Below are 450016 nucleotides of genomic sequence, written 5' to 3' on the forward strand. Positions count from 1 at the left end.
GTCGCCGTCGATCGTCTGCTTGCCGCAGAACACCAAATCGACCGGCTCCTCCTCGTGCAGCTTCCGGATCGCGGAGGTCAGCGCGTAGGAGGTCGCCAAGGTGTCCGATCCGGCGAATTTGCGGTCGGTCAGCAGCACCGCGTCGGTCGCGCCGAAGGAAAGCGCCTTGCGCAGCGACGCCTCGGCCATGGGCGGCCCCATCGTCAGGACGGTGACCCGTCCGCCGAACCGGTCCTTCAGCCGCAGCGCCTCTTCCAGGGAGAAAAGGTCGTACGGGTTGATGATCGCCGGCACGCCCTGGCGCATGATGGTATTGGTGACCGGATGGATCCGGATCTGGGCGCTGTCGGGCACCTGCTTGATACAGACGACGATGTGCATCCCGCTATCCTCTCGACTGGTGGCCCCTCAGGGCTTGCTCAACTCCGCTTATGCAGGGGGCGTGCCAATGTGCAGAACACCGGAGCCATAAGCTTAAAGTACTGATTTTAATAGGCTTAATCGGACGGTATCGGAGAAGGCACCCTGTAGCGGCACTTGTCGGCTAACCGACAGGAGCCGCCGCTTGTCGGCTTTGTCACCGGGCGCCGGACAGGGTCAGGCTCGCCAGCGGAACGAAGCTGGCACTGTGCCGTTCGGCTTGGTCCTTGTGGACCTTGAAGACCTTCTCGGCGATCGCGTCGGACTTGACGAAATCCTGGTACGCCTGCGTGATCAGCACCTTGTAGCGGTCGCGCAGGAGATCCTCGGCGAGGCTGTCCAGGTTGGCCTCCTCCGCGAGGTAATCGTGGAAGCGCTGCAGGATGTGCAGGCGGTTGACGTGGACGACCCGCGCGTCGAAATCGATTTCGAAGAACCGCAGGAAGTCTTCGGCGGTGTTCAGATCGTCCAAGTCGTCCTGGAAGCTGCTCATGGGAGAATTCCTGTCGGTGGGGAGGTTTGTGAGGATCAATGTTCGCATCCCGGCAGCTCGCAGCCGGGCTGGTCGCAACTGTTGCCGCACCGCGCGCAGACGATGCCTTCCATGGCCTGGCTCAGCTGGCCGACGACTTCGGCGGCGGTGTGCTCGTCCAGGCGGTTCTCGATCTTGTTGATGTGCTCGATCAGGCAGGCGAGCGCCCGGCCGACCGGGTCCGGCATCAGGTGATGATCCAGGTCGATGCCGTGGTCGGCGATGCGCCGCTCGATCGGCTTGACGATGCGTCCGGGGATGCCCACGACCGTCATCTCCGCCGGGACGTCCTTGGTCACGACCGAGTTGGCGCCGACCCTGCCGTTGCGGCCGATGGTGATCGGCCCCAGGATCTTGGCACCCGCCCCGCACATCACGCCGTCCTCCAGCGTGGGATGGCGCTTGCCCTTGTTCCAACTGGTGCCGCCCAGGGTGACGCCGTGGTAAAGGGTGACGTCGTCGCCGACCTCCGCGGTCTCGCCGATCACCACGCCGGCGCCGTGGTCGATGAAGAAGCGCCGGCCGATGGTGGCGCCGGGATGGATGTCGATGTTGGTGACCATGCGCGCCATGTAGCTGATGAAGCGCGCCGGCCAGCGGACGTTGCGGCGCCACAGCGCATTGGCGATGCGGTGCGCGATGATCGCATGGATGCCCGGGTAGCAGGTCAGGACGTCGAAGGTGTTGCGCGCCGCCGGGTCGCGGTCGGCGACGCATTCCACGTCCTCGCACAGCAGGCTCCAGATGCTCCTTTCCGGCGGAGGCGCCGGGCCGGCGGAAGGAGGGGATGCTTCGACGATGCCGGACATGCCGGATCTCCCGCTTTCAGGTCAGGATGCCAGGACGGCCGGCGATTCACCCGGGACGGCGTCGCGGCGGAACTGGAGGAGTTCGTCCGGGGTCGGCGGTCGCTTGAAGGCGCCGGCGACCCGGCGCACCCGCGGCAGGATCGCCTGCGCCTCGCCGTCGCTCAGCTGGATCCCCAGGCCGGCGAACGCCAGCTTGACTCCGGCCGAACCGGAATGCTTGCCGAGCACGATGCTGTGCCGGCGGCCGACCTCCGCCGGGTCGAAGCCCTGGTAGGTCAGCGGATCGCGCAGCAGGCCGTCCACATGGATGCCGGCCTCGTGAGTGAAGACGGCGCCGCCGACGATGCTCTTGTTGATCGGCACCGGCCGGTTCGACGCCCTCGCCACCAGATCCGAGATGGCCGGCAGGCGCATCGCCTCGACGCCGGTATCCGTGCCGTAGAGGTGGCGGAGCCCCATCACGATCTCCTCCAGGGCCGCGTTGCCGGCGCGCTCGCCCAGGCCGTTGACGGTGGTGTTCACGTGGGTGGCCCCGCCGCGGACCGCGGCCAGCGAATTGGCGGTGGCGAGGCCCAGGTCGTCGTGGGCGTGGATCTCGATCTCTAGGTCGGTCCGCGCGCGCAGCGCCTGGATGAAGGCGAAGGTCTGGAATGGGTCGAGCACGCCCAGCGTGTCGGCGAAGCGGTAGCGCCGGGCGCCGGCGGCCTGCGCCGTCTCCGCGACCCGCGCCATGAAGTCGGGATCGGCGCGGGAGCTGTCCTCGCCGCCGAAGCCGACTTCCAGGCCCAGGTCGCGGGCGGTCCGGATCTGGCGGTCGATCTGGGCCAGCGCCCAGGCCCGGTCGCGGCCCAGCTTGCGCTGAATGTGGATGTCGGACACCGGCATCGACATGTTGACGAACGACACGCCGCAGGTGGCGGCCTCATGCAGGTCGTCGGCCCGCATCCGGCACCACACCATCAGGCGGGTCCGCGCCAGCCCGGCGGCGGCCACGGCGCGGATACTCTCGCGCTCCTCCTCGCCCATGGCGGGAATGCCGATCTCCAGTTCGGGCACCCCCGCGGCGTCGAGCGCACGGGCGATCGCGATCTTCTCCTCGACGGTGAAGGCGACGCCCGCGGTCTGCTCGCCATCGCGCAGCGTGGTGTCGTTGATCGTGACGGAGCTCGGCTCGGGCATCGCGGTGACTCCAGGGGAGGACTTTGTAGCCGTAGGTCGGGTAGAGCGCAGCGGCACCCGACAATCAGGCGCGATGGCGTCGGGTGCCGCTGCGCTCTGCTTACGAGTAGACCGGCTGGAAACCGGCCGTTGCCCCCTGGTTGGTCCAGTAGGGCGACAGCTTGCGCAGCCGCTCGATGATGCCCGGCATGACCCGGATCACCGTGTCGATCTCCTCCGCCGTGGTGTCGCGCGACAGGGAGAACCGGGTGGCGCCGTGGGCCGCAGTGTAGGGCACGCCCATCGCCCGCATCACATGGCTCGGCTCCAGCGAACCGGACGTGCAGGCCGATCCGGAGGAGGCCGCGATGCCTTCCTCGTTCAGCAGCAGCAGGATCGCCTCGCCCTCGATGAACTCGAACGCGATGTTGGCGGTGTTGGGCAGGCGGTTGGCCGGGTTGCCGGTGACGAAGCAGTTGGGGATCGCCTCCACCAGCGCCCTCTCCAGCCGGTCGCGAAGCGCCGCCACCTGGGTCAGCTCGATCGACATCGACTCGCGCGCGAGCTCGCACGCCTTGCCCAGCCCGACGATCGCCGGCGCGTTCTCGGTGCCGGCACGGCGACCGCGCTCCTGGTGGCCGCCGCGAAGCATCGGCCGGAAGCGGACTCCGCGCTTGACGTAAAGGGCGCCGATGCCCTTGGGGGCATGCAGCTTGTGGCCCGACAGCGACAGCATGTCGATGGCCGAGTTCGCCAGGTCCATCGGCAGCTTGCCGACCGCCTGGACGGCGTCGGTGTGGAACAGGGCGCCGACCTTCTTCGCCATGTTCGCCAGCAAGTCGACCGGGAAGATGGTGCCGGTCTCGTTGTTGGCCCACACCAAAATAGCTGAAGAAAAACTATTTCGAAACAGCGGGTTACTGGCTCACCAAACCAATTGTGTTTTCACTGGGAGTTCGGATCACCCCCAGGAGGCCGTAAGCCCGGATATCTATCCGACGTTCTGCCTCCTCCCCGCTCTTTAAATACCTTTAATGCAAAGTTAAGGGGACCGCGCGACTCGGGGAGGGGCACAGATGACGGTGACGGTTTTTCGTTTCGCGCCCGCGCCGTCAGCGGCGGTGCTGGTCCACCTCACGCCGATCCGCCTGTTGCGCACCGAGATCGAGGGCTACCACACCCTGCCGATCTCCGCGACCGCCTCCTCGGTGCCCCTGCACGAAAAGTGCGAATGGATCGCCCAGCACGCCACCGGAAAATGGTATGTGGACCTGTTCCGCACCGCACCGGTCTCGCCGGGCTGGAACTGCTTCCTGTTCGAGCACCTGAACGACGCGATCCTGACGAGGTTGCGCTGGGCCTAAATAGTTCATCCATAGTTTGGTGAACTGTTTTTGTCGAGCGTTCTTCTGCCGGACGGCGTGCTCCGGACCACGATTAACTTTCAGTACCGGCGCTGGCAGCGCGAGGTTCTTCCGCTGATGACCCACTGGGTCGCGATGAACGTTCATCGCGGCGGGGGCAAAACCGTTTTCTGCACGATGCGCCTCATCCAGGCAGCCCTCACGACCAAGACCAAGAATGGTATCCCGGCGAAATTTTCATACGTCGGGATGTCGATCAGCCATGCCCGCCAAACCATTTGGAACGAACTGAAGCATTACCTCGCTCCACTGGGCGACAAGGTTCAGTTCAACAGCAACGACAACACCGTAACCTTCGAGAACGGCAACATAATCCTGTTGTCGGGCTACGAGGACCCCGAGCGCAATCGCGGTTTGCACCTTCACGGACTGGTGCTCGATGAGGCGCAGGGATGCCCACAGAAGGTGTGGGACGAGATCCTGATGGCGACGCTGGCGCAGAACGAGGCGTGGCTGATCGTGATCGGCACGCCGCGCGGCACGGGGAACCTGTTCCACAAGTTCTGCCTCCAGGGCGACGACCCGAACGACGACACGATCACCACGATTACCCGAACCGTCGCCGATACCGGCGAGATGTCGCCGACCATGTGGAAACGAATCCTGGCGAACGGTGACCGGGACGCCATCCGCCAGGAGTATTTTTGCGATTTCATGGCTCGGGTGAAAAACCGGGTCTATTCCAACTTCGACACCCGGACCAGCTTCCCCGCAGGCGATGACACCAAACCGCACATCGACCCGTCGATCCGGTTCGACAAGGACCGGCCGGTGTGGGTCGGCATGGACTTCAACGTGGGAACGTTGCCCGCCGTCTGTGCCCAGATGCAGGACGACGGCACGATCCACATCTTCAACGAACTCACCCTGCACGACACCACGACCGACCGGATGGCGGCGCTGTTGCGCGCGGAGTTCCCGAACCAGAACGTGATCATCTGCCCCGACGCCTCGGGCACCCAGCGCAAAACCTCGGCGCTCGCGGGGTCGGACATAACGATCCTGAAAAGGATGGGTTTCGAGGTCCGAATCCCGACCATGAATCCCCGGACCAAACACCGCGTGCTCGCCTGTCAGGTGGCGCTGGAGAGCGCGGACGGCACCCGGTCGGTGTTCATCCACCCCCGCTGTAAGCGCCTGATCGAGTGCCTGACGCTTCAGCAGTACAACGCGAACGGCGACCCGGACAAGACCAAGGGCTTCGACCACCACGCCGACGCCTTCGGCTACCTGATCTGCGCCCTGCGGCCGATCAAATACAACCGGACCCGGAGCCGGGAATTCATCCTCTGACGATCCATAAATACCCAAGATTTTTGAAGCGAGGTAAGAGACCTTGAACGTATTCAATCCCAGTCACGCATATTTGGATATGCAGGCTCACCGGCATCTGCCTCGCACTCTTTGGGCCGGGCTGCGCGCGATGCAGGCATGCGGTGAGCTTTACCTGCCGCGCGAGCCGGGCGAGAGCCAGCCGAACTACGAAGTCCGCCTGCGGCGCAGCACCTTGTTCAACCAGTTCAGCCGGACGATTGAGACCGCAGCCGGAAAAGTTTTCAGCAAGCCGCTGAGGTTTGTCGATCTGCCGCCCGATCTGGAGCCCTTCCTGGAGAATTGCGACCAGATGGGCAACCACATCGACATCTTCGCGCGCGATTGGTTCCGCGAAGCCCTCGTGGACGGTCTGGCGTTCGCGTGCGTGGACGTATCGCGCACCACGCCGCCCGGTCAACCGGTCACCGTGGACGACCGGAAGTCCGGCCGGGTGCGCCCCTACGTCGTGATGTACAAGGCGGGCGATGTGCTGGAAACCCGGTTCGAGACGGTCGATGGCGTGCCGGTGCTGACCCGCGTGCGCATCCGGGAGAGCCGGTTCGTCCCCGACCCGGCTAATGACTACGCCGAAATCTTCGTTGAACGGGTTCGCGAACTTCGGCCGGGCTCGTACACGGTCTACGAACGGCAGGCCGATGGCGACAAGGTGATCGCGACCGGTTCGACCGGACTTTCGTTCATCCCGTTCACGTGCCTGATGTTGGGTCGGCGGATCGCCCCGATGACGGCTTACCCGGCGCTGGCGAACCTCGCGACGGAGAACCTGCGGCACTACCAGAGCCAGAGCGACCAGAACAACATCCTGCGCATCGTCCGGGTGCCGCTTCTGCATCTGGCGGGCTTCGATGAAGTAGATGACGAAGGGAACAAGCGGACGGTCGTGGTCGGTCCGAACACTTTGCTTGAGTCCGGAGAAATGGGCAAGGCGCAGTACGTCGAACATTCAGGAGCCGGTGTCGGTTCTGGTTTCGAGGACTTACGTTCTATCGAAGAGCGCATGAACCAGATGGGTATGTCCTTGACCGTTCGCCAGACGACCGGCGATATTACTGCGACCGAGAATAATTTGGTTTCCTCCGAGGCGCATTCGGCCCTCGGCGCGATGGCGACCAGCTTGCAGGACAGCCTGGAACTGCTGCTGGCCTACGCCGCCCAGGCCATCGGCCTGCCGGGCGACGGCGGCAGCGTGATCGTGCACAAGACGTTCGGTTCGGACGGCAACTCCATCGTGGAGGCCCAGCTTCTCACCCAGGCCCGCGCAAATCGCGACATCACGCAACTGACCTTTTTGCGCGAATTGAAGCGCCGGGCGATCCTGAACGAGGATTTCTCCCCGGAGGACGAAGTGGAGGCGGTCGGCGACGAGCAGCCGGAACCGTTGATCGGGTCACCGCTGGCGCTCAACACCGCCCCGGCCGATGACGACGGCGACGGCGAGTAATGTCGGTCAACGAGGATTTGGCCGACCGGGCGCTCGCGCACGCGATTGACCTCCAGCGGCTCAGCGCCGGGGAACGGCGCTCCCTGCTGTCCTTTTTGGAAGAGCTTCAGGACGAGATATCCGCGCTGCTGGTCGGCTACAAGCCCGGTGCCCGGAGCGAGACTCAGCGCAGGCGATTGACCGAACTGCTGGCGATCATCACGGAAACGATCACCGCCAGCTACTCGGCCATGGCGAAGCAGCACATCGCCCACCTGACCGAACTGGCCGAGATCGAAGCCCTCGCCACGGTCAAGGCGCTGACCGCCAGCCTGCCGGTCAAGCTGGCTCTGGTCACCCCGACCGGGAACCAGTTGAAGTCGATCATGGCCGATCTGGTCATCGAAGGCGCGCCGGTTTCAGTGCACTGGACGCGCCTCGCCGGGGACATGGCAGCGCGCGCCCATGATGAAATCCGCAAGGGGCTGATCGCCGGGGAGACCGGTCCCGATCTGGTCAAGCGGATCGTCGGCAGCAAGACCACCCCGGCGTTGATCGACGCGCCCAAGCGCCACGTCACCAGTCTGGTCAAGACCTCGACCGCCGCAGTCGGCAACACGGCGCGGATGGAGACCTACCAGCAGAACAGCGACGTGGTGAAGGGTGTCCAACAGCTATCCACCTTAGATGGTAGGACTTCCGCAGTGTGCATTGCATACTCGGGGAAATCCTGGCAGTTAGATGGCAAGCCCATCGGCCACAACCTACCTATGAACGGTGGGTGCCCACGTCACTACAATTGTCGAAGTGTCCTGATTGGAATTGTCCGCTCGTGGAAGGAGTTGGGGATCGACCTGGAGGAAGCCCCGCCCGGCACCCGCGCCAGCCTGGACGGACAGGTGCCATCAAGCCTGACCTTCGACCAGTGGCTCGCCAAGAAGGACAGGAAGTTCCTTGACCAATTGCTCGGCCCCGGCCGCGCCGACCTTTACGCACGCGGCAAGATCACGGCCAGCGACCTCGTGGACCAGACCGGCCGTCCCATGAGCCTGGAAACCCTGCGGGCTAAATACCGCTAAGACCCCCGATGACCGGGTTTTCGGGGGCATCACCGCGCCTGGGGCGCACCAACAACAAAGCCTTGGAGGTTTGTTTTGACGACCGAAACTACCATTCCCGAAAACACCGAGAACACCGCTGATCCGACACCGCCGACCGGCGAGGATGTGACCGGACTAAAAAGCGCCAACCAGAAGCTACTTTCAGAAAAGAAGGCCCTGGCAGCCCGTCTGGCGGCGCTGGAGGCCAACCTGACCGAACTCGCTGGCGAGAAGGCCGCGAGAGAGGAGGAAGAGAGCATCCGTCGGGGCGATTTTGATCGTGTAAAGACCAAGATGGTAACGGATCACCAGAACGCGCTGAAGGCGGCACAGGAAGACGCCGAGAAATGGCGCAATGCCTATCAGGCCCACGTGGTCGAGAACACACTGGTCAAGGCGCTGGCAGCCGAGCAGGCCGATGTCGATCTGGTACTCCCCCATCTCCAGGGCCGCATGAAACTCGCCGAGGTGGACGGCAAGGTGGTCACCCAAATCTACGACCGCGACGGCACCGAACTGCCCGGCAAGGACGCCGCCTATCTGGTCGAGGAGATCAAAACCCGTTTCCCGACCGCGTTCCGGATCAACACCGCTTCCCCGACCAACGCCCGGCCGAACACCAGTGTGGCCGCAGGCGAAACCAATCCGTGGGCCAAAGAGACGTGGAACAGGTCTCATCAGGCCAGGATCGAGATGACCGACAAGAACAAGGCGGCGCTGCTGAAGGCCCAGGCAAACGTTAAGTAATACGACATAACCATACTTCGAAATAACATAAATATTGCTTTAAGAGGCAGGGCCTCACACGGGGATTGGCTGGGCTGATCCACGATTATCGAACGAACATTTCAATCAATTCCTTTGTGAGGAAATCATATTATGGCTAAGATGCAGACTGCCGATCTGGCGTATATCGTCCAGAACTCGGCCCCCTACATTCGCGAAGCGAGCGTCAAAAAGAGCGTTTTCTTCGGCTCGGGCGTTATCACGCCGGTCCCCGGCCTCACCATTCCGAAGGGTGGGCAGGTGACGATCCCGAATTTCGGTCGGATCGCCTCGACCGCCCAGGTTCTCCGTGATGACCAGCCGCTCGTCACCTCGAAGATCACCACCGGCAAGCAGGTCGGCGTCGTCGTCAACCGTGGCGATGCGTGGTCGGTCAATGACCTCGTGGGTGCGTACGCAGGCGAGGATTTCGTCGGCGAGATCGAAAGCCAGATCGGCGAATACTGGAGCGACCAGATCGACCAGCACGCCGTCTCGGTCGTCAAGGGCGTGACCGGCGCGCTGGCCGCGACCAACGCTCACAACATTTCGGGCCTCACCGGCTCCGACGCCGTGATCAGCAACCAGAGCTTCAACGCGGCCCTCCATCGCCTCGGTGACGCTCGCGGCAAGCTGGCGATGGTCGTCGCTCACAGCGACGTGATCCAGAAACTCGAAGACCTCAGCATGCTGGACAATCTGACCGTTTCGGAAATGCCCGACGTGCAGACGATCCGCAAGCGCCCGATCCTGGAGACCGACAGCCTGACCCCGACCGGCGGCGTCTACGACATGTACATCGTGTCGCGCGGCCTGCTGGCCTTCGGTGAAGGGTTGAATCTTGGTGACGAACTGGAGTCGGACCGCGACATTTTGGCCCGTGACACCGTGATCACCAGCGTCCGGTCATATACGATTCATCCATTCGGAATGAGCTATGGCGGCACCGCCATCGGCACCAACGGTCAGACCCCGACGAACGCGGACTTCGCGACGGCTGGCAACTGGACCCGCGTGTTTGATCCCAAGAACATCGGTGTTGTGAAGTTCAGCTTCAAGCTGGCCTAACCAGAGTAGAGGGAGGGGGAAACCCCTCCCTTTCACTTGAGGAGCATCATGGGTCTATTCGCCTTTAACCGCATCCGTCAGCAGCAGCAGGCCGAGCGCGCGCTTGAGCCGGTACAGTCCGTCATCGAGCCCCCCGCCGTTGTTGAACCTCCGCTAAGCGAGCTTGAGCCCCCGCCGGTTCCGGAGCCGGAGCCGGAACCGGTAAAGCCCGCGCGAAAGCGCCGCGCGACCAAGAAGAAAGAGGTTTAAGAAATGATCGTCGTGGAAACCGGGGCGCTCGACAACGCCGAGGCCAATTCTTACGTCAGCCTGTCCTCGTTCAAGGGGTTCCTGGTGCTGCACGGCGCGACTACCGCACTGGAACGCGACGACGCCGAACTGGAAGCGGCCCTGATTCGGGCGGCAGCGCACATCGATACCTACCGGGCCAAGTTCCTCGGCCGACCGGTAGCCTTCGACCAGCCGCTCGTCTGGCCGCGTACCGCCGTCACCCTGGACGGCTTCGACGTTCCCTCGACCACGATCCCGCGCATCATCCTCCAGGCGCAGCAGCAGCGCGCCCTCGCCGATCTGAACGGCACCCTGCCCGAGACCTCCCAGGTGGTCCTGCGTCGCCGTGAACGACTGGACGTGATCGAGGAAGAGACGGAATACGCCCCGATTCCGGCGTCCGCCCGGCCGACCGGCGACATCACCCGCCTGCTGTCGCCGCTGTTCGGTAGCCGCTCGACCGGCGAGATCGTCCGAGGATGAGCAGGCTCTATCAGGCCAAGGCGAAAGCCAAGCTCGACGGACTGGTGCCGCGCGGGCTCGGCGTCCAGATCACCCACATCCGCAAGGCCGTGATCTTCGACCCGGCGACACAGACCGCCACCACCACCGACCTGAGCCAGAAGGCATCCGCCTCGATCAAGACGCACGAGGTGCGCAACGACGACGGCACGATCCGCAGCGTCCAGCGCGTCTTCCTGTGCGACGCGGCGGGACTGAAGACGGCCCCGGTCGCGGGTGACATCATCCGCCACGCGGGCACCGACTACACGATCACGGCGGTCGAGACCCTGGCCCCCGGTGGTGTGCCGATCCTGCACAGGATTTTCGTGAACTCGTAATGGCCGATCAGTTCGTTCTCGATCTCCAGAAGTTCGCCAAGCTCACCGAGGACAAGATCACCCTGGCGCTGCGCAAGATCATCTTGGAAATCTTCACCCGCGTCGTTGAACGAACTCCGGTCCGCGATGGGCGAGCCAGAGGTGGGTGGCAGGTCGGAATCAACGTCCGACCCGAGGGCGAAACCAGCCGGATCGACAAGGACGGCAGTCCGACCATCTCGGCGGGCGAGGCCGACATCCTGCGCGCCATGCTTCGGGACGAAATCTGGATTTGTAACGGTGTCCCGTACATCGGAATTCTTGAGACCGGCAGCAGCACCCAGGCACCTCACGGGTTCCTGGCGATCACGCTGCGCGAATTCCAACAGATCGTGAAGTCGGCTCCGAATAAATAGGGTCACCACATCGTGACCTACAGGGAGCCATGGCTGTCAGCTACACCGCGTTAGAAACCGCGCTCGGGAACCACCTACGGGCCATCCCCGGCGTCACCCACATCGCTTGGCCGAATGTCCCGTTCACCGCGCCGAAGACCGCCCTGTGGGTTCGCCCCACCCTGCTGGCCGCGCGCGCCGCGACGCTGACCTACGGCACCAGTTCGGTTTCCGGGTTCCCCGGCGTCTACCGGATCAACGTGTTCGGACCCAAGGGCCAGGGCATCGCCCCGGTTTCCAAGCTGGTTGACGACATCATCAACGCTTTCCGCGCCGCCAGCATCGATGCGGATGGCATAAATATCGAAGTCGAGAACGCATGGCGTTCGTCTTCGCTTTCGGACGATCTGTATTTCCAGATCACGGCCGACATTTCGATCAATTTTATTAGTTAGAGGAATAGTCCATGGCGTTTACCCAAGGCTCCCGCAGCCGGATTTCGTTCATCGCAGAGACCACTTTGGGCGTGACGCCCGCCACCCCGGTTTTCCAGGCGATCAATTTCCAGTCGTTCGATCTGGCACCGACGCTCACCATGTCCGAGAATCCGGTGATCCGCAGCGACCGCAACTCCAGTCTGCCGACACCTGGGAACCAGGGCTCGACCGGCCAGATCGTCGGGCCGCTGCATTACCAGGGTTATGATTCGCTGATCGCGGGCGCGCTGGGCGGCACCTGGACCGCGAATGTCGTCAAGAACGGCGTCCTGAAGCCGACCTTCTCGATGGAGCGCGCGCACCTCGACACCGCCCAGTACGGTATCGGTCGCGGCATGTACGTCAACGGCATGACGCTGAACTTCGCGGCGGGTGAGCCGGTCGGCGCTACCTTCAACATGATCGGCAAGAGCTTCGCCTGGAGCAGCGCCGAGCCGCAGGTTTCGTTCGCGACCTCCACGACCGATCCGGTTTCCGCCAACAACCTGATGCGGTCGGCGTCCGGTGTCGTAACAGAAGGTGGTCAGACCATTGCTCTGATGACTTCGGCGAACATCACCCTGAACAACGGCGGCGAACAGCTTTACGTCTACGGCTCGAATAGTGCCGCTGAACTGTCGCAGAGCACGGTCCAGGTGACCGGGACCATCTCCCTGTACTGGGAGAACAAGACGATGATCCAGAAATTCCTGAGCGGTGCCCAGTCCTCGCTCTCGATCAAGGCCAGCAATGGCACCAACGAATACACGATCACCCTGCCCGCGATCCGCTACACGGGCGGCAACGCGCCGGTTTCGACGGCGGGCGCGCTGACTCTCGAAATGCCCTTCGTGGCCGGTTACGACGCCACGGCGGACTGCACCATCTCGGTGACGAGGACCGCGTAAATGGCTAACCTGACCGCTCTCAGCACCAAGCGAAAAGCCGAGGAAGGCGTGGAGATCGAACTGCATCTCCACAACTACCCCGGCGAATACACCGGTCTGTTCGTCACCATCCCCGGTCCGGGCTCCGCCGTCGCCAAGCGCGTCGGCAAGGCCATGGCCGACCTGGAGCAGCAGGCCGAGCGCCAGCGCCGCCAAGTCAAGGTCGATGACGCCAAGTATATCGAGATCATGAGCGACTTGATCCTCGACTGGCGAGAGTTCGAGGAAACCAACGACAAGGGTGAACTGGTCGAAATCCCGTTCACGAAGCCCAACGTCCTGCGCGTCCTGACCGAGAACGACTGGATCATCGAGCAGGTGTTGTCCGCGATGAAGGACACCAAACTTTTTATCAGCGCGTAGTCGAGGATTTAGCCAAAGTCATCAGATATCGCGTCTGGCTCGACTACGCACGAAAAGACGGCTCGACCATCCGCGACCAGTTCCTTGCCGTCGAGGCGATGACTGGTCGCACGCCCCAAGAACTGCTGGACGAACCGGCCGTCCCGAGGGCGTACGCCGAGCTTATCGAAACCCTCTGGCATCTAAATAGTAGTAGTGGTGGCGAGGGAATCTCCTACCGCGAGATCGACAGCTACATGCGATGTACCGGAGCGATCCTCCATCCGTGGGAATGCGAGGCACTGGTGAAGCTGGCCACGGTCATCCAGCACGCTATGGTTGAGCAACGGAGGGGAACTGAATGACGGATATCGCGTCGCTCGCAGTAAAAATCAGGATGGACGGCGCGGATCAGGCCGTCGCCGGTCTCAACAAGGTGGCAGCCGCCGGTAAGAAGGCGGCGAACGATGTCGGCGATGCATCCGGCCGGTTTACCGATGCGGCCGGGCGGCTGCGCGAGGCCAACGGCCGGTTCGTCCAGAGCGGCAACGTGCTCGACGGCCTCGGCAAGAAGGCGACCAGCCTGAAGGACAGGCTGGCCGATCTGGTGCCCAACTTTGGGGCGCTGGGCACCATCGTCGGCACCCTCGGCCTCGCCAAGCTGGCATCCGACTTCATCGACGCCAACAAGGAAGCCGAACGCCTCCGGACCTCCCTGACCTCGGTGGTCGGCTCGGCCGGTCAGGCGGGCCAAGACCTGGAATTCTTGCGGGAATTTGCCAAGGATACCCCGGCGGGCCTCAACGAGGCGACCGAGGCGTTCATCGCGCTGCGGGTGCGCGGCGTCAAGCCGACCATGGACGAACTCAAGGGTCTGGCCGACCTCGGTTCGGCGTTCTCCGGCCGCTCGGTCAAGGATGCGGTGGACGCGGTGACGGCGGCGACCCGTGGCGAGTACGACCAGTTGGAAGGTTTTGGCCTCGCTGCGAAGGCGGTCGGCAAGGAGGGCGATAAGCTCGCCATCACCTTCAATAATGTGACGACGGTGGTCAAGAAAGACACCGACAGTATTATGAAATATATGTCGAATTTGGGTAAAACCAGGTTCGCCGGGGCCGCTGCGGCGCAGATGCAGACCCTCGGCGGGTCCATCGACACCCTGGCCGAATCCTACCGGAACCTGATGACCAAGTTCGGCGAGACCGGCGTCTCCGAAGTGCTGGCGCTGGCGATCCGGGGCCTCGCCGGGGCGATGGATTTTCTTGCCGATAACATCAATGTCGTGGTCGGTATCCTGAGCGGGGCCTTCGTCGGCGGCATGGTGTACGCCGCCTCGACCGTGCTGCCGCTGCTGGTCACCGGCCTGACCCTGGCGACCGGTGCGGTGAAGGCGTTCACCGCGTCGCTGATGCGCAACCCTTTGACCATCATCTTCACGCTGCTGGCGGTCGCCATCGGCTCCGTGATCACGGCGATCCTGGACTTCAAGGACGAACTCAGCGAGGCGGCGGGTCGGGCGGTCTCGCTGGCGCAGACGCTCAAGATCGTGTGGGAAGGGGTCAAGACGACCTTCAAGGTGGTCTTCGAGCAGATCGGCATCATGTTCGCCAGCACCGTAGACTACATGCTGGGCGTCGCGGTCGGCTTCTGGAACGACCTCAAGGCGATCTGGAACGACGGCGACTTCTCGTTCAGCCACCTCGCCGCCGCGTTCAACAAATCGATCACCGGGATGGATTTCGGCCTGATCAAGAAGAAGGTCGGCGAAGCCTTCGACGCCCAGGCCATCGGCAAGAGGATCGGCGGCGGTCCTACGACCAGTACCGACACCCCCGGCGCTGGTGGCGTAACCGGGGAACCCGACAAGGAGATCGAGAAGGCCCGCCAAGCCTACGCGGAACGCCTCGCCGACATGGCCGAGGAACGCGACTTCCTGCGCTACAAGCTGACCTACATCACCCAGGAAGCCGACCTGATCGACCGGCTGAACATGGATTACGAACTGGGCAATCTGCGTAAGAAGGCAGGGGTCGCGCTGACCGACGAGATCAAGAAGAAGGAAGGCGATCTGGTCAAGGACTTGGCGGCGCAGCGCAAAGAATACGACCGGATGGTGGAGCTTAAGGGCCACGCCAAGTCGCTGATCGAGAGCCTGAAAACTCCGGCCCAGGAATACCGCGAAGAAATCAAGAAGATCAACGAGGAGCTTGAGCGGAAGCTGATCACGCCGGAGCAGGGCGCACTCGGCAAGCAGCAGGCGGAGTTCAGGCGGCAGGACGAGAGCAAGGAAGGCATCGACGGGGCCAAGCGCGGCCTGCGCAAGCTCAGTATCGCGGTGAACGACGACGCAGCCCTGATGGAGAGCACGGTGACATCCGCGTTCACCTCGATGGGCGACGCGATGGCCGAGTTCGTCACCACGGGTAAGTTGAATTTTGGCGACCTCGCTCGCTCGATGATTGCTGAAATGGTTCGGATTTACACGATTCGGATGGCCCTCAAGGTCTTCGACATGATCGTTCCCGGCATGGGCGCGGCAGCCGGTGCGGCGGTCCAGCCGAGCGCCAACGGCAACGTAATCAGCGGCGGAAATATCGTTCCGTTCAGCCGGGGCGGCGTCGTCGGTTCGCCGCGATATTTCCCGCTCGCCAACGGCAATGTCGGATTGATGGGGGAGGCCGGACCCGAGGGCATTCTGCCCCTTCAGCGCGGCCGGGACGGCAAGCTCGGCGTGATCGCCCAGCCCGGCGCGGCCTCCGAGGGCGGCGGCAACCAGATCATCAACGTTTCGCTCCAGACGACGATCAACCCGGCACCCGGCGCGACGACGGAGGATGCCCGCAAATTCGCCGACGAATTTGACAAGGCCGTTGAAGCGAAGGTGGTCAGCACCCTGGCGACGATGAACCGGGGCAACCGGGCACGCGGCGCGATGCGGGGCTAAATACTGCATGGCTACTCCCTCGCATCCCCTCCCCAACGGCCTCGACGCGAAGATTTCCCAGGCCGTTGCGGGAAGTTTCAATCAGGCCCGCCGAACCATCGAGTTCGGTGACGGCTACGTGCAACATCAGAAGTCCGGTATCAACGGCGCGGGCGCGACCTACAGCGTCGAGTGGGTCGGCCTCAGCGAGACCGACGCCGCCACCCTGATCGCGTTCTTCGAGGCCCGTGGCGGCGTCGAGCGCATCCGGTGGAAGCCGCCCCTGCGCAGCGCCGAGCAGCTATTCACGTGCGCGACGTTCAACGCCAAGCTGACCAACGGCTCCGGTATCCTGTGGACGGTCACCGCCGACTTCGAGCGGACCTTCTCGCCATGAGCTACGTCCTGGACCAGCAGGCCGAGGGATTGGTTCTCGGCGCTCGCATCGAGTTGCTGGAAGTCGATATCAGTTCGGTGGTCGAGGGTGCCCCGACCTACCGGTTCACGCCGAATGTCACCAGCACGGGCGACATCGTGCGCTACAACGGCTTCGTGTGGGCCGCGACGGCGCTGCGCACCTCGGGGATGCTGTACGACGGAACCGGCGGGTTGCCGCGCCCGACCCTGGAACTGGCCGATGTGAACGGCATCCTGATGATGGAAGCGATGAAATACCAGGATTTGGTCGGCTGCACCGTGAAGCGGTGGATCACCTGCGAACAGTACCTCGACCCCAATCCCAACGCGGCATGGGGTCCGGAGATTTTCGTCGTGAACAAGAAGATCGCGGCCGATGGCACCCGGATCGTCCTCGAACTCGCCAGCATCGTTGACCAGCGCAACATGGTGATACCGAAACGCCGAATGTTTAGGAAAGAGTTCCCCGGACTGGCGCGGACACGGCCGAGGGGCTGACGGCGGATCAATCGCCGAACCTGCCTAAATAGAGGCATGTACCCCGAACTCATCCCCGAAATCAACGCCCACGTCCTGGCCGAGTATCCCCGCGAAGCGTGCGGCATCATCTACCATAACGGCGAGCGGGCCGTCTACAAGGCGTGCCCGAACATCCACCCCGAGCCGGAGAAGGCGTTCCGGATCAACGCGCGCATCATCGCGCCGTTGCAGCGGGACAGGAAACTGCGGGCCGTGGTCCACAGCCACACCAACGGGCAGTTCCACCCCTCGCGCGCCGATATGGAAAGCCAGATCAAGGTCGGTTGCAGCTACGCCATCGTGGTCACGGACGGGGAAAATTGTTCGCGGCCGGTGTACTGGGGCGACGACGTGCCGATCCCGCCCTACGACGGGCGCGAATTCCGCCACGGCCCGAGCGGGTCGGACGGGCGCGGCGATTGCTATTCGCTGATCCGCGATCACTATTTTCAGGAACTCGGCATCCGGCTGCCGGAATACCCGCGCGACGCCGACTGGTGGCTCGATGGATTGGACCTGTACAGCCAGTTCGCGGGTGACGCCGGGTTCGTCCAGGTCAGTCTGACCGACATCCAGGAACACGACTGCGTGCTGATGTCGATCCTGAACAAAAACAACACCGCGAACCACGGCGCGGTCTACCTGGGTCACGAGAAAGGCACGCTGCGCCATCACCTCGGCCACCGCCTCTCGCATTCCGAGGACCCGCTTTACAAGTGGCAGCGACAAATTCACTCGGTCTGGCGGCACAAATCCATGTTCAAGCCTGAGCAAAATTGATGAGCGAATTCAAAGAGATATGGATACACGGCAAGCTCGCCGAACAATTTCCCGACAGCCCCTACCGGTTCAAGGTCGCGACCGCGCACGAGGCAAGCTGGGCGATGGAAATCAATTTTCCCGGCTTTCATGCCGCGATCCGCGACCAGATGATCGAAGTCGTTCTCGGCGACAAGGACACCGGTCTGGCGCTGGATGAGGAAGAGCAGGTGCATTTCGCCGTGCCGGAGAACCAGATTCATTTCTCCTACGCGCCCGAGGGCGAAGGCTCGCGCACCGGCAAGGCGATCCTCGGCACCCTGCTGATCGTCACCGCCGCCGTCCTGTTCGTCGCCGTTCCCGGCACCTCGCAGTACGCCCTGCAACTCGCCCTGGCGGGCGGCGCGATGATCTTCGGGGCGATGACGACCCCGCCCAAGTCGGATTATTCGGCGCGCGAACAGGACCCCAGGAAGTCCAGTTTGCTGTCAGGCCCGGCGACCCAGGTCGAGGAGGGCAATTCGGTCCCCCTGGTCCTGGGCGGCAACGAGGGCGTGCTGTGCGGCGGCGTCTTGATCAGCGCCTCGCTTGATGTTCAGCAGGTCGCGTAACACAACCGTTCTATTTTAGGTGATTTCACGTGAACGATTTTAACGAAGAGCATTGGCTTGACGGGAACGGTACGCCCTACGTGTACGGTGCCGGTGGCGGCGGCAAGGGTGGTAGTTCAAGAACTCCTGTAGAAGAAGCCAACACGCTTCAAAGCAATAGCATCGCCCGCGTACTATTCGCCGTCTCAGAAGGAGAAATCGGCGGGCTACGCCGTGGTAGAAAATCGGTTTTTCTGAACGAGACCGCCTTGGAGGCCGAGGACGGCACTCAGAACTTCGAGGGCGTTACTGTCCAGGAAGTCACCGGCCTGCCCGATCAGGCGTATATTCCCGGTTTCGCCCAGGCGGAGTCTCTGATCCAGGTCAACACCGAAGTGGTCAAGGCGTCCCCCTTCATCCGCGCCAACACGTCGCCCGACATCGACTCGGTTCGCGTCATCATCGGCCTGCCCGCCTTGCTGAAAGTGGACGTGTCAACCGGTGACCAGCGCGGGACCACGGTCGAGTATGCCCTGGCGGTTCGCGACACGGCGCTCGGCGTGTGGGAGGATCGCGGGAACAAGACGGTGACCGGCAAGTGCACCAGCCCGACCGAACTGGCCTATCTGGTCGAGCGCCCCTCGGTCGGCACCGGGCAGTGGGAGGTCCGCGTCACCCGCATCACCGACGACAGCGCCTCGACCACGCTGAGCAACAAGACTTTCGTCTCCAGCATCGTGGAGATCACCGACTTCAAAAGTAATTATCCGGATACCGCATGTATCGCCCTTACTTTTGATTTGAGTAAATTTGGTAACTCCCTGCCCAGCGTGGCGTTTGATTTGGTGGGTATTAAAATTCCCGTTCCAGTCAACTACGACCCGGACACTGGTATCTACAGCGGACCGTGGACAGGTGAATTCCGCAACCTCCCCTGTTCGAACCCGGCATGGCACCTGCTCAACCTGATCCGCGAGGATCGCTATGGATTGGGTATCCCGGCGCAGTACATCAACGTGTGGGAATGGTATCAGATCGCCAAATACTGCGACGAACTGGTTCCCGATGGCAAGGGCGGTCAGCGCCGCCGCTTCACCCTGCGCTACCAGATCAACTCGACGCAGGATGCGCTGCAATGGATACGAACCATCGCCAGCACGATGAACGCGCTCCCCTACTGGGGCAGCGGCGTCGTGCACGTCGCCCAGGACCGGCCGAAGACGCCGGTCATGCTGGTCAACAGCGCGAACGTCCGGGACGGCCTTTTCACATATGCCTCTACCGAGTTCCGCGAGAGAATTACATACTGCGCATGTACTTACTCGTCCGAAAGTAACTTCTGGAAGCCCGAGGTTGCAATCTACGAGGCATCTGCGGCGGACATTACCCGTTACGGGCGCAACGAGGAACATATTCTCAAGGTAGGGTGTGTGTCAGAAAGTGAGGCGCTGGCACTGGCGAAATATGTTGTCGAGACCTCGCTGCGGGAATACGAGACCGTTTCCTACCACGCCGGGGCCGATCACACCCACGTGCGGCCGGGCGACGTGGTGAAGATCAGCGACCCCCTGTTCACCGCCAGCCGGGTCGCGGGCCGGGTCGCCTCGGCGACAGCCAACACCGTGACCTTCGACGCGGGCGTACTTTTGAATCCGGGCGAGAGCTATTCAATCTCGATCCTGGAAACCGTTACCGAGCAGGCCGAGAACGGCCAGAACGTGACCTACCGCAAGGTCGTGTCGCGCACCGTGACGACGCCCGGCGGCAGCGAGCCGGTCACCACGGTCACGGTCACCCCGCCCTACACCGCCCCGCCGACCAGCGACCAGCTTTTCATCGTCAGCGGCTCGGACATCCAGCCCCGGCCCTTCCGGGTTCTGTCGATGAAGGAGGGCGCGAACAATGTCGGCTGGGAAGTGAATGCCCTGTTCGTGGACGAAACCAAGTATCCCGAACTGGATTTGGGGATCGACCTCGAACCGCCGATTTTCTCGCGCATCCGCGACGACGTGCCGGAGCAGGTCGGCCCGCTGGAGTTCCAGATCGTGCCGGTCATGGATGCGGTCACCGGCCCGTCGAACAATCTGGTGGTCAAGTGGGCGCGCTCGCCCAGCAAGATGGTTTTCACTTACCGGGTGATGCATCGCGTCAACAACGGCCAGTACAAGACCATCGGCACCACCCCGGTCCCGGAATTCGTTCTGGAACGCGCGGGCGTCGGAGTTCACGATTTCATCGTCTATGCGATTTCGTTGACCGGCAAGGAGTCGCATCCGCGCAGCGGGACCTACGAATTTTCGTACGGCGGCTCGACCCCGGCCGACCTCAGCGCGCCGACTTCGATCTTCGTGACCGGGACATCCGGGCAGATTTTTCAGACCCAGGACTGCCCGCTGTCGTGGACCGAAAACCCGGCCAACGCCGCGAATGGTTTCGTAACTGCGGCGTGGCAGATCACGATCAAGGATTTCGCCACGGACGCGATCCTGCGCACCGCCACGACCCCGGCCAAAGAGCTTAACTGGACCTATTTGTATGCCATGAACAGGGCGGACGGCGGCGGCACGCCGCTGCGCAAGTTCAAGGTCGAGGTGCGCGCGGTCGATGCCGTGAACCGGCTGAGCGCCCCGGCCACGGCGACCATCGAGAACCCTGCCCCACCTCTGCCAACCGGCGTCAGCTTCACCGAATTCTTCCAGTTCTACCGGTTGCAGCACGACCCCTCGACCGACCCCCAGGCTATCGGCACGCTGATTTGGGCTTCCGATACTGCCGGATTTACTCCGGGTCCGTCGAACTTGGTCTACCGGGGTGCCGGAACCATGCACGACGTGCCGTCCGCGCAGAATAAGACGTGGCGCATCCGGTTCGCGGTCATGGACGATTTCTCCGAGACCGGCTTGAACGTGTCGTCCGAGTACGTCCTGACCACGCTGAACAGTGACGTTACCGTGGACGATCCGGCAGCCCCGGTGCTGAACTCGGTCACCTCGGCGTCCGAAATCGCCCGCGACGGCACCGAGCGGGTCACGGTCACGGCGAATTTCACGCCCGCCGCCGACAAGCCGCACGACAAGTTCGAGCTTGGCATCCGCGAGAGCCAGCAGGGTATCGAGCGGTGGTACACCGGTCTCCAGAGCCCGATCACCGTCGAGTACAAGGCGAACCAACTGATCATCGCGCGGGTCCGGGCGTACAACCTGTCGATCCCGTCCGACTGGTCCAACGAGATTTCGATCACCACGGCGCGCGACACCACGCCGCCCGCAGTACCGGCGAACTTTGCCGCCTCGGCGGGCTACAAGACGATCATCCTGACCTGGGATCGTCATACCGAGATTGATTTTTCCCACGTCGAGATTTACGAAAGCACCACGACGACCGCGCCGACTACGGGCACCACGCCGACTTTCCGAACCGATGGCTCGGTCTTCGCCCGAGAGGGCCTGACCGCCGCAGGAACCCGGTATTTTTGGGCGCGTGCGGTGGATAGGAGCAACAACAAGTCCGCGTGGACCGCGCGGGTCTCGGCCGAGGCCATCGTCTCGATCAATGTTACCGATTTCGCGAGCGGTATCGCGCCCGTCGAGATCGTTTCGACCCTGCCGACCACCGGGAATACCGAAGGTCGGATGGTTTACTTGACTTCCGATAAGAAATTGTATCGTTTCAACGGCAGTTCGTTCACCGCTGGAGTTGGTACGGGCGATCTCGTAGGCACCATCAGCGCGAACCAAATCGCCGCGAACTCGATCACGGCGGGTCAGATCGCGACCGGAGCCATCGCGGCCGACGAGATCGCTACGGGAGCGATTACGACAGATAAAATTGGTGCGAACCAAGTAATTGCCGAGAAGATTGCTACTGGCGCGGTGACCGCTGACAAGATTTTGGCAAACGCAGTGACCGCTGTCAAGATCGATGCGAACGCCGTTACTACGGATAAGATCGCTGCGGGGGCAATTACTGCCGCGAAGATTAAGACCGGCGAGATTACCGCCGATCATATTCAGGCCGGGGCGATCACGGCGCGTAGTTTGACTATCTCGAATACCGACAATTTGAACCCTGACCCGGAGTTCCGCGACCCGGCATTCTGGAACCCCAACAGCCTATCTGGAGCGTCGTACTTCGACACGAATACCGCGTGGCCGGTTCGCCGCGCCATCCGGATCAACGGCCAGGGGGCGATGCGCGACTACCACTCGGAAATGTTCAGCTTGCCAACGGGCGGCAAGTACCGCATCTCCGGCTGGGTCGTCTCGAACATCTCGGGAACCGGGCGGGCCTCGGTCTACCTCCACCAGCCGCTGTACCAGTGGAACGCGATGGGTCAGGCGGGACTCGGGACCTTCTCGGAGACGGGTAACCAAATTCACTACAACTCCGGCAACAACGGCGGTCCGAAATACTTTTCGCTGACTTTCGAGAACCCTACCGGACAGAATAGCAACGCCAACAAGGAGGCGCAGTTCCGCATCTCCGCGAACATGCCCTCGGGGTCGTATATCGAGATCGGTGGGCTGGAGATCGTCCGCGCCTCGGACGAGACGCTGATCACCGAGGACGCGATCACGACCGGCAAAATCCGCGCTAACGCGATCACGTCGGAGAAGGTTTTGGCCGGGGCGATCACGGCCGGGAAGCTCGCGGCGAACTCCGTGGTCGCGGACAACATCCAGGCGGGCGCGATCACCACCGGCAAGATCGGGGCGAACCAGATCAACGGCGCACATATCGTCGGCGGGTCGATTACCGGCGGGCATATCGTGGGCAACACGATCAACGGCGCACATATCATCGGCGGGTCGATTACCGGCGGGCATATCCAGGCTCAGACGATTGACGCGAACGTGATCAAGTCCTCAAATATCACGACGAACCTCGTGACCACGGGCGGCAGCATCCAGGTGTGGGACAGCAACAACTCAAGAACCCGCGTCCATATCGGCCACATCTCGGGGCACGACTTCGGTATGCGCATGTGGGCTCCAAATGGATCGCTGATCTTCGACTTGGTTTCCGGAGACTTCAATGGGGCCTATATCAAGGACTTGTCCGTGGGCACTTTGAAGGTCGCCGGGGGTGCTATTACCAACCAAGTCGGCGTGCAGGGCAATAACACTCTGTGGATCACCAAACAGACCGCCGGTCCGGTCCTCGTGATCGCGCAGGGCAACGTCTACGCCGGGAACACGCAGTCAATCGGCGGGCACGACGGCCAAATCAACTACATCCCCGGTCCGGGATCAGTCTCGCTCTACCGCCACCAAACATTCCTCAAGACGGTCTCCGGCTATTTTCACGGCAGCAACTCGTTGACCGTCGTGTATTACGACCAGAACGCGGGTGCCGCCGGGTCGGCCCAGGCTTACGTTCTGCACGGCCCGGCCGCGTCCGGCTGTACCCTTTATGCGGTGGAGTTTAAGAGATGAAATATTTCGCAATCTATCAAAAGGCCACGGGAACCATCGAATATACCGGCAGCGTGGCGACCAGCGAGGACAATTACCTGCCGACTTTGGAGCTATATGCGGACCCGCTCGACCCGGCCGTGCACGGCATGCTGGTCGGGGACCAGGACAGCGCCCCGGAGACCCACTACGTCCAGAGCGGACCGGGCACGATCACCGCGCCGTGGACGCCGCTCGACCTCACGCCGCGCGCGTGGTATCAGGGCGGCGACCTGGAGACCGCCGGGGTCTGGCCGGACACCATGGGGCTGTACGACGCCACCCAGCCCGACCTGACCCGAACCCCCGGCTTCTACCGGGAGACCTTCGCCGGGCAGAGCGTCCTCATCTTCGACCCGCTGCGCCAGACCTACATGGACCTGCCGACCACCCTGTACACCGGCATGACCGAGGGCAGCGTGTTCGTGGTGAGCCGCGAGGTCAATCCGGAGATCACCGGTCACCTGATCCCGCCCGATTTCGGCAGCGATGTCGCGCACGATCTCAGCGGGCTCGACCAGGACTCGCTCGGGCAGTGGCACATCCTGTGCTACCGCGCGGCCCCCGATGACTGGCGGGCGCGGAAGAACGGCCAGGAGGTCTACGCCAGCGCCGTGAACACCGTGGCGTTCAGCCCGGCCCCGACGCTGGGTACGACCACGGAGTCCTATTTCGAGGGCGAGGTCGCCGAGATCATCTTTTTCCCGGTCCGTCTCAGCGATGCCGACACGGCGATGGTCGAAGGCTACCTCGCCCATAAATACTTGCTGAACAGTGAACTAGATGCGGGTCACGCCTACCGGAGCGCGCCGCCGGTCATCGAGACGCCGGGCACGGTTGCCTCGCTGGTCGCCAAGCCGACCTTCGACATCGCCTTCGATGTCTCGGAAATCCCCGACGACGGGGTGACGGCGGCGACCATCGTCGGGACGATCCCCTCGGGAACGCTGATCGAACTGGCGGCTGACCCGACCATGGGGATCACCGGGCAGTCGATGACCTACATTTCCGGCCCATTTTCGTTGACCAGCATGTGCCCCGGAGACCACGTGATCACCTTCAGCCTCGATAACTATGTTAGCAAATCTCTCACCGTGACGGTCCTCCCATGAGTTTCAATGTCGTCCTACCAGTTTCCCCAGTCTCCGGACTGACCGCGATCCAGGGGGTCAAGAGCGCCGCCCTTCGGTGGTTGGCCCCGGTCGATTTCACGGTCAACTGCGTTTACGAAATTTGGGCGGGATCGACCACGGATTTCGCCAGCGCGACCAAGCTCCGCGAAACGCGAGAGACCCATTTCAGCGAGTTCAATTTGGTCGCCGACACCACGCGGTACTACTGGGTCCGCGTGCGCCGGGTATACTCGGACACGCTCGCGCGGTATTCCACGGTCAACTGGGTCAGCGTATCCCCCGAGGGCGTTGGAAGTGGTTCCGGGACGATTGCCGACGGGTCCATTACGACTTCGAAGCTTGCCAACTCGGCAGTGACCTCGGCGAAGATCGCTCTCGGAGCCTCGGGTAACCAGAATTTCTACGCGAGCAACGCGAACAGCCCGGTGTACGACAACGGAGTGTGGTCGTTCTACGGCCAGATCGGCAGTTCGACCGATACTTACGGCGGAATGTACGCCTTCACATGGCACATGGACGCCGGGCTCAACTTCGGTGACCTGCTGCCGGGCGATCATGCGGTGTGCAAATTCAAGCCGCAGGTCACCGTCAACCCCAGCAATTACCTGGGCAGGACCACCGTCGTCCACGAGGAAGAATCATGGTTCGGCGAGCATCTGGAACCGGAGCCGGGCGAGATCGCCCCGCTGGGCAGCAGCTATTTCAACGGCATTTGGGAGCGGACCATCCTGCTAACTCTCCAGCCCGGCGACAAGTTCCAGACCATCTTCTACATGCGGACGGACATCGTGGACGCGCTCGGAACCCCGGTGACACGCGGTATTTTTCGCCCCAAGATCAACAAATACAAATTTAACTATAGGAAAAGCCAGTGATGTTTATCGTAGAGCATGACGCGGCGGGCCGCATTATCGGCTACGGTGACCGCGCCCTGTACGGCGATCTGCCCGACAACTACATCGAGGTGGACCGCCCCCCGGACATGGAGCGCGAGATGGTCGTGGACGGTGCCCTGGCACCCCGGCCGATCCTGCCGGTCAGCCTGAGCGCCGTCGAGATCGTCTCGGGCTCCGCTGTGCCGCTGGTGATCAGCGGGCTGCCCACCGATTCCCGCCTGATAATCAGGCGCGGCGGCTGGTACGTCGCCGAGGTCACCGCGTCGGGCGAGTACAGCTTCATCCCGCAGCAGGCGGGAGCCTATCACATCCGCGTCGAAGCGTTCCCATTCCTAGACGAGACCCTGCGCTTCCGCGCTACTTAATGGAGTTTACTAAATGATTTTGGATGAAATTGATTTCGAGCTTCAAGCAGGCAGTGAGGCCACTTACCGCTGGACCCTGAGCGATCTCGACCTGACCGGGGTCAGCGAGGCCAAATTCGCCCTGTTCAGCGACTTCGGCAAGGTCCCCGTCCTGGTCGCGAGTTCGTTGAACGGCTCCGGAGCCCGAATTGTGGTGAACTCCGCGTCGGGCAGGATCGATCTGATTCTGCCCGGCAGTGCGACCAAAAGTCTGGTGACACGCGGCGCGGAGTTCATCGGCAGGTTCCAGTGCGAACTCCGGTTCAGCGACGGCAGTGAAGTGATCTTCGCCCGTGGTCCCGCCACGGTCGCCCGTGACGGGATCATTTAATCACACCAGTCCTGAGATAGGCGGGAACTCGCGCACCGTTTCGACGGCTGCCGTGAGGTCCCGCACCACTTCAATAGAGTAACCGATCTCCACGGGCTGCCGGGTGACCGTGTACGGATTGCTGCCGGACGTGATCATGCGCGTCTGTGTGAACGTCGCGGCGATCCTCGCGGGCAGCTTGGTTTTCGAAACCACCGACCCGGTGCTGAGCGCGGTCGCCGAGACGCTGCCGAGCAGGCCGAGTTTGGCCGAGGCCCGGCCGGTGCTACCCGATGTTGCCGTGACCAGCCCGGTGATGCCGCGCTTGCGGCCCCACGGTGCCGGAGTAACCGTCGCCGTCCCCGAAGCCGTCGCCTGAAGGCCGCGAAGGCGCTGGACCGATGCCGTGCTGGTCGATGTCGCCAGGGCGGTTGCCGCGATCCCGCGCAGCGGCTTCAGCGTTGCCTGGGCCGTCGCCGACGTGGCGGTGACCGGGGTGGCCGACAGCGGGACACGGGCACTGCTCGATGCCGTAGCGGATGCAGACGCCGCGACCGGATTGGCAGACAGCTTGCGCGTCCTGACCAGAGTCGTTGCACTGGTTGCCGCTGCTATCGAGATATTGGCGACGATGCCGCGCCTCCGGGCGACCGTGGATGCCGTTGCCGAGGCGCTGGCGGAGACATTGCCCGACATCGTACCGGACTGGCTGAGCGACCCGGTGGACGAACTGGAAACCGAAACAGGGTTGCTGATGACCGGACGACGGCGACCAAATCCAGTAACCGTAGAGACCGCGCTGGCGGCGACAGGAGCAGCACCGAGGCCGGTCCGCTTGCGCAGTGTTGCCGGTGTCGTCGTGCTGGTGGACGCCACAGGCGGCGCGCTGAGGGGGCGCACGCGGCCAATCTCGGCCGGTGCCACGGTGGCCGAAGCCGATGCGAAACCTTCGAAGGTTCCGGACAGGCTGAGCGTCAGCGCGGTTGCTGAACTGGTAACCGAAACCGGGTTGGCGGCGACGGTCCGGACGCGCACACACGTCGTGGCAGACGCCGCAGAGGAGGCCGAAACTGTGGCCGAGAACGATCCGCTCTGACTCAGCGATCCGGTGCAGGATGCCGTCGCCGTGACCGGCTGAGCCGTGAGCGGACGGTGCCGGGCCAGGGTGGATGCGGCAGCCGTTGCCGATGCCTGCACCGTATCCGCCTGTAGCGGGCGCTGGCGGACCACGGTGGACGCCGTGGCGCTCGATACCGCCTGGACCTGATCGGATGCCAGGGCGCGTTGGCGAACCAGTTCGGCCGTCGATACGGTAGCGGTCGCCGCGACAGCATCACCGGTTACCGGGCGCTGGCGAACCAGCGTGGAACTGGTAGCCGCAGCGGTCGCCGAAACCAGATCAGCCGCGAGGCCGCGCTTCGGATTAAGCGTCGTCGCGGTGGCCGAAGACGTTGCCGAACCAGTTTCGGCGACCAGTTCGTGGATGACAGCCGGTGCGGCGAAGCTCAGCGCCTCCAGCGGGTTGGCGTCGTAATCAGAGACATCCTGGGCCGACCAAGCAACCCCGGAAACCGTCCCCACCTCGTAGATTTTGCCGTGCCAAGCATGTTTGTTTTCCAACGAGGCCGCGCCGTACGTAAACCTGCCAAGCTGGAGCGACGAGCCGCCGCCCGCGTCGAGCGCGATGGTCTGGCTGACCCGGCGCACGCCGTTGTAATAGAAATGAAGCTGCGTGCCGTCGTAGGTCAGCGCGAAGGTCGAGACCGCATCACGCGGCACCTCGCCCTGGACCAGCGACATCTCGGCCTGACCGTTATCGACCAGGAACCGGTCATCGAAGCTGCGGATCGAGAGGTTCCGCGCCGCCGCGCCGGAACCGTACGAAAAGATACCGCCCTGATCCTGCGCCGCCGATGGATTGACGCGGGCGAAGATTGTGAACGGCTGGCTGCCGCCGATGCCAAGCTGGTCGCCGGTCAGGCCGGTCGCGAAGTAGTTCGCGTAGGTCGCGGTGCCGAGCAGGTGTCGGCCAACCTCGTCGCTTGCGGTGGTGATTCCACCCATCGGCACTGCATCACCCGTGCCGGGGTTCGCGATGTTCGGCGACAAACCAGATTGTTCGTTGAAAATCCAGTAGCCGGTCGTGCCCGCATACTTCCCGGATTTGGTAAACGAAACTTCGGTAGTCGGCTTTTCAACGGTCCGATTGCCCGGCTTGCGCACCGTCATCGACGCCGGGTTTGCTGTGGCCGCAGCAGCGACCGGAGCGGCTGCGAGCAGGCGCGTCCGGACCAGATCGGCCGGGGCGACTGACGAGGATTCGGAAGCCTCGGCAGTGATCAAGCGTGTCCTGGTCAGCGTGGTTGCGGAGGATGTCGCGGCTGCCGAGACGGCATTGCCGCTAAGCGGACGGTGGCGCACCAGCGAGGCCGGAGAGACCGTGGCCGCAGCACTGATCGTCGCGACAAGCTGGATCGCCGCCTTGTTGACGCCCATCTCGGTAGTGACCGTCGAAGCCGCCGACACTGCATTGGCTGCCAGCGAGCGGGTGCGCGCCAGCAAGGCGGGGCCGACCGTCGCCGCAGCCGGGATCGTGTTGGGCGCGATCCGGCGCGAGCGGCGCATTGTGGCGCTGGGCACCGTGGACACCGCAGCGAGCGCGTTACCGGCAAGCTGGTGCGTGGTGCCGCCCGGCTGCTGGACGTAGGCCGCGTTGTACTCGCGGTAGGTGGCTGCCATCGACATCATGTTAACGTAGGCGGTCGTCGTCGAGGTCGTCGTGTTGCGGACCATGAGACCGACGCCGAGAGTCGCGAGATCGCTCACCAGGATCGAGGGCAGCCCCCACAGATCGCTGCTGCCGCCGTAAACTGCGGCGCTTTCTCCGCCCGTGGTCGGCCACAGGGTAGCTGTGTCGGCCTTGTCGTCGGCGGAATATTGCGCCTGGGGCACGGAGCCCCCGGTCAAGACCACCGCCTCGTCGCGCAGGCGGCTGGAGGCACTGGCGGAGCGGACGATCCGCACCTCGATACCGGTGACTTCGGCATCGGCCGGGACGTTGAAACCGAACGCCCGGCCGATGCCGACGCGGGTCCGGGTGGACGACGAGACCGACGAGGAGGCTCGGCTAGACGAGGCATTGACGTTGCTATTGATACGCGCCACCGTCCAGTTGCTCCATGTCGTGCCGGTATTGCCATCGATGGGGGCACTGTTGCTGTGGACGGTCGTCGGAGTCATGAAGGCGGTCGTCACCGGAGCCGTGTAGCCCTGCGCGTCGTAAGCTTTGAGTTCCGCGCTGGACACCGTGGCCGTGGCGCTCGCCGAGCCGTCTAGCTGGTGCGTGACGGGTCCGGTCGGCTCCTGCGGCGTGTTGCCCCCGGTGATCCCGACGACCGCGAGCGGAGCATTATCGTACGCAGTGGCCTCGGACGCCGACCATGCTGCGGCGACGACACCAAATTCGTAAATCTTTGATTCGAACGGGACTGCACTGCCGTCGCCGCCGACATAGGGGGCCATGCTGGTGTTGATGGAGTAGTTCCCGCTTGCCGACCCGATCAGCGCACCATTGGCATAGACGGCCACCGTCGTGGTCGTACCCACGAGGGTGATAGTGGACACGCCGGACGGCATCGGACCCGACACGGCGACCGTGCCGTTACGGATAACCTGCCACGTGTTGTTGAGCGTGCGTAGCTGGATTGTCCCGAAATCATCCGAAAAATAGATCAGCAGGCAGCGCGCGGTCGAGGCGGAGCCGGGAAAGCTCGTGTTAACCCGCGAAAAGAAGGTCCACGGGCCAGCGCCATATCCATAGGTGGTCGGACTGCTGAAAGGCTGCACGGAGAAGTCGGGGTCGGAGGGCGAGTTGGGCGTCCAGTGCGAGCCGATGGCGTCAGTCGCCAGCGTCGCCGTGCCGTTAATAAAATCGAAGACATCCGCATTAACGTCGGTCACCACGTCAGCGTAGTCCTGGAACGATGGACCCGCGTAGGAGGACTGGAAAACGCCGTCGCAGGTCACGAAATGCTTCAGGGCCGCGTACTGACCGGTCTTCGAAACGGTCAGCGTCCCGGACGGTTTGGCAACTTCGCGCGGCGGCGGCGGCGGCGGCTGGACGACGAACGCGCCGGACGTGACACCCGCCGCCGAGCCCCCGTAAGTGTGCGACACCGCGCCCGGCGTCGCTACGGTCTGGCGGGCCTCATGGAAGTAGCTCATGAAACCGGCGGACACGACGGAGAAGAGAGTCGATCCCGCTGGAGCAGATAGCGTCGAACCACTCGTGATCCAGGACTGGTAGATCGAGTCCGGTCTGGTCGTGGTCAGGCTGCCCGTCGTCATCGTGTTCCCCGGCGTCGCGATGGGGGAGACCGGGTTGGTTGGGTCAACGCCGGAGTAGGCGCAGATATGCGCCGAGGCGAAAAACGCACCGCTGGAAGCGGTCACCGTGTAGGTCGTCGGCTCGGAAGACCCGGCGAGTTTCCAGAATACGGCGGTCCTTTTCCCCGGATCACTCGCCTCGTGTAAGGTTGTCCAGCCGCTCGGTGTCGGGATCGTCGCATCCATGTCGCAACCGACGTACAGTATCAGCAGGTCGCCCGCTGCCACGGTCGGCCTACCTGCCTCGAACGTAGTGGGCAGCATCCCGCTGTCTGTTGTCACGCCCGTGATGTAAGTCGGTGCCGCCATCTCAAATCCCCCAAACCAATTTTCGTATACCAAAAAGGCGGGACAGGTTTCCCCGCCCCGCCCAGGATCGTTCCCTAAACTAAGGGATTACCTTAATCGATGGAGAAATTCAGGCTCGACGCGGCGAACACGGCGGTATCGCCCGAGGCGACCTGCTTGCTGGTGCCCAGCGTGCCGTGGAAAATCAGGGTCGCGCCGTTGAACAGGCCGAAACCGGCCACGGTGCCCCAATCGGCGGAGGCGGTGGTGAACGCGATCTCGGCATTGTTGGTCGCGCTGTTGCCGGTCACGGTCCAGGACGCCGAGGGGACGGCCTTGCGGGCGTAGCTGCCACCCGTCACCTCGGTGCCGCCGCCAGTTTCGCCCGGCGCGGTGGTGTACAGCGCCAGATCGAGCGAGTTCGGCATGGTGCCGAGGGTGGTCTTGCCAAAAATGTGGTTGAGAATAGCGGTCTCGTAAGTATTCGAGAAAGACATCGGGGAAATTTCCTCTAATAAAATGGTAAATTGCTTTTGCGCAAAGCGGTGAATTCTACGGACTATTTAGCCTTTGTTTTGCGCAGCAGTTCGGGGCGCAGGCAGGTCACGGTGACGATTTCTGAATACGGCCGGGCGAGGCTGGCGAGGACTTCCGGTGTCATCTGACGGGCGAGGCGGTCGCGGGTGGCGAGGCGGGAGGATGCGCGGTCGCCGTGCATTTCGACAAGCTGGCTGCTGGACAGCGGCGGGACGGTGATGGTCGAAGGGCGGGGCATGTAAATCTCTTCTAAATATCAGCGGTTATTATAGGATATTTAGGACCCCCGTGACGATAAAGTTCCGCTCCAAGTTCGAGGCCAGTATCGCGAAGAAACTGAAGGACTCCGGGGCCGATTTCCGGTACGAACCGGAAAAGCTCAAGTTCATCGAACCGGCGAAGACGCGCAGCTACCTGCCCGACCTGATCCTGGGCAACGGCATCGTGGTCGAGATCAAGGGGCGGCTGACCGCTGCCGACCGCAAGAAGATGGTGCTGGTGCGCGACCAGCATCCTGGCAGGGATATCCGGATCATCTTCCAGCGGGCGGCGAACCCGATCAACAAGGGCTCGAAAACCAGTTATGCGGACTGGGCAGAGGCGGCGGGGTTCAAGTGGGCCGAGGGCTCGGTGCCGCAGGCGTGGATTGACGAACCGGGGCGCTAGAGCCGGAAACGAAAAGGGCGAGCCGCCGAAGCTGCCCGCCCTCTCGCCTTAACCGAACTGTCCAGCCATCAGGTAGACAATCCCCATTACAGCTAACAACCCGAGGAAGTTGCCATCCAGCTTGATTTCGGTCTTGCTGATGGTAACGACCTGACGGGTGGTCAGTACCTTTAGTATCGCACGGAAACTGTTCAAGGTTTCTCCGGCGTTCGCTGACCAAACCAAGATAGCGACGATCCGGATGGTTTACCAGAGGTTGGTTAACCGAACTAAATCAATGCCGACCGGATGCGGCTGTCCTCCGGATCGTCGGCAAAACGCAGCTTGGTCAGGACCCGATCCCGGTCGCTCAGATCGGCCAACCAGATCATCGGCTGGGTAGCGATGGCATCGGGATCGACGTAAGCGCAGTCCCGCTCGATCAGGTGGAGGAACAGGCCCTCGTGCCGGGCGTGGAGCAGCCCCCGGAATTCGTAATAGTGCGTCATGTAAAGGTCGCTAACCTTTGGCTGGTTTACAGAAAAGAAAGGAATTTAAGATACAATTCAAACGGTGTTGCATTTCTAATTAGGTGCCGAGATGAGCGACAGAGTATTCTTTCAGCGCAAGCTGCAAGATATCATGAAAGGAAATATAAAAGAGTGGTACGTATGCGATGTAGTAGAGGGTAGCAAATCGTCTGGATACATTGCTGCTTATTGCGAGTTTCGTTACTGGGGTGAAAAATCCAGGGCCATGCAAAATATGTGCTCACAAGTCGCTATCAAAGAAGGTTTCTTCGGCTGGAAGCTATCGTCGTAACAAGCTTGACTGGATATTATCTAGGGAGGGCATCCAGATGATTGTCCTCCCTAGCAATCGAAGGCATCAGCAGACCCGGAATTCGCAATAGGATTTTGATACAAACGTCCTTAAGCGAGTTTACCCGAAACGCCTCCGGAACAGTTCGGCGCGCATGGTGGCCCGGATGATGGTCGCGGTGCGGTCGAAGGCGTCGTCCCACTCTTCGCCCATCCGACGCCGGATCAGCCCCTCCAGGCACTTGCCCCATATCCGGACTTCGGCCTCGACCGGATCGGGGTGCAGTTCCCGCGTCACCGGGTCGTGGATCAGGGCCTCGACCTCGGTTTGTCGGTGGTCCACCAGCCACGCGACCAGTTCGCCGGTCGCGGCCTCGCGGCGGCGGTTGCTCTCGTGGCAGCGCCGCCTGATCTCCCGGAGAACGTCGCTGGGGGTCGGGGGCGTGGTCGGAGCGTAGGAAGTGTCGTGCATCGTATAAAATCCTTTGGAATTCAGTTGGGGCTTAAAGGGCGGTCGGGCGGTAGCTGGCGACCTTGGTCAGCAGCTTGGCGTAGCGGTTCAGGTAGTCTTTGCGGCTCTCGGCGCTGTCGTCGTAGAGGTGCAAGAAGCATTCTCCGGAGTTCCACCAGATACCGGTGAAGGTCGTCGGGTCGCGGCGGAACACCCACGCCTGGGACAAGTAGTCGTAGATATCATCGAGGCCCGCCCCGAACTGGCGCGGACAGCCGAGCGGGCGATAGTTCCGGTTCAGTGGCAGGTAGACGTGACGGTGCACAGGGTGCTCCAGGCCGATGAAGGCGTAGGGCATGACGAGGCGAAAATGCCCGTCATGGTGGGTCAGCGCATAGGCTTCCTGGTCGGTCATCATCGTCATGCCGCACCGTCCAGCCCGGACTCAGTCGCCCGGTACATCAGGGCGTAGACTTCGCGGGCAAGGTCGTCGGCGTCAGGCAGGCGGCGCAGCAGGACAAACAACCGAAACAGTCTGCTGACAGTCGGCAAATTGTCGCACGACGCGAGATAGGCGTTGTCGCGGGCACCCAGCCAGTGGCGGCAGAACTCGGACTTATTGGCGCACAGGCCACGGGCGCGCATCTTTTCGAAGATTGGTAAAATCGTCATCTGGTAATCGCTCTCGTCTGAATATGTCCGGATCGTACCGGGCGGGATCGTCGCCCGTCATTATTTATTTCGCGGTTCGGTGCAGAAATAAATAATGACGCCGGGAACGCGGGGTCGGTATAACAGGGGCACGTTCCAACTAAGGGACGGACGGCCGTGGGCCGGGGAGCATGTTTCCGAGCATATATATTGACGATGGCGCGACGAGCTATTATTATTCGTCTTGTCCATTTGGTTCATATGTGTCCTCGACTTTGTTCCACCCCCACGGCTCACCCCGTGGGGGTATTTTTATTACAAGGACATTATGGACAGAACCATTCACTTCACCCTGTTCCAGAGCGAGATGGACAACCGGGTGACCGATCAGCACCAGCTTGGCTGGGACGACCTGTGCACCTTCCTGGGCAGCCACGACATCTCGGCCAAGAAGGAAGTCACGATGATCTGCCCCACCCAGTTCCTAACCGGCGACCCGGACGAACTGGTGGCCTACGATCCCGCGCCGAAGAAGGTCTACCAGAAGGACGCCAGCGGGCGGTTCGTGCTGGACGAGCACGGCGAGAAGGTGGTCGGGCGGATCGATTTCCCGGTCGATCCGGACACTGACCGGCCGTATGTCCGGCGCTGCCGGGACAACGCCCTCGGCATCCACTTCCTGGCCGTCGATTATGACGACGGCCTGACCCTGGACGAGGCGATTGCCCGGTTCACTGGGCTGGGGCTGGCGTTCTGCTACTACACCTCGTTCAACCATCTGAAGTCGGCCGGTGTCGAGAAGTTCAGGATATTCCTGCCGTTCTCCGACATGTGCCCGACCGACGAGTTCCTGGCCCGGCGCAACGCCATCTGCGAGTGGCTGGGCAGCGCCGATCGGGTTTCGGTCAGCGTCAGCCAGGGCTACTACGTCCCGACCTGCCCCCAGGAAAGGGCTAACCACGCCCGTGCGGGGGCCGTCCAGGGCGGTTGGCTGGACTGGCGGCAGTTCTCCGCCGTCGTCTTCGAAGCCCCTCCAGCGCCTCCTGTGAACCCCATAGAGGGCGATGCGCTGTCGGCCTACGTCCGGGCGGCAATCGGCAAGGAATGTGAGCGGATGGCGTCGTGCACGCCGGGTGACCGGCACACCACCCTCGTCGCTGCGGCGACCAGCCTGGGCCAGCTTGTCGCGGCCGGAGCCTGCCAGCTTTCCGACTACGAGAGCGACCTGATGAACGCCGCCCTGGTCGCCGGGATGTCCGGCCGGATGCAGGAAGTCAGGAAGACGATCCGGGACGGGCTGACCTACGGCAGGCGCAACCCGCGTGCCCTGCCCGAGCAGAAACCCGCACGGGAGCAGAGCACGCGCGCCCTGATGGCGAAACTGCGTAAATTCAAGAAGTAATATCAAAGCTGAGGATAATTTTATGGATATTGTGGACCTTGCTGCCCACCGGCAGACAAAAGAGATTGAAGACCTGAAGAACACCCTCGACCTGCTCGACAAGCAGATCGCCACGCTCAACGCCGAGCCGCAGAGCAGCGCCACCACCGGCCTGCTGATCAAGGTGCTCCAGGAAAAGACCAAGATGCAGCGGGCGCTCCAGAAGGCTCAGAAGGATGCCGGGCTCGACACGCCGCTGTCCGACGAGGACCGGGCCGAGCGCGATGCCGTGTACGACGAACTGAAGGACAAGCTGCGCACCTTCATCAAGGAGCAAGACCTGCACTACGTCGCCGCGACCGAGTGCTGGTTCGTGCGCAACGGCTACACCGATCCCGACCTGCCGCCCTGGATGCCGCAGAGCGAGAACGGCCTGAAACGCCTGAACAACGACTTGCGCGACAAGCTGATCTGGACCCTTTTTGACGATATCATGATGGGAAATGATGCGGGCGACACCAAGCGCAAGTTCCGCGCCTGCACGTACTCGTTCCGGCCGACCAGCCCGGACGTGCTCAACATGCTGGAGGCCGAGTTCTGCCTGCCAATTGAGCCCGAGCCCGGTTGGGCCAACGGCTGGCTGTTCGAGGCCCTGCTGTGGAACCTGTCCGGCGAGGACCCAGCGGGCCAGGAGCATCTGGAAAAAGTCTTCCTGAGCAAGTGGCAGCACCCGGAAAACTACATGTTGCCGTGCATCAGCTTCCACGACCCGGACGGCGGATCGGGCAAGAGCCTGCTGGTCGCCCGCCTGCTCAGCACCCTGTTCGGCGAGCATCTGGTCGCCGACAACCTGTCCTTTGACGACCTGACCAATCGGTTCAACGAGCATCTGGTCGGCAAGGCGCTGCTGTTCGTCAACGAGGCGGTCGAGGAGAAATCCGACGACAACGCTCTCAAGCGGCAGCTTCACTCCAAGACGGTGTGGTGCGAGCCCAAAGGCGTCAAGAAGTTCAGGGTGGACAACACCGCCCTGCTGATCGTCAGCGGCAACGGCGACACCGGCAGCGTGCGGATCGCCAACGCCAGCACCGACCGCCGCTTCTCCATTCTCAAGCCGAAACGCCCGCTCAACGATCTGGTCGGCGAGATCATGGGGATCAGCCCGGCCGAGGCGCGCGAGTGGATGATCGCGACCGGCCAGTACATCCTGTCCAACCCCCAGGAAGTCGGCAAGTGGCTGCACAGCCTGATCCTGAAGCACGGTGATGTGCCGACCGTGGCGGCCTATCACGGCCAAGCCTACCAGACCCTCGTACAGTCCCAGCAGCCATTCTACGAGCAGGTGTTCGAGGCCGTGTTCAAGGACGACCTGATAAGCGACCCGCTGATCGTGACCGGCTCCCTGCCCCTCCAGGGCTACATCAAGCAGAGCACGCTCTTCGAGTTTTACATCGAGATGAACCGCAAGATCAATCACGCCCACGGGGCCATGAAGAACCGGACCTTCTACGCCAAGCTCGATAGCTGGCTGGCCCGCGAGGGTCTGCCTATCAGGGCGGTCAAGAAGGTCAAGATGCGCGACGGCGAGACCGGCAGCGTGACGACGGCCGACATCTACATCCTCGACAGCGTGGACGCCCTGCGCAAAGGGGCCATGATCGGCAACGACCACCTCTGGTACACCGAGGACAGCCACGGACGGCGGACCTGGGCGGTCAACGTCATCTAACCCGTCGCAAGCCCATCGTCAGCGCCCGGTGGCGGATACCGAGGATACGGAAAGAGCCATTTTGGATACGGAAGAAAATGCTTCCGTATCCGCAAAAAAACCAGTAACTACAAGGGTTTAAGAGCGTTTGGATACGGAAGATATACTTTTTTAGAAAATTAATATTATAAGGAAAAAGAAAAAAATATCCTTCTGGAAAACTATAAACGAAGTTTTTTCCTTCCGTATCTCAGTATCCGAACAGGCTCCGCCCCGCCCACCGGGCCTCAGCAACAAGCCATTTACTTGAAAGATTTGAACCATGATTGAACCACTTATCCTTGCCACCCGTGCCCCGGCCCTGGAAACCACCATGAGGGCACTGGGCCGCATGATCACCCGCTTCTCGGCGGGCGAGGCCCACGCCGACGAGAACCCGGTGTCCCGCGCCCACGAGTCGCGCGGCTATGCGTTCCATACCCTGCCCGACAGCCCGGACGACTGGGCCATCATGCAGACCCGGCCGATCTTCCACCAGCCGCGTCCCGAGGAGGTGCCGTTGGATCGCTCGGCCCCGAACCATCAGGACTGGTGCGAGTGCGATGTCGTGCTCAAGCACCCGGTCCACGGCACCCTCGTCGTGACGGTGCGGGAGTTCTCCCTGATCGAACCCTACCCCGTCGTGGTCGAGCCGAGATCGGGGTATGTCGAGGCCGCCGCAGCGGCCTCGCTGGAAGTGTGGATGACCAAAGTCAAGCTAATGTTCGGGTGAACCGGATGTACGACTACGTAGTGACCCTGCGGCCCGACGCCGACGTGCGACTGATTATCGACCAGGACGATCTCGCCCTGATCAGCGCCGCCAGCAAATGGTGCCACAACAATCTCGGGATGATCGGAACCACCTGGGACATGGCCGACACCAGCACGACCTTCATCAAGGGGACCTTCTGGTTCCAGAACGTCAAGGACGCGGTGGAGTTCAAGCTGAGATTTTGTTGAAGACTATCAGGAAAGGATTGGTCGGAGTTTCGCCGGGAATACGCCAATAAGATATTACGTCGGCTCAGGCCAACTAGCATAAATACCCTTGTGAAACGGCGCGGTTATTCGCCGTATCATCTCCGATCTTTGATGTTTTTCTTCGTGTGAAGCGCCCTCGACCCAGTGTCGGGGGCGTTTTCGTTTTCTGGTGCGCCACCATCGCTCGAAGTCAGCCGGACCACGCACCGGCTCCTCGATCTTTCCACGAACTGTCGCTAACTGAAGCGCCACGGACGAACTTGCAACGAGAGCGAACGAACATATGAAAGCCCGCTCGCCTTCTCCAAGAGGCATACCCCTACCCATCGGGTCAGTTGACCACTAGCTATTGGCGTGTCTGACCAACTGATCGATTATAGTCCAGCGTTCCCTCTGCGGAGAATGGCCGTGAAAGATGTTCTTACGATCAGCTTCGTCTTGTTGTTCCTGGCGCTCCTCTATCTCTTGGTGAGAGTGCTATTAAGGACGGGATTCCCAAATTTCTATGCAGCCCGCCCAGTAGCAGTTGTGGTTATTTGTTGGCTGTCAATCTTTTTTGCAATGATGCTGAGTGCGTTGTATTTCATGTTGAAGGCGGAGAGGAATCTAGCGCCCATAGTTTTCGTCGCTCCATCGGAAATGGAGAAGGAAGAATCACAACCCGTAAGAGTGACTGTGAGCGCCCGTGCGCCTGCGTTTGAAATCGAAAGGCGTCTACTAGATGAGGGACAATCCGGAATTGATGTGGAAACATTGATAGACCGAGTTCAAACAGAAATGGTTATGGCCGCTGAACTCGCTGGTGGACAGAATTTTGATGTAGAACCGAAAGGCGTGCAGCATCGCGAATTCGGTGTTGTCGGAGAGGCTGAATGGCATTGGCGCATCACCGCTCTGAAACAGGGCGAACATTGGTTGACGCTCAGGGTGTACTCGTTGGCTCCCAATAGCCCAGGCACTCTTCCCAGGTATCAAAAGGTGCTTGAACGGCAGATATCGGTTAAGGTCACAGGTTTCGAACGTGTGATTTCGTTCATCAACGAGGCGACCGGTCCGGTACAGAACATCCAAGCTCTGTACACCGTTCTTATAGTTCCGGTATTAGGGGCCATTTACGCGGGTTATCGCTGGTTTACTCGGCCCGTGCGGAGATCGACCAGAAGAAACCGTCGTAGAGGCGACCGCGCCTGAACTAGGGTTTCAGAACGAACTCACCGGGTGACCTTCTCGCCACCGGTCAGCTTGTAGACCTCGAACCGGGTGGTCTTGAACAGCTTGTTCAGGCGCTCGGCCAACCGGTGGGCATGGGCCGAGTTGGGGAAAACGACCTTCTTGTATTTCGGTCCAGGGTAATCAACCAGTGAGTGCAGGTTGCGCAGATTGATCGGCTTCCCATCGAAAAAGACGGCGTAAACGGCCTCGGCTTGCAAGACCTGCTCGCTTCTGTACGTCTTATGATCGGTGTGGTCCAGCAGGACGCGGGGCTTCGGTCGGCTCATCTCGGGTCGCTCCCTCTAAAAAGGGTTGTCCCGATATTTAGAGCAACGGCGGCGCATCGGCTGCGGCTCAGTCCTCGACCCGCTCGGGACGGCTGCCGAGGTCGATCAGGGCGACCGTCATCCACAGTACCGCAACGGCCGAGCCGACAAGGAAGCTAGCAGCCAGTACCTTCTCCTGCGAACCGAAGCACTCCCAGCACCGGACGATGGCCTTCGACATGTCAAAGCCGACCCACGTCGCAAGAGCCGCAACCGGGTAAACCACCGACGCCGTGACCAGCATCATGACCGTGCGCGGTTTGCCGGACCCGATCATGAACGCCCCGATGCTGGCGGCGGCGAGACCCGCGCCGATCTTCTTCGTCTCGGCACCGATGCAGTCCCAGCAGGCCAACACATCCCGCCCAATGTCGAGGGCCAGCAAGGCCAGCAGGACACCCACAGGGAAGAAGATGATCGCGGCCAACGTCCTCATGGTTTCGATCCTTCGTTGTGGCGGTTCAGCATAAGGCCGACCATCGGCATCCGGCAAACTGGTTAACCAAGCGTTAACCGCTGTTCTGTTCGAGAGTCGGGCGACGCCTCTCGTAGAAGATCGGGAGACGACGGGCCGCTAAATACCTGATCCAACTGCTTCCAGGGGACACATGGACGACGAGATGAACGAGGCAGCACCGGATCAGCCGGAGCGGGCTGACTACCGCACGCGGTTCCAGCCTGGACAGCCGCGCCCGCCTGGGGCTGGCCGTCCGCCAGGGGTCAAGAACAAGAAGACCCAGCTTCAGGAGAAGCTGTTCGAGGAGCAGCAGGACGAGATCGAGCGCCTGACCGCTGAGGTGGACGGCATGTCCGTGGCCGAGACACTGCGGCACCTCAAGTTCAACCCCATCGTGATGAGCGTGATGCTTGCCAAAAGCCCGCACACGTCCGAGAAAGTGCGGGCAGATGTCCTGAAAGACTTGAACGCGAAGTTCGCAGCCAACTTGAAGGCCAGCGAGCATAAGGTGACCGAGGTGAAGCGCCACGAGATCGTCTTCCTCAGCCCGGAGACCGACGCGCCGCTGAGCATCACCGCCGACGTGACGCCGCTCGACGCCGAGCCGTTCATTCCGTCGCTGGATGAGCCGGAGCCGGTCAGGCGGCGCAAGGACGATTAGCCTACCGCTGGACTATGGTCAGGCCCGTATCGATGGTGGTTTTTCAACCTGAGATCAGCCGGATAGGACGCTAACCGGTGTCAACAGGCGGGTCTGCCCATGGTCCTGAATCCAGTCCGCTTCCCGCTACGGTAGCGCCCCGCTAAGCCCATGATATTGCTCGATCTTGGTCATAATCAAGGTTGCCGAACGGCTATTATGTAAAATGCCTTGGAATGGGTAGAGGACAGGCGTCAGGATAAGACCTCGGCGTCACGGTGACGGGGCCGGGGCACCCCCTTTTGGGTACTACCAATGCGCGACCCCCTCATCACAGCCGCAAGACATCTCCATAGGCGAATACCGGGGCTCTCTCCACAAAAAACGTCGCTCATGGAGAAACAGTGGGCCGAACAGTCCGGGTTCGCATTGTCGTACCCCTGCCGCCCCGACCCTCCCCTTCTATCCTGCGACAACCCTGCCCGCAATCCCGGCTAAATACCGTCGCCGGTTCACCTCCAGTGAAGGCAAAAACCGGATCGCCACTCGGACCCACGGTGCTGCACCACCGCCGACGACACGATCCAACCTACCTGCCCCCGGCTGGGTCGCTACGGTCGGGGGGCTTTTTCATGCCCACAACCCTCGGAGACACCCTGTTGACCCACTCTGTCGCGATCCTGCTCCACCACACCTCGAACTACGACCCGCGCGCGGAAGACCCACGACACCAGCCTGGACCGGTTCTACGACCCGCTGGACGCGATTTTCGAGTCCGAACCGGAGCCCGGCCACCCGGTCCCGCCCGCCGAACTGCGCGCCGTTCTGGCCCACTGTGAAGCCCGAGGCTGGACGCTGCTCGATTACCGGATATTCGACCGCCAGCCGGTGGCGGGTCGGTTTGCCACTTCGCGCTGGGTCGAATTGACCTTCGCCGATCAGGCCCACGCCGCCCTGCTCAAGCTGTTCAGCTTGGATACCGGCGCGCTGGCCTAGCTACCCTCTCAGAAGCCCCGCTGGAGCCCGTCAGGGCCTCCGTGGTGAGTCCTGGCGACCTGGACACCCCCAAACACCACCGCATCTCGGACTCACCAGCGACGCTCCCAGCGGCCTCAGTTCACGCTGCCACGGGGTTCGGCGACAGCCCTCTGATCGGTGCACCGACCGAGGGCCTGAACGCCGCCCATTTCGGGATCACCTGCACGGTCAGCGGGAGGGGCCTGGGAGCGTCAATGCCGTAGAGCTACGAATACCGTCGCAATACCCCCTCCCCGTCTATATAAACGTCGCCCCGCCTGGAAGGAGGAGAAGGCATGGGCACGACCACCGGCACAGCGCAGGAGCCGACCGACCCCGATCCGCTTGGTCAACAGGAGGAAAGCGCCACCAGAGCGCGCCCGCCGATCCTCTACAAATACATGGGCGTTGAGTACGGGATTGAGGTCTTCACGAAAGCGCGGATCAAATACACCCAACCGGGCGAGTTGAACGACCCGTTCGAATGCAAGCCGTTTCTGCTCGGTCCTGTTGATCCCGAGCACAGGAATGAATCGATGGCATCGCAACATGTCAAAGACAACATAGAGAAAATCGCACAAGCAGCAGCCAATAAAGGCAACCGCCAGCAGCGACGACAGAAGAACAGTCGCCGCACCTATAAAGTGATAAGAAGTAAAGCACTTACACTTTTCCATCAGTCAATGGACAACCTAGATCAGAAACACACCCACTACATCAATAGGGAGGTCGCCACTTATCGAGATAGGATCGCAATGGTCTGCCTGACAGAGTCGCGCACCAATCTCCTGATGTGGTCACACTACGCCGATCAGCACGCCGGGTTCGTCATCGGCGTTCACACAGCACATCCCTGCTTCAACCGGCAGAGAAGCGAGGCCGACGACCACAACTATTTCCGGCCAGTGATCTACTCGGATGTTCGACCGAATTTCTACATGAACCAAATCAGGTCGCGCGAGCCGATCATCCTGACGAAGAGCAGAGAATGGAAAGACGAGAAAGAGTGGCGGATCGTGGCCCCGCTGGAACTCCTGACGAAGGACCCGAAGAACGGAAAATACTTTTACGACCTGCCAATTGAAGCAATCAAGGAAGTCTACATGGGGGTGCGAATTTCACCCGCCCTTCGGAACCGGATCATCGAAGAACTGGTCAAACGTCAGGATCAACACACCATCAAACTATTCCAGATGGAACAAAGCGAGCGCCACTACGCATTGGTCGAGAAAGAGGTGCATTACCGAACTTGACGCTCAGGAATGAACCTAGCGGCCCTGGCGGAGCTTCGCATCGACCGTGATGTTCCCTTTTCGTTCCTGTTGGTGTAGACTGCCGTCCAGCCTCTCAGCCAGGGAGTCAACATCATGCCAGAGCGCCGTTATCACGCATCGTCGTCCGGCCTACCGCCGTCGTTGGCTTTCCTCGTCCAAGGGGGCGTCACCGATCTCCTGGCGGTTTGCCGTGACTGTCACAATACGGCGTATCTCCCGGTCGAGACGGTGATCCAGCGGCTCGGCCCGGACCGGCTGGTGCCCCAGGTCAAGGCCCGCTGCTCGATCTGCGGCTCCCGCGACTGCGACATCCGGCCGGACTTCAGCGGAAGCTGTCCGGGGGTGATCACCCGCCACGGAGCCGCCCCGCTGCGGTGACATGCCGGTGGTTGAGAGGCGGAGAGGTGAAGCACTGCCCCACCTCTCCGCCACGCCTGCTTGATCAGACGGCCTCGCCCAGCAGAGCGTTTACTGCGGCGAGCAGAGTGTCCCTCGCGGCGATGGTCTCCAGCAGGATTCTGGCCCCCGTCAGGGCCATGCTGACGGCGGGCGGCAACAGTGCCGCACGTTGTCCCCTGGCTTGCCGGTGCCGCTCCAGCGCGCGCAGACCAAGATCAAGCACGCACAGCCCATACCTCAGAAGATCGACTCCGGCCATAAACTCCGGGGTGAATACGTCTTGAAGCCACATCTATCATGCCTCGATACGAGGTTTTCAATGGCCGAGCCGCGCGGGGCGGCTGACCGTTCAACTACGTTATCGAGGGCATGGGGTGGTGGGCAGGCGGGTCGGTGGTATCCGACACCGCTTCGACAAAGCTGGCGGAACGCACTGCCACTACATCGTCCAAGAAGGAGGATCGGCAGATTGTTCCCAACGTGACCTTGCGCGACCTGTGCGGCGGCGCGGCGGCTCAGTGCCTCGCTCTGAGCCTTTATGCCTTCAAGGCCGGTGATGATTGGGGAATGGACCCGCCAACCAGTTAACAGTATCGGTGGGCGGTACGACACCAACGGATTGAGGTGCGCAAGCGCCACCTCGGCCATCCCTTTGATCTCGTATATAAGGTTGTCCAAACTCCCGAGATCGATGTCGAGATTGATCGAACCAGAGCCTTGGATATAGAGACCCTGCCTCGGTGTCTCCGGGTCGTCCGCCTCACACCTCATCTCGTCCGGGGGTATGGAAAACCCGGCGTAGTCTTCGGCGTCAGACAGGGCGAATGGTGCGACCATCGCCATCAGATCAGGACGGCTGCCAGAACTTTCAACCAGCGGTTCGAACTAAATATTCCCGGCAGGCGCAAGCTGCTGAGAGCAGCCGGTGGCCGAGGCTGCGAGGCCGGTAAATACAGGCATGATCCTCACCGCCGTCCTGACCTACTGCTACCTCGTCGCGGGCATCGTCCTCGCCGTCTTCGACGCCGAACCGGGCTGGCGCAGGCGCATCGCGGTCACCGTCCTGTGGATCGCGCTGCTTCCGGCCGAGGCGATCTGGCGCGCCCTGGCGGCGCGGATGGCCTGGGTTCCCACCGCCCGCAAGCTGTTCGCCCGCAAGCGCCGCATCGTCGCGGTCACCGCCCAGCTTCTCGCCGCCGACGTGCCCGCTGTTCACGGCAAGAGCTACGACGACCCGCCCGCCCTGGTCATCCACAATGCCAGCTACGAAGAATTGCTTTGATCTGCAAGCTGCACCACCGCTACCACTGGCGTTTGGTTTACCAGATGGGGGGACGGTGCGTGATGAGATGGAGCGGGACCGGGTATCGTTATCTGAAGATCGCGGCCGACGCCTACACGGACTATCTGCCGCTGGCGTCGGAGATGGCTGAACTGAGGCGGCGCTACGAGGGTGGGCCGGTGCCGGTCCACGCCGACGAGCGGTATCCCGAACTCGATCACGAGATGATGCGCAGCGCCGTCGAGACCATCGTGTTTTCGGCCCTGTACCTTGAGTCCCGCCTGTACGATTTCGCCGCGCATCACCTGGGCGACGACTACGTGGAAAAGCATATCGACAGGCTTCCCCTGGCTTTGAAGTTCGTGCGCGTGCCGAAGCAGGTGACCGGCCGGGAGATCGACCAGGAAGGCTTGGCTTACAAGGCCCTGGCGAACTTGATCAAGGCGCGGAACGACTTGGTTCACCCCAAGTCGTCGCCCGCGACGGTCCTGGACCCGGTGGCGTTCGGGCAGGAGAAGGCTGCCAACGAGGCCAAGTATCGCAAAATCCATGACGATGCCCACGGCGCTCTGCGGGCCGTGATCCTGATGTCGTTCGAGATGGCCCGGCTGGTCGCGCCGCACTACTGCCAGATCACCGACCTTTCCATCGAGCCGAACACCTTCGATCTGCGGCACCCGCAGCAGGTCCACGCCCTGGCGATCCGGATCAAGGCAGAGTACGAGCAGTCCGTCGCCGGGGACTAAATACTCCCGGACCAGCGACCGGTGTCCCGCGCCAGAGCGTCAAACAACCGTCGCCTCATTATAAAATCTCCGATTGATTGACGAACCAGGAGGCCGGAGGGAAACCCCCGGCCTTCACCTTATTTCAGGACAACCAGATGAACGAAAACCAATTCAAGACGCTGGGAGAGCGGATCGCCTATCGTCTCGGCCGGAGCATGGCGCTGCCGGTCTCCCTGGTCCTGCTGACCACGCTGGCCTACGTGCTCACCCTGCTGACCTGGAACGTGGTCGCCCTGCTGAACCGGCTGTTCGGCGGGATGTGGCTGTGATCGCGGCGGTCGAAGTGCTGGTCACCCTGCTGATCGCCTACGGCATCGTGATCGCCCTGTTGTTTGGAACCGCCCTGCTCTCGGCGTGGCGTCAGGACGACTGAACGAATTGTCGTTCGCGCGCGGTTCGTTCGTTCGGAATTGAGTGCCCCCGGTCCGGAGTTGACCATCGTTCGAACGAAAATATTGGTTCAACAATTAGTTTAGCGAGACCGGTCGGATGCTGTCTGACCGGCCATTTTCGTTTCGGAAACCGGGATTGAAGGTCTCTGAGAACTATACACGCGAGAGTGGATTCTTGAGACGCGCGCGTGAAATCGGTTGCGAACCCACGGAATCTATGCAGGCTTTCAACGAGGTCCGCGAGTTCGAGGGGTATGCGATGCCGGGAAGCTAGACGATAGAAGGTGGTAGAGCGATGAGGAGCCCCGCTGGGAACGGGGCTCTCACCGATTCCGCTGCTGGGCAAAGAGCAACGGTCCTCTCCAAGGCTCGCTATGCAAACCCGAGCCTAGAGAGGACCACACGCGAGGTCAAGGACCAAATCCTTGGTCAACGCCGGAACTTTGCCCAGCGGCTAATCCACACGGATTGGACGCAAAATGAACAGCCCTTACGACACCATTCCACAAGTGCTCCGCGAGGCGGAGGGTTACGGTCCGAGCCATCACGCGGTCTACGCCGCGCTCCGGGACCATTGCGACCGGCACGGCATCTGCTACCCGAGCCAGAGGCGCATCGGCGAGGAAGCCGGGGGCCTGAGCCGGACCCGCGCCTGCGACCTGATCGGCGACCTGATCGACCTGGGCGTGGTCGAGCGCGTCGCCCACCCGCCCGAGCGGGCGCACTGGCGGACCCTGTGCTACCGGCTCCCGGCCGTGGCCGAGCAGCCCCACAAGGTGATCGACGACGACGGCGAGCCCCCTGTCCGGACTGCGGACCCCCCTGTGCGCGGAGACCGCATCGGGGTGACTTCCGAGTGTCGGCGGGCCGACACCACCTGTCGGCAGGCCGACACAAACTCCAACAACCCTAACTTAGATACACAACCAACAACAGCCCACACTCACTGGCAGAGCACCCCTTTTGATGGTGGTATATTGCCCGATGACTGGCGACCGAAGCCTCAGACCGTCAAGGATGCTCGGCGGCTGTTCCCGTATGTTGACCCGGATGCCTTGGCGCTGAAGCTGATTGCCTGGAGCCAGGATCACGGGAAGGTGTACGACGACCCGGACAGCGCCCTGCTGCACTGGGCGAAGCGGGAGTGGTCGCCGCAGAATCCGGGCCGGGGGCGGATGCCGTGGGAGGCACCGCCGCAGGGAAGGGCTGCCCCATCGCAGGCAGCCCGCCAGCAGGAGGACTTGGCAGCCCGGAACGACGCGGCGGCGCAGAGCGCGCTGGAGCGTATCCTGGCGCGGCGCGCATCGCCCCCGGCGTAACAGCTACGCGGAGCGCCTGCGCGTTATCCTGGATGGCCTCTTCGGCTCCCGCACGGTCTCCTGCCGGGGCTTCAGCCCCGCCGCCGCCATCACCGCCTGAGCGACCTCCCGTGCCGCCCGCTGTCCCTCCGGGGTCATCAGGTAGGCGTCCGCGTTCTCCCGCGTATTGGCGGTCAGTACATCGACCATGCTGACGACGTTCACGTGGCTCAAATAGTGGGTAGCCATCATCTCCGGGGAAGTCCCCATGTTCTCGGCCACGTAGGTCAGGTTCAAGCCCGGCTCCATGATCCGCCTCATGGCGTAGCTGTGCCTGAGCGAGTAGGCCGAGCGGGCGCGCCCGGCCGAATCGAAGCGCAGCTTGGTCTCGACCAGGAGCTTGCGGAACGCCACGGTGAAATCGTACTCGCCGCCGCCCGGCCCCAGGAAGATCAGGTCGTCCGGCCCGGCCGCGCGGGCGATCCGACGCAACTCCCGAACCCAGGCGACCGCCTCGGGCTGACTCATGGATTCGCGTTCCATCCCCTTGCCCCGGCACCACAGGCGCAGCACCAAGGTGCCGTCCCCCCGCGCCATCTCCCGCACATCGCGCCACTGCATGATTCGGGCGTCGTTGGTTCGCACCCCGCTATGCAGCAGAAACATGACGTAGCACAGCAGCATTCGGTTGTTCCACTTGGTCTCGCTGTTCCGTGCGCCGTCGATCTGGCGGTTGATCCGGTCGAGCAGGATGGCGATCTCGCCGTCGCTGAAGCTGGCCCGGCTGACCATCTTCTTGCGCACCCCGAGTCGCGGCAGCGCCATCTCCGGCAGTGCGGCGATCAGCTTCCGCTCAAGGGCCAGCCGCAGGATTGCCCGCAGCGTGTCACGCTCCTGCTCCAGGGTGCCGCGCGACAGTCGGCGCGGCTGGCCGTACTTGTCCACGTCACCCAGCTTCGGTTTGCCGGTGCCCAGCCGGTGCAGCACGTAGTCATCCCAAACCTTCGCCGTGATCTGCGACGGCTGGAGCTTGCCGAGCACCGGCAGCAGTACGTTCAGTTTCGTTCGGTAGGTCCGCAGCACGTGGCTGCCGCGACCGGTCGCGGCGACCCGTCTGGCCTTCTCCGCCAGCATGTCCTCGGCGAGGCTGGCGACAGTCGCCCTGGAGAGCTTCAGGCCGAGCTTGGCGACCCCGGATTGTTCGTAGAACATCCTGAGTGCTGCCTGTCTGGCGGCGTCGCGGTCGCGCTTCCTGGTGCTGAGCCGCTGATAGGTCTTGCCGCCGTCGTAGGTGATCCGCGCGTACCAGATCGTGTCGCGCAGGAACAGAACCGCTTCGCGCACCGGTCCCTGATCCGGCTCCTCGCGCACCACTTCGATGTACTCGGTTTCCCTGACGCGCGGCATCGTGCTGGTTTCCCCACTGGGTTTTCACTGTGCATTCCGGATTCCAGAAAACCAGCATTTGCGCGGGTTTGCAAGGACTGGGCAATGGTGTGTTTTACGTCGTTCACCAAATATATTGTTATCAAACAATAAGTTAGTTTGATATGCGTTGTTGGCCCACATCACCGAAACCAGCGCCGTGTCGCTCGATACCACGGAGGCCAGCTCGTGCCGGCGCAGCCGGCCGGAGGCGTCCACCGGCAGGACGGTGACGTGGTAGCCCTGGCTCCGCAGGTCCTCGAACAGCATCAGGTTGGCCGGATGCTCGACCGCCGTGGTCACCACGTGGCGCCGGTCGGGCCGGGAGCGCAGCGTGCCGAGGATCGCCAGATGGTTCGCCTCGGTGGCGCTCGACGTGAACACGATCTCCGACGCCTTGGCGCTGATCAGGCCGGCGACGGCACTGCGGGCCTGGCCGACCGCCTGCTTGACCGCCATCGCCGAGCCGTGGGCGCTGGAAGGGTTGGCGTAAATCTCGCCGAGATAGGGAAGCATGGCGGCCACGACCTCGGGAGCAGGCATGGTCGTGGCGTTGTTGTCCAGATAGATCACGGCACACCTCGCATCAGTCGGTCGCGGCGCCCGCCGGCGACGCGGATCAGTCCATCCGTCCGGGAACCATGGCGCGGGCCCCCAGCACCGGGGCGATCTCCTCCTCCAGGCAGCCGACCAGCTTGCCGCCGGGGAATTCGACCAGGTAGACCGGCACGTTGTTGGCTTCCGGGGCGTACCCGACCCGGATGATCTCGCCGACCGTGTCCTTGACCACCAGCAGGCTTCCGGCCGGGCTGTCGGGATGGCTGCCGTCGTTCAGCAGGTCGGCCGTCGCCTTGACGGCGATGCCCCACTCGTACTTGGGCTCGCGCGGCGGCGTGAAGCCGGTGCCGCCGCCTTCCGGCCCGGCGACGAGGATGTCTGCGGGGAGGCTGTCGGAGGAGAGATCCGGGCCGTTGTCCTCGGGGGTCTTCTGATCGGTCATGGCTGCGCTCCGGGGAAAGGGTTCGGGGGCGTCATTCGGTCCGCGCGGGGTTCAGCCGGCGCGGACGAAGTCCTGGGGAGCGTTCGCGAGGGCGTCGACCATCTCCAGCTCCTTCGCGCGCATGCCGATCACCCGGCGCTGCTCGTAAAAATCGACGCTGTAGATGTGATACATCTGAAGGTAAGAGCCGATGCTGATCACGTAGCCGACGGACCCGGCCGGGATCAGCACGTCGCCGACCGGCGCGCCGGGATATGTCCCGTCGTTGCGGACGTTGGCGAGGCTGCGGACCTTCTGGCCGACCTCGTACACGGGCGGGCCTTCCAGTTCGTTGGCGTCCTGCGGATTACGGTTGGCCATGGCGGGGGCTCCGGCTCGGGGTGAAGCGTGGCGGCGCACCGGAGGAGAGCCCCCGGGGGATGTCATGGAATGTCATGGAACGTCGTCCTGGAGCACGAGGCCGGCGCGGCGGCGCCTCGCGATCTCGCGCACCTCGTCGACCGGATCATCGGTCAGGGGATCCAGGTACTCGTCCGCGATGCGGCTCGCGACGACGTAGCGGACGCACCAGTCGGAATCGTTGACCATGGCGGCGAGCTTATCGGGACACAGCCGCTGGGCGACGTGCAGGCGGACGCGCTGGCTGTCGTCCCAGGCCATGCTGGCGAGCCATTCGAGGCCGATCCGCCGGGCGACCTCCAACCGCACCTCGGCGTCCTCGTCGCGCATCATGGCCGGAAGCATGCCTTCCGGGACGCGGCGGGCCACGCGCAGGCGGACCGAATAGTCCGGGTCGCGCATCATCGGCGCCAGATCCCCCTCCTCCAGCCGGCTGGCGACGGAGATCCGCACCTCCCGGTCGGGGTCGCCCCGCATCTTGAGCAACAGACGGCGGGGAAGTCGGCGGGCGACGCTGGCGCGCACCGTCTCGTCCAGGTCGTCCATCAGGCGCGGCACATGGAACAGCGGGGCGTGGCGCACCGCGATGGCGCGCACTTCGAAATAGGGATGGTCCAGATGCTCGACCGCCAGATCCTCGTTCCACTGGAAGAATCTCTGGACGCGCTTGGCGTAGCGGTCATGGACGCAGGCCTTGAGCGGCTGGCACCGGCCGTCCGCCTTGCGGTCGGCGAAGCGGCAGCCCGCGCAATCGACCGGGCGCCCGAGCCAGTCCAGTGCCTCGTCCATGTCATGGAACGTCATGATTCGTCACCCTCGCGGTCGTGCTCGCGCCGGTCGAGGACCGCCAGGAGGGGCCGGGAGCCGATCCGGTCCGCCGGGTCCAGTTCGGCCACCTTCTCCAGCATCGCCCGCCCTTCCCCAAGCCGGCCGGCCCGGACATGCAGGTAGCCCAGCGCCTTGACCGTGAAGAGGTAGAACCGCGGCGCCAGTTCGAGCGCGTCGAAATCGGCATGGCGGCGCGTCACCTGCCGCCAGTCGGAATGGTTGAGGCCGATGCCGGCGCTCGCGTGGTCGAGCATCCGGTGGGCATAGGCCAGCGCCTCGGCCAGGCGCGCCTTGTAGAGGAAGTACTTGTAGTGCCCCAGATCTACAGCCCGGTGTCCCGGCGCGACCGCCGCGGCGCGCGCCAGGTGGGACTCCGCCAGCGCATCGTCGCAGTAGTGGCGGCCCGCCAGATGAAGCTGCCGCTCCGCCTCCGCCGGCAGGTCGCCGCCATAGTAGCGGCGCGACAGCCAGGCATCGTCGTCCGGACCGGCCGTCATCAGATCCAAGGGCGCCGTGTCTGGCGGTGTCACTCGCGCGCTCCCGTCAACGCTGGGCGGAAAAGGGGATGGGCGTGGCGGAGGGTGCCGCGGTCGGGAAGACGCCTGGACCGGCGCCTTCCCGTACTCCCGAGGCTCCGGATTCGGGGCGTCAGGCCGGCACGCAGCAGTCGGCCGGGCAGACGGCCGCGCACTGCGGGGCGTCGAAGCTGCCCTGGCACTCGGTGCACTTGGACGGGTCGATCACGTAGGTGCCCTTCTTGAAGCTGATCGCCTCGTTCGGGCATTCGGCTTCGCAGGCGCCGCAGACGGTGCAATCGCTCGCTTTGATCTTGTAGGCCATCGGTTTTCTCCTGTTGTATCCGGCCTCGCCGCCGGAATTCCGCTCGCATCGTTCATTCTCGGACCACACGGCATTCCCGCCAAGGTGGTCAATCAGCGCACCATGCGCCGCAAGGGGCCGCTCAGCCCCGGTCAGGCACGCCGCGCGGTATAGGCGCCCTGGCGGATCACCGCGTCGGCGCCGATCTTCTCGCGGATCGCACCCGTGCCGAGCCGCTCGGTATAGGCGGCGTAATAGGCCAGGGCCGATTCCTCGATGTATTCGAAGGCGAAGCGGTCCACCGGCTCGATCCCGGCCGCTTCCAGGGACTTGCTCGGGCAGCCGCCGATCTTGGCGACCAGCACGGCGACGCAGTCGTTGATCGCCTGGATGATGGTTTCCAGCCCGTCCTCGTCGCCGGAGCCACCCTCGCAATAGAGATCGACGCGGCGGTGGCCGACGAACTTGGCGCCCCGGGCATCGACCTCGTAGATCTGGAATTCCTTGGCGTGGCCGAAATGCTCGTTGATCCGCTCGCCGCCCTTGGTCGCCACGGCGATCAGGATCGGCTTCTCGCCGGCGATGTGGGCGACCTCGGCGATGGCGGCGGCCTTGGACTGGTGGCGCTGGGCCCGCTCGGCCTCGACATGCTCGCGGTAGGTCTCGCGCTTGGTGAAGCCGCCGCCGTCGATGTCGATGTCCATCTCCATCACCTTCTCGGCGGTGAACTCCGAGCCCCGGTCCTCGCCCAGCAGGCCGACGGCGTCGGCGCGGCACTGGCGGCAATGGCGCATCAGCTTCATGTCGCCTTCGCACTTGTCCTGGAGCGCCTTCAGTTCCTGCGCGGTCGGTCCCCGCTGGCCGGTCAGGCCGAAATGGGTGCCGTGCGCCGCGTCGGAGATCAGCGGCATGATGTTGTGCAGGAACGCGCCGCGGGCCTTGACCTCGCGGTTGACGTCCATCAGGTGCTCGTCGTTGATGCCGGGGATCATCACCGAGTTGATCTTGGCGAGGATGCCGGCGTCGCGCAGCATCTCCAGCCCCAGCATCTGGCGCTCGTGGAGGATCTTCGACGCCTCGATCCCGGTCCAGCGCTTATGGTCGTAGAAGATCCAGGGGTAGATGTGCTGGCCGACCTCGGGATCGACCATGTTGATGGTGATCGTGACGTGGTCGATGTTCAGGTCCTTGATGCGGTCCACATAGTCCGGCAGGGCCAGCCCGTTGGTGGACAGGCACAGCTTGATGTCCGGCGCCAGCTTTGAGAGCTGCTCGAAGGTCTCGATCGTCTGCTTGGCGCCGGCCGCGAGGCTGTCGCCCGGCCCGGCGATGCCGACCACGGAGAGCTGCGGGATTTCGGCGGCAACGGCCAGCACCTTGCGGACGGCCTGCTCGGCGGTCAGCTTCTCGCTGACGACGCCGGGGCGGCTCTCGTTGGCGCAGTCGTACTTGCGGTTGCAGTAGTTGCATTGGATGTTGCAGGCCGGAGCCACGGCGACATGCATGCGCGCATAGTAGTGGTGGGCCTCTTCGCTGTAGCAGGGATGGTTCTTGACCTTCTCCCATACTTCCGGCGTCATGTCCGAAGGACCGTCCGAAGAGCCGCAACTGGATGTCGTGCAGCCCGAAGCGGCCGGTGCCGGCTGGGACTTCAACTCCCCCACGCCGAGGATGCTGTCCAACGAGATTACATTCATGGTCCAATCCTTCCCTTGCAGCCGAAGGGCGCCTAGACGCTCTGCCGGAGGACTGAGCAAGAACGGGGCCAGTCATGATGTCTTGAGAAAATCCTTTTTAGAACAAAGACTTGCCCACCCAGGCGGGACCCCGCAGTGTCATGTCTGCAACGCGACGCTCCGGTCCGCTGTCGGGATCATGTCGGGTATCCGACATGGTTCGGGGACGGTTTCCGGTCATTGTCATACCCGGAGGAGGTGGCGCTGAGCTTCGCGAGGCCGCCGGGAGCGGCAAGACAGCGAGGCGGGTTCGGAAAGCTCAATTCCGAACGGGACGGAAAGCGATCTCGACACCCCAAGTGCAACGTGATACCCAAACCAATCGGATGGCAGACTTACGGTGTAGATACAGGCTATAAGGGTTGGCCGTGCGGCGCGATCATTCTGTCTTAGGGATCAGTCTCATCAGAGAGGATTGTTGTATTTGCCTCCCAATCCAACTTGACCTGCATATCTTGATTTATACGGTTAGGATCGGCGATGATAATGAACAATAGTTGCCGAGTTACGTGTTGCGCGCTTCTGTTCGCTTTTCCAACGGCGGCTGGGGCTTACGAGACTCTGGCTCCCGACCGCCAGGAAAGTCTTCAGAAGGTCAACCTGTGCATCGACCTGTCGAGAAGCCTCGTTCCTCCGGGCGGCTCGCTGATCTACTCGCACCCGTATCTGGAGCAGGATGAGGACAGGACCCTCGTGACCATCTATGTGAAATGGAAGAATGCGAGCTCCGTGGAAGCCGGTCCCGGGAAGCCTGGGGGAGGCCAAGTCCTGTCGCCGGAGACGCCTTACCATTGCATCTGGAACGGTGAAGAGCTTCTGATGCATGGCGACCTGAAGTCCCTGGAGGAGACCGTCCAAGCCGGTTCGATGACCTGACCTGCAGTTGCTCCCCAATTTTTCATGAGTAAGCATTCAGCGTGCCGGACAGTCGTGACTCCACCCTAAACGGGGCAGCGTGGAGTTGACCGATGCGGCAGAAGGCGGGGCTGCCGTCCGGACTGGCTCCTATACCGCGTATCCGCTCCATAAGAATCAGCCGAACGGATAGTACGAGGAACTATTATTCAGCGGAGTTACTTGTAATTTTATTTTCCGTCACCACATCCAGTTATCCGAAAACTGCGCTCGCCTCTCATGGTCCTGTATCTGGAAGCCGGGGATTCAGCGCCGGGATCTGCAAGGCCGCTTCGTTCTCGCCGCCACATCAGGGGAATCGCCATGGCCAAGGGTCAGAAAAAGAGTAATCGCGAAGCGAAGAAACCGAAGAAGGAGAAAGCCGCTCCGGCGGTGAAATCCTCCATCATGCCGCCGTCGGGCCGGTCGGTCCCGCCGAAGACCGCCGCCGCGCTACGGATGCCGATGTGATCGTGGTGCCGTTCACTTGGCGTTCCCAGAGACCGTATCCAGGGGGGCGATCCACCTGACGGACCAGCAAACGGTTGTCCTGCCCCTCGGCTCCCCCGCGGCTTCGCCCCGGCTTCTGACCGTGCGCCACGTGACGGCATACCGCTATGCCTGCCCGGTCAGGCTGGGCGATCACCAGATGATGTTCCGGCCGCGGGAAAGCCATGACCTCCGGCTGGTCAGGACGCGGCTGAGCATCTCTCCGGAACCGCGGAGCCTGCGCTGGCTCCACGACGTTTTCGACAACTCGCTGGCGATCGCGAGCTTCGACACCGAGACGGCCGAACTTGTGTTCGACAGCGAGGTGACGCTGGAGCATATCGAGGCGCCGCACCCCGATTACGCTTTGGCCGACGATGCGCAGGATTTTCCGTTCGCCTATTCGCGCGAGGAACGCCTCGACCTCGTCCGGGCGCTGGAGCGTCATAATCCGGCCGGCGAAGTGGACCGCTGGGCCGCCGGGTTCCTCCCCGCGGGCGGCAGGATCGGCACCATGGCACTGCTTCGCAAGATCACCCTGGGCATCCGCGAACAGCTGACATACTCGCGGCGGCACGAGCGCGGTGTCCAGACGCCGGCCGAGACCCTGGCGAAGGGCACGGGCACCTGCCGCGACTATGCGTTCCTGATGATGGAAGGGGTCCGGGCACTCGGCCTGGCCGCCCGTTTCGTCAGCGGCTACATCTTCGTGCCCGGCGCAGAGTCCGTTCCGGTCATCGGCGGCGGAGCGACCCATGCCTGGCTTCAGGTCTATCTGCCCGGGGCCGGATGGGTGGATTTCGATCCGACCAACAGCATCATCGGAAACCGCAACCTGATCCGCGTCGCAGTCGCCTGGGCGCCCGCGCAGGCGCTGCCGCTGTGGGGAACCTATACGGGAACACGGTCCAGTTTCCTGGGGATGGACGTCAGCGTGAGCGTGCTGGACGAGGGTGCCGCCTGAACGCGCCGGCTACCCCTGCCGTCAGCCGACACCGACTGGCCCATGTCATGCAGGAGCAAGATCGCCATCGACATGCCCGGCATCAACACGAAGGAGCCCAACCATGAAAATCAAGGTCGGATACGAGCTGGTCTACGAGTGTCCCCAGCCGACACCGATGCTCCTGATGCTCAACATCCACTATACCCGCGCCTCCGACATCGTGGTGCCCGACCACCTCGTCACCGAACCGCCGGTGCCGATCACGGCCTATCGCGACGGGTTCGGAAACTGGTGCAGCCGGATCACGGCGCCCAAGGGCGTGACGCGGATCAGCACGACCGCGGTCGTCCGCGACAGCGGCAAGCCCGATCTGGTCGTTCCGGAGGCCCGGCAGCACACGCTGGAGGAACTGCCGGAGGAGGCGCTGGTTTTCCTGCTGGCCAGCCGCTATTGCGAGACCGAGCTTCTCAGCGACACCGCCTGGAAACTGTTCAGCGGGACCAAGCCCGGATGGGACCGGGTGCAGGCGATCTGCGATTTCGTCCACGAGCACATCAAGTTCGACTACATGCAGGCCCGGGCAACCCGGACGGCCTTCGAGGCCTATAACGAGGGCGTGGGGGTCTGCCGCGACTATGCCCATCTCGCGATCACTTTCTGCCGCTGCATGAACATTCCGGCGCGCTATTGCACCGGTTATCTCGGCGACATCGGAGTGCCGCCGCCTTACGGCGTGATGGATTTCGCCGGCTGGTTCGAAGCCTATCTGGGCGGCCAGTGGTACACCTTCGACGCCCGCAACAACACGCCGCGCATCGGCAGGGTCCTGATCGCCCGTGGGCGCGATGCCGTCGACGTCGCCATCAGCACGACCTTCGGCCCCAATACGCTGACAGGCTTCACCGTATGGACCGACGAGATCACCTCTGACGGCAAGCCTGTTCCTTTGGCCAGTCCCCCTGGCCGGCACCTGGGAGAACAACAATGACGAACCGCCGCAGCACCACGCCCGCACGGGTCATGTCCGAAGTCGGCCACCACAAGTACGAGGTCGGACAGCTTGTCGACTTCACGCCGGCCGCATCGCCCCGCGAGAAATCGGTGGGCCGCTATGAAATCGTCCGCCACCTTCCGCCGGAAGGCGCCGACAACCAGTATCGGGTCAAGAGCGTTCAGAACAGCCAGGAGCGGGTCGTTCGGGAGAGTCAGCTTGGCTGAGTTGAGACGGCACGACGTGGAAGCGCTCGCCCAGAAGCTTTACGAGGCGAGCGCTCCCGACGGGGTTCCATGGGCGGAGCGCAGCCTCGTGGTGAGGGACCCCTGGCTGGCGACCGCCCGGAAAAGGCTGCTTCTGGACGGCCCGGCGGGCACCTGACCGGACTTCCGCCGGGATCAGGTCCCGCTGCCGCCCGGCGGCTCCCCTTCCGCCCGAGGATCGCCGGACAGGCGCCGGATGTCCTCCAGGGCGCTGGCGATGAGTTGCCTATGCCGCGGGTCGTGGCCCTCCGCAGTCCCGGCGAAGAGGGTGATGAGATACAGGGCCTTCTTGCCGGCCTCCTCCCATGTCGTCGCGGGACCGGCGCACAACGCCTCTTCCATTTCGTCCTGGTGCTGGCGAAGCATCGCCCGATCCGCCTCGACCTCGGCGGTGTGCCGCCGGTCTTCGGTGGCCTTTTGTGCAGCCATGCCCCTGCGAGCGTCGAGTTCGACGGGGTCCGTCGTCATGCCGATCCTTTCGATTGATTTTCAAGTATCTGGCGAACCCGGGCCGAAGAGGGTGAAATCAGCCTTTGCCCGCTTCGTCCCGTTGCCGGGCTTCCTCCAGTTCGACGGGATCGATCACGGCGACCTGGGTCAGGTTCGGCTCGCCGGGCGGCGGGGGCAGGAACATCAGAGTCTCGGTCCGCCGGTAGGCGGGAAATGAGAGCCCTTCGATGAGTTCCTCATAGGTCTCGACCTTGTAGGTTCCCGCCGGCAAGGGTTCATCGAAGCCGCTCAGTCGGAACGGATTGACGAAAGTGATGGTGCTGTGCACCGTGCGCTGAGTCATGGTCCGCCTTCCGCAGCGCCAATCCCGGCATGCTCCGGACTGGAGCCGCATCGGGAGCGTTATCCCTTCGCGATATGTGGGCACTGCCCGGGCGTTTTTCATCCATACAATTGCCCTCGGGATCTGACCGGGGCCTGCGTGGTCCGGTCGGGAAGTCTTCGCAAGCCATTTAGGTGTTAAGCACCTAGAGATGGTAGAAATCTGCTCACAGAAAATGCATTGTAGTCTTACGGATCGGGAGTGGATTGTAAGTTAATCCAGAAGAGAAGCGCGCACCATGAGGAGAAATCCGGCGCCGAGCGATCCTGATATTATCATTTTGCGGAATGTTTCTGGATTGATCAAACGCGCTCAGCATTTGGCATGGAATAATGCTGTTGCACGTAGGTCGGGTATAGCGAAGCGGCACCCGACAAACAGGAGTTTTGGATTCAGGACAGGGTGAGTCATTCATCACCCGTAAAGCGGGAGCACAGATGTCGGGTGTCGCTTCTCTATACCTTACCTACGGTTTCCAATAAACGCTTTGTTTTTATGACTGGAAGTGAATTACTTCACATAAAAGCGTCGCAGACTGAGCGATTATTTTCTTCTGGGATATGTCACGACGACTTCCTGAGGAGATACATCATGCCAAGTCAGCTTACCGGATCGGTGGCATTGCCCAGCGATGAGTGCCTGCTGTTCTCGGATAATGTCTACCACGTCCTCGACGCTGTCTCCGGCACGGTTGGCGACGGGCCGCTGCCGGTGACGGACCGTTTCGCCGGGCTCTGGCCCATGGGGAAGGTCGTTCCCGTGTACTGGGGCTGCGGCAAGGCGTTCTTCTTCAACGGTCCCGAGTTCGTGCGCTTCGATTTGCGCACGCAGCAGGTCGATTATCCCGAACCGCGCATCGTCGCCCATGGCTGGCCGGGCTTGTGGCCGTCGGGGATCGATGCCGCCTTCAACGCCGGCAACGGCAAGATCTATTTCTTCAGGGGCGAATCCTACATCCGCTACGACATGGCGCTGGACCGCGCCGATCCGGGATATCCCCGCAGCATCGCCGAGAACTGGCCGGGCGTCTGGACCGACGGGGTGGACGCCGCCCTTTGTCCCGACGGAATGACCGTCGTGTTCTTCCGGGGCACCGAGCACGTCATCTATGATCTGCCGAGCGACGCTGTCGTCGCCGGGCCGCTGCCCAACGACCGATTGGCGATCGATCCCCTGCCCTCCGGCTTCATGCGGCCCGCCCGGGAGCTGACGCCGGAACAGGCCAACGGCATCGTGGCGCATCTGGCACAGCGTGGACAGCTGACGCTCAAGGAGGGGCAGAACCCGCTGAAGCTCGGCGACGATGGCCGGATCCTGTCGCCGACGCCCCGGCAGCGCATCGCGCTGGCGCCGGCCGTGGTCGCGGGCGTGCGCTATGCCAACAAGCTGAACCGCGCCGCCGACGCCATCGACAACGTGGATCAGCGGATGGCGGTGGCGCTGTGGCGGCTCGCCCGCTGGGCCAACGCATCCGGCCCCGACGTCGAGGTGATCACGCATCTGGGCATCGGCCATGGCGGGCCGAATCTGGACGATTGCCACAATCTCGGACGCGCGATCGACTTCGCCGGGATCGAAGGCTCGCTTTCCGGCCGGCCCTTCGCCCTGGACGTGCTGCGCGACTGGGGCAGCCGGCCGGCATCCGACCCCGCCAGCTACCGGCTGAGCGAGGACGACGAGCCCGCGTGGGAGCTTTTCAAAAGGGTCTACGCCTTCGGCACTTTCGAGTGCGAGTGCCGAGGCGCGGGCAAGGACCCCTGGCCGCCGACCGAGATCGGCGAAGGGGGCTACGTGATCTGCCCCGACTATCACGGCGCCGGCACGCCCGACGACCTTCGCCTGCGCCGGCAGCACTCCGACCACATCCACATGCAGATCGGCCCCACCCGCGGCGCCTGGTGAGGCGCCCGCGTCACCCCGCACAACGGAGCATTTCAATGGCATACACCCTGAACGAGCTTGGCCGGACGCTGCGCGCCCAACTTGCCGAGATCGTCACCGGCGGCGACGCCGCGACGACCGCGGCCGCCGACAGCTTCATCACTTGGTGCACCCCCGGCATGCCCATGGAGGAGTCGGATTTCGATTTCGCGGCCAAGGGGCTGGGCACCGGCGCCACCGCCGAGGAGGAGAAGCGGCTGCTCCAGCAGGCCTATGTCTTCTCGACCCTGGTCGATTTCATCCCCGACGTCTCGGGCCTGCTGACGCTCGATAAGCAGGTGGCGGTGTTCCGCACGTCGCAGGCACGCCTGTCGCACATGTACGGCGAGATCCTGCGGCTGTCGAAGGTGGTCGACCAGGAGCTGTCGCCCGAGAACCTGGCGAAGCTGGAGCGGTGGCGCGGCAAGCTGAAGACGACCCGCACGATCAAGGACTTCATCACCGACGAGGAAAAGCAGGTCACCGAGGATTCCCCGGCGGTCGCGGCATATAACAAATACTTCGCGGACTTCCTGGCCGCGCGTTTGGAATACAACAACAAGCGCATCCAGGCGGCGGTCGCCACCGGCGCCGAGGGCAAGGCGGCCGTGATGGACTGGTCGTCGAACCAGCCGCTCTACCGCATGAAGGTGAGCCAGGCCGAAGGCAACTGGGCGGCCATGGGATACCGGAACGAGGTGGAGCAGCTCTGGGCGGCGATCGGCCAGATGACGGCCCGCAGCATGAAGATGTGGAAGCAGCGCCTGCTGGAATCCCTGGACGATTCGAAGGTCGCGGCGGTCGGCCCGGGCCAGACTTTCCTGTACGCGATGCCGATCCCGGGCAACTTCGCGAACGCCAAGGGCTGGACCGAGTACAAGGTCTATTCCAACAAGCTGACCTCCGAGATGGAGCAGAAGTCCCGGTCGTGGAGCGCCGGGGGATCGGCCGGCTGGGGCCTGTGGCACGCCAGCGCCGGGGTGCAGAGCCAGAGCTCGCAATATTCCAGCGACTTTTCGGTCTCCAACTTCGAACTGGGATTCGAGCTGGCGCAGATCCCGATCACCCGGGCCTGGTTCTATCCCGAGTTCTTCATGAACCGGGGCTGGACGCTGGACCGGGGCCGCGGGTGGAACTACGACGAGTTCCCATCCGACGGCGCGAACCCGCCCAAGGGCAACTTCGTGGGATATCCGACCTCCATCATCTTCGCGCGCAAGATCAACATCAAGTCGTCCGAGTTCGCGTCGGCCTACCGCGCGCATACCAGCAGCCTGTCCACCAGCGCCAGCGCAGGATGGGGACCGTTCACGCTGCGCGGCAACTATTCGTCATCCGAGAGCGGCCGCAGCTACGAGAGCAACGCTTCGGGCGAGTCGATCACGGTACCGGGCATGCAGATCATCGGCTTCGTGAACCGGCTGGTGCCGAAGAGCCCCAATCCGTTCCCCGACATTCCGGCCGAAGCCTTCGAGTAACGCCGGCGGTATCCGGCAGGGCAAGCCCCTGCTTCAGGACGCCAGGTTCCGGCGAAGCTTTCGTCAATCGAGGACAGGATCATGGACGCAGCGGTACAGCTTGCCCTGATGGAGAAACTGAAGGCCGTTCTGGCCGAGCCGGGGACCTTCATCTCGTTTCCAACCGTGCCGCTCTCGTTCACGAGCGACGGTCTGGCGTCGATCATCGACGGCGCGCAGACGCCGGGGGAACTTCAGATCCAGACCTCGTGGCTCGGCGCCGTCAACCAGGTGCCGAGCGGCGAGATGCTGATGAGCCTCAGCGACCGCTATCTTTGGAATGCGTTCGCCAGCGTCGTCCACGGCCCGGTGAAGCTGGCGCAGGGCACCTTTTCGGCCGAGGACCAGGCGGCGCTGGCCGCGGCCGAGGCGACGCTCTACCGCGCCGACCCCGCCACCGGCCAGCGCGTGCCCTCCGACAAGCTTAAAGCCTACGACCAGCATCGGGACGTCTGGTTCGGCTGGAACCAGACGCTCCGCAAGAGGGAGATCGAGGTCGCGGATTCGGCCGATCCGGACGAGCGGAAATACTGGGACGAGGTCGAGCGACCGACCTATCTCGGCAAGATCCGCGAGGCGGAAGATCTGTGGCGCGTCGCCGGCTTCCGCCAGGAGATCGACGCCGCCTACGCCACCGTCAAGGCGTTCGCGGCGCGCGGCCCCAGCCAGTCCTGGACGCAATGGGGAAGCCGGCTGTCGCTCGACATCGATGCGCAAAGCGACCTCAACAGCGTGAAGTCGGTGCCGACCGGCTTCAGCCCGGTCGACTTCATGCATGCGGGCACCTGGCCGTCCTTCACGCTCGGCAACGCCGAGGTCGGGGCGCTGCTGGCCCGGGCGCCCGCGGACCTGCTGCAACGCTTCGCCGTGACAGGGGTGTCGCCGGACATCGTCAGCGTCTCCTTCGAGTACACGTCGGTGACGATCCTGCGGGACTGGTTCGCGCCGGAGGTCTTCCAGGCCCGCTTCTGGCGCTTCAACGACGACGGACGGCTGCTGTCCGACGGCGCCAACCCGCCCCGGGGCGAGTTGCCGGGCTATATCGCCGCCGTGGTGTTCCTGCGCAACCTGGTCGTCGAACGCCGCGCCGGCAGCCAGCCGGAGCCGGTCCGGCCCGGCTTGGTCCTCAGCCCGTTCATCGGGCTCCGCAAGGACAGCATCCCCGTCTCTCCGGGGCCGATGGCCCCTCGGCCGATTCCGCAACAGGCGGTGCGCGTGCGGGACCATCGGGTGGCGTCACCGCTCCAAGCCGCCGGCGGAGTGATGACGGCCCGGGCCGCCTCGGTCCGGCCGGCGGCCACCATGCGCGTCGCCAACGTCGCCGCGGTGGAGCGCGGCGCCGGGGTGGCCGTGGCGCCCGCCGCGCAGCCAGGCGCCGCGACGCTGAAGGCCATGACCTTCAACCGGCTCGACGCGAAGTACGCCGACATCGCCTCCGTGGAGAAGGAATTGGCGGTCCAGCGGCCGGGCATCCGGCCGCTGCCCTTCCCCCGGCCGCAGCCGGCGCCTTCGCCGCAGGTCACGCGGCAGACCGCCTTCAGCGGCGGCGAATTGGGCGTGCTGGCCTTCGTCTGCCGGTCCCTGCCCCGCTGCCCCGACCCCGATCCGACACTGACGTGGACCTGACGGCCCGCGCCGGCCCGGTCTTCACCGTCGCCCGACCCAGGAAGCATTCCGTCCAGCATTCCCGCAAACCCGAGAGGTCGTCCCATGTCCTTCACCGAGCTTGTCAACATTCCGGCCGGCATCAACCCCAACGTCAGCAGCGCCAAGCAGGCGACCATGCTGTCCCTGCTCGGGAATCCGCGGCAATCCTATGACCAGGAATGCCGGGAGGTGACGGATATCAGGCTGGCCTCCCTGATCACGTTCCGGACGGTGGGCCGCCTGAGGGTCCGGGGTCTTGAGCCTGCGGTCGATTCCCTGGAAAGGGTGCTGGCCGACATCGAGAGCGACGAGCCCGACATATACGCCGTGATGGGCCATGCGGGCATGCTGTGCGCCCGCAATGTCCGGGGCTCCAATACCTCGATCAGCAATCATTCCTGGGGAACGGCCATCGACCTCACGCTGGAAGGAGTCCTCGACCGGCGCGGCGACGGCAGGGTCCAGATCGGCCTGACGCGCATCGCACCGATCTTCAATGCCCACGGATGGTACTGGGGAGCCGGGTTCCGTACCGAGGACGCCATGCATTTCGAATGCAGCGACGAACTCATCCGGCAATGGCACGGGGAAGGATTGCTGGACGGATTGGCTCCGGCCACCGTGCCGGACCCGGTACTGAGCCTTGGCGACCGCGGCCCGGAGGTGCTGGAGCTTCAGAGGAAACTGAACGAAGCCGGCGCCCAGCTGGTCGAGGACGGAATCTTCGGGCGCGGCACCCACGCCGCCGTCATGGCCTTCCAGGCACGGAACGGACTTTCCGCCGACGGTGTTGTAGGCCCCATGACGCGCGAGGCTCTGGGTCTTTGATGGCGATGCGAGAACTGCGAGGCAAGGCGGCTTGGGTGGCCGGGGTGGTGGGCATGTTGATCGCCGCCCTGCCCGCCGGGGCGCAGGTCAGCGAGTATACCTCCGTGGCGGCGGGCGGATGCCGGCAGCCCCCACCGGAGACGACGGAGATCTACCAGGCGCTCGACCTGGGCGTGGAACTGTGCGCGACGCGGCAGGGCATCGACCTGCTGCTGGTTTCGTCCGACCGCAGTTCATGGCTCGACGTCGCCCGGGGCGGCCGGATCTGGACGACCGAGGACGCGGTCGTCTACGACGCGCCGGTCGGCGATTTCCCCAATCTGGGAGCCGATCAGGTCGAGTGGCGGCTCTTCCCCGGCGGGCGGCCCGGAGCGCTGATCTTCCGCGTTGCGGGCCAATCGGAGGACGCCCGGCGGACCCGGCTGTACGTCGTCCGGCTGGAGGAGGACGCGGCCTGCCTGCTCGGCCGCGCGGTCACCAACGAGGAAGCCAGGGCCCTGGCCGATGGGCCGCGAACCTGCGACGAGGAGAACCAGCTGCCTCTCCGGCTAGGGCCGCCTTAGAGCGGTACCCGATCAGGTCGATCCGCCCGGGACAGCCGGACCGATGCGTCGGGCCATGGCCCAACCGACGATCGACGGCCCGCATCACCTCCGCCCTGCATCAGACCACAGGTTGGGCCGTGGCCCGACGCATCGCGACGAGTGGAACGGCAGGCTGCATGGACCGGAGCGGTTCAACTTGGTCGGAAGCCGCTCCAGGGTGCTTGCCCGCCGTCAAGGGCACGCATGGCCCGGACCAGGTCCTCCGCGGCGAGTTCGCGTTCGAAGTTGCGGGCGTGCGGGGCCTGGAGGGTCAGCGCGGCGATGACGGCATAGTCGTCGTCGGTCGGGGCGGCGAGCCCCAGGTCGGCGAGCCCGCAGGGGAGGCCGAGCGCGCGGTAGAAGGCCAGATGGTCCTCCATGAAGGCGGGATCGCGTCCTTCGAGCAGGAACTGGACCAGCAGCGCGTAGGCGACCTGAAGGCCGTGCAACGCCCCGGCCACGGCCGGCACGGCGGACAGGCCGCGCGTCATGGAATGGACGATGGACAGTCCGCCATTCTCGAAGGCAAGGCCGCTCCACAGGACGGTCGCCTCCACCACGCGCTCCACAGCCTCGTCGGTTTCATTACGGTCCACCGCCGCGAGCGCCGCGGCGGCGTGGTCGCGCAGGCAGCGGTAGCAGGCGTCGGCCAGGACGAGGCCCGCCTGGGGCGGCCGGCCCCCAAAGATGTTCCTCCCGCCGCCGCGGGCGCATTGGGCTGCCTCGAAGGACTTGACCAGCGCGTCCCCGATGCCGGCGAGGAAGAGGACGCGGGGCGCCCGGACGATGACCGCCGTATCGACCAGCACCAGCGCGGGATTGCGCGGCAGCTTGTCGACCCGCAGCAGGCGGTGATCCTCGTCGTAGAGCACATAGACGTGGCTGGTCGGCGCGTCGTTGGAGGCGATGGTGGGCAGGCTCGCCACCTCGGCACCGAGCCTGGCCGCCAGCCCCTTGCCGGCATCGATGCACTTCCCGCCGCCGGCCGCGATGACCACATCAGGGCGTTCGCCGCCGAGCGCTCCGAAGAGCCGGTCGATCTCCCCGGGCGTGATCTCGCCGCCGAAGGTCAGCCTGCCAAGGGCGACGCCCGCGGCATCGCAGCTCGCAGCGACCCTCCCTCCGACGATCCCGTCGACCACGTCGTCGGCGACCAGCACGGCGCTTTTGCCGAGCCGCCCGATCTCCTCGCCGATCCTGTCGAGTGTTCCCGGACCCTGGATGTAACGGCCGGGAGAGCCGAAGATGATCATACCTGTCCTTCCATCCGCCAGCGCGCGGCCCCTGGGCCACGTTTGGTGACCAAACTATCAGCGGTCCGGCGAAACGGATAAGCTGATTCCGGGTAAACCGGGGATGGGTCACGAATGATTCCGATGCGCGCCATCAGCATGTTCCACGCGACAGTCAAGGCGGGCAGCATATCGAGCGCCGCGCAGGAACTCGGGGTCACGCCGTCGGCGATCAGCCAGCAGATCCACTCCCTGGAGCTGTTCCTCGGGACCTCCCTGATGGTCAAGGTCGGGCGCCAGGTCAAGTTGACCGAGGCCGGCGAGCGCTATTTCGAGATGATCTCCAACGGGGTCGACCAGATCGCCGAGGCGACGCACCGGCTGCGCGGCTATCGGGCCGCGACGGTGCTGACGGTCCGCGCGGCGCCCACCCTCTCGACCAAGTGGCTGCTTCCCCGGCTCGGCTCGTTCATCGGCAGGTATCCCCAGATCGACGTCCGGATCGACGGAACCAACGAGCCCACGAACTTCGACCGGGAGGACGTCGACGTGGACCTCCGCCACGGCGAGGGCCGCTGGCCCGGGCTTTTCGTCGAGGGGCTGGCCGAGGAGCGTTTCTTCCCCGTCTGCTCGCCGAGCATCGCCGCGGCCGGAAGCCTGCAGCCGGCGGATTTCTTCCGGCATCGCCTGATCCATTCGGTCAAATCAGCGGTCCAATGGACCCACTGGTTCGCGACGGTCGGCATTTCCCCGGAGCAGCGCTGGCAGCGGGTCCTGTTCGACCGGTCGCACATGGTGGTGGATGCGGCGGCCGGCGGCCTCGGCATCGCGCTCGAGAGCAACATGATGATGTGGGACGAGCTGCGCGACGGACGGCTGGTCTGCCCCGTGCCCAATCCGCCGCCGATCACGGCGGTCACGCAGTGGATCGTCTGTCCCCCCGATCGCCTGCGCCTGTCCAAGGTCCGCTCCTTCATCGAGTGGCTCCGGGCGGAGCGTGACACGTGGCTGGCCGAGGTCGCCGCGACCAACCGCTGACCGGCTTCCATCGTTTAGCTGACCTAACAAACGGTCCTGGACATCTAAATTGTGGTGCCATCGCGGACCCGCGTAGCATGATCGGCAAGAAGTGAGGTCCCACGGAGGACCCCCGCAGAACAAAACGATCCGCGAGCGCGGGCACGGTGAGGAAACGAGACAGAAACCATGCAGAATCCGGAAGTCCGGGAACCGTCTTGACGGGCGCGCCGTCCGCGCGCCGCCGGTTCCCCTAGCCACCCCTGACCATACCGGTTTGAAATCCGGACAGCCGCCGGCCGCGTCGCGCGCAGGCGGCATGGGGAGACGCGTCTCCTCCCCGCACCCTCGATCAGCATTCTGGAAGGATTCAAGATGAACCTCGCGTCCAAGCTTCTCGAACGGGCCTCGGCCACCGGGCCGGTTCGGGTCGGCATCATCGGAGCCGGCAAGTTCGGCTCGATGGTGCTTTCCCAGGCCCAGAGGATCCCAGGGTTCCATGTGGTCGGCGTCGTCGATCTCGACGTCGCCAAGGCCCGGGAGTCGATGAAGCGGGTCGGCTGGCCGCAAGAGCGCTGCGGCGCCGCGAGCATGGGCGAGGCGATCCGGAAGGGAACCACCTGCGTGACCGACGACGTCGCCGCCCTGATGGGATGCGAAGAGGTGGAGTGCGTCATCGAGGCGACCGGACACCCGATCGCCGGCGTCCGCCACGCCATGGCGGCGATCGACCACGGCAAGCACATCGTCATGGTCAACGTCGAGGCCGACGTGCTCTGCGGGCCGCTGCTCGCCGAGCGCGCCCGGGCCAGGGGCCTGGTCTATTCCATGGCCTACGGGGACCAGCCGGCGCTGATCTGCGAGCTGGTCGACTGGGTCCATGCCTGCGGGTTCGAACTGACGAGCGCCGGCAAGGGCATGAACTTCGAGCCGCGCTACCGCTACTCGACGCCCGATACCGTCTGGAGCTTCTTCGGGTGGACGGAAGAGGAGGTGGCGAAGGGCGACTTCAATCCGAAAATGTACAATTCCTTCACCGACGGCACCAAGGCGGCGATCGAGATGGCGGCCGTCGCGAACGGCACCGGCCTCGATTGCCCCGACGACGGCCTCGCCTTCCCGCCCGCCGGTCTCCACGACCTGGCGCGCGTCTTCCGCCCGGCATCCGACGGCGGACGCCTGGCCCGCAGCGGCCTCGTGGACATCGCCGCGAGCCAGGAGCCGGACGGCAGGGAGGTCATGAACAACATCCGCTACGGCGTCTTCGTGACGTTCAAGGCGCACAACGAATATTCCCGCGCCTGCTTCAAGCAGTACGGGCTGCTGACCGATCCGTCCGGCTGGTACGCCTCGATGTGGCGGCCCTTCCACATCATCGGCCTGGAAACCTCCGTCAGCGTCCTGTCCGCAGTCCTGCGCGGCGAGGCGACCGGCACGTCCAAGGAGTTCCGCGGCGACGCCGTGGCGACCGCCAAGCGCGACCTGAAGGCCGGCGAAATGCTCGACGGCGAGGGCGGATACGCGGTGTGGGCGAATGCCATTCCGGCCACGCGCAGCCTCGAGGCATCGGCGCTCCCGATCGGCCTCGCGCACAATGTCAAGCTGAAGCGGCCGGTGGCGCAGGACGCCGTCGTCAGCTTCGACGACGTGGAACTGGTCAACGACCTTGATGTGGTCGATCTCCGCCGGACCATGGAGCGGCAGTTCGGCAGGACGAAAAGCGAGGCGGCATAGGCTTCCACGAGCACGCGAACCCAGGCCGAGCGGCCAAGACAAAACAGGCCAAGACAAAACAGGGAGGAAAGCAATGAACAAGTCTGCCGAAGGATTGAACCGCCGATCGGTTCTGGCGTTCGGCGCCGCGGCCGCGGCGCTCACGGTGATCCGGCCGGGTTCCGCCCGGGCCGCGGCCACGATCAGGCTGGCGGTCGCGGACCCCGCGGGCTCGTCTGTCGGCAAGGCTGCGGCGCGGTTCGCGGAGCTGGTCCGGGAATCGACCGGCGGCGCCGTGCAGATCATGGTCTTTCCCGACGGCGTCCTGTTCGGCAACGACCAGAACGCGGCGGTCAATCAGCTCGGCGGCGGCGCGCTCGACGGGCTGATCCTGGCGAGCAGCGTCTACGCGTCGTTCGAGCCGCGCATGAACGCGGTCAGCCTGCCCTACCTGTTCTCCGACTACGACCAGCTCAGGGGCTATCTCCGCGGCGCGCCAGGACAGGAACTGCTCGGTTCGCTCGACCGCTTCAAGATCGTCGGCCTGGGCATGATGCTGCGGACCTTCCGCAACACGACGACGCGGGACAGGGCGATCACCCGGGTGGAGGACTTCCAGGGCCTCAAGGTGCGCGTTCCGAACAACCAGCTCTTCGTCCGGCTGTTCAGGGCGCTCAACGCCAATCCGACGCCCATGGCCTTCTCGGAAGTCTACACCGCGCTCCAGCTCGGCGCGATCGACGGCCAGGAGAATCCCGTCGAGGTGCCGCTCAACAACCGGTTCTACGAGGTCCAGAAGCACCTGAACCTGACCCGGCACGTGGCGGACTCCTACCTGCTCGGCCTCAGCCGCCCCGCCTGGCAGCGCATTCCCGAGGACCAGCGGGAGAACGTGCGTGCCGCCGCGGCGAAGATGGCCGAGGAGCACAATGAAAACGAGATCCGGCAGGAGGCTTCGATCATCGCCGCGCTCCGCGAGAAGGGCATGACGGTGAACGAGCTCGGAGCCGGAGAACCCCAGAAGCTCCAGCAGATCGCGGCCGGCCTCTATCCCGAGTTCTCCGAAAGCATCGGGAAGGAGTTCCTGGACAAGAGCCTTGCCTTCGTGGGCAAGTCGTGACCAGCGTCGGCTATCAGCAGATGCGGCGGCAACGGGCGAACCTAGACCACCTGATCTGGAGAGCGGTCGATGCCCTGCTCTTCGTGATCGTGCTGGGCCTGGTGGTCACGGTCTCGTGCCAGGCGTTGAGCCGCCTGACCGGTGCTTCCGTCCCCTGGACCGAGGAGCTGTCGCGCTTCCTGTTCATCTGGACGGCGTTCCTCGGCATGGCGACGGGCTTCCGCCGAGGGGAGCACCCCAGCATCACCTTCCTGATCGACGCCCTGCCGGGTTGGGCTCGGGTGGTCTCGCGTTACCTGACCGCCGTCTCGACCACCGTCCTGTTCGCCATCATCGGCTGGCACGCCGTCGGGCTGCTGATGCAGCAGATGGATTTCGGCGAGACATCCCCCGTGCTCGGCATCGGCATGTGGATCGCGACCGTGCCGGTGATCCTGGGATCGGTCCTCGCCACGGCGGGCTGCCTGATCGAGGTCCTCGGCAAGACCGAGGCCCGTCAGGGCGGCACCGGCGTCGCCAGCCTCAACCGGGAGAGCGGTCCATGAGCCTCATCCTGCTGACGATCTTCCTCGGGCTTTCGCTTCTCGGCGTGCCGCTGGCCGTGGCGCTCGGCCTCGGGGCGGCGGCCACGCTCTGGTACCACGACCTGCCGCTGTCCATGGTGACGCAGTCGATGGCGACCTCGATCAACTCCTTCCTGCTGATCGCGGTGCCCCTGTTCGTCCTGGCCGGCCACATCATGGAACGGGGCGGACTTTCGGAGCGCATCTTCAGCGCCGCCGAGGCCTGCGTCGGGCGCTTCAGGGGCGGGCTCGGCCATGTCAACATCCTGTCCAGCTTCGTCTTCGGCGGGATTTCGGGTTCGTCGGTGGCCGACATCGCCAGCATCGGGCGGATCACCATCGGCGCGATGACGGCCCGGAACTATCCCCGACCCTACTCCGCCGCCCTGACCCTGATCACCTCGACGCTCGCGACGCTGGTGCCGCCGAGCATCCTGATGATCGTCGCGGCCGCGGCGGCGGGACAGTCCGTCGGCCAGGCGCTGGCGGGGGGCCTCGGGCCCGGCATCCTGCTGGTCACGGCGCTGCTCGTCTACAATGCCCTGGTATCGAAGGCGAAGGGCTACGGGACGCTCCTCCCGTTCGACCCCAGGGCCAACCTGAAGGCCATCGCGCGGGCCCTGCCCTCGCTCGGCGCGCCGGTCATCATCCTGACCGCGATGTTCACCGGGATCGTCACCCCGACCGAGGCCGCGGCCCTCGCCGTCCTGTACACGCTGGCCGTCGGGTTCCTGGTGCATCGCGAGATCGCCTTGGCCGACCTGCCCGAGCTGCTCATCGGTGCCGGCCGGACCGCCGGGACGGTCCTCCTGATCCTGATGGTCGCCAGCACGGCCACATATGTCTTCACCATCGACATGCTGCCGTCGAAGGCGTCGTCGTCGATCATGGCCCTGACCACCGACCCGAGGCTGGTGCTCCTGCTGATGGGCCTGATCTTCCTCGCCGTCGGCATGCTGATGGACATCGTGGCGGCGGCCCTGATGCTGATCCCGATCCTGATGCCGGCCGCCCTGCAGGTGGGCGTCGATCCGCTGCACTTCATCGTCTTCATGGTGGCGGCCCTGGCGATGGGGTTGGCGACTCCGCCCGTGGGGACCTGCCTGTTCGCGACGGCCCAGGTCTCGGGAGTTCCCATCGAACGCCTGGCGCTGGCGACAATGCCGTTCTATGTGGTCAACGTGGTCGTGCTGACGCTGATCGCCCTCCTTCCCCAGGTGGTCCTGTGGCCGGCTCGGTTTCTCACATGAGCACACCCCGGAGAGCCGGCCATGCGCCCGCCGCGACGCATGGCTGGTTTCTCCGGTCTCGCCCAGAGGCATCGGCATAGGCTATCGAGGAGGCGTTGCTCCGTTGCTCCAAGGAATGATGCCGCCGTGCCGTCCAAAAACCGCCTCTTCGACCAGGTGTGGCTTCTGCTGATGCTGCCGCCCCTGTTCTGGGCCAGCAACGCCATCGTCGGCCGGGCCGTGGCCGGGGCGGTGCCGCCGGTGGGTCTGGCGTTCTGGCGATGGACGCTGGGCGCGCTGCTGATCCTCCCCTTCGCGTGGCGGCACCTGGGGGCCGACGCGGATGTGCTGAAGCGGCACTGGGCGGTGATCGGAACGCTGGCCCTGACAGGCATCGCCGTCTTCAACACCCTGGTCTATCTCGGCCTGAACACCACGTCGGTGCTGAACGCGGTCATGATGCAGACCGGCATTCCGCCGCTGATCGTGCTGATGAGTTTCCTGATGTTCCGGGACCGCGTTTCCGCGGTGCAGGGAGCGGGAATCGCGCTGTCGCTGGCGGGGGCGCTGACGCTGATCTCCAAGGGCGACCTCGGCGCGCTGGTCCGGCTGGACCTCAATCCCGGCGATCTCTGGATCTTCCTGGCGGTCATCAGCTACGCGGGCTACACGGCCCTGCTGCGGCGGCGCCCGGCGGTGCATGCCTTCAGCTTCCTGTTCGTCACCTTCGCGGCCGGCGCCGCCATGATCCTGCCCCTCTACCTGGTGGAGACGCTCGGAGGGCGCCCCTACGAGGTGACGGCGCTGGCGGTCGGCGCCACCGTCTACGTGGCGCTGTTCCCGTCGATCCTGGCCTATCTCTGCTTCAACCGGCTGGTGGCGGTGGCGGGGCCGAACCGCGCCGGGATGTGCATCCATCTGGTGCCGGTGTTCGGAACGGTGCTGGCGATCCTGTTCCTGGGAGAAACGCTCCACGTCTTCCATGTCGCAGGCATCGCGCTGATCGCGGTCGGGATCATGCTGGCGACGCGCCGCCGATGAAATCGGCCGTTGCTCCAAGAAATTCTTGCGTTATACCAAAGCAATACTGCCGTTCATGGTACCCGGATCGACGGAAGAGTTTCCCACGAAACATGGACGGCACATGAGAACAGTTCCTACAATCGCCCGCAGGTATCGTAACGCCAAGCGGGACCCGGCGGACAACATCAGGACCAGATCACGATGACCCAGTCTCCGAATCAGCCGTCCCCAGGCCAACCGGCCGTTTCCCCCATCAACGATAAGTGGGCTCCCTACCGGCACCCGCAGCCGGTGGATTCCCCGCCCGAGCTGGTGATCCCGAACGCGATCCCCACGGACGAGCGCATCTGGGTCCCGGTCGAGGAGAATGTCTGGTTCCGTCCCCTGCTGCTCGCCGCGTCGCGCGGCTACTGGATGAACCTGCTGCGCGTCAGGAAGGCCGGCGTGCTCTCCCGCCACCGCCACCCGCAGCCCGTGCACGCCTTCGTCCTCAAGGGCGAGTGGCGCTATCTGGAACATGACTGGGTCGCGACCGAAGGCTCCTATGCCTACGAGGCGCCGGGCGAGACCCATACGCTGGTGGTCGATCCCCACGTGGAGGAGATGATCACCCTGTTCCAGGTCAACGGCGCCATGATCTATGTGGACCCGGACGGCAAGACGCTGGGCTACGACGACGTCTTCACCCGCATCGAGAAATGCCGTGCCCATTATGCCACGAACGGCCTCGGAGCGGACTATATCGACCAGTTCATCCGCTAGGCGCAGAAACTTTTTCGCAAAGCTGTTGCACACCGGCGCGTGTCCAGGTAAGCCGAGCAAAATCAACGAACAAGCCGAATAGGGAGACTTTGATGAAACGCCGTCAATTCCTGACGACCGCCGGCGCGGGCATCGCGACCGCCGGCGTCGCGGCCCCCGCCATCGCCCAGAGCTCGCCGGAAATCCGCTGGCGCCTGACTTCGGGCTTCCCCAAGTCGCTCGACACCATCTATGGCGCGGCCGACCTGATGTCGAAATATGTTTCCGAGGCGACGGACGGAAAATTCCAGATCCAGCCCTTCGCGGCAGGCGAGATCGTCGGCACCTTCCAGGCGCTCGACGCGGTCGGGAACGGCACCGTGGAAATGGCGCACTCGTCATCGTATTACTATGTCGGCAAGGATCCGACCTTCGCCTTCGCCAGCGCCGCTCCGTTCGCGCTGAACACGCGCCAGCAGAACGCCTGGATGTATCATGGCGGCGGGCTCGATCTCTACAACGAGTTCTACAAGAAATTCAACGTATACATGCTTCCGGGCGGCGCCACCGGGGCCCAGATGGGCGGCTGGTTCCGCAAGGAGGTGAATACCGTCGCCGACCTCGCGGGCCTCAAGTTCCGCATCGCCGGCCTGACCGGCGAGGTCCTGGCGAAGCTGGGCGTCATACCGCAGCAGATCGCGGGCGGCGACATCTACCCCGCCCTGGAGCGCGGCACCATCGACGCGGCCGAATGGGTCGGCCCCTACGACGACGAGAAGCTCGGTTTCCAGAAGGTTGCGCCGTATTATTATTATCCCGGCTTCTGGGAAGGAACCGGGATGATGCATTTCTTCTTCAATCAGCAGAAGTGGGAAGAGCTTCCGAACAGCTACAAGGCCATCCTCCGGGCGGGCGCGGCCTACGCGAACGTGGACATGGTCGCGAAGTACGACGCCAGGAACCCGGCGGCGCTGAAGAGGCTGGTCGCGGGCGGCGCGCAGCTTCGGCCGTTCTCCCAGGAAATCCTGGAAGCGTCCCTGAAGGCGGCGCAGGAGGTCTATAACGATCTCTCCGCCAAGAACCCCGACTTCAAGAAGATCTATGATTCGATGCGCGCCTTCCGCAGCGAGGAATACCTGTGGTTCCAGGTGGCGGAGTTCTCCTTCGACAACTTCATGATCCGCGCGCGCTCCAAGCTCTGATCGGCACGGCCGGTCGAAGCCCGTAAAGCCATAACGACGTCCCGGCCCCCGGCCGGGGCGTCGGGCGATTCGGCCGCCAGCAACACCCTTCCAATCAATCAGCCGGTACCAGCACCATGTCGATGATCTCCTACCTGACGACGATCCGATTCGAATTCGGCGCCATCAACGGCATCCAGCAGGACCTGACCGATCTGGGAATCCGCAAGCCCCTGATCATCGCCGACGAGGGGGTGGTGAAAGCCGGGCTCGTCGGCAGGATCACCGCCCTGCTGGAAGACGGCGGCGGGCTGCCGGTCTTCACCGGCACGCCGACCAATCCCACCCAGGAAGCCGTCGAAGCGGCGCTGGCGATGTATCGCGAGCAGGGCTGCGACGGCCTGATCGCGGTGGGCGGCGGCTCCCCGATCGACCTTGCCAAGGGCGTCGCGCTGCTGGCGTCCCACGACGGTCCGCTCGAACACTACGCCGCCATCCTCGGCGGCATTCCCCGGATCACGTCGGCCGTCGTTCCGGTCATCGCGGTCCCGACCACGGCCGGCACCGGAAGCGAGGTCGGCCGGGCCTCGCTGATCACGCTGAAGGACGGCCGCAAGCTGGGCTTCATCTCGCCGTACCTGATCCCGAAGCGGGCGGTCTGCGACCCCGAACTGACGCTCGGCCTGCCGGCCTGGCTGACCGCGGCGACCGGCATGGATGCCGTCACCCACTGCATCGAGACCTATCTCAGCCCGCGCGACAACCCTCCCGCCGAGGCGATCGCCCTGGACGGGCTGAAGCGGGCGGTCGACAACATCGAGAAGGCGACCGCCGACGGCTCCGACCGCGACGCGCGGTACCAGATGATGATGGCGGCCCTTGAGGGCGGCCTCACCTTCCAGAAGGGCCTGGGCGCGGTGCATGCCCTGTCGCATCCCCTGGGCGGGCTCAAGGACATCTCCCTCCACCATGGCACCCTGAACGCGGTGATCCTGCCGGCGACCCTGCGGTTCAACCAAAGCCATGCGGAGGCGAAGTACGCGGCCATACGCTCCACCCTCGGCCTGGCGGCCGACGCCGACCTGGCCGACTACTTCGCCGGGCTCAGCGGCCGGCTCGGCCTGCCGAAGACCTTGAAGGAAATGGGCGTTTCCACCACCATCGTGCCGGGGATCGCGCGCGCCGCCGTCGAGGATCATTCCCACGCGACCAATGCCCGCCCCGCGACGGTCGAGGACTACGAGCGGATGCTGACCGAGGCGATCGGCTGACGCCCGCCGGCGCTTCACCGGCTCCCTCATTCTCTCGCGGACAGGAGAACGTGATGTCGATTTCCCAGCACGATGCCCGGGCCGACCGGCTCTGGGTCCCCCTGCTCACCCAGTACCGGCGGCAGGGCGGCGCGGTCGAGATAGATCCGGACCGTACCGCCGCGCACCTGTCGTTCATCCGGCCCTGGGTCGGCCAGTTCCTGCTCGCCGGCTCCACCGGGGACGGCTGGGAGATGAGCCTGGAGCAGCTTCTGGTGCTCGTCCGTCTCACCGGCCGGCACGACCTCTTCGACGGCAGCCGGTTCCTCGTCGGGGCGCTTCGGCCGACCACCGAGGGTGTCATCGAGTGGGCGCGGGCGATCGAGAGCACGCTGGACGGGATGAAGACCACCGCCGGCGAGTTCCGCGGACTGGCGGTCTGCCCGCCGGTCGATGCCGGGGCCAGCCAGTCGGACATCGTCAGGCACTACGAGCGGGTCCTGGCGGAGACACGCAGCGACATCGCGGTCTACCAGCTGCCGCAGATCACCCACTGCTCGATCGAGCCGGAAACCATGCGGTCGCTCGCGGCCAACCCGCGGGTCACCATGTTCAAGGACACCAGCGGCGCCGACGCGGTGGCCCTGTCCGGCTTCACCGGCCCCCTGATGGTGCGGGGGGCGGAAGGCGGTTATGTCGATAACCTGAAGCCGACCGGGCTGTACGACGGGTGGCTGCTGAGCACCGGCAACGCCTTCGGATCCCAGCTCCGCCGCATGATCGACCTGCTGGACTCCGGGCGGGACGAGGAAGCCAAGGCGGTCTCCCGCGTCCTGACCGTCGTGGTGAACGAGATGTTCGCGGCGGCGGGGAAACTGCCCTTCGGCAATCCCTTCTCCAACGCGAACCGGGCGGTGGACCATCTCTGGGCCCATGGCGCGGGGTGGGTCGACGCCCCGGCCCCGCTGACCATTTCCGGCAACGAGATCCCGAGGGAACTGCTGGAAACCGCGTCGGACATCGTCGGCCGTTTCCCCACCCTGCCGGAACGGGGGTATCTGGGCAGCGGTCGCTGACGAAGACTATCCCCGGCTCCGGTCAAGACAATCAGAAACCAAAAACCCAGAATCCAAAAATAAGGAGGAAACAGTCCCATGATGAAACGTCGCGACATGCTGGTCGGCGGTCTGGCGGGTGCTTCCGCCGCCGCCGCGGTGGTGGCAGGCGGTCCCGGTACGGCACAAGCGCAGAGCACCGAGATCAACTGGCGCATGACGTCCAGCTATCCCGCATCCCTGGACGCCGTCTACGGCGCCGGAGATACCTTCATCAAGGTGCTCGGCGAGATCTCCCAGGGGCGCATGCGGATACAGCACTTCGCCGCCGGAGAGATCGTCGGCGGGTTCCAGGCGCTGGACGCGGTCCAGAACGGAACGGTGGAGTGCTGCGACACGGCGCCCTTCTACTATGTCGGCAAGGACCCCTCCTTCGCGTTCGGCGCCTCCGTGCCGTTCGGTCTCAGCACGCGCCAGCAGAACGCCTGGTTCTTCCAGGCCGGCGGGCTGGAGCTGCTGAACGAGCTGTTCAACCAGCACAATGTCGTCGGAATCCCGATCGGCAACACCAATGCCCAGATGGCCGGCTGGTTCCGCAAGGAGATCAAGTCGGTGGACGACCTGAAGGGCCTGAAGATGCGGATCGGCGGACTTGCCGGGCAGGTCATCGCCAAGCTGGGCGCGGTGCCGCAGCAGATCCCCGCGGGCGACATCTATCCGGCGCTCGAACGCGGGACGATCGATGCCGCCGAATGGGTCGGACCCTATGACGACGAACGGCTCGGCTTCGCCAAGGTGGCGCCCTATTACTACTATCCGGGCTGGTGGGAAGGCGCCTCCGCCATCTTCCTGTTCATCAACAAGGACAGGTGGGAAGCGCTCTCGCCGCTCGACCGCGCCCTGATCACCGCGGCGGCGCACCAGGCCAACACGCTGACCATCGCCAAGTACGACCAAGTCAATCCGGGCGCCATCCGCCGGCTCGTCGCCGGAGGCGCGCAGCTGAGGGCCTTCCCGCCCGAGGTGATGGAAGCCTGCCTGAAAGCCGCCAACGAAATGTTCGCCGAGATCAGCGCCCAGAACCCGCTGTTCAAGCGCCTGCATGAACACATGACGGCGTTCCGCAACGAGCAGTATCTCTGGCAGCAGATCGCGGAATACAGCTACGAGACGTTCATGATCCGGGCGCGCGGCCGCGGCTGACCGAACGTTTCTCGGAGCAGGACAAAGTCTCGGGAGGAAACCTGTGCAAGCATTGTTGGGCGTCAGCCGCTCCATCGACACCATGAACACATGGATCGGGCGCATAGCCGCCTGGGCGATCGTGGTCGCCGTCCTGGTCTCAGCGATCAACGCCATCGTCCGCAAGGTCCTGGGCACCTCGTCGAACGCCTGGCTCGAACTCCAGTGGTACCTGTTCGGCGCGGTCTTCATGCTGTGCGCCGCCTGGACGTTCATCGCGAACGAGCACATCCGCATCGACATCGTCGCGAACAGGTTTCCGCGGAAGGTACGCAACTGGATCGAGGTGATCGGCCATGTCTTCTTCCTCGGCGGCTTCTGCGCCGTCCTGATCTATACCTCGATCCCCTTCTTCCTGAACTCCTACGAATCGGGCGAGGTCTCGACGAACGCCGGCGGACTGATCATCTGGCCGGCGAAGCTCCTGATCCTGGCCGGCTTCGTCCTGCTCGCCCTCCAGGGCGTCAGCGAACTGATCAAGAGAATCGCGATCATGCGCGGCCTTATCCCCGAAACCGGGATGGGCGGACACCACGACATGGTGGAGAGCGAGGTGGAACGCCTGCTCTCCATCCAGAAAGATGGCCCCGGTGAAGGCCTGGGAACCGGAAAGCCAGAAACCAGCGCAGGGCCGCAAGCTTCCAGGAACCACCCATGATCGAATTCATCGCGCAGAACATGGCGCCCATCATGTTCGTGGCGCTCGTGCTCTTCCTCCTGCTGGGCTATCCCGTGGCCTTCGCGCTCGCCGCGAACGGCCTGCTGTTCTTCATCATCGCGGTGGAACTGGCGCCTTTCTCCAATGGGGAAATCACGCTGTCCTGGCCGCTCCTCCAGGCCATGCCGGAACGCGTGTTCCAGACCATGGCCAACGAGACGCTCCTGGCGATCCCGTTCTTCACCTTCATGGGCCTCATCCTGGAACGCTCCGGGATGGCCGAGGATTTGCTGGACACGATCGGCCAGCTCTTCGGAACCATACGCGGCGGCCTGGCTTTCGCGGTCGTCTTCGTGGGGGCCCTGCTGGCGGCTACCACGGGCGTCGTGGCGGCCTCGGTGATCTCCATGGGCCTGATCTCGCTGCCGATCATGATGCGCTACGGCTATGACAGCCGGCTGGCGACCGGCGTCATCGCGGCTTCGGGAACCCTGGCCCAGATCATCCCGCCGTCCCTGGTCCTGATCGTGATGGCCGACCAGCTCGGCCGCTCGGTCGGCGACATGTACGAGGGGGCCTTCCTTCCGGGCCTGGTCCTCACGGGCCTCTATGTCGGCTACATCTTCCTCATCACGATGCTGAAGCCCCAGTCGGCTCCGGGACTGCCGCTGGACGCGATCGGCTACCATGAGCCCAACAGCTCGCGGGGAACCTGGCAGCTCGGCCTTCTCGCCGTGTTTTCCGGCCTGGTCGGCTACTATGTGATGGTCCAGACGGGCATCGCCGGCGGCGCCGACTTCGTCATCCTGCTGATCTCCGTCGCGGTCGTGGTGGCGCTGGCCTGCGCCGTGCTGAACCGGCTGTTCGGCGCGGAGCGGGTGCCGGCGACCGCCGCGGTGACGGCGGTGCTCGTCGCGGCCTGGTGGTACGCCGCCGGGACCGGCAATCTGGCATGGACCATCGCCGCCGAGATGGCGGTCGCGGCGGCAGGCTACGCGCTGCTGGTCGGCATCGTCGAGCGGACGACGGGCCTGCGCCTGATGTCCAGGATCGCCGAGCAGGTCACCTTCGTCATGGTGCCGCCGCTTCTCCTGATCTTCCTCGTCCTCGGCACCATCTTCATCGGCCTGGCGACGCCGACCGAGGGCGGCGCCATGGGTGCGCTGGGCGCCGTCATCCTGGCGGGGATCAAGCGGATCCTGGACCGCAACCCGGACCGCCTCAACCCCGCCATCATCCGGCAGGCCACGGAGTCCACCGCCAAGCTGTCGGCTTTCGTGCTGTTCATCCTGCTCGGCGCCCGCGTGTTCTCGCTCACCTTCTACGGGGTGAACGGCCATGTCTGGGTCGAGCATCTGCTGACGTCGCTGCCGGGAGGCCAGACCGGCTTCCTGATCGTGGTCAACGTCATGGTGTTCCTGCTGGCTTTCTTCCTGGACTTCTTCGAACTGGCGTTCATCGTCATCCCGCTGCTGGCGCCGGCCGCCGACAAGCTGGGGATCGACCTGATCTGGTTCGGCGTGATCCTGGGCGTCAACATGCAGACCAGCTTCATGCACCCGCCCTTCGGGTTCGCCCTCTTCTATCTCCGGTCCGTGGCGCCCAAGGTGTCCTACATCGACCGGGTCACCAAGAAGCGGATGGAGCCGATCGCGACCAGCCAGATCTACTGGGGCGCCGTGCCCTTCGTGATCATCCAGTGCATCATGGTCGGGATATTGATCCTGTTCCCGGACCTGGTGATGCACTACAAGGCGTCGGAGACGCGGCTGGACCCGACGGAAGTGCAGCGCCAGTTCGACAACCTCCAACTCCCCGGCACGGGCGACGGCGACATGCCCGGCCTGCCGCCCTTCGACCTGGAACCGCCCAAGATCGAGTAAAGGGGCGACAAGGCGATAAAGTATCGGCCGGGTGATCACTTCGGAGCAGCGCTGTTCATCAAGGTATGGGAAAAGCACCGAACCAGATCGACGGTCTTCCACCGGTGTCGTCCGGCGGCTCCTTTCGCGAGGGTCCGGCGACGGCCCGGTGGCTTATCGTCGCCGACGACCTGACGGGTGCCGCGGACTGCGCGATCGGCTTCGCCAGGCGGGGCTTGGCGGCGGCCGTCGGCTGGGGCGGCACGGAGGAGAGGATCGGAGAGTTTCCCGTTTTCTCGTACGACACCAACAGCCGCGGCCTGCCCGCGGCCGAGGCTGCGGCGGTCCATCGCGCAGCCCTCGCCCGCTTCCTCGACGGGGACAGCATCCTCTTCAAGAAGATCGATTCCACGCTTCGCGGCCAGCCCGCCGCCGAGATCGCCGCGGCGATGGAAGCCGTGCGCGGCTTCGGGGGTTCGGCCTTCGGGATCTTCGCGCCGGCCTTCCCCGCGACCGGCAGGACCACCGAGGACGGCCGTGTCCGTGTCGGCGGCAAGCCGCTTGAAGAGGCCGAGGTTTGGCGGCGCGACCACAGCTACCCCAACGCCGATCTGGTGGAGATCCTGGCGACGGCGGGAGTGACGGGCGAGAGGGTTCCGCTCTCCATGGTCTGGAACGGTGTGGACATGCTCCGAGCGGCCTTCGCCGATCTGGCCGCCCGGGGAGACGTGGTCGCCGTCTGCGACGCCACGACCCGGGAGGACCTGGACCGCATCGCCGAAGCGGGCCTGCGGACGGGTGCTCCGGTCTTCTTCATCGGGAGCGCTGGGCTTGCCCAGGCGCTGGCCGCCGCGGCTCCCGGGGAACGGTCCGATCCGGTAACCCTGGCCGCGGCCGAAGGCGGAGCGCTGGTGGTGGTCGGCTCGCTGGCCGGCGCGTCGCGGGCGGCGGCGCGCAGCCTTGCGGAACTCCCGGGCGTGCGGTACGTCCCGGCCGATCCCGCCGTCCTGCTGGACGCGGGTGCAGCCGGCGACCGCTCCGCCCTCGGACGGGCGGTGATGGACGGCCTCGACGCCGGCGAGGATGTCCTGGTCGAAATCCTCATGGGCGGAGAGCCGGACCTGCGCATCGGCCCCGGGCTGGTCTCCGGGCTTGCGGACGCATTGCATCCGGCCGCGTCCCATATGGGCGCCTTCGCCGCGACTGGAGGCGAGACGGCCGCGGCGCTCCTCTCGCGGTTCGGGGTGAGCGGCATCAGGCTGGCCGACGAAATCGAACCCGGGGTTTCCCTGGGATTGACGCTTGGCGACGTGGCGGTTCCGGTCGTCACCAAGGCAGGCGCGTTCGGCGACCAGGGCAGCCTGGTGCGGATCGTGCGGCGTCTGCGTTCCATAAGACAAAAGGGAGAACTGCCATGAACCGTCCGACCATAGCGATCACCATGGGCGACGCCTCGGGCATCGGCCCGGAAGTGATCATGAAGGCGCTGTCCCAGCCCGCCGTGCAGGAGATGTGCAATCCGCTGGTCGTCGGCGACGCGGAGCGCCTTCGGACGGCTGGCCGGATCGTCGGCTCCCCCCTGCGGGTCGAGAGCCTGGACGACGCGGCGAAGGTCCGCTTCGAGCCCGGTACCGTGAATTGCGTGGACCTGAAGCTGATCCCCAAGGACCATCCGTTCGGGCAGGTCTCGGCGATCTCCGGCGAGGGTTCGTTCCGCTACATCGAGCGCGCGGTGCGGATCGTCGAGGCCGGCGAGGCCGACGCGATCTGCACGGCACCGCTCAGCAAGGAGGCGCTCCACGCCGCCGGGCACAAGTATCCGGGCCATACCGAGTTGCTGGCGATGCTGACCGGCACGCCCGAGGTCTCCATGATGCTGGTCTCGCCCAAGCTCCGCGTCATCCACGTGACGACGCATATGGGCCTGATCGACGCGGTCGAGCGCATCGAGCCCGGCCTGGTGGAACGCACGATCGCACGCGGCCACGACACCCTGGTCAAGGCCGGGATCGCCTCGCCGAAGATCGGCGTCTGCGCGATCAACCCCCATGCCGGCGAGAACGGGCTGTTCGGCCGCGGCGAGGAGGCGGCCAAGATCACGCCGGCGGTCGAGGCCTGCAAGGCGAAGGGATGGGACGTCACGGGGCCGCTGCCGGCGGACACGCTGTTCTTCCTCGCCGGGCGCGGCGACTACGACATGGTCGTGGCGATGTACCACGACCAGGGCCACGGCCCGATCAAGGTGCTCGGCCTGGAAGCGGGCGTGAACATCACGGTCGGCCTGCCGGTGATCCGTACGTCGGTGGACCATGGTACCGCGTTCGACATCGCCGGCAAGGGGATCGCCGACGAGCGCAGCCTGATCGAGGCGCTGCGGCAGGCGGCCGACTTGGCGCCCAAGCGGGTCGCCGCCTGAGGCCGGGAGGATTGCCCGACCAGCCCGGCTCAGCCGGGCTCATCCCCCGCCAGGGGCGGGGCATTGGGCGCCTTGTCCAGCACGGCCAGGAAATCTGCCCGCCTTCCCTGCGCGGCCTCGTTGCGCAGATAGTCCAGAGTCATCACGCTGGCCATCTTCTCGGCGGCGGCGCTGGCGATGAACTGATTGACCGACACGCCGTCGCGGGCAGCCAGTTCCTTGATCGCGCGGTGCACGGACTCCGGCAGGCGGATGGTCAGGGCGGTCATGGGAGCGTCTCCTGATGGTGAAGGAAGGCGCCGGGCGAGATGGCCTCCACGCCCAGTTCGCTGCAACGCCGGAAGTCGTGAGTGACGATGAAACGGCTGCCGGAGGTTACCGCGCATTCGACCCCCATGTCGTCGTCGAAATCGCGCAGGAAGGGCCGCCAGAGATAATAGACATCCTGAAGGTGGGACAGCGACGCCAGATAGCGCAAAAAATCCCAGCATGTGTCCGACACCGACCGAGCGGTCACAAACTCCGCAAGAAGCCTGTCCGTCAAAGGAAGTGAGAACGGACTCGAGTCTCTGGCGTGCCGTCGTCGATGGCAGCCCGGCCCTTATTGCCGCTTCCAAAGGTCGCACAGCGGCCCGTTCCGGCCGGTCACGGGGTCAGTATCGGGGAAGCCCAGCCCGGCCATCTTCTCCGCCTCCGCGTCGGTCGGCGCCTCCCGGCTGATGTCCCACTCCTGGCCGGGCGGATAGGCGCCGACCACCAGGAAGTCAGGGCTGGCGTCCAGCCGGCAATGGCCGGTGCCCGCGGGGAGGACGGCCACGTCGCCGGCCGTCACCGCGACCTCCTGCCCGTCCGGGCCGCCGAGCATCAGCCTCGCCGAGCCGGCGGCGAACCCGAGCACCTCGTGCGCCGCGGGATGATAGTGGTGATAGGGAAAGACGCCGTTCCGCCACTGCGCCGGCCAGCCGTTGCGCCCGAACAGCGCCTCGAAGCCGGATGCCGTTTCCTCGGCGGATTTGCCTGTGATCACGCCCCGATAGAGCAGCACGGGAAGGACCGGGTTGTTAGGCACCCAGTCGTTCCGGGTGAGCAGCAGGGTTTCAGGTTGTACGGGCATGACTTCCGTCCCCTCGAAGTTCGTTGCGCCAGATTTTGATAACACCGTCGCGCCGGTTTCGGTCACCGGTGCTGGACGGAAAGATTGATTTTTGGATGCAAAGTCCATATTTTACCGGCACACCAGATTTCAAACGGGGCGCACGGCCCCGCGCACAGTCAGAGGAAGCGCCCGCGATGGTCCAGGTTTCTCCCGTCATCCATTTGAATCCGCTCGACAATGTCGCGGTCGCACGGGTGAAGCTCACGCCCGGGACCGTGCTCGACGGGTTCGGGGTCACGGTCACGGACGCGGTGCCGCAGGGGCACAAAGTGGCCGTGACGGGCATCGCCGAGGGTGAGCCGGTGCGCAAATACGGCCAGATCATCGGCGTCGCCAGCGCCGCGATCCCGCCGGGTCAGCATGTCCATACCCAGAACCTGGAGATGCGAGACGTCGAGCAGCACCATGATTTCGGCGTGGACGCACGGGAACCCGATTACATCCCCGAGGACCGGCGGGCGCGCTTCATGGGTTACCGGCGGGCGACCGGCAAGGTCGGGACGCGGAACTACATCGCGGTCATCTCCTCGGTGAACTGCTCGGCTACGGTGTCGAAGGCCGTGGCGGACCACTTCAACCGGATGGGCGGGCTGGAAGGTCGCCGCAACATCGACGGCGTCGTGGCCCTGACCCACGGCGGCGGCTGCGCGATGAACACCCAGGCGGAAGGGTACAGGTACCTGACCCGCACCATCTGGGGATACGCGACCCACGCGAATTTCGGCGGCGTGGTCATGATCGGCCTTGGCTGCGAGACCAACCAGATCTCGCTGATCAAGGAAATGTACGGCATGACGGAATCGCCGAACTTCCAGACGATGAACATCCAGGGGGTCGGCGGCACCCGCAAGACCATCGCCAACGCGATCGACGTGATCGGCGGCATGCTGGACGAGGTCGATTCCGCGCGCCGCACCTCCGAGCCGGTGTCGGAGCTCACGCTCGCGCTGGAATGCGGCGGCTCCGACGGCTATTCCGGGATCTCCGCCAACCCTGCCCTGGGGCACGCGTCCGACCTGCTGATCCGGCACGGCGGCACGACGATCCTCAGCGAGACGCCGGAGATCTACGGGGCCGAGCATCTGCTGACCCGCCGCGCCGCGTCGCCGGAGGTGGCCCGCAAGCTGCTGGAGCGGATCGAGTGGTGGCGCGACTACGCCGAGCGCAACAAGGCCGAACTGAACAACAACCCGTCCTACGGCAACAAGGCCGGCGGTCTAACCACGATCCTGGAGAAGTCGCTGGGCGCGGTCGCCAAGGGCGGCGGCTCGCGGCTCAACGCGGTGTACGAATATGCCGAGCCGGTCAAGGAGAAGGGATTCGTCTTCATGGACTCGCCGGGCTACGACCCGGTCGCCGTGACCGGCCAGGTCGCCAGCGGCGCCAACATGATCTGCTTCACCACCGGCCGGGGCTCCACGTCGGGCTTCAAGCCGACGCCGTCGATCAAGCTGGCCACCAACAACACCATGTACGAGCACATGGCCGAGGACATGGACATCAACTGCGGCGGGATCGTCACCGGCGACGAGACCATCGAGCAGTCCGGTCAGAGGATCTTCGACAAGATCGTCGCCGTCGCGTCGGGCGAGCGGACCAAGAGCGAGGAGTACGACTATGGCAACAACGAGTTCGTGCCGTGGCAGGTCGGCGCGGTAATGTAAGACTAATGGTTGGAGCCGCTTACCACGGCTCCAGGTCGAGGACCGATTGGATCACCGTCCGGCCGGCCTTGTCGGCGACGGGGATCGGGCGTCCCCGGTTGTCGCAGGCGGTGACGCCGATCCGGGCATTCGCCCTGTCCACCAGGACCTGGCAGAAGTTGTCCTCCTGCGTGAACCCCCAGGCTTGATAGTCCATGGTCATCCCCGGCGCGATCGTGAACGTGTCCGACTGTGCGGGTGCGCTGGAGTCATGCACGTAGTCGGACGGTGACCCGTCGGCGAAGGGAAATGGCCAGTAGAAGGCCGACGACGTTATCGCGAAAGCCTTGATCCCGCCCGCCGTTCCCGGGCCGGCGAAGGACAGGGCGGCGACGTTGGCGCAATGGATGTCACCCGACAGGAAGACCACGTTCTGGACGCCGTCATCGACGATGCATCGGAGGATCGCGGCCCGGGTCGCCGGGAAAGCCGGCCAGGAATCGCTCCGGTCCAGGCTGGGGATGCCGGCACCGGTCCGCTCCGAGATATTGTTGGGCACGAAGACGCTGGGAGTGACGATGAACTTGGGAACGTTGCCCAACCTGGCCTGGCAATCCTTCATCCAGGCGAGCAGCCGGCTGAGCTGGGTCTCCTCGCCGGGCGCCAGGGCGGGGCGGCCGAGAAGATGGTTGTCGTCGATCGCGTTCGGCCTGTCATCCTTGTACCGCTGGGTCCGGGTATCGAGGGTGAAGAAGGGAAAGCCTGCGCAGTCGAACTTATAGTAGAGCAGCCGGTCCCATGTGCGCGGACCATGGCTCCACTGGTAGCTCATGTAGGCGCCGACGGCGAGGTTGAACAGGACGCGCTTGCGCCGGTCGCGGATACGATCCTGTGCCCAATTGTCCTCGATCTCGTGGTCGTCCAGGATCATGTAGGTCGGCATCGTGCGCAGCAGCCGGCGCATGTTCGGAGAGCCGAACGCGGTGGCGTACCGATCCTGGAACTCGACGTAATCGTCCGCCCGGCCGACCGGGACGACACGGTTGAACATGTCGGCGTAGATCTGGTCCCCGGTCATGAGCGTGAACATGGGGGCGTCGGCACCGGCCTTGGCCAGGTCCGCCATCGGGCCAAAGATCCGATCCGATCTCTTCACGCCCCACAGCAGGCCGGGATAACGGCAGGAGCCCATCAGGAAGTTCAGCGTGTCCGCGGACCCGGCGGGAAAGGTCCGGAACCGCGCTTCGGCGCTCTCTTCCGGCAGGTTGAGCAGATCGGGTATCCAGACCTCTGCCGGCGGCAACCGCCGGGCGACCTCCCTGTCCGCGACCATTTCGTCATCCGGAAACGCATCGTCCAGGACGAGCGTCCCGAAGCGGACCTGGTAGAGGGTATCGGCCTTCAGGGGCAAGGGGGACTGGCCCGGCGCCGGGGTCCGGGACCCATCGTCGGCATATGTGTATTGGGTGATGCAGAGTTCGCGGCCCAGGAAGAATGTGCCGGTCCGGTCGAATTCGCGATGAAGCCTGAAGTAGAAGGCCTGCGCGGATTCCGGCGCCTTTCCGCCCTCGGAAATGACGGCGCCGACTCCGATCGTCCGTCCCGATGAGCTCAGGTCGGCGCCCCGGTCCACCGGATCGGCCCCCCGCATCCAAAGCCGGCAGGCGTCCTCGGTCGTATGCCCGACGATCGGACCCAGATCCGGCGGTCTCAATCCTGCCATTCGAAGCCCCGTCACATGATTTCCATCAACGGCTTGCTGCCTCGATACCGCAGGCAGGAACCGGATGATGCCTCAGGAACGATACCGGCGAAACCTTCTCTCCCGGCCAGCGAGCACAGCCCGGAAGGACGGTGCCATACTCGACCTAATCGGTTTCGACAGCCTCTCGGGTGATCCGTACCATTGCAGGCCATCGATGCGCGAGACCGGCCCGGCGCGACATCTCGGCCCAAGCCGGTCTCGCCGCTCAAACCGCGAAGGCCGCTTCCTTGATGTAGGGAAGATCGAGCGGCACGCCCATAGACCGGGAGTGCCGGACCCGGTCCAGCACCTTCAGCCGCGCCTTGTCCAGGTGCGCCCTGGCTTCGCGCGCGACCGCCTCCCCGTCCCGCCGCGTCATGGCCTCGATGATGCGGCGGTGCTCGTGGAAGAAGGGTTCCTCGTGGGGCAGCGCTATCTCGCGGCCCAGCAGGTGTTTTCCGAAGATCAGGATGCAGCGCGTTCGCTTCAGCGCCTCGACCAGCTCCGGATTGGGGCAATGGCCGAGGCAGCGGACGTGCAGGTCCAGTTCCAGGTCGTCGAGTTCCTCGGTGGGCAGGTTCGGGTAGCGCGGCATGGCCTCGGCCAGCCGGCGGCCGACCCGCTCCAGCTCGCCCATGGGAATGACCCCGGCGGCCTTGGACAGGGCTATGGGTTCCAGGTGCTCGCGCAGTTCGTACAGGCAATTGACCCGGTGCTCGTCCAGCGGGACGCTGTACCAGCGCGACCGCTCGTCCTTGACGACGAGGCCGTTGACCTGGGCGAGCATCAGGACGTCGTGCATTACCGTCCGGCTGACGCCGTAGTGGTTGGCCAGTTCGTTCTCGTTGATGCGGAAACGCCCATGGAGCGAGCACCGTATCAGCTGGCTTTCCACCGGATCATGGACGCTTTCCATCGCCCGTTCCTTCAGGCCGGTCGCCTCCTGGTCTTCCAGCCCCAGCGCCTTGGCGCTGATCGGGGTCCGGATAACGGTGCCCTGGTCGCTTCCCACGATGTAGCCCCGCCCCTCGAACCGGCTGATCATGCCGTCGGCGTGCAGCTGCGCGAAGGCCCGCTTGATCGGCCCGCGGCTCGACCCGACAAGGTTCGCCACATGGGTTTCAAGCAGCAATTGGCCTTTGGGAAGCAATCCGCAAAGGATCGCCTCCTGAAGCAGCGCCGTGATCTTCGTGGTCAGGCGGCTGTCCTGTTGCTGGATCTTGGCAGTCGTCATCTTTCCCGTGCAGACTTTCAAAGCCATGGTTGCGACGGCCGGACAAGGACTCGGCGTCGATGAATATGGCATGACGCGCGGAGCTTGCCATGACTTCGCGCTCGGACGGCCTTCTTGCCGCACCCGGAGGTGCCTCGGATTGGCCGTCGGCGGATTTGGCCGTTCTCAGAAATGGCTATTGTCGGCAAAAGCCATTGATGCTAAGCATCACACAGAGCGGTTATCGATGACAAGCAAATTGGGGGAGAGACAGCGGGCCTTCGTAGCCAAAACGACGCCCAGATGCAACACCGTCATCGGACAACCGCACCGATGCGAAATGAAAAATCACCTGAAAACTGAACTTGCGATCACGGCACCAAAAAGCCGTTGGATTCGCACGATGCGATTACTTTGCGTTCCATCTGGAGTCGTGGCCTGAAAAAGCCTATGCCGACTTCAGGAAGCGGAACTTGGGGAGGCAAATGTCAAAAATAGCTGACGCCTATTTCGGCCTCATAAAGATCCTGATCGCGACCTGCCTCGTCGTCATGGTCGTCCTGGTATTCGGCAACGTGGTCCTGCGATACGGGTTCAACAGCGGCATCACGGAGTCGGAGGAACTGTCCCGGCTGCTGTTCGTCTGGCTGACCTTCCTCGGCGCGATCCTGGCGCTCCGCGACCACGGCCATCTCGGCATGGACATGCTGGTCAATCGGCTGCCGAAGGCCGGCAAGCTGGTGTGCTTCGTCGGCAGCCACCTGATCATGCTCTACGTCACCTGGCTGCTGCTGGCGGGAAGCTGGGAACAGACGATCATCAACATCGACGTCGCGGCCCCCTCCACCGGGCTGTCCATGGGCCTGTTCTACGGCGTCGGCATCCTGTTCGGCGTGTCGGCCCTGACGATCCTGATCGTCAACCTCGCTCGCGCCTTGACGGGCCGCATGAGCGACCGGGACCTCGTCACCGTCACCGAATCCGAGGGGGAAGTCGAAATGTCGGGCCTCCGGAACGACCGCAGGAGCCCTCTCCCATGACCATCGCCATCTTCCTGGGCTCGCTGCTGGGCGCCATGGCCATCGGCACCCCGATCGCCTTCGCGCTGCTGCTGTGCGGCGTGATGCTGATGTTCCACCTCGACCTGTACGACGCCCAGATCGTGGCGCAGAACGTGATCAACGGCGCCGACAGCTTTCCGCTGATGGCGGTCCCGTTCTTCATGCTGGCAGGCGAGATCATGAACGCCGGCGGCCTGTCGCGCCGCATCGTGACCATCGCCATGGCTCTGATCGGCCATGTCAAGGGCGGTCTCGGCTATGTCGCGATTCTTGCGTCCTGCATCATGGCCAGCCTGTCCGGCTCCGCCGTCGCCGACGCCGCGGCCCTGGGCGCGCTGCTGGTGCCCATGATGGTGCGGGCGGGCCATGACAGGGCGCGCTCGGCCGGCCTGATCGCGTCCGGCGGCATCATCGCCCCGATCATCCCGCCCAGCATCGGCTTCATCATCTTCGGCGTCGCCGCCAACGTCTCCATCACCAAGCTGTTCCTGGCCGGCATCGTGCCGGGCCTGCTGCTGGGCCTCGGCCTGGTGTTCACCTGGTGGCTGGTCGCGCGGAACGAGAACGTCGAACCGCCGCCGCGCGCTTCCCGCCGGGAACTCGCCCACGCCATCCTCGACGGCTTCTGGGCCCTGCTGCTGCCGGTGATCATCATCGTCGGCCTGAAGATGGGCGTCTTCACGCCGACCGAGGCGGCGGTCGTGGCGGCGGTCTACTCGCTGTTCGTGGCGACCGTGATCTACCGCGAATTGAAGCCGTCGCACCTGTTCGAGCTGTTCGTCAACTCGGCCAAGACGACCGCGGTGGTGATGTTCCTGGTCGCGGCGGCCATGGTGTCGGCCTGGATGATCACGGTCGCCGACCTGCCGGGCCAGGTGACCGAGCTGCTGGAGCCCTACATGGACAACCAGACGCTCCTGATGATCGCGATCATGCTTCTGGTGGTGGTCGTCGGCACCGCGATGGACATGACGCCGACGATCCTGATCCTGACGCCGGTGCTGATGCCGGTGATCAAGGAAGCGGGCATCGACCCGATCTATTTCGGCGTGCTGTTCATCATCAACAACGCGATCGGCCTGATCACCCCGCCGGTCGGCGTCGTGCTGAACGTCGTGGCCGGCGTGTCCAAGATCAGCATGGACGAGCTGATCAAGGGGGTTTGGCCCTTCATGATCACCCACCTGATCGTGCTGGCCCTGCTCATCCTGTTCCCCATCCTGGTCACGGGGCCGGCAAGCTGGTTCTACGGCTGAGCCCATTCCCGGACCGCAACGCTTCGATCCTATCCAAGACAAGAGGAAACGTCCGATGAAACAGTCGATCAAGACCGTGCTGGCCGGCTTCGCCCTGGCCGGCGCCCTGTTCACGGCCGGCGCCGCTTCGGCGCAGGACATCCAGTCGCGCAACTTCAAGGTCGCCTTCGTCCAGAACAACGACCACCCGCACGGCATCGGCGTGAAGAAGTTCGGCGAGCTGCTGGAGGAGAAGAGCGGCGGCAAGATGAAGGCGCGGGGCTTCGGCGGCGGCCAGCTGGGCGGCGACGCGCAGGTGATCTCCTCCCTCCAGGGCGGCGTGCTGGACATGACGCTGGTCAGCCCCGGCCTGCTCACCGGACTGGTCAAGGAATTCTCGGTCTTCGACCTGCCGTTCTTCTTCAACGATTACCGCGAGGTCGACGCCGTCATGGACGGCCCGGTCGGTACCCGCCTGCTGGGAATGCTGCCGGAGAAGGGGCTGATCGGCCTTGGCTACTGGGACCACGGGTTCCGCAACCTCACCACCGCCAATACGCCGATCAACAAGATGGAGGACATCGCCGGGCTCAAGGTCCGAGTGATCCAGATCCCGATCTTCATCGACACCTTCGCGGCGCTGGGCGCCAACCCCGTCCCCCTGCCCTTCCCGGAGCTCTATACCGCGCTGGAGACCGGCACCGTGGACGGCCAGGAGAACCCGTTCGCCTCGATCGAGACCAGCAAGTTCTACGAGGTGCAGAAGCACGCCGCGACCACCGGCCACGTCTATAACCCGCTGGTCGCCATCTTCAGCAAGCGCGTCTGGGACAAGCTGTCCGAGGAAGAGCGCCGCATCGTCCAGGAGGCGGCGACCGAAGCCGGCCTGTATGAGCGCCAGGTCTCCCGCGAGGCCAACCAGAAGTCGATGCAGACGCTGCGCGACGAGGGCATGCAGATCACCGAGCTGCCGGCGTCCGAGATCGACCGCATGCGCCAGAAGGTCAAGCCGGTGACGGACAAGTATGTCCAGAGCATCGGCCCCGAGCTTGTCCAGGAGATGCAGGCCGAGGTCCAGAAGGTGCGCGACGGCAAGTAACGGCCGACGCCCGGAGAAAACGATGAAAAGGCGGCTTTACCAGGGAACCGACTTCCGGCGCGCGCAGAACATCGACGAACTGCGCGCCGTCGCCCGCAGGCGCGTTCCCAACTTCTGCTTCGAGTATGTCGAGGGCGGAGCGGACGACGAGGTCACCCTGCGGCGCAACCGGTCGGTCTTCGAGGAGATCGGCTTCGTGCCGCGGACCCTGGTGGACGTCTCGGCACGGGGCCAGACGGTCGACCTGTTCGGAAAGCCGTCGGCGGCGCCCTTCCTGATCGGTCCGACGGGCTTCAGCGGCCTGCTCGCCAGGGAGGGCGACCTGGCGCTCGCCCGCGCCGCGGCGGCGGCCGGCATCCCCTTCGTCCTCAGCAACGCCTCGACGATGCGGCTGGAGGAGGTGGCGGACCGGGCCGGCGGGCGCCTGTGGATGCAGCTCTACCTGTACCGGACGCGCGCCTTCGCGGCCAAGCTGGTGGAGCGGGCCAAGGCGGCCGGCCTGGAAGCGCTGGTGGTCACCACGGACAGCGCGATCTTCGGCAACCGCGAATGGGACCGGCGCAACTATGCCCGCCCCCTGAAGCTGAACCTGCGCAACACCATCGACGTGGCGCTCCATCCGCGCTGGATCCTCGATGTGCTGGTGCCGAACGGCGTGCCGCGCTTCGCCAACCTGGGCGACCTGCTGCCGCCCGGACAGGACAGCGTGCGCGGGGCGGCTTCCGCCATCGCCAAGGAGCTGGATCCGTCGCTGGACTGGGCGGACATTAGGTGGCTGCGCGACCTGTGGCCCGGCAAGCTGATCGTCAAGGGCGTCATGACGGCCGAGGACGCCGCCCTGGCGGCGGACTGCGGGGCCGACGGCATCGTGCTGTCCAACCATGGCGGCCGGCAGCTGGACGGCGCCGTCTCGACCATGGAGGTCCTGCCGGAGGTGGCGGCCGAGGTCGGCGGCCGGCTGACGGTGATGCTGGACGGCGGTTTCCGCCGGGGTTCCGACATTGTCAAGGCGCGGGCGCTGGGAGCGGACGCCGTGCTGCTCGGCCGCGCCACGACTTACGGCCTCGCCGCCGGCGGCGAGGCGGGGGTCGCCCACGCGATCGACATCCTGAAGACCGAGGTGGACCGGGTTGTCGGCCTGCTCGGCTGTGCCGACCTGTCGCAGCTCGACACGAGCTTCCTGCGCTGGACGGGCCGTCCGATGCCGCCGGCCCGGAACACCGGGCCGGGGCGGGGCATCCTGTCCCCGGTCGCGGCGCTGGCGACGAATTCCAATCAGAAGAGGGAAGCCCAGATATGAGCGAGACGACACGGGTCGGCTTCATCGGCCTCGGGCTGATGGGCACGGGCATCGCGCGGAACATCCTGCGCAAGGGTTTCCCCGTCACCGTCCTGGCGCACCGCAACCGCCAGCCGCTGGAAGAGCTGCTGGCCGAAGGTGCCGCCGAGGCGGCGAGCGCCGCCGACCTGGCGCGCAATTCGGACGTGGTGATCGTCTGCGTCACCGGGACCCCGCAGGTCCGGGACGTGCTGTTCCGGGAAGGCGGACTGCTGGAAGGCGTCCATGCCGGCCTGACCGTGATCGACAGCAGCACGGGCGACCCCGAGTTCGCCGCCGAGGCCGAGGCGGCCGTCACGGCGCGCGGCGGCCGCTTCATGGACGCCCCGGTCAACCGGACGCCCAAGGAGGCGGCGGAGGGCCGGCTGAACGTGCTGGCCGGCGGCGACGCCGCGACGTTGGACGAGGTGCGCCCGATCCTGGAGACCTACTCCGAGACGATCCACCATGTCGGGCCGCTGGGGTCGGGATACCGGGCGAAGCTGATCCACAATTTCATCGCCCAGGGCACCGCCGTCCTGCTGGCCGAGGCGTTCTGCACCGCCGCCAAGGTCGGGCTGGACCTGGAAGCCTTCGCCGATCTCTGCCGGCTCAGCGGCGCGCACAGCCGCACCTTCGACCGGATCGTTCCCTTCGTCCTGGAAGGCGACGATTCCGGGCAGAAGTTCACCCTGCGGAATGCGGTGAAGGACATGCGCTCCTACACCCGCCTCGCGGAGTCGGCGCCGACCACTGCGTTCGCGGCGCAAGCGGTCCACCAGACCTATCTGCTTGCCAGCAATCTCGGGCATGGCGACAAATATGTGCCGCATCTGTTCGATGTACTGGGGCAGATGAACGGCGTGACCGTCCGGGCCCGTTAAGGGCCGGACCGTAAATGAACAGGGCGCGGGGCGGCTCGACCGGCCCCGCGGACCCCACCATCGACAAGGACCCGCAATCATGACAGCACAAGGGCAGCCGCGCTACAGGGGCGTATTTCCGGTGGCGCCGACGGTGTTCACGGACTCCGGCGACCTGGACCTGGACGGCCAGCGCCGCGCCATCGACTTCATGATCGACGCCGGTTCGCACGGCATCTGCATTCTCGCGAACTTCTCCGAGCAGTTCGTGCTGACCGATGCGGAGCGCGAGAGCGTCCAGGACGCCGTCCTGGAGCATGTCGCCGGCCGCGTCCCGGTCATCGTGACTACGACCCACTTCGGCACCGCCGTCTGCGCCGAGCGCAGCCGGCGTGCCCAGGAGGCGGGAGCGGCCATGGTCATGATCATGCCGCCCTACCATGGCGCCACGTTCCGCGTGCCGGAGGAATCGACCTTCCAATTCTACCAGCGCGTGTCCGACGCGATCGACATCCCGATCATGGTCCAGGACGCGCCGGTGGCCGGAACGCCGCTTTCCCCGGCTTTTCTCGCCCGGATGGCTCGCGAAATCGAAAACGTTTCTTATTTCAAGGTGGAGGTCCCGCAGGCCGCCGCCAAGCTCCGCACCCTGATCGAGCTGGGCGGCGACGCGATCGAGGGGCCTTGGGACGGCGAGGAGGCGATCACGCTGCTCGCCGATCTCGATGCGGGTGCGACCGGCGCCATGACCGGCGGAGGCTATCCGGACGGCATCCGGCAGATCATGGACCCGTACGAGGCCGGACGCCGCGAGGAAGCGGTCGAGGCCTATGGCCGCTGGCTGCCGCTGATCAATTACGAGAACCGCCAGGCCGGGCTGATCGCGGCCAAGGTTCTCATGAAGGAAGGCGGAGTCATCAAGTCCGAAGCGGTCCGCCACCCGCTTCAGCCGCTGCACCCGAAAACCCGCGCCGGGCTGATCGAAACAGCCCGGCGTCTCGATCCGCTCGTCCTCCGCTGGGCACGCTGAGGACGGACGGGACCCCGAGAAACGGTTCCAGAGGAGTTAGTCGAACATGAAAATCACCGGTGACATGCTGATCGGCGCCAAGTCCGTGCGCGGTCGCGAAACCACGTTCTACGCGGTGAACCCCGCCAGCGGGGAGAAGATGGAGCCGGCCTTCGGCGGCGGCGGCGAAGCCGAGGTCCGCCAGGCCTGCGAGCTGGCCTGGGCCGCTTTCGACACCTATCGGGAAACCGGCCTGGAAGCCCGCGCGACCTTCCTGGAAACCGTGGCCCAGAAGATCATGGACCTGGGTGACGAACTGGTCGAGCGGGCCTCCGCCGAAAGCGGCCTGCCGCGCGGCCGGATCGAAGGCGAGCGCGGCCGCACCGTCGGCCAGCTCCGCCTGTTCGCCGGGGTCGTCCGCGAGGGCGGCTGGATCGAGGCCCGCATCGACCCCGCCCTGCCCGACCGCAAGCCCCTGCCGCGCCCCGACCAGCGCCAGCGCCACATCCCGCTCGGCCCGGTCGCGGTCTTCGGGGCCAGCAACTTCCCGCTCGCCTTCTCGGTCGCGGGCGGCGACACCGCCTCGGCGCTGGCCGCGGGCTGCCCGGTGATCGTCAAGGCCCACTCGGCCCATCCCGGCACGTCGGAACTGGTCGGCCGGGCCGTCCAGGCGGCGGTCGCGGAGTGCGGGCTGCCCGAAGGCGTCTTCTCCATGGTGTTCGGCGCCGGCAACTCGGTCGGCACCGCCCTGGTCTCCGACTGGCGGATCAAGGCCGTGGGCTTCACCGGATCGCGCCGGGGAGGCATGGCCCTGGTGAGCGTCGCGGCGGCGCGCCGCGAGCCGATCCCGGTCTATGCCGAGATGAGCAGCATCAACCCGGTGTTCCTGATGCCGGCGGCGCTGTCGTCGCGCGCCGAGGCGCTGGGCAAGGGCTATGTCGCCTCGCTCAACCTGGGCGCCGGCCAGTTCTGCACCAACCCCGGCATCGTGCTGGCGCTGGATGGCCCGGACCTCGACCGTTTCCTTGAGACGGCCAAGGCGGAAGTGGGCAACAGCGCAGCCTCGACCATGCTGACGCCCGGCATCTTCGCCGCCTATGACGAGGGCGTGCGGAAGCTTTCGGGCAATTCGAAGGTCCGCCTGCTGGCCCGCGGCCAGGCCTGCGCCGGCCCGAACCAGTGCCAGACCGCCGTGTTCGAGACCGACGCCGCCAGCTTCCTGTCCGAGACGGACCTTCAGGAAGAGGTGTTCGGCGCCTCCTCCCTGGTGATCCGCTGCCCCGACATGGAGGCGGTGCGCACCGTCGCGGAGCATCTTGAAGGCCAGCTGACCGCCACGGTCCAGGCCGACGAGGGCGATCTCGACGCCGCCCGGAAGCTGCTCCCGGTGCTGGAGCGCAAGGCGGGCCGCGTGCTGTTCAACGGCTGGCCGACCGGCGTGGACGTCAGCCACGCGATGGTCCATGGCGGCCCCTTCCCGTCCACGGCGGACGGCCGGAGCACCTCGGTCGGGACGCTGGCGATCCGGCGCTTCCTCCGCCCGGTCTGCTACCAGGACGTTCCGGCCGGCCTGCTGCCGGAAGCGTTGAAGGACGGCAACCCGCTGAAACTTTGGCGCCGCACCGGTGGCGAGATGGGCCGCGACTGAGCCTGTCGATTGGTCCGATGAAAGGGGGAGGTGCCGGCCGGCACCTCCCTTTTTCTTTTTATCCGGCCTTCGGGACGGCGTCGTAGAAGCTGTAGTCGAACAGGTCGTCCAGGTTCACCGGCTTGACCTGCGTTCCCAGGGTCTGCTGGAAGTCCTGGAGCACGGCCGTGGCTTCCCGGATGACATGGGGGTCGGCGACCAGGTTGGTGCTGGGGGACCGCAGCGCCTTGTCGATGATCCGGGGGTCCACCAGTCCCTTGCCGACGAAGGCGGTGACGTGGTCGGCCGCCCGGTCCTGCCGGCTGCGGGCGAATTCGGTCGCGCGGACGTGAAGTTCTACCAGCGTCGCGACGGCGTCCCGGTGGGCGGCGATGACGGTCTCGCGCACCGCCAGGACGGCGCCCGGCTGGCGCGGCAGCATGGTGCTGGCCGGCGCGACGATCCGGGCGGTCGGGTCGCGTTCCTGCACGATGGTCAGGATCGGCTCCAGGATCGAGGCGCCTTCGACCGCCCCGGCGAGCAGCGCCTGCTGCACCTGGTCCTCGCCGACGCCGACGATCTCGACATGCTTGGGATCGGCCTTGGCGACGCGGTTCAGATAGTATCTCAGGATCGTGTCCGGCACCGAGCCGGTCGGCAGGGTGGCGATCTTGGCGGGACGTCCCGCCCGCTCGAAGAAGCTCCTGAACCCCTCCGCCGCGGACGGCGCCGCGGCCATCATCTCCGCGAAGGGGCCGCGGCCGATCAGGGCGACCTGATCGATGATGTTCGACGCGAGCACCTTGATGTCGATGCCCCGCGAGCGGGCGACCATGGCCGGCCCGATCCCGACATAGGCCACGTCCAGGCTGCCGGACGCCAGCGCCTGGACCATGGCGGGGCCCGACGAGAACTGGGTCAGCTCCAGCTTGAGTCCGGCCTTCCCGGTCCAGCCCTCCCCCTGCATCACGAAAAGCTGGGTCATGGGGATGATGGGGATGTAGCCGACCCTCAAGGTCACCGGTGCCGCCATGGCGGCGGCGGGCAGCAGGGACGCCGCGGCTGCGATGCCTGTGAGGTGGACGAACCGGCGGCGGGACAAGGCGAGCGGCATGGGCGGGTGCTCCGGAAGGTTATGCTTTTTTCCGACCTTAGCATCCCGGGGCCACGGAATCGTGGGGCATCCCTGGTACGGGACTTGGCCGATCGTCAGAGGCGCGGCGATGCGATGCCCCCTGACCTGTCCGATCGATCATCACCGGAATTGCCTTTCCCTTGAAGAGGGACGGCTGCTCTCCTGGAACCGTCATCCCCGATACGGACACCGTCCCGATGCTGAATTCCGGTAAATCCTTGATGATCGCGGCCAGATTCGCCGTCGCCATGGCAATCGGCGCGCTCGTTCCCCAGGAATCCATGGCGCAGCAGGCGCGGGAAGCCCCGGGAACGCAGGCGGCCCCCGTCCGCAAGGGTGGACAATCCCCGGCGGAGCGGATCAACGCCTGGACGGTGGGCCTGGCCGGCGGACAGTTGGAAGGGGCGCCGCTGCGCCTGGCGTCGGAGATCGCGCGCGTCGTGGACGACGGCGACAACGCCCACGTCCTGCCGATCGTCACCAGGGGTCCGACCGAGAACGTCAATTCCCTCCTCTATCTCCGGGGGGTGGACATGGCCATTATCAACACGGACGTGATCGAGGAATACAAGGCCCAGGTTCCGAACATCCAGCAGCAGATCACCTATGTGCTGAACCTGTTCCCATCGGAGCTCCATGTGTTCGTGCGGCCGGAGATCCAGTCGCTGGACGATCTCAGGGGCAAGAAGGTGAACTTCAACACCCTCGGCACCGCGGCGGCCTATTCGGGACCGCTGATCTTCACCCGGCTGGGCCTCGACGTGGAGAAGACCTTCATTCCCCATCCCGTGGCGCTGGAACAGATGCGGGCCGGCACCGGCGACATGGCGGCGGTCGTGTTCATCACCTCCAAGCCGGTCGATGCCTTCCTCAAGGGCCGGTGGGAGCCGGGATTCAAGTTCCTGCCGGTCGAATACGACAGGAAGTTCGAGGACTATTACCTCCCGTCGCGGCTGGAACCGGCCGACTACCCGAACCTGATCCCCGAGGGCGGCCAAGTCACGACGATCGCCGTCCCGACCTTCCTGGCCGCCTACAATTGGCCGCGAAGTTCCGACCGTTACCGCCGCATGGCCCGCTTCGTCGACAACCTGTTCAGCCGCATGCCGACCCTCCAGGGGCCGGGGTTCGATCCGAAGTGGAAGAACGTGAATCTCGCCTCCAGGGTGCCGGGGCTGGAGCGCTACCGCGCCGCGCAGGAATGGCTGGACAAATCGGGCTCGGCCCAGGAAAGCAGCCTGCCGCGATGACGACCTTGCCTGCCAACAGGAAATCCGCGCGGTCCGCCGTCCCGTATCGGCGGAGAAAGCAATGGTCTGGCCTGTCGTGGGCGCACGGCGCCCTGGCGGCGGCGCTGCTGCTGTTCGCCACCGGGCCGGCATCGGCGCAGGCCGCCGACTGGATCATCAGCGAGACGGCTTCCCCCGTGGACTACAGCCGTCAAGTCAGCGCCACCCTGCTCTCCCTGGCATCGCCGGAGGAGAGGGAAATGTCCTTCGCCATGCATTGCAGGCAGGGGAAGACCGAGCTGGTGCTGGGTGTTCCCGACTTCGCCCGTTACCCCGCCGGCACCGCCCTGGACCTGGAGTTCCTCCCGCTCACCCAGGAGGCGATGCGGGACCAGACGGTAGAGCGGCGCTGGGTCCGGCATCGCGGCCAGGAGCGGCGTTGGAACGAGTTGGGCGGCACCACGGAAGTATCGTTGCGGGGAGATGCCGTCAGCTTCCTCAAGCAGCTTCCGGACGGAGGCCGGCTTTTCGTGCGGGTGAAGGACAAGCGGGACGACCTGCATGAAGCCGAGTTCGACCTCGCCGGGTTCGGTCCCGTCCGAGAAAAGCTCGCCTCTGCCTGCGACTGGCCCGCCTGATTGCCCCGCCTCCCTGTTGGAAGGACCGGCCGGACCTTATCTACCTGTCTGGACCGACTTGAATCAGGGTTCTTTCGAAGGAGGCTTTCCGATGCCATCGTCCGATGACTGGCAGATTCCCCCCGAATTCCAGCCGGACCCGGGTGCGGTGGCCTTTGACCTGGATCGCGCCCTCTCCTCGGTCGTGGCCTTGCGGGCCAGCGTTCCCGACGACGCTTTCACGGCGGAAACCCTGGGGACGCAGAGGGCGGGGCAAGGCGCCGTGATCCGCGAGGACGGCTTGGTGCTGACCATCGGCTACCTGGTCGCCGAGGCGGAGGAGGTGTGGCTCACGACCAACGACGGCCGCGCGGTAAAGGGCCATGTCCTGGCCTACGATTTCGACAGCGGCTTCGGCATCGTCCAGGCGCTGTCGCCGCTCGGGGTGCCGGCGCTGCCCCTGGGGAACTCCCGCCGGGCGTCGGTGGGCGAGCACGTGGTGGTCGGCGGGGCCGGCGGCCGGATCCATTCGCTTGCCGCACGGGTGGCCGCCCGGCAGGAATTCGCGGGTTACTGGGAATACCTGCTCGACGACGCCATTTTCACGGTGCCGGCACACCCGAACTGGGGCGGCACGGCGCTGCTGGGAACGCAGGGCGAACTGCTCGGCATCGGGTCGCTCCAGTTGCAGTCACGGGATTCCGGCGGTCGCCTCGTTCCGCTCAACATGAGCGTGCCGATCGACCTGCTGAAGCCGATCCTGGACGATATGCTGAGGCTCGGCCGCTCCAGCGGACCCTCCCGGCCCTGGCTCGGGCTCTACGCCACCGAGGACGAGCGCGACCGCGTCGTGCTTGCCGGGCTGGCGGGCGACGGCCCGGCCCGGCGGGCGGAACTCCGCGCCGGCGACATCGTGCGCGCCATCGCGGGAAAGCCGATCCAATCCCTGGCAGGGTTCTACCGCTCCCTCTGGTCGCTCGGCCCGGCGGGCATCGACGTGCCGCTCACCGTGGAGCGCGAGGGCGACGTGTTCGAGCTCCGCGTCGGCTCCGCCGACCGCAGCCGTTTCCTGAAGCCCAACAGGCTGCATTGACGGCACCCAAGTCGCGGTTGTCGCGTAACGGCCGGCCGATTCAGGTGTTCACATCATACGACCACCCGGATCGGAGCCGCCTGTGCGCGTCGCGCTGTTCATCACCTGCTACAATGACACGCTGTTTCCGCAGACGGGCATCGCCACCGTCCGCCTGCTGGAGCGGCTGGGCCATACCGTCGAGTTCCCGGAGGATCAGACCTGCTGCGGTCAGATGCACTCCAACACGGGCTACGGCGACGAGGCCATCCCGCTGATAAGGCGTTTCGTCAAGTCGTTCCGGGACGCCGAGGTCATCGTCTCGCCCTCGTCGTCCTGCGTTTCCAACATCCGCACGGCCTGGCTCCGCACCCTGGCCGACACCGGCGACGAGACGCTGAAGCGCGACGTGGCCGAACTGGTGCCGCGGGTGTTCGAGCTGTCCCAGTTCCTGGTCGAGCGGCTCGGGATCGACGACGTAGGGGCCTATTATCCCCGCCGCGTCACCTACCACCCGACCTGCAACTCGCTGCGCGCCCTGAAAGTCGGCGAGGCGCCGATGAGGCTGCTCGCCAAGGTGCGCGGACTCGACCTCGTCGAATTGCCGGACGCGCGGGAATGCTGCGGCTTCGGCGGCACCTTCGCGGTCAAGAACGAGGACACCTCGGTCGCCATGCTGTCGGACAAGATGCGCTCGGTCCTGGGCACCCGGGCGGAGGTCTGCACCGCCCTGGACAGTTCGTGCCTGATGCATATCGGCGGCGGGCTGCACCGGCTGCGCAGCGGCGTGCGAACCGTCCATCTGGCGGAAATCCTGGCTTCAACGGAAAAGGACTTCATGCATGGCGAGCGCCGCTGAGCCGCACACCTTCCCGCAGCTGGCGAAGCGCGCGGTCGCCGACACCCAGCTCCGGCGCAACATCGGCAACGCCACCCAGACCATCCGAACCAAACGCGCCGGCGTCGTCGCCGAGGTGCCGGACTGGGAAGAGCTGCGCGAGGCCGGCCGCTCCCTGAAGGAGCACACGCTGCGCAACCTGGACCGCTACCTGGTCCAGTTGGAGGAGGCGGTGACCAAGGCCGGCGGGCAGGTCCACTGGGCGCGCGACGGCGCCGAGGCCAAGCGCATCGTCACCGAGATCGCCAAACGCCACTCCGCCAAGGAGGTGATCAAGGTCAAGTCGATCACGACCGAGGAGATCAAGCTGAACGAGGCGCTGGAGGCCGCCGGTATCCGACCATTCGAGACCGACCTGGCCGAATTGATCATCCAGCTCGGCGACGACGTCTCCTCCCACATCCTGGTGCCCGCGATCCACCGCAACCGCGCCGAGATCCGCGAACTGTTCATGAGAAAGCTGGGGTTGGCCGAGCTGTCGGATCGCCCGTCCGACCTGACCGCCGCGGCGCGGACATATCTGCGCGAGAAGTTCCTGACCGTGCCCATGGCGGTCAGCGGGGCCAATTTCGGCATCTGCGACACGGGCACCATCTGCGTCGTGGAGTCGGAGGGGAACGGCCGCATGTGCCTGACGCTGCCCAAGGTCCTGGTCAGCGTGATGGGGATCGAGAAGCTGGTCCCGACCTGGGAGGACATGGAAGTGTTCCTCCAGCTCCTGCCGCGGTCCTCCACCGGCGAGCGGATGAACCCCTACAACTCGCTTTGGACCGGCGTCACGCCGGGAGACGGCCCGCAGGAATTCCATCTGGTGCTGCTCGACAACCGCCGCACCGACGTGCTGGCCGACAGGACAGGGCGGCAGACGCTCAATTGCATCCGGTGCAGCGCCTGCCTGAACGTCTGCCCCGTCTATGCCCGGACGGGCGGCCATGCCTATCATTCCGAATACCAGGGGCCGATCGGCGCGATCCTCACCCCGCAGCTCCACGGGATGGACGAGGCGGCCTCGCTCCCCTTCGCCTCGACTCTGTGCGGCGCCTGCTACGAGGTCTGCCCGGTCAAGATCAACATCCCCGAAGTGCTGGTGCATCTGCGCACCAGGGCGGTCGCCCGAAGCGGATTCAACATGGAGAAGCTGGCCATGGGAGCCGCGATCCGGATGTTCGACAATCCCGGCCTGCTGGAGACGGCGCAGAAGATCGCCCGCGTGGCGCAGCGGCCGTTCGTCAGCGACGGCTACATCACGGGCGGGGTGGGTCCGCTGCGCCAGTGGACCAGGGCCCGCGACCTGCCCGCCATCCCTGCCCAGAGTTTCCGCGACTGGTGGAGGACACGCCGGTGAGCGGCGCGCGCGAGGAGATCCTGGGCCGCATCCGGGGAGCCCTGGCCGGTGATCCCGCCGGGGAGGTCGCGGTGGCCCGCGGCTACCGGAAGACTTCCGACCTGTCGGGTGCCGCCCTGGCCGACCGCTTCGCCGAGCGGGCCGAGGCCTACAAGGCGACCGTGCGGCGGGTCGATGCCGCCGGCGCCACGGAGGCGATCCGGCGGCTCCAGGGGCGTTTCGTCGTGCCCGCGGACTTGGCGGACTCCTGGCTTCCGGCCGAGTTCGTGCGGGACGACGGGAATCTCGCTCACCGCGAGCTGGACGCCGTAGCCGGCGTGATCACCGGCTGCGCCATCGCCATCGCCGAGACCGGGACCATCGTCCTGGATGCCGGGGCGGAACAGGGGCGCCGGGCGATCACCCTGCTGCCCGACTTCCATGTCTGCATCGTCCCGGTCGAGCGGATCGTCGGGTCGGTACCCGAGGCCATCCGGGCGCTGCGCGGCTCCCTGCCCCGCCCCCTGACCTTCATGTCGGGACCGTCGGCCACCTCCGACATCGAGCTGAACCGGGTCGAGGGCGTCCACGGTCCGCGGCGGCTGGAGATCCTGATCGTCGGGGCGGCCTAGCGGTCCCGCACAATATTTTTTGATGACGTTCGGCGAACCGGAGTGCGGTAGGTCGGCCTTCGGCCGAGGCCGACCTACGATAGATCAATCAAAAACACTGCGCCGAGCCAGTAGCGGAGCCGGGCTGCCGGGGCCAAGGATCCGCGCCTGGGCGCCGCTTGCCTCCCGCCACCCGGAAGACCGGCATCTCCAGGTTGACACCCTTCAACTGGGCCATCCGGCGCTCGACGGCGAAGGGTTCCAGCAGTTCCCCGACGCCGGGATAATCATGGACGTCTCCGGTCAGGTAGATCTCCTCTGCCTGGGCAAGGCTTTGCACCCGCGCCGCGATGTTCACCGCCTGGCCGAAGTAATCGAGCTGGTTGTTCGACGTGACCGCGATCGACGCCCCCTTGTGAAGCCCGATCTTCAGGATCAGCGGCCGGTCCACATGGTCGCGGTTGAACCGGTCCATCTCGTCCAGCATGGCGACCGCGGCGCTGACCGCGTCGCGCGGGTTCAGGAAGGCCGCCATTACGGCGTCGCCGATGGTCTTGATCACGGTGCCGCCGTTGGCGACGGTGACGTCCTGGATCCGGTCGAAATGCTGCTGCACCAGGGAAAAGGCGCTGAGATCGCCGATCCTGTCATACAGGGCCGTGGAGCTCTTCAGGTCGGTGAACAGCAGCGTGATGTCCTTGACCCCGATCCCCTCCGTCGCCCGGATCAGCTCGGACCGGAACAGGGTGCGGAAGGTCTGGGTGGTCAGCAGCCGCTTGCCGGTGAGGAACGGCCTGAACCGGATGTCCGGGTGGGAGAATCCCGGCGAAGTCAGGGTCAGGCCGAACAGGCGGCGCCTCGGCGAGGCGTTCCGGATTTCCAGCACGATCCGGCCGGGAGCGATCCGGCCCGTCGCCGGCGCGCTGGACCTGTCCTGATACTCGAAGGTGAGCGGCTGCGGCGCGGGCGGCGCGTCCTTGGCGACGGTGAATTCGAAGCCGTCGCCGGCATCGAAATCCCACCCCAGCAGGTTTCCCTCCCCGACATCGATCTCGATCCGCTCGACCGCGTGCGGCGGTATGAAACGAACCTCCGGGGTGGCCTGGGCGAAGTGGGCGATCCAGGGCTCTCCGTCCGGCGTCACGCCGTCCAGCGTGACTCGGCATTCGAAGCAGTAATCCCGCGCCGGCAGGCTGTCCGGATCATGGTACCTGATCCGACGGACATTGGCGCACACCGTGAACGTTACGGTGATGTAGTCGTCCAGGACAGCTTCGTAATCGGTGCGGCACAGGGCGCAGCGATAATGCTTTTCGAGCGTGCGCAGGCTGCCGAAGCTCTCGACGATGCAGGCGCACATCGGGCAGACCAGGAGCCAGTCCATCTCGAACAGGCCGAGCGAGGACGCGTGAAGGAACAGGTCGATCGCTTCCGCCTCCGCGACGCCCCGTTCGGCGGCGAAGGCCAGAGGGTTGATCCGGTAAAGGTCCCGGTCGTCGGCGGTCCGCAGGAAGCCTTCCAGCTTCGACATGACCCGCGGGCTCCAGGTCCGCGCCGTTTCGAGCGTTGCGAGGCGCCTGTCCAGTTCCGCCTCGTCGATCCCCGTCTTCATGGTTTCCCCCGTTCGAATGATCGTTACCGAGGACTCCCTGCCTCCGCAGAGAACAAAACATGAACTTCATTCTACATCACCGGTCCCGATGCACCAGTGCTCAATGGGGGCGGTGACCGGATCTGCTGATCCGGGATCGCGGAGCATGCTCAGGTGCCGGCCGGCGGGGCCTCCTTCATTTTCTGCTTCGCCTGGCGGTATTGTTCCTTGAACGCCGCCTTCAGGGCCTGCTTGCTCATCCGGCCATCCTGCTTGAAATAGGTCTCGGCCGTGTGGCCCACGGCATAGGTCACGGCCGCGCACAGAACCGCGTCCGCCGCCATGGCCGGAATCGTCCCCAGGCCGGTGAGCTTGAGGGCGTCGTTGACGAACTTGCCGCCCGCGAGCAGCAGGCCGGTCGAAAGCCCCATTCCCCTCAGGATCTGAAACAGCAATCCCTTGGCCTTGTCCTTGTCCCACAGATGGCCATAGGCCCGGCCGATGAACGTGATCATCGTCATGTTGATCATCACGAGTGCCACCCAGGAGACGGCGGGCCATGCGCCCCAGAAGGCGGCCTGCGCGGTCGCGTGGTTGATGATCGTCCCGGCCCGTTCCTCCGGCGTCCGGGTATCGTCGTCAGCTTCCTCGAAGCTCTTGTCGATCTCCTCGGGTTTGGGTTCGGGTTCGGGCGGTTTCTCCGTGGCCATCACGCTCCCTCGCCCCTTGCGGATGCCGGCTTGCGGTCGCCTGTCTCCTCGGCCACTTCGCTGACCGCCTCGGCCAGGGTTTCGAGCACGTCGGCGAGCTGGCCGGGCGGCAATTCCTCGGCCTCCATTCCGGCGGCCTCCAGCATGCGGACCACTTCGTCGGGGTCGAGATTCCGGGTCAGGATCTCGAGGTGATCGCCGTCGAGCGATGCCAAGGCCTCGCTCACGGCATCGCCGGCAACGCCGAAATGGCCTCGCAGGGTTTCGACCAGTTGGTCGAATTCGATCATCGCTGTCTCCTACTCATGGTCGGCAAGTGTTCCGGCCAAGACATCTGTTTCCATGCGTTGGGCCGTGGCCCGACGCATCGCGGAACTTGAGGTGCCCCCCGGGCGCTCCCGAGAAAAGGATAGGGGCTGTACCAAGGTCGGTTGAAACAACATCAGGTTCAGCATGTTGGCATGAGGAGCGATCGTAAATTATCCGGTGACCCATGACGGACCTTTTGCAGCCCGCCACGGCGGACGCCCCTTTCGATTGGCATTTTCCGGTTCGTCCGGATTGGCATGACGGGACGGACACGCTTTCCCGTCCCGCGGATGACGGATATGCGCGATGCTGGCAGGCGATCCTGGCGGATCTGCTGGACCAGGCGCTGACGGTGGACACCTTCATCGAGACGGCCCGGCAGGCCTTCGGCGAGGACTGCACCGTGGTCGCGCCCGGCGAAGGCATCTCGATGCAGCAATTCGTGCCGCCCCGGCGGATCATCATCACGAACATGGCCGATGACATGGTCACGGGAGCCGCCTGCTATTAGCCGGCCCGCCCGCCCCGGACGGGAGACCTGACCGGGGCCGGCAGCCGGCGTGAGATCAGGGCTGGCCGGCGGTCCCGCCGACCTCGTTCGCCGGAGTCTGCATGTCCGAGGCCACGGGACCGCCCTCGCCGGCCGTGCCGGAAAGCTTGGCGGCGATCTCCGCGACGTGCCGTCCCTGGAATCGCGCTCCATCCAGCTCGTTTTGGCTGGGCTGGCGCGAGCCGTCGCCGCCGGCCAGGGTGCTGGCGCCGTAGGGCGTTCCGCCGCTGACCTCGTCCAGGCGGGTCTGTCCGGGGTAGCTGTAGGGCAGTCCCACGATGATCATGCCGTGGTGCATCAGGTTCGTGATGATCGAGAACAGGGTGGTTTCCTGCCCGCCATGCTGGGAGGCGGTGCTGGTGAAAGCGCTGCCTACCTTGCCGACCAACGCCCCCTTGACCCAAAGGCCGCCCGTCTGGTCCCAGAAGTTCGCCATCTGGGACGTGATGCGGCCATAGCGGGTGGGCGAGCCAACGATGATGGCGTCGTAATCGCCGAGTTCGCTCGGGCTGGCGATGGGAGCCGCCTGGTCCAGCTTCATGTGGGCGTTGCGGGCGACGTCCTCGGGGACGAGTTCCGGCACCCGCTTGACCGCGACCTCCGACCCCGGCACCGACCGGGCTCCCTCGGCGATGGCGTTCGCCATCTGCTCGATATGACCATAGCTCGAATAATACAGCACCAGCACTTTCGGCATCGACCAACATCCTCTCGAAGACAACGGAGACCGTCCGGCGCCGATCAGGGGCGACGCCGGCCTGCCGTGACAACCGCCGCTGTTTCTCTTTGTTCCTGATCGGGCACCGGGACGAAGACACCCCGAAAGGCCGCCCCGCCGTCGAGACCATGCCGGACGCGCGTTGTTGAGAAGAACGAGCCTCGCGGCATCTCCCTGGAAGGAAGCGACGGGGGAGAAGAAGCGATAGGGGAGGAAACGATGGAACGCAGGTTTGTCTGGCCGGCTGTCTGCTGCGTTGGTCTTGCCCTTGCCGTGATCGGATTGGTTTGGGCCTTCGGCGATCATGCAGGGGTAAGCCTGACCGCCGGCTGGGCGGCGGCACTTGCCGTCGCCGCCACGATGGCGCTCGGAATCGGTCTGATGGCGGTCATCTTCTATGGCCGGCGAAGCCGGCGCGACCGGGCGGTGGACCGGACGACCCGAAGGGACGATTGACCCGCCGCCGGGCGGGTCTCGTCTTCGTGGAATCGACCGTCAGTAGCGCCCCGGCATGCCGCTGCCGCCGCCCATCTGGTCTCCGCTCCCGCCGTCTTGCCGGGTAGCGCCATAGGCCTTGATCTCGGCGTCGAGCTCCATGCGGCGGCGCCCCTGCGGGGAATCGTCCGGCGCGTCGCGAAGCTGCTGGAACTCCTTCATGGCCTTCTCGAACTCTTCGGTACTGCTGATCGGCATGTCTCGCTCCAATTTCGGGTCTCCCTATCCTCAACAGATATGGCGACGAAACGGCGAGGCGATTTTTTCTCAGCCGTCGATGTAATGCGGTTCCGGACGGTGGTGCAGGTCCTCGTAATGGACCAGGACAGGCTTGCCGAGCGGGACCGGCCGGCCGTCGCGCCAGGTCCATTCCCCCCGGTCGCAATCGGCCGCCCGGACATAGCCGTTGATGTAGAGCCGCCGGTCATGGCCGGACCGGTTGGCGGCCGCCCCATGAATCATGTACGGGTGCCACAGGCCGACGTCGCCCGGCTCCATCGCGAAATCGACCAGCTTGGCGGGGTCGAGGCCGTAGCGCTCCAGCGCCTCCTCCGCGATGCCGGACCCCAGGATGCTCGCCCGCGGCATCAGGTCCAGGTCGCCGAGCAGGTGGCTGCCGGGATAAAGGCGCATGGCTCCGCTCTCGGCGGTATGCGGGTCCACGGCAAGGCCGGTCTGCACGTAGGAGTCGGACAGGTTCCGGTAAGCCTCGCGCGGGCGGCGGAACCGGCTGTCCTGGTGGAAGGCGTAGTCGCCGCCGGCCGCCCCCGGCGGTTTCCAATGCAACTGGTTGATGATCTGCTTGAGATCGCCTCCCAGGAGCGGCTCGATCAGCCGGAGCATGCGATCGTCCTGGCGGAACGCGTTCAGCACCGGATCGCCGTAGGACGGCCACTGCACCATGCGCACGGTATGGCCCAGGTTCCCGTCGTCGGCGACGCGGACATGGAAGTTGCCGTGACGGAAACTGCTGGGATGCTTCAGCCCGGCCTGGAACTGGCGGTCGAAGGCTTCCGACAGCGTCGCCACGTCCCTGGCGGTGAAGACGCCCCGCACGACGACGAACCCGTCACGGCGATAGGCATCCCGAAGCTCGGATGCGGACGGCAGGGGCATGGTCGGCGTCTCCGGTCGAAGGACGGCACTCCCCAATTTCTCGCATTTCATACCGTGCCGTCAATCATCCCGCGTGCATCCTTCCTGCGGTACATCCCAATCGCCGATCGCTCCCGATTGTCCGAGCCCGACATGGGATGCTTCCGCGCTTCGGGAGGTTTCTTGCGGAAACCGCACCCGTCCGGCTTTCGCCCCGGACTCCAGGCACGGGCAAGGAATTAACACTATTGCATCGAAGAATACGACTATACTTCGCGCGGCCGCGAGCATCTACTTTGATGCGGGCGGGAGCCGTCGATACCTGCTCTTCATGATTGCAGACCCATGATCCAGCGATGACGGTTGCCCGGATGCCCACCGAACGGATCGCCCACGCCGGGCTGGCAAGGCTGCCGCCTCACGGTCCCTGCCCGCCACGGCATCGGACACCAGGCGCCGGGACGGTTGGGCATCGCATCCTCCCGGCCTGCGGATAATCAACAAAGACAAGGGAGTTATGAATGTCCAGGGATGGTTTATTCCTGTCGCGCCGCGAGATGCTGATCGGAGCCTCCGCGGCAGGTGTCGTGGGAAGCCTGGCGGGGCCGCTGGGAAGCCCCGCTTTCGCCCGGGCGCCGATGCTCGATACCCAGGCTCCGTATTTCTATCGGTTCAAGGTGGGCGACGCCCAGGGGACCATCGTGTCGGACGGCACCCTGCCGCTGGGCGATCCCCGCAAGAATTTCACCGGCCTCTCCGAAGAGGAGATCCAGCGCCAGCTCCACGATAATTTCCTGCCGAGCGACAACGCCGTGCTGGAGCAGAACGTGCTCGTGCTCAATACCGGCGACAGGCTCGTGCTGTTCGACACCGGCATGGGAAGCCTTCGGCTTTTCGGGCCGACCACGGGCAAGCTGATGAACAGCCTGAAACAGGCCGGTATCGATCCGAAGGATATCGACGCCGTGGTGATGTCGCACGCCCATATCGACCATTGCGGCGGCTGCATGGCCGACGACGGCACGCGAAATTTCCCGAACGCGGAATATTACATCACCCAGGCCGACTACGAGTTCTGGACAGACGAAACCAAGGTGCCGGCCCAGTTCAAGGTCTTCCTGGATACCGCCGTCAAGAACCTCACGCCCAACCGCGACCGGATAAAGTTCATCAAGGACGGCGAGGAGTTCCTGCCCGGCATCCATGCGATCCTGGCCCCGGGTCACACCGTCGGGCACACGATCTTCATGATCAATTCCGGCAACAGCTCACTGTGCTACATCGCGGACCTGGCCCATCACCCGGTCCTGCTGCTGGAAAAACCGCTGACCGAGTTCATGTACGACACCGACCCAAAGCAGTCGGCCCAGTCGCGCATGAAGATGCTGAGCATGCTGGCGGCGAACCGGACCCCTATCCTCGCGTACCATTTCGCGTGGCCGGGCATCGGCCATGTCGCGAAGCAGGGCGATGGTTTCCGCTACCATCCCCAGGGCATGAAAATGGAACTCTGACAGGCGCAATGCCGGCCAAGCCCGTCCTTGGCCGGCCCCTGCCGACCAGCCGAAGGCGTCCGAAGACGGTGGAGCCTGCCGGATCAGAGCAGGAACATGGATTTCTCGACGGCCGCGATCCCGAAGACCTGGATTTCGAAGTCCGCCCGGCCGTCACCGTTCACGTCGCCCTGCACGAGCTTGAAATTCTTGACCTTCGACCATGCCAATGTCCCGGCGGTCCGGCCGAGGGACGCTTCCCCGATGAAGGTGAAGGCCTGGTTTCCTGCTGCGGCCGTTTTGGCGTCGATACCCGTCAGGTCGATGCGATCGACGCCGCGTTCGAAATCGAGGATGCTGTCCCGCTGTCCCCAGCCGGGGGCGCTGTCCCTGGCCGCTTTGAAGACGAACCGGTCGGCTCCGCTGCCGCCGTAGAGCCGGTCCATGCCCGCGCCGCCCGTCAGGACGTCGTTACCCTCGGCGCCCTTGAGAATATCCTTGCCGATGCCGCCATCGAGGATGTCGCTACCGCTGCCTCCGTACAAGTGGTCGTTGCCGTCGCCGCCGAACAGACTGTCGTTGCCGTCCAGGCCGTGCAGCTTGTCGGAACCGTCCCCGCCGCGGATCGTATTGGCCTCCTTGTTTCCCCGGCCGGTCACCCCGGCGGATGCCGTGACGGTGAGGTTCTCCACCGACGAAGGCAAGGTCCAGGAGATCGAGGACAGGACGGTGTCCCGCCCCTCGCCGGCATGCTCTTCGATCCGGTCGCCCGCATTGTCGACCACGAAGGTATCGTCGCCGGAACCGCCGATCATCCGGTCGGCACCGGTCCCGCCGTCGAGAGTATCGTTGCCGCTGCCGCCGGAGAGATGGTCAGCCCCTCCCTTGCCGGACAGGGTGTCGTTCCCCGCGTTGCCGACAAGCACGCCGGGGTCGTCGTCGCTGGTCAGGCGGTCCGCGTAGGGAGAACCGAGCACGTTGTCGATCCCGCTCAGTCGGTCGTCGCCACCGCCGCCGCTGGCCCGGCCGAGGGAGAGATCGACGACCACTCCCGATTTCACCCAGCTGTAGTCCACCAGATCCCGGTCGTAGTCACCTTTGAACACATCGTCCGCGGCGGTCCCGCGGAAGGCGTTGGAAGACGACAGTTCTCCATTGTCGTATCCGGAGCGGTCGAAGTTGAGGCCCACCTCCCCCGCCGACACGAAGCCGGCGGTCCCCACCTTGATCGACCCGGAATAGGGGTGGTTCGGAAAGGTTATGGTGTCGCCCTTGCGAACCGCGCCGTCCAGCCAGGCCGAGGGATAGACCGAATTGTACTCGGCTCTCTGGCCGGGCTGCTCGGTGACCAGCACGTTCTTGAAGGAGATCGGATACTTTTGGTCGCCGGGCTGTGAAAAGTAATACAACCAGGATTTCGCGTCGCCGCCCGGCAGCTTCCGCATCTCGACGTTTTCGAGGGTCACGGAGCCGATCGGATCCCTGGGCTGCAGGAACAGGCCCTGGTAGGTCGTCGTACCGGTGACATTGTAGAACTTGAGATCCCCGACCGGCCCCTGTGGTTGGAAAACGTCGCCGTGGACCCCGTAATAGCTGCCCTTCACGTTTTCGATCAGGGAGTTCTGCAGGGTGAAGTCCGCCCGCTTGCCGGCGGCGCTGTAGAAATTGATCGCGTCCTTCCCCCCGGCGTACCGATGGTCGATATGCACGCCCTCGACATGGACCGACCCGTTCACCTTGGTGAAGTTGAGGGTGCCGGCCGCGGAGCTGTGCGATTTCGGTTCGAACTTGCCGCCGATCAGGACGATATTGTTCCCGCCGGTCGTCTGCAGCCGATCCAGCGTCCTTACCTCGTCCGAAGCGATGAACAGGACGTCTTCGTCGCTATCGAAGGTCCACACGGTTCTTGACCCTGTCTTGCTCAGATCAATCACAGTGTGGTTCGGCTTGAGGACAGGAGCATCCCAACGTTTCGCCGGACTTTGAGACATGCTGAACACCTGAAACAGAATAAATGGTTCCGTCAGGTTGCGTTCTACGGGTTAACAATACCTCTATCGATTTTTCTATTAACCATAATACCGCTGTGTACATCGGCAAGGGCCTCTAACACTGGCGCTGACGATGCATGGTTTCAATCAATCCTTATAAAATACCGCCTTTTGCGGCGAGTAGTCAGCGGAGATCGGAATTCCGAGTGTCGTGGGATCGGCGGCGGGGTATGCTGACGCAGAAAGGCCCCGCGCTTTGGGAAGCGCGGGGCAGTGCGAGGTTTGAGCGCGGTACCGCATCGCGCCGCCAGCACCATCCGACAGGAGTTGCTAACAGTTTGTTAACCATAATTATGCGGAATTTTATCATTTTTTTGTAGCCGGCTTCTCACACGGACAGGCCTATAAGGATATGGTCCAGAGCGTCCTACCGATCCGGCATTTACAGGGGTGAATGGTGTGGAAATCGAAGAGCGTACTGAAGATATGTTGTTGTTCGCCTACGTGGATGGCGAATTGGACGAGGATCAGCGGCAGCTGGTCGAGGAATTGATCGCCAAGGATCCGGATGTGAGCAATCGGATCTTGCAGATCCGCGAGCTGAGCAGGCTGATCAAGGCCGCATATGACGAAGACGGCGACGAACCCGTCTGAGCGGCAGCGCCGCCAATCCCTTACCAACCAGATAGCGTCCCTTACAAATCCAGTTTCCGTATCAGGGTCAACCGGGCACGAAGCAGGCGATCCTTGACCGTAGAAGCCGAGATGCCAAGTTTTTGGGCGGCATCCTGATAACTCATGCCCTGTACGCAAACCAGCATGAGAACTTCCCGATCATCGGCAGGCAACGCCCCCACAACCATTCTGACCTGCTGTGATGACGATGGATGGCACTGGTATTTGCTCGGTCTCTCCATCACGTCGCTCATTATTTTCCGTCCAGGGTAGACCAGCGCATAAAACGATTGAACAACAATTCAATCATATTGATACACAGTTATTCCCTGATTTGGAAACATATTTAGAAAGTTTGCCGCTATCTCAAAAGCGTAATCCGATGGAACTTTCCGCGGCATGTTGGCGGTATGCATAAACGCCGTATTGGGCAAGACTCCACGAAGGAGAGCGCACAGCCTTGCCCTATTTTTCCCGCCCCGCGAGGGATCACTTCACGGGCGGGGTCGGCAGGATCGTCAGCTCATGCACATCCACGCCCGGCGGCTGGGAAAGGGCGTAGATGACGCTGCGGGCGATGTCTTCCGGTTGCAGGGCATCGGATTGGGGAGCATCGAAAAAGGGAGTGTTCACCATCCCCGGCTCGATCAGGGTAACCCGGACTCCGCTGCCGCGCAGTTCCTCCCTCAGACCGTATCCGATGGCCGAAACGGCCCATTTGGTCGCCGCGTACATCGACCCGGCCAGGACCCGCCGCCCCGCGACGGACCCGGTGATCACCACATGGCCGCGTGCTTTCCTGACATGCTCCAGCACCGTCCGCAGCGTGTAGGCGACCCCGAGGATGTTGACGTCCACCATCTTCCGCCAACTCTCCGGGGGCGCCCCGGAGAAGCCCCCGGGCTCGCCGCCGGTGCCGGCATTGGCGAAGACGGCGTCGATGCGGCCGAACCGCGAGACGGCGGCGTCCACCATCCGTTGCTGGTCCTGGAAGTCGGTGACGTCGCAAGCCACGGCGCAGGCCCGATCCTCGCCGATCTCCCGGACCAGGGCTTCGAGCTTTTCGGCGGACCGCGCCGCCAGCACGAGAGTCCAGCCGGCTTCGGCGGCGGCGCGCGCCGTCGCGGCGCCGATGCCGCTGGAAGCTCCGGTGATGAGAAGGACCTTGGCATCGGGCATGTGCTTGTCTCCTGCTGTCGCGGCCCCGCCGCACCCCATGGGGCGGGAATGGTGAAACGCGCGGGTCCGGAGACCGGTTCCGAAGACCGCTTCCGAAGACCGCTTCCGAAGGCATGGGTTATCAGCCCGCCGCCCTGCCTCGCACCCGAAGGCTGGCTTCGGTCGCCCGGCGCACCAGTTCCGCCGTGTCGATCGACGTCAGCCGGCCGTTCCGCTTGAGGATCCGGCCATCGACCATGACCATGTCGATGTCCGCCGGACGGGCGGAATGGACCACGAGATGGGCCATGTCGGTCGCCGGCGCCGTATGGACCCCGCCGGTGCCTATCATGATCAGGTCGGCGCGCTTGCCGGCAGCGAGCGACCCGGTGCGATCCGACAGGCCGAGCGAGCGGGCGCCCTCCAGCGTGCCCAGTTCGAGCGCCCGCTTGGCGGTCATGCCGGCTTCCCGCTCCGCTTGGCCGTTGAACAGGTTGTGGGTGATCTTCATGACTTCCAGCATGTCGGCCCTGCCGGTCAGCGGCGTCGTGTCGACCGACAGCCCGGTGGTGACGCCGCCGTCCAGGAACGCCTTGATCGGCGGGACGCCGTAGCCGATGGTCATCTCGGAATAGGGTGAAACCGTCAGGACGGCCTTGCTGTCCGCCAGCATCCCGATCTCGGCGGGTGAGGCGTGCGTGGCGTGTACGACCTGAAACCCCTCGTGCAGCAGGCCGAGACGGTCCAACGCCGCCACGTGCCCGTGGTCGGCAGGGGTCGAGTTGGCGTGGAGGGTGACGGGAAGCCCGCGCTCCCGTGCGGCATCGTAGTCGGCCCTATAGACGGCGGGTTCGACCGGGACGATCCGGCTGGCGCCACCCTCGGTCACGACCGCCTGGACGCCGCGCCAGCCGAGGCCGAGGGAGAGCAGGCCGTCGTTTCCGAATTCCTGCCACTGGTCGTGCAATCGTATGAAATCGGCGACGTCCAGCGGCTGCTGCGGCGACAGCGGACGATAGGGACCATAGGAGAAGCGGCCGCGGATGCCGCTGTCCGCCAGCGCCCGAAGGTCGCTGCGGGCATGCCGGGGCGTGCGGATATTGTGGCACCAGTCATGGACGGTGGTGATGCCCGCGTCGATCGCCTCTGCGGCCGACAGCAGCGTGGCGATATACATGTCCTCCGGATCGAACGCCGACCCGATCTTCGACACGACCTGGAAATAGCCGTTGCCCTGGGTTCCGGTCGCCATGTTGCGCATCAGCGACGTCCACATGTGCCAGTGGGTGTCGACGAAGCCGGGGGCCACGATGAAGCCGGCGCCCTCGATGATCTCGGCGGACGGCGCCGCGAGATCCTTTCCGACGGCGACGATCACCCCGTCCCGGACATGGACATCGCCTTCGGGAACATCGCCCGCGGCGGCATCCAGGGTAAGCACATGGGCGCCCCGGATGATGAACTCGCCCCGACGGGAAGGCTGGTGGACAAGCTGGCCGGACCCGGCGCCACCCGTTTGAGCGAAGGTCGAGCGGAACGGCATCATCGCCGTGCCGAACGCCAGCCCGCCCAGGAAGGAGCGGCGGCTCACCGCGAGGCGGCGCGGACCGGGGAAACTGCAGCAGTCACAATGCATCACGGACCTTTCGAGAGAAGATGACGGGCATCGTCTCCCCTCAGATCTGAGGCTGGATCGGTCCGTTTCCAGTTCGAAGGCATCTCCCGGTACCATATTCGGCCCGGGGCCTGCCGATGCCGGTCAGGCGGATGCCTCAGCCCTTGGCGTTCTGGTCGGCTTCCCGGATCGCTGCCTCGTGATACCAGCCGCTGCCGGAAGCACCTTCGAAGACCGGCGCCGAAGCCGGATCCGCCGCCGCCTTCGCTTCTTCGGCAAAACTGCGGAGCCGTGCGCCGGCTCTTGCGGGGAACTTGATTATCTTCGCCGATTGGAAACCAGGGCTCATGGTCATTGTTTACATCTCCTTAAAACAGGCCCCCAAAATTAGGCTACCGCCGTCAGAGTATATAATGTCGCACCCGCAGGGTTTGCACCCTTTTGTGCAAACAGCTGCATTTAAAATCACTGTTTGCCTATTTTGTCAGCACTTGGATGTTTGCACAGTTCCTTGGCACCGGTCCGGCACGGAAGGCCTTCTCCGAGGCCGCACCGTGCCCGACTTGGTTTTTCAGAAGGATTTGGGACGATCCCCACAGGTTGCCGGCGCAGTCATGACCGAGGCCGGAGCCGTTCCCGGCCACCGCACGGGCTGGCATGCCGAGTGCAATGAGTAATGACGCGTTGGTGGGCGCCTGTGCCTTCCGGCGGCAGGAAGCGCTGCACCGGTTTCTCAAACAACATGTCCAACACCTGATGAGAGACCCGCAATGACCAAGTATAAGCTGGAGTACATCTGGCTCGACGGGTACACTCCGGTCCCCAATCTGCGCGGCAAGACGCAGATCAAGGAATATGCAGACTTCCCCACGCTCGATCAGCTTCCCCTGTGGGGCTTCGACGGCAGTTCGACCAAGCAGGCGGAGGGCAGCAGCTCCGACTGCGTCCTGAAGCCCGTCCGCATCTTCCCGGACAGCGAGCGCAAGAACGGCGCGATCGTCCTGTGCGAAGTCATGATGCCCGACGGCGAGACCCCCCATCCGTCAAACATGCGGGCGACCATCCTGGATGACGAGGGCGCCTGGTTCGGTTTCGAGCAGGAATACTTCTTCTACAAGAACGGCCGGCCGCTCGGCTTCCCCGAGACTGGGTATCCCGCGCCGCAGGGTCCCTATTACACCGGCGTCGGCTACAGCAAGGTCGGCGACGTGGCCCGCAGGATCGTCGAGGAGCATCTCGACATCTGCCTGGCCGCGGGCATCAACCACGAGGGCATCAACGCCGAGGTGGCGAAGGGTCAGTGGGAATTCCAGATCTTCGGCAAGGGCTCCAAGCGCGCCGCCGACGAGATGTGGGTCGCCCGGTACCTGCTGGAGCGGCTGACCGAGAAGTACGGCATCGACATCGAATACCACTGCAAGCCGCTCGGCCAGACCGACTGGAACGGCTCCGGCATGCATGCCAACTTCTCCACCGCCTTCATGCGCGAGACCGGCGGCAAGGAATATTTCGAAAAGCTGATGGCCGCCTTCGAGACGGCGAAGGACGACCACATCGCGGTCTACGGCCCGGACAACCACATGCGGCTGACCGGCAAGCACGAGACCCAGTCGATCCACACCTTCAGCTATGGCATCGCCGACCGCGGCGCCTCGATCCGCGTGCCGCACAGCTTCGTCCGCAACGGGTACCGGGGCTATCTGGAAGATCGCCGCCCCAACTCCCAGGGCGACCCGTACCAGATCGCCTCCCAGATCCTGAAGACCGTCGCGACCGTTCCGACAGGCGCCGAAGCGGACGTTTCGGCCGCCGCCTGAGCGTCAGCCGCGGCGTGGATGTTTTGCATCCACGCCGCGACCCGCTCCCGTCGCGCGGTACTACAGATACCGGCCGTTTTCCCGGCGCCACCGCCATCCGTCGATGCTGAAGCGCCCAGGCCCCGCCGCGGCGAAGGCCAGCAGGCCGCCCGTGATCGCCAGGTTCTTCATGAACTGCGTCTGCTGGGCGGCCATCTGCTCGGGCGGCATGATCCAGTAGCGGTGCGCGATGTACGTGGCCACGACGGTGAAGGCCGCCACCAGGAGGGCGGCAAGCCACGTCCAGGCGCCGAGGATGATGGCGAGCCCGCCGAAGAACTCGACGAAGGCCCCGAGCGGCGCGGTGACCGATGCAACCGGCACTCCCATGGATTCCATCCGCGCGGTGAACGCCGAAAGCTCCATCACCTTCCCGAACCCGCTGTGGAGGAAGATCACGCCGATCGCGACCCGGCCGATGAGCAACAGCCCGTCCTGCCAACCGGCAGTCAACCTGTCTCCTGAAATTTCCACTTCCGCCCTGGGAAGCGGCGCAAAGCCCTCGTCGTATCTCGCCATCTTCGGCTCCAATCCCTGCTGAATGACCCCGGATCAAGAAGTTTCTCACTCAAACAGAGTGAAGCCATCGCCGTCAACAGACCGGTCGGTGCAATCCTTTGCGGAAGATCGGGTTCAATGGCGGGACAGGCCGCGGGATTCGGCCGGCGCCCGCACCGGTTCCGCCGCCTCTTCCGGGAAGCGGTCGCGGGTCCGGTTGCACAGGGCCACCAGCGACAGCATCACCGGCACCTCCACCAGCACGCCGACCACGGTCGCCAAGGCGGCGCCGCTGTCCAGCCCGAACAGGCTGATCGCGACCGCGACCGCCAGCTCAAAGAAGTTGGACGTGCCGATCAGCGCCGCCGGGGCGGCGATCGCGAACGGTATCCGCCAGGCCCAGGCCCAGGCGTATCCGATCGCGAAGATGGCATAGCTCTGGACCACCAGCGGCACCGCGATCAGCAGGATCACGAACGGCTGCTCGACGATGGTCCTGCCCTGGAAGCCGAACAGCAGCACGATGGTCGCCAGCAGGCCGACGATCGTGTAGGGCTTCAGCCGGCCGGTGAAGCGGGCCACGGCCTCGGGGTCCTCCGCGGCATGCAGGGCGCGGCGGGTCGCATAGCCGGCCGCCAGCGGGATGACCACGTACAGCACAACCGACAGGATCAGGGTCTGCCAGGGCACGATGACGTCGGTCACGCCCAGCAGCAGCGCCACGATCGGCGCGAAGGCGATGACCATGATGATGTCGTTCAGCGAGACCTGGACCAGCGTGTAGGTCGCATCGCCGCGGGTAAGCTGGCTCCACACGAAGACCATCGCGGTGCAGGGCGCCGCCCCCAGCAGGATCATGCCGGCGATATATTCCTTGGCGTCCTGCGGATCGACCAGATCACGGAACAGCAGCTCGAAGAACAGGATGCCGAGCCCCGCCATGGTGAAGGGCTTGATCAGCCAGTTGACCACCACGGTGATCACCAGCCCCTTGGGCCGCTCGCCGATGCGGCGCAGGGACGAGAAGTCCACGGCCACCATCATGGGATAGATCATCACCCAGATCAGCACCGCGACGACGAGGTTGACCGAGGCGAACTCCAGCCCCGCCAGGAAGCCGAACAGGCCGGGCAGCAGCAGCCCCAGGGCGATGCCGGCGCCGATGCACAGGGCGACCCAGACGCTGAGATAACGTTCGAAAGCTCCGAGTGAGGCGCCGGCGGACCGCCGGGCCGTGATGTCGCATTGAGCGGACATGATGTTCAAGACTCTCCTTCAATCGCCGTCGGGTACGGCGCCTGCCGGACGGGCGGCATGGGTCGCGTCCACATGGGCGCCGGTCGGCAGCAGCAGCACGAGCGCCGCCGATGCCGCGACCAGTCCCGCGGCGGTCAGCAGGCAGCCTGCCAGGCCGAACCACTGATAGGTCAGGCCCGACAGCAGGCTCCCCATCAGACGCCCGCCGGCATTGGCCATGTAATAGAAACCGACGTTCAACGCGACCTTATCGGCATCGGTGAACGCCAGGATGAGGTAGGAGTGCAGCGAGGAATTCACCGCGAAGGCGACGCCGAACAGGCCCAGGCCGACCATGACCGCCAGGGCCGGGTCCGCCCCGGCCTGGAGCGCCCCGACGAGCGCCAGCGGGATCACCGCCAGCACCACCGCCCACAGGCGGGCGGCCCGCACCTCGGACGAGGTGCCGTCGGTGGAGCGCCGGACGATAGCCGGCGCCGCCGCCTGCACGAAGCCGTAGCCGATCACCCAGGCCGCCAGGAAGCCGCCCACCTGGGCGAAGGTCCAGTCGAGCTGGGCATAGAGGAAGATCGGCACGCCGACGACGAACCAGACGTCGCGCGCCCCGAACAGGAAGAACCGCGCCGCCGAGAGGATGTTGATCTCCGGCGACTTGGCGAACAAGCTGCGGAACCCGGCCTTCGCCTTGGATTTCCCGAAATCCCCCCTCAACAGCACCATCGCCGCGACCAGCACGAGGGCGAGCGCCGCGGCCATAAGCCAAAGCCCCTGGACGAAACCGATCGTGGACAGGAGCAGGCCGCCCAGGAAGAACCCCACGCCCTTCAGAGCGTTCTTGGAGCCGGTCAGCAGCGCCACCCAGCGGAACAGCGTGCCCTCGGCACCGGCGGGCACCACCAGCTTGATGGCACTCTTGGAACTCATCTTGGTGAGGTCCTTGGCGATGCCGGCCAGACCCTGCGCCGCCACCACGTAAGCGACGGACAGGGCGAACTGCCACTCCGGATCCAGCAGGGACAGCATGACCAGTGCCGCCACCTGGAGTCCCAGCCCGGCATAGAGCGTGATCCGCAGCCCCAGCCGCGACCCGATCCAGCCGCCGATCAGGTTGGTGACGATCCCGAAGAACTCGTACAGGACGAACAGGAACGCCAGCTGGAACGGCGTGAAGCCCAGGGTGTGGAAATGCAGCAGGACCAGCATGCGCAGGGCGCCGTCGGTCAGGGTGAAGCCCCAGTATGCCGCGGTGACGATGGCGTAGTCGCGCAGGGTTCCGCCCATGTCCGCCCGCCTAACCCTGCTGCAGGTGGCGGGCCACCTTGGCCGCCAGCTCGGCGAGACGGTGGGCATAGCCCATCTCGTTGTCGTACCAGGCGAAGATCTTCACGGCGGTGCCGTCGACCACCAGGGTGGACGGGCCGTCGATGATCGACGACCGGGTGTCGCCGCAGAAATCGATCGACACCAGCGGCCGGGACTCGAAGCCGAGGATGCCCTTCAGCGGGCCGTCTGCCGCCTCCTTCAGGAAGGCGTTGACCTCCTCCGCCGTGGTCGGCCGGGCCACCTCGAACACGCAGTCGGTCAACGAGCCGGTCAGCAGGGGTACGCGCACGGCCAGCCCGTTCAGCTTGCCCTGGAGCTCGGGATATATCAGCCCGATCGCCGTGGCCGAGCCGGTGGAGGTGGGGATCAGCGACATCAGCGCCGAGCGGGCGCGCCGCAGGTCCTTGTGCGGCGCGTCAACGACGACCTGGGTGTTGGTCGCGTCGTGGATCGTGGTGATGACGCCGTGGCGGATGCCGAGCTTTTCCTGGATCACCTTGACGACCGGTGCCAGGCAATTGGTCGTGCAGGACGCGGCGGTAACCACATGATGCGCGTCCGGATCGTACAGATGGTCGTTGACGCCCATGACGACGTTCAGCGCGCCGGGAGTCTTGACGGGGGCCGCCACGACCACCTTGCGGGCACCCCGGTCCAGGTGCGGGGTCACTGTCCCGGTCGTAACGAACTTGCCCGAGCATTCCAGCACCAGATCGACGCCCAGGTCGGCCCAGGGGATGCCGCCGGGCTCGCCGTGGTCGGTGAAGCCGATGCGCCGGTCGCCGATGCGGATCCCGCCGTCCTCGGCGGCGACCGGCACGGGCCAGCGGCCCTGGACGCTGTCGAACTCCAGCAGGTGGGCGGCCGTTTCCGGGCCGCCCTTCACCTCGTTGACATGGACGATGTCGAGCAGGCCGCGGTCTACGGCGGCCCGGCAGGCAAGCCGCCCGATGCGGCCGAAGCCGTTGATGCCGACACGGATGGTCATGCTACACCTTTCCGGCCCGCCCCCGGGGACGGGCCGTCCTGAAACGAAACAGTATCTTGATTGAAGCTCTAGGCGCGGAGTTGCCCGGCGATCACCCGGCCGCCGCGACCTCTTCCTCGGACAGCTTGATCTTGCCGATCTCGGCGAGGCGGTTGCGCAGGCTGAGCTTGTCCAGCGCCTCCAGCCGGAGACTCGTGAAGATCTTGATCCGGCATTCGAGCTCCAGATAGGAGCGCTTGAAGACCTTCTGGACCCGTTCGTCGGACCCGACGAAAGCGACGGGATCCTCGACGCCCCAGTGGGCGCTCATGGGCTGTCCGGGCCACACGGGGCAGGGTTCGCTGGCGGCGCTGTCGCAGACGGTGAAGACGAAGTCCAGCTCGGGCGCGCCGGGTGCGGCGAACTCGTCCCAGCTCTTCGACCTGAGATGATCGGTCTTGTAGTTCAGGCGCTTCAGAAGCTCGATCGCCTTCGGATGCACGCTGCCGCGCGGCTGGCTGCCGGCGCTGTAGGCATTGAACCTGCCCTGCCCCCAGCGGGTCATGGCGCATTCCGCCATGATGCTGCGCGCCGAGTTGCCGGTGCACAGGAACAGGACGTTGTAGGGTCTCTCCAGGCTTGGACGTTCTGACATCGGAGCACTCCATGCTGCGGATTCGGCTAGGCTCGGGCGCGCCCCGCGCCGGTCTGGAGGACAGGCGGCCGCGGCGAGCGCCTGCAGCGACGGGCTGCAGACTTCGGGATTTCCCTGGCAGCAGTCCTCGGTCAGGAAGACCAGAAGGTCCCGCATGCCATCGTAATTCGCGTTGTAGATGATCGACCGGCCGACCCGGCTGGCGGTCACGAGGCCGGCGTTGGCCATCAGCGCCAGATGGCTCGACAGCGTGTTGGGCGGCACACCGAGCGTGCGCGCGATTTCCCCGGCCGGCATGCCCTCCCCGCCCGCCCTGATGAGCAGGCGGAAGACATCCAGGCGGGTCTCCTGCGCGAGGGCGGACAGGGTGACTATGGCGTGTTTCGTATCCATGATTCGAGAATTATCGAAATATAGGCTGGAGCGCAAGCGGGAAATCGCCGCGCGGTCGGCGGCTCCCTGCCGAACGCGAACATGAACTTGCAAAGTTCGCACGCGAAGGCACGATGTGGCACGGTGGCGACGCCGCTGTTCCGGCACACGCGGGTGCGGATCAGGATTACGGGGGGAATGATGGCGAAGACCACGATCACGGCCGTGAAGGCCCGGCAGATCCTCGATTCCCGGGGGCGGCCGACCGTCGAGGCCGACGTGATGCTCGAAGGCGGGGCGGTGGGCCGCGCGTCGGTGCCGTCCGGCGCCTCGACCAGCCGGACCGAGGCGCACGAGCTGCGCGACGGGGACGCCGCATCCTATTTCGGGCGCGGCGTATCGAAAGCCGTGGCGAACGTCGCGGAGGAGATCGCCCCGCTCCTGCGGGGCCGGGATGCCGACGACCAGACGGGAATCGACGGGGCCATGCAGGCGCTGGACGGAACGGCCCGCCTGGAGCGTCTCGGTGCGAACGCGGTCCTGGCGGTCTCGCTCGCCACCTGCCGGGCCGCGGCTGAAGCCGCCCGGGAACCCCTCTATCGCCGGCTCGGCGCCCTGGCGGGGGCCGGCGATCCGGTGCTGCCGCTGCCGATGGTGAACATCCTGAGCGGCGGGCTCCATGCGGGCCGCGGCATGGACGTGCAGGACTTCCTGGCCGTCCCCTTGACCGCGACCGACTATTCCTCGGCGCTCCACGACATCGTCCGGGTGCGTGCCGCCGCCGAGGAAGTCGTGGACCGCTATGGCGCCCCCGTGCTCCTCGCCGACGAGGGGGGGCTGAGCCCGGGATGCCCCTCCGCCGAGATCGCGCTTAAATTGATGGTGGAGGCGATCGAGCGCGCGGGCCTGACGCCCGGCCATGACATCGGGATCGCCATCGACGTGGCGGCGACGTCGCTTCTCGGGGCCGACGGTTCCTACGCCTTCTCCCGCGAAGGGCGCTCCCTGGACAGCGCCGGCATGATCGACACGATAGCGGGATGGATCGGGCGATTCCCGATCGTGTCGGTGGAGGACGGCCTGCACGACGAGGACTGGGACCATTGGCCGGAACTGACCCGCCGGCTGTCCAGCATCCAGGTGGTCGGGGACGATCTGTTCAGCACCAACCCGGAGCGCATCCGGCGCGGCATGGCCGCCGGTGCCGCCAACAGCGTGCTGATCAAGCTCAACCAGAACGGAACCCTGACCGGCACCCTGGAGGCGATCGCGACCGCGCGGGCCGGCGGCTATTCGACCGTGGTCTCCGCCCGGTCGGGGGAGACGGGCGACAGCTTCATGTCGGACCTGGCCGTGGGTGCGGTCGGCGGACAGATCAAGATCGGCTCGGTCCGCAACACCGAGCGGCTGGAGAAATACAACCAGCTCCTGCGGATCGCCGAGGACCCGGCCGTGGGCTATGCCGGTGCGCGCTTCCTGGCCGGACAGAGGGGACCATGACGGCCCCGGAAGCCGGCCTTCCCGACGACATGCGCCGGTTCCTCGCCGACCTGGGCATCCAGGGGCGGGACCTCCGCGCCCATCCGCTGACGGGCGGCGTGTCCTCCGACATCTGGTTCGTCGAGGCGGACGGGCGCGCCCTCTGCATCAAGCGGGCGCTTCCGACGCTTCGGGTGGCGGCCCACTGGACCGCCCCCATCGAGCGCAACGGCTACGAATACGCCTGGTTCGAGAGGGTGCGGGAGATAGCGCCGGCGGCGGTGCCGCCGCTGATCGGACGGCACGCCGACGGCAACATGTTCGCCATGGCGTTCCTCCCGGCGGATCGTTATCCCCTGTGGAAGGCCCTGCTGCTCCGGGGGAAGGTCGATGCCGACTTTGCGGCGGCGGTCGGCGGGATCCTGGGCGCGATCCATGCCGGAACGGCCGGAGACGACCGCACCGCCGCGGCCTTCGCGACCGACGCTTCGTTCCACGCGCTCCGCCTGGAACCCTATCTGCTGGCGACCGCCCGCCGTCACCCGGACCTTGCCGGCCGGCTGGAAGCGATCGCCGCGACGACCGGAACCACCAGGCTGGCGCTGGTCCACGGGGACGTCAGTCCCAAGAACATCCTGGCCGGTCCCGAAGGCCCCGTGTTCCTCGACGCGGAATGCGCCTGGTACGGCGACCCGGCGTTCGACCTGGCCTTCTGCCTGAACCATCTGCTCCTGAAATGCCTTCCCGTCCGCGACTGCACCGGCCCGCTGATGGACGCATTCGACCGGATGATTGGCGCCTACCTGCCCCATGTGACCTGGGAGGACGCCGGGGGTTTCGAGAGCCGGTGCGCGGCCCTGCTCCCTGCCCTCATGTTTGCCCGCGTCGACGGCAAATCCCCCGTCGAGTACGTGACCGGGGAGACGGACAGGGAGATCGTCCGGAGCGTTGCGCGCAGTCTCCTGGCCGGGCCTCCGGACCGGCTCTCCACCGTCAGGCAACGCTGGCTCGATGGCCTGCGGCGATGAGGCAAGGGACATCATGAGCCAGAACCCGCTGGTCCGGCCGGTCACGCGCCGATGGCTGCTTCTCGCAGGCGCCGCCGCCGGCGCGGCCTTGGCTTTCCCCCCGATCCTGCGCCCCGCGGCGGCCTTTGGGGCAACCCACACCCTGAGTCCCGGTCCCGCCAGGATCCGGATGGTCGGCGACGCCCACCCCGAGACGACCGTATGGGCCTATGACGGGCAGGTGCCCGGCCCCCAGATCCGCGTCCGCCAGGGCGACCGCCTTCGTATCGAAGTGACCAACCGGCTGGCGGAGGAGACGACCGTCCACTGGCACGGGCTCCGCGTCCCCAACGCCATGGATGGGGTGCCGCACCTGACGCAGCGCCCGATCGGTCCCTTCGAGACCTTCACCTACGAGTTCGATGCCGTGGATGCCGGGACCTTCTGGTACCACCCGCACCAGCGGAGCCATGAACAGGTCGGCCGCGGCCTTCACGGCGCGCTCATCGTCGAGGAGCGCGAACCGGTCCCGGTCAACCGCGATCTCTGCTGGGTGCTGGGCGACTGGCGGCTGAGGGGAGACGCTTCGATCAGCAATGACTTCGGCGCCATGATGGACATGAGCCATGGCGGCCGGGTCGGGAACACCGTCACGGTCAACGGCCGCGTGCTCGACGAGGTGCCGGTGCGGGCTGGCGAACGGGTCCGGCTGCGTCTGGTCAATGCAGCCAACGCCCGGATCTTCGGGCTGCGCTTCCAGGGGCACCGGCCGGTGGTGATCGCCATCGACGGCCATCCGGTCGAACCGCACGAACCGGAGGACGGCCGCATCCTCCTGGCACCCGCGATGCGCATGGATCTCGTCCTCGACATGGCCGGCGCTCCCGGGGAGCGGGCCGCCGTCATCGACGACTTCCATCCCCGCCTCGCCTATCGGCTGCTGGACCTCGGCTACGGGCCGGACCGTCTGCGCGACCGGCCGCCGGAAACGCCGATCCGCTTGCCGGCGAACCCGGTGGCGGAGCCGGACCTCTCCGCCGCGGTCCGCCACCAGGTGACGCTGGGCGGCGGCATGATGGGAAGCATGGCCGGCGCCCTGGTGGACGGGCGGATGACGGACATGCGGACCCTGCTGCGCCAGGGCATGGCCTGGGCGATCAACGGGGTTGCCGCCGGCGGCGCCGACCGGCACGGCGGCGAAGCTTCCGGACATGTCATGGACCCCATTTTCACGATCCAGCGCGGCCGAACCTGCGTGATCGCCATGGCCAACGACACGGCGTGGCACCATCCGATGCACCTGCACGGCCACACCTTCCGGGTGCTGTCGCGGAACGGCAGGCCGACCCGCTTCAAGGAATGGCAGGACACCGTCCTGCTGGCCCCGCGCGAACGCGTGGAGATCGCCTTCGTCGCCGACAATCCGGGCGACTGGATGTTCCACTGCCATATCCTCGAACATCAGGCCGCGGGGATGATGAGCACTATCCGCGTCGCCTGAACCGGCACCTGCCTTCGGAGGAAAACCGCCATGCCTGTCCCGACCGTCCTGGGCCGGAAGACGGCGCTGGTCGCCGCGCTGGTGCTCCTCGCTGGCGGCTTGGCCGCCTGGATGCTCTCCCAAGGAGGCGCCCGGATCGATCCGGGCGACGCCGCCCAGGTAGCCCTCGGCAAGACCGTCTACGCGGCGAACTGCGCATCCTGCCACGGCGCCGCTCTGGAGGGTCAGCCGGACTGGCGGGAGCGGAAGCCCGACGGCAGGCTGCCCGCCCCGCCCCACGACGTCTCCGGCCATACCTGGCACCATCCCGCCGAAACGCTTTTCGGCATCGTCAAGGACGGCATGGCCGCGTACGCCCCTCCCGGCTACGAGAGCGACATGCCCGCGTTCGGCGGCACGCTGTCCGACGAGGAGATCCGGGCGGTGCTGGCCTTCATCGCGAGCCGCTGGCCGGAAAACGTCCGGACCCGCTGGATGGCCGCCGGCGTCAGCTGAGGGCCGGCGTCACCCGCCCCGTGACCTGGCCGAAGCCCACGCGGTAGCCGTCTCCCTGGCACCAGCCGGTGATGGTCACCTCGTCCCCGTCCTCCAGGAACGTGCGCTCGCCGCCTCCCGCCAAAACGAGCGGGTTCCGGCCGTTCCAGGTGAGTTCCAGCAGGCTGCCGAGGCTGTCCGGCTCCGGGCCGCTGATCGTGCCGGAGCCCATCAGGTCGCCCACGCGGGTGTTGCACCCCGATACCGTGTGATGGGCGAGTTGCTGCGCCATGCTCCAGTACAGGTGACTGAAGTTCGTCCGGCAGACCGTGGTGGGGTCGGCACGTCCGTCCGGCCGCAACGCCACCTCCAGGTGGAGGTCGATCGACGCCTTCCCGATCTGGCGGAGATAGGGCAGCGGCTCCGGGTCCTGGGGCGGGCCGGCCACCCGGAACGGCTCCAGGGCGTCCAGCGTCACCACCCAGGGCGAGATCGAGGTCGCGAAGCTCTTGGCGTTGAACGGCCCGAGCGGCACGTATTCCCACTGCTGGATGTCGCGGGCGCTCCAGTCGTTCATCAGCACCATGCCGAAGATATGCCTCTCCGCCTCGCCCACGGGGATCGGCTCGCCCAGGTCGTTGCCCTGGCCGACGATGAAGGCGGTCTCCAGTTCGAAGTCGAGCTTGCGGCTCGGCCCGAAGCCGGGCCTCTCGTCGGCCGGCGCCTTGGTCTGGCCGTTGGGACGGCGCACCGGCGTGCCGCTGACCACCACCGAGCTGACCCGGCCGTTGTACCCGACCGGCAGGTGCAGCCAGTTGGGCAGCAGCGCATTCTTCGGGTCCCGAAACATCGACCCGACATTGGTGGCGTGTTCCTTCGACGAATAGAAATCCGTGTAATCGCCGACTTCGACCGGCAGGTGGAGGCGCGCACCGGCCATCGGCACCAGGGCGCGGGCGCGCAATGCCGGATCGTCCCGCAGGGTCGGGATGTCAAGGCGCAGCAACTCGCCGACCCGTGCCCGCACCCGGCGCCAGGCATCATGCCCCAGCGCGATGAAAGGGTTCAGGCTCGGCCGGGCGAACACCCCGACGGCGCCGGAGCCAGCTTGCAGCAAGCCGGCCTCCTCCAGCAGCGCCAGGTCGAGGATCCGGTCGCCGATCGCGACGCCGACCCGGGGCGCCGGGACGGCGTCGGTCGAGAACACCCCGAAGGGCAGGTTCTGGATCGGAAAATGGCTGCCCGGCGCCACCGTCACGAAGGACTTGAGGAAGGGATCGTTGGGATGCATGCGGTTTCCTCCTCAGCGGCGCCCGGGATCGAAATGCTTGCGCAGCCGCGTTCCATAGGTGCCGTAGTCCTGCTGGAGTTGCTCCAGCCCGGCGGCGTAGGCCGTCACCCGCTGCGGGAAGCGCGTCTCGAACATGAAGGCCAGGGTGCCTTCCAGCTTGTGCGGCTTGAGCTCGGCGTTGCTCGCCTTCTCGAAGGCGTCCCTGTCGGGGCCGTGCGGCAGCATCATGTTGTGCAGCGAGAAGCCGCCCGGCACGAAGCCGCCCCCGGTCTTCGCGTCATAGACGCCATGGATCAGCCCCATGAACTCGCTCATGACGTTCATGTGGTACCAGGGCGGCCGGAAGGTGTTCTCGGCCACCATCCAGCGCTCGGGAAAGATGACGAAGTCGATGTTCGCGGTGCCCGGCGTTTCCGAGGGCGATGTCAGCACGGTGAAGATCGAGGGGTCGGCGTGGTCGAACAGGACGGGGCCGACCGGCGAGTAGCGCCGCAGGTCGTATTTGAAGGGCGCATAATTTCCGTGCCACGCGACCACGTCGAGCGGCGAGTGGGCGATCTCCGTCACCCACAGCGAACCGCCCCATTTCACGGTCAGCGTCGACGGCGCGTCGCGGTCCTCATAGGCGGCGACGGGGGTGAGGAAGTCCCTCGGGTTGGCGAGGCAATTGGCGCCGATCGGGCCGCGCTCCGGCAGCGTCAGGCCGCCGCCATAGTTCTCGCACAGATAGCCGCGGGCCGGGCCATCCCGCAGTTCGGCCTTGAACTTCACGCCGCGCGGGATCACCGCGATCTCGCCGGGCTCGATGTCGATGGTGCCGAACTCGGTGCGCAGCCGCAACCCTCCCTGCTGGGGCACGAACAGCATCTCGCCGTCGGCATTGTAGAAATACTCGTCCTTCATCGAACGGGTGGCGAGATAGACGTGGGCCGCCATGCCGGTCTGGCTGCCGGCGTCGCCCGCGGTGGTGATGGTCCGTACGCCCTCCACGAGGCAGAGCGGCTCCGAGGGGATCGGCACCGGGTCCCAGCGCATCGGTGCCGGCGGGATCTCGACCTCGACGCAGGGCGCCGTCCGCCACAGCCCGGCGTCAGCCCTGGCGAACCGGCCCCAGTTGGCGACGGTCGGCCGGATGCGGTACAGCCAGGAGCGCTCGTTGGACGCCCGCGGCGCCGTGAAGGGCGAGCCGCTGAGCTGCTCCGCGTAGAGGCCGTAGGCGCACCGCTGCGGCGAGTTGCGGCCGACCGGCAGGGCGCCGGGCAGCGCTTCGGATTCGAAACCGTTGCCGAAGCCGGATTGGTAGGCCAGTTCGGTTGCCATGGGTGTTCCTCCGATCATCTTGTTCTTCGCGAGGTCCGGGTTCGCGGTCGCCCTTCCGGAACTTGGACCATCGAGGATACCGGATACCGAACGGGTCCGTCCGCAGCGATCATCGGTGGCACTCTCCCTGGTCGGCGGCCTGCGGGCGCCCATGTCATTGCCATGGACGCGCCACGCTTATCCCCTCCCGCCGCGACCGTCTACTATGACGGCGCCTGCCCGATCTGCTCCCGGGAGATCGCCTTCTATCGCCGGCGCGACGCGGCAGGGCGCGTCCGCTGGCATGATCTGCGCCGGGAGCCGGTCGACCCGGCCCGGGACGGGATCTCCCAGGAGGCGGCTCTCGCCCGTTTCCATCTCCGCCGCGCGGACGGCACGCTGGTTTCGGGCGCCGCGGCTTTCACCGCCCTCTGGTCCTTGATTCCCGGCTTCCGGGTTCTGGGATCCCTGGCGCGCCTGCCCGGCATGACCTGGGCGCTGGAACGAGGCTACCAACTCTTCCTGCGACTGCGCCCGCTGCCGTCATCCACGGGCGCCTGCCCGGAAGATCGCTGCGGCACATGAGTTTCCCCGGACCCGGAAGCTTCGCCTGGGCTGCGGCGGCCATCCTGATTGCCGCCCTGGTCGGACTCGGCCTGTGGCTGTGGACACCCGACAAATCCAGGGAAGAGCTGGAATCCCGGTATCTCGACGCACCGACGGACATGGTGGACGTAGCGGGACTGCGCCTGCATGTGCGCGACACCGGCCCGCGGCAGGCCCCGGCGGTGATCCTGATCCACGGCTTCGGGTCGAGCCTGCACACCTGGGAGGCATGGGCCGGCGGCTTGTCCACCGATTACCGGGTTGTCCGCTTCGACCTCCCCGGTTCCGGCCTGTCGGAGCCGGACCCGACGGGAGACTACACGGTCGGACGCAGCGTGGAGATCCTGCAGGCCCTGATGGACGGGATGGGGATCGACCGGGCGAGCCTGGTCGGCAATTCCATGGGCGGACGGGTCGCCTGGAACTTCGCCGCCCGGAACCCCGGCCGGGTCGAGAAGCTCGTGCTGATCTCTCCCGACGGTTTCGCCAGCCCCGGTGAGGAATATGGGCGCCGGACGGAAGTGCCCCTCCCCATGAAGCTGATGCGCTACACCCTGCCCCGGGTGTTCCTGAGGATGAACCTGGCGCCGGCCTACGGCGATCCGGCGCGGATGACGGATGCCTATCTCGACCGCTATCACGACCTGATCCGGGCTCCCGGCGTCCGGGACGCGCTGATCGCCCGGATGGAGCAGGCGGTCCGCGAGGACCCCGTGCCCCTGCTGCGGCGCATAGAGGCTCCGACCCTGCTGCTGTGGGGCGAGAAGGACGCCCTCATTCCGGTCGCCAACGCCGAGGATTATCTACGGGCCCTGCCCCACGGCACGCTGGTGCGCCTGCCCGGCATCGGCCATGTCCCCCAGGAGGAAGCCCCCGCCGCCACCCTGGAGCCGGTCAAGGCCTTCCTGGCGCGGTGAGCGGCCGGCGTCCCGGCGGCAAGCGTCAGGATCGGCGGGAGGCCGGATGGCGCGGAGCCCCGGAGGAGTTGGCGCGCATCACGACCCCCAGGACCACGCCGAGCACCCCGCCCAGGATGTGCGCCGTCTGCGAGATGCCGTCGTCCGCGAACAGCGCCATCACCTCGCGGCCGAGATAGAGGGCGGCCACCAGCAGCACGGTGAGCGGGATCGTGCCGGACCGCCCGGCCAGCATGGCCGTCAGCATGATCAGGCAGAAAACCGTGCCGCTGGCGCCGATCAAAGCACCCCTCGGGTCGAGGATGCATTGGGCCAGCCCGACCGACACCGACGCCGTGACCAGCACGGCCAGCATCTTGAAGGAGCCGAAACGATCCTCCAGCAGCGGGCCGGTCAGCAGGATCACCACGAAGTTCGACAGCAGGTGGGTCATGCCGCCATGGGCCAGCGTCCATGTCAGCAGGGAAAGGAGAAAGTCGCCGTCCCACGGACGGATCGGCCCATGGACCGCCAGTCTTCCCTGGATCGGCAGGATAGTGGCCGCGACGGCGGCCAAGGTGTAGCAGACCGTCACCGGCGCATTCAGTTCGATCCTGGGCAAGGCGGCACCTGGGCAGTGGACTTCCGCCGAGACCATAAAGACTCCTGCGGCCGCCGTCACCGGGAGTCGCTCCCGCGGGGATCAGGATGCGGCCAGGGCGGCTTTGCGCTTCTCCTGCGGCGGTCTCTTGGCGAGAGTGGCGGCCACGGAGTTCAGGACCGCACTGACTCGCACGGGCTTGATCAAGACGTCCGATGCGTATTCCCGCCCGTCCAGGGCCGCTCTCTGGTAGTCGGAGGTGACGAAAATGATGCTCACCCCCATCGGATGCAGTTCGGCCGCCACCGATATGCCGTCGACGGCGCTTGCCAGCCCGATGTCTAGCAGCACAAGGTCCGGCAGGTCCTGGAACGCCGTACGAAGCGCTTCCTCGCCGGTGTCGACCGGCCCCAGGACGGTGTAGCCTTCCCTGGTCAGGATGGATGCCAACCCCATGGCGATCAGGTGGTTGTCCTCACAGACCAGGATGCGCCGCGCGCCGGCGTGTTCCTTGCTGGTGGCGATGTCTCCAGTGAAAGGCATCTGAGCGACCCCTATGCTGAGCATGACCTCCGTGAGCGATCCTGAAGAGTGCGCCCCAGATCGTTAACCAAACGTTAGCTATAAATTGTGACTCATTAAACTAATTTCTCTGCGATCTGCCTGGCGCTTCTTTCTCGCGACCCCGGTGCCACAAGAGGCGGCCGGGGTGGACCCAAGGGCCGGGACAGGGTGTTGCTATGGGGGAAGCGGCCTGGGACAGGCACTTCCCGTCCCGACCCAATCCGCAATCGAGCCCAACGGGGCGAGCCAAACGGGGAAGGAGTCCAGTGACACGTATCGTCGTTCTCAGCACCGGCGGAACCATCGCGTCGCGTTACAGCGCCGAGCATGAGTCCGTGGTGAGCAACGTGGCGGGCGAAGAGCTCGTCTCGACGCTCGGTCCCCTCGCCCCCGACGTGGCGGTCGCGGCGGAGGAATTCTCCAACCTCGGAAGCTACCGGATCGACCTGCCGACCGCCTTCGAGCTGGTCCAGCGCATCGGCGTCCTTGTGTCCGACCCGGAAATCGCCGGCGTGGTCGTCACCCATGGAACCGACACCATGGAGGAAAGCGCCTATCTCGCGGACCTCCTGCTCGATACGGAGAAGCCGGTCGTCTTCACCGGGGCGCAGCTGCATGCCGACGAGCCGGACTCCGACGGGCCGAGGAACCTGGCGGACTCGATCCGGGTCGCCGCCTGTCCGGATGCCCGCGGACTGGGCGCCCTGATCGTGTTCGGTCAGGAAATCCACGCGGCGCGGGACGCCACGAAGGTACATGCGTCACGGGTCGGGACCTTCGCCTCGTCGGAGCACGGCAAGCTCGGCGAGATCGACGCCGGCCGGGTCAGGCTGCAGCGCAGGACCATCCGCCGCGGCCCCGTCGAAACCGGCCGGATCGAGCCGCGGGTCGACCTGATCAAGCTGGTCATGGGGTCCGACGCGGCGTTCGTCAGGGCGGCGCTGGAGAACGGCGCTCGCGGCCTTGTCCTGGAAGCCTTCGGCCGGGGCAACGCCACGCCCGCGGTCACCGAGGCGGCGATCGAGGCGATCGGACGGGGAATCCCCGTGGCCGTGACCTCCCGCTCTCCCCAGGGGAGGGTCGAGCCGATCTACGGAGCCGGCGGAGGATCGGACCTGGCGTCCGCCGGGGCGATCTTCTGCGGCGACCTGAGCGGCATCAAGGCGCGGATCCTGCTGGCGCTGCTGCTCGGGTCCGGTGCGGACCCATCCACCATCCGCCGGCGGATGGAGCTTCACGGCAACTGATCCGGCGGAACCCACAGACAGGGGAGAAGAAACATGGCGAAAGAAATACTGGTATCCTACGGGGTCGACGTGGACGCGGTCGCGGGATGGCTCGGGTCCTACGGCGGCGAGGACAGCCCCTGCGACATCTCCCGCGGCGTGTTCGCCGGGCGGGTCGGAAGCATGCGGCTGCTGCGCATGTTCGAGAAATGGGGGATCAGGACGACCTGGTTCATGCCCGGCCACTCGATCGAGACTTTCCGGGACCAGATGAAAGCGGTCGCCGACGCCGGCCACGAGGTCGGGATGCACGGCTACAGCCATGAGAACCCCATCGCCATGACTCCCGTGCAGGAGGAAGCGATCTTCGACAAATGCGTCGACCTGATCGCCGAACTGTCGGGCAAGCCGCCGCGCGGCTATGTGGCTCCCTGGTGGGAGTTCGGCTCCAAGACCAACGAGCTGCTCCTGAAGAAGGGCATCAAGTACGATCACTCGCTGATGCACAACGACCACCATCCCTATTACGTGACGGTCGGCGACCAGTGGACCAAGATCGACTATTCCCAGCATCCGTCAGCCTGGATGAAACCCTATGTTCCGGGCGAGGAGACCGACCTGATCGAGATCCCGGCCTCCTGGTACCTGGACGACCTGCCGCCGATGATGTTCATCAAGGCGTCGCCGAACAGCCACGGTTTCGTCAATCCGCACGACATCGAGCAGATGTGGCGCGACCAGTTCGACTGGGTGTACGAGAACTACGACTACGCGGTCTTCCCGCTGACCATCCATCCCGACGTCTCTGGCAAGCCGCACGTGCTCCAGATGCACCAGCGCCTGTTCGACTACCTTAAAGGTCACGACGGCGTCCGGTTCGTCACGATGGAGGAGATCGCCGAGGACTTCGCCCGGAGATTCCCGAAGTCGGGTTCCGCACGGCCCCAGTCGTGACGCCACGCCGACACCGGAGGCGATGAACGCCATGTGCGGGCTATGCGGAACGTTCGGGGCCGCCGATCACTGGACCGACGGCCTGGGGGAAGGCACGGCACTCTCCCCCACCGCCGAACGGAGGCGGCGCGCTCAAATCGCCAACGAGGTGCTGGGCCTCTACGGGCTCAAGCTGACGGAATGGGCGAACCGCTTCACCCTGACCGGCCGGACCGGGAAGTCCGCGGTGGTCGACCAGTTCGGCGGCATCTGGGCCGAGGCCGAACGGCTCACGGGACGGGCCTGCGACCCGCTCGACCCGGCGGTGATCGAGGCGATGGAGGCCCGGCAGCGCGCCGGAAGCCATGGCTGACGCCGTGCCCCATGTAGGGCTGCCGCCGGTGACGGTGAACATCCTCACCGGCTTCCTCGGCTCGGGCAAGACCTCGCTGCTGAAGCGCCTGCTCACGCAGCCGGACCTGAAGGACTCGGCGGTGCTGATCAACGAGTTCGGCGAGATCGGCATCGACCATTTCCTGGTCGAGGAGGTGGACGAGGACGTCGTCCTCCTGAAGAGCGGATGCATCTGCTGCACCATCCGCGGCGACCTGAAGGAGGCGCTCCTGGACCTGGACCAGCGGCGGGCCGCCGGGCGGGTGCCGGCTTTCACCCGGCTGATCCTGGAAACGACGGGGCTGGCCGACCCTGCGCCGATCGTGGCCACCCTGGTGGCCGACCCGGCGCTGCGCCATCACTTCCGGATCGGCAACATCGTGACGGTGGTGGATGCCGTCAACGGCGCGCGGAACCTCGACGCCCATCCGGAATCGGTGCGGCAGGCGGCGGTCGCGGACCGGCTCGTCCTGTCCAAGACCGATCTGGCGGACGCCGGGACGGTGGATCTGGTCGAGCGCAGGCTGGCCGCGCTGAACCCCGCCGCCGATATCCACCGGCTCGACGAATCCCGGACGCCCGAGGCTTCCCTGTTCCTCGGCGACATCCACGACGCCAGTGCCCGCCGGAGCGAAGTCGCGCGCTGGCTGGCTTCCGAATCCCTGGAACACCATCACCATCACCATGACCGCCCGGACGTGAACCGCCACGATGACGTGCGGGCGTTCCTGCTGACGGCGGAGAAGCCGTTGGACTGGGCCCGCTTCGGGCTCTGGCTGTCGATGCTGCTCAACCGCCACGGCACGGAAGTGCTTCGCCTCAAGGGACTGCTGTCGATCCGGGGGGTGGACACCCCCGTCGTCGTCCAGGGAGTGCAACATCTGATCCACAAGCCGGTTCACCTCGACGCCTGGCCCGACGGCATTCCGGGCACGCGGATCGTCGTCATCGCCCAGGGCCTGGACCCGGCCATCGTCCGGCGATCCTTCAAGGCCTTCGTCGATACTCCGGCCGGGCAGAAAGCGACCTGACGTTTTCGACCCCGACCGCCCCCTTTCCGATCCTGCGAGGAACCCACCAGATGGACTATCGTCAACTCGGCCGATCCGGCCTCAAGGTGTCGGCGTTGACGCTCGGCACCATGACCTTCGGCGGCAAGGGCAGCTTCGCCAAGACCGGCAACACCGATCCGGCCGGCGCCCGCCGCCAGATCGACATGTGCCTGGATGCCGGGATCAACCTTTATGATACGGCCGACGTCTATTCGACCGGCCTGTCCGAGGAGATCCTGGGAGAAGCCGTCGCGGACCGGCGGGACCGCCTGCTGATCGCCACGAAGGCGCGCTTTCCCATGGGAACGGACCCCAACGACCGGGGCCTGTCCCGCCACCATCTGGTCCGCGCCTGCGAGGCGAGCCTCCGGCGGCTGAAGACCGACTACATCGACCTCTACCAGCTCCACGAGTGGGACGGCCTGACCCCGCTGGAGGAGACCCTGGCGGCGCTCGACGACCTCGTCCGGTCGGGCAAGGTCCGATACGTCGGCGTGTCCAACTTCTCCGGCTGGCACCTGATGAAGGCCCTGGGGATCTCGGAGCGGGACGGGTTCGTCCGCCCCGTTTCGCAGCAGATCCATTACACGCTCCAGGCCCGGGAGGCGGAGTACGAGCTGGCACCGATCGCGGTGGACCAGGGTGTCGGCATCCTCGTCTGGTCGCCGCTGGCGGGGGGACTGCTCTCCGGGAAGTACCGTCGCGGCCGGCCTGAGCCGGAGGGCACGCGCAAGGCCAACGACTGGCGCGAGCCGCCGGTGCGCGACCTGGACAAGCTCCACGACATCGTTGAGGTGCTGGTGGAGATCGCGGAGGCGCGCGGCGTCTCGGCCGCCCAGGTCGCCCTGGCATGGCTGATCGGCAGGCCGGGCGTCGCGTCGGCGGTGATCGGCGCGCGGACCGACGAACAGCTCGCCGACAACCTCAAGGCGACCGAACTCACCCTGAGCGCCGACGAATGCGCCCGGCTGGAGGAGGTCAGCCGGCCGCCCCTGCTCTATCCCTACTGGCACCAGGCGAACACGGCATCCGACCGCCTGTCCGCGGCGGACCTGGTCCTGATCGCCCCGCACCTGAAGGCATGAGCACTGCCACCGCCGCTGTGGAGGGAGCCGGCCACGGCCTCTCCCCGGCGCTGACGGCCGCCTGCGCGGTGGCCTGCGGCGCCATGGTCGCCAACCTGTATTACGCGCAGCCGCTGATCGACCTGATCGCGCCGGAGCTTAGCCTGAGCGGCAACCTGTCCGGGATGATCGTCACCCTCACCCAGCTCGGCTACGGAGCCGGGCTGCTGCTGATCGTCCCGCTGGCCGATCGGGTCGAGAACCGGCGCCTGATCCTCACCACCCTGCTGTGCGCGGCTGCGGCGCTGGCCGGCGTCGGCCTCTCCTCGTCGGCCCCGGTCTTCCTGGTGGCGGCGGTCGCCGTCGGCTTCTGTTCGGCGGGAGCCCAGGTGATCGTGCCGTTCGCGGCGTCCCTGGCGCCGGAGGAACGGCGCGGGCGCACCATCGGGAACATCATGGCGGGTCTGCTGGCCGGGATCATGCTGGCCCGGCCGGCCGCCAGCCTGCTCGCCGACATGTTCGGCTGGCGCGCCGTGTTCTGGGTGTCGGCCGGACTGATGCTGCTGCTGGCGGGATGGCTGGCGAAGGCGCTTCCGAAGCTTTCCCGGGCCGAAGCGCGGCGGACGGAGTCCGGCGACTATGGCCGGATGCTCCGGTCGCTGTGGCGCATCCTCGTCACGACGCCGGCGCTCCAGCGCCGCGCCGTCTACCAGGGGATCCTGTTCGCGGTCTTCAACATCTTCTGGACGGCGGCCCCGCTGATGCTGGCCCGCAGCTTCGGCTACGGCCAGAAGGGCATCGCGCTGTTCGCCCTGGCGGGAGCCGGCGGCGCGCTGGCGGCGCCGCTGGCCGGCCGGCTCGGCGACCGCGGCCATGTCAGGGCCGGCACGGCGGCGGCGCTCGCCACGGTGACGCTCAGCTGCGTGCTGTCGGGATGGGCCGCGGCGATCCCCTCGCTGGCGGCGCTGGTCTTCTTCGCGGTGACGCTCGACGCGGCGACGCAGGTGAACCAGGTGCTGGGCCAGCGCGTGATCTACTCCCTGCCCGGCGACGCCCGCGGCCGGATGAACGCCATCTACATGACCATCGTCTTCGTGCTGGGGGCCGGCGGTTCGGCGGTGGCCACCCTGACCTACCACCATGGCGGCTGGTGGACGTCGATGCTGGCCGGCGGCATTCTGGGTCTCGTCGCGCTGGCCGTCTTCGCGACCGAGTTCCGCCGGCCGGCCGGGACCGCGGGCCGGTGAGCCTCAGGTCGTACGACTTTCGATTTCACCCCTTATGCGCAACGATCGCCGAGCTTCCTGGTTGATGGATTGAAGCCAACTTTAGGGGAATGCAATCCATGCGTACCATGAAGATAGTCCTTGCCGCCCTGGCCCTCCCGGTGCTCCTGGCCGCCTGCGGTTCGGACGACACGGTGACGGAGCGGACGACGACCACGACGACTCCGGGCACCTATTCGGACTCGGTGACGACCGAGCGCAAGACGACGGTCGACGACTGAGCCCGCGCACGGGCGCGACTTCCTGGATCCCGGCGGCATCGGGCCGGCCGGGCGACGACAACTTCGGGGAAACGCCGTGATGGGCAACGTGTGTCGTTTCGAGTCCCTGGCGCGTCTCGGCTACGGAGCCCGCGGCGTCGTCTATGTGCTGGTCGGCTGGTTCGCCATGATGGCCGCGTTGGGCGCAGGCCAGCTGACCGACACCAAAGGGGTCCTGCGCGAGATCCTGCTGCAGCCCTTCGGCAAGGCGCTACTGGCGGTCGTGGCACTCGGCCTCGTCGGCCACGCGGTCTGGCGCATCGCCCAGGCCTGGCTCGACCTGGACGGGCACGGCGCCGACGCCAAGGGGATTGTGGTGCGGGGCGGCCTGCTGGCGAGCGGGGCGATCCACGTCTCGCTCGCCTTCTTCGCCATTTCGCTGGTGCTGGGCCTGCAGGGGCCGGGATCGGGAGACAGCGGCGACGGAGCCCGGGACTGGACCGCCTGGCTGCTGTCCCAGCCCTTCGGGCGCTGGCTGGTCGGTGCCGTCGGGGTCGCGGTCCTGGGGGCCGCCGCCGGGCATTTCGTGAAAGCCTGGAAGGCGACCTTCCGCCGTTTCCTGAAGGCCGATCCCAGGACGATGGAGATGATCTGCCCGATCGGTCGCGTCGGCCTCGGCGCCAAGGGCGTCGTCTTCCTGATCATCGGCGTCTTCTTCCTGACCGCCGCCTGGCAGGTCGACTCGTCCGAATCGGGCGGTCTGGGGAAGGCGCTGGAGATGCTTCAGGAACAGCCCTACGGCGCCTGGGTGCTCGGCGTCGTCGCCGTGGGCCTGTTCGCCTTCGGCATCTACAGCATGATCGTGGGGTTCTACCGGCGGATCGACTATCCGTCGGTGCTCCCCGGCCTCAAGGCCCCGGCCTAGGTTCCCGCCCAACGGGTCAGGCGGGCGGGCGCCTACTCCGCGGCGACGAGGCTTCCGTTGCTTTCCCGCACGAAATACTCCCGGCTCAGCTTCACGATGACGGGCGAGAGCAGCAGCAGCGAGATCAGGTTGGGGATCGCCATGAAAGCGTTCAGCGTGTCCGCGATCAGCCAGACGAGGTCGAGCTGCGCCACGGCGCCGAGGAACACCGCCAGCGTCCAGCAGATCCGGTAGGGCTTGGCGGACCTGGTGCCGACCAGGAATTCCCAGCATTTCTCGCCGTAGTAGGACCAGCCCAGGATGGTGGTGAAGGCGAAGACGGCGAGCTCGACCGACAGGAGATACTGGCCGATCCCCGGCATCGCGGCCTCGAACGCCGACGAGGAGAGCACCGCCCCGGACTGGCCGCTGTTCCAGACGCCGGATACGACGATCGCCAGGCCGGTCATGGTGCAGACGATGATGGTGTCGATGAAGGTGCCCATCATGCCGACCAGGGCCGAGCGGACCGGGCTGCGCGTGGTGCCGGCCGCCTGGGCGATGCCGGCGGTGCCGAGGCCCGCCTCGTTGGAGAAGATGCCGCGGGCGACGCCGTAGCGCATGGCCGCCCAGACTGCGGCACCGGCGAAGCCGCCGCTGGCCGCGACCGGGGTGAAGGCGTGGGTGAACACCAGGGAGATCGCCTCGGGCAGCCGGTCGGCGAAGACCACCAGGACGAACAGGGCGCAGATCACGTAGCTGACGCACATGGCCGGGACCAGCGCCTCGGCCACCCGGCCGATCCGCTTGATGCCGCCCAGGATGACGGCGCCGGTGACAACGGTCAGGACGACGCCGGTAAGCCAGACCGGCACGCCGAAGGTGTTCTCCGCGACCCCGGCGATGGCGTTGGCCTGAACCATGTTGCCGATGCCGAAGCCGGCGAAGCCGGCGGTCAGCGCAAAGGCCACGCCCAACCAGCGCCAGCGGGGGCCGAGGCCGTTCTTGATCGCGTACATCGGCCCGCCGACATGCTCGCCCTTGTCGTCCACCTCGCGGTAATGGACGGCCAGAAGGACTTCGGCATACTTGGTCGCCATGCCGACCAGCGCGGTGCACCACATCCAGAACAGGGCGCCCGGACCGCCGAGGGCTATGGCGGTCGCGACGCCCGCGATGTTGCCGGTGCCGACCGTCGCGGCCAGCGCCGTCATCAGGGCCGCGAAGGGGCTGATCTCGCCGTCCTCTGCCGAGCCCGACTTGCGGCCCTGCCAGACGAGCCTGGCGCCGTAACCGATCTTGGCGAGCGGCATCAGCTTGAGCCGCACTTGCAGGAACAGGCCGGTGCCCAGGATCAGCACCAGCATGGGGACACCCCAGACAACGCCGTTCAAGGCGTTGAGGCTTTCGGTGAAAGCTTCCACGTTTCCTCCGACTGAATCTTTGTTCTGTTTCTTTGTTCCGTGTTCCGGGAAGGCCGGGCGGACCTGCGGGCGACCTGGATCGCCGGCCCGGAACCGGTCTTCGTTAACCAGAATTCAGCAAACGCCGTGCCACTCCGGAAAACGCGGTGTTACGGCGCTTTCCGGGGCGGCTTGGGGGCTTGGCGATGTATGCGGAGGTTTACGCCGCCACCGAGCAATGAGCCCAGAGGCGGGGAAGTCTGCGAACAATCAGGGGCTTGCCCAAGCTGTACGCGAGGGCTTACAGCGTATACGAAGATGTACAGGCGGATGCTGCCCGGTTATCGGCGCACCGTTCCGGCTTCCACGGACCTTACTACGTCGTCGCGGATCGACTGTATCCAGACCCCTTCGTTCGCGGCATAAGTGTCACGTTTTCCATTCAACATGCTCGTTTCCTCGAAGCCGGCACGGTGCAGCCCCACGACTCTCCAGGCTTGCGCGGAGAACACCGGACTGCCGGAGCTTCCGCGCTCCGTGGGAGCACGGTAATGCAGCAAGCAGCGGCCGGGCCGGCTTGGACGCCCGTCGGGTGGTCCTTCATGATCAAGCAGCCGGTTGTCCTGGATGGAGAAGCTCAAGTCTCGGCCAGAGGGATGGCCGATGATGTAGACCCGCTGCCCCTCCTCCAGGAATGGCAGTGTCCTTGAGATCGGACAAGGCTTGACCCCTCCCGGTGTTTCGTCCAGGCGCAACAGGATGGCGTCGAGATCCCCGGGAGGGGAACTCCAGACCACTTCGGTCGCCGAGTATCGGGGAGCGGTGAAGCCGGGCTCGGCCAGGGCCTCGAAACTGATCTCGGCCTCGTCGATGCTCGATGCCTCCGTATCCATAGGATCATCAGTCACCACATGGGAGTTGGTCAGCAGGAACATCTCGTCGCCGAAGGACTCATGCAGGTCGCCCCCGCGCAGGAGAAAGCCGGTCCCGTTGCGATTTCCATCGTGAGATTGGATCCTGGCGACCGCCCGCGCGCGTTCGATCCCCATGCACATCCATCGATAGGTCGTCAGGCCGGTATTTCCCAGGACGCGCTCGAAGGTGCTTGAATCGGCCGCCTGCATGCCCTTCACCTGACCGGGCGCGAGGCTGATGCGGCCGTTCTCGCGCCGGAGCAGTTCTGCCTGGAGCACGGGCAACAGGTCGCCGCCCGGCCCGCCGCCGATCCGCAGATCCCAGACTTCCGTAAGCTGGCGCAGGGTGCCGGCGATGGCGAAGGCGTCCACGTCCTGCGCGGCCAGGTACTTGCCGAGCCAGCGTTCCGCCCCGGACCAGTCCTCCAGCGCGATGCAGGCCTCGGCGGCGGTGGCGTAGTCCCAGGCGGGCAGTACCTCCGTCCAGCGCCGGCCGATATGGTCCCTGATGCGGGCGGCCAGCTGCGCGGCGTCGGGCGCGAACGGGATGCGGATGCCGTCCCGCTCGGCGCGGCACAGCAGGGCGACCACATTGACGCCGTGCCAGACCCGCTCCGCATCGGCCTCGTAGATCTTGTTGTACCACGCGACGGACTGGCCCAGCGCCGACTCGCCCATGCCCAGCCGGCTGCCCCGGGCCTCGACGAAGATCTGCTTGTAGGTGCGGCCGAGCAGTCCGCATGTCTCGGGATACTCGTCGCGGTCGTCCCGGGCGCGTTCCTCCAGCCGTTTCAGCAGGTCGAGAGCGGGGATGAGTTCCCCCCGGTTGATCAGCGCCTGGGCGTATTGGCGGTATATGAGGTGCGAGTCGCAGCCCATCCGGATCATCGCGTCGGCGAACCGTTGCAGGGCGCCGAAATGCCGCCAGCGCCGCAGTTCCCCGAGAACCCTCTTGACGAGGGGCGTGTCCGGCGGGTCCGACTGGCGCCGCAGATGGGCGACAAGGATCTCGGTCGCCTCGTCCAGCCGCGCGGTATCCAGGTTGCGGGCGGCATCGAGGACGTCATCGACCATTTCCGGCAGGTCCGGCGGTTTGGGAAGACCGGTTGTCGTTGGAGTCATGGACGTTCCTTCGGTGGGCAGGACGGATGGCGGACCGACACCTGATGCGCGTCGGGCGATCATCATCCAGGCTGCGTGTCATCCGACGCTATATTCTTTTCAGGGAGTTTTCCAGCAATCGATCCTCTTATGCGTGCGCTTTGCTGCCCCGTTGCGCATCCGGTGGCGGGGAAAGCCGGTCAGCCGCAGAGGCTGTCCGACAAGCTCGGCCCTGCGGCGGCGAGCGCGCGGAAGGTGGGATGGACGCTGCCCGACTTGGCGCCGGAAACGACGCCCGGGGGCCGGCCGAACGCCGGGACGGAGCCGGCCAGCGACGTCGAGCCGAGGAGCGCGGACAGGTCGGAGGTCAATAGCTCCAACTCCCGCGCAAGGTCATCATCGGTCATCCTTCCGGACGGTGCCGCCGGCTGCGCGGCTGCGGATCGGGACGCGCCGGGCTCCGGGGACGCCTGCGGTGCCGGGTCGGCGGGCTTCGCCGGAGCGGGCGCGGAAAGCTCGGGGGGCGTGGACGGTACGGAAGGTGCCGAAAGGTCATCATCGGTCATCATGGCGGCGTTGCCGGCATCCTCCGCCATGGGCTCCCGCGTGGAGCCGGGACGGAAGCGGAGGGGGTCGAGTTCCTCCTCCGGGTCGGCGGCGAGCCCTTCCAGATCGGCGTCGGGATGGGGCCGGCTGTCGAGGCAGCCGTTATAATGGTGGGTGATCCGCTTGTCCTGGATGACGCCGCACAGCTTCAGGCCGAACTCGACGGCGCGGAGGGCCACCCCCAGGCGCTTCGTCTCCAGGGCGTCCTCGATGATGCGGGCCACCTGCCGGTCGGCTTGGTCGAGGCGTGCCTGATGTTCGGCCCTCCGGGCTGCCCGGATCTCGTCGATCCGCACCCGGATTTCCGGCTGGCGCATCAGGAAGGCGCCCCGCTGCTTGGCGCCGTTCGCCGAATAACCCGCCTGCCGCGCCGCCTCCGCCCCGCCGACGCCGCCGGCCATGGCGTGGCAGAAAGCTTCCTGGCGCGGGGTCAGCAGCGGACGGGAGGATGCGGCCGGCCGGGGCTTGGAGGTGGGTTCGACGGGGGCTGGGGCGGACATGGCAGGGGCCTTTCGGGACGCGGAAGAGGTAGTGGATTATTATCCTATAATCCTGACTATATTCAAGCCGAACATCTCCCGTCGGTACGATCGCATCCGCTGGCCGCGTGGCATGGCGTGGCGGGAGAATCCGCTTGTTTTCAAAGCAGCGGCCGCAAGGCCAGATGCCCGCCCAGCGCCAGCAACCCCAGGAAGAAGCAGCGCCGGAAGGTTTCGGGCCGCACATGGGTCCGCACCCGCTGGCCGAGCGCCATTCCGGCAAGCGCCGGGACCAGGGCCAGCAGCGACGCCCCGGCCACGGCCCCGTCGAACGCGCCGCCTTCCGCCAACCCCGCCGCCATCGCGACCGTGGAGGTCAGGAAGGACAGGCCGAGCGCCTGGACCAGATCGTCCCGCCGAAGCTCCAGCGCCTGGAGCCACGGAACCGCCGGGATCACGAACACGCCGGTGGCGGCGGTGACCGCGCCGGTGGCGGCGCCGACCAGGAGCGAGAACCGCCTTTCCACCCCGTCGGGAACCGTGAACCGCGCCCGGGAAAGCCCGAAGCACGCATAGGCCAGCAGGGCGATGCCCAGCGCGGCGGCCGCATGGTCCGCTTCCCCGCCGGCCATCAGGTCCGCGCCGGCCAGGGTCGCGGCCCAGGTCCCGATGCAGATGCCGACCAGCATCGGCCAGAGCCGCCGAAGCAGCGTCCTGAAGCTGGGTCCCGCCGCCAGTTGCCAGACATTGGTCACCAGGGACGGCACCACCAGCAACGCCGCGGCTTCGGCGGGCGGCATGACCAGACCGAGCAGGCCGATGGCGACCGTTGGCAGGCCGAGCCCGATGACTCCCTTCACGAAGCCGGCGATCAGGAAGGCGATGGCGGCGATGATGGTGCCGATGGTGGTGATGGTGGCGATGGTGGTGGTGAACATGGGTCCTCCGGCTGTGCGCGGCCTGCGCGGCCGGTGCGTCCTGTATGCCCTGTGCGGCCTTGCGCCGAAATTGACGGTCTCAGGCATCCGCCGCAATGTGGGAGTCACGGTGGCAGCCTTCGGATGAGCCGAAGCCTGCCGGTCCAGCCCCGGAGGGTGCCCCCATGCGCTTCGACCTGACGGACCTTCGCTTGTTCCTGCGGGTCGCGGAGTCCTCCAACATCACCAGGGGGGCCGAACAGGCCGGTCTGGCCCTGGCGTCTGCCAGCGCCCGAATCCGCGCGATGGAGGAGGAACTGGGGGTTCCGCTGCTCGAACGCGGGCGGCGCGGCGTGCGGACGACGCCCGCTGGCCAAGCCCTGGCTTTCCATGCCCGGACGGTGCTGGAGCAGATGGAGCGGATGCGGGGAGAGCTGGGCGCCTATGCGCGCGGGCTGAAGGGGCATGTGCGGCTGTGGGCGAATTCGGCGGCCGTGGCCGAGTTCCTGCCCGATTCGCTGGCGGGCTTCCTTGCTGTCAACCCGCATATCGATATCGACCTGGACGAGAAGCCGAGCCCCCGGATCGTCGAGGGCGTCGCGGAAGGCTTGGCGGATATCGGCATCGTCGCGGACGGCGTCGATGTCGGCGATCTGGAGACCCGCCCGTTCCGGATCGACCGGCTGGTGGTCGTGGCCCCTCCCGATCATCCGGCCGCCGCATTCCGGCAAGTGGCGTTCCGCGAGATCGTGGACGCGGAGTTCGTCGGCCTGGGCCGGCACAGCGCCTTGCAGGAGCATATCCGGCGCCACGCGGCGCGCATGGGGCGGACGCTGAAACTGCGCGTCCGGATGGGCGGCTTCGATGCGGTCTGCCGGCTGGCGGCCCAGGGCGTCGGCCTTGGCGTGGTGCCGGAGATGGCGGCGCGGCGGTGCGCGGCGACCCTGCCGATCCGGGTGATCGGCTTGACGGATGCGTGGGCGCTGCGGCACCTGACGATCTGCCTGCGGCGGTTCGACCAGCTTTCCCCGCAGGCGCGGCTGCTGGTGGAGGCGTTGGGGGCGGATGGGGGCTGACGAGGGTTCTCGCGGAAACCGTGATGGCTATCCGGGACAGTCGCTGCTCTGACGGAGAGCAGGGCTTTGAGAAGTTCCTTGGAACGCCCGTCTTGTTGGGTATTTGAGGGCCACCTTTTGCGATTCGGGTTGCAGCCGCTACTTTGGGTACCGATAAAGTGGCAGTCGTCTGGAGAGTGGGCCATTCAGTTGATGCTGTTGGAAGCACATCAAGGCGGGAGGGGGGCATGGCAGGTATTGAAGAGAAGATGGTTAAGGCTCACTGCCCGCACTGCGACGGGGAGCGCGTTTGCGTGGTTCACGGTCACATCTACAAATCTTGGGAATGGGAAGACCGTCGGGGCTATTCGATGAGTGGCGGTGTCGATCATTCACTTCTCGAATGCAGGGGGTGTGAAACCGTATTCTACGAGTCGTCGAGTTGGAATAGCGAGGACGTTGATTACTGGTATGACGAGCAGGGCGACACACAGGGCGAGCCCCTGCGGACAAGAGAGACCTATCCGCGCCCGGAGAGCAAGACTAAGCCTGCTTGGTTCGACGCAATGGCCAAAGTCGATGGGCAGTTACACGACATAATTACCGAGATGTATATTGCTTATGACAATGGTGCATACATTCTAGCTGCTATCGGTCTTCGAACTGCGCTAGACCGCGGAACTGAAGTTCTTGGCATTGATCCTGCCAAGTCGTTTTTCGAAAAGCTGGCTGAGCTTAAGAATGGTGGCTGGATAGGTGATACTGAGAAAGATATTCTCAAAGTCGTGACTGATGCTGGGAATGCAGCGGCTCATAGGGGATGGGCACCTGAAAGCCACGAGATCGTTCAGTTAATGTATGCAATGGAAGTATTCCTCCAGCGAGCATTTATAGTTGGTCAAAAGGCTCTCAGTATAAAGAGCAACATTCCCGCTAAGCCTAAAAGACAAGAAATACCAGCGGCAAACCTACCAGACAAGACATCCTGACAGCGGTATCGGTGACCGGACTAATGAACGTTATCGAACAGAACCTCGCTAACTGGAAGGAATCGCTCGTCCGGAGCATTCCGGTCGGTGACCTGCTGTCCCGCAATGCCGTCGCGTACAAGTGGAAGGCACCCTTTCGGGTCTGGATGCTCCGCGAGGCAGCGTTCTGGCGGCTGAACGACCTGCTGACGCAATCCTACGCATTGCATCAGCAGGGGCATGGACTTGGGGCGCGCATCCTCCTTCGGAGCGGGTTCGAGTCGCTCGCCACGCTGATCTACCTCGACCAGATCATGCAACAGGTGCTGGACGGCAAACTGAACTTCCATGCCTTTGGGGACAAGACGAGCACGCTGCTGCTCGGGTCGCGAAACAACGATCAGATGCCACGCTCGCTCAACATCGTCACGGTGCTGGAGAAGTGCGGCAAGCGGTACCCAGGCCTCATGGCGCTGTATGCCGACCTGTCCGAGAGCGCCCACCCCAGTTATGAAGGACTGTGCAAGGGGTACTCGAAGATCGACCTCAACGAGTACGAGACGCACTTCTCGAACCGCTGGATGGAGCTGTACGGCGATCGGCATCTGAAATCGATGAAGCTGTGCATGGAGATATTCTATCATGAGTACAACGAGGTCTGGCCTCCGCTCATGGAAAAACTCGAAGGTTGGATCGAGGCAAACGAAGCTGAGCTTGAGGCGACCAAGAACAACTCCGCACTCGTAGGCTAGAGCGGCGAGTGTAAAACCCCAATCAATGTTGCGCTTTGGGCTGGGGGGGGGGGTGATTCACCGTGTTCGGAGGTGGATCCTGGCTCACGGCTATTCGTCTGATTTGCGTGTGCGGATCATCAGAGCGATCGAGAGCGGGAACTCGTGTCGAGCGGCGGCACGGCGGTTCGGCGTCAGTCCGAGCACGAGCATCCGGTTGGCGGCAGCGCAAGGCGAGGACCGGCTCGCTGGAGCCTATGCGGTAAGGGCCTCCACCCGGCGGCGACAAGTTGACGCCCCATGCTGACTGTTCCAATTGGGGCAATCCGCCGTCGGGCAAGGTCTGGCCTGATCCATTCTCAAAGTGCCATCTTCATTTCAATAGAGTCGTACTCGGCGCGCAACCCGTCATGATCATCGATCAGACCGGCCGAGATCAGCGCCGTGACATCCTGATGGACATTCTTGTAGTCACGGTTAAGAGCCTTCGACAGGCTCCGGATACTGGTCTCCGGGTTGCGGTGAAGATGCCGCAGGATTTCCAGACGCTTGCTGGTCAGAACCTGTGTCAGTCCCTCCCAGGACTCGAAAGTGATATGAGCCTCTTGAACCGCTTCTCCAGCTTCATGCCGGCGTAGCGCATCCTTGATCGAGCCAGCCTCCCGCGCGAGATCGACCCCGACATGAATCTCCAGCGTGCTCACAGCTTTCCCTCCCGTATCGCAGTCACATCGGCCATGAAATCATCAATCATCCTGTCGAGATCCGTGAATGGATAAGACAATTCATCGTCGCGGATGTGTTTGTGATCGCCCTTGCCTCGCTCATTGTCGTAACCAACCAGCCGCACGCCATCGCGGCCATAAAACAGGCTGTATTTGTATTTGTGCCGGCTGGCCATGACCGGCGACGGCACCGACCAGATCCGGATTTGAAGGATCCCACCGTCGTCATAGATGACCTTGCGGTCGATCAAGGGGCGCGCCTTGCTCATCCCTGAACTTCTATCAGGATTTTCCTATGGTTTCAATAACCATATGGCGAGAGACACCATAACAATCAATCGGCGAGATTCGCTGCGTTGGCGCGAGGATGCCGTGATTGCTCGCGTGGATGATGCTGGACGGCGAGCCTCTTCCCGATCACCAAGCCTTGCAGCACTGATCAAGCTCATCAAATGCATCTTGGTGAGATGCTGCTTCGGGAATGCCTTGCATGCCGGTACGTCGGTTTCCGACTCCTTCGGGAAGGTTGCCGATTTGGGAACTCTGTGCGGCGCGGGTTGCTTGAACTTCTTTCGCTCCGCGTAGGTTGGCCATCGCCCGCAAGGGCGAACGCCGACACCCTGCATCGACGTTCCGGAATGGGCGTCGGCGTCGGCCTTCGGCCGAGGCCGACCTACGATGCAACCCAGCCGGGTGTCGATCAGTCGCCGGTGGGCTTCGGCTCCTCCTCGATCCGGGCGCTCAGGGTGTCGCGGGCGCCGTCGCGCTCCACGGTGAGCGTCACCGGGTCGCCGACGCGTTTGAGGCCGACATGGTTGCGGACCTGGGTGGCGCTGCGGACTTCCGCCCCGTCGATGGCGATCACCACGTCGCCGCGCCTCAGGCCGGCGCGGTCAGCGGGGGAGCCGGGTTCGACCTCGGCGACGATGGCGCCTGATGTCGAGCGGGTGCCGAGGGCCGCCGCGATGTCGGGCGTCAGGTCCTGGACGGAGATCCCGATCCGGCCGCGCCGGACCTCGCCGTACCGGATGATCTGGTCCATCACGGTCCTCGCCATGTTGGCGGGCACGGCGAAGCCGATGCCGACATTGCCGCCGCTGGGCGCCAGGATGGCGGTGTTGATCCCGACCAGTCGGCCTTGGAGATCGACCAGCGCGCCGCCGGAATTGCCGGGGTTGATCGAGGCGTCGGTCTGGATGAAGTCCTCGTACCCCTCGACCCGCAGGCCGCCGCGGCCGAGGGCGCTGACGATGCCCGAGGTGACGGTCTGGCCCAGGCCGAACGGGTTGCCGATGGCGACGACGTAGTCGCCGACCTCCAGTGCGCCGCTGTCGCCGAACGGCACGGCCTGGAGGTCTCCCAGGGCGGCTCCCTGGGAGCCGTCGCCCGGCACGATCCGCAGCACGGCGATGTCGGTTCCCGTGTCCCGCCCGACCAGCCGGGCCTCGAAGCGGCGGTTGTCCTTGGTGGTGACCTCGATCGACTCGGCCTCCGCGACCACGTGGCTGTTGGTCAGCACATAGCCCCGCCCGGCATCGACGATCACGCCGGAGCCGCTGGAGAAGGTCCGGCGCGGCGGCTGCGGGGGACGTTGCGGCTGAGGCAAGTCGGGCAGATCGAAGAAGCGCCGGAAGAAGGGGTCGTTGAGCAGCGGGTTCAGGGCCTGTGCGCGCCCCGTCACCGCGACGTTGACGACGCCAGGCGTCACCTCGCGGAGCATCGGGGCGAGCGTCGGCGTTCCCGGGACCGGGGAGGCGTCCGGCGCCGGGACCGCGCACCCGCCGACCGCCAGGGCGGCGGAAAGGCCAAGCGCCAGGACGAGCGCGATCGGGGGGCTTGCTGCGGGCATGTCGGGCACACTCCTGCTCGGCTTGCGGTTCCAGACTTCCCCTCTGGGTCAGGCGGGGCGGGCCATCCTCAGAACGGTCGTGGCAAGGATCTGGGCACGGGCGAGCAGGGAGGGAACCTCGATATACTCGTCGGCGGTATGGGCCTTGCCGCCGACCGGGCCGGTGCCGCACAGGGTGGGCGCTCCCAGGCTGGCGGTGAAGCCGGAATCGGCGCAGCCGCCGGTGAACTCGCCCGAGATCGGGTGGCCCAGCTCGGCCGCGACGGCGAGATAGGCGCCGGTCACCGCCTCGCTCGCGGGCGTCGGCACCAGCGGCAGGAACTCGCTCAGCAGGGTCGCGCGCGAGCGGGTGCCGGGCACCTGGACCTCCGCCATGATCCGCTCCACCGAGGCGACGAGATGGTCGCGCTGGTCGTTGGTCACGTAGCGGGTGTCGATCTCGCCCCGGGCGTGGGGGGCCGTGGTGTTGTGCGACTGGCCGCCACCGGCCAGGCCGACATTGACGGTGATGCCCTCGGGCACGCGGGTCAGGCCGTGCAGGGCCAGGATCTTGTGCGCCATCTCCCCGATCGCGCTGGCGCCGTCAGTGAAGTTGACCCCGGAATGGGCCGCCTTCCCCGTCACCTCGAAGGTGAAGTGCAGCCCGCCCTTGCGCCCGGTCACCACGTTGCCGGACACGCGCCCCGGCTCGGCGTTGAAGACCGCGCGGGCCTTCCGGGCTTCCCGCTCGATGAAGGGCCGGGAGGCGAGCGAGCCGATCTCCTCGTCCCCGGTCATCAGGGCGACCAGCGGGACGCCGGGCGCGAACTGTTTGAAGGCCGCCATGACGAAGGCGTTCATGACCAGCCCGCCCTTCATGTCGGCGACTCCGGGTCCGTAGGCCCGGCCGCCGTCGATGCGGAAGGGCCGGCGCGACGCCTCGCCCTTGGGGAACACGGTGTCGCGGTGGCCCATCAGCAGGATGGCCGGGGCGGCGGCGTCCCGGTCCGTGCCGGCATGATCGGGGCCGGCATGATCGGGAACCGTGGCCATGCGCATCACGTCGCCGCGCTCCGCGACCGGCTCGGTCTGGACGTCGATCCCGGCGGACTCGAAGAATTGCGCCAGCCGCGCGCCGACCGCGTCCACGCCGGGCTTGTCGTAGGAGCCGCTGTCGATGTTGACCAGCTCGGCCAGCAGCGCCAGCATGGCGGGTTCCCGCTCGGCCAGCCAGGACCGGATCTCGTGTTCGTTCGCGTCCTTCATGATGCTTCCCTGATTCGTTTCACGGTGGCCCGGCTGAGCGCCTGGGCCGTCTCGATCGCCGGACCGGCGAATTTGCGGGCGTATTCCTCCGGCGTCCATTCCGCCAGCGAGCCCGCGATATGGACCGCCGCGACCGGGTTGCCGCCGGCGTCGATCACGGCGGCGCCGATCACCACCTCGCCCAGCAGCACCTGCTCCGCCGTAACCGCGTAGCCCTGGCGCCGGACGGCGGCGATCTCCTCCAGCAGGAGCCGGGGATCGACCAGCGTCTTGGGCGTCAGCGGGGACAGGTCGGAGCGCGCGACGATGTCGGCCGCGCGGGCGGGATCCAGCTCCGCCAGGATCGCCCGGCCGCCCGCGGTGCAGAAGGTCGGCACCCGGCGGCCGACCAGCGAGGCCGCGAAATATTCCCGCTCGCTCTGCTGCCGGATCGCGTAGATCACGCTGGTGTCGTCGAACAGCGACAGCTTGATGTGCTGGCCGGAGAACCGCCGAAGCTCGATCAGCACGGGCGTCGCCGCCTCGATCAGCGGGTTGGAGCGGAGATAGTTGTAGGTCACCTCCAGCAGCCGCTTGCCCAGGCCGTAGCGCCGCGTTTCCGGGCATTTCTCCAGATATCCCGCGAGATGGAGCGTGTGGGCGAAGCGCTGGGCGGCACTCTTGTCCACGCCGCAGCGGGTCGCGATCTCCGTCAGCCCGAGGAAGCGGGTCCCGCCGTCGAAGGCCTGGAGGACGCGCAACGCCTTCTCCACCGACTGCACCAGCAATGCGTCCCGCGTCATGGATCCTCCGAAGGGCCGATTATTGGGGTTGCCCGCAATCAATATACGGTATTAAATGATCACAAATCGGTATCGCCCTGCAATACGCAATCTCATGGCGACCCGAAAAGGCAACGGACGGAAAACGTCCCGGGGAGACTTCATCGGCATGCACACAGCAAGCAACGGAGGGAGACCGAAGATGAAAACTCGTAATGGCCTGCTCGCGGCGGCCCTTCTGGCGGGCACCGGCCTGCTCACCCAGCCGGCCCTGGCCGGCAAGTCCGACAACAGCGTCCACCTCGCCTACGACCAGGCTCCCGAGAGCGTCGATCCCTTCTTCAACAATGTCCGGATCGGCGTCATCATCGGCCAGCATGTCTGGGACACGCTGATCTACCGCGACCCGAACACCGGCGAGTACAAGGGGCAGCTCGCCAAGTCCTGGCGGCAGGTCGACGACCGCACGCTGGAATTCGACCTGCGCGAGGGCGTCAAGTTCCACAACGGCGAGGAATTCGACGCCGACGACGTGGTCTATACGCTGAACTTCGTTTCCAAGCCGGAGAACGGCGTCACGACCCAGCAGAACGTCGCCTGGATCGAGAAGGCTGAGAAGCTGGACAAGTACAAGGTCCGGGTGACGACCAAGCAGGTCTTCCCGGCCGCGGTCGAGTACCTGTCCGGCCCGGTGGTCATGCACCCCAACGAGTATTACGCCAAGGTCGGCCCGCAGGGGCAGAACCAGAAGCCGGTCGGCACCGGCCCGTTCCGCGTGGCCGCGCATGAGATGGGCAAGTCGATCACGCTGGAGAAGAACCCGGACTACTTCAAGGATTCGCCCAAGAAGCAGGGGCCGATCGAGACAGTCGAGATCCGGTTCATTCCCGACCGCCAGACCCAGATGGCCGAGGTGCTGTCCGAGGGCGTCGACCTGATCATGCACGTGCCCAAGGACCAGGCCGACCAGATCGAGATGGTGCCGCACCTGAAGGTCGTCAGCGGCGAGACGATGCGCATCGTCTTCATGCAGATGAACACGCTGGAGGGCACGCCGGCCCCGGCCCTGAAGGACGAGCGGGTGCGCCGGGCGATCATCCACGCGATCGACCGCGAGACCATGGTCAAGGAGATCGTCGGCGCCGGGTCGCGGGTGATCCACACGATCTGCTTCCCCGAGCAGTTCGGCTGCACCGACGAGGGCGCGCCGCGCTACGAGTACGATCCGGAGAAGTCGCGGCAGCTGCTTAAGGAGGCCGGGTTCCCCAACGGGATCGAGCTGAACATCGTGGCCTACCGGGAGCGTAACCAGACCGAGGCCATGATCGGCTATCTCCAGGCCGCCGGGATCAAGGCGAACCTGAACTTCCTGCAATACGCGGCGATGCGGGAGCAGATCCGAAGCAACAAGGCCATGCTGACGCACCAGACCTGGGGCTCGTTCTCGGTCAACGACGTGTCGGCCTCGACCCCGGTCTACTTCAAGTTCGAGAGCGACGACATCACGCGGGACCCGGAGGTGCGCGACCTGCTGCGGAAGGGCGACACCAGCGTCGATCCGGAGGCGCGGAAGGAAGCCTACGGCAAGGCGCTGGCGCTGATCGCCGAGCGGGCCTACGCGGTGCCGCTCTACTCGCTTCCCGTCTACTACGTCGCGGCCAAGGACCTGGAGTTCAAGGCCTATGCCGACGAGATGCCGCGCTTCTGGGAGATGACCTGGAACTGAGGCCCCTCCTTCGGGCGGGGCGCCGGCTCAGGACCGGACGGGGTCGCGGCCCCGTCCGGCTTTCGCAGAAAAGGACCTCGACGTGGCACTCTTCATCCTCAAGAGGCTCGGCCTCGCGCTGCTCGTGGCGCTCACGGTCTCGATCATCTCCTTCGTCCTGCTGCGCACCTCGGGCGACGCCGCCATCGCGATCGCCGGCGAGGGTGCCCGGGACATCGATATCGAGGCGATCCGGCAGGCCTATGGGCTGGACCGGCCGCTGGCGGTGCAGTACCTGATCTGGCTGGGGCAGACGCTGGGCGGCGACTTCGGGCAGTCGCTCTATTTCAAGACCGACGTGGTCGACCTGGTGCTCGCCAAGGCGCCGGTGACGCTGATGCTGGGGCTGCTGTCGCTGGGCTTCGCGCTGCTGGTCGCGGTGCCGCTGGGCGTGCTGGCGGCGGTCTTCGCCAACAGCTGGATCGACCGGGCGGCGCTCGCGGTCGCCGTGTTCGGGCAGGCGATGCCGAACTTCTTCTTCGCGCTGCTGCTGGTCATGCTGTTCTCGATCACCTACCGCTGGCTGCCGGTTTCCGGCTCGGGGAGCTGGCTGCATTTCGTGATGCCGACGGTGGCGCTGGGATATTATGCGGCGCCCGCCTTCATGCGGCTGGTCCGGGCCGGCATGGTCGAGGTGCTGTCGGCCGACTATGTGCGGACGGCGCGCGCCAAGGGCCTGCCGACCCGCATGGTCGTGTTCAAGCACGCGCTGCGCAACGCCATCGTGCCGGTGGTCGCCCTGTCCGCCGTGCAGCTGGGATACCTGCTCGGCGGGTCGGTGGTGATCGAGACCATCTTCGCCCTGGATGGGCTGGGATTCCTGGCATACCAGAGCATCACCCACAAGGACTTCCCGGTGATCCAGGCCGTGGTGGTGATGCTGTCGGTGATCTACGTGCTGCTCACCCTCCTGGGAGACATCGCCAATGCCTGGCTCGATCCGCGGATCCGGGTGGCCTGAGCCATGACCGGAACAGCATTTCCCCCCGCCGCCTCCGCCCCCGCGAGCGTCGCCGCCGTGGCCGAGCTGAGCGCCGGCGCCCGGCTGCGCCGGCGCATGTTCGGCCAGAAGAGCTTCGTCTTCGGCGTCGGGCTGCTGCTGGTGATCGTCGCGGTGGCCCTGCTGGCGCCGGTGCTGGCGCCGCACGATCCCTATGCCCAGAACCTGTCGCAGCGCATGGTCCCGCCGTTCTGGTACGCCAAGGGCAGCTGGGAACATTTGCTCGGCACCGACAATCTGGGCCGCGACTATCTCTCCCGCCTGCTCTACGGCGCCCGGATCTCGCTGCTGATCGGCCTGTCGGTGATGGTCATCTCCGGCCTGATCGGCACGACCATGGGGCTGCTGGCGGGCTATTTCGGCGGCAAGGCCGACCTGATCGTGACCTTCCTGATCACGACCCGGCTCGCCATGCCGGTGATCCTGGTGGCGCTGGCCGTGGTCGCCATGGTCGGCGGCTCGCTGCCGGTGGTGATCCTGGTGCTGGGCCTGCTCAAGTGGGACCGCTTCGCGGTGGTGATGCGGAGCGCCACCCAGCAGGCCCGCGCGCTCGACTACGTGACGGCGGCGGAGGCGGCCGGCGCCTCGACGCCGCGGATCATCCTGGGCGAGATCCTGCCCAACGTGTTCCCCCAGCTGATCGTCGTCGCCACGCTGGAGGCGGCGAGCGCCATCCTGCTGGAGGCGGCGCTGTCCTTCCTCGGCCTGGGCGTGCAGCCGCCGCTGCCGTCCTGGGGCCTGATGATCTCGGAGGCGAAGACCTACATGTTCTTCTCGTTCTGGCTGATCGCGATACCCGGAACGCTGCTGGCGCTGCTGGTGCTGTCGATCAATCTGGCGGGCGACGGGCTGCGCGACGTCGTGGCGCCGGAAGGACGGGGCTGACCATGACCGTGGAACGCCCCATCCTGGAAGTGAAGAACCTTTCGGTCGATATAAAGACCGCCGGGGGAACCCTGCAAGCCGTCCGCGACGTGTCGTTCTCCGTCGGGCGCGGCGAGACGCTGTGCCTGGTCGGCGAGTCCGGCTGCGGCAAGTCGGTCACCTCGCTCGCCATCATGGACCTGCTGCCCCGGGCGGCGACCCGGCGCGTCTCGCGGCTGGCGTTCGACGGGATCGATCTCGCCCGCAGCGGCAAGGGAGCGGTCAACGCGCTGCGCGGCAACCGCATGGCGATGATCTTCCAGGAGCCGATGACCGCGCTGAACCCGGCCTACACGATCGGCGACCAGCTGACCGAGGGCTATCGCCGGCACAAGAAGGCGGGTGCCGCGGAGGCCCGCGAGCGGGCGGTCCAGCTGCTGGAGAAGGTCGGCATCGCCGCGGCCGGCGACCGGCTGGGCCAGTATCCGCACCAGCTCTCCGGCGGGCTGAGGCAGCGCATCATGATCGCCATGGCGCTGATGTGCGGCCCCGACCTGGTGATCGCCGACGAGCCGACGACGGCGCTGGACGTGACGATCCAGGCGCAGATCCTGCGGCTGCTCGCCGAGCTTCAGCGCGAGCTGGGCATCGCCCTCGTCCTGATCACCCACGACCTGGGCGTGGTCGGCCGCATCGCCGACCGGGTCGCCGTGATGTATGCCGGCGAGGTGGTGGAGAACGGCACGGCGGCCGAGATCTTCGCCCGCCCGCGCCATCCCTATACCCAAGGGCTGATGGACTGCATCCCGCTGCCGGGCCGGACCAAGCCCGGCGAGCGGCTGGGCGTGATCCCCGGCGTGGTGCCGTCGCTGGTCGGCGGGATCGAGGGCTGCCCGTTCCGCGACCGCTGCCCCCACGCCCGGCCCGTCTGCGCCGAGGCCCCGCCCGTGAAGACCCGGGGCGACCACGCCTGGCGCTGCATCCTGGAGGACGCATGACCGCGATGATGGACATTCCCCTGATCGAGGCGCGGGGGGTCACCCGCTCGTTCCGGGTCGGCGCCGGCCTGTTCAACCGGAAGCGCACGCTCCACGCGGTCAACGGCATCGACCTGACCATCCGCAAGGGCGAGGTGCTGGGGATCGTCGGCGAGTCCGGCTGCGGCAAGTCCACCCTGGCCCGCATCCTGCTGGGTTTGCTGCCGCCCTCGACCGGGACGATCAGCTTCCAGGGGCAGGAGCTTTCGACGCTGGACCGCCGGGCGGTGGCGCGACAGGTCCAGCCGGTGTTCCAGGACCCCTATTCCTCGCTGAACCCGCGGCGGCGGATCGCCTCCATCGTGTCGTTCCCGCTGGACGTCCACGGCATCGGCACCTCGGCCGAGCGGCGGCGGCGGGCGCTGGAGATGATGGACCTGGTCGGCCTGCCGGCGCGCTTCGCCGACCGCTTTCCCAGCGAGTTGTCGGGCGGCCAGCGCCAGCGCGTCGCCATCGCGCGGGCGCTGGTGATGAAGCCGGAGATCGTGGTCTGCGACGAGCCGACCTCGGCGCTCGACGTCTCCGTCCAGTCGCAGATCCTGAACCTGCTGCTGGACCTGCGGCGCGAGCTGAACCTCACCTACGTCTTCATCAGCCACAACCTGGCCGTGGTCGAGCACATCGCCACCCGGGTGGCCGTGATGTATCTGGGCCGCGTCGTGGAGCTGGCGGACACCGCCGAGCTGTTCGCGGACCCGCGCCACCCCTACACGAGGGCGCTGCTGGCGTCGATCCTGACGCCGGAGCCGGGGCTGGGCATTCCCGAGACGGGGCTGGGCCTGGCCTTCCCCGACCCGCTGAACCCGCCGCCGGGCTGCGTCTTCCATCCCCGATGCCCGAACGCCTTCGGCCCCTGCCCGACCGTCGTGCCGCGCGCGCTGGGGCAGCACCCGGCGGGCCTCGTCGCCTGCCACCTGCACGATTCCGAGTACAACGCCGTTAACAAACAGGGAAACCGCCCGTCATGAGCCGCGACGCCGCCATCGCCCGTGCGACAGACTATTTCGATTCCGGCGCCTTCCGCACGGACCTCGCCCGCCGCGTCGCCTTGCGGACGGAGAGCCAGGACCCGGAGCGGACGCCCATGCTCGACGCCTATGTCGAGGAGGAGATGCGGCCGGCGCTCGAAGCGCTGGGCTTCACCTGCGACACCGTCCGGCACGCGCGCGCCGGGGGTCCGTTCCTGATCGCCGAGCGGATCGAGGACGAGGCGCGGCCGACCGTGCTGGGCTACGGCCACGGCGACGTGATCCGGGGCCTGGACGACGGCTGGAGCGAGGGGCTTTCGCCCTGGGAGATGCGCGAGGTCGGCGATCGCTGGTACGGCCGCGGCGTCGTGGACAACAAGGGCCAGCACTCGATCAACCTGGGCGGCCTGAAGGCGGTGCTGGAGACCCGCGGCAAGCTGGGCTTCAACGCCAAGTACCTGATCGAGATGGGCGAGGAGACCGGCTCGCCGGGCCTGCGGGAAGTTTGCGCCGAGCATCGGGACCGGCTGGCCGCCGACGTGCTGATCGCCTCCGACGGGCCGCGGCTGTCGGCGGAGCGGCCGACCGTCTTCCTCGGCTCCCGCGGCGGCGTCACCTTCGACCTGTGGATCGACGCGCGGGACGGCGGGCATCATTCGGGCAACTGGGGCGGGCTGCTGTCCAACCCGGGCATCCAGCTGGCCCATGCCATCGCCAGCCTGGTCGGCCCGACCGGCCAGATCCGCGTGCCCGAGCTGGTGCCGGCCGAGGTGCCCGCGAGCGTGCGCCGGGCGCTCGCCGACTGCGAGGTGGACGGAGGGCCGGACGGTCCCGCCGTCGAGCCCTGGTGGGGCGAGCCCGGCCTGACCCCGGCCGAGCGGGTGTTCGGCTGGTGCTCGCTGGAGGTGCTGGCCTACGAGACCGGCAATCCGAAGACGCCGGTCAACGCGATCCCGCCGCGGGCCTGGGCGCGACTTCAGCTGCGCTTCGTCGTGGGGGTCGATGCGCAGGCGGTGCTTCCCGCCGTGCGCCGGCACCTGGACCGGCACGGCTTCCCGATGGTCCGGGCGGAACTGTCGCGGGAGGAGATCTTCCGGGCGACGCGGCTCGATCCCGAGGACCCCTGGGTCACCTGGGCCGTGGACTCGATCGCCCGGACGACGGGGAAGAAGCCGGCGATCCTGCCGAATCTGGGCGGGTCGCTGCCGAACGACACCTTCTCCGAGATCCTCGGCATGCGGACCGTCTGGGTCCCGCACTCCTATCCGTCCTGCTCCCAGCACGCCCCGAACGAGCATCTGCCGGTGGCGATCGCCCGGGAAGGCCTGGCGATGATGGCCGGGCTGTACTGGGACCTGGGGGAAGCCGAGGTGCCGGCCCGCTGACGCCGGCGGCGGAGTCTCCGAGGCCGATCCCTTCGGGTGTCGTGGCCTCAGAGATCCAGCGTCAGCTTATCGCCGCCGCCGGCGGATCGGTCGGCCGGGACCCCGCTGCAGATCAGTGCTATGTCCTCCGTAACCTTGGCTTGGATCGGGTGTTCGTAGGTGACCTTGCCTGACAGGACCCTGGTGGCGCAGGTGCCGCAGCTTCCGGAGCGGCAACTGAAGTCCGGCGCCAAGCCGGCGGACTCGGCGAGATCGAGAAGCGCGCCGGTTCCCGGCTCCCAAAGCGCCTCCTTGCCGGAGCGGGCGAAGACCACCGGCACGGCTGTTTTCGAGGGCGCCATCGGCTGTACCGCCGGACCGTCGCCCGTTCGCGCCAGGGACGCCGGCTCGAAGGCCTCCGCGTGGATGCGGTCGTCCGGTGTGCCGATGGCGCGCAGTCCGTCGTACAGGTCCCGCATGAACGCCGGCGGGCCGCACATGAGGAAATCGTAGCCGTCCAAGGGCAGGACCGCCCGCAGCAGGTCCAGGGTGATCCGCCCCGCCACATCGTAGTCACGCCGCTCCACGGCACCGGTGGGGTCGCCCAGCACGCGGATCAGGCGAACGGCACCGTCCGACCGCTCGACCAGTTCGGCGATCTCGCTGTCGAACGCCCGTTCGGCGAGGGTGCGCGCCGAGACGAACAGCCAGGTCGGACGGATGCGCCGCGTGCGCAGACCCTCGTGGACCAGATGGCGCGCCATGGCGAGCAAGGGCGTGATGCCGATGCCCGCCGCCAGCAGGACGGCGGGCCGACGCTCGGCGGCGTCGATCGTGAAGCCACCCGCCGGGGCACGCGCCTCGATGATGTCGCCGACCGAGAGGCGGTCGTGGAGATGCCGGGAGACCAGCCCCTCGCGCTTGACGCTGATCCGGTAATACCCGTCGGAGGGGGCGGTCGACAGGGTGTAGGTGCGCGCGACCGGCTCGGCGTGACCGTCCGGCAGCACGCGGATCGGAAGATGCTGGCCCGCCAAGTGGGGAATGATGCCGTTGCCATCCGCCGGCTCGAGGTGGAAGGAGCGGATCACGTCGCTCTCGTCGACGAGCTTGGCGATCCGGAAGGGGCGCCAGCGCGAGCCCAGCGCCGCGGCGGCCAACCTTGACCCGGCCTCCTCCCAATCGCCGGTCATCAGGCTGTTGGGCGACCAGCCGTCCGGCAGCATCGCCCCTCTCAGGGCCAGCGCGCCGGGCCGGAAGACGACCTTGCGGGGCCTGAAGGTCCAGAGGCGTTCAGCGCCCTGGAACGCCGCGATCTCCTCGGACTCGAGGATCACCTCGGCGTCGCCCGTCAGCTGCAGCAGGTCGCCGGTCTCGAAATCAGGGAAGACCAGCCCGGCCTTGGGGTTGAGCACGAAGTTGCCCAGCGTGTTGAACTGGAGGTTCCCCGCGAAATCGGGGATCGTCAGCGACCCGTCGCCATTGACGCGGACGAAGCCGGCCTTGCCGCCGCGATGCGAGGCGTCGACATGGCGGCCGGCGGCGTCATCCATGTGGGAGGAGACGAAGAAGCTGTCCGCCGCCGCGATGAGCCGGCGGGCGCGTTCATCCAGCCCTTCGGTGACGACGGCGTCGGGCAGCGCGTCGGTATCGCCGGGGTCGCGGACGAAGGCGTTGTCGCGCTTCTGGATGTATTGCGGGCAATTGCCGAAGGATTGCTCGACGCGGACATCGAACCCGCCCGGACGGCTGCCGAAGATCCGGCCGTTCAAGCGGTTGCGGCGCCGGGTGTGCGGTTCGATGCCGAGCAGCCCGATCGCGTCGCCGTCCTTCAGGTGCGCCAGGGCGGGATCGCGGCCGTCGCGCGGAGCCGTGACGGACAGGGTCCGGGGATCCGGACTGTTCATGAACCCGGGGTGTCCGGCCAGCAGGGTCACCCAGCCATCCCCGGCGGGATCGACCGAGCCCAGGACCACGAACGGCAATTGCCGAAAGAAGTCGCGGTGCTGATCGGGCATATGGTCCCGGATCGCCCTGCCCTGCGGCGCCACCCGTTCGGCGACGCCGAGCAGGCGCTGGAGGCGGATCTCTCCGGGATGGAAGGGTGATGACCCGGATGCTGGATCGACCGACATGGTGAAGTCCCCCTTGAGGGTTGGCCGGGCTTGCCGATGACTGGGCGGCGGCCCGGCGGCGACGATCAGGCGTTCAGGCCAACCGGCGTCCTGGCGAACTCGACGAAGCCGGGAAGCGCCTCGATCCGCCGAAGCCACGCGTTGACATTGGCGTAGGGGGCCAGGTCGACATTGCCCTCGGGCGCCCGTGCCACATAGCTGTAGAGCGCCACGTCGGCGATGGTCGGCCGCTCGGCGGCGATCCAGTCGCGGCCCTCCAGCTCGGCGTCGATGAGCTTGAGAATGCCATGCGCGCGGGCGATCACCTCTTCCGGGTTGAAGCCGGCCTTGAAGATGGTGACAAGGCGGGCGGCGGCCGGGCCGAAGGCGATCTGGCCGGCGGCGACCGAGAGCCAGCGCTGGACCTTCGCGGCGCCCGGCGCGTCCTCCGGCAGCCAATCGGTGCGGCCATGCTTCTTGGCGGCGTAGACCATGATCGCGTTGGAATCGGCGACGATGACACCGTCGTCATCCAGCAGCGGAACCTGACCGAAACGGTCCAGCGCCAGATATCCGGGCGACTTGTGCTCTCCCTTCGCCAAGTCGAGGTCGACGATCTCGACATCGGCGCCGATCAGCGACAGGAAGAGCCTGGCGCGGTGCGCATGGCCGGATAGCTGATGTGAATAGAGTTTCATGTGACGGCTCCCAGGAGGTCCAACACCGGGTTTTCCCGGCAGGGAGACCTTGCCGTGGATCACCCGGCGGAAGAAGCCGCGTCCTGGTCAATTCAGCATTCCGCGGAATGGAATAAAGAACTGGCGCCGGCCCCCGGCCCGGTTATGGTTGGGAAGCTCATCACGCGGGGACAAAGGGGGCGGAGACAAAGGGGAATGGATCGCCACCACGCCATGAAAGTGATGGTGCGCATCGCCGACACGGGCGGCTTCGCCGAGGCGGCGCGACAGCTGCACATGAGCCCGCCGGCCGTCACGCGCGCCGTGGCCGCGCTGGAGGATCTGATCGGCGCGCGACTGCTGGTCCGCACCACGCGATCCGTCAAGCTGACCGAGGCAGGGCATCGCTACGTCGAGGACTGCCGCCGCATCCTGGCGGCGATCGAGCAGGCGGAAGCCTCCGCCGCCGGATCCTTCGCCAAGCCGACCGGGGGGCTGACGGTCACCGCCCCGGTCCAGTTCGGCCAGATGCACATCATGCCGATCATGATGGACTTCCTGGAAACCTATCCGGAGGTGACGGGCACGGTGCTGTTGCTGGACCGGGTCACAAACCTGGTGGACGAGGGCATCGACGTCGCGATCAGGATCGGGCACCTGCCGGATTCGACCCACCGGGCGACCAGGGTCGGAGCGGTGCGCCGGGTGATCTGCGGAGCACCCGCCTATTTCGAGCGCCACGGTGTTCCGGAACACCCGACCGAGCTCGCCCGGCACCGCGTCATCGCGGTGACCAGCGCCTGGCCATCGCTCGATTGGCGCTTCGGGCCGGGGGGAAAGATCGTCGCCCACGTCAAGCCGGCCCTGTTCTGCAACTCGAACGCGGCGGGGATCATCGCGGCGCGTGCCGGATGGGGCCTCGCCCGCGTGCTGTCCTACATGATCGCGCCGGATCTGCTCGACGGCGGCCTCCGGACCATCCTTGACGAGTTCGAGGAGGAGCCGCTGCCGATCCACGTCGTCCACCCCGAAGGTCGCAACGCGTCGGCCAAGGTGCAGGCGTTCGTCGAGTTCGCGGCTGCGCGGCTGCGCGCGAACCGGGCGATCACCTGAGAGGCCGGCGAGGTCTCGATCGTCGCGGATGGAAAGCCGAAGGCGCGGTGGGTGGCGCCCAGCCTTCCGGACATGCCGGAACCGGAGCGTCCTTACGGCAGGGGGCCGGTCCTGAACAGGGTCACCCGCACGCCTCCGTTCGTCACCGGGGCGGACGGCGGCAGGAACCGCAGCAGGGTCGCCCGGGCGAGCGCCGCGTCGCTCGTCACCAGCCCGACCCTCCAGCCGGAGAAACGCGCCAGAAGCGTCTGCCCGAGGGCGCCGTAGAGAGGGTACAGGGGCTTGCCGTCCCCCATCCGGGTGCCGTAGGGCGGGTTGACGATGACGAGGCCGGGAGGGCCGGCGGGGGGCGCCAGGTCGCTGATCGCATGGTGCCGGAACTCCGTCAGCTCGGCGACGCCCGCCCGCTCCGCGTTGGCGCGGCTCATGGCGACGGCCCCCGCGTCGCGGTCGCTGCCGTAGAACCGGAGGTCGGGCCTGGCCCCGCCGCCGGTCCCGCGCAGGCGCTGCCAGGCCGCCTCGTCGAACCCCGCGAGCGCCTCGAAGGCGAAGCGGCGCGACCGGCCGGGATGGAGGCCGGCGGCGATCTCCGCCGCTTCGATGACGAAGGTGCCCGACCCGCACATGGGATCGACGACGGGCTCGGCGCCGTCGTAGCCGCATTGCCGCAGGAAGAGGGAGGCCAGCGATTCCCGCATCGGCGCCTTGTTGACGGCTTCCTTGTGGTTCCGCTTGTGCAGGGATTCGCCCGACGTGTCGATGCTGACGGTGCAGAGGTCGTCGTCGATGCGCGCCTTGACCTGGATCTCGGCCTCGGCGGAGACGGGGGCGCCCAGTTCCTCCCGGATCGCCTTCTCGATCCGCTGCGCGGCGGCGCCGGCGTGGTAGATGCGGGAGCCCTTGCAGGACGCCTCGACGCGGACGGGCACGTCCGGCCGCAGGACGTCGCCCCAGGGCAGCCGGCGCGCCCGCTTGTCGAGTTGGGCCAGGTGGAAGGCCCGGAAGGCGCCTATGCGCGCGAGGACGCGGCTGGCACCGCGGATCTCCAGGTTCGCCCGCCACACCTCGGGCCAGCCGCCCCTCACCGTCACGCCGCCCTTGACGGCGGTGGGATCCCTGAAACCCTTGGCCTGCGCCTCCGCGCACAGGACGGGCTCCAGGCCGGGGAATGTCACCAGGAAGATTTCGAAATCGGCGTCCGTGTTCATCCCGCCTACATATCGCCCCGGCGCGCGATCATCGACACCTTTCTCGCGCGATCGTCCCTTGCGCGATCGCTGGGGCGGCTGGACGGGGCTTCAGCGCCGATAGAGGGATTCCAGCATCCGGGCGATGTTGTCGCGGATCGCCTGTTCGAGCGCGTCCCGCTCCATCAGCACGGGCTCCGGCAGGCCGGCGGTGACCTTCCGCTCGGCGCTCGTGTCGATGTCGGCGCGCCAGACTTCGGCCGCGGTCCCGGCGTCCCTCAGGACATAGGCGGCGGTGATGCCGATCTCCGTCTCGAAGGGTCCCGGTATGGCCGGCGTCCTCGCGTTGGAGATCGCCATGTCGAGCCGATAGGTCGGGCGGCTCGCCGCCAGGAGGCCGCGGCTGGCGAGCGTGTTGATCAGTGCCTCCCGCAGATCGGTACGGGAAATCGCGCCGACGCCGGAGATCTGCCCCGCGGCACTGCCTTGCAGCGTTATCTCGCCGACCTCGATGCCCTGCCGGAGGGTTGCGTCCCTCGGCTGCGGAGGTTCCTGCGGATCGACGGGGACCACCATCTGCGGCATCCGGGGATGGACCGCGCCGGGCGGAGTCTGACAGGCGGCGAGCATGATGGCGAGGAGAAGGACGACGTGACGCATACCGCACTTGTACACACCGATCCGGGCCTGTCACCCCATCTTTGGGGGAAACCCGAAATCAACCCGGGCGCGGCGTGCCGGGACCCATCCTGGCGTCGCCTCACCCGCCCCTGACGTCCATGGAGAGGACGACCATCGAGAGATAGTCGGAGAGCATGGCCTTGTCCCGGCTTTCCAGGAGGATCTTGGAAGACACGTTGCCGTTGCCGGTCCTCAGCCCCGGGGTCCGGCTCTCCCAGGCGTCGAGGAACCGGTCCAGGGCGGCGTTCCATCCGGCATCGCTGTTCCGGCAGAAGATCTTCGACAGCGAGAAGTGGGGCACCTTGCGGAAGGGGGACGGAAGATTCCGCCCCCGGAAGCGGGCCGGCGGCTCTCCCAGGGATTGGAAGCGGGACTCCAGGGTCCGGCGGAAGTCCCGGAACGTCGCGCCGCCGCTCTCCATGCCGATGGTCACGACCGGGATGCCGAGCAGCGCCACGATCTCGGCGATCAGGCGGGCGTTCTCCTCCTGGTCGTAGCGAATGGCCCGATCGACCGCGGAATCGCCGACGCCGTCCCTCAGGGTCTGCGTCAGCCCCGCGGTGCGTGGCGTATGGTAGGAGCTCTTGTTCAGCACCATGACCTTGGACCGGAACGATCCCGGGCCGTAGATCCCGTCGAAGAAGGCGTGCGCCATCCGTCCGGCGCGCCCCGCCGCGCAGAGATAGACGGAATTCTCCCACTCCCTGCGGCCGGGATTGTCGCCGACCAGGACAAGGTCGGGCAGCGGCCCGCCGTCCGCGGCATAGTCCGAGAGATCCCGGTTCTCCACGAACAGGGACGACACGGTGTCCCTCAGGTGCCGCGTCCGCTGCCCGTGGGCGGCGACGATCTCCCGGAACGCCGCTACCGGGGCGGAGGTCCCGCCGGATGCCGGCGGATCGCCGGGGATGACGGTTGGACGGACCGCGTTCGGACGGTCCGGGGCGGCTGCCCCTTGGCTCGGATTACTCAAGATTCCCCCTTCCGCTGCGAGGCGCGCCTTATCTACGGTTCCGGCGACTTCCTTGTCGAGGGGCATCGATCCGGCTATAGAGAACACCATGGCAGCGACCGGAGGCATTGCGTTTGCGGTCCCGGCAGAAGGTTCGGAAGGCATGAAACTCTCAGACGTCGATATTGACCGATACCTCGCCGAGGGACGCATCCAGATCGACCCGATGCCGACGGAAGGCCAGATCGGCGCCATGTCGGTCGATCTCCAGCTGGGGGACACTTTCCAGGTGTTTCCACCCGGCAAGGCGGCCTTCGTGGACCTCGCGCCGCCCGTGGGGCATCCCAGCCAAGTGCCGGACAAGCTGATGGACCGGGTACAGATACCCGCCGGGGAGTCGTTCTTCCTGCATCCCGGCGAACTGGTGCTGGGCATCACCGTGCAGCGCATCCTGCTGCCGAACGACATCGCCGGCCGCCTCGACGGGCGCAGCAGCCTGGCCCGGCTGGGCCTGATGGTGCATGCGACGGCGCACACGATCGATCCGGGCTGGAACGGCCGCATCACGCTGGAATTCTTCAACTGCGGCCGCCTGCCGCTGGCGCTGCGGCCCGGCATGCGCATCTGCGCGCTCAGCTTCGAGACGCTGATGTCGCCGACCTCGAAGCCCTATGCCGCGAGGGCCGACGCCAAGTACCGCGACCAGCTCGACCCCCTGCCGAGCCGGATCAACCTGGAGCAGCCGCTCAAGGAATAGCGGCGGTCTTTTCGTCCAGAATGCCCGCCGCCTCGCGGGCGATCTCGTGCAGATCCTCGCCGCCGGCGGCGGCGTGGTCCAGGAGGCGGCTGCGCATCCGCGGCTCCCAGAAGCTGCGGATATGGGCGGCGGTCTCGGCGACGGCCTCGTCCCTGGGATAGGACTGGAAGAAGCCGGCGATCTGGTTCGCCATCCGGACCAGTTCTTTCGTATCCATCATGGGCTCCCATGGGCTCCGGTTGAGTGGGGTCGGGTCAGTGGAACAGCATGACGCCGTCACGGCCCGACCGGGCGGCGAGCGTCATGCCGGCGTCCCGCGCGAGGTTCAGGGCCAGCGCGGTCGGGGCCGAGACGGAGGCCAGCATCGGGATGCCGAAGGTCGCGGCCTTCTGCACCAGCTCGAAGCTGCACCGGCTGCTCATCAGGGCGAAGCCGCCGGACGGGTCGGTGCCCGCCCTGGCGAGCGCGCCGACCAGCTTGTCCAGCGCGTTGTGCCGGCCGACATCCTCCCGCGCCATCAGGATCCGACCGTCGGGATCGCACCAGGCGGCGGCATGGAGCGAGCGGTTCGCGCGGTTCATCGGCTGGTGGTCCGGCAGCCGGGCGAAGGCCGCCGCGATCGCCGCCACCGACGGGGCGAAGGACGCCGTCACCCGGCGCGGCCGGCGCACCGCGCTGGCGAGGCTGCTCACCCCGCAGAGACCGCAGCCGCTGCGGCCCTCCATGGTGCGCCGCCGCTTCACCCCGTCCAGCAGGTGCCGCCGGTCCACCGCCATGGACAGGACGATCCCCTCCGCCTCCTCCCTGATGGTGACGCCCTCGATCTCGGCGGCGGCGCCGACGATCTCCTCGCACAGGCTGAATCCCAGCGCGAAATCCTCCAGGTCGGCCGGCGTCGCCATCATCACGGCGTGGGACCGCTTGTTGTACTCGAACGCCACCGGGACCTCCTCGGCGACCAGCCAGACCGTCCCGGCCGGGCCGACGCCGTCGGCGGGACGGGAATGCGCGTGGCCCGATACCGGGTCCAGCACGGGGTTAGACATCTCGCGCCCTCCCTATTCCGCCGCCACGCCGGCCGCTCCGGTCCGCCGGAGCTGCCAGTCAGAAGGCTGGTTGCTGCGGGTCACCTGAACCGCCGTCACCTTGTATTCGGGGCAGTTGGTCGCCCAGTCGGAGTTGTCGGTAGTGACCACGTTGGCGCCCGTCACCGGATGGTGGAACGTGGTGTAGACCACGCCCTGGGGCATGCGGTCGGAAATGCGGGCGCGCAGCGTCGTCCCGCCGATCCGGCTGGCCAGCGACACCAGGTCGCCGTCCTGGATCCCGCGCTGCTCGGCGTCGTGCGAATGGATCTCCAGCACGTCCTCCGGGTGCCAGGCGACATTGTCCGTCCTGCGGGTCTGGGCGCCGACATTGTAGTGGCTGAGGATGCGCCCCGTGGTCAGGATCAGCGGGTACCAGCGGGACGCGCGTTCCGGCGTCGCCACGTATTCGGTGATCATGAAGCGGCCCTTGCCGCGCACGAAGCCGTCGCCGTGCATGATCGGCGTGCCCTCGGGTGCGGCGTCGGTGCAGGGCCATTGCACGCTGCCCAGCCGGTCGAGCCGGTCGAAGCTGACGCCCTGGAAGGTCGGGGTCAGGCGCGCGATCTCGTCCATGATCTCCGACGCCTTGTCGTAATGCATGGGATAGCCCATCGCCGAGGCCAGCTCGGCGACCACCTGCCACTCCTGCTTGCCGGTCTTGGACGGCATCACCGGGCGGACCCGGTTGATCCGGCGTTCCGCGTTGGTGAAGGTGCCGTCCTTCTCCAGGAACGAGGTGCCGGGGAGGAACACGTGGGCGAAGGCCGCCGTCTCGTTCAGGAACAGGTCCTGCACGATTACGATCTCCATCGCGCGCAGGGCGGCGGTCACGTGCTGGGTGTTGGGGTCGGACTGGGCGATGTCCTCGCCCTGGACGAACAGGCCCTTGAAGCTCCCCTCCCCTTCTGCGCCGGGAACGGCGGCGTCGAACATGTTGGGGATGCGCAGGCCCGGCTCGGCGTCCAGGGCGGCCCCCCATTCCCGTTCGAACAGGCTGCGCACCCCGTCGTCGGAGACGTGGCGGTAGCCGGTCAGCTCGTGCGGGAAGGAGCCCATGTCGCAGGAGCCCTGGACGTTGTTCTGCCCGCGCAGGGGGCTGACGCCGACGCCGTCGCGGCCGATATTGCCGGTCAGCATCGCCAGGTTCGCCATGCCCATCACGGCGGTGGATCCCTGGCTGTGCTCGGTCACGCCCAGGCCGTAATAGATCGCGGCGTTGCCGCCGGTGGCGTAGAGGCGGGCCGCGGCGCGCATCTCCGCCGCCGGGACGCCGGTATATTGCTCGACCGCCTCCGGGCTGTGCCGCGGGTCGCCGATGAAGGTCTCCCACCGGGCGAACTCCAGCGCGTCGCACCGATCGGCCATGAAGGCGTGGTTCGCCAGCCCCTCGGTCACGATGACATGGGCGATCGCGTTCAGGGCCGCGACGTTGCTGCCGGGTCGGAGTTGGAGGTGGTGCGCGGCGGCGACATGGGGGCTGCGTACCAGGTCGATCCGGCGCGGATCCATGACGATCAGCTTGGCCCCCTGGCGGAGCCGCCGCTTCATGCGCGACCCGAAGACCGGATGGCCGTCGGTGGGGTTGGCGCCGATCACCAGGATGACGTCGGCATGGTCCACGCTCCGGAAGTCCTGGGTGCCGGCCGAGGTGCCGAAGGTCTGCTTGAGCCCGTATCCGGTGGGCGAGTGGCATACCCGCGCGCAGGTATCGACGTTGTTGTTGCCGAAGGCGGCGCGGATCATCTTCTGGACGACATAGACCTCCTCGTTGGTGCAACGGGACGAGGTGATGCCGCCGATCGAGCGCCGGCCGTGGCGCGCCTGGACGTCGCGCAGGCGGGACGCGGCGTAGCCGATGGCCTCGTCCCACGAGACGGTCCGCCAGGGATCGTCGATGGTCTCCCGGATCATGGGCTTCATCCGGCGGTCGGGGTGCGTGGCATAGCCCCAGGCGAAGCGGCCCTTGACGCAGGAATGCCCCTCGTTGGCCCCGCCGTCCTTGTGCGGCACCATGCGGACCACCGTGGTGCCCTGCATCTCCGCCTTGAAGGAGCAGCCGACGCCGCAATAGGCGCAGGTCGTGATGATGCTGTGCTCGCCCTGTCCCTGGGCGATGACCGACTTTTCCATCAGGGTCGCGGTCGGGCAGGCCTGCACGCAGGCGCCGCACGAGACGCATTCGGAGTCCATGAAGCTTTCCAGCGCCCCGGCCGACACCTTGCTGTCGAAGCCGCGGCCGTCGATGGTCAGGGCGAAGGTACCCTGGACCTCGCCGCAGGCCCGCACGCAGCGGGAGCAGGCGATGCATTTCGACGGGTCGAAGGTGAAGTACGGGTTGCTCTCGTCCTTCTCCGCCTTCAGGTGGTTCGCGCCGTCGAAGCCGTAGCGCACGCTGCGCAGCCCGACCGCGCCGGCCATGTCCTGGAGCTCGCAGGCGCCGTTGGCCGGGCAGGTCAGGCAGTCCAGCGGATGGTCGGAGATGTAGAGCTCCATCACCCCGCGCCGCAGCCGGCCGAGCCGGTTGTTCTGGGTCGAGACCTTCATGCCGGGGGAGACCGGCGTGGTGCAGGAGGCCGGCGTGCCGCGCCTGCCCTCGATCTCCACCATGCACAGCCGGCAGGAGCCGAAGGGCTCGACGGAATCGGTGGCGCACAGCTTGGGGATGTTGATGCCGGCCTCGGCGGCGGCGCGCATCACCGAGGTCCCTTCGGGAACGGTCACGCTGCGCCCGTCGATGTCGAGGGTCACCAGCGCTTCCGAGCGTCGCGCCGGGGTGCCGTAATCGATGTCCTGGATCGACGACATGGTCTGCTCCTTAATCCTGTCACTGGGCCGGTCGCCCGGCCGGTCACTGGGCCGGTCACTCGGCCGCGAGGGCGGCGGAGGGACGGGTGAAATCCTCGGGAAAATGCTTGAGCGCGCTGCGCACGGGGATCGGGGTCATGCCGCCCATGGCGCACAGCGAGCCGTCGGTCATGACCTCGCACAGGTCCTGGAGCAGCGTCAGGTTGCCGCCGACATCCTTCCCGGCGATGATCCGGTCCATGACCTCCACGCCGCGCACCGCGCCGATGCGGCAGGGCGTACACTTGCCGCAGGATTCGGCAGCGCAGAACTCCAGGGCGAAGCGCGCCTGCCGGGCCATGTCGACGCCGTCGTCGAACACGACGATGCCGCCATGGCCGACCATCGCCTCCTGCGCGGCGAAGGCCTCGTAGTCCTTGGGCAGGTCGAACAGGGAGGGCGGCAGGTAGGCGCCCAGCGGGCCGCCGGCCTGCACCGCCCGGATCGGCCGCCCGGTCCGCGTGCCGCCGCCGAAATCGTACAGCAGCTCGCGCAGGGTGATGCCGAACGCCTTCTCGACGATGCCGCCGTGCCGGATGTTGCCGGCCAGCTGGAACGCCAGCGTGCCGCGCGACCGCCCGACGCCGAAGTCGCGGTAGAAGGCCCCGCCCCTGTCCAGGATCACCGGCACAGAGGTCAGGGACAGCACGTTGTTGACCACGGTCGGCTTGCCGAACAGCCCTTCCAGCGCCGGCAGCGGAGGCTTGGCGCGGACCATGCCGCGCTTGCCCTCCAAGCTCTCCAGCATGGAGGTCTCCTCGCCGCAGATATAGGCGCCGGCGCCGACGCGGACCTCCAGGTGGAAGGTGTTCGCGGTGCCATGGATCCCCACGCCCAGCCAGCGCTCGTCATAGGCCAGCCGGATCGCCTCGCGCAGGGTGGCGATGGCATGGGGGTATTCGGACCGGATATAGACGAAGCCGTGGCGGGCACCGACCGCTATGGCGGCGATGGTCATGCCCTCGATCAGGCAGAACGGATCACCTTCCATGATCATGCGGTCGGCGAAGGTGCCGCTGTCGCCCTCGTCCGCGTTGCAGCAGACGAACTTCTCCGCGCCCGGCGCGTCGAGCACCGTCTTCCACTTTATGCCAGTCGGGAAGCCCGCCCCACCGCGGCCGCGCAGCCCGGACTCCGTGACCTCGGCGACGATCTCCGCCGGGGTCATGGCGAGCGCCCGCTCCAACCCGCGGAAACCGCCGTGGCGGCGGTAGTCCTCGACCGACAGGGGATCGATCACGCCGCAGCGGGCGAAGGTCAGCCGTTCCTGCCTCGCCAGGTAGGGGATTTCCTCGGTCGGCCCGTGCCCCAGGGGATGCTCGGCGCCGGCCAGGAAACCGGCGTCGAACAGGCTCGGCACGTCGCCGGGCGAGACCGGGCCGTAAGCGACCCGGCCGGCCGCCGTCTCGACCTCGACCAGCGGCTCCAGCCACAGCATGCCGCGCGACCCGTTGCGGACGATGCGGACGGGAAGGTCGCGCCGGACCGCCTCGGCGCGGATCGAAGCATCGACCTCGTCGGCACCGACCGACAGGGCCGCCGCGTCGCGGGGGATATAGACCGTGCATAGGGGGATCGTGTGCAGGGGGACGGTCATCGGGCGCCCTCCGCTTCCAGGGTCGCGGCGGCGATGGCGTCGAAGCGGCGGGCGTCGACGCGGCCGTACAGCGCCTCGTCCACCATGACCGCCGGGGCCAGCGCGCAGTTGCCCAGGCAGAACACGGACTCGAGGGTGAAGGCGTCGTCGGCGGTGGTCCCGCCCAGGGCGACGCCGAGGCGGCGGCGGACATGGTCGATCAGGCCGTCGGGGTCCATGGACTGGCAGGCTTCCGCCCGGCAGACCTTGACCGTGTGGCGGCCGGGACGGGTGCGCCGGAACTCGTGGTAGAACGACACCACCCCGTGGACGTCGGCCCGCGACAGGTTCAGCTCGCGGGCGAGCAGCGGGATCGCGTCCTCGTCGATGCAGCCGAACTCCTCCTGGAGGGCGTGAAGGATCGGCAGCAGGGCGCCCCGCATGTGCCGGTGGGCGGCGATGATGCCGGCGGCGCGTCCGGCGTCCCATGGAGATCGAGCGTTCATGTTCCCCTCCCGCGCGGCCGGTTCGCGGCGACCGCTTATTCTCGGTTGATCCATCCACGGGCAGGGTGGCGGATCCGGGAGAGGTTCGGCAAATTTGATTTATCGATAGGCCGATAGGGTTTCGCTATCGCAGCCAGAGCGCCTGCGTCTCCTCGGCCAGGGCGCGCAGGCGCTGGGCCAGCCCGTCCTCGGCGGCGACGGCGGCGAGCGCGCTCGCCAGGGGCGACGGCGGATCGCGGTCGGCATGGACCAGCCCCACGGCATAGGTCAGGTCCGGGTCGGTCAGCGGCAGCGCCACGAGGTCCGGGTGCGCCGCCACCACCGTGAGCAGTTGGCCCGGCACCACGCCGGCCCCCAGGCCGCTCCGCACCAGGGAATAGAGCGTCATCATGGAGTTGGTCTCCATCAGCGGCGCGACGGCCCGGCCGGCCATGCGGAAGGCCGCGTCGGCGATGCGGCGGTTCTGCATGTCGGGCGTCAGCAGGCAGAGCGGCAGGTCGGCCGCCCGGCTCCAGGCGATGCCGGTCGCCCCGTCGGGCACGACGGCGCGGGGCGCCAGGAGGAAGTAGCGCTCGGAGTAGAGCGGCACGGTCCGGACGTTTCCCAGCGGCTCATTGTCGAGGTAGGTGACCGCGGCATCCAGCTCGAAGGCGTCCAGGTCGCGCTGGATCTCGCGCGAACTCAGCGAGGTGACGCAGGAGCTGATCCGCGGATATCGGCCGGCGAAGCGGGCCAGAAGCTGGGGCACCGCCGGCAGCGCGGTCGGGATGGCACCGATCCGCAGCCGCCCCGATAGGCCCCGGGAGAGCGACGTCAGTTCCTGTTGAAGCCCGTCTCGCTCGGCCAGGATGCGGCGGGCATAATCGAGGACCTTCCGGCCTTCCGGGGTGAAGCCGGCGAATTTCTGGCCGCGCTCCACGATTGGCACGCGCAGCTCGTCCTCCAGTTGGCGGATCGCGTTCGACAGGGTCGGCTGAGAGACGTGGCAGGCCTCGGCCGCCCGCCCGAAATGCTCCTCCCGCGCCAGGGCCACCAGATAGACGAACTTACGGAACACGGCGCTTCCCCCCTGAACGGAATCCTGCATTTTGATGCTTCTGATACATTATTCTGTAATTCATGCATGTTCATGCAGGAGAACAGCAAGTATGTTCTCGGACAGACTACGGAGGGAAGGCGCATGCGGCTGGTTGAGAAGCTTATGGGCGGCGCGGTGGCGTGCCTTGTCCTGGGGGCCGTGCCGGCGAAGGCCGACGACGCCGTCCGCCTGTTCGCCGCCGGCAGCCTGAAGGCCGCCCTGACGGAGCTGGCGAAGGGTTACGAATCGGCGGGGGGTCCGAGGGTCGAGGCCACCTTCGGCCCGTCCGGCCAGCTCCGGGCGCGGCTGGAGAAGGGCGAGGCGGCGGACCTGTTCGCGTCCGCCAACCTGGAGCATCCGCAGGCGCTGGCCGACGCCGGGCTGGCCGCGCCCGTGCGTCCGTTCGCCCGCAACGAGCTGTGCGCCCTGGCGCAGCCGCACGTGGCGGCGACGCCCGATACGCTGCTGGACCGCCTGCTGGACCCGGAAGTCCGCGTCGCGACCTCCACCCCGAGGACCGATCCTGCCGGCGACTATGCCTGGGAGCTGTTCGGCAAGGCCGAAGCTCTGCACGGCGGCAGCGCCGGCCTGCTGCGGGACAAGGCGCTGCAACTGACCGGCGGCCCGGAGTCCCCCAAGCCCCCGGCGGGTCGGACTGCCTATGGCTGGCTGATGGCGGAGGACCGTGCCGACATCTTCCTGACCTACTGCACCAACGCCCGGCTGGCGGTGGACGAGGTCCCGGACCTGAAGATCGTCGCGGTGCCGGAGCCTCTGGCCGTCGGCGCGGTCTACGGCCTCGCGGTGATCACGGGGGGCGACACGGCCCGGGGAACCGCGCTGGCGGACCATATCCTTTCCCCGGCGGGGCAGGCCGTCCTGGAACGCTACGGCTTTTCCAAGCCCTGACGGCAGGCGGGAGGTATCATGGGAAGAGGGTGCATGGGCACGGTGGCGGCCGTGGCGCGCATGCTCGCGCTGCTCCTGGCGCTGGCACCGGGCTGAGCGGCCCGCCCTGGGGAATGGGCGGCGGTTTCTCCTTTGGAAACCACCTGTCGCACGGCTGGCCATTTCCGGTCACTCCGGAAGGGTCCCGGAAGATGACCGGCATTCGAGTCGGCGGGATGGTATGTATTGCGCAGCCGGATCGCGGCGGCGGCCGGCCCAATGAGACGCTCCAGACTAAAAGCCCCGTCGCGGCGAAGCGGCGGGGCTTACTTAAGTAATATACTGCACCACGAGACCTTGCGGCCGGCGGCCTTCCCGGCATCGCGACTTGCGTCATGCGCGATCGTCTTGGGACCTGGAGTCCGGCGACCGACGATCCACTTCACCGGCTCACTCCGCCGGGACCGCCACCAGGGGACGCGAGGTCTCCCGGATCGGGAGATGGACGAGCGCGCTGAAGGCGCCGATGCCGACGCCGATCCACCATACCGCGTCGTAGCTGCCGTAGGCGTCGTAGAGCCGGCCGCCGAGCCAGACGCCCATGAAGCTGCCCAGCTGGTGGCTGAGGAACACGATGCCGTAGAGCGTGCCCATGTAGCGCAGCCCGTAGAGATGCGCGACCAGACCCGACGTGAGGGGCACGGTGGCCAGCCACAGGCTTCCCATCACGGCCGAGAACACCAGCACCGTGGTCGGCGTCATCGGCGTCAGGATGAACCAGGCCGAGGCCAGGGTGCGGCCCGTGTAGATCCCGGCCAGCAGGTATTTCTTGGTGTAACGCTTGCCGGCCCAGCCCGCCGCCAGCGTGCCCGCGATGTTGCCGAGCCCTATGATCGAGATCGCGACGGCGCCCAGGGCGCCGGTCGTCGTGATTCCCATCGAGTGCAGCACGCTGCCCAGCATGATCGGTCCGCACACCTCGGCCACGAAGGCCGGGAAATGGGCCGTGATGAAGGCGAGCTGGTAGCCGCAGGAAAAGAACCCCAGGAAGATCAGCGCGAAGCTGGGGTCCCGCAGCGCGCCCAGCACCACCGACCCCATGCTCTGCTGAAGCTCCGTCCTGGAGACGGGAGCGGGCGAGCGCATCCAGGGCAGCACGGCCAGCACCGCCAGGATCAGCACCGCGAAAGCCAGGAACACGCCCTGCCACGGCATCAGCGCCAGGAGACCTTCGGCCAGCGGCGGCCCGACCACCTGCCCGGCGGACCCGGCCGCGGTCACGATGGCGAGCGACATGGAGCGGTTCTCGTCCGACGAGGCCCGGCCGACGACGGCGAGCACCACGCCGAAGCCCGTGCCCGCGATGCCCAGGCCTACCAGCACCTCGTACAGGTGGTGCTGGATCGGCAGGGTGGCACCCGCCGAGAGCACGAGGCCCAGCGCGTAGGCCAAGGCACCGAGGATGATCGCCTTGCGGTCGCCGATCTTCTCGGCCAGCGCGCCGAAGAGCGGCTGGCCGAAACCCCAGGCGAGGTTCTGGATCGCGATGGCGAGGGAGAACTCGGCGCGGGGCCAGTTGAACTCCATCGCGATGGGAAGCTGGAAGACGCCGAACGAGGCGCGGATGGCGAATCCCACCAGCACCACAAGGCTGCCGGAGAGGAGGACAGGCGTGATGAGGGCGGAGCGCTGTGTCATCCGATCTGTCTGCGCCGGGTCGGGAATCCTGTCAACCGGCGGATTCGCCGAACCTGCCATGCGCCGATCGCCCGCAAGGGAAAACCGATCGTCATCGGGGAGACGCCAAGCTTCCCCTGTGTCATCCCGTCATGCTCTCCGGCTTGATTTCCTCCCCAGTGCCTCTTCACAGGGCGTCTATCGGGATCTTCAGGTAACGCCTGCCGTCGTCCTCCGGGGGCGGCAGCCGACCGGCCCGGACGTTCACCTGGATCGAGGGGATGATCAGCTTCGGCATGTCGAGCGTCCTGTCGCGGGCCTCGCGCAGGGCGACGAACTCTTCCTCGCCCACGCCGTCATGGACATGGATGTTGCACGCCCGCTGCCGGGATACCGTGCTTTCCCAGGCGAAATGATCCCGGCCCGGCGGCTTGTAGTCATGGCCGGTGAACAGCCGGGTTTCGGGCGGCAGGTCCAGGATGCGCCGGATGGAGCGGTACAGGGCATGGGCGTCGCCGCCGGGGAAGTCGCATCGCGCCGTGCCGTAATCGGGCTGGAACAGCGTGTCGCCGACGAAAGCCGCGTCGCCGACCACATAGGTCATGTCGGCCGGCGTGTGGCCCGGCGTGTGGATGGCCCTGCCCTCCAGCCCGCCGATCCGGAACCGCTCGCCGTCGGCGAACAGGTGATCGAACTGGCGGCCGTCGGTGACGAAGGCGGGCTCCATGTTGAACAGCGTCCGGAAGACTTTCTGGACCTCGCGTATATGCTCCCCGATGCCGATGCGGCCGCCCAGCTTCTCCTTCAGGTAGGGAGCGGCGGACAGGTGGTCGGCGTGGATGTGGGTCTCCAGTATCCACTCGACCGTGAGGCCGCGCTCATCCACCGTCGCGACAAGGCGGTCCGCCGAGGCCGTCGAGGTGCGCCCGGACTTCGGGTCGAAATCGAGCACGCTGTCGACCAGGGCGGCGGCCCTGGTGGCGGGATCGACGACCACGTAGCTGACGGTGTTGGTCGCCTCGTCGAAAAAGGGGATGACCTCCGGTTTCATCATGACCTCCTGTATCGGCCCTTTCGAGGGCTGCCCGCGTTGCTGCTTGAACAGGTGGGTCCGGCTATTATATTAGTCAATACTAATTTATAGCGAGAGACTTCGCGTGGGCGAACCGAACGATGATCCGACTGACGCCACTCCCCGCTCCCGATAGCCCGTTTCCTAGAAGCCCGAGCGTGCCCCGATGCAAGAACTCCTTACGATCCTGTCCGGCTCGCTGGTCGGATTCACCCTCGGCCTGATCGGCGGCGGCGGGTCGATCCTCGCCGTGCCGCTGCTGCTCTACGTGGTGGGAATACCGGATCCCCACGTCGCCATCGGCACCAGCGCATTGGCGGTCGCCGTCAGCGCCTTCGCCAACCTTGCCCAGCATGCCCGGGCCGGGACGGTGAAGTGGCCGTGCGCCGTGACCTTCGCCGCCTCCGGCGTGATCGGCGCCCTGGTCGGTTCGACCATCGGAAAGGCGGTGGAGGGCGAGAAGCTGCTGTTCCTGTTCGCGCTGGCGATGGTCGCGGTCGGGGTTTCCATGCTGCGCCGGCGGGGTGGCGAGGGCGATCCCACGGTCCGGATCGACCGGCGCATCGCGGGTCGGCTGCTGGCCGTCGGGTTCGTGGTCGGGATGGTATCGGGCCTGTTCGGGATCGGCGGCGGTTTCCTGGTCGTGCCCGGCATCCTGTTCGGCAGCGGCATGGCGGTGCTCAACGCCATCGGGTCGTCCCTGTTCTCGGTCGGGGCCTTCGGCCTGACCACCGCGGCCAACTACGCCGTCTCCGGCCTGGTCGATTGGACGATCGCGGCCCTGTTCATCGCGGGCGGGCTGGCGGGCGGCTTCGCCGGCCTGAAGGCCGCGGTCCGGCTGTCCACCCGCAAGGGAGCGCTGACCCGGATCTTCGCCGGCGTCATGTTCGCCGTCGCGGCCTACATGCTGTACCGGAACGCGGGCGCCTTCGGCCTGCTCTGACCGCCCGGAAAGGAGGCCCCTTACTGGGACCCGCCTCCGGAGCCACCGCCGGGGCCGCCGCCGCGCGAGCCACCTCCGCCGCCAGGTCCCATGCCCATTCCCTGCCCCATGCCCATGCCGCCATGGCCGGGCATCGGGGGAGGTTCATCGGGCAAGGTGACGCCACGCTCCTTGGCGCGGGCCTGCATCTGGCGATGATGTTCCTGGCGCAGCTGCTCCCGTTCCGCCGCGGACTTGGCCTGATGCATGCGGTTGCGATGATCCGCCCGCTCCTGCTGGGTCATCATCTGGCTCCCATAGATCGGCGTATCGTCCGCCGGGGGCGACTGCGCGAGGACTCCTCGGGAGGCCGGCAGGGACAACGCCAAGGCAACCATCAATACTGTGGGAATACGCATGGTCGCGCCTTCTTCCTGAAAAGGATTGAGCCTCGCTTCAGTGTCGTCGCGGATTCAAGTCATGGAATTAAACTGGATCAAGTCGGCACGCGTCGCAGCCGTTATTCCGCTCCAGCCGACAGGGCATGGAATGCCGACCTGAGAAAGATCGGCGTTTTCGGAGGGTGCCCCGAAGTGGACGTGGTTCAACCATTGGCTCCACCGATCTTGGAACCGGGTCCGGGATGCCTTGTTGCACTAGTACGGAAAGCAATGCGGGCAAGCCCTGGTAAAGGGAAGGGCGGAAAGAGATGGACAGTCGGAAGAAATCCATAGGCCTGGCAGCCGCCGCGGGCATGGTGGGCACTCTGGCACTGCTCGGCATCGTCGGATTGCTCATCGTCTATACCGGTGCGTTCAACGTTGCCGCGACGGAAGAGCATGCCTCGTTCACTCGGTGGGCGTTCGACACCACCTTTCATAATTCCGTCGAGAGCCGCGCCGCGGATACCGAGGTGCCCGAAGACGTCGCTCCGGACATGATCGAGACCGGCGCACGCTCGTACAAGTCGATGTGCCAGCACTGCCACGCCGGACCGGGTGTCGAACGGTCCCCTTGGGCGAGCGGCATGCGGCCGAGGCCGCCCCACCTCGCCGAAGCGGCGGCCGAATGGGAGGAGCAGGAAGTTTTCTGGATCGTCAAGCACGGGGTGAAGATGAGCGGAATGCCGGCGTTCGGGCCGACCCACGACGACCGGGCACTCTGGGGAATCGTCGCCTTCGTCAAGGAACTCCCGGCCATGACGCCCGAGGAGTACGCGATTTCCGGTGGTGCGAACGACAAGGGCGGCGATCATGCGTACTGACCAGGGAGGACGAGCCTGATGCAGATGTCGTACTGGCGCTTCGCCGCGATGATAGCGACCTCGACGGTCGTCATGTATGGTCTGATGTACCTGAATACCTACTCGTTTGAGCATGTCTTCTGGAGCGAGACGCGCGCCTGGATGGCGCTGGTCATGGGTTCCACCATGTCCATCATCATGCTTGGCTACATGCTGAACATGTACAGGAAGCGGGCGGTCAACCTCGCCATATTCGGGGGCTCCATCGCGGTCTTCGCCTTTTCGCTCTGGGTCGTGCGCAGCCAGGCGACGGTGGACGACGTCGAGTACATGAAGGCGATGATCCCGCACCATTCTATCGCGATCCTGACGAGCGAGCGTGCGCAGATCACCGATCCTCGGGTCCGCAAGCTCGCGGAGGAGATCGTCGAAGCCCAGGAACGGGAAATCGCGGAGATGAAGTACCTCGCCGCCGACCTGGAGGCGCGGGACTGATGGATGCCGTGTTTCCGCAGAATGGACGGGTCCCTTTTCTCCCGGGACTGATATTCGTCCTTGGGCTGCTCGCCGGGTGTGGCCAGGACGACGCGCCGGACGACGACACGGGGGCCATCCACGCACCCGAGATCGCGAGGATCGTCCCGGCGGAGGAGGCGCTCGCGGGCGCGCATATACCGACCCTGGATCCCGCCACGATGAACGGCGCGCAGATCCGCAAGGCAGTCGGTGCGGGTCCCCGCTGCGAATTCCGGTACACGGCCGCAGGCAAGCCGGCTCTGGCCGTGAGCATGGGAGCCGCTGGAGAAACGGGGGTCGGGATCGTCAGGCTGAACGGAAACCTGGTCGTCTTGGAACCGGCGCCGATCGACGGCAACGTCGGACAGGGCTCGGATTTCTCCCTGACCGCGATCCCGATCCGGATCACCGTCTCACCTGATGCCGGAGAGCCGGCCGAAGGCCGAGACGGCGTAAGGCGCCGGGAGGCCGACATGATCTTCGAGATCGGGCAGAGGCTCAGGGTCGGCTATCGCGGCTATCTGGACTGCCTGTCAGAGCCGGCGGTGGTCGATCCGGCACCGGGTGCGTGAGGGATTTTTCCCGCAGCCCGGCGGACGCCCGGTCGGCCGTCGACCCGCAGGACGACGTGGATGGCCGGGATGACCAGGACGGTCCGCAGGGTCGAACTCAGCGGGCCGAACAGCAGGGAGGCCGCCAGCCCCTGGAAGATCGGGTCGGTCAGCATGAAGGCCGCGCCGATCGATCCCGGCTCCGGCCTATGCGGCGGCCTGCCTCAGCCAAGCCACGATCTCCTCCCGGCGCGGCAATCGGCCGGACATCTTGACCTCCTCCCCGACGACGAGGCCCGGCGTGCTGATGACGGAGTAATCGAGGATCCGGGCCATGTCCGTGACATGCTCGATCTCGACGGCGACGCCGGCTTCCTGCGCCGCCTCCCGGGTCAGTTCCTCCAGGCGCTTGCAGCGGGCGCAACCCGGCCCAAGGACCTTGACGCGCATGATTCCATCCTCCTTCGAAGCAGTGGTTGCTCACGTTAGCGTTCGAGGCTCAAGCGGCCTTCGTCATGGTGCCGGCCCGGCGATGGAAGGCATGCAGGACCGCGGCAAGGACCAGCAGGAAAACCACGAATCCTCCGCCGAGCAGCCATAGGCTTGTTCCGTCGCGCCATGCCCCGAAGGTCAGGCCCGCCGCCGTGCTGAACAGCGCGACCAGGCCGACATAGGCCCACGCCTTGGTCCGGCCGATGATGCTGGCGGTGATCAGGATGCTTTGCAGGCTCAGCTCGGGGTCCGCCATCAGGTAGGCCAGCAGCGGCCCCGGATGCATGCCGAGCGACAGGAACATCTGCGCGACCGGCACCTCGACCAGGGTCGGGAAGTACATGAACACACCGAAGACGACGCCCACCAGATTGGCGGGAATGGTGTTGCTGCCGGCCATCGTCTCCACCCATTCCGGCCGGATGAACACGCGCAGGACCCCCACCGCGAAGACGCCGACGACCAGCAGCGGAAAGATCTGGCGGACGAACCGCCAACTCTCCCACAGCCACTGCCGAACCTCGAACGGGTCGATGTGGCGGCAGGCGACCCAGACGATCGCCGCCATGATGGCCACCACGCCGACCAGCCTCCCGGTCAGGTGGAGCGTGACGCCGCCGGCCCGGGGCTGCACGCCGACGGCCGCGACCGCCAGGGTCAGCACGACCAGCGCCAGCGTCGCCCAGGTCCAGCGGTTGAACCCCTCGTCCACCCGGCCCAGCCCGAGCGGCGCCACCGCCGCGATGATGCCCAGCAGCAGGACGAGGACCGCCCCTTGCGCGCCGATCCCCTCCTCGCCCCTCGCGGGATCGAAGGGCACCAACCGGTGCAGCGTCGCCTCGACCTCGTCCATGCCGTGGATCGGCAGGGTGACGCTGGCAAAGCTGTCGAGCAGGAGGCCGACCTTCAGCGTTCCGGCGACGAGCAGCGCCACCAGGAGAAGCATCAGGACGACGGCCGGGGGTTGGAAGCGCTCACCCCCGGCAAAGGCGCCGTCGGCCTCGCCGGCGTGGGCGCGGTCGTCCCCGCTGAAGACCAGCGCCATGATCATCCCGATGCCGATGCCGAAGACCAGCGACAGCACGAGACGCGCCGCCGCGAACTCGGCCCCCAGCGCGGCGCCCGTGTAGGTCAGCGCCAGGATGTTGGCCGCGGGCGCGAAGAACAGGAAGGTGATGGCCGGCCCCAGCCCGGCACCCTTCCTGTAGATGCCCGCGAACAGCGGGACGATGGTGCAGGAGCAGACGGCCAGCAGGCTCCCGGCGGCGGTGGCCGCCGGATAGGCTATGGCCTTCGGCGCGCCGGGCCCCAGGAAACGGGTGATCACCGACTTCGGCATCAGCGCGGAGAGGCCGCCCGCGATGAAGAAGGCCGGCACGAGGCACAGCAGCACATGCGCGGCCAGATAGGCCGCGAGACTCCCGAACCCGCTCTGCATGGTCTGGACGAAAATGGCGGACGGTTCCACGTCGGGGATCCCCCCTCGGTTCGCAGCGTGTCGAGGGGCATTAGGCGACGGTATCGGGCGATCCGCCGTGACACATGTCAAAGCGTGCCCACTACTCGTGTCCCTTCGGGGCGAGAAGGCCTATTCGATCCCCGCGGCCTCCCGAGCGATACCGTCCAGAACGGAATTGATCTCCTTCAGCGCGGCCCGGGAGCTTTCCGATCCGGTCTCGCCCAGGCGCCGGAATCCCACCACGCTGGTGCCCGGCGCGTCGGCGGGCGCATAGACGAAGAGGACATAGGGGCAGTAGGCGATATTGCCGGGGTCGGCTTCCATGGCCTTGCGCGACAGCAGGGCCGAGCAGAACTGCATCGTCTCGGCGTCGGCGTAGATCGCACGCGTACTTCCGACATCACCGGCGGTACGCTGCAGCATCGCCCCGATCTTCGCCTTGTAGTCGATGACATAACCCCGGTTTACGATCGAGTCCTCAAGGTCGTGCCGGGCTTGGTCGAAGCTCCCCCTGGCCTCGTAGAGGACGATGCCCTGCATGTCGCCGGCAAGGGTGGGGTTGGGTGCCAGCCCCCACAGGACCGCCGCGAGCGTACCGAACCTGAAAGCGAAAGACATGACCTTCTCCCGATCCGTCCGACGGCCCCATGCCGCCATCGTGTGATGCCGTCTCAAGGTTTGATTATGGTGTAGCCCTGCTCGTGGAGGGCGATCAGTTCCGCCACCCCCGCCTCGACGATCTCGGCGTAGGGGACCAGGTCGGGCCGCCGGCCCTCCTTGCGCTCCAGGGTATCCAGCGTGTTGCCGCAGGCCACGAACGTCACGTTCGGCATGCTCTGTTCGAAGGCCTTCAGCCGGTCCAGCACCGGCGAACGGTCCGGGCGCAGCATGTCGAGGCCTGGGCCGTAGACGACGATCCGGATCTCGACCTCATGGGCCTTGGCGCCGTAGCTCCGCGAGACGTTGGAGGCGATGTCGAGCGCCGAGCGCATGGCCTCCGCGTCGCCATCGCCGACCTGCAGCGCCAGTTTGTGGAAGACGATCTCCTCGCCGTCCTGGGGCTGCGCCAAGGCCGCGCCGGGGGCGGCGGCCTGCGGCACGATGCAGCCGGCGGCCAGGATCGCCGCCCTGACAGTCGCCCGGAGTTTCAAGCCCGCCATCCTGGTTGCTCCCGGTGCTTGGCTGCCGTTTCGGGTCAATCGACGTTGCCGGCCGCGGGTCCCTCTTCGCCGCCGCCGTCCGGCGTCACGTCGAGGACGCGCGCCCGCATGGTGATCGCGACGGGTCCCGGCTTGCAGTCCTTCATGCAAGGCTCGGTATCGGCGACGTAGTGCTTTTCCCGCTCGCGGTCGTCGGGGACGAAGTTATCGACGTTCGGCATCCGGATGTCCGCGAAATTCTCCCGGGAAAGCTCGAACTCCTCGTCCGTCACGATGTCGTTCAGGTACAGGAGATAGGCGGTCAGGGCATAGACGTCGTCGGGGCCGAGGGACCGGGCGTTGCCGAACGGCATCGCGCGGTTGACGTAGTCGTAGACCGTGGACAGGTAGGGCCAGTAGGACCCGATGGTCTTCTCCGGCCGCTCGCGGTCGAGGGTCCCCTCGCCGCCGGCCAGCACCGGCCAGCGGCCGACGCCCTCGCCGAAATCGCCGTGGCAGGCGGCGCAGTTGTCGGTGAAAAGGGCCTCGCCGTCGGCAACCGTGCCCCGCCCGTCCGGCAGCCCCTTGCCATCGGGCCGGATGTCATGGTCCCACGCCGCGATCTCGGCTTCGGTCGCGATGCGGCCCAGCTTGAGCGGGCCGGGGGAAGAAGCCGCCTCGGCATGGACGGAGCCCGCCGACATGGCGAGCAGGCAGGCGGCCAGCAGCGATGCCTTAGGAAACTTCGACATTCTCGAGCGCTCCGTCGGGTTTCAGGTACCAAGTCTGGATGCCGTTGTTGTGGTAGATCGAGTTGGTGCCGCGCGCGGCGCGCAGATCTTCCTTGGTCGGCTGGACGAAACCCTTCTCGTCCATCGCGCGCGACTGGAGGAACAGCTCCGAGCCGTCCCAGTCGAACTCGTGATAGAACCGGTGCAGCGCCTTCGGCAGGCTGGGCCCGTCGATCCGGGCCGTCTGCCAGTTGCGCCCGCCGTCCAGGGAGACATCGACCCGGCGGATCGTGCCGTTGCCCGACCACGCCAGGCCGGAGACCACGGTCCGCCCCCGCCCGTGGGCGATGGGCGCCTGCGGGCTCGGGCTGGTGATGACAGACTTGACCTCCATCTGCCAGGTGAACTTCCGGGCCTTGCCGTTGGCGAGCAGGTCCGTGTATTTGGACGTCTCCTCGCGGTGCTCCCAGGGCGCGTCGCCGACTTCCAGACGGCGCAGCCACTTGACCCACATATTGCCTTCCCAGCCGGGAACCACGAGGCGCACGGGATAGCCCTGTTCCGGCCGAAGGGCCTCGCCGTTCATGCCCCAGGCGACGAGGCAGTCGTCCAGCGCCTTGTCCAGGGGGATCGAGCGGGTCATGGCGGACGCGTCGGCCCCTTCGGCCAGCAGCCAGGTTCCCGACGTCTTCAATCCCGCCTCTTCGAGAAGGGTGCGCAGCCGGACGCCGGTATACATCACGCAATGGACCATGCCGTGGGTGAACTGGCAGCCGTTCAGCTGGGCGCCCCGCCATTCCATGCCCGAGTTGGCGGCACATTCCAGGAAATAGACCCGGTTCTCGCGCGGGAAGCGCTTGAGGTCGTCCAGGGTGAAGACCAGGGGCCGCTCGACCAGGCCGTGGACCATCAGCCGGTGGTCGGCCGGCGCGATCTCGGCGATGCCGCCATGGTGCCGTTCGAAGCAGAGTCCGTTGGGCGTGATGATGCCGTCCAGCCTGTGCAGCGGCGTGAAGTTGACGGAGCTCTTGGTGTCCGCCGTCAGCCAGGGCACGTCACGGCGCACGACGTCGGCTTCGAACCTGGACGGCACCCCGTAGGGCCGGGCGTCCACCCCATCGCCCAGGTAGCGGTTCCAATCCTGGACCTCGGTGATCAGCGGGTCGCCGGCCGCCAGGGCCGGCCGCACGGCGAGCCCGGCGCCAAGCGCGGCGGCACCGCCGAGAAAGGCGCGGCGGGATGCCTGCGGTCGCGATGGCTTGTTCATCTGTTCGGTCATGGTCTTTCTCCAGTCGCCGGACGAAGGCCAGTGGTCACTAGGCGCCCTTGAGCAGGACGGAGCGGTTTTCCTTGAGGCGGACGACCGGGTGTTTCGCCAGGTAGCTCTCCACCACGTCCCAGATCGCCGGACCCTCGGTGTTCTCGTTGATCGACGCCCACCCGGCGACGGCATATTCGCGGCCGGCCTCGATGGGCTTCCGGGTCGCCAGGATGGTCATGTCCGAAATGCGGGAGCCGATCGTCCGGGTCGGGTCGATGGCGAAGCCGAGCCCGCCCACCCGGACCATGTCGCCGCCTTGCTGGTAATAGGGGTCGGCGTTGAAAAGATTGTCCGCGACATCCTCCAGGATGGTCTTCAGCGTCTGCCCGGTCATGGTGCTGCGGTAGGCCGCCGGGTAGGTCATCGCGCAATTATTGTGGAGGTCCTCCACGGTGATGGCGCTTCCCGCCGGCAGCGTGGTTCCCCACCGGAAACCGGGGGACAGGGCGATCTCGGCATCGCGCTCTTCCAGCAGCGCCTCGCAGATCAGGTCGTCCCAGGTGCCGTTGAAGTTGCCGCGGCGGTAGAGCAGCGTCTCGGTCCGCCCGATCTCGCGCTTCAGGTCGCTCTCGTAGGGTGCCCGCACCCTGTCGATCAGCGCCGCCATGTCCCGGTCGGCGGAGATCACGTCGGAGAACACCGGGATCAGCCGGTACCGGAAGTCCTTCAGCGCGCCGTCGCGGACGTCCAGATCGAGCCGGCTGAGGAACTTCCCGTTCGAGCCCGAGGCGATCAGCAGCGTCTTGCCGACCTTGAACGGTTCCGGAAGCGCGTCGTGGGTATGGCCGGTCAGGACGATGTCGATGCCCTGTACGCGGCTTGCCAGCTTGCGGTCCACGTCGAAGCCGTTGTGCGACAGCAGGATGACCAGGTCCGCCCCGTCGGCGCGCACCGCCTCGACCGTCCTGGCGACCTGCTCCTCCCGGATGCCGAACGACCATCCCGGGATCATCCAGCGCGGGTTGGCGATCGGGGTATAGGGGAAGGCCTGGCCGATGATCGCGACCTTGACGCCGCCCCGCTCCACCATGTGGTGGGCCTCGAAGGCCGGCTCGTCCCACTCCGCGTCGAAGATGTTGCAGCCCAGGAAGGGGAAGGACAGGCTCTCCACCACTTCCTTCACCCGGTCGGCGCCGTAGGTGAATTCCCAATGTCCGGTCATGGCGTCGGGCCGCAGAAGGTCCATCGCCTCGATCATGTCGGCCCCGGCGGTCCGGTTGGACGTATAGCTGCCCTGCCACGTGTCGCCGCCGTCGAGCAGGATGACGTTCTCCTCCCCCCGCTCCGCGCGCGCCCGTCCGACGATGGTGGCGATGCGGTCGAGCCCGCCCATCCTGCCGTAGGTCCCGGCCAGGGCGGCATAATCCTCGGAGGTCAGCGCATAGGCGTCGGGCGAGCCCGGCTTGATCCCGTAGAGCTTGAGGAAATCCGCCCCGGTCACGTGCGGCGGCAGGCCGGCGACCTCGCCCACCCCCAAGTTGATGGAGGGCTCGCGGAAATAGAGCGGCTTCAACTGCGCATGGATGTCGGTGATGTGCAGGACCGTGAGGTTTCCGAAATCCTCGGCCGCCAGCAGGTCGTCCTCGGTCAGGCGCTGCTGGGCCGCCGCGCGCGACCAGCGGCCGGACAAGCCCAGGCCCATCGCCGCGGAGAGGGCCGTCGTCGCGGACAGGAACTCACGTCTGGAAAACATGCACGATCTCCCTTGCGGGCGGCATCGCGCCGCCGCATCGATGTTCGGCGAAGTCTAGGATCGGTTGGCGGTCGGCTGGAGCTATTGCCGGACGGCCGGGGTTTCGACCGACAGGCCCGTGCCGCGCCAGGCGGTATAGACCTCGAGCGCCATCAGCTCGTCGGAGAAGGCCTCCGGCTGCTCCGCCCGGGTGTCCCTGATGCAGCCGCGGAAACGGTTGTGCAGCGAGACCATGCCCGCGGTGTTGAACCGGTAGGTCGGAAAACCGTTGGTCTGCCCCTGGCTCAGATGGTCGGCGCGGATGTACTTGCCGGAATTCTGCTCGTGGCAGGAGGCGCAGGAGAAATTCAGCTGGCCGGTCCGCTGATAGTACCGGTCCCTGCCCTTCTCCCACCAGGACATCATCCCGCCCTGCGCCAAGTCGATCTCGACCGGCTGTCCCAGCGACTGGTGCCTGATGAAGGTCGTCAGGTCCCTTTGCCGCTGGTCGTCATAGGGATAAGGCTCGGCCTGCATGTTCCGGGACCGGCAGGCGTTGATCTGGAGTTCCAGGTTGAAAGGCTTGCCGGCCTCCGCGTTCCATTTGGGATAGTTGGCGCCGACGCCCTTCATGGACTCCGCGGCATCGCCGTGGCAGGAGGAGCAGGACTTGCCCGCGGCGCCTTCGGCGGTCTCCCAGAGGTCGGCCCCCCGCTCGACGCTGAGCATGCCGGGGTTCTCGAAGCTATCCTCCTGCAAGGCCCGGGTTTCCGCCTCGCGGTACAGCCAGCCCGACTTGACCTCGGGGAACGGATGCTCGGGCGGCTGCGACGGCGCCTTGGCGACGGTGGCGACCGTCACGCCGTCGATCTCGAGCTCGTCCTCGACCGGATCGGCGACGACGTGGGATACGGTCGAAGCAACCAGCAGCGACGCGGCCCCCGCCAACAGGACAGACAGTTTCTTCACGCGCTCCTCCCAATCCGGCGGACCGGTTGTTCTTTTCCTTATTGGACCTTGATCTGCTGCTCGTCGGTGTAGACGGAGCCGTCGTCGTCCACCCAGGTGAACTTGAAGGTGCCGCTCTCCGGAACCTTCGCGGTGAACTCCAGGTACGGGTTGGCCGAGACCGCCGGGTCGAGGTCGCAGCCGAACACAGTCCGGCCGTTGAACTCGCAGGTGAACTTGTTGATGATCTGGCGCGGGATCGTCTTGCCGCTGCTGTCCTTGCGCTGGCCGGATTCCATCTCGTGGCTGATCAGGGTCTTGATCGTCACGACTTCGCCTTTGGAGGCGGTCTTCGGCAGCTTAACGCGGGGTTTGGGCGTCGCCATGGGTTGCTCCTCTTCGTTCGGTCAGCCGCCGCAGCCGCCGATGGTCACCTTGACTTCCTTGCGGTCGGAATAGACGGTCCCGTCCTTCATCCTGGCGACCGCGACGACGTTCTGCGTCTGCGCCAGCCGGATCCGCGTGGTCGCCGTGGCATCGCCGCTCATCGGCGTGAAGTGGAAGGTGGCGACGCCGGGGTTGGGGTTGCCTTCCGCCAGGATGATCACGGATTCGACATGGTCGTCGTCCGTCATCGGGCTTTCGACCTGGACCGTGATCGGGACGGTGTTGCCGTTCTCGGCGATCTCGGGCGCGGTCAGCACGATCCGGCCGGCCTGCGGCTCCTTTCCGCCGGTGAAGGAGGACAGCATCTTCCGCGTCTCGTCGACGCTGGCGAATGCCGGAACCGATCGCAATCCGCCGAGGGCCACGACGGCCGTTCCGGTCGATAGCGCGAAGAACCTGCGTCGGGTGAGCCTCATGCCGTCACCTCCTTGCTTTCTGAACATGTCAGGGCTTTCTGGTCATTTCAGGGTTCCGAGGAAGGCGACCACGTCCTCGACCTGCTCTGCGGTCAGGATGGTCTTGCCTTTGAAGGCCTTGGCGACGCCGGCACCGACATCGAGGGTGTAGAACCCCGGCATGACAGTGTCGGGACCAAACACCTGCTTGGCGTTCACGACGATCGCCCGCAACTGGGCGGCCGACCAGCGGCCGGCGGCGCCGTCCAGCGACGGGCCCACGTCGCCATGGAAAAGCTCGTCGGAGAGGGTGGAGACGGCGTGGCAGGCGAGGCAGTTGCCCAGGCCGCGGTTGACGAAGGCCTTCTTCCCGGCCTCGGCGTTCCCGACATGGTCGGATACCCGCTCGGGAACGGCGGCGTCGTCGAACCGCACGGCGCCGGGTCCGATATCGGCAGCCATTGCGGCAGCCATCGCGGCAGCTACGACGGACGAGGAAATCAGGGACGTCAGGCACAATGCCGCGTGGAACGGTATCCACTTCACGGGCCACCTCATGGGCTCATCTCCCCCAGGACGCCGCCCTGTCCGGGCGATCTCTCTTGATTGTTCGAGCGTACCGCTGTTCGCGAAGCCAATCAATGCAAAAATTTCTATGTTTGAATATGTCCTTCGTGAGCCCCGCCCGGCCCGGCGGTCACTCGCCGGGCGCCAATCCCTGGGCCTGCAGTTCCGCGAGCTTCCGGGCATGGTATTTCTGGAAATGCTCGTCGGTCGCGTAGCCTTTCTCGCGCACCCACTGGAACATGTGCAGGAAGGTCTGCTTGCCGAAGGCGCCCGGCATCGTCGCGACCGCCGCCTGCGCCACCGTTGCCTCGGAGGAGGCGTCTTCCGGGACCGTTTCGGGCAGGAAGATCAGCGTCGGCGTGAACACCACGTTCCAGCGCCGGGCGGCCGTCTTCTCGGTCAGGGCCTCGCCGTCGAGGTCGGTCACCTCCTCGCTTCCGAAGAGATTGTACTGGACCACCTTGAAGTTCGACCGGATGAAGTCCCGGACCTGCGGATCGCTGAGGATCTGCTCGTGCATCTTGGCGCAGTAGATGCAACCGCGCTGCTCGAACACCAGGACCAGCCCCTTCCCCTCGGACCGGGCCGCCTCCATGTCCTCCCGGACGTCACGGAAGGTCAGGGAGAACCAGTCCTGCTTGTGCAGTCCGTCGTCCCCGATTTCCGCCGCACTCGCGAGATTGACGCCCGCGAGCAGGACGGCCGCAGCCAGCAATGCCTTCACCATGGTCGACTCCGTGGATCAAGGTTTTCCTAACCGATCGATGCGAAACCCGGGAACGTCTCCAGCAGCCAATAGGAGATCGCCGCCATCTGCCCGGTGATGAACAGGATGCCGGTGAGCACGAGGAACCCGCCCATCGCCATCTCGACCTTGTGCATGTGTCGGCGGAAACGTGCGGCGAAGCTCAGGAAACGCGTGGCGAAGGCGGCGGCCAGAATGAACGGCAGGCCGATCCCCAGGGAATAGACCGCCAGCAGCCCGGCACCGCGCAGTGCCTCGCCCTGGGAGCCCGCCACGAACAGGATCGCCGCCAGGACCGGGCCGACGCAGGGAGTCCAGCCGAACGCGAAGGCCAGGCCCAGGACAAAGGCGCCGCCGAGCCCTGCCGGCTTCCTCTCCACCGTGATCCGGGCGTCGCGGTAGAGCAGCGCCAGCCGGAAGACCCCGAGGAAATGGAGTCCCATGAGGATGATGATGACGCCGGCGACGATCGACAGCACGTCGTACCATTGCGCGATCATCTTTCCGACCACGCTTGCCGTGGCGCCGAGCGCCATGAAGACCGTGGTGAAGCCGGCGACGAATGCCACCGACGACAGGACGATCCGCCGCGACTCTCCGGCCCCTCCCCCGCCCGACTGGACCTGATCGAAGCTCAGGCCCGCCAGATAGGCCAGATAAGGCGGGACGATCGGCAGGACGCAGGGCGACACGAACGACAGAACGCCGGCCAGCAATGCGGCACCGAAACCGACATCGAGCATTTGAACGTTCCCCAGGGCGGTCTTATTATCCACTCCGGAGCGTGACCGCGCTTCACGCCTTCAGGAAACCGGGCTAAGCTGAAGTATGCGGAAATCTAGATATATTGCAAATCGAATTTATGGGCTGGCGCTGTTGGCGGCGGCATCGGCCGGGGCCGCCGAGCTGCGGGCGGCCGAACTGGTCATGATGGAGCAGCCGGGCTGCGTCTGGTGCAAACGCTTCAACGAGGAGGTGGCACCGCAGTACGGCAAGACGCGGGAAGGACAGCTGGCCCCCCTGCGCCGCGTGGACATCACGGAGCCCTGGCCGGAGGATCTGGCCGCGGTCGCACCGGAGCGGCTGACGCCGACCTTCGTGCTCGTCCACGAAGGTCGGGAACTCGACCGGCTGCGCGGCTACCCGGGCGACGATTTCTTCTGGGGGCTTCTCGGCCGGATGCTGGAAAAAGTACCGGGGCACGGCGATACCTCATCGACCCCCGAACGATAGACGGAGTGGCTTCGCGAATGGAACGACCTGCTGCACCCGCTTTTCCGCGGATCGACAAGGCCACCTCCAGGAAGGACGTCGAGGTCTATTTGGAACAGGCGAGGAAAGCGAGCGAGCTTCTGAAGGCGCTGGCGCATGAAACCCGCCTGCTGATCCTCTGCCTGCTGGTCGAGGGCGAACGGTCCGTTTCCGACCTTGAGGAGATCCTGTCGATGCCGCAGGCCGCGGTATCGCAGCAGCTTGCCCGCCTCCGCTACGACCGTCTGGTCAATACCCGGCGCGACGGCCGGATGATCTATTACAGCCTTGCCAACGAGGAGGTGACCGCCGTCATCGGCATGCTGCACGAGCTGTTCTGCGCGCCTGCGCGCGACGGTCGGGACCGCCCCTGAGGAGCGGTCGCCATACGCGGGCTTGAACACGGCCGAAGTCGCCCTTAACGTTCATCCAACCATACGAAAGAGAAGCCCTTCGAAGGGCGCGGGGGAGGACGCAGCATGCTCGTCGAGAACGGCCTGCTTCTGCCGCTTGGCGGTTTCCTGGTCGGCTGCCTGATGGGCTTCATCGCCCGGCGGCATCATTTCTGCACGATGTCGGCGCTCGAGCGCCACTGGTACGCCGGTGACAGCAACGGCCTGCGCGCCTGGGCGCTGGCCATCGTGGTCGCCATCGCGCTGACCCAGGGACTTGCCGCGACCGGCCTCTTCGATCCGCGGGAGAGCTTCTACCTGTCGCCGTCCTTCGGGTGGACCGGCGCGATCGCGGGGGGACTGGCCTTCGGCTTCGGCATGGCCCTGGTCGGCACCTGCGGCTTCGGCGCGCTGGTGCGGGTGGGCGGCGGATCGCTGCGCAGCGTGGTGGTGATGCTGGTGCTCGGCCTGTCGGCGCTGGCGGCGCAGCGCGGGCTGATCGGCCATGGCCGCATCGCGGTGGTCGATGAACTCGCTTTCGATATCAATCGGATCGGCGCTTCCGACCAATCCCTGGGCTCGATCCTGTCGGCCCTGGCGGGAGCGGACCTCCGGCTGGCCACGGCCGTTGCGGTGGCCGGGCTCCTGGCGTTCTGGGTGTTCCGAAGCGCCGAATTCCGGAGGGACCGGGGCAAGATCATCGCCGGCACCGCCATCGGCTTCGCGGTCGCGGCCGGCTGGGCGATCACCTCCTATACCGCCGGCAATTCCTTCGTGCCGGTGCAGATAGAATCCGCCTCCTTCGTCGTCCCGCCGGGCGACCTGATCCTGCATCTCATCACCTTCACGGGCACGATCCCCGATTACGGCGTCGGGCTCGTCGCCGGCGTGATCACCGGCGCCGCCGCCGCCGCGTGGCGCCGTCACGAAGTCCGGTGGGAAGCCTGCGACGACGCCCGCGAGCTTTCCCGGCACATGGCCGGTGCGTTCCTGATGGGAACCGGCGGCGTGTTCGCGCTGGGATGCACCATCGGCCAGGGCGTCTCTGCCGCCTCCCTGCTCAGCGTCTCCGCCCCGGTGGTCCTTGTCTCCATCGCCGTCGGCGCGCGCCTCGGCCTGGCGCTCCTCCTGGAGGGGTCCGTCCGTCACGCCTTCTGGCCGCTCCACCGGGCGCGGCTCGGCTGAGGCCCCCGGCGGACGCGGGATCAGCCCTCGCGGACGAAGCGGTAGCCGCCGCCCTGCCGCTCCGCCCGGCCGATGCCTCCGCCGGGCAGGTGGAAGCCGATCAGCCGCGCCCGGTCGCCGGCAAGGCGGTCGAGCAGGCGGCGGCGGGTGGCGGCTCCCCGGGCGGGATCATGGTCGGCTCCCCAGTGCCAGTCCGGCCGGGCGAAGGAGATCGGGTCGTTCGAAACCGCATCGCCCACGACCATGAGCGGATTATCGAGGCCATGGACGACGAAAGCCATGTGCCCGGGCGTGTGCCCGGCCGTGTCGAAGGCTTCGACCTGCGGCAGGACCTCCTCGCCCGCCTTGAACAACGCCACCCGCGGCTCGATCGCGTCGAGCCGGCCGCGGGCGCCGACCACGAACGCCTTGCGCTCGTCCGGCATGGAGGCCAGCGTCTCCTCGGCCCGCCAGAAATCCCATTCGGCCTGGGAAATGCGGAAGGTCGCGTTGGGGAAGACGACCTCGTCGAAGTCGTCGGTGACGCCCCAGATATGGTCGGGGTGAGCGTGGGTGAACACCACGTCGGTGATGTCGGCCGGATCGACGCCGGCCTTGGCGAGATTGTCCGGCAGCTTGCCGGCGGTCGGCATGAAGTTCGGCCCGGCCCCCGCGTCGAACAGCACCAGCCGGTCCGGCAGACGCAGGAGCGTGACGTTGCACTCCGGCCTCAGTCCATCCTGCGGCAGGTCGAACTCCCGGCGGAAGTCCGCCAGTTCCGCCTGGGGAATGTCCGGCAGCACGAAGTTCAGCGGCAGCTGGAGATGGCCGTCGCTGACCGTCCGGACCGTGCCTTCGCCGCCGGCCAGCGCAAGACGCGGCCCCAGGGCGACCGCGGCTCCCGCGGCAAGCAGCGTGCGGATCGCCAGGCGATGGAAATCACGCCGCGACGCCCCAGCCCGGCCGCCCGTTCCTGTCCAGTCCATGTCCCCTCCCAACACATGCAATTTTTTGCATGTTTGCACGGGTCCGCCGGGCCGTCAATGCCGCCGCGGTGGCGTGGCGGCCTGGGGCATAGTATCGTGCCCGGGACACGGCGGCCGGAACAAGCACCATGGTCGGAAAGCATCTGCTGATCGTCGCCAATACGCCGTCCGAGAACACGCGCGTCCTTCGTGATGCCGTGGTCCGCGGCGCGCGGTCCCCCGACATCGAGGATGTCGAGGTGCGGATCCTGGAGCCTCTGCGGGCCGGGCCGGAGGATGTCCTGGCGGCGCAAGGCATCATTCTCGGGACGACCGAGAATCTCGGCTACATGAGCGGTGCGCTCAAGGATTTCTTCGACCGCATCTACTATCCCTGCCTCGAACGAACCCAGGGGCTTCCCTACGCCCTTTACGTTCGCGCAGGTCATGACGGGACCGGAACCCGTCGAGCCGTCACCAGCATCGTCACCGGGCTCCGATGGAGCGCGGTCCAGGACCCGCTGGTGCTTCGGGGAAGCTTCCGCATCGAGTTCGTCGGACAATGCGAGGAGCTCGGCACGCTGATGGCGGCGGGATTGGAGGCCGGTATCTTCTAGAGCGGTATCCCACCAGGTTGAGCCGCTCCGGTCCATGCAGCCTGCCGTTCCACTCGCCGCGATGAGTTGGGCCACGGCCCAACCTACGGTTCGATGCAGGGCGGAGGTGATGCGGGCCGTCGTTCGTAGGTCGGGCCGTGGCCCAACGCATCGGTCCGGCTGTCCCGGGCGGATCGACCTGATCGGGTACCGCTCCAGGTCCCGGGTTGCATCTCCCGGCTTTCAGGGCCGGGGCCGGCCGAGAAAACGTCGGAACCAATCCATGTTCCGGAGTGTCATTACCTCGGGCCGGTTCTACTCAGCAGGATTTCTCCAATGCCGCATCCCGTCGCCGAAGCAGCCCGCCGTTCGAACCGTCGGCGAACCCGCGGCACCCGTCGGAGCCGCTGAGATGCTGCTGGACCTGTCGGGCATCCCCCTTGCGGCCGTGATCGGCATCTTCGTGGTTTGCGCCGTGGCCATCGCGTTCGCCGGCACCAAGCTGGCCGGCGTCGCGGACACGCTGGCCGACCGCACCGGCATGGGCGAGATCATCGCGGGCGCCCTGTTCGTCGGCGGAAGCACGTCGCTGCCCGGCATCATCACGTCCATGACGACCGCCGCCGAAGGCTACGCGGGCCTGGCCATCGGCAACGCGGTTGGCGGGCTGACCGCCCAGACCACCTTCCTGGCGGTCGCCGACCTGGTGTACCGGCGGGCCAACCTGGAGCACGCCGCCGCCACCCTGACCGGCCTGGTCCAGGGCACGCTGCTCGTTACCATGCTGACCATCCCGCTGCTGGCGATGGCCTCGCCCGAGATCACGATCCTCGGCGTCCACCCCGCCTCCATCCTCCTGTTCGTCATGTACGGCTTCGGCCTGAAGCTGCTGTCGCGCGTGAAGGAAATGCCGATGTGGTCACCGGTGATGACGGACGATACCCAGGACGAGGCGCAAGAGGCCCAAGACGCCGAGGAAGACGGGGACCGCCGACCGACATCGAGGCTGTGGATGCTGTTCGGGGCCTATGCCGCGGTCACGGCGGTCGCGGGATACCTCATCGGCGAGGCGAGCATCGCCCTGGTCGGCCTGACCGGATTGTCGGAGACCGCGGTCGGCACCGTGTTCACCGCGGTGTCGAACTCCCTGCCCGAACTGGTGACCGCCATCGCGGCGGTCCGGATCGGCGCGGTGAGCCTGGCCGTCGGCGACATCATCGGCGGCAACGCCTTCGAAGTGCTGTTCCTGGCCGCGGCCGACATCTTCTATCGCTCCGGCTCGATCTACCACCGGTTCACGGACGAGAACGTCTTCACCACGGTGCTGGCCATCCTGATGACCGGCATCCTGCTGCTCGGCATGCTGCGGCGCCAGCAGCAGGGGATCGCCAACATCGGCTTCGAAAGCGCGCTGGTGCTCGCCCTCTACGCCTGCTCGATCGTGCTGGTCTTCGCCTGACCGTCGCCGCGCGCGGGTCGGAGCCGGGCTTCGGTTCCCGGCCGACAAGCGCCCGAGGCGTTGCTGCCGCTGCCGTACCCGACGCACCTGACCTCGACGCGGCACTTCAGGCTGGGCGCGGTGAGGAGAGGATAGGGGATCCTGGCGGACAGCGACGTTTTTCTCGGCAAAGCCTGATCAATCCTTTCGCATCGTGTCCACTGAATAGGCGATCACGAAATTTGTGCGCATTCCAGCGCCAATTTTCTTGATCATGCTTCCGTATTCTGTATTGGGAATGCACCATAGTTAACGCGCTGGTAATACCAACTGCCCAACGCCCCAGGCTTGGGCACCCAGAGTAGCGGGCGGGCGCCAGCCTGCCGCCGGGCGTTTTGATCGGTAAGGCGGAGTGACATGACAGGCGAAGCGGAGATCCAGATTTCATGCTTGCAGTTCGAGCCGCGCATCGGCGAGCTGGAGCGAAACGTCGAGACCAGCATCTCCCTGATCCGCGACGCGGCGGCGCAGGGCTCCAAGCTGATGGTTCTTCCGGAGCTTTGCAATTCCGGCTATGTGCTCGGCTCCCGCAAGGAGGCCTACGCGCTTTCCGAAACCATCGAGACCGGAAGCTCCATCGCCGCCTGGACGAAGGTGGCGGCCGACCACGACCTCCATGTCGTCGCCGGCTTTCTCGAGCGGCAGGATGATCGCCTCTATAACAGCGCGGTCGTCATCGGCCCCGGGGGCGTGATCGGCACCTATCGCAAGAACCACCTGTGGAACGCCGAAGCGCTCTATTTCGAGCGCGGAGACCTGGGATTCCCGGTCTTCCACACGCCGTTCGGCAGGATCGGCGTCCTGATCTGCTATGACGGCTGGTTCCCCGAGGCATGGCGGCTCCTGGCCCTTCAGGGTGCCGATCTGGTTTGTGTGCCGACCAACTGGGTGCCCATGGCGGAGCAGCCGGCCAACGCGCCGGCCATGGCCAACATCCTGTGCATGGCGGCCGCCCACAGCAACTCGATGTTCGTCGCCGCCTGCGACAGGATCGGAACCGAGCGCGGCCAGCCGTTCATCGGGCAGAGCCTGATCATCGATCCCAACGGCTGGCCGATCGCCGGACCCGCCAGCGTCTCCGAGCCAGCCACGGTGACCGGCATCTGCAATCTTTCGGCAGCGCGCCGCCAGCGCACCTGGAACGACTTCAACCAGGTCATGCGGGATCGGCGGACCGACCTCTATCCGGAGATGCTCGGCACGACGGCGCGGCCCAACTGGTACTGACAAGAACCTCGCCCAACAAACATCACTCAGGACAGGGAAAGAACCATGAAGACGATTCAATGGATCGGGGGCCTCGCGCTGCTGGGCGCGCTGATGAACGGCGCCGCCGCGCAGGAGACTGTCAAGATCGGCATCCCGGTCGGGCTGAGCGGCGCCAACAGCGTGGTGGCGCCCTCGGTCGTCCAGTCGAGCCAGCTTGCCGTGGAAGAGATCAACGCGGCGGGCGGCATTCTCGGCCGGCAGGTCGAACTGGTCGTCGCCGACGACGGCAGCGGCGCGCAGGGTGCGCAACGCGCCTTCAACTCGCTGGTCTTCCAGGACGACGTGGACGTCCTGATCTCGATGGAGACGAGCGCCGCCCGCAACGCCGGCCTGCCGATCGTCAACCGGGCGGGCAAGCCCTACATCTACACGTCTTTCTACGAGGGCCGCTCGTGCAGCCCCTGGATGTTCGTCCCGGCCTGGGTCCCGGATCAGCAGGTCAAGCCGATCGTCGACCATTTCAGCGACACGCTTAAGGCGAAGACCTTCTACCTGATCGGGAGCGACTATAATTTCGGCCGCGGCATGCTCGAGTTCACGCGGCAATACATCGAGGAAAAGGGCGGCGAGGTCCTGGGAGAGGAATACCTGCCGATGGACGGTTCCGACTGGACCTCGATCATCAGCGACCTGCGCTCCAAGAACCCCGATGCCCTGATCACCTCCACCGCCGGCGGCGCGCCCAACGTCACCCTGACCAAGCAGCTGCGGAACGCGGGGGTGACGATCCCCTACGGCAACCTCGCCGTCGACGAGGGCACCGCCAAGACGATGGGCGCCGACGCCACCGGCATGTTCATCTCGCAATCCTACATGACCGGCATCGACAGCGCCGAGAACAAGAAGTTCCTGGATGCGATGGAGAAGAAGTTCGGCGGCGAGCTCAAGACCCCGAACGATCTCTCGGTCCCGCAGTACGAGGCGATCTACCTCTACAAGGCCGCCGCCGAGAAGGCGGGATCGACCGACCCGGAGGAAATCGTCGAGGCCCTGCCCGAAGTTTCGTTCACCGGGCCGCGCGGCAGCATCCGGATGGACAAGCAGCACCACACCGCGCTGACGATGTATCTGGGCCAGGTCAAGGACGGCGGCAGCGTCGAGGTCATCAAGACCTTCGAGAACGTCGATCCCGGCCAGCAGTGCCCGAACCTCTGAACTTCGTTTCATGAAGGCGGGTGGCCGCCGATCCGCCGCCCGCCTCGTTTTCCAGCACGGCCAGAAACGGAAACCGGATGGCAGTCCTCCTGCTAGACATCCTGACCACGGCTTCGATGCTCTTCATCGTGGCCACCGGACTGATGATCATCCTCGGCGTCATGAAGCTGATCAACTTCGCCCATGGCGCCTTCCTGACCGTAGGCGGCTATTCCGCCCACGTCGTCACCGCCTACGGTTACAGCCCCTGGCTGACCATACCGGCCGCCGCGGCCTTCGGCTTCGTCCTCGGGATCGTGGTCGAACGGCTGGTGGTCCGGCCGCTCTATTCCAGGCCTCTCGACGCGATCCTGGCGACCTGGGGACTGGGGATCATCATAGCGCAGGTCATCGTCTTCGCCTTCGGGCGGGAGGTGCAGTTCGCCCAAAGCCCGATCTCGGGGACCGTCGACCTGCTCGGGACCGCCTACTCGTCCTGGAGGCTCATCCTGATCGGGGTCGCGGTCGTCCTGGGCCTGCTGCTGACGGCGCTGCTCTACCTCACCCGCTTCGGCCTCAACGCCCGCGCGGTGATCATGAACGAGAACCTCGCGCGGGGGCTCGGCATCGACAGCGTCAAGGTGCGGGCCGTGACGTTCGGGCTCGGCGCGGCGCTGGCCTGCGCGGCGGGCGCCCTGATCACGCCGCTGCTGTCGGTCGATCCCAACATGGGCCTGCCCTGGCTGGTCAACTCCTTCATGCTCGTCCTGGTCTCCGGGGTCGCGGTGCCCGGCCTGGCCCTCGCCTCCCTGGTTCTCGGCGGCGCCCAGGTACTCGTCAGCACCTTCGTCAGCCCGATCATCGGCGGCATCACGATCGTCGTGCTCGCGGCGGTCATCCTGCGCATCAAACCTCAAGGACTCTCCCGTGGCTGAAGCAATGCCGGCTACAACCGGTCGGTCGAGGCGCCAGATCGGGCGCACGGCCGTGGGCGCGGCCATCGCCCTGATCATCATCGGTACGGCGCCGCTCTATCTCGGCACCTACATGACGAATATCCTCACCCGCGCGCTGTTCCTCGCGGCCCTGGCGCTGACGGTGGACCTTGTCTGGGGCTATGCGGGCGTCCTGACCTTCGGGCAGTCGGCCTTCTTCGGCATTGGGGCCTACGCCTGCGCGCTGGTCTTCACCCACTGGGGCTTCGGCCCGGGATGGGCGATCGCCGCGCTGGCCGCCGGCATCGCCGTGGCGATGGTCACGGCCTGGCTGACGGGCCTGCTGTCGTTCTACCACGGCGCCTCGCCCCTCTACTCCTCCATCGTCACGCTGGCCCTGCCGATCGTGCTCGTGCAGGTCATCTTCTCCGGCGGGCGCTTCACCGGGTCGAGCAGCGGGCTGTCGGGCTTCCCGACCTATTACTGGTCGATCGACACCTGGTTCTGGATCGCCGGCGTCTTCCTGGTGGCGGTCGGCTCCGTCGCGTGGCTCTTCGTCCGCAGCGACTACGGCCGCATCCTGGTCGCGATCCGGGAGAACGAGGACCGCTGCGCCTATCTCGGCATCCCGGTTTCCCGCATCAAGACCGGCCTCTTCGTCGCCTGCGCGGGCATCGCGGCCGTCGCCGGTTTCGGCTACGCGGCCTTCTCCAACGTGGTGGCGCCGGAGCTGGCAGGCTTCCTCCTGGGTACCGAGTCCCTGATCTGGGTCGCCCTGGGCGGGCGCGGCACCCTGATCGGCCCGATCCTCGGGACCATCGGCATCGACGTCACGTCATCATACCTGTCGGGCAACCTGCCGTTCCTCTGGAACTTCATCGTCGGCGTCACCTTCGTGGTCGTCATCATCCTGCTGCCGAACGGCGTGGCGTCCCTGGTGACGGGTGCGTGGCGCCGGTACCGCAGGCGCGGCTCCGCCGACGGCGAGGTGGCGCGGGAGACCGGCGTCCGGCTCGTCTCCTCCGCCAGGGGGCGTCCGGCCGCCGCGGCAGGCTCCGGCGCGGCCCCGATCCGGATCGACGGCCTGACCTGCCGGTACGGCAGCCTGACCGTGCTGGACGGCATCCAGGTCGAGGGCATCGCGGGCCAGCTGCTGAGCATCGTGGGGCCGAACGGCGCCGGCAAGACGACCCTGATGCGCTGCATCAGCAACGGCACGGAGCGCACCGGCGGCACCGTCGCGATCGCCGGCACCGAGATCGGGCGGAGCTCGCCGCAGCGGATCGTCGGGCTCGGCGTCGGGCGCAGCTTCCAGAACACCAGCCTGTTCGACAGCCTGACCGTCGGCGAGTGCCTCAAGCTGGCCCGCTACCGCATCGACGGAGCCAGCGGCCTCCATCGCGGCGAGACGGTGGCGCTGCCCGATCCGGCGCTGGAGATCCTGGCGGCCACCGGCCTGGACCGGAAGCTGGGCGAGGAGACGCGCTACCTGTCGCACGGCATGAAGCGCGGGCTCGAACTGGCGATGGTCCTCGCCACCGAGCCGCGCGTCCTGCTGCTGGACGAGCCGACGGCCGGCCTCACCCGGCCCGAACGGGTCGCGATCGGGCATGTCCTGACCCGGCTGGCCGAGGAATACCGCCTCTGCATCTTCCTGATCGAGCACGACCTGGATTTCGTCCGCGAGATATCCAACCGCATCGTCGTGCTTCACCAGGGCAAGCTGCTGCTCGACGGCACCGTCGAGGAGGTCGTCTCGTCCGAACTCGTCAAGGCGGTCTATGCCGGCCACGAACTGGAGACCGCACCGTGAGCGGAACGGAAATCGAAGCCGCCGGCAGGAGACGGCTGGAGATCGCCGGCCTGAGCAGCGGATATGGCGCCGCGACGGTCATCCGCGACGTCTCGTTCTCGATAGCGCCGGGCGAGATCCTGGTCGTCCTGGGCAAGAACGGGATGGGCAAATCGACGCTGCTGAAGACCATCATGGGTTTCGTCCGGGCCAGGACCGGCACGATCCGCGTGGACGGGAACGAGATCACCAACCGCGCGCCGCACCTGAACGCCCGTGAGGCCCTGGCCTATACGCCGCAGGAATACGCGATCTTCCAGGATCTCACGGTCGAGGAGAACCTTCGGCTGGGGGTGACCGAGGATCGGCTGCTGGGCGAACGGATGGACGAGATCGAGGCGGCCTTCCCGGTCATCGCCAAGCGGTTCAGGCAGCGGGCTGGAACGCTGAGCGGCGGCGAGCAGAAGATGCTGCTGCTGTCGCGCGGCCTCGTCTCCCGACCCAGGATCATGCTGATCGACGAGATTTCCGAGGGTCTCCAGCCTTCCATGGTGAACAGGATGGCGCAGGTCCTGCGCTCGACCAAGGAGCGAAGCGGCGTCACCATCCTGCTGGTCGAGCAGAACCTGCCCTTCGCCCTGTCCGTCGCCGACCGCTACGCGATCCTGAAGATCGGCGAGATCGTGGAGTCGGGCGACGTGGCGCACGCCGACACGGCGGCGACCCTGGAGCAGCATTTGCGCATCTGATGCGGAGGAGCCAAGCATGAGTATCGAGGCGAATACCTTCTCCATCGTCGCCCGCTGCGCTTCGACGAGCGAGTTCGGGGTGGCGGTCGCGTCGGCGGTTCCCGCCGTCGGCTCGATCTGCCCGTTCGTCCGCGCCGGCGTCGGGGCCGTCAGCACCCAGTCCTGGGTAAACCCCTATCTGGCCGTCCGGATACTGGACGCCATGCAGGCCGGCCGCGACGCCCGCTCCGCCCTGGACGGGGCGCTGGCCGAGGATGCCGAGGCGAACCTGCGCCAGGTCGGGGTCGTGGACGCTTCCGGCGGCTCCGCCTCCTGGACCGGGGGCGATTGCACCTCCTGGCATGGCGAGGTCAACGGCCGGGATTTCGCGGCGCAGGGCAACATGCTGACCGGCGGCCAGGTGCTGTCCGCCCTGGCGGAGACGTTCCGGGAGACCGGGGGGCAACCCTTGGAAGACCGCCTGATGGCCTGCCTGGAGGCGGCGCAGGCGGCGGGCGGCGACAAGCGCGGCCGCCAGTCCGCCGCCCTGGTGGTGTTCGGCGCCGAAGCCTACGCCAAGCTCGACGTCCGGGTCGACGAGGACGCCGATCCGATCCCCCGCCTGCGCCGGACCTTCGAGATCGCCAAGGCGCAGTTGCTTCCCTTCATCGCCGGAATGCCGAAACGGCAAGGCGGCAGCGCGTTCCCGCCCGAGGTCATGGACCTGCTCCTGCAGTCGCCGCCGGACCGGCCGGCGGGCGGAGGGAGCGCCGAGCCATGAGCAACGGAAAAGACGGCCCCATGACCGAACCTGCATCGGATTCCGAAACCCATATCGCGGCGGAGCGGGACGCCGCTGTTCGCGAGGCCTTCGAGGTGATCGCCGCCGAGATCGGCAAGCTGCGCGGCCTCGACCTGGGCGACCATCCCCCCGCCGTCGTGTTCCGCCCGCTGCGGAGAAAGGATCCCTCCTGATGCGCGTCGAAGAAGCCCTTCACCGGCCGATCGAGGAGGTCGCGGAGGCGATCCGGGCCGGCCAACTCTCCCCCGTCGAGCTTACGGCTGCCTATCTCGACCGGATCGCGGATAAGGACGGCGTTCTGAACGCCTTCGTCCATGTCGCGGCCGACGCCCTGGACCAGGCGGAAGCCCTGGCCGCGGCGGCCAGGGAGGGGAGGATCCTGGGGCCACTCCACGGCATTCCCCTCGCGATCAAGGACAATTACCTGACCGCCGGCATGCCGACGCGGGCGGGCACCGAAGCCGCCATCGAGTTTCCAGGCACCGAAGGGGCCGCGGTCCGCAAGCTGCGCGAGGCCGGCGCCATCCTGCTCGGCAAGACCCGAATGCACGAGTTCGCCTGGGGCATGGAGACACCGCCGGCCCGCAATCCGTTCGACACCGACCGGGTTCCCGGCGGCTCCAGCGGCGGTTCGGGGATCGCCGTCACGGCGGGGTTCGCCATGGCGGCGCTCGGGTCCGACACCGGCGGGTCGATCCGCATCCCGGCAAGCCTCTGCGGCACCGTCGGCATCAAGCCGACCTTCGGGCGGATCGGACGGTCCGGCATCGTTCCCCACAGCTGGTCCCTGGACCATGCAGGTCCGCTGACGCGCAGCGTCGCCGACGCGGCATTGCTGGTCGATGTCCTGTCCGGACACGATCCCGCGGATGCCGGCTCCGCCGACGAACCGCCGACCGCCCTTCATGCCGCCGTCCGCCCGGCGCGCGAGGCCGGCGCCGCCGGACTGCGCGTCGGCGTCTGCCGCAACCACTTCTTCGAGGCGCTGGACGACGAGGTCGGCGCCGCCGTCGAAGCGACGATCTCCCGGCTCGCCGCCGACGGCGCCGAGGTGGTCGAGTTCCAGGTGCCGGAGCTGGCCTATGGCCTGGGCGCAATCTTCGCGATCGAACTGGCGTCCTCGGCCGCCTACCATGTCCATCACCTCGCGGCCGGCAGGACTTCCGCCTACCGGGACGACGTCCGCCAGCTGGTGGAAATGGGACGGCTCGTCTCCGCACCGGATTACCTCCAGGCAGAACGCTACCGCACGATGCTGGCGGAACGGTTTCTCCAGGTGTTCGCCGAGGTCGATGTCATCGTCGGCCCGACGATGCCGATCACGGCCTGGCTCTCGGGCCAGCGGGAAGTCGAACTCGACGGCAAGCGGGAAAGCGTGTTGGAAACCTCCTGGAGGTTCACCTACCCGTGGAACCTGCTGGGCCTTCCGGCCATCAGCCTGCCCTGCGGCTATGACCGGAAGGGGCTTCCCATCGGCTTCCAGATCGCGGGGGCCGCATTCGACGAGGCGAGCGTGATCAGGACCGCGGCCGCGGTGGAGCGGACGGTGCGGATGCGGTGGTGCTTCTGAGGCGCGGGGAGACGGTCGCCCCCGCCGGCTGTTGCCATCGGGGGAAACAGAAGACAAGAACGCCGGGAGACAGCGTTGAAATCAGCCAACCTGCACTATGAGCCCCTGACGAGGGTATCGGAACTGATCCGGCGCCGCGAGGTCTCGCCGGTCGAGGTCACCGGGGAGATGCTGGATCGCATCGGCGATCTCGACGGCCGCTACCACAGCTATGCGACCGTCCTCGCGGACCGCGCCTTGGACAGGGCGAGGACCGCCGAGGCCGAGATCGCCAAGGGCATCTGGCGCGGCCCGCTGCATGGCGTGCCGGTCGCCATCAAGGATCTCTGCTACACGACGTTCGGCGCGACCGCCGGCGGCACGACCATGCACAAGGCGTTCACGCCCGACCACGACGCGACGGTCGTCGAGCGGCTGGAACAGGGCGGTGCCGTGCTGCTGGGCAAGCTCAAGATGACCGAGGGCGCCTATACGAGCCATCACCCGGACGATCAGGCTCCGCTCAATCCCTGGAACACGGAGCACTGGGTGGGTTCGTCCTCGACCGGCTCCGGCGTCGCGACGGCCGCGGGGATGTGCTACGGGTCGCTCGGCTCCGACACCGGAGGGTCGATCCGCTTTCCCTCCGCGACCTGCGGCCTGACGGGCATCAAGCCGACCTGGGGGCGGGTCAGCCGGCACGGGGTCTTCCCGCTCGCCGACTCACTGGATCATGTCGGCCCCATGGCACGGTCGGCCGCGGACGCGGCGGCGATCCTCGGCGTCATCGCGGGAGCCGACCCGAACGACCCCACGGCGCTTCAGGACCCGGTGCCGAACTACCTGGCGGGGCTCGGCGACAGCATCCGGGGCGTCACCATCGGCATCGACCGTTCCTATGCCGGAGACGGCATCGACCCGGAAGTGGTCGCCGCCCTGGAAGAGGCCGAGCGGGTCCTCGTCGCGCTCGGCGCCAGGATCCGCGACGTCAGGTTTCCCCCCTTCGAGAAACTGGTCGGCATGTGGATCCCCATGTGCTCGGTCGAGACGGCGATCGCCCACGACCATACGTATCCGGCGCGCGCCTCGGAATACGGGCCGGATCTCGCCGCCCTGATCGACCAGGGGCGCTCGCTCACCGGAGTGGACGTGGGAGAGATCAACCACGAGCGGCTCAAATTCTCGGGCGGCCTCGCGGCGATGTTCCGGGACATCGACCTGCTCCTGGTGCCCACCATGCCCATGCCCGTCCCGAGCCTGGAACGCATGGGCGAGTATGGCGAAGACCCCGGCGTCCTGAACGGGATCCTCCGCTTCACCGCACCCTTCGATTTCTCCGGCAGCCCGACGATCACGCTGCCCAACGGGATCGACCGCATGGGCCTGCCGTCGAGCATGCAGCTCGTCGGCAGGCATGTCAGCGAGGATCTGCTGGTGCGGGCGGGTCACGCATACCAGTCGGTGACCGACTGGCATGTTCGCCGCCCTCCGGGCCTTGCCTAACCCATCAGCGCGTTGGGCAGGAACAGGACGATCTGGGGGAAGAAGCTGATCAGCAACAGCACGGCGATCAGCGTGAGGATGAGAGGCATCCCCTCGACGGTGAAGCGCTGCAGGCGGACATTGAGTATCGAGCAGGTCGTATACATCAAGGTTCCGACCGGCGGCGTCACGCCGCCGATCGTCAGGTTCACCACCATCACCAGGCCGAAATGCACCGGGTCGATGCCCACCTTGGTGATCACCGGAACCAGGATGGGGGCCAGCAGGATCAGCGCGGCGGTCCCCTCGATCAGCATCCCGACGGCGAGCAGCATCAGGTTGATCAGCAGGAGAAGCAGGTAAGGGTCCTGGGTCAGCGCCACCAGCTGGGCCGCCACCGTGAACGGGATCCTCTCCCACGCCATGTAGAAGCCGAAGGCCGAGGCGGCGCAGATGATCAGCATGACGGTGCTGGTCGCGAGCACCGCCTCCGTCAGGATCGACGGCAGGTCGGCGATCCGAAGCTCCCGATGGACCGCGAAACCGATGAGCGTTGCATAGAGCACGGTCATCGCGCCGGCCTCGGTCGGCGTGAAGATGCCGTACCGGATGCCGACCAGGATGAAGAGGGGAATGGTCAGCGCCCAGATCGCCTGGGTGAAGGCGCTCCACAGCTCCGCCCCGGAGACGAAGCGCTGCCGGCTCGGCCGGTAGCCCCGGCGCTTCGAGATCGCCGCCGTGACCAGCATCAGCGCGCCGCACAGCAGCAGGCCCGGGACGACGCCGCCGATGAAGAGGCGGCCGATCGAGACATCGGCCAGGAAGCCGTAGATGATCAGTCCGATGCCCGGCGGGATGATCGGCGTGATCACCGCGGCGCAGGCGGTCAGGGCCGCGACGAAGCCGGGCGCGTAGCCCCGGCGGATCATCTCCGGCCCGAGCATCTTGGCCTGCATGGCCGCGTCGGCGTTGGCCGAGGCCGAGAGGCCCCCCATCATCGCCGCCAGGATGATGTTCGCCTGCGCCAGCCCGCCGACCCAGTGGCCGACGAGCGCGTCGGCCAGCCCCATCAGCCGCCGGGTGATGCCGGCATGGTTCATGATCGAGCCCGCAAGGATGAAGAACGGCACCGCGAGCAACGGGAAGGACTCGGTGGCGCTCACCAGGCGCTGCACGAAGATGTTGATCGGAAGGCCGCCGGCGAACAGGAAGAAGCTGAGCGCCGCCATGGCGATGGCGAACGCCACCGGCACGTTGAGGGCCAGCATTCCGAACATGATGGAAACCGGGAGAAGATTCATGGCGCCTGCTCCGGAAGCGGACCGCGCAGGGCGCCAACCGCGCGTTGCACGATGCGCATCGCCATCAGGCCGAAGCCGACCGGCACCGCCGCGTAGACGATGGACGAGGACAGCCGCAGCACCGAGGTCGGATTTTCCCAGTTGGCAACGACGAAGGAGATGCCCAGCCAGACCATGTAGAGGCAGAACGCCACCAGCAGGAGTTCCACGCCCAGGTCGAGGATGCGGCGCGGCCGCGGGGGAAGCAGTGTCACCAGCATGTCGATGGAGACGTGCAGCCCGCGCTTGAATCCGGCGGCGGCGCCCAGGAAGACCACCCAGGCGAAGGCTATGGCGGCGACTTCTCCCGACCATGCCGCCGGCTGCTGCGTCACGTACCGGCTGAGCACTCCCCAGCAGACCGACAGCACGACGATGACGAGGGCCGCGCTCGCGGCGGTTTCCTCCAGATTGGCGATCGCGCGGCGCAGCCAGTTCCCCTGCGCCTGCCCGACCGTGCGGCCGTCGGCCGCCCCGACCAGTTCAACCATGGCCTCTCCCCCCCGGTCCATTCCACGTTCCGTTCCACGTTCGGATCGCCCCCGGCGACCGGCCGCTTCAGTTGTTGAGGACTTCCTGAACCTGCTCATGCAGCCCGGGCGTCCATTTCGGGAAAGCGGAATAGACACTCTCCGTCGCCTTGGCGAAGGCGTCGAGATCGACGTCGTCCACCACGGTCACGCCGGCCTCCTTGAACTTGGCGATGTAGTCCGCCTCCCGGTCCAGGGTAAGCCTGGTCATGTACTCGCCGGCCTTCTCGCCCTCCTCCAGCAGGACCTGCTGGATGTCCTTGGGCAGCATCTCGAAGTACTGCTCGCTCATCACGAAGGTGATCCACGAGATGAAATGGCTGTCGAGCGACAGCGTCTTGCGGGTCTCGTGCAGTTTCGATCCGTAGAGGGATCCCAGCGGCGCTTCCACGGCGGAGACGACGTTCTGCTGAAGCGCCGTATAGACTTCCGACCAGTTCACCGTGGTCGGCCGCGCGCCCATGGCCCTGAAGGTTTCGATCCACATCTGGTTCGGCGGGACGCGGATCGTCACGCCCTGCATGTCGGCCGGGGTGCGAACCGGCTTGTCCGACAGGATATGCCGGGGGCCGAACAGCCCATTGAAGGAAACGACGCGGAACCCCGCTTCCTGGAGACGCGCGTCGATGCGATCGTACCAGTCGCTGGCCAGGATCTTCTTGAAGTCCTCGGCCTTCTTCAGCAGGTAGGGTCCGTTCAGCACCCCGACGTCCGGCACGAAGTCGGAAAGATAGCCGGGATCGGTGATGTTCATGACCGGCGCGCCCTGCCGGATCATCTCGTTGACATCCTTTCCGGATCCCAGCTGCTCGCTCGGGAAGACGCTGATCGAGACCTGCCCGTTCGTGCGCTCCCCGACGTTCTTGGCGAAATACTCCGCCGCCAGGTGGGCCGGCTCGGTATTCGAGAGCGAATGGGCGAACTTGATCACGTAGCTCTGCGCCATGGCCGGAGCAGCGCCGGCCCAGATAGCCGCCAGCGCGGCGGCGGCGAACAACCGCTTCATGTTTCCTCCCCCTCCTACAGGCTTTCCTGCTTTTCGTTATGCGTCGGCCCGCCGGCGTTCAGCCGCGTGCGGACGGCTGCTCGAAGCGCCTGACCTCGGACGCGCCGGCGTACAGGATCTGTTCCGACCGTTCGAGCATGGCCGCGTGGAATGCCACCGACGCCGGATCGAAATCGCTTTCCGGCACCGGCTCCGGATCGAAATTCCCGTACCGGTCGGTGCCGCAGACGAGGGTGGCGCTGTCGCGCACCCCGGCGGTCTGGCGGATGTAGGTGGGGATGTACCGGATGGCGAACCCGATGCGCGGCTGGTCGGAACGGTTCGGCTCCGACCCGTGGATCAGGCGGACATGGTGGATGGACATCTCGCCCGGCTTCAGGACGACGTCGACCGCGTCGCGCTCGTCCACCTCGACGGCGACTTCCTGGCCGCGCGACAGCAGGTTGGTCTCGGCGAAGGTGTCCTTGTGCGGAAGCTGGTCCTTGTGGTGGCTTCCGGGCACGACCCGCATGCAGCCGCTCTCGGGCGTGCTGGGCGTGAAGGCGATCCAGGCCGTCACGATATCCGGAGCCGAGAGCCCCCAGTATGTCGAGTCCTGGTGCCACGAAATGAACGCGGGATCCCTGGGCGGCTTCCAGAAGAACCCCGATCCCCAGCACAGGATGTCGGGACCGAGCGCCGCGGAAACGGGATCGAGGATGCGCGGATCCCGGATCAGGCGGTTCAGCCACGGCAGGAGCAGGTGCGGCTTCTGGTTGGTCGAGCGGGACAGCTTGCCCCCTTCCCGCTTAGCGAGATCCTCTAGTTTCCCGCGGTATCCGGCGATTTCCTCCTCGCCGAAGACGGGAATGGGAAAAAGGATACCCTCGGTCCCGAGGCGATCGACGGAGTCGGCCGACAGGGTCGTGGTCATTGCGTTTCCTCCTGGCTTGATCTTTTCGGCATCGGGTCATCGGGATGAGCCGGTGCGTCGCGTTGTCGCAGCCTTGCATTGGAGGTTTTCATATTTGATAGTGATCGATCAAGGGTAAAAACACAGGTTCCGGGAAAAATGGTTTGCGATGAGTGACGCACAGGGCCAGTCCGAGCGCGCGGCCGGCTACAGCGCGCCTGCGCTGGAGAAGGGGCTGGACATCCTCGAACTGCTCGCGGGCGAGTGCGAGCCGCTGTCCCAAAGCAGCATCGCTTCCCGCCTCGACCGGTCGATCGGCGAGATCTTCAGGATGCTCGCGGCACTGGAGCGGCGCGGCTATGTCCGCCGGTTCGGCGCCGACGGAGGCTATGTCCTGACGCTGAAGCTGTTCGACCTGTCCACCCGGCACCCGGCCCTGGAGCGCCTGCTCTCCGCCGCGAGGGCTGACATGCGGGCCCTGGCCGAGCAGACCGGGCAGTCGTGCCACCTTTCCGTCTGGGACGTGGATCGCATCATGATCGTGGCGAAGGACGAGGGGTCGACCTCCCGCACCTTCTCGGTCAAGACCGGCGCGACCTTCTCCGCCACCGAGACGGCGTCGGGCCGGGTCCTCATGGCGTTCCAGAGTCCCGGCGAGCGTGCCGCCCGGATCGGATGCGCCCTCGGCCGCCCCGGGAAAACGAAGTCCGCGGCGGAACTGGAATGCCGCCTGGACGGAATAGGCAGGAACGGTTACGAGGAAAGCGGCAGCGACGCGGTCAAGGGCGTGGTCGATCTTTCCTGCCCGATCCTGAGCCATTCCCGGACCGCCCTCGCCGCCCTGACCATTCCTTTCCTGCACATGACGGGCAACAAGGTCAGCCAGGCCGAAGCGGTCGACGCGCTGAGGAATTGCGCGGGACGGATCTCGGCCCGCCTGGGCAGCGCGGGCTGACAGCGTGGGCCTGACGGCCCCCGCGTCGGGCCGGAGGCTAGGCAAGATAACCTTGCGTAATCGCGAATGCCTATCATTATCGGCCTTGAGATGCCGCCGGCGGATCACGCCGTCGCCGTAGGACCGAGAGTGCATCATGGGAAAAATCCACGACATCCCGACCATGCCGTGCCCGGAAATGCTCGGTTCCAAAAGCGTCGGCAACAAGCTGGCGCGCGGACGGCTGATCGTCGCCCTGGACGCCCTGTTGTCGAAGCGGAGCGTGACCCTGGCGGCCAGGGACCTGGGGCTTCAGACACCCGCGCTCAGCCGCCTCCTCGCCCAGTTGCGGGAGGAATTCGATGACCCGCTGTTCGTGAGAACCGGGCGCGGCCTGGTCCCGACACCGTTCGCCGAGACCCTGCGCCCCCGCGTCCAGGCTCTCGCCATGGAGATCGACGCCCTGTTCCAGGCGACGACGGATGGCGCGCCCAAGGAGGCACCGCTCGATCCGGGCTGGAGCATGCCGCGCCCCGTGCCCGTCCCGGCCCTGGAAGCCCGTCCGGCCACGCTGCTCGACGGGCAGCCGACGCCGGCCCAGTTGATGGCCAAGCTGGACCGCATCGGACCCGATGCCTCAGCCCATGAAAGGCTGGCCCGGAACATCGGCGTGCTCGGCCTCGGCGGTGGCGGGCACGGCCGTCCCCTGACCACCGGGGAAGCCGAGGAGGCGATGGGCATCATCCTGGCCGGCAAGGCGGATCCGGCGCAGATCGGCGCCCTGCTGGGCATGATCCGCGTGCGCGGGACGACGGCCCCGGAACTGGCCGGCTTCGTTCGGGCGATGCAGGCTTCCATCCGGCCCGGGGTCGGCGACACCGTCAGGGCCGATGTGGACTGGCCGTGCTTCGCCTCGCCCAACTATCACAATCCGCCGTGGTTCCTGCACGCGGCCCGGCTGGTGTCGCAGGCCGGATACCGGGTCGTCCTCCACGGCAACACGGGCGGGGGAAATGCCGCCGCCCGGTTCGACATCCTGGCCGCGGCCCTGGGGATCCCGGTATGCGCCGGGGCCGGCGACATCGCGTCGGCCCTGTCGCGGGAAGGCATCGTCTATGTTCCCCTGGCCGACCTCGCCCCGCAGATCTACAGGCTGATCGGTCTGCACCGGCTGACCTTGTTCCGCTCGGCGGTGCTGGAGGCGGTCCACCTGCTCAAGCCGGTTCCCGGCAGCACCAGCCTGCTCGGCGTGGCGAAGCCGTCTTACAAGGAACTCCATCGCGACGCCGCCGGAATCCTGGGGTGGAAGGACATGGTGGTCCTGGGCAGCGTACGCGACGTCGCCCAGTTGAACCCTTTCCGTCCCGCGACATTGTTCCGGCTGATCGACGGCCAGGCGGATGACCTGGTCCTGCCTGCGCGCATGGTCGAACCACGGGTCACGCCGAGGCCGCGCTCGACCAGCCTGGAATATTGGCAAGGGATATGGAGCGGAGCGACCCGCGACGCCCGGGCCGAGCGCATCATCGTGGGCACCGCCGCGTTCGCGCTTTCTTCCATCCCCGGCCGTACCGGTGCGGGCTTCGATGACGCGCTGGATCAGGCGGAGCGTCTGTGGCTAGGCCGGCGCAAGGCATGATCCTGGCTTGCCCGCACCTAGCTGCGAGTAATTCTTAATATCATCGTTGCATTCCTGCAACAGCGTCGGTTCGCGCCTGGCGCCGGACATCCCAGGTCTGGAACCGGCGGCGCCCGCACCTCCGTAGTGAGTTGATTTTCCTAGATAATCTCCTGTGGTGGCGCTTGCGTGCCGAGCCCGAGGATCGCCCGCCCTGCATCGCCATGCCGCCGGGCGGCCCGGTGCGGCGACAAACAGACACTTCGCTTTTTGCAATTTAGAACGCTTCTGAATCTCAGCTCTTGATGCGTGGCGCCATCGGATTGGTAAAAGGCCGGCCATTGACCGTCACGCTTACCGTGGCGAATTCCGGGAGAACTCGATGCGACAAGCCACCGCCCCACTCTGCCTCCGGCCCGTCCTCGCCGGTGCCGCCGCGACCGCCAGCCTGGCCATGACCTTCTCCGCCATCCCGGCGGCGGCGGACGCGCAGACGGCCGCTCCGGGGAACGGCGAGGCACCGGGCAGTTCTTCCGACGACATCCTCGTCCTCGACACGATCAACGTGGGCGCGGCCAATCCCGGGTCCGGCAATGTCAATTCCGCGTCCACCGGCATCTCCCGTCTGCCCGAGACGGTGAAGGAGACGCCCCGGGTCATCAACGTCGTGCCCCAGGAGATCATCGAGCAGCAGCGCGCCGCCTCGCTCGAACAGGCGCTGAGGAACGTGCCGGGCATCACCATCTCGACCGGCGAAGGCAATGGCGGGCAGAACGGCGACCAGTTCCGCATCCGCGGCCTGACGGCCCGCGGCGACATCTACCTGGACGGCCTGAAGGATTTCGGCGTCTACACCCACGACATCTTCAACACGGAAACCGTCCAGGTCCTGAAAGGGCCGACGGGGAGCGGCTTCGGCGTCGGCAACTCCGGCGGCATCATCAATCAGAGCAGCAAGAGGGCCGGGCCGGAGAGACGGGCGGAAATCGAACAGTCCATCGGTTCCGGCCCCCTCTACCGCACCACCGTCGACCTCAACCAGCCCATCAACGACACGACCGCGCTGCGGCTGAACGGCCTGTATCATGACCAGGACATCGCCGACCGGGACGAGGCCGAGGCGGACCGGAAGGGCCTTGCCCTGGACCTGGGCCTGGGTCTCGGAACGCCGACCACCTGGCACCTCAACTACTTCTACCTGAACGGCAGAAAAACCCCCGACATGGGCCAGCCCATGATCCTGGGCGGCGACGGGATATACCGCCCGGCGGGGGAGTTCGGCCTGGACCGGTCCACGTCCTATATCCGCGATCTCGACCGGGACGACACGGAGAACCATGTCGTCACCTCGCTGCTCGCCCACGAGGTCAATTCCGGGCTGTCCCTCTACAACGATACCCGGTGGAGCTATTACGAGCGGGATTTCGCCGCCACCAACCCGGCGTCCCTGAACGCCGCCAACAGCGCGCTTTTCCTGAGCGGCGGGGATCCGGCACTGACCTACGGGGCCGGCGGCGGCATGGCCTTCGAGCAGGAAGGTTGGGGCGTCCAGAACATCGCCGGCGCCAAGGCGGAAGGCACCCTGTTCGGCCTGCGGCACCGGGCGAACGGCGGCATCGACGTGAACTACCAGAAGGACGAGCGCCGCTCCGGCAGCTGGGTCAACCGCACCCCGAACCAGACGGTGCGCAATCCCGTCCACAGCTACGATGCGGGTACCTTCATCACATACCCGCCCGAAGGCGGCCGGGAGGCGAGCGTCACCAACACCGGGCTGTTCGTCAGCGACCGCGTATGGCTCCTCGACCAGGTATCGGTCCAGGCCGGCATCCGCTGGGACTATTTCCGCACCACCTTCAGCTCGGACAACCCGACCATCGCGGGCGGCGAGACTACCGAAACCACCTGGAGCCCATCGGTCAGCCTGATCTACGAGCCGACCCAGGCCTCCTCGGTCTACGTGTCCTATTCGCGCTCCTACAAGCCGATCGGCACCGACATCGCGGCAGCGGTCACCAACGGCACGGCCGAAACGCCGAACGACGCGCGGAACTTCGATCCCGAGAAGACCGACCTGTACGAGGTCGGCGCGAAGGCCGATTTCCTGAACGGCCGGCTGGGGCTCGGCGGCTCGATCTTCCAAATCGAGAAGAGCAACACCTACTCGGTCGATCCCGCGACCGGCACGATCACCGACGCCTTCTCGGAAGCCGGCCTCGGCGTGCGCGTCAGGGGCGTCGAAGGAAGCGTCAGCGGCAGGCTGACTTCGGCTTGGAACGTCTATGCCAACTACGCCTATCTCAGCGGCGAGGTGACGGAGTCCAGGACCAATCCGGACGTCGTCGGGAACGACGCCTCCAACGTTCCGAGGCACAATGCCAACCTGTGGACGAGCTATGACATCGACACCGGCCTGCCCGGCCTGGTGACGGTCGGGGGCGGCATCCAGTACGCCTCCGAATACTGGTCGGACAGCGCGAACACCGCCCGCGTCCCCGACACCTTCACCCTGGACGCGGTCGTATCGTACGAAATCGCGAACTTCTCGGTCGCCCTCAACGGCTACAACTTGAGCGACCACCGCAACTACACCTCGGCATTCAACGCCGTCCGCGCCGTCCCGGCGTCGGGCCGGACGGTCACGCTGACGGTCGGCGCCCAGTTCTGACAGCCGTGGCCGGTCCGCCTCCGCGAGCGGTCCGGCACCCTTCTACGAGGAAGCATCCCGTGCTCTTGCAGATACCGGACATTCTCACCGCCGACGAGGTCGCCCATTGCCGGGCGGTGCTCGACTCCTCGCCGTGGGTCGAAGGCCGCGTCTCGGCAGGGGGCCAGGCGGCGCAGGTCAAGTCCAACCTCCAGATCCCGGAGGACGGCGGGACGGCCCGCGAGCTGGGCGACATCGTCCTGCGGGCGCTGGCCCGGAGCCCGGCCTTCAATTCGGCCGTCCTGCCCCTTCGGGTCCTGCCGCCCCTGTTCAACCGCTATGACCGGAACATGTCCTATGGACACCATGTGGACAACAGCATCCGCGCCATCCCCGGCACCGGCGGCATGCGCATGCGCGCCGACGTGTCCACCACGATCTTCCTCAACGATCCCGACGACTACGACGGCGGCGAACTGGTCGTCGAGGACACCTACGGCGCGAAGTCGGTAAAGCTGCCGGCGGGGCATGCCGTGGTCTATCCCTCCAGCAGCCTGCACCAGGTCAGCCCAGTGACGCGGGGCACCCGATGGGCCTCGTTCCTCTTCACGCAATCGCTCGTCAAGGACGACGCCCAGCGGGCCATGCTCTACGACCTGGACGCGGCGATCATCGAGCTGCGCCGGGAAGTCGGGGACGGGAACCGTGCCGTCCTGTCGCTGGTGAACCATTACCACAACCTTCTTCGCCGCTGGGCCGAGGTATGATGGCGGACCGCTTGCCGGACATCGTGGACGCGCAGCTGGCGCTCGGGCAGCTCTGCCTCGACCGGGGAGGCGCCGAGCTGGCGCAGGCGGTCGAGTGGTTCCGGATCGCCGCGCGCAGCGGCGACGCCCGGGCGATCAACATGCTGGGGCGCTGCCATGAGCGGGGATGGGGAGTCGCCGCGGACCCGGAAATGGCGGCCGCCTATTACCTGAAGGCTGCGGACCGGGGCGATGCATGGGCGCTCTTCAACCTGGGCGACCTCCACTGCCGCGGCGAAGGGGTCCCGGCCGACGACGAGGCGGCCTACCGGTCGTATGCGGCGGCGGCCTGCCGGGGCCACGTCAAGGCGCTCAATATGCTCGGCCTGTTCCATGAATGCGGGCGGGCCGTGCCGGCGGACGCCGCCGCGGCCCGGTCCCTGTTCAAGGCTGCGGCCGAAGGGGGAGACTGCTGGGGCCAGTTCAACCATGCCCGCATGCTGGTCCTGGACGGGGCGATCGACCGGGCCTTGCCGTGGTTCCGGCAGGCGCTCCGGAACGGCTTCCCCGATTTCTTCCGAAGCATGGCCGAGGCCCTGGCGGATCATCCCCATCCGGGCCTTCAGGGTTTGGCCCGGCAGGCGTCGGACCTGGCCGGCCGATGACATCGGACATGATCGTTCCGCCCGACACCGTGTCGCTGTTCGACTACGAGCGCCATTTCATGACCCGGGCCGATCCCGCCGTCCGCGCCTATGTCGCCGGCGCCGGCGCCGACGGCATCACCCAGCGGTCCAACCGCGACTCCCTCGACCGCATCCGCCTGATGCCCCGCGCCCTGCGGGACCTGTCCGGGGCGAGCGCCCGCTCGGAACTGTTGGGCGAGGCGCTGGATTACCCGATCATCGTGGCGCCCACGGCCTATCACAGGCTGGTCCATCCGGACGGGGAGAAGGCCACGGCCACGGCCGCGTCCCTGACCCGGACCTGGATGACCGTCAGCACGCAGGCCAGCGTCACCCTGGAGGAAACCGCCGGCGTGGCACGGCATCCGCTCTGGTTCCAGCTCTACATGCAGCCCCGGCGCGACGACACCCTGTCGCTGGTGCGGCGCGCCGAGGCCGCCGGCTACAAGGCCTTGGTGCTCACGATCGACGCGCCCGTGAACGGATTGCGCAACGCCGAGCAGCGGGCCGGCTTCCGCCTGCCCGCGGGCGTCTCGGCGGTCAATCTGGCGGGGATGGAGCCCGCCGGGTTCCTGCCGGCCCGCCCGGGGAGCCCGGTTTTCCAAGGCATGCTCCGCGATGCGCCGACCTGGTCGTCCGTCGCATGGCTGTGTTCGTCCACCCGGCTTCCGGTCCTGGTCAAGGGCATCCTGAACCCCGACGATGTAGCACCCGCCGTCAAGGCAGGAGCGCGCGGAATCATCGTCTCCAATCATGGCGGGCGGACGCTCGACACCCTGCCGGCGTCGATCGACGCCCTGCCGGCGGTGGCCGGGAAGGCCGCCGGGCGCGTGCCGGTGCTGATGGATGGCGGCATCCGGCGGGGGACCGACATCCTCAAGGCCCTAGCCCTCGGAGCGTCCGCCGTGATGGTCGGCCAACCGGTCCTGCACGCCCTGGCCGTCGGCGGCGTCGCGGGAGTGGCCCATATGCTGACCATCCTGCAAACAGAACTGGAAGTCGCCATGGCGCTGACCGGACGGGCGCGCCTGACCGACATCGACCGGTCGGTGATATGGACATCCTAACGGCTTGCGTCCCGCCGCAAAGATCAATATGAGAATGTTTCTCATTCGCGACTCCGGAGCAGCTTTGCCGGCCGGGATGTCGCCCGGCCGTCCGCAGCGGAACCACCGCTCCACATCATCGCCCAGCATGGAAGGACAACAGGATGTCATATCGACCGGTAGGCCCGGCACTGGCAGGTTTCGCGAGGATCCTATCCGTTGCCGTCGTGGCCGTCGCGTTTGCACAGGCCGCGCCGGCCCTGGCCCAGGAACGGATCGAGATCACCCACGCGCAGGGCAAGACGTCGGTTCCCCGCAGCCCCGAGCGGGTCGTCGTCTTCGACCTGGCATCCCTCGATACCCTGGACTCGCTGGGCGTGGAGATCGACGGGGTACCGGGCGGACTGTTGCCGGAGTACCTGTCCAAGTACCGATCCGACGATCATGCGGAGGTCGGAACGGTGTTCGAACCGGACTACGAGGCCGTCAACGCCCTCGCTCCCGACCTGATCGTCATCGGCGGGCGTTCGTCGGCCAAGTACAAGGAGCTGGCACGGATCGCGCCGACCATCGACATGACGGTCGATGCGGGCGACTACATGGGCAGCGTCACCCGCAACGTCGAACAGCTCGGCCGGATCTTCGGCAAGGAGAAGGAGGCGGAGACCAAGCTGGCGACGATTCGCCGCTCCATCGAGGACCTGCGCGCCACCGCGTCGGGCATCGGCGAAGGGCTGCTGGTCCTGACCACCGGGGCGAAGATGAGCGCCTACGGCCCGGGATCCCGGTTCGGCATCCTGCACGACGTGTTCGCCGTGAAGCCTGCCGAGGAGAACCTCCAGGTCTCGCTGCACGGCCAGTCGATCTCCTCCGAGTTCATCCTGGCGACGAACCCCGACTGGCTGTTCGTGATCGACCGCGACGCGGCGATCGGGTCGGGAAACTCCTCCGGGGCCGTGCTCGGCAACGAGCTCGTGGCCCAGACCAAGGCCTGGAAGCAGGACCAAGTCGTCTATCTGGACGCGGTGAACTGGTATCTGGTCGGCGGCGGGCTGATCTCGCTCCAGGCCATGGTCGACCAGCTGTCCCAAGCCTTCGCCAAGGGCGGCTGACCGGCTCCGGGCACCGGCCGCGCCAACCCGCTCCATCGGACTTCCATGACGAAATTCCTCCTCGCCGCGGCCGGCGTCGGCTCGCTGGCCGTCCTCAGCCTGTTCGTGGGGGCCACGCACCTGTCGCCGGCCACGCTGCTCGCCGCCGGGCCGGAGAGCGAGGCCATGCGGGTGCTGCTCGCCAGCCGCATCCCCCGGACGATCGCCGTGATCCTGTCGGGGATGGCGATGGGCGTCAGCGGCCTGATCATGCAGCTGATCGTGCGCAATCACTTCGTCGAGCCCGGCACGGCCGGGACGGTGGAGTCAGCGAGCCTCGGCATCCTGCTCGCGACGCTGCTGGCGCCCGGCATCGACCTGATCGGCAAGATGATGGTCGCGGCCCTGTGCGCCCTGGCCGGCACCGCCCTGTTCCTCGTCATCCTGAGCCGCATCCCGTTGCGCTCGGCCCTCCTGGTGCCGCTCATCGGCCTCATGCTGGGGGGGATATTCGACTCCGTCACGACCTTCTTCGCCTACCGCTACGACTTGCTGCAATCGCTGAACGCCTGGACCACGGGGGATTTCTCCGGCGTCCTGCGCGGCCGCTACGAACTGCTCTGGATCGCCTTCGGCCTGACCGCCGCGGCTTACCTGGCGGCCGACCGCTTCACGGTGGCCGGCATGGGCCGGGCCTTCACGACCAACCTGGGAATGAACTACCGGCGGGCCATGTCCTTCGGCCTGATCATCGTCTCCATGAGCACGGCCGTGGTCGTGGCGACGGTGGGGACGATCCCCTTCCTGGGGCTGATCGTGCCGAACCTGGTCAGCATGGGCGTGGGCGACAACGCGCGCCGCGCGGTGCCCTGGGTGGCGCTGGGCAGCGCCGCGTTCGTCCTGGTCTGCGACCTGATCGGCCGCACCGTGCGCCACCCCTACGAGATCCCGGTGGGCACCATCGTCGGCGTCGTCGGGAGCGCGCTGTTCCTCTATCTCCTGCTCAGGAAGGGCGCCTCCGATGGTTAGGCCCGGCACGCCGACCCCGCGGCAGGCGCTGCTGCTCCTGGCCTTCGCCGCGCTGGCGGCGATCGCCGCCTTCATGACCCTCGGCGCCAGGGGCAACTGGGATTTCGTCCTGCCCTTCCGCGGGACCAAGGTCGCCGTGATGGTGCTGGTCGCCTATTCCATCGCCGTCTCCACGGTGCTGTTCCAGACGGTGACCGGCAACCGCATCCTGACGCCGGCCATCATGGGCTTCGATTCCCTCTATGTGCTGATCCAGAGCTGCGCCGTGTTCTTGCTCGGATCGACCAACGTGGCGATGATCGACCATCGGCTGCGCTTCGCCGGGGAGGTCGCGGGGATGGTGGCCTTCTCCGTCGTCCTCTACGGCACGATCTTCTCCAGGAGCCGGCGCGACCTGCACCTGCTGATCCTGGTCGGCATCGTCTTCGGCATCTTCTTCCGGAGCCTGGCGAACTTCCTCCAGCGGCTGATCGATCCCGCCGAGTTCGCCTTCCTCCAGGACCGCTTCTTCGCCAGCTTCAATTCGGTCGAAAGCGACCTGCTGGCGACGGCCGCGCTCCTCGTCGCCGCGGTGTCGATCGTCGCGTGGCGCATCATGCACAGTTTCGACGTGCTGGCCCTGGGGCGGGAGCGGTCGATCAGCCTGGGGGTCGACCATCGGCGCATGGTGACGATCGTCCTGGTGCTGGTCGCGGTGCTGGTGTCGGTATCGACGGCGCTGGTCGGTCCGATAACCTTCTTCGGCCTGCTGGTGGCGAACCTCGCCTACTTGGCGGTCCCGTCGGGCAAGCACCGCTTCGTGCTTCCGGCCGCCGTGCTGCTCGCGGTCATCGCCCTGGTCGGCGGGCAGACGATCCTGGAACGGATCTTCGCCTTCGACACCAACCTTCGGATCATCATCGAATTCCTGGGAGGAATCGTGTTCATCAGCCTGGTCGTACAGGGGAAGACCCGATGATCGAGACGAAGGACGTCACCAAGCGCTACGACGGCGCCGTCGTGGTCAAGGACGTGTCGCTGCGCCTGCCGGCGGGGGGCGTCATCTCCATCATCGGCCCGAACGGGGCGGGCAAGTCCACGCTGCTGTCCATGATCAGCCGCCTGCTGCCGATGTCCGCCGGCACGGTGACGGTCGACGGGCTGGACGTGACCCGGACGCCGAGCGCCGTCCTGGCGCAGCGCCTCTCCATCCTGCGCCAGGACAACCATCTCTCGTCGCGGCTGACGGTCCGGGACCTGGTGGAGTTCGGCCGCTACCCCTATTCGAAAGGCCGCCTGACCGAGGCCGACCGCGCGCATGTCGAGCGCGCGATCGACCATCTCGGCCTCGGCGCCCTGTCGGGCCGCTTCCTGGACGAACTGTCCGGCGGGCAGCGGCAACGCGCCTTCGTCGCGATGGTGCTGTGCCAGGACACAGACTACGTCCTGCTGGACGAGCCGCTCAACAATCTCGACATGCGGCATGCCGTGTCCATGATGAAGCAGGTCCGGCGCTTCGCCGACGAACTGGGGAAAACGATCGTCCTGGTTCTCCACGACATCAACTTCGCGTCCTGCTATTCGGACCACATCGTCGCCATGCGCGACGGCGAGGTGCTGTTCCAGGGACCGCCCGAGACCGTCATCCGCGAGGACGTCCTGGATGCCGTGTACGATCTCGCCATGAAGGTGCAGATCGTGGACGGGAAACGGATCTGCGTCTATTTCACCTGACCCTCCGCTCGCGCTCCAGCGGGGGCGACGCAAATGTAATTCAGGTTCTTGCCACAGATTACGGCGATGGACAAAGATATGGACCGGCTTATCTGAGGATCTCGCCGTGATCCATGGCCGGTTTTCTTCATTCCATGCCGGCTTCGAGAATGGCAGGCCGATCCTCCCTGCGCCGGCCCAGCCCCGCGCAGACCCGTTGCGCCGCCTCGGACCGTCGTCTAACCTTTCGCCCATGCATACCACCATACTCCTCGCCGCATCGTTCCCCGCCGAACTCCAGGACAGGATCACCAGGATCGGACCCCGTTACGGGGCGACAGGTCCCTTCGACCCGCCGGTCGGGGCCGCCCTCGCACCCGGCGACGCGGCGGCGGTCCGCGTTCTGGTCACCATGGGGACCCTGAAGACCGATGCGGAAGTGATGGACCGCCTGCCCTCGCTCGGCCTGATCTGCTGCTACGGCACCGGCTACGAGGGCGTCGACCTGGAGGAGGCGCGGAAACGCGGGATCATGGTCACGCACAGTCCGGAGGCCAACGCCCCGGCGGTCGCCGACCATGCGATGGCGCTGCTCCTCGCCGCCAGCCGGCGGATCGCCATGGCCGACAGGTTCGTCCGCGACGGTCTGTGGAGCGGCCATTCCGCGGCGCGCATGCCGCTGGTGCGCGGGCTTACCGGGCGCAGGATCGGCGTGTTCGGCTTCGGCGCGATCGGCCGCAGGATCGCCGCCCGCGCCGCGGCGTTCGAGGCGGAAGTGGCCTACCACAACCGTTCGCGCAAGCCGGACGCGCCATATACCTTCCACGAGACGCTGGAATCGCTGGCGGAATGGGCCGACGTGCTGATGATCGCGGCGCGGGCCGACGCCGGCAACCGCCACCGGGTCAACCGGGACGTGATGAAGGCGCTGGGTCCGGACGGCATCGTCGTCAATATCGCGCGCGGGTCGATCGTCGATCAGGAGGCGCTGGTCGATCTGCTTGGGTCGGGCGAGCTGGGCGGCGCCGGGCTCGATGTCTTCGAGCAGGAACCCGCGGTGCCCGACGCCCTCAGGGCGATCCCGCACGCCGTGCTGACCCCCCATATCGGCGGCGGCACCCACGAGGCCCACGAGGCGATGCAGAGCCTCGTCGTCGCCAACATCGCGGCGTTCCTGGCCGGCACCCCCGTCGTGACGCCCGTGCCCGAGATGTCCTGAAGCCGAAGGCCGCCCGTCAGGTCTCCTGCCCGCCCAGGATCCCCACGAGCGCCTGCGCGGCGCCCTCGATATCGGCCCGCATGGCCGCGCGCGCGGCGGCGCCGTCGCCGCGCAGCAGGGCCTCGTGCATGGCGCGATGCTCCACGTTCGACGCCCGCCAATTGCCGGTGGCGTTGAGCAGGTCGAAATAGGGGCCGATCCTCAGCCACAGGGACTCGATGATCGACAGCAACGATTCCGAACCCGCCGCCCGATAGATCGTGAAATGGAATTCCCGGTTGGCCGGGACGTAGCGGCGGCCGTCCCGCTCGGCGATGGCGGCGTCCATCTCCGCGATCAGGGCGCCCAGCCGGTCGAGGTCGGCGGCGGTGATGGACACGGCGGCCCATTCGGTCGCGACCCCCTCGATCTCGACCCGGACGCGCTTCAGATCCTTCAGCCGCTCGATGCTGAGCGGCGGAATACCGACCGAGCGGCCGGCCACGACGGTCAGCGCCTTCTCCGCCACCAGCCTGTGCAGGGCCTCGCGCACCGGCATGGCGCTGACGCCGAAGGCTTCGGACAGGCTCTGGATCGTGACCGTGCGGCCCGGCTCGATCCCGCCGTTGAGGATCAGTTCCCTGAGCTGCCGGTAGACCTGGTCCTGGACCGTCTCGCGCGGTACCGGCCGCAATGCCAGGTTCCTGGCCGCCAGCCTGCCTGGTGCTGCGCCGGAGGAAGATGTCATGACCGCCATCGCGTTATTCCCGTCTCGTGGTCCGGCCGGGTCTCCGTTCGGACACCCGCGACTATACCTGTTCGGAGGATGCGTAGAAAGAGACTTGCGCCCTATCGTGATATTTGATTTATGATCAAAACGAGAAAATGATCAAAATCACCCAGGGGGAGGAGCAAGAACGATGCACGCGGGGAAACTGTTTGCCGCCGGCTTTGCCGGCCTGTGCCTGTTCGCCGCCTCGGCCGCGCCGATGGCCGCCGATGCCGTTGCCCAGCAGAAGAAGCACAAGATCTATCTGTCGATGAGCTACATCGGGAACGACTGGCAGGCCGAGGCCAGCAACATGATCAAGGCCATGGCCGCGCATCCCGACATGGCGGGCAAGGTCGACCTTCAGGTCCAGGTTTCCGGCCCCAACGCCCAGAAGCAGATCCAGCAGATCAATTCCATGGTCCAGGCCGGGGCGGAGGCGATCGTCGTCTACCCGATCTCGCCGACGGCGCTGAACCAGGTGGTCAAGAACGCGTGCAACCGGAGCGTCGTCGTGATCGCCTATGACGCGGAGATCACCGAACCCTGCGCCTACAACGTCTCGATCGACCAGGAAGAGGCCGGGCGCGTCACCGCCGAATGGCTGGCCGAGGAGCTGGGCGGCAAGGGCAACATCATCGCGATCACCGGCGTGCCGGGTACCTCCGTCGACACGCTGCGCACCAAGGCGGCCAAGGCCGTCCTCTCCAAGCATCCCGACATCAGGATCGTCGCCGAGGCGCCGGGCATGTGGAGCCAGGCAGTCGCCCGGACCGAACTGTCCAAGATCCTGGCGACCCAGGGCTGGGACCGGATCGATGGCCTGTGGATGCAGGTCGGCTGCTTCACGGCCAACCAGATGCAGCTCGAGGCGGGCATTCCCGAGGACAAGCTGAAGCCCTGCGCCGGCGAAGGCTCCAACGGCGGCCGCATCCAGATGCTGCCCGCCGCGACCGGGGTCGACGGCGCCAACGGCGCCTACAAGCCGATGGACGCCCCCCGCATTTCCTATGCCTCGCCGCCCTATTCCGGCGCCCTCGCCCTGAAGCTGGCGGTCAGGAAGCTCGAAGGCGGCGACATCCCGCAGAAGACCGTGCTGCCGCTCCCCGTCGTGACCACCGAGACGGTCAAGCTGTGCGAGGAAGGCACCTGGACCGAAATGTCCCAGGGCTGCAACGCCTTCCAGCCGTCGATCGTGACCAATCCGGGCTGGTTCGCCTCCATCTACTCCGCCGAGACGCCGGAAGTCGGGCTTCAAGGGGCCCTGATCGGCGAGCCCGAAGCCGCGAAGTAACCCTATCCCGAACTCCGCATATCCCGTTTTTCAGGGGAGATCCCGCGCATGACCGCAGGAAGCGAGGCATTGCGGATGGACAGGATCGTCAAGGCCTATGGCCCGACCATGGCCCTTGACGACGCCTCCATCAGCGTGCGGGCGGGCGAGACGCACGCCCTGCTCGGCGAGAACGGCGCCGGCAAGTCCACGACGGTCAAGCTGCTGTCCGGCCTGATCCGCCCGAACTCCGGATCGATCCGGATCTTCGGGGAGGAAGTCCAGCTCTCCCGTCCGGCCGACGCCCACCGGCACGGCGTCCAGACCGCCTTCCAGGAAATCAGCCTGGTCCGCGACCTGACGGTCGCGGAGAACCTGCTGCTGCCCTACGCGCCCACGGGCTTCGGCGGCCTGCTGCGCCGCCGCCGCGGGGATGCCCAGGTGCGCGAGCATCTGGAGCGCCTCGACCTCGGCGGCATCGACCCGCGCGCGGAGGTCGGCAGCCTCGACCTGCCGCAGCGGCAGAAGGTCGAGATCGCCCGCGCGATTTTCCGCAAACCGCGCGTGCTGCTGCTGGACGAACCGACCTCCGCCCTGTCCGGCCGCGACATCGACTGGCTGGGCGGGCTGATCGAGCGGCTGAAGGGCGACGGCGTCACCACGATATTCATCTCGCACCGCATGGCCGAGGTGAGGCTGTTCTGCGATCGGCTGACCGTGCTGCGCAACGGCAAGGACGTCGGTGCCGGCGAGGTGTCGGAGATCTCGGACGACGAGGTCATCCGCATGATCATCGGCCGCTCGCTGGCCGCCACCTTCCCGCCGAAGCCGGAGCCCCGGCCGGTTCCCGCGGGCACCGTCCCGGTGCTGAGCGCACGCGGGCTGACCACCGACGGCAAGCTGCGGGATGCCGATTTCGACCTGATGCCGGGGGAGATCCTGGGTGTCGCCGGGCTCCAGGGGATGGGCCAGCAGGATCTGTTCCAGACCCTGTTCGGCATCATGCCCCCGACGTCGGGCCGGATCGAGGTGGACGGGCGCGAGGTGACCATCACCTCGCCCCGCGACGCGATCCGGTCCAATATCGGCATCTCGCTGGTGCCGGAGGAACGCAAGACCGAAGGGCTGTTCCTGCGGCTGGACGGCCGGTTCAACGTCTCGCTGCCGGTTCTCGACCGTTTCTCTCGCGCCGGCTTCATCGACCGCCAGGCGGAGAAGGCGGCGGTCGCGGAGGTGCTGGACCAGGTCGAGGTCCATCCCAGGGCACTCTACACGCCCAGCGGCGCCTTCAGCGGGGGAAACCAGCAGAAGATCGCCATCGCCAAATGGCTGTTGGCGGGCAGCCGGACCTTGCTGATGTTCGACCCGACGCGCGGCGTCGACGTCGGCACCAAGCACCAGCTCTACGTGATGATGCGCAGCTTCGTCGAGGCCGGCGGCTCCGTCCTGTTCTATTCGACCGAGATCGCCGAACTGGTCAACCTGTGCGACCGCGTGCTCGTCATGTATTCGGGCCGGTTCGTCGACGAACTGCGGGGCGGCGCCATCGAGGAGGAGCGGATCATGCACGGCGCGCTGGGCGGCGCCACCGGACGCAAGCGGGAGATCGCGGCATGAGCGCCCAGACCCTTCACCATCCGTCGGCGCGGCGGTCCGGCTTCGGCCCGGCCCTGGCGCGCCACCGCGGCATCCTGATCGCCTTGGCGGTCTTCGCGGCGATGTTCCTGACCGTGGACATGATCACGCCCGGCCCGTTCAGCTATTTCGAGCTGAGCTTCATGTCGGCGGGCGGGGCCACGCTGGCGCTGGCCGCCATGGGACAGACCGTCGTCGTCCTGACCGGAGGATTCGACCTGTCGGCCGGTGCCGTGATCGGACTGGTCAACGTGGTGCTCGGCAGCGGCATGGGCACCGACATCTGGTCCCAGATCCTGTTCGGCTTCGTGGCGCTGGGCATCGGAGGCGCTGTCGGCGCCGTCAACGGCGTGCTGATCGCATATCTTCGGATGCAGCCGATCGTCGTGACGCTGTCCACCATGTTCATCACCCAGGGCATCACCCTGCTGATCATGGATGCGCCGGGCGGCGCCATCGCGCCCGAATTCATGAGCTTCTTCGTCGGGGACGCGATCCCCGGCGTGCTGCCCGCCCCGATCCTGTGGGTCGGCGTGGCGGCCGTCGCCTGGCTGCTGGTCAAGTCGACGCGGTTCGGCGTCGGCCTCTACGCCGTCGGCGGCGACGAGGAGGCGGCCAAGGCCGCGGGCCTGGCGACCGCGTCGGTCAAGTTCCGCGCCTATGTCGTCGCCGGGCTGTTCTACGGCGCCGCCGGGGCCTTCATCTCGGCCCAGACCGGCTCGGCTGATCCGCTGGTCGGCCGGCCCATGCTGCTTCAGATCTTCGCGGCGGTGGCGCTCGGCGGGACCGTGCTGGGGGGAGGACGGGGCGGTGCCATCGGCTCCATCATCGGTGCCTACACGCTGATGATGGCGGTGAACATCCTGCTGGTGCTGAACGTCTCGGCCTATTACAGCTCGGTCGCCGAGGGCGCCATCATCATCCTGGCGGTGCTCGCGGGCGGCGTCGGCCGTCACTCGCCGCTGGCGACATCCATCCGCCTGGGACTGCTGAAGCTGCGCGCCCGGTCCGGCGGCACGATGGCCGCGCGCCATCCCGGCATGCCGGCCCGGCCAACCCTGCCGAAGGCGCGCCCGGTCGAGGGCGGCACGCCCGCCGGCTGGCTGGCGCGCCACCGCGAGACGCTGCGCTACATGGTGCCGGCCTGGATCGGGTTCGCCGCGGTGCTGGTCGCGACCCACCTGGTCTACGGCAACACGCTGACCAATCCCGGCTACTTCAATTCGCTGATCGTGCTGTCCTCGTTCCTGGCCATACTGGCCCTGGGACAGGGGGCGGCGATCCTGACGGGCGGGCTGGACCTGTCGGTGCCCTGGATGATCGCGCTGGTCGGGATCGTCGTCGCCGGCCTGGTGCGCGGCGCGGACGAGTCGGTGCTGTGGGCCGTCCCGCTTGGGCTGGCGCTGGGGACGGGACTGGGTGCGATCAACGGCGTCGGAATCGTGCTGTTCGGCCTGCCGCCGATCGTGATGACGCTGGCGATGAACGGCATCCTGCAAGGCGTGGCGCTGGTCTACAGCGGCGGAACGCCGGACGGCTTCGCCTCTCCCGCCATGCGCTGGGTCATGACCGGCAACCTGCTGGGCGCCACGCCCGCCGTCTGGCTGGTCGCGGGCTTCGTGGCCGCCGCCGTGGTCCTTCTGGGCCGGACCACCTTCGGCCGGCGCATCTATGCCGTGGGCAACAGCCCGACCGTGGCGCGCTTCAGCGGCGTGCCCGTCGGCGGCACGCTGATCGGCGTCTATGCCCTGTCGGGCTTCTGTTCCGCCCTGGTCGGCATCCTGCTGGCCTGCTTCAGCGGACAGGCCAGCCTGGGCATGGGTGACGAGTACCTGCTGCCCTCGATCGCCGTCGTCGTGGTCGGCGGCGCGCTTATCACCGGGGGGCGGGGCCATTATCTCGGTATGCTAGGCGGCGTCCTGCTGTTGATGACACTGTCCACCCTGCTGGCGGGAACCACGCTGCCGTCGTCGGTGCGCGACATCATCTTCGGCGCCGTCGTGCTGGGCGCCGTGCTGGCCCTTCGGGACCGGTCCGCCTGAGCGGCAGAGCACTTGAACGAACGATAAACGGGGGAGAGAAGAACATGACGGACATGCGCGCCAATGGAAAGCGGGTGCTTGTCACCGCGGGCGCCTCGGGCATCGGTCTCGCCATCGCGAAGACCCTCGCCGAGGCCGGAGCGAAGGTCCATGTCTGCGACGTGGACGAGGCGGCACTTGGCCGGTTCCGCGAAGCCCTGCCGGACGCGGGGACCACGGTCGCCGACGTGTCGGACGAGGCTGCCGTGGACCGGCTGTTCGAGGACGTCCGGGCGACCCTGGGGGGCCTGGACATGCTGGTCAACAATGCCGGCATCGCCGGGCCGACCGGCGCCGTCGAGGACATCGACCCGGCCGAGTGGCGGCGCTGCATCGACATCGACCTGACCGGCCAGTTCCTGTGCGCCCGGCGCGCGGTGCCGATGCTGAAGGCGGTCGGAGCCGGCGCGATCGTCAACATGTCGTCGGTCGCGGGGCGCCTGGGCTATGCCTACCGCACGCCCTACGCGGCGGCCAAGTGGGGCGTGATCGGGCTGACCGAGAGCCTCGCGAAGGAGCTGGGACCGTTCGGCATCACGGTCAACGCGATCCTGCCCGGCATCGTCGCCGGCCCTCGGATCGAGAAGGTGATCGACGCCCGCGCCAAGCAGGTCGGCGTCGCTTACGAGGAGATGGAGGGCGAATACCTGCAAAAGGTCTCGCTCCGCCGTATGGTGACGGCCGACGACGTCGCGGCCATGGTGCTGTTCCTGGCTTCGCCCGCGGGACGCAACGTCTCCGGCCAGTCGCTCAGCGTCTGCGGCAACGTCGAAACCCTGTGAGGAAACGCTGATGAACAGAAAAGCATCCATCGTCGGCTCCGGCCTGATCGGACGATCCTGGGCCATCGCCTTCGCCCGCGCCGGCTGGAGCGTGGCGATGTGGGACCAGGCCGAGGGCGCCGCCGAGGCGAGCCGAAACATCCTGGTCGGCCTTCTGGAGGACCTGGGGCGCGAGGAACTGCTGGACGGCCAGCCGCCGGCCGACGTGGCGGCGCGCGTGAGCGTCGCGGCGACCCTGCCGGAGGCGCTGGACGGCACGGCCTGGGTCCAGGAGAACACGCCCGAGATCGTCGAGATCAAGCGCGAGGTCTGGTCCGGCCTGGACCCGCTGGTACCGCCCGACGCGGTGTGCGCCAGCTCCACGTCCGGCATCGTCCCGTCCGCCTTCACCGAACATCTGGGCGGGCGGGGCCGCTGCCTGGTCGCGCACCCGATCAACCCGCCCTACCTGATCCCCGCCGTCGAGCTGGTACCGGCCCCCTGGACCACGCCCGAGACCATGAAGCGCGCCGAGGAGATCATGCGCGCGATCGGGCAGTCGCCCATCGTGATGTCGCGGGAACTGGACGGGTTCGTCATGAACCGCCTCCAGGGCGCCCTGCTCGAGGAGGCGTTCCGGCTGGTCGCCGACGGCTACTGCACGGTCGAGGACGTCGATGTCGGGCTGCGCGAGGGACTGGCGCTGCGCTGGTCCTTCATCGGGCCGTTCGAGACGATCGACCTCAACGCGCCGGGCGGCGTCCGCGACTATGTCTCGCGCTACGGCGGGTTGTACGAACAGCTGTACAAGTCGATGCAGCGCAGGGCCGACTGGACCGGCGAGGTGCTGGACAAGGTCGAACGCCAGCGCCGCGAGCGCACCCCGGCGGACAAGCTGGCCGACCGCCAGCGCTGGCGCGACCGGCGCCTGATGGCGCTGAGCCGGCACAAGCGCAACGCCGCCACCGACATCGGAAACTGAGAGGAAACGACCACAATGGCACAAGCCCGCAAGGTCATCATCACCTGCGCCGTCACCGGCGCGATCCATACCCCGTCCATGTCGCCCCACCTGCCGGTCACCCCGGAGGAGATCGCCGACGCGGCGATCGGCGCGGCGGAAGCCGGTGCGGCGATCGTCCACCTGCACGCCCGCAACCCGGAGACCGGCAAGCCGGACCAGAGCCCGGAGGCGTTCCAGCCCTTCCTGAAGGTGATCAAGCAGCGGACCGACTGCGTGATCAACCTGACCACCGGCGGCGCCCCCTACATGACGGTGGAGGAGCGGGTCCGCCCGGCGGCGACGCTCCAGCCGGAGGTGGCGTCGCTCAACATGGGCTCGATGAATTTCGGCCTGTACCCGATGCTGGACCGCTTCAAGGAGTTCAAGTTCGAGTGGGAGCGGCAGCACCTGGAGAACAGCCGCGACCTGGTGTTCAAGAACACCTTCAGCGACATCGAGTACGTGCTGCGGACCTGCACCGAGAACGGCACCCGGTTCGAGTTCGAGTGCTACGACGTCTCGCACCTCTATAACCTCGCCCATTTCCGCGACCGCGGGCTGGTCAAGGGGCCGCTGTTCGTCCAGACCGTGTTCGGCCTGCTGGGCGGCATCGGGCCTCACCCCGAGGACGTGCTCCACATGAAGCGTACGGCGGACCGGCTGTTCGGCAATGAGTACCGCTGGTCGGTGCTGGGCGCCGGGCGCAACCAGATGCCGATCGCCGCCATGGCCGCCGCCATGGGCGCCAATGTCCGGGTCGGGCTGGAGGACAGCCTGTGGGACGGTCCGGGCAAGCTGGCCGAGAGCAACGCCGCCCAGGTCCGCCGCGTGCGCGGCATCCTGGAGGGGCTGGGGCTTGAGGTCGCGACCGCCGCCGAGGCGCGCGAGATCCTGGCGCTCAAGGGCGGCGACCAGGTCGGTTTCTGAGCATCCGGCCCGCAGGAAGATCCCGCGGCAAGATCCCGCAGGAAAATCCCAAAGAAAATAAGGAGAAATCCATGAGGATCGAAGTGGTGGCCGACGTCAAGACGACGCTCGGCGAGGGACCGTTGTGGGACGTGGAGGAACAGCGGCTCTACTGGATCGACAGCATGGACGGGCGCGTCTTCCGCTGCACCGGGGACGGGCGGGAAGTCCGCTGCTGGGACGTGCCGCAGAAGATCGGTTCCATGTGCCTGCGTCGGGGCGGCGGGGCGGTGGTCTCGCTCCAGCGCGGGTTCCATTTCCTGGACTTCAAGACCGGCGAGGTCGAGCTGATCCATGATCCGGAGCCCGACCGTCCGCAGAACCGGCTGAACGACGGCAAGGTGGACCGCCAGGGCCGTTTCGTCGCGGGGTCGATGGACACCATGGAGGAAGGACCGAACGCCAACCTCTATCGTCTCGACCCGGACCTGAAGGTCCACAAGCTGGACACCGGCATCATCGTCAGCAACGGGCCGTGCTGGAGCCCGGACGGCCGCACCTTCTACTTCACCGACACCTGGTCGGAGGAGATCCGGGCCTACGACTACGACACCGAGACCGGGGCCGTGTCCAACCGGCGCAGCTTCACCTCGTTCAAGGGCCGCGACGGCGGGCCGGACGGCGCCACGGTCGATGCCGAGGGATATGTCTGGTCGGCGCTGGTCTATGGCGGCAAGCTGCTGCGCTTCGCCCCCGACGGCTCGCTGGACCGCGAGATCGACATGCCGGTCAAGAAGGTGACCAGCGTGATGTTCGGGGGGCCGGACCTGGACATCCTGTACGTCACGTCCATGTCCAAGCCGCCGCTCCCGCGCTTCCCCCACGACCCGCAGCTCCGCGGCGCGCTGTTCGCGATCCACGACCTCGGCATCCGCGGCCTGCCCGAGGCGCGGTTCGCGGGCTGAGCGGGGGGCGGTGCCTTCCGGCGGGCGGAACGCGACGGCGCACCCGTCCCGCCCACCGGCGGGCGCCGCCGTCGTTACGTCCGCTCGGGAGGACGCCCGCAGGATCCGCGGATGACCAGCTCGGTCGGCAGCATCATCTGCCGTCCGGGACCGCTGTGCCGGCCGTTGATCCGGTCCAGCAGCAATTCCGCCGAGGCCTTGCCCCAGGCGGGGATGTCCCACCGGATCGCCGTCGTGGGAGGCGACGTCAGCAAGGCCAGGTCGGAGTCGCACCCAGCGATGATCGAGAGATCCTCAGGGATCCGCAACCCCCGGATCGTCACCGCCTTGAGGACGCCGACCAGCAGGGACATGCCGCCGGCGATGATGGCGGTCGGGCGCTCCGGACCGTCCAGCATGAAGGAGACGTCGCGGAAGCAGTGTTCGGCGACGAAGCTGTCGGTCCGGACCATCCGCTCGTCGAGCGGGATGCCATGGGCCGCCAACCCTTCCCGGTAGCCCGCAAGCCGCTCGCGCGCGGGACGCATGAACGGCTTGCCGGTCAGCAGGGCGATCCGGCGGTGCCCGAAGGAGGCGAGATGATCGACCGCCGCGCGGATGCCCCGCCGATGGTCGATGACGACGGTATCGGCCAAGCCCCCAACGTCGCGGTCGATCAGCACCACCGGCGCATTGACCCGGGCGATCGCCTCTTCCAGTTCCGGCACGGCCTCGGCGCTTTTGGTCAGCAGCAGGCCGTCGATGCGGCGCTTGGCGAAGGTCCTCAGGAGTTCCGCCTCGTAATGGGGATCGTCGCCGGTGTTGGTCAGGATCAGGGTATAGCCGGCGTCCCGGATGATCCGCTCGGCCGACCAGACGAAGGATGCGAACTCGGGAATGGAAATGTCGCGGATCGCGCAGGCGATCGTCCGCGACGAGCGGGTCCGCATCGCCTGCGCGGCCGGGTTGGGTTCGTATCCGAGCCGCTTTATCGCGCTGCGGACCCGCTCGCGGAGATCCTCGCTGACCGACCTGTGTCCGTGCATCACCCGGGAGACGGTGGCGATGCCGACGCCCGCCTCCCGCGCGATCTGCTTGATCGTGACGGCGCTGGCGATGTCAGGGACGGTCTCGTCAGGATCGGCCCGACCGGGGCCGGGAGGTAAGGTGCGGATCAATCTGGGCGCCACGTTCATGAGGTTTTCCGGCACGGAGTTTTCCGGAGGTCAGGTCGTCGGGGAAGTGTAAAGCAAACCGTCCGGCCAACGACCGCCTCCATGATTCCTATCCCAGCAGCAGGTTCGGCAGCCATAGGGAAAGCTGCGGGAAGGCCATTATGACGATCAGCAGGACCAGCAGCAGGATCGCGAAAGGCGTGATCCCGCGGATGACCTCCGCAAGGGGAGCCTTCGTTATCGAGGACAGGATGAAGAGATTGAGGCCGACGGGAGGCGTCAGGAGCGCAAGTTCCATGTTGATCACGATGATCATGCCGAAATGGATCGGATCGATACCGAACGTGTCCAGCATGGGCAGCAGGACGGGCAAGGCGATCAGCAGGACCGAGAACACTTCCAGGAACATGCCGAGCAGGAACAGCAGCAGGTTCACCAGCACCAGGAAGTGCCAGGGCTGAAGGTCCCACTCCATCATCCGCGCGGCCACGGCGGCAGCCATGCCGCTTTCCGTCACATAGTGCCCGAAGGCCAGGGCCATCACGATGATGATCATGATCGCGGCGGAATTGCGGGCGGCCTGGGCCAGCAGCGGCAGGACGTCGGACGGACCGATGCTCCGGTAGAAGCCCATGCTGATGGCGATCGCCGCCACGGCGGACAGCGCCGCCGCCTCGGTGACCGTCGTGAAGCCGCCGTAGATGCCCCCCAGCACGATCGCCGGCATCGCGAACGCCGGGAGGGCCCGCAGGTTCTTGCGCCGGAAGTCGCCCGCCGGGATTCGCTCGACCTTTGGGTAGCCCCTGCGATGGCTGTAGTAGAGCACCCAGGCGCCGATCAGCGCCGCCTGGAGGATGCCCGGCACGATGCCGGCCAGGAAAAGTCGGGGCACCGACTCATCCGCCAGGACGCCGTAGACCACCATGGCGAGGCTGGGAGGGATCAGGATCCCCAGCGTGCCCGAGGCGCCGACGACCCCCGCCGCGAAATGCCGGTCGTAGTTGAGCATCATCATGCTCGGGACCAGGATCGTGCCCATCGCCATGGCCGTGGCGACGCTGGATCCGCACATCGCCGCGAAGATCGAGCAGGCTAGCACGCAGACGATGCCCAGCCCTCCCCTGACCCTGCCGACCCATGTCGAGGTCGCCTCGATCAAGGCCGAGGCGATGCCGCCCCGCTCCATGAACACGGCGGCGGCCACGAAGAACGGGACCGCCAGCAGCGTCTGGGAATTGAGTTCATCGACGATCTTCTGGGCGACGCTGACCATAGGCGTGCCGGTCATCGCCAGCAGGAAGAAGGCGGTCACGCCCAGCACCAAGTAGATCGGGAAGCCCAGCACGAGCATTCCGCCGAACATCGCGATGCCGCCCATCAGGAAACCTCCCCGTCGGTCGCAGCGGACCGGCCGGCGAGCAGGCTCGCCAGGACGATCAGGTGCCGGACGGCCATCGAGAGGGCCGCCAGCGGCAGCGCCGCATAATAGATCCAGAGTGGAAACCGCAGGTTCGTCGGCGACAGGTCGCCGAAATCCCAGGCTTCGTAAGTAACCTGCCCGGCGTACCAGGCGAGCAGCAGGCAGAAGCCTATCCCGATCACCTGCCCGGCGATTTCGGAAAGCCGCTGGGCCTTCGGGGACATCAGGGAGGTCACGAGGTCCGCCTTGACATGCTCGCGCCGGGCGGTGACGCCGCCGCAGGCCAGCAGGACCGCCCACATGACCATGTAGACCGTCACCTCGTCGGTGATCCGGGGCGCATGCACGGGCGAGACATATCGCAGGACGATGGTGACGACGACGAGCAGCAGCGACGCGCCCAGCACCGTCCCGACCAGCAGGCTTTCCAGCCGGTCGGCCCATCCGAGCAGTCGGGCCGCGAAGCGGGATTCCCGGGGAAAGGGGCGCCGGACGGCCGAAGGGTCGTCGGCACCCGCGGCCGGCGGGGCGTCATAGCGCGCCCTGTCCCGGCCGATCACCTCATTTGACGATGCCAAGGCGGTCGATCTCCTGCATTGCCAAGTCTACGAGGTCGACGTCGATGTTCATCTCCTTGACGATCCGATCCTGCGTCTCGAGCAGCCGCGCGCGTTGCTCACGCAGCGCCTTCTCTTCGGCGGTCACGACCTCGACCCCGTTGGCGATCACCAGTTCGCGCGCGTGGGCCTGCGCCTCGGCCGCCATCGCGCGGGCCTGCGGGATGGTTTCGGCCCAGGACTCGGTCATCGCGGTTTTGAGGTCGCCGTCAAGCCCGTTCCAGAACCTCTGGGAAACCAGCGGCACGTACTGGCCGAACCACTGATTGTCCTCGAAGGCGTAGCGGACGCCGGACTCCCAGAGCTTCGCGCTGGCGACGCTCTCGTGGGTGGACGAGATCGCGTCGACCACGCCGGAAGAGAGGGCAAGCGGGACGTCCGGCCAGGGAATCAGGTTGGGCGTGCCGCCCAGGCCGCTGACCCGCTCGGCGTTGGACGTGCCGCCGGAAATGCGGATCTTCAGGCCGCGGAGATCCTCATGGGACCGGAGCGGCCTGGAAACGCTGTAGAAATGCGAAAAGCCGAGATTCATCCAGGGACCCAGCACCTTGACCCGCATCCGCTCCTCGGTGCGCTCGTTGATCCGCTTGCCGAGCTCGCCGTCCATCAGCGTCAGCGTGGCCTCCTCGTCGATACCGTAGAAGGCGGGAAGCGACGTCATCGCCATGGCCGGCACCAAGCCGTCGAGGACCCAGGTGCCGGGAACGGCCATCTCGACGCTGCCCTGTCGGAGCGCCCGCCCGACGTCGCGATCCCGGTACAGCTGGGCGCTGGGATAGACCTCGATCTCCATCCGGTCGCCGACGCGGCGCTTCAGCGCCTCGACGAACAGCTCCACGCCCTTGTTGCGGACATGGCTCGGGTTGGTGTCGAGGGAGATGCGCAGCTTCTCCGCCGCCTCGGCGGAGCCGAACGCCACCAGGACGGCGACGGCCGCGGACAGCGTCCCGAAAAGTCCTTTTCTGAATGGAATCATCATTTCCTCCCTTGCTTGACTGACTGTTCTTGGACTGGATCGTCGGTCCGGGCCTTTCCGGCCTCTTCTCGAGGACGCGTCTGCGCCCTGATGTTTGTCGCGGGCGCGTCAGCGCCCGACGGTGACGGCGAGCCCGCACAGCGAAGGTGCGCGGTCGAGATCCATCAGGCTGTCGAACAGCCGGTCGGCCGCCCCGCCCCCGCCCAGGCGGTCGCCCACGCAGTCGATGAACTTCGCCCGCAGCTCGTCATCGCTGAGCCGGTTGCCCCAGCTGCCCTTGGCCAGCGCCACGGGATCGTGCCGGATCGTGCCTCCGGAACGCAGGACGACCGCGACCTCGTCGGCCGGGGCGAACGGCATGTCGGCCATGCGCTCGGCCGTGGTCGTCACGGTGACCTTGGTCATGGCTTCGACCACGTCGGCGCGCCCGACGAACTCGTCGGTGAGCTGCCGCAGGCCGACCTGCCCCGCCACGAGCGCCGAAGCCATGGCGAACTCCATGCTGAACTTCGCCTCCAGCCCGGTCTTGGGCGACCTGTTGCGGAGCATCAGCCGCTGGGTCTCGCCGATGCGGACCTCTATCCCGGCGACGTCGTTCGGCGTCAACCCGTGGTCGCGCACAAGGTCGAGCATCGCGTCGATGCTGCGATGGGTGGCATAGCATATCGGGTACTGCTTGACGTTGACGCCAAGCCCAGCCAACCGCCACCGCCCGCCGAGCGGGTCGCCGGCGAAATCGAGCCGGGGTTCGCCGGAGGGGGAATGGGCGCGCAGCAGGCCCACCGGATGCTCGATCGCGTCGAGCGACCCCGTGTACCCGGCGGCGGCGAGCCGCGCGGCCATCACGCCGCCCTGCGCAGCCCGGCCGGCATGGAGCGACTTGGTCATGGTCCCGAAATTGGCGACCAGTCCCGATGCCAGGGAGGCCGCGATGGCTACCGCATGGGCCGACTGCACGGCGTCCAGCCGGTTCAGCCGCGCGCAGGCCGCGGCCGCGGCCAGCGTGCCCCACAGCGCCGTGGGATGGAAACCCCGCTCGTGCATGGCGCCGGGCTCCAGTTCGACCAGCCGCGCCCAGACCTCATAGCCGATCGCATAGGCCTCGACCGCCGTGGCGCCGTCGGCGCCCAACGCCATGCCTTCGGCCAGGATAGCGGGGGTCAGCGCGGCGCTGGTATGGCCGTCCAGCGCCACGTCGTCATAGTCCAGGACATGGGCCGCCACGCCGTTGACCAGGACGGCGTCGAGCGGTGCCAGCGGGCGGCCGGAGGGGATCTCGGGCACGCCGCCGTCCGCCGCCGGGCTGACCAGCCCGGCCGCCAGGCGGACCGCCGGTTCGTCGGCTCCGGCGATCATGACGGCGACGCAGTCCGTCATGCCGACGCGGGCGGCCTCCCGGCACTCGGGCGGAATGCCGCCGCCGTCGCAGGAGGAGATGAAGGTTCCGATGTCGCGGGTCAGGGAAGCCATGGATCAGTTCCTCGTAGCAGGACGGAGGTCAGTAGGACCGGGGCAGGCCCAGGACATGCTGCCCGACATAGGCCAGGATCAGGTTGGTGGAGATGGGCGCCACCTGGTAAAGCCGGGTCTCCCGCCATTTCCGCTCGATGTCGTATTCGCGGGCGAAACCGAAACCGCCATGGGTCTGCAACGCCACCTCCGCCGTGTGCCAGGCGGCCTCGGACGCGAGCATCTTGGCGATGTTCGCCTCCGAGCCGCAGGGCGCGCCGGCCTCGAACAGGGCGGCGGCGCGCCGGGCCATCATGTCGGCGGCCTCGATCTCGGCATAGCAGCGGGCGAGCGGGAACTGGATTCCCTGGTTGCGCCCGATCGGACCGCCGAACACCTCGCGCGTCCTCGCATAGTCGACCGCCTTGTCCAGCAGCCAGCGTCCGTCGCCCAGGGCTTCGGTCGCGACCAGGATCCGCTCGGCGTTCATGCCGTCGAGGATATAGCGGAAGCCCTTGCCCTCCTCGCCGATCAGGTTCTCCGCCGGGACCTTCAGTCCGTCGATGAAGACTTCGGTGGTGTTGTGGTTGATCAGGGCGTCGATCGGCCGGATTTCCATGCCGTTGCCGACGGCGTCCCGCAGGTCGACCAGGAAGACCGACAGCCCGTCCGTCTTCTTCGCGACCTTGTCCAGCGGCGTGGTCCGCGCCAGCAGCAGCATCAGGTCGGAATGGAGCGCCCGCGACGTCCAGACCTTCTGCCCGTTGACGACGTAGTGGTCGCCCTGGCGCTCGGCGCGGGTCTTCAGCTTCGTGGTATCCGAACCGGACGTGGGCTCGGTCACGCCGAACGCCTGGAGCCGGAGAGAGCCGTCGGCGATGCCGGGCAGGTAGCGGCGCTTCTGCTCCGGGCTGCCGTGGCGAAGCAGCGTGCCCATGATGTACATCTGGGCATGCGCCGGGCTGGCGGTGCAGCCGCTGGCGTTGATCGTTTCGAGGATCACCGCGGCGGCGCGGATCGGCAGGCCCGACCCGCCATACTCCTCCGGGATCAGCGCCGCCAGGAAGCCCGCCCTGGTCAGCTCGTCCACGAACTCGGTCGGATAACCGGACGCGTCGTCGAGCTTGCGCCAGTACTCACCGGGAAAGCGCTGGCAGACCCGGCGAACCGAATCCCGCAGTTCCGGATAATCCTCGCCGAGTTCCATCGAAATGGTGCCGGGGGTGGTCGTCAGTCCGTCCATGTCGTTTCCTCCTCAGGCCGCCAGTGCGGCCGGCCGGTAATGCTTGGGCAAGCCGGCCTGCGCGACCATCCCGTGGAATTTCTCGTCGGGCAGCCAGGTCTCGACCTTCCGGCGCAGGGCGATCAGCGCGTCGATGTCGATGCCGGTGTCGAAGCCCATGGATTCCAGCAGGAAGGCGCAATCCTCGCTGTCAATGTTGCCGGTGGCGCCCGGCGCGAACGGGCAGCCGCCCAGGCCGCCGAGAGAGGCGTCGAACCGGCGCACGCCCGCCTCGACGGCGGCCGTGACGTTGGCGAGGCCCAGGCCGCGGGTATCGTGGAAATGGGCCGCGACCGGCACGTCGCCGCAGCGTTCGACCACCCGGCCGAGCAGCCGCCGCACCTGCGCCGGGTTGCCGTAGCCGACGGTGTCGGCGACGACGATCTCGTCCGCCCCGGCTTCCAGCAGCCGGTCCACGATCTCCACTACCCGGCCCTCGTCGACGGCACCCTCCATGGTGCATCCGAAGGCCGTGGCGACGCCGCCGCACAGGACGACGTCGCCCAGGCCGCGGGCGGCGCGCGCATCCACGATGCGGTGGAAATCCGCGATCGATTCCCCGGTGGAACGGCGGACGTTGGCGAGGTTGTGCGTCTCGCTGGCGGACAGGACGTAGTTTAGCTTGTGGATACCCAGGTCGAATCCGCGCTCAGCCCCCTTCAGGTTCGGCACCAAGGCCGACTGGCGGAAACCGCCGATCCGGCCGGTCCGCTCCGCCACGTCCAGGGCGTCGGCGAACTGCGGCACGATCTTGGCAGGCACGAAGGAGGTCACCTCGATCTCGCCGACGCCGGCCGCCGCCTCTTCCCGGCACCATTCGACCTTGAGGTCTGCCGGCAGGATGCGCTTGACCATCTGGAGGCCGTCGCGCAGCCCCACTTCGCGCAGATATGCTTTGTCCCGCATGGGATCTCCTCCCTTCCAGCGCCCATGGAGGGCGCAATCTCAGCGGCCCTTGAAGTCCGGGCGCCGTTTCTCGTTGAAAGCCAGCACGCCTTCGCGCCGGTCCTCGGTGGGGACCATCCTGTTGTAGGCCTCGATCTCGTAGGCCAGGCCGTCCCACAGCGACATCTGCATGCCGCGATGGATCGCCTGCTTGGCCTGTCGGACGGAAATCGGCGCATTGGCCGCGATACGCCCGGCGGTCGACAGGGCCTCCGGAACGAGGTCCCCGGCCGGCAGGACCCGGTTGACCAGGCCCCACTCGAAAGCATCCCGGGCCGTGAAAGGCGCGCCGGTCAGGATGACTTCCTTGGCGCGCCGTTCGCCCATGGCGCGCGGCAGGTTCTGGGTGCCGCCGGCACCTGGCATGATGCCCAGCGTGACCTCGGTCAGCGCGAAGCGGGCATGCTCGGCCGCGTAGACGAAATCGCAGGCTGCCGCGATCTCGCAGCCGCCGCCGTAGGCCGCCCCGTTGACCGCAGCGATGACGGGGACCGGGCAGCCGATCAGCGCCCGGACCATCCGCTCGTAGATGGCATGCTGATGCTGCCATTCCTCGTCGGTCATGCCCCGGCGCTCCTTGAGGTCGCCGCCGGCGCAGAACGCCTTCTCGCCCCGTCCCGTCACGACCATGCAGCGGATGCCGTGCTGGTCGATCGCGAACTCCTCCATCAACTCCATCAGGTCCAGGCCCATCCGGGTATTCATGGCATTGGAGGCCTCGGGCCGGTCGAGCGTGACGACCAGGATGTGCCCGTCCTTCCGTTCGACCTTCAGGGTCTCGTACTCACTGCGCATCGACCGTCTCCCCGGAGAGCGTGGCGCGGGTGTCCCGGCCCAGGCCCGGGGCCTCGCCGTCGGCGCGCGGGCGCGTGCCGTCGAGGGTGACCGGCAGGCCCGCGAGCTCCAGCCCGGCCGTTTCCTTGAACATGCCCAACCCCCGGGTCTGGGGATGCGCCATCACCTGGTCGACCGTCTGGATCGGCGCGCAGGGGACGCCCGCGGCGTCCAGCGCGGCCGCCAGCGCGTCGAGCGGCATTTCCGCCATGTGCCGTTCCAGTTCCGGCACGAGCCGACCGCGGTTGACGACCCGCAGCGCGTTGGTCGCGAAATCGGGATCGTCGGCCAGGTCGCGGCGGTCGATGGCGAGGCACAGTTTCCGGAACAGCCCGTCGTTTCCGGCCGCCACCATCAGCCAGCCGTCCCGCGTGCTGAACGCCTGGTAGGGCACGATCTCGGCCAGCCCCGACCCGTGCGGCCGGCGAACCTCGCCGGACGCGGCGTAGCCCGCGAGATGGACGGTCATCCAGGCCAGCCCGGTCTCGTAGAGCGACGTCGCCACGTGGGCGCCGCCCCGCCGGTCGGCGCGGGCCAGCAGCGCCGCCAGGATGCCGATCACCGACCACATCCCGGATCCCATGTCGACCATCGAGACGCCGACCCGCACGGGCGGCCTGCCGCCCTCGCCGGTGACGCTCATGATGCCGGAAAACGCTTGGACCAGCGGGTCGTAGCCGGGCTTGGACGACATCGGTCCTTCCGCGCCGAAAGCGCCGATATCGCTGTAGACGAGGTCCGATTTCTCGGCGCGCAGCGATGCCGCATCCAGGCCATGTTTCGCCAGCAGGCCGGGCCGGAGGTTCTGGATCACCACGTCCGCCTCGTCCAGGATCAGCTTGCGCAGGCTTGCGACCTGGTCCGGTTTGGAAAGATCCACCGTGATGCCTTCTTTTCCACGGTTCAAGCTGTGGAAAACGCTGGCGGTTCCTTCCCAGAAGGGTGGCCCCCAGCCGCGCGCATAGTCTCCGCCCGATGGATTCTCGACCTTGATCACCCTGGCTCCCAGATCCGCCAGGATCAGTCCGGCGTAGGGTGCCGCGACGCTGTGCCCGATCTCGACGACGACGACGCCGCCGAGCGGTGTTGTGCCTGACATCGTTCCTCCCGTTTCTTGTGATGGAAACGGTAATGTGCGAAGCTGGACCGAGTCAAGAAAACGTTTCCACAAACTTCATCGGGAGAGACGCATGCCGGGACTCATCTGCTGGGAAAACGAACTGGCGCCGCTGGCCCTGCGCCATGCCGGCCGCACGGCGGTCACCGACCGTTTGGGCGACGTCACTTTCGACGAACTTTTCACCCGGGCGGCCGGGGTGGCCGGGCGACTGATGGATGCCGGCGTGTCGCCCGGCGAACCCGTCGCGACCTTCCTGCCCAATGGAAGGAGCGCGGTCTGGGCCAGCTACGGCACGGTCCTGACGGGAGCGGCGGAAACACCGCTGAACACCCTGCTGTCCCGCGGGGAAATCGCCCATTGCCTGCGGACGGCCGGTATCCGGCGGGTGGTCACCGACGCCGCGGGAGCGGCCCTGCTGGACGGCTTGGCGCCGGAGATCCACCGGGTGGAGGAGATCGGGGCGGCGAAGCTCGGCGGCACCGGCCTTCCCGCGGTGCCTGACGGGACCTGGGGCAAGATCGTGTTCACCTCCGGGACGACGGGAGCCCCCAAGGGCATCGTGCATACCCATGGCGGCCGATGGACCGCCAACGTGCTGTTGCGGGCGACGCTCCAGATCGCGCCCGGGCCGGGATCGAAGGTGCTGCTGATGACGCCGTTTTCCCACGGGTCGTCCCTTCTGAGCGCCGCCTTCCTGGACGGCGGGGCGGCGGTCTTCCTGCTGGACGGCGTCGATACCGCCGTCGTGCTGCCGATCCTCGACGCGGCCTGGGTCGACCAGGTCTTCGCGCCGCCGACGGTGCTGGCGAAGATCCTGGCGGCATCGGGCAGCCGCACCTTTCCCCGCATCCGCACCGTCTTCACCGGCACGGCGCCGTTGGCGCCGGAACTCTATGCGAAGGCGCGCCGGGCGTTCGGCCCCGTCGTCCGGCTGACCTACGGCAAGTCGGAAGTCTTCAACCCGATAGCCGTCCTGACGCCGGAGGAGACCGACGCCTGGTATTCCGGCCCCGAACCGAAGCAGGGCGCCTGCGTCGGCTGGCCCGCGAGCGGCGTCGAGATCCGCATCGAGCCGACCGTCCAAGGCGAGGGCAAGGGCGAGGAAGCCGGCCGAGTGCTTCTGCGCACCCGTCATATGCTGGCGGGACATGTCACGGAACAGGGGTTCACGCCGCTCGCCGCCGGCGAGTTCCACGAGACCGGTGACATCGGCAGGATCGACGCGCTGGGCCGCCTGCATCTGTGTGGACGCGAAGGCGACCTGATCAAGACCGGCGGCTACAGGGTGTCGCCGGACGAGGTGGAAAGCTATCTCCGGCCCGCGCTCCCCCAGGGCGAACTGCTGGTGGTCGGCCTGCCCTCCGCCTATTGGGGCGAGGTGATCACCGTGGCCGCCGCCGGTGCGCCGCCCGGCTGGCAGGAGATGCTGGCGCCGGCCCTGGAACGGATGACCCCCTACAAGCGTCCCCGGCTGTTCGTAACCTTGCCGGAGTTGCCGCGCAACGGCATGGGCAAGATCGTCCGCTCCCGGGCTCGCACGACCATCGCGGAGGAGTACGTGATGACCGACGGCCCGAAGGTGTCGCTCGCGCGCCGCGAGCCCCCGCGGCCGGGGTGATCCTTACGCCCCGTCGTCGTGCGGGGACGGGGGCGGGGGCGGGTCGCCCCGCGGCAACGGGTGCAGTCCCGCCGTTCCGATCGTTTCCAAGGATCATGGCAAGGACAGCTGATCGCGGGGAAATCGGCTGCAGCCCTCGGCAAGAGCGAACACCCGAGTGCCCGTGACGCGCGCGGAGTGGAGCGAGACTCCGACCTTGAAGATGTCTTGCATAGGCCGATGATGTTACCGCTTCTGCAGATGTCTCAGGTGCACACCATCAGTTGATTTCGTGGCTACCGCCGGCTGATTGAGACAATGCTCCCCATGGCTGCGGCTTTCGAAAAGAGACGTTCCTCTCAAAAGCCCGAAGCCTCGTTTCTGGTCAGGGCATTGATGCGAACCTCAATTTCGGCGACAGCATCGGCGGGACTGAGAAATGCGGTATCCACCACCAACCGAGGCTCGGTCCACGGGACGTAATTTCGCGCTTTTATCGTTGGCCATGTGGGAAGCTTGAACCCATGAATGTCCGGCACCCTGGCTTCCACCCGGCGCCGGTGTTCGACCTCGTCGCTGCAAATCACCTCGACATCAAGAACGAGGCTTCCGGCGTCATCCGCCACAGAGTGCCACCCCTGCCGGCTTTCCGGAACCGGATTCACGCTGTCCGCGATGACTAGATTGCCGACCTTCAGGTTTGACGATGCAATCGCGAAGGCGACGAGGTAGCCCGCAGGGCCGAGATCGCAGCTCAAGTTCGCACTGTAAGCAAGGGCATGTTCGATTTCATCGACGCGGATGTAGGTACCGGATTGCTTGGCGGCCAGTGCCTTGCCGATGGTCGTTTTTCCCGTTCCTGGTAGACCGCTGAGCACAACAAGCATGTTACCTCACGAAGATGATCTCCGTATCCGGTTATAGGGCCGGGCGCTTGGGTCGCAAATGGCTTACAGTAGTCTGAACCGGATCAGCGGCAGAGGGATTTCAAGCCGAGACACTGCCGGCCTTCGCGAGACGGCGAGCCTCGTCCTCGGTCCAATCGCGAGGTCGCCCTCGGGTAATCCGATGATTGGGTACCGGGGGATGAGCCGCAGCCAAGCCGAGCGCGACCGGGGAAATGGCTTGGTCCGGCGAAGAACGAACGAGAGCGGATCAAGGCATTGGAGCGTGAGATCCGGCATTGGCATGCTAAGCAGGGAGTGGTCTCACCCAATACATAGGAAATTTGCATGATTGGCGTCCCCAAGGGGATTCGAACCCCTGTTGCCGCCGTGAGAGGGCGGTGTCCTAGGCCTCTAGACGATGGGGACATCGCTGGGCGAGAGGCCGGCTGTATAGCCAACGTGCCGACCTCCCGCAAGGGCTATTTCATCGGGCGTTCAAGTTTTCTGGTTTTCAAGCTTCCGTCCTTCAAGCATTCCCTGGTCAAGCTTTCGCCAGCGCCCGCGCGTCGGCGATCATGCGGTCCACGTCCTCGGCCGAGGTGTTCCAGGCGGTCACCAACCGCACCACCGGGCCGTCCCAGCGGTAGAAACCGTAGCCCCGCTCCAGCAGGCCGGCGGTGACCGGCTCGGGCAGGCTGATGAAGATCTCGTTGGCTTCCACCGGGTCGCGCAGGTCGGCGCCGGGGAGTGCCGCCAGCCCGGCGGCGAGGCGGTCGGCCATGGCGTTGGCGTGGGTCGCGAGGCGCAGCCACAGGCCGCCTTCCAGATAGGCGTCGAGCTGGGCCGACAGGAAGCGCATCTTGCTGAACAGGTGGCCGGCGCGCTTGCGGCGGAAGGCGAAGCTCTGGGCCAGCTCCGGCTTGAAGAAGACCACCGCCTCTGCGGCCAGGGCGCCGTTCTTGGTGGCGCCGAACGTCAGCACGTCCACGCCGGCCCGCCACGTCACGTCGGCGGGGGAGCAGCCCAGGCGCGCGACGGCGTTGGCGAAGCGGGCGCCGTCCATGTGGACCGGCAGGCCGTGGGACCGGGCCACCTCCGACAGGGCCGCGACCTCGGCGGGGGTATAGACCGTGCCGGACTCGGTCGCCTGGGTCAGCGTCACCGCCGCCGGCTGGACATGGTGGACGACGCCGGCGCCCGCCTTTTCCAGGGTGGCGCGCAGGGTCGCGGGCTCGATCTTGCCGCCGGCGCCGGGCAATCCCACCAGCTTGGCGCCGGCGGTGAACATCTCCGGGGCGCCGCATTCGTCGGTGTTGACGTGGGCCATTTCATGGCAGTAGACCGCGCCGTAGGGCGGCGCCAATGCTGCCAGGGCGAGCGCGTTGGCGGCCGATCCGGTCGCCACGGGGAAGGCTGCCACCTCGTGGTCGAACAAGGCGGACAGCTTCTCCGAAACGCAGGCGGTCAGCGGGTCCTCGCCATAGGACGGCGTCGGGCCGCTTGAGGCGGCGACGAGGGCTTCGAGGATTTCCGGCGCGGCGCCGGTCACGTTGTCACTGGTGAAGTTCACGGGACTTTGATCCGGTGTTGCGGGCAAGATCGGTTATATGCTGGAATGATACAGTATAACGGGGTGTGATGGGCATCATTGGCGCGGGGCAGCCGCCCGGGCATCCTCGGGGCCTGTCGTGGTCTCCGGGCCGGTCGTGACGGTCGCGGTCACCGCGCCGTTCCTGGGGTCGAGCACGTAGAGGCGGTCGCCCTGCCCGTCGGGCAGGCGCACGCTGAAGACGACCCGGCTGCCGGACGGCACCAGCGTTTCGATGGTGGCGCCCTCGGGCAGCCCCAGGGCGGTTTCGGGGATTCCGCCCGGCGGCGGAGGTGGCGGAGCGCCCGGCTCCGCCCGGCGTTCGGGGTCGGTCATGCGGTTGTAGACCTCATAGCCGATGAAGACGAACCCCGCGGCGATGAAGAGGCCCATGATGACGAGGATGGCTTTGAGTGCCCGCACGATCGAGGTCCAGTCTGTTGAAGATGACGGCTGAAGAAGAGGACGACATCGAGGACCCGGACGGCGAAGCCGATCCGGGGGGCGAGCCGTTCAGTTTCACCGCGGCCGAGGCGGACCGGGGCGAACGGCTGGACAAGCTTCTGGCCTGCGGGCTCGACGGCCTGTCGCGCACCCGTATCCGCTCGCTGATCGACCAGGGTCGGGTTTCGAGTCTCGGGCGGACGATAGCCGACCCGTCATTGCGGGTCAAACCCGGCCAGGTCTTCGACGTGCTGGTGCCCGAGCCGGAACCGGCGCTCCCCGTCCCCCAGGAAATCCCGCTCATCGTAGCCTACGAGGACGACGATCTGCTGGTGATCGACAAGCCCGCCGGCATGGTGGTCCATCCGGCTGCGGGCAATGCGGACGGGACGCTGGTCAACGCCCTGCTGTGGCATTGCGGCGACCGCCTGTCCGGCATCGGCGGCGTCCGCCGGCCGGGCATCGTCCACCGGCTCGACAAGGAGACCAGCGGGCTGATGGTGGTGGCCAAGAACGACCTGGCCCATGCCGGGCTGGCCGCCCAGTTCGCCGACCGGTCGCTCAGCCGGACCTATCGGGCGGTCGTGGCCGGAGTCCCCTCCCCCACCCGGGGCGAGATCACCGGCGACATCGGGCGCAGCTCGTCGGACCGCAAGAAGATGGCGGTCGTCTCCGGCGGCAAGCCCGCGCTGACCCGCTATCGCGTGATCAAGGCGTTCGGAACCTGGGCGTCACTCGTGGAATGCTCCCTGGCGACCGGGCGTACGCATCAAATAAGAGTGCATATGACCCATGTTGGACATCCCTTGATCGGCGATCCGGTTTATGGTGTCCGTAAAAATAGCATCAGGAGCGCATCGAAGGGTATCGCGTCCGGCGCCGCGTCCGCCAAGGCCCGCGGAATTCCGGAACCGGCGCGGGACGCGGTTGTTGCACTGGGAAGACAGGCCCTGCACGCCGTGGCGCTGCGGTTCAACCACCCGCGCGACGCACGCCCGATGCAGTTCGAATCCGAATTACCTTTGGACATCCAAAGGTTAATAGCCAGCTTGGAATCGATTTAAAACTATACCTGAGCTGCGAAGTGGGGTATTATGGCTCGAAAGGCCGAGCCCCGGATGGGTCGGTCCCCGCGGCGGTCGGGGACCAAGGTTACTCAGGCACGAAAAACCACCGCCCGAAGAGAGGGGCTAGTAAATGTCGAACACTCCCAGCGTCCCGGTCATCAGTTCCGAAGGCAATCTGGCCCGCTACCTTCAGGAAATCCGCAAGTTCCCCATGCTCGAGCCGCAGCAGGAGTTCATGCTCGCCAAGTCCTGGCGCGAGCACGGCGACACCGAGGCCGCGCACAAGCTGGTGACCAGCCATCTGCGGCTGGTCGCGAAGATCGCCATGGGCTACCGGGGCTACGGCCTGCCGCTGTCGGAGCTGATCTCGGAAGGCAATGTCGGCATGATGCAGGCGGTCAAGCGGTTCGACCCGGACCGCGGCTTCCGGTTGGCGACCTACGCCATGTGGTGGATCCGCGCCGCCATCCAGGAATACATCCTGCACAGCTGGTCGCTGGTCAAGATGGGCACGACGGCCGCCCAGAAGAAGCTGTTCTTCAACCTGCGCAAGCTGAAGGGCCAGATGCAGGCGATCGACGAGGGCGACCTGTCGCCGGAGCATGTGACCCAGATCGCGACCAAGCTGGACGTGCCCGAACAGGACGTGGTCAACATGAACCGCCGCCTGGCCAGCCCGGACCATTCGCTGAACGCGCCGTTGCGCGCCGACAGCGAGGGCGAGTGGCAGGACTGGCTGGTCGACGAGAAGGACACCCAGGAGATCCACCTGGCCGAGCGGGAGGAGTTGACCAAGCGTCGCGCCCTGCTCAAGAGCGCCATGACCAACCTGAACGAGCGCGAGCGGCATATCCTGACCGAGCGGCGTCTCCGGGACGAGCCGACCACGCTGGAGGACCTGTCGCAGCACTACGGCATCAGCCGCGAGCGCGTGCGCCAGATCGAGGTCCGAGCGTTCGAGAAGCTCCAGAAGAACATCAAGAACGCGGCGATCGAGCAGCGGCTGGCCCAGTAAGGGATCGGCCGCCCTACTCCTCCGGAGTTTCCTCGACCACGCCGCTGACCTCCGGTCCCCATTCGGCGATCAGTTCCTGCTGCTCGCCGAGCCGCTTGGCGATCCGGTTTTCGGCGCGGAGCGTGATCCAGCCCGCTACCGCGGGCGGAATCCCGTAGTATAGCGCCCAGCCCATCCCCGCCGCCCCGTACATGACCAGCCACGAGAACGGGTCCGACATCACCTTGGACAGCGCCCCCATGGTGTGCCCGCCCTGCCAGAGGCTGATGACGAAGGCGACCACCCCGACGAAGTTCAGCGCCCCCACGGTCATGGGCGCCGTCTTGTCCGGGTCGCGGTCCACCACATAGGCGACCGCGGTCGGGATCATGCCGACCACCAGAAGGATCGCGCTCGGCAGGAAGATCAGTCCCGCCGGGAACAGGATCACCAGCGCGGTCACCATGCCGCTGGAATTGCCTTTGCGCCTCCTCCCGCCCCGGCTCATCGCAGCATCACCATGTAGACGGCGATGCCGACCAGGGCCACGGTGGCGAACACGCTGGATACCACCGCCGCCGCCTGCCGGCCGGAACTTTCGGCGATCTCCGTGCGGTTCGCAATCTCCCGCTTCAGCTTCTCGACCTCCCGGCCGGCGATCTGGAACTCACGCCGCGCCCGGGCGAACTCGATCTCGTCCTTGCGGATCGCCGCCGGGTCGTCGATCAGCTTCAGCAGGCCCAGCAGGTTCCCCTCCGCCGCCGACCGGGCCGCCTCGCCGCGCAGCTTGGCGCGGTGCGCACGGCTGTGGAAGCGGTCGATCGCCGGGCCGATCAGGTCGATCATCCAGCCGCACAGGTTCGGCAGGCTGGCCGGCCCATAGCGCTTCTGCACCTCCGCCAGCACGTTGACCATGGCCGAGATGCGGCGGAGCGTCTCGCCGCTGGGCGTCGTCAGCGCGATCAGCCGCTCGTCCAGCTTGCGGTAGCGCGCGATCAGGAAGGCCGCGATGTGGCGGTCGATCGGTTCCCGCGGGCGGCCGGGCTGGCCCGCGACCTCCTCCAGCGCGGTCAGCAGCTCGTTGGCGCTGGTCACCATGTGGTTGCGGACCATGGGGCTGAAGCAGGGCTGCATCGGGTTCAGCTCGTACAGCACCCGCTCGATGCCGTAGCCGGAACCGAGCCGTTCCAGCAGGGTCCGCAGCGCGTCGAAGGTCTGGCTCAGGGGCACGTACTCGGCCTTGAACTCGGTCTGCATGCTGACCCAGAACATCGGCAGCTGGGCCGAGATCGCCTCGCCCAGCGCCTGGTAGCCCTCGTTGCGGGCGAAGGCCTCCGCCATGGCGGTCCCGAAGCCGTCGATCATGACCGCCTTCTGCTTGTACCGGATGGGTGCGGGCGGATCGAGCGCGATGCAGACCCGGGCGACCAGCCGCTCCTCGAAGTTGCCGCCCTTGTTGGCGCCGGCCGAATCGACCGCGGTCGCCACCGCCTCGGCGCGGCCCTCGTCGCCCAGGCTGCGGCGCAGCCAGCGGTCCAGGTCGCCGTTCTCGATCACCGGGACCGCCGCGGCGGGGCTCCTGGCGAAGACCCGCGCCAATGCGCGGCAGTGCCAGTAGCTCGCCCCGGAAAACTCGAAGGGCCGCGCCGCCTTGCGCGGCACCTGGGGCTGCTTGGGGCTCAGCCGCCGGCCGCTCAGCCAGAGATCAAGGTCGTTCAGGGTCCAGCGCATCTTCGGATCGTCGGCCAGCAGCCCGCGCAGCGGCTCCATCAGGTTGAGCGACAGCCGCGCCGTGCCGACCAGAGCCGGATATGTCCCGCGGTCCAGCTTGGCCTGGAGCACCGCCTCGTCGTCCAGGTGACGCACCGGGTTGCGGCCCAGGAACAGCAGCAGGATGGACACCCCCAGCGCGTAGAGATCGTCGGCGGTGGTCCCGGCCCCCCGCCCCGACGGCTGCGCCATGCTTCGCTCGATCGTCAGGAACAGCGGCACCTGGCCGAAGGAGGTCACGGTCGAGACGCATTCGCCGAGCATCACGCCCGCCGTTCCCTGGTCGCGCAGGAAGATGTTGGTCGGACGGATGTCGCCGTGGACGATGCCCCGGCTGGACAGCTCGCGGAGCGCCGAGGCGAGCGGCTGGATCACCGCGCGGGTGATCTGCTCCTCCGTCATCTGCTCGCGGGTGTCGTTCAGGCTGTTCATCAGCCGGCGCCCGCCGGGATTCTCCAGGATGAAGACGATCCGCTTCAACCCGTCGAGCGGCCAGTCGACCACGCCCCACTCGACCATGCGCATCAGGGCGACATGCTCGACGCCGCGGATGCCGGACAGCAGGTCCATCCGGGCCGGCACCCCAGCCGTCGCGACGATCGCGAAGACTTCCATCCTGCGGTCGCGGAGCGCGCGCACGGCATAGGCCTTGCCGGCCGGCCCGTCCAGGGCGGGTAGCGGGTTCCCGGGCTGTATCTCGAATCGCCCGGCAAGCGAGACGGGTTCGACGTCGCGGCCGGCGAGGCCGGATCCAGGGGCGGTGGCTTGGGCGGCGGTCGCCATCAGGTCGCAGGAGTCCCGGCATGCAAACAGCTCTGGACCAGCTTGGCCCAACGACCGATAAGGAAGCGTTAAGGGCTTTCACCTGGAACCGATGCGACCTGGCCCGACCGGTCGGGTTACGCTGGCAACCAAATCCCATCCATGGCGTTTATTGTCACCATTTTATCCGAAGAACACGGCTACGGTGCCATATTGGCTCCTGCGGCGCTGAACCGACAGCCTGTACGAAACTCGACCGATGGGCCGCCGTCCCGAGAGGATGTCGGCCCCGAGACCGCGAAGACCGGCGCCGCGTGACGTGCGCGCCCAAGAACTGGAGGCACCAGAACCATGGTAAAGCGCACCGATGGGAGCTTTCCCGCCACTACCCTGCCGGGCCTGACGGCCGCAGGCTCCACCCGCCGCCAGTTCCTCGCCGGAGCGTCGTCGCTGGCGCTGGGGGCCGCCCTCGGGCTGGCCGGAACGGCGGCATGGACCCTCCCGGCATCCGCGCAGGGCACGCCCCGGCGCGGCGGCTCGCTCAAGATCGCGGTCCCGGCCGCCACCTCGATCGACCCGGTCCGGCTGAACAGCTCGGGCGGCATCGCGATCGTCCAGCAGGTCGCGGAATACCTCGTCTATGCCGAGCCCGACCTGACCCTGCGCCCGGTGCTGGCGACCTCGTGGGAGCCGAGCGAGGACGGCAAGGTCTGGACCTTCGCGCTGCGCCAGGGGGTCAAGTTCCACGACGGGCGCCCGCTGACCGCCGACGACGTGGTCGCCACCTTCCAGCGGCTGGTCGATCCGGCCAACGCGTCCCCGGCCGCCGGCGCCATGCCGTTCCTGAAGAAGGAGGGCGTCGCCAAGGTGGACGACCATACCGTCCGCTTCACGCTCGACCGGCCGATCGGGACGTTCCCCTATTTCACCCACACCTATAACTGCGTGATCCTGCCCGCCGACTACGCCGGCAATTTCGCCGAGAAACCGATCGGCACCGGGCCGTTCAAGCTGGTCTCCTACCGGCCCCAGGAAGGGGCGAAGTTCGAGCGCAACGCCGACTATTGGGATCAGCCCAAGCCCTATCTGGACAGGCTGGAGATCCAGACCTTCGAATCGCCGCAGCCCATGGTGCTGGCCCTCCAGTCCGGCGACGTCCAGGTGGTCCAGCAGCTCAGCTACATCGACGCCCAGGGCATCCGGAGCGACAACAACATCACCCTGATCCAGGCCGACGCCGCCGACCACCGGCAGCTCTGCATGCGCACCGACATGAAGCCGTTCGACGACAAGCGGGTCCGACAGGCCGTCGCCCTCTGCTTCGACCGCCCGGCCATGGTGCGGGGCCTGCTGGGCGGCTTGGCCGACGTGGCGAACGACCACCCCATCGCGCCCATATATCCCGAGCAGATCGAGCTGGCGCAGCGCCAGGCCAACGTCGCCCAGGCACGCCAGCTGCTGGCCGACGCCGGATATCCCCAGGGCTTCCCGATCGACCTCTACACCCACCAGTACCTGGAGCTGCCGCAGTTCGCGGCGCTGGCCCAGCAGATGCTGGCGCCCGCCGGGATCAAGGTCAATCTCAAGGTCGAGCCGACCAACCTCTATTACAACCATTGGACGGAGGTCAGCTTCGGCCTGACCGACTGGACCAGCCGACCGGTCGCGGCCCAGATCCTGGCGCAGTCGTTCCGCGGCTCCGCCGAATGGAACGCCGCCCACTGGAAGAACGAGGCGTTCGACGCCCTGCTCGCCCGGTTCGAGGCGGAACCGGACGTGGAGCGGCGCGGCAAGCTGGGCTCCGAGATGGCGGCGATCCTCAACGACGAGGTCCCGGCCGTCATCGCCTATTTCAACAAGAACCTGCGGGCGGCCCGCACCAACGTGAAAGGCCTGACCGGCAGCATGTCCAACTATCTCGACATGACCCGGACCTGGCTGGACGCCTGAGGGGGCGGGCATGCTGCGCTTCTTCGGGCGCCGCGTCCTGCTGGTCCTGGTGACGCTGGCGGTGGCGTCGGTCCTGATCTTCGCCATCACCAACGTGCTACCCGGCGATGTCGGCCGGATCATCCTGGGACCCTTCGCGCCCCAGGACGCGGTCGAGCGGCTGAACGCCGAGCTGGGGGCCGACCGGCCGGTGGCGGTCCGCTATGCCGAGTGGCTGGCCGGCGTGGTCCGGGGCGACTGGGGGCGGTCCTACGCCTTCGATACCGCCGTCTTCCCCCTGGTGGCGGAACGGCTCGGCCGATCCCTCCTGCTGGCTGGCAGCGGACTGGCCGTGCTGGTCCCGCTGGCGGTCGCGGCCGGCGTCGCCGCCGCGCGGCGGGAGGGCGGGCTGTTCGACCGCGTGCTGTCGGTGGTCGGGCTGGCGGTCGGGGCCCTGCCCGAATTCGTCACCGGCGTCTTCCTGATCCTGGTGTTCGGCATCTGGCTGGGATGGCTGCCGATCCAGGCGCTGCCGCCCGAGGGCACCGGACCGCTGACCGTGGCGGCCCATCTGGTGCTGCCGGTCGGTTGCCTGGTGCTGCTGCTGTTCGCCTATCTGTTCCGCATGACCCGGGCCAGCATGATCGAGGCGCTGGCGTCGGACTATACGAGGACCGCCGTGCTGAAGGGCCTGCCGCAGCGCACCGTGATCCGGCGCCACGTGCTGCGCAACGCGCTGCTGCCGACCATCACGGTGGTCGGCGCCCAGATCGGCTGGCTGGTCGGCGGGCTGGTGGTGGTCGAGACGCTGTTCAAGTATCCCGGCATCGGCAGCCTGATCCATTTCGCCGCGACCAACAAGGACATCCCCTTGCTGGTCGGCTGCTCGCTCGCCATCACCTTCGTGTTCGCCCTGGGCAACCTGGCGGCGGATCTTCTCTATGCCGCGTTGAATCCAAGGGTACGCCATGGCCGTAACGCTCACTGACCAACGGAGCCGGGACCAACGGAGCCGGGACCGACGGGGCCGGGACCGACGGAGCCGCATGTCGATGCCGCGCGGCGCGGTATCGCTCGGCATCGGGTCGCTGATGATCCTGGTCTGGGTGGTGACCGCCCTGGGCGCCTCCTGGATCGCCCCCTACCCGCCCGCCGAGATCGACTTCCTGGCGATCTCCCAGCCGCCCTCGGCCGCCCACTGGTTCGGCACCGACCAGCTCGGCCGCGACATCCTGAGCCGGGTGATCCATGGCGGCGCCTATGTGCTGACCATAGCGCCGGCGGCGACGCTGCTGGGGCTGGCCCTGGGCGCGGCGATCGGCCTTGCCACCGCCTGGTTCGGGTCCTGGGTCGACGAGGTGGTGATGCGCGTGCTGGACGCCGTCATGGCCTTTCCGATCGTCATCCTGGCGATGCTGGCGCTGACCTTCCTGGGCGCCGGGACCGGCAACGTGGTGCTGGTGATCGGGCTGGTGTTCGCGCCGCTGATCGCCCGCACCGTGCGGGCATCGGCCCTGGTCGAGGCCCGCAAGGAATATGTCATGGCGGCCCAGCTCCGCGGCGAGGGCGCCCTCTACATCATGGTGATGGAGCTGCTGCCCAACGTGCGCGGGCCGCTGATCGTCGAAGGGACGGTCCGGCTCGGCTACGCCGTCTTCACCTCCGCGACGCTGGGCTTCCTGGGCCTGGGCGTCCAGCCGCCGACCCCCGACTGGGGCCTGATGGTCAGCGAAAACCAGGCGCTGCTGACCACCGCCCCCTGGACCGTCCTGTTTCCAGCCCTGGCGATCGCCTGGGTGGTGGTCGCCATCGGGCTGGCCGCCGACGGGCTTAAGGAATATCTGGAGCCGTGACCTCATCCGCCCCCCTGCTCGAACTCGACCAAGTCACCATCAGCTACCGCCGCCGACGCGACCAGGTCGATGCCGTCCGCGGCGTCTCGCTGGTGATTCAGCCCGGCGAAGCCTATGGGCTGGTCGGCGAATCCGGCTGCGGCAAGTCCACGCTCGCCATGGCCGTGATGCGCCACCTGCCGAAGAACGGCATCTTGAGTGGCGGCCATGTCCTGTTCGAGGGCCGCGACCTGTTCCGGCTCGGCGAGGCGGAGTTGCGCCGGGTGCGCGGCGGCCGCATCGCCATGGTCTACCAGAACCCCGGCGGCGCGCTGAACCCCACCCTGCGGATCGGCGAGCAGGTGGCCGAGGTGTTCCGCCTGCACGCCGGCATGAACCGCCGGAACGCCGCCGAGGCGGCGCTCGGCATGCTGCGCCGGGTGCGGATCGCCGACCCGGAGCGGGTCGCGGGCCTGTACCCCTATCAGCTCTCCGGCGGGATGCAGCAGCGCGCGGTGATCGCCATGGCGCTCGCCACCGATCCGGCCCTGCTGGTCCTGGACGAGCCGACGACCGCGCTGGACGCGACTGTCCAGGCCGACATCCTGGACCTGTTCGCCGACCTGCGGGGGGAGATGAACGCCGCCATCCTGTTCATCAGCCACAACCTGGCCGTGGTCCAGCAGGTCTGCGACCGCATCGGCGTGATGTACGCCGGCGAGCTGATCGAACAGGGCAAGGTCTCGGAGGTGTTCAAGCGGCCGCGACATCCCTATACCGCGGCGCTGTTCGACTGCATCCCCGATTTCGGCGTGCGCAAGCGCGACCGCCGGCTGGCCGGGATCGCCGGCGGCGTACCGGACCTGGCCGACCTGGGCACCGGCTGCCTGTACGAGCCGCGCTGCCTGATCTCCCGCCAGGTCTGCCGGGTCGAGCATCCCGACCTGCTGCGCGCCGGCACCCGGCACCTCAGCCGCTGCTTCTTCCATGGCGAGACCCCGGCGCCCGGCAGCGCCGCCCGCGGCCGACCGGAGCCGGTGCCGGAGCCGATCCAGGGCATGCCGCTTCTCAGCCTTGCCAGCGTCGGGCGGCGCTTCGGCCGCGCCCACATCCTCAAGGACATCGACCTGGAGATCGCGCCGGGCGAGACCTTCGGGCTGGTCGGCGAATCCGGCAGCGGCAAGTCCACGCTGGCCAAGGTGATCGCCGGGCTGGTGCCGCCCAGCGCCGGGACCGTGGCCCTGGCCGGCGAGCGGGTGGCGGGACAGGCCGGCCGGCGCACCCGGCGGCAGCGCCGCGACGTGCAGATGGTGTTCCAGACGCCGGACACGACGCTCAACCCGCGCAAGCGCGTCGCCTCGATCCTGGGCCGCGCGGTCCGGGTGCTGGCCGGCCTGGGCGGGCGGCGGAAGCGCGACCGCTCGGCGGCCCTGCTGGGCGACGTGCAGCTGCCGGCGGAAATGATGGGCGCCACCCCGGACCGGCTGTCCGGCGGCCAGCGCCAGCGGGTCGCCATCGCCCGGGCCTTCGCCGGCGACCCCCGGCTGGTGATCCTGGACGAGCCGACCTCCGCCCTGGACGTGTCGGTCCAGGCGTCGATCCTGAACCTGCTGCTCGACCTCCAGCGGGAAAGCCAGGCGGCCTACTTGTTCATCTCCCACGATCTGGCTGTGGTCCGCTACCTGTCGGATCGGATCGGCGTGATGTATCTGGGCGAGCTGGTGGAGGTCGGGCCGACCGAGCGGGTGTTCCGGCCGCCCTTCCATCCCTACACCCAGGCGCTGATCGAGGCGGTGCCCCGGCTCGGCGCCGCCGCCCCGGAGCGCGCGGTGAGCCTGGACAGGCCGGCGCCGAGCCCGGCGGACCGGCCCGAAGGCTGCCCGTTCCAAACCCGGTGCCCGCGGGCGTATGATAAGTGCCGGAACGAGGCGCCGCCCTGGCGCGACGCGGGAGGGGGACACATGATCCGGTGCTGGGTGGCGCTCGACGCGTTGGAGGCGTCACAGGTGGCAGGGATGTCGGCGACGCGGAAACCCAGGCGCGCCGGAGCGCCGCAGGCGTCCCTGCCGATCGGCCGGCGCCCATGAATCCTGCTGGCGCGGGCTCCCAAGCAGCACCCATCGCCCTCGCCGTCCGGCGTGCCTCCCTGCCGATGTACGACCTGCCGGAACTGCGGGACGCCCACGCGGCCCTGTGGAACGCCGTGGCGGGACACATGGACGAGGCCGGGCTTGACGGGGTGCCCGGCCTGCTGACCTTCGACGGCGAGCCGGCCGACCTGTGGCAGGCGCCCGACCTCTTCCTCAGCCAGACCTGCGGTCTGCCGCTGGTGACCCGGCTGGGCGGGATGGTCAGGGTCGTGGCGACGCCGCGCTACCGGGCGCCGGGATGCAGCGGCAGCCGCCACCGCGGCTTCATCGTCGTCGGCGCCGACAGCCCGGTTCAGCGGTTGGTCGAACTGCGCGGCAGCCGCTGCGTGATCAACGGCTGGGACAGCAACACCGGCATGAACATGCTGCGCGCGGCGGTCGCCCCCCTGGCCCGGGACGGACGCTTCTTCGGCTCGGTCTCGGTCAGCGGCAGCCATCTGGCGAGCCTGAACCAAGTGGCCGACGGCGACGCCGACGTGGCTGCGGTGGATTGCGTGACCTTCGCCCATCTCAGCCGCCACCGGGCAAGCCTGGTGGAAGGCGTGCGTGTCCTCGCCGTCACGGCAGCCACGCCCTGCCTCCCGCTGGTCACCGCGGCCGGCACCGACGACGAAACGCTGGCCGCCCTGCGGGCAGCGCTCCAGGCTGCTGCGGCGTCACCCGGCCTATTGGCAGTGCGCGCCGAACTGCTGCTCGACGGCTTCGACTTCCTGCCCGACCGGGCCTACCGGGCCGTCACCGGCTTGGCGGCCCAGGCCGCGGCGGTGGGGTATCCGGAGCTGGCGTGAGGGGGGCGGGTTTGCGAAGACCCTGTTTCGATATCGAAAATGGAATCGTCACTACCATGATCGTTATCGATGTCCGATCGAGAGTAGCAGCTTATGTCGGATTCGATCACGATCTCACGGGCGTTCCACCAGCCTGCCCTTCCACTCGTCGCGATGCGTTGGGCCACGGCCCAACCTACGGTTCGATGCAGGGCCGGTTCGATGCAGGGCGGAGGTGATGCAAACCGTCGATCGTAGGTTGGGCCGTGGCCCAACGCAACGACCCGCCTGTAACAGCCGGGTCAGGCTGATCGGGTACCGCTTTCGATCACCCGCCTCCCGCTCCCGTCATGGCCGACCGGGCCGTCTGCCGCGCCTGCCGGACCTTGTCCAGGCAGGTCACGGTGTCTCCCCGCTCGGCGGCGGCGCGGCCTTCGCGCAGCATCGCGGACATGTCGTCGCGCTGCTGTGGCGTGATGGTGGCGCCCGCGCGGGTTCCCGGCTGCTGGCCCGGGTTCTCCCCCAGGGGTATAGGCTCGATACCGCGGTCGGGCTGCTCGGAACCGACGCCGCTGCCGATGCTGGACGGCGCCACCGTGCCTCCCGACCGTGCCAGATCCCGGGATATCGCCTCCCGGCTGGTCGCCGAACTTTGGGCCCAGTCGGCGTTGGGCGTTCCACCACCTTGCGGACTGGCCCCGGCCTGGTCGCCCGCCGGCCCGCCGCCCTGCGCGAAAGCGGCTTCCAGCCGCTGTATCTCGTCCAGGCAGCTGTCCTGCTGCGCCACCGCCGGACATGCGGCGCCGGCCGCGATAAGGCCGGCCATCGCAAGGACCGGGGCAAGGATCGGGACACGCATGGAACCACTCCTCCGCTCAACTCCGTGCATCAGGTCGCGTCCTTCCGCCGGGCCTTGGCCATCCTGCTGCTGTTGGCGGCACCCGGCGACAAGGGAGCCTGCGGCGACCCGGTCGCCTCCATGCGTCCGGCGGCAACGGCCGACAGGTTCGGTTCGACGTCGAACTCCCGGCCCGTCGCTGCATCCTCGGCCGCCAGTTCCCGGCAGGCCTGTTCCCAATGCTCGTCGTTCCGGCCTTCGGGCTGTCCAGCATGCTCCCATATCTCATGGGCGCGCCGCCGGATGCGATCTTCCAGGTTCCCAGTCATCGCCAGTCCTCCGCAAGCGTTCAGCCGGCTTTGCCCACGCCCTTCATGACGTCGGCCATGGTCTCGTACTGGCCGTCGGGCATCTTGCCGATCAGGTCGACCACGCTCTCGTCGGCGCCCTGCTGCTTCGCGTGCTTGACCAGATCCTCCTTCCCGGCGGGAAAATCGATCCCCTTCAGGTGATGGGTCACGTCGGTCGGGGAATGTCCGTCCAGGCCCTTGCTCATGTCGAAGTCTCCGGTTGAATTTCCAACTTGCGATCCTGACAACAGGTCTCGCGCGGGATCGTCCCGGGAGCCATTCGGACGAGGGGTATGGCGCGTTCCGTGCGGCAAGCTGATGCGAATGCCCGAACCCTTCCCGCAGTTTCGGTCGTCATTCAACTCGGAGATCAGTTCAGGAATACGATTGATCAGGTATGTTACGAACAAAGTCGCAGTTACATAAACTCTCAAACACTTCAACGTTACGCGCGTAATCGAGGATATCGCCAAGACAAACCATGGCGTCGCGTTTTACAGGGGCACGACCTCGGCCAGAACAGCTTCGGCCAACCGAGGGCGCAAGGCCTCCCGATCCACCAGGTCGACTGAAATCCCGAGAGCATCGCTGAGGTCGATCTGAAGTCCTGCGAAACCAATCAGATCAATTCCCTCGCCCAATCCGATCAGCAAGTCGAGATCGCTTCCTTCGCGCTGTTCACCCCGGGCGTAGGACCCGAACACACCCATGGAACGAATGGGGTAACGACGGCGCAACGCCGGCTGCAACGAGCGCAGTTCAGTCAGGATATCGTCAAGGGTGCGCATGCCGGCCTCGATCGGAACGGACGCTCGGCATTGTAGCGTAGCTTCTTCAGGCAATGAAGCCTGCCGCGAAACCGCCAGGCGGCGGCACGGATGCCGCCGCCATCTTGCCTCAATGCGCCAGGATCTGGCTGAGGAACAGCTTGGTCCGTTCCGACTGCGGGTTGTTGAAGAACTCGATCGGCTCGTTCTGCTCCACGATCTCGCCGCGGTCCATGAAGATCACCCGGTTCGCCACGGTGCGGGCGAAGCCCATCTCGTGGGTCACGCAGAGCATCGTCATGCCCTCCTGGGCGAGGCTGATCATGACGTCCAGGACCTCCTTGATCATCTCGGGGTCGAGGGCGGAGGTCGGTTCGTCGAACAGCATCACCTTGGGGTTCATGCACAGCGAGCGGGCGATCGCCACGCGCTGCTGCTGCCCGCCGGAGAGCTGGCCCGGGTATTTCCGGGCTTGGTCGGGGATGCGCACCCGCTCCAGGTACTTCATCGCCATGGCCTCGGCCTGGTCCTTGGGCATCTTGCGGACCCAGATCGGCGCCAGGGTGCAGTTCTCCAGCACGGTCAGGTGGGGGAACAGGTTGAAGTGCTGGAACACCATGCCGACGTCGCGCCGCACCTGGTCGATGTTCTTCAGGTTGTTGGTCAGCTCGATCCCGTCCACCACGATCCGGCCGCGCTGGTGTTCCTCCAGCCGGTTGATGCAGCGGATCAGCGTGGACTTGCCTGAGCCGGACGGGCCGCAGATCACGATCCGCTCGCCGCGCGCCACGGTCAGGTCGATGCCCTTCAGCACGTGGAACTCGCCGTACCACTTGTGCACGTCGCTGAGCTGGACCGCGATGTCGTTGCCAGCCTCGGGCGCCGCCGTTTGTCTCGCGTCGCTCATGTGTCGTCTCCCGGTAGAATGCGTTTATCGCTTGTGGCCGCGGTGCAGTTCCTGCTCCAGCCACTGGCTGTATTTCGACATGAAGAAGCAGAAGACGAAGTAGATCACCGCCACGAACAGGTACGACTCTTTGTAGAAGCCGCGCCACGCCGGATCGGTCAGCGCCGCCTTCGACGCGCTCATCAGGTCGAACAGGCCGATGATGATCACCAGCGAGGTGTCCTTGAAGAAGCCGATGAAGGTGTTGACCAGCGGCGGGATGGTGATCGACAGCGCCTGCGGCAGGATGATCATGCGGGTCTTCTGCCAATAGGTCAGGCCCAGGCTGTCCGCCGCCTCGTACTGGCCCTTGGGGATCGCCTGGAGGCCGCCGCGGATCACCTCCGCCAGATAGGCCGACGCGAACAGGATCAGGCCGATCTGGGCGCGCAGCAGCTTGTCGATGGTCACGCCGGTCGGCAGGAACAGCGGGAACATCACCGACGCCATGAACAGCACGGTGATCAGCGGCACGCCGCGGATCAGCTCGATATAGACCACGCAGATCGACTTGACGATCGGCAGGTCGGACCGCCGCCCGAGCGCCAGCAGGATCGACAGCGGGAACGCCACGACCAGCCCCACCACCGACAGGATCAGCGTCAGCGGCAGGCCGCCCCACAGGGTGTTGCGGACGAACGGCAGGCCCAGCACGCCGCCCCACATCAGCACGCCAACGACGACCGCGGCGCCCGCCCAGACGGCGGCGAGCCAGGGCCGCCAGAAGTTGCGGTTGCAGCTCAGCGCCAGCAGCCCGACGATGATCAGGATCGAGGCGATGGGCCGCCACTGCTCCTCGTAGGGGTACAGGCCGAACAGGATCAGCCGGTACTTCTCGTGGATGAAGGCCCAGCAGGCCCCGCCCGACGCCCGGCAGGTCTGGTTGGTCACGCCCTCGCCCGGCAGGACGCTGCTGAAGAACAGCCAGTCCAGCAGCGGCGGGATCACCTGGTATCCCAGCCACAGGATCAGGATCGTCAGGAGCGAGTTGAACCAGCTGTTGAACAGGTTCGCCCTGACCCAGCCGAGCGGGCCGAGCGCCAGCGCCGGCGGCTTGACGACCTGGGAGCCGGCGGATTCGGACGGCACGGAACCGGAACCCTGGAGGGAGATGTGGTCTGCCATGTCAGCGCTCCACCAGGGCGATTCGGGTGTTGTACCAGTTCATGAACAGCGAGATGCCGAGGCTGATGGTCAGGTAGACCGCCATCATGATCGACACCGCCTCGATCGCCTGGCCCGTCTGGTTCAGGGTCGTGTTGGCGACGCTGACCAGGTCGGGATAGCCGATCGCGACCGCGAGCGAGCTGTTCTTGGTCAGGTTCAGGTACTGGCTGGTGGTCGGCGGCACGATGATCCGCAGGGCCTGGGGCAGCACCACCAGGCGAAGCACCTCGCCGCGGTGCAGGCCCAGGGCGGAGGCCGCCTCGGTCTGTCCCCAGTTGACCGCCTTGATGCCGCTGCGGACGATCTCGGCGATGAAGCTGGCGGTGTAGATCACCAGTCCCAGCAGCAGCGCCGCGAATTCGGGGCTGATGTTGATGCCGCCGCGGAAGTTGAAGCCCTGCAGTTCCGGAATGTCGAGTTGGGTCGGGGCGCCCCCGGCCAGCCAGGCCAGCAGGGGCAGCCCGAGCAGCAGGCCGATGGAGCCGAGCATCACCGGGAACTGCTGCCCGGTCGCCTCCTGGCGCTTGCGCGCCCAGCGCGCCAGCAGCCACACGCCGGCGATCGCGGCCAGAAGGGCGACGCCGACCCAGGTCCAGGCCGGATCGTCGCCCAGCCCCGGAAACTTCATGCCGCGGTTGCTCAGGAACACGCCCGTCACCGGGTTCAGCGCCTGGCGCGGCCCCGGCAGGCTCTCGCTGATCACGGCGTACCAGAAGAACAGCTGCAGCAGGACGGGGACGTTGCGGATGACTTCGACATAGATCGAGGCCAGCTTGGCCACCAGGAAGTTGGTCGACAGCCGGGCGATGCCGATGATGGTGCCCAGGATCGTCGCCAGGATGATGCCCAGCACCGCCACCTTGATGGTGTTGAGGAACCCCACGAGCAGCGCCTGGCTGTAGCTGCTGGCCGGCGAATAGGGAATCATCGTCTCGCCGATGGCGAAACTTGCCTCGCGGTCCAGGAAGGAGAAGCCCGTCGCGATGTTCTGCCGCGCCAGGTTCTCCAGCACGTTGGACACCAGGTACCAGCCGAGCAGCACGACGCCGCCCAGCACCAGGATCTGGAAGAAGATCGCCCGGACGTTCGGATCGTTGATCAGGGAGCGGCGCGGCGCCTGGGGAGCCATACTCCCTGGGCCTCTGGTCGATATTGCCAAGGATCTCTCCTTTCCCGGTTGAAACGGGAGCCCGGCCCGGACCAATGGCCTGTCGGATGGCCTGGAGGAGAGCGGGCCGGGAAGACGGGCGGAAACAGGTGTTGGAAAAGCGGGACGCCGCCGCCGTCCGCGTTCTCGCGGCGGCGGCGGCGCGCCGGATCAGCGGACCGGCATGGCGTACATCAGGCCGCCGTTGGTCCACAGCGCGTTCGGGCCGCGCTCCAGTTTCAGCGCCGTCTTGACGCCGACGTTGCGCTCGAAGATCTCGCCGTAGTTGCCGACGGTCTTGATCACGTTGTAGGCCCACTTCTCGTCCAGGCCGAGCGCCTGTCCGACGCCCGGGTTCGATCCCAGCAGCCGCTGGATGGTCGGGTCCTGGCTCTTCAGCATCTCGTCCACGTTGCCGGAGTTGACCCCCTTCTCCTCCGCCTCGATAGTGGCGTAGACGGTCCACTTGACGATGTCGTAGAACTCGTCATCGCCGTGGCGCACGGCCGGGCCGAGCGGCTCCTTCGAGATCAGCTCGGGCAGGATGATGTAGTCGTCGGGGTTGGGCGCCAGGGTCGAGCGGATCGACGCCATGCCCGACGCGTCGGTGGTGTAGACGTCGCAGCGGCCGGAGAAGAACGCGGCGTTGACCTCGTCGAAGGACTCGATCACGACCGGCTGGAACTGCATGCCCTTGGCGCGGAAATAGTCGGCGAGGTTCAGCTCGGTCGTGGTGCCGGGCTGCACGCAGACGGTGGCGCCGCTCAGCTCCGCGGCGCTCGACACGCCCAGCGCCTTCGGGACCATGAAGCCCTGGCCGTCATAGAAGGTGGTCGGCGCGAAGTTCAGGCCGAGCGAGGTGTCGCGGGTGAGCGTCCAGGTCGTGTTGCGCGACAGGATGTCGATCTCGCCCGACTGCAGGGCCGTGAAGCGCTGCTGCGCGGAGAGCGGCGTGAAGCGAACGGCCTTGGCGTCGCCGAAGATGGCGGCGGCGACCGCGCGGCAGAAGTCCACGTCCAGCCCGGTCCAGTTGCCCTGGCTGTCCGGGTTGGAGAAACCGGGCAGGCCGGTGTTGACGCCGCACTGTACGAAACCCTTCTGCTTGACCGCGTTCAGCGTCGGTCCCGCGGATGCGGCGCCGCTTCCCAGAGCGATCGCCAGCGCTGTGCCCATCGCGGCAATTATTTTCGTCTTCATTGGACCTACCCTGTTTTCTTCGAGCTTGCATGACTTGGCATGGCGGGCAGCCGGGAGAGTCCAGCCACCCGATCAAGTTCTAGCAATGTTTGAGCCATATGGAATAGCTTTTGATTGATGCTGACCCTACAAAAGTGCATGACCCCGGCCGCGCCGCGGCGCATCGGCCGGTTCGATCGATAGCGCTGCCGCGCAGCACCAAGCGACCGCGAACGGGGTTGGCCGGAGCCCGCGGGAGTGACAGACTGCGCCTTCGTCCAGCGCCTCGTCGCCCGCCCAGCGGCGCGCCGGGGACGACACCGCCCATCTTCTCAGCAGAAGCCATGAAAAACGCCAGTCCAGACACCATCCTGACCCATGCCGGCAACGACCCGCAGGCCAATTTCGGCATCGTGAACCCGCCGGTCTACCATGCCTCGACCGTGCTGTTCCCCACAGTGGCGGCGCTGGAGGAGGCCGGCCACTCGTTCGACGGCGTCCGCTACGGCCGCATCGGCACGCCGACCTCCCAGGCGTTCGAGGCGACGGTGGCCCGGCTGGAGGGCGGCTTCAAGGCCGTGACCGCACCGTCCGGGCTGGCGGCGATCTCGACGGCGCTGCTGGCCTTCGTATCGGCCGGCGACCACATCCTGGTCACCGACAGCGTCTACGGCCCGACCCGGCTGTTCTGCTCCGACATGCTGAAGCGGCTCGGCGTCGAGGCGGAGTTCTACGATCCCCTGGCCGGGGCCGGCATCGAGCGGCTGATCCGGCCCAACACCCGCGTGGTCTTCCTGGAATCGCCCGGCTCCCTGACCTTCGAGGTGCAGGACGTGCCGGCCATCGCCGCCGCCGCGAAGAAGGCGGGCGCCATCGTCATGATCGACAACACCTGGGGAACGCCGCTGTTCTTCAAGCCGTTCGACCACGGCGTCGACCTGTCGATCCACGCCGCGACCAAATACATGGTCGGCCACTCCGACGCGATGCTCGGCGTGATCACCGCCGGCACGGAGGAGGTCTGGAACCGCCTGAAGCGCAACGCGGTGCAGCTCGGCACCTGCGCCGGGCCGGACGACGTCTATCTGGGCCTGCGCGGATTGCGCACCATGGGCGCCCGCCTCCGCCAGCACCAGGACACCGCCCTCGCCCTCGCCCGCTGGCTCCAGGCCCGGCCGGAGGTCGCCCGGGTGCTCCACCCCGCCCTGCCCGACGATCCCGGCCACGCGCTCTGGAAACGCGACTTCACCGGCGCCTGCGGCCTGTTCGCGATCGAGCTGAAGCCCTGCTCCGCGGCGGCGGTCGCCAGCTTCCTCGACGGGATGGAGCTGTTCGGGATGGGCTACAGCTGGGGCGGCTACGAGAGCCTGATCCTGCCGATCCATCCGGAGAAGCTGCGCACCGCCACCCGCTGGCGCACCGACGGCCCCATGGTCCGGCTGCATGCCGGCCTGGAGGACCCGGACGACCTGATCGCCGACCTGGAGCGCGGGCTCGCCCGGCTGGCGGCCGCGGCATGACCATGGACGCCGGCACGCGCGAGGTGCTCGACCTCGTCAGCTTCGACGCCAACGGCCTGGTCGCCGCCGTCGCCCAGCAGCACGACACCGGCGAGGTGCTCATGCTCGCCTGGATGAACCGCGCCGCGCTGGAGGAGACGCTGGCGACCGGGCGCGTCTGCTACTTCTCCCGCTCGCGCGGCAAGCTGTGGCGCAAGGGCGAGACGTCCGGCCAGGTCCAGCACCTGAAGGAGCTTCGGGTCGACTGCGACGGCGATGCCGTGCTCCTCCTGGTCGACCAGACCGGGGTCGCCTGCCACACCGGCCGGCGGAGCTGCTTCTACCGGGCCGCACGGCAGGGGGGCGTCGAGACCATCCTGGACGTGGAGGCGGACCCCGAGAACCTCTACGGGACGAAGGCCTAGACAACCCGAAGGAATGCGGAGGAATGCCGCAAGGGACGCATTAAGACTTCCGAAAGCCTAATACCGGCCAGCTCGGCTGACTTTCTTCGAAAACCTTCGATAAGGTTCCCTGCTGTTGATCTAGATCAAAGTAACGCCCGTCGCCCTGGTATAGAAACACTCTTGTCTCTAACCCTCCCTGTAATCGCCTTTCAGCCAGAGGTTCTTCCAAGAACCTCTGGCCTTTTTCTTTGGCGCCGGGAAAAGACCATACGATAAGTAAGGCGATGGCTTGCCTTCTCCTATGGGAGCAGCACAAAAAAGAGGTGACAGCAAGCTGTCACCCGAGGCGAATGCGCGATGAGTAGAGGATGCGAACGGACCTTCACTGCCATGGGCTCTCAGTGCAGGTCAGGTCATGTTCCGGTCGCAGGTGTAAATTAACCATAACACGCCAACCCGGACACTGCGCACCCGGAGCATCACAGGTTTGTCACACTACCCATGAATTAGCCATGATTCACCCGGTCAGCGCCGCCCGAGATAACGCAGCAGGGCCGCCACCAGCGCCAGGGGAACGACCACGACCGCGCCGACCAGGACATAGGGAAGCGCCCATTCCGCGACCCCCGCGAACAGGCCGAAGACATCCAGCACGGTGTCCCAGGTGTCGTGGAGAATGCCCATCGGTTCGATGTCGAGGAAGGACAAGGCCAGCCCGACGACTAGGGAAAGCACGATGATTCTGACGATCCAATTCATCGGGGTGGAATAGCTCCGTCGATTAGCGTGATGGGGACCCGCCGACAGGACGATCCGCGAGGCATACGCGAGAAAACGTCGTCGGTGGGTGGAATAATGGAGTGGCTTCCGCTGTTAAAAAGGGGTACCGGGCGGGACTTGTTCCGTCCGGCGACAAGACGACGCAGCGGGGGAGCGGATGGTGGTGGAACATGAACACTGGGCGGTGGCCAACCTCCTGATCGGACGGTACGGCCGTCTCGCGGCCCGGCAGGCCGAAGCGCGGATCGAGGATGCCGACGCCCGCGGCGACCGGGAAGGCCGGGAGATCTGGCGCAGCGTCCTGGGTGCGCTGGACAGTCGGGCTCCCCGCCTCGAACAGTTCCGGTAGTCATCGGACCACGGAACGGGGGTCCAAGGGTTCCGGAGTCAGCGGAAGCAATCGCCCTGCCCGATAGATAAAATTCTAATATCATTATCCTTTATTGATTCACGCATTCACCGAAATAGCATGCATCGCACCGTCCACCGGGCAAGCACGCAACCGGCAGGATGGGAATACAGACTGTTCCTTAAACTGCCATGGGCCGCTCGGCACCCTCTGTCCTTTGGCATAATACGAAATGCATAGGAGGAACAACTGCGTTCGAACCATCCAAGATCGCCCGCGACGCCGATTTTTCATCCCCAGAATCTGGGGATAACTCTGTGGACCGAGACGCTCCACCCTAGCCGGATCCTGCCACTTGAACCAGATGCCTATTTTTTAGGCACTTCTTTGTTTTCGGGGTGTCAAGCAAAAGATTCAGGTTTCACTTGGAACCGCCTCAATGAAGAATCAGTATTCATGTGCCGTCCTTACAACACCATGAGAACATCTCCGCCCCGCGAAGAATACAGTTGACAGCCGGCGCGTGCGCCTGTGGACGGCCGGCCCCGCCCCTTCCGGCCGTCCCCTCGGCCATCATCGCCGCCGCGGCCCGAAGCGCTTGCGCGGCGCCCCGCGGAAGCCCGGCGGGGGCTTCCCGCCCTTCCCTGACGATCCGGCCCCGGCCGAGCCGGCGGATTGCTTCGGCTCCCGCTCGCGGCGTGCGCGGGAGGCGAGCAGGTCCCCCAACCGGCTGCCGATCAGCGCCCGCCGCTCGCGCACCCCGTCGCGGTCGGGGAACAGCGCCCGGAACCGGCGCGCCGCCCAGTAGTAGAGGTCGCAGGCGCGCGACAGATCCTCCAGCGCCTGGTCGTCCAGCCCGTCGATCCGGCTCGGCACCACATGGCCGATGGGCATCGGCTCCGCGGCCTCGACGGCCTGGAGGATCGCCCGGAACAGCCGCATCTCGGCCTCCTTCTCCAGGTCGGCGGGGACGAACAGCAGGCTCAGCTTGTCCGGAAAACCCAACGACCGCTCGTCCAGCAGCAGCGCCAGGCGGCGGAGGGCCCCCAGGTCGCCGATGCGGTAGAGCGATCCCGCCGTCCTGGCGTCCGCGAACCAGTCGATCAGCAGGGTCATCGCCGTCGTGCCGCTGTACTCCGCCAGCCGGGCCAGCATGGAGCGGGTCGGCCGGACCGCCAGCGACGCCTGCGGTCCCAGCCTGGCGTCGGGCCGCTCCATCAGCGCCTTGAGCGCCTGGGGCGTGTTGCGGGCGACAACGCCGAACTCGCCGGCCTCGAACTGGCCGAAGCGCCCCGCCCGCCCGGCGATCTGGCGGATCTCCACCGGCGACAGCGGCCGGACCGCGGTGCCGTCGAACTTCTCCAGGGCGGTGAACAGCACGCGGCGCACCGGCAGGTTCAGCCCCATGCCGATGGCGTCGGTCGCGACGACCACGTCGGCCAGCCCGGACAGGAAGCGTTCCGCCTCCAGCCGGCGGACGTCCGGCGCCAGGGCTCCGTAGAGGACGGCGGCCGTCAGCCCCTGGGCATGGACCGCGTCGCGGATCAGGTGGACGTCCCGCCGGGAGAAGGCGATCAGCGCGTCCCCGGCCTCGACGTCGGTCCATTCCAGCCGCTTCGGGATCATCGACAGCGGCGCCTTGCGCTCCAGTTCGACGACCTCCAGCGGCTCGCCCAGATGGGCCGCCACCCGCTCGACCAGCGGCCGGGCCTCTGGCGCTCCCAGCAGGTAGACGGTATCGGCGGGAACGCCCATCAGCGCCGCGGTCCAGGCCCAGCCGCGGTCGGGATCGGCCAGCATCTGGACCTCATCGATCACCGCCACGTCGACCGGCCGTTCCGGGTCCATCATCTCGATGGTGGAGGCCATGTGCCGGGCGTCCGGCGTCCGGATCTCCTCCTCGCCGGTCAGCAGCGTCGTCGGCGTGCCGTCGCGGTTCAGCCGGTCCATGACCTCAAGGGCCAGCAGCCGAAGCGGCGCCAGATAGACTCCGGAAGACGCCTCCCGCAGGGCTTCCATCGCGCGGTGGGTCTTGCCCGAGTTGGTCGGCCCGACCACCAGGACGAGGCGCCGTCCCATGCCGCGCGCAACCGGGAAGAGAAGCTCGTAACGCGAGAAATCGAAATGCCGGTCGATGAAGGCCCGGCCGCGCGCCTCGGCCCTGTCGCGCCGCCACGTGTCGAATTCCCGGTCCCAGCGGCGCAGGATCTCGTCGGCGTCCTGGTGGTTGCGGCTCGTCCGGCCGAGCCGCTCGCACAGCGACCCGAAAGTCCAGCCGTCCTCGGCGGTCCCCGCCTCGTCCGCGTAGCGCCAGAGCCGTTCGGCCAGCCGCGCCGCGTCGGCATGCAGCCGCTCGGCCAGGATGCCGTCGGCGACCAAGCGGTCGCGCAATCGGATATGGCCCTGCCCGGCATGGTCCTGCCCGGCATCGTCCAGCCCGGCGAACTCGTCCACGTCGATCTGCCGGGAAACTGCGAAACGGATCGGCTCCGCCATGCCGGTCCAGGGCAGCGCGTCGGTCATGACCAGCCGGACCCGGTCGCGCCCGTCGCCGGGATGGAGCGAGACGTGCCCGGCCGGATCCAGAACGCGGCGGGACGCGGCAAGCAGCCCGTTCCGCCGCCTCGCCCGGTCCAGATGCCCCTGTATCTCGCGCACGACGGAGTCGCGCCGCTCGGCCGGTACCAGCAGGTCGCGCTTGCCCTTGGGCAGCGGCAGGCCCAGGGCGGCCAGTCCGGACGCGGCGGCCATCTCCATCCGCGCCAGCCCGGCGTCGGCGAGGGTCAGGCAGTCCGGATGCAGGCGGGCGATCTCGTGGATCAGGTGCGGGTCGGCGTCCTCGGGGAAGTCCCGGAGGTCCATTTCTTCAGCCATCGTTTTCAGCTACTGCCTTCGGCCCCTTCGGGCGTGCCTTCGGATCGGGAGCCCCGAAGATGCGCATCGGGATCCGGCCAGGTCAACCGGCGGCGCCGCAACGGGCCGAAGTCAGGCGCTTCCCGACGTCCCAGATCCCGGACGAAGCCGCATCTCCCGTTACAATTGTTACAGATCTTCAATATGGATGGCACCTTCACCAATAACTTTTCGTTCGTCCAAGCACACATTCATGATCCGCGGCAGAACCGCCCATGAATAACTCCCGGACCTTATTTCCCTCGCCAGGCCAGCAGACTTGTTATTCATTCCAGGAACGAAAAAAATCCGTGTGCGCATAGGCAGTTTACCGTACGGCGATTATAACGAAAGACATGTCGAAAATGCCCCGCATCGCGCGCATTATTCCCACGCATTTAAGGGGTAATACGTTCGATCCTGGATCGGACCGGAATTTAGGGGATGGATATGGATGTCGGCAGCGATCGCGATGAAGTCCAGCGTCTGAGCTTCTTGCGAATTGACCAGAAGACCCGGGACACCTTGAAGGAGTTCGCCTCCGAGTTGGAGGAGCTTCTGCCGCCGGCTCTGGATCAGTTCTATCGGCACATCCGCGAATATCCCGAGCTGAAGTCGATGTTCTCAAGCGAAAGCCGGATCGAACATGCGCGGTCGGCGCAGCTCAAGCATTGGCTCAACCTGTTTTCCGGCAGGTTCGACAGCGAGTATTTCGCCTCGGTCAGGCGGATCGGGCTGACCCACAGCCGGATCGGGCTGGAGCCCCGCTGGTACATCGGCGGCTATGCCTTCACCGTCAATCACCTCTACGATTCCGCCACCCGCAAGTTCAGCAACCGGTGGCGGCCGGAGGTTGCCCGGGCGAAGCTGTCCGACCTGCTCAGTGCGCTGAACAAGGCAGTGATGCTCGACATGGACCTCGCCATCTCCATCTATATCGAGGAGAACAAGGCGGTCTACGACCGGCAGCTCGACCAGCTCGCCGAGAGTTTCCGGAGCACGGTCGTCGGCATCGTGGAGGCCGTCGGCGGACAGGCCAGCCATCTGGACGCCACCGCCGAGGCGATGTCCGCAGCGTCCGAGGAAACCAGCCGCCAGGCGATCGCCGTGGCCGCCGCCGCCGAGCAGGCGAGCCAGAATGTCGAGACCGTCGCCGCCGCCGCGGAGGAACTGTCCAAGTCGATCCAGGAGATCACCCGGCAGGTGACCCGATCGTCCGACACCTCGCGCCGGGCGGTCGCCGACGGCCAGCGGACCGACGGGCTCCTGCACACCCTGTCCACCGCCGCCGAAAGCATCGGCGCCGTCGTCAACCTGATCAACGACATCGCCAACCAGACCAACCTGCTGGCGCTCAACGCCACGATCGAGGCGGCCCGCGCCGGCGAGGCCGGCAAAGGCTTCGCCGTGGTCGCCAACGAGGTCAAGCAGCTCGCCACCCAGACGGCCCGCGCCACCGGCGACATCAAGGGTCAGGTGGGCGAGATCCAGGAGGCGACCCAGGGCGCGGTGGCCGCCATCCGCAACATACTGGGCACCATCACGGACATGGACCAGATCTGCTCGCTGATCGCCGCCGCGGTGGAGGAGCAGGCCGCGGCGACCCAGGAGATCGCCCGCAACGTCGAGCAGGCGGCCACCGGGACCCAGGAGGTGGCGCTCAACATCGCGGGCGTCACGTCGGCCTCGTCGGAAACCACCAGGTCCGTCTCGACGGTGCGCAGCACCGCCGGCGAGCTCAGCGGCCAGTCGGCGGCGCTCCAGCGGGAAGTCGGCAACTTCCTGCGGTCGATCAAGGCGGCGTAGCGACCTTATCCCTCCGCGGGATATACGCGCAGGATCTCGCCGTCGGAGTGGTCGGTCAGAAGGTACAGCGCGCCGTCGGGCCCCTGCTTGACGGCGCGTATCCGCTGGTTCAGGTCCTCGAACAGGCGCTCCTCGTGGGTCACGCGGTTGCCGTCCAGCTCCAGCCGGGCCACGTCCCTGGTCGCCAGCCCGCCGTTGAAGACGCTGCCCTGCCACGCCGGGAACGCCGACCCCGTGTAGAAGGCCATGCCGGACGACCCGATGACCGGGGTCCAGTGATACACCGGCTCCTCCATGCCCTCGGCCTGCTGCTTGCCGGTTCCGACCGGGCTGCCGTCGTAGTTGACGCCGTACGACACCACCGGCCAGCCGTAGTTCTTGCCCGCCTCCGGGATGTTGATCTCGTCGCCGCCCTTGGGTCCGTGCTCGTTGACCCAGAGCGCGCCGGTTTCCGGATGCAGCGCCGCGCCCTGGATGTTGCGGTGGCCATAGGACCAGATTTCCGGCAGGGCGCCCTGCCGGTTGACGAACGGGTTGTCCTCGGGCACCGATCCGTCGGGGCGGATGCGGATGACCTTGCCCAGGTGGGAGTCCAGGTCCTGCGCCTGGGTGCGGAACCGCTCCTCCGACCGCTCGCCCAGCCCGATGAACAGGTATCCCTGATTGTCGAACACAAGGCGCGAGCCGAAATGCTTGGTGCTGGGCAGCTTCGGCTTCTGCGAGAAGATCACCCGCACCTCGGACAGGCTTCGGGCGTCGGGGCTCAGCACGCCGCGCGCCACGGCGGTCGAGTTGCCGCCCTCCCCCGGTTCCGAGAAGCTGAAATAGACCAGCCGGTTCTGCGCGAACTGCGGATCCAGCGCCACGTCGAGAAGGCCGCCCTGTCCGCGGCTGTCCACCTGCGGGATGCCTCGGATCGGGTCCGACACGGTGCCGTCCGCCGAGACATGCCGCAGGTTCCCTCGCTTCTCGGTCACCAGCATGCCGCCGTCGGGCAGGAAGGCCATGCCCCACGGGCTGGCGAGGCCGTCGGCGAAGGTCGTCACCTGCACCCGGCCCTTCTCGGTCTCGAAGGTTTCGTCGACGGCAAGAGCCGGGTTAAGGCCGGCCAGCGCCGTTGTGGCGAAGAAGGCGGCCGCGATGGCGGGGGCGACGTTGCGCATGGGAGTCTCTCCTCGTCTCGTCGATCTGCAGACCTAGATAAGGGCGAAGATGGATTGAACAATTGCGCCGTCATCACAACCAAAACCATCATGTTCCACTATGTGGGATGGCTGCAATCCATTTGACATACCGCCGCAACGCTTCCTACCATGATCCCCGGCCATCATCCCAGGCCAAGGCGGGAGCGGATCTCCACGATGAAGGGCGATGACGCGGCTGTCCTGGAACAGCCCCAAACACCGGACGGGATACCGGACCGGACCCCGGAAAAGCGCCAGGGGACCGGCACCCAGACGCTCCTGAGGGGACTTGCCCTGCTGGAATGCGTCGCGGAAGGCATCGGAGACGTGAAAGGCATCGCGGCGCGGCTCGGCACGCCGCGCAGCACCACGCACCGCATGCTCAACAGCCTCGTCGCCGAGCGTTACCTGCACCATGTGCCGTACAAGGGCTACCTGCTCGGGCCGAAGCTGATCCAGCTCGGCATGCGGGCCTTGGAGCATCGGCCCCTGGTGGCGATGGCCCGCCCCCATATCGAGGCGCTGGCGCGGCTGACCGGCGACACGGTCCATCTCGGCGTGCTGGAGGATGGGGAAGTCTTCTACCTGGACAAGGTCCCCGGCACCCGCGGGCTGGAGATGCGCTCGCGCGTCGGCCTCGCCATGCCGGTGGCATCGACCGGCCTGGGCAAGAGCCTGATGCTGGGATTGCCTCCCGACCGCTGGCCCGACCTGTACGAGCGCGCCCGCGCGTTCGCCGCCAAGGTTCCCGACCGTCCGCCGCTCGCCCCGTGGCCGGAGTTCCGGCGCCGGCTCGCGGATTACGCTGGGCAGGGCTGGTCTTTCGACCTGGAGGAGAACGAGATCGGCATCCGCTGCGTCGGAGCGCCGGTGCGCGACGTGCGCAACCAGGTAGCCGCGGCGGTCAGCGTGGCGAGCGCCGTGCCCTTCATGCCCGAGGACAGGATGCGGGAACTCGGACCGGCGGTCCGCGACTGCGCTGACGCGATTTCGAAGGAGTTGGGATGGAGACCAGAGTGACCGCGAATCCGGCATCCCCCGCGCTGATCGCGCTGGACTGGGGAACCTCCAGCCTGCGCGGGTACCTGATGGACGCGGGCGGCAAGGTGCTGGACCGGCGCGCCACCGCCCACGGCATCCAGAACCTGCCGGTGCCCGGCATACCCGGCTTCGAACAGGCTTTCGCCGGCCTCTGCGGCGCGTGGCTGGAGGCCTACGGCAAGCTTCCCGCCGTGGCCGGCGGCATGGTCGGCAGCGCCCAGGGCTGGGCGGAAGCGCCCTACGTCCCCTGCCCCGCCGACACCGGCAGCCTCGCCGGCAAGGCCGTCGCGGTGGACAGCGCGTCGGGCGTACGGTTGCTGATCGCGCCGGGCGTCATGTTCGACCCGCCCGACGCCGACCCCGACGTGATGCGCGGCGAGGAGATCCAGATTTCCGGCGCGCTCGCCGACCACCCCCACCTTGCCGGCCGGGCCTGCGTCGCGCTGCCGGGCACCCATTCCAAATGGGTCCAGGTGACCGACGGCCGGATCGCGCGGTTCGCGACCTACATGACCGGCGAGCTGTTCGCTGTGCTGTCGCGCCACTCGATCCTGGGCCGGCTGATGCCGGACGCCCCCGCGACCGCCCCCGCCGACCAGTCCGCGGCCGACGCCGCCTTCGCGGCCGGCGTGCGGACCGCGCGCGACGGCCTGCCCGGCGACCTGGCGCACCAGATCTTCGCCGCCCGCACCCTCGGCCTCACCCGCCGGCTGCCGCCGGAGGTGCTGAAGGACTACCTGTCCGGCCTGCTGATCGGCAACGAGCTGGTCTCCGGCCTCGCCCGCATGCGCGACACGCTGGCCGGCGACACGCCGCTGCTGCTGATCGGCGACGCCGGCCTTTGCCGGCGCTATGTCCGCGCCCTCGACCTGCTGGACACCGTCCCGGCCGCCCTGCTCGACAACACCGCCCCCCGCGGGCTCTTCCAGTTCGCCGTCGAGGCCGGACTGGTGACCTCCCCCGTTTCCTCCGATCGGAGCGACATGCCATGAACACCACCCCGGCCCCGACCTCCCCGGACCTGCCCCCCTCGGACCTCAGGGCGCGCCTGGACGGCGCCTTCGCCGCCCTGCCGCTGGTCGCCATCCTGCGCGGCCTGACCCCGCGCGAGGCGGAACCCGCCGCCCAGGCCCTGTACGACCGCGGCTTCCGGCTGATCGAGGTGCCGCTGAACTCGCCGGAGCCGTTCGACAGCATCGGCGCGATCCGCAGGCTGCTGCCCCCCGACGCGATCGTCGGCGCCGGGACCGTGATGACCGCCGACCAGGTGAAGACGCTCGCCGGCCTCGGCGCCGACATCGTCGTGATGCCCCACGGCGACACCGACCTGATCCGCGCCGCCAAGTCCGCCGGCCTCGCCTGCCTGCCGGGCGTGACCACCCCGACCGAGGCCTTCGCCGCCCTGAAGGCCGGCGCCGACGCGCTCAAGCTGTTCCCGGCCGAACTGATCAGCCCCCGCATCGTCAAGGCGATGCGCGCGGTGATGCCGCCCGACGTCCGCCTGCTTCCGGTCGGCGGCATCGCCCCGGAAACCATGCGCGACTACCGCGACGCCGGCGTAGCGGGCTTCGGCCTGGGCTCCGCCCTCTACACCCCGGGCATGGCCGTCCCCGACATCGCCCGGCGGGCGGAACGCTTCGTCGCGGCGTGGCGGGAGATCGCGTAGTGGCTCGACACAGGGGTTTCGATTGATTTGTCGTAGGTCGGCCTCGGCCGAAGGCCGACGCCGACAGCGTGGCCGGAGCGTTGACGCAGGGTGTCGGCGTTCGCCCTGACGGGCGAAGGCCGACCTACCGTATAAAAGGGGTCAGAGTTGATTACCTCCCCCTCCTCCCGCAGGTCGGCCCCGGCCCACAGGGCCGAGGCCGACAGCCTACGATGAAGTCACCGTTCCCGGAGCGCGATCGGCCATCTTCGAAAATCGCGCGGACGGCTTCGCCGGCTCAGGCGAAAAGCTGGCCGAAGTCGCCCACCCCCGTCACGCCCACCAGCGCCACCGAAGCACCGTTGAACTCCAGCACCGTCGTGTCGGCACCGCCGGCACCGTCGGTGTCCCGCTCGGTCACGTCGCGCAGCCGCAGGCCCCGGTCGATCTCCAGCCGGTCGCCTTCCGAAAGGTCGAAGTCCAGCACCATGTCCTTCCCGCCTCCCCGGGAGACCACGAAGATGTCGGCCCCGGCGTCCCCGGCGAGCCGGTCGTCGCCCGTGCCGCCGTCGAGCCGGTCGTTGCCCGAGCCGCCGAACAGCCCGTCCCCGCCGTTGCCGCCGAGAAGCGTGTCGGCACCGTCCAGGCCGCGCACCACGTCGTTGCCGTTTCCGGCCCGATAGGTGGTGGCGAAGGCGCCCGCGTCCGTGAAGGAGTCGGCCTTGTTGGTGCCGGATACCGTCCGGATCGGATTGCCCAGGTCGAGGCCCGCCAGAAGGGGATCATGGTCCGACACCCGGGCCGCGACCGAGCCGTCGAAATAATCGGGATCGCGTCCGAAATCCAGGTTGTAGTCGAGCGCGTCGGCCTCGTCCGCGTTGATGTGCCACTCGGTGATGCCGGTGACCTGATCGCCCAGCGTCTCGTTCGCCAGGATATAGTCGAGCGAGCCGATCTGGCCATCGAACACGTAGGAGTATGGGTCGTCGATGCGCTCCTGCAGGTTCTCGTATCCGGCACCTTTGAGGACGTCGATCGGGTCCTCCCGGAAATAGGCGTTGAGATCGCCCAGGATCATCCTGTCGCCGTCGTCCGTGCCGGTCGGGTTCGTTTCCAGCCACCCGGCCAGGGCTTCGGCGGCCAGTTCGCGCTGGTTGTTCCAGCTGCCCGCGCCGTCTCCCCGATCGGCATCCTCGCCCTGCCCCGATCCGCCCTTGGACTTGAAGTGATTGGCGACCGCGGTGAACTGCTCGCCCGTCCCGGCCTCCTCGAAGGTCACGGCCAGGGCGGCGCGGCTGGTGTTCTCGCCGTTGAAGATGCCGCCGACGGTGCTCTCGGCCAGCAGTTCCGGCCCGACGTCCGAATCGTCCAGGACCGCCACGCCGGTGTCCCCGGCGATCCGGACCTCGTCCGGCTTGTAGATCATGCCGACGGCGATCGCGTCGCCGCCGACGAAATCCTGCCCCGGCCGCACCCAGTCGTAGAGCGTCGTTCCGGCCGCCGCGTTCAGCTCGCCGACCAGGTATTCGACCGCGTTGCCGGACGATCCCTCGATGAAGTCGTTCTCCAGCTCGACGAGGCCGAGCACGTCGGCGTCGAGCCCCAGGATCGCGGTCACCAGCTTGTCGGTCTGGCGCTCGAACTCCGCCGGACTGTTGGCCCCGCGCGGCTCGAAGCCGTTCTCCGTGGTATTACCGCCGGCATCCAGCGTGGTGAAATAGTTCAGGACGTTGAAGCTGGCGACCTGCAGCGTGCCGCCGACCGGATCGGGCTCGGCCGGGCGCTCGTTGACGGGCACGAAGGAATTGTCGCCGTCCTCGACCGAACGGACGCGATAGGCTCCCGCCGGGCCGAAGCCGAGCACGCCGGTGAGCCCGGTGACCGTGTCGCCCATGCGCGGCGCCGTGGCGGTGCCATAGCCGGGTTCGTCCGGATTCGAAGCGGTCGGGCCCGCGCCGTCGTCGTCGGGGTCGAAGCCGTCGAGCAGATCGATCGGCTGGTTCTGGCTGTTCAGGCCGTCGTCATAGGTGATCGTGCGGGATGCGACCTGCTGGAGATGGGCGGCGTAACCAGCCGGATCGGGCTCGTTGGTCTGGGTGAACTGGTAAGGACGATCGTCCGCCGACTCGTCGACCCGTCCCGCCAGGCGATCGCCTTCGCCGGCATAGAGTTCGATCTCGTTGAAGCGATCGAGGTTGAACTGCTCGGTCACCGCCAGCGTCTGCGGGATTGTGACCAGCATTCCCTCGTACGCCTCCAGGTCGGGCAGGAAGCCGCTCGACACGGAACCGGTGGTGCCGGCGGCGGGCAGGTTCATCCCGGCCGCCAGCGTCCCGACATCGGCGACGGCGCCGGGCGTCACGACCTGGATATCGGCGGCGTCGGCGACGCTGACCTGCGTCTCCCCGTTGAACTCCACCACCGTCCCGGTCACCCGGACAAGGTCGCCCTCCCGCACGTCGCTTCGCAGGTCGCCGGTCCCTTCGAAGACGAAGATGCCCTCGGACGTCAGGGCATCGGCGTCCCGGTCGGCCGCCTCCTCCATCAGGTAGAAGCCGCCGATTTCCCGCCGCGCGTCGGCATCGCCGTTCTGGAAGTCGCCGACCACGACGGCTTCGACCGTGACGGTGCTGCCGGTCAGCGGGCTCGCCGCGGCGTCGCCCTGGACCTCGCCGATCCGGGAGACCTGAACGTCGTCGTTGACGATGGTCGCCGTGGCGGAACCATCGGCGATCCGCGCCTGTCCTGCCGTGACGGCGAGGTTCGACAGGGAAAGCGAGAAGGTCTCGTTCGGCTCGGGCACGGCATCGTCCGCGATCGCCACGGTGACCTGCCGCGAAAGCTCCCCGCCCGCCTCGAAGGTCAGCGTGCCGCCGACGGCGGTATAGTCGCTTCCGGCCGTGGCACCGCCGTCCCGCGTGGCATAGTCGATCGTGAAGGCGCTCGCGGCATCGGAACGTGAGACGGTGAAGACCGCCGTCCCGTCCGCCTCGTTCACCGAGACGTCGCCGACCGACACCTGCGTGGTCCCGTCATCGGGCAGGCCGTTGCTGGTGACCCGGATGTCGTCGATGCCGACCCACTCGTCGTTCCCGACGGCATTGGTCGTGATGACCCTCACCTGAAGCTGCGGCTGGTCGTCGGCCTCCGCGGGGAGCGTCACCGTGACGGGAACCGGCTGGCCCAGCAGGTTCGGCCCCCGGGTCGCGTCGGCGAGATAACCGCCCTGCACGTTCGCCCACTCCCCCGTCTCGCCGAGGCGATACTGCACGGCGATCTGCTGGACCGCATCGTCGCCGCCGATTTCGAGATCGCGTGCGGTAAAGGACAGTTCGAGTCCTTCCCGCCCGCTGGAATCCAGGTGGATGACGATGTGGGGCGCGTCGGCCGTTCCCGACCCGGTGAGCGCCACGGTCGGATCGGCTATCTCGAACTCCGCCACCCCGCCGGTATTGAACCCGTCGGGATTGGTCTGGTTGGCATTCACGTCGATCACGTCCGCCGCGCCCGCAGCATCCGTGAGCGTGCGCGGGTCGACGCCCGTCGCCGACGAGAGACCGTCGCCGCGATAGCCCACGATCGATGGCACGCCGGACCAGTCGTCGTTCATGCCGATCAGGCTGGTGTCGGTCCAATCCTGCGTGAAGGGATTTTCGGACAGCCGGTGATATTGGTTGGTCATTCTTCCTCAGCCCTGTCTGTTCGACGCCCAAGGGAGCGTCCATGGCCGCGCTGCGGCGGCCTGAATGGTGTTTGCGGCCCGAAGCCCTGGCGGGACATGCCGGCTCTACTGAAAGATCGGAGACAAGCCCAATTGACGGCAAATCGTCTCTGCTCCGATCACGTCCTTCTTTCCGGCATCGCAGTTCCGGCCAGCGGAACCGAAGACACCTTTTAAAGAAGATATGTGACAGGGCGATGATCACTTGAGCATGGGGACAAATTTTTCTGTATTGAATAGGCTATCTGGCAACGAGAACGGTATGTTTTACAGAAATTACCTAAAATTATTGCCTGATGGAAAGAGCATACTGTTACACAGCCGGCAAACGCGTCGCCATTGCCCAAATGCACGTTCTTCGGCGGTTCCAGGTTGGATGCGTCCTGTCACCGAAAGCGATGTGCTAACCTGTCCGGCATGCGTCGGTGCGGAATCGGAAGGCGACGATGACAGCGCGTTTCTCACACCGACTGATGACCGTCGAAGAGTTCCTTGACTGGAATGATGGCCGATACGAACTGGTCGATGGCACTCCGAGATTGATGGCACCGCATTTCGATGCCCATGGAGCGATACAGGGCAACCTGACGGCCTGATCCGCAACCATCTGGCGGCACGCGGCGGGCCTTGCCGTCCCGTCATAGAGGGTGGGGTCAAACCCAGGATCCAGGCGAAATTCAACTATCGCAAGCCGGACATCGCGGTAACCTGCAGCCCGCATGTTCCCGGGGGCGTCATGGTCCCCGATCCCGTGCTGATAATCGAGATCCTGTCCACCAGCGAGGCCGAGACCCGCGAGAACATCACGAGATACATTTCGCTGCCATCCGTTCGGGAGGTCGTGCTGTTCCACCCGGAAAGCAGGCTTGCGGAACGGTGGTGGCGGGACACGGACGGCTGGTCCGAGGATCCCGAGTTCTTCACGGGATCCATGAGGCTCGACGCGATCGACCTGTCCCTGGGTTTCGATGAAGTCTACCGCTGGGTGAACTTCCGGAAATGACATAGGATTTACTAGAGACAGGCATCTACACACTGAAACTATATTTACTCAGCCGCAGATCAACACAGATCTTGTTTTGATGATCGTCAACCGATACGAAGTGAGAGCACAGCATTAAAGATTGTATTCCTATGATCGGAATGATAGGATCAATCCCGGCGGATAGCCGGGATCTTTCAAAGCGTGCATCAGAAAAACAGGCTCTGACGGCGAGGCGCATCGGATGCTGACATTTCGCACCGGATGTTGACATTTGCGGCCAAGCGGAGGGGGGGCCACCATTCGCAGCGGGGAACTGGCGCCCCTCGGCGCCGGCGCCACCCCCACGAATGATGACACTCCCCCACGCCAGGGGGCGTCGTCACGCCGCCGGCAGCAGTTCCTTCGTGTACAGGGTCTGCCCGTCCAGGTCCTTCAGGGTCACCAGCATCACGCCGTCCTCGCCGATGTCCACTTGGCCGAAGAACTGCATCCCGGCCGAGGGAGCCAGGTTGGATTGCCCCTCCGGCGGCGCCTTCACGTACATCAGCTGCGGGCCGAAGGTGTCGTCCAAGGGGTTCGGGCCGAAGGTGCCGGCGTTCAGCGGGCCGGAGACGAATTCCCAGAACGGCTCGAAATCCTGGAACTTGGCCTTGTTCGGGTCATAGAAATGAGCGGCGGTGTAGTGGACGTCGGCGGTCAGCCACACCGTGTTGCGGATGCCGTTGCGCCGGATGAAGCTCAGCAGGTCGGCGATCTCCAGCTCGCGGCCCCGCGCCGGGCCGTCGCCCTGGGCGATCGCCTCCGAGCCGGTCTTGTCCTTGCCGTTGTCGTAGACGACCAGGCCGATCGGCATGTCGGCCGCGATCACCTTCCAGGTCGCGTTCGAGGCCAGCAGGGCCTGCTTGAGCCAGCGGATCTGCTCGGACCCCAGGATGGCGGTCTCCGGCCCCATCTCCTCCTGGAGGTTGGCGGTATTGGGGCCGCGATAGCTTCGCATGTCGATGCGGAACACGTCGAGATGCGGGCCATAGGAGAACTTGTTGTAGATCCGGTCGCGGTTTTCCGGATCATGCCGGATCGGCATGTATTCCAGGAACGCCCTCATGCCGTTGGCGGCCAGCACGGCGGCGCTCTTCTCCTTGTAGCGCTGGTCGGCGTCCATGCGCTTTTCCCAGTACCAGTTGTTGGTCGCCTCGTGGTCGTCCCACTGGGCGAACATCGGCACCTCGGCGTTGAAGCGGCGCAGGTTCTCGTCCATCAGGTTATAGGCGTGGGCGCCGCGGAAATCGCCCAGCGTCTCGGCCACCTTGGACTTCGCCTCGGTCGTGACGTTCCTCCACACCCCGCCGCCCGGCAGTTCCTTGGTCTCGGGGATCGGGCCGTCGGCATAGATCGTGTCGCCGGAATGGATGAAGAAGTGCGGCTCGGTCCGGCGCATCGCCTCGTAGATCCGCATGCCGCCGAAATCGGGGTTGATGCCGTATCCCTGCCCGGCCGTGTCGCCGGACCACACGAAGCGGACCCGGCCATTGCTCGGCGCGGTGCGGAACTGGCCGGTCACCGGCTCGCTGAAGCTCTTGAGGTCGGACAGGTCCTGGAAGCTGACGCGGTAGAACACCCGCTGGTCGGCCGGCAGCCCGGACAGGTCGATCCGGGCGGTATAGTCGCTGTCGGTGACCGCGACCGGACCGCTGAAGCGCTTGGCGTTCCTGAAGCTTTCGGTCGTCGCGACCTCGACGATCATCCGGGCCGGCCGGTCGGCGCGGCTCCAGACGACCGCCCGCCCGCCTGAAAGATCGCCGGACTGGACGCCGTAGGGCATGGCGATGCGGCGGCTGTCGGCGGTGATGATGGCCGGGGCCTGCGCCAGCGCCCGCCCGGCCGCCGACGCCGCGACGAGGAGCCCGCCGCCGGCCAGTGCCGAATTGTACAGGAACGAGCGGCGGGTAACCCACCGTTGGGGCTCGGGCAACTTGGACATATCGCGGATTCTCCCGTTCCGGTTTATTGGTCCGCGGAAGCTATCCGGTACCCATGACAGTTTTTCATGCGAGCCCGGCACAAAGGGCCTAACACTGATGGCTGACGTCCGGTTGTGATCGCGGGATTCCGCCGCCCGGTCCGCGATACCGCAACTCCGGCCGTGCCGCGATCATGTCGGAGTACAGCCAGGCCATCCGGTCGATGTACCAGAACTTGCCGCCGATCACGAGCGTCAGGCCGAGCGCCGTCGGCCAGACCGCGAGGCGCGCCACACCCCACACGACGACAAGCCCCCCGGCCGCGGTGGCGGCGTTCAGCAGATGGGGCACCAGCCGGTGATGTTCCGGGACGGGAATGGTGTTTCGCAGGGTCCAGAACCGCTCGCCGAAGACGCCCCGGGTGATCCAGGCGCTGTCGGACCGCGCCGGCGGAAACGCGTGTGGGTTGAGCCAGGTCCAGGCCAGGGCCGCCGCGACCGGCAGCAGCGACCACCAACCGATCCAGGCGCGGCTCCAGAACGCCAGGACCAGGAGCGGCAGGACGGTGACGAAGCGGGTCCAGCCGCTCCAAGGGTTGGCATGGCGAGCCCAGGCCGCGTCGTCGAGGGCGAACAGGGCGGCGATCCGCCCCTCGATGGTCATGCCGGCTCCCTCAATCACCATGCAGCGGCATCGTGACGGTCACCCGGGTACCGCCGCCCGTCCCGCCATGGCCGTTCGAGCCCTCGATCTCCAGCACGCCTTCGACCCGCGTCGCCAGGGCGCGGATCAGGTTCATGCCCAGGCTGTCGGTCGCCTCCTCCGGCATGCCCTTGCCGTTGTCGGTGACTTCGAGCCTCAGGCGCTCTTCCGGCAGGACGGTCAGCGACACCCGGATCTCGCCCCGCGCACCGTCCGGGAAGGCGTGCTTGAAGGCATTGGTCACGATCTCGTTGATCAGCAGGCCGAGCTGGATCGCCATGTCCAGCCCCAGCGCGACGTTCTCCGTCTCGACCATCAGCTCCGGCCCGTCGCCCCGCGCGGTGAAGGAGGTCCGCAGATGGGCGCACAGGTCCCGGACATAGCCGGAGAGATCGACCCGGGCCAGGTCGTCGGACTGGTACAGCTTCTCGTGGACGATGCTCAGCGAATGGATGCGGCTGCGAACGTCGTCCAGCTCCTGGCGGACCAGCGGGTTGGTGGACTTGCGCGCTTTCAGGCTGACCAGGCTGGAGATGATCTGGAGGTTGTTCTTGACCCGGTGGTAGACCTCCTTCAACAGCACTTCCTTCTCGACGACGCTGGCGCGGAGCGCCGCGTTCGCCTCCAGAAGCTCCTCCTCCCGCTGGCGCAGGTCGTTCAGGCTGCTCAGCAGTTCCTGGTTCTGGCGCTGGACCTCCTCGACCGGGTCGAGCGGCTGCTGGCGGGCCAGTTCGTCCATCAGCTTGTTGATGAATTCCGGGACCGCCATTCCCAGCGGCTTGGACAGGATCCGGGTCAACCGGACCGTGGTCCCGTCCCCGGACGTCTCGATGTCCAGCCGGTCCATCAGGCGCCGGGCGCCGAGCAGGCCAAGCCCCATTCCGGTGCGCGAGCGGTAGCGGCCGGCCAGGATGTCGTCCAGTTCGGCGATGCCCGGCCCCCGGTCGCCGACCTCGATCACCAGGGCCACCTTCCCGGCGATCTCCTGGATGCGGAAATCGGCCTTGCCGCCGTTGGCATAGGCGTAGGCGTTGCGGCAGACCTCCGACACCGCCGTGGCGATGCGGGTCTGGTCCTGGACCTCGAACCCCATCCGGTCGGCGACCAGCCGCGCCCGCTGCCGGGCGTGGACGATGTCCCGGTCATGGCGCACATGGACCGTGAAGAGCGGCCAGGTCAGGGGTCTCTGGTCTTCACTACGACGATCAGGTTGTCGTCCCGGACCCGCTTGAAATCGCGGTACAGCACGGCCGCGATCATCGTCGGGTGTCTTGTTGCCAGCCCCGGGTAGCTGTCGATATCCCATTTAGTGCTCAAACCGTCCGAATGGAAAACCGCCAGCAGATCGCCACCGTAAGCATACTCGTATTCCTTCACCTTCGACATATTATGCCCGACGACGCCGTTTTGCGACACCGTTCGGGTCTGCCCGTCCCGCCAGCGGAAAAATCCCGCGATGTTACCCACCCCGGCGAACCGGAGCCGGCGTTCGACCGGTTCGATCCGCACCACGGCGACCGCCGCGCCGCGCGTCCCGCGCAACGCCCGATGCAGATCCTCGACCAGCGGCTCGGGCATCCGTTCCTTCGATTGCCTGAAACCTGCACGGGCGGCGTCGGCCGCGTCGGCCGCGCCGAGACCATGCCCGAGACCGTCACACAGCAACAACAGCGTAGCGCCGCGATCGGTCACCCGGACGGACCAGGTATCGCCGCTCACCGCCTCCCCGATGCGCGGAAGGCAGACCGCCCCCACCTCCAGCCCGGGAAGGTCGGGCGCCGGCCGGCAGCCGCCCGCCCGCACGCCGCAGACGATCGCGGTGCCGTTGCCCGGCTTGGAATAGATATCGAAATGGTCGGACTGGCGCCGGATCGCGCCCAGCCCGGTGCCGGGGCTGTCGCCGCTGGTGACGCCGTCCCGCAGGCAGTCCTGCACGTTGGCCATGCCCGGACCGCTGTCCAGGGCGATCACCGTGACCTCGCCGCTGGTGCCCGACGACCGGGCGTCCAGCAGGATTTCCCCGCCGCCGCCGTGGCGAAGGATGTTGGTGGCGGCCTCGGTCACCACAAGTGCCAGGCGGGCGCATTCCTGTTCGCCGAGACCGGCCGGGGACGCCAGCTGCACCGCCTTGCGGCGTGCCTCGGCGACCTGGGTCTGTTCCCGGATGGGGACCGAAACTACGGCCGTTCCGTCCATGATGCGACTTTCACTATGGTTCCTTCGCCCGGCGCGGACCGGATCTCGAACTCCTTGCAGAGGCGCTTGGCACCGCTCAACCCGAGCCCGAGCCCGCCGCCCGTGCTGTAGCCATCCTTCAACGCCAGGGCGATGTCGGCGATTCCCGGCCCCCGGTCGCTGAAGATCATCTCGACCTTGCGCTTCGACATCCGGCCGACGATGGCGATCCGCATCTCGCCCCCGCCCCCGTAGTCCAGCGTGTTGCGCGCCAGCTCGCTGGCCGCGGTGACCATGCGGGTGGTCTCGATCTTCGAGGCGCCGATGGTCGCCATGGCTGCGGCGGCCACCCGCCGGACCCGGCTGACGTCGGCTCCGGTCTGGATCGGGATCACCTCGCCGTCGGCGGCTCCTCCCTCGTGCCCCGGCTCAAGCCTCATGGAGGCGCGCGGCCTCCTCGGCGGCGCCCCGGCGGATCAGCTCCATGCCGCGGTCCACGTCCAGGGCGGTGCGGACACCCTGGAGCGACATGCCCAGCTCGACCAGCGTGATGGCCACCGCCGGCCGCATCCCGACGATCACCGTGGAGGCGTCAAGGATGCGGGCGATCGCCGAGATGTTGGCGAGCATGCGGCCGATGAAGCTGTCCACCACGTCCAGGGCCGAGATGTCGATCAGGACGCCCTTGGCGTGGGTCTTCGCGATCCGCTCGGCCAGATCGTCCTTCAGCGTCATGATCATCCTGTCCTCCAGGTCCACCTGGATTGTCAGGAGCAGGCAGTCGCCGATCTGGAAGATCGGGATGCGGTTCGGCTCGAGGAAATGGGTCATGTCGATCCTGCCGCCGCTCACTGGCCCGTGAAGGTGACGCCGGTGCGCTTCAGCGCGTGGGCGAAGGCGCTCTGCAGGTCGGCCTTGGTCGCGACCTGGGGCAGTTCCACGCCCAGATGCACGATGGTCTGGGCAATCTGCGGCCGGATGCCGCTGATGATGCATTCAGCCCCCATCAGCTTGGCCGCGGCGGCCGTCTTCAGCAGGTGCTGGGCGACCAGGGTATCGACCGTGGGCACGCCGGTGATGTCGATGATCACGATCTCGGCCTTGCTTTCGACGACGGCTTCGAGTAGATTTTCCATTACGATCTGCGCGCGGGAGCTGTCCAGCGTGCCGATCAGGGGAAGCGCCACGATGCGATCCCAGAGCTGCACCACCGGGGTTGACAGCTCCAGCATCTCCTGCTGCTGGCGCTGGATGATATCCTCCCGGCCGCGCAGATAGATGTCATTGGTGTACAGGCCCAGCTTGTCGAGCAGCACGGTCGCGGACCAGGCCTCTTCGACCAGGATCTGCGGGTCGTCCTTGTACTGGTCGCGCAGGCATTCGAAGATCGGCTGCTTGAGCGCCAGGATGAAGGTGGCGGTTTCCGTCGGGGTGAAGCCGTGATCGACCCGGTAATTTGTGACCTCGGTCAGCATGTCCCGGACATCCTGCCACTGGTCGCTTTCGATGTCGAAATTGACACCGTTCTTGGTCGCTGCGGTCAGATGGGTCAGGAAGCTGCGCGACTGGCGGCGGATCTCCGCTTCCCGCATCAGGTCGGCGCGAAGCACACCGACATCGGATTGGGCTGCGATCCAGTCGGTCAGGATACGGTCCTGGTACCGGCTCAGGAGAGCCGGGAGCTTGCTGCCGGAAGAGTCGGGCATCTTTTCTTCTTCTCGTCAGTTCATCTTCTGGGGCGGATGCACCGCCAGCGCCTGACCGATCGCGGTTCGGAGAACCTCCGGCTGAAACGGCTTGGCGATCAGGAAAGCCGGCTCCAGCTGTTCGCCGGTCAGCAGGCGTTCCGGGAATCCGGTGATGAAGATCACCGGCAGGTTGGTCGAGCGCAGGATCTTCTGGACGGCCTTGATGCCGCTGTCGCCGCCCTTCAGCTGGATGTCGGCCAGGATCAATTCCGGCGCGGTCTCGCGGGCGAGCCTCAGGGCCTCCTCCTCGCGGGCAGCGGAACCGCAAACCGTATGGCCCATGTCGGTCACCAGACCGGCGATGTCCTCGGCGATCAGGGGTTCGTCCTCGATGATGAGGACACGGACGGAGGTCTGCTTGGACAGTTCGGCCCGGGCGGATTCCAGCTCGACGCGGATTTCCTCGGTGGTGACGTTCAGGATGCGGGCCGCCTCGTCGAAGGAAAATCCTTCGAGCGAGATCAGCAGCAGCACCTGCCGCTGGCGCGGCGGCAGCCGGCCGACGCCCTGGATCACCTTGGTGCCCGGGGTACCTTCGGGAAGGTCGGGCACCGCTTCCGGGAACGTTTCGTCCACCAGGGACCAGACCTCATGGAACAGCGCGAACAGCTCAAGCCGGATATTGCCGGCGGGATCGATGCGGTCGGGCTCTGCCAGATAGGCTTCGAGGCACACGCGGACATACTGGTCGCCGCGATCCTGGGACCCCAACAGGGCTCGGGCATAGCGCCGCAAATAGGGAAGAAATTTCACAATCTCTGCGGAGGATTCCGGCATTCTGATCTCAACGGTCCATCATGAAGCTGATCTGTCCGCCTTGTGTCCGGCGGGGTTCGATTCCGAAAGTTCCAGATAACATATTCGCGTATCCGCCGGATCGGGGGTATTCGGCCTAAGCCCTTTCGCAGCGGATATTGGTCGCGATCCGACCGGCAACGCCTCAGGTCATGAAAGGTTGCAGCCACGCGCGAATTGACACGGGCTCCGCCGGAGAGCAATGGTCGGAACGCCCGCCCCAGCCGCCCCGCAGCCAGCGAGAAAGCCGCCTTGCCAATCACTTCCGAGGTCGACCTCTACGATCCGGTGAAAGCCTTCCTCGAAGCCCAGGGGTACGATGTCAAAGGCGAGGTTCGGAGCTGCGACCTGGTCGCCGTCCGCGCCGGCGAGCCGCCCGTTTTGGTTGAGTTAAAGCTGCGGTTCTCGTTGTCGCTGGTTCTCCAGGGAGTCGACCGGCTGGCCCTGTCGGACCGCGTCTACCTCGCGGTTCCCCGGCCCGCCGGCCGGCGGGCGACGGGGCCGAACGCGAACGACGGCAATGTCCGCAAGCTCTGCCGCATGCTGGGGCTCGGGCTGCTGACGGTCGATCCGGCAGCCCGAGCCGGCCGGCAGGTGGAGCTCGTGATCGAGCCGGCGCCCTACCGGCCGCGGGTGAACGCCAAGCGCGCCCGGCTGCTGCTGAAGGAGCACGGTCGGCGGCTGGGCGATCCCAACCGCGGCGGGTCGAGCAAGGTCAAGATCATGACCGCATACCGACAGGAGGCCTTGCGCTGCGCGGCCCTGCTGAAGGCGAACGGCCCCATGGCCGTCGCCGCGCTGCGCCGGGACGGCGACGCTCCGGGCGCCGCCGGCATCCTCCAGCGAAACGTCTATGGCTGGTTCGAGCGGGTCAGCCGCGGCACCTACCGGCTGACCGAGGAAGGACTGCGCGGGCTGGAGCAGTTCGCGCCGGAAGAATCGGCGGCGGAACTGGTCGAACAATCCGCGCCGCGGTGATGTTGATTCAAGAGGAGGAGTGCATCACCGGGAGGCTGGACGATGGGCAGCACGGATTTCGCCGAAAAGCGCCGGGTCATGGTGGAGCGCGACATCGTGCCGCGAGGGATCGACGACGCCGGCGTGATCGCCGCCCTGGGCCGGGTCCCGCGGGAACTCTTCGTCCCCGACTATCTGGCGGAGCTGGCCTACGACGATTCGCCGCTGCCGATCGAGCAGGGCCAGACGATCTCGCAACCCTTCGTCGTCGCCCTGATGATGCAGGCGGCCGAACTGGTCCCCGGCGCCAAGGTGCTGGAGATCGGCACCGGCTCGGGCTACTCCGCCGCCACGCTGGCGGCGATGGAGTGCGAGGTTTATTCGATCGACCGCCACGCCGCCCTGGTGGAGGCTGCCCGGACACGGCTGGAGCGGGCCGGCTGTGCGGGCATCCACCTGCGGGCCGGGGACGGTACCCTGGGCTGGCCGGAGGCGGCGCCGTTCGACGCCGTCATCGTGACCGCCGGCGGGCCGCGCCTGCCGGAGCCGCTGTCCCGCCAGCTCAAGATCGGCGGGCGGATGATCATGCCGGCCGGCGCGGAAGCCGGCGGCCAGCACCTGATCCGGCAGCGCCGCACCGGCGAGGACACGTTCGCCGAGGAGGATCTCGGCCTGGTCGCCTTCGTGCCGCTGATCGGCGCCCATGGCTGGCCGGAAACGACCCGCACCGAGGCCAGGCGCCGCTCCCCGGCCCTGGCGCCCGAAGCCGCCGGGCGGATCCGAGACGCCGCCGAACCGCTGCCCGACGTGGACGACGAACGGTTCGGCGTGCTGTTCGACCGGATCGCCGATGCCCGGGTCGTGCTGCTGGGCGAGGCGACCCACGGCACTTCCGAATTCCATCGCGCCCGCGCGCGGATCACCGAGCGGTTGATCGCCCGGCACGGCTTCACGATCGTGGCGGTCGAGGCCGACTGGCCTGATGCCGAACAGATCAACCGGTACGTCCGCAATCGGCCTCCCGGTGTGTCCGACGACGCGGCCTTCTCGCGCTTTCCCGCCTGGATGTGGCGAAACGAGGAGGTCGCCACCTTCGTCGACTGGCTGCGCCGTCACAACGACGGGGTTTCGGAGCCCCAGCGGCGGGTCGGGTTCTACGGCCTGGACCTCTACGGCCTGAACGGGTCCATCGCCGCCGTGCTGGACTATCTGGAAAAGGTCGATCCGCAAGCCGCCGGGATCGCGCGCGAACGGTACGGCTGCTTGGCACCGTGGCGGCCGGCACCCGAAACCTATGGCCATGCGGCCCTGGCCGGCGGCTTCGACTCCTGCGAGAACGCGGTGCTGGAGGTGCTCCGGAACCTGCTCGACAGGCGGCTGTCCCGATTGGCCGCAACCGGGGACGAGGGTTGGCTGGGCGCTTGGCAGAACGCCCGGCTGATCGCTTCAGCGGAGGAGTATTACCGCACGCTCTACCATGGCGCCACCAACAGCTGGAACCTGCGAGACCGCCACATGTTCGAGACGCTCCGGTCGGTGATGGAGGCCCGCGGACCTGAGGCGAAGGCTGTGATCTGGGCCCACAACACCCATGTGGGCGACGCCGCGGCCACGGAGATGGGCCGCCGAGGACAGGTCAACCTGGGCACTCTCTGCCGCGAGGCGTTCGGCACCGGGGCGGCGCTCGTCGGGTTCGGGACCGACCGCGGAACAGTCGCCGCAGCGTCCAGTTGGGGTGGGCCGATGGAGGTGATGGAAGTGCCGCCGGCGCACCCGGACAGCTACGAGTATCTGTGCGCCCGCACCGGCAAGCCGCGCTTCCTGCTCGACCTGCGGCCCGGCCGGAACGCGGCCCTGGCCGGGGACCTGAAACGGTTCCGGCCGGAACGGGCGATCGGGGCGATCTATCGCCCCGGGGCCGAGCGGGAGAACCACTACTTCCAGGCCTCCTTGCCCGGCCAGTTCGATCTCTACGTCTGGATCGACCGGACCTCCGCGATCCGGCCCCTGGCGCCTACTGCACCGCCGCTTGGCCGAACAGGAAGTTGGGCAGGAACAGCGACACCCACGGCACATAGGTGATGATGATCAGGAAGACGAACAGGATGCTCAGCCACGGCAAGGCCGCCTTGACCACTTGCATGATGCTCATGTCCGTGATGCCGGCCGTGACGAACAGGTTCAGGCCGACCGGCGGGGTCACCATGCCGATCTCCATGTTCACCACCATGATGATGCCGAGATGGATCGGGTCGATGCCAAGCTGCGTCGCGATCGGGAACAGGATCGGCGCCAGGATCAGGATGATGGCCGACGGTTCCATGAAGTTGCCGGCGACCAGCAGGATGACGTTGACGACGATCAGGAACTGCCAGGGCTCCAGCCCGGCTTCCGAGATGCTGCGCGCGATGTTCTGCGGGATCTGCTCGGTCGTCAGGACATGGGCGAACAGGAAAGCATTGGCGATGATGAACAGCAGCATGATGGTGACGCGGCCGCTGTCCACCAGCACCTTGGGAACGTCCTTGAACCCCATGTCGCGGTAGATGAACAGGGCGGCGACGAAACCGTAGACAGCGGCGACCGCCGCCGCTTCGGTCGGCGTGAACACGCCGCCATAGATGCCGCCCAGGATGATGACGATCAGCAGCAGGCCCCAGATCGCTTCCTTGCCGGCCTGCCCCAGCTCGGCCAGGGAGGCGCGCGGCTGGCGCGGCAGGTTCTTGTAGCGGGCCACGACATAGATGGCGCCCATCAGCATCAGGCCGAGCAGCAGCCCGGGGATGACGCCGGCCATGAACAGGCGGCCGATGGAGCTTTCGGTCGCGGCGGCATAGACGACCATCACGATCGAGGGCGGGATCAGGATGCCCAGCGTGCCCGAATTGCAGATGACGCCGGCCGCGAATTCCTTGGTATAGCCGGTCCGGACCATGCCGGCGATCACGATGGAGCCCACCGCGACCACGGTCGCCGGGCTGGAGCCCGACACGGCGGCGAACAGCATGCAGGCCAGCACCGAGGCGATCGCCAGGCCGCCATGCAGGTGGCCGACCGCCGCGATGGCGAAATTGATCATGCGCCGGGCGACGCCGCCCGTGGTCATGAAGGAGCCGGCCAGGATGAAGAACGGGATCGCCAGCAGCGTATACTGCTCGAAGGTCTGGAAGAACTTGAGCGACAGCGACGCCATGCTGTCGTTGGCGAACAGCAGGATGGTCAGCAGCGACGACAGGCCCAGCGAGATCGCGATCGGCATGCCCAGCAGCATGAAGACGAACAGCGTGACGAAGAGGAATACCGTGGTCATCGCGACGTCCTGTCCAGTCCCGGGTTGCCGCCGGTGAGGCCCTGTTCCTTCAGCACGTCGGCCGCCTCGTCGGCGAGTTCGAAGCCCGAGCGCCGGCCGGTCAGGATCGCGTAGGCCTCCTGGGCGAGCCTGAGGCCGAGCAGGCCGAAGCCGATCGGCAGGATGACGGTGAGCATCCAGCGCTCGACCGGGATGTCCTCCGCCTCGATGCCGAGGCGCATCAGGCGGCTGATATAGCCGTAGGAGCCCCAGGCCATGATGCCGGCGTAGAGCAGGCAGAAGCCGATCGCGGCGAGGCCGGCCAAGCGGCGCAGGCCGGCGGGCAGGCTCTTGACCAGCAGGTCGATGCCGATATGGGCATGGACGCGGACGCCGTAGGAGATGCCGAACAGCACCATCCAGGCGAACATGTAGTTGGTCGCCTCGACGCCCCAGATGATGCCGGAGTTGAATCCGTAACGCAGGACGACCTGCGCGAAGGTCAGGATCGTCATGCCGGCCAGGAGAAGGGCGATGAAGCCCTCCTCCAGATGGTTGATCAGTCGGGTCACGACCCCTCTTCCCATATAGGTGTGGTCCGGGAGCCCCGATTGCCGAGGCCCCGGCGGATCGTCACTTGGCGGTGTTGGATGCGTTCGCGGCCTTGATCAGGTCGGCCCCGATATCCTTCTCGAAGGTGGCCCAGACCGGAGCCATCGCCTTGCGCCAGGCCTCCGTCTCCTCCTTGGTCAGCTTGAGGATCTCCGAGCTGCCGCTCTCGGCGATCCGCTTCCGGTCCCGCTGGTTGAGGTCCTCGGCCATCTTGTTCACCTCGACCGTCACCTCGGCCAGGATCTTCTCCAGCTCGGCGCGGACGTCCTCGGGCAGTTCGGTCCAGAAGTCGGTGTTGGCGACGACCATGTAGTCCAGCGCGCCATGGTTGCTCTCGGTGATGTACTTCTGGACCTCGTAGAACTTCTGAGAGTAGATGTTCGACCAGGTGTTTTCCTGCCCGTCGATGGCGCCGGTCTGGAGCGCCTGGTAGACCTCGGCGAAGGCCATCTTCTGCGGGTTGGCGTTCAGCGCCTTGAACTGCTCCAGCAGCACGTCGGACGCCTGGATGCGGAACTTGCGGCCGGCGGCGTCCTCGGGCTTGCGCAGCGGGTTGTTGGCGGAAAGCTGCTTCATGCCGTTATGCCAGTAGGCCAGCCCGATGAAGCCCTTCTTCTCCATCGAGGTCAGCAGCTTCTTGCCCTCGGGGCTCGCCTGGAAGCGATCGACCGCGGCGATGTCGTCGAACAGGAACGGCAGGTCGAAAACCTGGAGCTGCTTGGTGTATTTGTCGAACTTCGACAGCGAGGGCGCGATGAGCTGGACGTCGCCGAGAGCCAGCGCCTCCATCTCCTTCGCGTCGCCGAACAGCTGGGAGTTCGGGTAGACCTCGACCTTGACCTTGTCGTCGCCCAGGCGCTCCTTGACGAGCTTCTGGAACATCAGCGCGCCCTGGCCCTTGGGCGTGCTGTCGGCTACCACGTGGCTGAACTTGATGGTTACCGGCTTGGCAAAAGCGGTTCCGGCGGCGAGAATGCCAGCAAGGGCGATGGCGGTAGCGAAGAGACGCATGGACTTTCCTCCGAAGGGGATTTTCTTCAGTATTCTGCCAATAGGGGTAATGGAGCGGGAAGCGGTTTGCAAGCAATGTGTTCGACCAGCCGGCAGGTGCTTCACTTGCTCGCAGTGGTTTTATTCGTAGCGTCTGCAACGGTTGCCAAGGCCAGGGACGCGGACCGCGACCATCTGCCCGGCATACTCGGGCGCGACGACCGCACCCCTCTGGACAACCAGGATTGGCCTTGGTCGGCGATCGGCCGGGTCAACCGGACCATCGGCGGGTTCTGCACCGGCACGCTGATCGGGCCGCGTCACGTACTGACCGCCGCTCACTGCCTGTTCAACCGGCGCACGGGCCGGCTGATCGGAGCCGGCGACATCCATTTCCTGGCCGGATACCGGCGTGGCGCCTACCTGTCGCACTCGGTGGCCCGGAAAATCTTCGTGGGGGCCGGATATGACTACCGCGCCCCGTTCGAGGCGTCGAACCTGGCAGCCGACTGGGCGATCCTCGAACTGGCCGAGCCCATGGACATCAGGCCAGTCCCGATCCGGAAGGAGCCGCTGCCCGCCGGGGTCGAACTGGTCCGCGCCGGCTACGGCCAGGACCGCGCCCACCTGCTGTCCATCCACGACGGCTGCGCCCCCCGGCCGGGCGCCTCCCCGCCGGGCCTTCTGCTGCATACCTGCGACGCGACGCATGGGGACAGCGGCTCTCCCCTGCTGCTGCGCGGCGCGGACGGACCGGCCATCGTGGGCCTCGACGTCGCCGCCGGGCGGCTGGGCGGCACGCTCGCGGGACTTGCCGTCCCGGCCACCAGCTTCCATACCTTCGCACACGCCGCGCTCTCGGGCGCAGGCGGGGACGACGAGCCGTAATCACAACGAACAACGAGGGGGACACGCCGCATGGCGCCACGGATCGACTATTTCTTCACGCCCATCTCGCCCTGGGTCTTCCTGGGATCGGAGCGGTTCCACGGGATCGCCCGACAGGCGGGCGCCGAAATCGCCTACCGGCCGGTCGATTTCGGCCGCATCTTCCCGGCGTCCGGCGGGCTGCCCCTGCCGAAGCGCGCGCCGCAACGCCAAGCCTACCGGCTGGTCGAACTGAAGCGCTGGTCGGAACACCTGGGCATTCCGCTGACCCCGCAGCCGTCCAACTTTCCGCAACCCGACGAACTGGCGGCACTGACCCTGATCGCGGCGGAACAGGCGGGCGCCGACATGGCGGCGCTCTGCACTGCGTTCGGCCGCGCGGTCTGGGTCGAGGACCGCGTCCTGTCGGCGCCCGAGACCCTGGCCGACATCCTGTCGAGGCACGGCGCTTCGCCCGACCTGATCGACCGGGCGCAGTCCGACGAGGTGCGCGCCCTTCGGGACGCCTACACCGAGCAGGCGCTGTCGGCCGGCGTGTTCGGGGCGCCGACCTACGTGGTGGACGGCGAGCTGTTCTGGGGCCAGGACAGGCTGGATTTCCTGGAGCGGAAACTCTCCCGCTCCTGAGGCGGGAGGTTACCCGTGTTCGGGCCTACCTCCGGGGCAGGCCCGAACCGGGACGGGGAGGTCAGGCGGCCATGCGGCGGTACTGGTTCTCGATCGTCTCGATGCCGGCGCGGAATTGGGCAAGCGCTGCCTCCGCATGCACCTTGACCAAATACCAGGCATCCTCGGAGGCACGGCGCGCGTCCTCCAGCCGGGCCTCGCAACGGTTGCGCAGACCACGCAACTCGTCGAGCGAGCGTTCCAGAAGGAATTTCTGATCACCCGGCACCCGCTCGGCGACGGCACGCAGATTGTCCAACCGTTCAGTCAAGGCCTTCATTTCAAGCGACGAAGCCGATTCGAACCGATCCCTGCTTCGATGTGTCATGAGACCCTCCCAACTACACTCCTCATCGATCATTCACCTGCATTATCCGGGCCACCGCTTCCCCCGCGCCAAAGGCACTGACCGGCGCCTTGGTTGCGCCTGTTATTAACCATTCCGTCGATCCGGTATTCCATGCCGCGCTCCGCAGCCCTCGGCCGCGGGGACAGGGCGGGATCGACCCTTGGCGGCAACATTGTTTCGCAGGCCGATCGTTACAAGTCCCTTTAAGGCCAAGCAGAGATCACAACAATAACTTAACTGCTTTTTTCCCGTGCCCTCCTGAACTCGTTGCCGTCGGCCAATAATGGATCAATACTAAAGTAATGATCAGGCTTCCAGCCCACCTCCAACGATTGCTGCAATGCACAATATGAGGTTGAGTATGGCCGTATTCTCAATGCAAGACTTCGACGGACATGAGCAGGTTGTTTTCGCATCCGATCCCGAATCGGGATTGAAAGCGATCATCGCCGTCCACGACACCGCCCGCGGCCCCGCCCTGGGCGGTTGCCGCATGTGGAACTACGCGAGCGAGGACCTTGCCGTCCGCGACGTTCTGCGCCTGTCCCGCGGCATGACCTACAAGAACGCCCTGGCCGACCTGCCCTTCGGCGGCGGCAAGTCGGTCATCATCGGCGACTCCCGCGCGGACAAGACCCCCGACCTGATGGCCGCGATGGGCAGGGCGGTCGAGCGCCTCGCCGGCCGCTACATCATCGCCGAGGACGTCGGGACGTCGGTCGAGGACATGGCGACGATCCGCGGCGTCACGCGGCACGTGGCCGGGCTGCGCGACGGCAGCGGCGATCCCTCCCCCGCCACGGCGCGCGGAGTCTTCATGGGTATCCGGGCCGCGGTTGACCACCGGCTGAGGCGGAACAGCCTGGACGGGCTCCGGGTCAACGTCCAGGGCCTGGGGCATGTCGGCTGGGACCTGTGCCGCCAGCTGGCCGAGGAAGGCGCCCGCCTGGCCGTCAGCGACATCCGCCGCGATACCGTCGAACGGGCGGTCGAGACTTTCGGGGCCACGCCCGTCGATGCGGAGCAGATCTTCGACGTGGAAGCCGACGTCTTCGCCCCGTGCGCCCTGGGAGCGGTGATCGACGACGGCACCCTGCCCCGCCTGAAGGTGGCGGTGGTCGCCGGGTCGGCCAACAACCAGCTTGCCGAAAGCCGTCACGGGACCGAACTGGCCCGGCGCGGAATCCTCTATGCGCCCGACTTCGTCATCAATGCCGGCGGAGTCATCAATATCAGCCATGAGTTCGGACGGAACGGCCGGGGCTATGACCGCGCGGCGGCGTTCGCCCATGTCGACCGTATCCACGATACGTTGCTGGAGATCTTCCAGCGGTCCGATGCGGAGGGGATTCCAACAAACCTCGCGGCCGACCGGATCGCGGAGGAACGTTTCCGCCCTTCACGGGTTGCATAGGCTCGCGAGGCGCACCAGGGAGGTGCCGGAAGGGGCGGGAGCTATTCGGCCGCGATGGCGGCTTCTTCGGGAACGGGAGCGGAGCAGGTGTTCGCGCAGGACAGCGTGTTGCGATGGTCCGTCACCATCTGGCGCACATAGGGGACGCATTTCCCGCATTGCGGCTTGCACCCCATGCAGGTGAAGAAGCCCGCCGCGGAGCAAACGCCTTCGGCGAGAGCCTGCTTGACCTTCTTCTCGGTAAATCCGTGGCAGATACAGACATACATGATCGTTTGAACCCAGCCGATGTTGCTCCAATGGTTAGAGCAGTTGAGAATGAGTGTCAATCGCTTAGTTGATCGTAATCCGCCCTGGTCGAGATCGCCGCACCTGCCTGGATCATAAGCATGTCGCGGATGAACACAGCACTAACGCGAAGCATCAAAAGGTCGTCAAAAAAGGCCTGAGGCAAAAGTGACATAGGGGAGGTCCGACGAGCCATGAGGAAAATTGTCGCGGCGGCGGCTCTGTCGTCTGCCCTCGTTTTCTCCGGCGCCGCCTATTCGCAGGGCGATCCCGGAAAAGTCGCCATCTCGATTTCCTGCGGCTCGGTCGGCATCGAATTCAAGGTCTGCAGCACCGGCGTCGAAGCCTGGGCCAAGGCCACCGGCCACCGGGTCCAGCTCGTCTCCACCCCGAACGACAGCAACGAGCGGCTGGCCCTGTACCAGCAGCTGCTGGCCGCGAAATCCGGCGACATCGACGTCTTCCAGATCGACGTCGTCTGGCCCGGCATCCTCGCCAACCACCTGATCGACCTGCGCGAGTTCGTCGACCCCGGGGTGCTGGACCAGCATTTCGACGCGATCGTGAAGAACGACATCGTCGACGACCGGCTGGTCGCCATGCCCTGGTTCACCGATGCCGGGCTGTTCTATTACCGCAAGGACCTGCTGGAGAAATACGGCCGCCCGCTCCCCACCACGTGGCAGGAGATGACGGAGACCGCCCGGATCATCCAGGAGGGCGAGCGGGCCGCCGGCAACGACCGGATGTGGGGCTACGTCTTCCAGGGCCGCGCGTTCGAGGGACTGACGGTCAATGCACTGGAATGGCTGGACAGCTTCAACGCCGGCACGATCGTCAATGGGCAGGGCGAGATCACGGTGAACAACCCGCGCGCCGCCGACGCCCTGACGCTGGCGGCCTCGTGGGTCAACGACATAGCGCCGCAGGGCGTGATCAACTACAGCGAGGAGGAGGGCCGCGGCGTCTTCCAGTCCGGCAACGCCGTCTTCATGCGCAACTGGCCCTATGCCTGGCCTCTGCTGAACGCGGAGGACAGCCCCGTGCGCGGCAAGGTGGCGGTGGCGCAGCTCCCCAAGGGCGGGCCGGACGGCAAGCATACAGCCACGCTGGGGGGATGGCAGCTCGCCGTCTCCAAGTATTCGCAGCATCCGGAGGTCGCGGCCGACCTGGTCCGCTACCTGACCAGCCGGGAGGAGCAGAAGCGCCGGGCCGTGGTCGGCGGTTTCAACCCGACCATCGACGCCCTGTACAAGGACCAGGAGGTGCTGGCCGCCAACCCGTTCTTCGGCGACCTGTACGAGGTCTTCGTCAACGCGGTGGCGCGCCCGTCGCGGGTGACCGGCGTGCGCTACAACCAGGTCTCGGCGGAATTCTGGAACGCGGTCCACGCGACGCTGTCCGGCCAGACCGACGCGAAAACGAGCCTCGCGGACCTGGAGCGGACGCTCGACCGGGTCAGCCGCGGCGGCCGGTGGTAGGAGGCGAGGATGACGACCGTATACGACGCGGGACGGGCCACGAATCCTGCGGCGCGCGGCGGAGCCGCCGCTCCCCAAGACTCCCTGCTGACCCGCCGGCGCCGCCGGGCGGCCTGGCTGTTCCTGGCGCCGATGATCCTGGTGCTGGCGCTGGTCGCGGGATGGCCGCTGCTGCGGACGATCTATTTCTCCTTCACCGACGCGACGCTGTACGACCTCGAATACCACGAGTTCATCGGCCTGCTGAACTTCTACTATCTAGCGATCGACCCGCACTGGTGGCGCGCGGTGTGGAACACGGTGTTCTTCGCGGTGGTGTCGGTCAGCATCGAGACCGTGCTGGGCATGGTCATCGCGCTGACGCTCAACACGCACATGCCGGGCCGGGGCCTGCTGCGGGCGGCGATGCTCATCCCCTGGGCGATCCCGACGGTGGTCTCGGCCCAGATGTGGGGCTGGATGTACCACGACCTCTACGGCGTGATTAACGAGATCTTCCTGTTCGTCGGGCTGATCGACCAGCCGCGCGCCTGGATCGCCGACCCGGACCTGTCCATGTATGCCGTCATCGCGGTCGATGTCTGGAAGACCACGCCCTTCATGACGCTGCTGATCCTGGCGGCGCTCCAGCTGCTCCCCGGCGAGGTCTACGAGGCCGCCCGGGTGGACGGGATCAACCCGGTCAAGGTCTTCTTCAAGGTGACCCTGCCGCTGATCAAGCCGGCGCTGATGGTGGCGATCATCTTCCGGACGCTCGACGCGCTGCGCATCTTCGACCTGATGTATGTCCTGACCGGCAACAGCCGGGCGACCGCGTCCATGTCGGTCTATGCGCGCCAGCAGCTGGTGGATTTCCAGGACGTCGGCTACGGCTCCGCCGCCTCGACCTTCCTGTTCCTGATCATCGCGGCCTTCACCGTGATCTACATCACCGTCGGCAAGGTGAATTTCGACCAGGGAGGCAAGTGAGCCATGCGCAGCCGCAAGATCGTCGGCCGGGTGCTGTTCTACCTCCTGGTCGCCTTCATCGTCGTCTATACGGTGTTCCCGTTCTACTGGGCGATCGTGTCGTCGCTGAAAGCGGGCTCGGGACTGTTCCAGGTGGAGTTCTGGCCGGCCAATCCGGCCTGGGACAATTATGTCGGCGTGTTCCAGGGGCAGCCGTTCGGCCGCAACATCCTCAACTCGGTCATCGTGGCGGTGTCGGTGGTCGTGCTGTCGCTGTTCCTCGCGGTCACCGCCTCCTACTCGCTGGGCCGCGTCCGGTTCCGCGGGCGGACCACCCTGCTGCTGGTCGTGCTCAGCGTCTCCATGTTCCCGCAGGTGGCCGTGCTGTCCGGCATGTTCGAGCTGATCCGGTGGCTCGGCCTCTACAACAACCTGCTGGGGCTGATCCTGTCCTACATGATCTTCACCCTGCCCTTCACGGTCTGGGTGCTGACCACCTTCATGCGGGAACTGCCCAAGGAGCTGGAGGAGGCCGCGATCGTGGACGGGGCGAGCCCGTGGGTCGTGATCACCCGGGTCTTCCTGCCGCTGATGGGGCCGGCGCTCGCCACCACCGGCCTGCTCGCCTTCATCGCGGCCTGGAACGAGTTCCTGTTCGCCCTGTCCTTCACCCTGTCGAACGAGATGCGCACCGTCCCGGTCGCCATCGCGCTGATCACCGGCACCAGCCAGTTCGAGCTGCCCTGGGGCAACATCATGGCGGCCTCGGTGATCGTCACGGTGCCGTTGCTTGTGCTTGTCATGATCTTCCAGAGAAAGATCGTCTCCGGCCTGACCGCCGGCGCGGTGAAGGGCTGACGGGGCGATGCAGGGAGGGAACCGACGATGACGGAATGGTGGCACGGCGGGGTGATCTACCAGATCTATCCACGCAGCTTCAGGGACAGCGACGGCGATGGGATCGGCGACCTGCGCGGCATCGCCGAAAGGCTGGACCATGTCGCCGGCCTGGGCGTGGACGGGATCTGGCTGTGCCCCTTCTTCAAGTCGCCGATGAAGGATTTCGGCTACGACGTGGAGGACTACCGCGCCGTCGATCCCATGTTCGGCACGCTGGAGGATTTCGACCACCTGCTGGCCCGCGCCCACGGCCTGGGCCTGCGCGTCGTCATCGACATGGTGCTGAGCCACACCTCCGACCTGCACCCCTGGTTCCTGGAAAGCCGGGAGTCGCGCGACAACCCTCGGGCGGACTGGTACGTCTGGGCCGACGCCCGGCCGGACGGCACCCCGCCGAACAACTGGCTGTCGGTGTTCGGCGGCTCCGCGTGGGCCTGGGAGCCGCGGCGCAACCAGTATTACCTGCACAATTTCCTGACCAGCCAGCCCGACCTGAACCTGCATGACGGGCAGGTCCAGGACGCCGTGCTGGATGCCTGCCGGTTCTGGCTGGACCGGGGCGTGGACGGCTTCCGGCTGGATACCGCCAACTTCTACATGCACGACCCGGAACTGCGCGACAACCCGCCCCGGCCGAGCGGGTCCGGCGCGCTGGAAGGCGTCGCCTCGGTCAATCCCTACGGCATGCAGCGGCACGTCTACGACAAGTCGCGGCCGGAGAACCTGGCGTTCCTGCGCCGGCTGCGCGCCCTGATGGACCGCTATCCCGGCACCATGACCGTCGCCGAGGTGCATGACGACGACAGCACGATGCGGAGCGCCGAGTATGTCGGCTCCCCCGACCTGCTGCATACGGCCTACGGCTTCACGCTGCTGACCGAGCGGTTCGGCGCCGGGGTGATCCGGGGCGCGCTGGAGTCCTTCGAGCGGCAGCCGGGCGCGGGCTGGCCGGCCTGGGCGTTCGGCAACCACGACGTGATCCGGCCGGTCACCCGCTGGGGCAAGGGAGAGGGCGGCGACGGGTTCGCCAAGCTGCTGGTCGCCCTGCTCTGCTCGGTCCGCGGCACCGCCTTCCTGTACGAGGGGGAGGAGCTGGGCCTGCCCGAGGCCGACGTGCCCTTCGACAAGATCCAGGACCCCTACGGCCTGCCGTTCTATCCCCGCTACAAGGGCCGCGACGGCTGCCGCACGCCGATGCCCTGGCGGCACGACCATCCGGCCGGCGGATTCACCGACGGCACGGCCGAGCCCTGGCTTCCGGTGCCGGAGGAGCATCTGCGCCGGGCGGTGTCGGTCCAGGACGGCGACCCCGGCAGCGTGCTGAACTTCACGCGCGGCTTCCTGCGCTGGCGGCGGGAGCACCCGGCGCTGGTGACCGGCGATATCCGCTTCATCGACGCGCCGGAGCCGGTGGTCGCCTTCGTCCGGAGCGGCGGAGGCGAGGAGGTGCTGGCGGCCTTCAACCTGGGCGGGGAACCGGCGGCGCTCGAGGCGCCGGGCGGGGTGGAACCGCTGTCCGGCCATGGGCTTACAGGCGCCCTGGACGGAGGGATAATCCGGCTGCCGGGGCACGGCGCCTTCCTGGGGCGCCTGTCGGGGACCGACAATAAAACGACGGGAGGGTAATCCGCCAATGGCCGACGTCACGCTGCGCGACGTGCGCAAATCCTTCGGGGGCCTGGAAATCATCCATGGCGTCGATCTCGACATCAAGGACAACGAGTTCACCGTGTTCGTCGGCCCCTCGGGCTGCGGCAAGTCCACCCTGCTGCGCCTGATCGCAGGGCTGGAGGACATCACCAGCGGCGAGATGACCATCGACGGCGTCCGGGTCAACGATCTGCCGCCCAAGGAGCGCGGCATCTCCATGGTGTTCCAGAGCTACGCGCTCTACCCGCACATGACCGTGTACGACAACATGGCGTTCGGCCTGAAGCTGGCCAATTCCGGCAAGGACGCAATCGACGCCAAGGTGCGGGAGGCGGCCCGCATCCTCCAGATCGAGAACCTGCTGACCCGCAAGCCGCGCGAGCTGTCCGGCGGCCAGCGCCAGCGAGTCGCGATCGGCCGGGCGATCGTGCGGGAGCCCAAGGTCTTCCTGTTCGACGAGCCGCTGTCCAACCTGGACGCGGCGCTGCGGGTGCAGATGCGGATCGAGCTGGCGAAGCTGAAGGAGGACCTGAATGCCACGATGGTCTATGTCACCCACGACCAGGTCGAGGCGATGACGCTGGCCAACAAGATCGTCGTGCTCCGGGCCGGGCACGTGGAGCAGGTCGGCTCCCCGCTGGAGTTGTACCACCACCCGCGCAACCTGTTCGTCGCGGGCTTCATCGGCAGCCCGAAGATGAATTTTATCGAGACCACGGCGAGCGGGATCAACCGCGACAGCGCCACGGTGCGGCTCCCGGGCGGCGGCACCCTGACTGTCCCCGTCCAATCGGCCGGCCTGGCGCCCGGCGCCCCGGTAACGCTGGGCTTCCGCCCGGAGCATCTGGTCTCGGCGGACCCCCAAGGTGGCGGGGGCGACGCCGTGATGGACGGCAAGGTCTTCGTGGTCGAGCGGCTGGGCGGCGAAACCTACTGCCATGTCAGGACCGCGGACGGCCAGTCGATCGTGCTGCGCACCGACGGCGAGGACACCGTCCGCCCCGGCGAGCAGATCCGCATCGGCATCCCCGCCGGAGCCTGCCACCTGTTCGACCGCGACGGCATGGCCCTGGACCGGCTGGAACGCCACCCCATGGCCGATCAGGAGATGCCCCGGCACGCGCATGCGTGAGGCGGGGTGCCGAAGGTTATCGTCGCCGCTCCGGCCTTGGAAAGCGAGGCGTAGGCGCCGGCATGAGCTCCTTCATCATCATGACCGGACTTGATCCGGTCATCCACGCGCGAACTTCCTTCCGTCGGTTTGCGCGTGGATGCGCGGGTCAAGCCCGCGCATGAAGGGAAAAATGGTTCGCGGAAGGAGAACAATTTCCAGCACTGCGATCGTAGTGCCCAGCAGCCGTGAAACAGTCCTTCGGAACGATTGATCGCGGCAGGCGGCTGGGCTATGCGGGTTGACCGTCTGTCAGGAGCCTGCAGCACCGTGGAAGACCTGTCACCGCAAGCCATCCCACCGGCCGAAACTCCGGGCGAGCCGCTGGGCATGACCGGCTATCTGGCGCCCGAGGGGTTCGTGGACGAGCTGATCTCCGAACTGGGGGATGTCGCCGAGGTGCATGACCGGCTGGTCTTCGCGCCTGGCCCGGCGCGGCCGGTGAGCTGGGTGGAGAATGTCTGGTACGACCCGGTGCGGCTGCCGGTCGCGTCGATCAAGTCGGCGGCGCGGGAGCTGCGGAGCATCCAGCGGAACTGGGCGCTGTGGCCCGGGCCGCACAACGGGCGGGCCAAGCTGATCCAGGAACAGCTTCCCCATGTCTCGGCCAAGCCGCTGGTCTTCCCCTCCCCGACCCCGACGGCGCCGCTGGGGTCCTGGATGATGGAGAGCGCGACGGCGCTGATCGCGTCGGCCCGCTGCTCCAGCCCGTTCCGGCACGGCGCGGTCGAGTTCGAGGAGAACAAGACCGTGCCGCCGACGCGGGCCTACCTGAAGCTCTGGGAAGCGCTGACCCTGGCCGGCAGCATGCCGGGTCCCGGGTCGCTGGCAATGGACCTGGGGTCGTGTCCCGGCGGCTGGACCTGGGTGCTGCACGAGCTGGGCGCGCGTGTCATCAGCGTGGACAAGGCGCCGCTGGCCCCGGCGATCGCGGCGCTGCCGCGGGTCGATTTCCGCCAGCAGAGCGCCTTCGCCCTGAACCCGTCGGAGATCGGGCCGGTGGACTGGCTGTGCTCCGACGTGATCTGCTATCCGGAACGGCTTCTCCGGCTGGTCCGCGAGTGGGTGGACAGCGGCCTGTGCCGCAACTTCATCTGCACCATCAAGTTCCAGGGGCCGACCGACCATGGGGTGACCCGCGAGTTCGCGTCGATCCCGGGCAGCCGCGTCGTCCACCTGCACCACAACAAGCACGAGCTGACCTGGATGCTGGTCAATGCATGACGCCGTCCCACACCCATTCCGCCACGGTCAGCTCGGCCTGGCGGGGCATTGTGCCCGGATGGTGGTAGCGGTAGACCGCCAGCGCTGCCTCGAAGGCGTAGCGCTCCGGCTGGCCGCAGCGGCGGAGCTCGGTGTAGGCGCGCTGGACGGCGGGGCGGCAGCAGGACGACTCTTCGCCGCAGACCGACATCTTCTTCGAGGGGTTTTCGCTCATCGCTCGCTCCGCCGGAATGGGGTGCTGGGCCGTGGTCATTTCGCGCCGCGCCGCGCGGAGCCTTCCAGCGGCACGCCGTAGAGTTCGAGCCGGTGGCCGAGGAGCTTGTACCCCAGATCCCTGGCGATACGCTGCTTGATGGCTTCCAGCTCTTCGCAGTTGAACTCGACCACCTCGCCCGACTGGACGTCGATCAGGTGATGGTGGTGCTCGTCGCGCGCCTCCTCGAAGCGGGCGCGCCCGTCGCCGAAGTCGAGCCGCTCGATGACGCCGGTCTCCTCCAGCAGCCGTACCGTCCGATAGACCGTGGCGATGCTGATCCGGTCGTCGATGTCCGCCGCCCGCTTGAAGACCTGCTCGACGTCGGGATGGTCCGTCGCGGCCGACAGCACGCGCGAGATGACGCGCCGCTGCTCGGTCATCTTCAACCCCTTCTCGACGCAGACCTGCTCCAGCCGAGACAGCATATGGGCTTCGTCCTTCGGGGCTCTCGTCATGATCCATCCATGCCGCAACAGGGTCCGGCCACCAGGAGGCGGTGGGCCGGAGCATGGCTGAAATCATAGGCCCAGATCGCGGCGGCGCGCCAGTCCATGCACCCATGGTTGCCCGTGCGACCGATGCCCGCACCGCACCATGGGCTCCTGCTCCCTCCGGTCAGCCGAACAGGGCGTCGATCGCGGACTGGTTCAACGGGTGGGGCGGCTCCTCCTCCTCGGGGTCGGCGGCGGGCGAGCCTTTCCGGGCCGGTGCCGGCGCCGGGAGATCAGGAGGTCCGCCCAGGGCGGCGGCCACCGCGGGCGGAGCGGTCGCAAGCCCGGACATCAGGTCGTCGACCTCGTTCTGGCGGATGCCGTCCAGGGAGGGGCCGTGGAGCAGATGGGCGTCCGGCCTGGTGTCCACCGGCTCGCGCGGGACGTCCTCCGCCCTGATGTTGTCCACGCCCCAGATGGAGATCATCGACCCGATGCGCTGCTCGATATAGCGCAGGACGTTGATGACCTTGGTCGTCCGCTGGCCGGTCAGGTCCTGGAACGAGCAGGCGGTGAAGATCTCCATCACCTCCCCCTCGATCCGGGAATAGAGCTCCGCGGTGTCGGCGCCTTCCCGCAGCTTGCCGATCATGTCGAGGATGCGCTCGGCCGAGGTCAGGATGTCCGAGGAGGCGCGCTCCGTCGAGACGATGATGGCGTCCAGCTCGTTGGTGGCCGTGGAGAAGCGGTCGCTGCCGTCCTCGGTCGGCCTCAGGGCCGCGATCTCCCGCCGGGCATGGGAGATCGTGGCGCTCATGTCCTGCAGCTCGTGCCGCAGGACCTGGACGCGGTTGACCATGTTGTTGGCGTCCGCCTGCTGCTTCCAGAGATCGCGCAGGTCGGCGACCAGCGACCGGACCTCCTCCGCGACGCCGGTCTGGGCGCGCCGGGTGTGCTCGCGCAGGAACAGGCGCCCCCGCGGCGTCCGGGAGATGAACTCCTCAATCTGCTGGAAATCGCCCTCGGGCAGATGCCCACCTTCAGTCATGACCATCCTCCAGGCCCCTCGACCGCATCCGCAGCCGGTCGAACGGGTCAGTTCATATAGCTGGCGCCCGAAGAGGTAATCAATATTCCCCAGGGCGTCGCAAGTGGAAATCTTCTTGGTCCGCGTGTGAAGAGGGCCTTTCAGCATAGGCATCGGCCACAGGTCCGGCCGGGTGGGCGGATGGATGCACCCTGTTTGTGCCGTAGTTTCAGCGTTTTTTAATAGACCACCATTAGGTTGTTGTACCATACGCTGCATGCGGGGTTCGACGGGTGCTGGAACTGGATCTGAGGGTGGAGCGCCAGAGCGCGGCTCTGGGGGCGCTGGCGCGGCACGACTGTTTCGTTCGTGCCGACCTGGCCGTCTGCCTGCGCCGGATCAACTGCGTCGCGGCCGAAACGCTGGAAGTCGCCCGGTCCAGCATATGGCTGCTGAACGAGGACGGCACGTCCCTTGTCTGCGCCGACCATTACGACGTGTCCAGCCGCGTGGACGGGACCGGGCAGATCCTGGAGCGGGCCGACTTTCCCCATTATTTCCAGGCGATCCTGGAGGATCGCGTGATCGCCGCATCCGATGCCCAGAGCGACCCCCGGACCTCCGAGTTCACGGAGAACTACCTGATCCCGCTCGGCATCGCGTCCATGCTGGACGCGCCCATCCTGTTCGGGGGGCGCACCGTGGGCGTGCTGTGCGCGGAGCATGTCGGCCTGCCGCGCGGCTGGCCGCGCGACGAGCAGATCTTCACCGCCTCCCTCGGGGATTTCGTGGCCATGGCCCTGGCCGCCGAGGAGCGGAACCGTGCCGAGTCGGCCCTGCGCCGGGCCGAGGAACGCTATCGCAGCATCTTCGAGAATGCGATCGAAGGGCTGTTCCAGATGGGTCCGGACGGCCGCTTCACCGACGTCAACCCGGCCATGGCCCGCATGCTGGGCTTCGCCGACGCCGCCGGCTTCCTGGCCGCGCGCGGGCCGGTCGGCGCGCCGCTGTTCGTCGATCCCGGCCGCCGAACGGAGCTGATGCGGCTGGTGGACGCCCAGGACCGCGTGGTCGGCTTCGAGGCGGAACTGTACCGCCGCGACGGCCCGGTGATCTGGGGCGGCTTCAGCATCCGGACGGTGCGCGGCGCCGACGGCCGGGTCCTGCGCCTGGAAGGATCGCTGGAGGACGTGACCCTGCGCCGCCGGGCCGAGGACCAGCTGGCCCACGTGGCTCTCCATGACGGGTTGACCAACCTGCCCAACCGCGCCCTGTTCATGGACCGCCTGACGCAGAGCCTGGCCCGCGCCCGGCTGTCGCGGGTCGGAACGGCAGCGGTCGTGCTGCTCGACGTCGACCGGTTCAGCCTGATCAACGACAGCCTGGGCCACGCGGCCGGCGACCGGCTGCTGATTGACCTGGCGTGCCGGCTGTCCGCGCGCCTGCGCCCGGGAGATACCCTGGCCCGGCTGGCCGGGGACGAGTTCGCCGTGCTGGCGGAAGGGCTGGCGGACCGGGACGCGGCGCTGGAACTGGCGGAAAGCTTGAGGTCGTGCGTGGCCGGGCCGTTCGTCGACGCGACCGACCAGGAGCTCTTCGCCTCGGCCAGCGCCGGCGTCTGCTTCGATATCGGCGGCAGCCAGGGTCCGGATGACATGGTGAGGCATGCGGGCACCGCGCTGCACCAGGCCAAGGCCCAGGGACGCGCCCGCTGCCTCGCCTTCACCGACGACATGCGGACGGAACCGCTGCTGACCCTGAAGCTCCAGAGCGACATGCGGCGCGCGATCGAGCGGGACGAGTTCCTGCTCTACTACCAGCCGATCCTGTCGCTGCCGGACCGCCGTCTGACCGGGTTCGAGGCGCTGATCCGCTGGAACCACACCCAGCGGGGGCTGATCCCGCCGGCGACCTTCATCCCCATCGCGGAGGAGAACGGCCTCATGACGGCCCTCGGCGACTGGGTCACCAACGCGGCCTGCCGGCAGATGCGGGCCTGGCAGGACCGTATCGGCGCCCCGGTGCCGCTGTCGCTCAGCATCAACATGGCGCCGACGCAGCTCATCCACCCCGACGCCTTCCCGCTGCTGGACCGCGCCGTCGCGGCGAGCGGCGTCGATGTCCGCAGGATGAAGCTCGAAGTCACCGAGACGGCGCTGGCCGGCGACGCCGAGCTGCTCCCGCAGCGGTTGCGGGCGCTGAGGGAGCGGGGTTTCCAGATCCTGATCGACGATTTCGGGACCGGCTATTCGTCGCTCAGCCGCCTCCACCGGTTCCCGATCGACGGGCTCAAGATCGACCAGAGCTTCGTCAAGCCGATGCTCTACGACCCCGACAGCGCGGCCATCGTCCGGACCATCGTGGCTTTGGGCAAGGCGCTGGACCTGGACCTATTCGCCGAAGGCGTGGAGGACGACGGGACGGCGGCGGAGCTGGGCCGCATGCAGTGCGACTTCGCCCAGGGATACCTGTTCGCCCGGCCGCTGCCGGTGGATGCCGCCGACGCCTTGGTGACGGAACTGGCGGAGAGCCCGGTCCGGACGCTCAACCCAGCCTGACCGCCGTGCCGTTGATGCTGACCATCAGCATCCCGTTCTCCTTGCCGAGCACCTCGTAGTCGAGATCCACCGCGACCACCGCGTCGGCGCCCAGGCGCCGGGCGGCATCCTGCAGGTCCGCCATGGCATGTTCGCGCGCGTCCTTGAGGGCGTTCTGGTAACCGCCCGACCGGCCGCCGACGATGTCGCGGATACCCGCGAAGAAATCCCGGAAGACGTTGACGCCGATGATCGCCTCGCCCGTGACGACGCCCAGGTAATCGACGACGCGGCGGCCCTCGACCTGGTCGGTAGTGGTAATGATCATCGTGAGTTCCTCCGCAGTTTCATGTGAATGGCCCCCGACAGGGACGTCCGCCCGAAAGGATCGCGGGCATCCACCGGAACACCCGGTCGGCAAGTAAAGATCCGGAGGCCCTTGTTGGGCGAGACATTTTGACGCTGCGTCAGCACTCCGGCTACCCCGATCGCGGCGATTGGGTGCAAATTCCGATATCCCTAGAAAAGTTGTGGTTTGGCGCCGCATCTCGGCTGGGGACGTCGAGGATAACGGTACCCGCCCTGAAGAAGGTCCCCGAGGGTACCGGGCACGGCTGCGGAATGCGGCCGGCGCCTCGCCGCAGATGTGCCCAACGGAGGAGACCCATTCTCATGAACCAAAAGCAGCAGGGGCCGAAGCCGGGAGACAGGCTTCTGACGACGGCCACCCGCCTGTTCTGCCGCCACGGCATCAACGCGACCGGCATCGACAGGATCCTGGCCGAAGCCGGGGTCGCCAAGATGACGCTGTACAACCAGTTCGGCTCGAAGGAAGGACTCGTCTTCGCCGTCCTGGAACGCGAGGGCGAGGCTTGGCGCCAATGGTTCCAGAAGGCCGTCGAGGAGCTCCCCGGCTCCCCCGCGGACAAGCTCGTGGGGATCTTCGGCGTGCTGGAGAACTGGTTCAAGCGGGAGGGCTTCTACGGCTGCGCCTTCATCAACGCGGTGGCCGAGCACAACAAGGAGGATCCGCGCATCCGCGCGCTGGCCCAGGCGCACAAGAAGAAGGTCCTGACGGTGATCCGCGCGCTCGCCGACCAGGCCGGCGTGCTGGACCCGGAATCCCTGACCGACGCGATCGGGATGCTGGTCGACGGCGCGATCATCGCCGCCGTCATCACCGGCACGTCCGATCACGCCCGGCGCGGGGCCGACGCGACCCGCATGCTGCTGACCTCCCAGCTCCTGGCGAAACAGGCGCCGGCGAACCACGCCCACGCGGCATAGGCGCCTGCCCGCGCATCCGGGGCGGCGAGACGCCGCCGCTTCCAGAAGCGGCTACTGGCCGGCGGCGGTGGTCGCGTCGCCGAGCCATGCTTCGGCGGCCGGATGGAGGGGAACGGACAGGCCGCTCTCCGCCCGGCCGCGGGAGATCAGCGCCCCCGCGGTGCTGCCCGCCGCCAGGAAGTCGATATCCTTGAACACGGTATCCAGCAACGTGGTCACTTCCACGTCGGGCATGGTCCGGCGCGCCACCAGCAGGGCGGTTACCGCGACGGTCGGGACCGGTTCGGTCTGCCGGGGATAGGTTCCGGCCGGAAGGGTCAGCGGCACCAGGTTGCCGTCGGACTGGTCCAATGCCTGGATGGCGTTCCGGTCGAGGGGCAGGAATCGGATCCCGCGTTCGGCGGACAGCCGCTGGAACAGCCGCGCCGGCGCGTTGATGACGCTGACAACGGCGTCCAATTGCCCGGCCAGCAGCGCCTCGACCGCCCGGCCCGGCCCCATATTGGTCACCTCCGCGAAGTCGTCGGGAGCGAGCCCGTGGGCTTCGAGGACGGACCGGGCGGTCAGCAGCGATCCGGAGCGCGGGAGTCCCAGGTCGATCCGCCTGCCGCGCAGGTCGGCGACCGTTCCGATCTCCGCGTCGGCCCGGACGATGATGTGCACGGGTTCGGGGAACAGGCTGGCCAGCGCCCGAAGCTCGGGGTCCGGTCCTGCCCGCTCGAACAGGCCGTCGCCCCGGGCGGCCATCGCCGCGATGTCGTTCTGCGCCAGCGCCACGTCGGCGGACCCGTCCTGGATCAGGCGCAGGTTCTCGACGCTGCCGTCGGTCGAAACGCCGGCCGAGCGCACGCCGTCGGCCGAGATGGAAGCGGCGATGGTTCGGGCGATCAGGTTGTATTCGCCCCCTTCCGGCCCGCCGGCGACGACGAAGGCGCGCTGGAGCCGGTCGAGCCGCAGCGTGATCTGCCGGTACGCTTCGTCCAGTTCCTCGGTGATGATCGCCCGGGCCTGGCCGGCATCGTCGGTCGGCGGTCCTTCGAACAGGGCCATGATCTGGTCCACCAGCCCGCGGGCGATGGCCGGAGGCCCCGTGTTGTCCAGCGCCGGCGGCTGGCTGACCGGGGATTGGGCGACCACGACCGGCCGCCAATCGCCGTTGGTCCGTTCGAACCCGACGGAGCCGTTGACATCCACCGTGTCCCCGGTCTGGTTGCCGTCGCGCCGGATGCCCTGCAGCCCGTGTTCGGTGGCGCCCAGCAGGTTGGCGAGGGCCGACACGTTCAGCGCTTCCCAGTCGCTGAACGAGTAGTCGCGGAGCACCCGGAGGTCCGCGTTGTAATAGACGATCCTCCGCTCGACGCCGTTGGGGTCGGCGGGCAGCGGGCCGCTGCCGACCCGGTTGAACCCGGTGATCTCGAACAGCGGATCGGGGAAGGTGGTGTCGAGCGCCGTCTGGACCGCGCTTCGGACCGCCGCCTCGTCCGGCACCTTTTCGCAGGCGGTCAGGAATCCGAGGGCCGTGACGAGCACCAATGCCCGCGCCAGCGGGCGGAACAGCCTGTCGATCATGGCGCGTCCTCCGTCAAAGGCCCAATTGGGGCAGGCTCATGAAACCCTGGATCACCAGCGCGTTGGCAAGGTCGATCAGGAAGGCCCCGACGATCGGGATGATCAGGAAAGCCTGGGGCGAATGGCCGTAGCGGCCGGCGACCGCCTGCATGTTGGCGATCGCGGTCGGCGTGGCCCCCATGCCGAAGCCGCAGTGGCCGGCCGACATGACCGCGGCGTCGTAGTTCGACCCCATGACGCGGAACGTCACGAAATAGACGTATGCCGCGATGGCGACGGACTGGGCCGCCAGGATGGCCAGGATCGGCAGGGCCAGCGACACCAGTTCCCACAGCCGCAGCGCGATCAGCGCCATGGCCAGGAACAGCGACAGCGACACCGTGCCGAGCAGGTCGATGGTGGCGCCGTCCACCTGGCGCAGGCCGGACAGGCCGAGGCCGTTGCGGATGACGACGCCTGTGAAGAGGGTCCAGACGAAGGCGGGCAGCGTCAGGTACTCGTTCTTCAGGACCTGGCCCAGGAAGGTGCCGACCATCACGCAGATCACGATCAGGAACAGCGTCTCCAGGAGGCTTTCCGGGCTCAGGCTCCGCACCTCGTGGCCGCCCAGCTCGCCGGGGGCTCCTTCATGCACGGATTCGGCCCGCGCCTTCAGGTTGTTCCGCGAGATCAGCCGCTGGGCGATCGGGCCGCCGATCAGCCCGCCAAGCACCAGGCCGAAAGTGGCGCAGGCCATCGCGACTTCCATGGCGCCCTGGAGATTGTAATCCTCCCCGAAGCGGGTCGCGTAGGCGGCGCCGGTCCCATGCCCCCCGGACATGGTGATCGAACCGGCGAGCAGGCCGGTCAGCGGATGCATGTCGAGGCTGATCGCCGCCGCGACGCCGACCGCGTTCTGGATCACCAGCATGACCACGACGACGGCGAAGAACACCAGGACGGCGCGCCCGCCCTGCATCAGGGTCTTGATGTCGGCGCTCAGCCCGATGGTGGCGAAGAAGGCCAGCATCAGCGGGGTCTGAAGGGACATGTCGAAGCTGATTTCCATGCCGGCGCCGACCCGCAGGCCGGTGATGAGGAGCGCCGCGAGCAACCCGCCGACGACCGGTTCGGGGATATTGTACCGCTGAAGGAAGCCAACCTTGGAGATGACCATGCGGCCGACCAGAAGGACCACGATGGCCGCGACCAGCGTGGATACGACGTCGATTTCCATTCCCATCCCCCTCCCTCGCCCGGTCCCATGCCGTACGGCATAGGCTGTTCCGGGGACTGCGTTGTCCCCAGCTAACCCACGGACGAGGGTGGAAGTGGCAGGAGCGCCGCAAAAGCGGCTGACTTTCCGCCGAAAATAGCCTTATTTCCCGCCTGCCTCTTTCGTTTCAGGACCATTGGCCGTGTCAGGGCCGCCGGCAAGGTGCCGCCGTTCGATCCCGCGGCAGTCGGCCAGGTCGGCGCCATCGAATTTCGCTTGGTCAAGCGTCGCCCCGGTCAGGACCGCGTGGCGCAGGTCCGCCTCGCCGAAGTCGGCGCCGGTCAGGTCGGCCCGGGTCAGTTCAGCCCCGGCCATCCGGGCGCGGCGCAGCGAGGCGCCGCGCAGGCGGGCGTTCCACAGGCGGGCGCGCTCCAGGTTGGCGGACAACAGCCGGTTGCCGGCGCGCTCGTTCAGGCGGACGGAATCGAGGACCGCGCCGGACAGGTCGGCGTCGGCAAGGAAGGTCCGGCGCAGGGTCGCCGCGCGCAGGTCGCAGTTCTGAAGGTTGGCGTCGCGCAGGTCCGACATGGTGAGGTCGACCACGGTGAGAACGGCGCCGGCCAGATTGGCCCGCCCCATGGCGCAGTTGGTGATGACGGCACCGCCGAGATCGACCCCGGGAAGCTCCAGCCCCGCCAGGTTCAGCCCGGTCAGCTCCAGCCGCTTTCCCTGCTGGCCCTGGGTCCTGATCCACGATCCATGGGCCCGCAGGAGGTCCGAGATCGAGAACTCCCCGGCCGGCCGGGGCAGGTTCTTCGCCCCGTCGGCGACCGAGAGGATCTGCGCATCGACCACCGCCCCCATCAGGTCGGCGCCCTGCATGCGGGAATTCCGCCAGTTGGCGCCCTTCAGCACGGCGCCGTGGAGCGTGGCGCCGGACAGGTTCACCTCGCTCAGCTCGGCGCCCTCCAGCACCACGCCGGTCAGGTTCGCGTTGCGGAAATCGACGCGGGCGAGCTTGGCGCCGACCATCACGGCGTCCGTCATGTCAGCCTGCATGGCGAGCGTTCCGGCGATCCGCGCCCGGGTCAGGTCGGCTCCCTTGAAGGTGGCGCCGACCAGCTCGGCCGGCGACGCCTCGAACGAGATGCGGTTCTCCTGGTCGAGCTTGGCGAGCGAGCCTTCGCGGATATTGGCCAGTTCCAGCACGGCGCCGGTCAGGTCGGCGCCGCGCAGGCAGCAGCCGCGCAGGTCGGTGCGGCTGAGGTCCGCCTTCTGGAGCTGGGCCAGCCGCAGGTCGGCGCCGTACAGGACGGCGTCGCCCAGGTTGATGCCGCGCCCGTCGATCCCCTTCAGCAGCGCGCCGGTCAGGTCGGCCCCCGACAGGTCCGCGCCGGCGAGGCTGAGGCCGGACAGGTCGTGGAACGCCAGGTTGGCGCGGGCCCCGTTCGCGGTGCCGCGCCGGAACCGCGCGTGCCGGGCGATGGCGACGCCGAGCTGCGCCTGGTCCAGCCGGACCCAGGTTTCGGGCGTGTTAGCGGTCATCGACGATGTCCCAGGGTTGGAGTTGGCGCTGGGTCCCGAGCACCCGCTCGATCGGTAGCCGCACCGTGACGGTCGTGCCGATGCCGACCACGCTGTCGATGTCCAGCGTGGCGCCGTGCAGGCTGAGGAACGAGCCGACAATGGCGAGCCCCAGCCCGGTACCCTCCTCGCCCGACTGGCGGACGTTGCTGGCCCGGCCGAACGCCTCGAGGACCCGGGGGATCTCGCCCTCGGGAATGCCGATGCCGGTATCCTTGACGGTGATGCAGACATCGCCGAAGGCGTCCACCAGGGTGCCGATCTCGACCATTCCGCCGCGCGGGGTGAACTTGACCGCATTGCTCAGCAGGTTGACCACCACCTGCTTCAATGCCCGCTGGTCGCCCATGACCACCGGCACCGGTTCGGGCCGAAGGGCGATCATCACTCCCTTGCCGGCGGCCTGGTCGCGCAGCAGCCGGACCGAGGCGTCGACGATCCGGCAGAGGTCGAGTTGCTCCTCCTCCAGCACGTAGCGCCCCGCCTCCACCTTGGAGAGGTCGAGGATGTCGTTGATCAGCGACAGCAGATGGCGGCCGCACTGGTCGATGTCCTCGGCGTATTCCTGGTACTTGGGCGAGCCGAGCGGCCCGAAATACTGGCCCTTCATGATCTCGGAGAAACCGATCACCGCGTTGAGCGGGGTGCGGAGCTCGTGGCTCATCTGGGCCAGGAACTCCGACTTGGCCTTGCTCGACTGCTCGGCGTGGAGCAGCGCCATGTCGGCCTCGCGGCGCACCTGCTCCAGCTCGACCGAGACGCGGACGAAGTCGTCGAACCGCTGGTCCAGCCGCGTCCGGGCGGCGCGCAGCTCGGCTTCCACCGTCCGCTTGGCCGAGATGTCCGCGACGACGCCGACATAGCGCCGGCGCCCGCCGGCCGTGAAAGCGGCCATGGCGATCCGGGCGGGAAAGGCGGAGCCGTCGCGCCGCCGTGCCAGGAACTCGGTGCCGACGCCCGGGTCGCCGGTTTCCGGATCGGGCTGCAGCAGGCCGAGGGCGCTGGCCCCGGACAGGGTCTCCTCCGCCAGCAGCATGCCGATGTCGCGCCCCCGCAGTTCCGCGGCGGTCCAGCCGAACATGCTCTCCGCCGTCGGGTTGAACTCCTCCAGCACGCCATCGTCGCCGACGGTCAGGATGCCGACCAGCGCGACCCGCAGGATCGTGCGGAGCTGATCCTCGCGCTGCGCCAGCGCGGTCTCGGCCCGGCGGCGCGCCGTGACGTCGGCCTGGGTCGCGACGAAGCCGCCGTCCGGCAGGTCCTGGCGCCACACGTCGAGGATCCGCCCGCCGTGTCCCGCGATGTCGATCCGCGCGGGCGGCGGGGCTGACAGCCACCTGTCCAGCCAGACCATGTCCTCGGCGATCCGCGCGTCCAGCACGGCCGCGTCGGACCTCCCGGCCAGCGCCATGGACTGCTCGACCCGCCACCGGACCAGCCGCTCGACCGGGGTGCCGGGCGCGCCGAGGTCGCGGGGAAATCCGTGGAGCGCCAGGAAGCGGTCGTTGACCAGCCTGACGCGGCGCTCGGCGTCGAACACGACGATGCCCTGCCCGATGTTGGCCAGCACCGTTTCCAGGAAGGCGGACTTCTCGGCCAGCGCCTCGCGCGCTTCCACTTCGACCGTTATGTCGGAGATCGTCCCGACGAACCGCCTGGCCTCGCCGCCGGCATCGAAGGACGCGGCGCCCCGCGCGACCAGCCAGATCCAGCGCCCCGACTTGTGCCGCATCCGGAAGGCGACCTCGTAGAACGGGCTGCCGCCGGTCAGGTGCCGGGCCAGGGCCTCGTCGACCCGCGTGCGGTCGTCGGGGTGGATGCGTTCCCGCCAGGCGGCGTCGCTGAGCGTCAGCTCGTCCTCGGCATAGCCCAGCATGTGGAGGTAGGCCGGGGAGAACCAACGGTCGCCCGTCACCAGATCGGCGTCCCAGATGCCGCAGCCCGCCGCCGAGGCGGCCAGCCGGAAACGCTCCTCGCTGTCGCGCAGGGCCTTGGCGGTGCGCCGCCGCTCGGTGACGTCGTTCAGCAGCAGCAGTATGTAGGTGTGCCCGTCCAGGCCGACGAAGGGCTCGCGGATCACCTCGACCCCGCGGGTCCGGCCGAACCGGGTGACCAGCTGGCGCTCGCGCAGGCGGGCCCGCTTGCGGGGGGCGCCTTGCCCCCGCGCCTGGCCGGGCTGCGCCGACGCCGCCTCGCCGGCCAGCAGGGTCTCGATCGGCCGCCCCAGGAGCTCGGCCATCTCGAAGCCCGACATGCGGCACAGGGTATGGTTGGCCTTTATGCAGATGCCGTCCTCGCGCGTCACCGCCACGGCCATCGGCACCGCCTGAAGGAGCGTGTCCAGCAGTTCGAAGCGGCCGAACAGGGCGCCGCTCCAGGGGACCAGGCCGACCGGCTCGCCGCCGGCGGGGGGGCGGCGCATCCGGCTCTCCGGCAGTCCTGCATTGCGCTCGCGGGGGAAGGTTACGGTGACCGTGCTGCCCTCGTCCGGCGCCGTCTCGATCCGCAACTCGCCGTCGTGAAGCTCCACCAGCCGCTTGACGATCGCCAGGCCGAGCCCGGTGCCTTCCCGCCGGCGCGTCAGGGACGCCTCCAGCTGGCTGAACGGCTCCAGGGCGCGGGGCACGTCCTCCAGCCGCATCCCGATCCCGGTGTCGCTGACGCTCAGGATGACCGACTCGTCCGGCCCCACCCGGGCATCCAGCCGGACCGTCCCGCCGGCCGGCGTGAACTTGACCGCGTTGGACAGGAGATTCTGGACGATCTGCCGGATCCGGGTCTCGTCCGCGCGGATCAGCGGGCCGGGCTGCCCGGCATCGCACAGCACGGTGACCCCGCCGGCCTCGGCGGCGGCGGCGGCGACCTGGATCTGGCCGCGGGCGACCTGCGCCAAGTCGATGGTCGCCTCCCTCAGCGCGAGCTGGCCGGCGTCGATCCTCGACAGGTCCAGGATGTCGCTGATCAGCGACAGCAGGTGGCGGCCGCTGCCGACGATGTCCTGGACATAGTCGCCGTAGCGTTCGTTGCCCAGCGGGCCGAACAGCTCGTCGCGCAGGATCTCGGCGAAGCCGATGATCGCGTTCAGCGGCGTGCGCAGCTCGTGGCTCATCATGGCCAGGAACTCGGACTTCGCCCGGCTCGCCTGCTCGGCCTGCTCCTTGGCGAGCCGCAGCATCTGGCCGCTCTCCACGAGCAGCGTCACGTCGGTATGGACGCCCACCATGCGGATCGGCTTGCCGTCGGAGTCGCGGACGCTGCCCCCGCGCGCCAGGATGTGCCGGATCGTTCCGTCCCGGTGGATGAACCGGACGGTCTGCTCATATGGCTTGCCGTCATCCCAGTGGCGCTGGATCCGGTGAAGGGCGCGCTCGCGGTCCTCCGGCAGCACCAGCCGCTGGAGCGCTTCCAGGTCGTTGGGCAGTTCGTCGTCGGCAAAGCCCAGGATCTCCTTCAGACGCGGGGACAGCCAGATCGTCCCGGTCCTCAGGTCCCAGTCCCACAGCCCGTCGCGCGTGCCCTCGATCGCCAGCCGGAAGAAGTCGCGGCTGTCCTGCAGCTCGCGCTCGACCTGCTTGTGCCGCGTGATGTCGAATCCGACCGACTGGTATTCGACCGGCCTGCCCTCGCCGTCGTGGAAGACGCGGTCGCTCCACAGCAGCCAGCGCACCGTCCCGTCCGGCAGCGTCGCCGGCCGCTCGTGCCGCGCCACCGGCCGGTCGGGAGTGAGGTCGGCCAGGCACGCCCTGATCCTCCCGACCTCCTGCGGCGGGACCAGATCGGTGATCCGGCGCCCGATCAGGTCGTCGGGGCTCGCCCCGAAGCGGCGGGCGTAGGCGGCATTGACGAAGGTGAGGGTCGTGTCGGGGCGGTAGCGGGCGACCAGACCGGCCTGTTCCTCGATGATGGCCTGGGTCCGGGAATCCAGATGGGTCCAGGATGACGCGGGAGACCGCGCCGTGACGGTGACCATGATCCGGACCACGGCGCCGTCCAGCGGGATCGGGACCAGGACGAGGTGCCAGCTTTCGGGCTTGGGATCGAGCGACACGTCGACATCGATCTCGACCGGCCGCCCCGTGCCCGAGCAGTCGTCCGCGGCCCGGCCGACCAGGGCGGAGAGGCACGCCGGATCGAACCGTCCCAAGGCGGCTTCCAGCCGGGCGTTCACCGCCAGCACCGCGGCCCCCGCGGACGCATCGATCACGAACGCCGGTGAACCGACCAGATCCAGGATGGTGCGCAGATCATGGGGAGGACAACGGGCGAACATGTTCCGGCTGATTCACGCGAAATGAAGCAGCACTCTCCTTCAGCCGGCGCCGTTAATCCACTATAAAGTGGTATATAGGCTTTAGGATACCATTTGGTCGCGCTCACCGCGCGGCCAGTTCCTTCACCGCCAGAAGGCGTGCGGGACGCCAGGTTTCCGGCTGGCTGCGAAGCAGCAGGCTCAGCGCCATCGGCGGGACCGGCTGGGAGAACAGGTACCCCTGCAGCAGGTCGCATCCGACGTCGGTCAGGAAATCCCTCTGGGCCGCCGTCTCCACCCCTTCCGCGACCACCGTCAGCCCGAGGCCGTGGGCCATGCCGACCACGGCGCGGACGAGCGCCGCATTCTTGAGGTTGTGCGGCACCCCGTCCACGAACATCCGGTCGATCTTCAGCTTGGTGATGGGCAGTTGCTGGACATAGCTGAGCGAGGAATAGCCGGTCCCGAAATCGTCGATCGCCGTCTCCACGCTGATCGACGCCAGGGCGGAGATCGCCTGCACCGTCGCCTTCAGGTCGCGCACCGCGGCCTGCTCGGTGATCTCGATCCCGATCAGCCCGGCCAGGTGCGGCTTCTCCGTCATCAGTTCCGCCAGCCGCGTGGTCAGACGCCCGCGCAGGAACTGCTGGCCGGACACGTTCATGAAGACCCGTCCGCAGACAAGCCCCTCGTCATGCCAGCGGGCGACCTGGTCGGCGACGGCCTCCAAGACCCAGTCCGTGATCGAGACGATCAGGCCGCTGTCCTCGGCGATCGGGATGAACTCCGCCGGCGACACCGCGCCAAGGCTGGTGTGGGACCAGCGAAGCAGCGCCTCCGCGCCGGCGACCCTGCCGGTCTTCGCCTCGATGATGGGCTGGTAGACCACCCTCAGCTCGTCGCGCTGGACGGCGTGGGCGAGGTGCATGGTCAGCAGGGTGCGGCGGCTCGCGGCCTGGGCCATTTCCGGCGTGTAGAAGCAGACCGCGTTGCCGCCCTCGTGCTGCACCGTCTGGAGCGCCAGCTCCGCCTTGGTCAGCAGTTCCTCGACCCGCTTGATGCTCGCGTCATGGATCGCGGCGCCGATGCTCATGCGCACCAGGACCATCTGGCGGTCCACGTAGATCGGGCTGAGCAGGCGGGCGTGGACATGGTTGGCGACATCTTCCGCCGCCGTTCGGTCCGCGAAGCAGGCCAGCGCCGCGAACTCGTCGGCGCCGACGCGGCACAGGATCGATCCCTTGGGGAGGATCTCCCCGAACCGGCCGACGATCGCCTTCAGGACGCCGTCGCCGACATGGTAGCCGAGGCCTTCGTTGATCTCCCGGAACTGGTCCACGTCGAAGCTGAACACCACTTGGGTCCGTCCGCCCTGGGACAGCCGCGATGCCATCTGGCGGTCGCACTCCTCCAGGAAGGCGCGGCGCGACAGCAGGCCGGTCAGCGGATCGTGGTTGGTCAGGAAGCGCGCCCGCTCCTCGGCCGCGTGGCGGTCGGAGACGTCACGGGCGATGCCGATGAAGGTGACCTCGTCGTTGAAGCGCATCTCGCCGACGCTGAGATGGACCGGGAAGACGGAGCCGTCCTTGCGCTTGGCCAGGACCTCGCGGCCGGTCCCGATGATCTTGGCGCGGCCCGACGCGAGATAGCTGTCGATGTACCCGGCATGGCGGTGCTCGTGCGTCGGCGGCATCAGCAGGGCGACCGGCTCGCCGAGCAGTTCGACCTCGTCGTAGCCGAACATGCGGCAGCAGGCGTGGTTGACCGACTGGATGATCCCGCGGGCGTCGATCGTCATGATGCCGTCGACCGCCGCGTCGAGCAGCGACGTCGCGAACTGCTCCCGGCGCAGCAGGTTCTCGAGGGTGCGCTGCCGCTCGGTCATGTCCTCCAGCAGCGCCAGGAAGCCTACGGCGATCCCGGCCGGGTCGCGGTGCGGAACGAGGCATCCGCGCAGGTCTACCCGCCGGCCCGGCTCGGGGACCGCGGCGAAGCCGAACACCACCGTCTCGCCGGCGGACGCGCGGCGCCCCAGCTCCTCGGGGGAGACATCCCCGTCGCTTCGGCCGGCTGCCTCCAGGATGTCGCGGAACCGGGCGCCGGCGACTGCGTCCGCGATCATCCCGAACGTGCCGCGGAACAGTCCGTTGGCGAAGCGGCAGCCCCCCTCGGCATCGAAATAGCCGATGCACAGCGGGGCATCGTCCAGGATGCTGGATGCCAGGGAAGCGAGAAAGCCATCTCCCGCTGCGGCGACGAAGGTTCCGAAGAGATCCACTGATTGACCTTCGGCCATCACTCCACTCCGCAGGCGGTTTCGATCCGGGATGTTCGCTTACCGCGCTGCACGCGAAAATTTCGGGACAATGGACATAGATTATTTAAATATTTATTACTAATGGAATAACACCCCCTCCGAGAGTCTTCCGGCGCGAACCCGCTGCACCGGCGCGTTGCAGCGGCATCATCCCAAAGTACAACCGAAGACGCGTACCGCCGCGCGGGGAATGCCGCTATCCTCCCACCGCCGCCATGAAAGGCGGGTCACGGCCGGACCCGTAGAACCGGCCGACATCGAAAAATCGGCCGACATCGAAAAATCGGGAGGAAACCGTCCATGCGACACCTCGTCACCAGCCTCGCAGTGGCGGCGTGCCTGCTTTTCTCCGCCCAGTTCCAGGCCCAGGGAGCCGAGGCCCGGGCCGTCCGCGTGGGCGTTCTGAAGTTCGGCACGGTGAGCTGGGAACTGGACACCATCAAACATCACGGGCTCGACGCGGCCGAAGGCATAGACCTCCAAGTGGTCGAACTGGCCAGCAACCAGGCGACGCAGGTGGCGCTCCAGGGCGGCGCGGTCGACATGATCGTGTCGGATTGGCTGTGGGTTTCCCGGCAGCGCGCGGAAGGCGCCGACTTCACCTTCGCCCCGTATTCCACGGCGGCCGGATCGGTCATGGCCCCGGCCGACTCTCCCATCCGATCGCTGGCCGACCTGAAAGGCCGCCGGATCGGGGTGGCCGGCGGACCGCTGGACAAGGGATGGCTGATGCTGCGCGCGCTGACCATCCAGCAGCACGGCTTCGATCCGGACAAGGACAGCGAGAAGGTGTTCGGGGCGCCGCCGCTGCTCAACGAGCAGGTCCGCGGCGGCGGGGTCGAGGCCGTCCTCAACTATTGGAACTTCGCGGCCCGGCTGAAGGCGGCGGGCCTGCGCCGGGTCATCGCGGTCGAGGAGATCGCCCGCGACCTGGGCATCCGGACCGACGTGCCGATCATCGGCTACGTCTTCCACGACGCCTGGGCGGAGGCCGATCCCCAAGCCGTCAGGGACTTCCTCCGCGCTTCCCTGAAGGCCAAGACGATCCTTCGCGAGAGCGATGCGGAGTGGCTCCGCCTGGCCCCCCTGACCAAGGCCGAGGACGATGCGACGCTGCTTGCCCTCCGCGACGGCTACCGCGACGGCATCCCGACCGCCTGGAGCGACGCCGAGCGGGAGGACGCGGCCCGCGTCTTCGAGATCCTGGCGAAGCTGGGGGGCCGCGACCTTGTCGGCGACTCCCCGCGGCTGGCCCCCGGCACTTTCTGGACCGGATTCGACTTCTGATGACCTTGTCGAAGGTGGGCCGCCTGCCGGCCCACATCCTGTCGCTCCTTGTCCTTGTGGCGCTGTGGCAGGCGGCGTCGGTTGCGGCGGGCAGCCGCCTGCTGCCCGGCCCGGCGGCCGTCGCGGCGCGCCTGATGGACGAGGTCGTGCGGGGCGGACTGCTGCTCGACCTCGCCATAACGCTGGGGCGGGTCTGCGCGAGCTTCGTCATCGCGATGGCGGTCGGCACCGCACTGGGGATCGCGATGGGCCGGTTCCGCCTGCTCGACCGCCTGCTGGACGGCTGGCTGGTGCTCTTCCTCAACATCCCGGCGCTGGTTACGATCATCCTGGCCTATGTCTGGTTCGGCCTGACGGAGTCGGCGGCGATCGCGGCGGTCGCGGTCAACAAGATCCCCAACGTGGTCGTGACCCTGCGCGAGGGCGCCCGCGCGCTGGACCGTGATTATATGGAAATGGCCGAGGCCTATCGACTCGGGCCGGCCAAGACCCTGCGTCACGTCGTCCTGCCACAGCTATACCCGTTCCTGCTGGCGGCGGCGCGTTCGGGCCTCGCCCTGATCTGGAAGATCGTCCTGGTCGTCGAGCTGCTGGGCCGGAGCAACGGCATGGGCTTCCAGCTGCAGGTGCTCTTCCAGCTGTTCGACGTCACCGGCATCCTTGCCTATACCGCGGCATTCATCATCGTCGTCCAGTTCATCGAGTTCGCCTTGCTGCAGCCCCTGGAAACCAGGGCTTCGCGGTGGCGCCGCTGACGCATTTTTGTTGCCGTCGCCTGCGGTTCTCTGGTTAAACTAATTTAACCACAAAACTTTTTCTGGAACCAAAACGCGGGATCCGACGTTACATGCCTTATGTCCTTCTGGTCGTCGCCTGCCTGACGGGCCAACCGGCGGAGTGCCGACGGCAAGAGCTTCCCCTGCCCCAGATCACCAACGCCACCGGCTGCCACCTGGGTGGCGCCGTCCGCCTGCGCGACTGGATCGCCGAGAACGGCGGATGGCGGCTGACCGACGTCCGGTGCCTGCCCAAACCCCATACCAATGCGCACGTCGCTTCGGCAGGAAATTAACAGTTTGGTTACAGAGGATAGTTAACGTCGGTCCTTGAACAGTATTACTCCCCCGAGGGTCAGCCCCATGGTGCAGCAAGACGACGTGATCGAACGGACTTCGATCGTGACCTATGCCCTGCTCGAGGAATTGCACACGGTTCTCGCCGATTCCGCCAAACCTGACGAGACCAGCCTTGGCGTCATCATGGGACTGGCGATGTTCCTGGACGAGAAGATCGGCCCGATGCGGTCCCAGAAGCTGATGTCGCAAGCGCCCGGCATCATCCTGAAGACCGACGCCCACGTGACGGACGAGCTGATGCAGCGCTTCGCTCCCGTCCTGCGCGCCTTCGGCACCCATCTGGCGGACTTCGCCTCCGCGTCGGCACCGGCCCGACCGCTCACGAAGGTGATCTGACGGCGTATCGCAGGCCACCGCGGGCCGGGAGCCGGCCCGCGGAAACCATCGCGGGATCTTCGCGGCCCGCGACGCGCCGGACCGAAGCTGATACACTGCCGCGTGGAGCGCAACCGGGCGGGAGGCAGCTCATGGATTGGCTCGTCACTCTCGGCATCGCCGTCGCCGCGGCGGGGGCGGTCTTTGTGGTCGTCATCGGCATCGCCGTGCATGACCTGCGCGGCCACCTGAGACGCGGCATCTCCAACGCTTCGACCCGTCAGGCCAAGTCCCTGCGCAAGGTGGCCGAGAACATGGCCACCGTCCAGAAAGAACTGAGGGAAGCCCAGGCGCAGATACAGTCACTGGTCCGCGCGAACCGCCGGCTGAGCAACCGTCTCGCCGAACTGTCGGCCCGCGTCGACGCCGCCGCCGATGACGACGGCATGATGATCGACGATGACGACCGGGTGCTGCATTGAACCGTTCTTAAGCGTTATCCTGCCGACCGTCATCCCCTTCCCAACCGTCGGTATGAAACGTGACCACACAGCACCAAGTCCTGCCGGACGCAGCCCTCGAACGCGCGCGCTGGACGGCCAGCGGACCGGCCTGGGACCGCTGGTCGGACCCGATGGCGGACATGGCCGACCGGCTCAACCTGCCGCTCCTCGACGCCTGCGGCGTGATGCCGGGCGAGGCCGTGCTCGATCTCGCGTCCGGGGCCGGGGAGCCGGCATTGAGTGCCGCGAAGCGCGTGGGTCCCGGCGGCAGCGTGCATGGCGTGGATCTGGTCGAGGCGATGCTGGCCGGTGCAGTCCGGCGCGCATCCGCCTTCGACGGCCCTCCGCCCCGATTCGCGGTCGGCGACATGACGGCCCTGCCGTTCGCGGACGGGCAGTTCGACCGGGTGACCTGCCGGTTCGGCATCATGTTCGTACCCGACACGCGAGCCTGCCTGGCCGAAACGGTGCGGGTGCTGCGTCCGCACGGCAAGGCGGCCTTCATGGTCTGGGGACCGCTGGCGGACAATACCCTTTTCCGTGAACTGGACCAGGCGGTGACCGAGATCCTGGGGCCGGACCCGCACGACGCCCTTGCGCCCCTGTTCCGGTACGACCAGCCCGGAGTCCTGGCCCGGCTGATGGAAGACAGCGGCCTGCGCAACATATCGGAGCAGTCGCTTCGGCCGACCGCGCGGGTTCCCCTGGAAAAGCCGTTCTGGCGCGCCTCGCTGGACATGGCCTTCGCGCCGCGGATCGCGGCGGCGCCGGCGGAAATCCGGGAACGTCTGGATTCGGCGGTCACCGCGCGTTTCGCCACGCTGGCGGTCGAGGGCGTCTGCGCGCTCCACCTGCATGCGATGATCGTTTCCGCGGAAAGGGTTTGAAGGCCCGATTCGGCCGTCTCCGCGCCGTCAGCACTCCCGGCCGTGGGGATCGAGCACCATCAGGATGCCGAGGATCATGGCCGTGGAGCCGTCCGGCCCGGCCAAGGGCAGCAGAAGCTCCTCGAAATTCAGATAGTCCCGGCCGCACCAGCCCAGATCGCCGGAGCGGTATCGCGGTTCCTGCGTCAGTGCGACCTCCCTCGCCCGGGCGAAGGCGGAAAGCCGCTGATTCTCGGAAAGGCCGGCTCCCAAAGGCTGCCCGGTCATGGGACGGCGCAGCAGCCAGGACAGCTTCGCGCCGGCCACGCGGTGGGTGAACCACGGTTCGTCGTCATGCACGTTGAGCAGAAGGACGTTCTGCAGAGGCGCCGGAAAGTCGGCGGGATCGATATCGCGCCGCCGGGGCAGCGCCATGCCGGGCGGGCACCGCGATAGCCAGTACCCGTGGAGACGTTTCAGGCTGACGTTGGCCTGCCTGGGAAACTGCCACCCGGACAAGATGACACCGTCCTGGCGGCCCTGCTCGATGGCTGCAAAAGGGCTCATGGACACTACCCTACCGGCCCTGTTCCTTAATGTCCAGATCATCATTAATTGTATCTAAACTCCGATGCTCCCTATGGCGGGCGCGCCACAAACGCTCGATCCTGAAGGACTACGTTCGCCGCTCAACGATGGAAAAGGAACGAGAAAGCGGTTCGGGAGTTTAACGAGCACCGCTCACCGTTCCGGCCGAAAACAAGACCAAAGTCCAGCCATGTCAGATACGAAACCGATTCTTGTTCCAGGCCGAACCTGTTGGCGCACCGAGCAGGCCAACCGCCTCGCCCTGATCATTGATGCCTGCGATTATTTCGCGGCGGCGAAATCCGCGATCGGCAGCGCCCGGCACTCGATCTACATGATCGGCTGGGACTTCGACCTCCGGCTCAAGCTCGACCAGGGCAACCCCGACGCGGAGGAGCCGGACGAGTTGGGCGCCTTCCTGAAGCACACGGTGAACAGCCGGCCGGGATTGCAGGCCTATATCCTCAAGTGGGACATGGCGCTGCTGTTCACGCTCAGCCGCCAAGTCCTGCCGATCCTGGCGCTCGACCTGATGACCCAGCGGCGCATCCATTTCCGCCTGGATGCCCAGCATCCGTCGGGGGCCGCCCACCACCAGAAGATCATCGTGATCGACGACGCGCTGGCGTTCTGCGGCGGCATCGACATGACCGATTCGCGCTGGGATACCCGCGACCACGCTCCGGACGACGAGCACCGCAAGCTGCCCGACGGATCGCCCTATGGCCCGTTCCACGACGTGACGACGGCGGTGGACGGCGAGGCGGCCCGTGCCCTGGGCGAGCTCGCCCGGGACCGCTGGTTCCGCGCCACCGGCGCCCGGCTTCCGCCGCCGCCGCCCGGCGAGCTCGATCCCTGGCCGGATCGGCTGAAGGTGACCCTGCGGGACATCCCGATCTCGATCGCGCGCACCTCGCCGCGCTACGGGAAGTACGACGAGGTCCGCGAGATCGAGCGGCTCTACCTCGCGGCGCTGATGGCCGCGAAGCGCACGGTCTATATGGAAAGCCAGTACATGGCCTCGCACGTGATCCGCGACGCCATCATCAAGCGGCTGCGCGAGCCGGACGGCCCGGAGATCGTCATCGTCAACCCGATGACGGCGGACGGCTGGCTGGAGCAGTCCGCCATGGACACCGCGCGGTCCATGATGGTGCGCCAGATCCGCGACGAGGACCGGCATGACCGCTTCCGGATCTACTACCCGGTCAACGCGGCCGGCACGGACATCTATGTCCACGCCAAGGTGGTGGCGGTCGACGACCGGCTGCTGCGGGTCGGCTCGTCCAACCTCAACAACCGATCCATGGGCTTCGACACCGAATGCGACCTCGCGATCGAGGCGGTCGAGGGGGACGATGCCGCCGACCGGATCCGCAAGACGGTCGTCAACTTCCGCAACGACCTGGTCGCGGAACATCTGGACGTGCCGATCGCGACCGTGGAGGAACGGCTGGCCGCCGGGCAGTCCCTGATCCAGGTGATCGACGGGCTGCGCACCGAGCAGGGGCGTACGCTGGTCCCGCTGAAGACCGAGGAACTGAACGAGGTCCAGGAGCAGGTGGTCGAAGCCCGGCTGCTCGACCCCGAGCGCCCGAAGCAGGTCGAGCGGACCCTGACCCACGCCATCAAGAGATATGCCACCCGGCCGAACCTCGCGGCGCTGGGCGCCGTGGCCGGGCTGGGCATCGCCGCCATCGCCGGCAGCCGCCTCTACGCCAGGCGCTTCAAGGCCCGGCGCGGCAAGGATCGCTGAACGGCGGCCCACGACACGCCGGCGGAAAACAGAATGTTTGGGAAGGATCGAAGACTATGCAAGGCAGGCGTTACCAGGACAGCTACGGGACGTGGGGCGGATCGGCCGCCCCCCTCGCCGGGGCGGAGATAATCGAGCACCGCCGGATCGCCTGGTCGGCGGTGTTCGCCGGCGTGGTGGTGGCGCTCGCGCTCAACCTCGTGCTGGCCATACTCGGCATCGGCATCGGACTGACCACCATCGACCCGGCGCAGGCGGACTCTCCGCAGGCCAGCACCCTGGGGATCGCGGCGACGCTGTGGTGGATCGTCACCGCCCTGATCTCGCTGGCGGCGGGCGGCTGGGTGGCCGGCCGGATGGCCGGCATGCCGAACCGGATCGACGGCGCGCTGCACGGCCTGATCACCTGGGGCATCGCGACGCTTCTGCTGTTCTGGCTGCTGACCAGCGCGGTGGGCAGCCTGATCGGCGGCACCTTCTCGGTCGTCGGCGACGCGCTCTCGACCGCGACTCAGGAAGCGGGCCAGGCGGCAGGACAAGCGGCGGGCCAGACCGATCCCGGCACGACCCAGGGCATCCAGGAACAGGCCCGGGCCCTGCTCGCCCCGGAGGGTGGATCGCTGCCGCAAGGGGCGCTCGACACCGTGAGCCGGATCGCCCGCGGCGACGTGTCCCAGGAGGAGCTGCAGTCCGCCGCGACCCGCCTTGCCGAACAGGCCGGCATTCCCCAGGAGCAGGCGCGGCAGACCATCGACAACCTGCGCCAGCAATATGCCGAGACGGCGGAGCAGGCCACCCAGGCGGCGCAGGCGACGGCCGACACGGTCTCCTCGGCGGCGCTGTGGTCGTTCCTGGCATTGGTGCTCGGCGCCCTGGCCGGGTCGCTCGGCGGCATGGCGGGAGCCCCGGCCGGCTGGGACCGCTACTGACGGAACAGAGCCGGTAGCGGCGTTTACCCCGCCTTCATCGGTTTCCGGCTGTCATGTCGTCACACCTCAGCGGCGGCATGGCTCCAGACAATGACGCGTTACCGGTTTCGCTTCCTGGCGGTCGCCGCCCTTCTCGTCCCGTTCGGTGGCCTGCCGGGAGCGTCGGCCCGGGCCGAGGCTCCGCCGGCCATCGTCCTGGCCGAGCCCCCCGGCCCCGTGGCCGACCTGACCATCGCGGGGCACATCGACCGGATCGAGATCGGCCCGGAGATCGTGATGGAAGGCTGGGGCCTGCTGTCATCGGCCTTCCCGGCGTCGGGCGCCGGGCTTCCGGGATCGGTCAGGATCCACAGCGACCTGGACATCCGGGGGATCGCGGCCCGCCGGGTGGAACGGCCCGACGTGGTGGCCGCCGTCGGAAAACCGGACCTGCTTTTCTCGGGCTTCGTCATCACGCTCGTGCCGACGCGCGCCGTGCCGCCCGGCGGGTTCACCCTGTGCGTGACGACCGACGACCCGCTCTACGGACGCTTCCGGATGCACGACAATCCGCAGGTGCCGTGCTCGCTCAACCAGAAGTAGGTGCAATCAGGACGGGGAGACCGTCATGCAGGCCGAGCCCTGGCTGGTCAGCCGGGCGCAGGCGCGGTCGGCGCTCGCCGAGGTGACGCCGAGGAGCCGGGCGCGGTACAGCCGTCCGGCCGGCGTATTGACTTCCATGACATAAACCCGCGCCGGCGTCAGGAGATCGGGAACGGCGCGGCGCGCATCCTCCACCGCCCGGTTGCTCTCCGTCGCAGAGCGGAAGGCGCCGACCTGGATGCCCCAATCCCCGGCCGGGCCCCCAGCCGGGCCGCCAGCCGGAACCATGGCGACCTGCTGGATGGGCGCCGCCGGAACCGGGGCGATCGGAACCGGGGCGGCGCTGGCGGTGATGACCGAGCGGGCGCGCGGCGGCGGGGCCGCCACCGCGACCACCGTCCTGGACGGGACGGTCCTGGACGGGGCGGCGGGCGGGGTCGCCGCGGCATACATGGTATCGGTGACGCGCCGCGATGGATGGATGCCGTCGATCTGCGGCGAGATCATCGCGACGTAGTTCCGGGTCTCCGACGGCAGGCCGCGGTCGCCGGTCAGATACTCCCCGTAGCGGCCGGGGCCGGCATTGTAGGCGGCGAGGAAGCCGGGCGAGCCGAATTTCTCGTACATTTCCCGCAGGTAGGCGGTGCCGGCCAGGATATTGTCGCGCGGCTCGAACGGGTCCGACCCCAGCCCGTGCTTGACCCGCAATTCCTCGTAGGTGGAGGGCATGACCTGCATCAGGCCCATGGCGCCGGCCCGGCTGACGATCGGGCGCCCGTTCATGTGGGTCCGCCCGCCGCTCTCGACCTTCATCACCGCCCTGATCCAGGGTTCCGGAACGTCGAACCGCTGCGACGCCTCGGCGATATGCGAGGCCCAGGGATCGCCCGAGAGGCCGCCGGTGTAGCCGCCCTGCGCCGCCGGTCCCGTCCGGTCCGGCGGGGAGCTGGAACAGCCGCTCAGCAGCGCCGCGGCGATGCCGATGGCGATCCCGACGACCATGCCGCGAGGAACTGGGCCGCGAAGAAGTCGGGCCGGATCTTCATGGGGCGGCGTCGGTATCGGCATGGTTCAACGTGCTTTTGAAGACGAGGATATAAGTTCATAATATCGTTTGGGGTTTCCGGTCAATAAAATCCTCCTCCCGGTCCCCTGCCCCGCCGCTGCCGAACCCGCTCCCTAAACCGATGCGCGAGTAGGCCGGCGGCCGCCCGGACGGCCGCCGGTCCCCGATGATGGCCCTGGAGGACGTCAGTACCCGTAGGAATTCTGCTGGGGCTGATGCTCCCCGCCGCCCTCGTGGTGGTGGCCATGGTCGTGGTGGCCCTCGTGGTGATGGTCGCCGTCCTGCTGGCCGCCTTCCGTCACGGACAGGGCGAGGTCGGGGAAGCTGCGCTCGACGATGCCGATCAGGACCTCGATGCGGTCGGCGGCATGGTCGGCCTTGGCCTGGAGCTCGTCATACTTGCGGCGCAGCTCGTCCAGTTCGGTCCGGGCGGCGTCGCGCTCCTCCACCACGGTGCGATGCTCGTACCGCTGTTCGTCCAGCTTCTTCGACACGCTGTCGATCACCTGATCGATGCGCGCGAGGGCACTGTCCAGCTTGGATGCCTGGCTGTCGGAAGAATGCTGAAAATCGCTCATGCTGATCTGCTTTGCCTGTCTGAAGGTGCCCCTTGGCGCGGCCATTGATCGCGCGCGCCCGATATCGGGTCAACCTTATAATCGAGGCGGGTTTCGTGATTCCAAACAAAGTCCCGACCAGACGGCGCAGGCGTTCTGGGGGGCGGCGCCCAGCGCGGTGTTGTCGAAGACGCACCATGCGGGCGCCGTCCTGGAATCCCCGCGCACGGCCGCTTCCACGGCGCCCAGCCGCTCCGGCCCGTAGTCGGTGTGATAAATCTCGGGCGAGCCGTGAAGGCGGCGGTAGACCAGCCCGCCCCAGCCGCCCGGCGCCTCCCCGCCGGGAACCGCGACCGGATCGGCGGCGACGCGCGCGACGTGGAACCGCTCCAGCAGGGCTTCCGGCCCGTCGTTGAACCAGCTCGGATGCCGCGGCTCGCAGGCGATGCCGCCATCGAAACGATCCCGCAGCAGGGTGAAGAAACCCTCCGCCGAGTCCCGCCGGTACGCGAGGCTCGGCGGCAGCTGGACCAGCAGCGGGCCGAGGCGGTCGCCCAGTTCCCGGACCCCGCCTAGGAACCGGTCGAGCAGGTCGGCGGGGTCGGCCAGCCGGCGCTCGTGGGTGATCTGCTTGGGCACCTTGACCGCGAATCGGAAGCCCTCGGGGACCGAGGCCGCCCAGCGGGCATAGGTCTCGGGCTTGTGCGGCCGGTAGAAGGAGCTGTTGATCTCCACCGCCGGCAGGCGGCGCGCGTAGCGTTCCAGATGGCTTCCCTCGGCCGGGAAGAGGCTGGCGTGCGGGCTGGGAATCGACCAGCCGGCACACCCGACATAAACCGGATGTTCCCCCATGCCGCCTCAACGGCGGTTCAGTACAGCAGGTTCCGGAACACCAGGGAAACGTCGGGCACGAAGGTGACGACCATCAGGCAGCCGAGGATCACCAGCACGAAGGGCACCAGCGGCCGGATGATCCGGTCGAGCGGTATGTTGGCGACCTGGCAGGCGGCGAACAGGTTGACCCCGAACGGCGGCGTGATCATGCCCATGGCGAGATTGACCACCATCACGAGCCCGAAATGGATCGGGTCGATCCCGAAATGGGAGGCCACGGGGGCCAGGATCGGGGCCAGCACGATGATCGCGGCCGAGGTCTCCACGAACATGCCGAGCACGAACAGGAAGGCGTTGACCGCCAGCAGGAACACCACCGCGCCGTCGATCGACTGCACCAGCCACTCGCCGACCGCCACCGGGATGCCGGCCCGGTTGATCAGGAAGCTGAACAGGCCGGCCGTCGCGATGATGAACATGATGATCGCGGAGGAGATGACGCTTTTCCGAAGGATCGGTGCCAGATCGGAAACCTTGATCTCCCGATAGATCACCAGCCCGACGACCAGGGCGTAGAAGACCGCGACCACCGACGCCTCGGTCGGGGTGAAGACGCCGCCATAGATCCCGCCGATGATGACGACCGGCATCAGCAGAGCCAGTCCGGAACGCCGGACGGCGGCGGTGAAGCCCAGGCGGCCGTCCCGGTCGTCGCGGCCGTAGCCCTTGATGCGGCACCAGACATAGACGAAGGCGGTCAGCGCGCCGGCGATCAGGATACCCGGCCCGATGCCGGCGATGAACAGCTCGCCGATCGAGACTTCCGCCGAGACCGCGTAGAGGATCATCGGTATCGACGGCGGAATGATCACGCCCAGCTCGGCCGAAGTCGCCTGGAGCGCCGCCGCGAAGGGGGCGGGATAGCCGTGCTTCACCATGGCCGGGATCAGGATCGCGCCGATCGCGAAGGTCGTGGCGACGCTCGATCCGGACACCGCGGCGAAGATCATGCAGGTCAGCACGCAGGTGCAGGCGAGCCCGCCCTGGACGCCGCCGACGATCGACTTGGCGAAATCCACCAGCCGGGTCGAGATGCCGCCGACCTCCATCAGGTTGCCGGCCAGGATGAAGAAGGGAATCGCCGCCAGGGGATAGCGGTCGAGCGAGACGAAGAGCTGCTGGGCGACCAGCAGCAGCGGCAGGTTGGTGAAGCCGGCGATGCCGACTATGCTGGCGATGCCGATGGAGATGGCGATCGGGACGCTGAGCGCGAACAGCGCCAGCATGGTGACGAGGATGGTCGTGCTCATCCGGCGGCCCCTTCCAGGTCGACGTCGCGCCGGTCGAGGTAATGGGCGATCACGGCCAGCAGAGAGAAGAAGGCGCCGACCGGCAGCGCCGCGTAGGCCCAGGCGATGGAGATCTCCAGCCCGGCCAGGGTCTGGAAGCGGACCCGCCACGCCATCTGGACGCCGAACCACAGGATGACGCCCAGCAGGGCGATGCTGTTGAGCGTGATGAAGCCGCGGAGCGCCGTCCGCCAGGGTCCGGAGGCCGCCCTGTAGGCGAGGTCGACCGCCACCAGCGCGCCGTGCCGGAAGGCGATCGTGATGCCCAGGAAGACCATCCAGATCAGGCAGGTGCGGGTGAGCGCCTCCGACCAGGTGGAAGGCTGCTCGAAGACGAAGCGGGTGACGACCTGGTAGAAGGCGGACACCGCCGCCACCACCAGGCAGGCGGCGGCGGCGTGCCCGATCACCCGGTTCAACGCCCCCTCGATCGCCAGGAAGATCCGGATCATGGAATCCGACGATCAGGGCGTGTAGTTGCGGATTCGGTCGATGTTCTCCTTGCCGAACCGCTTGGAGTATTCGGCGTAGGCCGGCTCCAGCGCTTGCTGGAACTTGGTGCGGTCGACATCGGTGATGACTTCCATCCCGGCCTTGCGCAGTTCATCGACGCCGTTGGACTCGACCGCGGCGACCTTCTCGCGCATCGCCTTGGCGGCGACGGCGGCCGACTCGCGGAACATCCGCTGCTCTTCGGCGGTGAGCCCGTCGAAGGTGGAGCGCGCCATCAGGATCATGGCGGGCGAATAGACGTGGCCGGTCAGCGTCAGGTACTTCTGGACCTGGGCGAACTTGGACGCGGTGATGACCGGGATCGGGTTCTCCTGCCCGTCCACGGTGCCCTGCTGGAGGGCGGTGAACACCTCCGTGAAGGCCATCGGGGTGGGCAGCACGCCGAGCTGGCGGAAGGCGGTCATGTGCACCTGGTTCTCCATGGTGCGGACCTTGAGCCCCTTGGCGTCGGCCGGGTCGTTGATCGGACGCTTGCTGTTGGTGATGTGGCGGAAGCCGTTCTCGCCCCAGGCCAGGGCGACGATCCCCTTGTCCGGGAACAGCTTCAGCATGTCCTGCCCGATCGGCCCGTCCAGCACGGCGCGGGCATGGGCATAGTCCTTGAACAGGAACGGGATGTCCACCACGGCCACTTCCGGCACGAAGTTGCCGACCGGGCCGGTCGAGGTGACCACCAGGTCGAGCGTGCCGATCTGCGCGCTCTCGATCATCTCGCGCTCGGCCCCGTTGGGGGTGGAGACGACCTTGAACTTGCCGTTGCTGCGCCGGGCCAGCTCGTCGGCCAGGGTGGACGCCGCCACGCCGTAGTGCGAGGTCGCGGCCGTGGGGTGGCCGAGCTGGAGCGTCGTCTCCGCCCGGGCGGCCCCCGTCAGGGCCGACCCCGCCGTGAGCGCGAGGGCCAGGGCACCGGCCATCCAATACATTGCCTTCATGAGCGTGGAACCTCCCAGTCCATTTCCTCGACCGCAACCCCGATCGTCGCGCGGCGGTCCGAATCTTGCGGACAAGGTTTAGCAGCCGTGCGGAAAACTTCAATTCCCATCGCTCGGACGACGGGCAAGTATCTGCATTTGCGACGAGTTGAGTAGACCATCTTGTCCGGTTTTTCTGGTACGATCGGCGAAAGACCGAGTTCCCAGAGCATGCACCCCGTGGAAAAGCACCCAATTCCCGCAGCCGACGACGACAAGCTGCGCGCCCTGATCGACACCGCCCCCGACGGCATCGTCATCATCGACAGGTTCGGCAACATCCAGACCTGCAATTCGGCGTGCCTGCGACTGTTCGGCTATGCGCCGGAGGAGGTGCTGGGCCGGAACGTCAAGATGCTGATGCCCGACCCCTACCGGGAGGAGCACGACGGCTACCTGCGGAACTACCGGGAGACGGGCCACCGAAAGATCATCGGCATCGGCCGCGAGGTTCACGGCCGGCGTAAGGACGGCTCCGTCTTCCCGATGGAACTGTCGGTCGGCGAGGCCGGGGCGGACGAGGACCGCATCTTCATCGGCATCATCCGCGACATCACCGAGCGCAAGCAGCAGGAGGCCGTCCTGCTCGAACGGAAGGCCCGCCTCACCTCCATCCTGGAGACGGTGCCCGACGCGATCATCGTGATCGACCAGCACGGCATCATCGAATCGTTCAGTCCGGCCGCGGAACGGCTGTTCGGCTACGCAGCCGACGACGCCGTGGGGCGCAATGTCAGCATGCTGATGCCGGCCCCCTACCGCGCCGCCCATGACGGCTACATGGATCATTACCTGACGACCGGGGAGAAGCGGATCATCGGGATCGGCCGGGTGGTCGTCGGCCAGCGAGCGGACGGCACCACTTTCCCGATGGACTTGGCGGTGGGCGAAGTCACCCTGGCGGGGCGCCGGCTGTTCACCGGGTTCGTCCGCGACCTGACGGAGCACCAGCATGCCGAGAAGCGGTTGCAGGACCTTCAGTCGGAGCTTCTGCACGTCTCCCGCTTCAGCGCCATGGGGCAGATGTCCTCGACCCTGGCGCATGAGCTGAACCAGCCGCTTACCGCCATCACCAACTATGTCAAGGCATGCCGGCGCATGATGGACGCCGCGGAGCACAAGCCGGGCGTCAAGGTGCTGGAGACCATGGACAAGGCGGTCGCCCAGGCGACCCGCGCCGGGCAGATCATCCGCCGCATGCGGGACTTCATCGAGAAGGGCCAGACCGACCGCACCGCCGAACCGATCAACAAGGTGATCGAGGAGGCGAGCGCCCTTGCGCTGGTCGGCGCCAAGCAGGACAACATCCGGGTCCATTTCGACCTGACGCCGGACGCCCCGGCGGTGTGGATCGACAAGATCCAGATCCAGCAGGTGGTCCTGAACCTGGTGCGGAACGCCATGGAGTCGCTTGCCCTGAGCCCCGTCCGCGACCTGACGATCGCCACGGCGATCACCCACGACGACCTGGTCGAGGTCTGCGTCAGGGATACCGGACCGGGCCTGGCCCCGGTGGTGGCGGCCAACCTGTTCCAGCCGTTCGTGACCACCAAGGAGAAGGGAATGGGCCTGGGCCTGTCGATCTGCCGCTCGATCATAGATGCCCATGGCGGGCGCCTGTGGGTCACGCCCAACCCCGAGGGCGGCGTGACTTTCCATTTCACGGTGGAGGTTGCCCGCCCGGAGGACAGGAATGATGACTGAACATGGTCGGCCGGGAACCGTCGTCGTGGTCGACGACGACGACGCGGTCCGCGACTCCCTTCAGATCCTGCTCGAATCCGCCGGATTCACGGTGGAAGCCTTCGCCTCCCCGGTGGAATTCCTCGCCTCGCCGGCCCCGGCCGAGGCCGGCTGCCTGCTGGTCGATGTCCGGATGCCGGAGATGGACGGCATCCAGGTGCAGGAGACGCTGAACGCCGGCAACACCCAGCTTCCCGTCATCGTCATGACCGGGCATGCCGACGTTCCCCTGGCGGTCCGGGCGATGAAGGCCGGGGCGGTCGATTTCGTCGAGAAGCCGTTCGACGATGAGGCGATCATCGAGACCGTGCGCCGTGCCCTTCAGCTCCGCCCCGCCGCGAACCCGGAAATCGTCCAGCGGATCGCGCAGCTGACCCCGCGGGAGCGCGAGGTGCTGGAGGGGCTGGTGGCCGGCCATGCCAACAAGGTGATCGCGTACGAGCTGGACATCAGCCCACGCACGGTGGAGATCCACCGGGCGCGGGTGATGGAGAAGATGCAGGCGCGGAGCCTGTCCCAGCTCGTTCGGATGGCGCTGGAGGCCGGCGTCGCGCCGCCGGGGGCGTGAGGGAGCGGCGGCGCGGTGCGTTAAGCGTCGAACCGGCCGGCGGTCAGCAGGTCCAGGATGGCGCGCTCGATCCCGTGCTTGAGGAAGGCGATCTCGTTGACCTGTCGGCGCAGGCGGTCGATGCCAAGGCGCCGGCCCCATGTCCGCTGGCGGTGCCGCTTGGCGATCCAGGCATTGACGCGGGCGCGGTGGCGCTCCTCCAGGGCGGCGAAGTCGGCGGGAGCCTCCCTCAGGCTTTGCCGGTGCAACTCCTCCAGGTCGCCCAGAGACATCCGCGGCGGCATGGTGCCGGGCAGGCCGTGGGCGGCCAGCTCCGACCGGCGCCATTCGGGCCAGCGGCACGGCTCGCCTGAAGGACGGACACCGGGGCGGGCCCAGGCCGGCATTCGGGCGAGGCCGGCGGCGATCTCCGCCGCCAGCTCCTGGAGGCGGAGATCGGCGTCGCAGTGGCGGGCCAGGAGCGCCGCCAGTTCGCCGGTCGGGGCCGGGGCGGCGGTTGCGGTGGCTGCGGCTGGGGCGGCGGTGGGCAGGGCCGCGAGGGGGAGACTTGCCGCCGACGTCAACATGAACCGGCGCGAAACGGCCGTGGGTGTGCTATTGGCTCGATCAGCCATGAGTCGACTCCTTGTAAGTCGATTTGTGGTCAGGCCGGGTCGGGGAGGTACCAGCTTCCCTACTCGGCCGCCTCGCAGGCGCGAGGAAGCGCGACACTGGACCGGTTTCGCGGGTGTAGGGACCGGGTCCCGGGACGTGCGCGCGGGCGGGATGCGCGTTGGGAGGGTGATGATGACGGCCCCCTCCCCCGGTTATGTCATCATGTGTCATCATTTTCCGGGGCGGGTGCCCGTTGGGTCGGGGGTTGGGCGGCGGCTTCTCCATCGCTGCTCCCCCCTCCTGATGTCAGCAGATGTCATCATTCGCCATGTCTCAGTCCAGGGGTTCACTCCAACTCCTGCCGTCCGGAACGGTGATTGCCGTGGGGCGGAAGATTCCCGGGACGGACCGAAGCTCTCCCCCTTCATCATGACCGGACTTGATCCGGTCATCCACGCGCGAACTCCATTGCGTTGGTTTGCGTGCGGAAACGCGGACCATGCCCGATTTTGGGGAAAAAGCCGCGCCACATATCGCCCGTAGGTCGGGGAGAGCGAAGCGGCACCAGACATAAGCTGGCACGTTGGTGTCGGGTGCCGCTTCGCTCTCCCGGACCTACATTTTCCGGCAAACCAGCAGTTGCCTTTCACGCGGTCACGGGCAACCACCGGCGGTAAGCCACCTTGGCGTAACGTCAGCAAGTGTCATCATCCGCCATGGTCGGCCCCCCCCGCCGGGGCGCGGGTGAGCTACTGGCGACAGGCTCCTCCTCCTGCCGCATGCGCGGGCTCGACCCGCGCATCCACGCGCAAACCGGCGTGATGGAGTTCGCACGTGGATGCGCGGATCAAGTCCGCGCATGACGAAAAGGAAGTGCCGTTGCCCGCCCGTATGGTTGACGCCAACCCCCGCCCGGGGTGCGGGTGGTCTTCCGGCGGCAGGCGCCTCCTTCCACCTCATGCGCGGGCTTGACCCGCGCATCCACGTGCAAACCGGCGTGATGGAGTCCGCGCATGGTGAAAAGGGAGTGTTGCCACCGGTACTCGGCGCACTTGGGCAGGAGGCAATTACCGCTCCGGACAGCCGTGCCCGTCGTCCGGCCGACAGCGGGTTGAGTTGAAGAGTTCGCCCCCCCCCCCGCCGGGGTGATGTAAACAAACGTCATGATCCGTGGGTGCCGGCGCAGGGCCACCGCGACGGAACGGGACCGCCCCGGCTTGTTTCTTATTCACGCTTCAAAGATCCCGCTCGCGACGGCAAATCACGGCACCGGCGCAGTATATAGGAATTTATGCTGAAATGCCAGCGAACAGGCGGGCGGAGCGGTTTCGGATCGGGCGGGCGCGGACCATCCCGGAGCGGTGCTGCCGACCCGCCCGGGCCTCATCCGCCGCTTCCGCGGATCTCCTCCTGATGCTGCCGTATTGCCGCCACCCGGTTCTGCCGACCAAGTTTTTCGGCGGCTGCGGCTGCTTCATCAAGCACGGTCAGCGCGGCTTCGCGGTTGCCGGAGGCGGCAAGAAGTTGCCCGAAATAGAATCCGACTTCAGCCAGGAAGTTGGCCTGCCCAAGGTGACGGAAAATAGCAAAACTTTCCGCCAACTCGTCGGCAATGATCTTCCAATCTTCTTGATCGGATACTCCGCGCTTAATCCGAAGCATGGCGCACCGGTACAGTACGTATGCAACGCTGAGGATGTCTCCCATTGCCGATGGATCGGAAGAGCTTCCTTGATCCGGATGCGCAGCGCCTGCGGTCGAGGAATTCGGCGATGCCGGCGTCGTTGTCGAACTCCCTCCGGCCGGCTTGCGGGTCGCACAGGGGGGCGCCGCCGTCCGGGCCGAGATATACCCGCGCCAGATGCCAGTGGCTGCCGGAGTTCGGGTCGGCGGCGTGGGCCTGGAGCAGGGAGCGGCGGGCCAGGGCGGCGGCCCCGGCGACGGTGTGGCCGGCCGACAGTTCGCCGTAGAAGGCGGCGGCGAAGCGGGGGCGTCGGTGTCGTAGACCGATCCGTCCCAGCCGAGCGCGTTGGGAATGCCGCCGACGACCATGCGCCGGATGAGGGAACCGGCGGCGCCGGCGTCCTCCGCCGTGCGGCAAGCGGACAGGACGAGCAGCCGGGGGCAGCGTTCCTCCGCACCGAGTGCGGCGCGCAGCTCGCCGACGCCGACCGGGTTGAGGGTGCCGTCGGGGGCTTCCAGCGCCAGGAAGGGCTCGCCGTCCCGGATGTCGCCGTGGGCGGTGATGTGCAGCGCCTCCACCGCGCCGGCCTGCGCCAAGCGGTCATGGAAGCCGGCGACGCCGCCGCTTTCCTCCACCAGCAGGTTCAGGCGGTCGAGGCCGGCGGTCGCGTCGAGGATCGCGGCTTCCTCCCGCTCGTAGTCGAGGGAGTCTTGGCCTTCGACCTAGGCGGCCATGAACAGGAGGGTCAGGTCGCCGGGGGCGGGGGGCGTTTGTTGGGGGGTGTCGGGGGGCGGAGGGCCGATGCGGCGGGCGACTCGGAACAGCCGGGTGTCGTCGAGCGCCAGGAAATCGAGCAGGAGCGCGGGGCCGGTCCTGCCGGGGGATGTCAGCAGCTCCCACGGCACGTCGAGCAGGGCGGCGGCCAGGGCTTGCTCCTCCGGGTCGGGCGGGTCGGCGGGGACGCGGATTTCCAGCGCGATGTCGCCGGTGCTCTCGCGGAGGCAGGATTCCAGCCAGCCGTCGTCGTTCAGCAGGGCCGCGATGTCGCGCCCGATGGCGGGGAGGCTGGCCGGCTGGTCGGCGCGGACGGCGCGGTCATAGTCGGCGGCCCAGCGGCGCAGGCGCTCCAGCCGGTCGGGCGGCAGGGGCTTGAGCGACTGCCGGGCGCCGGGGCAGCGGGTTCGAGGTCGGAGCATTTGAGGGCGGTGCCGGCGAGTTCTATGCGGGCATTCAGCATGGCGGGCGGCACCGGGGCGTGAGTGACGGACTATGCTGAAGGTGAGGGTGTTTTGGGCAGGACTCAACTACTGCGTTGGTTGGCGGGGTTTGATTTATGGTTCCGGGGGAAATGGTTGGGGGAATTGACGCTGAAGCGGGAAACCGGGGTCGGACCACCATTTCACCGGAAGGTCGGCTTCTGGGAGGCTTGGTGCGAAATGGTGGTCTGACCCCGGTTTCCCTTACGCTGCGCCGGGTGGGATCAGGCGTAGATCGGCTCCAGTTCACCGAACAGCGTCCAGAAGGATGGCGGGGTGCGGCCGGAGAGCTTGTCGGCGAGGATCGCGAGATGGCTGTGCCAGCCGGCGCCGACATTGGTCAGGGACGGGGCGTCGGGGAGGCGGCGGTGGGTCAGGACGAGGCGGACACCCTCCCCTTCCTCGGCCAGTTCGAAGGTCACTTCGGACGGCTCCTCGGTTCCGCCGCCCCAGGTGATCGCCAGCAGGCGGGGCGGTTCGAAGCGGGTTATCTGGTGGGCGGTGGTTATTCCGGCATCGTAACGGCGGAACCTCTCGGGCGTGGGAATGCGTTGCGGCGACAGGCCGCTGTTGTCGAAATGGAGGGAGAAGGCGCTGCCGGCGCGGGGTTCCATCTCGCCGGAGGCCAGCCATTGGGCGCGCTTGTCGGACTCTGTCAGGTAGGCCCAGACCCGCTCGATCGGGCCGGGCAGCAGGCGCTCGAACCGGATCGTTCCGGGCTCGACGATGGTCCCCATGCCGTCGGGGATCGTTTCGGGGGCGGTTTGTTCTGCGGCGGTCATTCGGTTCCTCCTCGGTCGGTGGTCTCTTCGGTGGGGCCGGACTTGAGCAGGGTTTCCAGGGCGTCGAGCCGGCCGGTCCAGAAGCGCTCGTAGAAGCGGATCCAGTCCTGCGCGGCGGCCAGCGGGGCCGGCTGGATGCGGCAGACATGCGCCCTGCCCTGTATCCGGCGGCGGACCAGCCCGGCGCGTTCCAGCACGCGGACATGCTTGGATGCCGCCTCCAGCGACATGGAGAAGGGCGCGGCCAGCTCGCCGATCCGGCGTTCGCCCGCCGCCAGATCGCGCAGCATCGCCCGCCGCGTGGGGTCGGCCAGGGCCTGGAACACGAGATCAAGGTTCGTCGTCTGTTGCTCAACCATGTGGTTGAGTTAAGACCGTCGGCGCCGGAATGTCAACCAATTCGTTGACTATGGCGGGGCACTAGGGGTTATTGCGTATTTATCGCCGGGGCGGTCGGGCTTATCTTGCCCCTACGAAGCGCGACGGCAGCCGATGAAGTCGCGATTCATCGTCCGACCGCAGGAGGCTGGGGTGAGTGCGCAATATAATCGGACGGTCTTCCTGGTCGATGATGACGAACCCGTGCGGGACTCCCTGAAGACCCTGCTGGAATCCTACTGCATGCCGGTCGAAGATTATCCTTCCTGCCCCGAATTCCTTGAGAACTTCAAGGGGGAGGATGGCGGATGCCTGGTGCTGGACCTGCATCTGCCTGTGATGAGCGGCCTGGAGTTCATGGAGACCTACGGGACTCGGCTGAACGACATGCCGGTGATCCTGATCACCGGACGCGGCGACCCCGCCACCAAGGCGCGGGCGCTGGAGGCGGGGGTGCTGGCTTTCGTCGAGAAGCCGTTCGAGGACGAGATCCTGGTCGAGATGATCCGGACCGCGCTGGACCGGCCGGCCCATCCCTGAGGCCGGCCGGAAACGCTTCCCGGGTCAGAAGCGCAGCTTGAGCTTGCCCATGATCCGTTCGTAATCGTCGCCGAAGCCGTAGGACACGCCCAGCTCGACCCGGTCGAAGCGGAAGCGGCCGGCCGTCGCCGCCTTGGCGAGGCTGACGGTGACCTCGTCGAACGCCTCGACGAACAGGTCGTCGCCGAGATACCGGCTGTCCACGAAGGAAGCCGTCACGCTGAGCGGGGCCACGCTGTCGGTCAGGTCCCGCGACACGGAGACCCCGTTGCGCAGGATGACATTGGTCAGGTCGTAATCGATGTCGTAGTCGCCGACCGACACGCCGGTCGCCCGGTAGACGCCCGCCATGTTGCCCAGGCCGAACCGCCAGCCGCCCCAGTCCCAGCGGAAGTCGCTGGTCAGCGATCCGGAATAGACCACCGCCGCGGCGCCCATGTCGATCGACCCGGCGACGCCGGCCCGGACCGCCGGGGTCAGCGACCAGGAGTCGGTCAGCGGCACCCGGACGCCGATGCCGAGCGATCCGGACAGGGAGTCGGACTCGCCGGTCCGGATCCAGTTGACCGGCAGGTCGAACAGGACGGCGGTGTCGGACCCTTCGAAGTTCATGCGGTAGGACAGCGCGCCGGTCACCCGGTCCTGGTCATAGCCGCCCGGGGCCGTGCCCCGCCCGCCTTCGACCGTGAAGCCGAACAGGTCGGTACCGCCCTCGCTGCCGGAGTGGCCGAGCGCGTCGGTGCCCTGGGCGAAGTCGGCGGCACCCATCAGCGACATCAGGCTGTCCGGGTTGCCGGCCACCGGATCGATGGCGGTCTCCCGGACGGCGGCCTGGAGAATGCTGGTGACGTCGCTGGCCCCCTGCCCCTTGAAATAGTCGGACAGGGCGTCCTCCGCCTCGTCGCGGGTGGCGCCGGTGAAGGTCCGCTCGATCCCTGCGGCGGGCACCTTCAGCACCAGGTCGGCCCCGGCGCCCGGATACTCGATCGTGGCGCCCAGGCCGCGCAGGTTGAAGACGGCGGTGGCGGGGGCGTTGTCGGTGTAGCTCGGCAGAAGGCTTCTCAGGCTGGTGCCCGAGACGCTGTCGATGGCATCCTCAATGCTTTCATAGCTGTAGGTCCTGCTCTCGCCGTTGGCGCTCAGCGTGGCGACGAAAGCATCCGCCGCCCGGGCGCTGGAGGCCGGCACCAGGGCCAGCGGCAGCAGCACCAGCGGCAGCAGCGCCGTCGAGACGGCCGTCGAGGCCGCCAGATTACCTGACCTGTTCACCCAAATCCTCGCGATCCACAATGGGCGGGTCGCCTGCCGCCCGCCGTGGCGAGGGAATAGGGTAAAGTGGTTAATTAGCCCTTAAGGTTAATAAGCCGTAGGTCGGCCTCGGCCGAAGGCCGACGCCGACAGCGTGGCCGGAGAGTCGAAGCGGGGTGTCGGCGTTCGCCCTGGCGGGCGAAGGCCGACCTACGGTAGAGCGACGCGGCGGATCGATGGAGAGTACCGTGCGGGAATTCTACTCGCTCTTCGACTGGGGGTTTTCCGAGAGCTCCATGATCAGGCTGGTGGTCAGGTAGAGCCTCGGGGCGATGCTGGACAGTTCGACATATTCCTCGGGCGAATGCAGGCCGGCGCCGACGACGCCCATGGTCTCCAGCACGGCGGGCTTGGCGCTGTCGGGGAAATAGGCGTAGCCGGCGTCGGTGCCGAAGCGCATGGCGACAGGCTCGACGGTCTGACCGATCCGGCCGTAAAGCTGTTTCGCGAGGGCGGCCAGCTGTTCGGAGCCCGGGTTCCTCGCCAGCGGCGGGCGGCCCTTCTCGATGCGGAGCGACACCTCGGTGTCGGGGATCAGCTTGTCCGCGATGATCCGCTTGCCGTCGGCCAGGACGCGGTCGTACTCGGTCAGGTCGGAATAGCGCATGTCGGCTTCGGCCGAGGCGGCCGGGGGGATGATGTTCCGCTTCTCCCCGCCCTTGACGATGGTCCAGTTGACCGTGGTGCCCTTGGCCGGATCGCCCAGGTCCTTGAGTTGGACGATCTGGTGGGCCAGCTCGGTGACGGCGTTGCGGCCCTCCTCGGGGGCCGAGCCGGCGTGGGACGCCCTGCCCTTCACGTCCAGATACACCGTGTTGATGCCGTTGGTGGCGGTCGTGACGGCGTCCTTGTCCGGCGGCTCGTAGGAGAAGACGTAGTCCTGCCCGCGCGCCAGGTCGGCGATCATCTTCTTCGAGCCGCCCGAGCCCATCTCCTCGTCCGGGTTGAACAGCACCGTGATCGAGCCGTAGCGGTCGAAGCCCTGGTCGCGCAGCAGCTTCAGCGAATGCAGGATCATGGCGAGGCCGCCCTTGGCATCGGCGACGCCCGGCCCGTAGGCCCGTTCGCCATCGACCCGGAAAGGCCGCTCCGCGGCGGTGCCGGGGCCGAATACCGTGTCGTAGTGGACCATCAGCAGGAACTTCGCCTCTCCCGTCCCCTTCAGGGTGCCGACGATGTTGCTGCCGGCGGACGGCTGCGCCGGGGTGACCTGGACCTCGGCGCCGAGGGCTTTCAGGCGCTCCACCAGGATGCCTTCGACCTTGGACAGGCCCTCCGCGTTGCCGGTGCCGGAATCGATGGCGACGAGCTCTTCCAGGGTCGTCAGGAACTCCGGCCGCTCGGACTCCGCGCGCTTCAGCAGGTCTTCGGCCGGCTTCTCCGCCGCCTGGCCGGCACCGGGGACTCCGAAGGACGAGACTCCGATGGACGACAGGGCGATCGCCGCCGCGAAGGTTGCAGGCCGCATGAGCATGGGGGCGTTCCTCGACTGGATTGACCGTGTTTTCGTCCCCCTTCAACACCCGGCGGCGGTCAAGATCGCGTGGACAAAAGGGAGCCATCCTGCAGCCGCCGGACGATGTCGGCGCCGGTGGCCAAGGTCTCCCGGTGGGTGATCAGAAGCACGGTTCGGCCGGCGAGGCGGGGCCGGAGCTCGCGCATCAGGGCGGCCTCGGTCGCGGCGTCCAGGCCCTCGGTCGGCTCGTCCAGGATCATCACCGGCGCGTCCTTCAGCAGGGCGCGGGCCAGCGCCAGCCGCCGGGCCTGGCCGCCGGACAGAAGCACGCCGTTCTCGCCGACCCAGGTCAGGATGCCGTCGGGGAGGGATTCGACGAAGTCGGCGAGCTGGACGACCTCCAGCGCCTCCCACAGCTCGGCGTTGGTGGCGCCGGGGCGGCCGATCAGCAGGTTGTCGCGGATGTCGGCGGCGAACAGGTGGGTGCCCTGGCTGACATAGGCCATGTGCCGGTGCAGGTCCTCCTGCCGCAGGTCGCGCAGATCGACGCCGCCCAGGGTGACGCGGCCGGCATCCGGATCGACCAGCCGGAGCGCCAGCTGGGCCAGCGTCGATTTGCCGGCCCCGCTCGGTCCCAGCAGCACCGACACGCGGCCGGCGGGTAGCTCCAGGGTGAGGTCCTTCAGCACCGGCTTGGCGCCGTGGGCGAAGCGGACCTGCTCGAAGCGCAGGGCGAAGTCCTCGGGCGGCGGCGCGGGCGTGTCGGGGTCGCGCACGCCGGGGCGCATCCCGGCGATCTCCAGCAGGCGGCGGGCGGCGGCGCGGGTGCGGCCGAGATACTGGTAGGCCAGCGGCAGCGGGGCCGTCGCCTCGAACACCGCCATCACGACGAAGACGGCCAGGGCCGCCGTCGGGCCATCCAGCCGGTCGCCCTCGACCTCCCCGACGACCAGCAGCAGGGCGATCCAGACGGCGAGCCCGGTCACCATCATGGTCAGGCCGGCGGACAGGCCGGTGATCGAGCTCATCCGGCGCTGCCGGGCGATCAGCAGGTCGGTATCCCGCGCCAGGGCTTCCAGATGCCGGCCGTCGGCGCCGAAGGCCCGCAGGTCGGCCAGCCCCTGGATGCCGTCCACCGCGCGGGTGCGGAGCCGCGCGCCGATCTCCACCAGGTCGCGCCCGGCGCCGGCGCCCAGCCGTCCGGCCAGCGCGGGCACGCCGACGCCGGCGACCAGCATCAGCGCCGCCGTTGCCAGGGCCACGCCGGGATCGACCCAGCCCAGCGGCGTCAGCACCGCGACCGCGGTCAGCAGCGCCACGGCGCTGGGGGCGACCACCCGCAGGTACAGGTTGTCGAGCGCGTCGATGTCGGCGGTCAGCCGGGTCAGCAGGTCGCCGCCGGTCAGGCGCGCCACCTGCCCGGCGTCCAGCGGCAGGGCGCGCTCGAACAGCCAGCGGCGCAGGTCGGCCAGCAGGCGGAAGGTCGCCTCGTGGTTCACCAGCCGCTCGGCATAGCGGCCCGCGGTCCGGACCAGGGCGGCGGCGCGGATGCCGGCGCTGGGCGTGAAGATGTTGAAACCCGCGACGCCCAGCCCCAGGCCGGCCAGCGCGCTGCCGGTGATGAACCAGCCGGACAGCCCGAGCAGGCCGATCCCGGCCAGCAGCGTCACCAGCATCAGCAGCGCCCCCAGCGCCATCCGCCCGCCGTGCCGCCGGAACAGCTTCAGGAAAGGCCAGAGGTCACGCATCGGCCACCGCCATCCTGCCGCCGCCGATCTCGACCCGGCGATCCGCCCAGCCGATGCCCGACAGGCTGTGGGTGGCGATCAGGACGGTCCGGCCCTGCGCCAGGGTGCCCAGCGCCTCCAGCACCAGCGCTTCGTTGGCGGGGTCGAGGCCGGCGGTCGGCTCGTCCAGCAGCAGGACGGGCGCATCCTTCAGGTAGGCCCGCGCCAGCGCCACCCGGCGCGCCTCGCCGCCGGAGATGCCGTGGCCGCGCTGGCCGATCAGGGTGTCCAGGCCGTCCGGCAGGCCGACCGCGAAATCGCTGACCCGTGCCGCGTCGGCGGCGGCCTCGACCGCCTCGTCGGAGGCGTCGGGCCTTGCCAGCCGGATATTGTCGCGCAGCGTGCCGTGGAACAGGTGCGGGTTCTGCCCGACCCAGGCGGTCACGTCGGCCGGGTCGATCCGCCCGACCTCCAGCCCGCCGATCCGGACCGAGCCGGCGGCGGGCCGCAGGAAGCCCAGGAACAGGCCGATCACGGTGGATTTTCCGGAGCCGCTGGGGCCGACCAGGGCCACCCGCTCGCCGGCGGCGACGGTCAGGGAGAAGCCGCCGAGGACAGGGCGGGCGCCCTTGTCGGTGCCGTGGGCGAATTGGACTCCGGTCATCTCCAGCGCCATGGAACCGGCGCCGGCTGGCGGGCGGATGCCGGCGGGGGGATGAGCCGGCGTGTCGAGCACCGCCAGGATCTGCCCGGCCGCCCCGACCGCGGCGGCCCGATCATGGTAATGGGCGGCGAGCTGGCGGAGCGGCAGGAAGAACTCGGGCGCCAGCAGGAGCACGAACATGCCGGTCGCCAGGGTGACCTCGCCGCTCGGGCCGAAGCGGACATAGCCCAGCAGGCTGAAGCCGACATAGACCGCGACCACGGCGACCGCCATGGCGCTGAACAGCTCCAGCACGGCGGAGGACAGGAAGGCGATGCGCAGGACCCCCATGGTGCGCTGCCGGTACTCGTCGGAGACCCGGCCGATCAGCTCCAGCTCCCGCCGGGCCTGGCCGAACAGCTTCAGGGTGGTCAGCCCCTGGAGGCGGTCCAGGAAATACCCGCCCATGCGGGCCAGCGCCTCGAACTGGCGGCGGCTCGCCGCGGCGGCTCCCATGCCGATCAGCGACATGAACAGCGGCACGAAGGGCGCCGCCCCCAGCAGCATGGCGCCGACCACCCAGTTGACCGGGAAGATCGCCGCCAGCAGGGTCAGCGGCACCAGCACCGAGAGCGCCATCTGGGGCAGAAACCGGGCGAAATAGCCGTCCAGCGCGTCGACCTGCTCGATCAGGACCGTGGAGAGGTCGCCGCTGTGCCGGCCGCCGGCATAGGCCGGGCCGAGCCGCGCGATGTGGCCGTACAATTCCCGGCGGAGCGCAGACCGCACGCGGGCCGCCGCCGCGAACCCGGCCACCTCCGCCCCCCAGGCGCAGGCCGCCCGCGCGCCGTAGACGGCGAGCAGCCCCCACAGGGCCGGCATCAGGTCGGCCCGCGGAACGCCGTCGACGATCGCGGCGTGGAGCACATGGGCGATCAGGCCGGCCTGGACCAGCAGCAGGACCCCGCCGGCGAAACCGGCGCCGATCGCGAGACCGATCCCCAGGCGGGCCTGCCGCGCCAGTCCGCCCAGCCATTTCGCCGCCTGCCGATCCGTCACCGATCCCTCTCGTCCATCCCGAGCTTCCCACGTGACATATGCCCAGACCGCATACGTAGAACCCCTTACGTACAAACCCTTACGTAAAATACCGAACTTAGCGGCGGCGCCGGCTGGCCCTATACCTCGGTGACGGACGACGGAAAGTCCAAAGAATCCGATCAAGCGGAGCGGAGAGGTACAGAGATCATGGTCCAAGCCCTTGCCATCGCCGACACGGCATCAGCCGCAGCAACCGTCACCATCGGGGGCATGGCCCATGGTCGCCGCCAGGCCGCCAACGTCTCTTCCCCTCCGCCGTCCTGGATGCAGGGCACCGCTTCCCGCTGGGCCATGCAGACCTCCGATCCGCTCGACGCCATCGCCTCCGTCGCGACGGTGGACCGCGACTGCCCGCTGTTCCGCGAGGGCGACCATGCAGACAACGTGTTCGAGGTGATGAGCGGCACCATCCGGGTGTTCAAATTGCTGCCCGACGGCCGCCGCCAGATCATCGGGTTCCTGGAAGCCGGGGATTTCCTGGGCCTGTCGTTCAACGACACCTATCTCTACACGGCCGAAGCGGTGACCACGGCCGCCGTCCGCCGGTTGCCGCGCCGCCGGCTGGAAGCCCTGATCGACGAGAACCCCGTCGTCCGCCGCCGCCTGCTGGCGGTCACCGCCAACGAGCTGCTGACCGCGCAGGAGCAGATGGTCCTGCTGGGCCGCAAGTCCGCCAAGGAAAAGCTCTGCACCTTCCTGATGACCCTGTCCCGCAAGGCGGCCAAGCGCGGCCTGAGCGAAACGCGCGTGAGCATGCCGATGGGCAGGTCCGACATCGCCGACTATCTGGGCCTGACCATCGAGACCGTCTCGCGCACCATCACCTGCCTGAAGACGGCCGGCCTGATCCGCCTCCTGGAAGGCCACAAGATCGAGCTGACCGACCCGGACGCCATCGCCGACCTGTCCGACGCCGCGTGACGCCCGCCGCTCAGTGCGGCAGGGACTTCGAGAAGACGTTGACGATGACGACGCCGGCCAGGATCAGGCCCAATCCCAGGACGGCCGGGGCGTCGAGCGCCTGCTTGAACCAGAAGAACCCGACCAGGGTGATCAGCACGATGCCGAGGCCGCTCCAGATCGCGTAGGCGATGCCGACCGGCAGGGTCCGGAGCGCCAGCGACAGCAGGAAGAACGACGCCCCGTAGCAGACCAGCGTGACCACGACCGGCAACGGCTTGGTGAACTGCTCGGACAGCTTGAGGGCGGAGGTCCCGATGACCTCCAGCACGATGGCGGCGAACAGGATCGCATAGACCACGGCGGCGTTTCCTCCACGCTCGAATTCTCAGGAACGGGTCAGCGCGACCAGCCGGTCGGCGACCAGCCGCCGCGTCTCGGCATCGATGTCGTACAACCCGCAGACATCGGCGAACCACAGCCCGTCGGCCGCCAGCCGGGCGACCAGGGCGCCGACCGGGTCCTCGCACTCCGCCTCATCGACGGCCCGGAAGCCCTTCAGGCGGTCGCGCCAGCCGTCCAGGAGCGACGGATCGGACATGAAGGCGGCGCTGAGCGCCGCCCAGCGCCTGAGCTCCTCGTCCGGCTCGCTCACCGCCGTCCGCACATAGGCCCGGGCGCTGCGCCCGCGCAGGTCCGGATCCTGCGCCGCGATTCCGTCGGCGGTCCGCGCGAAGCGTTCGGCCATCGTCTCGACCATGGCCGCCAGGAGCGCCTGCTTACTGGGGAAATGATGCAGCAGCCCGCCCTTGCTGACCCCCGCCCGCTTCGCGACCGCCTCGATCGTCAGGGCCGCGACCCCCGCCTCCCCCACGAGTTCCCCCGCCACCTCCAGCAGGCGCTGCTGGGTGACTTCGGGCTGGCGTCGGCGGGTGCGGGTCTCGATCATGCTCGTTACATACCGTCCGGACGGTATGTAGGGCAAGCGCGAAGATGGCCTGATCTCTATCGATCGCCGTCCATCTGCGGCAAAAACCTTTCAAACTGCCTCGTGAAAGGAGAGTTGGCGCGAAGCAGGAGTGGACATACCAGTTTACCCGCGCGAAACTGTCCCGGCCCGGACGATCCGGGTGGAGAACAAGCAGACCGTGAACGAACGCGGTTCGCAGGGGGAGACTAAGGTATGCGTTTGTCCGGCAAGACCGCGTTGGTAACCGCGGCGGCCCAGGGGATCGGCCGCGCCACGGCGCTGGCTTTCGCGCGCGAAGGCGCCGATGTCGTCGCGACGGATCTCAATCTAGACAAGCTGAAGGAATTGGAAGGCACCGAGCGGCTGGCGGTGCGCCGGCTCGACGTGCTCGACCCGGAGGCGATCCGGCGGCTCGCGGCCGATCTCGGCGCGCTCGACGTGCTGGTCAACTGCGCGGGGTTCGTCCACAACGGCACCATCCTCGACTGCGAGGAGAAGGACTGGGACTTCTCGTTCGACCTCAACGTCCGCAGCATGTACAGGACCGTGAAGGCGTTCCTGCCGGCCATGCTGGAGCGCGGCCAGGGCGGGTCGATCGTCAACATCGCCTCGGTCGCCTCGTCCGTGAAGGGCATTCCCAACCGGTTCGTCTATGGCGCCAGCAAGGCCGCGGTGATCGGGCTGACCAAGTCGGTCGCCGCCGACTTCGTGACCAAGGGAATCCGCTGCAACGCGATCTGCCCCGGCACGATCCAGAGCCCCTCGCTGGACGAGCGGATCGCGGCCACGGGCGACGCCGAGGCGGCCCGCAAGGCATTCATCGCGCGCCAGCCGCTCGGCCGGCTCGGCACGCCGGAGGAGATCGCCGCGATGGCGGTCTATCTCGCGAGCGACGAAGCGGCCTTCACCACCGGCCAGATCCACATCGTGGACGGCGGCATCAGCATCTGATCCCGTTCAGGAAAATGAGGTCCCAGACATGGCAGACGTGACCGTCGCCGACATCGAAGCCGCCCGCGGGGCGGCCCGCTACCCCAGCCTGGACGGCAGGGCCGTGCTGATCACCGGCGGAGCGTCGGGCATCGGCGCCTCCACCGTGGCGCATTACGCGGTGCAGGGCGCCAAGGTCGGCTTCATCGACCGCGACGAGGCCGCCGCGGAAGGCCTGCTCGCCACCCTGCGCGAGGCCGGGGTCGCCGCACCGCTCTTCGTCGCGTGCGACCTGACCGACATCTCCGCCGCCAGGGACGCCGCCCGGCGGATCGAAGGCGAGCTCGGCCCGATCCGCGTCCTGGTCAACAATGCGGCGCGCGACGACCGGCACACCATCGCCGAGGTCACCCCGGAATACTGGGACGACCGCTTCAACGTGAACCTGCGGCACCAGTTCTTCATGGCCCAGGCGGTGGCGCCCGGCATGGCGGAGGCGGGCGGCGGCTCGATCGTCAATCTCGGCTCGACCTCCTGGTATGTCTGCACCGACGACCTGGCGGTCTACCAGGCGGCCAAGGCCGGCGCCCTGGGGCTGACGCGGGCGCTCGCCCGCGACCTGGGGCCGTCGGGCATCCGGGTCAACCACGTGGCACCGGGCTGGATCATGACCGAGCGTCAGAAGTCCCTGTGGGTGACGCCGGAGAAGCTGGAGGGCAACCTCGCCCGCCAGTGCCTGAAGGAGGAGCTCAAGCCGCACGACGTGGCGCGGATGGTCCTGTTCCTGGGCGCCGACGACAGCCGCATGTGCTCGGCCCAGACCTTTATCGTGGACGCGGGCACCGTCTGACCATGGCGGGCCACCATCACGATCATGACCATGACCACGGCCAGGGGGAGGACGGGCATGCCCACGCGGCTCCGCCCTCCCCGCTGGCCCAGCGGGTCAAGGCGCTGGAGGCGCTGCTGGTCGCCAAGAAGCTGGTCGATCCGGCCTCGCTCGACGCGCTGATCGACACCTACGAGCACAAGGTCGGCCCGCGCAACGGCGCGCGGGTCGTGGCGCGCGCCTGGACCGATCCGGCCTACAAGGCGCGGCTGCTGGAAGACGCGACGGCGGCCATCGCCGAGTTCGGCTTCACCGGCCGCCAGGGCGAGGACATGGTGGTGGTCGAGAACACGCCCCGGGTCCACAACCTGGTCGTCTGCACCCTGTGCTCCTGCTATCCCTGGCCGGTCCTCGGGCTGCCGCCGGTCTGGTACAAGTCCGCCCCGTACCGGTCGCGGGCGGTGCTCGACCCGCGCGGCGTGCTGGCCGAGTTCGGCACCGAGGTTGCGGACGACGTCGAGGTGCGGGTGTGGGACAGCACGGCGGAGCTGCGCTACCTCGTGCTGCCCGAGCGCCCGCCCGGGACGGAAGCCATGGGCGAGGAGGAGCTGGCGGACCTGGTCACCCGCGATTCGATGATCGGCGTGACCCGCGCCAGGACCCCGGTCCGGGGCGAACCGGCATGAACGGCGCCCACGACATGGGCGGCATGCACGGCATGGGGCCGATCGATACCGATCCGGACGACCCGCTGTTCCATGCCGAGTGGGAGCGGCGGGCCTTCGCGGTCACGCTGGCCCTGGGCTTCCACGGGCGGTGGAACATCGACACCTCCCGCCACGCGCGGGAGAACCGTCCCCCGCCGGAGTATCTGGGCAGCAGCTATTACGAGCTGTGGTTCAAGGCGGCGGAGAAGCTGGCGCTGGACACCGGCCTGATCACCGCGGAGGAGTTGGCGACCGGCGTTCCGCGGACGGTTTCCGACACCCCGCCGCCCGACCCGGAGCGGGTCGCGGCGATCCTCCGGAAGGGCTCCAGCGCACGGCTGCCGGACACGGTGCCGCCCCGCTTCAAGGCGGGAGAGCGCGTGCTGGTCCGGGACATCACGACGCCCCGCCACACCCGCGTGCCGCGCTACTGTCGGGGAAGGGTCGGCACGATCGACCGCGACCACGGCGTCTACATCTTTCCCGACACCCACGCCCACGGCGAAGGGACGAAGCCGCAGCATTGCTATAGCGTGCGCTTCACCGGCCGGACCTTGTGGGGCGACGCGGCGCGGGAGAACGACGCCGTCCTGGTCGACCTGTGGGACGACTACCTGGAGCCGGCGCCATGATCGGACCCGGGGACGAGCAGCCTTTCCGGGAACCGTGGGAGGCCCACGCCTTCGCCATGACGGTCAAGCTCCACGAGGCCGGCCATTTCACCTGGCCCGAATGGGCCGCGACCCTGTCGGAGGAGATCGCGGCCGCGCAGGGCCGGGGCGATCCCGACGAGGGACAGACATACTACCATCACTGGCTGCGCGCGCTGGAGCGCATGGTCGTGAGCAAGGGCCTGATAACGCCCGATGAGATGCCTTGAGGATCCCCGGAGGGAACGCGGGATTGTCGAGGAGAGGATAACGAACAAAAAACGGGGGAAAGACAATGAACAGAAGAACCTTCATCCGCACCTGCACCGCGGCCTTCGGCGCCCTGGTGACCGCCGGGATCGCGTTGGGGAGCGCACCGGCATTCGCGGCCTATCCGGAGCGCCCGATCACCATGATCGTGCCCTGGGGAGCCGGTGGCGGCACCGACGCCACCGCGCGGATCATCAGCAGCCTGCTGGAGAAGTCGCTGGGCCAGCCGATCAACGTGGTCAACCGGACCGGCGGCAGCGGCGTCGTCGGCCACCAGGCGATCGCCAGCGCCACGCCCGACGGCTACACGCTGGGCATCGCCACGGTCGAGATCGGCATGATGCACTGGCAGGGGCTGACCCAGCTGACATACGCCGACTACACGCCGCTGGCCCTGATGAACGAGGACCCGGCCGGCCTCCAGGTGGCGCAGGACAGCGAGTACGGCTCGGCCCGCGACCTGCTCGAAGCGATCCGCGCCAACCCGGGCGACATGAAGGCGTCGGGCACCGGCCAGGGCGGCATCTGGCACCTGGCGATCGCCGGCATGCTCGACGAGGCCGGCATCGACCCGCAGGCGGTTCCGTGGGTGCCGAGCCAGGGCGCGGCACCGGGACTCCAGGACCTCGTCGCCGGCGGCGTCGAGATCGTCCCCTGCTCCCTGCCGGAGGCGCGCTCCCTGATCGACGCCGGGCGGGTCAAGAGCCTCGCCATCATGGCGGACAAGCGCAATCCGCTGTTCCCCGACATCCCGACGCTCAAGGAGCAGACCGGCATCGACTGGACCATGGCCGCCTGGCGCGGCATCGTCGGCCCGAAGGGCCTGCCGGATGACGTTTCGGCGAAGCTGACGCAGGCGCTGAAAGATGTCTATGACAGCTCCGAGTTCAAGGACTTCATGAACCAGCGCGGCTTCGGGATGATCTACGCCTCGGGCGAGCAGTTCGGCAGCTTCATGGCCGAGAGCAACGACAGCCTCGGCAAGGTGATGAAGGCGGTCGGCATCGCGAAGCAGTAAGACAAGCTTTCAGCGATGCGAATCAACGACGCCATCCTGGGCGCCGTGCTGCTGGCTTTCGCACTCGCGATCGGCCTCTACGCACGCACCCTTCCGGCGATCCCCGGTCAGGAATACGGCGCCGCCGTGTTCCCGACCTGGATCGCCTTCGCCATCGGCGCCTGCTCGCTGGTCCTGATCGCCGGGGGACTCCGGCGCTGGGCCGAGACGGGCGCCGTCACCCTCGCCTCCTGGGCCCGCTCGGGACACCATCTGCGCGCGCTGGCGATCACCGTGGCGCTGGTGGTCTTCTACATACTGGTGTCGACCCCGCTCGGCTTCATCCCCACCGCCTTCATCACGCTGACGGCCCTGTTCGCCGTGCTCGGCGTGAGGCTGGCGTTGGCGCCCGTCCTCGCCGCCGTGCTGACCATGGTGGTCCATTACGGCTTCTACAGCCTGCTTCGGGTGCCGCTGCCGTGGGGCGTCCTGACCCCCTGGGCGTGGTGACGCCGCATGGACGCGATCCTTCTTGCCTCCCAGATGGTGTTCCAGCCGCAGGTGCTGCTCACCATCGTCATGGCGGCGCTGTTCGGCCTGTTCGTCGGTGCGGTCCCCGGACTGACCGCGACCATGGCGACGGCGCTGCTGGTCCCGATCACCTTCTTCATGGAACCAGTCCCCGCGATCGGCGCCATCGTGACCTGCTCGGCCATGGCGATCTTCGCCGGCGACATCCCGGGAACGCTGCTGCGCATCCCCGGGACCCCGGCATCGGCCGCCTATACCGACGAAGCCTACGCAATGACCCGCAAGGGCCAGGGCGAGCTGGCGCTGGGCGCGAACCTGCTGTTCTCGGCGCTTGGCGGCCTGTTCGGCACCGCCATCCTGATCGTCGCCGCCCCGTCGCTGGCGGAAGTGGCGCTCCGGTTCAGCTCGTTCGAGTATTTCTGGCTGGCCTGCCTGGGGCTGACCTGCGCCACGGTGGTCGGCACCGGCTCGACGGTGAAGGGGCTGGTCAGCCTGCTGATCGGCCTGTTCGTCGCCACCATCGGCCTGAACAACCCGGCGGGCGTGCCGCGCTTCACCTTCGGCAACGTGGACCTGTTGGGCGGGATCGACTTCATCCCGGCCATGATCGGGTTGTTCGCGGTGTCGGAGATCTTCCGCTACGTGCTGGGCATGGCGCCCGACCTGGACGGCGCGCAGACCAAGGTCGGCAACCTGTTCACCGGCTGGGGACGGCTGATGAAGCAGTACTGGCGCCAGTCGATCCGCGGCAACGTGATCGGCATCTCGATCGGCGCCCTGCCCGGGGCCGGCGCCGACATCGCGTCGTGGGTCAGCTACGCCGTCAGCAAGCGGTTCTCGCGCACGCCGGAGAAGTTCGGCACCGGCCATGTCGAAGGCATCATCGAGAGCACCTCGTCCAACAACGCGGCGCTGGGCGGGGCCTGGGTGCCTGCCCTGGTGTTCGGCATCCCCGGCGACAGCATCACCGCGATCGTGATCGGCGTGCTGTACCTGAAGGGGATGAATCCCGGCCCGACGATCTTCATCAATAATCCCCAGGACATCTACGCGGTCTTCCTGATCTTCATCCTGGCCAACATCTTCATGATCCCGGCCGGCTGGGCCGCGATCAAGTCGGCCCGGGTGCTGATGCGGGTGCCGCGGAACGTCCTGATGCCGACGATCCTGATGTTCTGCGTCGTGGGATCGTTCGCCATCAACAACTCGGCGTTCGGCATCACGGTGATGCTGGTCTTCGGGCTGCTGGGCTTCGTGATGGAGGAGAACGGCTTTCCGATCGCGCCGACCATCCTGGGGATCGTGCTCGGCCCCATGCTGGAGGAGAACTTCGTCACCTCGATGATCAAGTCCGGCGGCAGCTTCGCGGGATTCTTCGAGCGGCCGATCTCGGGGACCCTGGGCGTGATCACCCTGGCGATCTGGATCGTTCCGCTGGCCCTGTTCGTCTGGCGGAAGGCCAGGAGCTGAGCCACGGCACTGTTCTTCTTCTTCATGCGCGGGCTCGACCCGCGCATGACGATGAGGGGATGTGAGCGCCGGCAGCGACGCTGATCCCGCCGCGAATGTGGGTTTACCGTCCATTAAGCTTAATGGTCGATAACCAATGGCATCACAGGCTCGAACCGTGCGGAGCTTAGCCGATGTCATTGAATTTCCTGGTTCGGGGCAAGGTGGACAACCTGCCCCAATCCCAGAAGGATGGTGAGACGCGGGCGCTGCCCGCGATCTCACCCCCCAAGCCCCAGCGCGAACGTCTGTCGGGCGTGCCCTCCTCCGCCGAACCGAAGATGACCGACGACCTCCACGCGATCGCGACGCTGATCGGCCAGCTGAGCGACGAGCCTCCCGGGCGCGGCGTCCCGCGGCCGAAGTTCGAGGAGGCGGCGGACCGGGACGACAACGAGGAGGAGGAGGACGGAGTCCTCGAACTTTCCGCAGACAACAGCGCGCACGAGGATCCCTTGTTCGACGAATGCCAAGCTACGCTCGCCCGCCTGGACGCGGCCAAGAACAGCGGCGAGTCCCTGCTGTCCCAGATCGAGGCCTTCTCCGGCACGCTGGAGCGCCAGGCCGCCGAGCTTTCGATGGCCCGGGCTTCCATGGCGAAGCTGGCTTCGGACAATAGCCGGCTGGTCAACGAGAACGACCGGCTGCGCGTGATGCTGCGGTCCCTGCTGGACGCCATCGACGCCGACGCCCGGCGCAACAACGAGAGCATCGCCGCCGCCGAGCGCCGGCTGCGCGACCTGCACCGCCCCGCGGGCGACCGCCAGGGTTCGGAACGGTCCAAGCAGCCCCCCGCCCGCGGGCTCGTCGCCGAGGGCTAGTTTTCCGGCCGGAACGGGGAATCTCCCGCTTCATGTTTTGCAAGGCGTTGGGCCACAGCCCAATCCATCGGTCCGGCTGCCCCAGGGCGGATCGACCTGGTCGGGCACCGCTCCAGCGGGGGCAAGGCAAGCGTTATCAGGATTCTTGCCACAGATTACGGCGATGGACAAAGATACGGACCGAATCATCTGAGGCTATCGCCGTAATCTGTGGCGGATTTTCTTCATTACATGCCGGCTTCGAACAAGGCGGGCCGGATGCGGACCGACCTGATCGGGTACCGCTCTAGGCCCCGGCGGCCCGGTCGAGCTGGAGCAGTTCCGCGAGGCGTTCCCTGGGCTCGACGAGCTGGGCCAGCGTGTATTGGTCCAGCACGTCGAGGAACGCCTGGAGCGCCCGGCCCAGCGCCCCTTTCAGGACGCAGGCGGAGACGATCCGGCATCCGGCGGCACCGTCCGCGTCGAAGCACTGCACCAACGCCATGTCCTGTTCCATCTTGCGCACCACCTCGCCGATCACGATCTGAGCCGCAGGCCGGGCGAGCCGCAGGCCGCCGTTGCGGCCGCGGACGGTTTCGACGAAGCCCATCAGGCCGAGCTGGTGGACCACCTTCAGCAGGTGGTTGTTGGATATGCCGTAGTGGTCGGAAATCTGCTTGATGGTGACCAGCTCATCCTTCCGAACCCCCAGATAGATCAGGACCCTGAGGGAATAGTCGGTATAGGTGGTCAGGCGCATGGCGAACTCCGAGCCGGCCGGATTAATGATGCACCCGATATATAAGTTTTCCCGTGCGGCGGAGTAGCCCCCTTAAGGAGCCCCTCGAGGGAGACGACCCCGCGCCCGGAAAGTTTCAAGCCTCGTTGAGGAGCAATTCCCCCAACTTCTGGTAGTGGGCCTTGCCGCTGGTCAGCGGATCTTCCTGCCGGCCGATCGTGCCTTCCAGCTCCGCCCAGTCTTCGGCGGTCAGGATGCGCGCGGCGGCGGGCAGCACGTCGCCCACCTCCCGCATCATATGGGACCGCTGGAAATCGACGTAGTCCATTGCCGCCTTGACGAAGACGTCGCGCGGCATGGTAGCGTCCTCGATCAGCTGCTCGACCAGCGTGGCGAACTTGGCCGAGACCTGGGGCATCCGGGCATGGTCTTCGAGCAGCGCGTCCACCGCGTCGGCGAAGGCCGGCTCCCGCTCCTTGAGCTTCAGGAAGACCGCGTTCTCCTTGGGATGATGGTAGAGGTCGGGGTACGCCTGGGTATAGTCCATGATCAGGTGCAGCAGATCCAGGTCGGGCGTCTCGGAGTCGTTGAACAGCGTCACCTGTCGATCGATCAGGTGAAGCAATTTCGCTATCGTCCGATGCTCGTCATTGATCGCCGTGATGATTGCAGGCGTCATCGCAAGTCTCCTTCCTGTCTGTGACAGGACGATCTGGCAGTGTCCGGACCCTGCGCGGGTCGTCCGTTGTTTTTTGTGCCAGCCGGGAGTCTATGCCCGCGACGCGCCTGCTGCGATGCGACAAACCGCGCCGATGCTACCGCATGAGGGTGAACAGGATGACCAGCAGCACCAGGGCGCCGCCGATGATCAGGTAAAGCGGATCGATGCCGGTACGCCGCTTCTTCGCGTGCTTCATTGGTTCGTCCTCCTCGGGCCGGGGATGGCGGCTCCTCCGATAATCCTCCCGGACGGGGACCGAATCCAGTGCCATTCAACTCCGGCGGTATTTGCCGAAGACGGCGGGACCATCCCCACGCCGCCCTGTTTCCATCGATGCGGCCTCCAGCCGACCGTACCCTTCTTGACCCAGGAGACCACCATGGACCTCGACCGCATCAGACAGCGCGCCTACGAGATATGGCAGCAGGAGGGGCAGCCCGAAGGCAAGCAGCAGGAACACTGGGAACAGGCCATGCGCGAGGCCGGCGGCGGCCAGGGCCAGGCCGGCGGGGACATACAGTCCGGCGAAGGACTGCAGTCGGGCGCCGACGACGACAAGGCGATGGGCAGCATATCCGATGCCGCGGGCGCCATGCGCGAAGCCTCCGGCGGTCCGGAGGTCGGTGCTGCCGAGGGCACCGATGCCGACCAGTTCGGCAAGGAGGCGGTCGAGCCCGGCGTCCAGGACGAAAGGGGCGGCGGCGCCTGAACGTACCCGCCGCGCGGCGCAGCGGCGGGAAAAGCGTCACACGAAAGTGGTAGCCTCGCGGCCGGTGCATGCCGGTATGCACCTTGCCGCGGGGCGAAACCATCATGACGACACGATTCTTCGCGGCACTCGCCGCGTTCTGCCTGGGCTTGGCTGCCGCCCTGTCCCCGACCTCCTCCCGGGCGGACACCATCACGATGAGCGCCGACTTCTGGTGTCCGTTCAACTGCCTGCCCGGGTCCGACCGCCCGGGCTACATGGTCGAAATCGCCCGGGAGATCTTCGAGGCGGCGGGCCATCGGGTGGAGTACACGATCGTGCCCTGGTCGCGCACCCTGGTGGAGGTCATGGCCGGCCGGACCACCGCGGCGATCGGAGCGAGCCCGTCGGAATCGCGCAATCTGCTGTTTCCGTCGGAAGCCCTCGGCATGTCGGCCAACGGCTTCGCGATGCGGAAGGGCACCGGGTTCAAATTCACGGGGCCGGAGTCGCTCTCGCCCTGGCGTCTGGGCGGAATCCTGGATTATGGCTACGACGACGGCGGTCCGCTCGACGCCTATATCCAGGAGAAAAAGACCACAGACAAAGTCCAGTTGATCAGCGGCGACGAAGGCGTCAGCCAGAACTTGCGCAAGCTGATGGGCGACCGTGTCGATCTGGTGATCGACGAAACGCAGGTGCTGGCCCACGCCGTCGCGGAACTGGATCTTGGCGACCACGTGACGATCCTGGAACCGGACAAGGCGACCCCGATCTATCTGGCGTTCAGCGCGGCGGTTCCCAAGTCCAAGGAATATATGGCGCTGCTCGATGACGGCGTGCGGCGTATGCGCGCCTCCGGCCGGCTGGCGGAAATCCTCGCGCGTTATGGCGTCAAGGACTGGGCGGCAAAGCGCTGACCGGTCCAGGGGGAACGGTCGGCCCTCCCCGCCCGGTCGACGCGATGCGCCGGGCCTCGGCCCAACCTACGGGTTGGCGCGGAGCAATGGCGATGCGGGCCGTCGGGCGTATTGCCCCGACACTTCGATCCTGCTGTCCCGGCCTGGACAGCAGGATGGAAGTCCGTCCGACCTGAAGCGCCGCCGACGTCGTCAGCTCAGCAGCAGCGAACTGGCCGAGACGGTGTGTTCCTTCAGGACCGCTTCGGTCGTGGCGTCCACCTCCACCAGCATCACTTCGTAGCCCCAGAGATTGGCGATGTGGCGGAGCACCGCCCGGGCGTCGCTCTCGTCGAGCAGCACCCGGTTGATCACCCGGTGCTGGAGGATCAGCTTGCGGTCGCCTGCCAAGTCCACGTCGAGGATCTGGATGTCGGGTTCCAGGTAGCCGATGTCGTACTGGCGGGCCAGCGCCTTGCGGACCTTGCGGTAGCCGCGCTCGTTGTGGATCGCCTCGACCAGCATCTCGGGCTCGGACGCGTCGTTCCGCACCTCGAACATGCGCATCTTGCGCATCAGCGCGGGGCTGAGATACTGGAGCACGAAGCTCTCGTCGCGGAAGTTGGCCCAGGCCTCGCGCAGCGTCCCCATGGCGTCGCCGTTGCCGGCATAGTCGGGGAACCACTCCCGATCCTCGTCCGTCGGGTTGGTCGCGATCCGCTCGATATCCTGCATCATCGCGAAGCCGATGGCGTAGGGGTTGATGCCGCTGAACCGGGGATCGTCGAAGTTCGGCTGGAACACCACGCTGGTATGGGAATGCAGGAACTCCAGCAGCGCCCCGTCCGACATCAGCCCCTTCTGGTGCAGCCGGTTCATGATGTAGTAGTGGGTGTAGGTGGCGCACCCCTCGTTCATCAGCTTGGTCTGCTTCTGAGGATAGAAATACTGGGCGACCCGCCGGACGATGCGCAGGATCTCGCGCTGCCACTGGTGCAGGCGCGGCGCCTTCTTTTCCAGGAAGTAGAGGATGTTCTCCTCGGGCAGGGCCAGCAGCGCCTTGCGGCTCTCGACCGCCGAGACCGACTCCTTGACGCCAGGCTTGGTCGGGACCGTCCGCCAGAGGTCGTTGTACATCTTGCGGTTATATTCCTGCCGCTCGTCCTCGCGGCGCTGCTCTTCCCGCAGGTCGAGCGGCTGCTTTCGCGGATAGCGGTGGACGCCGTGACTCATCAGCGCGTGGGCGGCGTCGAGGGTCCGCTCGACGGCTTGATGGCCGTAGCGCTCCTCGCACTTCAGGATGAAGGTCTTGGCGAATTCCAGATAGTCCAGGATGCCCTTGGCATCGGTCCACTGGCGAAACAGGTTGTTGTTCTTGAAGAAGTGGTTATGGCCGAACGCGGCGTGGGCGATCACCAACGTCTGCATGGTCATGGAGTTCTCCTCCATGATGTAGCTGATGCAGGGGCTGGAATTGATCACGATCTCGTAGGCCAGCCCGCGCAGGCCCTTGCGGTACAGGGTCTCGTCCTGCGCGAAATGCTTGCCGAACGACCAGTGCTTGTACATCAGCGGCATGCCGATGGACGAATAGGCGTCCAGCATCTGCTCGGCCGTGATCACCTCTATCTGGTTCGGATAGATGTCCAGACCCATCTCGTCGAACGCGATCCGCTCGATCGCGTCATAGGCGCGCTTGATCTTGTCGTAATCCCAGTCCGCGCCTTCGAAGATCAACTGGTTGCCGTCGTCGAGCATCTGCATGGACATCTGTCGTTCCTTCGGCCCGCCGATGGGGCCCGCTACCTAGGTGTGGCCGCTTGCCTGTAGCCGCTTCTCAGGCCGTCGCGTTCTCCCGCGAGAACAGGTCGCGGAACACCGGGAAGATCTCCCGGCGGGTACGGACCTTGCGCATGGCGATCGGCGCTCCCGGTTTCGCCACCAGCTTGTAGGTCCGCCAGAGATCGGTCTCGCGTCCCAGCGTGGAGCCGAGCGCCCCGCCCAGGCCGCCCTCGTAATCCTGGCTGACCTCGATATAGGCGAAGTACTGGCACATGGGCAGGATCACGTTCTCCAGCAGGGCCGCCGACTTGGCGTTGTCGTTCGACATGTTGTCGCCGTCCGACGCCTGCGCCGCGTAGATGTTCCACTCCGCCTCGGGATAGCGGTCGGCGATGATCCGGCGCATCTCCTCCAAGGCGGTCGAGACGACGGTGCCGCCCGTCTCGGCGCTGTAGAAGAAGGTCTCCTCGTCGACTTCCTTGGCCTCGTGGGTGTGCCGGATGAAGACGATGTCGACATGGCGGTAGCGCCGCTTCAGGAACAGGTAGAGCAGGATGAAGAACCGCTTGGCGAGGTCCTTCATGTGCTCCGTCATGGACCCGGAAACGTCCATCAGGCAGAACATCACCGCCTGGGCGACCGGACGGGGCACCCGCTCGAAGCGGTTGTAGCGGACGTCCACCGGGTCGAGGTAAGGGATCACCTTGCTGCGCCGGAGCTGGCGCTCCAGCTCGCCGCGCAGCTCCAGCAGCCGCGCGTCGTCGGTGCCGCCGGCTTCAAGCTCGGCGATCTCCTGCTCCAGGCGCTCGATCTCCTCCGGCTTGGGCCGGCGGAGCGCTATGCGCCGCGACAGGCTGTTGCGCATGGTGCGCACCAGGTTGAGGTTCGACGGCGACCCGCTGGAACTATAGCCGGCGCGATGCAGCGAGTAGTTCTCCGTCTGCTTGATCTTCTGCTTGACCAGGTCGGGCAGTTCCAGGTCTTCCATGAAGATGTCGAGGAACTCCTCCCGGCTCAGCACGAAGCGGAAATCGTCCTCGCCGTCGCCGTCGGGGCTGCCCTCCGAGCCGCCCCGCCCGCCGCCGCCTTCCGGCCGCGGGATGGTGTCACCTTCCACGAACTCCTTGTTGCCCGGCACCACGTGCTCGCGCAGTCCACCGCTCGCCGAGCGGTGGAAGGACGGCTCGCGCACGCCTCCGGTGGATATCGAGATCTTGTCGCCGTTCTCGATGTCCTGGATGCTGCGCTTGCCCGAGCTGTCGCGCACCGCCTTGACGATCTGTTCCTTGGCGCGGCGCAGGAAGCGCTGGCGGTTTGCCAGGCTTTTGCCCTTGGGATTGAGGCGCCGGTCAATGATGTTCATTTCAGTGAACTTCCCTTCCCTCAGCCGGCCTGCTTCACTCGCATGTACCACTCGACCAGCCGGCGGACCTGCCGTTCAGTGTAACCCCGATCCATCATACGCTCGACGAAGTCGGAATGCTTCTTCTCGGTCTCGCTGTCCTTCTTGCTGCCGAAACTGATCACGGGCAGCAGATCCTCCACCTGGCTGAACATGCGCCGCTCGATGACCTCCCGGATCTTCTCGTAGGAGGTCCATGAGGGGTTCCGGCCGGCGTTGTTGGCCCGGGCCCGCAGCGCGAACTTGACGACCTCGTTGCGGAAGTCCTTGGGGTTGGCGATGCCCGCGGGCTTCTCGATCTTGGTCAGCTCCTGGTTCAGCAGGTCGCGGTTCATCAGCTGGCCGGTGTCGGGATCCTTGAAGTCCTGGTCCTCGATCCAGGCATCGGCATAATCGACATAGCGGTCGAACAGGTTCTGACCATAGTCGTGGTAGGATTCCAGGTAGGCTTTCTGGATCTCGTTGCCGATGAATTCCGCATAGCGCGGCGCCAGCTCGCCCTTGATGAACTCCAGGTAACGCTTCTCGGTGTCCTCCGGGAACTGCTCGCGCTTGATCGACTGTTCGAGCACATACATCAGGTGGACCGGATCGGCCGAGATTTCGGTGTTGTCGTAGTTGAAGGTCGCCGCCAGCACCTTGAAGGCGAAGCGGGTCGAGATGCCCTCCATGCCCTCGTCGACGCCGGCCGCGTCGCGGTATTCCTGCATCGACCGGGCCTTGGGGTCGGTCTCCTTCAGGGTCTCGCCGTCATAGATCCGCATCTTGGAATAGATGCTGGAGTTCTCGTGCTCGCGCAGGCGCGACAGGACCGAGAAGCGGGCCATCATCTGAAGCGTCGCCGGCGCGCAGGGGGCGGCCGACAGGTCGCTGCCCTGGATCAGCTTGTGATAGATGCTCTGCTCCTCGGTCACCCGCAGGCAGTACGGCACCTTGATCACGCAGATGCGATCGATGAAGGCTTCGTTGTTCTTGTTGTTCTTGAAGCTCTGCCACTCCGCCTCGTTGGAGTGGGCCAGGATGATGCCCTGGAACGGCATGGCGCCGATATTCTCGGTGCCGACATAGTTGCCTTCCTGGGTCGCCGTCAGCAGCGGGTGCAGCATCTTGATCGGCGCCTTGAACATCTCGACGAATTCCAGGATGCCCTGGGTCGCGCGGTTCAGGCCGCCGGAGAAGCTGTAGGCGTCCGGGTCGTTCTGGCTGAACATCTCCAGCTTGCGGATATCGACCTTGCCGACCAGGCTGGAAATGTCCTGGTTGTTCTCGTCACCCGGCTCGGTCTTGGACACGCCGACCTGGCGGAGCTTGGACGGCATCAGCCGGACGACGCGGAACTTGGAGATGTCGCCGCCGAACTCGTCGAGCCGCTTGACCGCCCAGGGGCTCATCAGGCCGGTCAGGCGCCGGCGGGGAATGCCGAACTTGTCCTCCAGCACGGGACCCATCTGGTCGGGGTCGAACAGGCCCAGCGGGCTTTCGAACAGCGGGCTGACCTCCTTGCCGGCCTTCAGGGCATAGATCGGCTGGTGCTCCATCAGCGACTTCAGTCGCTCCGCGAGGGAGGACTTGCCGCCGCCGACCGGGCCAAGCAGGTAGAGGATCTGCTTGCGTTCCTCCAACCCCTGCGCGGCATGCCGGAAGAAGCCGACGATCCGCTCGATCGTCTCCTCCATGCCGTAGAAGTCGCTGAAGGCGGGATAGACCTTGATCGTGCGGTTCATGAAGATACGGCCCAGGCGCGGGTCCTTGGCAGTATCCACGACCTCCGCCTCCCCGATGGCCGCGAGGATGCGCTCCGCGGCGGTGGAGTAGATCAGAGGATCGCTCTTGCACGCTTCAAGGTACTCGACGAGGGTCATCTCGACTTCTTTGCGACCCTCGTAGTTCTGTGCGTAGCGTGAAAACAGGTCGTCGGCCGGGAACATCGGTCACTCCTCTGTGAAAGGGTCTCCATTGATCCTGCAGCGCTCGACTGGCTTCATACGTCTACTTCTCCGCCAGGGCTGCCGCAGGCAACGAAAGTCGTTACTCCTCCCCGCCGATCCCTGAGGCTGTTCTTTTCTGTATCGTTACTTCTCCGGACAAGAAAGTTCCCGGCATCATAACGAATTAGCCTAGACCACGGACGGTTCGCGTTCATCGAATCTATATAGCTAGTCTCAAAGAGATTTCTAACGCGTTGCCATAATTGCACGCGCCGGCTTGGCGCAGCGGTTCGAAAGCCGGTTTTTGGAAAGAATGATGCGTCAGCCACTCTGCCCCAAACATCTCCGCATGTTTGCCCCGGAATTGGACTATTCGATGGCAAGACGGAGTATACCGCAGTGCGGTAACTTGAAGCAGCCTTATCGACTGCCCGATCAAGGGCGTTCCATCGGAAGGTGTACGTGTCGGGCGAAACTGGCCGTGGCCGGAACGGCGAACCCTCGGCGCGGCAATCGGACGAAATCGCCCGGCTGATGCTGTGACGGTCTGCGGTTCGTTGCTTCAAGCCGTTCCCCTTCCAGACACCCTGATGGTTAACCGTTACGTTAAGTGGCGTTTCGTTAACAAGGAGTTTCAAACACAAGCGGGCACTGGGGCAAGAGCGGATATGAGCGCACCGTTCCCACCTTGCGGAATATGGGCCGGCCCACGAACACGCACGGTTTCCCGAATGCGTCCGTACTCCAGCCTCCCCCCGTCATTTTCAGCCGATCGGCGCGGGAGCGGCACCACTTCGCGGGTGCCTTCGACCAGTATCTCCGCATGCGCTGTGATTTATCAAACACACCCACGGCGTACTCGTTCCGCCTTGCGCGGCATCCGAAACCGCCGTTAAAGACGAATCTTGCAGTTCGGTGACACCGACTCGATAGACCGGTCGGGTGACACCTTTTGGAACCTTGCAACCCGGCCGCCACGCCCCTGTTGCAGGAATAAAACAGGAGGATGGAAATGGCCGATCCGATACCGAAGCCGGCGCAGGAACACGAGGATACGCCCGATGCCGGCGGCGACGAACAGCCGGACGAGCAGGAACAGACCGGCATCATACCGGGCAAGGTACCGGGTTCGCCCGCCGACCCGCGGGATCCCCGGTTCCCCGGCAGTCAGCCCGACCTCGCCTGAGCAGGGTCCGCCTTAGCCGTCACGGCTTCGCCGGGGCGATGATCACGCCCTCGTCGGCACGCAGGTCCACGGTGGCGCCGTCCAGGGCTTCGGAACGGTCCAGGTGCGTGGACAGGCGGATCCGTCCGCCGGCGAAGCGGTCGGGCAGGACGATCCGGCCCGGCGCCGATCCGAGGTTCAGCGCGACGGCGAAGCGGTCGTCCGCCCAGATGCGCTGGTAGGCCAGGAGGTCGCCCTCGGCCGAGGTCGGCTCGAACGCGCCGGCTGCCAGGGCCGGCTCGCCCCGGCGCAAAGCGATCAGGGCGCGGCACAGGGAGAGCATCGACCTTCGGTCGCCGGATTGCGCCTCCACGTTGATCTCGTGGAAGCTGTCGGAAACCGGGAGCCAGGGACGGCCGGTGGTGAAACCGGCATTGGGCGCGGCGCTCCATTGCATCGGCGTACGCTGCGGATCCCGCCCCAATCCCCTGCCGGGCACGTTCTTCTCGAACGGGTCCTGGACCTGGTCGGGCCGGATGTGGCCGTTCTCCATCCCCAGTTCATCGCCGTAATAGAATGTCGGGGTTCCTCGCAGCGTCAGCAGCAACATCGCGGCGACACGGGCCTGGGCGGGGCCGACGCGGCTGGCGATCCGGGGCTTGTCGTGGTTGCCGAGGACCCAGTTGGGCCATCCCCCGGGCGGCAGGCCCCCTTCGTATTCGTTGATCAGCGCTTCCAGGGTGCGGGCATGCCACGGGGCTTCGATCAATTGGAAATTGAACGGCATGTGCGCGCCGGTCAGGTCGGCGCCGTAGTAGGCCATCAGCCGCTCCAGGGGCAGGTAGATCTCCCCGATCAGCACCCGGTCGTCGTACTCGTCGATCACGGCGCGCATCTCGCGCACCACGTCCAGCACTTCGGGCCGGTCGGCGGTGTAGAGGGGGACGAGCCGATGGAACGGGTCCATGCCCGGCTTCCAATCGGGCGAGACCGGATTGTCTCGGAACTGATCGTCCTTTATCAGATGCCAGATCACATCGACCCGGAAGCCGTCGACGCCGCGCGCCATCCAGGAACGGAGCGCGTCGAACATCGCCTCGCGCACGGCGGGGTTGCGCCAGTTGAGGTCCGGCTGCTCCTTCAGGAAAGCATGGTAATAGTACTGACCTGTTCCGGCGTCGTATTCCCAGGCGCTGCCGCCGAAATTGCTCAACCAGTTGTTGGGCGGGCCGCCGTCGGGCGCCGGGTCGCGCCAGATGTACCAGTCGCGCTTCGCCGAGTCCCGGGAACGCCTCGCCTCGTCGAACCAGGGGTGGCGGTCCGACGTGTGGTTCGGCACGAAGTCCAGGATCAGCCTCAGCCCGCGCCGGTGGACTTCGGCGACCAGCGCGTCGAACTGCTCCTGGGTGCCGAAGATCGGATCGATGCCCGTGAAATCGGCGACGTCGTACCCGAAGTCGGCCATCGGCGAGGGGAAGATCGGCGACAGCCAGACGGCATCGACCCCCAGCTCGACCAGATGGTCCAGGCGATCCATGATGCCCGGCAGATCGCCGATGCCGTCGCCATTGCTGTCCTGGAAGGATCTTGGATAGATCTGATAGACGATGCCGTGCTGCCACCAGGCCGTGCCGGTCTTGTGCATGGCGGAATACCCTTTCCGATACCTGCGGTTCCCTGGGGAAACGCGCGTATCCGGCAAACGGCTCCAACCGTTCCGTCTCCAGCCGTTCCGTCCCTAGTGGATCATGATGCCGTCCGGAAAGGCCGAGCCTGTCGGCATGTCGCGGCGAGGCAGCATCAGGCCCCGTACGGCGAAGGCTTCGGCGAACCGCATCGCCCCTTCCAGCAGGCCGTCGGGATGGGCGACGCCGGACAGCGTCTGCGCCGCGGTCCGGGCCAGCGGCCCGTCTCCCTGCTGGCAGGCGCCGAGGAGGACCAGCAGCAGGGCCTCGTCGTCGCCGACGCAGCGGCAGCAGGGCTGGTGATGGGTGACGGTCCGCCGCGCGGTCCGGCGCAGCGCCTCGATCATCTCGGCCAGCGCCACCGCCGCCTCGCGCGCGACCGGGTCGCCGCAGCGGCGCCGCAGGCCGCGCAGGACCATCTCCCACTGATCCGGCGCCTGATGGCGCACACCCATCACCCAGCGGCGGAACGCCCACACGACCAGGGATTCGGCATCTTCCTGCTCCGGGATGAAATCGAGATCCGGCATGCCGGCGGTGGATCGATCGAGCATCTGGTGCGCCATGGGGCCCCTCTGAAAGTGATAATCACTCGCATTATTCCCTATGCATACTCTTGTTGAGAGTCGTTCGCAACATATCCGGAGGGCATAGGCGCGACAGAGTGGCGCAGCCTCCGCCCCGAACCGCGACGTCGCCCGAGGGATTAACCTTAAATTCGCGAAGATGCGCGAGACTCGCGGGAACAAGGAAAAACCAATACTGCGCCAGGGGTGCAACCATGTTCTCCGGAATGAGCATAAGGCGAAAGATCCTCCTGATCGTCGGTGTTGGCCTGGTCGGATTGCTGACGGTCGCCGCCGCCGCCCTGGGCACCCTGAGGAGTCAGATGTTCGCGGACCGGCAGGTCCAGACGCGCCAGCTGGTGGAGGTCGCCGTCGCGCAGATCGACCATCATGCCAAGCTCGCCGCCGCCGGGTCCATGACGCAGGATGCCGCCAAGGCGGCGGCCCTGGCCGGCATCAGCGCCCTGCGCTATGCGGACGGGGAGTATTTCTTCGTCCTCGACCCCTCCGGCACCGTCCTCGCGCACGGCACCAGCCCCCAGCTGGTCGGCAGGAACCTGCGGGACACCAAGGACGCCAACGGGTTCGCTTTCGTCGGCGAGATGACCCGGCGCGCCATCGCCGAGGGGTCGGCCACCGTCCGCTATGTCTGGCCGAAGGCGGGATCGACGGAGCCGCAGCCGAAGATCGGCTATGCCGGCCACTACAAGCCCTGGGGCTGGGTCGTCGGCTCGGGCCTCTACGTGGACGACGCCGAGGCCGCCTTCCTCCGGATCGGCCTTGAACTGGGAGCGGTCTGCCTCGCCGTCCTGGTCGTCCAGGGACTGATCGCGGCGGCCCTCGCCCGCGCCATCGTGCGCCCGATCCCGGTCATGCAGAACTCGATCGCCGCGGCGAGGACCGGCGACCTGTCACGGGCGGTCGGCATCGACTCCGGCGACGAGATCGGCGCCATGGCCCAGGACTTCAACCACCTGCTGGACAGCCTGAAGGACAGCTTGGGGCAGGTCAGCGAGGCCAGCGGCTCCGTCTCCGCGGCATCGGTGGAGCTCACCGCCTCAGCCGAGGAGATGAGCCGGAACGCGGAGACCATGAACGGCCACGCCGACCAGATCAACAGCGCCGTGGTCGGCGTGGTCGGCGCCGTCGGCGACCTGACCTCGATCGCCGAGGAACTGGCGACCAGCGCCGACGGCGTGGCGAGCGCGTCGGAGGAGATGACGGCGTCGATCCGGGAGGTGGCGCGCCATGCCGCCGCCAGCTCCGACGTCGCCCACAAGGCCTCTTCCGCAGCGGACCAGGCGCGCGAGACGTTGCGGGGCGCCGAGCAGGCGATCCGGTCGGCGGTCGACAATATCCGCCAGCTCTCCCAGAACAGCACGGAGATCGGCGAGGTGATCCAGGTGATCTCCGACATCGCCGAGCAGACCAACCTGCTGGCGCTGAACGCCACGATCGAGGCGGCGCGGGCCGGCGAGGCCGGAAAGGGTTTCGCCGTCGTCGCGACCGAGGTCAAGAACCTGGCGACCCAGAGCGCCCGGGCCGCCGAGCAGATCGCCCACCGGATCACCGCGACCCAGGAACAGACCGAGCGGTCTGTCACGTCCATCGACCAGGTCGCCGACGCCATGGCGAAGGTTTCCGGAGCGATCGGCGCGATCCACGACGTGATTTCCCAGATCGACCGGATCGCCGGCTCGATCGCGGCCGAGGTGGATCAGCAGAGCGCCACCACCAGCGAGATCGGGCGCAATGTCGGGCAGGTCGCGACCTCGGCCAAGGCGGTCGCCGCCGACACCAGCCAGACGGCGATGGAAGCCCAGCTGGTCAGCGAGGCGGTCCGCACGATGGTCTCCATCGCGCAGGGCACCGCGGCCGGCGCCACCGAGACGTCGAGCGCCGCCGCGGAACTCAGCCGGCTGGCGCACCAGCTCGACCAGCTCGTCGGGCGCTACAAGCTGAGCGCCTGATCCCTTCCGGATCCTCGGCGCTGGCCCGCGGCGGATTGTCCCGCTATGGTCCTCCCTTCCGACACAACGACACGGAAAGGGAAGAGAACCATGGCGGGAACCATCGCGGCGCGCCTGAAGGAGCTGGGCATCGACCTGCCGAAAGTGGCGGCTCCGGCGGGGGCCTACGTGCCCTATACTCTGTCCGGCAAGATCCTGTTCGTCTCCGGCCAGATCCCCATGCGCGACGGCGCGCTGACCCACAAGGGCAAGGTCGGCACCGACCTGTCCGTCGAGGACGGCCATGCCTGCGCCCGGGTCTGCGCGCTCAACATCCTGGCCCAGGTGGATGCCGCCTGCGGTGGCGACCTCGACAAGGTGGCGCGGTGCCTCAAGCTGGGCGGCTTCGTCAATTGCGGCCCCGATTTCAACGACCACCCCAAGGTGATCAACGGCGCGTCGGAGCTGATGCTGGAGGTCTTCGGCGAGGCGGGAAAGCACGCCCGGTTCGCGGTCGGCGCCCCGTCGCTGCCGCTGGGATGCTCGGTCGAGGTGGAGGCGGTCTTCGAACTGAAGTGAGCGTCTTGCGCCGCAGCGCAGTGAGCGTCTTGCGCCGCAGCGCAGTGAGCGTCTTGCGCCGCAGCGCGAAACGTCTAATTCTCTGGTCATGCCAGACGGAAATGACAGCATCACGGTCAAGGTGATACCGGGTATCGGCGCGGTCGACGCCGCCGCCTGGGATGCCTGTGCCGGCGCGGAGAACCCGTTCCTCAGCCACGCCTTCCTCGGGGCGCTCGAAGACAGCGGGTCCTGCCGCGCCGCGACCGGCTGGCAGCCCCAGCATCTGGTGCTGAAAAGCCCGGAAGGCGGGATCTGGGGAGCGGTCCCGCTCTACCTGAAAAGCCACTCCTACGGCGAATACGTGTTCGACCATGCCTGGGCGAACGCCTACGAGCGGGCGGGCGGCAGCTATTATCCCAAGCTCCAGGCCGCCGTCCCCTTCACGCCGGTGACCGGACCGCGCCTGCTGGTCCACCCGGAGGCCCCCGCCGGGGTGGCCCCGGCCTTGATCTCCACCATGGAGCAGCTGGGCCTCCGTCACGCGGTCTCCTCGATCCACGTCACCTTCCCGACCGAATCGGACTGGAACCGCTTCGGCGAGGCCGGCTGGCTCCAGCGGATCGGGCAGCAATACCATTGGGAGAACCGAGGCTACGGCAGCTTCGACGATTTCCTGGGCGAGCTGAATTCCCGCAAGCGCAAGTCGATCCGCAAGGAGCGGCGGGAAGTGGCCGAGACCGGCGTGAAGATCCACACCCTGACCGGCCCCGACCTGCGTCCGGAGCACTGGGATGTCTTCTACAAGTTCTACATGGACACCAGCGACCGGAAGTGGGGCAGCGCCTACCTGAACCGGAAGTTCTTCCGCCAGCTCGGCGAGACCATGGCCGACCGGGTCGTGCTGATCCTGGTCGAGGACGATGGCGACTGGGTCGCGGGCGCCCTGAACCTGCTTGGCAGCGACACGCTCTATGGCCGCAACTGGGGCTGCCTCGCCACGTACAAGCACCTGCATTTCGAGGCCTGCTACTACCGCGCCATCGATTTCGCGATCGAGCGGGGGCTCAAGCGGGTGGAGGCCGGCGCCCAGGGCCAGCACAAGATCCAGCGCGGTTACCTGCCCACCCCGACCTACAGCGCCCACTGGATCCGCGACCCGGGCTTCCGCGCCGCGATCGCCGACTATCTCAGGCGCGAGCGGCCCGCCGTGGAGAGCGAGATCGAGATCCTGATGCAGGACAGCCCGTTCCGGCAGGAGAACGGCTGCGGCTGACCCGCGTCAGGCGGCTTTCCAGCGATCGAGAACGGCATTCGCGTCGGCCTGCTTCAGCACCGGCCGGGCCGGCGGCGGCTCGCCGTCCACCCGCAGCCCGAACAGGGTTTCGACCAGGGGCTCGGCGTCTCCCGACAGCCTCACCTGCCCGCGCGCGGCGACGTGGGGATGCCCGGGCACGTCGGCCAGCTCGGCCACCGTCTCGAAGCAGCAGTCCACCTCGGCGAACCGCGCCTCCCAATGGGCCAGCGGCTCGGCCGCGACGGCGGCGGCCACTTCGCGGATCAGGTCCCGCTGGGGCATCGGCTCGAACTGGCGCGGGGTCCAGTCGGGCCGGCCCAGGGTGGCGCAGAATGCGGCCCAAAACTTCTCCTCGATGGCGCCCAGGGTAACGAAGCGGCCGTCCGCCGTCGTGTAGATCTGGTAACAGGCCGCCCCTCCCGTCAGTAGGTCGCCCGCCGGCCGGGGAGATGCTCTGCGCCGGGCCAGGGTGAGCGGCCAGGACTGCCACCCCAGCACCGTCTCCATCAGGCTGACGTCCAGGAAAGCCCCCTGCCCCGTCCTGCTCCGCCGGAACAGGGCGGCCGACACCGCGGCGACCGTCTGGATGGCGGCGGCATGGTCGGCCACCGGCGGATGGGCCATCGCCGGCATGCCCGCCATCCCCGAAGAGGCCAGGCCGCCGCCCAGCGCCATGTAGTTGATGTCGTGGCCGGCGCGCAGCCGGTAGGGGCCGTCCTGCCCCCAGCCGGACAGCGCGGCATGGACGAGGCCGGGGTTCAGGTCCCCGAGCCGAGCGCGCGACAGCCCGAGCCGGTCGAGGGTGCCCGGCCGGTAGCTCTCGACCAGCACGTCGGCGGCCCGCACCAGGGACTCGAACGACGCCCTATCCCCGGCCTGCTTCAGGTCCAGCAGGACCACGGTCTTGCCGGCATTGACCAGCTTGTAGGCGGGAGCCAGCCCGTCCGAGTCGGTCCCGCCGAGCCGCCGCATCGGATCGCCCGACGGCGGTTCCACCTTGACCACGTCGGCACCCATGTCCGCCAGCATCTGGGCAGCGAACGGACCCGGCAGGTATTGGCTGAGATCAAGGACGCGGATGCCGTCGAGAAGCCCGCCGGTCATACCGCGCCGGTCCCGAACTTCAGCAGTCCGGGCGCCTTGTCGATGATCTCTTCCAGGATCGCCTCCGCCGTGTCGAGGTCGTTGGCCAAGCCCGTGCTCAGCCGGTTGACGTAATCGGGCCGCCGCAGCTTCTCGCGCGCCTCGTACAGGCTGTGCAATTCGGCGATGAAGATCTCGCGGGCGCCCAGGGGCAGGATGGTGTTGGCCGACAGGACGAAGAAGAAGCGCATGCTGGCCTTGATCAGCAGGCCAAGCATCAGGATGTCCATCCGCTCGAACTCGGTCTTCAGGTCGTCGACACGGCCGTCGGCCACATGCTTCAGGCGTCCCTCGATCAGGATGCAGAGAGCCTTGAACTCTCCGACCTTTTCCCGGAAATGGCGGTACGCGACGAAGCTGTTGTTGGCCGCCTCGCGCTGCGCCTCGGTGGCGAGCTTCGCGGCTTCGCGGGCCTGCCGTTCGAGCGCATGCAGCAGGCCTTCCACTTCGCTGCGCTTGTAGGTGCGTTGAACCAAGGGAAGACATCCAAACGATAGCGTTGGCTTCCTAATAGCACGCAAAAAAAAGGGCGTCATGCATGATGACGCCCTTTCGATTACCGCTGGCCAGCGGAGCGGGGCTCCTGAAAGTCCCGCTCCATCAGGCGATGGAGTATCAGTCCACCATCTCCGGGACTTTCTCCTCCTCGCTGTCCGTCGGCGGCGGATCGGGATAGGTGAAGGTCAGCTTGTCGTCCACCACCGTCACCTTGACGGTGCCGCCCTTGGCCAGCTTGCCGAACAGCAGTTCCTCGGCCAGCGGCTTCTTGATGTTCTCCTGGATCACGCGGCCGAGCGGCCGGGCGCCGTAGAGAGGATCGTAGCCCTTCCGGCCGAGCCACTCCCGGGCCTCGTCGGTCAGTTCGATCGTCACGCCGCGATCCGTGAGCTGGGCTTCCAGCTGGATGACGAACTTGTCGACGACCTGGCCGATGATCTCCTGCGAGAGCGCGGAGAACGGGATGATGGCGTCCAGACGGTTGCGGAACTCCGGCGTGAACATGCGGTTGATCGCCTCCATGTCCTCGCCGACCCGCGCCGCCCGCTCGAACCCGATCGCCGGCTTCGCCATGTCGGAGGCGCCCGCGTTCGTGGTCATGATCAGGATCACGTTGCGGAAATCGACCGTCTTGCCGTTGTGGTCGGTCAGCTTGCCGTGGTCCATCACCTGCAACAGGATGTTGAACAGATCCGGATGGGCCTTCTCGATCTCGTCGAGCAGCAGGACCGCGTGCGGGTGCTGGTCGATCGCGTCGGTCAGCAGGCCACCCTGGTCGAACCCGACATAGCCCGGAGGCGCACCGATCAGGCGCGACACGGTATGCCGCTCCATGTACTCGGACATGTCGAAGCGGATCAGCTCGATCCCCAGCGTCATGCTGAGCTGGCGCGCCGCCTCGGTCTTGCCGACGCCGGTCGGGCCGCTGAACAGGTAGTTGCCGATCGGCTTCTCCGGATCCCGCAGGCCGGCGCGGGCCAGCTTGATCGCCGAGGACAGGGCCTCGATCGCCTTGTCCTGGCCGAACACCATGGTGCGCAGGTCGCGATCCAGGTTCAGCAGCACCTCGCGGTCGTCGCGCGACACGCTCTTGGGCGGGATCCGGGCGATCTTGGCGACCACCGCCTCCACGTCCTTGACCGAGATGGTCTTCTTGCGCCGCGACTCCGGCACCAGCATCTGGGCGGCACCGACCTCGTCGATGATGTCGATGGCCTTGTCCGGCAGCTTGCGGTCGCCGATGTAGCGCGCCGACAGCTCGACCGCCGAGCGGATCGCCTCGTTGGTGTAGCGGATCCGGTGGTACTTCTCGTAGTACGGCTTCAGGCCCCGCAGGATCTTGACCGCATCCTCGATCGACGGCTCGTTGACGTCGATCTTCTGGAAGCGCCGGACCAGCGCCCGGTCCTTCTCGAAGTAGTTGCGGTATTCCTTGTAGGTCGTCGAACCGACGCACCGGAGCGCGCCGCTGGCGAGCGCCGGCTTCAGCAGGTTGGACGCGTCCATCGCACCGCCCGAGGTCGCACCGGCGCCGATCACCGTGTGGATCTCGTCGATGAAGAGGATGGCGCCTTCCATCGCTTCCAGTTCGGACAGGACCGCCTTCAGCCGCTCCTCGAAGTCGCCGCGGTACCGGGTGCCGGCCAGCAGCGATCCCATGTCGAGCGAGAAGATGGTCGCGTTCTCCAGGACGTCCGGAACCTCGCCGTGGACGATCCGGCGGGCCAGGCCCTCGGCGATGGCGGTCTTGCCGACGCCGGGATCACCCACGTAGAGCGGGTTGTTCTTGGAACGGCGGCACAGGATCTGGATGGTCCGCTCGACCTCCTGCTCCCGCCCGATCAGCGGATCGATCTTCCCGCTGGCCGCCTTCTTGTTAAGGTTGACACAATATGCCTCGAGAGCTTCAGTGCCTTTCTTCACGACCTTCTCCGCCGCAGCGTCGTCGTCAGCTCCTGATACCCGCTTCGTTTCGTTGCGGCCCGGCGCCTTCGCGATCCCGTGAGAAATATAGTTCACCGCGTCGAACCGGGTCATTTCCTGCTCCTGCAGGTAATAGACCGCATGGCTCTCGCGTTCAGAGAACAGCGCAACCAGCACATTCGCTCCCGTCACTTCTTCGCGGCCGGAACTTTGTACGTGGATCGCCGCCCGCTGCAGCACCCGCTGGAAGCCGGCAGTCGGCTTCGCGTCCTCGGGACGGTTGGTGATCAGGTTCGAAAGCTCGTTGTCGAGGTATTCGCCAAGCTCCGAGCGCAGCTTGTCGAGGTTCACGCCGCACGCCCGCAGGACGGCTACCGCATCCTGATCTTCCGTGAGCGCGAGCAGGAGATGCTCAAGCGTGGCGTATTCGTGACGGCGCTCGTTGGCGTAGGCTAAGGCTCGGTGCAGCGATTGCTCGAGATTACGCGAGAGCATGCCGGGCTAATCCTTCTCCAGGGTGCATTGCAAAGGATGCTGGTGTTGGCGGGCAAAGTCCATCACCTGGGTAACCTTCGTTTCGGCTACCTCGTAGGTGAAAACTCCGCAGATGCCGACGCCACGCCGATGCACGTGCAACATGATGCGCGTGGCTTCCTCGCGGTTCTTGTTGAAGAATCGCTCCAACACCAGAACGACGAACTCCATCGGAGTATAGTCGTCGTTCAGCATTAGAACTTTGTACATAGAGGGTTTCTTCGTCTTGGGCTTGGCCTTGACGACCACTCCCGTCACGGTTCCCTCGTCCCCGTGCTTGTCGCTGTCGGCCATGGGCAAATTTAGCAATCATCGCGATGGACATCCTCCGACAATCATATGAGATTTCCGGACGCGCTTGGAAGAGGCGTCTTGCGCCAAATCCACATCGGGGAGAAGGATTCCTGAGAATTGTTCCCGAGCACCCGACCTCGCGCAATAATCGAGATGCCCCGGCCGCCAAAAAAGGTCCGGCGGATCGACGGTTAGAAAAACGAAACGGCCCGGCGGTCACTCTGGACCGCCGGGCCGTTTCGCGTTTCGGCTCTGAGGGACGGGACGGCGCCGAAGCGCGGCGCCGTCCCGGAACCTTTCCCGAGTTACGCCGCCAGCGGCTTGCTCAGCTTCTCGATGGTGGCGTTGAGGCGCGCGTTGATCGGCTGGAACGCCTCGTTGGCGACCTTGACCGACAGCTCCGACAGCTTGGCGCTTTCGGCCAGCGCGGTGTCGAGGGTGGACTTGGTGTAGCTGGACTGCAGGTCGACCAGGTCACGGACGGTCTTGACGCCCATCGCGGCCTTGCCGGCGGCGGCGCCGCTCTCCAGCGAGGACTGGGAATAGGCCAGCGTGCGCTTGCTCAACTCCTCGAAGCCCTTCGCGAGGACGTTGCCGGCCTGGATCAGGGCATCGACGTTCGCCTTGCTGAAGGTGGCGTATTCCTCGTAGCCCTTGGCGATCTGGGCGGCCGCCTTCTCGAACTGCTCCTTGGAAACGGTCGCGAACTGCTGATAGGTCGGGGTCGTGGCCATTTGACTTCCTTTCGGTTGGTCGCCGCCACCAACTCCGTCGGAGGGTCGCGGCAGGTTTCGTATATGCTTGCGCCAGGCCTCTGAACTTTCATGCTGCACTGCAGCAATGCGGTTACTATAGGCATTTTCCGGGTGCCGTCAATGATTTTTGTGCACTGCACAATAAGCCTCGGAAAGTCGCCCCGCCCCATTAACAGAGTGTTCACCAACTCCCGGCATGGTCGGTCGCCGGACGGGAACCGCGCTTGTGGCAGAACCTCCGGCGTGACAGGATGCGTCGCCTTTTCGCCTTTGGATTTACCGGAAATGACCTATTGCCTCGGCATCAAGACCCGCGATGGCCTGATCGGCCTGTCCGATGGCCGCATCACCAGCGGTTCCCAGCTATCGGCGGCCCGCAAGGTCACGATCATGGGGTCGGGGGGGCATCGCTTCTTCATCATGAATTCGGGCCTGCGCAGCGTCCGCGACAAGACGCTGGCGTATCTGCGCCGCGACATGTCCAAGCGCCCGACCGAGACCTTCTCCAGCATGCTCGACGCGGTCGGCGCCTTCACCACCTGCCTGCGGCAAGTCGCCGCGGAGGACAAGGAGGCGCTGGAAGCCAGCAAGCTGCACTTCAACCTCCACGCCATCATCGGCGGCCGGCTGTCCGACGACCGGGAGCCGACCATGTTCCTGGTCTATCCCGAGGGCAACTGGATCGAGGTTGACGAGCGCACGCCCTATCTGTCCATCGGGGCCACCGCCTACGGCAAGCCGATCCTGGACCGGGCGCTGCGGTACGACACGTCCATGCAGACGGCTCTGAAGCTGGCCTACCTGTCCTTCGACTCGACCCGTTTCAGCTCGGCCGACGTCGGGTTCCCGATCGACATGGTGACGATGACCAACAGCGACGGCAACTGGCGCCAGACCCAGTTCGACTACGACGACCTGGTCGACCAGCGCCAGTGGTGGAACCGCAACCTGACTGATTTGGCCCAGCGCATGCCGGACGGCCCCTGGATCGAAACGCTGATGCCCGCCGCCCAGCCGACGCTGGCGGTGGTCGGCGGCGAGGACCGCGAATAGGAAACGGGCGTCCGGGCCGCGCGGGACTCCGCCACGCCGGGCAGTCCGGCTCCCCCTCGGCCGCCTTCAGATCAGGCCCTTCAGCCTTTTGCCGGGGGCGCTTCCCGGGTCGTCATGCGCGCGGTCAAGGTGAAGGTAGTTCGGATTGAACCTGGCGGCCTTCCTGAGCCCGGCCGGATCGAGCACGGCCCAGAACTTCCCCTCGGTCGCGATCAGCCCTTCCTCGCGCAGCCTTTGCAGGACCCGGTTGACGTACACGGGCGTCAGGCCGGTCGCATCGGCGAGGTCCGACTGGGTCAGCGGCCACTCGAACCGTTCGTCGCGCATCACCCCGACCGCCCTCAGGCGGAGGAGCATCTCGTATATGAGGAACGCGATCCTGCCATAGGCGTCCCGACGGCCGTGATCGATGATCCGCTCGCGCAGGATGGATTCGTCCTGCAGGGTGCCCCACCAGAGGGCCAGGGCCACGCCGGGCCGATTGAGCAGCAGTTCGCGCATGGTGTCGCCCGGCACCGCGGCGATCCGGCTCGGGGCGAGGGTGCCGATATGGTGATCCATCTCCTTCAGGATGAAGATCTCGGCATCGCAGAGATCGCCCGCCACGAGGAATGCCAGGATCTGCCGCCTGCCGTCCTCCAGGATCTTGTAGCGGCAGGCCAGGCCGGAAATAACCAGATGGTTGTCCGGAGAATGCTCCCCCTCGCGCAGGATATCCTCGTTCGCCCCATAGGTCTGGACATTCCGAAACGTGAGTCGATCCAGCAATTCCCTGTCTTCATCGGAGAAGGGGGTGAACTGCTCCATCTTCATGATCCAGGGGTTGGCCATACCGCCATAGCTCCTTCCGCGATCCCGAGACCAGCCGGTCATCCTGGAATAACGGCGGACAGGGGATTCGGTCCCATCCCCGGAGGCGACACCCGTTCAATCGCGTGACACCGGACCTGCCACGGCCGACAAGAGCCCGCCGGTCCGCTCCCCCGGAACTTCGCGACGGGCTGTCGACAAGGCCATGACGGCCTCGCTGCGCTCGATGCTCTCCCGGGTTCCGGCCCGCAGCCTTTCGCAATCGGCGCGGCGATCGGCCGAGACGGCTCGGAACCGCTCCACCGCCGCGCGGCACCGGACGACCGCCTGCTGGGCCCTGAGAACGGCCATTCGTGCCTGCTCGATCGCGTTCGGCTTTCCCATGCTGGTTCCCCCGGTGGCTGCATCGTCCCTGGCGCCCGGCGTCTCCCCGCCGGGATCGATGCAGCCATGTTTAGGGGCAAGAAGCCGACGCCGCCCTATACTGGTTTAGTCTCCGGCGCTTTTCCGCCGGCCGGTTCACCGGGGCGGTCCGGACGGCGCTCCCGCTGCCGTCCGGCCGTCGATGATTTCCAGCCTCTCGGCGGGATTGGAGAAGGCGGTCAGGAAATAGGCGCCGTCGTGGCAGCCGCTGGCCAGCCAGAGCACCCCGCCCGGCTTGGTCCGGAACCCCCGCAGCGGCGTGTCGAACACGCCGCTGTCTGCAAGGCTGCCGGTCAGCCAGTCGAACTGCTCGGGCGACAGCCTGATGCGGGCCATCGCGATTCCACCGTTGCCCAAGGCTTCCTCGGGCTGGCGCCGCGACAGGTCGGCGGCGGGGATCTCGCGCGCCTCCACCACGGCTCCGCCGCGCTGGCCGGAGCGCATGTCGTCGCCCTCCCCATGCACCTCGTAGGTCCTGAGCTGCGCGCCGGCCTGGGCGTTGTAGATCAGGCGGTAGCGATCCGGAGCTTCGGCGGAGCATTGAGCCCGGAGATCCTCCCCGTTCACGTAGCTGAACCAGGTGAGCTTTCGCGCGCCGTCATCCCCGGCCGGGCCGAGCGAGGCGCATCCGGTCAGGGCATGACCGAACAGGACGAGGGCCGCCGCGGCGGCCGGACCAGACGGGGGCAGGCGCATACCTGATAATATACCACCGCCTGCGGGTGTGGACGATACCGGCACCCGGCGATCTTCCGGTGCGTCCCTGCCTCATACTTTAGGTATGAAGCCCGGGATACCGCCGACGCGCTTCTGTAACGAAAGGACGGTAGACATTGATTCAGCACGAACTTACCATCGTGCGAAAGATTTGTTCAGAAGGTGTATCGGGGGCTCCGCCGTGTCAATTCCGTCCCGCCGACCGGGCTTTCTCATCCTGCTCGTGTTGGCCCTGTCGTTTCTCACCGGCCCCCTGGCGGACCCGGCGCTGGCGCAATCGAAATACGCCTCCATCGTGATCGATACCGGCAACGGGGAGGTCCTGTACCGGGCCAATGCCGACGATCCCAAATACCCGGCGTCGCTGACCAAGATGATGACCCTCTACCTGACCTTCGAGGCGCTGGAGAAGAAGCGCATCAAGCTCGGGCAGACCCTGACGGTGTCCCGCAAGGCGGCGTCTCAGCCGCCGACCAAGCTGGGTCTCCGGGCGGGCCAGCGGATCAAGGTCGAGCATGCGATCCTGGCGCTGGTGACCAAGTCGGCGAACGACGCCTCGATGGTCCTGGCCGAGGGGATCGGCGGTTCCGAAAGCCGCTTCGCCACAATGATGACCCGGAAGGCGCGCCGGCTCGGCATGTCGCGGACAACTTTCCGCAACCCGCACGGCTTGCCGGACGCGCGGCAGGTCTCGACCGCGCGCGACCTTGCCACCCTGGCCTCGGCGCTGATCCGCGACTATCCGAAATACTACCCCTATTTCAGCCGGGCCAGCTTCACCTACCGCGGCGTGGAACACCCCAACCATAACCGCCTGATGGGCGCCTACCAGGGCATGGACGGGCTGAAGACCGGCTATATCCGGGCGTCCGGCTTCAATCTCGCCGCATCGGCGGTGCGCCAGGGCCGGCGCCTGATCGCGGTGGTGATGGGGGGCGACACGCCGGCATGGCGCGACGCCCATCTGGCCGAGCTGCTCGACCAGGGCTTCGCCACGCCGCGCACGCCGCCGCCGCTGGTGGCCTCGCTCCGCGCGCCCGCAACGCCGGACCGCAAGCCGGACATCGCCGGCGGCGACGTGAAGGTCGCCAGTCTGGAGGAGATCGTCGAAAGTTCCGACCTCGCGACCCTGGCCGCCACCTTGAGCCCGCCGCTCGGCGCGGCCGGCAGCGCGGTCGCGGCGGAGACCGCCGTCTGGGGCGTGCAGGTCGGCGCCTTCAGCGATGCCGGTGCGGGCCGCAAGGCGCTCGACACGGTGAGCCGCCGCCTGCCCTCGCTGCTCGCCCAGGCCTATCCGCAGATGATCCAGGTGACGACGGGCAACGGCCGGCTGTTCCGCGCCCGCCTGATGGGCCTGGACGAAACCACCGCGCGGAACGTCTGCGCCAGCCTGGAGCGGGCCGGCGACGACTGCATCATGGTGGCGCCCCAGGGGCTGTGAGCGCCTCCCGGGGCGCCTGTCCGCCGACGGTGCCGTGCGCTGGATCCGAAACCCCATGCCGTCGCTTCGGCATTGCCGGGCGGCGTCATGATCCGGACCTGACGCAATCCGCTACGGGATGCGTCAGCCGCGCGCTCGCTCTTCCGCGCTTGGTCAGCCCGCGTTGCTTGGCACCGGCGTGTTGAGCAGTTGCTGTTCCCACAGGAAAGCGATGCCGCTTCCGGCGGCATGCTGCACGAGCACCTCCGAAAGCTCGGCGGCATGCTCCGTGCGGGCCCAGTCACGCTGCCATTCCGAAGCCACCGCCAGCCAGGTCATCATGTTCGCGCCGGCCGCGATCATGCGTCGGATCGCGACCTCGTGGGCTTCGACCGAAACACCTCCGGATGCATCGGTGACGACCGTCACGTCCCAACCCTCGCCAAGAGCCTGGATCGCCGGCATCGCGACGCAGATCTCGGTCCAGAGGCCGGCGATGATAAGTTGCTTGCGGCCGGTAGCCCTGACCGCGTCCACGACTTTCCTGTCCTCCCAGGTGTTGATGAACGTCCGATCGATCACCTCCTGGCCGGGGAACACGTCAGTGATCTGAGGGAAGATCAGGCCGCCCCTTTCGGCGATCACGCTTGTCAGGATCGTGGGTACGCCGAAGGCTTTGGCGGCCTTCGCCAGCGCCGTCGTATTGTTGACCACCATCTGCGGCTCGTGGCTGTTCACGTTTGCAAGCTGGTAGGGCTGGTGGTCGATCAGAACGAGGACCGAGTCTTCGGGACGAAGAAGCGACCCAAGGCCATTTCGAAAAGTCATTGCGACGTCCTTTCCTGCCGATCGAACGGCATCGGGTTTGCGGGAGACATCCGCCTGGAGCGACTGCCCGCCCGCAATTAGCCGTTCCCTCCGGCGATGCGATAGTGCCATGGTCGGGGAAGCTGTGTCGCGATACGGGGAACGCCGAAGTGGACTTCGAAGATCTGCAGACATTCGTTGCCGTCGCCGATGCCGGCGGGGTATCCGCCGCCGCGCGCCGGCTCGGAGTTTCCAAATCGGTCGTGAGTCGGCGGCTCTTTCGGATAGAAGCAGAACTCGGCATCCAGCTTCTCGCACGGACGACCCGCGGTGCCGCCCTGACGGAAGCCGGCGTCACGTTTCGGGACCATGCGGCCCGGGCCAGCGCCGAGATGGACACGGCAAGAGAGGCGATTCTTCCCGATGGCGATCTGCGCGGCCGCCTGCGCATCGCCATGCCGTTTTCCTTCGGGCCGACCCATTTCGCACCCGTGGTCGCGGAAATGGCAAAACGCCATCCGCGGCTGCACATCCATTCATCCTACAGCGACCGGTTCGTCGATCTCATCGCGGAGGGCTTCGATTGCGCCATCCGGGTCGGCTATCTTCAGGACTCCAACCTGATCGCGAAGCGCGTCGGGCCGATCTTCGGAAAGCTTCTGGCAAGCCCGGCTTACATCAAGTTGCACGGCGCTCCTGAGACACCCGAACAAGTGCTCAACCACCCGGCGCTCATGCAGGAGACCGAAACCTGGCAATTCACGGATGGCGACAGGATCATCACGGTTCAGCCGCAGGGCAGCTTCAAAGCGGACAACGCGACTGCGCTTGCCGCCGCCGCCGTTGCGGGGCTGGGGATCGCCTGGCTTCCCGATTGCATCACGTACGACCACGTCGCCTCGGGCGCACTCGTGCCGATCATGACGGGCTATCCACCACCCCCGGCGGCCGCCTATGTCGTCCGTCCTCCGGGCCAGCACCCCGCCCGGAAAATACGGGTGCTCACCGACATGATGACCGAGTATTTCAAACGAAACCCGGACCTTTGGGGTCTCGACACCTGAACCGGGAACGGCGCGCAGCAGGCGGGTTCGACGAGGCTGGCTCAGCATTCCCTTTGCCGCGACACAGCCCGACCGGCCACACACGCTCCGAACCGAACCTAGGCCAGCTCACCCGCAAGCACGGCGCCGCGCGAGGCCATGGCGTACAGGCCCATATGGTGGGTTTCGGCCTGGGGATGGGCCGCCGTGTCGGGCAGGCCCAGGTCCCGGGCGACGGCCAGGGGAAGGTCGTAGGTGGCGCATCCGGGCTCGTAGACCACGATGTCCTCCAGGTCACCGGCCATGCCGTGGTTCCGCGCCGACAGCAGGGTGAGCACGAAATCCATCACGCAGATGTCGGTGCAGATGCCGACCGCCAGCACCGCCTTCAGCCGGTTGCCCGTGATCCAGTCCAGCAGGCGGTTGCGGCCGTCCTGCTCGATCGCGCCGACGAACCCATTGATGCAGTCCTTCCGGATCAGCGTGGCGGTGGGCGAATCGACAAGCCATTCCAGCTCGCCCACAAGGTTCTCCTGGCCGGTACCGATCTCGCAATGCGGCGGATAGGGCGGCTCGGGCTTGCCCGGGATGTGGGTGTCGAGGAAGGCCAGGGTCGGCCAACCCTCCGACTCGAACCGGCGTGCCAGCCCGACGGTCTCGGCCACCATCCGGGCGACCTGGGCATTGGGGGCGGCCGGAGCGAGCGGGCCGCACCCGACCGTGCAGAACCCGTGGACCTCGTCGACGATGACCAGGCCGGTGGGCTTGGAGGCCGGGTCGAACCGGTTAAGCGCTATGGGAAGGGTCCGGCTGAAGAGGGTGTCCGGCATGGCGATGGTCCTTGATCACCGTAGGTCGGATAGAGCGAAGCGGCATCCGACAAAGCCGGTGCGTTGATGTCGGGTGCCGCTTCGCTCTACCCGACCTACAGGATACGGCAAACTTCGGAAGATCAGAAGTCCGCGGGCGCCGAGATGCCGCTGGCGCCGAGTTGCTCGACCAGCAGGGCCTTGAGGCGCTCCAGCCCCTCGGGGCTGAAGGCTTCGCAGCGGGCGACCAGCACGTCCTGGGTGTTGGACGCCCGCAGCAGCCACCAGCCGTCCTCGGTGTTGACCCGGACGCCGTCGATGTCGTTGACCGTCGCCCCGCTCGCCGCAAGTCGCGCCTTGACCTCCTTCACGACGGCGAACTTGCGCTCCTCGTCGGTCTGGAAGCGGACTTCCGGCGTGTTGAAAACCTCCGGCAGCACGTCCCGGAGCTCGGCCAGCGTCTTATCCGACTTGGCGACCAGAGCGACCAAGCGGATGCCGCAATAGAGCGCGTCGTCGAAGCCATACCATTTGTCGGCGAAGAAGATATGCCCGCTCATCTCGCCGGCCAGCGGCGAGCCCGTCTCGGCCATCTTGGCCTTGAGCAGGGAATGGCCGGTCTTCCACATCAGCGGCTTGCCGCCCAGCCGCTCGATCTCGTCGAACAGGGTCTGGCTGGCCTTGACGTCGGCGATGATGGTGCCGCCGGGATGGGTCTTCAGCACCTCGGACGCGTAGATCGCGACGAGCTGGTCGCCCCAGACGATCCGGCCGCCGGCATCGACCGCGCCGATCCGGTCGCCGTCGCCGTCGAAGGCGATGCCCAGGTCGCACTTGTGCTGCGCCACCGCCTGCTGGAGGTCCACCAGGTTCTCCGGCATGGTCGGGTCCGGGTGGTGGTTCGGGAAGTTGCCGTCGATGTCCTCGAACAGCAGGATGTGCTTGCCCGGCAGCTTGGCCGTGAGCCGCTTCAGGATCTCGCCGGCGGCGCCGTTGCCGGCATCCCAGGCGACGGTCAGGTCGCGGGCGCCGTCATAGTCCTTCAGCAGGCGCTCGACATAGGCGTCGCGGACGTCGATCTTCTCCGCCCTGCCCTCGCCCACGGCATAGTCGCCCTTGGCCGCGATCTCACCCAGCTCCAGGATGGCCTGGCCGTAGACCGGGGCCTTGCCCATCATCATCTTGAAGCCGTTGTAATCAGGCGGATTGTGCGACCCGGTGATCATCACGCCGGCCGAGGCCTCGCGGTCGCGGACCGCGAAATAGAGCATCGGGGTCGGGCCGAGGCCGATCCGCTCGACATGCAGGCCGGTCGAGACCAGCCCCTCGACCAGGGCCGCCTCCAGTTCCACGGAGCTGAGCCGGCCGTCATAGCCGACGCAGACCCGGTCGCCGCCGCCCCTGACCACCACGGTGCCGAAGCTGCGCCCGATCGCGCGGGCATCGGCGGCGGTCAGGGTCTTGCCGACGATACCGCGGATATCGTACTCGCGCAGGACGGTACCGTGGAACTTGTGCGTTTCACTCATGACTCGAGGACCTTCTCGCGCAGTTCGCGATTGTTGATGCGGAAACGCGAGGGGCGCCCGACGCAGGTATAGGCGAACCCGGCCATTTCCATGTCATCCGGATTGTAGACATTGCGAAGGTCCACCATAACCGGAGTTTTCATCAACTCCCGCACGCGCTTCAGGTCTAGCACGCGGAACTCGTTCCACTCCGTGAGGAGTGCCACGGCCGAAGCCCCCTCCAGGGTCTCGTAAGCGTCGCCGCACCATTGGACGCCGGGCAGCAGCTTCTCGGCCTCGTGCCGGCCGGCCGGATCGAAGGCCCGGATCACGGCGCCCTTCTCCTGCAGGGCCGGGACGATGTCCAGCGACGGGCTGTCGCGCATGTCGTCGGTGTTCGGCTTGAAGGTGACGCCGAGCACCGCGATGGTCTTGCCGTCCACGTCGCCGCCGCAGGCCTCGACGATCCGGTCGGCCATGGATTGCTTGCGCTTGGTGTTGATGTCCACCACCGTCTCGACGATCCGCAGCGGCGAGCCGTAGTCCTGGGCGGTGCGGACCAGGGCCAGGGTGTCCTTCGGGAAGCATGAGCCGCCGTAACCGGGGCCGGGGTGCAGAAACTTCTTGCCGATCCTGCCGTCCAGCCCGATGCCCTTGGCGACGTCGTGGACGTCGGCCCCGACCTTCTCGCACAGGTCGGCGATCTCGTTGATGAAGGTGATCTTGGTCGCCAGGAAGGTGTTCGCCGCGTACTTGATCAGCTCGGCGGTCTCCAGGCTGGTCATGACGATCGGCGTCTCGATCAGGTAGAGCGGCCGATACAGGGCGCGCATCACCGCGCGGGCGCGGTCGCTGTCGGTCCCGATGACGACCCGGTCCGGGCGCAGGAAGTCGCCGATGGCGGATCCTTCCCGCAGGAACTCGGGGTTGGAAGCCACTCCGAAATCGACGTCGGGACGGGTCTTGCGGATGATGCGCGCGACCTCGCGGCCGGTGCCGACCGGCACGGTCGACTTGGTCACGATCACCGTGTAGTCGTTGATGCCGCGGGCGATCTCCTCGGCGGCGGCATAGACGTAGCTGAGGTCGGCGTGGCCGTCGCCCCGGCGGGACGGCGTCCCGACGGCGATGAACACCGCGTCGGCATCGGCGACCGAACCCGCCAGGTCCAGGCTGAAGGACAGGCGTCCGGCCTTGACGTTCTTCGCGACCAGATCGTCGAGGCCCGGTTCGTAGATCGGAATTTCGCCGCGGTTCAGCCGGTCGATCTTGCCAGCGTCCTTGTCGACGCACACGACGTTGACGCCGAACTCGGAAAAACAGGCGCCCGAAACCAAGCCGACATAGCCGGTTCCGATCATTGCGATACGCATGGGCCGTGCCCTCTATCTCAATATTTCAACGTGAATGCCGGGTGAATGCCGGCCGCGGAGCGGCCGGATCACCTGGGTGACCGGGTATATACCGGATCAGATCAGCTTGGCGATGGCTTCGCGGACCAGGTGCCCGATGTCGGGACGCTCCAGCGCGAACGCCAGGTTGGCCTCCAGGAAGCCGACGCGGTCGCCGCAATCGTACCGGGTGCCCTCGAACCGCAGGCCGTGGAACGGCTGGTTCCCGATCAGGCGCGCCATGCTGTCGGTGAGCTGGATTTCGTTGCCGGCGCCGCGCTCCTGGCGGTCCAGATGGCCGAAGACTTCCGGCTGGAGGATGTAGCGGCCGATGATCGACAGGGTGGAGGGCGCGACGTCGGGCTTCGGCTTCTCGACAAGGCCCTTCACCGCGGCCAGCCGGCCGTCGTCGGACGCCACGTCCAGGATGCCGTAGCGGTTCGTATGTTCGCGCGGCACGTCCACGACGGCGACGATGTTGCCGCCGACGTCGTCATAGGCCTCGACCATCTGCTTGAGGCAGGGGGTGCCGGCCAGCACGACGTCGTCGGGGAGCAGGACCGCGAAGGGTTCGTCGCCGACCAGCTTGCGCGCGCACCAGACCGCATGGCCCAGGCCGAGCGGCTGCTGCTGGCGGGTATAGAAAAGCTTGCCGGAGCCGATCTCGGTCGACCGGACGGCGTCGAGCGCATCGAGCTTGCCGCGGGTCTCGAGGACCTTGTTCAGGTCGCCGTTGATGTCGAAATGGTCTTCGATCGCCGATTTGCCCTGGCTGGTCACGAAGATGATGTCTTCGATGCCGGCGGCGCGAGCTTCCTCGACGGCGTGCTGGATCAGCGGCTTGTCGACCAGGGGCAGCATCTCCTTGGGGATGGCCTTGGTCGCCGGCAGGAACCGGGTGCCCAGTCCGGCAACCGGGAAAACCGCTTTACGCACTGCTTTACGCATGGGTGTCTCTTTTCGCTACGCGTGGAATGATGGGAAGAACCCGAAGCGGCACTTTACGACTTGAATTTTCTGCCACAAGCGTGTGCTGCGGCGCAACCCACGCTTTACGAGCGTAAGAGCAGATCTTTGGCCTGATTGATCTTGGCCGCGAGATATGTCGACCCGCCCTGATCGGGGTGCATCTTCAGCATAAGTCTTCTGTGGGCATCCTTTATTTCGCCCTCGCTTGCGCCGGGCTGAAGGCCTAATACCTCATAGGCTTCCTCGCGCGTCATCGCGCCGCCAGTGCTGCGTGAACCCGCAGACCCGCCTCCGTGTTCCCCGGCGCCTGAAGCGTCGGCACGCCAGTCCTCTTCCCTCGTCCTGTCGAGATAGGCTTCGAGGATCGCTGCGGACTGCGAGTCGCCGTCCCGGCATTCCCGGAGCAGGTCCAGCAGTTCGGCCAGCCCGAGGTCGTCAAGAGCCCTGCCCTGGAACCGGCCGCGCAGCACCTCCCCGTTCATCCGGCCGCTGTCATGGTCGAGCCGCATCCGCAGGAACGAGGTTTCGATGGTGGAGCTCTGCCCCTCGCTGGGACCGGCCGCGGCCTTCACGCGGTTCACCAGGGCGCGCCAGCGAAGCACCATCGGCAGGACGAAGGCGGCAACCGCCATCGCGGTGCCGAGCCGCCCGGTGATCGCCAGGAAGACCACCACGACCAACGTGACGCCGATCGTGGTGTATTTCACGCCCCGGGCGAGACTCTTCGGGTCCGCGTTCACGAAGGCCTGCGCCAGCAGGTAGAAGCCCACGAGAAGTGCTATGCCGAGCAGGAACAGCGGGAACATCGGGGCTTCGCGTCCCTACCTGTTGCCGACCTGATGGGAAAGCAGGCGCACCATCTCCCCCTTGCCCCGGCTGTAGTCGGCCAGCGCCGGCCGGCCGCCGGCGGCGAATACCGCCACCGCGCTGAGCAGTTCCTTGAGCTGCTGGGCGCTGGAGGCGTCGAACGGGCAATAGGCGCCGCCGCTGAGCCGGGCGATCTGCTCGAAGGCGCGCCGGGCGATCGGTTCGCCGCCCTCATGGAACATGAAGACCGGAACGCCCAGCAGCCCCAGCTCGCCGGCATGGTGGCAGAGCTTGTCGACATCCTCCTCCATGCAGTCGCCGACGAACACGACGGCGTCCACCTTCTCGCGCCGGCTCTCCTTCAGGGCGTGGTTCAGCACGCGGTCGATCTGGGTCTGGCCGCCCAGGCAGGTGACCGACGTCATCCGCTTCAGCAGGTCCTTGGCGTTGCCGACCCAGGGGCTCGCCTGGCACTGGCGAAAGCCGCGGTAGAACACGAGCTGCACGTCCAGGCCGCCGAGCGCCGCCGTCGCCTCGAACATCTCGGCCTGGATCTGGCATGCCCTGTCCCAGGACGGCTGCCGGCTGGCGGTCGCATCCATGGCGAACATCAGGCGGCCGCGCCGGCCGGCCTGCTTGAGGTTCGGCGTCGCCGCCACCTTTCGCAGGAAGGCATCCACGTCGGACTGGGTGGACTTGGTGGTCGGCAGTGTCTTGTCGTCGTCTGCCATGGCGGCCCGTATCTCCTGTCGATGGGAAACCGAGGGCGTGCATTCCATCAACTGAGATGGAACCGGATTCGTCCTCTTTCCAGAGCCCACTTTTTCGGTGGAGCGGGTGGAGATCCGGGCCTGGACGGTCACCCCGCCCGCAGCCAGACCGCCGTGTCGTGGAATACCGCCCCGCCGAGCGGCCGTCCCGGATCGGCGCCGGTCAGCACGTTGATTCCCCTGCCCTCCACGAAGCAGTCGTTCGGCCAGATCCCCTCGACCACGACCACCCCGGCCTGGAGCCCGTCGAACGGCCTGACATGGACCAGCACGCTGCCGCGCCGGTTGCCGATCCGGACCAGCCCGCCGTCGGCCAGCCCCAGCCTGGCGCAGTCCTCCGGATGGACCAGGGCGGTCGGCCGACCCTCGCGCTTCCTGGCGCTCGGCGTCTCGGTGAAGCTGCTGTTCAGGAACTGGCGGGCCGGCGGGGCGACCAGCCGGTAGGGATGCTCGTCCGTCGCGGACTCGATCACGTCGAAATGGTCGGGCAGCGCCGGCATGTCGGCGTGGTTCGGCCCGACGCGCGACCAGTCCGGCTTGAAATGGAACCGCCGGTCCGGCGTGCCGAACCCCTGGGAGAAGTGGCTGTCGGTCTCGGCGATGCAGTCGTGCCAGCGCTTGTCGCGCAACGTCGCGGCGTCGGGCCAGCCGGACGCCTTCAGGGTGGCGTCGACCAGTTCCCACGCGCTCATCCCGAAGCCGGGATGCTCCGCCCCCAGCCGCCTGGCGAGGCCGCGGATGACCTCGTGGTTCTCCCGGCACTCGCCGGGCGGATCGATCTGCCTGGTCCCGACCTGGAGATGCATCTGGCCGCCCGCGGTATAGAGGTCGTCGTGCTCCAGCATCATGGTGGCCGGCAGGACGATGTCCGCCAGCCGGGCCGTGTCGGTCATGAACTGCTCGTGGACGCAGACGAACAGGTCATCGCGCAGCAGCCCGGCCCGCACCTTCTCGCTTTCGGGCGCCACCGTCGCGGGGTTGGTGTTCTGGATCAGCATCGCGTGGACCTGCGGCCCGGCGCCCAGCGCGTCCCGTTCCCCGACCAGCACCGGCCCGATCCTCGACATGTCGAGCACGCGGACCTTGGGGTCCAGGCGGTCGCGCCCCTCGATCAGCGTCTTGTCCAGGCGGTAGATCGCCGAATTGCTGTAGAGCGCCCCGCCGCCCTCGTGGGCCCAGGCGCCGGTGACGACCGGCAGGCAGCTCACCGCGTGCATCTGGGCGGAGCCGTTGCGGCTGCGCGAGAAGCCGTAGCCGAGCCGCAGGAAGCTTCGCCTGGTCGAGCCGTAGAGCCGCGCGAACCCGACGATCGCCTCCTCGTCCAGCCCGGTGATCCCGGCCGCCCAGGCCGGCGTACGGGTCGCCAGATGCCGCTCCAGCTCGTCCGGCACGTCGGCGTAGCGCGCCATGTAGTCCCGGTCGGCGTATCCTTCCCTGAACAGCACGTGCATGACCGCGCAGGCGAGCGCGCCGTCGGTGCCGGGGCGCGGCGCCAAGTGCAGGTCGGCGCGCTCCGCCGTCCCGGTCCGGTAGGGATCGACGACGACCAGCTTGGCGCCGCGCTCCTTCCGGGCGCGCGAGATCCAGCTCATGACGTTGACCTGGGTCGCCACGGGATTGCCGCCCCAGACCACGATCAGGTCGGACAGGGCCATCTCGCGCGGGTCGGCGCCGCGTTTCACCCCGTTGCCGGCCAGCCAGCCGGCGTCGGCCAGCGCCGTGCAGATCGTCGTCGCCTGGCGCGAATAGCCCATGACGTTGCGCAACCGCTCGATGCCGTCGCGCTGAACATGGCCCATGGTGCCGGCGTAATAGTAGGGCCAGACGGCTTCGGGGCCGTGCTCGCGGGCGACGCCCGCGAACCGCTCCGCCACGATGTCGAGCGCCGCGTCGAACGGGATCTCCCGCCACTTCCCTTCGCCCTTGGCACCCACCCGCTGGAGCGGCCTGGTCAGGCGGTCGGGATGGTGGACCCGCTCGGCATAGCGGGAGACCTTGGCGCAGATGACGCCGTCCGTATAGCTGTTGTCCGGAGCGCCGCGCACCCGCCCGATGCGGTTCGGGGCGACCCGCTCCACTTCCAGCGCGCAGGTGCTGGGGCAGTCATGTGGACAGACGGAGGGGACGAACGTCGAATCAGGCAACGGTTGAACTTTCGATAGACGCGCCGCGGAGCGGTCGGGGCATATAGGCGCGGATCAAATCTAGCCACATCCGGAGGTTCCGGCAATCGGCCTTACCTGACGCTCCTTCCGCTGTGTTAACGTCCCGCAGCGAAATTTCAAACCGAGGAGTTCATGTTCGCCTGGGAACTGATCGTGGTCGTTCTGCTGATCCTGCTGAACGGCTTCTTCGCCATGTCCGAATTGGCCGTGGTATCCGCCCGGCGGGCAAGACTTCAGCAGATGGCCGAGGACGGCAACCGGGGAGCCCGGGCGGCGATGCGCCTGGTGGACGATCCGGCCAAGTTCCTGTCCACGGTCCAGGTCGGCATCACCCTGATCGGCATCCTCGCGGGCGCCTATGGCGGCGCCACCCTGGCGGAATACCTGGCGGTGGAGCTGCGCCGCATCCCGGCGGTCGAGCCCTATGCGGACGGCGTCTCGTTCGCCGTGGTGGTCGCCTTCATCACGTACCTGTCGCTGATCATCGGCGAACTGGTGCCCAAGCGCATAGCGCTGGTCAACGCCGAGCGGATCGCCGCCCTGGTTGCCCGGCCCATGGGCTTCATCGCGACGCTCGGGGCGCCGCTGGTCTGGCTGCTCGGCGTCTCGACCAACCTGGTTCTCCGCCTGCTCCGCCTCAACCAGGTGAAGCAGTCGGAGGTGACCGAGGAGGAGGTCAAGTCGATGATCGCCGAGGGTGCCCGCACCGGCGTGTTCGACCCGGCCGAGCGCGAGATGATCGAGGGCGTGCTGCGGCTGGCCGACCGGAGCGTACGGACGATCATGACGCCGCGCCCCGACGTCCACTGGCTCGACATCGACGACGATCCCGAGACGATCCGGCGGGAGATCGCCGAGAGCGGCCGGTCTCGGTTCCCCGTCAGCCGCGGCGACCTGGACGAGATCGTCGGCATCGTCAACACCAAGGACCTGCTCGACCAGATCCTGACCGGCCGGCCGCTCGACCTCCAGGCCACCTTGAACAAGCCCCTGATCATCCACGACGGCACCCAGGTGCTGCGGGTGCTGGAGCTGTTCAAGCAGACCGGCCTGCACATGGCGATCGTGGTCGACGAGTACGGTTCGGTCGAGGGCATCGCCACCGCCACCGACATCCTGGAAACCATCGCCGGCGAGTTCCCCGAGGCGGGCGAGGGCGACGCCGGGGTGGTACGCCGGGAGGACGGGACCTGGCTGGTGGACGGCATGCTGCCGATCGACGAGGTCGAGCACCGGCTGGGCCTGCGCGGCCTGCGCGGCGACCGCGATTTCCACACGCTGGCCGGGTTCGTCATGGCCGAACTGGGGCACGTGCCCAGCGCCGGCGAGCATTTCGCCTGGCGCGGCAGCCGGTTCGAGGTGGTCGACATGGACGGCCGCCGGGTCGACAAGGTCCTGGTCGCGATCCCCCCGGCGGATGAGGAAGGCGAGGGTTCGTCGATCTGACCGCTTCGGATCAGCCGCCCGCCCACCAGGAGCGGCCGGCATCCACCGCATCGCGCACGGGCTTGACGATCCGTTCGACCTCCGCCGCGGCCCGGTCTTCGGGCACGCCGGGAAACAGGTCGTCATAGCACTGGCGCGCCAGTTCGGTGGCGGTCGCGTCATCGGCCCTGAGGCTTCGCGCATTGGCGTAAGCCTCCGCCACCGCCGCCTCGTCGTCGATACCGCGCGCCATCGAACCCGCTCCTCCAATCGATGGAGGAAACAGTACAGTGGAAACGTTTTGATATTAAACTAAATTTAGATATATATTTCGGTTTAGGACATTGGAACAGGATGCGGAGCGATCGATACCGCGGCCGCTAGACCATGGAACTGACGTCGGACCCGCCGGTGGGGTACGCGAAGGGCGTCTCCGCCAGCCGGTCGGCGGCGATCCCGTGGCGGATCGCCAGCGCGAACAGATTGATCACCTCGTCGGCGTGGGGGCCGACCAGATGGGCGCCCAGGATCCTGCCGCTGTCCTCCTCGATCAGGACCTTGTGGCCCGAGCATGGCTCGTTCAGCCGGCGCGAGCTGAACCAGCCGCCGGTGACGGCGTGGTTGACCCGGAAACGCAGCCCCCGGCGCGCCGCCTCCTCCTCCTGCAGGCCGACCGACGCCAGCGGCGGCAGGGAGAAGACGACGCTCGGCATCCCGTCGTAGTTCACCGAAGTGGCGTCCCGGCCGGTCAGGTTGGCGACCACCACCCCGGCATCGTGGCTGGCCTTGGGTGTCAGCGGCATGCCGGTCGGCGCCGCATCGCCCGCCGCGAAGACGCGCGGGTTGGTCGTGCTGCGCAGATGGCCGTCGACCTCCACCCCGCGCTTGCCCGCGGCGACGTTCCCGGCCTCCAGGTCCAGCCCGTCCAGGTTCGGCACCCGTCCCGCGGCGTGGACGACCAGGTCGGCATCGAACCGGAGGGTCCGCCCTTCCTGGTCCGCGTGGACGCGGTAACCGTCGCCGGTCCGCTCCACCGCCGTGACGGCGGTCCCGACGCGGATGTCCACCGGCAGGTCGTGGGTGCGTTCGACCAGAAGGTCCACGAGGTCGGGATCGAATCCGGCCAGCAACCGCTCGCCCCGCTGGAGGATCGTGACCTCCGCGCCGGCCCGCATGGCGAGATGGGCGAACTCCATCGCGATGTAGCCGCCGCCGACCAGGACGATGCGGCGGGGCAGCCGTTCCAGATCCAGGAACCCGTCGCTGTGGAGCAGCAGGCCGGCACCCTCGATCGGCAGGTCGGCCGGCTTCGAGCCCGCCGCCAGCACGAAGTGGCCCGCCCTCAGCACGGTGTCGCCGACCGCCATGGCGTCGGGAGCGACGAAGCGCGCGGTGCCGTGCAGCCTGGCGATGCCGGCATCCCCCAGCGAGGCTTCCTTGGACGGCGTGACGGGATCGGTGAAGCGCCGCTTGAACGCCATCATCGCATGCCAGTCCGGCACCGCCGGCGCGCCGAAGATGCCGACATCGGCGAGCTGCGCCATGGCCGCCACGGGCTCGGCCGCCGCGCGCAGCACCTTCTTGGGGTCGCAGCCCCGGAGCTGGCATGTTCCGCCATAGGGAAGTTCGTCGACGATCGCGACGTCGAGACCCGCCGCCCTGCACCCCTTCGCGACGGCCGTCCCGGCGACGCCGGTTCCCACGACGACGACGTCATAGCTTTGGGTCATATCGGTCCTCCCCAGGGCCGAGCGCCCCTCGATCAAAGAATGATGCCGTTCCGCGTCCAGCAACAACATGCCGGACGCAAACATGTCATCATGCCACCCGCGTGGGATATCAGGCGACCTGCTCCGTCCAGACAAGGAAACTCTTGAGGATATGGGGTCCGAAGGTCGTAATCATCGCGACATCCGCCGCGTCCCGGCCCTTCGCGATCGGGATGCGGCCGATCCGCGGTTCGTTGTGGCGGGCGTCGAACATGTGCCAGCCTCCATCCAGGTAGACCTCGAACCAGGCGTTGAAATCCATCGGGAACGGCAGCGCCTCGATCCCGATGTCGCCCAGGTAGCCGTTGACGAACCGGGCCGGGATGTTGAGCGCGCGGCACAGCGCGATGGACAGGTGGGCGAAGTCGCGGCACACGCCCTTCCGCTCGTCGAAGGTCTCCAGCGCGGTCCGGGTGTTGCGAGCGTGCCGGTAGCCGAACTCGACCGCGCCGCTCACCCAGTCGCAGACCGCCTGCACCCGGTCCCACCCCTCGGGCACGGCGCCGAACAGGTCCCAGGCGGCGCCGGACAGCAGGTCGGTCTCGCAGTAGCGGCTGCCGAACAGGAAGGGCAGCACCTCGGGCGGCAGGTGGTCGATGCCGTGCTGGCGCGCGCCGACGTGCCTCAGGTCCGGCAGGCCGGTGTCCCGCACCAGGCCGATGGAGCGGAAGGTGGTGACGCCGGGCTGGACCACGGAGCGGGTGCAGCGGTTGCCGTAGCCGTCGCGGAACTCCTCCACCGGGGCCGCCGGAAAGGTCTCGACCACGTCGCGCTTCAGCAGGCTGCGTTCGCGGTCGGGGTGGACGTTCAGCAGGAGCAGGACCGTGGTCGGCCGGGCCACCTCGATGGAAAACTCATAACCGACCTTGATGACGATTCCGGGGTCGGTTTGTCCCATCCGAAATGGTGCAATGATGATCGACACGCGCCTTGATACTCCAAGCCAAGTTTCGAAAGTTCTAATGCTGTCCGTCCCGGTGGTCAAATGCACCCGCCGAATGGCAGGCAACGGAATTCCACTTATATTGACTGGAAAATTTGCATCGAACGGTCGTTCCATTCGTTTACCGCCGAGGTGATCAGAATAGGGAAATCCGACATTTCGATGCCGATCCATTTGCCCCTGCTTATCGCCCTTCTTTTGCTGCCGGAGCCGGCCGTAGCCCACGGGCTGACCGTGATACCGCCGGAGGGGATCTGGTATGCTTGGTCGATCGATCCCCTGGTGCTGGTCCCGCTCGCGCTGACGCACTGGCTGTATGGGCGGGGAGTGACGCGGATGTGGACCCGCGCCGGAGCCGGACGCGGAGTTGCGCGCTGGCGCGCGGCCTGTTTCCTCGCGGGGGAAGTCACGCTGGTCCTGGCGCTGGTGTGGCCGTTCGACGCGGTGGGCGGCACCCTGTTCTCGGCCCACATGGTCCAGCACATGCTGCTGATGGTGGTCGCGGCACCGCTGCTGGTGCTGGGCGCCCCGCTCGCCCCGATGATGCGGGCGCTGCCGGAACGGTGGCGGCCGGGTGCCGCGGCGGCGGTGCGGCGGCTTCGGCCGGGGCGGTTCCTGACCAGGCCTTCGGTGGCGGCGGTGATCCAGGGTGTCGCCCTGTGGGCCTGGCACGCGCCGGCGCCGTTCCAGGCGGCGCTGCTGGACGACGCGGTCCACACGGCCGAGCACGTCACCTTCATGGCGAGCGCCGTGCTGTTCTGGTGGAGCGTGCTGCATGCCGGGCGGGACGGCCCGAACGGCTACGGCGCCGCTGCGGCCTGGACCCTGGTGACCGTGCTCCACGGCGGCATGCTGGGAGCCCTGTTGACCTTCGCGCGTGTTCCGCTCTACCCCGCCTACGGCGATTCCGCGTCGCTCTGGGGGTTGACCGCGCTGGAGGACCAGCAGCTGGCCGGGCTGATCATGTGGGTCCCGACCGGCATCATCCATCTGGGCGCCGGGCTGTGGCTGATCGGCGCCTGGCTTTCCGCCGTCTCGCGCCGCAACGCAAACGTCACGGAACCGACCTGAGACTGCGCTGTTGGGGACGGACGATCGCGAGGAGAGAGCCCTCGACACGCGAGACGAGTTCAACCCGGCAAAGGAGCACACCATGGCTGTCAAGACGATGCAGGACCTGATGATCGAGGAACTGCGCGACATCTATCATGCGGAAAAGCAGCTGACCCGCGCGCTCCCGAAGATGGCTCGGGCCGCGTCGAACGAACAGCTCAAGCAGGCGTTCACCCAGCATCTCGAGGAGACCCGCGGCCAGATCGAGCGCCTGGAGCAGGTCTTCGAGAAGCTGGACACCCGGACCCGCGGCAAGCATTGCCACGCGATGGAAGGCCTGATTGAGGAAGCCAAGGAAGTCATGGAAATGGGCCTCGCGCCCGAGCTGCTCGACGTGGCCCTGATCGCCGCCGCCCAGAAGGTGGAGCATTACGAGATCGCCGGTTACGGCACGCTGCATGCCCTGGCCTCGGCTTCCGGCATGAAGGAGGTCGCCCAGCTCCTCGAAGAGACCCTCAACGAGGAAAAGAAGACCGACGAGCTGCTGAACAAGCTGGCGGTCGGCGACGTCAACAAGAAGGCCATGCAGGCCGCCGCCTGACCTTCCGGCGCACCTGATTACCGCCCCGCCCCCTCCCGGGGGCGGGGTTTTCGCTGCCCGCCTACTCCACGATGAGCTTCTCCAGGGTCTCCAGCCGGTCCGCCTCGGCCGGCGGCTTGTCCCAGCGGATGCGGGCGACGCGCGGAAAGCGCATGGCGACGCCGCTCTTGTGCCGCGTCGAGCGGTGGACGCTGTCGAACGCCACCTCCAGCACCAGCCCTTGCTCGACCTCGCGCACCGGGCCGTAGCGCCGGGTGGTGTGGTTGCGCACCCAGCGGTCCAGCATTCCCAGCTCCTCGTCGGTGAAGCCGGAATAGGCCTTGCCGACCGGCACCAGCTCGTCGCCCTTCCAGGCCCCGAAAGTGTAGTCCGAATAGAAGGATGACCGCTTGCCGTGGCCGCGCTGGGCGTACATCAGCACGGTGTCCAGCGTCAGCGGCCCGCGCTTCCACTTGAACCACGGCCCCTTCGGCCGGCCGGCGACATAGGCGCTGTCGAACCGCTTCAGCATCAGCCCCTCGATGGAGCTCTCCCGTGCGCCGTTGCGCAGCTCCGCCAGTTCGCCCCAGGTCGAGAAGGGCAGCAGGGGCGACAGGTCCATCCGGCGCGGCCCGGTCCGGGCGAACCAGTCCTCCAGCCGGCGGCGCCGCTCCTCGAAACCGAGCTGCCGCAGATCCTCCGGCCCTTCGAACAGGATGTCGTAGAGCCGGACATGGGCCGGGAAGTCGAGCAGCATCCTGGCGGTCACCGTCTTGCGGTTCAGGCGCTGCTGAAGGTCGTTGAACGGTGCCACGGCGCCGTCGCGCAGCACCAGAAGTTCGCCGTCCAGGACGGCGTCGAACTCCATCGCCTCCAGCATGTCGGGGAAGGCCGGGCCGATGTCGTCGCCGGTCCGCGAATAGATCCGGCACTCGCCGCCCTTGGCGACGAGCTGCACCCGGATGCCGTCCCACTTCCATTCCGCCCGGTAGATGTCGGCGTCCAGCGCCGCGATGTCCTCGTCCTCCAGCGGGTTCGCCAGCATCAGCGGGCGGAAGCCCGCCCCCTCGCCGACGGCGGGCCGCTCCTCCCGCCCCTCCAGCCAGGCGAACAGCGGCAGGTAGGGCGGCGTCAGGCCGTGCCACACTTCCTCGATGTCGTCGACATTCTGCCCGCCCCATTCGGCCAGCGCCGTCTTGGCCAGCCGGGCCGAGACGCCGATACGCATCGAGCCGGTGATCAGCTTGATCAGGGCGTAGCGGCCCTGGGCGTCCAGCGCGTCGAGCCAGCGCTCGACCAGCCGGGGCACGTCGGCGCGCTTGGTCTCGGCCAGCGTCTCGACCACCTCCGCCAGGGTCGGCTCGTGGTTGGCTCCCGGCCGCTGCGGCCAGATCAGGGAGATGGTCTCGGCGGTGTCGCCGACGAAATCGTAGGACCAGCCGTACAGCACCGGATCGACCCGCGTCATGACGAGGTTGCGCAGAGCCGCCGGTTTGGCGTCGGTGAAGGTCAGGCCGCCGGTCAGCGCCGCCAGCGCGATGCCCCGCTCGGGATCGGGCGTATGGGTGAAATAGTCGCCCATCAGCCGGATCTTGCCGTTGCGCGACGGGGTGAAGACCAGGGCGTCGATCAGTTCGGCGAACCGCTTCACAGCAGCGCCCCCTGGGCCGGTGCCGCCCTTGCCGCCGGCGGCTGCTCCAGGTCCGGAAGCTCTCCCTGCCCCTCCTCGTCGAAGCCGACCAGCGCCAGGGCGCGGGCGCGGATGCCCCGGCCGGTGGCGTAATGGACCAGCGCCTCCTCCCGCCCGTGGGTGACCCAGACCTCGGGGGCGCCGACCTCCTCGATCGTCATGCACAGCTCGTCCCAGTCGGCATGGTCGGAGATGACCAGCGGCAGCTCGACGCCGCGCTGCCGGGCGCGCTGGCGCACCGTCATCCAGCCCGACGCCATGGCGACCACGGGATCGGGCAGCCGGCGCGCCCAGCGGTCCGCCACCGCCGAGGGCGGCGCCATCACGATATGGCCGACGAAGGCGTCCTTCTTCAGCCCGGTCGCCGGCACCAGTTCCCCCAGGTCCACGCCCAACTCCTTGTACAGGTTGCACAGGGGAATATGCGCGCCGTGCAGGAAGATCGGCTTGTCGTAGCCGGCCTTGCGGATCAGGGCGATCACCCGCTGGCATTTGCCGAGCGCGTAGGCGCCGACCACGTGGCTGCGCTCCGGGAACAGCTCGACCGAGTGGAGCAGCCGGGCGATCTCGCCGCCGTCCGGCGGGTGGCGGAACACCGGCAGGCCGAAGGTCGCCTCGGTCACGAACACGTCGCAGGGCACCGGCTCGAACGGCGCGCAGGTCGGATCGGCCCGGCGCTTGTAGTCGCCCGAGACGACGATCCGGCAGCCCCGGTACTCCATCACCGCCTGGGCGCTGCCCAGCACGTGGCCGGCCGGGACGAACCGGACGTCCACCTCGCCGATGCGCACCGTCTCCCCATAGGGCAGCGGCTGGAGCGACCCGCCGGCGGATTCGCCGTAGCGGGCGCGCATGATCGCCAGCGTATCGGGAGTCGCGAGTACCCGCGCGTTGTTCGGCCGGGCGTGGTCGGCGTGGCCGTGGGTGATCACGGCGCGTTCGGCCGGGCGGACCGGATCGACGAAGAAGTCGCCGGGTTCGACATAGAGCCCCTGGGGCAGGACCTTGATCCAGGATTCGGGAGGCCAAGCGTCGGGAAGGGAAATCGGAGCGGTCATGTCGGATATATGGGCAACAGGACGGGAAAAAGCCAAACCCGCCGTCATCCCGGCTCTTGCGGTGTCACCCGTTCTAAGTTCATCCTGTTCTTTAGAAGGATTCCACGAAGGAGAGGCTTACCCCATGGAGCCCACCGTCGCCTGCATCGGTGCAGCCCATATCGATCGCAAGGCCACCGCTGCCGGCCCGGTCGTCCCGGGAAGCTCCAATCCCGTCACCCTGCGGGCGGGAACGGGCGGGGTCGCCCGCAACGTGGCGGAGAACCTCGCCCGCCTCGGGCTTTCGGTCGCGATGGTGAGCCGGGTCGGCGCCGACCGGGAGGGCGACGCGGTGCTCCAGGGCTTGGCCGACGCCGGCATCGGCGTGGAGGACTGCACGCGCTCCGCCACCTCGCCGACCGCCTCCTACACCGCCCTGCTGGACCGCGGGGGCGAGCTGGTGATCGGGCTGGCCGACATGGGGATCTACGACGAGCTGACGGTGGAGCTGATCGAGCCGCTGCTGCCCAGGCTGGAGCGCATCCCGGTCTGGTTCATCGACTGCAACCTGCCGGCCGAATCGCTCCGCCTGCTGCTGCGCCGGAAGCCGGAGGGCTGCACGGTCTATGTGGATTGCGTCTCGGTCGCCAAGGCCGCCCGGCTCCAGGGCATCCTGCGCGGGATCGACACGCTGTTCGCCAACGGGGACGAGGCGGCATATCTCTCCCACGTGCCGATCCGCGCGCCGCTGGACGTGTGCGAGGCGGGCTACCGCCTGATGTGCAACGGCGTTGGCAGCGTGGTGATCACCCGGGGGCAGGAAGGAGCCTTCGTCGCCTCCCCCTTCGATTACGACTTCTTCCTGCCGCCGCCGGTCGATGTCCACGAGGTTACCGGCGCGGGCGACGCGCTGGTGGCGGGCGTCATCTTCGGCCGGATAGGCGGCCATCCCATGGAGGACGCGATGCGGATCGGCCTCGCCTGCGCCGCCTGGGCGGTGGAGGCGGCGGAAACCGTGAACCCGGCGCTTAACGCCGACCTGGCCATCGAACGCGCGGGACTTTTGCGGAAATCCGCGTAAACTACGGGCATGCACGATTACCTTGCCATCCATCCCGAGGTCGCCGAGGCGCTCCAGGCCAGAAAGGCCGTGGTCGCGCTGGAATCGACCATCATTTCCCACGGCATGCCCTATCCCCGGAACGTGGAGACGGCCCGCCTGGTGGAGCAGACGATCCGCGACGGCGGCGCCATCCCGGCGACGATCGCGGTGCTCGACGGGCGCATCCGGATCGGCCTGACCGACGACGACCTGGAACACCTCGCCAACAGCGGGGCAACCGGCCGCGAGGTCATGAAGCTGAGCCGGCGCGACCTGCCGGTGGCGCTCGCCACCAGCGCCGACGGTGCCACCACGGTTTCCGCCACCATGATCTGCGCGGCGCTGGCGGAGATCGCGGTCTTCGCCACCGGCGGCATCGGCGGCGTCCACCGCGGCGCCGAGAGCACGCTGGACATCTCCGCCGACCTGGACGAGCTGGCGACCACCAACGTCGCCGTGGTCTGCGCCGGCGCCAAGGCGATCCTGGACCTGCCCAAGACGGTCGAATACCTGGAAACCCGCGGCGTCCCCGTGCTGGGCTACGGCACAGACGAGTTGCCGGCCTTCTACACCCGCTCCAGCGGGATCAGGCTGGCATCCCGCTGCGACAGCCCGGCGATGGTCGCGCGTATCCTGCGCGCCAAGTGGCAGCTCGGCCTGAACGGCGGCGCCGTGATCGCCAACCCGATCCCGCAGTCGGCGGCGCTCGACCAGGGTTTGGTCGACGGAGCGATCGCCCAGGCGCTGGCCGATGCCGACGCGCGGGGCGTGAAGGGCAAGGACGTGACCCCGTTCCTGCTGTCCCGCCTGGAGGAACTGACCGGCGGCGCCAGCCTGGAGGCCAACATAGCATTGGTCCGCAACAACGCCGCCGTGGCGGCCTCCATCGCCCACGCCTACGCCGAGCTGAGCGCGGAGACGACGCTGCCGCCGAAGCCCCACCTGACGCGGACGCGGCCCTGGTACTGACGGGGAGCCGGCGCTTCCGGTTTTTGGGCCACAGATACACGCAGATAAACTCAGATGGGCTTCGGCATGCAGGATCTCCCGTGATCCGCCGGCGCTTATCCATGATTCATATCTGCGCCCATCTGCGTGCATCTGTGGCCAAGAAATAGAACCTCCCAACGCCTCCCCGTTCGCCGTCATCCCGTGGCCTAAGGCTTGCTTGTCCTTCACGCGATGCAGCGGTGATGACAGCCCACAGGAACGTTGGAATTGCGCCTTCTGGTCGTCGATGAGAATCCCGAGAGGTCCGATGTCGTCCTGTCCGGCCTCAAGGAAGCCGGGTATGACGTCGTCGCCACCATCAGCAAGGATGACGATCTGCGCGAGGGCATCAGGACGCACCAGCCCGACCTGGTCATCATCGACCTGGAGTCCCCCTACCGCGACTATCTGGAGAACCTGATCACGATCAACCGCGAGAACCCGCGGCCGATCGCGATGTTCGTTGCCCAGGAAGACAGCACGCTGATCAGCGAGGCGATCGAGACCGGGGTCAGCGTCTATGTCGCCGACGGGCTCAGCCCGAAGATGGTCAAGTCGATCCTCCAGATCGCGATCGTGCAGTTCACCAAGTTCCGCAGGCTCCAGGAGGAACTGGACAGGTCCAAGACGGCACTGGCCGACCGCAAGGTGGTCGAGCGGGCCAAGGGCCTGCTGATGGCGCACAAGGGCGTGACCGAAGAAGAGGCATACCGCTTCCTCCGCAAGCTCGCCATGGACCAGAACAAGCGCCTCGCGGAGATCGCGGAGAACATCCTGTCGCTCTCCCAACTGTTCAAGGGCTGACGAGGCCGTCACCCAAACCGTTGAAATAGCTTGGTTTGCCCGATCAGCCCCTGATCATTTTCCAGGCAAAATTCCGCACTGCACAATTTTTGACCGGCAGTGGCGGGATCGCAGGCAATTCGGTGGCCGTTCGGACAGTCGGGCTGGAGCGGAAGTCAGCCTTTCCGCGGCTTTCCGCGCCTGCCGAGTAGTGGCACGCGGCTTGCTAGAACAAACAGCGTGCGGCGCGGCGATCCAATGGCGGAGCGCCAGGCGCACGAGACAGTGTCGGTCCAACGGCGGAACGACCTACCCCGGATAATGGCGTCCGAATGCCGAGCGGCTCCCAACAGCCCGCTCGACGTTCCGGCGCCTTTTTTATTGCCGAGATTTCGGCCGATGGAGCGAGCGATGTCCAAGGACCCTGCACTGTTCACCTCCAAGCTCACCGCCCGGCAGGACCGCCGCGGCATCCTCAAGGCCGGCGCCTCGCTCGCCGGGACCGCGGCGCTGCTCTCCGCGATCCGGGCCGTCACCCCGGCGGGCGCCTGGGCGGCCGGCACCGACGGGATCGAGAAGCCGCAGCTGACCCTGGGCTTCATCCCGCTGACCGACTGCGCGCCGCTGGTGATCGCCTCCGAAAAGGGCTTCTTCAAGAAGCACGGCCTGGACGTGACGCTGTCCAAGGAGGCGTCCTGGGCCAACATCCGCGACAAGGTGATGATTGGGGCGCTCGACGGCGCGCACATGCTGGCCGGCATGCCGCTCGCCGCGACGCTCGGCATCGGCGCGATCCAGAAGCCGACGGTCACCGGGTTCTCCATGGACCTAAACGGCAACGCCATCACCGTTTCGACGGCCCTCTACGACCGCATGGTCGAGATCGACCCCGACACCATGAAGAAGCACCCGGTCGGCGCCGCCGCCCTGAAGAAGGTGATCGACGCCGACAGGAAGGCCGGGAAGGAGCCGCTGACCTTCGCCATGGTGTTCCCGGTCAGCACCCACAATTACGAGCTGCGCTACTGGATGGCGTCGGCCGGCATCGATCCGGACGAGGACGTCCGCCTGATCGTGATCCCTCCGCCGCAGATGGTCGCCAACCTCCAGGCCGGCAACATCCAGGGCTACTGCGTCGGCGAGCCGTGGAACGCGCGCGCCGTGCAGGCCGGGATCGGCCGCACCCTGGTGACGAACTACGACATCTGGAACAACAAGATCGAGAAGGTCTTCGGCGTCAACCAGGACTGGGCCGACGCCAACCCCAACACCCACAAAGCCCTGATCCGCGCGCTGATCGAGACGGCGCAGTGGATGGACGAGCCGGGCAACAGGATGGAGGTGGTCGAGATCATCTCGCAGAAGGCCTACGTCAACGCGCCGGCCGACGTGGTCAAGATGTCGATGACCGGCACCTTCCAGTACGCGCCGAAGGAACCGGCACTGCCGATGCCGGACTTCAACGTGTTCCACCGCTATGCCGCCAATTTCCCGTGGCGCAGCCAGGCCGTGTGGTACCTGACCCAGATGGCGCGCTGGGGCCAGATCGAGCAGCCGGTCAATTTCGCGAAGACCGCCGAGGCGGTGTTCCGCACCGACATCTACCGGGATGCCGCCAAGGAACTGGGCGTCCCCTACCCGACCGTGGACTGGAAGTCAGAAGGAACGCGGGCGGAGCCCTGGACCCTGGGGGACGCCACCCAGCCGATCGCCATGGGGCCGGACCGCTTCCTCGACGGCCGCACCTTCGATCCGGCCGACCCGGTGGGATACCTGCGCGGCTTCGAGGTTTCGAAACTCAAGATCGACCTGGACGCGCTCGCCCAGGCCAACGTCTGAACCGTCCGTTCATCCCGCTTCATCAAGGATCTCCCGACATGACCAGCGTCCCGGTGGACGAGACCACGAACTCGCCCGCAGTCCAGCCACAAACCCCTGTCGCCGTGACCTCCTCGGCGGCGGCCCGCCTCCGCGAGCGGCTTTACCAGGCGCTGCCCGACGTCGTGCTGCCGGCCATCACCCTCCTGGTGGTGCTGCTGGCGTGGCACCTGATCGCCGTCAACCTGGGCGGCGGCTTTCCCGGCATCGGGGAGACCTGGGACCGCGGCGTAGAGCTGCTGTCGGACCCGTTCTACAGCAACGGCCCGAACGACATGGGGCTGTTCTGGCAGGTGCTCTACTCGCTGGGCCGCGTGACGGCGGGCTTCCTGCTGGCCGCCCTGGTGGGGGTCCCGGTCGGATTCCTGATGGGATCCAGCGCGATCTTCCGCAAGGGCTGGGCGCCGCTGATCCAGATCCTGCGTCCGGTCAGCCCGCTGGCTTGGCTGCCGATCGGGCTGCTGCTGTTCCGCGCGGTCGATCCCTCGGCGATCTTCGTGATCTTCATCACCAGCATCTGGCCGATGATCCTGAACACCGCTGCCGGGGTCGAGGCGATCCCCAACGACTACCGCAACGTGGCGGCCGTCCTGCGGCTGAACCGGATCGAGATGGTCCGCCACATCCTGCTGCCCGCCACCCTGCCCCACGTGCTGACCGGCATGCGCCTGTCCCTGGGCATCGCCTGGATGGTCATCGTGGCGGCCGAGATGCTGACCGGCGGCATCGGTATCGGCTTCTTCGTCTGGGACGAATGGAACAACCTGAACGTGTCGAGCATCATCGTCGCCATCATCGTGATCGGGTTGGTCGGCATCCTGCTGGACATGGGCATGAACCTGATCCAGCGCCGTTTCGACCATACCAAGCGCTGAGGAGAGACCCGACATGACCGCATATCTCAGCATCGAGGGCGTCGGCATCACCTTCAATCCCCGGAAGTCGCCCGTGCCGGCGGTGCGCGACGTGGACCTGAAGATCGCCCGGGGCGAGTTCGTCAGCATCATCGGCCATTCCGGCTGCGGCAAGTCCACCCTGCTCAACATCGTCGCCGGCCTGCTGAAGCCGACGCTGGGCGGGGTCTTCCTGGAAGGGAAGCTGGTCGACGCGCCGGGCCCCGACCGGGCCGTGGTGTTCCAGAACCACTCGCTGCTGCCCTGGCTGACCGTCTACGACAATGTCCGGCTGGCCGTGGACAAGGTGTTCGGCAAGACCCGCGGCGCGCAGGAGCGCCACGACTGGACCCTGCACAACCTGAACCTGGTCGGCATGGCGCACGCCGTCGGCAAGCATCCGTCCGAGATTTCCGGCGGCATGAAGCAGCGGGTCGGCATCGCCCGGGCCTTGGCGATGGAGCCCAAGGTGCTGCTGATGGACGAGCCGTTCGGCGCGCTCGATGCGCTCAACCGCGCCCGGCTCCAGGACGCGCTGATGCAGATCCAGACCGCCCTGCGCAACACCGTCATCATGATCACCCACGACGTGGACGAGGCGGTGCTGCTGTCCGACCGCATCGTGATGATGACCAACGGCCCCGCCGCCACCGTCGGCGAGGTGCTGGACATCCCGCTGGAGCGTCCGCGCAAGCGCCTCGACCTCGCCGACGACGCGACCTACGCCCACTGCCGCGGCGAGGTGCTGCGCTTCCTCTACGCCCGGCATCGTCCCGCCGATGCCGATGCCGCCTGAGCCGGAGAACCGACCCATGAACATGATGGCAAGAACCAGGGAACGCCTCGTCGTCGTCGGCAACGGCATGGCCGGCATCCGCACCGTCGAGGAACTGCTCAAGCGCGATCCGGACCGCTACGACATCACGGTGTTCGGCGCGGAGCCCCACGTGAACTACAACCGCATCATGCTCTCCCCGGTGCTTGCCGGCGAGAAGACCTTCGACCAGATCATCCTCAACGACCGTTCCTGGTACGAACACAACTGCATCACCCTGTTCACCGGCGAGAAGGTCGAGACCATCGACCGCGAGGCCCGCACGGTGACCTCGGCCGCCGGCCGGACCGTCGGTTACGACAAGCTGCTGCTGGCGACCGGGTCCATCCCCTTCATCATCCCGGTCGCCGGCCGCGGCCTGCCCGGCGTGGTGCCCTTCCGCGACATATCGGACGTGGAAGAGATGCTGAGGAGGGCCGCCGGGGGCGGCAGGCACGCCGTCGTCATCGGCGCCGGCCTGCTCGGCCTCGAAGCGGCCAACGGGCTGGCCGCCAACGGCATGGCCGTGACCGTGATCCACCTGATGGGCACGATCATGGAGCGCCAGCTTGACGAGACGGCGGGCCTGATGCTCAAGGTCGAGCTTGCGGGCCGGGGCATCGACATCATCACCGGCGCCACCACCGAGGCGATCCTCGGGGAGGACCGCGTCACCGGGGTGCTGCTGGAAGACGGCCGCGAGATACCGGCCGACATCGTCGTCATGGCGGTCGGCATTCGCCCCAGCACCAGCCTGGCCAAATCGGCCGGCATCGAGGTCGAGCGCGGCATCGTCGTCGACGACCACATGGTGACCTCCGATCCGGCCATCCTGGCGGTCGGCGAATGCGTCGAGCACCGGGGAGCGGTATACGGCCTTGTCGCGCCGCTTTGGGACATGGCGCGCGTCTGCGCCGACCAGCTCACCGGCAACGCCGAATCCGCCTATGCCGGCACCGTCACCGGCACCAAGCTGAAGGTCACCGGCATCGACGTGTTCTCCGCCGGCAATTTCAACGGCGGCGAAGACTGCGAGGAGATCGTCTTCCGCGACGACACCCGCGGCGTCTACAAGCGCATCAACGTCAAGGAGGACTTCATCGAAGGTGTCGTGCTGTATGGCGACACCAGGGACTCCGCCTGGTATTTCCAGATGCTCCGAGATGGGGAGAACATCGCGGCGATCCGCGACACCCTGATCTTCGGCCAGGGGGTCGGGGGAGCCGCCTCCGCCGATCCCAGGGCCGCCGTCGCCGCGCTCCCGGACAGTGCCGAGATCTGCGGCTGCAACGGCGTGTGCAAGGGCTCGATCACCAGGGCGATAGCGGAAAAGGGCTTGGCCACCCTGGAGGATGTCCGCGCCCACACCAAGGCCTCGGCCTCCTGCGGGAGCTGCACCGGGCTGGTCGAGCAGCTTCTGGAACTGTCGCTCGGCGACGAATACCAGGCCGCCGCGGCCGCCAAGCCCCTGTGCAAATGCACCCACCATCCCCACGACGACGTGCGCCGGCTGATCGTGGCGGGGGAGCTGAAGAGCATCCCGGCGGTGATGCGGGCGCTGGAATGGAAGACGCCCAACGGTTGCCACACCTGCCGGCCGGCGCTGAACTATTATCTGCTGGCGGCATGGCCGGGCGAGTACAAGGACGATTACCAGTCCCGCTTCATCAACGAGCGCGCCCACGCCAACATCCAGAAGGACGGCACGTATTCGGTCGTGCCGCGCATGTGGGGCGGCCTGACCTCCGCCAAGGAACTGCGGGCCATCGCCGACGTCGTGGACAAGTTCGCCATCCCGACGGTCAAGGTCACCGGCGGCCAGCGGATCGACCTGTTCGGCGTGAGGAAGGAAGACCTTCCCGCCGTCTGGAAGGACCTGAACGACGCCGGCATGGTCTCCGGCCACGCCTATGCCAAGGGGCTGCGGACCGTGAAGACCTGCGTCGGGTCCGAATGGTGCCGGTTCGGCACCCAGGACTCCACCGGCATGGGCGTCAAGCTGGAGCGGATGACCTGGGGCACCTGGACGCCGCACAAGGTCAAGCTGGCGGTGTCGGGCTGCCCGCGCAACTGCGCCGAGGCGACGATCAAGGATTTCGGCGTCGTCGCGGTGGACAGCGGCTGGGAGCTTTACGTCGCCGGCAACGGCGGCATGAAGGTCCGCGAATGCGACTTCCTGGCCAAGGTCGAGACCGAGGGGCAGGTGCTGGAATATTGCGGGGCCTTCCTTCAGCTCTACCGGGAAGAGGCCCGGTACCTGGACCGCACGGCGCCGTGGGTCGAGCGGGTCGGCCTCGACTATGTGAAGAAGCGGGTGGTCGATGACGGCGAGGGCCGCCGCGCCCTGTTCGCCCGCTTCCGGTTCTCGCAGGTGTTCTCGCAGACCGACCCGTGGGAGGAGCGCGCTTCCCAGGGCGTCGACTCCCATGAGTTCGCGTCGCTCGCGACGGTAGGGTGAGGATCATGAAGGAAGACATCACCTGGATCGAGGTCGGCCGGGTCGCCGACATCCCGCCGGCCGGCGCGCGGGTCGTCAAGACGAAGCAAGGCGACATCGCGGTCTTCCGCACCGCCGCCGACGACGTGTTCGCGGTGCGTGACCGCTGCCCCCATGCCGGCGGCCCCCTGTCCCAGGGCATCGTCCACGGCGCGCGGGTCACCTGCCCGCTCCACAACTGGGTCATCGACCTGGCATCCGGCGAGGCCACGGGACCGGACGAGGGCTGTACCGGGACCTTCCCGGTCCGTGTCGAGAACGGCCTGATCCGGCTGGGCCTGAGCATGCCCCCCGGCCAGCCCGCGGCGGCGTCGTGACCGGCGCCGTCCGCACCACCTGCCCCTATTGCGGCGTCGGCTGCGGCGTGGTCGCCAAGGCCGACGGCGCGGGCGGCTGGACGGTCTCGGGCGACCCGGAGCATCCGGCCAATTCCGGCCGGCTCTGCTCCAAGGGAAGCGCCCTGGGGGAGACGCTGGGGCTGGACGGCCGACTGCTGCATCCCGTGGTCGACGGCAGGGACACGACCTGGGACGAGGCGCTGGAGACGGTGGCGAACCGGTTCCGCGCGGTCATCGACCGAGACGGTCCGGACGCCGTCGCCTTCTACGTTTCAGGACAATTGCTGACGGAAGACTATTATGTCGCCAACAAGCTGATGAAGGGCTTCATCGGCTCGGCGAACATCGACACCAACTCCCGCCTGTGCATGGCGTCGAGCGTGGCCGGCCACCGCCGCGCGTTCGGCGGGGACGTGGTGCCGGGCAATTATGAGGACCTGGAACTGGCCGATCTGGTCGTGCTGGTCGGCAGCAATCTCGCCTGGTGCCATCCGGTGCTGTACCAGCGGCTGGTGCGGGCGCGGGCCGAGCGGGGAACCAGGGTCGTGGTGATCGACCCGCGCCGGACGGCGACCTGCGACGCCGCGGACCTGCATCTGGCTCTCACGCCCGGCAGCGACGTGGCCCTGTTCAACGGTCTGCTCGCATATCTGGACCGGTCGGGAGCCCTGGACCGGGACTATATCGCCCGGCACACAAGCGGTTTCGCCGAGGCCCTGTCGGCCGGGGCCGGGGAGCCGCGGGCGGTCGCCGCGGCCTGCGGGCTGGACGCCGACGAGGTCGAGCGGTTCTACGGCTGGTTCGCCGGGACGGAAGCGACCGTCACGGTTTATTCCCAGGGCGTGAACCAGTCGTCCCACGGGACCGACAAGGTCAATGCCATCGTCAACTGCCACCTCGCCACCGGCCGCATCGGCCGTCCGGGCATGGGGCCGTTCTCGGTCACCGGCCAGCCCAACGCCATGGGCGGGCGCGAGGTCGGCGGGCTCGCCAACCAGCTGGCGGCGCACATGGCGTTCACCCCGGAGGCGATCGAGCGGGTCGGCCGTTTCTGGGGGGCGCCCCGGATCGCGCATCGGGAAGGGCTGAAGGCGGTCGACCTGTTCCAGGCGGTCGAGGCTGGCCGCATCAAGGCGCTGTGGGTGATGGCGACCAACCCCGCCGTCAGCCTGCCCGACGCCGGCCGGGTGACCCGCGCGCTGGCGTCGTGCGAGTTCGTCGTGGTCTCCGACTGCACCCGCGATACCGACACCACGGCCCATGCCGACGTGCTGCTGCCGGCGGCGGCCTGGGGGGAGAAGGACGGCACCGTCACCAACTCCGAACGCCGCATCTCGCGCCAGCGCGCCTTCCTGCCCCCTCCGGGCGAGGCCAGGCCCGACTGGTGGATCGTCGCGCAGGTCGCGGCCCGCATGGGCTGGGGCGAGGCGTTCAGCTATGGGTCCGCGGCGGACATCTTCCGCGAGCACGCGACGCTGTCGGGGTTCGAGAACGACGGCGGCCGGGTGTTCGACATCGGCGCGCTGGCCGACGCCGACTACGACGCTCTGGAGCCGGTCCAATGGCCGGCGCCCGGAACCTCCCGGCTGTTCGGGGACGGCCGTTTCCCGACGGCGGACGGCCGAGCGGCCTTCGTGCCGGTGCGGGCGGCCGCTCCCGGAACGGCGACGGGCACCGAATTCCCGTATGCCCTGAACACCGGCCGTATCCGCGACCAGTGGCACACCATGACCCGCACAGGCCGGGTGCCCCGCCTGTCCAGCCACATCGCCGAGCCGTTCGTCGCGGTCAGCCCGGCGGATGCGGCGGTCGCCGGCCTGGTGGACGGCGGGCTCGCGGTGGTCCGCTCCGCCCGGGGCCGCGCCACGCTCAGGGTCAGGATCACCGCCGACCAGCCGCCGGGCCGGCTCTTCGCGCCGATGCACTGGAACCGGCAATTCTCGGCCGAGGGCGGCGTCAACGCGCTGGTCGCCCCGGTCACCGATCCCATCTCCGGCCAGCCGGAGCTGAAGCATACCGCCGTCAGCCTTGCGCCCTTCGAACCGGCATGGACCGCCTTCCTGATCACCCGGGAGGAGGTTCGCCCCCCGGAGGACGCCGGATACTGGTCGCGGGTCAAGGCGGCGGGCTGCACCATCCTGATCCTGGCCGGCACCGCAGCGCCGACCGACATCCCGGCATGGGCAGAGACGCTGCTGCCCCGGCTGCCGGGGATCGATTACCACGATGTCCGGCGCGGCATTCATCGCTGGGCGCGGCTCGACGGGGACCGGCTGGAGGCCTGCCTGTTCCTCAGCTTCGGCCCTGCCCTGCCCGCGCGGGAATGGCTGGTCGGGCTGTTCGACACCCCGTCGATCGACACGGATGCGCGCTGCGGGCTGCTGAGCGGACGGGGGCCGGACGGGGGGCCGGATGCGGGGCCGGACGGGGGGCGGGTCGTCTGCGCCTGCTTCAATGTCGGCCTGAACCGCATCGCCTGCGCCATCCGCGACGGCGGGCTGACCTCGGCCGAACAGGTCGGCGCCGCGCTCAAGGCCGGCACCAACTGCGGATCCTGCATTCCGGAGCTGAAGGAGCTTATCGCCGATGCGCGACGCGACCAGGCAGCCTGAGCTGCTGCCCTATATGCCCCTCTTCATGGACCTGAGGAAGGGACGGCCGTGCCTGGTGATCGGCTCCGGCGAGATGGCGGGCAACAAGACGGCCCTGCTGCGCCGGGCAGGTGCCGACGTCCGCAATCTGGCCGCCGCCGACTTCACCCCGGCGGCCCTCGACGATGTAGCCCTGGTGGTGGATGCCGCCGACGACGCGCGCCTGACCGCTGAGCTGGTTGGCCTCGCCAGGGCGCGCGGGGTTCCGCTGAACGTCGTGGACAAGCCGGAACACTGCGACTTCATCTTCCCGGCGATCCTCGACCGCTCGCCGGTGGTGGTCGCCGTCTCGACCGGCGGGCTGGCGCCGGCCCTGGCCCGGCTGATCCGCCAGCGGCTGGAACTGGCGGTCCCCTCGGCTTTCGGAAGGCTGGCCCGGCTCGCCGGAGAGTTCCGCCGCAAGGTCCAGGACGCGCTTCCGACCACGCGCCAGCGCCTGCGCTACTGGGACGAGGTCCTGGACGGGCGCGCCGGCGAGCTGGCGATGCATGGCCGGGAGGACGAGGCCCGCGCGGAGATGGAACGCCTGCTCGGCCGGACCGCCGCCGACGGCGCCGATCCCGGTCCCGGCATGGTCCATCTGGTCGGCGCCGGGCCGGGTGATCCCGACCTGCTGACCCTGGCCGCGATCCGGGCCATCAAGCGGGCCGACGTCATCCTGTACGACCACCTGGTCGGGGAGGGAGTCCTGGAGTTCGCCCGCCGGGACGCCGAGCGGATCTCGGTCGGCAAACGGGCCGGGCGCCATTCGGTGAAGCAGACCGAGATCAACGCCCTGCTTCTGGAGCATGCCTGCCGGGGCCGGCGCGTGGTCCGGCTGAAGGGCGGCGACCCGCTGATGTTCGGCCGCGCGGGCGAGGAGGCGGAGTATCTGCGCCGCCACGGCATCGAGGTGTCGATCGTGCCCGGCGTTACGGCGGCGCTCGGCTGCGCCGCGGCGGCGCAGATCCCGCTGACGCTCCGCGGGGTGTCGCGCAGCGTCCAGTTCGTCACCGCCCACTGCCTGGACGACGATGCGACCCGGGCGATGGACTGGGGCAGGCTCGCCAATCCTGACGGCACGCTGGCGATCTACATGGGGCGAAGCCAGCTGGCGCATTTCAGCGCCAGGCTGATCGAGGCGGGGCTTTCGCCCGACACGCCGGCGGCCGCCATCGAGAACGGCACCCGTCCCGACGAGAGCCGCTGCTTCGCGACCCTTGCGACCCTGCCGGCCCGCGCCGCCGCGGAATTGGGCGACGGGCCGACGCTGGTCATGGTCGGCGCCGCGATCGGCCACCGCCCGCAGGAGGCCGCCCCGCCGATGGCCGAGCCGGAGCCGGCGCGCTACGCGATGGAGCGTGCCGCCGCCGGCTGAAGCAGTTCCAGGTAGCGGTCCACTGCCCGCTCGACGGTGAACTCCTCCGCCTTGGCGCGCAGCAGCTCGGCGGGTACCGGATTGTCCAGCCCCTGCTCGATGAAATGGGCAAGCGCCCCGGGGTCGCCGACGGGAACCAGCCCGCCGAGCCTGCCGTCCTCCAGGATCTCGCGCGGTCCGCTGGGGCAGTCGGTCGAGACAGTGCTGGTGCCGCAGGCGATCGCCTCGATCAGGACCGTGGGCAGCCCCTCGAACCGGGACGACAGCACGAACAGCGAGGCCTTCGCCATGAAGGCCATGGGATTGTCGACGAATCCCGGCAGCTGCACGTCCGAGGATATCCCGAGTTCGTCGGCGAGCCGCTCCAGCTCCGGGCGGAGCGCCCCTTCCCCCAGGATCAGCAGCCGAGCCGGGCGTTCGGCCCGGACCCGGGCGAAGGCGCGCAGCAGGGTGGCGAAATCCTTCTGCGGCGACAGGCGACCCACCCCCAGGATCACCTGCGGTTCCCCCTCGGCGAACCAGGGATGGTTGACCGGCTGCGCGGCGCGGGTCAGCAGGTCGGGCGTGACGACGGGATTGTGGGCCACGTCGATTCGCGCCCGGTCCAGCCCCGCGAAGCGGGTCAGGTCGTCGGCGACGCCGCCGGACACCGCGATGATCTTCGCCGCGCGGGGATACAGGTAGGGCACGAGCCGGTAGGCCATCCGGAGCGTCGAATTGGCCTTGGCCCCCATGTTGCGGCTGATCTGGTTGTGCTCGGTGATGGCGATCCGGGTCCGGCCGCCGGCCAGGAGACGCGCCAGCAGGGCCGCGATATTGACATGGACCAGCGCCGTCAGCAGCACGGCGGGGCGCTCGCGCCGGAGATAGCGGGCCAGCGCCACGATGCTGTTGACGGTGCGCCGGGTGCCGAGCTCGACCACGCGGATGCCGGGCGGGATATCGTCCACATAGGCTCCTTCCCGCCGCACCAGGACGAGATCGACCGGGTAGCCGCGCCGCGCGATGCCGGTGGCGAGCGCCAGCATCACGCGCTCCGCCCCGCCGCCATAGAGATCCTGGAGGAACACGGCGATCCGCGAGGGGGCTTCCTGCGCTCCGGCCGGCCGGGTCCGCAGCATGTCGCCGAGGGAGATCGCGTCGTCAGTCTGCATGGTCAAGGTGACATCTCCTCAAGGCGGGAGGACCCGGGGCTCGCCGGTTACTCCATTTCGAAACAGGTTTAAGTAAAAATTAGCTGATTCCGACAGTCAAAGACCTCAAGCCATGACTAGTGCGGACTTGCAACGTTCATCAATCTCTCATTGCCTACGGCATCAACATTCTGCCTATTTTTTACCGACATGAATGCGCAAGCCTTGAACATTACGCGGTATAGATTGCCCTGCTTCCGTTTATATCTGTTCTCCGCAAACCCATTTTCAGTCCGAACGCTGTCGATCATCAACCAATTATTGGTTTTGACCAACTCCTCTAGAAGGGGTAGCGGGTGTTTTTCTTCGTCGTGGCACGTCGGTGTAGTCGGAGGAGACCGCAACGGGGTTCCCCTTACAGGCCCGTGGGCTTCTCCGGAGAATTCTTGATGTTATTTTTCATAGAGTCACTATACGCTCACATTTCCTAAAACGTGTTTCATGCCTTGAGTTTCCCGCAGGAGATTTCCTAATGAAGTATTATGACGCTTTTTCAGCGTGCCTGCTCGCGACATTGGCGCTGCTCGCCGCTCCGGCCCAGGCGGCGGATCCGAATTACGGTGTTCCCCTGCCGAATCCCGCGATCCCCGACTACGTGTTTCCGGCCCCGGAAACCGCGCTCCTGACGGCCGTCAACAACGCGGATACCGCCGCGATCTACCGGCACGGCTGGGGACTCTGGGCTTCGCTGACGGCGCCGACGACGCAGACGGCCTATGGCATCGCCAATGCCCCCGTTTATCTCACGTGGCTGACCAAGCAGGACCTGGTCGACATGAGCACGGCGCCGTCCACGGCCACCGATACCGCCGCCAGGACCACGGGGTCCGGCCGGGCCCGCAGCCTGGGCCTCAAGCCGGTCACCCAGCTCCGGAAGTTCGGGATCGACAGCTCGGCGCCGAAGCCCAAGGCGGCGGCGCCGGCCGCGACGGCGGTGACCCCGGACACGCAGATCTTCGAGACGGTCGCCTACGATCCGACCGCCGCCAAGTTCATCAATGACAATAAGCTGTTCGTCCTGTCGACCATCCAGGCCCTGTACAAGGCGGGCCAGGCGGAGATCCCGACCTTTCCGGTCACGGCGGTGTCGATCAAGCCTGTCTACAAGATCGTCTCGCAGTCGGAACTGATCGGCGGCAAGTACTATGCCATGCCGGCCTGGCCTGGCACTCCGGTCGTGACCGCCGAGATCGTGGCCTCAGGCTATCCCGAGACGGCGTGGCCCGGATGCGTCTATGTGGATGTCACCAATCCGGGGGCGTCCACGTCCACCGGGATCGACGGCACCTGCAGCGGCCAGACGGCGGCGTCGACCTACGGGCTCGGCGACTTCATCACTTATGCCGTGACCTCCGGCAACGTCGCCGCGTTCAACGCCGAGGGATACAACGTCGCCGCCGGAGACTACCTGCTGCTGATGGCGATGCATGTCACGTCGCGCGAGATGGCCGAATGGACGTGGCAGACCTATTTCTGGACGCCGGCGCCGATGAACCCGCCCCTGCCCAGCAGCGACGCGATCGCGTCCGCCCAGCCCGCGGCGCTGAGCATGCCGGCCGCCCACTACGCCATGTCCATCGGCTACCAGATGATCAGCCCGAACCAGCCGATCAACGGCGGCAACAACGACGGCAAGCCCGTGGTCGTCTACAATCCGTACCTGGAGTCCGGGTTCAACGCCGAGGTCTTCAGCGTCAGCCGGCCGGTCACCGATCCGAACACGGGCGTCGCCTGGACCGGTCAGGTGGGCGTGGAGACCAACTGCATGACCTGCCATTCCCTGGCCGCCGTCAATTTCGGGACCGGCAGCGGCACGGGATACGCGACCACCTTCTATATCGGCCGCAACGACCCGATCTTCGCCGGAACGGTGCAGACCGACTTCCTGTGGTCCATCGCCGACGTCGTGTCGTCCCAGCAGACGAGCACCGCCGTCAAGAAGTAGTTCCGGGCCTCTTGAAGCCGCCATGCCGGGACAAGTGCCCGCATGGCGGCCCCGCACCGAAGTTCCTTGGTTGCCAAGGGGGTGCCGCAGTACGATCTGATCCGAGGGACCAAGTCGGATCGGAACGGACAGAGCGAGAAATGACCAAGGTCGGAAATTCGGCGGCGAGCCGCGACAAGGCGTTCTACCTGCACCCCTACACCAACCTGAAGACCCACGAGGAGGTCGGACCGCTGGTGATCGAGCGGGGCGCCGGCGTCCATGTCTTCGATGACACGGGCAAGGCTTATATCGAGGGAATGGCCGGCCTGTGGTGCACCGCGCTGGGCTTCGGCGAGGAGCGGCTGGTGGAGGCGGCGACGCGCCAGATGCGCAAGCTGCCGTTCTATCATGCCTTCGGCCACAAGGCGCACGACCCCGGCATCGACCTGGCCGAGGCGCTGATCCGCATCGCGCCCGTGCCCATGTCCAAGGTGTTCTTCACCAACTCGGGATCGGAAGCCAACGACACCGTCGTCAAGCTGGTCTGGTACTACAACAACGCGCTGGGCCGGCCGAACAAGAAGAAGATCATCGCACGGCAGAAGGGCTATCACGGGGTCACCGTGGCGGCCGCGAGCCTGACCGGGCTGCCGCACCTGCACCGCGACTTCGACCTGCCGATCGCCGGAATCCTGCACACCGACTGCCCGCACTTCTACCGCTACGGCGAGGAAGGCGAGACGGAGGAGGATTTCGCGACCCGCCTGGCCGACCAGCTGGAGCAGCTGATCCTGGCCGAGGGACCGGACACCATCGCCGCCTTCATCGCCGAGCCGGTGATGGGCGCCGGCGGCGTCATCGTGCCGCCCGCCACGTATTTCGACAGGATCCAGCCGGTCCTGAAGCGCTACGACATCCTGTTCATCGCCGACGAGGTGATCTGCGGGTTCGGCCGCACGGGGTCGATGTTCGGCACCCAGACCTTCAACCTGCAGCCCGACATCATCACCGTCGCGAAGGCGCTGTCGTCGGCCTATCTGCCGATCGCGGCGGTCATGATCTCCGAGCCGATCTACCGGGCCATGGTCAGCCAGTCCGAGAAGATCGGCACCTTCGGCCATGGCTACACCTATTCCGGCCATCCCGTGCCCGCGGCGGTAGCGCTGGAGACCCTGAAGATCTACGAGGAGCGCGACATCGTCGGCCATGTCCGGGCGGTGGCGCCCCACCTGCAGGACGGCCTGCGCCGCTTCGCTGACCATCCGCTGGTGGGAGAGGTGCGCGGGATCGGACTGATCGCGGGCGTCGAGATCGTGGCGGACAAGGCGACCAAGGCCCCGTTCGACCCCAAGCTGGGGATCGGCGGCCATGTCGCCCGGTTCGCCCAGGAGCACGGACTGATCGTCCGCGCCATGGGGGACACCATCGGCTTCTCGCCGCCGCTGGTGATCAGCCCGTCCGAGCTGGACGACCTGGTCGAGCGTTTCGGCAAGGCGCTCGACGACACGCTCGCGATGGTGACGGAGAAGGGCTTGGCCGCCGTCGCCTGACGGCAGGCATTTACCGGGATCCCTTTGACCAGGATCAATGCCGGGTGGACTGAATCGTCTAGTTTCTCGCGGTGGCTCGGCAGGTCCGGGCCACCGCGACACGGTGCCACGCTGCATCGGCCGACTGCCGATTTACATGTTCCATAAAGTGTCGAATTCTGACACGTTGTTGAAAAAAGAGAACCTACGGATCACGCGCCATGGATTACGAAGCCTTCTTCCGGACCCAGATCGACAATCTGAAGCGTGAAGGCCGATACCGGGTCTTCGCGGATCTGGAACGCCGGGCGGGCAATTTCCCCAAGGCGAAACGTTACGACGGGGCGAGCGGCACCGTCCAGGAAGTCACGGTCTGGTGCTCCAACGACTATCTCGGCATGGGCCAGCATCCCGCCGTGCTCCGGGCCATGCACGAGGCGCTGGAGACTTGCGGCGCCGGTGCCGGCGGGACCCGCAACATCTCCGGCACCAACCACTACCATGTCCTGCTGGAGCGCGAGCTGGCCGACCTCCACGGCAAGGAAGCGGCCCTTCTGTTCACCTCGGGCTATATCTCGAACCAGGCGACGCTCAGCACGCTGGGCAAGCTGCTGCCCAACTGCGTGATCCTGTCCGACGCGCTCAACCATAATTCGATGATCGAGGGCATCCGCCAGTCGGGCGCCGAGAAATACGTCTTCCGCCACAACGACCCGGAGCACCTGGACCAGCTGATGAGCCGGCTGCCGGCCGACCGGCCGAAGCTGGTGGCGTTCGAATCCGTCTATTCCATGGACGGCGACATCGCCCCGCTGGACGAGTTGTGCGACGTCGCCGACAAGCACAACGCGATGACCTACCTGGACGAAGTCCATGCGGTGGGCATGTACGGCCCGCGCGGCGCCGGCGTCGCGGAGCGGGACGGCGTGATGCACCGGCTGACCATCATCGAGGGGACGCTGGGCAAGGCGTTCGGCGTGATGGGCGGCTATATCGCCGCGTCGTCCGCCCTGGTGGACGTGGTCCGCAGCTTCGCGTCGGGCTTCATCTTCACGACCTCGCTGACTCCGTCGATCGCCGCCGGCGCGCTTGCCAGCGTGCGTCACCTGAAGCAGAGCCAGGCCGAGCGGGCTTCCCACCAGGAACGGGCCGCCACGCTGAAGCGCCGGCTGCTGGACGCCGGCCTGCCGGTGCTGCGGTCGGTCAGCCACATCGTTCCCGTGCTGGTCGGCGACCCGCGGCTTTGCAAGCAGGCGAGCGACGAGCTTCTGGAACGGCACAATATCTACGTCCAGCCGATCAATTATCCGACGGTTCCGCGCGGCACCGAGCGGCTGCGGATCACCCCCTGCCCGCTCCACACCGACGGCGACATGGACCATCTGGTCGATGCGCTGCTCGATGTCTGGAGCCGGCTGGAACTGAAGAAGGCGGCCTGACCTGCAAGGGTCGGACCGCCTTCGCGACAGCTTCCGTGGTCGGGGATCAGTTGCTCTGGCGCGCCTGATCCTCGGCGGTCTGGGGCTGGACCTCGGCCTGGGTGGCGTTGACTCGGATGGACTGGGCGCGCTTGTCCACTCCGGCCACCTTGTTCCAGGGCACCTCGAAGATGGTGTCGCCGATGGCCCCGAGCAGCCCGCCGGTGCTGATCAGCAGGGTGTCTATCCTGCCGGTCTCCAGGTTGAGGACGGTGCCCGCGACATCGCCGAAATCCTCCTTGTCGGACAGGTCCACGGACATTTTCGCCAGGTCCTCGGTATAGACCTGGTTGGCGGCGAGACCGCCGCCGCCGCGGGAATGCGTCGGCGACTGCGCTTCGGTCGTGTTGAGCGCCGCCGGGCGCTCCGTGTCGGAGCCTGCATTCGCCTGGGGGGTCCCGCCGTCGCGGGTCTTGCCTCCGGAACCCGCCGGCGGCGTCACGTTGGTCGCCGCGGTATCGCCGTCCTGGCCGCCGACGGCGGGCTGGCGGGCACCCTGCGGCTGAACCTTGGGATCGGCCGGCTTTGACTGCTGGGTCCCTTCCGGGCCGCCCATCTGCCGGCCGGCAGGCAGGCTTTCCGGCGTCTGGATACCTTCCATCTGGTCGGTCGTCGAGCGGCCGCCCATGGCCGGCGTGTCCTGCGCATAAGCCCCGGTGCCCAGGGTCGTCAGGATCGCGGTCGCCGCCAGGAGTGTTTTGAGGGACACGATGGTCTCCATGTGGTGTGAATCTGCTACCCTGTTCAACAGGGCGTCGGCGTGCGGCGTTCCGTGCCGTTCTTCCGTCCATCGACGAATTGCGAATGCGTCTCAACAGCAGCTATGGACTTATCGGCGGAGACGCACTATGTTCCTCGGTGAGCCGTTGGAACCTTCCGGGGGAGTGGCACCATGTATCGCGACAATTCACTGATGCCGAAAGAGGCCGTGCGCCTCGCCGTACTCGGAACGCTCGCCCAGGCGGGTTCCCTGCGCTACGCCGATCTGGCCGGCGCGCTGCGCCATTTCACCAGCCGCATCGTCGGCCCGTCGCTCGACCTGATGGGAACGTCGCTGGAGCTGCTGCGCTATGACGGCTCCATCGAGGCGCTGGACGGTACCGGCATGGAGGACAACGCGGTCCTGACGGTGACCGAGGCCGGCCGCCGGGAGTTCGAGACCCTGATGCGGGCCAATGTCCGCGCCCCGTCGTCCGACGACCTGAACAAGCTGGTGATCACGCTCAAGCTCCGCTTTCTCCATCTTCTCGACAAGGAGGAACAGCAGGAGCAGATCGACCTGCTCGCCAGCATGTACGAGACGGAACTGGCGCGCCTGCAGGATCTGCGGCGCTATCACGAGGGCGACCCCGGCCATCTGACCGAGTGGCTGGACCATGACATCGCCCAGGTCGAGGCCCGCCTGCGCTGGTTCCAGGACCTGTACGAACGGACCTGACCTGCCCTTGGGCGTGTCCATAAGCGGCTCGACGCTGCGCCGACAGGCCTAGCACAAGACGAGTAGTGCCAAATGCGCATCAAAAGGGGTATGATGTAATCCCTTTTCCCAGCGCCGTGGCCATGCTCCCGATGTCAGTCAATCTCGATGCCGACGACCTAGCCGATCAACTGCGTGTCGAATTCAAGGACGATGCGCAGGATCGACTCGATATTGTCTATCAGACGTTGGACAAACGGGCGAACAGCCTGCTGGCCGACGAGGAGGCTCTCATGATCCTCCGGCGCGAAGCCAGCAAGCTCCGCGGCATCGGCGCCTCCTGCGGATTCCCGCTGGTCAACCTGATCGCGCACCGCCTGGAGACCTATCTTGGCGGCAACCTCACCCGGCTGAACGAGCGCCAGATCGAGGATGTCACCCGGTTCGCCGACCGGCTCGCCCAGGCCGTGGACCGGGAAGAGCTCCCCGATGTCGCGACGACCAACCAGATCATCCGCACCCTGCCCGTCCGGTACGAGTTCGACATCACCGACATCGAGGTGCACGACGTCGAGATCATGCTGGTGACCCCGTCCAAGGTGGTGAGCAAGCTGGTCAGCACCGAGATGGCGGCCTGCGGCTTTCGAACCGTCATCGTGCGCGACCCGATCGAGTCGATCGCCCTGGCGGTCCGGATGCCGCCGGACATGATCATCGCATCGGCCGTGATGGATGGCCTGGGCGGGCTCGACCTGCTGCGCGGCCTGCGCGCCATGTCCCCCACCCGGGACATGCCCATGGCGCTGCTGACCAGCCTGGAGACCGGCATCAAGGATGTGCCGGAAGGCATCGCCGTGATCCGGGTCGGCACCCATTTCGGCGACGATTTCGCCGGGGCGATCACGCGCTTCAACCTGGGCTGACGGAACCGCTTATTTCCACTGGCCGCAGCACCTCTTGAACTTCCGGCCGCTACCGCAGGGACAGGGGTCGTTGCGGCCGACATACCGGTACGGATTCAAGACGGTCTGCTGACCGCCGACGCCGATGGACGGCATCCCCGGAAAAGCCATGGCGGGATAGCCGGGTGCATCCCATCCCGCCAGTGCAGGTTCGCCCTGACGCAGGGTCCGGGCGATCCGGGCGACCTCCTGGTCGATCTCCTCCTCGGCGGCCTCACCTTCCCAATCGTCGCGGATCGTCCAGTCCCGGAGTTCGGTGACGGTATCGCCGAACGGCGTGTATTCGTCGTTGATCCCGACCAACAGCTCCCCGGCCTGGGCATCGGCCAGGATCCGCTCGAAATCCTCCCGGGACAGGAACTGCGGATCGATGATCCCGGCACAGAAACTCTGCTCGACCGCGTCGCGCAGCTCGGTGAAGCCCATCTGCGCGATCAGTTCCGCCCAGCCGGACGACACGACGCCGTCGCCGTCACCGGCCAGATTCCCCTGCAGGCGTCGAAGATAGTCCGACAGGGCGGACCGCTCGATCCGGCCGGCGACCGTCAGCATGCCCAAGGTGTCGAGCATGCGCCGCCTGACATGGCAGTCCGCGGCGGGATTCTCGACGAGATCCATCAGCGGGGCCGGATCGCCATCGAACAGGTTGAACATCACGCGATGTGCCGTCACGGTGATGGCATCGCCCAGCAGCGTATCGACCTTCTCGGAGTCCTGCGCCAGCAGTCCCGCGACCGTCCGGTAGGCCGAGGTCGCGCGCCAGGACCCGAGCAGATGCACGGCCAGGAACAGCAGGCCTTCTTCCCCGGCAAGCGCCGGCGTCGGCGTGTCGTTTGCCCGCGCGACGACCCCGGTCAGGATCGGAACCATCTCGTCGCGCCGGGACGCGGCTTCGCCAACGGCTTCGACCGGAACGGTCGTCGCTTCCCTGAATGCAGAGATGATCTGCTCGGTCTCCATGGCTTCCCCCTTTGCGCCGGCCGCAGTTTAGCAGCAAGCCGGCCGGGGTGAAGGCCCTCGCGACATTTATCCTCAACTTGCGCCCTCAGCTTGCGCCCTCAACTTGAGCAGTGCCGCCGCCACATCATGCGGTACGCCGCTTCCAGACCGCGGGTGAAACCCGCGCCGTCGCACAGCGGCGAATCGGCCATGCGGTTGCGAAGGCCAGCCCGCAGGCGGGCCAGGGCTTCACGGTCCCGCGACAGCGCGGCGGCGATCCGGACATAGCCGTCCGCGTCGGCTGCGGCCCATTCCGGGTGGCCCAGCACCGTCACATGGCTCAGGCTGTGCCGGGAGCAGAACCGCCGGCCCGGCAAGGTGACGACCGGCACCCCCATCCACAGCGCCTCCAGGGTCGTGAGGCCGCCCGAGTAGGGAAACGGGTCCAGGGCGATGTCGACTCCGGCATAGGCCGCCAGCATGTCCGCATGACCGCCGCCCTGCCCCAGCTCCAGCCGGTCGGCATCGATTCCGGCCTGCGCGAACCGCGCCGCGACAGTGCGGCGGAGGTCAGGGCAGCGGAGCTCCCGCGTGTTGAGGAACAGGCGGCTGCCGGGCACCGCATCGAGAACCCCGGCCCACAGGGCGATGACGCCGTCCCGGACCTTGGCGAGCCGGTTGAAGCAGCCGAAGGTGACATGGCCCGAGCCCAAGGCCGGCAGCGGCGCCACGGCAGGGGCATAGGCGGGAGGGCCGTACGGGACGTAACCCCCGGGCAGCCGGACGATGCGTTCGGTGTGAAGCTCCTCCGCCCCGGCGGGGCACTGCCGGGGATCGCCGATCAGCCAGTCCATGGCAGGGAGGCCCGACGTGCCGATCAGCCCGCCCCAGGTTGCCAGGACCGGAGCCGGGGTCCGGGCGAACACCCCAAGGTGGTTGTGGGCAGTGTGGCCCGAGAGATCGACCAGCAGGTCGATCCCGTCCGCCCGGATCCGCCCGGCGAGCGCCGCATCGTCCATGCCCAGGGTCGAGAACCAGGAGTCGCAGTGCCGACGCAGGTGATCGGTCACCTCATCCTCGACCACCCGGCCCGAATAGGCATGCACTTCCACCGTCGCCCGGTCATGGTTCGGCAGGACCGGCGAGAGGAACCAGCCGACCGGGTGCCGTCCGAAATCGGCGGAGACATAGCCGATACGGAGCCGCCGGTCGGGGTCGCGCCCCCGATCCGGCCGGGGTTCCGACAGGCTCGACATGCCGGCCCCCCAAATGCGCAACTGCGCGGCAAGGTCCCGGTCGCCGACCGTGGGCGAGAGATGGAGGGCGTAGAGCCGGTTCTCCGTGGCGCCGCGATGATCCGGCTGCCGTTCCAGCGCCCGGTCATAGGCGTGGACGGCGGCATCGGGATCGCCGGCATCGATCAGGACATTGCCCAGCTGCACCAGCGCCGAGGCATCGGCCGGCTCGATCGCCGCCGCGCGACGCGCGGCATCGACCGCCCGCCCGACCAGGCCCGCGGAAGCCAGGGCGATGGAGAGCGTGGTATAGGTCGCCGCATGGTCGGGCCGCACGGCCGCCGCACGCTCGGCGAAGGCCAGCGCCTCCCCGGTCCGTCCCAGGCGGTTCAGCACGGTGGCGAGGTTGGCGAGGGCATGGCCATGCTCCGGCGCCACCATCGCCGCGCCTTCGAGCACGCCGGCGGCATCGTGCAGGTGCCCGGCTTCCATCAGGGCGCAGCCGAAATCGTTCAACACGCCCGCATCGTGGGGAGCGAGTCCGGCCGCAGCGCGGTAATGGGAAAGCGCGCCGTCCCGGTCTCCGCGCTTGTCCAGCAGCAACGCCAGCGTCCGCCGCCCGTCCGCCGAGTCCGGGCACAGGACTACCGCCCGCTCCAGCAGGTCGATGGCCTCGTCGGCTCGCCCCTGCTGGTGTCGCAGCAGTCCGAAGAAACGGAGCAGGTCGGCATGGCCCGGATGGACGGCGAGGAGGCTTCGGTAGGCGGCCTCCGCCTCGTCCAGCCGGCCGGCGCGGTGAAGGGCGAGCGCATCCTCCAGGCTCATGGCCGATGTCGTTCCCATGCCTCGCGTCCTCCCCGCCCGATAGGGTTTCAACGAAAAAGGCCGCCCCGGTTTCCCGGAGCGGCCCTTTCCCCATGCTTGGCGTCGGTCCCGCGGCTTACGCCACGTTGGGCCGGTTTTCCGGCAGGCCCGGCATGACGCTCTCGCTGCCGTCGTGCTCGATCGGGGTGGTCTCCCGGTCGCGCTCGGCGGCGATCTGCTTCAGGCGGTTGACCACCGAACCGGTACCGGCCGGGATCAGGCGACCGACGATCACGTTCTCCTTCAGGCCGTCCAGGTTGTCCACGCGGCCCGAGACGGCGGCCTCGGTCAGCACGCGGGTGGTTTCCTGGAACGACGCGGCGGAGATGAACGACTTGGTCTGCAACGAAGCCTTGGTGATGCCCTGGAGCACCGGCCGCGCCTTCGCCGCACGGAGCTGCACGCCGTCGGCGCCGGCTTCCGCGATGACCTTCTCGTTCTCGATGTCGAACTCCTGACGGTCCACCTGCTCGCCCACCAGGAAGGTGGTGTCGCCCGCGTCCTCGATCTCGACCTTCTGCAGCATCTGGCGGACGATCACCTCGATGTGCTTGTCGTTGATCTTCACGCCCTGCAGCCGGTAGACCTCCTGGATCTCATTGGTGAGGTAGGCGGCCAGCGCCTCCACACCCATGACCGCCAGGATGTCGTGCGGAACGGGGTTGCCGTCCATCAGCAGGTCGCCGCGCTGGACGAAGTCGCCTTCCTGGACCGAGATGTGCTTGCCCTTGGGGATCAGATACTCCTTGGGCTGCTCGCTCTCGTCGTTGGGAACGACCACGATCCGGCGCTTGGTCTTATAGTCCTTGCCGAACTCGACCCGGCCGTCGGTCTCCGAGATGATCGCGAAGTCCTTCGGGCGGCGGGCCTCGAACAGTTCGGCCACGCGCGGCAGACCGCCGGTGATGTCACGCGTCTTGGAGCCTTCGCGCGGGATGCGGGCCAGCACGTCGCCCGCCCGCACGCGGGCACCGTTCTCGATCGACAGGATGGCGTCGACCGACATGTAGTAGCGCGCTTCCATGCCGTTCGGCAGCTTGACCACGTCGCCGGTCTCGTCCCGCAGGGTGATGCGCGGACGGAGGTCGGCACCGCGGGGCTGCTGGCGCCAGTCCACCACCACCTTGCTGGAGATACCGGTCGCCTCGTCCATGACCTCGCGGACGGACACGCCCTCGATCAGGTCCACGTAGTTGGCGATACCCTCGCGCTCGGTGATGATCGGCAGGGTGTACGGGTCCCATTCGGCCAGCTTGCGGCCGCGCTCGACCTTCTCGCCCTCGGCCGCCAGCAGCTTGGCACCGTAGGGAATACGGTGACGCGCCTTCTCGCGGCCCTGGTCGTCCACCAGCACCAGCTCGCAGTTCCGGCCCATGACGACCGGCACGCCCTCGGAGTTCAGAACCACGTTGCGGTTCTTGATCTGAAGGGTCGCGTCGAACGCCGCCTCGACCGAGGACTGCTCGGCACCGCGCTGGGCGGCGCCGCCGATGTGGAAGGTACGCATGGTCAGCTGGGTGCCCGGCTCGCCGATCGACTGGGCCGCGATGACGCCCACCGCCTCGCCGACGTTCACCAGGGTGCCGCGGGCCAGGTCGCGGCCGTAGCACTTGGCGCACACGCCGTCCCGGGTGTGGCAGGTCAGGACCGAGCGGATCAGCACCGAGTCGATGCCGGCCTGCTCGATCGTGTCCACCAGCGCCTCGTCGATCAGCTGGCCGGCACCGACGACGACTTCGCCGGTCAGCGGGTTTTTCAGCTCGACGGCCGTGGTGCGGCCCAGGATCCGGTCGGCCAGCGGCGAGATCACCTCGCCGCCCTCGATCACGGCCTTGACGGTGATGCCGTCGGTGGTGCCGCAATCGACCTCGACGATGATCGCGTCCTGCGCCACGTCGACCAGACGGCGGGTCAGGTAGCCCGAGTTCGCCGTCTTCAAGGCGGTGTCGGCCAGACCCTTACGGGCACCGTGGGTGGAGTTGAAGTACTCCAGCACGGTCAGGCCTTCCTTGAAGTTCGAGATGATCGGCGTCTCGATGATCTCGCCCGACGGCTTGGCCATCAGGCCGCGCATGCCGGCCAGCTGCTTGATCTGGGCGGCCGAGCCACGCGCACCGGAGTGCGCCATCATGTAGACCGAGTTGATGCCCTGGCCCGGACGGTCCTTCTTGATCACGTCCATCATGGCGTTGGCCACCTTCTCGGTGGTTTCCGACCAGACGTCGACGACCTTGTTGTACTTTTCGCCCTGGGTGATCAGGCCGTCCAGGTACTGCTGCTCGTACTCCTTGACCCGCTCCTGCGCGTCGGCGACCAGCGCCTGCTTCTCCGGCGGGATGACCATGTCGTCCTTGCCGAACGAGATGCCGGCGCGGCAGGCGTGGCCGAAGCCCAGCTTCATCAGCCGGTCGGCGAAGATCACCGTCTCCTTCTGGCCGCAGTGGCGGTAGACCAGATCGATGACGTTGGTGATCTCCTTCTTGGTCAGCAGGCGGTTGATGACCGAGAACGGGACCATCTTGTTGCGCGGCAGGATCTCGGACAGCAGCATGCGGCCCGGGGTAGTCTCCACCCGCACGGTGATGGGATTGCCCTCGTCGTCGATGGTCCTGTAGCGCGCCTTGACGCGGGCGTGCAGGGTGACCGCCTTGGCGTCCAGGGCCTGCTGGATCTCGCCGATGTTGGCGAAGGCCATGCCCTCGCCCTTCTCGCCGGGCCGGTCCATCGTGATGTAGTACAGGCCCAGGACGATGTCCTGGCTGGGCACGATGATCGGCTTGCCGTTGGCGGGCGACAGGATGTTGTTGGTCGACATCATCAGGACGCGCGCTTCGAGCTGGGCTTCCAGCGACAGCGGCACGTGGACCGCCATCTGGTCGCCGTCGAAGTCCGCGTTGAAGGCGGTGCAGACCAGCGGGTGAAGCTGGATCGCCTTGCCCTCGATCAGCGTCGGCTCGAACGCCTGGATGCCCAGGCGGTGCAGGGTCGGCGCGCGGTTCAGCAGGACCGGGTGCTCGCGGATGACCTCCTCGAGGATGTCCCAGACCTCCGGCCGCTCCTTCTCCACCATGCGCTTGGCCGCCTTGATGGTCGAGGCCATGCCGTACAGCTCGAGCTTGGCGTAGATGAAGGGCTTGAACAGCTCAAGCGCCATCTTCTTCGGCAGGCCGCACTGGTGAAGCTTCAGCTCCGGGCCGACCACGATGACCGAACGGCCGGAATAGTCGACGCGCTTGCCGAGCAGGTTCTGTCGGAAACGGCCCTGCTTGCCCTTCAGCATGTCGGACAGCGACTTCAGCGGACGCTTGTTGGCGCCCGTGATGACGCGGCCGCGGCGGCCGTTGTCGAACAGGGCGTCGACCGCCTCCTGCAGCATGCGCTTCTCGTTGCGCACGATGATGTCCGGCGCCTTCAGCTCGATCAGCCGCTTCAGGCGGTTGTTCCGGTTGATCACGCGGCGGTACAGGTCGTTGAGGTCCGAGGTCGCGAACCGGCCGCCGTCGAGCGGGACCAGCGGACGCAGCTCGGGCGGGATGACCGGGATCACGTTCAGGATCATCCATTCCGGCCGGGAACCGGATTCCTGGAACGCCTCAATCAGCTTCAGCCGCTTGACCAGCTTCTTGCGCTTGGCTTCGGAGTTGGTCTCGCGCAGCTCGTCGCGGCAGGTGATGCGCTCCTGCTCCAGGTCGATCTGGGACAGCATGTGGCCCAGCGCCTCGGCGCCGATCTTGGCCTCGAACGAGTCGTCGCCGTACTCTTCCTGCGCGGAGATATACTCCTCCTCGCCGAGGAGCTGGTGCAGCTTCAGCGGGGTCAGGCCGGGCTCGACCACCACGTAGTTCTCGAAATAAAGGACCCGTTCCAGATCCTTCAGCGTCATGTCGAGCAGCAGGCCGATGCGGCTCGGCAGGGACTTCAGGAACCAGATGTGCGCCACCGGCGAGGCCAGCTCGATATGGCCCATGCGCTCGCGGCGCACCTTGGACAGGGTGACCTCGACGCCGCACTTTTCGCAGATGATGCCGCGGTACTTCATGCGCTTGTACTTGCCGCACAAGCACTCGTAATCCTTGATCGGACCGAAGATGCGGGCGCAGAACAGCCCGTCGCGTTCCGGCTTGAAGGTACGGTAGTTGATGGTCTCCGGCTTCTTGATCTCGCCGAAGGACCAGGAGCGGATCCGCTCGGGGCTCGCGATCGAGATGCGAATCTGATCGAAGCTCTGCGGGCCCTGGACCTGGCCGAAAATATTCATCAACTCGTTCATGAACCTCTCCCCTGAGCGGGGCCGGCCCCTCGGGCCGGCTGAGAGCGGCGGATGGAAATCGAGGTATCCGCCGTCTGATTATGTCTCGAACAGCAGTCCACCGGTCGCGTTCCGGATGGGAACGGGCCGGACGGGCGCGGACGGGGGCGGCTATCGCCGCGCCCGCCCGGAACCCTGCGGGTCAGTAGGCCCGTTGGTTCAGCTCGACATTCAAGCCGAGCGAACGCAGCTCCTTGACCAGGACGTTGAACGATTCCGGGATACCGGCCTCGAAGTTGTCGTCGCCGCGGACGATCGCCTCGTAGACCTTGGTACGGCCGGACACGTCGTCGGACTTGACCGTGAGCATTTCCTGCAAGGTGTAGGCGGCACCGTAGGCTTCCAGCGCCCAGACCTCCATCTCGCCGAACCGCTGCCCGCCGAACTGGGCCTTTCCGCCCAGCGGCTGCTGGGTGACCAGGCTGTAGGGGCCGATCGACCGGGCGTGGATCTTGTCGTCCACCAGGTGGTGCAGCTTCAGCATGTAGATGTAGCCGACGGTCACCTTGCGGTCGAACGCCTCGCCGGTCCGGCCGTCGACCAGCGTGCTCTGGCCCGACTGGTCCAGGCCCGCCATCTCCAGCATGCGGCAGATGTCGTCCTCCCGCGCGCCGTCGAAGACCGGGGTCGCGAAGGGGACGCCGATCCGCAGGTTACCGGCCAGCTCCAGCAGTTCCTTGTCCGACAGGTCGGCGATATCGGTGTCGTAGGCCTTGCCGTAGACCGCCTTCAGCTTGTCCTTCAGCTCGGCGATGACCTTGGTCATGCCGTCGTCGGAGCTGCGCTTGGCCGCCGAACGGTAGGTCTGGACCATCTGGTCGATCTGGCGCCCGAGCCCGGCCGCGGCCCAGCCCAGGTGGGTCTCCAGGATCTGCCCGACATTCATGCGCGACGGCACGCCCAGCGGGTTCAGCACGATGTCGACCTGACGGCCGTCTTCCAGGAACGGCATGTCCTCCTTGGGAATGATCTTGGAGATCACGCCCTTGTTGCCGTGCCGGCCGGCCATCTTGTCGCCCGGCTGGAGCTTGCGCTTCACCGCGACGAAGACCTTGACCATCTTCATCACGCCGGGCGGCAGCTCGTCGCCGCGCTGCAGCTTCTCGACCTTGTTCTCGAACCGGGCCTGCAGGGCGTCGATCGAGTCGTCGAACACCTTGCCGACCTGCTCGATGGTCTCCATCACCTGCTCGTTCTCGACGCTGATCTGGCGGGTCTGGCCGCCGGTCAGGGGGGCGAGATCGGCTTCGGTGATGTCCGATCCGGTGCGGAAGCCCTTGGGGCCGCTGACGGCCTTCTGGCCGATCAGGAGCTCGCGGAGGCGGCCGTAGAAGCTGCGCTCCAGGATCTTGCGCTCGTCGTCGCGGTCCTTGGCCAGACGCTCGATCTCGGCGCGCTCGATCGCCATCGCGCGCTCGTCCTTGTCCACGCCGCGGCGGGAGAAGACTCGGACCTCGACGATGGTGCCGGCGACGCCGGGCGGCAGGCGCAGCGACGTGTCGCGCACGTCGGACGCCTTCTCGCCGAAGATGGCGCGCAGCAGCTTCTCTTCCGGCGTCATCGGGCTTTCGCCCTTCGGAGTCACCTTGCCGACCAGGATGTCGCCCGGCTTCACCTCGGCACCGATATAGACGATGCCCGCCTCGTCGAGGTTCTTCAGGGCCTCTTCGCCGACGTTCGGGATGTCGCGGGTGATCTCCTCCTGGCCAAGCTTGGTGTCGCGGGCCATGACCTCGAACTCCTCGATATGGATCGAGGTGAAGACGTCGTCGCTCACGATCCGCTCGGAGATCAGGATCGAATCTTCGAAGTTGTAGCCGTTCCAGGGCATGAACGCGACCAGCACGTTCCGGCCCAGGGCCAGCTCGCCCAGCTGGGTCGAGGGGCCGTCGGCGATGATGTCGCCGGCCTGCACCCGGTCACCCACGCGCACCAGCGGACGCTGGGTGATGCAGGTGTTCTGGTTCGACCGCTGGAACTTCAGCAGGTTGTAGATATCGACACCGGGGGCGGCCGTGTTGGTCTCCTCGGTGGCGCGGATCACGATGCGGGTGGCGTCGACCTGGTCGATCACGCCCGACCGGCGGGCCGCGATCGCCACGCCCGAATCCCGGGCGACGGTCGCTTCCATGCCCGTGCCGACCAGCGGCGCGTCGGACTGGATCAGGGGCACCGCCTGCCGCTGCATGTTCGAGCCCATCAGCGCGCGGTTGGCGTCGTCGTTCTCCAGGAACGGGATCAGCGCCGCGGCGACGGAAACGAGCTGCTTGGGCGACACGTCGATCAGGCTGATCGCCTCGGGGCGGAACATCAGGTACTCGCCGCCCTGGCGGCAGGACACCAGGTCCTCCACGAAGCTGCCGTCCTCGTTCAGCTCGGCGTTGGCCTGGGCGACCGTGTAGCGGCCCTCCTCCATCGCCGAGAGATAGACCACCTCGTCCGTCACCTTGCCGTCCACGACCTTCCGGTACGGGCTCTCGATGAAACCGTACTGGTTGACGCGGGCGTAGGTGGCCAGCGAGTTGATCAGGCCGATGTTCGGGCCTTCCGGCGTCTCGATCGGGCAGATCCGGCCATAGTGGGTCGGGTGGACGTCGCGCACCTCGAAGCCGGCACGCTCGCGGGTCAGGCCGCCCGGCCCGAGGGCCGACAGGCGCCGCTTGTGGGTGATCTCCGACAGCGGATTGGTCTGGTCCATGAACTGGGAGAGCTGCGACGACCCGAAGAACTCGCGCACGGCGGCGGCCGCCGGCTTGGCGTTGATCAGGTCGTGCGGCATGACCGTGTCGATCTCGACCGAGCTCATGCGCTCGCGGATCGCCCGCTCCATGCGCAGCAGGCCGACACGGTACTGGTTCTCCATCAGCTCGCCGACCGAGCGGACCCGGCGGTTGCCCAGATGGTCGATGTCGTCGATCTCGCCCCGGCCGTCCTTGAGCTCGACCAGGACCTTGAGGATCGAGAGGATGTCTTCCTTACGGAGCACCCGCACCTGGTCGTCGGTCTTGAAGCCCAGGCGCGCGTTCATCTTGACGCGGCCGACCGCGGACAGGTCGTAGCGCTCCTGGTCGAAGAACAGGCCGTTGAACAGCGCCTCGGCGGACTCCAGGGTCGGCGGCTCGCCCGGGCGCATGACCCGGTAGATGTCGATCAGCGCGTCCTCGCGGGACGCGTTGCGGTCCGCCGCCATCGTGTTGCGGATGTACGAGCCGACATTGATATGGTCGATCGCCAGCACGGGAATCGAGCTGATCCCGGCCTTTTCCAGCTTCTCGATGTCGACCAGCGACAGCTCGTCGCCGGCCTCGTGGTAGACTTCGCCGGTCTTCTCGTTGATCAGGTCGGCGGCCAGGTAACGTCCGGCCAGCTCCTCGGTCGCGACGAGCTGCTCTTCCAGGCCCTGGTCGACCAGCTTGCGGATCGCCCGCGGGGTCATCTTGGTGCCGGCCTCGGCCATCACCGCGCCGGTCTTGGCGTCGATCAGGTCGCCGACCAGCTTGATGCCCTTCATGCGATCGGCATTGAACGGGGTCTTCCAGCCGTTGGCGGCCCGCTCGTAGACGATGCTGTCGTAGAAGGTGCCGAGGATCTCCTCCTTCGACATGCCCTGGGCCTCGTAGGGCTGCAGGCCCTGGGCTCCGCGCTCCTCGCGCAGGGCGGCCGTTTCCGCGCTGTCCAGGGCGAACAGCAGCGTGGTGGCCGGCAGCTTGCGGCGGCGGTCGATACGGACGAACACGAGGTCCTTGGCGTCGAACTCGAAGTCCAGCCAGGAACCGCGGTAGGGGATGACGCGGGCGGCGAACAGGTACTTGCCGGAGCTGTGGGTCTTGCCCTTGTCGTGGTCGAAGAAGACGCCGGGGCTGCGGTGCATCTGGCTGACGATGACGCGCTCGGTGCCGTTGATCACGAAGGTGCCGTTGGCCGTCATCAGGGGCATGTCGCCCATGTAGACGTCCTGCTCCTTGATGTCGCGGATCGAACGGAGACCGGTTTCCTCCTCGACGTCGAAGACGCTGAGGCGCAGGGTTACCTTCAGCGGCGCCGCGAAGGTCATCCCGCGCTGCTGGCACTCTTCAACGTCGTATTTCGGCTGTTCCAGCTCGTACTTCACGAAGTCGAGCACGGCGCGGTCGGAGAAGTCCTTGATCGGGAAAACAGACCGGAACACCTCCTGCAGACCCACATTGCCGCGGCGTTCGGGCGGGACGTCCATCTGGAGGAAGTGATCGTAGGAGCTCCGCTGCACCTCGATGAGGTTTGGCATGCGGGTTACCTCGGGGATCCTCCCGAAGCTCATGCGAACACGCTTACGTCCCGTAAAGGATTTGGCCATGGATGCCCCTCGTAGACTCATCCGATTTGTGCGTCCCCAAGGGACGCGAATCGGTGCCGCAGCCTTTCCGTTAACCTTACGGAAGGTTGCGCACCGTATACTATGTCATGTCCGTCGCCATACGCCGCGCGGCAAACACCGGGCACCATACGACTTCCGCCAGAAAACGCATACAACGCCGTTCGACGGCATGCCCCCCTTTCGGGGAGCAGGCCGTCGTCAAGCGCTTGAATATGAACTCTGTCGTTCAGCAAGACGGTCTTACTTAATGTCGACCGTCGCGCCCGCTTCTTCAAGCTGTTTTTTGATCTTGGCGGCCTCGTCCTTGGACACGGCCTCCTTGACCGCCTTCGGCGCGCCTTCCACCAAGTCCTTCGCCTCCTTGAGGCCCAGGCCGGTGATGGCGCGGACTTCCTTGATGACGTTGATCTTCTTCTCGCCGGCGGCGGAGAGGATCACGTTGAACTCGGTCTGCTCTTCGACCGGCGCGGCGGCGGCGGCCGGGGCGGCGGCAGCGGCGGCCACCGGAGCGGCGGCGGAAACGCCCCACTTCTCTTCGAGCATCTTCGACAGCTCGGCCGCCTCGAGGACGGTCAGAGCGGACAGGTCGTCAACCAGCTTGGCCAGATCAGCCATTTTGAACTCCGTTTTGAGCTTGAACTTCTGTTTAGATCGTAAGGAGGCTTACGCCGCCTCGTCCTGCTTGTTCTGGGCGTCGGCATAGGCCGCGAGAACGCGGGCCACCTGGCCACCCGGAGCCTGAAGCACGCCTGCGATACGGGTCGCGGGAGTGTTGATCATGCCCAGGAGCTTGCCGCGCAGCTCGTCGAGCGACGGCAAGGACGCGAGCGCCTTGACACCTTCGACGTCGAGGGTCTGGGTGCCGAGAGAGCCGCCGACAATCTTGAACTTGTCGTTGCCCTTGGCATAGTCGGCGGCCACCTTGGCGGCCGCGACCGGGTCCTTCGAGTAGGCGACCGCGGTCGGCCCCTTGAACAACCCGTCCAAACCTTCGAACTGCGTACCCTTGAGGGCGATGCGAGCGAGCCGGTTCTTCGTCACCTTGAAGCTGGCGCCCGCAGCGCGCATCTTGCGGCGCAGGTCCGTCACCTCGGCCACCGTCATCCCGCTCTGCTGGGTGACGACGACGAGACCGGTGTCCTGCAACGCAGAGTGCAACGCCGCGACCGTCTCTTCCTTCTGAGTGCGGTCCACGGATCGTCTCCGTTGCTAAATGGCATGGGCGCCCTCGACCTTGAGGAAGCCCCTGCCGTGCAGACAATTGGAACCCCTCCCCGAGTGAGTGGGGGGAACGGCTCCGGTTTACCTGTCCCAGAAGTTCAAGCCGTCAGTTCCGGCCGGGGCCCTACCCGTCCGGTAATCGGTTGCAACTCCCGTCTATGCAGGCGAATCTTAGGCCGGCGGACCGGCACCTGCAGTCTCGGACAGGGCGGACGGTGCGGACACCGTCCTGACGGCGGCGGTCCCGGTCGCCCGGTTCCGCCGCCATGTCCCTTACGCGTTGGCGGTGGTGCCCGCCGCGGCGATGGTCGAGAGATCCAGCTTCACGCCCGGACCCATGGTCGAGCTGAGCGCGATCTTCTCGATGTACTGGCCCTTGGCGCCCGTCGGCTTGGCGCGGTTGATCGCGCCGACGAAGGCCCGGATGTTCTCTAGCAGCGCGTCGTCGCTGAAGCTGGCCTTGCCGACGCCGGCATGCACGATGCCGGTCTTTTCGGCGCGGAACTCCACCGAACCGCCCTTGGCCGCCTTGACGGCCTCGGTCACGTTCGGGGTCACCGTGCCCAGCTTCGGGTTCGGCATCAGGCCGCGCGGACCCAGGATCTTGCCGAGCTTGCCGACCACGGCCATCATGTCCGGGGTGGCGATGCAACGGTCGAAGTTGATCTCGCCGGCCTGGATCTTCTCGGCCAGATCATCCGCGCCGACGATGTCGGCCCCGGCCGCCAGGGCCTCCTCGGCCTTGTTGGCGCGGGCGAACACCGCGACGCGCACGGTCTTGCCGGTGCCGTTCGGCAGGGTGACCATGCCGCGGACCATCTGGTCGGCGTGGCGGGGGTCGATGCCCAGGTTCATCGCGACCTCGATGGTCTCGTCGAACTTGGCGGTCGCCTTGGACTTGATCAGCCGAAGGGCGTCTTCCAGCGGCATGAAGCCGTCGCGGTCGATGCCCTGGTAGGCGTTCTTGAGACGCTTTCCGATACGTGCCATGGTCTTTACTCCACCACTTCCAGGCCCATGGAACGGGCGGAGCCCGCGATCATCTTGGCGGCGCCGTCAACGTCGTTGGCGTTGAGGTCGACCATCTTCGTCTGCGCGATCTCGCGGATCTGATCCATCGAGATCTGGCCGATGAAGCCCTTGCCGGTCGTCTGCGAGCCCTTGGCGATCCCGGCGGCCTTCTTGATGAAGTAGGTCGCGGGCGGGGTCTTCGTGACGAAGGTGAAGGTACGGTCGCCGAACGCGGTGATCACGACCGGGATCGGCATGCCGACTTCCAGGTCCGCGGTCCGCGCGTTGAACGCCTTGCAGAACTCCATGATGTTCAGGCCGCGCTGACCCAGCGCCGGACCGATCGGCGGCGACGGGTTTGCCTTGCCGGCCGGCACCTGGAGCTTGATGTAGCCGATAATCTTCTTTGCCATCGTAGTACCTCTCGAAATGGTCCTAGACGGACCATGTCGCAACCCTCGGAACAGTCACCACAGGGTTGCAGGGCGCGCGGTACGGCCATGGCGAGCCTCCCGCACAATGCCGCCGGGACGCCGTGGCGTTCCGACAAACGGAACGCCGGAGCGTCCCGACACCGGGATCAGATCTTCTCGACCTGCCCGTATTCCAGTTCCACCGGAGTGGAGCGGCCGAAGATCGACACCGCGACCTTGAGCCTGGCCTTTTCCTCGTCCACTTCCTCGACCATGCCGGTGAAGGAGGTGAAGGGGCCGTCGTTGACCCGGACCTGTTCCCCGACCTCGAAGGTGATCGACGGCTTGGGCCGCTCGATACCCTCCTGGACCTGGTAGATGATCCGCTCGGCCTCGGACTGGCTGATCGGCTGCGGCTTCCCGCCGCCGCCCAGAAAGCCGGTGACCTTCGGCGTGTTCTTGACGAGACTCCAGGTCTCGTCGCTCAGTTCCATCTTCACCAGGACGTAGCCGGGAAAGAACTTCCGCTCGGCGTTGACCTTGGCACCCCGGCGCACCTCGACCACTTCCTCGGTCGGGACCAGGATTTCCTCGAACATCTCGGCGAGGCCCTTCTGGGCGGCCTTCTCGCGGATGCCCTGCGCGACCTTCTTCTCGAAGCCCGAATAGACGTGAACGACGTACCAGCGCATCGCCATGACTTCAGACTCCCAGGCCGAGAATCGTGCGGACGCCCAGCGCCAGCACCTGATCGACCAGCAGGAAGAACAGGGACGCGGCGATGACCATCACGAACACCATGCCGGAGGTGATCGTCGTTTCCTTGCGCGTCGGCCAGGTAACCTTGGCCACCTCGCGCCGGACTTCGCGAGCGAATTCTGCAGGGTTCTTTTTAGCCATCGCGGTTGGGCCGCCAGTCTCACTTAAGTACAGCCGTCGCCATCGAGGCGCCGGCCAGAAATTCAGATCGTCACGGCCTTTGCCGTCATCGCCTGCTCGGATGTCCGCCTGCCAAGAGTGGCAGGAGTGGAGGGGCTCGAACCCCCAACCCCCGGTTTTGGAGACCGGTGCTCTACCAATTGAGCTACACTCCTACGGCGCCCGTCCGCCGGACTTTGCCCCTGAGCCGGAGACGCTGCCGTCTCGACTTCGGGGTGGCGGGGGGTTTTATCGGATCCTTCGGCAACAATCCAGCGAAAAGGCCGCCGCCGGAAAATAATTCTCCGGCGGCGGCCAGATCCGCGGAACCTTACTTGATGATGCTGGCGACGACGCCGGCGCCGACGGTGCGGCCGCCCTCGCGGATGGCGAAGCGCAGGCCTTCGTCCATGGCGATCGGGGCGATCAAGGTGACGGTCATGGCGACGTTGTCGCCGGGCATCACCATCTCGGTGCCTTCCGGCAGCGCCACCATCCCGGTCACGTCGGTGGTCCGGAAGTAGAACTGCGGACGGTAGTTGGTGAAGAACGGCGTGTGCCGGCCGCCCTCTTCCTTGGTCAGGATGTAGGCCTCGGCCTTGAACACGGTGTGCGGCGTGATCGAGCCGGGCTTGGCCAGCACCTGGCCGCGCTCGACGTCCTCGCGCTTGGTGCCGCGCAGCAGGGCGCCGATGTTGTCGCCCGCCTGGCCCTGGTCGAGCAGCTTGCGGAACATCTCGACGCCGGTCACGGTGGTCTTGACCGTGTTCTTCAGGCCGACGATCTCGATTTCCTCGCCGACCTTGACGATGCCGCGCTCGACGCGGCCGGTCACCACGGTGCCGCGGCCCGAGATCGAGAACACGTCCTCGATCGGCATCAGGAACGGACGGTCGACCGGGCGCTCCGGCTGCGGGATGTACTCGTCCACCGCGGCCATCAGCTTGAGCACGGCTTCCTTGCCGATCTCCGGGCTCTTGTCCTCAAGCGCCATCAGCGCCGAGCCATGGACGATCGGAATGTCGTCGCCGGGGAAGTCGTAGCTGCTCAGCAGCTCGCGCACTTCCAGCTCGACCAGTTCCAGCAGCTCGGGGTCGTCGACCATGTCGACCTTGTTCAGGAACACCACGATCGCCGGGACGCCGACCTGGCGGGCCAGCAGGATGTGCTCGCGGGTCTGCGGCATCGGGCCGTCGGCCGCGGAGACCACCAGGATCGCGCCGTCCATCTGCGCGGCGCCCGTGATCATGTTCTTCACGTAGTCGGCGTGACCCGGGCAGTCGACGTGGGCATAGTGGCGGTTGGCCGTCTCGTACTCGACGTGGGCCGTCGAGATCGTGATGCCGCGGGCCTTCTCCTCCGGCGCCTTGTCGATCTGGTCGTACGCGGTGAACGTCGCACCGCCCGTCTCGGCCAGAACCTTCGTGATCGCAGCCGTCAACGAGGTCTTGCCGTGGTCGACGTGACCGATCGTGCCGATGTTGCAGTGCGGCTTGGTCCGCTCAAATTTCGCCTTCGCCATCGCTCTTTCTGTCCCCGCGGCTTTAGCCGACATCCATCCGAAGATCAAAAAACCACATGTACCGGAGCCGGCGGCCGTCGTCGTCGAGGAATGGAGCGGGTGAAGGGAATCGAACCCTCGTCACCAGTTTGGAAGACTGGAGCTCTACCATTGAGCTACACCCGCCCGAACCATTTCCTGACGGCGCCATCGACACCGGTCTGCCGATCCCGGCCGGAGGATCCGGCCATGATGGCAGAGATGGTGGAAGGGGCTGGATTCGAACCAGCGTACGCTATCGCGGGCAGATTTACAGTCTGCTGCCTTTAACCACTCGGCCACCCTTCCAACCGCCCCGGTCGCCCGGGACGGAGATGCGCACTATGGTAATTTCGCTCCCATTGTCAACGGCTAAAGATGGCCGAACTCAACGCTGGCGTCGTAATTCGAGCCGGGGCAAAGTCTGCTCCATCATGACCAGACGCAAGCCGCCCCGCCCCGCCCAGCCCTCCCCGCAGCCTTCCCATCAGGCCCCGGCTCCCCCGGACCGCAGGCGCAAGCCCGGCGGTGCCCAGTCGGGCCGCCCCGGCCTGCTGTTCGGGCTCCATCCGGTCGCCGCCGCCTGGACCAACCCGGACCGGCGCTGCAGCCGCCTGCTTGCCACGGAGGCCGGCCTGGCGAGCCTCGCCGGCGCCATCGAGCAGGCGCGGGCGGCCGGGCTGGAACGGCCCAAGCCGACCATGACGGAGCGGACCGACCTGGACCGCCTGCTGCCCCCCGGGGCCGTCCACCAGGGGCTGGTGCTGGATGCCGCACCCCTGCCGGAAGTGGACCTGGAGGACATCGTCCGCCAGGGATCGATGAAGGACGGCGACGTCATCGTCGTGCTGGACCAGGTGACCGACCCGCACAACGTGGGCGCCATCCTGCGTTCCGCGGCAGCCTTCGGGGCCAGCGCGGTGGTCCTGCCCGACCGCAACGCGCCGGAGCTGACCGGCACGCTGGCGAAAAGCGCTTCCGGCGCCGCGGAGGTCGTGCCCCTGGTGCGGATCGTCAACCTCGCCCGCTCGCTGACCGAGCTGCGCGAGGCCGGCTACTGGTGCGTCGGGCTGGACGAATCGGGCGCCCGGACCCTCGCCCAGATGAGTCTCCAGGGCCGGGTGGCGCTGGTGCTGGGCGCCGAGGGCAGCGGGCTGCGCCGCCTCACCATGGAGCGCTGCGACGAGATAGCCCGGCTGCCGACCGGCGGCCCGATCGGCAGCCTGAACGTGTCCAACGCGGCGGCGGTGGCGCTCTACGAGCTGGCCCGGCTGCGCTGAACGGCGGCTTCCGACCGGGACGGCCTACCGGGACAGGTCGATCCGGTACTTGGCGAAGCCGTCGGCGGCCTCGCCGAGCGCGCTGATCCGGCTGCCGGCGGGGATCGCCTCCTTCGCCTTGGGCGAGGAGGTGAAGGTCACCACCGCGTCGCCGCCGATCGGGCCGAGCGACCAGTTGCCGTCGGACGCCGGGTCGATGGTCCTGCGGTCGAAGATATAGTTGACCAGCGCCGTGCGGTTCTCGTCCGGAGCTTCCAGGATGATGTTGGAGCCGTCGAGGCCGGGGAACTTGCCGCCGCCCCCGGCCCGGTAGTTGTTGGTCACCACGACGAACCGCCTCGACTCGTCGATCGGCCTGCCCTCGAAGGCCAGGTCCTTGATGCGGTGCGAGGTCGGCGCCACGATCTTGCCGTCGCCGTCGTAGCGGGCCGGCTGCGACACGTCGATCCGGTAGGTCACGCCGTCGATGACATCGAAGTTGTAGCTGGGAAAGGACGGGTTCAGCAGCGCCTGCTCGCCCGCCTGCGCCGGGTCGATCCGGTTGAAGGCGCCCGCCGACATCTCCAGCCATTCCCGCACCTGGGCGCCGGTCACCACCACGGCGCGCAGGGTGTTGGGATAGAGATAGAGGTCGGCCGCGTTCCGAATCGCGATCCGCCCGGCCGGAATGTCGGTGTAATAGTCCGGACCACCGCGCCCGCCGGCCTTGAAGGGCGCCCCGGCGGATAGTACCGGCAGTCCTTCGTACTCGGTGCCGGCCAGCATCCGCTTGGCGTACCAGGTCTGCGCGTTCGTCACGATCTGGACGGAAGGGTCGTCCTGGACCAGGGCGAAATAGCTGTTGATCGGCGCCGTCGTCTCGCCGATCGGCTGCCGGACATAGGCCAGCGTCGCCTCGTGGTCGGCCTTCAGCGCCTCGACGATGGCGGGGTCCGACTCGACCAGCGCCACCTTCTGCTTGTCCCGGGTCTCCCAGATCGGCCGCACCGACGACACCGCGTCGGCGACCGACCATTTGCCGCCCTCCTCCTTCAGGGTCAGGTCGATCAGGCCCAGGTGGCTGCCCCAGAACCCCGGCATCACCACCGGAACGCCGCGGACCTTGCCCTTCGCCATGTCGGTGTCGGGCAGTCCGGCGAAGTCCGGGCCGGGAAAGACCTTGTGCTGGTGCCCGGTGAGAATCGCGTCGATGCCCTGGACCCCGGCGAGGTACCAGGTCGCGTTCTCCTCCCCGCCGACCCGCGGTTCGGCCGACAGGCCGCTGTGGCTGAGGGCGACGACGATGTCGGCCCCCTTGGCGCGCAGCTCGGGCACGTATTTGCGGGCGGCCTCAACGATGTCGGTGGTGGCGACCTTGCCCTCCAGGGCGGCCTTGTCCCAGGTGGTGATCTGGGGCGTCACGAACCCGATGACGCCGATCTTCAGGGCATGGGCCTGCCCCGCCTCGTCCACCACCTGCCGGGTCAGGATCTCGTAGGGCTTGAAATAGGGCTGGCCGTCGCCCGCCCGCTCCACGTTCGCCGCCACGATCGGGAAGGTGGCGCCGCCCTGGGCATCGGCCAGGAAGCCGAGCCCGTAGTTGAACTCGTGGTTGCCGACCGTGCTGGCGTCGTACTTCAGAAGGTTCATCGCCCGGTAGACGGGATGGACGTCGCCGCGCCTCAGGCCGCGCTCGCGGGCCACGAAATCGCCGAGCGGATTGCCCTGGATCGCGTCGGCATTGTCGAGCAGCAGGCTGTTCTTCGCCTCGTCGCGGGCCTTCGCGATCAGCGTGGCGGTGCGCGCCAGCCCGACCGTGACGTCCTCCTTGTCCGAATAGTAGTTGTAGGGCAGCACGTTGACATGCAGGTCGGTGGTGCCGAGCAACCGCAGCCGGACGGTGGCGTCGGCCAGGGCGCCGGTGGCGAAGCACGTGGCGGTCAGACATGTCGTGGCGCCGAGGGTCAGCGCGAACAGGAAGCTTCTACGGTCCATCTCAACTCCCGGAGGGGCGGAACGCGGGGCAGGATCCCCACGCATGCCCATGGGGTACCGGCACCGGGCGCCGGGCGTCAACCGGTCTGCTCCCCCTTTCGCGCGGCCCGAGGAAATCTTCACCGCGGGCTTGTTCGGCAAGGCCCGCGGCGCTAGTCTGCATGCCGTTCGACCCGGGGCCGGCTTAGCACAGTGGTAGTGCAGCGGTTTTGTAAACCGAAGGTCGGGGGTTCAAATCCCTCAGCCGGCACCAGTCGAACACAGCGGCCTTTCGGAGTCGCGACTGCACTGACTCAGGCTTTTCCGCCGACGATGGCCGATACGCTCCTGTTCCGGTCATCCTTGCCGGTCGCCACGACTCCCCCGTTGCTGCCGGTGGTTTCAAAGGTGCCGTCGGCGCCCAGCCCGTTCTCGCAGCGCAGGAACCAGCTTCCCTTGTTCTTGTTCATCTTCTCTTCCGTGAAGCTGTAATAACCTCTGCATTTTGTCTGGTCGGTCATCACCAGTTCGATCGCGCCGGTGCGGCCATGTTCCTTGAATTCCATGATGCCAGACATGAGTGCCGTATAGCCTTCCCAGGTGAATGCCATGGGACGGATACCCTGGGCGGTAGCGGTTCGCTCCGCGTCGGACCGGGGCAAAGATTTGGAGAAATCGATCTGTTCCTTGTTCCAGACATACTTGCCTCCCCGGGCATAGATCAAGCAGCGCTTGCCGGGGTTCTTACTTTCGCAGGAATACAAAGCGACGGTCTCGTCATCACCCGAACACCTGATATCGTTGCAGTACGAGTAGCCATAGCTGCTGCCGTCCGGCGTCACCGCGAAGACTCCGGGGGTGCCCTTCTCCGACCATACCTTGAGCGCCTTCTCCACCCTCGGGCTCAGATCAAGCGGAGCCTCCGCGAACTGATACCCACCCCCACACCCTGAAAGCACGAGGACCGCCAAAGACAGACCTTTCTGAAATGAATTAGTTATCAATCTCATGTTTTTCTCCATTCCACGCACTGCATTATTTTACGCGCACGGTCGATCATACCCAGGTGCACCGATAATTTCTTAGCACATACTGCGTAAAGCGAATGGCATGGTTTTCAGTGTCAGAAGACGGGCCATGCAACAGTCGGGTTCCACCGCCCGCCGGCGCACCGCGGCCGTCTGGAACCAACCCCCCGCCCGCTCGTTGATGTCCCCGGACGCGCGCCACGCCGCGCATCCGCAGACATTTCTTCGACAAACAGCAACAGGCGCAGGGAACCCCAATGGCCGACCGCGAAACGGACCGCGATATGGGCGCGGCGCACGATGCAGCCTCACGCCCCGATCCCGCCAAGACAGCCAGTGCCGACCCGATGGAGCGCGGCCATCTCCGGGACCAGATCGACAGCGGCAAGTTCCGCGACAAGGTGGCGGCACCCGATCCGGCCACATCTCCGCTCGGCACCGACGACGAAGCGGCCGGCGTGCCGACCCCGGCCGCGAAGGTCCAGTACGAAAGCCCGGCCGCACCGGCCCATGCCCCGGCGAATTCCCATTCGCGGGATACGCCGCCGAGCCATCTCGGCCCGATGATCGCCGCCGGCATCGTCGTCGCCGCGTTCGTCATCGGGTTCATCATGATCTTCTCGGCCGGCTGAGCGGCCTTAGCCGCCCGCCCCGATCCCGACGGCTCGCCGGAAGATCATAGGCGAGCCGTCCTACGCCTCTGCGCCGCACCATACCCCGAAAGGGGGATTGGAACATCGACCGGCCGGATCCCGTTCTCCTCCTGGAAGAAAATCCGGGGAAAACAATCTTATGTCAAAAAAGATACTCATCACTGGCGGAGCCGGCTTCATAGGCTCGCATCTGGCCGACGAACTCATTGCCGCCGGCCATGAAGTCCGGGTTTTGGACAATTTATCCGAGCAGGTCCACGGCACCAGCGGCGCCCGGCCGGAGTATCTGAGCCGTGACATCGAGCTGCGCGTCGGCGACGTGCGCGATCCGGCCGCGGTCAAGTCCGCGCTGCAAGGCATCGATGCCGTCTATCACTTCGCCGCCATGGTCGGCGTGGGCCAGAGCATGTACCAGGTCGACGACTATGTCGGCGTCAACGATCTCGGCACCGCAGTGCTGCTCCAGGCGCTGATCGAGCGGCCTGTCGAGCGGCTGGTGGTCGCCAGCAGCATGAGCATCTACGGCGAAGGGCTGTATCGCGACATCAGGGGCGAGATCGTCACCCCGGCCGAACGCAGCCTTTCCAGGCTGAAGGACGGAATGTGGGAGCCGCTCGGCCCGGACGGCGGCGAGATCACCCCTGTCCCGACGACGGAGGACAAGGCGCCGACGCTGTCGTCGATCTATGCGCTCAACAAATATGTGCAGGAGCGCATGTGCCTGATGATCGGGCAGGCCTATAATATCCCGACCGTCGCGATGCGCTTCTTCAACGTGTTCGGCACCCGCCAGGCCCTTTCCAACCCCTATACGGGCGTGCTCGCGATCTTCGCCTCCCGGCTGCTCAACGGCAATCCGCCGATGATCTTCGAGGACGGGCTGCAGCGCCGTGACTTCGTCCATGTGGCCGACGTGGCGCGCGCCTGCCATCTGGCGCTGAACGCCAGGGACGCCGCGGGCCAGGTCTTCAATGTCGGCAGCGGCGACAGCTACAGCGTGGTCGAGGTGGCGGAGCAACTCGCCGCCTCGCTCGGCAAGTCGCGCATCGCGCCGACGCTGACCAGGAAGTTCCGCGTCGGCGACATCCGGCACTGCTTCGCCGACATCGGCAAGGCTCAGCGGCTACTGGGCTACCGGCCGGAGACGTCGCTGGCCGACGGCATGGTCGAGCTGGCGGCCTGGCTCGACGGCCAGATCGCGGTGGACCGCGTAGATCAGGCGAGCCGTGAGCTGGCGGCCAGAGGATTGGCCGTATGATGGGCGACCGGGATACCCCCAGGGATCTGCCCGCAACCATGCCAGGCTTCACCGAGACCTTCCGACCCGACGACCGGGACGGCGCCGAACGGACCGTGGCGACGCTGAAGCAGCTGGGCGTCCGCCGCCTGCGCGTTCCGGTCGGTGACGACGCCCCGGCCGATGGCTGGTGCGGCTGGCTGCTCCCGCGCCTCGCGGCGGAATTCGACCTGCTGCCGGCCCTCGCCCTCGGCGAGCCCGATGCAGTCGGTGGTATCGGAAAACTCCTGGCGGCCTTGCCCGCCCTGGAGTGGGTCGAGATCGCCGCCGCGCCGGGACGATCGCCGGCCATCGCGGAGGCCGCCGCCACGATCCGGCGGGACGGCCGCAAGGTGGTGCTGAGCGGCCTGGGTCCGGCGGCCCTGGAACTCCTCGCCCGGCAGGGCGGCCTCGACGACATCGACGCCGTCGGCATCGGGGCGTTCCCCGGCACCGGCGACACCTCCTGGCCGGGTTGGGAAGCGGTCGTCGGGGAATACGCGCAGGCTGTGGCCGCGACCGGCCGCGCTCCCGCCCTGTGGATCACCGGCACCGGCTTCTCCACCTGGCGCCATGACGAGCGCGGCCAGATCAGGGCCTTCCTCGCCGCGACCGAGGCCCCGGCGGACCGGGTCTACTGGTCGTCGCTCCAGGACCTCGCCCCGGACGAGGCCAGCGCCCAGGGCTTCCACGCGGACGAGCGAGATTACGCGCTGGGCGTGCTCCGCGCCGATGGTTCGCCCAAGCTGCTCGGCCGACTGCTGGAGCGGGGCGGCATCGCGGCGGTCCGGTCGGTGGACCGCCTGGGCCGTCCCGGTTCGCCCCGTCCGGCGACGGGCAGCACGGGCAAGCCCGTCGTCATCACGGGCGGTGCCGGCTTCATCGGGACCAACCTGGCCGACCGACTGGTCCGCGAGGGCCATCGGGTCATCGTCTACGACAACCTGTCGCGCCCCGGCGTCGAGCAGAACATCGACTGGCTGAAATCGACCCACGGCAGCGCCGTCAGTTTCGAACTAGCCGACATCCGCGATCCCCACGTGCTCCGCGAGGCGGTCGCCCAGGCCGGCAAGATGTTCCACTTCGCGGCCCAGGTCGCCGTGACCACCAGCCTGGTGGACCCGATCACCGATTTCGAGATCAACGCCCGGGGCACGGTGAACCTGCTGGAGGCGATGCGGGCCCAGGCCGAGCCGCCTCCCCTGGTGTTCACCTCGACCAACAAAGTCTACGGCAAGCTGGCCGACCTGGAGCTGCGGCTGGAAGCCGAGCGCTACGCCCCGGCCGACCCGGAGATCCGCGCCCGCGGCATCGACGAGTCGCGTCCGCTGGACTTCTACAGTCCCTACGGCGCGTCGAAGGGCAGCGCCGACCAGTATGTGCTGGACTATTCCCGTACCTACGACCTGCCGACCGTGGTCTTCCGCATGAGCTGCATCTACGGTCCCCACCAGTTCGGCACCGAGGACCAGGGCTGGGTCGCCCATTTCCTGATCCGCGCGCTGGACGGGGAACCGATCACCCTGTACGGCGACGGCTGCCAAGTCCGCGACATCCTGTTCGTCGAGGATCTGGTCGACGCCTTCCTCGCCGCGCAGGAACATATGCCGGCGATCCGGGGGCAGGCTTTCAACATCGGCGGCGGACCCGCGAACGCGACCAGCCTGGTCGAGCTGCTGGAAAGGATCGGATCGGCCTCCGGCCGCCATCCCGACATCAGCTTCGGCCCCTGGCGGCCGGGCGACCAGCTTTATTACGTCTCCGACACGGCCAAGTTCGCCGCCGCCACCGGATGGCGGGCGCGGGTCGGGATCGCCGAGGGAATCGCGCGCCTGTCCGGCTGGCTGACCGAAAACCGTATCGCCGGCGCCGAGGCGCCCGTCCTGAGGAGGGCGGCATCATGAAGTTCGCCCTGATCAACCCGAACTGGAACTTCGACGGCAGCATCTATTTCGGCTGCCGCGAGCCGCACCTGCCGCTGGAGTACGGCTACTCCAAGGCCCTGATCGAGCGCGCCGGCCACGAGGCGGTGATCATCGACGGCCAGCTGATGGACCTCGACCTGGACGGGATTCGCGCCAGGGTCGCCGAGTACGCGCCCGACTTCACCGTGGTCACCACCGCGCCCAGCTACCTGTTCTGGCGCTGCGCCCCGCCGGAACTGCGGATCCCGCAGGAGGTGCTGAAGGCGGTCGGAGACGTCGGCGGGACGCTGGTCGCGGTCGGGCCGCACGGCTCGACCACGCCGCGGGCGGCCTATGCCAAGCTGGGGGTCGACGTGGTCGTGATGGGCGAGTGCGAGGAACTTCTTCCCCGCCTCGCCGACGAGTCGTGGGACGCCATCCCGTCGATCTGCTTCGGGCCGCGCGACAACCCCAAGGTCAACGGCGGCCCCTTCGCCTCGCGCTTCACCGATCTGCCGGCGCTGTCCTGGCCCGACGAGTGGGTCACCCGCCACCATCACCACCATCACCGTTTCGACATCGATCCGAATGGTCCCCGGCCCGGTCCGGGAGGGGAGATGGAGACCTCGCGCGGGTGCCCCTACCGCTGCTCCTTCTGCGCCAAGGAGAATTTCCGCGACAAGTACCGCAAGCGCCCGCTCCCCGTCGTCCTGGAGGAGCTGGACAGGCTGATCGCGCAGGGCGTCGAGTATGTCTATTTCATCGACGAGATCTTCCTGCCCAACGCCGAGCTGCTGGAAGCGCTGGTCGAACGCAGGATCAAGTTCGGCGTCCAGACCCGCATCGACCTGTGGAAGGAGCCGATGCTGGAGCTGCTCGGCCGGGCCGGCTGCGTCTCGATCGAGGCGGGAGTCGAGAGCCTGACGCCGGAGGGGCGCCAGGCACTGGACAAGAACTGCCGCATGTCGACCGAGGAGCTGACCGACCGGCTGATCTTCGCCAAGCGGCACGTCGCCTTCGTCCAGGCCAACCTGATCGAGGCCGGCACCGACGACGACGGCATGGTCGAAGCGTGGCGGAAACGGCTGCTGGAACACGGCGTCTGGGCCAACGAGCCCGTGCCGCTGTTCCCCTATCCCGGCTCGCCGGACTACCGGAAGCTCTGGGGCCTGCCGGACGACCAGGCGTGGGAACGCGCCCTCGACCACTACCTGACCCACCACGTGGATTTCAGCGACATCCAGGACCAGCGCCCGCTGCCGCTGCGCGAACTGGAGCTGGCCGCCCCGGACATGCGCTGACCATGGTTCCCGCATCGGGCTCTCCGCGCAGAGTGTTGATGACGGCCGACGCCGTCGGCGGCGTCTGGGACTATGCCCTGGAACTGGCCGGCGGTCTGGCGCGGCGCGGTGTCCGCGTTACCCTGGCGGTGATGGGGCCGGCGCCTTCCCCGGCGCAGCGCGCCCGGGCGGTCGCGATCCCCGGCCTGGGGCTGCACCACGGCGATTTCAGGCTGGAATGGATGGAGCGTCCGGAAGACGACCTGACCGCCGCCGGCGACTGGCTGCTCGACCTTGCGGAGCGCGTGGCGCCCGATCTGGTCCATCTCAACGGCTATGCCCATGCGGCGCTGCCTTGGGGACGGCCGGTCGTCGCGGTCGCCCATTCCTGCGTGCTGTCCTGGTGGCAGGCCGTCCACGGATGTCCGGCCCCGGCGGAGTGGCGGCCCTATGCCGGGCGGGTCGCGGCCGGCCTGGCGTCGGCGGATCGGGTGGTGGCCCCGACCCAGGCCATGCTCGACGCGCTGGAAACCCATTACGGGCCGGTCCCGCACGGCCGCGTGGTCTGGAACGGACGGGACGGAGGCGCGTGGCACCCCCGGCCGGACCGGGAGCCCACGGTCATCAGCGTGGGGCGGATCTGGGACGAGGCCAAGAACATCCGCGCCCTCGACGGCGTCGCCGCCG

At 66.9% G+C, this 450016-nt stretch carries 434 protein-coding genes and 5 tRNA genes (2 of these 439 only partly in view); 230 read left to right on the forward strand and 209 right to left on the reverse strand.

Annotation, left to right across the window (positions count from 1 at the left end; genetic code table 11):
* From JL100_RS17840 to JL100_RS17860, 5 genes are all read right to left on the reverse strand, one after another.
* A protein-coding gene (locus tag JL100_RS17840; RefSeq protein WP_202678895.1) for an electron transfer flavoprotein subunit beta/FixA family protein crosses the window boundary here: on the reverse strand, window positions 1-381 show its start. The gene continues 450 nt to the left of window position 1, outside the view; only the first 381 of its 831 coding nucleotides appear in the window; its start codon is at window positions 379-381; the stop codon falls past the left edge of the window.
* 196 nt (window positions 382-577) lie between these two features.
* A complete protein-coding gene (gene nifW, locus JL100_RS17845; protein ID WP_202678896.1) occupies window positions 578-913 on the reverse strand; it encodes a nitrogenase-stabilizing/protective protein NifW in 336 nt (111 codons plus the stop codon).
* A gap of 35 nt (window positions 914-948) precedes the next feature.
* Window positions 949-1761, reverse strand: coding sequence for a serine O-acetyltransferase (cysE, locus tag JL100_RS17850; protein WP_202678897.1), 813 nt, complete (start codon window positions 1759-1761; stop codon window positions 949-951).
* A 21-nt stretch (window positions 1762-1782) separates the two neighbouring features.
* On the reverse strand, window positions 1783-2940 hold the full coding sequence (gene nifV, locus JL100_RS17855; RefSeq protein WP_202678898.1) for a homocitrate synthase: 1158 nt from the start codon (window positions 2938-2940) through the stop codon (window positions 1783-1785).
* Window positions 2941-3040: 100 nt separating this feature from the next.
* The gene (locus JL100_RS17860; RefSeq protein WP_456115302.1) at window positions 3041-3799 is read right to left on the reverse strand and encodes an aminotransferase class V-fold PLP-dependent enzyme; all 759 of its coding nucleotides are present in this window, start codon (window positions 3797-3799) and stop codon (window positions 3041-3043) included.
* A gap of 196 nt (window positions 3800-3995) precedes the next feature.
* Here JL100_RS17860 and JL100_RS17865 point away from each other — a divergent pair, with 196 nt between their 5' ends.
* The 24 genes from JL100_RS17865 to JL100_RS17975 all read left to right on the forward strand — a co-directional run bounded on the left by JL100_RS17865 (window position 3996) and on the right by JL100_RS17975 (window position 26707).
* A complete protein-coding gene (locus JL100_RS17865; RefSeq protein ID WP_202678899.1) occupies window positions 3996-4283 on the forward strand; it encodes a hypothetical protein in 288 nt (95 codons plus the stop codon).
* A gap of 30 nt (window positions 4284-4313) precedes the next feature.
* Entirely contained in the window at window positions 4314-5636 is a 1323-nt protein-coding gene (locus JL100_RS17870) for a terminase large subunit domain-containing protein (protein WP_202678900.1), read from the forward strand.
* Between the two features lie 43 nt (window positions 5637-5679).
* On the forward strand, window positions 5680-7119 hold the full coding sequence (locus JL100_RS17875) for a DUF4055 domain-containing protein (protein WP_202678901.1): 1440 nt from the start codon (window positions 5680-5682) through the stop codon (window positions 7117-7119).
* Window positions 7119-8177, forward strand: a complete 1059-nt coding sequence (locus JL100_RS17880) for a phage minor head protein (RefSeq protein ID WP_202678902.1) — start codon at window positions 7119-7121, stop codon at window positions 8175-8177. The genes JL100_RS17875 and JL100_RS17880 overlap by 1 nt, the downstream gene beginning before the upstream one ends.
* 75 nt (window positions 8178-8252) lie before the next feature.
* The gene (locus tag JL100_RS17885; protein WP_202678903.1) at window positions 8253-8945 is read left to right on the forward strand and encodes a hypothetical protein; all 693 of its coding nucleotides are present in this window, start codon (window positions 8253-8255) and stop codon (window positions 8943-8945) included.
* Window positions 8946-9077: 132 nt separating this feature from the next.
* Window positions 9078-10031, forward strand: coding sequence for a major capsid protein (locus JL100_RS17890; RefSeq protein ID WP_202678904.1), 954 nt, complete (start codon window positions 9078-9080; stop codon window positions 10029-10031).
* A 48-nt stretch (window positions 10032-10079) separates the two neighbouring features.
* Complete coding sequence (locus JL100_RS17895; RefSeq protein ID WP_228420773.1) at window positions 10080-10280, forward strand: hypothetical protein; 201 nt, start codon at window positions 10080-10082, stop codon at window positions 10278-10280.
* Between the two features lie 3 nt (window positions 10281-10283).
* Window positions 10284-10784 (forward strand): DnaT-like ssDNA-binding protein, encoded by a 501-nt coding sequence (locus JL100_RS17900; RefSeq protein WP_202678905.1) that lies wholly within the window; start codon window positions 10284-10286, stop codon window positions 10782-10784.
* Window positions 10781-11143: a hypothetical protein gene (locus JL100_RS17905; protein ID WP_202678906.1), complete on the forward strand. Its 363-nt coding sequence runs from the start codon at window positions 10781-10783 to the stop codon at window positions 11141-11143. The genes JL100_RS17900 and JL100_RS17905 overlap by 4 nt, the downstream gene beginning before the upstream one ends.
* Entirely contained in the window at window positions 11143-11538 is a 396-nt protein-coding gene (locus JL100_RS17910; RefSeq protein ID WP_202678907.1) for an HK97 gp10 family phage protein, read from the forward strand. Before JL100_RS17905 ends, JL100_RS17910 begins: the two co-directional genes overlap by 1 nt.
* A 29-nt stretch (window positions 11539-11567) precedes the next feature.
* Window positions 11568-11972 (forward strand): phage tail terminator-like protein, encoded by a 405-nt coding sequence (locus JL100_RS17915; protein ID WP_202678908.1) that lies wholly within the window; start codon window positions 11568-11570, stop codon window positions 11970-11972.
* 11 nt (window positions 11973-11983) lie between these two features.
* Entirely contained in the window at window positions 11984-12901 is a 918-nt protein-coding gene (locus JL100_RS17920) for a phage tail tube protein (protein WP_202678909.1), read from the forward strand.
* The gene (locus JL100_RS17925; protein WP_202678910.1) at window positions 12902-13303 is read left to right on the forward strand and encodes a hypothetical protein; all 402 of its coding nucleotides are present in this window, start codon (window positions 12902-12904) and stop codon (window positions 13301-13303) included.
* 98 nt (window positions 13304-13401) lie between these two features.
* Window positions 13402-13647 (forward strand): phage tail assembly chaperone, encoded by a 246-nt coding sequence (locus JL100_RS37010; protein WP_456115303.1) that lies wholly within the window; start codon window positions 13402-13404, stop codon window positions 13645-13647.
* Window positions 13644-16226 carry a phage tail tape measure C-terminal domain-containing protein gene (locus JL100_RS17930; protein ID WP_202678911.1) on the forward strand — a complete coding sequence of 861 codons (2583 nt, stop codon included), beginning with the start codon at window positions 13644-13646 and terminating at the stop codon, window positions 16224-16226. The genes JL100_RS37010 and JL100_RS17930 overlap by 4 nt, the downstream gene beginning before the upstream one ends.
* Before the next feature lie 7 nt (window positions 16227-16233).
* Window positions 16234-16602, forward strand: coding sequence for a phage tail protein (locus JL100_RS17935; protein WP_202678912.1), 369 nt, complete (start codon window positions 16234-16236; stop codon window positions 16600-16602).
* Complete coding sequence (locus JL100_RS17940; protein ID WP_202678913.1) at window positions 16599-17120, forward strand: phage minor tail protein L; 522 nt, start codon at window positions 16599-16601, stop codon at window positions 17118-17120. Before JL100_RS17935 ends, JL100_RS17940 begins: the two co-directional genes overlap by 4 nt.
* Window positions 17121-17156: 36 nt before the next feature.
* Window positions 17157-17921 carry a Mov34/MPN/PAD-1 family protein gene (locus tag JL100_RS17945; RefSeq protein ID WP_202678914.1) on the forward strand — a complete coding sequence of 255 codons (765 nt, stop codon included), beginning with the start codon at window positions 17157-17159 and terminating at the stop codon, window positions 17919-17921.
* The gene (locus JL100_RS17950; RefSeq protein ID WP_202678915.1) at window positions 17921-18511 is read left to right on the forward strand and encodes a hypothetical protein; all 591 of its coding nucleotides are present in this window, start codon (window positions 17921-17923) and stop codon (window positions 18509-18511) included. The genes JL100_RS17945 and JL100_RS17950 overlap by 1 nt, the downstream gene beginning before the upstream one ends.
* A gap of 29 nt (window positions 18512-18540) precedes the next feature.
* The gene (gene gpJ, locus JL100_RS17955) at window positions 18541-23925 is read left to right on the forward strand and encodes a TipJ family phage tail tip protein (RefSeq protein ID WP_202678916.1); all 5385 of its coding nucleotides are present in this window, start codon (window positions 18541-18543) and stop codon (window positions 23923-23925) included.
* Complete coding sequence (locus JL100_RS17960; protein ID WP_202678917.1) at window positions 23922-25055, forward strand: hypothetical protein; 1134 nt, start codon at window positions 23922-23924, stop codon at window positions 25053-25055. The genes gpJ and JL100_RS17960 overlap by 4 nt, the downstream gene beginning before the upstream one ends.
* Entirely contained in the window at window positions 25052-25951 is a 900-nt protein-coding gene (locus JL100_RS17965; RefSeq protein ID WP_202678918.1) for a hypothetical protein, read from the forward strand. Before JL100_RS17960 ends, JL100_RS17965 begins: the two co-directional genes overlap by 4 nt.
* A complete protein-coding gene (locus JL100_RS17970) occupies window positions 25951-26337 on the forward strand; it encodes a hypothetical protein (protein ID WP_202678919.1) in 387 nt (128 codons plus the stop codon). Before JL100_RS17965 ends, JL100_RS17970 begins: the two co-directional genes overlap by 1 nt.
* Window positions 26338-26350: 13 nt before the next feature.
* The gene (locus JL100_RS17975) at window positions 26351-26707 is read left to right on the forward strand and encodes a hypothetical protein (protein WP_202678920.1); all 357 of its coding nucleotides are present in this window, start codon (window positions 26351-26353) and stop codon (window positions 26705-26707) included.
* Here the strand turns inward: JL100_RS17975 and JL100_RS17980 are convergent, their stop codons facing one another.
* The 3 genes from JL100_RS17980 to JL100_RS17990 all read right to left on the reverse strand — a co-directional run bounded on the left by JL100_RS17980 (window position 26708) and on the right by JL100_RS17990 (window position 32135).
* Window positions 26708-31381: a LamG domain-containing protein gene (locus JL100_RS17980; RefSeq protein WP_202678921.1), complete on the reverse strand. Its 4674-nt coding sequence runs from the start codon at window positions 31379-31381 to the stop codon at window positions 26708-26710.
* 92 nt (window positions 31382-31473) lie between these two features.
* Window positions 31474-31857 carry a phage tail fiber protein gene (locus JL100_RS17985; RefSeq protein ID WP_202678922.1) on the reverse strand — a complete coding sequence of 128 codons (384 nt, stop codon included), beginning with the start codon at window positions 31855-31857 and terminating at the stop codon, window positions 31474-31476.
* Window positions 31858-31919: 62 nt separating this feature from the next.
* Window positions 31920-32135, reverse strand: coding sequence for a hypothetical protein (locus JL100_RS17990; protein ID WP_202678923.1), 216 nt, complete (start codon window positions 32133-32135; stop codon window positions 31920-31922).
* Between the two features lie 50 nt (window positions 32136-32185).
* On the opposite strand from JL100_RS17990, the gene JL100_RS17995 reads away from it, so the two are divergent.
* On the forward strand, window positions 32186-32563 hold the full coding sequence (locus JL100_RS17995) for a PDDEXK family nuclease (protein ID WP_202678924.1): 378 nt from the start codon (window positions 32186-32188) through the stop codon (window positions 32561-32563).
* Between the two features lie 48 nt (window positions 32564-32611).
* Here the strand turns inward: JL100_RS17995 and JL100_RS18000 are convergent, their stop codons facing one another.
* From JL100_RS18000 to JL100_RS18020, 5 genes are all read right to left on the reverse strand, one after another.
* On the reverse strand, window positions 32612-32758 hold the full coding sequence (locus JL100_RS18000; protein WP_202678925.1) for a hypothetical protein: 147 nt from the start codon (window positions 32756-32758) through the stop codon (window positions 32612-32614).
* 74 nt (window positions 32759-32832) lie between these two features.
* Window positions 32833-33051, reverse strand: coding sequence for a hypothetical protein (locus tag JL100_RS18005; protein ID WP_202678926.1), 219 nt, complete (start codon window positions 33049-33051; stop codon window positions 32833-32835).
* Window positions 33052-33484: 433 nt separating this feature from the next.
* The gene (locus JL100_RS18010; RefSeq protein ID WP_202678927.1) at window positions 33485-33835 is read right to left on the reverse strand and encodes a hypothetical protein; all 351 of its coding nucleotides are present in this window, start codon (window positions 33833-33835) and stop codon (window positions 33485-33487) included.
* Window positions 33836-33866: 31 nt separating this feature from the next.
* A complete protein-coding gene (locus JL100_RS18015; protein WP_202678928.1) occupies window positions 33867-34238 on the reverse strand; it encodes a hypothetical protein in 372 nt (123 codons plus the stop codon).
* On the reverse strand, window positions 34235-34486 hold the full coding sequence (locus JL100_RS18020) for a hypothetical protein (protein ID WP_202678929.1): 252 nt from the start codon (window positions 34484-34486) through the stop codon (window positions 34235-34237). The genes JL100_RS18015 and JL100_RS18020 overlap by 4 nt, the downstream gene beginning before the upstream one ends.
* Window positions 34487-34793: 307 nt before the next feature.
* On the opposite strand from JL100_RS18020, the gene JL100_RS18025 reads away from it, so the two are divergent.
* From JL100_RS18025 to JL100_RS18045, 5 genes are all read left to right on the forward strand, one after another.
* On the forward strand, window positions 34794-35867 hold the full coding sequence (locus tag JL100_RS18025) for a hypothetical protein (protein ID WP_202678930.1): 1074 nt from the start codon (window positions 34794-34796) through the stop codon (window positions 35865-35867).
* Window positions 35868-35889: 22 nt separating this feature from the next.
* Entirely contained in the window at window positions 35890-37575 is a 1686-nt protein-coding gene (locus JL100_RS18030) for a primase-helicase family protein (protein ID WP_202678931.1), read from the forward strand.
* 301 nt (window positions 37576-37876) lie between these two features.
* A complete protein-coding gene (locus tag JL100_RS18035; protein ID WP_202678932.1) occupies window positions 37877-38326 on the forward strand; it encodes a hypothetical protein in 450 nt (149 codons plus the stop codon).
* A 5-nt stretch (window positions 38327-38331) separates the two neighbouring features.
* A complete protein-coding gene (locus JL100_RS18040) occupies window positions 38332-38556 on the forward strand; it encodes a hypothetical protein (protein WP_202678933.1) in 225 nt (74 codons plus the stop codon).
* A gap of 429 nt (window positions 38557-38985) precedes the next feature.
* On the forward strand, window positions 38986-39768 hold the full coding sequence (locus JL100_RS18045; protein ID WP_202678934.1) for a hypothetical protein: 783 nt from the start codon (window positions 38986-38988) through the stop codon (window positions 39766-39768).
* Between the two features lie 20 nt (window positions 39769-39788).
* Here the strand turns inward: JL100_RS18045 and JL100_RS18050 are convergent, their stop codons facing one another.
* Together JL100_RS18050 and JL100_RS18055 are read right to left on the reverse strand one after the other, a co-directional pair.
* Window positions 39789-40076, reverse strand: a complete 288-nt coding sequence (locus JL100_RS18050) for a hypothetical protein (RefSeq protein WP_202678935.1) — start codon at window positions 40074-40076, stop codon at window positions 39789-39791.
* A gap of 67 nt (window positions 40077-40143) precedes the next feature.
* Window positions 40144-40551 carry a hypothetical protein gene (locus JL100_RS18055; protein ID WP_202678936.1) on the reverse strand — a complete coding sequence of 136 codons (408 nt, stop codon included), beginning with the start codon at window positions 40549-40551 and terminating at the stop codon, window positions 40144-40146.
* A gap of 172 nt (window positions 40552-40723) precedes the next feature.
* Here JL100_RS18055 and JL100_RS18060 point away from each other — a divergent pair, with 172 nt between their 5' ends.
* The 3 genes from JL100_RS18060 to JL100_RS18070 all read left to right on the forward strand — a co-directional run bounded on the left by JL100_RS18060 (window position 40724) and on the right by JL100_RS18070 (window position 43881).
* A complete protein-coding gene (locus tag JL100_RS18060) occupies window positions 40724-41233 on the forward strand; it encodes a hypothetical protein (protein WP_202678937.1) in 510 nt (169 codons plus the stop codon).
* Window positions 41234-42525: 1292 nt separating this feature from the next.
* Entirely contained in the window at window positions 42526-43482 is a 957-nt protein-coding gene (locus tag JL100_RS18065) for a DUF2971 domain-containing protein (protein WP_202678938.1), read from the forward strand.
* Window positions 43483-43596: 114 nt separating this feature from the next.
* On the forward strand, window positions 43597-43881 hold the full coding sequence (locus JL100_RS18070) for a hypothetical protein (RefSeq protein WP_202678939.1): 285 nt from the start codon (window positions 43597-43599) through the stop codon (window positions 43879-43881).
* Between the two features lie 64 nt (window positions 43882-43945).
* Here the strand turns inward: JL100_RS18070 and JL100_RS18075 are convergent, their stop codons facing one another.
* Together JL100_RS18075 and JL100_RS18080 are read right to left on the reverse strand one after the other, a co-directional pair.
* Window positions 43946-44125 (reverse strand): hypothetical protein, encoded by a 180-nt coding sequence (locus tag JL100_RS18075; protein ID WP_202678940.1) that lies wholly within the window; start codon window positions 44123-44125, stop codon window positions 43946-43948.
* A gap of 14 nt (window positions 44126-44139) precedes the next feature.
* On the reverse strand, window positions 44140-44745 hold the full coding sequence (locus JL100_RS18080; RefSeq protein WP_202678941.1) for a hypothetical protein: 606 nt from the start codon (window positions 44743-44745) through the stop codon (window positions 44140-44142).
* A 115-nt stretch (window positions 44746-44860) separates the two neighbouring features.
* Here JL100_RS18080 and JL100_RS18085 point away from each other — a divergent pair, with 115 nt between their 5' ends.
* From JL100_RS18085 to JL100_RS18100, 4 genes are all read left to right on the forward strand, one after another.
* A complete protein-coding gene (locus tag JL100_RS18085; protein ID WP_202678942.1) occupies window positions 44861-45184 on the forward strand; it encodes a hypothetical protein in 324 nt (107 codons plus the stop codon).
* Window positions 45185-45246: 62 nt separating this feature from the next.
* Window positions 45247-45930, forward strand: a complete 684-nt coding sequence (locus JL100_RS18090; protein ID WP_202678943.1) for a hypothetical protein — start codon at window positions 45247-45249, stop codon at window positions 45928-45930.
* A gap of 137 nt (window positions 45931-46067) precedes the next feature.
* Window positions 46068-46241, forward strand: coding sequence for a hypothetical protein (locus JL100_RS18095; protein WP_202678944.1), 174 nt, complete (start codon window positions 46068-46070; stop codon window positions 46239-46241).
* Window positions 46242-46843: 602 nt separating this feature from the next.
* The gene (locus JL100_RS18100) at window positions 46844-47683 is read left to right on the forward strand and encodes a helix-turn-helix domain-containing protein (RefSeq protein WP_202678945.1); all 840 of its coding nucleotides are present in this window, start codon (window positions 46844-46846) and stop codon (window positions 47681-47683) included.
* A 3-nt stretch (window positions 47684-47686) separates the two neighbouring features.
* On the opposite strand, the gene JL100_RS18105 is transcribed toward JL100_RS18100, so the two are convergent.
* From JL100_RS18105 to nifB, 8 genes are all read right to left on the reverse strand, one after another.
* Window positions 47687-49069 carry a tyrosine-type recombinase/integrase gene (locus tag JL100_RS18105; protein ID WP_202678946.1) on the reverse strand — a complete coding sequence of 461 codons (1383 nt, stop codon included), beginning with the start codon at window positions 49067-49069 and terminating at the stop codon, window positions 47687-47689.
* Window positions 49070-49093: 24 nt separating this feature from the next.
* Complete coding sequence (locus JL100_RS18110) at window positions 49094-49660, reverse strand: cysteine desulfurase family protein (RefSeq protein ID WP_202678947.1); 567 nt, start codon at window positions 49658-49660, stop codon at window positions 49094-49096.
* Window positions 49661-49706: 46 nt separating this feature from the next.
* The gene (locus tag JL100_RS18115; RefSeq protein WP_202678948.1) at window positions 49707-50087 is read right to left on the reverse strand and encodes a nitrogen fixation protein NifZ; all 381 of its coding nucleotides are present in this window, start codon (window positions 50085-50087) and stop codon (window positions 49707-49709) included.
* A gap of 51 nt (window positions 50088-50138) precedes the next feature.
* Entirely contained in the window at window positions 50139-50447 is a 309-nt protein-coding gene (locus JL100_RS18120; RefSeq protein ID WP_202678949.1) for a nitrogen fixation protein NifZ, read from the reverse strand.
* A 72-nt stretch (window positions 50448-50519) separates the two neighbouring features.
* Window positions 50520-51290 (reverse strand): 4Fe4S-binding leucine-rich repeat protein, encoded by a 771-nt coding sequence (locus JL100_RS18125; RefSeq protein WP_202678950.1) that lies wholly within the window; start codon window positions 51288-51290, stop codon window positions 50520-50522.
* Window positions 51287-51844 carry a tetratricopeptide repeat protein gene (locus JL100_RS18130; protein ID WP_228420774.1) on the reverse strand — a complete coding sequence of 186 codons (558 nt, stop codon included), beginning with the start codon at window positions 51842-51844 and terminating at the stop codon, window positions 51287-51289. The genes JL100_RS18125 and JL100_RS18130 overlap by 4 nt, the downstream gene beginning before the upstream one ends.
* A gap of 118 nt (window positions 51845-51962) precedes the next feature.
* The gene (locus JL100_RS18135; RefSeq protein WP_202678951.1) at window positions 51963-52154 is read right to left on the reverse strand and encodes a 4Fe-4S dicluster domain-containing protein; all 192 of its coding nucleotides are present in this window, start codon (window positions 52152-52154) and stop codon (window positions 51963-51965) included.
* A gap of 131 nt (window positions 52155-52285) precedes the next feature.
* A complete protein-coding gene (nifB, locus tag JL100_RS18140; protein ID WP_202678952.1) occupies window positions 52286-53830 on the reverse strand; it encodes a nitrogenase cofactor biosynthesis protein NifB in 1545 nt (514 codons plus the stop codon).
* Window positions 53831-54355: 525 nt separating this feature from the next.
* Between nifB and JL100_RS18145 the strand changes: the two genes are divergently transcribed.
* From JL100_RS18145 to JL100_RS18170, 6 genes are all read left to right on the forward strand, one after another.
* Entirely contained in the window at window positions 54356-54745 is a 390-nt protein-coding gene (locus tag JL100_RS18145; protein ID WP_202678953.1) for a hypothetical protein, read from the forward strand.
* Window positions 54746-55087: 342 nt separating this feature from the next.
* Window positions 55088-55234, forward strand: a complete 147-nt coding sequence (locus JL100_RS18150; protein ID WP_202678954.1) for a hypothetical protein — start codon at window positions 55088-55090, stop codon at window positions 55232-55234.
* 16 nt (window positions 55235-55250) lie between these two features.
* Window positions 55251-56216 (forward strand): transglutaminase family protein, encoded by a 966-nt coding sequence (locus tag JL100_RS18155; RefSeq protein WP_228420775.1) that lies wholly within the window; start codon window positions 55251-55253, stop codon window positions 56214-56216.
* A 103-nt stretch (window positions 56217-56319) separates the two neighbouring features.
* Window positions 56320-57186 (forward strand): transglutaminase-like domain-containing protein, encoded by an 867-nt coding sequence (locus JL100_RS18160; RefSeq protein WP_202678955.1) that lies wholly within the window; start codon window positions 56320-56322, stop codon window positions 57184-57186.
* Window positions 57183-57416 carry a hypothetical protein gene (locus JL100_RS18165; protein WP_228420776.1) on the forward strand — a complete coding sequence of 78 codons (234 nt, stop codon included), beginning with the start codon at window positions 57183-57185 and terminating at the stop codon, window positions 57414-57416. Before JL100_RS18160 ends, JL100_RS18165 begins: the two co-directional genes overlap by 4 nt.
* The gene (locus JL100_RS18170; protein WP_202678956.1) at window positions 57409-57573 is read left to right on the forward strand and encodes a hypothetical protein; all 165 of its coding nucleotides are present in this window, start codon (window positions 57409-57411) and stop codon (window positions 57571-57573) included. The genes JL100_RS18165 and JL100_RS18170 overlap by 8 nt, the downstream gene beginning before the upstream one ends.
* Window positions 57574-57590: 17 nt before the next feature.
* Here JL100_RS18170 and JL100_RS18175 read toward each other — a convergent pair whose 3' ends face one another.
* Together JL100_RS18175 and JL100_RS18180 are read right to left on the reverse strand one after the other, a co-directional pair.
* Window positions 57591-57923: a hypothetical protein gene (locus JL100_RS18175; protein ID WP_202678957.1), complete on the reverse strand. Its 333-nt coding sequence runs from the start codon at window positions 57921-57923 to the stop codon at window positions 57591-57593.
* 58 nt (window positions 57924-57981) lie between these two features.
* A complete protein-coding gene (locus tag JL100_RS18180; RefSeq protein ID WP_202678958.1) occupies window positions 57982-58248 on the reverse strand; it encodes a hypothetical protein in 267 nt (88 codons plus the stop codon).
* Window positions 58249-58878: 630 nt separating this feature from the next.
* Between JL100_RS18180 and JL100_RS18185 the strand changes: the two genes are divergently transcribed.
* The 5 genes from JL100_RS18185 (at window position 58879) to JL100_RS18205 (ending at window position 64762) form a co-directional block, all read left to right on the forward strand.
* A complete protein-coding gene (locus JL100_RS18185; RefSeq protein WP_202678959.1) occupies window positions 58879-60189 on the forward strand; it encodes a hemopexin repeat-containing protein in 1311 nt (436 codons plus the stop codon).
* A 35-nt stretch (window positions 60190-60224) separates the two neighbouring features.
* A complete protein-coding gene (locus JL100_RS18190) occupies window positions 60225-61685 on the forward strand; it encodes a hypothetical protein (protein WP_202678960.1) in 1461 nt (486 codons plus the stop codon).
* Window positions 61686-61766: 81 nt separating this feature from the next.
* Window positions 61767-63350 carry a hypothetical protein gene (locus tag JL100_RS18195; RefSeq protein ID WP_202678961.1) on the forward strand — a complete coding sequence of 528 codons (1584 nt, stop codon included), beginning with the start codon at window positions 61767-61769 and terminating at the stop codon, window positions 63348-63350.
* An 84-nt stretch (window positions 63351-63434) separates the two neighbouring features.
* Window positions 63435-64199, forward strand: coding sequence for a peptidoglycan-binding protein (locus JL100_RS18200; RefSeq protein WP_202678962.1), 765 nt, complete (start codon window positions 63435-63437; stop codon window positions 64197-64199).
* Window positions 64200-64252: 53 nt separating this feature from the next.
* A complete protein-coding gene (locus tag JL100_RS18205) occupies window positions 64253-64762 on the forward strand; it encodes a hypothetical protein (RefSeq protein WP_202678963.1) in 510 nt (169 codons plus the stop codon).
* A 173-nt stretch (window positions 64763-64935) separates the two neighbouring features.
* On the opposite strand, the gene JL100_RS18210 is transcribed toward JL100_RS18205, so the two are convergent.
* Window positions 64936-66036 carry a glycerol dehydrogenase gene (locus tag JL100_RS18210; protein ID WP_202678964.1) on the reverse strand — a complete coding sequence of 367 codons (1101 nt, stop codon included), beginning with the start codon at window positions 66034-66036 and terminating at the stop codon, window positions 64936-64938.
* Window positions 66037-66159: 123 nt separating this feature from the next.
* Here JL100_RS18210 and JL100_RS18215 point away from each other — a divergent pair, with 123 nt between their 5' ends.
* The 15 genes from JL100_RS18215 (at window position 66160) to pdxA (ending at window position 83085) form a co-directional block, all read left to right on the forward strand.
* Window positions 66160-67053, forward strand: a complete 894-nt coding sequence (locus tag JL100_RS18215) for a LysR substrate-binding domain-containing protein (RefSeq protein ID WP_202678965.1) — start codon at window positions 66160-66162, stop codon at window positions 67051-67053.
* 354 nt (window positions 67054-67407) lie between these two features.
* Entirely contained in the window at window positions 67408-68766 is a 1359-nt protein-coding gene (locus tag JL100_RS18220) for an NAD(P)H-dependent oxidoreductase (RefSeq protein WP_202678966.1), read from the forward strand.
* A gap of 73 nt (window positions 68767-68839) precedes the next feature.
* Window positions 68840-69865, forward strand: a complete 1026-nt coding sequence (locus JL100_RS18225) for a DctP family TRAP transporter solute-binding subunit (RefSeq protein ID WP_202678967.1) — start codon at window positions 68840-68842, stop codon at window positions 69863-69865.
* Window positions 69862-70410, forward strand: a complete 549-nt coding sequence (locus tag JL100_RS18230) for a TRAP transporter small permease (RefSeq protein WP_202678968.1) — start codon at window positions 69862-69864, stop codon at window positions 70408-70410. The genes JL100_RS18225 and JL100_RS18230 overlap by 4 nt, the downstream gene beginning before the upstream one ends.
* Window positions 70407-71678: a TRAP transporter large permease gene (locus JL100_RS18235; protein WP_202678969.1), complete on the forward strand. Its 1272-nt coding sequence runs from the start codon at window positions 70407-70409 to the stop codon at window positions 71676-71678. The genes JL100_RS18230 and JL100_RS18235 overlap by 4 nt, the downstream gene beginning before the upstream one ends.
* A 126-nt stretch (window positions 71679-71804) precedes the next feature.
* Window positions 71805-72698, forward strand: coding sequence for a DMT family transporter (locus JL100_RS18240; protein ID WP_228420777.1), 894 nt, complete (start codon window positions 71805-71807; stop codon window positions 72696-72698).
* 273 nt (window positions 72699-72971) lie between these two features.
* Window positions 72972-73442 (forward strand): 2,4'-dihydroxyacetophenone dioxygenase family protein, encoded by a 471-nt coding sequence (locus JL100_RS18245; RefSeq protein WP_202678970.1) that lies wholly within the window; start codon window positions 72972-72974, stop codon window positions 73440-73442.
* A gap of 92 nt (window positions 73443-73534) precedes the next feature.
* Entirely contained in the window at window positions 73535-74623 is a 1089-nt protein-coding gene (locus tag JL100_RS18250; protein WP_202678971.1) for a TRAP transporter substrate-binding protein, read from the forward strand.
* Between the two features lie 116 nt (window positions 74624-74739).
* On the forward strand, window positions 74740-75873 hold the full coding sequence (locus JL100_RS18255) for an iron-containing alcohol dehydrogenase (RefSeq protein ID WP_202678972.1): 1134 nt from the start codon (window positions 74740-74742) through the stop codon (window positions 75871-75873).
* A 53-nt stretch (window positions 75874-75926) separates the two neighbouring features.
* Window positions 75927-76928 (forward strand): dihydrodipicolinate synthase family protein, encoded by a 1002-nt coding sequence (locus JL100_RS18260; RefSeq protein ID WP_202678973.1) that lies wholly within the window; start codon window positions 75927-75929, stop codon window positions 76926-76928.
* Window positions 76929-77006: 78 nt separating this feature from the next.
* Entirely contained in the window at window positions 77007-78110 is a 1104-nt protein-coding gene (locus JL100_RS18265) for a TRAP transporter substrate-binding protein (RefSeq protein WP_323378238.1), read from the forward strand.
* 43 nt (window positions 78111-78153) lie between these two features.
* Complete coding sequence (locus JL100_RS18270; protein WP_202678974.1) at window positions 78154-78807, forward strand: TRAP transporter small permease subunit; 654 nt, start codon at window positions 78154-78156, stop codon at window positions 78805-78807.
* On the forward strand, window positions 78804-80690 hold the full coding sequence (locus tag JL100_RS18275) for a TRAP transporter large permease (protein ID WP_202678975.1): 1887 nt from the start codon (window positions 78804-78806) through the stop codon (window positions 80688-80690). The genes JL100_RS18270 and JL100_RS18275 overlap by 4 nt, the downstream gene beginning before the upstream one ends.
* A gap of 65 nt (window positions 80691-80755) precedes the next feature.
* Entirely contained in the window at window positions 80756-82087 is a 1332-nt protein-coding gene (locus JL100_RS18280) for a four-carbon acid sugar kinase family protein (protein WP_202678976.1), read from the forward strand.
* Window positions 82084-83085, forward strand: a complete 1002-nt coding sequence (gene pdxA, locus JL100_RS18285) for a 4-hydroxythreonine-4-phosphate dehydrogenase PdxA (RefSeq protein WP_202678977.1) — start codon at window positions 82084-82086, stop codon at window positions 83083-83085. Before JL100_RS18280 ends, pdxA begins: the two co-directional genes overlap by 4 nt.
* A 29-nt stretch (window positions 83086-83114) precedes the next feature.
* Here the strand turns inward: pdxA and JL100_RS18290 are convergent, their stop codons facing one another.
* The 3 genes from JL100_RS18290 to JL100_RS18300 all read right to left on the reverse strand — a co-directional run bounded on the left by JL100_RS18290 (window position 83115) and on the right by JL100_RS18300 (window position 84199).
* Window positions 83115-83354: a YlcI/YnfO family protein gene (locus JL100_RS18290; RefSeq protein WP_202678978.1), complete on the reverse strand. Its 240-nt coding sequence runs from the start codon at window positions 83352-83354 to the stop codon at window positions 83115-83117.
* Entirely contained in the window at window positions 83351-83563 is a 213-nt protein-coding gene (locus JL100_RS18295; protein ID WP_202678979.1) for a PIN domain-containing protein, read from the reverse strand. Before JL100_RS18295 ends, JL100_RS18290 begins: the two co-directional genes overlap by 4 nt.
* A 123-nt stretch (window positions 83564-83686) precedes the next feature.
* Window positions 83687-84199, reverse strand: coding sequence for a cupin (locus JL100_RS18300; RefSeq protein WP_202678980.1), 513 nt, complete (start codon window positions 84197-84199; stop codon window positions 83687-83689).
* Between the two features lie 176 nt (window positions 84200-84375).
* Here JL100_RS18300 and JL100_RS18305 point away from each other — a divergent pair, with 176 nt between their 5' ends.
* Window positions 84376-85905, forward strand: coding sequence for a UxaA family hydrolase (locus tag JL100_RS18305; RefSeq protein WP_202678981.1), 1530 nt, complete (start codon window positions 84376-84378; stop codon window positions 85903-85905).
* A 19-nt stretch (window positions 85906-85924) separates the two neighbouring features.
* Here the strand turns inward: JL100_RS18305 and JL100_RS18310 are convergent, their stop codons facing one another.
* Complete coding sequence (locus JL100_RS18310; protein WP_202678982.1) at window positions 85925-87607, reverse strand: alkaline phosphatase D family protein; 1683 nt, start codon at window positions 87605-87607, stop codon at window positions 85925-85927.
* A 247-nt stretch (window positions 87608-87854) separates the two neighbouring features.
* On the reverse strand, window positions 87855-88862 hold the full coding sequence (locus JL100_RS18315) for a GntR family transcriptional regulator (protein ID WP_202678983.1): 1008 nt from the start codon (window positions 88860-88862) through the stop codon (window positions 87855-87857).
* 464 nt (window positions 88863-89326) lie between these two features.
* Here JL100_RS18315 and JL100_RS18320 point away from each other — a divergent pair, with 464 nt between their 5' ends.
* From JL100_RS18320 to JL100_RS18350, 7 genes are all read left to right on the forward strand, one after another.
* Window positions 89327-89881: a TRAP transporter small permease gene (locus JL100_RS18320; protein ID WP_202678984.1), complete on the forward strand. Its 555-nt coding sequence runs from the start codon at window positions 89327-89329 to the stop codon at window positions 89879-89881.
* Complete coding sequence (locus JL100_RS18325; protein ID WP_202678985.1) at window positions 89878-91158, forward strand: TRAP transporter large permease subunit; 1281 nt, start codon at window positions 89878-89880, stop codon at window positions 91156-91158. The genes JL100_RS18320 and JL100_RS18325 overlap by 4 nt, the downstream gene beginning before the upstream one ends.
* A 55-nt stretch (window positions 91159-91213) precedes the next feature.
* Window positions 91214-92236 carry a TRAP transporter substrate-binding protein gene (locus tag JL100_RS18330; protein WP_202678986.1) on the forward strand — a complete coding sequence of 341 codons (1023 nt, stop codon included), beginning with the start codon at window positions 91214-91216 and terminating at the stop codon, window positions 92234-92236.
* A 22-nt stretch (window positions 92237-92258) separates the two neighbouring features.
* Window positions 92259-93536 carry an alpha-hydroxy acid oxidase gene (locus JL100_RS18335; RefSeq protein ID WP_202678987.1) on the forward strand — a complete coding sequence of 426 codons (1278 nt, stop codon included), beginning with the start codon at window positions 92259-92261 and terminating at the stop codon, window positions 93534-93536.
* A complete protein-coding gene (locus tag JL100_RS18340) occupies window positions 93533-94438 on the forward strand; it encodes an NAD(P)-dependent oxidoreductase (protein WP_202678988.1) in 906 nt (301 codons plus the stop codon). Before JL100_RS18335 ends, JL100_RS18340 begins: the two co-directional genes overlap by 4 nt.
* A gap of 79 nt (window positions 94439-94517) precedes the next feature.
* Complete coding sequence (locus JL100_RS18345) at window positions 94518-95447, forward strand: dihydrodipicolinate synthase family protein (protein ID WP_202678989.1); 930 nt, start codon at window positions 94518-94520, stop codon at window positions 95445-95447.
* A 46-nt stretch (window positions 95448-95493) separates the two neighbouring features.
* Window positions 95494-97074 carry an aldehyde dehydrogenase (NADP(+)) gene (locus JL100_RS18350; RefSeq protein ID WP_202678990.1) on the forward strand — a complete coding sequence of 527 codons (1581 nt, stop codon included), beginning with the start codon at window positions 95494-95496 and terminating at the stop codon, window positions 97072-97074.
* A 58-nt stretch (window positions 97075-97132) separates the two neighbouring features.
* Here the strand turns inward: JL100_RS18350 and JL100_RS18355 are convergent, their stop codons facing one another.
* Window positions 97133-98167, reverse strand: a complete 1035-nt coding sequence (locus JL100_RS18355) for an ABC transporter substrate-binding protein (RefSeq protein WP_202678991.1) — start codon at window positions 98165-98167, stop codon at window positions 97133-97135.
* A gap of 242 nt (window positions 98168-98409) precedes the next feature.
* On the opposite strand from JL100_RS18355, the gene JL100_RS18360 reads away from it, so the two are divergent.
* The 6 genes from JL100_RS18360 (at window position 98410) to JL100_RS18385 (ending at window position 103960) form a co-directional block, all read left to right on the forward strand.
* The gene (locus JL100_RS18360; protein WP_202678992.1) at window positions 98410-99438 is read left to right on the forward strand and encodes a TAXI family TRAP transporter solute-binding subunit; all 1029 of its coding nucleotides are present in this window, start codon (window positions 98410-98412) and stop codon (window positions 99436-99438) included.
* Window positions 99435-100055, forward strand: a complete 621-nt coding sequence (locus tag JL100_RS18365) for a hypothetical protein (protein WP_202678993.1) — start codon at window positions 99435-99437, stop codon at window positions 100053-100055. Before JL100_RS18360 ends, JL100_RS18365 begins: the two co-directional genes overlap by 4 nt.
* A gap of 91 nt (window positions 100056-100146) precedes the next feature.
* Complete coding sequence (locus tag JL100_RS18370) at window positions 100147-101127, forward strand: S1C family serine protease (RefSeq protein WP_202678994.1); 981 nt, start codon at window positions 100147-100149, stop codon at window positions 101125-101127.
* Between the two features lie 82 nt (window positions 101128-101209).
* The gene (locus JL100_RS18375; protein ID WP_202678995.1) at window positions 101210-101965 is read left to right on the forward strand and encodes a (Fe-S)-binding protein; all 756 of its coding nucleotides are present in this window, start codon (window positions 101210-101212) and stop codon (window positions 101963-101965) included.
* On the forward strand, window positions 101949-103349 hold the full coding sequence (locus JL100_RS18380) for a LutB/LldF family L-lactate oxidation iron-sulfur protein (protein WP_202678996.1): 1401 nt from the start codon (window positions 101949-101951) through the stop codon (window positions 103347-103349). Before JL100_RS18375 ends, JL100_RS18380 begins: the two co-directional genes overlap by 17 nt.
* Complete coding sequence (locus tag JL100_RS18385; RefSeq protein ID WP_202678997.1) at window positions 103346-103960, forward strand: LutC/YkgG family protein; 615 nt, start codon at window positions 103346-103348, stop codon at window positions 103958-103960. Before JL100_RS18380 ends, JL100_RS18385 begins: the two co-directional genes overlap by 4 nt.
* A gap of 88 nt (window positions 103961-104048) precedes the next feature.
* On the opposite strand, the gene JL100_RS18390 is transcribed toward JL100_RS18385, so the two are convergent.
* From JL100_RS18390 to JL100_RS18400, 3 genes are all read right to left on the reverse strand, one after another.
* Complete coding sequence (locus tag JL100_RS18390) at window positions 104049-105551, reverse strand: adenylate/guanylate cyclase domain-containing protein (RefSeq protein ID WP_202678998.1); 1503 nt, start codon at window positions 105549-105551, stop codon at window positions 104049-104051.
* Window positions 105552-105700: 149 nt separating this feature from the next.
* Window positions 105701-106240 carry a DUF697 domain-containing protein gene (locus JL100_RS18395; protein WP_202678999.1) on the reverse strand — a complete coding sequence of 180 codons (540 nt, stop codon included), beginning with the start codon at window positions 106238-106240 and terminating at the stop codon, window positions 105701-105703.
* On the reverse strand, window positions 106240-106530 hold the full coding sequence (locus tag JL100_RS18400; protein WP_202679000.1) for a hypothetical protein: 291 nt from the start codon (window positions 106528-106530) through the stop codon (window positions 106240-106242). The genes JL100_RS18395 and JL100_RS18400 overlap by 1 nt, the downstream gene beginning before the upstream one ends.
* Before the next feature lie 203 nt (window positions 106531-106733).
* On the opposite strand from JL100_RS18400, the gene JL100_RS18405 reads away from it, so the two are divergent.
* Window positions 106734-107060: a hypothetical protein gene (locus tag JL100_RS18405; RefSeq protein ID WP_202679001.1), complete on the forward strand. Its 327-nt coding sequence runs from the start codon at window positions 106734-106736 to the stop codon at window positions 107058-107060.
* Between the two features lie 55 nt (window positions 107061-107115).
* Here the strand turns inward: JL100_RS18405 and wrbA are convergent, their stop codons facing one another.
* Complete coding sequence (gene wrbA, locus JL100_RS18410; protein WP_202679002.1) at window positions 107116-107796, reverse strand: NAD(P)H:quinone oxidoreductase; 681 nt, start codon at window positions 107794-107796, stop codon at window positions 107116-107118.
* A 240-nt stretch (window positions 107797-108036) separates the two neighbouring features.
* Between wrbA and JL100_RS18415 the strand changes: the two genes are divergently transcribed.
* Entirely contained in the window at window positions 108037-108273 is a 237-nt protein-coding gene (locus tag JL100_RS18415; protein ID WP_202679003.1) for a hypothetical protein, read from the forward strand.
* A 39-nt stretch (window positions 108274-108312) separates the two neighbouring features.
* Here the strand turns inward: JL100_RS18415 and JL100_RS18420 are convergent, their stop codons facing one another.
* Both JL100_RS18420 and JL100_RS18425 read right to left on the reverse strand, forming a co-directional pair.
* Window positions 108313-108510, reverse strand: coding sequence for a hypothetical protein (locus tag JL100_RS18420; protein ID WP_201079073.1), 198 nt, complete (start codon window positions 108508-108510; stop codon window positions 108313-108315).
* A 69-nt stretch (window positions 108511-108579) separates the two neighbouring features.
* A complete protein-coding gene (locus tag JL100_RS18425) occupies window positions 108580-109428 on the reverse strand; it encodes a phytanoyl-CoA dioxygenase family protein (protein WP_202679004.1) in 849 nt (282 codons plus the stop codon).
* A gap of 500 nt (window positions 109429-109928) precedes the next feature.
* Between JL100_RS18425 and JL100_RS18430 the strand changes: the two genes are divergently transcribed.
* The gene (locus JL100_RS18430; RefSeq protein ID WP_202679005.1) at window positions 109929-110921 is read left to right on the forward strand and encodes an MBL fold metallo-hydrolase; all 993 of its coding nucleotides are present in this window, start codon (window positions 109929-109931) and stop codon (window positions 110919-110921) included.
* 83 nt (window positions 110922-111004) lie between these two features.
* Here JL100_RS18430 and JL100_RS18435 read toward each other — a convergent pair whose 3' ends face one another.
* Window positions 111005-112801 (reverse strand): calcium-binding protein, encoded by a 1797-nt coding sequence (locus JL100_RS18435; RefSeq protein WP_202679006.1) that lies wholly within the window; start codon window positions 112799-112801, stop codon window positions 111005-111007.
* A gap of 549 nt (window positions 112802-113350) precedes the next feature.
* On the opposite strand from JL100_RS18435, the gene JL100_RS18440 reads away from it, so the two are divergent.
* Complete coding sequence (locus tag JL100_RS18440) at window positions 113351-113545, forward strand: anti-sigma factor family protein (protein WP_202679007.1); 195 nt, start codon at window positions 113351-113353, stop codon at window positions 113543-113545.
* A 41-nt stretch (window positions 113546-113586) separates the two neighbouring features.
* On the opposite strand, the gene JL100_RS18445 is transcribed toward JL100_RS18440, so the two are convergent.
* The 4 genes from JL100_RS18445 to JL100_RS18460 all read right to left on the reverse strand — a co-directional run bounded on the left by JL100_RS18445 (window position 113587) and on the right by JL100_RS18460 (window position 116694).
* Window positions 113587-113820: an RNA polymerase sigma factor gene (locus JL100_RS18445; protein WP_202679008.1), complete on the reverse strand. Its 234-nt coding sequence runs from the start codon at window positions 113818-113820 to the stop codon at window positions 113587-113589.
* 235 nt (window positions 113821-114055) lie between these two features.
* Window positions 114056-114745, reverse strand: coding sequence for an SDR family oxidoreductase (locus JL100_RS18450; protein WP_202679009.1), 690 nt, complete (start codon window positions 114743-114745; stop codon window positions 114056-114058).
* A gap of 121 nt (window positions 114746-114866) precedes the next feature.
* The gene (locus JL100_RS18455) at window positions 114867-116360 is read right to left on the reverse strand and encodes an amidohydrolase family protein (protein WP_202679010.1); all 1494 of its coding nucleotides are present in this window, start codon (window positions 116358-116360) and stop codon (window positions 114867-114869) included.
* Between the two features lie 136 nt (window positions 116361-116496).
* On the reverse strand, window positions 116497-116694 hold the full coding sequence (locus JL100_RS18460) for a DUF2735 domain-containing protein (protein WP_202679011.1): 198 nt from the start codon (window positions 116692-116694) through the stop codon (window positions 116497-116499).
* Between the two features lie 415 nt (window positions 116695-117109).
* Here JL100_RS18460 and JL100_RS18465 point away from each other — a divergent pair, with 415 nt between their 5' ends.
* Window positions 117110-118156, forward strand: coding sequence for a glutamine synthetase beta-grasp domain-containing protein (locus tag JL100_RS18465; RefSeq protein ID WP_202679012.1), 1047 nt, complete (start codon window positions 117110-117112; stop codon window positions 118154-118156).
* Between the two features lie 60 nt (window positions 118157-118216).
* Here JL100_RS18465 and JL100_RS18470 read toward each other — a convergent pair whose 3' ends face one another.
* The 5 genes from JL100_RS18470 to JL100_RS37015 form a co-directional block, all read right to left on the reverse strand.
* Window positions 118217-118726 carry a DoxX family protein gene (locus JL100_RS18470; RefSeq protein WP_228420778.1) on the reverse strand — a complete coding sequence of 170 codons (510 nt, stop codon included), beginning with the start codon at window positions 118724-118726 and terminating at the stop codon, window positions 118217-118219.
* A gap of 102 nt (window positions 118727-118828) precedes the next feature.
* On the reverse strand, window positions 118829-119950 hold the full coding sequence (gene arsB / locus JL100_RS18475; RefSeq protein ID WP_202679013.1) for an ACR3 family arsenite efflux transporter: 1122 nt from the start codon (window positions 119948-119950) through the stop codon (window positions 118829-118831).
* Between the two features lie 18 nt (window positions 119951-119968).
* Complete coding sequence (gene arsJ / locus JL100_RS18480; RefSeq protein ID WP_202679015.1) at window positions 119969-121231, reverse strand: organoarsenical effux MFS transporter ArsJ; 1263 nt, start codon at window positions 121229-121231, stop codon at window positions 119969-119971.
* A gap of 10 nt (window positions 121232-121241) precedes the next feature.
* Window positions 121242-122261, reverse strand: a complete 1020-nt coding sequence (locus JL100_RS18485) for an ArsJ-associated glyceraldehyde-3-phosphate dehydrogenase (RefSeq protein WP_202679017.1) — start codon at window positions 122259-122261, stop codon at window positions 121242-121244.
* Window positions 122262-122352: 91 nt separating this feature from the next.
* Entirely contained in the window at window positions 122353-123288 is a 936-nt protein-coding gene (locus tag JL100_RS37015) for a metalloregulator ArsR/SmtB family transcription factor (protein WP_202679029.1), read from the reverse strand.
* Between the two features lie 180 nt (window positions 123289-123468).
* Here JL100_RS37015 and eno point away from each other — a divergent pair, with 180 nt between their 5' ends.
* Genes eno through JL100_RS18510 form a run of 4 tightly spaced genes read left to right on the forward strand, consistent with a single transcriptional unit; the run spans window position 123469 to window position 127749 of the window.
* Window positions 123469-124767: a phosphopyruvate hydratase gene (gene eno / locus JL100_RS18495; RefSeq protein ID WP_202679374.1), complete on the forward strand. Its 1299-nt coding sequence runs from the start codon at window positions 123469-123471 to the stop codon at window positions 124765-124767.
* On the forward strand, window positions 124764-125774 hold the full coding sequence (locus tag JL100_RS18500) for a phosphotransferase family protein (protein ID WP_202679031.1): 1011 nt from the start codon (window positions 124764-124766) through the stop codon (window positions 125772-125774). The genes eno and JL100_RS18500 overlap by 4 nt, the downstream gene beginning before the upstream one ends.
* 13 nt (window positions 125775-125787) lie before the next feature.
* Window positions 125788-127254, forward strand: a complete 1467-nt coding sequence (locus tag JL100_RS18505) for a multicopper oxidase family protein (protein WP_202679032.1) — start codon at window positions 125788-125790, stop codon at window positions 127252-127254.
* Window positions 127255-127284: 30 nt separating this feature from the next.
* Window positions 127285-127749 (forward strand): c-type cytochrome, encoded by a 465-nt coding sequence (locus tag JL100_RS18510; protein WP_202679033.1) that lies wholly within the window; start codon window positions 127285-127287, stop codon window positions 127747-127749.
* Here JL100_RS18510 and fahA read toward each other — a convergent pair.
* Entirely contained in the window at window positions 127742-129019 is a 1278-nt protein-coding gene (gene fahA / locus JL100_RS18515; RefSeq protein WP_202679035.1) for a fumarylacetoacetase, read from the reverse strand. The genes JL100_RS18510 and fahA overlap by 8 nt on opposite strands.
* A 12-nt stretch (window positions 129020-129031) precedes the next feature.
* Window positions 129032-130339, reverse strand: coding sequence for a homogentisate 1,2-dioxygenase (gene hmgA / locus JL100_RS18520; protein WP_228420779.1), 1308 nt, complete (start codon window positions 130337-130339; stop codon window positions 129032-129034).
* Window positions 130340-130501: 162 nt separating this feature from the next.
* Between hmgA and JL100_RS18525 the strand changes: the two genes are divergently transcribed.
* Window positions 130502-130903: a thiol-disulfide oxidoreductase DCC family protein gene (locus JL100_RS18525; protein WP_202679038.1), complete on the forward strand. Its 402-nt coding sequence runs from the start codon at window positions 130502-130504 to the stop codon at window positions 130901-130903.
* Window positions 130900-131841 (forward strand): alpha/beta fold hydrolase, encoded by a 942-nt coding sequence (locus JL100_RS18530; RefSeq protein WP_202679046.1) that lies wholly within the window; start codon window positions 130900-130902, stop codon window positions 131839-131841. The genes JL100_RS18525 and JL100_RS18530 overlap by 4 nt, the downstream gene beginning before the upstream one ends.
* Window positions 131842-131866: 25 nt before the next feature.
* Here JL100_RS18530 and JL100_RS18535 read toward each other — a convergent pair whose 3' ends face one another.
* Window positions 131867-132478 (reverse strand): rhomboid family intramembrane serine protease, encoded by a 612-nt coding sequence (locus JL100_RS18535; RefSeq protein WP_202679052.1) that lies wholly within the window; start codon window positions 132476-132478, stop codon window positions 131867-131869.
* 45 nt (window positions 132479-132523) lie between these two features.
* Complete coding sequence (locus JL100_RS18540) at window positions 132524-132964, reverse strand: response regulator (RefSeq protein ID WP_202679054.1); 441 nt, start codon at window positions 132962-132964, stop codon at window positions 132524-132526.
* 287 nt (window positions 132965-133251) lie between these two features.
* Between JL100_RS18540 and JL100_RS18545 the strand changes: the two genes are divergently transcribed.
* From JL100_RS18545 to JL100_RS18580, 8 genes are all read left to right on the forward strand, one after another.
* Entirely contained in the window at window positions 133252-134232 is a 981-nt protein-coding gene (locus JL100_RS18545) for an asparaginase (RefSeq protein ID WP_202679056.1), read from the forward strand.
* Window positions 134233-134265: 33 nt separating this feature from the next.
* Complete coding sequence (locus tag JL100_RS18550) at window positions 134266-135165, forward strand: polysaccharide deacetylase family protein (RefSeq protein WP_202679058.1); 900 nt, start codon at window positions 134266-134268, stop codon at window positions 135163-135165.
* A gap of 31 nt (window positions 135166-135196) precedes the next feature.
* Window positions 135197-135517 (forward strand): hypothetical protein, encoded by a 321-nt coding sequence (locus tag JL100_RS18555; RefSeq protein WP_202679060.1) that lies wholly within the window; start codon window positions 135197-135199, stop codon window positions 135515-135517.
* Window positions 135510-136568, forward strand: a complete 1059-nt coding sequence (locus tag JL100_RS18560; RefSeq protein WP_202679062.1) for a CobW family GTP-binding protein — start codon at window positions 135510-135512, stop codon at window positions 136566-136568. Before JL100_RS18555 ends, JL100_RS18560 begins: the two co-directional genes overlap by 8 nt.
* Window positions 136569-136618: 50 nt before the next feature.
* The gene (locus JL100_RS18565; RefSeq protein ID WP_202679064.1) at window positions 136619-137674 is read left to right on the forward strand and encodes an aldo/keto reductase; all 1056 of its coding nucleotides are present in this window, start codon (window positions 136619-136621) and stop codon (window positions 137672-137674) included.
* The gene (locus JL100_RS18570; protein ID WP_202679065.1) at window positions 137671-138900 is read left to right on the forward strand and encodes an MFS transporter; all 1230 of its coding nucleotides are present in this window, start codon (window positions 137671-137673) and stop codon (window positions 138898-138900) included. Before JL100_RS18565 ends, JL100_RS18570 begins: the two co-directional genes overlap by 4 nt.
* A gap of 98 nt (window positions 138901-138998) precedes the next feature.
* Window positions 138999-139160: a hypothetical protein gene (locus JL100_RS18575; RefSeq protein ID WP_202679067.1), complete on the forward strand. Its 162-nt coding sequence runs from the start codon at window positions 138999-139001 to the stop codon at window positions 139158-139160.
* A 79-nt stretch (window positions 139161-139239) separates the two neighbouring features.
* Window positions 139240-140064, forward strand: a complete 825-nt coding sequence (locus tag JL100_RS18580; RefSeq protein WP_202679069.1) for a DUF1206 domain-containing protein — start codon at window positions 139240-139242, stop codon at window positions 140062-140064.
* A gap of 32 nt (window positions 140065-140096) precedes the next feature.
* On the opposite strand, the gene JL100_RS18585 is transcribed toward JL100_RS18580, so the two are convergent.
* From JL100_RS18585 to JL100_RS18600, 4 genes are all read right to left on the reverse strand, one after another.
* Window positions 140097-141467 (reverse strand): alanine/glycine:cation symporter family protein, encoded by a 1371-nt coding sequence (locus JL100_RS18585; RefSeq protein WP_228420780.1) that lies wholly within the window; start codon window positions 141465-141467, stop codon window positions 140097-140099.
* A gap of 320 nt (window positions 141468-141787) precedes the next feature.
* Window positions 141788-143482: a serine protease gene (locus tag JL100_RS18590; RefSeq protein ID WP_202679071.1), complete on the reverse strand. Its 1695-nt coding sequence runs from the start codon at window positions 143480-143482 to the stop codon at window positions 141788-141790.
* Between the two features lie 179 nt (window positions 143483-143661).
* Window positions 143662-144567: a terminase small subunit gene (locus JL100_RS36560; protein ID WP_202679073.1), complete on the reverse strand. Its 906-nt coding sequence runs from the start codon at window positions 144565-144567 to the stop codon at window positions 143662-143664.
* Between the two features lie 140 nt (window positions 144568-144707).
* Entirely contained in the window at window positions 144708-145484 is a 777-nt protein-coding gene (locus JL100_RS18600) for a sulfite exporter TauE/SafE family protein (protein WP_202679075.1), read from the reverse strand.
* Between the two features lie 164 nt (window positions 145485-145648).
* Between JL100_RS18600 and JL100_RS18605 the strand changes: the two genes are divergently transcribed.
* The 3 genes from JL100_RS18605 (at window position 145649) to JL100_RS18615 (ending at window position 148238) form a co-directional block, all read left to right on the forward strand.
* Window positions 145649-146539, forward strand: a complete 891-nt coding sequence (locus tag JL100_RS18605; RefSeq protein ID WP_202679077.1) for a LysR family transcriptional regulator — start codon at window positions 145649-145651, stop codon at window positions 146537-146539.
* 227 nt (window positions 146540-146766) lie between these two features.
* Window positions 146767-147507 carry a DUF4145 domain-containing protein gene (locus JL100_RS18610; RefSeq protein WP_202679078.1) on the forward strand — a complete coding sequence of 247 codons (741 nt, stop codon included), beginning with the start codon at window positions 146767-146769 and terminating at the stop codon, window positions 147505-147507.
* Between the two features lie 23 nt (window positions 147508-147530).
* On the forward strand, window positions 147531-148238 hold the full coding sequence (locus tag JL100_RS18615; protein WP_202679080.1) for a hypothetical protein: 708 nt from the start codon (window positions 147531-147533) through the stop codon (window positions 148236-148238).
* A 338-nt stretch (window positions 148239-148576) separates the two neighbouring features.
* Here JL100_RS18615 and JL100_RS18620 read toward each other — a convergent pair whose 3' ends face one another.
* The 5 genes from JL100_RS18620 to JL100_RS18640 form a co-directional block, all read right to left on the reverse strand.
* The gene (locus tag JL100_RS18620) at window positions 148577-148921 is read right to left on the reverse strand and encodes an HVO_A0114 family putative DNA-binding protein (protein WP_201079003.1); all 345 of its coding nucleotides are present in this window, start codon (window positions 148919-148921) and stop codon (window positions 148577-148579) included.
* Window positions 148918-149211, reverse strand: a complete 294-nt coding sequence (locus JL100_RS18625; protein WP_202679082.1) for a toxin-antitoxin system TumE family protein — start codon at window positions 149209-149211, stop codon at window positions 148918-148920. The genes JL100_RS18620 and JL100_RS18625 overlap by 4 nt, the downstream gene beginning before the upstream one ends.
* A gap of 431 nt (window positions 149212-149642) precedes the next feature.
* Complete coding sequence (locus tag JL100_RS18630) at window positions 149643-150791, reverse strand: Do family serine endopeptidase (RefSeq protein ID WP_202679089.1); 1149 nt, start codon at window positions 150789-150791, stop codon at window positions 149643-149645.
* Window positions 150792-150839: 48 nt separating this feature from the next.
* Window positions 150840-152036 carry a M20 family metallopeptidase gene (locus JL100_RS18635; RefSeq protein ID WP_202679097.1) on the reverse strand — a complete coding sequence of 399 codons (1197 nt, stop codon included), beginning with the start codon at window positions 152034-152036 and terminating at the stop codon, window positions 150840-150842.
* Window positions 152033-152818, reverse strand: coding sequence for an IclR family transcriptional regulator (locus JL100_RS18640; protein ID WP_202679099.1), 786 nt, complete (start codon window positions 152816-152818; stop codon window positions 152033-152035). The genes JL100_RS18635 and JL100_RS18640 overlap by 4 nt, the downstream gene beginning before the upstream one ends.
* Before the next feature lie 181 nt (window positions 152819-152999).
* On the opposite strand from JL100_RS18640, the gene JL100_RS18645 reads away from it, so the two are divergent.
* The 6 genes from JL100_RS18645 to JL100_RS18670 all read left to right on the forward strand — a co-directional run bounded on the left by JL100_RS18645 (window position 153000) and on the right by JL100_RS18670 (window position 159816).
* Window positions 153000-154523 (forward strand): ABC transporter substrate-binding protein, encoded by a 1524-nt coding sequence (locus JL100_RS18645; protein ID WP_202679100.1) that lies wholly within the window; start codon window positions 153000-153002, stop codon window positions 154521-154523.
* 82 nt (window positions 154524-154605) lie between these two features.
* The gene (locus JL100_RS18650) at window positions 154606-155523 is read left to right on the forward strand and encodes an ABC transporter permease (RefSeq protein WP_202679110.1); all 918 of its coding nucleotides are present in this window, start codon (window positions 154606-154608) and stop codon (window positions 155521-155523) included.
* A 3-nt stretch (window positions 155524-155526) separates the two neighbouring features.
* Window positions 155527-156447 (forward strand): ABC transporter permease, encoded by a 921-nt coding sequence (locus JL100_RS18655; RefSeq protein ID WP_202679112.1) that lies wholly within the window; start codon window positions 155527-155529, stop codon window positions 156445-156447.
* Between the two features lie 2 nt (window positions 156448-156449).
* Window positions 156450-157424, forward strand: a complete 975-nt coding sequence (locus JL100_RS18660) for an ABC transporter ATP-binding protein (RefSeq protein WP_202679113.1) — start codon at window positions 156450-156452, stop codon at window positions 157422-157424.
* Complete coding sequence (locus JL100_RS18665) at window positions 157421-158431, forward strand: ABC transporter ATP-binding protein (RefSeq protein ID WP_228420781.1); 1011 nt, start codon at window positions 157421-157423, stop codon at window positions 158429-158431. The genes JL100_RS18660 and JL100_RS18665 overlap by 4 nt, the downstream gene beginning before the upstream one ends.
* The gene (locus JL100_RS18670) at window positions 158428-159816 is read left to right on the forward strand and encodes a M20 family metallopeptidase (protein ID WP_202679115.1); all 1389 of its coding nucleotides are present in this window, start codon (window positions 158428-158430) and stop codon (window positions 159814-159816) included. Before JL100_RS18665 ends, JL100_RS18670 begins: the two co-directional genes overlap by 4 nt.
* 47 nt (window positions 159817-159863) lie before the next feature.
* On the opposite strand, the gene JL100_RS18675 is transcribed toward JL100_RS18670, so the two are convergent.
* Window positions 159864-161930 carry a 2Fe-2S iron-sulfur cluster-binding protein gene (locus JL100_RS18675; protein ID WP_202679117.1) on the reverse strand — a complete coding sequence of 689 codons (2067 nt, stop codon included), beginning with the start codon at window positions 161928-161930 and terminating at the stop codon, window positions 159864-159866.
* 65 nt (window positions 161931-161995) lie between these two features.
* Complete coding sequence (locus JL100_RS18680) at window positions 161996-162607, reverse strand: glutathione S-transferase family protein (protein WP_202679118.1); 612 nt, start codon at window positions 162605-162607, stop codon at window positions 161996-161998.
* Between the two features lie 195 nt (window positions 162608-162802).
* On the opposite strand from JL100_RS18680, the gene JL100_RS18685 reads away from it, so the two are divergent.
* The gene (locus JL100_RS18685) at window positions 162803-163699 is read left to right on the forward strand and encodes a LysR family transcriptional regulator (protein ID WP_202679120.1); all 897 of its coding nucleotides are present in this window, start codon (window positions 162803-162805) and stop codon (window positions 163697-163699) included.
* A gap of 92 nt (window positions 163700-163791) precedes the next feature.
* Here the strand turns inward: JL100_RS18685 and JL100_RS18690 are convergent, their stop codons facing one another.
* The 3 genes from JL100_RS18690 to JL100_RS18700 form a co-directional block, all read right to left on the reverse strand.
* Window positions 163792-164907, reverse strand: coding sequence for a THUMP domain-containing class I SAM-dependent RNA methyltransferase (locus tag JL100_RS18690; protein WP_202679122.1), 1116 nt, complete (start codon window positions 164905-164907; stop codon window positions 163792-163794).
* A 90-nt stretch (window positions 164908-164997) separates the two neighbouring features.
* Window positions 164998-165546: a YajG family lipoprotein gene (locus JL100_RS18695; protein ID WP_202679124.1), complete on the reverse strand. Its 549-nt coding sequence runs from the start codon at window positions 165544-165546 to the stop codon at window positions 164998-165000.
* Window positions 165547-165646: 100 nt separating this feature from the next.
* Window positions 165647-166540, reverse strand: coding sequence for a hypothetical protein (locus JL100_RS18700; RefSeq protein WP_202679126.1), 894 nt, complete (start codon window positions 166538-166540; stop codon window positions 165647-165649).
* A 142-nt stretch (window positions 166541-166682) separates the two neighbouring features.
* Here JL100_RS18700 and dcd point away from each other — a divergent pair, with 142 nt between their 5' ends.
* On the forward strand, window positions 166683-167276 hold the full coding sequence (dcd, locus tag JL100_RS18705) for a dCTP deaminase (RefSeq protein ID WP_202679129.1): 594 nt from the start codon (window positions 166683-166685) through the stop codon (window positions 167274-167276).
* Here the strand turns inward: dcd and JL100_RS18710 are convergent.
* The 6 genes from JL100_RS18710 to JL100_RS18735 all read right to left on the reverse strand — a co-directional run bounded on the left by JL100_RS18710 (window position 167266) and on the right by JL100_RS18735 (window position 174377).
* Window positions 167266-167493, reverse strand: a complete 228-nt coding sequence (locus tag JL100_RS18710) for a formate dehydrogenase subunit delta (RefSeq protein ID WP_202679377.1) — start codon at window positions 167491-167493, stop codon at window positions 167266-167268. The genes dcd and JL100_RS18710 overlap by 11 nt on opposite strands.
* 37 nt (window positions 167494-167530) lie before the next feature.
* A complete protein-coding gene (gene fdhD, locus JL100_RS18715; protein WP_202679136.1) occupies window positions 167531-168322 on the reverse strand; it encodes a formate dehydrogenase accessory sulfurtransferase FdhD in 792 nt (263 codons plus the stop codon).
* A gap of 12 nt (window positions 168323-168334) precedes the next feature.
* On the reverse strand, window positions 168335-171169 hold the full coding sequence (fdhF, locus tag JL100_RS18720; protein WP_202679137.1) for a formate dehydrogenase subunit alpha: 2835 nt from the start codon (window positions 171167-171169) through the stop codon (window positions 168335-168337).
* Between the two features lie 55 nt (window positions 171170-171224).
* The gene (locus JL100_RS18725; protein ID WP_202679138.1) at window positions 171225-172805 is read right to left on the reverse strand and encodes a formate dehydrogenase beta subunit; all 1581 of its coding nucleotides are present in this window, start codon (window positions 172803-172805) and stop codon (window positions 171225-171227) included.
* Window positions 172802-173290 (reverse strand): formate dehydrogenase subunit gamma, encoded by a 489-nt coding sequence (locus JL100_RS18730; RefSeq protein WP_202679139.1) that lies wholly within the window; start codon window positions 173288-173290, stop codon window positions 172802-172804. The genes JL100_RS18725 and JL100_RS18730 overlap by 4 nt, the downstream gene beginning before the upstream one ends.
* Before the next feature lie 124 nt (window positions 173291-173414).
* On the reverse strand, window positions 173415-174377 hold the full coding sequence (locus JL100_RS18735; protein WP_211113004.1) for a LysR family transcriptional regulator: 963 nt from the start codon (window positions 174375-174377) through the stop codon (window positions 173415-173417).
* Window positions 174378-174470: 93 nt separating this feature from the next.
* Here JL100_RS18735 and JL100_RS18740 point away from each other — a divergent pair, with 93 nt between their 5' ends.
* On the forward strand, window positions 174471-175277 hold the full coding sequence (locus JL100_RS18740; protein WP_228420782.1) for a molybdate ABC transporter substrate-binding protein: 807 nt from the start codon (window positions 174471-174473) through the stop codon (window positions 175275-175277).
* 429 nt (window positions 175278-175706) lie between these two features.
* Here the strand turns inward: JL100_RS18740 and JL100_RS18745 are convergent, their stop codons facing one another.
* Entirely contained in the window at window positions 175707-176954 is a 1248-nt protein-coding gene (locus tag JL100_RS18745; RefSeq protein WP_202679140.1) for an MFS transporter, read from the reverse strand.
* Between the two features lie 166 nt (window positions 176955-177120).
* The gene (locus JL100_RS18750) at window positions 177121-177984 is read right to left on the reverse strand and encodes an MBL fold metallo-hydrolase (protein WP_202679380.1); all 864 of its coding nucleotides are present in this window, start codon (window positions 177982-177984) and stop codon (window positions 177121-177123) included.
* Between the two features lie 187 nt (window positions 177985-178171).
* Between JL100_RS18750 and JL100_RS18755 the strand changes: the two genes are divergently transcribed.
* Complete coding sequence (locus JL100_RS18755) at window positions 178172-178948, forward strand: sulfite exporter TauE/SafE family protein (RefSeq protein ID WP_202679141.1); 777 nt, start codon at window positions 178172-178174, stop codon at window positions 178946-178948.
* Window positions 178949-178968: 20 nt separating this feature from the next.
* On the opposite strand, the gene JL100_RS18760 is transcribed toward JL100_RS18755, so the two are convergent.
* Window positions 178969-179346 carry a hypothetical protein gene (locus JL100_RS18760; RefSeq protein WP_202679142.1) on the reverse strand — a complete coding sequence of 126 codons (378 nt, stop codon included), beginning with the start codon at window positions 179344-179346 and terminating at the stop codon, window positions 178969-178971.
* A 290-nt stretch (window positions 179347-179636) separates the two neighbouring features.
* On the opposite strand from JL100_RS18760, the gene JL100_RS18765 reads away from it, so the two are divergent.
* From JL100_RS18765 to JL100_RS18775, 3 genes are read left to right on the forward strand one after another with little or no spacing between them, the layout of a single operon-like run.
* Window positions 179637-180191 (forward strand): c-type cytochrome, encoded by a 555-nt coding sequence (locus JL100_RS18765; RefSeq protein ID WP_202679143.1) that lies wholly within the window; start codon window positions 179637-179639, stop codon window positions 180189-180191.
* An 18-nt stretch (window positions 180192-180209) separates the two neighbouring features.
* Entirely contained in the window at window positions 180210-180665 is a 456-nt protein-coding gene (locus JL100_RS18770; protein WP_228420783.1) for a DUF305 domain-containing protein, read from the forward strand.
* A complete protein-coding gene (locus JL100_RS18775; RefSeq protein WP_202679144.1) occupies window positions 180665-181258 on the forward strand; it encodes a DUF6692 family protein in 594 nt (197 codons plus the stop codon). The genes JL100_RS18770 and JL100_RS18775 overlap by 1 nt, the downstream gene beginning before the upstream one ends.
* Before the next feature lie 186 nt (window positions 181259-181444).
* Here the strand turns inward: JL100_RS18775 and JL100_RS18780 are convergent, their stop codons facing one another.
* From JL100_RS18780 to JL100_RS18840, 13 genes are all read right to left on the reverse strand, one after another.
* Entirely contained in the window at window positions 181445-181687 is a 243-nt protein-coding gene (locus JL100_RS18780; RefSeq protein WP_202679145.1) for a thioredoxin family protein, read from the reverse strand.
* Between the two features lie 49 nt (window positions 181688-181736).
* Complete coding sequence (locus JL100_RS18785) at window positions 181737-183197, reverse strand: permease (protein ID WP_202679146.1); 1461 nt, start codon at window positions 183195-183197, stop codon at window positions 181737-181739.
* A gap of 120 nt (window positions 183198-183317) precedes the next feature.
* The gene (locus JL100_RS18790; RefSeq protein WP_202679147.1) at window positions 183318-183806 is read right to left on the reverse strand and encodes a hypothetical protein; all 489 of its coding nucleotides are present in this window, start codon (window positions 183804-183806) and stop codon (window positions 183318-183320) included.
* 53 nt (window positions 183807-183859) lie between these two features.
* Window positions 183860-184348 (reverse strand): DsrE family protein, encoded by a 489-nt coding sequence (locus JL100_RS18795; protein WP_202679148.1) that lies wholly within the window; start codon window positions 184346-184348, stop codon window positions 183860-183862.
* 35 nt (window positions 184349-184383) lie between these two features.
* Window positions 184384-185079, reverse strand: a complete 696-nt coding sequence (locus JL100_RS18800) for a c-type cytochrome (RefSeq protein ID WP_202679149.1) — start codon at window positions 185077-185079, stop codon at window positions 184384-184386.
* Complete coding sequence (soxC, locus tag JL100_RS18805) at window positions 185063-186337, reverse strand: sulfite dehydrogenase (RefSeq protein ID WP_228420784.1); 1275 nt, start codon at window positions 186335-186337, stop codon at window positions 185063-185065. Before soxC ends, JL100_RS18800 begins: the two co-directional genes overlap by 17 nt.
* Window positions 186338-186374: 37 nt before the next feature.
* On the reverse strand, window positions 186375-188072 hold the full coding sequence (soxB, locus tag JL100_RS18810) for a thiosulfohydrolase SoxB (RefSeq protein ID WP_202679150.1): 1698 nt from the start codon (window positions 188070-188072) through the stop codon (window positions 186375-186377).
* Between the two features lie 81 nt (window positions 188073-188153).
* Complete coding sequence (gene soxA, locus JL100_RS18815; RefSeq protein WP_228420785.1) at window positions 188154-189020, reverse strand: sulfur oxidation c-type cytochrome SoxA; 867 nt, start codon at window positions 189018-189020, stop codon at window positions 188154-188156.
* 38 nt (window positions 189021-189058) lie between these two features.
* Window positions 189059-189385 (reverse strand): thiosulfate oxidation carrier complex protein SoxZ, encoded by a 327-nt coding sequence (gene soxZ, locus JL100_RS18820; protein ID WP_202679151.1) that lies wholly within the window; start codon window positions 189383-189385, stop codon window positions 189059-189061.
* Between the two features lie 21 nt (window positions 189386-189406).
* Window positions 189407-189862: a thiosulfate oxidation carrier protein SoxY gene (gene soxY, locus JL100_RS18825; RefSeq protein WP_202679152.1), complete on the reverse strand. Its 456-nt coding sequence runs from the start codon at window positions 189860-189862 to the stop codon at window positions 189407-189409.
* A gap of 42 nt (window positions 189863-189904) precedes the next feature.
* Complete coding sequence (soxX, locus tag JL100_RS18830) at window positions 189905-190303, reverse strand: sulfur oxidation c-type cytochrome SoxX (RefSeq protein WP_228420786.1); 399 nt, start codon at window positions 190301-190303, stop codon at window positions 189905-189907.
* 235 nt (window positions 190304-190538) lie between these two features.
* On the reverse strand, window positions 190539-191135 hold the full coding sequence (locus tag JL100_RS18835; protein ID WP_202679154.1) for a SoxW family protein: 597 nt from the start codon (window positions 191133-191135) through the stop codon (window positions 190539-190541).
* Between the two features lie 26 nt (window positions 191136-191161).
* Window positions 191162-191896 carry a cytochrome c biogenesis CcdA family protein gene (locus JL100_RS18840; RefSeq protein ID WP_202679155.1) on the reverse strand — a complete coding sequence of 245 codons (735 nt, stop codon included), beginning with the start codon at window positions 191894-191896 and terminating at the stop codon, window positions 191162-191164.
* Window positions 191897-192029: 133 nt separating this feature from the next.
* Between JL100_RS18840 and JL100_RS18845 the strand changes: the two genes are divergently transcribed.
* The 3 genes from JL100_RS18845 to JL100_RS18855 all read left to right on the forward strand — a co-directional run bounded on the left by JL100_RS18845 (window position 192030) and on the right by JL100_RS18855 (window position 193981).
* Entirely contained in the window at window positions 192030-192386 is a 357-nt protein-coding gene (locus JL100_RS18845) for a thioredoxin domain-containing protein (protein ID WP_202679156.1), read from the forward strand.
* 17 nt (window positions 192387-192403) lie between these two features.
* On the forward strand, window positions 192404-192778 hold the full coding sequence (locus JL100_RS18850; protein WP_202679157.1) for an ArsR/SmtB family transcription factor: 375 nt from the start codon (window positions 192404-192406) through the stop codon (window positions 192776-192778).
* A 105-nt stretch (window positions 192779-192883) separates the two neighbouring features.
* Window positions 192884-193981: a YeeE/YedE family protein gene (locus JL100_RS18855; RefSeq protein WP_202679158.1), complete on the forward strand. Its 1098-nt coding sequence runs from the start codon at window positions 192884-192886 to the stop codon at window positions 193979-193981.
* A gap of 20 nt (window positions 193982-194001) precedes the next feature.
* Here JL100_RS18855 and JL100_RS18860 read toward each other — a convergent pair whose 3' ends face one another.
* Entirely contained in the window at window positions 194002-194946 is a 945-nt protein-coding gene (locus JL100_RS18860) for an MBL fold metallo-hydrolase (protein ID WP_202679159.1), read from the reverse strand.
* 128 nt (window positions 194947-195074) lie between these two features.
* Here JL100_RS18860 and JL100_RS18865 point away from each other — a divergent pair, with 128 nt between their 5' ends.
* The 11 genes from JL100_RS18865 to JL100_RS18915 all read left to right on the forward strand — a co-directional run bounded on the left by JL100_RS18865 (window position 195075) and on the right by JL100_RS18915 (window position 206731).
* Window positions 195075-195542 carry a flavodoxin family protein gene (locus JL100_RS18865; protein WP_202679160.1) on the forward strand — a complete coding sequence of 156 codons (468 nt, stop codon included), beginning with the start codon at window positions 195075-195077 and terminating at the stop codon, window positions 195540-195542.
* 391 nt (window positions 195543-195933) lie between these two features.
* Window positions 195934-196980: a sodium:calcium antiporter gene (locus JL100_RS18870; RefSeq protein ID WP_202679161.1), complete on the forward strand. Its 1047-nt coding sequence runs from the start codon at window positions 195934-195936 to the stop codon at window positions 196978-196980.
* A gap of 396 nt (window positions 196981-197376) precedes the next feature.
* Window positions 197377-198246 (forward strand): nitrilase family protein, encoded by an 870-nt coding sequence (locus JL100_RS18875; protein WP_202679162.1) that lies wholly within the window; start codon window positions 197377-197379, stop codon window positions 198244-198246.
* 45 nt (window positions 198247-198291) lie between these two features.
* Window positions 198292-199443 (forward strand): substrate-binding protein, encoded by a 1152-nt coding sequence (locus JL100_RS18880; RefSeq protein WP_202679163.1) that lies wholly within the window; start codon window positions 198292-198294, stop codon window positions 199441-199443.
* Window positions 199444-199520: 77 nt separating this feature from the next.
* Window positions 199521-200357, forward strand: coding sequence for a branched-chain amino acid ABC transporter permease (locus tag JL100_RS18885; protein WP_202679164.1), 837 nt, complete (start codon window positions 199521-199523; stop codon window positions 200355-200357).
* A gap of 52 nt (window positions 200358-200409) precedes the next feature.
* A complete protein-coding gene (locus JL100_RS18890) occupies window positions 200410-202170 on the forward strand; it encodes a branched-chain amino acid ABC transporter ATP-binding protein/permease (protein WP_228420787.1) in 1761 nt (586 codons plus the stop codon).
* The gene (locus JL100_RS18895) at window positions 202167-202898 is read left to right on the forward strand and encodes an ABC transporter ATP-binding protein (protein ID WP_202679166.1); all 732 of its coding nucleotides are present in this window, start codon (window positions 202167-202169) and stop codon (window positions 202896-202898) included. The genes JL100_RS18890 and JL100_RS18895 overlap by 4 nt, the downstream gene beginning before the upstream one ends.
* Before the next feature lie 16 nt (window positions 202899-202914).
* The gene (locus JL100_RS18900) at window positions 202915-203658 is read left to right on the forward strand and encodes a DUF1028 domain-containing protein (RefSeq protein ID WP_202679167.1); all 744 of its coding nucleotides are present in this window, start codon (window positions 202915-202917) and stop codon (window positions 203656-203658) included.
* Between the two features lie 20 nt (window positions 203659-203678).
* A complete protein-coding gene (locus tag JL100_RS18905; RefSeq protein WP_202679168.1) occupies window positions 203679-203852 on the forward strand; it encodes a hypothetical protein in 174 nt (57 codons plus the stop codon).
* Window positions 203852-205249: an amidase gene (locus JL100_RS18910; RefSeq protein WP_202679169.1), complete on the forward strand. Its 1398-nt coding sequence runs from the start codon at window positions 203852-203854 to the stop codon at window positions 205247-205249. The genes JL100_RS18905 and JL100_RS18910 overlap by 1 nt, the downstream gene beginning before the upstream one ends.
* 75 nt (window positions 205250-205324) lie before the next feature.
* The gene (locus JL100_RS18915) at window positions 205325-206731 is read left to right on the forward strand and encodes an amidase (RefSeq protein ID WP_228420788.1); all 1407 of its coding nucleotides are present in this window, start codon (window positions 205325-205327) and stop codon (window positions 206729-206731) included.
* On the opposite strand, the gene JL100_RS18920 is transcribed toward JL100_RS18915, so the two are convergent.
* The 4 genes from JL100_RS18920 to JL100_RS18935 all read right to left on the reverse strand — a co-directional run bounded on the left by JL100_RS18920 (window position 206728) and on the right by JL100_RS18935 (window position 210499).
* A complete protein-coding gene (locus tag JL100_RS18920) occupies window positions 206728-208011 on the reverse strand; it encodes a TRAP transporter large permease (RefSeq protein ID WP_202679170.1) in 1284 nt (427 codons plus the stop codon). The two genes, JL100_RS18915 and JL100_RS18920, sit on opposite strands and share 4 nt — an antisense overlap.
* Window positions 208008-208541: a TRAP transporter small permease gene (locus JL100_RS18925; protein WP_202679171.1), complete on the reverse strand. Its 534-nt coding sequence runs from the start codon at window positions 208539-208541 to the stop codon at window positions 208008-208010. The genes JL100_RS18920 and JL100_RS18925 overlap by 4 nt, the downstream gene beginning before the upstream one ends.
* Window positions 208542-208608: 67 nt before the next feature.
* Window positions 208609-209586: a C4-dicarboxylate TRAP transporter substrate-binding protein gene (locus tag JL100_RS18930; protein WP_202679172.1), complete on the reverse strand. Its 978-nt coding sequence runs from the start codon at window positions 209584-209586 to the stop codon at window positions 208609-208611.
* A 58-nt stretch (window positions 209587-209644) separates the two neighbouring features.
* Entirely contained in the window at window positions 209645-210499 is an 855-nt protein-coding gene (locus JL100_RS18935; RefSeq protein ID WP_202679173.1) for a phytanoyl-CoA dioxygenase family protein, read from the reverse strand.
* A gap of 148 nt (window positions 210500-210647) precedes the next feature.
* On the opposite strand from JL100_RS18935, the gene JL100_RS18940 reads away from it, so the two are divergent.
* The 11 genes from JL100_RS18940 (at window position 210648) to JL100_RS18990 (ending at window position 223186) form a co-directional block, all read left to right on the forward strand.
* On the forward strand, window positions 210648-211433 hold the full coding sequence (locus JL100_RS18940) for an IclR family transcriptional regulator (protein WP_202679174.1): 786 nt from the start codon (window positions 210648-210650) through the stop codon (window positions 211431-211433).
* A 136-nt stretch (window positions 211434-211569) separates the two neighbouring features.
* Window positions 211570-213051: a glycosyl transferase family protein gene (locus tag JL100_RS18945; RefSeq protein ID WP_202679175.1), complete on the forward strand. Its 1482-nt coding sequence runs from the start codon at window positions 211570-211572 to the stop codon at window positions 213049-213051.
* Between the two features lie 361 nt (window positions 213052-213412).
* Window positions 213413-215698, forward strand: a complete 2286-nt coding sequence (locus tag JL100_RS18950; RefSeq protein WP_202679176.1) for a TonB-dependent receptor — start codon at window positions 213413-213415, stop codon at window positions 215696-215698.
* A gap of 59 nt (window positions 215699-215757) precedes the next feature.
* A complete protein-coding gene (locus tag JL100_RS18955) occupies window positions 215758-216444 on the forward strand; it encodes a Fe2+-dependent dioxygenase (RefSeq protein ID WP_202679177.1) in 687 nt (228 codons plus the stop codon).
* The gene (locus JL100_RS18960; RefSeq protein ID WP_202679178.1) at window positions 216444-217088 is read left to right on the forward strand and encodes a tetratricopeptide repeat protein; all 645 of its coding nucleotides are present in this window, start codon (window positions 216444-216446) and stop codon (window positions 217086-217088) included. Before JL100_RS18955 ends, JL100_RS18960 begins: the two co-directional genes overlap by 1 nt.
* Window positions 217085-218176 (forward strand): alpha-hydroxy acid oxidase, encoded by a 1092-nt coding sequence (locus tag JL100_RS18965; RefSeq protein ID WP_228420789.1) that lies wholly within the window; start codon window positions 217085-217087, stop codon window positions 218174-218176. Before JL100_RS18960 ends, JL100_RS18965 begins: the two co-directional genes overlap by 4 nt.
* Window positions 218177-218382: 206 nt before the next feature.
* Window positions 218383-219267 (forward strand): siderophore ABC transporter substrate-binding protein, encoded by an 885-nt coding sequence (locus tag JL100_RS18970; RefSeq protein WP_202679179.1) that lies wholly within the window; start codon window positions 218383-218385, stop codon window positions 219265-219267.
* Between the two features lie 45 nt (window positions 219268-219312).
* On the forward strand, window positions 219313-220275 hold the full coding sequence (locus tag JL100_RS18975) for an ABC transporter permease (protein ID WP_202679180.1): 963 nt from the start codon (window positions 219313-219315) through the stop codon (window positions 220273-220275).
* Window positions 220268-221233, forward strand: a complete 966-nt coding sequence (locus JL100_RS18980; protein ID WP_202679181.1) for an iron chelate uptake ABC transporter family permease subunit — start codon at window positions 220268-220270, stop codon at window positions 221231-221233. The genes JL100_RS18975 and JL100_RS18980 overlap by 8 nt, the downstream gene beginning before the upstream one ends.
* On the forward strand, window positions 221230-221988 hold the full coding sequence (locus JL100_RS18985) for an iron ABC transporter ATP-binding protein (protein ID WP_202679182.1): 759 nt from the start codon (window positions 221230-221232) through the stop codon (window positions 221986-221988). Before JL100_RS18980 ends, JL100_RS18985 begins: the two co-directional genes overlap by 4 nt.
* 232 nt (window positions 221989-222220) lie before the next feature.
* Complete coding sequence (locus tag JL100_RS18990; RefSeq protein WP_202679183.1) at window positions 222221-223186, forward strand: 2-hydroxyacid dehydrogenase; 966 nt, start codon at window positions 222221-222223, stop codon at window positions 223184-223186.
* 16 nt (window positions 223187-223202) lie between these two features.
* Here the strand turns inward: JL100_RS18990 and JL100_RS18995 are convergent, their stop codons facing one another.
* Entirely contained in the window at window positions 223203-223913 is a 711-nt protein-coding gene (locus JL100_RS18995) for a GntR family transcriptional regulator (protein WP_202679184.1), read from the reverse strand.
* A gap of 172 nt (window positions 223914-224085) precedes the next feature.
* On the opposite strand from JL100_RS18995, the gene JL100_RS19000 reads away from it, so the two are divergent.
* The 7 genes from JL100_RS19000 (at window position 224086) to JL100_RS19030 (ending at window position 232558) form a co-directional block, all read left to right on the forward strand.
* A complete protein-coding gene (locus tag JL100_RS19000; RefSeq protein ID WP_202679185.1) occupies window positions 224086-225228 on the forward strand; it encodes a sugar ABC transporter substrate-binding protein in 1143 nt (380 codons plus the stop codon).
* A 48-nt stretch (window positions 225229-225276) separates the two neighbouring features.
* On the forward strand, window positions 225277-226824 hold the full coding sequence (locus JL100_RS19005; RefSeq protein WP_202679186.1) for a sugar ABC transporter ATP-binding protein: 1548 nt from the start codon (window positions 225277-225279) through the stop codon (window positions 226822-226824).
* Window positions 226821-228884 (forward strand): ABC transporter permease, encoded by a 2064-nt coding sequence (locus JL100_RS19010; protein ID WP_202679187.1) that lies wholly within the window; start codon window positions 226821-226823, stop codon window positions 228882-228884. The genes JL100_RS19005 and JL100_RS19010 overlap by 4 nt, the downstream gene beginning before the upstream one ends.
* A 44-nt stretch (window positions 228885-228928) precedes the next feature.
* Window positions 228929-229705, forward strand: a complete 777-nt coding sequence (locus tag JL100_RS19015) for an SDR family oxidoreductase (protein WP_228420790.1) — start codon at window positions 228929-228931, stop codon at window positions 229703-229705.
* A gap of 10 nt (window positions 229706-229715) precedes the next feature.
* Window positions 229716-230666 (forward strand): 3-hydroxyacyl-CoA dehydrogenase, encoded by a 951-nt coding sequence (locus JL100_RS19020; protein WP_202679188.1) that lies wholly within the window; start codon window positions 229716-229718, stop codon window positions 230664-230666.
* A gap of 15 nt (window positions 230667-230681) precedes the next feature.
* Window positions 230682-231614, forward strand: a complete 933-nt coding sequence (locus JL100_RS19025) for a BKACE family enzyme (RefSeq protein ID WP_202679189.1) — start codon at window positions 230682-230684, stop codon at window positions 231612-231614.
* A gap of 71 nt (window positions 231615-231685) precedes the next feature.
* Complete coding sequence (locus JL100_RS19030; RefSeq protein WP_202679190.1) at window positions 231686-232558, forward strand: SMP-30/gluconolactonase/LRE family protein; 873 nt, start codon at window positions 231686-231688, stop codon at window positions 232556-232558.
* Between the two features lie 74 nt (window positions 232559-232632).
* Here JL100_RS19030 and JL100_RS19035 read toward each other — a convergent pair whose 3' ends face one another.
* The 9 genes from JL100_RS19035 to JL100_RS19075 all read right to left on the reverse strand — a co-directional run bounded on the left by JL100_RS19035 (window position 232633) and on the right by JL100_RS19075 (window position 242334).
* Window positions 232633-233748, reverse strand: a complete 1116-nt coding sequence (locus tag JL100_RS19035; protein ID WP_202679191.1) for a LacI family DNA-binding transcriptional regulator — start codon at window positions 233746-233748, stop codon at window positions 232633-232635.
* Window positions 233749-233821: 73 nt separating this feature from the next.
* Entirely contained in the window at window positions 233822-235090 is a 1269-nt protein-coding gene (locus tag JL100_RS19040; protein WP_202679192.1) for a TRAP transporter large permease, read from the reverse strand.
* Window positions 235090-235710, reverse strand: coding sequence for a TRAP transporter small permease (locus JL100_RS19045; RefSeq protein ID WP_202679193.1), 621 nt, complete (start codon window positions 235708-235710; stop codon window positions 235090-235092). The genes JL100_RS19040 and JL100_RS19045 overlap by 1 nt, the downstream gene beginning before the upstream one ends.
* Window positions 235694-236725, reverse strand: coding sequence for a TRAP transporter substrate-binding protein DctP (gene dctP / locus JL100_RS19050; protein ID WP_228420791.1), 1032 nt, complete (start codon window positions 236723-236725; stop codon window positions 235694-235696). The genes JL100_RS19045 and dctP overlap by 17 nt, the downstream gene beginning before the upstream one ends.
* A gap of 108 nt (window positions 236726-236833) precedes the next feature.
* Window positions 236834-238195 (reverse strand): MmgE/PrpD family protein, encoded by a 1362-nt coding sequence (locus tag JL100_RS19055; RefSeq protein WP_202679195.1) that lies wholly within the window; start codon window positions 238193-238195, stop codon window positions 236834-236836.
* A gap of 28 nt (window positions 238196-238223) precedes the next feature.
* On the reverse strand, window positions 238224-239417 hold the full coding sequence (locus tag JL100_RS19060) for an acyl-CoA dehydrogenase family protein (protein ID WP_202679196.1): 1194 nt from the start codon (window positions 239415-239417) through the stop codon (window positions 238224-238226).
* 12 nt (window positions 239418-239429) lie between these two features.
* On the reverse strand, window positions 239430-240362 hold the full coding sequence (locus tag JL100_RS19065) for a hydroxymethylglutaryl-CoA lyase (RefSeq protein ID WP_202679197.1): 933 nt from the start codon (window positions 240360-240362) through the stop codon (window positions 239430-239432).
* Between the two features lie 39 nt (window positions 240363-240401).
* Window positions 240402-241196, reverse strand: a complete 795-nt coding sequence (locus JL100_RS19070) for an enoyl-CoA hydratase-related protein (RefSeq protein WP_202679198.1) — start codon at window positions 241194-241196, stop codon at window positions 240402-240404.
* Complete coding sequence (locus tag JL100_RS19075; RefSeq protein ID WP_202679199.1) at window positions 241186-242334, reverse strand: CaiB/BaiF CoA transferase family protein; 1149 nt, start codon at window positions 242332-242334, stop codon at window positions 241186-241188. The genes JL100_RS19070 and JL100_RS19075 overlap by 11 nt, the downstream gene beginning before the upstream one ends.
* Window positions 242335-242425: 91 nt before the next feature.
* Here JL100_RS19075 and JL100_RS19080 point away from each other — a divergent pair, with 91 nt between their 5' ends.
* Window positions 242426-243973, forward strand: coding sequence for a class I adenylate-forming enzyme family protein (locus JL100_RS19080; RefSeq protein ID WP_202679200.1), 1548 nt, complete (start codon window positions 242426-242428; stop codon window positions 243971-243973).
* Window positions 243974-244311: 338 nt separating this feature from the next.
* Here JL100_RS19080 and JL100_RS19085 read toward each other — a convergent pair whose 3' ends face one another.
* The 4 genes from JL100_RS19085 to JL100_RS19100 form a co-directional block, all read right to left on the reverse strand.
* Window positions 244312-244839 (reverse strand): AAA family ATPase, encoded by a 528-nt coding sequence (locus tag JL100_RS19085; RefSeq protein ID WP_202679201.1) that lies wholly within the window; start codon window positions 244837-244839, stop codon window positions 244312-244314.
* Between the two features lie 350 nt (window positions 244840-245189).
* Window positions 245190-245265, reverse strand: a tRNA-Glu gene (locus tag JL100_RS19090).
* A gap of 115 nt (window positions 245266-245380) precedes the next feature.
* Entirely contained in the window at window positions 245381-246409 is a 1029-nt protein-coding gene (locus JL100_RS19095) for a threonine aldolase family protein (protein ID WP_202679202.1), read from the reverse strand.
* 75 nt (window positions 246410-246484) lie between these two features.
* Complete coding sequence (locus JL100_RS19100; protein WP_202679203.1) at window positions 246485-246850, reverse strand: hypothetical protein; 366 nt, start codon at window positions 246848-246850, stop codon at window positions 246485-246487.
* Between the two features lie 23 nt (window positions 246851-246873).
* On the opposite strand from JL100_RS19100, the gene JL100_RS19105 reads away from it, so the two are divergent.
* Entirely contained in the window at window positions 246874-247935 is a 1062-nt protein-coding gene (locus tag JL100_RS19105) for an RluA family pseudouridine synthase (RefSeq protein WP_202679204.1), read from the forward strand.
* 133 nt (window positions 247936-248068) lie between these two features.
* Window positions 248069-248953, forward strand: a complete 885-nt coding sequence (gene rpoH / locus JL100_RS19110) for an RNA polymerase sigma factor RpoH (RefSeq protein WP_201078906.1) — start codon at window positions 248069-248071, stop codon at window positions 248951-248953.
* 13 nt (window positions 248954-248966) lie between these two features.
* Here the strand turns inward: rpoH and JL100_RS19115 are convergent, their stop codons facing one another.
* Window positions 248967-249440, reverse strand: coding sequence for a hypothetical protein (locus tag JL100_RS19115; RefSeq protein WP_202679205.1), 474 nt, complete (start codon window positions 249438-249440; stop codon window positions 248967-248969).
* Window positions 249437-251485, reverse strand: coding sequence for a protein kinase domain-containing protein (locus tag JL100_RS19120; protein WP_202679206.1), 2049 nt, complete (start codon window positions 251483-251485; stop codon window positions 249437-249439). Before JL100_RS19120 ends, JL100_RS19115 begins: the two co-directional genes overlap by 4 nt.
* A 330-nt stretch (window positions 251486-251815) precedes the next feature.
* Here JL100_RS19120 and JL100_RS19125 point away from each other — a divergent pair, with 330 nt between their 5' ends.
* Genes JL100_RS19125 through JL100_RS19145 form a run of 5 tightly spaced genes read left to right on the forward strand, consistent with a single transcriptional unit; the run spans window position 251816 to window position 258163 of the window.
* Window positions 251816-253414, forward strand: a complete 1599-nt coding sequence (locus JL100_RS19125) for an ABC transporter substrate-binding protein (protein WP_202679207.1) — start codon at window positions 251816-251818, stop codon at window positions 253412-253414.
* A 10-nt stretch (window positions 253415-253424) separates the two neighbouring features.
* Complete coding sequence (locus JL100_RS19130) at window positions 253425-254381, forward strand: ABC transporter permease (protein WP_202679208.1); 957 nt, start codon at window positions 253425-253427, stop codon at window positions 254379-254381.
* 58 nt (window positions 254382-254439) lie between these two features.
* The gene (locus tag JL100_RS19135; RefSeq protein ID WP_228420792.1) at window positions 254440-255246 is read left to right on the forward strand and encodes an ABC transporter permease; all 807 of its coding nucleotides are present in this window, start codon (window positions 254440-254442) and stop codon (window positions 255244-255246) included.
* Window positions 255243-257312, forward strand: coding sequence for a dipeptide ABC transporter ATP-binding protein (locus tag JL100_RS19140; RefSeq protein WP_228420793.1), 2070 nt, complete (start codon window positions 255243-255245; stop codon window positions 257310-257312). The genes JL100_RS19135 and JL100_RS19140 overlap by 4 nt, the downstream gene beginning before the upstream one ends.
* Window positions 257309-258163, forward strand: a complete 855-nt coding sequence (locus JL100_RS19145) for a phosphate/phosphite/phosphonate ABC transporter substrate-binding protein (RefSeq protein ID WP_202679210.1) — start codon at window positions 257309-257311, stop codon at window positions 258161-258163. The genes JL100_RS19140 and JL100_RS19145 overlap by 4 nt, the downstream gene beginning before the upstream one ends.
* 307 nt (window positions 258164-258470) lie before the next feature.
* On the opposite strand, the gene JL100_RS19150 is transcribed toward JL100_RS19145, so the two are convergent.
* The 8 genes from JL100_RS19150 to JL100_RS19185 form a co-directional block, all read right to left on the reverse strand.
* On the reverse strand, window positions 258471-259001 hold the full coding sequence (locus JL100_RS19150; protein ID WP_202679211.1) for a hypothetical protein: 531 nt from the start codon (window positions 258999-259001) through the stop codon (window positions 258471-258473).
* A 29-nt stretch (window positions 259002-259030) separates the two neighbouring features.
* A complete protein-coding gene (locus tag JL100_RS19155; protein WP_202679212.1) occupies window positions 259031-259309 on the reverse strand; it encodes a DUF2934 domain-containing protein in 279 nt (92 codons plus the stop codon).
* A 20-nt stretch (window positions 259310-259329) separates the two neighbouring features.
* A complete protein-coding gene (locus JL100_RS19160; protein ID WP_202679213.1) occupies window positions 259330-259536 on the reverse strand; it encodes a DUF2795 domain-containing protein in 207 nt (68 codons plus the stop codon).
* Window positions 259537-259824: 288 nt separating this feature from the next.
* A complete protein-coding gene (locus JL100_RS19165; RefSeq protein ID WP_202679214.1) occupies window positions 259825-260118 on the reverse strand; it encodes a nucleotidyltransferase family protein in 294 nt (97 codons plus the stop codon).
* 109 nt (window positions 260119-260227) lie between these two features.
* Complete coding sequence (locus JL100_RS19170; protein WP_202679215.1) at window positions 260228-261004, reverse strand: amino acid ABC transporter ATP-binding protein; 777 nt, start codon at window positions 261002-261004, stop codon at window positions 260228-260230.
* A gap of 24 nt (window positions 261005-261028) precedes the next feature.
* Window positions 261029-262168, reverse strand: a complete 1140-nt coding sequence (locus tag JL100_RS19175; RefSeq protein WP_202679216.1) for an amino acid ABC transporter permease — start codon at window positions 262166-262168, stop codon at window positions 261029-261031.
* 1 nt (window position 262169) lies between these two features.
* Window positions 262170-263339 (reverse strand): amino acid ABC transporter permease, encoded by a 1170-nt coding sequence (locus JL100_RS19180; protein WP_202679217.1) that lies wholly within the window; start codon window positions 263337-263339, stop codon window positions 262170-262172.
* Window positions 263340-263528: 189 nt separating this feature from the next.
* Window positions 263529-264554, reverse strand: a complete 1026-nt coding sequence (locus JL100_RS19185; RefSeq protein ID WP_202679218.1) for an amino acid ABC transporter substrate-binding protein — start codon at window positions 264552-264554, stop codon at window positions 263529-263531.
* A 323-nt stretch (window positions 264555-264877) separates the two neighbouring features.
* On the opposite strand from JL100_RS19185, the gene metC reads away from it, so the two are divergent.
* Together metC and hisI are read left to right on the forward strand one after the other, a co-directional pair.
* Window positions 264878-266053: a cystathionine beta-lyase gene (gene metC, locus JL100_RS19190; RefSeq protein WP_202679219.1), complete on the forward strand. Its 1176-nt coding sequence runs from the start codon at window positions 264878-264880 to the stop codon at window positions 266051-266053.
* Window positions 266050-266457: a phosphoribosyl-AMP cyclohydrolase gene (gene hisI, locus JL100_RS19195; protein WP_202679220.1), complete on the forward strand. Its 408-nt coding sequence runs from the start codon at window positions 266050-266052 to the stop codon at window positions 266455-266457. The genes metC and hisI overlap by 4 nt, the downstream gene beginning before the upstream one ends.
* Before the next feature lie 507 nt (window positions 266458-266964).
* Here hisI and JL100_RS19200 read toward each other — a convergent pair.
* Window positions 266965-267198 (reverse strand): hypothetical protein, encoded by a 234-nt coding sequence (locus JL100_RS19200; RefSeq protein ID WP_202679221.1) that lies wholly within the window; start codon window positions 267196-267198, stop codon window positions 266965-266967.
* Between the two features lie 184 nt (window positions 267199-267382).
* On the opposite strand from JL100_RS19200, the gene JL100_RS19205 reads away from it, so the two are divergent.
* Entirely contained in the window at window positions 267383-267568 is a 186-nt protein-coding gene (locus tag JL100_RS19205; protein WP_202679222.1) for a hypothetical protein, read from the forward strand.
* 573 nt (window positions 267569-268141) lie between these two features.
* Here JL100_RS19205 and JL100_RS19210 read toward each other — a convergent pair.
* Window positions 268142-270442, reverse strand: a complete 2301-nt coding sequence (locus JL100_RS19210) for a helicase-related protein (protein WP_228420794.1) — start codon at window positions 270440-270442, stop codon at window positions 268142-268144.
* A gap of 462 nt (window positions 270443-270904) precedes the next feature.
* On the opposite strand from JL100_RS19210, the gene JL100_RS19215 reads away from it, so the two are divergent.
* Window positions 270905-272266, forward strand: a complete 1362-nt coding sequence (locus tag JL100_RS19215; protein WP_202679223.1) for a globin-coupled sensor protein — start codon at window positions 270905-270907, stop codon at window positions 272264-272266.
* A 5-nt stretch (window positions 272267-272271) separates the two neighbouring features.
* On the opposite strand, the gene JL100_RS19220 is transcribed toward JL100_RS19215, so the two are convergent.
* Window positions 272272-273429, reverse strand: a complete 1158-nt coding sequence (locus tag JL100_RS19220) for a PQQ-dependent sugar dehydrogenase (protein WP_202679224.1) — start codon at window positions 273427-273429, stop codon at window positions 272272-272274.
* 198 nt (window positions 273430-273627) lie between these two features.
* Between JL100_RS19220 and JL100_RS19225 the strand changes: the two genes are divergently transcribed.
* From JL100_RS19225 to JL100_RS19235, 3 genes are read left to right on the forward strand one after another with little or no spacing between them, the layout of a single operon-like run.
* On the forward strand, window positions 273628-274470 hold the full coding sequence (locus JL100_RS19225) for an IclR family transcriptional regulator (RefSeq protein ID WP_202679225.1): 843 nt from the start codon (window positions 273628-273630) through the stop codon (window positions 274468-274470).
* Entirely contained in the window at window positions 274467-275483 is a 1017-nt protein-coding gene (locus JL100_RS19230; RefSeq protein WP_323378248.1) for a 2-dehydro-3-deoxygalactonokinase, read from the forward strand. The genes JL100_RS19225 and JL100_RS19230 overlap by 4 nt, the downstream gene beginning before the upstream one ends.
* Window positions 275480-276157, forward strand: coding sequence for a 2-dehydro-3-deoxy-6-phosphogalactonate aldolase (locus JL100_RS19235; protein ID WP_202679227.1), 678 nt, complete (start codon window positions 275480-275482; stop codon window positions 276155-276157). The genes JL100_RS19230 and JL100_RS19235 overlap by 4 nt, the downstream gene beginning before the upstream one ends.
* Before the next feature lie 277 nt (window positions 276158-276434).
* Here JL100_RS19235 and JL100_RS19240 read toward each other — a convergent pair whose 3' ends face one another.
* Window positions 276435-279818, reverse strand: a complete 3384-nt coding sequence (locus tag JL100_RS19240) for an ExeM/NucH family extracellular endonuclease (protein ID WP_202679228.1) — start codon at window positions 279816-279818, stop codon at window positions 276435-276437.
* A gap of 485 nt (window positions 279819-280303) precedes the next feature.
* On the opposite strand from JL100_RS19240, the gene JL100_RS36565 reads away from it, so the two are divergent.
* A complete protein-coding gene (locus JL100_RS36565; protein WP_202679229.1) occupies window positions 280304-280453 on the forward strand; it encodes a PDDEXK family nuclease in 150 nt (49 codons plus the stop codon).
* A gap of 44 nt (window positions 280454-280497) precedes the next feature.
* Complete coding sequence (locus JL100_RS19245; RefSeq protein WP_407697024.1) at window positions 280498-280860, forward strand: Uma2 family endonuclease; 363 nt, start codon at window positions 280498-280500, stop codon at window positions 280858-280860.
* Window positions 280861-281221: 361 nt separating this feature from the next.
* Here JL100_RS19245 and JL100_RS19250 read toward each other — a convergent pair whose 3' ends face one another.
* From JL100_RS19250 to JL100_RS19285, 8 genes are all read right to left on the reverse strand, one after another.
* Window positions 281222-282823, reverse strand: coding sequence for an alkaline phosphatase D family protein (locus JL100_RS19250; RefSeq protein ID WP_202679231.1), 1602 nt, complete (start codon window positions 282821-282823; stop codon window positions 281222-281224).
* A gap of 88 nt (window positions 282824-282911) precedes the next feature.
* Window positions 282912-283487: a DUF6653 family protein gene (locus tag JL100_RS19255; protein ID WP_202679232.1), complete on the reverse strand. Its 576-nt coding sequence runs from the start codon at window positions 283485-283487 to the stop codon at window positions 282912-282914.
* Window positions 283477-284658, reverse strand: coding sequence for a sensor histidine kinase (locus tag JL100_RS19260; protein WP_202679233.1), 1182 nt, complete (start codon window positions 284656-284658; stop codon window positions 283477-283479). The genes JL100_RS19255 and JL100_RS19260 overlap by 11 nt, the downstream gene beginning before the upstream one ends.
* A gap of 23 nt (window positions 284659-284681) precedes the next feature.
* A complete protein-coding gene (locus JL100_RS19265; RefSeq protein WP_202679234.1) occupies window positions 284682-285701 on the reverse strand; it encodes an ATP-binding SpoIIE family protein phosphatase in 1020 nt (339 codons plus the stop codon).
* A complete protein-coding gene (locus JL100_RS19270; RefSeq protein WP_202679235.1) occupies window positions 285683-286120 on the reverse strand; it encodes an ATP-binding protein in 438 nt (145 codons plus the stop codon). Before JL100_RS19270 ends, JL100_RS19265 begins: the two co-directional genes overlap by 19 nt.
* Window positions 286110-286511 carry an STAS domain-containing protein gene (locus JL100_RS19275; protein WP_158046350.1) on the reverse strand — a complete coding sequence of 134 codons (402 nt, stop codon included), beginning with the start codon at window positions 286509-286511 and terminating at the stop codon, window positions 286110-286112. The genes JL100_RS19270 and JL100_RS19275 overlap by 11 nt, the downstream gene beginning before the upstream one ends.
* A 17-nt stretch (window positions 286512-286528) precedes the next feature.
* Window positions 286529-287386 carry an STAS domain-containing protein gene (locus JL100_RS19280; RefSeq protein ID WP_202679236.1) on the reverse strand — a complete coding sequence of 286 codons (858 nt, stop codon included), beginning with the start codon at window positions 287384-287386 and terminating at the stop codon, window positions 286529-286531.
* A 15-nt stretch (window positions 287387-287401) separates the two neighbouring features.
* Window positions 287402-288139, reverse strand: coding sequence for a response regulator (locus JL100_RS19285; RefSeq protein ID WP_407696871.1), 738 nt, complete (start codon window positions 288137-288139; stop codon window positions 287402-287404).
* 336 nt (window positions 288140-288475) lie between these two features.
* On the opposite strand from JL100_RS19285, the gene JL100_RS19290 reads away from it, so the two are divergent.
* Together JL100_RS19290 and JL100_RS19295 are read left to right on the forward strand one after the other, a co-directional pair.
* The gene (locus tag JL100_RS19290; RefSeq protein ID WP_202679238.1) at window positions 288476-289201 is read left to right on the forward strand and encodes a DUF2161 domain-containing phosphodiesterase; all 726 of its coding nucleotides are present in this window, start codon (window positions 288476-288478) and stop codon (window positions 289199-289201) included.
* A 42-nt stretch (window positions 289202-289243) separates the two neighbouring features.
* The gene (locus tag JL100_RS19295) at window positions 289244-291262 is read left to right on the forward strand and encodes a protein-L-isoaspartate(D-aspartate) O-methyltransferase (protein WP_202679239.1); all 2019 of its coding nucleotides are present in this window, start codon (window positions 289244-289246) and stop codon (window positions 291260-291262) included.
* On the opposite strand, the gene JL100_RS19300 is transcribed toward JL100_RS19295, so the two are convergent.
* The 3 genes from JL100_RS19300 to JL100_RS19310 form a co-directional block, all read right to left on the reverse strand.
* Window positions 291195-292490 (reverse strand): TRAP transporter large permease, encoded by a 1296-nt coding sequence (locus tag JL100_RS19300; RefSeq protein ID WP_202679240.1) that lies wholly within the window; start codon window positions 292488-292490, stop codon window positions 291195-291197. The two genes, JL100_RS19295 and JL100_RS19300, sit on opposite strands and share 68 nt — an antisense overlap.
* Window positions 292487-293041: a TRAP transporter small permease gene (locus JL100_RS19305; protein ID WP_228420795.1), complete on the reverse strand. Its 555-nt coding sequence runs from the start codon at window positions 293039-293041 to the stop codon at window positions 292487-292489. The genes JL100_RS19300 and JL100_RS19305 overlap by 4 nt, the downstream gene beginning before the upstream one ends.
* Before the next feature lie 61 nt (window positions 293042-293102).
* Window positions 293103-294092, reverse strand: coding sequence for a TRAP transporter substrate-binding protein (locus tag JL100_RS19310; RefSeq protein WP_202679242.1), 990 nt, complete (start codon window positions 294090-294092; stop codon window positions 293103-293105).
* Between the two features lie 114 nt (window positions 294093-294206).
* Between JL100_RS19310 and JL100_RS19315 the strand changes: the two genes are divergently transcribed.
* Window positions 294207-294959, forward strand: a complete 753-nt coding sequence (locus JL100_RS19315) for a trypsin-like serine peptidase (protein WP_228421381.1) — start codon at window positions 294207-294209, stop codon at window positions 294957-294959.
* Window positions 294960-294989: 30 nt separating this feature from the next.
* Window positions 294990-295586: a 2-hydroxychromene-2-carboxylate isomerase gene (locus tag JL100_RS19320; protein ID WP_202679244.1), complete on the forward strand. Its 597-nt coding sequence runs from the start codon at window positions 294990-294992 to the stop codon at window positions 295584-295586.
* A gap of 61 nt (window positions 295587-295647) precedes the next feature.
* Here the strand turns inward: JL100_RS19320 and JL100_RS19325 are convergent, their stop codons facing one another.
* A complete protein-coding gene (locus tag JL100_RS19325; protein ID WP_202679245.1) occupies window positions 295648-295953 on the reverse strand; it encodes a sll1863 family stress response protein in 306 nt (101 codons plus the stop codon).
* A 454-nt stretch (window positions 295954-296407) separates the two neighbouring features.
* Here JL100_RS19325 and JL100_RS19330 point away from each other — a divergent pair, with 454 nt between their 5' ends.
* Window positions 296408-297388, forward strand: a complete 981-nt coding sequence (locus JL100_RS19330) for a Glu/Leu/Phe/Val family dehydrogenase (protein WP_407696872.1) — start codon at window positions 296408-296410, stop codon at window positions 297386-297388.
* Window positions 297389-297429: 41 nt separating this feature from the next.
* On the opposite strand, the gene JL100_RS19335 is transcribed toward JL100_RS19330, so the two are convergent.
* Entirely contained in the window at window positions 297430-297657 is a 228-nt protein-coding gene (locus JL100_RS19335; protein WP_202679247.1) for a (2Fe-2S)-binding protein, read from the reverse strand.
* 213 nt (window positions 297658-297870) lie between these two features.
* Between JL100_RS19335 and JL100_RS19340 the strand changes: the two genes are divergently transcribed.
* The 6 genes from JL100_RS19340 (at window position 297871) to JL100_RS19365 (ending at window position 305050) form a co-directional block, all read left to right on the forward strand.
* Entirely contained in the window at window positions 297871-299157 is a 1287-nt protein-coding gene (locus JL100_RS19340) for an ABC transporter substrate-binding protein (protein WP_202679248.1), read from the forward strand.
* Window positions 299158-299166: 9 nt separating this feature from the next.
* Entirely contained in the window at window positions 299167-300126 is a 960-nt protein-coding gene (locus tag JL100_RS19345; protein WP_202679249.1) for a carbohydrate ABC transporter permease, read from the forward strand.
* Window positions 300127-300129: 3 nt separating this feature from the next.
* Entirely contained in the window at window positions 300130-300963 is an 834-nt protein-coding gene (locus tag JL100_RS19350; protein WP_202679250.1) for a carbohydrate ABC transporter permease, read from the forward strand.
* Between the two features lie 27 nt (window positions 300964-300990).
* The gene (locus tag JL100_RS19355) at window positions 300991-302631 is read left to right on the forward strand and encodes an alpha-glucosidase (RefSeq protein ID WP_202679251.1); all 1641 of its coding nucleotides are present in this window, start codon (window positions 300991-300993) and stop codon (window positions 302629-302631) included.
* 7 nt (window positions 302632-302638) lie between these two features.
* Complete coding sequence (locus tag JL100_RS19360) at window positions 302639-303787, forward strand: ABC transporter ATP-binding protein (protein ID WP_202679252.1); 1149 nt, start codon at window positions 302639-302641, stop codon at window positions 303785-303787.
* A 369-nt stretch (window positions 303788-304156) separates the two neighbouring features.
* Window positions 304157-305050, forward strand: coding sequence for an SAM-dependent methyltransferase (locus JL100_RS19365; protein ID WP_228421385.1), 894 nt, complete (start codon window positions 304157-304159; stop codon window positions 305048-305050).
* Here the strand turns inward: JL100_RS19365 and JL100_RS19370 are convergent.
* From JL100_RS19370 to JL100_RS19380, 3 genes are all read right to left on the reverse strand, one after another.
* Complete coding sequence (locus tag JL100_RS19370; RefSeq protein ID WP_202679254.1) at window positions 305040-305264, reverse strand: hypothetical protein; 225 nt, start codon at window positions 305262-305264, stop codon at window positions 305040-305042. The genes JL100_RS19365 and JL100_RS19370 overlap by 11 nt on opposite strands.
* A 35-nt stretch (window positions 305265-305299) precedes the next feature.
* Window positions 305300-305731 (reverse strand): Fur family transcriptional regulator, encoded by a 432-nt coding sequence (locus tag JL100_RS19375; protein ID WP_202679389.1) that lies wholly within the window; start codon window positions 305729-305731, stop codon window positions 305300-305302.
* A gap of 190 nt (window positions 305732-305921) precedes the next feature.
* The gene (locus tag JL100_RS19380) at window positions 305922-306785 is read right to left on the reverse strand and encodes a protein phosphatase CheZ (RefSeq protein ID WP_202679255.1); all 864 of its coding nucleotides are present in this window, start codon (window positions 306783-306785) and stop codon (window positions 305922-305924) included.
* 272 nt (window positions 306786-307057) lie between these two features.
* Here JL100_RS19380 and JL100_RS19385 point away from each other — a divergent pair, with 272 nt between their 5' ends.
* A complete protein-coding gene (locus JL100_RS19385; protein WP_202679256.1) occupies window positions 307058-309322 on the forward strand; it encodes a putative bifunctional diguanylate cyclase/phosphodiesterase in 2265 nt (754 codons plus the stop codon).
* Here the strand turns inward: JL100_RS19385 and JL100_RS19390 are convergent.
* On the reverse strand, window positions 309309-309629 hold the full coding sequence (locus JL100_RS19390) for a heavy metal-binding domain-containing protein (RefSeq protein ID WP_202679257.1): 321 nt from the start codon (window positions 309627-309629) through the stop codon (window positions 309309-309311). The two genes, JL100_RS19385 and JL100_RS19390, sit on opposite strands and share 14 nt — an antisense overlap.
* A 344-nt stretch (window positions 309630-309973) precedes the next feature.
* On the opposite strand from JL100_RS19390, the gene JL100_RS19395 reads away from it, so the two are divergent.
* Window positions 309974-310588, forward strand: coding sequence for a TetR/AcrR family transcriptional regulator (locus JL100_RS19395; protein WP_202679258.1), 615 nt, complete (start codon window positions 309974-309976; stop codon window positions 310586-310588).
* Between the two features lie 51 nt (window positions 310589-310639).
* On the opposite strand, the gene JL100_RS19400 is transcribed toward JL100_RS19395, so the two are convergent.
* The 5 genes from JL100_RS19400 to JL100_RS19420 form a co-directional block, all read right to left on the reverse strand.
* Entirely contained in the window at window positions 310640-312157 is a 1518-nt protein-coding gene (locus JL100_RS19400; RefSeq protein WP_202679259.1) for a TAXI family TRAP transporter solute-binding subunit, read from the reverse strand.
* Between the two features lie 13 nt (window positions 312158-312170).
* The gene (gene gltS, locus JL100_RS19405; RefSeq protein WP_202679260.1) at window positions 312171-313373 is read right to left on the reverse strand and encodes a sodium/glutamate symporter; all 1203 of its coding nucleotides are present in this window, start codon (window positions 313371-313373) and stop codon (window positions 312171-312173) included.
* Window positions 313374-313514: 141 nt separating this feature from the next.
* On the reverse strand, window positions 313515-314897 hold the full coding sequence (locus JL100_RS19410; protein WP_202679261.1) for a pentapeptide repeat-containing protein: 1383 nt from the start codon (window positions 314895-314897) through the stop codon (window positions 313515-313517).
* Window positions 314887-319206 carry a PAS domain S-box protein gene (locus JL100_RS19415; RefSeq protein WP_202679262.1) on the reverse strand — a complete coding sequence of 1440 codons (4320 nt, stop codon included), beginning with the start codon at window positions 319204-319206 and terminating at the stop codon, window positions 314887-314889. The genes JL100_RS19410 and JL100_RS19415 overlap by 11 nt, the downstream gene beginning before the upstream one ends.
* 103 nt (window positions 319207-319309) lie before the next feature.
* Window positions 319310-321463, reverse strand: coding sequence for a putative bifunctional diguanylate cyclase/phosphodiesterase (locus tag JL100_RS19420; RefSeq protein ID WP_202679263.1), 2154 nt, complete (start codon window positions 321461-321463; stop codon window positions 319310-319312).
* 339 nt (window positions 321464-321802) lie between these two features.
* Between JL100_RS19420 and JL100_RS19425 the strand changes: the two genes are divergently transcribed.
* The 6 genes from JL100_RS19425 (at window position 321803) to JL100_RS19450 (ending at window position 325630) form a co-directional block, all read left to right on the forward strand.
* Complete coding sequence (locus JL100_RS19425; RefSeq protein WP_202679264.1) at window positions 321803-322789, forward strand: ABC transporter substrate-binding protein; 987 nt, start codon at window positions 321803-321805, stop codon at window positions 322787-322789.
* On the forward strand, window positions 322789-323544 hold the full coding sequence (locus tag JL100_RS19430; protein ID WP_202679265.1) for an ABC transporter permease: 756 nt from the start codon (window positions 322789-322791) through the stop codon (window positions 323542-323544). The genes JL100_RS19425 and JL100_RS19430 overlap by 1 nt, the downstream gene beginning before the upstream one ends.
* Before the next feature lie 92 nt (window positions 323545-323636).
* Entirely contained in the window at window positions 323637-323861 is a 225-nt protein-coding gene (locus JL100_RS19435; RefSeq protein ID WP_202679266.1) for a hypothetical protein, read from the forward strand.
* Window positions 323862-323928: 67 nt separating this feature from the next.
* Window positions 323929-324261: a hypothetical protein gene (locus tag JL100_RS19440; RefSeq protein WP_202679267.1), complete on the forward strand. Its 333-nt coding sequence runs from the start codon at window positions 323929-323931 to the stop codon at window positions 324259-324261.
* Between the two features lie 131 nt (window positions 324262-324392).
* Window positions 324393-324722: a hypothetical protein gene (locus JL100_RS19445; protein WP_202679268.1), complete on the forward strand. Its 330-nt coding sequence runs from the start codon at window positions 324393-324395 to the stop codon at window positions 324720-324722.
* Window positions 324723-324781: 59 nt separating this feature from the next.
* Window positions 324782-325630 carry a class I SAM-dependent methyltransferase gene (locus JL100_RS19450; protein ID WP_228420796.1) on the forward strand — a complete coding sequence of 283 codons (849 nt, stop codon included), beginning with the start codon at window positions 324782-324784 and terminating at the stop codon, window positions 325628-325630.
* Between the two features lie 27 nt (window positions 325631-325657).
* Here JL100_RS19450 and JL100_RS19455 read toward each other — a convergent pair whose 3' ends face one another.
* The gene (locus JL100_RS19455) at window positions 325658-326176 is read right to left on the reverse strand and encodes a PAS domain-containing protein (RefSeq protein WP_202679269.1); all 519 of its coding nucleotides are present in this window, start codon (window positions 326174-326176) and stop codon (window positions 325658-325660) included.
* A 211-nt stretch (window positions 326177-326387) separates the two neighbouring features.
* Here JL100_RS19455 and JL100_RS19460 point away from each other — a divergent pair, with 211 nt between their 5' ends.
* The 3 genes from JL100_RS19460 to JL100_RS19470 all read left to right on the forward strand — a co-directional run bounded on the left by JL100_RS19460 (window position 326388) and on the right by JL100_RS19470 (window position 329464).
* Window positions 326388-327953, forward strand: a complete 1566-nt coding sequence (locus JL100_RS19460; RefSeq protein WP_202679270.1) for a phospholipase D-like domain-containing protein — start codon at window positions 326388-326390, stop codon at window positions 327951-327953.
* A 56-nt stretch (window positions 327954-328009) separates the two neighbouring features.
* Window positions 328010-328882 carry a hypothetical protein gene (locus JL100_RS19465; RefSeq protein ID WP_202679271.1) on the forward strand — a complete coding sequence of 291 codons (873 nt, stop codon included), beginning with the start codon at window positions 328010-328012 and terminating at the stop codon, window positions 328880-328882.
* A gap of 90 nt (window positions 328883-328972) precedes the next feature.
* The gene (locus tag JL100_RS19470; RefSeq protein ID WP_202679272.1) at window positions 328973-329464 is read left to right on the forward strand and encodes a hypothetical protein; all 492 of its coding nucleotides are present in this window, start codon (window positions 328973-328975) and stop codon (window positions 329462-329464) included.
* Between the two features lie 6 nt (window positions 329465-329470).
* Here the strand turns inward: JL100_RS19470 and JL100_RS19475 are convergent, their stop codons facing one another.
* The 6 genes from JL100_RS19475 to JL100_RS19500 form a co-directional block, all read right to left on the reverse strand.
* Window positions 329471-330466, reverse strand: coding sequence for a transglycosylase SLT domain-containing protein (locus tag JL100_RS19475; RefSeq protein ID WP_202679273.1), 996 nt, complete (start codon window positions 330464-330466; stop codon window positions 329471-329473).
* 249 nt (window positions 330467-330715) lie between these two features.
* Complete coding sequence (locus tag JL100_RS19480) at window positions 330716-331108, reverse strand: hypothetical protein (RefSeq protein WP_202679274.1); 393 nt, start codon at window positions 331106-331108, stop codon at window positions 330716-330718.
* 75 nt (window positions 331109-331183) lie between these two features.
* Entirely contained in the window at window positions 331184-331939 is a 756-nt protein-coding gene (locus JL100_RS19485) for a DUF72 domain-containing protein (protein WP_202679275.1), read from the reverse strand.
* A gap of 17 nt (window positions 331940-331956) precedes the next feature.
* Window positions 331957-333231 (reverse strand): TRAP transporter large permease, encoded by a 1275-nt coding sequence (locus tag JL100_RS19490; protein ID WP_202679276.1) that lies wholly within the window; start codon window positions 333229-333231, stop codon window positions 331957-331959.
* Window positions 333228-333722: a TRAP transporter small permease gene (locus tag JL100_RS19495; RefSeq protein WP_202679277.1), complete on the reverse strand. Its 495-nt coding sequence runs from the start codon at window positions 333720-333722 to the stop codon at window positions 333228-333230. The genes JL100_RS19490 and JL100_RS19495 overlap by 4 nt, the downstream gene beginning before the upstream one ends.
* Window positions 333723-333734: 12 nt before the next feature.
* Window positions 333735-334715: a TRAP transporter substrate-binding protein gene (locus tag JL100_RS19500; RefSeq protein WP_202679278.1), complete on the reverse strand. Its 981-nt coding sequence runs from the start codon at window positions 334713-334715 to the stop codon at window positions 333735-333737.
* Between the two features lie 219 nt (window positions 334716-334934).
* Between JL100_RS19500 and JL100_RS19505 the strand changes: the two genes are divergently transcribed.
* Entirely contained in the window at window positions 334935-336458 is a 1524-nt protein-coding gene (locus JL100_RS19505) for a PAS domain-containing sensor histidine kinase (protein WP_228420797.1), read from the forward strand.
* Window positions 336448-337065 (forward strand): response regulator FixJ, encoded by a 618-nt coding sequence (fixJ, locus tag JL100_RS19510; RefSeq protein WP_323378251.1) that lies wholly within the window; start codon window positions 336448-336450, stop codon window positions 337063-337065. The genes JL100_RS19505 and fixJ overlap by 11 nt, the downstream gene beginning before the upstream one ends.
* 20 nt (window positions 337066-337085) lie before the next feature.
* Here fixJ and JL100_RS19515 read toward each other — a convergent pair whose 3' ends face one another.
* The 5 genes from JL100_RS19515 to JL100_RS19535 form a co-directional block, all read right to left on the reverse strand.
* Window positions 337086-337679, reverse strand: coding sequence for a hypothetical protein (locus JL100_RS19515; protein ID WP_202679280.1), 594 nt, complete (start codon window positions 337677-337679; stop codon window positions 337086-337088).
* Between the two features lie 1363 nt (window positions 337680-339042).
* Window positions 339043-340020 (reverse strand): CHAT domain-containing protein, encoded by a 978-nt coding sequence (locus JL100_RS19520; protein ID WP_202679392.1) that lies wholly within the window; start codon window positions 340018-340020, stop codon window positions 339043-339045.
* 45 nt (window positions 340021-340065) lie between these two features.
* Window positions 340066-340539 carry a hypothetical protein gene (locus JL100_RS19525; RefSeq protein ID WP_202679281.1) on the reverse strand — a complete coding sequence of 158 codons (474 nt, stop codon included), beginning with the start codon at window positions 340537-340539 and terminating at the stop codon, window positions 340066-340068.
* 284 nt (window positions 340540-340823) lie between these two features.
* On the reverse strand, window positions 340824-341381 hold the full coding sequence (locus JL100_RS19530) for an SRPBCC family protein (protein ID WP_202679282.1): 558 nt from the start codon (window positions 341379-341381) through the stop codon (window positions 340824-340826).
* Complete coding sequence (locus JL100_RS19535; protein ID WP_202679283.1) at window positions 341378-341740, reverse strand: ArsR/SmtB family transcription factor; 363 nt, start codon at window positions 341738-341740, stop codon at window positions 341378-341380. The genes JL100_RS19530 and JL100_RS19535 overlap by 4 nt, the downstream gene beginning before the upstream one ends.
* 172 nt (window positions 341741-341912) lie before the next feature.
* Between JL100_RS19535 and JL100_RS19540 the strand changes: the two genes are divergently transcribed.
* Window positions 341913-342299 (forward strand): response regulator transcription factor, encoded by a 387-nt coding sequence (locus JL100_RS19540; protein WP_228420798.1) that lies wholly within the window; start codon window positions 341913-341915, stop codon window positions 342297-342299.
* A gap of 24 nt (window positions 342300-342323) precedes the next feature.
* Here JL100_RS19540 and JL100_RS19545 read toward each other — a convergent pair whose 3' ends face one another.
* The 4 genes from JL100_RS19545 to cydD all read right to left on the reverse strand — a co-directional run bounded on the left by JL100_RS19545 (window position 342324) and on the right by cydD (window position 348492).
* Complete coding sequence (locus tag JL100_RS19545) at window positions 342324-343568, reverse strand: hypothetical protein (protein ID WP_202679285.1); 1245 nt, start codon at window positions 343566-343568, stop codon at window positions 342324-342326.
* A gap of 238 nt (window positions 343569-343806) precedes the next feature.
* Entirely contained in the window at window positions 343807-345081 is a 1275-nt protein-coding gene (locus JL100_RS19550) for a M20/M25/M40 family metallo-hydrolase (protein WP_202679286.1), read from the reverse strand.
* Between the two features lie 59 nt (window positions 345082-345140).
* Window positions 345141-346811, reverse strand: a complete 1671-nt coding sequence (gene cydC / locus JL100_RS19555; protein ID WP_202679287.1) for a thiol reductant ABC exporter subunit CydC — start codon at window positions 346809-346811, stop codon at window positions 345141-345143.
* Window positions 346804-348492 carry a thiol reductant ABC exporter subunit CydD gene (cydD, locus tag JL100_RS19560; protein ID WP_202679288.1) on the reverse strand — a complete coding sequence of 563 codons (1689 nt, stop codon included), beginning with the start codon at window positions 348490-348492 and terminating at the stop codon, window positions 346804-346806. The genes cydC and cydD overlap by 8 nt, the downstream gene beginning before the upstream one ends.
* A gap of 189 nt (window positions 348493-348681) precedes the next feature.
* Here cydD and JL100_RS19565 point away from each other — a divergent pair, with 189 nt between their 5' ends.
* Window positions 348682-349455, forward strand: coding sequence for a cyclic nucleotide-binding domain-containing protein (locus JL100_RS19565; protein WP_202679289.1), 774 nt, complete (start codon window positions 348682-348684; stop codon window positions 349453-349455).
* Between the two features lie 10 nt (window positions 349456-349465).
* Here the strand turns inward: JL100_RS19565 and JL100_RS19570 are convergent, their stop codons facing one another.
* Both JL100_RS19570 and JL100_RS19575 read right to left on the reverse strand, forming a co-directional pair.
* The gene (locus tag JL100_RS19570; RefSeq protein ID WP_202679290.1) at window positions 349466-349795 is read right to left on the reverse strand and encodes a DMT family transporter; all 330 of its coding nucleotides are present in this window, start codon (window positions 349793-349795) and stop codon (window positions 349466-349468) included.
* A gap of 27 nt (window positions 349796-349822) precedes the next feature.
* Entirely contained in the window at window positions 349823-350383 is a 561-nt protein-coding gene (locus tag JL100_RS19575; RefSeq protein WP_202679291.1) for a TetR/AcrR family transcriptional regulator, read from the reverse strand.
* Window positions 350384-350617: 234 nt separating this feature from the next.
* Between JL100_RS19575 and JL100_RS19580 the strand changes: the two genes are divergently transcribed.
* The 9 genes from JL100_RS19580 to JL100_RS19620 all read left to right on the forward strand — a co-directional run bounded on the left by JL100_RS19580 (window position 350618) and on the right by JL100_RS19620 (window position 357648).
* Window positions 350618-351355: an SDR family oxidoreductase gene (locus JL100_RS19580; protein WP_202679292.1), complete on the forward strand. Its 738-nt coding sequence runs from the start codon at window positions 350618-350620 to the stop codon at window positions 351353-351355.
* Between the two features lie 28 nt (window positions 351356-351383).
* The gene (locus tag JL100_RS19585; protein WP_202679293.1) at window positions 351384-352184 is read left to right on the forward strand and encodes an SDR family NAD(P)-dependent oxidoreductase; all 801 of its coding nucleotides are present in this window, start codon (window positions 351384-351386) and stop codon (window positions 352182-352184) included.
* Between the two features lie 2 nt (window positions 352185-352186).
* Entirely contained in the window at window positions 352187-352849 is a 663-nt protein-coding gene (gene nthA / locus JL100_RS19590; protein ID WP_202679294.1) for a nitrile hydratase subunit alpha, read from the forward strand.
* Window positions 352846-353502 carry a nitrile hydratase subunit beta gene (nthB, locus tag JL100_RS19595; protein ID WP_202679295.1) on the forward strand — a complete coding sequence of 219 codons (657 nt, stop codon included), beginning with the start codon at window positions 352846-352848 and terminating at the stop codon, window positions 353500-353502. Before nthA ends, nthB begins: the two co-directional genes overlap by 4 nt.
* The gene (locus tag JL100_RS19600) at window positions 353499-353750 is read left to right on the forward strand and encodes a nitrile hydratase accessory protein (protein WP_202679296.1); all 252 of its coding nucleotides are present in this window, start codon (window positions 353499-353501) and stop codon (window positions 353748-353750) included. Before nthB ends, JL100_RS19600 begins: the two co-directional genes overlap by 4 nt.
* Window positions 353751-353815: 65 nt before the next feature.
* Window positions 353816-354808 carry a tripartite tricarboxylate transporter substrate binding protein gene (locus JL100_RS19605; RefSeq protein ID WP_202679297.1) on the forward strand — a complete coding sequence of 331 codons (993 nt, stop codon included), beginning with the start codon at window positions 353816-353818 and terminating at the stop codon, window positions 354806-354808.
* Window positions 354809-354823: 15 nt separating this feature from the next.
* The gene (locus JL100_RS19610; protein ID WP_202679298.1) at window positions 354824-355297 is read left to right on the forward strand and encodes a tripartite tricarboxylate transporter TctB family protein; all 474 of its coding nucleotides are present in this window, start codon (window positions 354824-354826) and stop codon (window positions 355295-355297) included.
* A gap of 6 nt (window positions 355298-355303) precedes the next feature.
* Window positions 355304-356788 carry a tripartite tricarboxylate transporter permease gene (locus JL100_RS19615; RefSeq protein ID WP_202679299.1) on the forward strand — a complete coding sequence of 495 codons (1485 nt, stop codon included), beginning with the start codon at window positions 355304-355306 and terminating at the stop codon, window positions 356786-356788.
* A gap of 173 nt (window positions 356789-356961) precedes the next feature.
* Window positions 356962-357648 (forward strand): hypothetical protein, encoded by a 687-nt coding sequence (locus JL100_RS19620; RefSeq protein WP_202679300.1) that lies wholly within the window; start codon window positions 356962-356964, stop codon window positions 357646-357648.
* A 286-nt stretch (window positions 357649-357934) separates the two neighbouring features.
* Here the strand turns inward: JL100_RS19620 and JL100_RS19625 are convergent, their stop codons facing one another.
* Window positions 357935-358387, reverse strand: coding sequence for an Rrf2 family transcriptional regulator (locus tag JL100_RS19625; protein WP_202679301.1), 453 nt, complete (start codon window positions 358385-358387; stop codon window positions 357935-357937).
* A gap of 115 nt (window positions 358388-358502) precedes the next feature.
* Window positions 358503-359045 (reverse strand): hemerythrin domain-containing protein, encoded by a 543-nt coding sequence (locus JL100_RS19630; protein WP_202679302.1) that lies wholly within the window; start codon window positions 359043-359045, stop codon window positions 358503-358505.
* A gap of 421 nt (window positions 359046-359466) precedes the next feature.
* On the opposite strand from JL100_RS19630, the gene JL100_RS19635 reads away from it, so the two are divergent.
* Window positions 359467-359796 carry a DUF2934 domain-containing protein gene (locus JL100_RS19635; protein WP_202679303.1) on the forward strand — a complete coding sequence of 110 codons (330 nt, stop codon included), beginning with the start codon at window positions 359467-359469 and terminating at the stop codon, window positions 359794-359796.
* Window positions 359797-359900: 104 nt separating this feature from the next.
* Window positions 359901-360695 (forward strand): substrate-binding periplasmic protein, encoded by a 795-nt coding sequence (locus JL100_RS19640; RefSeq protein ID WP_202679304.1) that lies wholly within the window; start codon window positions 359901-359903, stop codon window positions 360693-360695.
* A gap of 192 nt (window positions 360696-360887) precedes the next feature.
* On the opposite strand, the gene JL100_RS19645 is transcribed toward JL100_RS19640, so the two are convergent.
* The 3 genes from JL100_RS19645 to JL100_RS19655 all read right to left on the reverse strand — a co-directional run bounded on the left by JL100_RS19645 (window position 360888) and on the right by JL100_RS19655 (window position 365786).
* Window positions 360888-362444, reverse strand: coding sequence for a SpoVR family protein (locus tag JL100_RS19645; protein ID WP_407696873.1), 1557 nt, complete (start codon window positions 362442-362444; stop codon window positions 360888-360890).
* A gap of 67 nt (window positions 362445-362511) precedes the next feature.
* Window positions 362512-363819, reverse strand: coding sequence for a YeaH/YhbH family protein (locus tag JL100_RS19650; RefSeq protein ID WP_202679305.1), 1308 nt, complete (start codon window positions 363817-363819; stop codon window positions 362512-362514).
* A 20-nt stretch (window positions 363820-363839) separates the two neighbouring features.
* Window positions 363840-365786: a PrkA family serine protein kinase gene (locus tag JL100_RS19655; protein ID WP_202679306.1), complete on the reverse strand. Its 1947-nt coding sequence runs from the start codon at window positions 365784-365786 to the stop codon at window positions 363840-363842.
* A 1012-nt stretch (window positions 365787-366798) separates the two neighbouring features.
* On the opposite strand from JL100_RS19655, the gene JL100_RS19660 reads away from it, so the two are divergent.
* Complete coding sequence (locus tag JL100_RS19660) at window positions 366799-366972, forward strand: hypothetical protein (protein ID WP_202679307.1); 174 nt, start codon at window positions 366799-366801, stop codon at window positions 366970-366972.
* 19 nt (window positions 366973-366991) lie between these two features.
* On the opposite strand, the gene JL100_RS19665 is transcribed toward JL100_RS19660, so the two are convergent.
* The gene (locus JL100_RS19665; RefSeq protein WP_202679308.1) at window positions 366992-368596 is read right to left on the reverse strand and encodes an alpha-amylase family glycosyl hydrolase; all 1605 of its coding nucleotides are present in this window, start codon (window positions 368594-368596) and stop codon (window positions 366992-366994) included.
* 93 nt (window positions 368597-368689) lie between these two features.
* On the reverse strand, window positions 368690-369202 hold the full coding sequence (locus JL100_RS19670; protein ID WP_202679309.1) for a hypothetical protein: 513 nt from the start codon (window positions 369200-369202) through the stop codon (window positions 368690-368692).
* 227 nt (window positions 369203-369429) lie between these two features.
* Here JL100_RS19670 and JL100_RS19675 point away from each other — a divergent pair, with 227 nt between their 5' ends.
* The 3 genes from JL100_RS19675 to JL100_RS19685 all read left to right on the forward strand — a co-directional run bounded on the left by JL100_RS19675 (window position 369430) and on the right by JL100_RS19685 (window position 372985).
* Window positions 369430-371172, forward strand: a complete 1743-nt coding sequence (locus JL100_RS19675) for a methyl-accepting chemotaxis protein (RefSeq protein ID WP_202679310.1) — start codon at window positions 369430-369432, stop codon at window positions 371170-371172.
* Between the two features lie 90 nt (window positions 371173-371262).
* On the forward strand, window positions 371263-371730 hold the full coding sequence (locus JL100_RS19680; protein WP_202679311.1) for a RidA family protein: 468 nt from the start codon (window positions 371263-371265) through the stop codon (window positions 371728-371730).
* Between the two features lie 88 nt (window positions 371731-371818).
* Window positions 371819-372985 carry a GNAT family N-acetyltransferase gene (locus JL100_RS19685; RefSeq protein WP_202679312.1) on the forward strand — a complete coding sequence of 389 codons (1167 nt, stop codon included), beginning with the start codon at window positions 371819-371821 and terminating at the stop codon, window positions 372983-372985.
* Between the two features lie 6 nt (window positions 372986-372991).
* Here the strand turns inward: JL100_RS19685 and JL100_RS19690 are convergent, their stop codons facing one another.
* From JL100_RS19690 to JL100_RS19710, 5 genes are all read right to left on the reverse strand, one after another.
* Complete coding sequence (locus JL100_RS19690; protein WP_202679313.1) at window positions 372992-374110, reverse strand: CaiB/BaiF CoA transferase family protein; 1119 nt, start codon at window positions 374108-374110, stop codon at window positions 372992-372994.
* Window positions 374107-374625: a hypothetical protein gene (locus JL100_RS19695; RefSeq protein WP_202679314.1), complete on the reverse strand. Its 519-nt coding sequence runs from the start codon at window positions 374623-374625 to the stop codon at window positions 374107-374109. The genes JL100_RS19690 and JL100_RS19695 overlap by 4 nt, the downstream gene beginning before the upstream one ends.
* A 139-nt stretch (window positions 374626-374764) precedes the next feature.
* On the reverse strand, window positions 374765-377065 hold the full coding sequence (clpA, locus tag JL100_RS19700; RefSeq protein ID WP_202679315.1) for an ATP-dependent Clp protease ATP-binding subunit ClpA: 2301 nt from the start codon (window positions 377063-377065) through the stop codon (window positions 374765-374767).
* A 6-nt stretch (window positions 377066-377071) separates the two neighbouring features.
* On the reverse strand, window positions 377072-377398 hold the full coding sequence (gene clpS / locus JL100_RS19705) for an ATP-dependent Clp protease adapter ClpS (protein WP_158046428.1): 327 nt from the start codon (window positions 377396-377398) through the stop codon (window positions 377072-377074).
* Between the two features lie 305 nt (window positions 377399-377703).
* Window positions 377704-378132 (reverse strand): phasin family protein, encoded by a 429-nt coding sequence (locus JL100_RS19710; RefSeq protein ID WP_202679316.1) that lies wholly within the window; start codon window positions 378130-378132, stop codon window positions 377704-377706.
* A gap of 306 nt (window positions 378133-378438) precedes the next feature.
* On the opposite strand from JL100_RS19710, the gene JL100_RS19715 reads away from it, so the two are divergent.
* A complete protein-coding gene (locus JL100_RS19715) occupies window positions 378439-379206 on the forward strand; it encodes a peptidase (RefSeq protein WP_202679317.1) in 768 nt (255 codons plus the stop codon).
* Window positions 379207-379272: 66 nt separating this feature from the next.
* On the opposite strand, the gene JL100_RS19720 is transcribed toward JL100_RS19715, so the two are convergent.
* The 3 genes from JL100_RS19720 to JL100_RS19730 all read right to left on the reverse strand — a co-directional run bounded on the left by JL100_RS19720 (window position 379273) and on the right by JL100_RS19730 (window position 381135).
* A complete protein-coding gene (locus tag JL100_RS19720) occupies window positions 379273-380037 on the reverse strand; it encodes a Crp/Fnr family transcriptional regulator (RefSeq protein ID WP_202679318.1) in 765 nt (254 codons plus the stop codon).
* Between the two features lie 96 nt (window positions 380038-380133).
* Complete coding sequence (locus JL100_RS19725; RefSeq protein WP_202679319.1) at window positions 380134-380400, reverse strand: hypothetical protein; 267 nt, start codon at window positions 380398-380400, stop codon at window positions 380134-380136.
* Window positions 380401-380535: 135 nt separating this feature from the next.
* Window positions 380536-381135, reverse strand: coding sequence for a hypothetical protein (locus tag JL100_RS19730; protein WP_202679320.1), 600 nt, complete (start codon window positions 381133-381135; stop codon window positions 380536-380538).
* A gap of 202 nt (window positions 381136-381337) precedes the next feature.
* Here JL100_RS19730 and JL100_RS19735 point away from each other — a divergent pair, with 202 nt between their 5' ends.
* On the forward strand, window positions 381338-382597 hold the full coding sequence (locus JL100_RS19735) for a D-alanyl-D-alanine carboxypeptidase family protein (protein ID WP_202679321.1): 1260 nt from the start codon (window positions 381338-381340) through the stop codon (window positions 382595-382597).
* A gap of 153 nt (window positions 382598-382750) precedes the next feature.
* On the opposite strand, the gene JL100_RS19740 is transcribed toward JL100_RS19735, so the two are convergent.
* Complete coding sequence (locus tag JL100_RS19740) at window positions 382751-383515, reverse strand: hydrolase (protein WP_228420799.1); 765 nt, start codon at window positions 383513-383515, stop codon at window positions 382751-382753.
* A 38-nt stretch (window positions 383516-383553) separates the two neighbouring features.
* Between JL100_RS19740 and JL100_RS19745 the strand changes: the two genes are divergently transcribed.
* Window positions 383554-384447, forward strand: coding sequence for a LysR family transcriptional regulator (locus tag JL100_RS19745; protein WP_202679322.1), 894 nt, complete (start codon window positions 383554-383556; stop codon window positions 384445-384447).
* Window positions 384448-384545: 98 nt separating this feature from the next.
* Here JL100_RS19745 and JL100_RS19750 read toward each other — a convergent pair whose 3' ends face one another.
* The 7 genes from JL100_RS19750 to JL100_RS19780 form a co-directional block, all read right to left on the reverse strand.
* A complete protein-coding gene (locus tag JL100_RS19750; protein ID WP_202679323.1) occupies window positions 384546-385256 on the reverse strand; it encodes an isochorismatase family protein in 711 nt (236 codons plus the stop codon).
* A gap of 122 nt (window positions 385257-385378) precedes the next feature.
* A complete protein-coding gene (gene pgmG, locus JL100_RS19755) occupies window positions 385379-386764 on the reverse strand; it encodes a phosphoglucomutase/phosphomannomutase PgmG (protein WP_202679324.1) in 1386 nt (461 codons plus the stop codon).
* Window positions 386761-388116: a UDP-glucose dehydrogenase family protein gene (locus JL100_RS19760; protein WP_202679325.1), complete on the reverse strand. Its 1356-nt coding sequence runs from the start codon at window positions 388114-388116 to the stop codon at window positions 386761-386763. Before JL100_RS19760 ends, pgmG begins: the two co-directional genes overlap by 4 nt.
* 96 nt (window positions 388117-388212) lie before the next feature.
* Window positions 388213-389082, reverse strand: coding sequence for a UTP--glucose-1-phosphate uridylyltransferase GalU (gene galU, locus JL100_RS19765; RefSeq protein WP_202679326.1), 870 nt, complete (start codon window positions 389080-389082; stop codon window positions 388213-388215).
* Between the two features lie 104 nt (window positions 389083-389186).
* Window positions 389187-389909: a DnaJ domain-containing protein gene (locus tag JL100_RS19770; protein ID WP_228420800.1), complete on the reverse strand. Its 723-nt coding sequence runs from the start codon at window positions 389907-389909 to the stop codon at window positions 389187-389189.
* Between the two features lie 15 nt (window positions 389910-389924).
* A complete protein-coding gene (locus tag JL100_RS19775; protein WP_202679327.1) occupies window positions 389925-390641 on the reverse strand; it encodes a vWA domain-containing protein in 717 nt (238 codons plus the stop codon).
* A 128-nt stretch (window positions 390642-390769) separates the two neighbouring features.
* Entirely contained in the window at window positions 390770-392824 is a 2055-nt protein-coding gene (locus JL100_RS19780; RefSeq protein ID WP_202679328.1) for a molybdopterin-containing oxidoreductase family protein, read from the reverse strand.
* Window positions 392825-392977: 153 nt separating this feature from the next.
* Here JL100_RS19780 and JL100_RS19785 point away from each other — a divergent pair, with 153 nt between their 5' ends.
* Window positions 392978-394291, forward strand: a complete 1314-nt coding sequence (locus tag JL100_RS19785; protein WP_202679329.1) for a hemolysin family protein — start codon at window positions 392978-392980, stop codon at window positions 394289-394291.
* A gap of 10 nt (window positions 394292-394301) precedes the next feature.
* Here the strand turns inward: JL100_RS19785 and JL100_RS19790 are convergent, their stop codons facing one another.
* The 3 genes from JL100_RS19790 to JL100_RS19800 all read right to left on the reverse strand — a co-directional run bounded on the left by JL100_RS19790 (window position 394302) and on the right by JL100_RS19800 (window position 396937).
* Window positions 394302-394523 carry a hypothetical protein gene (locus JL100_RS19790; RefSeq protein WP_202679330.1) on the reverse strand — a complete coding sequence of 74 codons (222 nt, stop codon included), beginning with the start codon at window positions 394521-394523 and terminating at the stop codon, window positions 394302-394304.
* A gap of 127 nt (window positions 394524-394650) precedes the next feature.
* The gene (locus JL100_RS19795) at window positions 394651-396000 is read right to left on the reverse strand and encodes a dihydrolipoyl dehydrogenase family protein (RefSeq protein ID WP_202679331.1); all 1350 of its coding nucleotides are present in this window, start codon (window positions 395998-396000) and stop codon (window positions 394651-394653) included.
* Between the two features lie 109 nt (window positions 396001-396109).
* On the reverse strand, window positions 396110-396937 hold the full coding sequence (locus JL100_RS19800) for a transglutaminase-like domain-containing protein (protein WP_211113006.1): 828 nt from the start codon (window positions 396935-396937) through the stop codon (window positions 396110-396112).
* Between the two features lie 207 nt (window positions 396938-397144).
* Here JL100_RS19800 and JL100_RS19805 point away from each other — a divergent pair, with 207 nt between their 5' ends.
* Both JL100_RS19805 and JL100_RS19810 read left to right on the forward strand, forming a co-directional pair.
* Window positions 397145-398053, forward strand: coding sequence for a cytochrome c oxidase assembly protein (locus tag JL100_RS19805; protein WP_202679332.1), 909 nt, complete (start codon window positions 397145-397147; stop codon window positions 398051-398053).
* 82 nt (window positions 398054-398135) lie between these two features.
* The gene (locus tag JL100_RS19810; protein WP_201078655.1) at window positions 398136-398636 is read left to right on the forward strand and encodes a YciE/YciF ferroxidase family protein; all 501 of its coding nucleotides are present in this window, start codon (window positions 398136-398138) and stop codon (window positions 398634-398636) included.
* Window positions 398637-398697: 61 nt separating this feature from the next.
* Here the strand turns inward: JL100_RS19810 and JL100_RS19815 are convergent, their stop codons facing one another.
* The gene (locus JL100_RS19815; RefSeq protein ID WP_202679333.1) at window positions 398698-400266 is read right to left on the reverse strand and encodes a cisplatin damage response ATP-dependent DNA ligase; all 1569 of its coding nucleotides are present in this window, start codon (window positions 400264-400266) and stop codon (window positions 398698-398700) included.
* On the reverse strand, window positions 400263-401363 hold the full coding sequence (locus tag JL100_RS19820) for a ligase-associated DNA damage response exonuclease (RefSeq protein WP_202679334.1): 1101 nt from the start codon (window positions 401361-401363) through the stop codon (window positions 400263-400265). The genes JL100_RS19815 and JL100_RS19820 overlap by 4 nt, the downstream gene beginning before the upstream one ends.
* A gap of 124 nt (window positions 401364-401487) precedes the next feature.
* Here JL100_RS19820 and JL100_RS19825 point away from each other — a divergent pair, with 124 nt between their 5' ends.
* The 10 genes from JL100_RS19825 to cysG all read left to right on the forward strand — a co-directional run bounded on the left by JL100_RS19825 (window position 401488) and on the right by cysG (window position 414645).
* Window positions 401488-402423 (forward strand): carbohydrate kinase family protein, encoded by a 936-nt coding sequence (locus tag JL100_RS19825; RefSeq protein WP_202679335.1) that lies wholly within the window; start codon window positions 401488-401490, stop codon window positions 402421-402423.
* A gap of 9 nt (window positions 402424-402432) precedes the next feature.
* Window positions 402433-403413: a pseudouridine-5'-phosphate glycosidase gene (locus JL100_RS19830; protein ID WP_202679336.1), complete on the forward strand. Its 981-nt coding sequence runs from the start codon at window positions 402433-402435 to the stop codon at window positions 403411-403413.
* Between the two features lie 249 nt (window positions 403414-403662).
* Window positions 403663-404238, forward strand: a complete 576-nt coding sequence (locus JL100_RS19835; protein ID WP_202679337.1) for an ANTAR domain-containing response regulator — start codon at window positions 403663-403665, stop codon at window positions 404236-404238.
* A gap of 390 nt (window positions 404239-404628) precedes the next feature.
* Window positions 404629-406056, forward strand: coding sequence for a CmpA/NrtA family ABC transporter substrate-binding protein (locus JL100_RS19840; protein WP_202679338.1), 1428 nt, complete (start codon window positions 404629-404631; stop codon window positions 406054-406056).
* Between the two features lie 38 nt (window positions 406057-406094).
* Window positions 406095-406970 (forward strand): nitrate ABC transporter permease, encoded by an 876-nt coding sequence (gene ntrB, locus JL100_RS19845; protein WP_202679339.1) that lies wholly within the window; start codon window positions 406095-406097, stop codon window positions 406968-406970.
* A 13-nt stretch (window positions 406971-406983) separates the two neighbouring features.
* Window positions 406984-407784: an ABC transporter ATP-binding protein gene (locus JL100_RS19850; protein ID WP_202679340.1), complete on the forward strand. Its 801-nt coding sequence runs from the start codon at window positions 406984-406986 to the stop codon at window positions 407782-407784.
* 22 nt (window positions 407785-407806) lie between these two features.
* Window positions 407807-410260 carry a nitrite reductase large subunit NirB gene (gene nirB / locus JL100_RS19855; RefSeq protein WP_202679397.1) on the forward strand — a complete coding sequence of 818 codons (2454 nt, stop codon included), beginning with the start codon at window positions 407807-407809 and terminating at the stop codon, window positions 410258-410260.
* Between the two features lie 5 nt (window positions 410261-410265).
* Window positions 410266-410616 (forward strand): nitrite reductase small subunit NirD, encoded by a 351-nt coding sequence (gene nirD / locus JL100_RS19860; RefSeq protein ID WP_202679341.1) that lies wholly within the window; start codon window positions 410266-410268, stop codon window positions 410614-410616.
* Window positions 410613-413249, forward strand: a complete 2637-nt coding sequence (locus tag JL100_RS19865; protein WP_202679342.1) for a nitrate reductase — start codon at window positions 410613-410615, stop codon at window positions 413247-413249. The genes nirD and JL100_RS19865 overlap by 4 nt, the downstream gene beginning before the upstream one ends.
* The gene (cysG, locus tag JL100_RS19870) at window positions 413224-414645 is read left to right on the forward strand and encodes a siroheme synthase CysG (RefSeq protein WP_202679343.1); all 1422 of its coding nucleotides are present in this window, start codon (window positions 413224-413226) and stop codon (window positions 414643-414645) included. Before JL100_RS19865 ends, cysG begins: the two co-directional genes overlap by 26 nt.
* Here cysG and JL100_RS19875 read toward each other — a convergent pair.
* Window positions 414615-415799: a glycosyltransferase gene (locus JL100_RS19875; RefSeq protein ID WP_228421386.1), complete on the reverse strand. Its 1185-nt coding sequence runs from the start codon at window positions 415797-415799 to the stop codon at window positions 414615-414617. The two genes, cysG and JL100_RS19875, sit on opposite strands and share 31 nt — an antisense overlap.
* 511 nt (window positions 415800-416310) lie before the next feature.
* Here JL100_RS19875 and JL100_RS19880 point away from each other — a divergent pair.
* The 3 genes from JL100_RS19880 to hemA all read left to right on the forward strand — a co-directional run bounded on the left by JL100_RS19880 (window position 416311) and on the right by hemA (window position 420733).
* Window positions 416311-417783, forward strand: coding sequence for a hypothetical protein (locus tag JL100_RS19880; protein WP_202679345.1), 1473 nt, complete (start codon window positions 416311-416313; stop codon window positions 417781-417783).
* 140 nt (window positions 417784-417923) lie between these two features.
* Entirely contained in the window at window positions 417924-419315 is a 1392-nt protein-coding gene (locus JL100_RS19885) for an aspartate aminotransferase family protein (RefSeq protein ID WP_202679346.1), read from the forward strand.
* A gap of 200 nt (window positions 419316-419515) precedes the next feature.
* Window positions 419516-420733, forward strand: coding sequence for a 5-aminolevulinate synthase (hemA, locus tag JL100_RS19890; RefSeq protein WP_202679347.1), 1218 nt, complete (start codon window positions 419516-419518; stop codon window positions 420731-420733).
* A 46-nt stretch (window positions 420734-420779) separates the two neighbouring features.
* Here the strand turns inward: hemA and JL100_RS19895 are convergent, their stop codons facing one another.
* The gene (locus JL100_RS19895) at window positions 420780-421481 is read right to left on the reverse strand and encodes a PRC-barrel domain-containing protein (protein WP_202679348.1); all 702 of its coding nucleotides are present in this window, start codon (window positions 421479-421481) and stop codon (window positions 420780-420782) included.
* A 183-nt stretch (window positions 421482-421664) separates the two neighbouring features.
* On the opposite strand from JL100_RS19895, the gene JL100_RS19900 reads away from it, so the two are divergent.
* On the forward strand, window positions 421665-422210 hold the full coding sequence (locus JL100_RS19900) for a hypothetical protein (protein ID WP_202679349.1): 546 nt from the start codon (window positions 421665-421667) through the stop codon (window positions 422208-422210).
* Window positions 422211-422341: 131 nt separating this feature from the next.
* On the forward strand, window positions 422342-423112 hold the full coding sequence (locus tag JL100_RS19905) for an Hpt domain-containing protein (protein WP_202679350.1): 771 nt from the start codon (window positions 422342-422344) through the stop codon (window positions 423110-423112).
* 9 nt (window positions 423113-423121) lie between these two features.
* On the opposite strand, the gene JL100_RS19910 is transcribed toward JL100_RS19905, so the two are convergent.
* The 14 genes from JL100_RS19910 to JL100_RS19975 all read right to left on the reverse strand — a co-directional run bounded on the left by JL100_RS19910 (window position 423122) and on the right by JL100_RS19975 (window position 440264).
* Window positions 423122-424111 carry a DUF1186 domain-containing protein gene (locus tag JL100_RS19910; RefSeq protein ID WP_202679351.1) on the reverse strand — a complete coding sequence of 330 codons (990 nt, stop codon included), beginning with the start codon at window positions 424109-424111 and terminating at the stop codon, window positions 423122-423124.
* Window positions 424112-424209: 98 nt separating this feature from the next.
* A complete protein-coding gene (locus tag JL100_RS19915) occupies window positions 424210-426168 on the reverse strand; it encodes an O-linked N-acetylglucosamine transferase, SPINDLY family protein (protein ID WP_202679352.1) in 1959 nt (652 codons plus the stop codon).
* A 97-nt stretch (window positions 426169-426265) separates the two neighbouring features.
* Window positions 426266-430459 (reverse strand): DNA-directed RNA polymerase subunit beta', encoded by a 4194-nt coding sequence (gene rpoC / locus JL100_RS19920; RefSeq protein WP_202679353.1) that lies wholly within the window; start codon window positions 430457-430459, stop codon window positions 426266-426268.
* A 181-nt stretch (window positions 430460-430640) separates the two neighbouring features.
* Window positions 430641-434831, reverse strand: coding sequence for a DNA-directed RNA polymerase subunit beta (gene rpoB / locus JL100_RS19925; protein ID WP_202679354.1), 4191 nt, complete (start codon window positions 434829-434831; stop codon window positions 430641-430643).
* A 261-nt stretch (window positions 434832-435092) separates the two neighbouring features.
* Entirely contained in the window at window positions 435093-435467 is a 375-nt protein-coding gene (gene rplL, locus JL100_RS19930; protein ID WP_158046461.1) for a 50S ribosomal protein L7/L12, read from the reverse strand.
* A 48-nt stretch (window positions 435468-435515) separates the two neighbouring features.
* Entirely contained in the window at window positions 435516-436046 is a 531-nt protein-coding gene (gene rplJ, locus JL100_RS19935) for a 50S ribosomal protein L10 (protein ID WP_202679355.1), read from the reverse strand.
* Between the two features lie 300 nt (window positions 436047-436346).
* Complete coding sequence (gene rplA / locus JL100_RS19940; protein WP_202679356.1) at window positions 436347-437063, reverse strand: 50S ribosomal protein L1; 717 nt, start codon at window positions 437061-437063, stop codon at window positions 436347-436349.
* Between the two features lie 5 nt (window positions 437064-437068).
* Window positions 437069-437497 (reverse strand): 50S ribosomal protein L11, encoded by a 429-nt coding sequence (gene rplK, locus JL100_RS19945; protein WP_202679357.1) that lies wholly within the window; start codon window positions 437495-437497, stop codon window positions 437069-437071.
* A 167-nt stretch (window positions 437498-437664) separates the two neighbouring features.
* On the reverse strand, window positions 437665-438195 hold the full coding sequence (nusG, locus tag JL100_RS19950; protein WP_201078600.1) for a transcription termination/antitermination protein NusG: 531 nt from the start codon (window positions 438193-438195) through the stop codon (window positions 437665-437667).
* 4 nt (window positions 438196-438199) lie between these two features.
* On the reverse strand, window positions 438200-438349 hold the full coding sequence (gene secE / locus JL100_RS19955) for a preprotein translocase subunit SecE (protein ID WP_246148307.1): 150 nt from the start codon (window positions 438347-438349) through the stop codon (window positions 438200-438202).
* Window positions 438350-438515: 166 nt separating this feature from the next.
* Window positions 438516-438591 (reverse strand) — tRNA-Trp (locus tag JL100_RS19960).
* A 155-nt stretch (window positions 438592-438746) separates the two neighbouring features.
* Complete coding sequence (gene tuf, locus JL100_RS19965) at window positions 438747-439937, reverse strand: elongation factor Tu (protein WP_201073040.1); 1191 nt, start codon at window positions 439935-439937, stop codon at window positions 438747-438749.
* Window positions 439938-440028: 91 nt separating this feature from the next.
* Window positions 440029-440102 (reverse strand) — tRNA-Gly (locus JL100_RS19970).
* Window positions 440103-440178: 76 nt separating this feature from the next.
* A tRNA-Tyr gene (locus JL100_RS19975) sits at window positions 440179-440264 on the reverse strand.
* Between the two features lie 125 nt (window positions 440265-440389).
* Here JL100_RS19975 and rlmB point away from each other — a divergent pair.
* A complete protein-coding gene (gene rlmB / locus JL100_RS19980; protein ID WP_202684236.1) occupies window positions 440390-441235 on the forward strand; it encodes a 23S rRNA (guanosine(2251)-2'-O)-methyltransferase RlmB in 846 nt (281 codons plus the stop codon).
* Between the two features lie 24 nt (window positions 441236-441259).
* Here rlmB and JL100_RS19985 read toward each other — a convergent pair whose 3' ends face one another.
* On the reverse strand, window positions 441260-443209 hold the full coding sequence (locus tag JL100_RS19985) for a bifunctional 2',3'-cyclic-nucleotide 2'-phosphodiesterase/3'-nucleotidase (protein WP_202684237.1): 1950 nt from the start codon (window positions 443207-443209) through the stop codon (window positions 441260-441262).
* Window positions 443210-443387: 178 nt separating this feature from the next.
* On the opposite strand from JL100_RS19985, the gene JL100_RS19990 reads away from it, so the two are divergent.
* Window positions 443388-443462, forward strand: a tRNA-Thr gene (locus JL100_RS19990).
* A gap of 40 nt (window positions 443463-443502) precedes the next feature.
* Here JL100_RS19990 and JL100_RS19995 read toward each other — a convergent pair.
* A complete protein-coding gene (locus JL100_RS19995; protein ID WP_202684238.1) occupies window positions 443503-444084 on the reverse strand; it encodes a hypothetical protein in 582 nt (193 codons plus the stop codon).
* Between the two features lie 389 nt (window positions 444085-444473).
* On the opposite strand from JL100_RS19995, the gene JL100_RS20000 reads away from it, so the two are divergent.
* The 5 genes from JL100_RS20000 to JL100_RS20020 all read left to right on the forward strand — a co-directional run.
* On the forward strand, window positions 444474-444848 hold the full coding sequence (locus JL100_RS20000; RefSeq protein WP_202684239.1) for a hypothetical protein: 375 nt from the start codon (window positions 444474-444476) through the stop codon (window positions 444846-444848).
* 160 nt (window positions 444849-445008) lie between these two features.
* Window positions 445009-446127, forward strand: coding sequence for an NAD-dependent epimerase/dehydratase family protein (locus JL100_RS20005; protein ID WP_202684240.1), 1119 nt, complete (start codon window positions 445009-445011; stop codon window positions 446125-446127).
* 38 nt (window positions 446128-446165) lie between these two features.
* Window positions 446166-448049: an SDR family NAD(P)-dependent oxidoreductase gene (locus JL100_RS20010; RefSeq protein ID WP_228420801.1), complete on the forward strand. Its 1884-nt coding sequence runs from the start codon at window positions 446166-446168 to the stop codon at window positions 448047-448049.
* On the forward strand, window positions 448046-449350 hold the full coding sequence (locus tag JL100_RS20015) for a TIGR04295 family B12-binding domain-containing radical SAM protein (protein WP_202684241.1): 1305 nt from the start codon (window positions 448046-448048) through the stop codon (window positions 449348-449350). The genes JL100_RS20010 and JL100_RS20015 overlap by 4 nt, the downstream gene beginning before the upstream one ends.
* A 38-nt stretch (window positions 449351-449388) precedes the next feature.
* Window positions 449389-450016: the 5' portion of a glycosyltransferase family 4 protein gene (locus tag JL100_RS20020; protein WP_202684242.1), read on the forward strand. It continues 509 nt past the right edge of the window; only the first 628 of its 1137 coding nucleotides appear in the window; its start codon is at window positions 449389-449391; its stop codon lies off the right edge, out of view.

Origin of the sequence: Skermanella mucosa (assembly GCF_016765655.2) — a bacterium.
GTDB classification, from domain to species: Bacteria; Pseudomonadota; Alphaproteobacteria; order Azospirillales; family Azospirillaceae; genus Skermanella; species Skermanella mucosa.

What these genes read in the sequence shown, in the direction of transcription:
- JL100_RS18460 (WP_202679011.1), bottom strand. Translation starts at nt 116,694, where the DNA reads ATGACCATGAGCCCTGGTTTCCAATCGGCGAAGATAATCAAGTTCCCC.
- JL100_RS18450 (WP_202679009.1), bottom strand. Translation starts at nt 114,745, where the DNA reads ATGCCCGATGCCAAGGTCCTTCTCATCACCGGAGCTTCCAGCGGCATC.
- JL100_RS19565 (WP_202679289.1), top strand. Translation starts at nt 348,682, where the DNA reads ATGGTCCAAGCCCTTGCCATCGCCGACACGGCATCAGCCGCAGCAACC.
- JL100_RS19395 (WP_202679258.1), top strand. Translation starts at nt 309,974, where the DNA reads ATGAACCAAAAGCAGCAGGGGCCGAAGCCGGGAGACAGGCTTCTGACG.
- JL100_RS18640 (WP_202679099.1), bottom strand. Translation starts at nt 152,818, where the DNA reads ATGACGCGGGACGCATTGCTGGTGCAGTCGGTGGAGAAGGCGTTGCGC.
- JL100_RS18020 (WP_202678929.1), bottom strand. Translation starts at nt 34,486, where the DNA reads ATGACGATTTTACCAATCTTCGAAAAGATGCGCGCCCGTGGCCTGTGC.
- JL100_RS18730 (WP_202679139.1), bottom strand. Translation starts at nt 173,290, where the DNA reads ATGAACGCTCGATCTCCATGGGACGCCGGACGCGCCGCCGGCATCATC.
- JL100_RS18775 (WP_202679144.1), top strand. Translation starts at nt 180,665, where the DNA reads ATGGATGCCGTGTTTCCGCAGAATGGACGGGTCCCTTTTCTCCCGGGA.
- hisI (WP_202679220.1), top strand. Translation starts at nt 266,050, where the DNA reads ATGACCATGGACGCCGGCACGCGCGAGGTGCTCGACCTCGTCAGCTTC.
- JL100_RS19750 (WP_202679323.1), bottom strand. Translation starts at nt 385,256, where the DNA reads ATGCCGGACACCCTCTTCAGCCGGACCCTTCCCATAGCGCTTAACCGG.
- JL100_RS18030 (WP_202678931.1), top strand. Translation starts at nt 35,890, where the DNA reads ATGGATATTGTGGACCTTGCTGCCCACCGGCAGACAAAAGAGATTGAA.
- soxX (WP_228420786.1), bottom strand. Translation starts at nt 190,303, where the DNA reads ATGGCTGCCGATATCGGACCCGGCGCCGTGCGGTTCGACGACGCCGCC.
- JL100_RS19235 (WP_202679227.1), top strand. Translation starts at nt 275,480, where the DNA reads ATGAACACCACCCCGGCCCCGACCTCCCCGGACCTGCCCCCCTCGGAC.
- JL100_RS19250 (WP_202679231.1), bottom strand. Translation starts at nt 282,823, where the DNA reads ATGTCCAAGTTGCCCGAGCCCCAACGGTGGGTTACCCGCCGCTCGTTC.
- JL100_RS19160 (WP_202679213.1), bottom strand. Translation starts at nt 259,536, where the DNA reads ATGAGCAAGGGCCTGGACGGACATTCCCCGACCGACGTGACCCATCAC.
- JL100_RS18290 (WP_202678978.1), bottom strand. Translation starts at nt 83,354, where the DNA reads ATGACCGCCCTGACCATCCGCCTGCCGGAGTCCGTGCACCGCGCGATC.
- JL100_RS18580 (WP_202679069.1), top strand. Translation starts at nt 139,240, where the DNA reads ATGGGCAACGTGTGTCGTTTCGAGTCCCTGGCGCGTCTCGGCTACGGA.
- JL100_RS19720 (WP_202679318.1), bottom strand. Translation starts at nt 380,037, where the DNA reads ATGGCCAACCCCTGGATCATGAAGATGGAGCAGTTCACCCCCTTCTCC.
- JL100_RS18190 (WP_202678960.1), top strand. Translation starts at nt 60,225, where the DNA reads ATGGCATACACCCTGAACGAGCTTGGCCGGACGCTGCGCGCCCAACTT.
- JL100_RS18080 (WP_202678941.1), bottom strand. Translation starts at nt 44,745, where the DNA reads ATGGCGATGGTCGCACCATTCGCCCTGTCTGACGCCGAAGACTACGCC.
- JL100_RS18010 (WP_202678927.1), bottom strand. Translation starts at nt 33,835, where the DNA reads ATGCACGACACTTCCTACGCTCCGACCACGCCCCCGACCCCCAGCGAC.
- JL100_RS19585 (WP_202679293.1), top strand. Translation starts at nt 351,384, where the DNA reads ATGGCAGACGTGACCGTCGCCGACATCGAAGCCGCCCGCGGGGCGGCC.
- JL100_RS18725 (WP_202679138.1), bottom strand. Translation starts at nt 172,805, where the DNA reads ATGACCGTCCCCCTGCACACGATCCCCCTATGCACGGTCTATATCCCC.
- JL100_RS18350 (WP_202678990.1), top strand. Translation starts at nt 95,494, where the DNA reads ATGAAAATCACCGGTGACATGCTGATCGGCGCCAAGTCCGTGCGCGGT.
- JL100_RS19725 (WP_202679319.1), bottom strand. Translation starts at nt 380,400, where the DNA reads ATGGGAAAGCCGAACGCGATCGAGCAGGCACGAATGGCCGTTCTCAGG.
- JL100_RS18265 (WP_323378238.1), top strand. Translation starts at nt 77,007, where the DNA reads ATGATGAAACGTCGCGACATGCTGGTCGGCGGTCTGGCGGGTGCTTCC.
- JL100_RS18800 (WP_202679149.1), bottom strand. Translation starts at nt 185,079, where the DNA reads ATGTCGAAGTTTCCTAAGGCATCGCTGCTGGCCGCCTGCCTGCTCGCC.
- JL100_RS19575 (WP_202679291.1), bottom strand. Translation starts at nt 350,383, where the DNA reads ATGATCGAGACCCGCACCCGCCGACGCCAGCCCGAAGTCACCCAGCAG.
- JL100_RS18535 (WP_202679052.1), bottom strand. Translation starts at nt 132,478, where the DNA reads ATGGTCTCGGCGGAAGTCCACTGCCCAGGTGCCGCCTTGCCCAGGATC.
- JL100_RS19535 (WP_202679283.1), bottom strand. Translation starts at nt 341,740, where the DNA reads ATGGTTGAGCAACAGACGACGAACCTTGATCTCGTGTTCCAGGCCCTG.
- JL100_RS18990 (WP_202679183.1), top strand. Translation starts at nt 222,221, where the DNA reads ATGCATACCACCATACTCCTCGCCGCATCGTTCCCCGCCGAACTCCAG.
- JL100_RS18465 (WP_202679012.1), top strand. Translation starts at nt 117,110, where the DNA reads ATGACCAAGTATAAGCTGGAGTACATCTGGCTCGACGGGTACACTCCG.
- JL100_RS18400 (WP_202679000.1), bottom strand. Translation starts at nt 106,530, where the DNA reads ATGATCGAATTCGACCAACTGGTCGAAACCCTGCGAGGCCATTTCGGC.
- JL100_RS18405 (WP_202679001.1), top strand. Translation starts at nt 106,734, where the DNA reads ATGACGGACCTTTTGCAGCCCGCCACGGCGGACGCCCCTTTCGATTGG.
- JL100_RS19475 (WP_202679273.1), bottom strand. Translation starts at nt 330,466, where the DNA reads ATGGTCGTCGGGATCGCCATCGGCATCGCCGCGGCGCTGCTGAGCGGC.
- JL100_RS17895 (WP_228420773.1), top strand. Translation starts at nt 10,080, where the DNA reads ATGGGTCTATTCGCCTTTAACCGCATCCGTCAGCAGCAGCAGGCCGAG.
- JL100_RS18300 (WP_202678980.1), bottom strand. Translation starts at nt 84,199, where the DNA reads ATGCCCGTACAACCTGAAACCCTGCTGCTCACCCGGAACGACTGGGTG.
- JL100_RS19740 (WP_228420799.1), bottom strand. Translation starts at nt 383,515, where the DNA reads ATGGCACTATCGCATCGCCGGAGGGAACGGCTAATTGCGGGCGGGCAG.
- JL100_RS18065 (WP_202678938.1), top strand. Translation starts at nt 42,526, where the DNA reads ATGGGCACGACCACCGGCACAGCGCAGGAGCCGACCGACCCCGATCCG.
- rpoC (WP_202679353.1), bottom strand. Translation starts at nt 430,459, where the DNA reads ATGAACGAGTTGATGAATATTTTCGGCCAGGTCCAGGGCCCGCAGAGC.
- JL100_RS18500 (WP_202679031.1), top strand. Translation starts at nt 124,764, where the DNA reads ATGACGGCCCCGGAAGCCGGCCTTCCCGACGACATGCGCCGGTTCCTC.
- JL100_RS19400 (WP_202679259.1), bottom strand. Translation starts at nt 312,157, where the DNA reads ATGATCGACAGGCTGTTCCGCCCGCTGGCGCGGGCATTGGTGCTCGTC.
- JL100_RS19435 (WP_202679266.1), top strand. Translation starts at nt 323,637, where the DNA reads ATGCCTTATGTCCTTCTGGTCGTCGCCTGCCTGACGGGCCAACCGGCG.
- JL100_RS18840 (WP_202679155.1), bottom strand. Translation starts at nt 191,896, where the DNA reads ATGCTCGATGTCGGTTTCGGTGCCGCATTGCTGGCCGGCGTTCTGTCG.
- JL100_RS18690 (WP_202679122.1), bottom strand. Translation starts at nt 164,907, where the DNA reads ATGAACACGGACGCCGATTTCGAAATCTTCCTGGTGACATTCCCCGGC.
- JL100_RS19065 (WP_202679197.1), bottom strand. Translation starts at nt 240,362, where the DNA reads ATGCGGGACAAAGCATATCTGCGCGAAGTGGGGCTGCGCGACGGCCTC.
- JL100_RS17985 (WP_202678922.1), bottom strand. Translation starts at nt 31,857, where the DNA reads ATGTCTTTCTCGAATACTTACGAGACCGCTATTCTCAACCACATTTTT.
- JL100_RS19030 (WP_202679190.1), top strand. Translation starts at nt 231,686, where the DNA reads ATGAGGATCGAAGTGGTGGCCGACGTCAAGACGACGCTCGGCGAGGGA.
- JL100_RS18525 (WP_202679038.1), top strand. Translation starts at nt 130,502, where the DNA reads ATGGACGCGCCACGCTTATCCCCTCCCGCCGCGACCGTCTACTATGAC.
- JL100_RS17935 (WP_202678912.1), top strand. Translation starts at nt 16,234, where the DNA reads ATGGCTACTCCCTCGCATCCCCTCCCCAACGGCCTCGACGCGAAGATT.
- JL100_RS19155 (WP_202679212.1), bottom strand. Translation starts at nt 259,309, where the DNA reads ATGACTGGGAACCTGGAAGATCGCATCCGGCGGCGCGCCCATGAGATA.
- JL100_RS19040 (WP_202679192.1), bottom strand. Translation starts at nt 235,090, where the DNA reads ATGGGCGGCATCGCGATGTTCGGCGGAATGCTCGTGCTGGGCTTCCCG.
- JL100_RS18670 (WP_202679115.1), top strand. Translation starts at nt 158,428, where the DNA reads ATGAGCCGCGACGCCGCCATCGCCCGTGCGACAGACTATTTCGATTCC.
- JL100_RS18875 (WP_202679162.1), top strand. Translation starts at nt 197,377, where the DNA reads ATGACAGGCGAAGCGGAGATCCAGATTTCATGCTTGCAGTTCGAGCCG.
- JL100_RS18750 (WP_202679380.1), bottom strand. Translation starts at nt 177,984, where the DNA reads ATGAAACCGGAGGTCATCCCCTTTTTCGACGAGGCGACCAACACCGTC.
- JL100_RS19495 (WP_202679277.1), bottom strand. Translation starts at nt 333,722, where the DNA reads ATGATCCGGATCTTCCTGGCGATCGAGGGGGCGTTGAACCGGGTGATC.
- JL100_RS19910 (WP_202679351.1), bottom strand. Translation starts at nt 424,111, where the DNA reads ATGGAGACCGAGCAGATCATCTCTGCATTCAGGGAAGCGACGACCGTT.
- JL100_RS19795 (WP_202679331.1), bottom strand. Translation starts at nt 396,000, where the DNA reads ATGACCCAAAGCTATGACGTCGTCGTCGTGGGAACCGGCGTCGCCGGG.
- JL100_RS18905 (WP_202679168.1), top strand. Translation starts at nt 203,679, where the DNA reads ATGACCGAACCTGCATCGGATTCCGAAACCCATATCGCGGCGGAGCGG.
- JL100_RS18090 (WP_202678943.1), top strand. Translation starts at nt 45,247, where the DNA reads ATGAGATGGAGCGGGACCGGGTATCGTTATCTGAAGATCGCGGCCGAC.
- JL100_RS19900 (WP_202679349.1), top strand. Translation starts at nt 421,665, where the DNA reads ATGTATCGCGACAATTCACTGATGCCGAAAGAGGCCGTGCGCCTCGCC.
- JL100_RS19275 (WP_158046350.1), bottom strand. Translation starts at nt 286,511, where the DNA reads ATGACCCATTTCCTCGAGCCGAACCGCATCCCGATCTTCCAGATCGGC.
- nusG (WP_201078600.1), bottom strand. Translation starts at nt 438,195, where the DNA reads ATGGCGATGCGCTGGTACGTCGTTCACGTCTATTCGGGCTTCGAGAAG.
- JL100_RS19840 (WP_202679338.1), top strand. Translation starts at nt 404,629, where the DNA reads ATGTCCAAGGACCCTGCACTGTTCACCTCCAAGCTCACCGCCCGGCAG.
- JL100_RS18215 (WP_202678965.1), top strand. Translation starts at nt 66,160, where the DNA reads ATGCGCGCCATCAGCATGTTCCACGCGACAGTCAAGGCGGGCAGCATA.
- JL100_RS19075 (WP_202679199.1), bottom strand. Translation starts at nt 242,334, where the DNA reads ATGTCAGGCACAACACCGCTCGGCGGCGTCGTCGTCGTCGAGATCGGG.
- JL100_RS18660 (WP_202679113.1), top strand. Translation starts at nt 156,450, where the DNA reads ATGACCGTGGAACGCCCCATCCTGGAAGTGAAGAACCTTTCGGTCGAT.
- JL100_RS18050 (WP_202678935.1), bottom strand. Translation starts at nt 40,076, where the DNA reads ATGAGCCGACCGAAGCCCCGCGTCCTGCTGGACCACACCGATCATAAG.
- JL100_RS19340 (WP_202679248.1), top strand. Translation starts at nt 297,871, where the DNA reads ATGAGGAAAATTGTCGCGGCGGCGGCTCTGTCGTCTGCCCTCGTTTTC.
- JL100_RS18855 (WP_202679158.1), top strand. Translation starts at nt 192,884, where the DNA reads ATGCTCGTCGAGAACGGCCTGCTTCTGCCGCTTGGCGGTTTCCTGGTC.
- tuf (WP_201073040.1), bottom strand. Translation starts at nt 439,937, where the DNA reads ATGGCGAAGGCGAAATTTGAGCGGACCAAGCCGCACTGCAACATCGGC.
- JL100_RS19220 (WP_202679224.1), bottom strand. Translation starts at nt 273,429, where the DNA reads ATGCGCAACGTCGCCCCCGCCATCGCGGCCGCCTTCTTCGCCACAACG.
- JL100_RS18770 (WP_228420783.1), top strand. Translation starts at nt 180,210, where the DNA reads ATGCAGATGTCGTACTGGCGCTTCGCCGCGATGATAGCGACCTCGACG.
- JL100_RS18380 (WP_202678996.1), top strand. Translation starts at nt 101,949, where the DNA reads ATGGCGAGCGCCGCTGAGCCGCACACCTTCCCGCAGCTGGCGAAGCGC.
- JL100_RS19730 (WP_202679320.1), bottom strand. Translation starts at nt 381,135, where the DNA reads ATGCGCCTGCCCCCGTCTGGTCCGGCCGCCGCGGCGGCCCTCGTCCTG.
- JL100_RS18225 (WP_202678967.1), top strand. Translation starts at nt 68,840, where the DNA reads ATGAACAAGTCTGCCGAAGGATTGAACCGCCGATCGGTTCTGGCGTTC.
- JL100_RS19650 (WP_202679305.1), bottom strand. Translation starts at nt 363,819, where the DNA reads ATGAACATCATTGACCGGCGCCTCAATCCCAAGGGCAAAAGCCTGGCA.
- JL100_RS18105 (WP_202678946.1), bottom strand. Translation starts at nt 49,069, where the DNA reads ATGCCGCGCGTCAGGGAAACCGAGTACATCGAAGTGGTGCGCGAGGAG.
- arsB (WP_202679013.1), bottom strand. Translation starts at nt 119,950, where the DNA reads ATGTCCGCTCAATGCGACATCACGGCCCGGCGGTCCGCCGGCGCCTCA.
- JL100_RS18945 (WP_202679175.1), top strand. Translation starts at nt 211,570, where the DNA reads ATGGGAAAAATCCACGACATCCCGACCATGCCGTGCCCGGAAATGCTC.
- JL100_RS18120 (WP_202678949.1), bottom strand. Translation starts at nt 50,447, where the DNA reads ATGGCCAACCGTAATCCGCAGGACGCCAACGAACTGGAAGGCCCGCCC.
- JL100_RS19375 (WP_202679389.1), bottom strand. Translation starts at nt 305,731, where the DNA reads ATGCTGTCTCGGCTGGAGCAGGTCTGCGTCGAGAAGGGGTTGAAGATG.
- JL100_RS18575 (WP_202679067.1), top strand. Translation starts at nt 138,999, where the DNA reads ATGCGTACCATGAAGATAGTCCTTGCCGCCCTGGCCCTCCCGGTGCTC.
- JL100_RS18125 (WP_202678950.1), bottom strand. Translation starts at nt 51,290, where the DNA reads ATGACGTTCCATGACATGGACGAGGCACTGGACTGGCTCGGGCGCCCG.
- JL100_RS18760 (WP_202679142.1), bottom strand. Translation starts at nt 179,346, where the DNA reads ATGCGTATTCCCACAGTATTGATGGTTGCCTTGGCGTTGTCCCTGCCG.
- JL100_RS19620 (WP_202679300.1), top strand. Translation starts at nt 356,962, where the DNA reads ATGTCATTGAATTTCCTGGTTCGGGGCAAGGTGGACAACCTGCCCCAA.
- JL100_RS19055 (WP_202679195.1), bottom strand. Translation starts at nt 238,195, where the DNA reads ATGGCTTCCCTGACCCGCGACATCGGAACCTTCATCTCCTCCTGCGAC.
- nifB (WP_202678952.1), bottom strand. Translation starts at nt 53,830, where the DNA reads ATGAATGTAATCTCGTTGGACAGCATCCTCGGCGTGGGGGAGTTGAAG.
- JL100_RS19180 (WP_202679217.1), bottom strand. Translation starts at nt 263,339, where the DNA reads ATGGCTCCCCAGGCGCCGCGCCGCTCCCTGATCAACGATCCGAACGTC.
- JL100_RS18570 (WP_202679065.1), top strand. Translation starts at nt 137,671, where the DNA reads ATGAGCACTGCCACCGCCGCTGTGGAGGGAGCCGGCCACGGCCTCTCC.
- JL100_RS18940 (WP_202679174.1), top strand. Translation starts at nt 210,648, where the DNA reads ATGAGTGACGCACAGGGCCAGTCCGAGCGCGCGGCCGGCTACAGCGCG.
- rlmB (WP_202684236.1), top strand. Translation starts at nt 440,390, where the DNA reads ATGACCAGACGCAAGCCGCCCCGCCCCGCCCAGCCCTCCCCGCAGCCT.
- JL100_RS19530 (WP_202679282.1), bottom strand. Translation starts at nt 341,381, where the DNA reads ATGACCGCCGCAGAACAAACCGCCCCCGAAACGATCCCCGACGGCATG.
- JL100_RS17990 (WP_202678923.1), bottom strand. Translation starts at nt 32,135, where the DNA reads ATGCCCCGCCCTTCGACCATCACCGTCCCGCCGCTGTCCAGCAGCCAG.
- JL100_RS17970 (WP_202678919.1), top strand. Translation starts at nt 25,951, where the DNA reads ATGTTTATCGTAGAGCATGACGCGGCGGGCCGCATTATCGGCTACGGT.
- JL100_RS18900 (WP_202679167.1), top strand. Translation starts at nt 202,915, where the DNA reads ATGAGTATCGAGGCGAATACCTTCTCCATCGTCGCCCGCTGCGCTTCG.
- JL100_RS18975 (WP_202679180.1), top strand. Translation starts at nt 219,313, where the DNA reads ATGACGAAATTCCTCCTCGCCGCGGCCGGCGTCGGCTCGCTGGCCGTC.
- JL100_RS18925 (WP_202679171.1), bottom strand. Translation starts at nt 208,541, where the DNA reads ATGGTTGAACTGGTCGGGGCGGCCGACGGCCGCACGGTCGGGCAGGCG.
- JL100_RS37010 (WP_456115303.1), top strand. Translation starts at nt 13,402, where the DNA reads ATGACTGGTCGCACGCCCCAAGAACTGCTGGACGAACCGGCCGTCCCG.
- JL100_RS18555 (WP_202679060.1), top strand. Translation starts at nt 135,197, where the DNA reads ATGTGCGGGCTATGCGGAACGTTCGGGGCCGCCGATCACTGGACCGAC.
- JL100_RS18035 (WP_202678932.1), top strand. Translation starts at nt 37,877, where the DNA reads ATGATTGAACCACTTATCCTTGCCACCCGTGCCCCGGCCCTGGAAACC.
- JL100_RS18040 (WP_202678933.1), top strand. Translation starts at nt 38,332, where the DNA reads ATGTACGACTACGTAGTGACCCTGCGGCCCGACGCCGACGTGCGACTG.
- JL100_RS19120 (WP_202679206.1), bottom strand. Translation starts at nt 251,485, where the DNA reads ATGGCGACCGCCGCCCAAGCCACCGCCCCTGGATCCGGCCTCGCCGGC.
- JL100_RS20015 (WP_202684241.1), top strand. Translation starts at nt 448,046, where the DNA reads ATGAAGTTCGCCCTGATCAACCCGAACTGGAACTTCGACGGCAGCATC.
- JL100_RS18565 (WP_202679064.1), top strand. Translation starts at nt 136,619, where the DNA reads ATGGACTATCGTCAACTCGGCCGATCCGGCCTCAAGGTGTCGGCGTTG.
- JL100_RS18430 (WP_202679005.1), top strand. Translation starts at nt 109,929, where the DNA reads ATGTCCAGGGATGGTTTATTCCTGTCGCGCCGCGAGATGCTGATCGGA.
- soxZ (WP_202679151.1), bottom strand. Translation starts at nt 189,385, where the DNA reads ATGGCGACGCCCAAACCCCGCGTTAAGCTGCCGAAGACCGCCTCCAAA.
- JL100_RS18255 (WP_202678972.1), top strand. Translation starts at nt 74,740, where the DNA reads ATGTCGATGATCTCCTACCTGACGACGATCCGATTCGAATTCGGCGCC.
- JL100_RS19660 (WP_202679307.1), top strand. Translation starts at nt 366,799, where the DNA reads ATGGCCGATCCGATACCGAAGCCGGCGCAGGAACACGAGGATACGCCC.
- JL100_RS20005 (WP_202684240.1), top strand. Translation starts at nt 445,009, where the DNA reads ATGTCAAAAAAGATACTCATCACTGGCGGAGCCGGCTTCATAGGCTCG.
- JL100_RS19455 (WP_202679269.1), bottom strand. Translation starts at nt 326,176, where the DNA reads ATGAGCCCTTTTGCAGCCATCGAGCAGGGCCGCCAGGACGGTGTCATC.
- JL100_RS19525 (WP_202679281.1), bottom strand. Translation starts at nt 340,539, where the DNA reads ATGCTCCGACCTCGAACCCGCTGCCCCGGCGCCCGGCAGTCGCTCAAG.
- JL100_RS18965 (WP_228420789.1), top strand. Translation starts at nt 217,085, where the DNA reads ATGACATCGGACATGATCGTTCCGCCCGACACCGTGTCGCTGTTCGAC.
- rplK (WP_202679357.1), bottom strand. Translation starts at nt 437,497, where the DNA reads ATGGCAAAGAAGATTATCGGCTACATCAAGCTCCAGGTGCCGGCCGGC.
- JL100_RS18025 (WP_202678930.1), top strand. Translation starts at nt 34,794, where the DNA reads ATGGACAGAACCATTCACTTCACCCTGTTCCAGAGCGAGATGGACAAC.
- soxC (WP_228420784.1), bottom strand. Translation starts at nt 186,337, where the DNA reads ATGACCGAACAGATGAACAAGCCATCGCGACCGCAGGCATCCCGCCGC.
- JL100_RS17915 (WP_202678908.1), top strand. Translation starts at nt 11,568, where the DNA reads ATGGCTGTCAGCTACACCGCGTTAGAAACCGCGCTCGGGAACCACCTA.
- JL100_RS17925 (WP_202678910.1), top strand. Translation starts at nt 12,902, where the DNA reads ATGGCTAACCTGACCGCTCTCAGCACCAAGCGAAAAGCCGAGGAAGGC.
- nirD (WP_202679341.1), top strand. Translation starts at nt 410,266, where the DNA reads ATGAAGGAAGACATCACCTGGATCGAGGTCGGCCGGGTCGCCGACATC.
- JL100_RS18590 (WP_202679071.1), bottom strand. Translation starts at nt 143,482, where the DNA reads ATGACTCCAACGACAACCGGTCTTCCCAAACCGCCGGACCTGCCGGAA.
- JL100_RS19630 (WP_202679302.1), bottom strand. Translation starts at nt 359,045, where the DNA reads ATGACGCCTGCAATCATCACGGCGATCAATGACGAGCATCGGACGATA.
- JL100_RS19240 (WP_202679228.1), bottom strand. Translation starts at nt 279,818, where the DNA reads ATGACCAACCAATATCACCGGCTGTCCGAAAATCCCTTCACGCAGGAT.
- JL100_RS19790 (WP_202679330.1), bottom strand. Translation starts at nt 394,523, where the DNA reads ATGGCGCGCGGTATCGACGACGAGGCGGCGGTGGCGGAGGCTTACGCC.
- JL100_RS19785 (WP_202679329.1), top strand. Translation starts at nt 392,978, where the DNA reads ATGTTCGCCTGGGAACTGATCGTGGTCGTTCTGCTGATCCTGCTGAAC.
- JL100_RS19440 (WP_202679267.1), top strand. Translation starts at nt 323,929, where the DNA reads ATGGTGCAGCAAGACGACGTGATCGAACGGACTTCGATCGTGACCTAT.
- JL100_RS19490 (WP_202679276.1), bottom strand. Translation starts at nt 333,231, where the DNA reads ATGAGCACGACCATCCTCGTCACCATGCTGGCGCTGTTCGCGCTCAGC.
- JL100_RS18695 (WP_202679124.1), bottom strand. Translation starts at nt 165,546, where the DNA reads ATGCGTCACGTCGTCCTTCTCCTCGCCATCATGCTCGCCGCCTGTCAG.
- JL100_RS19915 (WP_202679352.1), bottom strand. Translation starts at nt 426,168, where the DNA reads ATGGGAACGACATCGGCCATGAGCCTGGAGGATGCGCTCGCCCTTCAC.
- JL100_RS19905 (WP_202679350.1), top strand. Translation starts at nt 422,342, where the DNA reads ATGTCAGTCAATCTCGATGCCGACGACCTAGCCGATCAACTGCGTGTC.
- fdhD (WP_202679136.1), bottom strand. Translation starts at nt 168,322, where the DNA reads ATGTCTAACCCCGTGCTGGACCCGGTATCGGGCCACGCGCATTCCCGT.
- JL100_RS17945 (WP_202678914.1), top strand. Translation starts at nt 17,157, where the DNA reads ATGTACCCCGAACTCATCCCCGAAATCAACGCCCACGTCCTGGCCGAG.
- JL100_RS17950 (WP_202678915.1), top strand. Translation starts at nt 17,921, where the DNA reads ATGAGCGAATTCAAAGAGATATGGATACACGGCAAGCTCGCCGAACAA.
- JL100_RS18910 (WP_202679169.1), top strand. Translation starts at nt 203,852, where the DNA reads ATGCGCGTCGAAGAAGCCCTTCACCGGCCGATCGAGGAGGTCGCGGAG.
- JL100_RS18880 (WP_202679163.1), top strand. Translation starts at nt 198,292, where the DNA reads ATGAAGACGATTCAATGGATCGGGGGCCTCGCGCTGCTGGGCGCGCTG.
- JL100_RS19500 (WP_202679278.1), bottom strand. Translation starts at nt 334,715, where the DNA reads ATGAAGGCAATGTATTGGATGGCCGGTGCCCTGGCCCTCGCGCTCACG.
- JL100_RS18100 (WP_202678945.1), top strand. Translation starts at nt 46,844, where the DNA reads ATGAACAGCCCTTACGACACCATTCCACAAGTGCTCCGCGAGGCGGAG.
- JL100_RS18195 (WP_202678961.1), top strand. Translation starts at nt 61,767, where the DNA reads ATGGACGCAGCGGTACAGCTTGCCCTGATGGAGAAACTGAAGGCCGTT.
- wrbA (WP_202679002.1), bottom strand. Translation starts at nt 107,796, where the DNA reads ATGCCGAAAGTGCTGGTGCTGTATTATTCGAGCTATGGTCATATCGAG.
- JL100_RS18445 (WP_202679008.1), bottom strand. Translation starts at nt 113,820, where the DNA reads ATGAGCGACGTGATGGAGAGACCGAGCAAATACCAGTGCCATCCATCG.
- JL100_RS17905 (WP_202678906.1), top strand. Translation starts at nt 10,781, where the DNA reads ATGAGCAGGCTCTATCAGGCCAAGGCGAAAGCCAAGCTCGACGGACTG.
- nthA (WP_202679294.1), top strand. Translation starts at nt 352,187, where the DNA reads ATGGCGGGCCACCATCACGATCATGACCATGACCACGGCCAGGGGGAG.
- JL100_RS19885 (WP_202679346.1), top strand. Translation starts at nt 417,924, where the DNA reads ATGACCAAGGTCGGAAATTCGGCGGCGAGCCGCGACAAGGCGTTCTAC.
- JL100_RS19410 (WP_202679261.1), bottom strand. Translation starts at nt 314,897, where the DNA reads ATGACCGCTAACACGCCCGAAACCTGGGTCCGGCTGGACCAGGCGCAG.
- JL100_RS18645 (WP_202679100.1), top strand. Translation starts at nt 153,000, where the DNA reads ATGAAAACTCGTAATGGCCTGCTCGCGGCGGCCCTTCTGGCGGGCACC.
- pdxA (WP_202678977.1), top strand. Translation starts at nt 82,084, where the DNA reads ATGAACCGTCCGACCATAGCGATCACCATGGGCGACGCCTCGGGCATC.
- JL100_RS18160 (WP_202678955.1), top strand. Translation starts at nt 56,320, where the DNA reads ATGAAAATCAAGGTCGGATACGAGCTGGTCTACGAGTGTCCCCAGCCG.
- soxB (WP_202679150.1), bottom strand. Translation starts at nt 188,072, where the DNA reads ATGTTTTCCAGACGTGAGTTCCTGTCCGCGACGACGGCCCTCTCCGCG.
- JL100_RS18930 (WP_202679172.1), bottom strand. Translation starts at nt 209,586, where the DNA reads ATGAAGCGGTTGTTCGCCGCCGCCGCGCTGGCGGCTATCTGGGCCGGC.
- JL100_RS18135 (WP_202678951.1), bottom strand. Translation starts at nt 52,154, where the DNA reads ATGGCCTACAAGATCAAAGCGAGCGATTGCACCGTCTGCGGCGCCTGC.
- JL100_RS19135 (WP_228420792.1), top strand. Translation starts at nt 254,440, where the DNA reads ATGTCGATGCCGCGCGGCGCGGTATCGCTCGGCATCGGGTCGCTGATG.
- JL100_RS18675 (WP_202679117.1), bottom strand. Translation starts at nt 161,930, where the DNA reads ATGTCGGTCGATCCAGCATCCGGGTCATCACCCTTCCATCCCGGAGAG.
- JL100_RS18665 (WP_228420781.1), top strand. Translation starts at nt 157,421, where the DNA reads ATGACCGCGATGATGGACATTCCCCTGATCGAGGCGCGGGGGGTCACC.
- cysE (WP_202678897.1), bottom strand. Translation starts at nt 1,761, where the DNA reads ATGTCCGGCATCGTCGAAGCATCCCCTCCTTCCGCCGGCCCGGCGCCT.
- JL100_RS18260 (WP_202678973.1), top strand. Translation starts at nt 75,927, where the DNA reads ATGTCGATTTCCCAGCACGATGCCCGGGCCGACCGGCTCTGGGTCCCC.
- JL100_RS18550 (WP_202679058.1), top strand. Translation starts at nt 134,266, where the DNA reads ATGGCGAAAGAAATACTGGTATCCTACGGGGTCGACGTGGACGCGGTC.
- clpS (WP_158046428.1), bottom strand. Translation starts at nt 377,398, where the DNA reads ATGGCCGACAGCGACAAGCACGGGGACGAGGGAACCGTGACGGGAGTG.
- JL100_RS18985 (WP_202679182.1), top strand. Translation starts at nt 221,230, where the DNA reads ATGATCGAGACGAAGGACGTCACCAAGCGCTACGACGGCGCCGTCGTG.
- JL100_RS19430 (WP_202679265.1), top strand. Translation starts at nt 322,789, where the DNA reads ATGACCTTGTCGAAGGTGGGCCGCCTGCCGGCCCACATCCTGTCGCTC.
- JL100_RS18510 (WP_202679033.1), top strand. Translation starts at nt 127,285, where the DNA reads ATGCCTGTCCCGACCGTCCTGGGCCGGAAGACGGCGCTGGTCGCCGCG.
- JL100_RS18005 (WP_202678926.1), bottom strand. Translation starts at nt 33,051, where the DNA reads ATGACGCACTATTACGAATTCCGGGGGCTGCTCCACGCCCGGCACGAG.
- JL100_RS19265 (WP_202679234.1), bottom strand. Translation starts at nt 285,701, where the DNA reads ATGGACGGAACGGCCGTAGTTTCGGTCCCCATCCGGGAACAGACCCAG.
- JL100_RS19175 (WP_202679216.1), bottom strand. Translation starts at nt 262,168, where the DNA reads ATGGCAGACCACATCTCCCTCCAGGGTTCCGGTTCCGTGCCGTCCGAA.
- JL100_RS17910 (WP_202678907.1), top strand. Translation starts at nt 11,143, where the DNA reads ATGGCCGATCAGTTCGTTCTCGATCTCCAGAAGTTCGCCAAGCTCACC.
- rpoH (WP_201078906.1), top strand. Translation starts at nt 248,069, where the DNA reads ATGTCGAACACTCCCAGCGTCCCGGTCATCAGTTCCGAAGGCAATCTG.
- JL100_RS19690 (WP_202679313.1), bottom strand. Translation starts at nt 374,110, where the DNA reads ATGACCGGCGGGCTTCTCGACGGCATCCGCGTCCTTGATCTCAGCCAA.
- JL100_RS19355 (WP_202679251.1), top strand. Translation starts at nt 300,991, where the DNA reads ATGACGGAATGGTGGCACGGCGGGGTGATCTACCAGATCTATCCACGC.
- JL100_RS19710 (WP_202679316.1), bottom strand. Translation starts at nt 378,132, where the DNA reads ATGGCCACGACCCCGACCTATCAGCAGTTCGCGACCGTTTCCAAGGAG.
- JL100_RS18250 (WP_202678971.1), top strand. Translation starts at nt 73,535, where the DNA reads ATGAAACGCCGTCAATTCCTGACGACCGCCGGCGCGGGCATCGCGACC.
- JL100_RS19760 (WP_202679325.1), bottom strand. Translation starts at nt 388,116, where the DNA reads ATGCGTATCGCAATGATCGGAACCGGCTATGTCGGCTTGGTTTCGGGC.
- JL100_RS18060 (WP_202678937.1), top strand. Translation starts at nt 40,724, where the DNA reads ATGGACGACGAGATGAACGAGGCAGCACCGGATCAGCCGGAGCGGGCT.
- JL100_RS19145 (WP_202679210.1), top strand. Translation starts at nt 257,309, where the DNA reads ATGAATCCTGCTGGCGCGGGCTCCCAAGCAGCACCCATCGCCCTCGCC.
- JL100_RS19645 (WP_407696873.1), bottom strand. Translation starts at nt 362,444, where the DNA reads ATGTCCATGCAGATGCTCGACGACGGCAACCAGTTGATCTTCGAAGGC.
- JL100_RS19880 (WP_202679345.1), top strand. Translation starts at nt 416,311, where the DNA reads ATGAAGTATTATGACGCTTTTTCAGCGTGCCTGCTCGCGACATTGGCG.
- JL100_RS19380 (WP_202679255.1), bottom strand. Translation starts at nt 306,785, where the DNA reads ATGACTGAAGGTGGGCATCTGCCCGAGGGCGATTTCCAGCAGATTGAG.
- JL100_RS37015 (WP_202679029.1), bottom strand. Translation starts at nt 123,288, where the DNA reads ATGGATACGAAACACGCCATAGTCACCCTGTCCGCCCTCGCGCAGGAG.
- JL100_RS19150 (WP_202679211.1), bottom strand. Translation starts at nt 259,001, where the DNA reads ATGCGTGTCCCGATCCTTGCCCCGGTCCTTGCGATGGCCGGCCTTATC.
- JL100_RS18115 (WP_202678948.1), bottom strand. Translation starts at nt 50,087, where the DNA reads ATGACCGATCAGAAGACCCCCGAGGACAACGGCCCGGATCTCTCCTCC.
- JL100_RS18505 (WP_202679032.1), top strand. Translation starts at nt 125,788, where the DNA reads ATGAGCCAGAACCCGCTGGTCCGGCCGGTCACGCGCCGATGGCTGCTT.
- JL100_RS19580 (WP_202679292.1), top strand. Translation starts at nt 350,618, where the DNA reads ATGCGTTTGTCCGGCAAGACCGCGTTGGTAACCGCGGCGGCCCAGGGG.
- JL100_RS18600 (WP_202679075.1), bottom strand. Translation starts at nt 145,484, where the DNA reads ATGTTCACCACCACCATCGCCACCATCACCACCATCGGCACCATCATC.
- JL100_RS18540 (WP_202679054.1), bottom strand. Translation starts at nt 132,964, where the DNA reads ATGCCTTTCACTGGAGACATCGCCACCAGCAAGGAACACGCCGGCGCG.
- JL100_RS19850 (WP_202679340.1), top strand. Translation starts at nt 406,984, where the DNA reads ATGACCGCATATCTCAGCATCGAGGGCGTCGGCATCACCTTCAATCCC.
- JL100_RS36565 (WP_202679229.1), top strand. Translation starts at nt 280,304, where the DNA reads ATGACAGCGCGTTTCTCACACCGACTGATGACCGTCGAAGAGTTCCTT.
- JL100_RS19655 (WP_202679306.1), bottom strand. Translation starts at nt 365,786, where the DNA reads ATGTTCCCGGCCGACGACCTGTTTTCACGCTACGCACAGAACTACGAG.
- JL100_RS18175 (WP_202678957.1), bottom strand. Translation starts at nt 57,923, where the DNA reads ATGACGACGGACCCCGTCGAACTCGACGCTCGCAGGGGCATGGCTGCA.
- JL100_RS19130 (WP_202679208.1), top strand. Translation starts at nt 253,425, where the DNA reads ATGCTGCGCTTCTTCGGGCGCCGCGTCCTGCTGGTCCTGGTGACGCTG.
- JL100_RS19300 (WP_202679240.1), bottom strand. Translation starts at nt 292,490, where the DNA reads ATGACCACGGTATTCCTCTTCGTCACGCTGTTCGTCTTCATGCTGCTG.
- JL100_RS19485 (WP_202679275.1), bottom strand. Translation starts at nt 331,939, where the DNA reads ATGGGGGAACATCCGGTTTATGTCGGGTGTGCCGGCTGGTCGATTCCC.
- JL100_RS18615 (WP_202679080.1), top strand. Translation starts at nt 147,531, where the DNA reads ATGAACGTTATCGAACAGAACCTCGCTAACTGGAAGGAATCGCTCGTC.
- metC (WP_202679219.1), top strand. Translation starts at nt 264,878, where the DNA reads ATGAAAAACGCCAGTCCAGACACCATCCTGACCCATGCCGGCAACGAC.
- JL100_RS19460 (WP_202679270.1), top strand. Translation starts at nt 326,388, where the DNA reads ATGTCAGATACGAAACCGATTCTTGTTCCAGGCCGAACCTGTTGGCGC.
- JL100_RS18055 (WP_202678936.1), bottom strand. Translation starts at nt 40,551, where the DNA reads ATGAGGACGTTGGCCGCGATCATCTTCTTCCCTGTGGGTGTCCTGCTG.
- JL100_RS19775 (WP_202679327.1), bottom strand. Translation starts at nt 390,641, where the DNA reads ATGGCAGACGACGACAAGACACTGCCGACCACCAAGTCCACCCAGTCC.
- JL100_RS18320 (WP_202678984.1), top strand. Translation starts at nt 89,327, where the DNA reads ATGTCAAAAATAGCTGACGCCTATTTCGGCCTCATAAAGATCCTGATC.
- JL100_RS18710 (WP_202679377.1), bottom strand. Translation starts at nt 167,493, where the DNA reads ATGGATACGAAAGAACTGGTCCGGATGGCGAACCAGATCGCCGGCTTC.
- JL100_RS18280 (WP_202678976.1), top strand. Translation starts at nt 80,756, where the DNA reads ATGGGAAAAGCACCGAACCAGATCGACGGTCTTCCACCGGTGTCGTCC.
- fahA (WP_202679035.1), bottom strand. Translation starts at nt 129,019, where the DNA reads ATGCATCCCAACGATCCCTTCCTCAAGTCCTTCGTGACGGTGGCGCCG.
- JL100_RS18425 (WP_202679004.1), bottom strand. Translation starts at nt 109,428, where the DNA reads ATGCCCCTGCCGTCCGCATCCGAGCTTCGGGATGCCTATCGCCGTGAC.
- JL100_RS18790 (WP_202679147.1), bottom strand. Translation starts at nt 183,806, where the DNA reads ATGTCTTTCGCTTTCAGGTTCGGTACGCTCGCGGCGGTCCTGTGGGGG.
- JL100_RS19800 (WP_211113006.1), bottom strand. Translation starts at nt 396,937, where the DNA reads ATGGGACAAACCGACCCCGGAATCGTCATCAAGGTCGGTTATGAGTTT.
- JL100_RS19600 (WP_202679296.1), top strand. Translation starts at nt 353,499, where the DNA reads ATGATCGGACCCGGGGACGAGCAGCCTTTCCGGGAACCGTGGGAGGCC.
- JL100_RS18275 (WP_202678975.1), top strand. Translation starts at nt 78,804, where the DNA reads ATGATCGAATTCATCGCGCAGAACATGGCGCCCATCATGTTCGTGGCG.
- JL100_RS19170 (WP_202679215.1), bottom strand. Translation starts at nt 261,004, where the DNA reads ATGAGCGACGCGAGACAAACGGCGGCGCCCGAGGCTGGCAACGACATC.
- JL100_RS18685 (WP_202679120.1), top strand. Translation starts at nt 162,803, where the DNA reads ATGGATCGCCACCACGCCATGAAAGTGATGGTGCGCATCGCCGACACG.
- JL100_RS19615 (WP_202679299.1), top strand. Translation starts at nt 355,304, where the DNA reads ATGGACGCGATCCTTCTTGCCTCCCAGATGGTGTTCCAGCCGCAGGTG.
- JL100_RS18655 (WP_202679112.1), top strand. Translation starts at nt 155,527, where the DNA reads ATGACCGGAACAGCATTTCCCCCCGCCGCCTCCGCCCCCGCGAGCGTC.
- JL100_RS19810 (WP_201078655.1), top strand. Translation starts at nt 398,136, where the DNA reads ATGGCTGTCAAGACGATGCAGGACCTGATGATCGAGGAACTGCGCGAC.
- JL100_RS36560 (WP_202679073.1), bottom strand. Translation starts at nt 144,567, where the DNA reads ATGTCCGCCCCAGCCCCCGTCGAACCCACCTCCAAGCCCCGGCCGGCC.
- JL100_RS18345 (WP_202678989.1), top strand. Translation starts at nt 94,518, where the DNA reads ATGACAGCACAAGGGCAGCCGCGCTACAGGGGCGTATTTCCGGTGGCG.
- JL100_RS19465 (WP_202679271.1), top strand. Translation starts at nt 328,010, where the DNA reads ATGCAAGGCAGGCGTTACCAGGACAGCTACGGGACGTGGGGCGGATCG.
- JL100_RS18200 (WP_202678962.1), top strand. Translation starts at nt 63,435, where the DNA reads ATGTCCTTCACCGAGCTTGTCAACATTCCGGCCGGCATCAACCCCAAC.
- JL100_RS19310 (WP_202679242.1), bottom strand. Translation starts at nt 294,092, where the DNA reads ATGCGTCTCTTCGCTACCGCCATCGCCCTTGCTGGCATTCTCGCCGCC.
- JL100_RS20010 (WP_228420801.1), top strand. Translation starts at nt 446,166, where the DNA reads ATGCCAGGCTTCACCGAGACCTTCCGACCCGACGACCGGGACGGCGCC.
- dcd (WP_202679129.1), top strand. Translation starts at nt 166,683, where the DNA reads ATGAAACTCTCAGACGTCGATATTGACCGATACCTCGCCGAGGGACGC.
- JL100_RS18455 (WP_202679010.1), bottom strand. Translation starts at nt 116,360, where the DNA reads ATGCATTGTGACTGCTGCAGTTTCCCCGGTCCGCGCCGCCTCGCGGTG.
- JL100_RS18950 (WP_202679176.1), top strand. Translation starts at nt 213,413, where the DNA reads ATGCGACAAGCCACCGCCCCACTCTGCCTCCGGCCCGTCCTCGCCGGT.
- JL100_RS18635 (WP_202679097.1), bottom strand. Translation starts at nt 152,036, where the DNA reads ATGAAGGACGCGAACGAACACGAGATCCGGTCCTGGCTGGCCGAGCGG.
- JL100_RS19445 (WP_202679268.1), top strand. Translation starts at nt 324,393, where the DNA reads ATGGATTGGCTCGTCACTCTCGGCATCGCCGTCGCCGCGGCGGGGGCG.
- JL100_RS19820 (WP_202679334.1), bottom strand. Translation starts at nt 401,363, where the DNA reads ATGACCGCTCCGATTTCCCTTCCCGACGCTTGGCCTCCCGAATCCTGG.
- JL100_RS18085 (WP_202678942.1), top strand. Translation starts at nt 44,861, where the DNA reads ATGATCCTCACCGCCGTCCTGACCTACTGCTACCTCGTCGCGGGCATC.
- JL100_RS19105 (WP_202679204.1), top strand. Translation starts at nt 246,874, where the DNA reads ATGACGGCTGAAGAAGAGGACGACATCGAGGACCCGGACGGCGAAGCC.
- JL100_RS19390 (WP_202679257.1), bottom strand. Translation starts at nt 309,629, where the DNA reads ATGATCATTACCACTACCGACCAGGTCGAGGGCCGCCGCGTCGTCGAT.
- JL100_RS19270 (WP_202679235.1), bottom strand. Translation starts at nt 286,120, where the DNA reads ATGAGGCTTGAGCCGGGGCACGAGGGAGGAGCCGCCGACGGCGAGGTG.
- JL100_RS19470 (WP_202679272.1), top strand. Translation starts at nt 328,973, where the DNA reads ATGACGCGTTACCGGTTTCGCTTCCTGGCGGTCGCCGCCCTTCTCGTC.
- eno (WP_202679374.1), top strand. Translation starts at nt 123,469, where the DNA reads ATGGCGAAGACCACGATCACGGCCGTGAAGGCCCGGCAGATCCTCGAT.
- JL100_RS18180 (WP_202678958.1), bottom strand. Translation starts at nt 58,248, where the DNA reads ATGACTCAGCGCACGGTGCACAGCACCATCACTTTCGTCAATCCGTTC.
- JL100_RS18755 (WP_202679141.1), top strand. Translation starts at nt 178,172, where the DNA reads ATGCAAGAACTCCTTACGATCCTGTCCGGCTCGCTGGTCGGATTCACC.
- JL100_RS18415 (WP_202679003.1), top strand. Translation starts at nt 108,037, where the DNA reads ATGGAACGCAGGTTTGTCTGGCCGGCTGTCTGCTGCGTTGGTCTTGCC.
- hmgA (WP_228420779.1), bottom strand. Translation starts at nt 130,339, where the DNA reads ATGGCAACCGAACTGGCCTACCAATCCGGCTTCGGCAACGGTTTCGAA.
- JL100_RS18365 (WP_202678993.1), top strand. Translation starts at nt 99,435, where the DNA reads ATGACGACCTTGCCTGCCAACAGGAAATCCGCGCGGTCCGCCGTCCCG.
- JL100_RS19680 (WP_202679311.1), top strand. Translation starts at nt 371,263, where the DNA reads ATGGCGGGAACCATCGCGGCGCGCCTGAAGGAGCTGGGCATCGACCTG.
- JL100_RS18885 (WP_202679164.1), top strand. Translation starts at nt 199,521, where the DNA reads ATGGCAGTCCTCCTGCTAGACATCCTGACCACGGCTTCGATGCTCTTC.
- nthB (WP_202679295.1), top strand. Translation starts at nt 352,846, where the DNA reads ATGAACGGCGCCCACGACATGGGCGGCATGCACGGCATGGGGCCGATC.
- dctP (WP_228420791.1), bottom strand. Translation starts at nt 236,725, where the DNA reads ATGATTCCATTCAGAAAAGGACTTTTCGGGACGCTGTCCGCGGCCGTC.
- galU (WP_202679326.1), bottom strand. Translation starts at nt 389,082, where the DNA reads ATGCGTAAAGCAGTGCGTAAAGCGGTTTTCCCGGTTGCCGGACTGGGC.
- JL100_RS19985 (WP_202684237.1), bottom strand. Translation starts at nt 443,209, where the DNA reads ATGGACCGTAGAAGCTTCCTGTTCGCGCTGACCCTCGGCGCCACGACA.
- JL100_RS18860 (WP_202679159.1), bottom strand. Translation starts at nt 194,946, where the DNA reads ATGGACTGGACAGGAACGGGCGGCCGGGCTGGGGCGTCGCGGCGTGAT.
- JL100_RS18185 (WP_202678959.1), top strand. Translation starts at nt 58,879, where the DNA reads ATGCCAAGTCAGCTTACCGGATCGGTGGCATTGCCCAGCGATGAGTGC.
- JL100_RS18310 (WP_202678982.1), bottom strand. Translation starts at nt 87,607, where the DNA reads ATGGCAGGATTGAGACCGCCGGATCTGGGTCCGATCGTCGGGCATACG.
- JL100_RS19360 (WP_202679252.1), top strand. Translation starts at nt 302,639, where the DNA reads ATGGCCGACGTCACGCTGCGCGACGTGCGCAAATCCTTCGGGGGCCTG.
- soxY (WP_202679152.1), bottom strand. Translation starts at nt 189,862, where the DNA reads ATGAGGCTCACCCGACGCAGGTTCTTCGCGCTATCGACCGGAACGGCC.
- JL100_RS19325 (WP_202679245.1), bottom strand. Translation starts at nt 295,953, where the DNA reads ATGACACATCGAAGCAGGGATCGGTTCGAATCGGCTTCGTCGCTTGAA.
- JL100_RS18235 (WP_202678969.1), top strand. Translation starts at nt 70,407, where the DNA reads ATGAGCCTCATCCTGCTGACGATCTTCCTCGGGCTTTCGCTTCTCGGC.
- JL100_RS19000 (WP_202679185.1), top strand. Translation starts at nt 224,086, where the DNA reads ATGCACGCGGGGAAACTGTTTGCCGCCGGCTTTGCCGGCCTGTGCCTG.
- JL100_RS18865 (WP_202679160.1), top strand. Translation starts at nt 195,075, where the DNA reads ATGGTCGGAAAGCATCTGCTGATCGTCGCCAATACGCCGTCCGAGAAC.
- JL100_RS19830 (WP_202679336.1), top strand. Translation starts at nt 402,433, where the DNA reads ATGCACGATTACCTTGCCATCCATCCCGAGGTCGCCGAGGCGCTCCAG.
- cydC (WP_202679287.1), bottom strand. Translation starts at nt 346,811, where the DNA reads ATGCGTGACCTCTGGCCTTTCCTGAAGCTGTTCCGGCGGCACGGCGGG.
- JL100_RS18370 (WP_202678994.1), top strand. Translation starts at nt 100,147, where the DNA reads ATGCCATCGTCCGATGACTGGCAGATTCCCCCCGAATTCCAGCCGGAC.
- JL100_RS17980 (WP_202678921.1), bottom strand. Translation starts at nt 31,381, where the DNA reads ATGGCGGCACCGACTTACATCACGGGCGTGACAACAGACAGCGGGATG.
- JL100_RS18780 (WP_202679145.1), bottom strand. Translation starts at nt 181,687, where the DNA reads ATGCGCGTCAAGGTCCTTGGGCCGGGTTGCGCCCGCTGCAAGCGCCTG.
- JL100_RS18210 (WP_202678964.1), bottom strand. Translation starts at nt 66,036, where the DNA reads ATGATCATCTTCGGCTCTCCCGGCCGTTACATCCAGGGTCCGGGAACA.
- JL100_RS19295 (WP_202679239.1), top strand. Translation starts at nt 289,244, where the DNA reads ATGGGCAGCACGGATTTCGCCGAAAAGCGCCGGGTCATGGTGGAGCGC.
- JL100_RS19370 (WP_202679254.1), bottom strand. Translation starts at nt 305,264, where the DNA reads ATGAGCGAAAACCCCTCGAAGAAGATGTCGGTCTGCGGCGAAGAGTCG.
- pgmG (WP_202679324.1), bottom strand. Translation starts at nt 386,764, where the DNA reads ATGAGTGAAACGCACAAGTTCCACGGTACCGTCCTGCGCGAGTACGAT.
- JL100_RS18765 (WP_202679143.1), top strand. Translation starts at nt 179,637, where the DNA reads ATGGACAGTCGGAAGAAATCCATAGGCCTGGCAGCCGCCGCGGGCATG.
- JL100_RS18740 (WP_228420782.1), top strand. Translation starts at nt 174,471, where the DNA reads ATGCGGCTGGTTGAGAAGCTTATGGGCGGCGCGGTGGCGTGCCTTGTC.
- JL100_RS19550 (WP_202679286.1), bottom strand. Translation starts at nt 345,081, where the DNA reads ATGCTCATGCGGCCTGCAACCTTCGCGGCGGCGATCGCCCTGTCGTCC.
- JL100_RS18835 (WP_202679154.1), bottom strand. Translation starts at nt 191,135, where the DNA reads ATGGTGAAGGCATTGCTGGCTGCGGCCGTCCTGCTCGCGGGCGTCAAT.
- arsJ (WP_202679015.1), bottom strand. Translation starts at nt 121,231, where the DNA reads ATGGGCGGAACCCTGCGCGACTACGCCATCGTCACCGCGGCATACTGG.
- JL100_RS18305 (WP_202678981.1), top strand. Translation starts at nt 84,376, where the DNA reads ATGGTCCAGGTTTCTCCCGTCATCCATTTGAATCCGCTCGACAATGTC.
- JL100_RS18315 (WP_202678983.1), bottom strand. Translation starts at nt 88,862, where the DNA reads ATGACGACTGCCAAGATCCAGCAACAGGACAGCCGCCTGACCACGAAG.
- JL100_RS18330 (WP_202678986.1), top strand. Translation starts at nt 91,214, where the DNA reads ATGAAACAGTCGATCAAGACCGTGCTGGCCGGCTTCGCCCTGGCCGGC.
- JL100_RS18980 (WP_202679181.1), top strand. Translation starts at nt 220,268, where the DNA reads ATGGTTAGGCCCGGCACGCCGACCCCGCGGCAGGCGCTGCTGCTCCTG.
- JL100_RS18935 (WP_202679173.1), bottom strand. Translation starts at nt 210,499, where the DNA reads ATGACCACGACCCTGTCGGCCGACTCCGTCGATCGCCTCGGGACCGAG.
- rplA (WP_202679356.1), bottom strand. Translation starts at nt 437,063, where the DNA reads ATGGCACGTATCGGAAAGCGTCTCAAGAACGCCTACCAGGGCATCGAC.
- JL100_RS17975 (WP_202678920.1), top strand. Translation starts at nt 26,351, where the DNA reads ATGATTTTGGATGAAATTGATTTCGAGCTTCAAGCAGGCAGTGAGGCC.
- JL100_RS19350 (WP_202679250.1), top strand. Translation starts at nt 300,130, where the DNA reads ATGCGCAGCCGCAAGATCGTCGGCCGGGTGCTGTTCTACCTCCTGGTC.
- JL100_RS19605 (WP_202679297.1), top strand. Translation starts at nt 353,816, where the DNA reads ATGAACAGAAGAACCTTCATCCGCACCTGCACCGCGGCCTTCGGCGCC.
- JL100_RS19665 (WP_202679308.1), bottom strand. Translation starts at nt 368,596, where the DNA reads ATGCACAAGACCGGCACGGCCTGGTGGCAGCACGGCATCGTCTATCAG.
- JL100_RS18325 (WP_202678985.1), top strand. Translation starts at nt 89,878, where the DNA reads ATGACCATCGCCATCTTCCTGGGCTCGCTGCTGGGCGCCATGGCCATC.
- JL100_RS18605 (WP_202679077.1), top strand. Translation starts at nt 145,649, where the DNA reads ATGCGCTTCGACCTGACGGACCTTCGCTTGTTCCTGCGGGTCGCGGAG.
- JL100_RS19015 (WP_228420790.1), top strand. Translation starts at nt 228,929, where the DNA reads ATGACGGACATGCGCGCCAATGGAAAGCGGGTGCTTGTCACCGCGGGC.
- JL100_RS18165 (WP_228420776.1), top strand. Translation starts at nt 57,183, where the DNA reads ATGACGAACCGCCGCAGCACCACGCCCGCACGGGTCATGTCCGAAGTC.
- JL100_RS19210 (WP_228420794.1), bottom strand. Translation starts at nt 270,442, where the DNA reads ATGGCTGAAGAAATGGACCTCCGGGACTTCCCCGAGGACGCCGACCCG.
- ntrB (WP_202679339.1), top strand. Translation starts at nt 406,095, where the DNA reads ATGACCAGCGTCCCGGTGGACGAGACCACGAACTCGCCCGCAGTCCAG.
- JL100_RS18960 (WP_202679178.1), top strand. Translation starts at nt 216,444, where the DNA reads ATGGCGGACCGCTTGCCGGACATCGTGGACGCGCAGCTGGCGCTCGGG.
- JL100_RS19715 (WP_202679317.1), top strand. Translation starts at nt 378,439, where the DNA reads ATGACCTATTGCCTCGGCATCAAGACCCGCGATGGCCTGATCGGCCTG.
- JL100_RS19080 (WP_202679200.1), top strand. Translation starts at nt 242,426, where the DNA reads ATGCCGGGACTCATCTGCTGGGAAAACGAACTGGCGCCGCTGGCCCTG.
- fixJ (WP_323378251.1), top strand. Translation starts at nt 336,448, where the DNA reads ATGATGACTGAACATGGTCGGCCGGGAACCGTCGTCGTGGTCGACGAC.
- JL100_RS18680 (WP_202679118.1), bottom strand. Translation starts at nt 162,607, where the DNA reads ATGAAACTCTATTCACATCAGCTATCCGGCCATGCGCACCGCGCCAGG.
- fdhF (WP_202679137.1), bottom strand. Translation starts at nt 171,169, where the DNA reads ATGTCGTCGATCCAGGACATCGATTACGGCACCCCGGCGCGACGCTCG.
- JL100_RS17880 (WP_202678902.1), top strand. Translation starts at nt 7,119, where the DNA reads ATGTCGGTCAACGAGGATTTGGCCGACCGGGCGCTCGCGCACGCGATT.
- JL100_RS18995 (WP_202679184.1), bottom strand. Translation starts at nt 223,913, where the DNA reads ATGACATCTTCCTCCGGCGCAGCACCAGGCAGGCTGGCGGCCAGGAAC.
- JL100_RS18340 (WP_202678988.1), top strand. Translation starts at nt 93,533, where the DNA reads ATGAGCGAGACGACACGGGTCGGCTTCATCGGCCTCGGGCTGATGGGC.
- JL100_RS18095 (WP_202678944.1), top strand. Translation starts at nt 46,068, where the DNA reads ATGAACGAAAACCAATTCAAGACGCTGGGAGAGCGGATCGCCTATCGT.
- JL100_RS19115 (WP_202679205.1), bottom strand. Translation starts at nt 249,440, where the DNA reads ATGAGCCGGGGCGGGAGGAGGCGCAAAGGCAATTCCAGCGGCATGGTG.
- gltS (WP_202679260.1), bottom strand. Translation starts at nt 313,373, where the DNA reads ATGGAAATCGACGTCGTATCCACGCTGGTCGCGGCCATCGTGGTCCTT.
- JL100_RS19345 (WP_202679249.1), top strand. Translation starts at nt 299,167, where the DNA reads ATGACGACCGTATACGACGCGGGACGGGCCACGAATCCTGCGGCGCGC.
- JL100_RS19320 (WP_202679244.1), top strand. Translation starts at nt 294,990, where the DNA reads ATGGCGCCACGGATCGACTATTTCTTCACGCCCATCTCGCCCTGGGTC.
- JL100_RS17960 (WP_202678917.1), top strand. Translation starts at nt 23,922, where the DNA reads ATGAAATATTTCGCAATCTATCAAAAGGCCACGGGAACCATCGAATAT.
- JL100_RS19770 (WP_228420800.1), bottom strand. Translation starts at nt 389,909, where the DNA reads ATGTTCCCGCTGTTCCTGCTCGGCATAGCACTTCTCGTGGGCTTCTAC.
- JL100_RS18485 (WP_202679017.1), bottom strand. Translation starts at nt 122,261, where the DNA reads ATGACCATCCGTGTCGGCATCAACGGCTTCGGCCGCATCGGGCGGCTT.
- JL100_RS18150 (WP_202678954.1), top strand. Translation starts at nt 55,088, where the DNA reads ATGGCCAAGGGTCAGAAAAAGAGTAATCGCGAAGCGAAGAAACCGAAG.
- JL100_RS19335 (WP_202679247.1), bottom strand. Translation starts at nt 297,657, where the DNA reads ATGTATGTCTGTATCTGCCACGGATTTACCGAGAAGAAGGTCAAGCAG.
- JL100_RS19010 (WP_202679187.1), top strand. Translation starts at nt 226,821, where the DNA reads ATGAGCGCCCAGACCCTTCACCATCCGTCGGCGCGGCGGTCCGGCTTC.
- JL100_RS19125 (WP_202679207.1), top strand. Translation starts at nt 251,816, where the DNA reads ATGGTAAAGCGCACCGATGGGAGCTTTCCCGCCACTACCCTGCCGGGC.
- JL100_RS17920 (WP_202678909.1), top strand. Translation starts at nt 11,984, where the DNA reads ATGGCGTTTACCCAAGGCTCCCGCAGCCGGATTTCGTTCATCGCAGAG.
- hemA (WP_202679347.1), top strand. Translation starts at nt 419,516, where the DNA reads ATGGATTACGAAGCCTTCTTCCGGACCCAGATCGACAATCTGAAGCGT.
- clpA (WP_202679315.1), bottom strand. Translation starts at nt 377,065, where the DNA reads ATGCTCTCGCGTAATCTCGAGCAATCGCTGCACCGAGCCTTAGCCTAC.
- JL100_RS18745 (WP_202679140.1), bottom strand. Translation starts at nt 176,954, where the DNA reads ATGACACAGCGCTCCGCCCTCATCACGCCTGTCCTCCTCTCCGGCAGC.
- JL100_RS18360 (WP_202678992.1), top strand. Translation starts at nt 98,410, where the DNA reads ATGATCGCGGCCAGATTCGCCGTCGCCATGGCAATCGGCGCGCTCGTT.
- JL100_RS19635 (WP_202679303.1), top strand. Translation starts at nt 359,467, where the DNA reads ATGGACCTCGACCGCATCAGACAGCGCGCCTACGAGATATGGCAGCAG.
- JL100_RS19185 (WP_202679218.1), bottom strand. Translation starts at nt 264,554, where the DNA reads ATGAAGACGAAAATAATTGCCGCGATGGGCACAGCGCTGGCGATCGCT.
- JL100_RS18220 (WP_202678966.1), top strand. Translation starts at nt 67,408, where the DNA reads ATGAACCTCGCGTCCAAGCTTCTCGAACGGGCCTCGGCCACCGGGCCG.
- JL100_RS18335 (WP_202678987.1), top strand. Translation starts at nt 92,259, where the DNA reads ATGAAAAGGCGGCTTTACCAGGGAACCGACTTCCGGCGCGCGCAGAAC.
- JL100_RS18920 (WP_202679170.1), bottom strand. Translation starts at nt 208,011, where the DNA reads ATGAATCTTCTCCCGGTTTCCATCATGTTCGGAATGCTGGCCCTCAAC.
- nifV (WP_202678898.1), bottom strand. Translation starts at nt 2,940, where the DNA reads ATGCCCGAGCCGAGCTCCGTCACGATCAACGACACCACGCTGCGCGAT.
- JL100_RS19610 (WP_202679298.1), top strand. Translation starts at nt 354,824, where the DNA reads ATGCGAATCAACGACGCCATCCTGGGCGCCGTGCTGCTGGCTTTCGCA.
- JL100_RS19005 (WP_202679186.1), top strand. Translation starts at nt 225,277, where the DNA reads ATGACCGCAGGAAGCGAGGCATTGCGGATGGACAGGATCGTCAAGGCC.
- cysG (WP_202679343.1), top strand. Translation starts at nt 413,224, where the DNA reads ATGCGCGACGCGACCAGGCAGCCTGAGCTGCTGCCCTATATGCCCCTC.
- JL100_RS18795 (WP_202679148.1), bottom strand. Translation starts at nt 184,348, where the DNA reads ATGGCGGGCTTGAAACTCCGGGCGACTGTCAGGGCGGCGATCCTGGCC.
- JL100_RS17890 (WP_202678904.1), top strand. Translation starts at nt 9,078, where the DNA reads ATGGCTAAGATGCAGACTGCCGATCTGGCGTATATCGTCCAGAACTCG.
- JL100_RS19280 (WP_202679236.1), bottom strand. Translation starts at nt 287,386, where the DNA reads ATGCCCGACTCTTCCGGCAGCAAGCTCCCGGCTCTCCTGAGCCGGTAC.
- JL100_RS18070 (WP_202678939.1), top strand. Translation starts at nt 43,597, where the DNA reads ATGCCAGAGCGCCGTTATCACGCATCGTCGTCCGGCCTACCGCCGTCG.
- JL100_RS17930 (WP_202678911.1), top strand. Translation starts at nt 13,644, where the DNA reads ATGACGGATATCGCGTCGCTCGCAGTAAAAATCAGGATGGACGGCGCG.
- JL100_RS19805 (WP_202679332.1), top strand. Translation starts at nt 397,145, where the DNA reads ATGCCGATCCATTTGCCCCTGCTTATCGCCCTTCTTTTGCTGCCGGAG.
- JL100_RS18205 (WP_202678963.1), top strand. Translation starts at nt 64,253, where the DNA reads ATGTTGATCGCCGCCCTGCCCGCCGGGGCGCAGGTCAGCGAGTATACC.
- JL100_RS18395 (WP_202678999.1), bottom strand. Translation starts at nt 106,240, where the DNA reads ATGGCCACGGAGAAACCGCCCGAACCCGAACCCAAACCCGAGGAGATC.
- JL100_RS18530 (WP_202679046.1), top strand. Translation starts at nt 130,900, where the DNA reads ATGAGTTTCCCCGGACCCGGAAGCTTCGCCTGGGCTGCGGCGGCCATC.
- JL100_RS17940 (WP_202678913.1), top strand. Translation starts at nt 16,599, where the DNA reads ATGAGCTACGTCCTGGACCAGCAGGCCGAGGGATTGGTTCTCGGCGCT.
- rpoB (WP_202679354.1), bottom strand. Translation starts at nt 434,831, where the DNA reads ATGGCCAAATCCTTTACGGGACGTAAGCGTGTTCGCATGAGCTTCGGG.
- JL100_RS19425 (WP_202679264.1), top strand. Translation starts at nt 321,803, where the DNA reads ATGCGACACCTCGTCACCAGCCTCGCAGTGGCGGCGTGCCTGCTTTTC.
- JL100_RS19515 (WP_202679280.1), bottom strand. Translation starts at nt 337,679, where the DNA reads ATGGCTGATCGAGCCAATAGCACACCCACGGCCGTTTCGCGCCGGTTC.
- JL100_RS19060 (WP_202679196.1), bottom strand. Translation starts at nt 239,417, where the DNA reads ATGGACGGACTGACGACCACCCCCGGCACCATTTCGATGGAACTCGGC.
- JL100_RS19025 (WP_202679189.1), top strand. Translation starts at nt 230,682, where the DNA reads ATGGCACAAGCCCGCAAGGTCATCATCACCTGCGCCGTCACCGGCGCG.
- JL100_RS19625 (WP_202679301.1), bottom strand. Translation starts at nt 358,387, where the DNA reads ATGCGCCTGACCACCTATACCGACTATTCCCTCAGGGTCCTGATCTAT.
- JL100_RS20000 (WP_202684239.1), top strand. Translation starts at nt 444,474, where the DNA reads ATGGCCGACCGCGAAACGGACCGCGATATGGGCGCGGCGCACGATGCA.
- JL100_RS18420 (WP_201079073.1), bottom strand. Translation starts at nt 108,510, where the DNA reads ATGCCGATCAGCAGTACCGAAGAGTTCGAGAAGGCCATGAAGGAGTTC.
- JL100_RS18625 (WP_202679082.1), bottom strand. Translation starts at nt 149,211, where the DNA reads ATGAGCAAGGCGCGCCCCTTGATCGACCGCAAGGTCATCTATGACGAC.
- JL100_RS18015 (WP_202678928.1), bottom strand. Translation starts at nt 34,238, where the DNA reads ATGACGATGATGACCGACCAGGAAGCCTATGCGCTGACCCACCATGAC.
- JL100_RS19070 (WP_202679198.1), bottom strand. Translation starts at nt 241,196, where the DNA reads ATGCGCAGTGAGTACGAGACCCTGAAGGTCGAACGGAAGGACGGGCAC.
- JL100_RS19200 (WP_202679221.1), bottom strand. Translation starts at nt 267,198, where the DNA reads ATGAATTGGATCGTCAGAATCATCGTGCTTTCCCTAGTCGTCGGGCTG.
- JL100_RS18560 (WP_202679062.1), top strand. Translation starts at nt 135,510, where the DNA reads ATGGCTGACGCCGTGCCCCATGTAGGGCTGCCGCCGGTGACGGTGAAC.
- JL100_RS19215 (WP_202679223.1), top strand. Translation starts at nt 270,905, where the DNA reads ATGGATATGGATGTCGGCAGCGATCGCGATGAAGTCCAGCGTCTGAGC.
- JL100_RS19685 (WP_202679312.1), top strand. Translation starts at nt 371,819, where the DNA reads ATGCCAGACGGAAATGACAGCATCACGGTCAAGGTGATACCGGGTATC.
- JL100_RS19480 (WP_202679274.1), bottom strand. Translation starts at nt 331,108, where the DNA reads ATGAGCGATTTTCAGCATTCTTCCGACAGCCAGGCATCCAAGCTGGAC.
- JL100_RS18870 (WP_202679161.1), top strand. Translation starts at nt 195,934, where the DNA reads ATGCTGCTGGACCTGTCGGGCATCCCCCTTGCGGCCGTGATCGGCATC.
- nirB (WP_202679397.1), top strand. Translation starts at nt 407,807, where the DNA reads ATGATGGCAAGAACCAGGGAACGCCTCGTCGTCGTCGGCAACGGCATG.
- JL100_RS19415 (WP_202679262.1), bottom strand. Translation starts at nt 319,206, where the DNA reads ATGTTCGCCCGTTGTCCTCCCCATGATCTGCGCACCATCCTGGATCTG.
- JL100_RS18735 (WP_211113004.1), bottom strand. Translation starts at nt 174,377, where the DNA reads ATGCAGGATTCCGTTCAGGGGGGAAGCGCCGTGTTCCGTAAGTTCGTC.
- JL100_RS19020 (WP_202679188.1), top strand. Translation starts at nt 229,716, where the DNA reads ATGAACAGAAAAGCATCCATCGTCGGCTCCGGCCTGATCGGACGATCC.
- JL100_RS19825 (WP_202679335.1), top strand. Translation starts at nt 401,488, where the DNA reads ATGGAGCCCACCGTCGCCTGCATCGGTGCAGCCCATATCGATCGCAAG.
- JL100_RS18630 (WP_202679089.1), bottom strand. Translation starts at nt 150,791, where the DNA reads ATGCCCGCAGCAAGCCCCCCGATCGCGCTCGTCCTGGCGCTTGGCCTT.
- JL100_RS17965 (WP_202678918.1), top strand. Translation starts at nt 25,052, where the DNA reads ATGAGTTTCAATGTCGTCCTACCAGTTTCCCCAGTCTCCGGACTGACC.
- nifW (WP_202678896.1), bottom strand. Translation starts at nt 913, where the DNA reads ATGAGCAGCTTCCAGGACGACTTGGACGATCTGAACACCGCCGAAGAC.
- JL100_RS19225 (WP_202679225.1), top strand. Translation starts at nt 273,628, where the DNA reads ATGAAGGGCGATGACGCGGCTGTCCTGGAACAGCCCCAAACACCGGAC.
- JL100_RS18355 (WP_202678991.1), bottom strand. Translation starts at nt 98,167, where the DNA reads ATGCCGCTCGCCTTGTCCCGCCGCCGGTTCGTCCACCTCACAGGCATC.
- JL100_RS18850 (WP_202679157.1), top strand. Translation starts at nt 192,404, where the DNA reads ATGGAACGACCTGCTGCACCCGCTTTTCCGCGGATCGACAAGGCCACC.
- JL100_RS19875 (WP_228421386.1), bottom strand. Translation starts at nt 415,799, where the DNA reads ATGCAGACTGACGACGCGATCTCCCTCGGCGACATGCTGCGGACCCGG.
- JL100_RS17900 (WP_202678905.1), top strand. Translation starts at nt 10,284, where the DNA reads ATGATCGTCGTGGAAACCGGGGCGCTCGACAACGCCGAGGCCAATTCT.
- JL100_RS19670 (WP_202679309.1), bottom strand. Translation starts at nt 369,202, where the DNA reads ATGGCGCACCAGATGCTCGATCGATCCACCGCCGGCATGCCGGATCTC.
- JL100_RS18145 (WP_202678953.1), top strand. Translation starts at nt 54,356, where the DNA reads ATGAACAATAGTTGCCGAGTTACGTGTTGCGCGCTTCTGTTCGCTTTT.
- JL100_RS19085 (WP_202679201.1), bottom strand. Translation starts at nt 244,839, where the DNA reads ATGCTTGTTGTGCTCAGCGGTCTACCAGGAACGGGAAAAACGACCATC.
- JL100_RS17865 (WP_202678899.1), top strand. Translation starts at nt 3,996, where the DNA reads ATGACGGTGACGGTTTTTCGTTTCGCGCCCGCGCCGTCAGCGGCGGTG.
- JL100_RS18390 (WP_202678998.1), bottom strand. Translation starts at nt 105,551, where the DNA reads ATGAAGACGGGGATCGACGAGGCGGAACTGGACAGGCGCCTCGCAACG.
- rplL (WP_158046461.1), bottom strand. Translation starts at nt 435,467, where the DNA reads ATGGCTGATCTGGCCAAGCTGGTTGACGACCTGTCCGCTCTGACCGTC.
- JL100_RS19255 (WP_202679232.1), bottom strand. Translation starts at nt 283,487, where the DNA reads ATGGTGATTGAGGGAGCCGGCATGACCATCGAGGGGCGGATCGCCGCC.
- JL100_RS19640 (WP_202679304.1), top strand. Translation starts at nt 359,901, where the DNA reads ATGACGACACGATTCTTCGCGGCACTCGCCGCGTTCTGCCTGGGCTTG.
- JL100_RS19365 (WP_228421385.1), top strand. Translation starts at nt 304,157, where the DNA reads ATGACCGGCTATCTGGCGCCCGAGGGGTTCGTGGACGAGCTGATCTCC.
- JL100_RS19165 (WP_202679214.1), bottom strand. Translation starts at nt 260,118, where the DNA reads ATGCGCACCCTTGACGATATCCTGACTGAACTGCGCTCGTTGCAGCCG.
- JL100_RS19675 (WP_202679310.1), top strand. Translation starts at nt 369,430, where the DNA reads ATGAGCATAAGGCGAAAGATCCTCCTGATCGTCGGTGTTGGCCTGGTC.
- JL100_RS18610 (WP_202679078.1), top strand. Translation starts at nt 146,767, where the DNA reads ATGGCAGGTATTGAAGAGAAGATGGTTAAGGCTCACTGCCCGCACTGC.